This window comes from Sphingobium sp. BS19 (assembly GCF_027925545.1).
Lineage (GTDB): Bacteria > Pseudomonadota > Alphaproteobacteria > Sphingomonadales > Sphingomonadaceae > Sphingobium.
Genome location: NZ_BSEF01000001.1, coordinates 1 through 452,900 on the forward strand (window position 1 = coordinate 1; position 452,900 = coordinate 452,900).

At 60.3% G+C, this 452,900-nt stretch carries 434 protein-coding genes, 7 tRNA genes, 3 pseudogenes and 1 other annotated feature (1 of these 445 running past the window's edge); of the genes and pseudogenes, 239 read left to right on the top strand and 205 right to left on the bottom strand.

The features are described from left to right. Positions 1 to 130, top strand: a pseudogene (locus tag QMG56_RS00005) (IS630 family transposase); the annotation flags it as partial. Positions 131 to 217: 87 nt separating this feature from the next. Here the strand turns inward: QMG56_RS00005 and QMG56_RS00010 are convergent. After that, on the bottom strand, positions 218 to 1,474 hold the full coding sequence (locus QMG56_RS00010; protein WP_183615353.1) for an IS701 family transposase: 1,257 nt from the start codon (positions 1,472 to 1,474) through the stop codon (positions 218 to 220). Between the two features lie 136 nt (positions 1,475 to 1,610). On the opposite strand from QMG56_RS00010, the gene QMG56_RS00015 reads away from it, so the two are divergent. From QMG56_RS00015 to QMG56_RS00045, 7 genes are all read left to right on the top strand, one after another. Beyond that, positions 1,611 to 2,036 carry an organic hydroperoxide resistance protein gene (locus tag QMG56_RS00015; protein ID WP_183613239.1) on the top strand — a complete coding sequence of 142 codons (426 nt, stop codon included), beginning with the start codon at positions 1,611 to 1,613 and terminating at the stop codon, positions 2,034 to 2,036. Positions 2,037 to 2,046: 10 nt separating this feature from the next. Next, positions 2,047 to 2,538, top strand: a complete 492-nt coding sequence (locus tag QMG56_RS00020; RefSeq protein WP_183613240.1) for a MarR family winged helix-turn-helix transcriptional regulator — start codon at positions 2,047 to 2,049, stop codon at positions 2,536 to 2,538. A 40-nt stretch (positions 2,539 to 2,578) separates the two neighbouring features. Further along, positions 2,579 to 3,211: a glutathione S-transferase family protein gene (locus tag QMG56_RS00025; RefSeq protein ID WP_281820427.1), complete on the top strand. Its 633-nt coding sequence runs from the start codon at positions 2,579 to 2,581 to the stop codon at positions 3,209 to 3,211. Between the two features lie 171 nt (positions 3,212 to 3,382). Then, positions 3,383 to 4,018: a TetR/AcrR family transcriptional regulator gene (locus tag QMG56_RS00030; protein WP_183613242.1), complete on the top strand. Its 636-nt coding sequence runs from the start codon at positions 3,383 to 3,385 to the stop codon at positions 4,016 to 4,018. Continuing rightward, complete coding sequence (locus QMG56_RS00035; RefSeq protein WP_281820430.1) at positions 4,011 to 5,696, top strand: MFS transporter; 1,686 nt, start codon at positions 4,011 to 4,013, stop codon at positions 5,694 to 5,696. Before QMG56_RS00030 ends, QMG56_RS00035 begins: the two co-directional genes overlap by 8 nt. Next, a complete protein-coding gene (locus QMG56_RS00040) occupies positions 5,693 to 6,838 on the top strand; it encodes an HlyD family secretion protein (protein ID WP_183613244.1) in 1,146 nt (381 codons plus the stop codon). The genes QMG56_RS00035 and QMG56_RS00040 overlap by 4 nt, the downstream gene beginning before the upstream one ends. After that, a complete protein-coding gene (locus QMG56_RS00045; RefSeq protein WP_183613245.1) occupies positions 6,838 to 8,208 on the top strand; it encodes an efflux transporter outer membrane subunit in 1,371 nt (456 codons plus the stop codon). The genes QMG56_RS00040 and QMG56_RS00045 overlap by 1 nt, the downstream gene beginning before the upstream one ends. A 149-nt stretch (positions 8,209 to 8,357) precedes the next feature. On the opposite strand, the gene yegS is transcribed toward QMG56_RS00045, so the two are convergent. From yegS to QMG56_RS00085, 8 genes are all read right to left on the bottom strand, one after another. Next, positions 8,358 to 9,314, bottom strand: coding sequence for a lipid kinase YegS (gene yegS / locus QMG56_RS00050; protein ID WP_183613246.1), 957 nt, complete (start codon positions 9,312 to 9,314; stop codon positions 8,358 to 8,360). Between the two features lie 8 nt (positions 9,315 to 9,322). Next, entirely contained in the window at positions 9,323 to 9,748 is a 426-nt protein-coding gene (locus QMG56_RS00055; RefSeq protein ID WP_253204242.1) for a DUF2147 domain-containing protein, read from the bottom strand. Between the two features lie 2 nt (positions 9,749 to 9,750). Then, a complete protein-coding gene (locus QMG56_RS00060; protein ID WP_281820434.1) occupies positions 9,751 to 10,284 on the bottom strand; it encodes an HdeD family acid-resistance protein in 534 nt (177 codons plus the stop codon). Positions 10,285 to 10,840: 556 nt separating this feature from the next. Continuing rightward, positions 10,841 to 11,182: a trimeric intracellular cation channel family protein gene (locus tag QMG56_RS00065; RefSeq protein ID WP_246385899.1), complete on the bottom strand. Its 342-nt coding sequence runs from the start codon at positions 11,180 to 11,182 to the stop codon at positions 10,841 to 10,843. A 687-nt stretch (positions 11,183 to 11,869) separates the two neighbouring features. Next, positions 11,870 to 11,944: transfer RNA gene (locus QMG56_RS00070), tRNA-Glu, on the bottom strand. 33 nt (positions 11,945 to 11,977) lie between these two features. Beyond that, positions 11,978 to 12,052: transfer RNA gene (locus QMG56_RS00075), tRNA-Glu, on the bottom strand. A 123-nt stretch (positions 12,053 to 12,175) separates the two neighbouring features. Further along, the gene (gene recJ / locus QMG56_RS00080) at positions 12,176 to 13,945 is read right to left on the bottom strand and encodes a single-stranded-DNA-specific exonuclease RecJ (RefSeq protein ID WP_281820436.1); all 1,770 of its coding nucleotides are present in this window, start codon (positions 13,943 to 13,945) and stop codon (positions 12,176 to 12,178) included. A gap of 45 nt (positions 13,946 to 13,990) precedes the next feature. Further along, positions 13,991 to 14,557 (bottom strand): carboxymuconolactone decarboxylase family protein, encoded by a 567-nt coding sequence (locus QMG56_RS00085; RefSeq protein ID WP_281820438.1) that lies wholly within the window; start codon positions 14,555 to 14,557, stop codon positions 13,991 to 13,993. 365 nt (positions 14,558 to 14,922) lie between these two features. Between QMG56_RS00085 and rpsL the strand changes: the two genes are divergently transcribed. From rpsL to QMG56_RS00235, 30 genes are all read left to right on the top strand, one after another. Next, entirely contained in the window at positions 14,923 to 15,294 is a 372-nt protein-coding gene (gene rpsL / locus QMG56_RS00090) for a 30S ribosomal protein S12 (RefSeq protein WP_007707915.1), read from the top strand. Positions 15,295 to 15,308: 14 nt separating this feature from the next. Then, positions 15,309 to 15,779 carry a 30S ribosomal protein S7 gene (rpsG, locus tag QMG56_RS00095; protein ID WP_127691108.1) on the top strand — a complete coding sequence of 157 codons (471 nt, stop codon included), beginning with the start codon at positions 15,309 to 15,311 and terminating at the stop codon, positions 15,777 to 15,779. Between the two features lie 96 nt (positions 15,780 to 15,875). After that, a complete protein-coding gene (gene fusA, locus QMG56_RS00100) occupies positions 15,876 to 17,951 on the top strand; it encodes an elongation factor G (RefSeq protein WP_230189103.1) in 2,076 nt (691 codons plus the stop codon). A gap of 145 nt (positions 17,952 to 18,096) precedes the next feature. After that, positions 18,097 to 19,287, top strand: coding sequence for an elongation factor Tu (gene tuf / locus QMG56_RS00105; protein ID WP_230189102.1), 1,191 nt, complete (start codon positions 18,097 to 18,099; stop codon positions 19,285 to 19,287). Positions 19,288 to 19,428: 141 nt separating this feature from the next. Beyond that, complete coding sequence (gene rpsJ / locus QMG56_RS00110) at positions 19,429 to 19,740, top strand: 30S ribosomal protein S10 (protein ID WP_104953163.1); 312 nt, start codon at positions 19,429 to 19,431, stop codon at positions 19,738 to 19,740. A 189-nt stretch (positions 19,741 to 19,929) separates the two neighbouring features. Beyond that, a complete protein-coding gene (gene rplC, locus QMG56_RS00115) occupies positions 19,930 to 20,814 on the top strand; it encodes a 50S ribosomal protein L3 (RefSeq protein WP_230189101.1) in 885 nt (294 codons plus the stop codon). 3 nt (positions 20,815 to 20,817) lie between these two features. Next, positions 20,818 to 21,441, top strand: coding sequence for a 50S ribosomal protein L4 (gene rplD, locus QMG56_RS00120; protein ID WP_281820445.1), 624 nt, complete (start codon positions 20,818 to 20,820; stop codon positions 21,439 to 21,441). Further along, on the top strand, positions 21,434 to 21,748 hold the full coding sequence (locus QMG56_RS00125) for a 50S ribosomal protein L23 (RefSeq protein ID WP_230189099.1): 315 nt from the start codon (positions 21,434 to 21,436) through the stop codon (positions 21,746 to 21,748). The genes rplD and QMG56_RS00125 overlap by 8 nt, the downstream gene beginning before the upstream one ends. A gap of 10 nt (positions 21,749 to 21,758) precedes the next feature. Next, entirely contained in the window at positions 21,759 to 22,595 is an 837-nt protein-coding gene (gene rplB, locus QMG56_RS00130; RefSeq protein WP_230189098.1) for a 50S ribosomal protein L2, read from the top strand. Between the two features lie 3 nt (positions 22,596 to 22,598). After that, complete coding sequence (gene rpsS / locus QMG56_RS00135) at positions 22,599 to 22,874, top strand: 30S ribosomal protein S19 (protein ID WP_230189097.1); 276 nt, start codon at positions 22,599 to 22,601, stop codon at positions 22,872 to 22,874. Next, positions 22,874 to 23,260 (top strand): 50S ribosomal protein L22, encoded by a 387-nt coding sequence (rplV, locus tag QMG56_RS00140; RefSeq protein ID WP_230189096.1) that lies wholly within the window; start codon positions 22,874 to 22,876, stop codon positions 23,258 to 23,260. Before rpsS ends, rplV begins: the two co-directional genes overlap by 1 nt. A 3-nt stretch (positions 23,261 to 23,263) precedes the next feature. Then, positions 23,264 to 23,959, top strand: a complete 696-nt coding sequence (rpsC, locus tag QMG56_RS00145) for a 30S ribosomal protein S3 (RefSeq protein WP_281820448.1) — start codon at positions 23,264 to 23,266, stop codon at positions 23,957 to 23,959. 17 nt (positions 23,960 to 23,976) lie between these two features. Beyond that, positions 23,977 to 24,408: a 50S ribosomal protein L16 gene (gene rplP / locus QMG56_RS00150; RefSeq protein ID WP_230189094.1), complete on the top strand. Its 432-nt coding sequence runs from the start codon at positions 23,977 to 23,979 to the stop codon at positions 24,406 to 24,408. Between the two features lie 4 nt (positions 24,409 to 24,412). Next, positions 24,413 to 24,619: a 50S ribosomal protein L29 gene (gene rpmC / locus QMG56_RS00155; protein WP_230189093.1), complete on the top strand. Its 207-nt coding sequence runs from the start codon at positions 24,413 to 24,415 to the stop codon at positions 24,617 to 24,619. Positions 24,620 to 24,633: 14 nt separating this feature from the next. After that, on the top strand, positions 24,634 to 24,897 hold the full coding sequence (gene rpsQ, locus QMG56_RS00160) for a 30S ribosomal protein S17 (RefSeq protein ID WP_230189092.1): 264 nt from the start codon (positions 24,634 to 24,636) through the stop codon (positions 24,895 to 24,897). 76 nt (positions 24,898 to 24,973) lie between these two features. Further along, a complete protein-coding gene (rplN, locus tag QMG56_RS00165) occupies positions 24,974 to 25,342 on the top strand; it encodes a 50S ribosomal protein L14 (protein ID WP_230189091.1) in 369 nt (122 codons plus the stop codon). After that, positions 25,342 to 25,659, top strand: coding sequence for a 50S ribosomal protein L24 (gene rplX / locus QMG56_RS00170; RefSeq protein ID WP_230189090.1), 318 nt, complete (start codon positions 25,342 to 25,344; stop codon positions 25,657 to 25,659). Before rplN ends, rplX begins: the two co-directional genes overlap by 1 nt. After that, a complete protein-coding gene (gene rplE, locus QMG56_RS00175; RefSeq protein ID WP_230189089.1) occupies positions 25,652 to 26,230 on the top strand; it encodes a 50S ribosomal protein L5 in 579 nt (192 codons plus the stop codon). The genes rplX and rplE overlap by 8 nt, the downstream gene beginning before the upstream one ends. Positions 26,231 to 26,265: 35 nt before the next feature. Beyond that, positions 26,266 to 26,571 carry a 30S ribosomal protein S14 gene (rpsN, locus tag QMG56_RS00180; protein WP_230189088.1) on the top strand — a complete coding sequence of 102 codons (306 nt, stop codon included), beginning with the start codon at positions 26,266 to 26,268 and terminating at the stop codon, positions 26,569 to 26,571. A gap of 12 nt (positions 26,572 to 26,583) precedes the next feature. Beyond that, positions 26,584 to 26,979 (top strand): 30S ribosomal protein S8, encoded by a 396-nt coding sequence (gene rpsH / locus QMG56_RS00185; protein ID WP_230189087.1) that lies wholly within the window; start codon positions 26,584 to 26,586, stop codon positions 26,977 to 26,979. Then, positions 26,979 to 27,512, top strand: coding sequence for a 50S ribosomal protein L6 (gene rplF / locus QMG56_RS00190; RefSeq protein WP_281820452.1), 534 nt, complete (start codon positions 26,979 to 26,981; stop codon positions 27,510 to 27,512). Before rpsH ends, rplF begins: the two co-directional genes overlap by 1 nt. Positions 27,513 to 27,515: 3 nt before the next feature. After that, the gene (rplR, locus tag QMG56_RS00195) at positions 27,516 to 27,887 is read left to right on the top strand and encodes a 50S ribosomal protein L18 (RefSeq protein WP_230189085.1); all 372 of its coding nucleotides are present in this window, start codon (positions 27,516 to 27,518) and stop codon (positions 27,885 to 27,887) included. 2 nt (positions 27,888 to 27,889) lie between these two features. Beyond that, positions 27,890 to 28,615: a 30S ribosomal protein S5 gene (gene rpsE, locus QMG56_RS00200; protein WP_230189162.1), complete on the top strand. Its 726-nt coding sequence runs from the start codon at positions 27,890 to 27,892 to the stop codon at positions 28,613 to 28,615. A 5-nt stretch (positions 28,616 to 28,620) separates the two neighbouring features. Then, entirely contained in the window at positions 28,621 to 28,818 is a 198-nt protein-coding gene (gene rpmD, locus QMG56_RS00205) for a 50S ribosomal protein L30 (RefSeq protein ID WP_281820453.1), read from the top strand. A 159-nt stretch (positions 28,819 to 28,977) separates the two neighbouring features. Beyond that, positions 28,978 to 29,520 carry a 50S ribosomal protein L15 gene (gene rplO / locus QMG56_RS00210; protein WP_281820455.1) on the top strand — a complete coding sequence of 181 codons (543 nt, stop codon included), beginning with the start codon at positions 28,978 to 28,980 and terminating at the stop codon, positions 29,518 to 29,520. Between the two features lie 211 nt (positions 29,521 to 29,731). Next, positions 29,732 to 31,096: a preprotein translocase subunit SecY gene (gene secY, locus QMG56_RS00215; protein WP_281820457.1), complete on the top strand. Its 1,365-nt coding sequence runs from the start codon at positions 29,732 to 29,734 to the stop codon at positions 31,094 to 31,096. Between the two features lie 45 nt (positions 31,097 to 31,141). Next, on the top strand, positions 31,142 to 31,792 hold the full coding sequence (locus tag QMG56_RS00220) for an adenylate kinase (RefSeq protein ID WP_281820459.1): 651 nt from the start codon (positions 31,142 to 31,144) through the stop codon (positions 31,790 to 31,792). A gap of 198 nt (positions 31,793 to 31,990) precedes the next feature. Further along, positions 31,991 to 33,346, top strand: a complete 1,356-nt coding sequence (gene gdhA, locus QMG56_RS00225; protein ID WP_281820461.1) for an NADP-specific glutamate dehydrogenase — start codon at positions 31,991 to 31,993, stop codon at positions 33,344 to 33,346. Between the two features lie 15 nt (positions 33,347 to 33,361). Next, on the top strand, positions 33,362 to 33,994 hold the full coding sequence (locus QMG56_RS00230) for a YoaK family protein (RefSeq protein WP_281820462.1): 633 nt from the start codon (positions 33,362 to 33,364) through the stop codon (positions 33,992 to 33,994). Between the two features lie 63 nt (positions 33,995 to 34,057). After that, entirely contained in the window at positions 34,058 to 34,243 is a 186-nt protein-coding gene (locus QMG56_RS00235; RefSeq protein ID WP_230189078.1) for a hypothetical protein, read from the top strand. Here the strand turns inward: QMG56_RS00235 and QMG56_RS00240 are convergent, their stop codons facing one another. Beyond that, positions 34,244 to 34,885 (bottom strand): class I SAM-dependent methyltransferase, encoded by a 642-nt coding sequence (locus QMG56_RS00240; protein WP_375713616.1) that lies wholly within the window; start codon positions 34,883 to 34,885, stop codon positions 34,244 to 34,246. A gap of 23 nt (positions 34,886 to 34,908) precedes the next feature. Then, positions 34,909 to 36,174: a DUF3419 family protein gene (locus QMG56_RS00245; RefSeq protein WP_281820464.1), complete on the bottom strand. Its 1,266-nt coding sequence runs from the start codon at positions 36,172 to 36,174 to the stop codon at positions 34,909 to 34,911. Between the two features lie 170 nt (positions 36,175 to 36,344). Here QMG56_RS00245 and QMG56_RS00250 point away from each other — a divergent pair, with 170 nt between their 5' ends. Further along, positions 36,345 to 37,376, top strand: coding sequence for an acyltransferase (locus QMG56_RS00250; RefSeq protein ID WP_281820948.1), 1,032 nt, complete (start codon positions 36,345 to 36,347; stop codon positions 37,374 to 37,376). A 305-nt stretch (positions 37,377 to 37,681) separates the two neighbouring features. Here the strand turns inward: QMG56_RS00250 and QMG56_RS00255 are convergent, their stop codons facing one another. Then, a complete protein-coding gene (locus tag QMG56_RS00255) occupies positions 37,682 to 39,544 on the bottom strand; it encodes a methyl-accepting chemotaxis protein (protein WP_281820465.1) in 1,863 nt (620 codons plus the stop codon). Positions 39,545 to 39,767: 223 nt separating this feature from the next. Between QMG56_RS00255 and QMG56_RS00260 the strand changes: the two genes are divergently transcribed. Then, a complete protein-coding gene (locus QMG56_RS00260; RefSeq protein WP_281820468.1) occupies positions 39,768 to 40,823 on the top strand; it encodes a carbohydrate porin in 1,056 nt (351 codons plus the stop codon). Positions 40,824 to 40,957: 134 nt separating this feature from the next. Here the strand turns inward: QMG56_RS00260 and QMG56_RS00265 are convergent, their stop codons facing one another. Both QMG56_RS00265 and QMG56_RS00270 read right to left on the bottom strand, forming a co-directional pair. Beyond that, on the bottom strand, positions 40,958 to 41,602 hold the full coding sequence (locus tag QMG56_RS00265) for a trimeric intracellular cation channel family protein (RefSeq protein ID WP_230189073.1): 645 nt from the start codon (positions 41,600 to 41,602) through the stop codon (positions 40,958 to 40,960). A gap of 131 nt (positions 41,603 to 41,733) precedes the next feature. Then, positions 41,734 to 42,615 (bottom strand): LuxR C-terminal-related transcriptional regulator, encoded by an 882-nt coding sequence (locus QMG56_RS00270; RefSeq protein WP_281820471.1) that lies wholly within the window; start codon positions 42,613 to 42,615, stop codon positions 41,734 to 41,736. A 201-nt stretch (positions 42,616 to 42,816) separates the two neighbouring features. Here QMG56_RS00270 and QMG56_RS00275 point away from each other — a divergent pair, with 201 nt between their 5' ends. Next, the gene (locus QMG56_RS00275) at positions 42,817 to 43,923 is read left to right on the top strand and encodes an acyl-CoA dehydrogenase family protein (protein ID WP_281820475.1); all 1,107 of its coding nucleotides are present in this window, start codon (positions 42,817 to 42,819) and stop codon (positions 43,921 to 43,923) included. 10 nt (positions 43,924 to 43,933) lie between these two features. Here QMG56_RS00275 and QMG56_RS00280 read toward each other — a convergent pair whose 3' ends face one another. After that, complete coding sequence (locus tag QMG56_RS00280) at positions 43,934 to 44,944, bottom strand: NADP-dependent oxidoreductase (protein ID WP_281820477.1); 1,011 nt, start codon at positions 44,942 to 44,944, stop codon at positions 43,934 to 43,936. A gap of 134 nt (positions 44,945 to 45,078) precedes the next feature. On the opposite strand from QMG56_RS00280, the gene QMG56_RS00285 reads away from it, so the two are divergent. Further along, positions 45,079 to 45,444 carry a Rieske (2Fe-2S) protein gene (locus QMG56_RS00285; protein WP_230189069.1) on the top strand — a complete coding sequence of 122 codons (366 nt, stop codon included), beginning with the start codon at positions 45,079 to 45,081 and terminating at the stop codon, positions 45,442 to 45,444. Positions 45,445 to 45,447: 3 nt separating this feature from the next. Here QMG56_RS00285 and QMG56_RS00290 read toward each other — a convergent pair whose 3' ends face one another. Continuing rightward, positions 45,448 to 46,197 carry a ThuA domain-containing protein gene (locus QMG56_RS00290; protein WP_281820478.1) on the bottom strand — a complete coding sequence of 250 codons (750 nt, stop codon included), beginning with the start codon at positions 46,195 to 46,197 and terminating at the stop codon, positions 45,448 to 45,450. A 14-nt stretch (positions 46,198 to 46,211) separates the two neighbouring features. After that, positions 46,212 to 46,973 (bottom strand): SDR family NAD(P)-dependent oxidoreductase, encoded by a 762-nt coding sequence (locus QMG56_RS00295; protein WP_230189067.1) that lies wholly within the window; start codon positions 46,971 to 46,973, stop codon positions 46,212 to 46,214. A 177-nt stretch (positions 46,974 to 47,150) separates the two neighbouring features. On the opposite strand from QMG56_RS00295, the gene QMG56_RS23395 reads away from it, so the two are divergent. From QMG56_RS23395 to QMG56_RS00325, 6 genes are all read left to right on the top strand, one after another. Beyond that, entirely contained in the window at positions 47,151 to 47,480 is a 330-nt protein-coding gene (locus QMG56_RS23395) for an AMP-binding protein (protein ID WP_375713602.1), read from the top strand. Positions 47,481 to 47,519: 39 nt separating this feature from the next. Continuing rightward, positions 47,520 to 48,662: an AMP-binding protein gene (locus QMG56_RS23400; protein ID WP_375713603.1), complete on the top strand. Its 1,143-nt coding sequence runs from the start codon at positions 47,520 to 47,522 to the stop codon at positions 48,660 to 48,662. Between the two features lie 80 nt (positions 48,663 to 48,742). Continuing rightward, complete coding sequence (locus QMG56_RS00310; protein WP_281820480.1) at positions 48,743 to 49,165, top strand: nuclear transport factor 2 family protein; 423 nt, start codon at positions 48,743 to 48,745, stop codon at positions 49,163 to 49,165. 46 nt (positions 49,166 to 49,211) lie between these two features. Further along, positions 49,212 to 49,505 (top strand): putative quinol monooxygenase, encoded by a 294-nt coding sequence (locus tag QMG56_RS00315; protein WP_230189064.1) that lies wholly within the window; start codon positions 49,212 to 49,214, stop codon positions 49,503 to 49,505. 784 nt (positions 49,506 to 50,289) lie between these two features. Then, entirely contained in the window at positions 50,290 to 51,294 is a 1,005-nt protein-coding gene (locus QMG56_RS00320) for a sterol desaturase family protein (protein WP_281820482.1), read from the top strand. Between the two features lie 77 nt (positions 51,295 to 51,371). Beyond that, entirely contained in the window at positions 51,372 to 52,058 is a 687-nt protein-coding gene (locus QMG56_RS00325; protein ID WP_309298528.1) for a hypothetical protein, read from the top strand. A gap of 38 nt (positions 52,059 to 52,096) precedes the next feature. Here QMG56_RS00325 and QMG56_RS00330 read toward each other — a convergent pair whose 3' ends face one another. After that, positions 52,097 to 52,879, bottom strand: coding sequence for an SDR family NAD(P)-dependent oxidoreductase (locus tag QMG56_RS00330; protein ID WP_281820483.1), 783 nt, complete (start codon positions 52,877 to 52,879; stop codon positions 52,097 to 52,099). Between the two features lie 34 nt (positions 52,880 to 52,913). Continuing rightward, a complete protein-coding gene (locus tag QMG56_RS00335; protein WP_230189060.1) occupies positions 52,914 to 53,717 on the bottom strand; it encodes an SDR family NAD(P)-dependent oxidoreductase in 804 nt (267 codons plus the stop codon). A gap of 235 nt (positions 53,718 to 53,952) precedes the next feature. On the opposite strand from QMG56_RS00335, the gene QMG56_RS00340 reads away from it, so the two are divergent. The 3 genes from QMG56_RS00340 (at position 53,953) to QMG56_RS00350 (ending at position 57,770) form a co-directional block, all read left to right on the top strand. Further along, a complete protein-coding gene (locus QMG56_RS00340; protein WP_281820485.1) occupies positions 53,953 to 56,412 on the top strand; it encodes a TonB-dependent receptor in 2,460 nt (819 codons plus the stop codon). 59 nt (positions 56,413 to 56,471) lie between these two features. Beyond that, the gene (locus QMG56_RS00345; protein WP_281820486.1) at positions 56,472 to 56,891 is read left to right on the top strand and encodes a nuclear transport factor 2 family protein; all 420 of its coding nucleotides are present in this window, start codon (positions 56,472 to 56,474) and stop codon (positions 56,889 to 56,891) included. Positions 56,892 to 56,990: 99 nt separating this feature from the next. Beyond that, on the top strand, positions 56,991 to 57,770 hold the full coding sequence (locus QMG56_RS00350) for an SDR family NAD(P)-dependent oxidoreductase (protein ID WP_281820488.1): 780 nt from the start codon (positions 56,991 to 56,993) through the stop codon (positions 57,768 to 57,770). 303 nt (positions 57,771 to 58,073) lie between these two features. Here the strand turns inward: QMG56_RS00350 and rplA are convergent, their stop codons facing one another. The 5 genes from rplA to QMG56_RS00375 all read right to left on the bottom strand — a co-directional run bounded on the left by rplA (position 58,074) and on the right by QMG56_RS00375 (position 60,452). Next, positions 58,074 to 58,772: a 50S ribosomal protein L1 gene (rplA, locus tag QMG56_RS00355; RefSeq protein ID WP_230189056.1), complete on the bottom strand. Its 699-nt coding sequence runs from the start codon at positions 58,770 to 58,772 to the stop codon at positions 58,074 to 58,076. A gap of 3 nt (positions 58,773 to 58,775) precedes the next feature. Then, the gene (rplK, locus tag QMG56_RS00360) at positions 58,776 to 59,207 is read right to left on the bottom strand and encodes a 50S ribosomal protein L11 (protein ID WP_230189055.1); all 432 of its coding nucleotides are present in this window, start codon (positions 59,205 to 59,207) and stop codon (positions 58,776 to 58,778) included. A 213-nt stretch (positions 59,208 to 59,420) separates the two neighbouring features. Continuing rightward, complete coding sequence (nusG, locus tag QMG56_RS00365) at positions 59,421 to 59,957, bottom strand: transcription termination/antitermination protein NusG (RefSeq protein ID WP_230189160.1); 537 nt, start codon at positions 59,955 to 59,957, stop codon at positions 59,421 to 59,423. Between the two features lie 52 nt (positions 59,958 to 60,009). Next, complete coding sequence (secE, locus tag QMG56_RS00370) at positions 60,010 to 60,210, bottom strand: preprotein translocase subunit SecE (protein ID WP_230189054.1); 201 nt, start codon at positions 60,208 to 60,210, stop codon at positions 60,010 to 60,012. A gap of 166 nt (positions 60,211 to 60,376) precedes the next feature. Beyond that, a tRNA-Trp gene (locus QMG56_RS00375) sits at positions 60,377 to 60,452 on the bottom strand. A 120-nt stretch (positions 60,453 to 60,572) separates the two neighbouring features. Between QMG56_RS00375 and aat the strand changes: the two genes are divergently transcribed. Beyond that, positions 60,573 to 61,283, top strand: a complete 711-nt coding sequence (gene aat / locus QMG56_RS00380) for a leucyl/phenylalanyl-tRNA--protein transferase (RefSeq protein WP_281820493.1) — start codon at positions 60,573 to 60,575, stop codon at positions 61,281 to 61,283. A gap of 26 nt (positions 61,284 to 61,309) precedes the next feature. On the opposite strand, the gene QMG56_RS00385 is transcribed toward aat, so the two are convergent. From QMG56_RS00385 to QMG56_RS00395, 3 genes are all read right to left on the bottom strand, one after another. Then, on the bottom strand, positions 61,310 to 61,708 hold the full coding sequence (locus QMG56_RS00385; RefSeq protein ID WP_230189052.1) for an NADH:ubiquinone oxidoreductase subunit NDUFA12: 399 nt from the start codon (positions 61,706 to 61,708) through the stop codon (positions 61,310 to 61,312). Positions 61,709 to 61,888: 180 nt separating this feature from the next. After that, complete coding sequence (locus QMG56_RS00390) at positions 61,889 to 62,398, bottom strand: DUF192 domain-containing protein (RefSeq protein ID WP_375713604.1); 510 nt, start codon at positions 62,396 to 62,398, stop codon at positions 61,889 to 61,891. 133 nt (positions 62,399 to 62,531) lie between these two features. Then, positions 62,532 to 63,095 carry a regulatory protein RecX gene (locus tag QMG56_RS00395; protein WP_281820497.1) on the bottom strand — a complete coding sequence of 188 codons (564 nt, stop codon included), beginning with the start codon at positions 63,093 to 63,095 and terminating at the stop codon, positions 62,532 to 62,534. A gap of 129 nt (positions 63,096 to 63,224) precedes the next feature. Between QMG56_RS00395 and QMG56_RS00400 the strand changes: the two genes are divergently transcribed. Next, positions 63,225 to 64,964 (top strand): fatty acyl-AMP ligase, encoded by a 1,740-nt coding sequence (locus QMG56_RS00400; RefSeq protein WP_281820952.1) that lies wholly within the window; start codon positions 63,225 to 63,227, stop codon positions 64,962 to 64,964. Positions 64,965 to 65,131: 167 nt separating this feature from the next. Beyond that, on the top strand, positions 65,132 to 67,432 hold the full coding sequence (locus QMG56_RS00405) for a bifunctional diguanylate cyclase/phosphodiesterase (RefSeq protein ID WP_375713617.1): 2,301 nt from the start codon (positions 65,132 to 65,134) through the stop codon (positions 67,430 to 67,432). A gap of 6 nt (positions 67,433 to 67,438) precedes the next feature. On the opposite strand, the gene QMG56_RS00410 is transcribed toward QMG56_RS00405, so the two are convergent. The 5 genes from QMG56_RS00410 to aroQ form a co-directional block, all read right to left on the bottom strand. Further along, complete coding sequence (locus QMG56_RS00410; protein WP_281820499.1) at positions 67,439 to 68,188, bottom strand: ParA family protein; 750 nt, start codon at positions 68,186 to 68,188, stop codon at positions 67,439 to 67,441. A gap of 103 nt (positions 68,189 to 68,291) precedes the next feature. Beyond that, on the bottom strand, positions 68,292 to 68,636 hold the full coding sequence (locus QMG56_RS00415; protein ID WP_281820501.1) for an arsenate reductase family protein: 345 nt from the start codon (positions 68,634 to 68,636) through the stop codon (positions 68,292 to 68,294). Next, a complete protein-coding gene (accC, locus tag QMG56_RS00420; RefSeq protein WP_281820503.1) occupies positions 68,633 to 69,985 on the bottom strand; it encodes an acetyl-CoA carboxylase biotin carboxylase subunit in 1,353 nt (450 codons plus the stop codon). Before accC ends, QMG56_RS00415 begins: the two co-directional genes overlap by 4 nt. 10 nt (positions 69,986 to 69,995) lie before the next feature. Next, positions 69,996 to 70,478 (bottom strand): acetyl-CoA carboxylase biotin carboxyl carrier protein, encoded by a 483-nt coding sequence (accB, locus tag QMG56_RS00425; RefSeq protein ID WP_230189047.1) that lies wholly within the window; start codon positions 70,476 to 70,478, stop codon positions 69,996 to 69,998. 82 nt (positions 70,479 to 70,560) lie between these two features. Further along, a complete protein-coding gene (gene aroQ, locus QMG56_RS00430; protein WP_281820504.1) occupies positions 70,561 to 71,001 on the bottom strand; it encodes a type II 3-dehydroquinate dehydratase in 441 nt (146 codons plus the stop codon). Between the two features lie 158 nt (positions 71,002 to 71,159). On the opposite strand from aroQ, the gene thiS reads away from it, so the two are divergent. Beyond that, the gene (thiS, locus tag QMG56_RS00435; protein ID WP_281820505.1) at positions 71,160 to 72,161 is read left to right on the top strand and encodes a sulfur carrier protein ThiS; all 1,002 of its coding nucleotides are present in this window, start codon (positions 71,160 to 71,162) and stop codon (positions 72,159 to 72,161) included. On the opposite strand, the gene QMG56_RS00440 is transcribed toward thiS, so the two are convergent. Next, complete coding sequence (locus QMG56_RS00440) at positions 72,158 to 74,275, bottom strand: TonB-dependent receptor domain-containing protein (RefSeq protein WP_281820507.1); 2,118 nt, start codon at positions 74,273 to 74,275, stop codon at positions 72,158 to 72,160. The two genes, thiS and QMG56_RS00440, sit on opposite strands and share 4 nt — an antisense overlap. A 139-nt stretch (positions 74,276 to 74,414) precedes the next feature. Further along, positions 74,415 to 75,383, bottom strand: coding sequence for a LysR family transcriptional regulator (locus QMG56_RS00445; protein ID WP_281820510.1), 969 nt, complete (start codon positions 75,381 to 75,383; stop codon positions 74,415 to 74,417). Between the two features lie 224 nt (positions 75,384 to 75,607). Between QMG56_RS00445 and QMG56_RS00450 the strand changes: the two genes are divergently transcribed. The 4 genes from QMG56_RS00450 to QMG56_RS00465 all read left to right on the top strand — a co-directional run bounded on the left by QMG56_RS00450 (position 75,608) and on the right by QMG56_RS00465 (position 78,502). Further along, positions 75,608 to 75,883, top strand: a complete 276-nt coding sequence (locus tag QMG56_RS00450) for an HU family DNA-binding protein (RefSeq protein WP_230189043.1) — start codon at positions 75,608 to 75,610, stop codon at positions 75,881 to 75,883. 168 nt (positions 75,884 to 76,051) lie between these two features. Next, the gene (locus tag QMG56_RS00455) at positions 76,052 to 77,488 is read left to right on the top strand and encodes a murein L,D-transpeptidase (RefSeq protein WP_375713605.1); all 1,437 of its coding nucleotides are present in this window, start codon (positions 76,052 to 76,054) and stop codon (positions 77,486 to 77,488) included. Positions 77,489 to 77,492: 4 nt separating this feature from the next. Beyond that, a complete protein-coding gene (locus tag QMG56_RS00460; RefSeq protein WP_230189042.1) occupies positions 77,493 to 77,792 on the top strand; it encodes a hypothetical protein in 300 nt (99 codons plus the stop codon). Between the two features lie 44 nt (positions 77,793 to 77,836). Further along, a complete protein-coding gene (locus QMG56_RS00465) occupies positions 77,837 to 78,502 on the top strand; it encodes a murein L,D-transpeptidase catalytic domain family protein (RefSeq protein WP_230189041.1) in 666 nt (221 codons plus the stop codon). A 159-nt stretch (positions 78,503 to 78,661) separates the two neighbouring features. On the opposite strand, the gene QMG56_RS00470 is transcribed toward QMG56_RS00465, so the two are convergent. Continuing rightward, positions 78,662 to 78,937, bottom strand: coding sequence for a hypothetical protein (locus QMG56_RS00470; protein WP_281820513.1), 276 nt, complete (start codon positions 78,935 to 78,937; stop codon positions 78,662 to 78,664). A gap of 294 nt (positions 78,938 to 79,231) precedes the next feature. On the opposite strand from QMG56_RS00470, the gene QMG56_RS00475 reads away from it, so the two are divergent. Together QMG56_RS00475 and QMG56_RS00480 are read left to right on the top strand one after the other, a co-directional pair. Continuing rightward, positions 79,232 to 79,387, top strand: a complete 156-nt coding sequence (locus QMG56_RS00475) for a hypothetical protein (protein ID WP_281820515.1) — start codon at positions 79,232 to 79,234, stop codon at positions 79,385 to 79,387. Next, positions 79,384 to 81,213, top strand: a complete 1,830-nt coding sequence (locus tag QMG56_RS00480; RefSeq protein WP_281820516.1) for a hypothetical protein — start codon at positions 79,384 to 79,386, stop codon at positions 81,211 to 81,213. Before QMG56_RS00475 ends, QMG56_RS00480 begins: the two co-directional genes overlap by 4 nt. Before the next feature lie 50 nt (positions 81,214 to 81,263). On the opposite strand, the gene QMG56_RS00485 is transcribed toward QMG56_RS00480, so the two are convergent. The 3 genes from QMG56_RS00485 to QMG56_RS00495 form a co-directional block, all read right to left on the bottom strand. Further along, the gene (locus QMG56_RS00485; RefSeq protein ID WP_281820518.1) at positions 81,264 to 82,172 is read right to left on the bottom strand and encodes a flagellin; all 909 of its coding nucleotides are present in this window, start codon (positions 82,170 to 82,172) and stop codon (positions 81,264 to 81,266) included. 15 nt (positions 82,173 to 82,187) lie between these two features. Beyond that, positions 82,188 to 84,284: a flagellar basal body rod C-terminal domain-containing protein gene (locus tag QMG56_RS00490; protein WP_281820519.1), complete on the bottom strand. Its 2,097-nt coding sequence runs from the start codon at positions 84,282 to 84,284 to the stop codon at positions 82,188 to 82,190. Positions 84,285 to 84,354: 70 nt separating this feature from the next. After that, on the bottom strand, positions 84,355 to 85,653 hold the full coding sequence (locus tag QMG56_RS00495) for a flagellar hook protein FlgE (protein ID WP_281820522.1): 1,299 nt from the start codon (positions 85,651 to 85,653) through the stop codon (positions 84,355 to 84,357). Between the two features lie 157 nt (positions 85,654 to 85,810). Between QMG56_RS00495 and QMG56_RS00500 the strand changes: the two genes are divergently transcribed. The 7 genes from QMG56_RS00500 to QMG56_RS00530 all read left to right on the top strand — a co-directional run bounded on the left by QMG56_RS00500 (position 85,811) and on the right by QMG56_RS00530 (position 92,182). Then, the gene (locus tag QMG56_RS00500) at positions 85,811 to 86,215 is read left to right on the top strand and encodes a flagellar biosynthesis repressor FlbT (RefSeq protein WP_281820523.1); all 405 of its coding nucleotides are present in this window, start codon (positions 85,811 to 85,813) and stop codon (positions 86,213 to 86,215) included. A 9-nt stretch (positions 86,216 to 86,224) separates the two neighbouring features. After that, entirely contained in the window at positions 86,225 to 87,550 is a 1,326-nt protein-coding gene (fliI, locus tag QMG56_RS00505; protein WP_281820524.1) for a flagellar protein export ATPase FliI, read from the top strand. Beyond that, complete coding sequence (locus tag QMG56_RS00510; protein WP_281820525.1) at positions 87,547 to 88,002, top strand: hypothetical protein; 456 nt, start codon at positions 87,547 to 87,549, stop codon at positions 88,000 to 88,002. Before fliI ends, QMG56_RS00510 begins: the two co-directional genes overlap by 4 nt. After that, positions 87,999 to 88,958 (top strand): peptidoglycan-binding protein, encoded by a 960-nt coding sequence (locus QMG56_RS00515; protein ID WP_281820527.1) that lies wholly within the window; start codon positions 87,999 to 88,001, stop codon positions 88,956 to 88,958. Before QMG56_RS00510 ends, QMG56_RS00515 begins: the two co-directional genes overlap by 4 nt. A 131-nt stretch (positions 88,959 to 89,089) precedes the next feature. Further along, positions 89,090 to 90,199 carry a sigma-70 family RNA polymerase sigma factor gene (locus tag QMG56_RS00520; RefSeq protein ID WP_281820528.1) on the top strand — a complete coding sequence of 370 codons (1,110 nt, stop codon included), beginning with the start codon at positions 89,090 to 89,092 and terminating at the stop codon, positions 90,197 to 90,199. Positions 90,200 to 90,391: 192 nt separating this feature from the next. After that, entirely contained in the window at positions 90,392 to 90,853 is a 462-nt protein-coding gene (locus tag QMG56_RS00525) for a hypothetical protein (protein ID WP_281820529.1), read from the top strand. An 84-nt stretch (positions 90,854 to 90,937) separates the two neighbouring features. Beyond that, the gene (locus tag QMG56_RS00530) at positions 90,938 to 92,182 is read left to right on the top strand and encodes an XRE family transcriptional regulator (RefSeq protein ID WP_281820531.1); all 1,245 of its coding nucleotides are present in this window, start codon (positions 90,938 to 90,940) and stop codon (positions 92,180 to 92,182) included. A gap of 20 nt (positions 92,183 to 92,202) precedes the next feature. On the opposite strand, the gene QMG56_RS00535 is transcribed toward QMG56_RS00530, so the two are convergent. From QMG56_RS00535 to QMG56_RS00560, 6 genes are all read right to left on the bottom strand, one after another. Next, on the bottom strand, positions 92,203 to 92,775 hold the full coding sequence (locus QMG56_RS00535) for a MotE family protein (RefSeq protein ID WP_281820533.1): 573 nt from the start codon (positions 92,773 to 92,775) through the stop codon (positions 92,203 to 92,205). Beyond that, on the bottom strand, positions 92,772 to 93,131 hold the full coding sequence (locus QMG56_RS00540; RefSeq protein ID WP_281820534.1) for a hypothetical protein: 360 nt from the start codon (positions 93,129 to 93,131) through the stop codon (positions 92,772 to 92,774). Before QMG56_RS00540 ends, QMG56_RS00535 begins: the two co-directional genes overlap by 4 nt. 89 nt (positions 93,132 to 93,220) lie before the next feature. Beyond that, a complete protein-coding gene (fliM, locus tag QMG56_RS00545) occupies positions 93,221 to 94,231 on the bottom strand; it encodes a flagellar motor switch protein FliM (protein WP_281820536.1) in 1,011 nt (336 codons plus the stop codon). Beyond that, positions 94,228 to 94,734 carry a flagellar basal body-associated FliL family protein gene (locus QMG56_RS00550; RefSeq protein WP_281820538.1) on the bottom strand — a complete coding sequence of 169 codons (507 nt, stop codon included), beginning with the start codon at positions 94,732 to 94,734 and terminating at the stop codon, positions 94,228 to 94,230. Before QMG56_RS00550 ends, fliM begins: the two co-directional genes overlap by 4 nt. A gap of 312 nt (positions 94,735 to 95,046) precedes the next feature. Next, positions 95,047 to 95,394 carry a hypothetical protein gene (locus QMG56_RS00555; protein ID WP_281820541.1) on the bottom strand — a complete coding sequence of 116 codons (348 nt, stop codon included), beginning with the start codon at positions 95,392 to 95,394 and terminating at the stop codon, positions 95,047 to 95,049. 83 nt (positions 95,395 to 95,477) lie between these two features. Beyond that, on the bottom strand, positions 95,478 to 96,950 hold the full coding sequence (locus QMG56_RS00560) for an HAD family hydrolase (RefSeq protein WP_281820543.1): 1,473 nt from the start codon (positions 96,948 to 96,950) through the stop codon (positions 95,478 to 95,480). Between the two features lie 134 nt (positions 96,951 to 97,084). Between QMG56_RS00560 and QMG56_RS00565 the strand changes: the two genes are divergently transcribed. Then, positions 97,085 to 97,444, top strand: coding sequence for a flagellar biosynthesis regulator FlaF (locus QMG56_RS00565; RefSeq protein WP_230189787.1), 360 nt, complete (start codon positions 97,085 to 97,087; stop codon positions 97,442 to 97,444). A 192-nt stretch (positions 97,445 to 97,636) separates the two neighbouring features. After that, entirely contained in the window at positions 97,637 to 98,002 is a 366-nt protein-coding gene (locus tag QMG56_RS00570; RefSeq protein ID WP_281820548.1) for a hypothetical protein, read from the top strand. On the opposite strand, the gene QMG56_RS00575 is transcribed toward QMG56_RS00570, so the two are convergent. Both QMG56_RS00575 and QMG56_RS00580 read right to left on the bottom strand, forming a co-directional pair. Continuing rightward, on the bottom strand, positions 98,003 to 98,623 hold the full coding sequence (locus QMG56_RS00575) for a response regulator transcription factor (protein ID WP_281820551.1): 621 nt from the start codon (positions 98,621 to 98,623) through the stop codon (positions 98,003 to 98,005). 14 nt (positions 98,624 to 98,637) lie between these two features. Further along, the gene (locus QMG56_RS00580; RefSeq protein ID WP_281820553.1) at positions 98,638 to 99,816 is read right to left on the bottom strand and encodes a sensor histidine kinase; all 1,179 of its coding nucleotides are present in this window, start codon (positions 99,814 to 99,816) and stop codon (positions 98,638 to 98,640) included. 535 nt (positions 99,817 to 100,351) lie between these two features. Here QMG56_RS00580 and QMG56_RS00585 point away from each other — a divergent pair. The 3 genes from QMG56_RS00585 (at position 100,352) to QMG56_RS00595 (ending at position 105,623) form a co-directional block, all read left to right on the top strand. Next, positions 100,352 to 101,740 (top strand): methyl-accepting chemotaxis protein, encoded by a 1,389-nt coding sequence (locus tag QMG56_RS00585; protein WP_375713618.1) that lies wholly within the window; start codon positions 100,352 to 100,354, stop codon positions 101,738 to 101,740. 95 nt (positions 101,741 to 101,835) lie between these two features. After that, the gene (locus tag QMG56_RS00590) at positions 101,836 to 103,398 is read left to right on the top strand and encodes a methyl-accepting chemotaxis protein (RefSeq protein WP_281820556.1); all 1,563 of its coding nucleotides are present in this window, start codon (positions 101,836 to 101,838) and stop codon (positions 103,396 to 103,398) included. A gap of 284 nt (positions 103,399 to 103,682) precedes the next feature. Continuing rightward, positions 103,683 to 105,623 carry a bifunctional diguanylate cyclase/phosphodiesterase gene (locus QMG56_RS00595; protein ID WP_281820558.1) on the top strand — a complete coding sequence of 647 codons (1,941 nt, stop codon included), beginning with the start codon at positions 103,683 to 103,685 and terminating at the stop codon, positions 105,621 to 105,623. Positions 105,624 to 105,808: 185 nt separating this feature from the next. Here the strand turns inward: QMG56_RS00595 and QMG56_RS00600 are convergent, their stop codons facing one another. Next, on the bottom strand, positions 105,809 to 107,560 hold the full coding sequence (locus QMG56_RS00600; RefSeq protein WP_281820560.1) for a DUF885 domain-containing protein: 1,752 nt from the start codon (positions 107,558 to 107,560) through the stop codon (positions 105,809 to 105,811). Positions 107,561 to 107,729: 169 nt separating this feature from the next. Between QMG56_RS00600 and QMG56_RS00605 the strand changes: the two genes are divergently transcribed. Genes QMG56_RS00605 through QMG56_RS00615 form a run of 3 tightly spaced genes read left to right on the top strand, consistent with a single transcriptional unit; the run spans position 107,730 to position 111,292 of the window. Further along, positions 107,730 to 109,055 (top strand): MFS transporter, encoded by a 1,326-nt coding sequence (locus tag QMG56_RS00605; protein WP_281820561.1) that lies wholly within the window; start codon positions 107,730 to 107,732, stop codon positions 109,053 to 109,055. Next, positions 109,052 to 109,969, top strand: coding sequence for a cysteine synthase A (gene cysK / locus QMG56_RS00610; protein WP_281820563.1), 918 nt, complete (start codon positions 109,052 to 109,054; stop codon positions 109,967 to 109,969). Before QMG56_RS00605 ends, cysK begins: the two co-directional genes overlap by 4 nt. Positions 109,970 to 109,990: 21 nt before the next feature. After that, a complete protein-coding gene (locus QMG56_RS00615; protein WP_281820565.1) occupies positions 109,991 to 111,292 on the top strand; it encodes a cell wall hydrolase in 1,302 nt (433 codons plus the stop codon). Between the two features lie 19 nt (positions 111,293 to 111,311). On the opposite strand, the gene QMG56_RS00620 is transcribed toward QMG56_RS00615, so the two are convergent. From QMG56_RS00620 to QMG56_RS00645, 6 genes are all read right to left on the bottom strand, one after another. Continuing rightward, positions 111,312 to 112,007 (bottom strand): head GIN domain-containing protein, encoded by a 696-nt coding sequence (locus QMG56_RS00620; protein WP_281820567.1) that lies wholly within the window; start codon positions 112,005 to 112,007, stop codon positions 111,312 to 111,314. A 55-nt stretch (positions 112,008 to 112,062) separates the two neighbouring features. Further along, positions 112,063 to 112,803, bottom strand: a complete 741-nt coding sequence (locus QMG56_RS00625; protein WP_281820569.1) for a head GIN domain-containing protein — start codon at positions 112,801 to 112,803, stop codon at positions 112,063 to 112,065. 145 nt (positions 112,804 to 112,948) lie between these two features. Continuing rightward, positions 112,949 to 113,479 (bottom strand): CarD family transcriptional regulator, encoded by a 531-nt coding sequence (locus QMG56_RS00630; protein WP_230189799.1) that lies wholly within the window; start codon positions 113,477 to 113,479, stop codon positions 112,949 to 112,951. A 236-nt stretch (positions 113,480 to 113,715) separates the two neighbouring features. Beyond that, on the bottom strand, positions 113,716 to 114,054 hold the full coding sequence (gene fdxA / locus QMG56_RS00635) for a ferredoxin FdxA (RefSeq protein ID WP_230189800.1): 339 nt from the start codon (positions 114,052 to 114,054) through the stop codon (positions 113,716 to 113,718). Positions 114,055 to 114,147: 93 nt separating this feature from the next. After that, a complete protein-coding gene (locus QMG56_RS00640) occupies positions 114,148 to 114,447 on the bottom strand; it encodes an RNA-binding S4 domain-containing protein (RefSeq protein ID WP_281820570.1) in 300 nt (99 codons plus the stop codon). Further along, complete coding sequence (locus QMG56_RS00645; protein ID WP_281820572.1) at positions 114,440 to 117,040, bottom strand: helicase-related protein; 2,601 nt, start codon at positions 117,038 to 117,040, stop codon at positions 114,440 to 114,442. Before QMG56_RS00645 ends, QMG56_RS00640 begins: the two co-directional genes overlap by 8 nt. Positions 117,041 to 117,242: 202 nt before the next feature. Between QMG56_RS00645 and QMG56_RS00650 the strand changes: the two genes are divergently transcribed. Further along, the gene (locus QMG56_RS00650; protein ID WP_281820574.1) at positions 117,243 to 118,802 is read left to right on the top strand and encodes a M23 family metallopeptidase; all 1,560 of its coding nucleotides are present in this window, start codon (positions 117,243 to 117,245) and stop codon (positions 118,800 to 118,802) included. 43 nt (positions 118,803 to 118,845) lie between these two features. Further along, complete coding sequence (folP, locus tag QMG56_RS00655; RefSeq protein ID WP_281820576.1) at positions 118,846 to 119,967, top strand: dihydropteroate synthase; 1,122 nt, start codon at positions 118,846 to 118,848, stop codon at positions 119,965 to 119,967. Here the strand turns inward: folP and QMG56_RS00660 are convergent. Genes QMG56_RS00660 through QMG56_RS00670 form a run of 3 tightly spaced genes read right to left on the bottom strand, consistent with a single transcriptional unit; the run spans position 119,964 to position 122,866 of the window. After that, complete coding sequence (locus tag QMG56_RS00660; protein ID WP_281820578.1) at positions 119,964 to 120,590, bottom strand: hypothetical protein; 627 nt, start codon at positions 120,588 to 120,590, stop codon at positions 119,964 to 119,966. The two genes, folP and QMG56_RS00660, sit on opposite strands and share 4 nt — an antisense overlap. 59 nt (positions 120,591 to 120,649) lie before the next feature. Beyond that, entirely contained in the window at positions 120,650 to 121,417 is a 768-nt protein-coding gene (locus tag QMG56_RS00665; RefSeq protein ID WP_281820580.1) for an SDR family NAD(P)-dependent oxidoreductase, read from the bottom strand. Positions 121,418 to 121,450: 33 nt separating this feature from the next. Beyond that, positions 121,451 to 122,866: a sigma-54 dependent transcriptional regulator gene (locus tag QMG56_RS00670; RefSeq protein WP_281820581.1), complete on the bottom strand. Its 1,416-nt coding sequence runs from the start codon at positions 122,864 to 122,866 to the stop codon at positions 121,451 to 121,453. A gap of 178 nt (positions 122,867 to 123,044) precedes the next feature. On the opposite strand from QMG56_RS00670, the gene QMG56_RS23405 reads away from it, so the two are divergent. From QMG56_RS23405 to QMG56_RS00690, 5 genes are all read left to right on the top strand, one after another. Next, positions 123,045 to 123,170, top strand: coding sequence for an aa3-type cytochrome c oxidase subunit IV (locus QMG56_RS23405; RefSeq protein ID WP_354958250.1), 126 nt, complete (start codon positions 123,045 to 123,047; stop codon positions 123,168 to 123,170). A 69-nt stretch (positions 123,171 to 123,239) separates the two neighbouring features. After that, the gene (locus tag QMG56_RS00675) at positions 123,240 to 124,358 is read left to right on the top strand and encodes an NAD(P) transhydrogenase subunit alpha (protein WP_281820583.1); all 1,119 of its coding nucleotides are present in this window, start codon (positions 123,240 to 123,242) and stop codon (positions 124,356 to 124,358) included. 75 nt (positions 124,359 to 124,433) lie between these two features. Next, a complete protein-coding gene (locus QMG56_RS00680) occupies positions 124,434 to 124,718 on the top strand; it encodes an NAD(P) transhydrogenase subunit alpha (protein WP_104952160.1) in 285 nt (94 codons plus the stop codon). Further along, positions 124,718 to 126,157, top strand: coding sequence for an NAD(P)(+) transhydrogenase (Re/Si-specific) subunit beta (locus QMG56_RS00685; protein WP_230189809.1), 1,440 nt, complete (start codon positions 124,718 to 124,720; stop codon positions 126,155 to 126,157). The genes QMG56_RS00680 and QMG56_RS00685 overlap by 1 nt, the downstream gene beginning before the upstream one ends. Before the next feature lie 60 nt (positions 126,158 to 126,217). Then, on the top strand, positions 126,218 to 126,910 hold the full coding sequence (locus QMG56_RS00690) for an aspartate/glutamate racemase family protein (protein ID WP_281820587.1): 693 nt from the start codon (positions 126,218 to 126,220) through the stop codon (positions 126,908 to 126,910). Between the two features lie 8 nt (positions 126,911 to 126,918). Here QMG56_RS00690 and QMG56_RS00695 read toward each other — a convergent pair whose 3' ends face one another. Beyond that, positions 126,919 to 127,311, bottom strand: coding sequence for a DUF2147 domain-containing protein (locus tag QMG56_RS00695; RefSeq protein WP_281820955.1), 393 nt, complete (start codon positions 127,309 to 127,311; stop codon positions 126,919 to 126,921). A gap of 152 nt (positions 127,312 to 127,463) precedes the next feature. Between QMG56_RS00695 and QMG56_RS00700 the strand changes: the two genes are divergently transcribed. Further along, positions 127,464 to 128,330 carry an S-methyl-5'-thioadenosine phosphorylase gene (locus QMG56_RS00700; RefSeq protein ID WP_281820588.1) on the top strand — a complete coding sequence of 289 codons (867 nt, stop codon included), beginning with the start codon at positions 127,464 to 127,466 and terminating at the stop codon, positions 128,328 to 128,330. A gap of 3 nt (positions 128,331 to 128,333) precedes the next feature. On the opposite strand, the gene QMG56_RS00705 is transcribed toward QMG56_RS00700, so the two are convergent. The 7 genes from QMG56_RS00705 to QMG56_RS00735 are packed head-to-tail and all read right to left on the bottom strand — an operon-like array spanning position 128,334 to position 135,409. Further along, a complete protein-coding gene (locus tag QMG56_RS00705) occupies positions 128,334 to 129,326 on the bottom strand; it encodes a type II secretion system F family protein (protein WP_281820589.1) in 993 nt (330 codons plus the stop codon). 18 nt (positions 129,327 to 129,344) lie between these two features. Continuing rightward, a complete protein-coding gene (locus tag QMG56_RS00710) occupies positions 129,345 to 130,340 on the bottom strand; it encodes a type II secretion system F family protein (protein ID WP_230189813.1) in 996 nt (331 codons plus the stop codon). Further along, the gene (locus tag QMG56_RS00715) at positions 130,333 to 131,658 is read right to left on the bottom strand and encodes a pilus assembly protein CpaE (RefSeq protein ID WP_281820956.1); all 1,326 of its coding nucleotides are present in this window, start codon (positions 131,656 to 131,658) and stop codon (positions 130,333 to 130,335) included. Before QMG56_RS00715 ends, QMG56_RS00710 begins: the two co-directional genes overlap by 8 nt. Then, positions 131,658 to 132,347 (bottom strand): CpaD family pilus assembly protein, encoded by a 690-nt coding sequence (locus QMG56_RS00720; RefSeq protein ID WP_375713606.1) that lies wholly within the window; start codon positions 132,345 to 132,347, stop codon positions 131,658 to 131,660. Before QMG56_RS00720 ends, QMG56_RS00715 begins: the two co-directional genes overlap by 1 nt. A gap of 17 nt (positions 132,348 to 132,364) precedes the next feature. Further along, positions 132,365 to 133,882: a type II and III secretion system protein family protein gene (locus tag QMG56_RS00725; RefSeq protein ID WP_281820591.1), complete on the bottom strand. Its 1,518-nt coding sequence runs from the start codon at positions 133,880 to 133,882 to the stop codon at positions 132,365 to 132,367. Between the two features lies 1 nt (position 133,883). Beyond that, positions 133,884 to 134,885 (bottom strand): Flp pilus assembly protein CpaB, encoded by a 1,002-nt coding sequence (gene cpaB / locus QMG56_RS00730; protein ID WP_281820959.1) that lies wholly within the window; start codon positions 134,883 to 134,885, stop codon positions 133,884 to 133,886. 50 nt (positions 134,886 to 134,935) lie between these two features. After that, entirely contained in the window at positions 134,936 to 135,409 is a 474-nt protein-coding gene (locus tag QMG56_RS00735) for a prepilin peptidase (protein WP_281820593.1), read from the bottom strand. Positions 135,410 to 135,459: 50 nt separating this feature from the next. Between QMG56_RS00735 and QMG56_RS00740 the strand changes: the two genes are divergently transcribed. The 3 genes from QMG56_RS00740 to QMG56_RS00750 all read left to right on the top strand — a co-directional run bounded on the left by QMG56_RS00740 (position 135,460) and on the right by QMG56_RS00750 (position 139,944). Then, positions 135,460 to 136,407, top strand: a complete 948-nt coding sequence (locus tag QMG56_RS00740) for an alpha/beta fold hydrolase (RefSeq protein ID WP_281820595.1) — start codon at positions 135,460 to 135,462, stop codon at positions 136,405 to 136,407. Further along, positions 136,404 to 137,522, top strand: a complete 1,119-nt coding sequence (locus tag QMG56_RS00745; RefSeq protein WP_281820596.1) for an FAD-binding oxidoreductase — start codon at positions 136,404 to 136,406, stop codon at positions 137,520 to 137,522. Before QMG56_RS00740 ends, QMG56_RS00745 begins: the two co-directional genes overlap by 4 nt. Before the next feature lie 187 nt (positions 137,523 to 137,709). Further along, positions 137,710 to 139,944 (top strand): EAL domain-containing protein, encoded by a 2,235-nt coding sequence (locus QMG56_RS00750; RefSeq protein WP_281820960.1) that lies wholly within the window; start codon positions 137,710 to 137,712, stop codon positions 139,942 to 139,944. Positions 139,945 to 140,319: 375 nt separating this feature from the next. Here the strand turns inward: QMG56_RS00750 and QMG56_RS00755 are convergent, their stop codons facing one another. The 7 genes from QMG56_RS00755 to QMG56_RS00785 all read right to left on the bottom strand — a co-directional run bounded on the left by QMG56_RS00755 (position 140,320) and on the right by QMG56_RS00785 (position 147,971). Continuing rightward, a complete protein-coding gene (locus QMG56_RS00755; protein ID WP_281820597.1) occupies positions 140,320 to 141,693 on the bottom strand; it encodes a class II 3-deoxy-7-phosphoheptulonate synthase in 1,374 nt (457 codons plus the stop codon). A gap of 161 nt (positions 141,694 to 141,854) precedes the next feature. Beyond that, complete coding sequence (cysS, locus tag QMG56_RS00760; protein WP_281820598.1) at positions 141,855 to 143,351, bottom strand: cysteine--tRNA ligase; 1,497 nt, start codon at positions 143,349 to 143,351, stop codon at positions 141,855 to 141,857. An 81-nt stretch (positions 143,352 to 143,432) separates the two neighbouring features. Then, entirely contained in the window at positions 143,433 to 143,912 is a 480-nt protein-coding gene (locus QMG56_RS00765; RefSeq protein ID WP_281820601.1) for a GAF domain-containing protein, read from the bottom strand. A gap of 60 nt (positions 143,913 to 143,972) precedes the next feature. Continuing rightward, the gene (locus QMG56_RS00770) at positions 143,973 to 144,449 is read right to left on the bottom strand and encodes a GreA/GreB family elongation factor (protein WP_281820603.1); all 477 of its coding nucleotides are present in this window, start codon (positions 144,447 to 144,449) and stop codon (positions 143,973 to 143,975) included. Between the two features lie 3 nt (positions 144,450 to 144,452). Continuing rightward, positions 144,453 to 146,279: a cobaltochelatase subunit CobT gene (gene cobT, locus QMG56_RS00775; protein ID WP_281820606.1), complete on the bottom strand. Its 1,827-nt coding sequence runs from the start codon at positions 146,277 to 146,279 to the stop codon at positions 144,453 to 144,455. Between the two features lie 12 nt (positions 146,280 to 146,291). Then, entirely contained in the window at positions 146,292 to 147,296 is a 1,005-nt protein-coding gene (gene cobS, locus QMG56_RS00780) for a cobaltochelatase subunit CobS (RefSeq protein WP_230189825.1), read from the bottom strand. Between the two features lie 66 nt (positions 147,297 to 147,362). Further along, positions 147,363 to 147,971, bottom strand: a complete 609-nt coding sequence (locus QMG56_RS00785; protein WP_281820609.1) for a J domain-containing protein — start codon at positions 147,969 to 147,971, stop codon at positions 147,363 to 147,365. Between the two features lie 45 nt (positions 147,972 to 148,016). On the opposite strand from QMG56_RS00785, the gene QMG56_RS00790 reads away from it, so the two are divergent. The 7 genes from QMG56_RS00790 (at position 148,017) to QMG56_RS00820 (ending at position 154,969) form a co-directional block, all read left to right on the top strand. Beyond that, entirely contained in the window at positions 148,017 to 148,301 is a 285-nt protein-coding gene (locus QMG56_RS00790; RefSeq protein WP_281820610.1) for a BolA family transcriptional regulator, read from the top strand. Further along, complete coding sequence (locus tag QMG56_RS00795; RefSeq protein WP_281820611.1) at positions 148,298 to 149,206, top strand: pirin family protein; 909 nt, start codon at positions 148,298 to 148,300, stop codon at positions 149,204 to 149,206. The genes QMG56_RS00790 and QMG56_RS00795 overlap by 4 nt, the downstream gene beginning before the upstream one ends. A gap of 84 nt (positions 149,207 to 149,290) precedes the next feature. Continuing rightward, complete coding sequence (gene hisG, locus QMG56_RS00800; RefSeq protein ID WP_230189829.1) at positions 149,291 to 149,953, top strand: ATP phosphoribosyltransferase; 663 nt, start codon at positions 149,291 to 149,293, stop codon at positions 149,951 to 149,953. Next, positions 149,943 to 151,235, top strand: a complete 1,293-nt coding sequence (gene hisD / locus QMG56_RS00805; protein ID WP_281820612.1) for a histidinol dehydrogenase — start codon at positions 149,943 to 149,945, stop codon at positions 151,233 to 151,235. The genes hisG and hisD overlap by 11 nt, the downstream gene beginning before the upstream one ends. A 24-nt stretch (positions 151,236 to 151,259) precedes the next feature. Next, complete coding sequence (nusB, locus tag QMG56_RS00810; protein WP_281820613.1) at positions 151,260 to 151,706, top strand: transcription antitermination factor NusB; 447 nt, start codon at positions 151,260 to 151,262, stop codon at positions 151,704 to 151,706. Beyond that, a complete protein-coding gene (gene thiL, locus QMG56_RS00815; RefSeq protein WP_281820961.1) occupies positions 151,703 to 152,623 on the top strand; it encodes a thiamine-phosphate kinase in 921 nt (306 codons plus the stop codon). The genes nusB and thiL overlap by 4 nt, the downstream gene beginning before the upstream one ends. 219 nt (positions 152,624 to 152,842) lie before the next feature. Further along, entirely contained in the window at positions 152,843 to 154,969 is a 2,127-nt protein-coding gene (locus tag QMG56_RS00820) for a sodium-translocating pyrophosphatase (protein ID WP_230189832.1), read from the top strand. A 61-nt stretch (positions 154,970 to 155,030) separates the two neighbouring features. Here the strand turns inward: QMG56_RS00820 and QMG56_RS00825 are convergent, their stop codons facing one another. Beyond that, positions 155,031 to 156,479 carry a S41 family peptidase gene (locus QMG56_RS00825; RefSeq protein WP_281820614.1) on the bottom strand — a complete coding sequence of 483 codons (1,449 nt, stop codon included), beginning with the start codon at positions 156,477 to 156,479 and terminating at the stop codon, positions 155,031 to 155,033. 254 nt (positions 156,480 to 156,733) lie between these two features. Between QMG56_RS00825 and QMG56_RS00830 the strand changes: the two genes are divergently transcribed. The 12 genes and pseudogenes from QMG56_RS00830 to QMG56_RS00885 all read left to right on the top strand — a co-directional run bounded on the left by QMG56_RS00830 (position 156,734) and on the right by QMG56_RS00885 (position 166,092). Then, positions 156,734 to 157,204, top strand: coding sequence for a hypothetical protein (locus QMG56_RS00830; protein WP_281820616.1), 471 nt, complete (start codon positions 156,734 to 156,736; stop codon positions 157,202 to 157,204). Between the two features lie 96 nt (positions 157,205 to 157,300). After that, positions 157,301 to 158,698: a S9 family peptidase gene (locus QMG56_RS00835; RefSeq protein ID WP_281820618.1), complete on the top strand. Its 1,398-nt coding sequence runs from the start codon at positions 157,301 to 157,303 to the stop codon at positions 158,696 to 158,698. A 50-nt stretch (positions 158,699 to 158,748) separates the two neighbouring features. Next, positions 158,749 to 159,879, top strand: coding sequence for an 8-amino-7-oxononanoate synthase (locus QMG56_RS00840; RefSeq protein WP_281820620.1), 1,131 nt, complete (start codon positions 158,749 to 158,751; stop codon positions 159,877 to 159,879). Further along, the gene (gene bioD, locus QMG56_RS00845) at positions 159,876 to 160,511 is read left to right on the top strand and encodes a dethiobiotin synthase (protein WP_281820621.1); all 636 of its coding nucleotides are present in this window, start codon (positions 159,876 to 159,878) and stop codon (positions 160,509 to 160,511) included. The genes QMG56_RS00840 and bioD overlap by 4 nt, the downstream gene beginning before the upstream one ends. Before the next feature lie 118 nt (positions 160,512 to 160,629). Next, positions 160,630 to 161,880, top strand: a complete 1,251-nt coding sequence (locus QMG56_RS00850; protein ID WP_281820622.1) for an adenosylmethionine--8-amino-7-oxononanoate transaminase — start codon at positions 160,630 to 160,632, stop codon at positions 161,878 to 161,880. An 88-nt stretch (positions 161,881 to 161,968) separates the two neighbouring features. Next, positions 161,969 to 162,187: a translation initiation factor IF-1 gene (gene infA / locus QMG56_RS00855; RefSeq protein WP_037524582.1), complete on the top strand. Its 219-nt coding sequence runs from the start codon at positions 161,969 to 161,971 to the stop codon at positions 162,185 to 162,187. Further along, a complete protein-coding gene (locus QMG56_RS00860; protein ID WP_281820624.1) occupies positions 162,184 to 162,801 on the top strand; it encodes a nucleoside triphosphate pyrophosphatase in 618 nt (205 codons plus the stop codon). The genes infA and QMG56_RS00860 overlap by 4 nt, the downstream gene beginning before the upstream one ends. Next, positions 162,794 to 163,783, top strand: coding sequence for a ribonuclease (locus QMG56_RS00865; RefSeq protein ID WP_281820625.1), 990 nt, complete (start codon positions 162,794 to 162,796; stop codon positions 163,781 to 163,783). The genes QMG56_RS00860 and QMG56_RS00865 overlap by 8 nt, the downstream gene beginning before the upstream one ends. Before the next feature lie 2 nt (positions 163,784 to 163,785). Further along, positions 163,786 to 163,953: a DNA gyrase inhibitor YacG gene (locus tag QMG56_RS00870; RefSeq protein WP_230189839.1), complete on the top strand. Its 168-nt coding sequence runs from the start codon at positions 163,786 to 163,788 to the stop codon at positions 163,951 to 163,953. 75 nt (positions 163,954 to 164,028) lie between these two features. Continuing rightward, positions 164,029 to 164,104: transfer RNA gene (locus tag QMG56_RS00875), tRNA-Phe, on the top strand. Between the two features lie 173 nt (positions 164,105 to 164,277). Then, positions 164,278 to 165,497, top strand: a pseudogene (locus QMG56_RS00880) (tyrosine-type recombinase/integrase). A gap of 256 nt (positions 165,498 to 165,753) precedes the next feature. Beyond that, complete coding sequence (locus QMG56_RS00885; RefSeq protein ID WP_281820626.1) at positions 165,754 to 166,092, top strand: hypothetical protein; 339 nt, start codon at positions 165,754 to 165,756, stop codon at positions 166,090 to 166,092. A 180-nt stretch (positions 166,093 to 166,272) separates the two neighbouring features. Here QMG56_RS00885 and QMG56_RS00890 read toward each other — a convergent pair whose 3' ends face one another. Further along, the gene (locus tag QMG56_RS00890; protein ID WP_281820627.1) at positions 166,273 to 167,136 is read right to left on the bottom strand and encodes a LysR substrate-binding domain-containing protein; all 864 of its coding nucleotides are present in this window, start codon (positions 167,134 to 167,136) and stop codon (positions 166,273 to 166,275) included. Between the two features lie 189 nt (positions 167,137 to 167,325). Between QMG56_RS00890 and QMG56_RS00895 the strand changes: the two genes are divergently transcribed. The 3 genes from QMG56_RS00895 to QMG56_RS00905 are packed head-to-tail and all read left to right on the top strand — an operon-like array spanning position 167,326 to position 171,596. Then, positions 167,326 to 169,101 carry an ABC transporter ATP-binding protein gene (locus QMG56_RS00895; protein WP_281820631.1) on the top strand — a complete coding sequence of 592 codons (1,776 nt, stop codon included), beginning with the start codon at positions 167,326 to 167,328 and terminating at the stop codon, positions 169,099 to 169,101. Continuing rightward, a complete protein-coding gene (locus QMG56_RS00900; protein WP_281820633.1) occupies positions 169,085 to 170,170 on the top strand; it encodes an HlyD family secretion protein in 1,086 nt (361 codons plus the stop codon). The genes QMG56_RS00895 and QMG56_RS00900 overlap by 17 nt, the downstream gene beginning before the upstream one ends. After that, the gene (locus QMG56_RS00905) at positions 170,160 to 171,596 is read left to right on the top strand and encodes a TolC family protein (protein WP_281820634.1); all 1,437 of its coding nucleotides are present in this window, start codon (positions 170,160 to 170,162) and stop codon (positions 171,594 to 171,596) included. The genes QMG56_RS00900 and QMG56_RS00905 overlap by 11 nt, the downstream gene beginning before the upstream one ends. A gap of 95 nt (positions 171,597 to 171,691) precedes the next feature. Here QMG56_RS00905 and QMG56_RS00910 read toward each other — a convergent pair whose 3' ends face one another. Next, positions 171,692 to 172,636, bottom strand: coding sequence for a LysR family transcriptional regulator (locus tag QMG56_RS00910; RefSeq protein WP_281820635.1), 945 nt, complete (start codon positions 172,634 to 172,636; stop codon positions 171,692 to 171,694). 215 nt (positions 172,637 to 172,851) lie between these two features. On the opposite strand from QMG56_RS00910, the gene QMG56_RS00915 reads away from it, so the two are divergent. Next, a complete protein-coding gene (locus QMG56_RS00915) occupies positions 172,852 to 174,213 on the top strand; it encodes an aminotransferase (protein WP_230189662.1) in 1,362 nt (453 codons plus the stop codon). Positions 174,214 to 174,263: 50 nt separating this feature from the next. Further along, entirely contained in the window at positions 174,264 to 175,460 is a 1,197-nt protein-coding gene (locus tag QMG56_RS00920) for an MFS transporter (RefSeq protein WP_230189661.1), read from the top strand. 138 nt (positions 175,461 to 175,598) lie between these two features. On the opposite strand, the gene QMG56_RS00925 is transcribed toward QMG56_RS00920, so the two are convergent. After that, the gene (locus QMG56_RS00925) at positions 175,599 to 176,402 is read right to left on the bottom strand and encodes an SDR family NAD(P)-dependent oxidoreductase (protein ID WP_281820637.1); all 804 of its coding nucleotides are present in this window, start codon (positions 176,400 to 176,402) and stop codon (positions 175,599 to 175,601) included. 12 nt (positions 176,403 to 176,414) lie between these two features. Beyond that, positions 176,415 to 177,107: a 2-keto-4-pentenoate hydratase gene (locus QMG56_RS00930; protein ID WP_281820638.1), complete on the bottom strand. Its 693-nt coding sequence runs from the start codon at positions 177,105 to 177,107 to the stop codon at positions 176,415 to 176,417. A gap of 240 nt (positions 177,108 to 177,347) precedes the next feature. Between QMG56_RS00930 and QMG56_RS00935 the strand changes: the two genes are divergently transcribed. The 4 genes from QMG56_RS00935 to QMG56_RS00950 are packed head-to-tail and all read left to right on the top strand — an operon-like array spanning position 177,348 to position 182,544. Next, entirely contained in the window at positions 177,348 to 178,850 is a 1,503-nt protein-coding gene (locus tag QMG56_RS00935; protein ID WP_230189658.1) for an aldehyde dehydrogenase, read from the top strand. Positions 178,851 to 178,886: 36 nt separating this feature from the next. After that, positions 178,887 to 179,921, top strand: coding sequence for a glycosyl hydrolase (locus QMG56_RS00940; RefSeq protein ID WP_281820639.1), 1,035 nt, complete (start codon positions 178,887 to 178,889; stop codon positions 179,919 to 179,921). After that, complete coding sequence (locus QMG56_RS00945) at positions 179,908 to 180,420, top strand: VOC family protein (protein ID WP_281820640.1); 513 nt, start codon at positions 179,908 to 179,910, stop codon at positions 180,418 to 180,420. The genes QMG56_RS00940 and QMG56_RS00945 overlap by 14 nt, the downstream gene beginning before the upstream one ends. Positions 180,421 to 180,474: 54 nt before the next feature. Then, positions 180,475 to 182,544: a TonB-dependent receptor domain-containing protein gene (locus QMG56_RS00950; protein ID WP_281820642.1), complete on the top strand. Its 2,070-nt coding sequence runs from the start codon at positions 180,475 to 180,477 to the stop codon at positions 182,542 to 182,544. A 510-nt stretch (positions 182,545 to 183,054) separates the two neighbouring features. On the opposite strand, the gene QMG56_RS00955 is transcribed toward QMG56_RS00950, so the two are convergent. Then, positions 183,055 to 183,642, bottom strand: coding sequence for a cytochrome b (locus tag QMG56_RS00955; RefSeq protein ID WP_309298530.1), 588 nt, complete (start codon positions 183,640 to 183,642; stop codon positions 183,055 to 183,057). Positions 183,643 to 184,192: 550 nt separating this feature from the next. Here QMG56_RS00955 and QMG56_RS00960 point away from each other — a divergent pair. The 4 genes from QMG56_RS00960 (at position 184,193) to QMG56_RS00975 (ending at position 188,734) form a co-directional block, all read left to right on the top strand. Further along, entirely contained in the window at positions 184,193 to 185,416 is a 1,224-nt protein-coding gene (locus QMG56_RS00960) for a hypothetical protein (protein WP_281820655.1), read from the top strand. Positions 185,417 to 185,485: 69 nt separating this feature from the next. Beyond that, entirely contained in the window at positions 185,486 to 187,786 is a 2,301-nt protein-coding gene (locus tag QMG56_RS00965) for a bifunctional salicylyl-CoA 5-hydroxylase/oxidoreductase (protein ID WP_281820656.1), read from the top strand. 46 nt (positions 187,787 to 187,832) lie between these two features. After that, positions 187,833 to 188,315, top strand: coding sequence for a MarR family winged helix-turn-helix transcriptional regulator (locus tag QMG56_RS00970; RefSeq protein ID WP_281820658.1), 483 nt, complete (start codon positions 187,833 to 187,835; stop codon positions 188,313 to 188,315). Positions 188,316 to 188,317: 2 nt separating this feature from the next. Next, positions 188,318 to 188,734: a thioesterase family protein gene (locus QMG56_RS00975; protein ID WP_281820660.1), complete on the top strand. Its 417-nt coding sequence runs from the start codon at positions 188,318 to 188,320 to the stop codon at positions 188,732 to 188,734. Between the two features lie 50 nt (positions 188,735 to 188,784). Here QMG56_RS00975 and QMG56_RS00980 read toward each other — a convergent pair whose 3' ends face one another. After that, positions 188,785 to 189,696, bottom strand: a complete 912-nt coding sequence (locus QMG56_RS00980; protein ID WP_281820661.1) for a fumarylacetoacetate hydrolase family protein — start codon at positions 189,694 to 189,696, stop codon at positions 188,785 to 188,787. A 22-nt stretch (positions 189,697 to 189,718) separates the two neighbouring features. Beyond that, entirely contained in the window at positions 189,719 to 190,861 is a 1,143-nt protein-coding gene (locus QMG56_RS00985; protein WP_281820662.1) for a cupin domain-containing protein, read from the bottom strand. 112 nt (positions 190,862 to 190,973) lie between these two features. On the opposite strand from QMG56_RS00985, the gene QMG56_RS00990 reads away from it, so the two are divergent. The 4 genes from QMG56_RS00990 (at position 190,974) to QMG56_RS01005 (ending at position 197,878) form a co-directional block, all read left to right on the top strand. Further along, on the top strand, positions 190,974 to 191,912 hold the full coding sequence (locus QMG56_RS00990; RefSeq protein WP_281820663.1) for a carbon-nitrogen hydrolase family protein: 939 nt from the start codon (positions 190,974 to 190,976) through the stop codon (positions 191,910 to 191,912). A 4-nt stretch (positions 191,913 to 191,916) separates the two neighbouring features. After that, positions 191,917 to 192,546: a flavin reductase family protein gene (locus tag QMG56_RS00995; RefSeq protein ID WP_281820664.1), complete on the top strand. Its 630-nt coding sequence runs from the start codon at positions 191,917 to 191,919 to the stop codon at positions 192,544 to 192,546. Positions 192,547 to 192,903: 357 nt separating this feature from the next. Beyond that, the gene (locus QMG56_RS01000) at positions 192,904 to 196,479 is read left to right on the top strand and encodes a TonB-dependent siderophore receptor (protein WP_281820665.1); all 3,576 of its coding nucleotides are present in this window, start codon (positions 192,904 to 192,906) and stop codon (positions 196,477 to 196,479) included. A 109-nt stretch (positions 196,480 to 196,588) separates the two neighbouring features. After that, positions 196,589 to 197,878, top strand: a complete 1,290-nt coding sequence (locus QMG56_RS01005; protein WP_281820666.1) for a PQQ-dependent sugar dehydrogenase — start codon at positions 196,589 to 196,591, stop codon at positions 197,876 to 197,878. Positions 197,879 to 197,973: 95 nt separating this feature from the next. Here the strand turns inward: QMG56_RS01005 and QMG56_RS01010 are convergent, their stop codons facing one another. Continuing rightward, complete coding sequence (locus tag QMG56_RS01010; protein ID WP_230189634.1) at positions 197,974 to 198,534, bottom strand: nuclear transport factor 2 family protein; 561 nt, start codon at positions 198,532 to 198,534, stop codon at positions 197,974 to 197,976. Positions 198,535 to 198,940: 406 nt separating this feature from the next. On the opposite strand from QMG56_RS01010, the gene QMG56_RS01015 reads away from it, so the two are divergent. After that, the gene (locus tag QMG56_RS01015; protein WP_281820668.1) at positions 198,941 to 200,269 is read left to right on the top strand and encodes a PepSY domain-containing protein; all 1,329 of its coding nucleotides are present in this window, start codon (positions 198,941 to 198,943) and stop codon (positions 200,267 to 200,269) included. A gap of 47 nt (positions 200,270 to 200,316) precedes the next feature. After that, the gene (locus QMG56_RS01020; RefSeq protein ID WP_281820670.1) at positions 200,317 to 202,560 is read left to right on the top strand and encodes a TonB-dependent receptor; all 2,244 of its coding nucleotides are present in this window, start codon (positions 200,317 to 200,319) and stop codon (positions 202,558 to 202,560) included. Positions 202,561 to 202,665: 105 nt separating this feature from the next. Here QMG56_RS01020 and QMG56_RS01025 read toward each other — a convergent pair whose 3' ends face one another. Genes QMG56_RS01025 through QMG56_RS01035 form a run of 3 tightly spaced genes read right to left on the bottom strand, consistent with a single transcriptional unit; the run spans position 202,666 to position 204,481 of the window. Beyond that, complete coding sequence (locus QMG56_RS01025; protein ID WP_281820671.1) at positions 202,666 to 203,298, bottom strand: hypothetical protein; 633 nt, start codon at positions 203,296 to 203,298, stop codon at positions 202,666 to 202,668. After that, positions 203,295 to 203,990 (bottom strand): HupE/UreJ family protein, encoded by a 696-nt coding sequence (locus QMG56_RS01030; RefSeq protein ID WP_281820672.1) that lies wholly within the window; start codon positions 203,988 to 203,990, stop codon positions 203,295 to 203,297. Before QMG56_RS01030 ends, QMG56_RS01025 begins: the two co-directional genes overlap by 4 nt. Positions 203,991 to 203,995: 5 nt before the next feature. Next, positions 203,996 to 204,481, bottom strand: a complete 486-nt coding sequence (locus QMG56_RS01035; protein WP_281820673.1) for a hypothetical protein — start codon at positions 204,479 to 204,481, stop codon at positions 203,996 to 203,998. A gap of 344 nt (positions 204,482 to 204,825) precedes the next feature. On the opposite strand from QMG56_RS01035, the gene QMG56_RS01040 reads away from it, so the two are divergent. Both QMG56_RS01040 and QMG56_RS01045 read left to right on the top strand, forming a co-directional pair. Then, entirely contained in the window at positions 204,826 to 205,314 is a 489-nt protein-coding gene (locus QMG56_RS01040; protein ID WP_230189628.1) for a DUF6644 family protein, read from the top strand. A gap of 55 nt (positions 205,315 to 205,369) precedes the next feature. Further along, on the top strand, positions 205,370 to 205,873 hold the full coding sequence (locus QMG56_RS01045; RefSeq protein ID WP_230189627.1) for a DUF6644 family protein: 504 nt from the start codon (positions 205,370 to 205,372) through the stop codon (positions 205,871 to 205,873). 266 nt (positions 205,874 to 206,139) lie between these two features. Here QMG56_RS01045 and QMG56_RS01050 read toward each other — a convergent pair whose 3' ends face one another. Then, entirely contained in the window at positions 206,140 to 207,231 is a 1,092-nt protein-coding gene (locus QMG56_RS01050; protein WP_281820675.1) for an AraC family transcriptional regulator, read from the bottom strand. Between the two features lie 146 nt (positions 207,232 to 207,377). Here QMG56_RS01050 and QMG56_RS01055 point away from each other — a divergent pair, with 146 nt between their 5' ends. The 4 genes from QMG56_RS01055 to QMG56_RS01070 are packed head-to-tail and all read left to right on the top strand — an operon-like array spanning position 207,378 to position 211,294. Beyond that, positions 207,378 to 208,607, top strand: coding sequence for a tyramine oxidase subunit B (locus QMG56_RS01055; protein WP_281820676.1), 1,230 nt, complete (start codon positions 207,378 to 207,380; stop codon positions 208,605 to 208,607). A gap of 43 nt (positions 208,608 to 208,650) precedes the next feature. Then, the gene (locus QMG56_RS01060) at positions 208,651 to 209,073 is read left to right on the top strand and encodes a Rid family hydrolase (RefSeq protein ID WP_230189624.1); all 423 of its coding nucleotides are present in this window, start codon (positions 208,651 to 208,653) and stop codon (positions 209,071 to 209,073) included. A gap of 50 nt (positions 209,074 to 209,123) precedes the next feature. Continuing rightward, the gene (locus tag QMG56_RS01065; RefSeq protein WP_230189623.1) at positions 209,124 to 210,416 is read left to right on the top strand and encodes an FAD-binding oxidoreductase; all 1,293 of its coding nucleotides are present in this window, start codon (positions 209,124 to 209,126) and stop codon (positions 210,414 to 210,416) included. A gap of 44 nt (positions 210,417 to 210,460) precedes the next feature. Continuing rightward, the gene (locus QMG56_RS01070; RefSeq protein WP_281820962.1) at positions 210,461 to 211,294 is read left to right on the top strand and encodes a DMT family transporter; all 834 of its coding nucleotides are present in this window, start codon (positions 210,461 to 210,463) and stop codon (positions 211,292 to 211,294) included. A 19-nt stretch (positions 211,295 to 211,313) separates the two neighbouring features. Here the strand turns inward: QMG56_RS01070 and QMG56_RS01075 are convergent, their stop codons facing one another. The 13 genes from QMG56_RS01075 to QMG56_RS01135 form a co-directional block, all read right to left on the bottom strand. Beyond that, positions 211,314 to 212,834 carry an aldehyde dehydrogenase gene (locus QMG56_RS01075; RefSeq protein ID WP_281820680.1) on the bottom strand — a complete coding sequence of 507 codons (1,521 nt, stop codon included), beginning with the start codon at positions 212,832 to 212,834 and terminating at the stop codon, positions 211,314 to 211,316. 29 nt (positions 212,835 to 212,863) lie between these two features. Then, complete coding sequence (locus QMG56_RS01080) at positions 212,864 to 214,342, bottom strand: APC family permease (protein ID WP_281820682.1); 1,479 nt, start codon at positions 214,340 to 214,342, stop codon at positions 212,864 to 212,866. A 148-nt stretch (positions 214,343 to 214,490) separates the two neighbouring features. Next, positions 214,491 to 215,291, bottom strand: coding sequence for a cyclase family protein (locus QMG56_RS01085; protein ID WP_230189620.1), 801 nt, complete (start codon positions 215,289 to 215,291; stop codon positions 214,491 to 214,493). Beyond that, entirely contained in the window at positions 215,288 to 216,502 is a 1,215-nt protein-coding gene (locus QMG56_RS01090) for an SDR family NAD(P)-dependent oxidoreductase (protein WP_281820685.1), read from the bottom strand. Before QMG56_RS01090 ends, QMG56_RS01085 begins: the two co-directional genes overlap by 4 nt. After that, positions 216,499 to 217,671: a thiolase family protein gene (locus QMG56_RS01095; RefSeq protein WP_281820686.1), complete on the bottom strand. Its 1,173-nt coding sequence runs from the start codon at positions 217,669 to 217,671 to the stop codon at positions 216,499 to 216,501. The genes QMG56_RS01090 and QMG56_RS01095 overlap by 4 nt, the downstream gene beginning before the upstream one ends. After that, complete coding sequence (locus tag QMG56_RS01100; protein WP_281820688.1) at positions 217,668 to 219,275, bottom strand: AMP-binding protein; 1,608 nt, start codon at positions 219,273 to 219,275, stop codon at positions 217,668 to 217,670. The genes QMG56_RS01095 and QMG56_RS01100 overlap by 4 nt, the downstream gene beginning before the upstream one ends. A gap of 120 nt (positions 219,276 to 219,395) precedes the next feature. After that, positions 219,396 to 219,857, bottom strand: coding sequence for a MarR family winged helix-turn-helix transcriptional regulator (locus tag QMG56_RS01105; RefSeq protein WP_230189616.1), 462 nt, complete (start codon positions 219,855 to 219,857; stop codon positions 219,396 to 219,398). Between the two features lie 11 nt (positions 219,858 to 219,868). Then, entirely contained in the window at positions 219,869 to 220,318 is a 450-nt protein-coding gene (locus tag QMG56_RS01110; protein WP_281820691.1) for a MarR family winged helix-turn-helix transcriptional regulator, read from the bottom strand. Between the two features lie 130 nt (positions 220,319 to 220,448). Continuing rightward, positions 220,449 to 222,020 carry an indolepyruvate oxidoreductase subunit beta family protein gene (locus tag QMG56_RS01115; protein ID WP_281820692.1) on the bottom strand — a complete coding sequence of 524 codons (1,572 nt, stop codon included), beginning with the start codon at positions 222,018 to 222,020 and terminating at the stop codon, positions 220,449 to 220,451. Beyond that, positions 222,017 to 224,176 (bottom strand): indolepyruvate ferredoxin oxidoreductase subunit alpha, encoded by a 2,160-nt coding sequence (locus QMG56_RS01120; RefSeq protein ID WP_281820693.1) that lies wholly within the window; start codon positions 224,174 to 224,176, stop codon positions 222,017 to 222,019. The genes QMG56_RS01115 and QMG56_RS01120 overlap by 4 nt, the downstream gene beginning before the upstream one ends. Before the next feature lie 67 nt (positions 224,177 to 224,243). Beyond that, positions 224,244 to 225,575, bottom strand: coding sequence for a DUF4185 domain-containing protein (locus QMG56_RS01125; protein WP_281820694.1), 1,332 nt, complete (start codon positions 225,573 to 225,575; stop codon positions 224,244 to 224,246). Positions 225,576 to 225,629: 54 nt separating this feature from the next. Then, positions 225,630 to 226,400 carry a hypothetical protein gene (locus QMG56_RS01130; RefSeq protein ID WP_281820695.1) on the bottom strand — a complete coding sequence of 257 codons (771 nt, stop codon included), beginning with the start codon at positions 226,398 to 226,400 and terminating at the stop codon, positions 225,630 to 225,632. A gap of 72 nt (positions 226,401 to 226,472) precedes the next feature. Continuing rightward, positions 226,473 to 226,859 carry a DUF6152 family protein gene (locus QMG56_RS01135; protein ID WP_230189610.1) on the bottom strand — a complete coding sequence of 129 codons (387 nt, stop codon included), beginning with the start codon at positions 226,857 to 226,859 and terminating at the stop codon, positions 226,473 to 226,475. A gap of 325 nt (positions 226,860 to 227,184) precedes the next feature. On the opposite strand from QMG56_RS01135, the gene QMG56_RS01140 reads away from it, so the two are divergent. The 9 genes from QMG56_RS01140 (at position 227,185) to QMG56_RS01180 (ending at position 237,649) form a co-directional block, all read left to right on the top strand. After that, complete coding sequence (locus tag QMG56_RS01140; protein WP_281820697.1) at positions 227,185 to 228,498, top strand: hypothetical protein; 1,314 nt, start codon at positions 227,185 to 227,187, stop codon at positions 228,496 to 228,498. Between the two features lie 105 nt (positions 228,499 to 228,603). Beyond that, positions 228,604 to 229,992: a serine hydrolase gene (locus QMG56_RS01145; RefSeq protein WP_281820700.1), complete on the top strand. Its 1,389-nt coding sequence runs from the start codon at positions 228,604 to 228,606 to the stop codon at positions 229,990 to 229,992. Between the two features lie 240 nt (positions 229,993 to 230,232). After that, positions 230,233 to 231,132: a Ku protein gene (locus QMG56_RS01150; RefSeq protein WP_281820702.1), complete on the top strand. Its 900-nt coding sequence runs from the start codon at positions 230,233 to 230,235 to the stop codon at positions 231,130 to 231,132. 46 nt (positions 231,133 to 231,178) lie between these two features. Then, positions 231,179 to 233,656: a DNA ligase D gene (gene ligD / locus QMG56_RS01155; RefSeq protein ID WP_281820704.1), complete on the top strand. Its 2,478-nt coding sequence runs from the start codon at positions 231,179 to 231,181 to the stop codon at positions 233,654 to 233,656. Between the two features lie 229 nt (positions 233,657 to 233,885). After that, a complete protein-coding gene (locus tag QMG56_RS01160; RefSeq protein WP_281820964.1) occupies positions 233,886 to 234,461 on the top strand; it encodes an SRPBCC family protein in 576 nt (191 codons plus the stop codon). Further along, the gene (locus QMG56_RS01165; protein ID WP_281820706.1) at positions 234,461 to 235,648 is read left to right on the top strand and encodes a zinc-dependent alcohol dehydrogenase; all 1,188 of its coding nucleotides are present in this window, start codon (positions 234,461 to 234,463) and stop codon (positions 235,646 to 235,648) included. Before QMG56_RS01160 ends, QMG56_RS01165 begins: the two co-directional genes overlap by 1 nt. A gap of 13 nt (positions 235,649 to 235,661) precedes the next feature. Beyond that, positions 235,662 to 236,450 (top strand): SDR family oxidoreductase, encoded by a 789-nt coding sequence (locus tag QMG56_RS01170; protein WP_281820707.1) that lies wholly within the window; start codon positions 235,662 to 235,664, stop codon positions 236,448 to 236,450. A gap of 48 nt (positions 236,451 to 236,498) precedes the next feature. Then, on the top strand, positions 236,499 to 237,344 hold the full coding sequence (locus QMG56_RS01175) for an oxygenase MpaB family protein (protein ID WP_230189602.1): 846 nt from the start codon (positions 236,499 to 236,501) through the stop codon (positions 237,342 to 237,344). Beyond that, complete coding sequence (locus QMG56_RS01180) at positions 237,341 to 237,649, top strand: UvrB/UvrC motif-containing protein (RefSeq protein WP_281820710.1); 309 nt, start codon at positions 237,341 to 237,343, stop codon at positions 237,647 to 237,649. The genes QMG56_RS01175 and QMG56_RS01180 overlap by 4 nt, the downstream gene beginning before the upstream one ends. Positions 237,650 to 237,694: 45 nt before the next feature. Here QMG56_RS01180 and QMG56_RS01185 read toward each other — a convergent pair whose 3' ends face one another. After that, positions 237,695 to 238,696: a GNAT family N-acetyltransferase gene (locus QMG56_RS01185; RefSeq protein WP_281820712.1), complete on the bottom strand. Its 1,002-nt coding sequence runs from the start codon at positions 238,694 to 238,696 to the stop codon at positions 237,695 to 237,697. A gap of 182 nt (positions 238,697 to 238,878) precedes the next feature. Continuing rightward, positions 238,879 to 239,715 (bottom strand): transcription factor jumonji, JmjC, encoded by an 837-nt coding sequence (locus tag QMG56_RS01190; RefSeq protein ID WP_281820714.1) that lies wholly within the window; start codon positions 239,713 to 239,715, stop codon positions 238,879 to 238,881. A 232-nt stretch (positions 239,716 to 239,947) separates the two neighbouring features. Beyond that, positions 239,948 to 240,003, top strand: a sequence feature (sul1 is cis-regulatory element that is thought to sense ions involved in sulfur or methionine metabolism; They are found in Alphaproteobacteria). A gap of 67 nt (positions 240,004 to 240,070) precedes the next feature. Between QMG56_RS01190 and QMG56_RS01195 the strand changes: the two genes are divergently transcribed. Next, positions 240,071 to 241,552 (top strand): SulP family inorganic anion transporter, encoded by a 1,482-nt coding sequence (locus QMG56_RS01195; RefSeq protein WP_281820715.1) that lies wholly within the window; start codon positions 240,071 to 240,073, stop codon positions 241,550 to 241,552. Positions 241,553 to 241,667: 115 nt separating this feature from the next. On the opposite strand, the gene QMG56_RS01200 is transcribed toward QMG56_RS01195, so the two are convergent. Both QMG56_RS01200 and QMG56_RS01205 read right to left on the bottom strand, forming a co-directional pair. Continuing rightward, positions 241,668 to 242,111: a pseudoazurin gene (locus QMG56_RS01200; RefSeq protein ID WP_230189597.1), complete on the bottom strand. Its 444-nt coding sequence runs from the start codon at positions 242,109 to 242,111 to the stop codon at positions 241,668 to 241,670. 103 nt (positions 242,112 to 242,214) lie between these two features. Then, on the bottom strand, positions 242,215 to 242,760 hold the full coding sequence (locus QMG56_RS01205; protein ID WP_375713607.1) for a rhodanese-like domain-containing protein: 546 nt from the start codon (positions 242,758 to 242,760) through the stop codon (positions 242,215 to 242,217). Between the two features lie 78 nt (positions 242,761 to 242,838). On the opposite strand from QMG56_RS01205, the gene QMG56_RS01210 reads away from it, so the two are divergent. Next, positions 242,839 to 243,657: a quinoprotein dehydrogenase-associated SoxYZ-like carrier gene (locus QMG56_RS01210; protein ID WP_281820719.1), complete on the top strand. Its 819-nt coding sequence runs from the start codon at positions 242,839 to 242,841 to the stop codon at positions 243,655 to 243,657. Beyond that, positions 243,654 to 244,607 carry a quinoprotein relay system zinc metallohydrolase 1 gene (locus QMG56_RS01215; RefSeq protein ID WP_281820720.1) on the top strand — a complete coding sequence of 318 codons (954 nt, stop codon included), beginning with the start codon at positions 243,654 to 243,656 and terminating at the stop codon, positions 244,605 to 244,607. Before QMG56_RS01210 ends, QMG56_RS01215 begins: the two co-directional genes overlap by 4 nt. Here the strand turns inward: QMG56_RS01215 and QMG56_RS01220 are convergent. From QMG56_RS01220 to QMG56_RS01230, 3 genes are all read right to left on the bottom strand, one after another. Further along, entirely contained in the window at positions 244,604 to 246,874 is a 2,271-nt protein-coding gene (locus tag QMG56_RS01220; RefSeq protein ID WP_281820967.1) for a TonB-dependent receptor, read from the bottom strand. The two genes, QMG56_RS01215 and QMG56_RS01220, sit on opposite strands and share 4 nt — an antisense overlap. Before the next feature lie 178 nt (positions 246,875 to 247,052). Then, a complete protein-coding gene (locus QMG56_RS01225; protein WP_281820721.1) occupies positions 247,053 to 248,453 on the bottom strand; it encodes a porin in 1,401 nt (466 codons plus the stop codon). A gap of 114 nt (positions 248,454 to 248,567) precedes the next feature. Beyond that, entirely contained in the window at positions 248,568 to 249,530 is a 963-nt protein-coding gene (locus QMG56_RS01230; protein ID WP_281820968.1) for a PQQ-dependent catabolism-associated beta-propeller protein, read from the bottom strand. A 138-nt stretch (positions 249,531 to 249,668) separates the two neighbouring features. Between QMG56_RS01230 and pedF the strand changes: the two genes are divergently transcribed. From pedF to QMG56_RS01250, 4 genes are all read left to right on the top strand, one after another. Then, complete coding sequence (gene pedF / locus QMG56_RS01235; RefSeq protein ID WP_281820723.1) at positions 249,669 to 250,097, top strand: cytochrome c-550 PedF; 429 nt, start codon at positions 249,669 to 249,671, stop codon at positions 250,095 to 250,097. Continuing rightward, positions 250,087 to 250,959 (top strand): ABC transporter substrate-binding protein, encoded by an 873-nt coding sequence (locus QMG56_RS01240; RefSeq protein WP_375713608.1) that lies wholly within the window; start codon positions 250,087 to 250,089, stop codon positions 250,957 to 250,959. Before pedF ends, QMG56_RS01240 begins: the two co-directional genes overlap by 11 nt. A 119-nt stretch (positions 250,960 to 251,078) precedes the next feature. Then, positions 251,079 to 252,827: a methanol/ethanol family PQQ-dependent dehydrogenase gene (locus QMG56_RS01245; protein ID WP_281820725.1), complete on the top strand. Its 1,749-nt coding sequence runs from the start codon at positions 251,079 to 251,081 to the stop codon at positions 252,825 to 252,827. A gap of 27 nt (positions 252,828 to 252,854) precedes the next feature. Beyond that, positions 252,855 to 253,625 (top strand): response regulator transcription factor, encoded by a 771-nt coding sequence (locus tag QMG56_RS01250; protein ID WP_230189591.1) that lies wholly within the window; start codon positions 252,855 to 252,857, stop codon positions 253,623 to 253,625. Between the two features lie 16 nt (positions 253,626 to 253,641). Here the strand turns inward: QMG56_RS01250 and QMG56_RS01255 are convergent, their stop codons facing one another. The 6 genes from QMG56_RS01255 to QMG56_RS01280 form a co-directional block, all read right to left on the bottom strand. Then, positions 253,642 to 255,897 carry a NahK/ErcS family hybrid sensor histidine kinase/response regulator gene (locus tag QMG56_RS01255; protein WP_281820728.1) on the bottom strand — a complete coding sequence of 752 codons (2,256 nt, stop codon included), beginning with the start codon at positions 255,895 to 255,897 and terminating at the stop codon, positions 253,642 to 253,644. Next, the gene (locus QMG56_RS01260; RefSeq protein WP_309298531.1) at positions 255,894 to 257,048 is read right to left on the bottom strand and encodes an FIST N-terminal domain-containing protein; all 1,155 of its coding nucleotides are present in this window, start codon (positions 257,046 to 257,048) and stop codon (positions 255,894 to 255,896) included. The genes QMG56_RS01255 and QMG56_RS01260 overlap by 4 nt, the downstream gene beginning before the upstream one ends. A 53-nt stretch (positions 257,049 to 257,101) precedes the next feature. Further along, a complete protein-coding gene (locus QMG56_RS01265) occupies positions 257,102 to 257,500 on the bottom strand; it encodes a DUF779 domain-containing protein (protein WP_281820729.1) in 399 nt (132 codons plus the stop codon). Between the two features lie 101 nt (positions 257,501 to 257,601). After that, on the bottom strand, positions 257,602 to 259,122 hold the full coding sequence (gene adh, locus QMG56_RS01270) for an aldehyde dehydrogenase (protein WP_230189588.1): 1,521 nt from the start codon (positions 259,120 to 259,122) through the stop codon (positions 257,602 to 257,604). Positions 259,123 to 259,381: 259 nt separating this feature from the next. Beyond that, on the bottom strand, positions 259,382 to 260,200 hold the full coding sequence (locus tag QMG56_RS01275) for an SDR family oxidoreductase (protein ID WP_281820733.1): 819 nt from the start codon (positions 260,198 to 260,200) through the stop codon (positions 259,382 to 259,384). Further along, positions 260,197 to 260,526 (bottom strand): nuclear transport factor 2 family protein, encoded by a 330-nt coding sequence (locus tag QMG56_RS01280; RefSeq protein WP_281820735.1) that lies wholly within the window; start codon positions 260,524 to 260,526, stop codon positions 260,197 to 260,199. Before QMG56_RS01280 ends, QMG56_RS01275 begins: the two co-directional genes overlap by 4 nt. Positions 260,527 to 260,655: 129 nt before the next feature. Here QMG56_RS01280 and QMG56_RS01285 point away from each other — a divergent pair. After that, positions 260,656 to 261,578 (top strand): annotated as a pseudogene (locus QMG56_RS01285) (LysR family transcriptional regulator). Between the two features lie 10 nt (positions 261,579 to 261,588). Further along, positions 261,589 to 261,801 carry a hypothetical protein gene (locus QMG56_RS01290; RefSeq protein ID WP_281820737.1) on the top strand — a complete coding sequence of 71 codons (213 nt, stop codon included), beginning with the start codon at positions 261,589 to 261,591 and terminating at the stop codon, positions 261,799 to 261,801. A 388-nt stretch (positions 261,802 to 262,189) separates the two neighbouring features. On the opposite strand, the gene QMG56_RS01295 is transcribed toward QMG56_RS01290, so the two are convergent. From QMG56_RS01295 to gstA, 5 genes are all read right to left on the bottom strand, one after another. Beyond that, positions 262,190 to 262,798 carry a response regulator transcription factor gene (locus tag QMG56_RS01295; protein ID WP_281820740.1) on the bottom strand — a complete coding sequence of 203 codons (609 nt, stop codon included), beginning with the start codon at positions 262,796 to 262,798 and terminating at the stop codon, positions 262,190 to 262,192. A 14-nt stretch (positions 262,799 to 262,812) separates the two neighbouring features. Continuing rightward, positions 262,813 to 263,973, bottom strand: a complete 1,161-nt coding sequence (locus tag QMG56_RS01300) for an EAL domain-containing protein (protein ID WP_281820742.1) — start codon at positions 263,971 to 263,973, stop codon at positions 262,813 to 262,815. Further along, complete coding sequence (locus QMG56_RS01305; protein ID WP_281820745.1) at positions 263,966 to 266,311, bottom strand: ATP-binding protein; 2,346 nt, start codon at positions 266,309 to 266,311, stop codon at positions 263,966 to 263,968. The genes QMG56_RS01300 and QMG56_RS01305 overlap by 8 nt, the downstream gene beginning before the upstream one ends. Then, positions 266,311 to 266,682, bottom strand: coding sequence for a response regulator (locus tag QMG56_RS01310; protein WP_230189581.1), 372 nt, complete (start codon positions 266,680 to 266,682; stop codon positions 266,311 to 266,313). Before QMG56_RS01310 ends, QMG56_RS01305 begins: the two co-directional genes overlap by 1 nt. Before the next feature lie 295 nt (positions 266,683 to 266,977). Then, positions 266,978 to 267,622, bottom strand: a complete 645-nt coding sequence (gene gstA / locus QMG56_RS01315) for a glutathione transferase GstA (protein ID WP_281820749.1) — start codon at positions 267,620 to 267,622, stop codon at positions 266,978 to 266,980. 239 nt (positions 267,623 to 267,861) lie between these two features. Here gstA and QMG56_RS01320 point away from each other — a divergent pair, with 239 nt between their 5' ends. Next, positions 267,862 to 268,374 carry a hypothetical protein gene (locus QMG56_RS01320; protein WP_281820751.1) on the top strand — a complete coding sequence of 171 codons (513 nt, stop codon included), beginning with the start codon at positions 267,862 to 267,864 and terminating at the stop codon, positions 268,372 to 268,374. A gap of 251 nt (positions 268,375 to 268,625) precedes the next feature. Here QMG56_RS01320 and QMG56_RS23410 read toward each other — a convergent pair whose 3' ends face one another. Both QMG56_RS23410 and QMG56_RS01325 read right to left on the bottom strand, forming a co-directional pair. Then, a complete protein-coding gene (locus QMG56_RS23410; protein ID WP_375713619.1) occupies positions 268,626 to 268,718 on the bottom strand; it encodes a hypothetical protein in 93 nt (30 codons plus the stop codon). A gap of 263 nt (positions 268,719 to 268,981) precedes the next feature. Then, positions 268,982 to 269,058, bottom strand: a tRNA-Pro gene (locus QMG56_RS01325). A gap of 241 nt (positions 269,059 to 269,299) precedes the next feature. On the opposite strand from QMG56_RS01325, the gene yajC reads away from it, so the two are divergent. The 4 genes from yajC (at position 269,300) to QMG56_RS01345 (ending at position 272,637) form a co-directional block, all read left to right on the top strand. Further along, a complete protein-coding gene (gene yajC / locus QMG56_RS01330) occupies positions 269,300 to 269,647 on the top strand; it encodes a preprotein translocase subunit YajC (RefSeq protein ID WP_230188610.1) in 348 nt (115 codons plus the stop codon). Between the two features lie 4 nt (positions 269,648 to 269,651). Continuing rightward, positions 269,652 to 271,253: a protein translocase subunit SecD gene (gene secD / locus QMG56_RS01335; RefSeq protein ID WP_281820756.1), complete on the top strand. Its 1,602-nt coding sequence runs from the start codon at positions 269,652 to 269,654 to the stop codon at positions 271,251 to 271,253. 12 nt (positions 271,254 to 271,265) lie between these two features. Next, positions 271,266 to 272,237: a protein translocase subunit SecF gene (gene secF, locus QMG56_RS01340; protein WP_281820757.1), complete on the top strand. Its 972-nt coding sequence runs from the start codon at positions 271,266 to 271,268 to the stop codon at positions 272,235 to 272,237. A 91-nt stretch (positions 272,238 to 272,328) separates the two neighbouring features. Next, positions 272,329 to 272,637 carry an Mth938-like domain-containing protein gene (locus QMG56_RS01345; RefSeq protein WP_375713620.1) on the top strand — a complete coding sequence of 103 codons (309 nt, stop codon included), beginning with the start codon at positions 272,329 to 272,331 and terminating at the stop codon, positions 272,635 to 272,637. A 70-nt stretch (positions 272,638 to 272,707) separates the two neighbouring features. Here QMG56_RS01345 and QMG56_RS01350 read toward each other — a convergent pair whose 3' ends face one another. From QMG56_RS01350 to QMG56_RS01360, 3 genes are read right to left on the bottom strand one after another with little or no spacing between them, the layout of a single operon-like run. Beyond that, positions 272,708 to 273,490 (bottom strand): hypothetical protein, encoded by a 783-nt coding sequence (locus tag QMG56_RS01350; RefSeq protein WP_281820759.1) that lies wholly within the window; start codon positions 273,488 to 273,490, stop codon positions 272,708 to 272,710. A 36-nt stretch (positions 273,491 to 273,526) separates the two neighbouring features. Continuing rightward, entirely contained in the window at positions 273,527 to 274,699 is a 1,173-nt protein-coding gene (locus tag QMG56_RS01355; protein WP_281820761.1) for a glycosyltransferase, read from the bottom strand. Positions 274,700 to 274,746: 47 nt separating this feature from the next. Further along, a complete protein-coding gene (locus QMG56_RS01360) occupies positions 274,747 to 275,310 on the bottom strand; it encodes a helix-turn-helix domain-containing protein (RefSeq protein ID WP_281820762.1) in 564 nt (187 codons plus the stop codon). A gap of 91 nt (positions 275,311 to 275,401) precedes the next feature. Between QMG56_RS01360 and QMG56_RS01365 the strand changes: the two genes are divergently transcribed. The 4 genes from QMG56_RS01365 to QMG56_RS01380 all read left to right on the top strand — a co-directional run bounded on the left by QMG56_RS01365 (position 275,402) and on the right by QMG56_RS01380 (position 278,618). Next, on the top strand, positions 275,402 to 275,878 hold the full coding sequence (locus tag QMG56_RS01365; RefSeq protein WP_281820764.1) for a DUF6456 domain-containing protein: 477 nt from the start codon (positions 275,402 to 275,404) through the stop codon (positions 275,876 to 275,878). Positions 275,879 to 275,940: 62 nt separating this feature from the next. Next, positions 275,941 to 276,279, top strand: coding sequence for a VOC family protein (locus QMG56_RS01370; protein ID WP_281820765.1), 339 nt, complete (start codon positions 275,941 to 275,943; stop codon positions 276,277 to 276,279). A 41-nt stretch (positions 276,280 to 276,320) separates the two neighbouring features. Further along, entirely contained in the window at positions 276,321 to 276,746 is a 426-nt protein-coding gene (locus QMG56_RS01375; RefSeq protein ID WP_281820766.1) for a MerR family DNA-binding transcriptional regulator, read from the top strand. Positions 276,747 to 276,812: 66 nt separating this feature from the next. Then, the gene (locus QMG56_RS01380; RefSeq protein ID WP_281820767.1) at positions 276,813 to 278,618 is read left to right on the top strand and encodes an acyl-CoA dehydrogenase C-terminal domain-containing protein; all 1,806 of its coding nucleotides are present in this window, start codon (positions 276,813 to 276,815) and stop codon (positions 278,616 to 278,618) included. Between the two features lie 53 nt (positions 278,619 to 278,671). Here QMG56_RS01380 and uvrC read toward each other — a convergent pair whose 3' ends face one another. From uvrC to QMG56_RS01425, 9 genes are all read right to left on the bottom strand, one after another. Continuing rightward, the gene (gene uvrC / locus QMG56_RS01385; protein ID WP_281820768.1) at positions 278,672 to 280,591 is read right to left on the bottom strand and encodes an excinuclease ABC subunit UvrC; all 1,920 of its coding nucleotides are present in this window, start codon (positions 280,589 to 280,591) and stop codon (positions 278,672 to 278,674) included. Positions 280,592 to 280,821: 230 nt separating this feature from the next. Then, the gene (locus tag QMG56_RS01390; RefSeq protein WP_281820771.1) at positions 280,822 to 281,436 is read right to left on the bottom strand and encodes a F0F1 ATP synthase subunit B; all 615 of its coding nucleotides are present in this window, start codon (positions 281,434 to 281,436) and stop codon (positions 280,822 to 280,824) included. Then, positions 281,429 to 281,923, bottom strand: coding sequence for an ATPase (locus QMG56_RS01395; protein ID WP_281820774.1), 495 nt, complete (start codon positions 281,921 to 281,923; stop codon positions 281,429 to 281,431). Before QMG56_RS01395 ends, QMG56_RS01390 begins: the two co-directional genes overlap by 8 nt. Positions 281,924 to 281,997: 74 nt before the next feature. Next, positions 281,998 to 282,225, bottom strand: a complete 228-nt coding sequence (locus tag QMG56_RS01400) for a F0F1 ATP synthase subunit C (RefSeq protein WP_070157997.1) — start codon at positions 282,223 to 282,225, stop codon at positions 281,998 to 282,000. Positions 282,226 to 282,267: 42 nt separating this feature from the next. Then, entirely contained in the window at positions 282,268 to 283,053 is a 786-nt protein-coding gene (locus tag QMG56_RS01405; protein WP_230188598.1) for a F0F1 ATP synthase subunit A, read from the bottom strand. 49 nt (positions 283,054 to 283,102) lie between these two features. Beyond that, complete coding sequence (locus tag QMG56_RS01410) at positions 283,103 to 283,420, bottom strand: AtpZ/AtpI family protein (protein WP_230188597.1); 318 nt, start codon at positions 283,418 to 283,420, stop codon at positions 283,103 to 283,105. Between the two features lie 150 nt (positions 283,421 to 283,570). Beyond that, positions 283,571 to 283,975, bottom strand: a complete 405-nt coding sequence (locus QMG56_RS01415) for a YdbL family protein (protein ID WP_230188596.1) — start codon at positions 283,973 to 283,975, stop codon at positions 283,571 to 283,573. Then, the gene (locus QMG56_RS01420) at positions 283,972 to 284,160 is read right to left on the bottom strand and encodes a YnbE family lipoprotein (RefSeq protein ID WP_230188595.1); all 189 of its coding nucleotides are present in this window, start codon (positions 284,158 to 284,160) and stop codon (positions 283,972 to 283,974) included. The genes QMG56_RS01415 and QMG56_RS01420 overlap by 4 nt, the downstream gene beginning before the upstream one ends. Then, on the bottom strand, positions 284,157 to 287,450 hold the full coding sequence (locus tag QMG56_RS01425) for a YdbH domain-containing protein (protein ID WP_281820783.1): 3,294 nt from the start codon (positions 287,448 to 287,450) through the stop codon (positions 284,157 to 284,159). Before QMG56_RS01425 ends, QMG56_RS01420 begins: the two co-directional genes overlap by 4 nt. Positions 287,451 to 287,569: 119 nt before the next feature. Here QMG56_RS01425 and radC point away from each other — a divergent pair, with 119 nt between their 5' ends. Then, positions 287,570 to 288,271: a DNA repair protein RadC gene (radC, locus tag QMG56_RS01430; protein WP_281820784.1), complete on the top strand. Its 702-nt coding sequence runs from the start codon at positions 287,570 to 287,572 to the stop codon at positions 288,269 to 288,271. 112 nt (positions 288,272 to 288,383) lie between these two features. Here radC and QMG56_RS01435 read toward each other — a convergent pair whose 3' ends face one another. The 4 genes from QMG56_RS01435 to QMG56_RS01450 all read right to left on the bottom strand — a co-directional run bounded on the left by QMG56_RS01435 (position 288,384) and on the right by QMG56_RS01450 (position 291,396). Next, on the bottom strand, positions 288,384 to 289,139 hold the full coding sequence (locus tag QMG56_RS01435; RefSeq protein ID WP_230188592.1) for a Bax inhibitor-1/YccA family protein: 756 nt from the start codon (positions 289,137 to 289,139) through the stop codon (positions 288,384 to 288,386). Positions 289,140 to 289,345: 206 nt separating this feature from the next. Further along, the gene (locus QMG56_RS01440; protein ID WP_230188591.1) at positions 289,346 to 289,876 is read right to left on the bottom strand and encodes a superoxide dismutase family protein; all 531 of its coding nucleotides are present in this window, start codon (positions 289,874 to 289,876) and stop codon (positions 289,346 to 289,348) included. A gap of 99 nt (positions 289,877 to 289,975) precedes the next feature. After that, positions 289,976 to 290,731, bottom strand: a complete 756-nt coding sequence (locus QMG56_RS01445; RefSeq protein ID WP_281820788.1) for an enoyl-CoA hydratase/isomerase family protein — start codon at positions 290,729 to 290,731, stop codon at positions 289,976 to 289,978. Further along, a complete protein-coding gene (locus tag QMG56_RS01450) occupies positions 290,728 to 291,396 on the bottom strand; it encodes an HAD family hydrolase (RefSeq protein ID WP_281820972.1) in 669 nt (222 codons plus the stop codon). The genes QMG56_RS01445 and QMG56_RS01450 overlap by 4 nt, the downstream gene beginning before the upstream one ends. 150 nt (positions 291,397 to 291,546) lie before the next feature. Between QMG56_RS01450 and glmU the strand changes: the two genes are divergently transcribed. The 8 genes from glmU (at position 291,547) to QMG56_RS01490 (ending at position 304,872) form a co-directional block, all read left to right on the top strand. Then, on the top strand, positions 291,547 to 292,851 hold the full coding sequence (gene glmU, locus QMG56_RS01455; protein ID WP_281820789.1) for a bifunctional UDP-N-acetylglucosamine diphosphorylase/glucosamine-1-phosphate N-acetyltransferase GlmU: 1,305 nt from the start codon (positions 291,547 to 291,549) through the stop codon (positions 292,849 to 292,851). Position 292,852: 1 nt separating this feature from the next. Then, positions 292,853 to 294,676, top strand: coding sequence for a glutamine--fructose-6-phosphate transaminase (isomerizing) (gene glmS, locus QMG56_RS01460; protein WP_281820791.1), 1,824 nt, complete (start codon positions 292,853 to 292,855; stop codon positions 294,674 to 294,676). 128 nt (positions 294,677 to 294,804) lie between these two features. Beyond that, positions 294,805 to 295,908 carry an AI-2E family transporter gene (locus QMG56_RS01465; RefSeq protein WP_281820792.1) on the top strand — a complete coding sequence of 368 codons (1,104 nt, stop codon included), beginning with the start codon at positions 294,805 to 294,807 and terminating at the stop codon, positions 295,906 to 295,908. A gap of 163 nt (positions 295,909 to 296,071) precedes the next feature. Then, complete coding sequence (locus tag QMG56_RS01470; protein WP_281820793.1) at positions 296,072 to 298,186, top strand: autotransporter assembly complex family protein; 2,115 nt, start codon at positions 296,072 to 296,074, stop codon at positions 298,184 to 298,186. Then, on the top strand, positions 298,186 to 302,382 hold the full coding sequence (locus QMG56_RS01475; RefSeq protein ID WP_281820795.1) for a translocation/assembly module TamB domain-containing protein: 4,197 nt from the start codon (positions 298,186 to 298,188) through the stop codon (positions 302,380 to 302,382). Before QMG56_RS01470 ends, QMG56_RS01475 begins: the two co-directional genes overlap by 1 nt. 87 nt (positions 302,383 to 302,469) lie before the next feature. Further along, positions 302,470 to 302,760, top strand: coding sequence for a hypothetical protein (locus QMG56_RS01480; protein WP_230188583.1), 291 nt, complete (start codon positions 302,470 to 302,472; stop codon positions 302,758 to 302,760). Beyond that, entirely contained in the window at positions 302,757 to 303,725 is a 969-nt protein-coding gene (locus QMG56_RS01485; RefSeq protein WP_281820796.1) for a YihY/virulence factor BrkB family protein, read from the top strand. Before QMG56_RS01480 ends, QMG56_RS01485 begins: the two co-directional genes overlap by 4 nt. Positions 303,726 to 303,831: 106 nt before the next feature. Continuing rightward, positions 303,832 to 304,872: a rod shape-determining protein gene (locus QMG56_RS01490; protein WP_281820797.1), complete on the top strand. Its 1,041-nt coding sequence runs from the start codon at positions 303,832 to 303,834 to the stop codon at positions 304,870 to 304,872. Positions 304,873 to 304,876: 4 nt separating this feature from the next. Here QMG56_RS01490 and QMG56_RS01495 read toward each other — a convergent pair whose 3' ends face one another. Beyond that, complete coding sequence (locus QMG56_RS01495; protein WP_281820798.1) at positions 304,877 to 305,644, bottom strand: N-formylglutamate amidohydrolase; 768 nt, start codon at positions 305,642 to 305,644, stop codon at positions 304,877 to 304,879. Positions 305,645 to 305,658: 14 nt separating this feature from the next. Here QMG56_RS01495 and QMG56_RS01500 point away from each other — a divergent pair, with 14 nt between their 5' ends. Continuing rightward, complete coding sequence (locus tag QMG56_RS01500) at positions 305,659 to 306,588, top strand: transglutaminase family protein (protein ID WP_230188580.1); 930 nt, start codon at positions 305,659 to 305,661, stop codon at positions 306,586 to 306,588. 14 nt (positions 306,589 to 306,602) lie between these two features. Further along, the gene (locus tag QMG56_RS01505; protein ID WP_281820800.1) at positions 306,603 to 307,418 is read left to right on the top strand and encodes a transglutaminase family protein; all 816 of its coding nucleotides are present in this window, start codon (positions 306,603 to 306,605) and stop codon (positions 307,416 to 307,418) included. A gap of 171 nt (positions 307,419 to 307,589) precedes the next feature. Here the strand turns inward: QMG56_RS01505 and QMG56_RS01510 are convergent, their stop codons facing one another. Beyond that, complete coding sequence (locus QMG56_RS01510) at positions 307,590 to 308,813, bottom strand: sodium:proton antiporter (RefSeq protein ID WP_281820801.1); 1,224 nt, start codon at positions 308,811 to 308,813, stop codon at positions 307,590 to 307,592. Positions 308,814 to 309,048: 235 nt separating this feature from the next. On the opposite strand from QMG56_RS01510, the gene QMG56_RS01515 reads away from it, so the two are divergent. Continuing rightward, entirely contained in the window at positions 309,049 to 310,824 is a 1,776-nt protein-coding gene (locus tag QMG56_RS01515; RefSeq protein ID WP_281820802.1) for an SLC13 family permease, read from the top strand. Positions 310,825 to 310,845: 21 nt separating this feature from the next. Here the strand turns inward: QMG56_RS01515 and QMG56_RS01520 are convergent. After that, positions 310,846 to 310,919: transfer RNA gene (locus tag QMG56_RS01520), tRNA-Gly, on the bottom strand. Positions 310,920 to 311,036: 117 nt separating this feature from the next. Beyond that, positions 311,037 to 312,677 carry an alkaline phosphatase gene (locus QMG56_RS01525; RefSeq protein WP_281820803.1) on the bottom strand — a complete coding sequence of 547 codons (1,641 nt, stop codon included), beginning with the start codon at positions 312,675 to 312,677 and terminating at the stop codon, positions 311,037 to 311,039. 186 nt (positions 312,678 to 312,863) lie between these two features. Here QMG56_RS01525 and QMG56_RS01530 point away from each other — a divergent pair, with 186 nt between their 5' ends. The 14 genes from QMG56_RS01530 (at position 312,864) to QMG56_RS01595 (ending at position 324,682) form a co-directional block, all read left to right on the top strand. Then, positions 312,864 to 313,250: a RidA family protein gene (locus QMG56_RS01530; protein WP_281820804.1), complete on the top strand. Its 387-nt coding sequence runs from the start codon at positions 312,864 to 312,866 to the stop codon at positions 313,248 to 313,250. A 19-nt stretch (positions 313,251 to 313,269) separates the two neighbouring features. Further along, positions 313,270 to 313,617 carry an ArsC family reductase gene (locus QMG56_RS01535; protein WP_281820806.1) on the top strand — a complete coding sequence of 116 codons (348 nt, stop codon included), beginning with the start codon at positions 313,270 to 313,272 and terminating at the stop codon, positions 313,615 to 313,617. Positions 313,618 to 313,657: 40 nt separating this feature from the next. Further along, on the top strand, positions 313,658 to 314,683 hold the full coding sequence (locus tag QMG56_RS01540) for a glycerophosphodiester phosphodiesterase (RefSeq protein WP_375713609.1): 1,026 nt from the start codon (positions 313,658 to 313,660) through the stop codon (positions 314,681 to 314,683). Positions 314,684 to 314,749: 66 nt separating this feature from the next. Continuing rightward, positions 314,750 to 315,172, top strand: a complete 423-nt coding sequence (locus tag QMG56_RS01545; RefSeq protein WP_281820975.1) for an Rrf2 family transcriptional regulator — start codon at positions 314,750 to 314,752, stop codon at positions 315,170 to 315,172. Between the two features lie 116 nt (positions 315,173 to 315,288). Then, positions 315,289 to 315,993 carry an alpha/beta hydrolase gene (locus QMG56_RS01550; protein ID WP_281820807.1) on the top strand — a complete coding sequence of 235 codons (705 nt, stop codon included), beginning with the start codon at positions 315,289 to 315,291 and terminating at the stop codon, positions 315,991 to 315,993. Positions 315,994 to 316,071: 78 nt separating this feature from the next. Beyond that, the gene (locus QMG56_RS01555; RefSeq protein WP_230188571.1) at positions 316,072 to 316,281 is read left to right on the top strand and encodes a YezD family protein; all 210 of its coding nucleotides are present in this window, start codon (positions 316,072 to 316,074) and stop codon (positions 316,279 to 316,281) included. Positions 316,282 to 316,383: 102 nt separating this feature from the next. After that, complete coding sequence (locus tag QMG56_RS01560) at positions 316,384 to 318,801, top strand: TonB-dependent receptor (RefSeq protein ID WP_281820810.1); 2,418 nt, start codon at positions 316,384 to 316,386, stop codon at positions 318,799 to 318,801. An 87-nt stretch (positions 318,802 to 318,888) separates the two neighbouring features. Further along, positions 318,889 to 319,413: a hypothetical protein gene (locus tag QMG56_RS01565; protein ID WP_281820812.1), complete on the top strand. Its 525-nt coding sequence runs from the start codon at positions 318,889 to 318,891 to the stop codon at positions 319,411 to 319,413. Between the two features lie 47 nt (positions 319,414 to 319,460). Then, positions 319,461 to 320,333: a 3-methyl-2-oxobutanoate hydroxymethyltransferase gene (panB, locus tag QMG56_RS01570; protein ID WP_281820813.1), complete on the top strand. Its 873-nt coding sequence runs from the start codon at positions 319,461 to 319,463 to the stop codon at positions 320,331 to 320,333. Positions 320,334 to 320,408: 75 nt separating this feature from the next. Beyond that, positions 320,409 to 321,119 carry a tetratricopeptide repeat protein gene (locus tag QMG56_RS01575; protein WP_230188628.1) on the top strand — a complete coding sequence of 237 codons (711 nt, stop codon included), beginning with the start codon at positions 320,409 to 320,411 and terminating at the stop codon, positions 321,117 to 321,119. Further along, positions 321,109 to 322,437 (top strand): PQQ-binding-like beta-propeller repeat protein, encoded by a 1,329-nt coding sequence (locus QMG56_RS01580; RefSeq protein WP_281820814.1) that lies wholly within the window; start codon positions 321,109 to 321,111, stop codon positions 322,435 to 322,437. The genes QMG56_RS01575 and QMG56_RS01580 overlap by 11 nt, the downstream gene beginning before the upstream one ends. Before the next feature lie 107 nt (positions 322,438 to 322,544). Further along, a complete protein-coding gene (gene der, locus QMG56_RS01585; protein WP_281820815.1) occupies positions 322,545 to 323,915 on the top strand; it encodes a ribosome biogenesis GTPase Der in 1,371 nt (456 codons plus the stop codon). An 11-nt stretch (positions 323,916 to 323,926) separates the two neighbouring features. Beyond that, positions 323,927 to 324,151, top strand: coding sequence for a sulfurtransferase TusA family protein (locus QMG56_RS01590; protein WP_281820816.1), 225 nt, complete (start codon positions 323,927 to 323,929; stop codon positions 324,149 to 324,151). Between the two features lie 105 nt (positions 324,152 to 324,256). Beyond that, the gene (locus tag QMG56_RS01595; protein ID WP_375713621.1) at positions 324,257 to 324,682 is read left to right on the top strand and encodes an Hpt domain-containing protein; all 426 of its coding nucleotides are present in this window, start codon (positions 324,257 to 324,259) and stop codon (positions 324,680 to 324,682) included. 11 nt (positions 324,683 to 324,693) lie between these two features. Here the strand turns inward: QMG56_RS01595 and bfr are convergent, their stop codons facing one another. From bfr to QMG56_RS01615, 4 genes are all read right to left on the bottom strand, one after another. Beyond that, on the bottom strand, positions 324,694 to 325,173 hold the full coding sequence (gene bfr / locus QMG56_RS01600; protein WP_281820817.1) for a bacterioferritin: 480 nt from the start codon (positions 325,171 to 325,173) through the stop codon (positions 324,694 to 324,696). Positions 325,174 to 325,276: 103 nt separating this feature from the next. Then, positions 325,277 to 325,447 (bottom strand): bacterioferritin-associated ferredoxin, encoded by a 171-nt coding sequence (locus tag QMG56_RS01605; RefSeq protein ID WP_230188563.1) that lies wholly within the window; start codon positions 325,445 to 325,447, stop codon positions 325,277 to 325,279. Between the two features lie 61 nt (positions 325,448 to 325,508). Beyond that, entirely contained in the window at positions 325,509 to 326,750 is a 1,242-nt protein-coding gene (locus QMG56_RS01610; RefSeq protein WP_281820818.1) for a DUF418 domain-containing protein, read from the bottom strand. 65 nt (positions 326,751 to 326,815) lie between these two features. Further along, the gene (locus tag QMG56_RS01615; RefSeq protein WP_281820819.1) at positions 326,816 to 327,226 is read right to left on the bottom strand and encodes a hypothetical protein; all 411 of its coding nucleotides are present in this window, start codon (positions 327,224 to 327,226) and stop codon (positions 326,816 to 326,818) included. An 88-nt stretch (positions 327,227 to 327,314) separates the two neighbouring features. Here QMG56_RS01615 and QMG56_RS01620 point away from each other — a divergent pair, with 88 nt between their 5' ends. After that, positions 327,315 to 328,079, top strand: coding sequence for a methyltransferase domain-containing protein (locus tag QMG56_RS01620; RefSeq protein ID WP_281820820.1), 765 nt, complete (start codon positions 327,315 to 327,317; stop codon positions 328,077 to 328,079). A 234-nt stretch (positions 328,080 to 328,313) separates the two neighbouring features. Here QMG56_RS01620 and purL read toward each other — a convergent pair whose 3' ends face one another. Then, positions 328,314 to 330,506, bottom strand: coding sequence for a phosphoribosylformylglycinamidine synthase subunit PurL (gene purL / locus QMG56_RS01625; protein ID WP_281820822.1), 2,193 nt, complete (start codon positions 330,504 to 330,506; stop codon positions 328,314 to 328,316). A gap of 232 nt (positions 330,507 to 330,738) precedes the next feature. After that, on the bottom strand, positions 330,739 to 331,116 hold the full coding sequence (locus tag QMG56_RS01630) for a hypothetical protein (protein WP_281820823.1): 378 nt from the start codon (positions 331,114 to 331,116) through the stop codon (positions 330,739 to 330,741). Between the two features lie 196 nt (positions 331,117 to 331,312). On the opposite strand from QMG56_RS01630, the gene QMG56_RS01635 reads away from it, so the two are divergent. From QMG56_RS01635 to tgt, 7 genes are all read left to right on the top strand, one after another. Further along, the gene (locus tag QMG56_RS01635; RefSeq protein ID WP_281820824.1) at positions 331,313 to 331,570 is read left to right on the top strand and encodes an exodeoxyribonuclease VII small subunit; all 258 of its coding nucleotides are present in this window, start codon (positions 331,313 to 331,315) and stop codon (positions 331,568 to 331,570) included. 25 nt (positions 331,571 to 331,595) lie between these two features. Further along, positions 331,596 to 332,504, top strand: coding sequence for a polyprenyl synthetase family protein (locus QMG56_RS01640; RefSeq protein WP_281820825.1), 909 nt, complete (start codon positions 331,596 to 331,598; stop codon positions 332,502 to 332,504). Next, positions 332,501 to 333,019: a pantetheine-phosphate adenylyltransferase gene (coaD, locus tag QMG56_RS01645; RefSeq protein ID WP_281820826.1), complete on the top strand. Its 519-nt coding sequence runs from the start codon at positions 332,501 to 332,503 to the stop codon at positions 333,017 to 333,019. The genes QMG56_RS01640 and coaD overlap by 4 nt, the downstream gene beginning before the upstream one ends. A gap of 87 nt (positions 333,020 to 333,106) precedes the next feature. Next, the gene (locus QMG56_RS01650; protein WP_230188553.1) at positions 333,107 to 333,859 is read left to right on the top strand and encodes a peptidylprolyl isomerase; all 753 of its coding nucleotides are present in this window, start codon (positions 333,107 to 333,109) and stop codon (positions 333,857 to 333,859) included. A gap of 105 nt (positions 333,860 to 333,964) precedes the next feature. Next, positions 333,965 to 334,996 (top strand): tRNA preQ1(34) S-adenosylmethionine ribosyltransferase-isomerase QueA, encoded by a 1,032-nt coding sequence (queA, locus tag QMG56_RS01655; protein WP_281820827.1) that lies wholly within the window; start codon positions 333,965 to 333,967, stop codon positions 334,994 to 334,996. Positions 334,997 to 335,210: 214 nt separating this feature from the next. Then, entirely contained in the window at positions 335,211 to 337,202 is a 1,992-nt protein-coding gene (locus tag QMG56_RS01660) for a bifunctional diguanylate cyclase/phosphodiesterase (RefSeq protein WP_281820828.1), read from the top strand. Between the two features lie 32 nt (positions 337,203 to 337,234). Next, a complete protein-coding gene (gene tgt, locus QMG56_RS01665) occupies positions 337,235 to 338,365 on the top strand; it encodes a tRNA guanosine(34) transglycosylase Tgt (protein WP_281820829.1) in 1,131 nt (376 codons plus the stop codon). 4 nt (positions 338,366 to 338,369) lie between these two features. Here tgt and QMG56_RS01670 read toward each other — a convergent pair whose 3' ends face one another. Both QMG56_RS01670 and QMG56_RS01675 read right to left on the bottom strand, forming a co-directional pair. Next, positions 338,370 to 339,515 carry a sensor histidine kinase gene (locus QMG56_RS01670; protein ID WP_309298532.1) on the bottom strand — a complete coding sequence of 382 codons (1,146 nt, stop codon included), beginning with the start codon at positions 339,513 to 339,515 and terminating at the stop codon, positions 338,370 to 338,372. Between the two features lie 452 nt (positions 339,516 to 339,967). Continuing rightward, complete coding sequence (locus QMG56_RS01675; RefSeq protein ID WP_281820830.1) at positions 339,968 to 340,219, bottom strand: NepR family anti-sigma factor; 252 nt, start codon at positions 340,217 to 340,219, stop codon at positions 339,968 to 339,970. 354 nt (positions 340,220 to 340,573) lie between these two features. On the opposite strand from QMG56_RS01675, the gene QMG56_RS01680 reads away from it, so the two are divergent. The 8 genes from QMG56_RS01680 (at position 340,574) to xth (ending at position 348,147) form a co-directional block, all read left to right on the top strand. After that, positions 340,574 to 341,368, top strand: coding sequence for a response regulator (locus tag QMG56_RS01680; protein ID WP_230188548.1), 795 nt, complete (start codon positions 340,574 to 340,576; stop codon positions 341,366 to 341,368). A gap of 71 nt (positions 341,369 to 341,439) precedes the next feature. Next, a complete protein-coding gene (locus QMG56_RS01685; RefSeq protein ID WP_281820990.1) occupies positions 341,440 to 341,592 on the top strand; it encodes a hypothetical protein in 153 nt (50 codons plus the stop codon). Positions 341,593 to 341,699: 107 nt separating this feature from the next. Next, complete coding sequence (locus tag QMG56_RS01690; protein ID WP_281820831.1) at positions 341,700 to 342,362, top strand: sigma-70 family RNA polymerase sigma factor; 663 nt, start codon at positions 341,700 to 341,702, stop codon at positions 342,360 to 342,362. A 315-nt stretch (positions 342,363 to 342,677) separates the two neighbouring features. Next, positions 342,678 to 345,407, top strand: coding sequence for a bifunctional [glutamine synthetase] adenylyltransferase/[glutamine synthetase]-adenylyl-L-tyrosine phosphorylase (locus QMG56_RS01695; RefSeq protein WP_281820832.1), 2,730 nt, complete (start codon positions 342,678 to 342,680; stop codon positions 345,405 to 345,407). After that, positions 345,407 to 345,865 (top strand): thioredoxin-dependent thiol peroxidase, encoded by a 459-nt coding sequence (bcp, locus tag QMG56_RS01700; RefSeq protein ID WP_281820978.1) that lies wholly within the window; start codon positions 345,407 to 345,409, stop codon positions 345,863 to 345,865. Before QMG56_RS01695 ends, bcp begins: the two co-directional genes overlap by 1 nt. A gap of 394 nt (positions 345,866 to 346,259) precedes the next feature. Continuing rightward, entirely contained in the window at positions 346,260 to 346,919 is a 660-nt protein-coding gene (locus tag QMG56_RS01705) for a M23 family metallopeptidase (protein WP_230188624.1), read from the top strand. A gap of 94 nt (positions 346,920 to 347,013) precedes the next feature. Further along, positions 347,014 to 347,340, top strand: coding sequence for an iron-sulfur cluster insertion protein ErpA (erpA, locus tag QMG56_RS01710; protein ID WP_230188545.1), 327 nt, complete (start codon positions 347,014 to 347,016; stop codon positions 347,338 to 347,340). A 36-nt stretch (positions 347,341 to 347,376) separates the two neighbouring features. Continuing rightward, positions 347,377 to 348,147 (top strand): exodeoxyribonuclease III, encoded by a 771-nt coding sequence (gene xth / locus QMG56_RS01715; protein ID WP_230188544.1) that lies wholly within the window; start codon positions 347,377 to 347,379, stop codon positions 348,145 to 348,147. A gap of 169 nt (positions 348,148 to 348,316) precedes the next feature. On the opposite strand, the gene QMG56_RS01720 is transcribed toward xth, so the two are convergent. After that, complete coding sequence (locus QMG56_RS01720) at positions 348,317 to 349,474, bottom strand: N-acetyltransferase (protein WP_281820833.1); 1,158 nt, start codon at positions 349,472 to 349,474, stop codon at positions 348,317 to 348,319. Positions 349,475 to 349,649: 175 nt separating this feature from the next. On the opposite strand from QMG56_RS01720, the gene QMG56_RS01725 reads away from it, so the two are divergent. Beyond that, complete coding sequence (locus QMG56_RS01725) at positions 349,650 to 350,729, top strand: fatty acid desaturase (protein ID WP_281820834.1); 1,080 nt, start codon at positions 349,650 to 349,652, stop codon at positions 350,727 to 350,729. A gap of 3 nt (positions 350,730 to 350,732) precedes the next feature. Here QMG56_RS01725 and lptG read toward each other — a convergent pair whose 3' ends face one another. The 3 genes from lptG to QMG56_RS01740 are packed head-to-tail and all read right to left on the bottom strand — an operon-like array spanning position 350,733 to position 353,249. Beyond that, positions 350,733 to 351,833, bottom strand: coding sequence for an LPS export ABC transporter permease LptG (gene lptG, locus QMG56_RS01730; RefSeq protein ID WP_281820835.1), 1,101 nt, complete (start codon positions 351,831 to 351,833; stop codon positions 350,733 to 350,735). Beyond that, on the bottom strand, positions 351,830 to 353,038 hold the full coding sequence (lptF, locus tag QMG56_RS01735; RefSeq protein ID WP_230188623.1) for an LPS export ABC transporter permease LptF: 1,209 nt from the start codon (positions 353,036 to 353,038) through the stop codon (positions 351,830 to 351,832). The genes lptG and lptF overlap by 4 nt, the downstream gene beginning before the upstream one ends. Further along, complete coding sequence (locus QMG56_RS01740) at positions 353,022 to 353,249, bottom strand: hypothetical protein (protein ID WP_281820836.1); 228 nt, start codon at positions 353,247 to 353,249, stop codon at positions 353,022 to 353,024. The genes lptF and QMG56_RS01740 overlap by 17 nt, the downstream gene beginning before the upstream one ends. Between QMG56_RS01740 and QMG56_RS01745 the strand changes: the two genes are divergently transcribed. The 3 genes from QMG56_RS01745 to QMG56_RS01755 are packed head-to-tail and all read left to right on the top strand — an operon-like array spanning position 353,236 to position 355,649. Beyond that, on the top strand, positions 353,236 to 353,718 hold the full coding sequence (locus QMG56_RS01745; RefSeq protein ID WP_281820837.1) for a DUF2141 domain-containing protein: 483 nt from the start codon (positions 353,236 to 353,238) through the stop codon (positions 353,716 to 353,718). The two genes, QMG56_RS01740 and QMG56_RS01745, sit on opposite strands and share 14 nt — an antisense overlap. 19 nt (positions 353,719 to 353,737) lie before the next feature. After that, positions 353,738 to 354,706: a diacylglycerol kinase family protein gene (locus QMG56_RS01750; RefSeq protein ID WP_230188539.1), complete on the top strand. Its 969-nt coding sequence runs from the start codon at positions 353,738 to 353,740 to the stop codon at positions 354,704 to 354,706. Between the two features lie 46 nt (positions 354,707 to 354,752). Then, positions 354,753 to 355,649 (top strand): hypothetical protein, encoded by an 897-nt coding sequence (locus QMG56_RS01755; RefSeq protein WP_281820840.1) that lies wholly within the window; start codon positions 354,753 to 354,755, stop codon positions 355,647 to 355,649. On the opposite strand, the gene QMG56_RS01760 is transcribed toward QMG56_RS01755, so the two are convergent. The 3 genes from QMG56_RS01760 to QMG56_RS01770 all read right to left on the bottom strand — a co-directional run bounded on the left by QMG56_RS01760 (position 355,606) and on the right by QMG56_RS01770 (position 359,269). Then, on the bottom strand, positions 355,606 to 357,678 hold the full coding sequence (locus QMG56_RS01760; protein ID WP_281820841.1) for an ATP-binding protein: 2,073 nt from the start codon (positions 357,676 to 357,678) through the stop codon (positions 355,606 to 355,608). The two genes, QMG56_RS01755 and QMG56_RS01760, sit on opposite strands and share 44 nt — an antisense overlap. Before the next feature lie 78 nt (positions 357,679 to 357,756). Further along, a complete protein-coding gene (locus QMG56_RS01765; RefSeq protein WP_375713610.1) occupies positions 357,757 to 359,019 on the bottom strand; it encodes an aminotransferase class I/II-fold pyridoxal phosphate-dependent enzyme in 1,263 nt (420 codons plus the stop codon). Between the two features lie 7 nt (positions 359,020 to 359,026). Continuing rightward, the gene (locus QMG56_RS01770; RefSeq protein WP_230188536.1) at positions 359,027 to 359,269 is read right to left on the bottom strand and encodes an acyl carrier protein; all 243 of its coding nucleotides are present in this window, start codon (positions 359,267 to 359,269) and stop codon (positions 359,027 to 359,029) included. Positions 359,270 to 359,425: 156 nt separating this feature from the next. Between QMG56_RS01770 and QMG56_RS01775 the strand changes: the two genes are divergently transcribed. Next, on the top strand, positions 359,426 to 359,980 hold the full coding sequence (locus QMG56_RS01775; protein ID WP_281820842.1) for a Pycsar system effector family protein: 555 nt from the start codon (positions 359,426 to 359,428) through the stop codon (positions 359,978 to 359,980). On the opposite strand, the gene QMG56_RS01780 is transcribed toward QMG56_RS01775, so the two are convergent. The 4 genes from QMG56_RS01780 to QMG56_RS01795 all read right to left on the bottom strand — a co-directional run bounded on the left by QMG56_RS01780 (position 359,977) and on the right by QMG56_RS01795 (position 363,857). After that, the gene (locus QMG56_RS01780; RefSeq protein WP_281820843.1) at positions 359,977 to 360,894 is read right to left on the bottom strand and encodes an NAD(P)-dependent oxidoreductase; all 918 of its coding nucleotides are present in this window, start codon (positions 360,892 to 360,894) and stop codon (positions 359,977 to 359,979) included. The two genes, QMG56_RS01775 and QMG56_RS01780, sit on opposite strands and share 4 nt — an antisense overlap. Beyond that, positions 360,891 to 362,021: a glutamate 5-kinase gene (gene proB, locus QMG56_RS01785; RefSeq protein ID WP_281820844.1), complete on the bottom strand. Its 1,131-nt coding sequence runs from the start codon at positions 362,019 to 362,021 to the stop codon at positions 360,891 to 360,893. The genes QMG56_RS01780 and proB overlap by 4 nt, the downstream gene beginning before the upstream one ends. Positions 362,022 to 362,061: 40 nt before the next feature. Continuing rightward, positions 362,062 to 363,132, bottom strand: a complete 1,071-nt coding sequence (obgE, locus tag QMG56_RS01790; protein WP_281820845.1) for a GTPase ObgE — start codon at positions 363,130 to 363,132, stop codon at positions 362,062 to 362,064. An 89-nt stretch (positions 363,133 to 363,221) separates the two neighbouring features. After that, a complete protein-coding gene (locus QMG56_RS01795; RefSeq protein WP_281820847.1) occupies positions 363,222 to 363,857 on the bottom strand; it encodes a TetR/AcrR family transcriptional regulator in 636 nt (211 codons plus the stop codon). 58 nt (positions 363,858 to 363,915) lie between these two features. Between QMG56_RS01795 and QMG56_RS01800 the strand changes: the two genes are divergently transcribed. Both QMG56_RS01800 and QMG56_RS01805 read left to right on the top strand, forming a co-directional pair. Continuing rightward, the gene (locus QMG56_RS01800; RefSeq protein ID WP_281820848.1) at positions 363,916 to 364,797 is read left to right on the top strand and encodes a metal-dependent hydrolase; all 882 of its coding nucleotides are present in this window, start codon (positions 363,916 to 363,918) and stop codon (positions 364,795 to 364,797) included. A gap of 32 nt (positions 364,798 to 364,829) precedes the next feature. Next, positions 364,830 to 365,360: a GNAT family N-acetyltransferase gene (locus QMG56_RS01805; RefSeq protein WP_281820849.1), complete on the top strand. Its 531-nt coding sequence runs from the start codon at positions 364,830 to 364,832 to the stop codon at positions 365,358 to 365,360. A 27-nt stretch (positions 365,361 to 365,387) separates the two neighbouring features. On the opposite strand, the gene QMG56_RS01810 is transcribed toward QMG56_RS01805, so the two are convergent. The 4 genes from QMG56_RS01810 to QMG56_RS01825 form a co-directional block, all read right to left on the bottom strand. Next, on the bottom strand, positions 365,388 to 365,969 hold the full coding sequence (locus tag QMG56_RS01810; RefSeq protein ID WP_230188528.1) for a GNAT family N-acetyltransferase: 582 nt from the start codon (positions 365,967 to 365,969) through the stop codon (positions 365,388 to 365,390). A 302-nt stretch (positions 365,970 to 366,271) separates the two neighbouring features. After that, on the bottom strand, positions 366,272 to 366,541 hold the full coding sequence (gene rpmA / locus QMG56_RS01815; RefSeq protein WP_230188527.1) for a 50S ribosomal protein L27: 270 nt from the start codon (positions 366,539 to 366,541) through the stop codon (positions 366,272 to 366,274). Positions 366,542 to 366,571: 30 nt separating this feature from the next. Continuing rightward, positions 366,572 to 366,937 (bottom strand): 50S ribosomal protein L21, encoded by a 366-nt coding sequence (gene rplU, locus QMG56_RS01820; RefSeq protein ID WP_230188526.1) that lies wholly within the window; start codon positions 366,935 to 366,937, stop codon positions 366,572 to 366,574. Between the two features lie 162 nt (positions 366,938 to 367,099). Next, positions 367,100 to 368,038 carry an AEC family transporter gene (locus QMG56_RS01825; protein ID WP_281820851.1) on the bottom strand — a complete coding sequence of 313 codons (939 nt, stop codon included), beginning with the start codon at positions 368,036 to 368,038 and terminating at the stop codon, positions 367,100 to 367,102. A gap of 141 nt (positions 368,039 to 368,179) precedes the next feature. Between QMG56_RS01825 and QMG56_RS01830 the strand changes: the two genes are divergently transcribed. After that, positions 368,180 to 368,707 carry a hypothetical protein gene (locus tag QMG56_RS01830; RefSeq protein ID WP_281820852.1) on the top strand — a complete coding sequence of 176 codons (528 nt, stop codon included), beginning with the start codon at positions 368,180 to 368,182 and terminating at the stop codon, positions 368,705 to 368,707. Positions 368,708 to 368,714: 7 nt separating this feature from the next. On the opposite strand, the gene QMG56_RS01835 is transcribed toward QMG56_RS01830, so the two are convergent. From QMG56_RS01835 to QMG56_RS01855, 5 genes are all read right to left on the bottom strand, one after another. Beyond that, positions 368,715 to 369,287 (bottom strand): gamma carbonic anhydrase family protein, encoded by a 573-nt coding sequence (locus QMG56_RS01835; protein WP_281820853.1) that lies wholly within the window; start codon positions 369,285 to 369,287, stop codon positions 368,715 to 368,717. Further along, complete coding sequence (gene hemB, locus QMG56_RS01840) at positions 369,284 to 370,279, bottom strand: porphobilinogen synthase (RefSeq protein ID WP_281820854.1); 996 nt, start codon at positions 370,277 to 370,279, stop codon at positions 369,284 to 369,286. The genes QMG56_RS01835 and hemB overlap by 4 nt, the downstream gene beginning before the upstream one ends. Positions 370,280 to 370,310: 31 nt before the next feature. Beyond that, on the bottom strand, positions 370,311 to 370,553 hold the full coding sequence (locus tag QMG56_RS01845; protein WP_230188521.1) for a hypothetical protein: 243 nt from the start codon (positions 370,551 to 370,553) through the stop codon (positions 370,311 to 370,313). Positions 370,554 to 370,667: 114 nt separating this feature from the next. After that, on the bottom strand, positions 370,668 to 373,718 hold the full coding sequence (gene putA, locus QMG56_RS01850) for a bifunctional proline dehydrogenase/L-glutamate gamma-semialdehyde dehydrogenase PutA (RefSeq protein WP_281820855.1): 3,051 nt from the start codon (positions 373,716 to 373,718) through the stop codon (positions 370,668 to 370,670). 140 nt (positions 373,719 to 373,858) lie between these two features. Then, positions 373,859 to 374,281 carry a glycine zipper 2TM domain-containing protein gene (locus QMG56_RS01855; RefSeq protein WP_230188519.1) on the bottom strand — a complete coding sequence of 141 codons (423 nt, stop codon included), beginning with the start codon at positions 374,279 to 374,281 and terminating at the stop codon, positions 373,859 to 373,861. Between the two features lie 197 nt (positions 374,282 to 374,478). On the opposite strand from QMG56_RS01855, the gene QMG56_RS01860 reads away from it, so the two are divergent. Beyond that, a complete protein-coding gene (locus QMG56_RS01860) occupies positions 374,479 to 375,468 on the top strand; it encodes an esterase-like activity of phytase family protein (protein WP_281820857.1) in 990 nt (329 codons plus the stop codon). 55 nt (positions 375,469 to 375,523) lie between these two features. On the opposite strand, the gene rpmB is transcribed toward QMG56_RS01860, so the two are convergent. Continuing rightward, positions 375,524 to 375,814 carry a 50S ribosomal protein L28 gene (gene rpmB / locus QMG56_RS01865; RefSeq protein ID WP_281820858.1) on the bottom strand — a complete coding sequence of 97 codons (291 nt, stop codon included), beginning with the start codon at positions 375,812 to 375,814 and terminating at the stop codon, positions 375,524 to 375,526. 164 nt (positions 375,815 to 375,978) lie between these two features. On the opposite strand from rpmB, the gene QMG56_RS01870 reads away from it, so the two are divergent. Further along, positions 375,979 to 376,203, top strand: coding sequence for a hypothetical protein (locus QMG56_RS01870; RefSeq protein WP_230188621.1), 225 nt, complete (start codon positions 375,979 to 375,981; stop codon positions 376,201 to 376,203). Positions 376,204 to 376,246: 43 nt separating this feature from the next. Then, the gene (tadA, locus tag QMG56_RS01875; protein ID WP_281820859.1) at positions 376,247 to 376,705 is read left to right on the top strand and encodes a tRNA adenosine(34) deaminase TadA; all 459 of its coding nucleotides are present in this window, start codon (positions 376,247 to 376,249) and stop codon (positions 376,703 to 376,705) included. On the opposite strand, the gene QMG56_RS01880 is transcribed toward tadA, so the two are convergent. Next, on the bottom strand, positions 376,673 to 378,580 hold the full coding sequence (locus QMG56_RS01880; protein WP_281820860.1) for a hypothetical protein: 1,908 nt from the start codon (positions 378,578 to 378,580) through the stop codon (positions 376,673 to 376,675). The two genes, tadA and QMG56_RS01880, sit on opposite strands and share 33 nt — an antisense overlap. A gap of 65 nt (positions 378,581 to 378,645) precedes the next feature. Between QMG56_RS01880 and QMG56_RS01885 the strand changes: the two genes are divergently transcribed. After that, complete coding sequence (locus QMG56_RS01885) at positions 378,646 to 379,071, top strand: GtrA family protein (protein ID WP_375713611.1); 426 nt, start codon at positions 378,646 to 378,648, stop codon at positions 379,069 to 379,071. Here the strand turns inward: QMG56_RS01885 and QMG56_RS01890 are convergent. Genes QMG56_RS01890 through QMG56_RS01905 form a run of 4 tightly spaced genes read right to left on the bottom strand, consistent with a single transcriptional unit; the run spans position 379,068 to position 382,188 of the window. Then, entirely contained in the window at positions 379,068 to 379,730 is a 663-nt protein-coding gene (locus QMG56_RS01890) for a glutathione S-transferase family protein (protein WP_281820861.1), read from the bottom strand. The two genes, QMG56_RS01885 and QMG56_RS01890, sit on opposite strands and share 4 nt — an antisense overlap. Positions 379,731 to 379,754: 24 nt before the next feature. Further along, positions 379,755 to 380,555, bottom strand: coding sequence for a LytTR family DNA-binding domain-containing protein (locus tag QMG56_RS01895; protein WP_230188512.1), 801 nt, complete (start codon positions 380,553 to 380,555; stop codon positions 379,755 to 379,757). Next, positions 380,552 to 381,649, bottom strand: coding sequence for a sensor histidine kinase (locus QMG56_RS01900; RefSeq protein ID WP_230188511.1), 1,098 nt, complete (start codon positions 381,647 to 381,649; stop codon positions 380,552 to 380,554). Before QMG56_RS01900 ends, QMG56_RS01895 begins: the two co-directional genes overlap by 4 nt. Positions 381,650 to 381,693: 44 nt before the next feature. Further along, positions 381,694 to 382,188, bottom strand: a complete 495-nt coding sequence (locus tag QMG56_RS01905) for a helix-turn-helix domain-containing protein (RefSeq protein ID WP_375713612.1) — start codon at positions 382,186 to 382,188, stop codon at positions 381,694 to 381,696. A 149-nt stretch (positions 382,189 to 382,337) separates the two neighbouring features. On the opposite strand from QMG56_RS01905, the gene QMG56_RS01910 reads away from it, so the two are divergent. Together QMG56_RS01910 and QMG56_RS01915 are read left to right on the top strand one after the other, a co-directional pair. Continuing rightward, the gene (locus QMG56_RS01910) at positions 382,338 to 382,670 is read left to right on the top strand and encodes a hypothetical protein (RefSeq protein ID WP_281820862.1); all 333 of its coding nucleotides are present in this window, start codon (positions 382,338 to 382,340) and stop codon (positions 382,668 to 382,670) included. A 103-nt stretch (positions 382,671 to 382,773) separates the two neighbouring features. Beyond that, positions 382,774 to 384,879: a bifunctional (p)ppGpp synthetase/guanosine-3',5'-bis(diphosphate) 3'-pyrophosphohydrolase gene (locus QMG56_RS01915; RefSeq protein ID WP_230188509.1), complete on the top strand. Its 2,106-nt coding sequence runs from the start codon at positions 382,774 to 382,776 to the stop codon at positions 384,877 to 384,879. 183 nt (positions 384,880 to 385,062) lie between these two features. Here QMG56_RS01915 and QMG56_RS01920 read toward each other — a convergent pair whose 3' ends face one another. Together QMG56_RS01920 and QMG56_RS01925 are read right to left on the bottom strand one after the other, a co-directional pair. Beyond that, a complete protein-coding gene (locus tag QMG56_RS01920) occupies positions 385,063 to 386,241 on the bottom strand; it encodes an aromatic ring-hydroxylating dioxygenase subunit alpha (RefSeq protein WP_281820863.1) in 1,179 nt (392 codons plus the stop codon). Between the two features lie 11 nt (positions 386,242 to 386,252). Next, on the bottom strand, positions 386,253 to 387,278 hold the full coding sequence (locus QMG56_RS01925) for an NADP-dependent oxidoreductase (protein WP_281820864.1): 1,026 nt from the start codon (positions 387,276 to 387,278) through the stop codon (positions 386,253 to 386,255). A gap of 150 nt (positions 387,279 to 387,428) precedes the next feature. On the opposite strand from QMG56_RS01925, the gene QMG56_RS01930 reads away from it, so the two are divergent. The 3 genes from QMG56_RS01930 (at position 387,429) to QMG56_RS01940 (ending at position 390,886) form a co-directional block, all read left to right on the top strand. Continuing rightward, on the top strand, positions 387,429 to 388,196 hold the full coding sequence (locus QMG56_RS01930) for an SDR family NAD(P)-dependent oxidoreductase (RefSeq protein ID WP_309298534.1): 768 nt from the start codon (positions 387,429 to 387,431) through the stop codon (positions 388,194 to 388,196). Continuing rightward, positions 388,193 to 389,401 carry a cytochrome P450 gene (locus QMG56_RS01935; RefSeq protein WP_281820865.1) on the top strand — a complete coding sequence of 403 codons (1,209 nt, stop codon included), beginning with the start codon at positions 388,193 to 388,195 and terminating at the stop codon, positions 389,399 to 389,401. The genes QMG56_RS01930 and QMG56_RS01935 overlap by 4 nt, the downstream gene beginning before the upstream one ends. Before the next feature lie 69 nt (positions 389,402 to 389,470). Further along, positions 389,471 to 390,886 carry an aromatic ring-hydroxylating dioxygenase subunit alpha gene (locus tag QMG56_RS01940; protein ID WP_281820867.1) on the top strand — a complete coding sequence of 472 codons (1,416 nt, stop codon included), beginning with the start codon at positions 389,471 to 389,473 and terminating at the stop codon, positions 390,884 to 390,886. Between the two features lie 158 nt (positions 390,887 to 391,044). On the opposite strand, the gene QMG56_RS01945 is transcribed toward QMG56_RS01940, so the two are convergent. Both QMG56_RS01945 and QMG56_RS01950 read right to left on the bottom strand, forming a co-directional pair. Then, the gene (locus tag QMG56_RS01945) at positions 391,045 to 393,324 is read right to left on the bottom strand and encodes a TonB-dependent receptor (protein ID WP_375713622.1); all 2,280 of its coding nucleotides are present in this window, start codon (positions 393,322 to 393,324) and stop codon (positions 391,045 to 391,047) included. 131 nt (positions 393,325 to 393,455) lie between these two features. Beyond that, positions 393,456 to 394,856 (bottom strand): protein adenylyltransferase SelO family protein, encoded by a 1,401-nt coding sequence (locus tag QMG56_RS01950; RefSeq protein ID WP_281820870.1) that lies wholly within the window; start codon positions 394,854 to 394,856, stop codon positions 393,456 to 393,458. A 37-nt stretch (positions 394,857 to 394,893) separates the two neighbouring features. Here QMG56_RS01950 and QMG56_RS01955 point away from each other — a divergent pair, with 37 nt between their 5' ends. The 4 genes from QMG56_RS01955 to QMG56_RS01970 all read left to right on the top strand — a co-directional run bounded on the left by QMG56_RS01955 (position 394,894) and on the right by QMG56_RS01970 (position 398,603). Then, positions 394,894 to 395,766 (top strand): alpha/beta fold hydrolase, encoded by an 873-nt coding sequence (locus tag QMG56_RS01955; protein ID WP_281820871.1) that lies wholly within the window; start codon positions 394,894 to 394,896, stop codon positions 395,764 to 395,766. Next, positions 395,759 to 396,889 (top strand): glycosyltransferase, encoded by a 1,131-nt coding sequence (locus QMG56_RS01960; protein ID WP_281820872.1) that lies wholly within the window; start codon positions 395,759 to 395,761, stop codon positions 396,887 to 396,889. The genes QMG56_RS01955 and QMG56_RS01960 overlap by 8 nt, the downstream gene beginning before the upstream one ends. Positions 396,890 to 396,999: 110 nt before the next feature. After that, entirely contained in the window at positions 397,000 to 398,403 is a 1,404-nt protein-coding gene (locus QMG56_RS01965) for a nitronate monooxygenase family protein (protein WP_230188499.1), read from the top strand. Beyond that, positions 398,403 to 398,603, top strand: a complete 201-nt coding sequence (locus QMG56_RS01970) for a DUF2093 domain-containing protein (protein WP_281820873.1) — start codon at positions 398,403 to 398,405, stop codon at positions 398,601 to 398,603. The genes QMG56_RS01965 and QMG56_RS01970 overlap by 1 nt, the downstream gene beginning before the upstream one ends. A 13-nt stretch (positions 398,604 to 398,616) precedes the next feature. Here QMG56_RS01970 and QMG56_RS01975 read toward each other — a convergent pair whose 3' ends face one another. Continuing rightward, positions 398,617 to 399,615, bottom strand: coding sequence for a D-glycerate dehydrogenase (locus tag QMG56_RS01975; RefSeq protein ID WP_281820874.1), 999 nt, complete (start codon positions 399,613 to 399,615; stop codon positions 398,617 to 398,619). 142 nt (positions 399,616 to 399,757) lie between these two features. On the opposite strand from QMG56_RS01975, the gene QMG56_RS01980 reads away from it, so the two are divergent. Both QMG56_RS01980 and QMG56_RS01985 read left to right on the top strand, forming a co-directional pair. Next, complete coding sequence (locus tag QMG56_RS01980) at positions 399,758 to 400,225, top strand: SH3 domain-containing protein (protein ID WP_375713623.1); 468 nt, start codon at positions 399,758 to 399,760, stop codon at positions 400,223 to 400,225. Positions 400,226 to 400,253: 28 nt separating this feature from the next. After that, positions 400,254 to 400,919 (top strand): peptidylprolyl isomerase, encoded by a 666-nt coding sequence (locus tag QMG56_RS01985; protein WP_281820875.1) that lies wholly within the window; start codon positions 400,254 to 400,256, stop codon positions 400,917 to 400,919. Positions 400,920 to 401,098: 179 nt separating this feature from the next. Here the strand turns inward: QMG56_RS01985 and QMG56_RS01990 are convergent, their stop codons facing one another. Continuing rightward, entirely contained in the window at positions 401,099 to 402,718 is a 1,620-nt protein-coding gene (locus QMG56_RS01990; RefSeq protein ID WP_281820877.1) for an NAD(P)/FAD-dependent oxidoreductase, read from the bottom strand. Positions 402,719 to 402,860: 142 nt separating this feature from the next. On the opposite strand from QMG56_RS01990, the gene QMG56_RS01995 reads away from it, so the two are divergent. Continuing rightward, on the top strand, positions 402,861 to 404,354 hold the full coding sequence (locus QMG56_RS01995; protein WP_281820878.1) for a diguanylate cyclase domain-containing protein: 1,494 nt from the start codon (positions 402,861 to 402,863) through the stop codon (positions 404,352 to 404,354). 75 nt (positions 404,355 to 404,429) lie between these two features. Here QMG56_RS01995 and rplL read toward each other — a convergent pair whose 3' ends face one another. The 6 genes from rplL to QMG56_RS02025 form a co-directional block, all read right to left on the bottom strand. After that, complete coding sequence (rplL, locus tag QMG56_RS02000; protein WP_230188493.1) at positions 404,430 to 404,801, bottom strand: 50S ribosomal protein L7/L12; 372 nt, start codon at positions 404,799 to 404,801, stop codon at positions 404,430 to 404,432. A gap of 104 nt (positions 404,802 to 404,905) precedes the next feature. Beyond that, entirely contained in the window at positions 404,906 to 405,421 is a 516-nt protein-coding gene (gene rplJ / locus QMG56_RS02005; protein WP_230188492.1) for a 50S ribosomal protein L10, read from the bottom strand. A gap of 949 nt (positions 405,422 to 406,370) precedes the next feature. Continuing rightward, entirely contained in the window at positions 406,371 to 407,402 is a 1,032-nt protein-coding gene (locus QMG56_RS02010) for a DUF262 domain-containing protein (protein WP_281820880.1), read from the bottom strand. Between the two features lie 272 nt (positions 407,403 to 407,674). Continuing rightward, positions 407,675 to 407,980, bottom strand: a complete 306-nt coding sequence (locus QMG56_RS02015; RefSeq protein WP_281820881.1) for a type II toxin-antitoxin system RelE/ParE family toxin — start codon at positions 407,978 to 407,980, stop codon at positions 407,675 to 407,677. Continuing rightward, positions 407,973 to 408,218 (bottom strand): type II toxin-antitoxin system ParD family antitoxin, encoded by a 246-nt coding sequence (locus tag QMG56_RS02020; protein ID WP_281820882.1) that lies wholly within the window; start codon positions 408,216 to 408,218, stop codon positions 407,973 to 407,975. The genes QMG56_RS02015 and QMG56_RS02020 overlap by 8 nt, the downstream gene beginning before the upstream one ends. 475 nt (positions 408,219 to 408,693) lie before the next feature. Beyond that, positions 408,694 to 409,518, bottom strand: coding sequence for an aspartyl/asparaginyl beta-hydroxylase domain-containing protein (locus tag QMG56_RS02025; RefSeq protein WP_281820883.1), 825 nt, complete (start codon positions 409,516 to 409,518; stop codon positions 408,694 to 408,696). Positions 409,519 to 409,722: 204 nt separating this feature from the next. Between QMG56_RS02025 and QMG56_RS02030 the strand changes: the two genes are divergently transcribed. The 3 genes from QMG56_RS02030 to QMG56_RS02040 all read left to right on the top strand — a co-directional run bounded on the left by QMG56_RS02030 (position 409,723) and on the right by QMG56_RS02040 (position 415,568). Then, entirely contained in the window at positions 409,723 to 410,952 is a 1,230-nt protein-coding gene (locus QMG56_RS02030; protein ID WP_281820884.1) for an efflux RND transporter periplasmic adaptor subunit, read from the top strand. 63 nt (positions 410,953 to 411,015) lie between these two features. Beyond that, positions 411,016 to 414,153: an efflux RND transporter permease subunit gene (locus QMG56_RS02035; protein ID WP_375713624.1), complete on the top strand. Its 3,138-nt coding sequence runs from the start codon at positions 411,016 to 411,018 to the stop codon at positions 414,151 to 414,153. Then, positions 414,150 to 415,568, top strand: coding sequence for an efflux transporter outer membrane subunit (locus tag QMG56_RS02040; protein ID WP_281820886.1), 1,419 nt, complete (start codon positions 414,150 to 414,152; stop codon positions 415,566 to 415,568). Before QMG56_RS02035 ends, QMG56_RS02040 begins: the two co-directional genes overlap by 4 nt. 5 nt (positions 415,569 to 415,573) lie before the next feature. On the opposite strand, the gene eda is transcribed toward QMG56_RS02040, so the two are convergent. From eda to zwf, 4 genes are read right to left on the bottom strand one after another with little or no spacing between them, the layout of a single operon-like run. After that, entirely contained in the window at positions 415,574 to 416,191 is a 618-nt protein-coding gene (gene eda, locus QMG56_RS02045; protein ID WP_230188483.1) for a bifunctional 4-hydroxy-2-oxoglutarate aldolase/2-dehydro-3-deoxy-phosphogluconate aldolase, read from the bottom strand. A 2-nt stretch (positions 416,192 to 416,193) separates the two neighbouring features. Then, on the bottom strand, positions 416,194 to 417,168 hold the full coding sequence (gene glk, locus QMG56_RS02050; protein ID WP_281820887.1) for a glucokinase: 975 nt from the start codon (positions 417,166 to 417,168) through the stop codon (positions 416,194 to 416,196). 3 nt (positions 417,169 to 417,171) lie between these two features. Further along, the gene (gene edd, locus QMG56_RS02055) at positions 417,172 to 419,001 is read right to left on the bottom strand and encodes a phosphogluconate dehydratase (protein ID WP_281820888.1); all 1,830 of its coding nucleotides are present in this window, start codon (positions 418,999 to 419,001) and stop codon (positions 417,172 to 417,174) included. Next, positions 418,994 to 420,460 (bottom strand): glucose-6-phosphate dehydrogenase, encoded by a 1,467-nt coding sequence (gene zwf / locus QMG56_RS02060; protein WP_281820889.1) that lies wholly within the window; start codon positions 420,458 to 420,460, stop codon positions 418,994 to 418,996. The genes edd and zwf overlap by 8 nt, the downstream gene beginning before the upstream one ends. Positions 420,461 to 420,641: 181 nt before the next feature. Here zwf and QMG56_RS02065 point away from each other — a divergent pair. After that, positions 420,642 to 420,726 (top strand) — tRNA-Leu (locus QMG56_RS02065). A 430-nt stretch (positions 420,727 to 421,156) separates the two neighbouring features. Here the strand turns inward: QMG56_RS02065 and QMG56_RS02070 are convergent. After that, positions 421,157 to 423,535 carry a TonB-dependent receptor gene (locus QMG56_RS02070; RefSeq protein ID WP_281820890.1) on the bottom strand — a complete coding sequence of 793 codons (2,379 nt, stop codon included), beginning with the start codon at positions 423,533 to 423,535 and terminating at the stop codon, positions 421,157 to 421,159. A gap of 519 nt (positions 423,536 to 424,054) precedes the next feature. Between QMG56_RS02070 and QMG56_RS02075 the strand changes: the two genes are divergently transcribed. Further along, positions 424,055 to 426,109, top strand: a complete 2,055-nt coding sequence (locus QMG56_RS02075) for a TonB-dependent receptor (protein ID WP_281820891.1) — start codon at positions 424,055 to 424,057, stop codon at positions 426,107 to 426,109. 144 nt (positions 426,110 to 426,253) lie between these two features. Here the strand turns inward: QMG56_RS02075 and QMG56_RS02080 are convergent, their stop codons facing one another. Continuing rightward, positions 426,254 to 427,783, bottom strand: a complete 1,530-nt coding sequence (locus tag QMG56_RS02080) for a CpaF family protein (protein ID WP_281820892.1) — start codon at positions 427,781 to 427,783, stop codon at positions 426,254 to 426,256. A gap of 215 nt (positions 427,784 to 427,998) precedes the next feature. Here QMG56_RS02080 and QMG56_RS02085 point away from each other — a divergent pair, with 215 nt between their 5' ends. Together QMG56_RS02085 and QMG56_RS02090 are read left to right on the top strand one after the other, a co-directional pair. Continuing rightward, a complete protein-coding gene (locus QMG56_RS02085; RefSeq protein WP_281820893.1) occupies positions 427,999 to 429,027 on the top strand; it encodes a glycosyltransferase family 2 protein in 1,029 nt (342 codons plus the stop codon). After that, positions 429,024 to 429,725, top strand: a complete 702-nt coding sequence (locus tag QMG56_RS02090; protein WP_281820895.1) for a bifunctional 2-polyprenyl-6-hydroxyphenol methylase/3-demethylubiquinol 3-O-methyltransferase UbiG — start codon at positions 429,024 to 429,026, stop codon at positions 429,723 to 429,725. The genes QMG56_RS02085 and QMG56_RS02090 overlap by 4 nt, the downstream gene beginning before the upstream one ends. A gap of 1 nt (position 429,726) precedes the next feature. Here QMG56_RS02090 and QMG56_RS02095 read toward each other — a convergent pair whose 3' ends face one another. From QMG56_RS02095 to QMG56_RS02120, 6 genes are all read right to left on the bottom strand, one after another. Then, positions 429,727 to 431,265, bottom strand: a complete 1,539-nt coding sequence (locus QMG56_RS02095) for a hypothetical protein (protein WP_281820896.1) — start codon at positions 431,263 to 431,265, stop codon at positions 429,727 to 429,729. Between the two features lie 232 nt (positions 431,266 to 431,497). Then, positions 431,498 to 431,752: an ATP synthase F1 subunit epsilon gene (locus QMG56_RS02100; protein ID WP_230188473.1), complete on the bottom strand. Its 255-nt coding sequence runs from the start codon at positions 431,750 to 431,752 to the stop codon at positions 431,498 to 431,500. Positions 431,753 to 431,842: 90 nt separating this feature from the next. Next, positions 431,843 to 433,288 carry a F0F1 ATP synthase subunit beta gene (gene atpD / locus QMG56_RS02105; protein WP_230188472.1) on the bottom strand — a complete coding sequence of 482 codons (1,446 nt, stop codon included), beginning with the start codon at positions 433,286 to 433,288 and terminating at the stop codon, positions 431,843 to 431,845. 26 nt (positions 433,289 to 433,314) lie between these two features. After that, positions 433,315 to 434,190, bottom strand: coding sequence for a F0F1 ATP synthase subunit gamma (locus QMG56_RS02110; RefSeq protein WP_281820899.1), 876 nt, complete (start codon positions 434,188 to 434,190; stop codon positions 433,315 to 433,317). A gap of 52 nt (positions 434,191 to 434,242) precedes the next feature. Then, positions 434,243 to 435,772 carry a F0F1 ATP synthase subunit alpha gene (atpA, locus tag QMG56_RS02115; RefSeq protein ID WP_281820900.1) on the bottom strand — a complete coding sequence of 510 codons (1,530 nt, stop codon included), beginning with the start codon at positions 435,770 to 435,772 and terminating at the stop codon, positions 434,243 to 434,245. Between the two features lie 32 nt (positions 435,773 to 435,804). Beyond that, the gene (locus QMG56_RS02120; protein ID WP_230188469.1) at positions 435,805 to 436,359 is read right to left on the bottom strand and encodes a F0F1 ATP synthase subunit delta; all 555 of its coding nucleotides are present in this window, start codon (positions 436,357 to 436,359) and stop codon (positions 435,805 to 435,807) included. Between the two features lie 377 nt (positions 436,360 to 436,736). Here QMG56_RS02120 and QMG56_RS02125 point away from each other — a divergent pair, with 377 nt between their 5' ends. Next, positions 436,737 to 438,482, top strand: coding sequence for a methyl-accepting chemotaxis protein (locus QMG56_RS02125; protein WP_281820901.1), 1,746 nt, complete (start codon positions 436,737 to 436,739; stop codon positions 438,480 to 438,482). Between the two features lie 3 nt (positions 438,483 to 438,485). Here QMG56_RS02125 and QMG56_RS02130 read toward each other — a convergent pair whose 3' ends face one another. After that, the gene (locus QMG56_RS02130; protein ID WP_281820902.1) at positions 438,486 to 440,036 is read right to left on the bottom strand and encodes a S1C family serine protease; all 1,551 of its coding nucleotides are present in this window, start codon (positions 440,034 to 440,036) and stop codon (positions 438,486 to 438,488) included. Positions 440,037 to 440,148: 112 nt separating this feature from the next. On the opposite strand from QMG56_RS02130, the gene ada reads away from it, so the two are divergent. Then, positions 440,149 to 441,198: a bifunctional DNA-binding transcriptional regulator/O6-methylguanine-DNA methyltransferase Ada gene (gene ada / locus QMG56_RS02135; RefSeq protein ID WP_281820903.1), complete on the top strand. Its 1,050-nt coding sequence runs from the start codon at positions 440,149 to 440,151 to the stop codon at positions 441,196 to 441,198. Here ada and QMG56_RS02140 read toward each other — a convergent pair. Continuing rightward, positions 441,195 to 441,362, bottom strand: coding sequence for a DUF1289 domain-containing protein (locus tag QMG56_RS02140; protein WP_281820983.1), 168 nt, complete (start codon positions 441,360 to 441,362; stop codon positions 441,195 to 441,197). The genes ada and QMG56_RS02140 overlap by 4 nt on opposite strands. Beyond that, the gene (locus QMG56_RS02145) at positions 441,362 to 443,530 is read right to left on the bottom strand and encodes a primosomal protein N' (protein WP_281820904.1); all 2,169 of its coding nucleotides are present in this window, start codon (positions 443,528 to 443,530) and stop codon (positions 441,362 to 441,364) included. The genes QMG56_RS02140 and QMG56_RS02145 overlap by 1 nt, the downstream gene beginning before the upstream one ends. A gap of 77 nt (positions 443,531 to 443,607) precedes the next feature. On the opposite strand from QMG56_RS02145, the gene fsa reads away from it, so the two are divergent. After that, positions 443,608 to 444,261, top strand: a complete 654-nt coding sequence (fsa, locus tag QMG56_RS02150; protein WP_230188463.1) for a fructose-6-phosphate aldolase — start codon at positions 443,608 to 443,610, stop codon at positions 444,259 to 444,261. A gap of 42 nt (positions 444,262 to 444,303) precedes the next feature. Here the strand turns inward: fsa and QMG56_RS02155 are convergent, their stop codons facing one another. Then, on the bottom strand, positions 444,304 to 445,512 hold the full coding sequence (locus tag QMG56_RS02155; RefSeq protein WP_375713613.1) for a penicillin-binding protein activator: 1,209 nt from the start codon (positions 445,510 to 445,512) through the stop codon (positions 444,304 to 444,306). 11 nt (positions 445,513 to 445,523) lie between these two features. Here QMG56_RS02155 and rsmI point away from each other — a divergent pair, with 11 nt between their 5' ends. Genes rsmI through QMG56_RS02175 form a run of 4 tightly spaced genes read left to right on the top strand, consistent with a single transcriptional unit; the run spans position 445,524 to position 448,369 of the window. Further along, a complete protein-coding gene (gene rsmI / locus QMG56_RS02160) occupies positions 445,524 to 446,387 on the top strand; it encodes a 16S rRNA (cytidine(1402)-2'-O)-methyltransferase (protein ID WP_281820907.1) in 864 nt (287 codons plus the stop codon). Next, positions 446,384 to 446,737: a YraN family protein gene (locus tag QMG56_RS02165; RefSeq protein ID WP_281820909.1), complete on the top strand. Its 354-nt coding sequence runs from the start codon at positions 446,384 to 446,386 to the stop codon at positions 446,735 to 446,737. Before rsmI ends, QMG56_RS02165 begins: the two co-directional genes overlap by 4 nt. Positions 446,738 to 446,770: 33 nt before the next feature. Next, positions 446,771 to 447,730, top strand: coding sequence for a glutathione synthase (gene gshB, locus QMG56_RS02170; protein ID WP_230188460.1), 960 nt, complete (start codon positions 446,771 to 446,773; stop codon positions 447,728 to 447,730). A gap of 27 nt (positions 447,731 to 447,757) precedes the next feature. Then, positions 447,758 to 448,369, top strand: coding sequence for a DedA family protein (locus QMG56_RS02175; RefSeq protein WP_281820910.1), 612 nt, complete (start codon positions 447,758 to 447,760; stop codon positions 448,367 to 448,369). 3 nt (positions 448,370 to 448,372) lie between these two features. Here the strand turns inward: QMG56_RS02175 and QMG56_RS02180 are convergent, their stop codons facing one another. Together QMG56_RS02180 and hemW are read right to left on the bottom strand one after the other, a co-directional pair. Next, a complete protein-coding gene (locus QMG56_RS02180) occupies positions 448,373 to 449,272 on the bottom strand; it encodes a tyrosine recombinase XerC (protein WP_281820912.1) in 900 nt (299 codons plus the stop codon). Between the two features lie 10 nt (positions 449,273 to 449,282). After that, a complete protein-coding gene (gene hemW, locus QMG56_RS02185; protein ID WP_281820914.1) occupies positions 449,283 to 450,452 on the bottom strand; it encodes a radical SAM family heme chaperone HemW in 1,170 nt (389 codons plus the stop codon). An 86-nt stretch (positions 450,453 to 450,538) separates the two neighbouring features. Between hemW and QMG56_RS02190 the strand changes: the two genes are divergently transcribed. Then, complete coding sequence (locus QMG56_RS02190) at positions 450,539 to 451,075, top strand: CAP domain-containing protein (RefSeq protein ID WP_281820915.1); 537 nt, start codon at positions 450,539 to 450,541, stop codon at positions 451,073 to 451,075. 12 nt (positions 451,076 to 451,087) lie between these two features. Here QMG56_RS02190 and QMG56_RS02195 read toward each other — a convergent pair whose 3' ends face one another. From QMG56_RS02195 to hrcA, 4 genes are all read right to left on the bottom strand, one after another. Next, on the bottom strand, positions 451,088 to 451,369 hold the full coding sequence (locus tag QMG56_RS02195) for a DUF2218 domain-containing protein (RefSeq protein WP_281820916.1): 282 nt from the start codon (positions 451,367 to 451,369) through the stop codon (positions 451,088 to 451,090). Beyond that, the gene (locus tag QMG56_RS02200) at positions 451,369 to 451,974 is read right to left on the bottom strand and encodes a PadR family transcriptional regulator (protein WP_281820917.1); all 606 of its coding nucleotides are present in this window, start codon (positions 451,972 to 451,974) and stop codon (positions 451,369 to 451,371) included. The genes QMG56_RS02195 and QMG56_RS02200 overlap by 1 nt, the downstream gene beginning before the upstream one ends. A 259-nt stretch (positions 451,975 to 452,233) precedes the next feature. Then, positions 452,234 to 452,785 (bottom strand): nucleotide exchange factor GrpE, encoded by a 552-nt coding sequence (gene grpE, locus QMG56_RS02205; protein ID WP_230188453.1) that lies wholly within the window; start codon positions 452,783 to 452,785, stop codon positions 452,234 to 452,236. Next, positions 452,782 to 452,900 carry the final stretch of a heat-inducible transcriptional repressor HrcA gene (gene hrcA, locus QMG56_RS02210; RefSeq protein WP_230188452.1) on the bottom strand. 925 nt of this gene lie beyond the right edge of the window, so 119 of the gene's 1,044 nt are visible here — the last part of the coding sequence; its start codon lies beyond the right edge, outside the window; the stop codon is at positions 452,782 to 452,784. Before hrcA ends, grpE begins: the two co-directional genes overlap by 4 nt.

The following is a 452,900-nucleotide window of genomic DNA, read 5'->3' on the forward strand; positions in this document are numbered from 1 at the left end:
CGCCTTCATCAAAGCACACAATGAAAACCCCAAACCCTACAAGTGGGTCAAATCCGCAGACGAGATCCTCGCCTCCGTCAAACGCTTCTGTCAAAAAACAATGAGCCGAACTTCGGATTCACGTGACTAGCACTACTTTGGCAGATTTTGGTTTGGAGGGTCGGTAGGTCGACGCCCGCAGTGAGGGCATGGTTTGTCCGGCGGTCTGGTAAGGCGGTCAATGATGGCTTGTCTGATTGCTGGCAGGCTCGGTTTCGGTGGAGGGCCTGAGATTCTTTTTCCCCCCTTTGCCCTGCTTGAGCCGGAGTGACTGGAGGAAGGCGAGGGCGATCATGGACATCAGGGCATGTCGGTGCAGGCCTTTCCACGACCGACCTTCAAAGTGGTCGAGGCCGAGTTCTTCCTTGAGTTGCTGATGTGCCTGTTCGCAGACCCAGCGCGCTTTGATGGCGCCGGCCAGTTGCTTGATCGGCGTGTCGGTGGGCAAGTTGGAGAGGTCGTACTTGCGCTCGCCGGTAGAGCGATGTTCGCCGACGAGCCAGACTTCCTCGCCTGGCAAGTGCTGAGCGCCCATATCGTGGATACGCTGCGGTGGCCCGTCTGCTACACGCACACGAACAGCGGCGAAGCGGGCCGAGAGTTTTCCTTTGGTGCCGCGCCGCCAACTGACCTTGCGCCATGGTAGCGTCTCAAGCATCGCCTGCGCCGAGATCGAAGTTATGTCGGGTATTGCGTTCTTTCTCGGGCGCCCCCGAGTGGCGACGGGAAAGACCATGCTGACATCGGCGGGGTAAACCTTCTGTTTGAACGGAATGCCAACAGCCCACGCGAGGCCCCGCTCGCTCAGGCCCTGCCGGAAGGGCGCAGAGAGACCGTATCCGGCATCGGCAAGGACACAGCCGAAGCGAACACCGGCGGCACGGACCCTATCGATCTCAGCGAGCGCGATCTCGTGCTTGGTCCGGTAAGGCCGTAGCTCTTCTGGAACCCCGGCGCGATCCAGGCGGGCCGCATCACTCGTCCAGCTCTCCGGCAGGAACAGACGCAAGCCCACCATCACAGGTACCTCGCGCGATGCCAGCGTCACCGACACCAGCGTCTGGCAGTTGGCGTTCTTGCCGAGCGCCGAGGCATACTGCGGCGCCACACCGACCGAGTGTCGGCCCTTCTTGGGCAAAGCCGTATCGTCGATGATCAGCCAGGCATTATCGCCCCCAACTTGCCGGTCGGCCTCAGCAAGCAGCGCCGCCTCCAGCGGAGCTTCGTCCCAGATGCCGCTGCCGACGAAGTGATGAAGTCGGTCGTAGCTGACCTCGTCGTCCCGTGCCGCCATCGGCTGAACACTTTTGCGATCTCCGGGGCCAATCAGGCCCGCAATGTAAGCCGGGCACATCCGTCGGCGCGTCTTGTTCCGCAACGCCGCGGCGAACGGCGAAAGCCATGCCTCGAGTTCGCTCCGCCAGTCTGCTTCCATCGCCAGCCTCCAGAAAAGCCGGCTCTCTATGAATCAGGGATTTTCCTCCTTGGGAATCCCAAAAATCACATTTCTGCCAAAGTAGTGCTAGATGGCTAGCTATATGATGGCTTCATCTTGCAAAAGGACTCCAATCATGAGCGCACTGTATTCTACCAAGGTCACTGCCACCGGCGGGCGTAGCGGACGCATCGCCAGCGACGACGGACTGCTGGAACTCGATCTCGCCGTACCTGCCGCGCTGGGTGGCAAGGGCGGCGCGACCAATCCCGAACAGCTGTTTGCGGCAGGCTATGCCGCCTGTTTCGGCAATGCGGTGATTCATGTCACCCGCACTACCCATAAGATCGCTGATGATGACGTTACAGTAGTCGGCACCGTCTCGATGGCCCCGAATGCCGATGGCGGTTTTGCCCTGTCGGTTGCACTCGATGTCGCGATTGCCGGTGTCGATCAGGATACGGCGGAAACGATCGTTGCGCAGGCACACAAGGTCTGCCCCTATTCCAACGCGGTGCGCGGAAATATCGATGTCGAACTCTCGGTCCGAGCCGAGGCTTAAGGGCGCGCCCATGACGACGGAACGCCATCCGTCGAAGCAGGAGGGGGACGAATTGCTGCGCCTCGATCGCCAGCTGTGCTTCCCCCTATATGCAGCGACCAATCTGATCCAGCGGCTGTACAGGCCGTTGCTGGCACCGTTGGGCCTGACCTATTCGCAATATCTGGTGATGCTGGTACTTTGGGAGCGCGAGCCGGTGACGGTGGGCGACTTGCAGGCGTGCCTGCACCTCGATGTCGGCACGCTCAGCCCAATGCTGAAACGCATGGAGCGTGCCGGGCTGGTCGCGCGCATGCGCGATCCGCAGGACGAACGCCGTGTGCTGGTCACCCCGACTTCCGAGGGCCGGGCGCTGAAGTCTGCAGCGCAGGAGATACCGGGCACGCTCGCGAAGAAGGTCGGGATCGAGGAAGACCGGATCGTCGCCCTGCACGAACTGACCCACGCACTTGTCGGCCAGCTGGGCGAAGCGGCGGAACGGGACAGCCATCCCGCCGCCTGATCATTTCGCGCGCGCCTGCAATTTTGAAGAGGGTTTCCGCATGATCATCGTCCATCATCTTGAAACATCGCGTTCCACGCGCATTCTCTGGCTGCTTGAAGAGCTGGGGATCGAATACGAGCTGCACCGCCATGCGCGGGTCAATGGGCGAGCGCCTGAAAATCTCAAGCATATCCATCCGCTCGGCAAGGCACCCTTCATCGTCGATGGCGATCTGGTGCTAGCGGAATCGAGTGCGATCCTGCGCTATGTCGACGCGCGCTATGGTAATGGGCGGCATTCCCCCCAGGCAGGCACTGCCGAAGGTGCGATGCATGACCAGTGGCTCGATCTGGCCGAAGGGTCCGCCAGCTTCCCGCTGCTGCTGCCATTGCTGGGCCGGATGATGGGCGGGCTGCCCGATGCGATGGCGCAATTCGCTGCGGCGCGGGGCAAAGACGTGCTTACCTATATCGCCGAGGGCGTGGGCAAAGGCTCATTCCTGATGGGCGAGCAGCTGACCCTGGCCGACATGCAGATGGTCTATACGCTTGAAATGGCCAATATGGGCGGGGCGCTCGATAGCTATCCGGCGCTGCAGTCCTATCGGGACCGGCTGCACTGGCAAGCCGGGCTGAAAAAGGCGATCGAGGTCGGCGGTCCGCTCGTTCCGTCTAGCTGGGCGCGCCTTTGAATGCCCGGCAAGCCGCGCCACCGGGTTCAAGCGTGATCCGAGGGATAGAATGGTCGCGCACTCGAGGCGAGGCGTACCCGGCCTTGCATCCGAAACAATAATTAATCACTTGATTAATTAGTCCGCGCGGCTACTTGGCGGGTTCCTCCATGGCGCGCAGAAGGATCCATCATGACACAAACCGCACGCGGACGTGGCCGGCCCCAAACGAACGAAATCGATGCGGCGAAGGCGATCATGACCAGCGCGGTTGCGATATTCGCCGACAAGGGCTTCGATGCGGCCAATCTGCGCGAGATTGCGGAGGCGGCCGGCGTCAACATGGCACTCGTGTCCTATAATTTCGGTTCGAAGCTGGGATTGTGGAAGCGGATCATCGAGGCCGTCGGCCACAGGATAGAAGAGCGACAGGCTTCGCTCGCCCAGGCCACCGGCTTTGGCGATTCAGGTGCGGCCCTTCGTGCATCGATGAGTGCATTTATCGGCTTCATGGACGCCCGGCCCGAGGTGGCGCGCTTCATGATGCGCGACATGGACCACGATCCTGAACGGGCGCAGTGGCTCTACCAGAACGTGACGCGCCGCCTGCTCGACCATTTCCTGCCTCTCATTGAAAGGGCCCGGACGGACGGCTACACCCACGTCCCGCACCCCGAACTGGCCCTCCTGCAATTTGCGTTCGGCACGGCTGTCGGCATCCTGCGGCGTGACCGGCTTGCCCAGAGGTCGCCCGAATTCCTCGACGACGACAGCTTTCGCGCCGCATTGCAGGAAACGCTTGTCGAACCGTTGTTCCGCCGTGGCTGACGCAGTGCGACCAGCGCACCAGGGCGGGGACTATGTGTTCAAGCCGCACGAGCGCCCTTTTCTGGCCGGGTCCCCCGCAACGCCGGATCATCCGGCGCGGCGCAAGCTGGGCTATCTGCTCATCGGGATCTATCTGGCCATCCTCGGCGGGTTCCAGAACGGGCTGCTGCTGGCCAATTTACCGGGGCTTCAGGGCCATCTGGCACTGACATCGGTCGAGGCGGGCTGGGTCACGGTCGCCTACAACATGACCAATGCGTGCATGAGCATTTTGCTGTTCAAGCTACGCCAGCAATTCGGCATCCAGCGCTTCGTCAGGATCGCGATGGCGACGCTGCTGCTGGCCAATTTCGTTCAGCTGTTCGACGCGGGCTACCGGATCGAACTTGTCTCGCGCGGGATTTCCGGCATCGCGGCCAGCGGCCTTTCCACGCTGGGCATCTATTACCTTATGCAGGGCCTGCCGGCGAAGGCCCGGATCGCGGGCGTGCTGATCGGGCTGGGCCTGTCGCAGATCGCCTTGCCGTTGGCGCGTGCCATTTCCCCGGCTCTGATCGCGGGGGGTGACATCACCCATCTGTTCGATCTGCAATTCGCGCTGTCGCTGATGGCGTTCGGCATGGTCTTCATCCTGCCGCTTCCGCCGGGCGAAATCGAAAAGGCATTCGAAAAACTTGATCTCGTGACGTTCCCGCTGCTGGCCATCGGCATGGGCCTGCTATGCGCGTTTCTGGTGCAGGGCAGGATCCAGTGGTGGACAACGCCATGGCTGGGCTGGGCGCTGGCGGGCGCGATCCTGTTGATCGGCGCGGCTTTCCTGATCGAACACAATCGCGCCAATCCCATGCTCCACACCCGCTGGATGACCAGCAAGGACATCGTGATCTTTGCGTCGACGGGCGCGCTGATGCGCGTGTTGCTGTCGGAACAGGGCTTTGGCGCTGGCGGCCTGCTGACCACCGTCGGAATGATCAACGACCAGCTCGTCACCTATTACTGGATCATCACCGGCGCGACCTTTATCGGGCTCGTGGTGCTGATCGCACGGCTGGATACCAGCGATCTGCAACGGCCCTTGCTCGTCGCACTGGCGCTGATCGCGGTGGCCGCGTTTGTCGACACGCAGGCGGGCCTGCTGTCGCGGCCCGAAAACTTTTATTGGACGCAGGCGATGATGGCCTTTGCGGCGATCTATTTCATCGGCTCGGCAATGATGGAGGGGCTGCTGCGCGCATTGGCGCAGGGCATGCAATACATCATCAGCTTCATTGCCGTCTTCTCCCTGTCACAGACGCTCGGCGGGCTTGCAGGGGTTGCCGGGCTGGCGGCGTTCCAGACGATCTGGGCGAAGGTCCACCTGATGGACATAGGCCGGGAACTGACGCTGAGTGACCCCGCTGTAGCCCAGGCGATTCAACTTCGCGCCGCCGCGTATAATGGCACTATCGCCGATCCGGTGCTGCGGCAGGCAAGCGGCGCGGGGCAGCTGGTGCAGCAAGCCGGGCGCGATGCGGCGATCCTGGCTTTCAATGACATGTTTTTTCTGATCGGCATCATCGCTTCCCTCGCATTCGCGGCGATCCTTGCAAAATGGATCTACAACCGCCGCCGGGGGATCAACCCGCTGGCCAAAGAGCTTGAGGCGCTGGCATCGATCATGGGCGGAGCAAAAGAATGAACGACGACAACGCCGACCGGGAACCGACCGCGACACCCGCCGGACCTGCGGCTGAAACCGGCGCTGCCGACGCGGCGCCGACGCAGGAAAACCCGGAAGGCTGGGCGCCCGAACGATCGCGCAAAAAGACAATCTTCTTCGCGGTTGCCATCGTGCTGGGCGCGCTTGCCGCACTCTATGCCTGGCAATTGCCGCCCTTCCGGTCCGACAGCCAGACCACGGACAACGCCTATGTGCGCGGCCAGACCACGATCATCAGCCCGCAGGTTACAGGCTATGTAACCGAAGTGCTGGTGCAGGATTTCGCGCAGGTGGCCGCCGGGCAGGCGCTGGTCCGCATAGACGACCGCATTTATCGCCAGCGCGTGGCGCAAGGACAGGCCGGGATCGCCACCCAAACGGCCAGCCTGGACAATGCGGGACAAAACCGGCGTTCAAGCGAGGCGCAGGTCAGGTTACAGGAGGCGTCGGTGGCCAATGCTCGCGCCCAGCTTGCCAAGGCGCAGGCAGATATGCGCCGGGTCGATGAATTGGCCGACGAAGGTTCGGTATCCTTGCGCGAACGCGACCAGACGCTGGCCGCGCTGCGCCAGGCGCAGGCGGGCGTGACGCAGGCGATGGCCCAGCGCGACATCGCGCGCGAACAATTGCGTTCGGTGAATGTCGGGCAGGGCGGGCTGGAAGCGCAGGTCGAGAATGCGACAGCGTCGCGCGATCTCGCACAGATCGATCTCGACAACACGATCATTCGCGCCCCGCGCGCCGGCAGGCTGAGCGAGGTTGCGGTGCGCGAAGGGCAATTGGTCTCGCCGGGTGCGCAGCTGATGTATCTTGTGCCCGAACGGCTGTGGGTGGTCGCCAATTTCAAGGAAGCGCAGACCGCCGAAATCCGCGTCGGGCAAAGCGCGACACTGGAAATCGACGCGCTGGGCGGGCTTGAGCTAACGGGCAAGGTGCAGAGCGTGTCGCCTGCCGCAGGCAGCGAGTTCAGCGTTATCAAGCCCGATACGGGCGCCGGTAATTTCGTGAAGGTTCCGCAGCGCATCGCCGTCCGCATCCGTATCGATCCGGGGCAGAGGGCGGCCCAGAGACTTGGCCCCGGCATGTCGGTGATTGCCACCGTTCATACAGGAGACCGTTGATGCGCCGGATCGGTCTCCCCCTGCTGAGCCTGAGCCTGTTGGTCGGGTGCGCACCGGCCCTTGCGCCGATACCTGCTGCCAGCACGGTGGCGCCGCCGATGGCATGGCGCACTTCGCTTGAGGGGCGGGCCGAGATCGAGCCGCAATGGTGGAACGCATTTGGCGACCCGGCCCTTGCATGGATCGTGGCGGCGGCACGGGCGAACAATCCCGACATCGCAATCGCATCCGCGCGGGTGCGAGAAGCGCGCGGGCAGGAACGCGCATCGCGCAGCCTGCTGGTGCCCACGCTCGATGGCTCGACCGGGGTGAGCGAGGCGCGCAGCCTGAACGCCTTTGGCACCGCCTCGCGTTCGCTTGGCGTGCAGCCGGTGTTCCAGGCCGCGTATGAGGTGGATCTGTTCGGCCGCAACCGCGCGCAGGTCGATGCCGCCAGCGCCAATACCGCGGCGACACAGGCCGCGCGCGAAGCTGCCGCCCTTGCAGTGACGGCGACCGCCGTTTCGGGCTATATCACCCTGCTGACGCTGGACCGCCGGCTCGAAACCTTGCGCGAAACGCTGGGGGCGCGGGCCGAGGCGCTTAAGATCGCGCGCGATCGCGCCGAAGTCGGCTATACCTCGCAGCTTGAACTGCGGCAGGCACAGGCCGAATATCGCGCGGCGCAGCAACAGATCCCTGCCGTCGAGGCCTCCATCGCAAGGCAGGAAAATGCCTTGTCGCAGCTGATCGGCGAAACCCCGCGTGCCCTCGCGCGGGGCGGAAATTTTGCAGGGCTGCAAACCCCTGCCATCCCTGCCGTGTTTCCCAGCGAATTGACCCGGCGCAGGCCCGATATCGCGCAGGCGGAATTCAATCTTGCGGCCAGCGATGCCCGCATGCGCGCCGCGCGGGCCCAATTTCTCCCCCAGCTGCGCCTTGCCGCCTCTGCTGGTGCGGTGCTGTCGTCCCAGCTGGACGATCCGGTCGGTATATGGTCGCTTGGCGGCAGCATTCTTGCGCCCTTCTTTAGCGGCGGAAGGCTGGAAGGACAGTTCGACGCCGCTACTGCGCAGCGCGATCAGGCCGCCTTTGCCTATCAGCGAACGGTGCTGACGGCATTCCGCGAAGTAGAGGATCAACTGGTCTTGATCGACCGCCTTGGGGAACAGGAACGCGCGCTTGTGGCCCAGCGCGAAGCGGTCGCCGATGCACTTCGCCATGCGACCAATCGCTATCGCGCGGGCTATTCGCCCTATCTGGAGCAGATCGACGCACAGCGTGCGTTACTCTCGGTGGAGCTCGCGATCCTGCAGGTGCGCAGCGATCGCCTGACGGCCCATGTCGCATTATACCAGGCCCTTGGCGGCGCTCCGGAAAGCGAAGCTTGACATGGTTTGGGATGGTCGGGTCCGAAAACCACCCGGCTCCGGGCGCAAAGCTGCCGTACTCAATGCAGCGCGGACGATCGTCAATTTGAGCGCAGGTTACCACCAAGGGATGAACGAAGGTTCCTTGTGGGGAAGCTGCGCCCATTCCATCAACCGTCATCGGTTGGGTTTGTTGTTCCGAGCAGCAGATTATGGCCAAGGTGTATCGGCAGCGCGCCTCTGTGGCACCCCACTCGAAAGCGGCTAACCGACCGGGTTTCACCATCAAGGTTGATAAAAATATCCTCCTCGGCTTCGAACGTGACCCACGGGCTCCGCGCGGTAATCTTGAGACCATCCACGCTGCCCGCACCCTCGTGCAGGAAGCGGCCAAGGGCATCGAGCCCCGCGTTCCGGTCTAATTCCGGCAGGATCATCAGGTCGAGTTCGCCATCATCCAGCAACGCTTCGGCGCATAGCTGGATGCCACCGCCGGCCTGTCTGCCGTTGCCGATGGCCAATGCCAGAAACGATCCCTCCCAGGAAAAGTGCCGGGCCGTGAAGCGGCCTCTGCAAGCGGTAAGTTCCCGTGCGCGGCGCAGGCCGGTCAGGACATAGGCGAAACCACCGAGCGTATGTTTCAGGGCCGGATCGGTTTCTGCCGTGACCTGTGACCCGAATCCGCCCGTCACCAGATTGACGAAGGGGCTGTCGTCCAGAACACCGATGTCGATCCAGCACACTGGTGCGACAAGGGTCAAGCGCAACGACGCAGTCATGTCGTCGATGGGGATTCCCGTCGAACGCGCGAAATCGTTGGCCGTCCCAAGCGGCAGGATACCGAACGAACAGTGCCCGAACGAGCCTGCCCGAAAGGCGGCAGCAAAGACCTCGTTCACGGTGCCGTCTCCGCCACCGGCGACGATGCGATCCACGCGGCCTTGCTGCGCCTTCATAACAGCTTCGTTCGCGAACCGCCCCGCATCGCCATTTTCCCATGTGACGCGAACCTCGACGTCATGACCATCGGCCCGGACCGAGCGAACTGCCTCTCGTACCCGCGGGTCCTGCGCTGACTTCCCGTGAAGTATGAGGAACACGCTCACCCTCGGGGATGCGGTGTTCACATTCTTGCTTATGGCCAATTATCAGTCCTCAGCCGCGTCCACTGTTGCGACCTGCAACCGACCCGTCCAACCAGGCACCCTCTGCCGACTATCGTGTCATCATCGATCACGCTGATGGTTCCCGCAAACGTCCTGCCGATATCGGGCACAAAAACCCTGCCGCGCCAGACGCCGGGCCTCTCCAGCGCAAAATCCTGAAAAAGCCGCGACCCGATAAGAGGATCGGTGCCACCTCTGCGCGCATCTGCCTGTGCCTTTTCGTTGGCCCAAATCACGACACCGCACATGCGCTCGCCGCAGCGCTCAACCCGGACATGAACGCTGTTCTGCGGGTTTTTCCACGTCCCGAAAGACTGATCGCTCGCATACGCGACAGATTGCGGCGCCATCACCGCCACCGCCACCGCCAGAAGGATCAACGCCAGCCGCCGCACGCTTAAAGACTCCGGGACAGGCGGCGCAAGCCGAGCGCCAGGATGATAAGGAAGACACCGCGGAGGAGAAAGCTGATCCCAACGATTCCCGCCAGGAACACAAGGCTGCTCGCCGGGCCTGAAAACAGGAGGAATCCGCCAAGCACGATGTCGAGCAGGCCGAGCGCAAAGCGCCATCCCCGATCATGGGATCCCTTGATCGCGCTCACCAATTCGAGAATCCCGGCAACGAACAGCCAGAATCCGATCGCCCAGACCAGCGACAAGGCACCGGCAAAGGGCGCGAAGAGGACGAAACCCCCTGCCGCGACCCCGAGCAGGCCCAGCAGCGCCTCAATCCAGCGCCCCCGCTTCGAAAGCGAAGACAGGCCAGAAATCAGGGCAACGAGACCATAGGTCAGCAACATCACACCAAGCAAAAAACCCGTGGCCAATCCCGTCGCCAGCGGGTTGCCCAACGCCAGCGATCCGATCAGGACAACAAGCACGCCATAAGCCAGGATCCATCCCCAAGCTGGTCCGGGTTCAGTTTCCACCGATGACGTCAATGGGTCGTTCTGCGGCATGACTTCCTCCACATTGCGCAAAAATTAGGCCAAGATGCCTCATTACGATAAATCTTTGACACTTACCTGGAATTACCATCGGTCAAAATCCGTCTGTAAATTCCGACTTCGCGCCAGCGTCGTTCGCGACTGAAGTGCCTGATATACGGCCACGGAGCGACAATAGAACTGAAACACCAAGCACGTGCGGCGGAATTCGGGATGGTCGTCGTGTGCTCGCATATCGCTGCTTAAGCGAGTTGTCACCTGCTGCTGTGAGCCAGTGGGCAAGGGCAGTGAATCGGCAAAAATCGCAAAAACGGGTGCCGATGAAGGCCCAGACCGGCTACCAGAATGGGCTTGTCGCGAGCTACAATCGACTGGTCGCAAGACCCATATTGGGGATAGTGGTGGGGGTTTCGGAAAACTTATCACATTATAACCACACGATATATGCTGTCCGTGGATCTCTCCTCCGTCCATTAATCATGAAAATCTCAGTTGTTGTTCGGCCGGGCTGGATCGCCAGACCAGTCGAACACCGCAGTCAGGCACCGTCATTCGCGCGGAGGCGGCCTTGGCGTGGCCGATAGCGTGGCAATGACCAGCCGTACCTGATTGCGCCTCCGCGCAGTGCGAAGCCTACCATGAATGCCGCGGACACGCCGACTTCCCGGTCAATGCCCAGCGCGTTGGTGCAAACGAAAGTGATTGCAGCGGCCAATGCGGCGGTCACGTAGATCTCGTAGGAAAAGATGATGGACCGCTCCTGGCTCAGCGTGTCACGGACGATGCCGCCAAAGCATGCCGTTATCATGCCCATGATGACAGAAGCGACCGGACCTGCGCCGGCACCGATCGCCCGTTCGGCGCCTCTCGCGGCAAACAGGGCTAACCCGACTGCTGCGGGATGCCTTTCCCGATGCGCTTATCGGTTTTCGCTCCAACAGCCGCGAAGTGCAGGTTCACGCGACTCTTGCAGGGGCCGGGGTTGCGGCGCTCGCCCGCTATCGTGCCGATGGGGAGCTCGGGCTAATTCGCCTGTACCCCGACAGACCTGACCTTGTTCGAGACATCTGGATAGGTGTGCATGTGGACATGCGCCACATGCCGAGAGTGCGGGCAGTGACCGATACAGTTGTCGAAGCACTGCGGAAAACGCCGCGATTCTCAATCCGGGTTACTGAACCCCAAGTGTTGATAGAGCAAGACAGGCTCGAGCACACGCTGGAGCCAGCTTTTCGTCGCAATACCTTGATCAACCGTCGCCGGATCCGCTGCTACCTAGAGAGCTACCTAGCGATCTGCGAGCGGAAATCCAGTTGGCCCAACGGCCATTTAATACGTTGAAATATATGGATAAATTGGTGGACGCACTTGGGCTCGAACCAAGGACCCGCTGATTAAGAGAAGGATTCGATTTGCGGGTAAGAGGCGAGCTTTCGCTCTCGAATGCTTGCGGGGACCAACCCTCAGCGAACATCCTCCGGGCGACGGGTCCGCTCCCGTCCGTATGGATATATTTGATGGATATTTGACAAAAGGCAGCTGCACCAGCCTAAGGCATTGATTTATTTGGTGACCCCTACGGGAATCGAACCCGTGTTTCAGCCGTGAGAGGGCCGCGTCCTAACCGCTAGACGAAGGGGCCTTGTGCAATGGCCGCGGACAAAGCGGCTAGCAATGGTGACCCCAACGGGAATCGAACCCGTGTTTCAGCCGTGAAAGGGCCGCGTCCTAACCGCTAGACGATGGGGCCAATGGACGGGCCTATCGAAAGGCAGCGCCAGAAGCGGAGGCCGCATTAGGGTTTTCATTTTCTGCGGTCAACCCCAAAGCGGCGGGAATCTGCGATCATGCCCAATGCTCCGGCAATCGCTGCCTAATCGGCCCAGGCGGCATCCTCCAGATGCAGTTCGGCGGCGGGGCGGGTGCCCCAATCGTCGATCTTGGCGCGACCGGCAATCCATAAGCGCCGATCGCGCGGCGCGCCGAGAATCGCGCGGCCAAGGTCGGTTTCCGCCTGCCGGAAAGCAACGGTCTTGATTGATTTCCCATCGTCCCCGGCCACGATCGCGCGAACATGGCCCGTACCGACGATATCGGCCTTGATAACGCGCACCGGCCCGGTGGCTATTCGCGGTGCGGGCCATCCAGTGCCATAGGGGCCGCCCTGTTCGATGGCCGCCACGAAATCAGGATTGACGCCGCCGGGGCTAAGCACCGCATCGATCAGCAGCGACTTGGATCCCATTGCCCGAGTCACGTCTGCGGACAGGCGCGCGTCCAGAAACTCCGCCAGCGCTTCGACACCGCCTTTGGCGACCGTCAAGCCCGCGGCCATGGCATGTCCGCCTCCCGCGACCAGCAAGCCGCTGTCCTTGGCCGCCAGCACCGCCGCGCCCAGATCGACACCGCTGATCGACCGGCCCGACCCTTTGCCCACACCATGCTCGTCAACCGCGATGACGATCGCCGGGCGCCCAAGCTTTTCCTTAAGCCGTCCCGCGACAATGCCGATAACGCCGGGATGCCAGCCGTCGCCTGCGATCACGGCGACTGCGCGGTTGTGCTGCGTGGCGCTCAATGCTTCGGCCTGCGCCTGCACGTCGCCTTCGATGGCGCGGCGTTCCTCGTTCAGCCGGTCGAGTTCGATTGCGATCTCCCGCGCTTCATCGGGATCCTGCGTCGTCAGCAAACGAACGCCAAGGTCGGACTTACCGACACGCCCGCCAGCGTTGATGCGCGGCCCTAGTGCGAAGCCGAGATCGTGGCACAAAGGCGCACGCTTCAGGCGGCTGGCTTCCATCAGTGCGACGAGGCCGATGTTGCGCCCCTGCGCCATGACCTTGAGGCCTTGCGACACGAAGGCGCGGTTCAGGCCGCGCAGTTGCGCCACATCCGCCACCGTGCCCAACGCTACGATATCGAGCAGGTCGATCAGACGAGGCTCAGGCCGCGCGGCAAACCAGTTCCGTGCCCGCAATGTACGGATCAGCGCCGCACCCAGCAGGAACGCGACTCCAACGGCAGCCAGATGACCGAACGCTGCACCTTCCACGCTTTCATCGAGCCGGTTGGGGTTGACCAGCGCATGGGCGAGGGGGAGGGCGCTGGCGCACTGGTGATGATCGACGACGATCACGTCCACGCCAGCCTCGCGCGCCATAGCCAGCGCTTCGAAAGCCTGCGCGCCGCAATCAACGGTCACGATCAGCGAAGAGCCTTCTGCGCCCAGCCGCACGAGCGCTTCACCCGATGGGCCATAGCCTTCCATCAGCCGGTCCGGAATATAGGCCCGCGCTGTCAAACCAAGATCGCGCAGCAGGCGTATCAGCAATGCCGCGCTGGTCGCGCCATCGACATCGTAATCGCCAAAGATAGTAACCTGCTCGCCCGACTGTACCGCATCGGCAATGCGCTCCGCCGCCCTATCCATATCCTGAAACAGGCTGGGATCGGGCATGAAAGCGCGGATGGTGGGTATGCGGTGCATCTCCACATCGTCCCGGTCGCAACCGCGCGCCAGCAGCAATTGCGTGACAAGATCGTCGGGCATGAACCCCGCGGCCCGCCCGTCCGTGCCCTTGCCTCGCCAGTGCCAGGGCTGGCCGAGAATGGAGCGGGTGATATTCAGGGCGTTGGTCTTCATCGACCTGCCTTAGCGCCTGGTGGAGTCGAGCGGAAGGGGAGGGCGCTACTGCCGGTCAGGCACCGGCACATTGAAACCGTTCAGCGTCATCGACACCATGCAATAGAGCCCCACCAGATAGATGAGTTCATTGGCGCCATGTTGCCCGAAAAATTCGACGGCACGGCAATAGCAAGGCTCCGGCAAAATGCCGCCATTCACCAGTGCATAGGCCACATCATAGGCGCAGCCTTCGCTTTCGGAGAGATCGGTCGGGCGACATCCGGCCACCAGTGTTGAGAGGCGGGCGTCGGTCATCCCATCTTTTTCGGCAACGGCGATATGGGCGTAGACTTCATACGCGGCATCGAAATGCGCACCGACCACCAGAATGGCGATTTGTCGCTCTGCATCGGGCAGGGTGGCCTGCGCCGTCCTCACCTTCGTTAGGTTCCATACTGCCGCGCCGATTTGCGGTTCGTGCAACCATGCGTTCCAGGGGCCGATCAGCGCGCTGTCGTCGGTAATGGTTTTGAATGCGTTGAAATTGGACGCGATACCCTTCTTCATATCTTCGTAAAGCGGGGCCTGATCGGGGGTGAGATCAGCCGGGGGAATGAGGGGAAGGCGCATAGGGCCGCTCCTTGTGATGGACATGACCGTCTTAACAGTCATCCGCTTCCAATGTTGCGCTACGCTACAACATGACGGATATTTAACCTGAGGGCGGCGCGACGCTCCCACACAATGGCGCTGTTGACCCTTTGGGTGTCCCCGCGTATAGGGCGCGCCTGTCCGACGGCCTTTCGGGGGAAGATTCGATTCTTCGCTCGTTATTCGTGGGCTGAAAATACAGAGCTGAACATTGCCGGATGCTCTTGCGGCTCCAGGGGTCTTGTGACCGCCGGGGCCATTGTTGTTGGATAGTCTTTCAGATTTTCCGGAACGATACGCATGAGGCAGGTCGGCAGAGTAACTTTGAAAAGGTGAAGGGCTTCATGCCAACGATTAACCAATTGGTCCGCAAGGGCCGCGATCCGCAGAAGGCCAAGTCAAAGGTCCCTGCAATGGATGCGAACCCGCAAAAGCGCGGCGTTTGCACCCGCGTTTACACAACGACCCCGAAGAAGCCGAACTCGGCGCTTCGTAAGGTGGCCAAGGTTCGCCTGGTCAACCAGCGCGAAGTCATCACGTACATCCCCGGTGAAGGCCATAACCTTCAGGAGCACAGCGTTGTTCTGATCCGCGGTGGCCGTGTGCGAGATCTTCCCGGTGTGCGTTACCACGTACTGCGCGGCGTCCTCGATACACAGGGTGTCAAGGATCGTAAGCAGAGCCGTTCGAAGTACGGCGCGAAGCGTCCTAAGTAAGGGAGACTGAAAACATGTCACGTCGTCGTCGCCCAGAAAAGCGCATCATCCTTCCTGATCCCAAGTACGGAGATCAGATCCTTTCCAAGTTCATGAACAGTGTCATGGAAGACGGTAAGAAGGCCGTCGCCGAAGGCATCGTCTATGGCGCGCTGGAAACCGTCGAGGCGAAAGCCAAGAAGGATCCCATCGCAATGTTCCATGACGCATTGAACAATGTGAAGCCCGGTATCGAAGTTCGCAGCCGCCGCGTCGGCGGTGCGACCTATCAGGTTCCTGTCGAAGTGCGCCCCGAGCGTGCGCAGGCACTTGCGATCCGCTGGCTCATCACGGCCGCGCGCAACCGCAGCGAAACCACGATGGCCGCGCGCCTTTCGGGCGAGCTGCTGGATGCCGCGAACAACCGTGGCAATGCCGTGAAGAAGCGTGAAGACACGCACCGGATGGCCGAAGCCAACCGCGCCTTCTCGCATTACCGCTGGTAATACCTATATAGAAAGCCGGGCGTAGCCATGCGCGACGCCCGGCTTTCCCTATTCTTAATTTCCAACCGCCGCTCATCGGCAACGGAGTGAACCATCATGGCCCGCAGCCATCCGCTCGACAAGTATCGCAACATCGGCATCATGGCGCACATCGACGCCGGTAAAACGACGACGACCGAGCGTATCCTGTATTACACCGGCAAGTCCTACAAGATCGGCGAAGTCCATGACGGCGCCGCGACGATGGACTGGATGGAGCAGGAGCAGGAGCGCGGGATCACGATCACGTCCGCTGCAACGACATGCTTCTGGGACGATCATCGGATCAACATCATCGACACCCCCGGCCACGTCGACTTCACCATTGAAGTCGAGCGTTCGCTCCGCGTGCTTGATGGTGCAGTAGCCTGCTTCGATGGCGTTGCCGGCGTTGAGCCGCAGTCCGAAACCGTGTGGCGTCAGGCTGAGAAGTATCACGTGCCCCGCATGTGCTTCGTTAACAAGCTCGATCGCACCGGCGCGAACTTCGAACGCTGCGTTGAAATGATCAAGGATCGTCTGGGCGCCCGCCCGATGGTTCTCTATCTGCCGATCGGTATCGAAGGCGGCTTTAAGGGCCTCGTCGATCTCGTGCGCAATCGTGCGATCATCTGGCAGGACGAAAGCCTCGGCGCGAAGTTCGACTACGCCGAAATTCCTGACGATCTGAAGGATGCCGCGGCGACTGCCCGCTCCGAGCTGATCGAAATGGCTGTCGAGCAGGACGACGACGTCATGGAAGCTTATCTGGAAGGTAATGAGCCTGACGCCGCGACCCTGACGCGCCTCATCCGTAAGGGTACGCTGAACTTCTCGTTCGTGCCTGTGCTCTGCGGTTCGGCGTTCAAGAACAAGGGCGTTCAGCCTTTGCTCGACGCCGTGGTCGACTATCTGCCCAGCCCGCTGGACATCAAGGACGTCGAAGGCCTCAAGCTGGACGGCGTGACGCCGGACACGCGTCCGCCTTCGGATGAAGCGCCGTTCTCGGCACTTGCGTTCAAGATCATGAACGATCCCTTCGTCGGCACGCTGACCTTCGCTCGCATCTATTCGGGCAAGCTGGAAACCGCTTCCTCCGTCACTAACTCGGTGAAGGACAAGAAGGAAAAGGTTGGCCGTATGCTTCTGATGCATGCCAACAGCCGTGAAGACATTCAGGAAGCATTCGCTGGCGACATCGTCGCTCTCGCGGGCCTGAAGGAAACCACGACCGGTGACACGCTGTGCGCATCCAACGCGCCCATCATTTTGGAACGCATGGAATTCCCTGAGCCGGTTATCGAACTGTCGGTGGAACCCAAGACCAAGGCCGACCAGGAAAAGATGGGCGTCGCGCTCAACCGTCTTGCGCGCGAAGATCCGTCGTTCCGCGTGTCTTCGGACAACGAAAGCGGTCAGACGATCATCAAGGGCATGGGTGAGCTTCACCTTGAAATCCTCGTCGATCGCATGAAGCGCGAATTTAAGGTCGAAGCAAACGTCGGCGCGCCGCAGGTGGCCTATCGCGAATATCTCGCGAAGAAGGTCGACATCGACTACACGCATAAGAAGCAGTCGGGCGGTTCGGGTCAGTTCGGTCGTATCAAGTTCACGGTCGAGCCGGGCGAACGCGGTCAGGGCGTCATCTTCAAGGATGAAATCAAGGGCGGTAATATTCCCAAGGAATATATCCCGTCGGTCGAAAAGGGTATTCGCGAAATCGCGGCGACCGGTTCGCTCATCGGCTTCCCGATCATCGATTTCACCGCGGTTCTGTATGACGGCGCCTACCATGACGTCGACTCGTCGGCACTGGCGTTTGAAATCTGCGCACGCGGCGCAATGCGCGAAGCGGCACAGAAGTCGGGCATCAAGCTGCTCGAACCGATCATGAAGGTCGAAGTCGTCACCCCGGAAGATTATCTGGGTGACGTCATCGGTGACATGAACAGCCGTCGCGGTCAGATTCAGGGCACCGACAGCCGGGGCAATGCCCAGGTCGTCGAAGCGATGGTGCCGCTGGCTAACATGTTCGGTTACGTGAACCAGCTTCGCTCGTTCACGCAGGGCCGTGCGCAGTACAGCATGCAGTTCTCGCATTATGAAGAAGTGCCGCAGAACGTGGCAGACGAAGTCAAGGCGAAGCTCGCCTGATAAAATTGCCCCTTCGATCCCAAAAACGGGGTCGTCGGGGCTGGCAATATGTAAATATGCTGCTATGGACGCGCCTTCGCACTAAGGGGGCGGGCGCGCACCCAAGCGGTCAGACCAAGCTATTTGGACAAGAAGGTAGAGAGAAATGGCGAAAGCTAAGTTTGAGCGGACGAAGCCGCACTGCAACATCGGCACCATCGGTCACGTTGACCATGGCAAGACCTCGCTGACCGCAGCGATCACGAAGGTGCTGGCCGAAACCGGCGGCGCTACGTTCACCAGCTACGACAACATCGACAAGGCGCCTGAAGAGCGCGAGCGCGGCATCACCATTTCGACCGCACACGTCGAATATGAAACCGAAGCACGCCACTATGCACACGTCGATTGCCCGGGCCACGCTGACTATGTGAAGAACATGATCACCGGTGCGGCACAGATGGACGGCGCGATCCTCGTCGTTTCGGCCACCGACGGCCCGATGCCCCAGACTCGTGAGCACATCCTGCTCGCACGTCAGGTTGGCGTTCCTCAGCTCGTCGTGTTCATGAACAAGGTTGACCTTGTTGATGACGCAGAAATTCTGGAACTGGTTGAACTCGAAATCCGCGAACTGCTCAGCAGCTACGATTTCGATGGCGACAACATCCCCATCATCCCCGGTTCGGCTGTTGCCGCTCTGCAGGACAAGACGCCTGAAATCGGTCATGACGCCGTTCTCAAGCTGATGGCTGCTGTCGATAGCTGGATCCCGCAGCCGGAACGTCCGGTTGACAAGCCCTTCCTGATGCCGATCGAAGACGTGTTCTCGATCTCGGGTCGTGGTACGGTTGTTACCGGCCGCGTCGAAACTGGCATCGTCAAGGTTGGCGAAGAAGTCGAGATCGTCGGCATCAAGGACACCCGCAAGACCGTCGTCACCGGCGTTGAAATGTTCCGCAAGCTGCTCGACGAAGGTCGTGCAGGCGACAATATCGGTGCGCTGGTTCGTGGCGTTGGCCGTGAAGACGTTGAGCGTGGCCAGGTTCTCTGCAAGCCCGGCACGATCAAGCCGCACACTGACTTCGACGCGGAAATCTACGTTCTGTCGAAGGAAGAAGGCGGTCGTCACACCCCGTTCTTTGCGAACTATCGTCCGCAGTTCTACTTCCGCACGACCGACGTCACCGGCGAAGTTGTTCTCCCCGAAGGCACCGAAATGGTGATGCCGGGCGACAACGTGAAGCTGGGCGTAAAGCTCATCGCACCGATCGCGATGGACGCTGGTCTGCGCTTCGCAATCCGTGAAGGCGGTCGTACCGTCGGCGCAGGGGTTGTCGGAACGATTACGAAGTAATATAGGCAGCGAGCCGCACGGTCCTGGTGATTCGTGCGGCTCCTGATTTCATCGCCTCGGACCGGTCCTCGCCGGCTAATTTAGCTAGAGGATCAACTGGGGCGATTTTGTTTTTGGCTCTTTCGCATCGGTACAACGGACATGGATACGCAGAATATTCGCATTCGCCTGAAGGCATTTGACCATCGTGTTTTGGATCAGGCCACTGGTGACATTGCCGATACCGCGCGCCGTACGGGTGCGTTGATCCGCGGTCCCATTCCGTTGCCGACGCGCATCGAGAAGTTCACGGTGAACCGTGGTCCGCACGTCGACAAGAAGTCGCGTGAACAGTTCGAGGTTCGCACTTACAAGCGTATGCTTGACATTGTGCAGCCGACGCCGCAAACGGTCGACGCGCTGATGAAGCTCGATTTGGCTGCCGGCGTGAACGTCGAGATTAAGCTCGCTTAATAGCGGTTAGGGATACCGCGCAGCTTTTGCTGCGGTCCTGGTCCCCCGTCGCTTCCGCTTTGGTGGAAGCATCCAACCCGGACGGGGTGATCGATACATTTTGGGTTGGCCTCACAGGATGGTTCCTGCGGGGTCTTTTCGTTGGATACGCCCGTCAATTTCGGCGGGCCTCTATTGGGAGTATGGATCATGCGCACTGGCGTGATCGCGAAAAAAGTGGGGATGACCCGCCTGTTCCAGGATGATGGCCGCCATGTGCCCGTCACCGTTCTGGCGCTTGAAGGCAATCAGGTTATCGCTCGCCGCGAAACAGATCGTGACGGCTACATCGCCGTTCAGCTTGGCGCTGGCGTCGCCAAGGCTAAGAATGTTGCCAAGCCGCAGCGCGGCCACTTCGCCAAGGCGGAAGTTGAGCCCAAGGCAAAGGTTTACGAATTCCGGGTTGCCGAGGATGCACTGCTCGACGTCGGTTCGGAAATCGCCGCAGACCATTTCATCGCGGGTCAGCTCGTTGATGTCAGCGGTCACACGCAGGGCAAGGGTTTTGCCGGTGCGATGAAGCGTTGGGGTTTCGGCGGTATGCGCGCAACCCACGGTGTTTCGATCTCGCATCGTGCCCATGGTTCGACGGGTAACCGTCAGGATCCAGGCCGCGTGTTCAAGAACAAGAAGATGGCCGGCCACATGGGCGACCGTGAACGCACCCAGCAGAATCTGGAAATCGTGCGTACGGACGTTGAGCGCGGCCTTCTGTTCGTCAAGGGCAGCGTTCCGGGCGCCAAGGGCACTTGGCTCACCGTCAAGGATGCCGTCAAGGTTCCCCGTCACGCTGACGTGCCTTATCCTGCCAGCCTGAAGGAAAAGGGTGTTGTCCACGAAGAGGACGATACTTTGCCCGGCATGGTTCCGGCCGCCGCAACCCATGAAATCGCACCGCTTCCCGGTGACGACGAAGTGGCTGCCGGTGTCGCCGCTTCGGACGCACAGGTGAACGAAGAGGGTGTCAACGAGCCCATCAACGCAACCCCGGCTGAAGGCGATGACGCCACCGGCTCGCAAGACAAGGAGGGCTAAACCATGAAGATCAAGGTACAGACCCTCGAAGCGACAGCCGCTGGCGATATCGAACTGAACGACGACGTATTCGGCCTTGAGCCGCGCGCCGACATTCTGCATCGCGTTGTCACCTGGCAGCTTGAAAAGCGCCGCGGTACGGCTCGTGGAGCGCGTGAGCGTTCGGACGTGTCGCGCACCGGCAAGAAGTTCGGTCGCCAAAAGGGCGGCGGTACGGCTCGCCACGGCGATCGCGCAGCACCGATCTTCATCGGCGGTGGTAAGGCTCATGGTCCCCGCGTCCGTGACTTCAATCCTTCGCTGAACAAGAAGGTTCGCGCGCTCGGCCTGAAGATGGCGCTGTCGTCGAAGGCGAAAGCCGGAACGCTTACGGTCATCGACAATCTCGACGTCAAGGACGGCAAGACGCAGGAACTGGCAGGCAAGCTTGCTGGTCTCGGCCTCGGCAAGGCGCTGTTCATCGACGGTGACGCGATCAACATCAGCTTCGCCCGCGCTTCGTCCAATCTGGTCGGCGTCAATGTGCTCCCCGCCGTGGGTGCCAATGTCTACGACATTCTTCGTGCCGACGCGCTCGTGCTGACGCGCGCTGCAGTCGAAAAGCTGGAGGCCCGTTTCAATGGCTAAAAAGCCCGAAAAGACCGTCGACAACCGTCACTATGACGTCGTCGTCGCGCCGCACATCACCGAAAAGGCGACGTTGCTGTCCGAAAACAACGCTGTTGTTTTCAAGGTTGCGAACGACGCGTCCAAGCCGGAGATCAAGGCTGCCATCGAAGCGCTGTTCGGCGTGACGGTGAAGGCCGTGAACACCATTGTCCAAAAGGGCAAGGTGAAGCGCTGGAAGGGCAAGCCCTACAAGCGTTCCGATTTCAAGAAGGCGATCGTCACGCTGGCCGAAGGCCAGTCCATTGACGTCACCACCGGTATTTGAGGCGGGATAGATGGCACTCAAGCATTATAATCCGACCAGCCCCGCACGCCGCGGCCTGATCCTCGTCGATCGGTCTGCGCTGCACAAGGGTAAGCCCGTCAAGGCGCTTACCGAAGGTAAGAACAAGACCGGCGGCCGCAACAACAAGGGCCATGTGACCTCGCGCGGTATCGCCGGCGGTCACAAGCAGCGCTATCGCATCATCGACTTCAAGCGTCGCAAGTGGGACGTCGAAGGCACGGTAGAGCGTCTGGAATATGACCCCAACCGCACCGCGTTCATCGCGCTGGTCAACTATCCCGATGGTGAGCAGGCCTATATCCTTGCTCCCCAGCGTCTTGCGCCGGGTGACAAGGTGATCGCCGCGAAGAAGACCGACGTTAAGCCGGGCAATGCGATGGAACTGGGCCAGATGCCGGTCGGCACGATTTTCCACAATGTGGAAATGAAGCCGGGCAAGGGCGGTCAGCTCGCACGTTCCGCTGGCACCTATGCCCAGCTCGTCGGTCGTGACCGCGGCATGGTCATGGTCCGCCTGAACTCGGGTGAACAGCGCTACATCCGTGCGGAATGCATGGGCACCGTTGGCGCCGTTTCGAACCCCGACAACGGCAACACCAATCTTGCCAAGGCCGGTCGTAACCGCTGGCTCGGCAAGCGTCCGCTGACACGCGGCGTTGCAAAGAACCCGGTCGACCATCCGCATGGTGGTGGTGAAGGCCGGACCTCCGGTGGCCGTCATCCGGTCACGCCGTGGGGCAAGCCGACCAAGGGTGCACGCACCCGCAACAACAAGTCGACCGATAATATGATTATCCGGTCACGTCACGCCAAGAAGAAGAGGTAAGCGATGGCTCGTTCCGTCTGGAAAGGTCCGTTCGTGGACCTCAGCCTTCTGAAGAAGGCAGAAACCGCACAGGAAACGAATGCGCGCACACCGATCAAGACCTGGTCGCGCCGCTCCACGATCCTGCCGCAGTTCGTTGGCCTGACGTTCAACGTCTACAATGGCCGCAAGCACGTTCCCGTTTCGGTGAACGAGGAAATGGTTGGTCACAAGCTGGGTGAGTTCGCGCCGACGCGCTACTTCCCCGGTCATGCTGCCGACAAGAAGGGCAAGCGCTAATGGGCAAGGAAAAGTCCCCCCGTCGGGTTGCCGACAATGAGGCACTGGCAGTCGGCACGACCATTCGTGGTTCGGCGCAGAAGCTGAACCTCGTTGCCGCTCTCATCCGCGGTCGCAAGGTCGAGGACGCGATGAACGTCCTGGCTTTCTCGAAGAAGGCAATGGCTGTTGATGTTCGCAAGGTTCTGGCTTCGGCCATAGCCAACGCGGAAAACAACCATAACCTCGACGTCGACGCACTGGTCGTCACCGAAGCATCGGTCGGCAAGGCGCTGACGATGAAGCGGTTCCACACTCGCGGTCGTGGCAAGTCCACCCGCATCCTGAAGCCGTTCAGCCGGGTACGCATCGTCGTCCGCGAACAGGCAGAAGAGGCAGAGGCGTAAGTCATGGGTCATAAGAGCAATCCGATCGGTCTGCGTCTTCAGATCAACCGCACCTGGGACAGCCGCTGGTACGCCGAAGGCGCCGACTATGGCCGTCTCCTGATGGAAGACATCAAGATCCGCACGTTCATCTTCAAGACGCTGCCGCAGGCTGCGATCTCGAAGGTGGTTATCGAGCGTCCGGCCAAGCTGTGCCGCGTTTCGATCTACGCTGCGCGTCCCGGTGTCATCATTGGTAAGAAGGGCGCGGACATCGAGAAGCTTCGCAAGAAGCTGGGCGAGTTCACCACTTCGGACGTCAGCCTGAACATCGTCGAGATCCGCAAGCCGGAAGTCGACAGCCGTTTGGTCGCACAGGGCGTTGCCGATCAGCTTGAGCGTCGTATCGCATTCCGTCGTGCCATGAAGCGCGCGGTTCAGTCGGCGCTGCGTCTGGGTGCCGAAGGCATCAAGATCACCTGCGGCGGTCGTCTTGGCGGCGCGGAAATCGCGCGCGTCGAATGGTATCGTGAAGGTCGCGTTCCCTTGCACACGCTGCGCGGTAACGTGGACTATGCTGAAGCGACGGCACACACCGCCTATGGCGTGTGCGGCGTGAAGGTATGGATCTTCAAGGGCGAAATCCTGGGCCACGACCCGATGGCAACGGACCGGCTCATGCTGGAGGCTCAGACCTCCGGCGTGCGCCCGGCCCGATAAGGACAAGGTAGAGCATCATGCTGCAACCGAAGAAAACCAAGTTTCGCAAGGCTTTCAAGGGCCGGATCAAGGGCGAGGCCAAGGGTGGCACCGACTTGAACTTTGGCTCCTATGGCCTCAAAGCGATGGAACCAGATCGTCTGACCGCGCGTCAGATCGAAGCGGCCCGTCGTGCGATCACACGTCACATTCGCCGTCAGGGCCGTTTGTGGATCCGCATCTTCCCGGACGTTCCCGTGTCGAAGAAGCCCGCTGAAGTCCGTCAGGGTAAGGGCAAGGGTTCGATCGAATATTGGGCAGCACGGGTTAAGCCGGGCCGCATCCTGTTCGAGCTGGACGGTGTACCCGGCCCGCTGGCCGCCGAAGCTTTCTCGCGCGCTGCGATGAAGCTGCCGATCAAGACCAAGGTCGTTGCCCGTCTGGGTGACACCTCGCATCTGGGAGCCTGAGGACATGGCAAACGTAGCTGACCTCAAGACCAAGTCCGACGACGAGCTTTCGACCGAGCTTGGCAACCTGAAGCGCGAGCAGTTTAACCTGCGCTTTCAGGCCGCAACGAACCAGCTCGAAAAGCCGAGCCGGGTCAAGGAAGTCCGTCGGTCGATCGCACAGATCAAGACGTTGCAGGGCGAGCGCACCCGCGCCGCTCCTGCCAAGTAAGGAAGGAACGCATCATGCCCAAGCGCGTGCTTACGGGAACGATCGTTTCCGACAAGACCGACAAGACGGTAGTGGTCCTCGTGGAGCGCAAGGTTAAGCACCCGCTCTATGGCAAGATCATCCGCCGCTCGAAGAAGTATCACGCTCACGACGAAGTGAACGCCTATCACGAAGGTGAAACGGTTCGCATCGAGGAGACAGCGCCGATCTCGAAGCTCAAGACCTGGAAGGTCATCGAGCGGGTGGATACGCACAAGTCGCCCGAAGCCGCGTCCTGAGCTGACACAAACACGGAACTCCCGAGGTAAGGCGCACGCCAAGCCCCGGAAAGCCAAGTAAGAAGGAACCGGATCCATGATCCAGATGCAGTCAAATCTTGAGGTGGCCGATAACTCGGGCGCCAAGCGCGTCCAGTGCATCAAGGTGCTTGGCGGCTCGAAGCGGCGCTTTGCCAGCGTAGGCGACATCATCGTCGTCTCCGTGAAGGAAGCGCAGCCCAAGGGTCGCGTTAAGAAAGGTGACGTGCACCGTGCCGTCATCGTGCGTACCGCCAAGGACATCCGCCGTGCAGACGGTTCGGTGATCCGTTTCGACGGTAACGCCGCCGTTCTGGTGAACAAGAACGAGGAGCCCATCGGCACCCGTATCTTTGGCCCGGTGGTCCGTGAGCTGCGCGCGCGCAAGCACATGAAGATCATCTCGCTGGCTCCGGAGGTGCTGTAATGAGCGCCGCACGCATCAAGAAGGGCGACAAGGTCGTCGTGCTCGCAGGCAAGGACAAGGGCCGTACCGGCACTGTCCTGCAGATGTTCCCGAAGGACGACAAAGTCCTGGTGGAAGGCATCAACGTGCACGCACGTCACCGCAAGCCTGACCAGGCGAACCCGCAGGGCGGCATCGACCGCAAGCCGGCGCCGCTCCACATTTCCAACGTCGCGATTGCCGGTCCGGACAACAAGCCGACCCGTATTCGCTTCGAAACCAAGGACGGCAAGAAGGTCCGCGTGGCCGTGAAGTCCGGGGAGACGATCGATGGCTGATGAAAAATACATTCCTCGGATGAAGTCGCAATATGACGAGACAATCGTCAAGGCGATGACCGAGAAGTTCGGCTACAAGAACCACATGGAAGTTCCTAAGATCGAAAAGATCGTTCTGAACATGGGTGTGGGCGAAGCGACGCAGGACAAGAAGAAGGTCACTGCAGCTGCTGAGGAAATGGAACTGATTGCTGGCCAGAAGCCGGTCATCACCAAGGCCAAGAAGTCGATCGCTCAGTTCAAGCTGCGCGAAGGCATGCCGATCGGTGCGAAGGTAACCCTTCGTCGCGAACGCATGTACGAATTTCTTGATCGCGTGATCACCGTCGCCATGCCCCGCATTCGCGATTTCCGTGGTCTGAATCCGAAGTCTTTCGATGGCCGTGGCAACTACGCCTTCGGGATCAAGGAACAGATCATTTTCCCGGAAATCAACTATGACCGCATCGATAAGGTGCGCGGCATGGACATCATCGTCACCACGACCGCGAAGACGGACGACGAAGCGCGCGAGCTGCTGCGCTTGTTCGGTTTCCCGTTCCCGGTTGAAGAGGCAAAGCAGGCCGCGTGAGCGGACCTGCCAGAGAAAGGAAGAGAACTTAAGTCATGGCGAAACTGAGTTCCATCAATAAGAACGAACGGCGCAAGAAGCTGGTGAAGAAGTATGCTGGCAAATATGCCCGGCTGAAGGCGATTGCCGCCGACACCAACGCTGATGACGGCGAGCGTCTTATCGCGCGTTTGAAGATGGCTGAAATCCCCCGTAACGGGAATCCCACGCGGATTCGTAACCGTTGCGAAGTGACCGGCCGTCCCCGTGCATATTATCGCAAGTTCCGGCTCTGCCGTATTCAGCTGCGCGATCTGGCCAACAAGGGCCTGATCCCCGGCGTCACCAAGTCGAGCTGGTAAGGATATCAACTCATGGCATTGACCGATCCACTGGGTGATATGCTCACCCGCATCCGCAACGGCCAGCAGGCGAAGAAGGACAGCGTTATGTCCCCGGCGTCGAAGCTGCGTGCGCGCGTTCTCGACGTGCTGCAGCGTGAAGGCTATATCCGCGGTTATTCCGAAGAAGACCTGGGCAAGCACCCCGGCCTGCGCATCGAACTGAAATATTTCGAAGGCCAGCCCGCGATCAAGCATGTTGCCCGCGTCTCGAAGCCTGGCCGCCGGGTCTATTCCGGCTCGAAGGACCTTCCGGTCGTTCGTAACGGCCTGGGCATCACCATCGTTTCTACGCCGCGTGGCGTTCTGTCGGACGCTGAAGCGCGCGAACAGAATGTCGGTGGCGAAGTGCTGGCGGAGGTATTCTGATGAGCCGCATCGGTAAAAAACCGGTCGCGATCCCTTCGGGGGTGACTGCGACGATCGAGGGCAAGCAGCTCTCGGTGAAGGGCCCCAAGGGTACCCTCGCCATGCCGCTGCGTGACGAAATCAGCTACACGCTGGAAGCCGACGGCATTTCGGTGCAGCCGGCCAACAAGACCAAGGCTGCTCGCGCATTCTGGGGTATGCAGCGTACGCTGGTGCAGAACCTGGTGACAGGCGTCACCGAGGGCTTCACCAAGCAGTTGCTGATCACCGGTGTCGGCTACCGCGCCAACTCGCAGGGTAAGAACCTGAAGTTGCAGCTCGGCTACAGCCATGACGTCGATTTCGCGATCCCTGAGGGCATCACGATTGCGACGCCGGACAACACCACGATCAACATCAGTGGCAACGACAAGCAGCAGGTCGGCCAGGTCGCCGCTGAAATCCGCCGCTGGCGCAAGCCGGAGCCTTACAAGGGCAAGGGCATCAAATATGCGGGCGAGTTCATCTTCCGCAAAGAAGGCAAGAAGAAGTAAGCCATGGCGAAACTCTCTCTCTTTGATCGGCGCCGTCAGCGCGTCCGTACCGCTCTCAAGGCACGCTCGGGTCAAAACCCGCGTCCGCGCCTGTCCATCCACCGTTCGGGTCGACATATCTATGCCCAGATCATCGACGACGCACAGGGCAAGACCCTCGCTTCGGCTTCGACTCTGGACAAGGACGTCGGCGCCAAGGCGCTGGGCAAGACTGGCGCAACTGCCGAAGCGGCTGCCGAAGTCGGCAAGCGCGTGGCGGCTGCCGCAACCAAGGCAGGCGTGACCAAGGTCGTGTTCGACCGTGGAGGCTTCCTGTTTCATGGCCGCGTCAAGGCGCTGGCCGATGCCGCTCGTGAAGGCGGTCTGGAGTTCTGATGATGGCAGACGAAAACAACATTGCAGCAGCCGCTCCGGCTGTGGATGCGCCTGAAGCGGCACCGACCGAAAATCGCGGCCCGCGCCGTGGTCGCAGCGGCCCCGGTGGCGGCAACAATCGTGGCGGCAACGACCGCAACCGTGGCGGTCGTCGTGACGATCGCCGTGGCGGCAACCGCGACGAAGATCAGGGCGAAGAACTGATCGAGAAGCTGGTGCACATCAACCGCGTTTCGAAGACCGTGAAGGGCGGCAAGCGCTTCGGCTTTGCTGCACTCGTCGTGGTCGGCGATGGCAAGGGCCGTGCAGGCTTTGGTCATGGCAAGGCACGCGAAGTGCCTGAAGCGATCAGCAAGGCGACCGCCGCTGCCAAGAAGGCAATGGTCCGCGTTCCCCTGAAGGAAGGCCGCACGCTGCATCACGATGGTCTCGGCCATTTCGGTGCCGGCAACGTAACTGTCCGTTCGGCACCTGCCGGTACGGGTATCATCGCCGGTGGCCCGATGCGCGCTGTGTTCGAAAGCCTGGGGGTTGCCGACGTGGTGACGAAGTCCAACGGCACGTCGAATCCCTACAACATGATCCGCGCCACGTTCGAGGCGCTGGGCGAACAGACCAGCCCCAAGTCGGTGGCGCAGCGTCGCGGTAAGAAGGTCGCCGACCTTCTGCGTCGTGGCGGAGCCAGTGCCGAAGTGGCGCAGGCAGACGCCGAAGCGATTGCGGAGTAAGCGATATGGCAAAGTCCGAAAAGAAGTCGACCATCAAGATCAAGCAGATCGGTTCGCCGATCCGCCGTCCCGCGGCACAGCGGCAGATCCTGATCGGCCTCGGCCTGAACAAGATGCACCGTGTGGTGGAACTGAACGACAGCGCGGAAATCCGTGGCATGATCACGAAGCTGCCGCACATGGTGGAAATCCTGGAAGGCTAAAAGCCCTCCCGGTTCAGTGAAAATCAAGCGGGAGAGGGGGAAGCCCCTCTTTCGTGTTTTTCACTACTGGCGTTTTACAATTGGATAGCGTAGCGGACCGCTCCTCTATCCCGTTCCGATTTTGGAACAGCGCGACAAAAGCGAAAGCGAGTGCACGACATGACTTTTAAGCTGAATGACATCAAGGACAACGAAGGCGCTCGCAAGGGCCGTATGCGAGTCGGACGCGGCATCGGTTCGGGCAAGGGCAAGACCGCCGGTCGCGGTCAAAAGGGTGCCAAGGCACGCTCGGGCGTTGCGATCAACGGCTTCGAGGGTGGCCAGATGCCGCTCCACATGCGTATTCCTAAGCGCGGCTTCAACAACATCTTCGCCAAGGATTTCGCGACCGTGAACCTGGGCGCCGTTCAGAAGGCAATCGACGCAGGCAAGCTCGATGCGAAGGCTGTCGTCGATCAGGCCGCTCTGCGCGCTGCGAACATCTCGCGCGGTGGCAAGCATGGCGTTCGCCTGCTCGCCAAGGGCGAACTGACAACCAAGGGCGTTAGCTTCTCGGTTGCTGGTGCATCGGCCTCGGCTGTTGCTGCCGTCGAACAGGCTGGTGGTAAGGTTGAAGTGCTCGAAACCGTCTCGGCTGCTGAAAAGGCGAAGGCCAAGAAGGGCACGACGCTTGCCGCCGCCAAGGCTGCAGGCAAGAAGTGATCGCCCGCAAGGGTTGAATGCATGACCCCGCTGCCCGATAATGGGTTGGCGGGGTTATCCATTTCTGGCCTTTGTCCCTCCATGCGTCTCGGCTGCACATGCTGGCTGTGTCGGATGAAGGATGACAGGCATAGACTCCCCCGCTAAGGGATTTGCGAGTCCGGTCCCCATTACAGGGCCGTCGCACAAGATTTGAAGGTTTGAAAAGCGCATGGCATCGAGAGCCGACCAGCTTGCATCGAATATCAGCTTCGCCAAGTTCAGCCAGGCGACTGATCTCAAGAAGCGCCTGTGGTTTACCGTAGGCGCTCTGATCGTATTCCGCTTCCTGAGCTTCGTGCCGCTGCCGGGTGTCGACCCGACCGTGCTGGCGCAGCTCTACAAGCAGACGCAGGGCGGCATCCTCGATATTTTCAACACCTTTTCGGGTGGTTCGCTCCAGCGCATGAGCCTCATCGCGCTCGGCGTCATGCCCTACATCACGGCGTCGATCGTGGTGCAGTTGTCCGCGTCCCTCTCGCCCCAACTGGCGGCGATCAAGAAGGAAGGCGAAAGCGGTCGCAAGAAGCTCAACCAATATACCCGCTACGGCACCGTTGGCCTGACCGCGGTGCAGGGCTATTTCATCGCCGTCGGCCTCGAAAGCTTCGGCGCGCAGGCTGGTCAGCAGGCGGTCGTCGATCCGGGCATGTTGTTCCGTGTTGCTGCTGTCATCTCGCTGATCGGCGGCACGATGTTCCTGATGTGGCTGGGTGAGCAAATCACCAGCCGCGGCATCGGCAACGGCACCTCGCTCATCATCATGGCGGGTATCGTTGCCCAGCTTCCTGTGACACTCGGCAATCTGTTCGCGTCGGGGCGTGAAGGGTCGATCTCCGGTCTGCTCATCATGGGCGTGATCATATTGTGCCTTGGTCTTATAGCCTTCATCTGTTTCATGGAGCGCGCACAGCGCCGCGTCCTGATCCAGTATCCCAAGCGGCAAACCCGCCAGGGCATCATGCAGGCGGATCGCAGCCATCTGCCGCTCAAGGTCAACACCGCTGGCGTCATCCCGCCGATCTTCGCCTCGTCTCTGCTGCTCATGCCGCTGACCATCTCGCAATTCGCTGGGCAGACCGTTGCCGGCGAAAGCAAGATGGGCGACTTCGTCCTGACGCTGAACCAGTATCTGTCGCATGGCAGCCCGCTCTATATGGGCCTGTACGGTCTGGGCATCGTGTTCTTCTGCTTCTTCTACACCGCGATTGTCTTCAATCCGGAAGAAACGGCGGACAATCTGAAGCGTAACGGCGGCTTCATTCCCGGCATCCGTCCGGGCAAGAACACCGAAGTATACCTTGATTACGTTCTCACACGTATCACTGTCATCGGTGCAGCTTATCTGGCGATCATTTGCCTCATCCCCGAATTCCTGATCGCGCGCGCGGGCATTCCCTTCTACCTTGGTGGGACTAGCCTGTTGATCGTGGTCAACGTAACGGTAGACACCGTGACCCAGATTCAAAGCCACCTGCTCGCCCATCAATATGGCGATCTGATCAAGAAGGCGAAGCTCAAGGGCCGCATCCGCTAAACAACCAGCGGAGCAATCGCCAAATAACAGGGGAGACGTGCGCGCATGAACATCATTCTGCTTGGCCCACCGGGCGCCGGCAAAGGCACTCAAGCAACCCTGCTGGTCGACAGCCGGGGTATGGTGCAGCTCTCCACGGGCGATATGCTGCGCGCCGCCGTCAAGGCTGGCTCACCGACAGGCGTGAAAGCGAAGGCCGTGATGGACGCTGGCCAGCTTGTATCCGATGAGATCGTGTCCGGCATTATTGGCGAAGCGCTCGATGGACTGGCTCCCGAAACAGGCGTCATCTTCGACGGCTATCCCCGCACCGCCGCACAGGCGGAGTCGCTGGACGAAATCCTTTCGACGCGCGGCCGCACGCTCCACCATGTCATCGAGCTGGAAGTTGATGAGGATGCGCTGGTCGAACGCATCACCGGCCGTTTTACTTGCGCCAGTTGTGGCGAAGGTTATCACGACACGTTCAAGCAGCCCAAGGTTGAGGGCGTGTGTGACAAATGCGGCAGCACGGACTTCAAACGTCGTCCCGACGACAACGAGGAAACCGTCCGCACCCGCATGACCGAGTATCGCGCGAAAACCGCCCCGATCCTGCCGATCTACGAAGCGCGCGGCATCGTCAGCCGCGTTGATGGCATGGCCGACATGGCGGACGTCTCCACAGCAATTGCATCGGTGCTGGACGGCAAATAATGGTTCCCCCTCTTCCCCTGAGGGGAGAGGGGCTGCACGGCCCACCGCATTGCGCAATATCTCTGCTCCGGCACCCTGAACCCCGCCGAAACCACGTGCCTCCAGCACATTTACTGATACAGTCGCGCAACGAAATATGGCCCGAATCGAATTGGGCTTTGCGGGTCGGCACTGGTATCACCATATGGGGAGAGCAAGATGGCCGTTTCAGATCATGTCGACCTGCCAACATTTATCGAAGGCGTAAGGAAGCGTAACCCTGGGCAGAACGAGTTCGTTCAGGCCGTGCAGGAAGTCGCCGAGGATATTTACGACTTCATCGCCGACAAAGAACAATATCATCACTACCAGATCCTGCGCCGCATTGCCGAGCCGGACCGGATCGTGTCGTTCCGCGTCTGCTGGGAAGACGACAACCACAATATCCGCGTCAATCGGGGCTGGCGCGTGCAGAACAACAACAGCATCGGCCCGTACAAGGGGGGAATCCGTTTCCACCCGTCGGTCACCGAAAGCGTCCTCAAATTCCTCGCCTTCGAACAGACGTTCAAAAACGCACTCACCGGCCTCCCCATGGGTGGCGGCAAGGGGGGCGCGAATTTCAACCCGAAGGGCAAGAGCGACCATGAAGTCATGCGCTTCTGCCAGAGCTTCATGACCGAACTTTATCGTCATGTCGGCGCAGATATCGACGTGCCTGCGGGCGACATCGGCGTGGGCGCGCGCGAAATCGGCTATATGTTCGGTCAATACAAGCGCATCACCAATCAGTTTACCGGCGTGTTGACCGGCAAAGGTCTCGAATATGGTGGCTCGCTGATCCGCACCGAGGCAACCGGCTATGGCGCGGTCTATTTCCTCGCCAACATGCTCAAAACCAAGGGGCAGGATCTGAGCGGCAAGACGGCGGTCATCTCCGGCTCCGGCAACGTCGCGACCCATGCCGCCGAAAAGGTCGTGCAACTGGGCGGCAAGGTGCTGACCCTGTCGGATAGCCAAGGCTTCATCCACGATCCCGATGGCATCACGCAGGAAAAGATCAACTGGGTCAAGGCCCACAAGACCAAGCGTCGCGGACGCATCGCGGATTACGTAACCGAATATCCTGGCGCGACGTTCGTCGAGGGCAAGACGCCTTGGGGCGTCCCCTGCGATGTCGCACTTCCCTGCGCGACCCAGAACGAATTGCTGGGTGAGGACGCCAAGATGCTGGTCGCCAATGGCTGCATGGCCGTTGCCGAAGGCGCGAACATGCCGACCAATCTGGCCGGTGTGCATGTGTTCAAGGACGCGAAAATCCTGTTCGCACCGGGCAAGGCTGCCAATGCAGGCGGCGTCGCCGTCTCCGGCCTCGAAATGAGCCAGAACAGCGAACGGCGGTCGTGGAAGGAATCGGAACTGCAACAGCTTCTGCTCGACATCATGGAAGGCATCCACAGCAGTTGCGTTGCCTATGGCGATCAGGGCGGCGGCTATATCGACTATGTGAAGGGCGCGAACATCGCCGGTTTCAAGAAAGTCGCCGATGCCATGCTGGCCTATGGCGTCGTCTGATCGAATGAGGCGGACGTGATACGGCAGAACCGGCGCGTCCGCCTCTTCGCGATGGGGCTTTCGGCATTGGCGGGCTACGTCGATGCCGTGGGCTTCATGGCGCTTGGCGGCTTCTTCGTTTCGTTCATGAGCGGCAACACGACGCGCATGGCCGTCGGGCTCGTGGACCATGCCGCAGCGGCATCGCGCGCAGGGGGGCTTATCGCCCTGTTCGTGGCGGGTGTCGTGATCGGCTCCCTAGTCGGCCGTACCGCGCGGCGACCGAAGGTTGGGGTGTTGCTGACCGTCAGCGGGCTTTTGGGGGCTGGAGCCTGTGCCGGCGCGCTGGGCCATCCCCTTATCGCTGCTGCGGGCATGGCGCTCGCCATGGGCGCGGAGAACGCCGTCTTCGCCCGCGATGGCGATGTGCAGATTGGTCTCACCTACATGACTGGAACCTTGGTAAAGATGGGTCAGCGGCTCGCGGGCGCTCTGCTGGGCGATCCGGCCTGGGACTGGTGGCCCTTTGCATTGCTATGGGCGGGGCTTGCCACGGGCGCGGTGATCGGCGCGCTTGCCTATGCTGCGATAGGTCTCGCGGCGCTATGGATCGCGACAGGCGTGGCTTTGATCGCGGCGCTGTACGCATGGGCATTCGATGACGCATGAACCAGCGCTGGCCTAATCGATTTTCCGCGCTATTCTGGGCCTCACAACCATAAGGAGGATGCCATGATCGTGACGTTTATCGGGACGGATCGTTCGGAAACAGCAGTGAATGCCAATCAGGTGACGTTCGTGTCTTCCGTTACCGACGGCACCCGCATCCGTTTTGGTGAGGGGCGTAGTGTAACCGTCACCGAACCGATCGCTGAAGTTGTGGAAACCCTCAACAGGGGACTACGACCGCACGAGTAATCAGCGCCTCAGCACCGCACTCCACGCATAACCGCGATAGAGCGGCGCGAAGTCGAGTGTAAGCCGATTCCGCGCCGCAACGTCCTCCAGCACGGGCAACATGTCGCCGCGCGGCGACACGTCGAAGTGCCGCAGCCATCCGAACAGTATGTCGCGGAACATGCCCGGCAATCGCTCCTGCTGCCCGAAATCGACGATATGCAACGACCCGTCGGGAGCGAGCGCCCGTGCGGCTTCGTCCAGTGCCAGTTCCCAGCCGGGGATCATCGAAAGCGTATAGGACAGGAAAATCCGGTCGAACCCGTCGCGGCCCCATAATTTGCGCGCTTCGAAATCGGTCGCATCGCCCTGCGTCAGCGCGATCTGCCCCGCAAGTCCATTGCGGGCCACCGATGCAGTGGCGGTATCCAGCATCGCCTGACTGATATCGAGCCCGTAGAAGCGCGCCCTTGGCCACATGCGCGCTGCTTCGATCAGGTTGCGCCCGGTGCCACAGCCAACTTCCAGCACATGCGTTCCCGGCCCCGCATTCAGGTCCTGAATAAGCCGATCCCTGCCAAGCAGATAATATTTGCGCGATGCGTCGTAGATATGCCGCTGATAGCGATAGATCGCATCCATATGATCGGCATGATCCGGCACGATTGTCACGGCCCGATCCAGCATCATCCAGCCTTCAGCACATACAGATGAAAGCCGCCGTAAATCGCGGAACGGTCCAGCCGCGTTCCCTCATCAGATCGCGCAACGTCGTAATACCACTGATCCAGCAGCGTGTCGGGCAGTCGTCCCGGCAACAGCGTCGGCCGCGCCGCCGTACGGAAGACCACGCGCGCACCGGGGCGGGCCGTCCGCGTGATCTGCGTCCACAGGTCGGTCAGTTGCGCATCCGTCATCCAGTCTTGCGCATCCAGCAACACATAGCGATCCAGTGCCCCCTCTGGCAATGACCGCAAATGTTCGGTGAAATTGCAATGCAGGATCTGCGCCCGCGCCACGCCTTCGCGCACCGTCTCATGATGTACCGCTTCCAGATAGGGCGGCAGCGAAGCCCGCGATGCGTCGCCATTGTCATGCTGCGCATAGCCGCGTCCGAAGGCCTGCCATGCGAAATAATTCTGCCGAATATCGAAATCGCAGGCGAGCTTTTCCAGCCGCTGGCGTAGCACGGCGTTCATGCTCTGCGCGTCGCCATCGCACAGCGCGTCATATTGGGCGGGCGGAATGCCAAGGCCGAATAACGACGCAGGCTGTTGGGTCAGCCAGCGGATGAATTTCTTGTCGAATATCGGCGCCATCCGCGTCTCGAATATTTCGCGCTGCTCCTCCAGTGAACTGGCGCCCAGAATTTCGCGCGGATTGATGCGATAGAGTTTGGCGATCAGATGCGCCCCGCCGATGAACTGGCCCAACAGTCCGCTGGTATAGAAGTTGCGCGTAAAGGCAGTAATCCGCCGCCGCCCGCTCAGGTCGCGTGCTTCCCAATAGCGCCGCGTTACATCGTCCAGGTGCGGCGCGACATGGGTGCGATACGCCGCCACATTGTCCTTTTGCCCCGCCTGCGCGAAGAACCGATGGAATGCGGCATGATCGGGCAAATGTCGCGCTGCTGCCAGCTTTAACCGTCCCAGGGCGACATGCGCAGTGTTGAGGTCGACCGCCGTGATCGAATGCGGTTTGGCGGTCAGATAGGACAGCATGTTGCACCCGCCACTGGCGATGGTGATGATGTCGCTGTCCGGCCCGATCTCCAGCGCGTCCATGTCGACCAGCGGGTCTTCCCAGATCTGCGCATAGACCAGCCCGCGAAACGCAAAGGCAAAGGCCCGCTCCAGCATGCCCTTGGGCGTCAGTTGCTTGTGCTGGACAACCGCATTGCCGACGGCTTGGCCGGTGGAGTGGGGCAGGGCGGGTAAGGGCGAAAGGGCCATGTGGTCAGGTTCCCGGTTCGGCTGAACGATCCGCTCTGATAGGCACAATGCGTGACCTATCCGTGACTGTGCGATGACGGTTTCGCGTCACCGCGGCTCACCGTCGTAGGTGGTTTTCCCAGGGAAGCAGGATGTTTCTCTTGTTAACCTTCTGGCTCTATTCTGTCGGCATGACGCCCGTAGTGAAAAAGCGACCCCGGCTCGCGGAGCTGGATGCCTTGCGTGGCATCGGTGCGTTCACCGTCATGCTGTTCCACTACAGCACGCGTTTTCACGAGATGTTCCCCACAGTATCGCATGTACCGTTCAGCTTTATGGGCGGGGACTATCGCGTACTCCTGTTCTTCGCGATTTCCGGCTTTGCGATTTTCTTCACGCTGGACAAGCTGAAGAGCGCGCCGGACTTCATCATGAACCGCGCCTCGCGCCTGTTGCCCGCTTATTGGGTTGCCATGCTGCTGACGCTGGGTGTCGAATATCTCGGGCATGCGACCACGCTACAGATTCCGCCGATGGCCATCATTGCCAATTTCTCAATGCTCGAAGGGTTCCTGTTCCTTCCGGCCGTCGATGGTGCCTATTGGACATTGACCGTCGAAATCGGCTTCTACGCCACGATGCTCGCCATATGGGCAGGGCCGGGGCAACGCCGCATCGAACAGGTTCTGATCTTCTGGCTTGCGGTGAAATGGCTGATGGCCGCCTGGCCTGATATGCCGGAACGGATCGCGATGCTGCTGGTGCTACGCTATGTTCCGTTTTTCGCAATCGGCATGCTGTTCTACCGTATCTGGTCGGGTCAGCGCACAGTCCGGGCCCAGTTGCCCTATTTTGCAGCGATCCTGGCAACCGTCGCGATGCTCGAAAAGCCCGATCTGCTGTTCGCTGCCGTAATACTGATCGCCATCTTCTCCGTAATGCTGCGCGGCTACTTGCGTTTTCTGTGCGTGCGACCCCTGCTATGGCTAGGAGCGATCAGCTATTCGCTCTATCTCGTCCATCAGCATATCGGCTTCGTCATCATGATGAAGACTGCGGAACTGGGGATAGATCCCTGGACGGGCTTTGCCGCCGCGATACTCACTGCCATTATGCTGGGCGCCACCCTCAACCACCTTGTTGAGCGCCCCGCGCAACGTGCGCTGGAGCGGTGGTGGAAGGGGAGATCCCATCCAAGGCGGGCCGAGACGGTGGACGCATAGGCGGAAGGCACCACGCATAGTGTTCCGTCCTGCATGCACCGCTATCCACTAAACCTGCGCATTTGCTCAGCCAGATGCCGTGCATGACATCCTTGTTCGCGTATCCCCTCTCCGCCGTGCGATCATCGCCCAGACGGCATTCACATCCTCCAAGCCTGGCGTCTCGGCGACGGGGTCATGATCGCTGGCTGCAGACACGCAATTGGGTGCTGCGGCATAAGTCATAAGGTCAGCGGTCCAGAAACGTGCCGTCGGCAATCTCTACCACGGTTCGCCAGCGAAGATCGGCACTGTCTCTGCGCGCCTTAGAAGGATGCGAACTCGCCACTGTCCATGCTGACATCCGTCATGGCGGTGGCTTTGGCCGTCAGAAATCGGGAGGAAGTTTGGCGGTCTGCGTCTGCCTGTCCGGAAGCCGCACCCTGGCGTAGCGTACCGGCGATGCGGAATTTCGCCGCCTGTTCCGACAGCGCGGTCACTTCCGAGGTCAAGTTACGCACCGCAGCAGAAGTCTGCTCGACCATCGCCGCGTTCTGCTGGGTCGCTTGATCCATGGTGCCGACCGCCGCACTGACCTCGGTGATTGCGCGCGACTGCGTGCGATTGTCGTCGGCGATCTCCGCGAGTAGCGTGTGCACTCCCCGGACATCGGTTGAGATGGCGGACAAAGCTCCATCGACGCGCTGCACACTTTCTACCGCAGTGCCGATATCGGCCTGCGTCGCGGTTAGCTGGTCGCGCGCGCGCCCGGCCTCTTCCTCGGCGCGCATGGCCAGCGCAGATACAAGGTCGGCGACCACAGCGAACCCACGCCCCGCCTCACCGGCCCGCCCTGCCTCGACGGCGGCGTTCATCGCCAGAACACGTGTCTGGAAAGCGATCTTGTCGAGTCCCTCGATCACGCTGTCGATACCCTTGGCGCTTTCGCTGACCCGGGTCATCGCTTTGACTGCCTCGGCCGTAATCTCGCGCCCGTCGGCCACCGTGGTAATCGCGCCGTCTGCGCGCTCGACGGTCCGTCCTGCGGCGACAGCCGTCGCCTTCAGGCGCTGATCCATCTGTGCGATGGCAGCTGCCGTTTCTTCCAGGCTGGCGGCATTCCCTTCGGTCCGTCGTGCAAGGTCCTCGCTCGCTCGCGCTATTTCTTGCGATCCCGTGCGGATCATCATCGTTCCTTGGGCGACGGATCCGATCAACCCGCGAAGGCTGCCGACCGCGCTGTTGAAATTGTCCTTGAGCCCCGTAAAAGGCGCGTGGAGATCAGCGACCACCTCTGCTGTCAGATCGCCCTCTGCCAGCGCGGTGAGGCCAGTGCCCAGGCTGTCCACGATCAGTGCCGCCTGAGCCTGTTTCGACGCTTCTGCTGCCTGGAGCTGGTTGCGAAATGCCAGCATGGCCTTGGCCATGTCGCCGAGTTCATCCCCGCGGTCCGCACCTGTCACCTCAGCTGCGAGATTACCCTCGCCGAGTGCGCGCATCGTCCCTGCAAGTACAACGATAGGCTGCACGACCCGGCGCAACGCGAGCACTACGAAGGCCAGTGTCCCTGCGATGCCGATCGCCAGCGTTAAGACCAGCAGAATCATCGCAATCGTACCGACCCGCTCCGCACTTTCGGCGGACTTCTTGGAATTCTCTCCGATCGCGTCGGATGCTGCGCCCATCGATATTTCGAGCGCGCGGAACTGATCGAAGAACCCCGGCAGCATCGCACGCGCGGCGGTCGGATTGCTGCCAATCCGATCCATAAGCTGCATGGCGGACCGGACATAGTCCTCCATCGGCGCTGCCAGCTTGGACGTTACCGCGGCGACGTCGGCATCGCCGGTATAGGCAGAGTCGGCGGCGATTCCCTCACGTAGTGCGGCGAGATGCGTGCGGAAGTCGTTTCGAATATCGTCGGTCTTGATCGTACTGCCGGGTTCTATTGCCTGAAACGCGGCCAGCACGTCGCTGCGTATGGCGTCGTGCATCATGTCCGCACCTTCGTGGTTGGCGAGCAGTGCCGTTGCTTCGTTCTGGCGATGCAGCGCAGCGGTCTGCATCCAGGCAGCGCCGATGCCGGTCACGCCGCACAGAAGCATAAGTCCGAACAGAACCCCGCCCGCTATACGAATGGCACGGGTCAGCGACATCGCATCGCGGGGATTGGACTTCGACTGGGGCATGTTTTGAGAACCTTACGGTACTGGGACATCAGTGTGATCCTATAATAGGAGGAACTGAATTGGCCGGAGGTGCCGTATGTTCTTTTTTTTAACCTTATCTCGATTTGCCGCCGGCGCAGTTATACTGTCCGCAGCCTGCGCGTTACCTGCGATCGCTCAGTCCGTTGTACCCGAACCTCCGCCACGCGCGATTACTATCGAGGGTCGCTACGTCCTCGATCTCATGGGAAATGTTGCTGGGGGAGATGCGCGGGGTGCGCGCGTGCTCGACAATGTAGAACTGGCGGCCGATGGTGACCTGGAGCGGCTAGTCGGCTGGCGCGGCGCGCGGGCGCATCTCCATCTGCTGAGCAACCACGGACAATCCATCAATGCCCTTGCAGGAACGTTGCAGGGCGTCGACAATATTGAAGTCTCCTCGCGTCGTGCCAAGCTCTATGATGCATGGATAGAGCAGGACTTCTTGGGCGGTCGTGCCGCGCTGCTGGTCGGGCTGTCCGATCTTAACGTCGATTTCTACCAGAATGACTCGGCCGGATTGCTGATCGCACCCGCCTTCGGGATCGGCTCGGAGCTTTCGTCGACAGGTCCAAACGGGCCTTCGATCTTCCCATCGACCGCGCTGACGATGCGACTGAATGTGTCGGTTGCCAAATCCGGCTATGTCCGCGCAGCCGTCGTAAATGCGCGGGCGGGCGTCCTCGGCGATAGAGAAGGGATCGATTTCGGAATGCGCGATGGCGCGCTTTTGATCGCGGAGGCGGGCACGCACGTAAACGGAAAACTGGCGGTCGGGGCTTGGGGGTATACCCGGCAGCAGGATGACTTGCGAGACCGCGACCCGATCGGCAATCCCGTCAGGCGGACTGCAATCGGCGCCTATGTTCTGGTGGATCAGCGGGTGTCAGGAGACGATAGCCGCGGTGTGGATGTGTTTTTTCGCGCTGGCGTTTCGGACGGCAAGACAACGCCTTTTCTGGGCGGGTTTCAAGTCGGCCTGCTTGCACACGGAATGATTGTGGGGCGACCCGACGGGCTATTCTCGATGGGTGTCGCGCAGGGTCGGTTATCGCGCGCTATGCGCCGGACGGTCAGGGATTCTGGCGACCAAGCCGATGCGGCGGAGACGGGCGTTGAACTAACCTACCAAGACCGTGTGACCCCCTTCCTCTCGGTCCAACCTGATCTGCAATATTTCCGCAGGGCTTTTGCGGGCGGTAGACCTAAGTCGACATTTGTGATCGGACTGCGGTTGATCGCGGAATTTGCGGTGCGCTGACCACGTTTCTTCCGAAAGTCGATCCGACGGCGCGAAACGAACCCCGGAGCAGGTTATATCCCGCGATCAGGGTCCCCCCTACGACCATCTCAATAGTAGTAATGTAGCGCCATCTTAGTGACTTTCCGCGCAATTTATACGCCGCGATAGCTTGGCAAAGCCAGCCCCCTGGCAATCGCTATGGCACGCAACGCAAACCCGGCCAACGCAGCGACAACGCTGGCCAACGGCACCGGAACGCCCATCGCCGCGAGCGTCACGAAAAGGCCAGAAGCGAGTGCCGCAGCCGTCACATAGATCTCAGGCCGCAACAGGATCGACGGTTCGCCCGCCAGCAAGTCGCGGATTATTCCCCCCATGCAACCCGTGACGACACCCATGATCGCTGCGACGAACGGTGAAATGCCGAAGGACAGTGCCTTGGCCGCGCCGAACACCGCAAAGGCAGCAAGGCCCACGGCATCCAGCCAGTCCAGGGCCCGGTCGCTCCACCAGTCGCGCGGAGTAAGCCACACCAGCAGCGCCGCCACAACGCACGCAATGGCGGGAATCGGGTCTTCCACCCAGAACACCGGCGCGCCGATCAGCAGGTCGCGCAATGTGCCGCCGCCCACACCGGTCACCAGCGCAAAGAACGCAAACGTCACCAGTGTCTGCTGCAACCGTGCCGCCGCCAGCGCCCCCGATGCTGCGAACAGCGCGGTGCCGATGATACTGAGGGCTTCGAGCACCGGGCCGATCTGTGGCGCAATCTGGGGAAGAAGAAGGGGACTGGACATTGGCGGGCGATAGCATTCCCCTATGCCTCGTCGCTACCCCCAAGCGGCACACCCTTTTCGGCAGTGTCAAAACAAAGGCCCGCCGTTATCGACGAGCCTTCAGGAGGGGAAGCAATTACAGGCGCTTGTCATCAATTATGGGCGAGATTCTCGGGATTGACAGAGCGCGGCGAAACGGCCGCTACATTGCCCAAGAAGCCCAACTGCGTGGCCTTGAAGACTGTCTGGCTGCGATTGACTGCTTCCAGTTTGGTTGCGGCATTGTGGATGTGGAAGCGAACGGTGGCGCAACTCCTGCTGAGGATCATTGCAATTTCCACATCGGTCTTGCCGACAGCCGCCCAGCGCAGACACTCGACTTCCCGCTTCGACAGGCGGCAGTTCTTTGGAATCCACGGACGCTGCATGGTCACACGCGAATAGCCGCTGATGAACCTGCGGGAATGATATTCAAGCTGATCGGCGTAGAGATCGAACTCGCGCGACAAATCATCGCGGCTGTTGTCCATCGGCGTAAAGCTCACGGCTCCGATCTGGCCGAATGGAAGGTGGATCGGGACGACGATGGCAGCGCGTGCATTCACGTCGTCATTGAAGTGAGAAAGGTCGATCTGATCGAGCAGGCTATTGGGTGCACGAGTATGAATACCCTTGGCATTTACCCAGAAAGGCTCGCTTTCATACCGGCAGGCGAACGGAAGGGGCGAACTGAGCGCGAGAAGCGGCTTCTTCCACCACTGTTCCTTCGATGCAGGCCAGCCGAACACGGTGGAAGCCAGCACCTCACCGGATTCGTCGCACATCGACAATTTGGAAGCGATGTTGGCGCAGGCGGCAACGCGGAAATTTCCGATCTCCAGCGCGATGTCGCGTAATGCCTCCGCCGCGGGGCGAATGTCCGCCGCCTTGGCTATCGCGGTTGGCACATACCTGCTCGAACGGATGTCGGCGCCTATTAGGGTCTGTCCGGCATCATCCGTGCAGGTGGCAAAGCTGTCACCTGTTCTCTCCATGCACACAGACTATACCGGTGCTGTCCCTCCGGCAAGGCGGCAAAAACCTATGACTCTGTATAGGTTTCTCTAGCCGGCCTGCATCGAACTATTGGAAAACGCAGGCGATACGATGCAGCCTTGGGTGCTTAGTGCATCGACGTCGAACTACCGACGCAAAGCCCGTCGGAATCATATCGGCAAGGCGAACGGCAATAGGGGATGGCAGTTTTGAATTTCGATCTCAGCGAAGAGCAAAGCATGCTGCGCGATCTGATCGTGCGGTTTGCAACGGATCGCTACGACTCGGTCAAACGCCTCGCTTATGTGCGGCAGCCTTTCGGGTTCAGTGCGCAAGGTTGGTCACTGCTGGCGGAAACCGGAGCGCTGGGTTTCCCTTTTGGCGAGGAGTCTGGTGGCTTTGGAGGCGGTGCCGTCGAGCTGATTACTGTGATGGAGGCGCTTGGGCGCTCGGTCGCGGTCGAGCCTGTGCTACCGGTCATCGTGCTCGCTGGCGGCGTTATAGAACGCGCAGGGACACAGGAGCAGAAAGCTGCGCTGCTTCCTGGCCTCACGTCCGGCGAACGTTTTGCGGCGCTGGCTTGCGCGGAACATAATTCCCGTTTCAACGTCGACGCGATCGTGACGAACGCCGTCGTCGATGGCGCAAACTATCGGCTAAACGGTACGAAGCAGATGGTAGTTGGCGGTCCTTTCGCCGATGATCTGATCGTAGCTGCGAAGGACGACAGCGGGGCCATAGGGCTGTATCTGGTTGCGTCAGATGCCGAAGGGGTTTCCCGGCGTAACTATCGCCTTGCTGATGGGTCGGTGGCGAGCGATGTTCGACTCACGCACGTGCTTGCTGCACCGATGGCGGGCGGTCGCTCTGCCCTGGATGCTTCGCTGGCCGATGCGCGGCTCGCCATCTGCGGCGAATTGGTCGGCCTGATGGCGATGATGTTCGATTCCACCCTGGACTACCTCAAGACGCGCAACCAGTTCGGGCAGGCCATCGGCGATTTCCAGGCGATCCAGCATCGCATGGCAGACAATTACGGACTGCTGGAACTGAGCCGCGGTCAGATGTACCGGGCCGCAGCACAATCGGATGAGAGGCGCGATCAGGCAGTAACAGGGGCCAAGGCGTTCATTTCAACCAGCGCAATAACGCTGGCCGAAGATGCTGTGCAGCTTCACGGCGGTATCGGAACAACCGAAGAATTGATGATCGGTCAGGCATTCAAGCGCGTATTGGTGCTTGCATCGCTGTTCGGCGACAACGATTGGGAACTGCGCCGCTATGTGGCGTTGACTGCGGCAGCATAAGTCCGGGGGCTTATTCGGCAAGCCTGACCATCGTCTTACCAAAGTTACCGCCGGTGAACATTTTCGCATAGGCGGTCAGTGTGTTTTCCAGTCCCTCGGTGACGTCGAACGCCATCGATACGGTCCCATTGTCCAGCCATGGCTGCGTCAGGCGGTTGATCTCTTCACCGCGAAAATAGAAGTCAGGTGAAAAGAAGCCCGCAACGGTCAGACGCTTCATCAGGATCAGGTCGAAATTGACCGGACCTTTCCGTTCGATCTGGTCATAGGTGGAAATAAGACCGCAGATCGCGATCCGCCCGTTCATAGCCATGCACGGTAGGATGGCATCCAGCAGAGGACCGCCGACGCAATCGAAATAGGCGTCGACTCCGTCAGGCGCGATCTCCGCAAGGCGTGCGCTCACGTCGTCATTCTTGTAGTCGATGGTGGCCGTAAGACCGAATTCTTCGCGCAACCGTCGGCACTTTTCGGCGCCGCCCGCGATCCCGATCACCCGGCATCCCGTCGCCAATGCAAATTGCGCTGCGAGTAGTCCCGTTGCGCCCGCCGCTGCGGAAACCAGCACTGTTTCACCGGGGCGCACCTTTGCATATTCGTTGAGGCCGACATATGCGGTCCAGCCGTTCGGGCCAAGCACTGCGAAATGCTGCCGCATGTCGGAAATGTCGGGAACTTGCCAGAAATTGCCGATGTCAGGGGCAAGGCGAGAATAGTCCGCCCATTGGCCATATGCTCGCACGATTGCGCCTTCCGCAAAGTCGGGATGCCGCGACTGAACAATGCGGCCAAGCACGAAGCCCATGACCGGACTGCCGAGAGGAAGCGGTGGCATATAGCTGTCGGTGCGCGATGTGAACCACATGCGCGTACCGGCATCGAGCGAGAACCAGAGGTTTTTAACCAGCACTTCGCGATCCGCAATGTCAGGCATCGGAGCGTCATACAGATTCATCGCGCTCGCAAAATCCTGCCCTTCAGGATAGCTGTCCAGCCGCCAGTAGCGGTTTATTTCGACCATGACTTTGCAATCCTTTCAAATGTCTGTGCCAGCGAATGTGCGTTGCCAAGCCAGCGCGCGCAGCTATGAAAAGCATCAATTGCTGCATAAGAGTCCGCGCGGCAGAGCGCGGCAGAGAAGATAAGGGATGCAGAATGGCTGAGACGTTTCATCGGGTTGTATTGGCGCACGATGTCGAGGAGCGCGCGGTGCTGCCCTTCGTCGTCAATGGCTGGCCGGTGCTTGTCTGCCGCGAGGAAGGCGCCATCCACGCGCTGATCAACCGCTGCACCCATGCCGCCGCGCCCCTCGCGCCCGATGGGCGCGTGCGGCGCGGTGCGGTGATGTGTCCGCTACATGGCGCCCGTTTCAAGCTCGACACCGGCGAATGTCTGGGCGGAGCAGGGTATAAACCGCTTAAGCTGTATCCCTGGCGTGAAGACGCCGACGGCTGGATTGAAGTTGCGGTGCCCGATGAAGCACCTGGCATGGAGCATCTTCCCGTCAAGCCGCTGGCGTAGTCGTTAATCGCCCTTTGCCCAGGCAATGCCCCGGCGCAGCAGATCGTAAAATACCGGCAAGTCCCATGCACATCGGTCGACAGTGGGCCAGTAATCGAGATGCGGTTGCATGTCGTAATGCCCCCGGCAGTGACCAAGAGTGTTGTAGAGGACGGCGCCCTCGCCTTGCGGTTTGATGTAGAGCACGGGGTGGGTGCCGTGCGCCCATTCATGCTCGTCGAACCCCGTCGCTTCACCAGAAAATTCGGTTTCCAGCAGGACATGCAAGTCGCCGTGCAGCTCCATGAGATACAGCTCGTCCGTCGTCTCAAAAGGTTGGATGCCCTGTGTCAACGGATGGTTGGGATCGGCGACGGTGACCGTGTACGGCGCAATGGGGGGGTGAGCGATGAACTGACTGCCCAGCGTTTCCATGAAAAGCGGCGCCCATCGCGGACTGCCGTAAAGGCCACTTTCGAACAGGCGCAGGACCGAATTTGTGCCGTGGAGCGCGTACCAGCGCCCGCCACCCTGCACGTAATCACGCAGGGCTTCCTGTGCTTCCAGTGAGGGGACAACATCGCAGGTGTAGGTTATGATAAAGTCGGCGGACGTGATCGCTTCGATGTTGCTGTAATCCTCGAACACGCGCGTACGCACGCGCTCGTCCTCGCCTAGAAGCTTGAGCAGTTCCAGCCGTGCGAAATCGATGTCGTGATACAGGCCGCCTGCGATCAATACGCAGTCGATCCGCTTTGCCTCGTTGTTCGCCATTGCCAAGGCTCCGCCTAAAACTGCACGCGCTTGGTGAAGCCGCCATCGATCACGAGGTTGGCGCCGGTCATATAGCCGCAGACTGGCGAAGCGACGAATGCGATGGCCTTCGCGATTTCTTCGCCGCTGCCCATACGACCCATAGGTATCTGCTTGAGAATGCCGGTGTAGAAGTCAGGCATGGCCTGCTTGATCTGGTCCCATGCGCGTCCTTCCATTTCGACCGGGCCGGGTGAGACGCAATTGACTCGGACGCCTTCGCCAGCCAGCTTTTGTGAGAGCGCCGAGGTGTAGTTTATCACCGCCGCCTTCAGCGCATTGTATGCGCCCGGTCCCATAAAATCCTCGAACGCTGCGGTTGAGGAAATGGTGACGATAGAGGCGGCATCCGACTTTTGCAGGAAGGGCAACGCCGCTTGAACGCCACGCACCAGCGGCAGAATGTCGGCATCGAACACTGCACGCCAGCCGGCTTCGTCATCGACGCCGGTGTTTGCCGAAGTGAAGGGAATGAAGATGTCGCAGCCGCCCAGTTCTTCGGCTGCTTTGGCGATCCAGGCACTGTGTGCTTCGGCATCGGTAACGTCGACTGCGCCGCCGATGACCGTGCCGCCATGCGCCTTTAGGGCATCGACTGCCGTGTCGACACTGCCTTGAGACCGCGAACACAACGCGATGCAAACGCCTTCGGCCGCCAGCGCATGTGCGGTAGCGAGGCCGATGCCATGACTGGCGCCCACCAATATGGCTTTCTTGCCCGCAAGGCCTAAATCCATTGTCGCTCTCCCTAAAATGCCAGTTGCACGCGGTCGGTGCCGCGCAGATGATGAGGAGACCTTAAAGAAGGCTGGCGCGAACTGCACTGGCGAATCCGTCAGTGGCTTTTGCGGGCAAGGCAGGCGACCGCTGATAGGCGGACAGGCCGCATAAGGCAGGGAGAGGCCGGAATTTCGATGCAGAGAAGCGTTCTCACCGACATTGTTCGTCACCATGCGGCAAAAACGCCCGATGCCATTGCACTGGTGTTCGAAGAGCGCGAAACGAGTTTCGCCGCGCTGGATCGCCATGCCAGTCAGGTGGCCAACGGTCTGATCGCCGCGGGTCTGCATCCCGGCGATCGCGTCGCCTATCTTGGCAAGAACAGCGATCTCTATTTCGAATATTGGCTGGGCGCAGCGAAGGCCGGAATCGTGCTGGTGCCGATCAACTGGCGATTGGCACCGCCGGAAGTTGCCTATATCCTAGGTGACTGTGAGCCGCGCATGGTGCTGGCGGACCCCTAATTTCTTGACCGGCTGGATACCGACGCGGGGTATAAGCCGATGAGCACATCCGACTTTGCGACGTGGCGCGATGCGCAAGATACGACCGATCCGGCGCGGGAGGCGGGCTATGACGACGCGGTTCTCCAACTCTATACGTCCGGCACGACAGGCAATCCCAAGGGGGCGTTGCTGAGCAATCGCAGCTTGCTGGCACTGCGGCAGGATACGCCCGTTGATCGGATGCCGGCGTGGAACCGGTGGACCGCCAAAGATGTCGCGCTGATCGCGATGCCGATATTCCATATCAGCGGATCGGGCTGGGGCATGTGGTCGCTGCAGCATGGCGGCAAGGGGATCGTGGTGCGGGAGTTCGATCCGCATCAGGTGCTGGATCTGCTGACTCGCTATCGCATCACGAAGATCATGATGGTGCCGACCGCGATGAAAATTGTGTGCGATCATCCCGATGCGGCGGGGACCGATTTCAGTTTCCTCCAGACGATCTGTTATGGCGGGTCGGCGATCCCGCTCGATCTGATGCGGCAGGCGATTGCCGTGTTCGGTTGCGGCTTTGCCCAGATGTACGGCATGACGGAGACGGCGGGGACCATCGTCGGCCTGCCGCCGGAGGATCATGATCCTGACGGCAATGCGCGGATGCGCGGGATCGGCGTGCCGCTGCCCGGCGTCGAAGTGCGGATCGTCGGTGAGGACGGGATAGAACTGCCGCGTGGGGCGGTGGGGGAGATTGCGACGCGGTCCACGGCCAATATGATCGCCTATTACAATCGGCCCGATGCCACCGCCGAAACGGTCGATTCCGACGGCTGGCTGCGGACCGGCGACGCGGGATATATGGACGAGGACGGCTATCTGTATCTGGCCGACCGGATCAAGGACATGATCATCACCGGTGGCGAGAATGTCTATCCCGCCGAAGTCGAGAACGCGCTTTACAGTCATCCCGATGTCGCAGACGTCGCGGTGATCGGCGTGCCGGACCCAAAATGGGGCGAAGCGGTCAAGGCCATCGTCGTGCCGGTCGAGGGACGCACGCCCGATCCCGCTGCGCTGATCGCCTGGGCGCGGGAACGGATCGCGGCGTACAAGGCGCCCAAGACGATTGCCTTTCGCGATACGCTGCCGCGCAATCCTTCGGGCAAGATCCTGCGGCGGCTATTGCGGGACGAATATCGCTGACCTCGTGCTTGTGGCAGGTTTGCGGTGCGCGCCAATCGCTTAGCCTGCCCCCAAGCCCATAAGACAATCTGGAGAGAGGCATGACCGCCAATTACACCGGCCCGCTGGAGGACCGGATCGCCATTCGCGAAGTCCTCGAAACCTATGCCGATGCCGTCAACCGCGTGGACGAGGCGCTGTGGGCGTCGCTTTGGGTAGAGGATTGCCATTGGGACTTGTCGCATTACCCTGAACTGGGGGTCGTCTCCGGCAAGACAGCCGTCGTCGATCTGTGGCGCGGAGCGATGCCGTTTTATCCCAAGCTCAGCTTCATCATGACCCCCGGCATGATTCAGGTCGATGGCGACACCGCCGTCGCCCGCGCCTATTTCTCCGAAGTCTATGAGGAGCCCGACACGTTGAAGGATAAGCGCGCACGGGCCTGTTACAACGACACGCTCGTCAAGCGGGACGGGCAGTGGTTCCTCAAGAGCCGCGCCTTCACGATCATTCACCAGACGTGAGCGATGGTCTCCGTTCTCCCTTTTCCCTTAGCAGAGAGTATTCCGCATGATCGTCATCACCGGCCAGATTTTAACCGACCCTGCCACCCTGCCTGACCTGTTCGCGCGGTTGCAAGAGTTGTGCGAACCCTCCCGCGCGGAGGACGGTTGCGCATTCTACCACATGGGCATCGAGGACGCGGAAAAGGGCATTATCATGGCGATGGAAGGCTGGCGCGATATGGAAGCGCTGCAGGCGCATCTCGCGTTGCCCGCCATCGAAAAGCTGCTGGCCGATTTTGCCGGCAAGTTCACGAATGACGTTTTGGTCCATGAGGTGTCTTCCACGCAGAAGTTCTGACATTTGCCTCCCGCCTTTCCGCCCTCTCTCCATAAATGGGCGGATGAGAAGGTCCGGTCCGCTGCAGCGGTCCGGACCTTTTTGTTGGGGGTAAAATGCGCGGAAAGCCTCAAAGGCCTCACTACGTCACCACCCATTGGGCTGTTCCGGGGTGGTGCTGAGGTGGAGCTTCCCGACGCCCGACACGCGCTTGGGTGTTCCTGCGTTGGCAGGAACCCAGTAAACCCTTCATGGGCTGACGTTGCTTTATTACTGGGTTCCTGCCTGCGCAGGAACACGGGGCGGGTTGTTTGGTAAGCATCCGCCAATTGCATCATGCCATTTCTCCTTCGCTGCATAAGCTCAGGCCAGCCACAGGCCCCCGCCTGAGAGACTTGGATATGGTGCAGCTTCAGGCGCTACGGTCCCGTTCGTGCCGCACGAAATGACGCCAGAATGCACATGGTGAAATCAAATTGCCGCCTGGCTGTCTCACCTGTGCGTCATGAGCGCATGAGCGAGAGGGGAACGCGACAAGGATTTCGTGCAGGGCGTCGGGCTAAGCACGCGCGCAGGGGTAACGGATCGGGGTGCGTGTAGGACAGGGAAATATGCCGCTCAAAGAGTTGCGATACTATCTTGGGCTGCGTCCTTCGCGAATGACGGATGGACCGACGATCTCACCGTTTTCAGAGAACATGATGCGATATTGACTATGCTGTAGACAGAGAACGCATATTGGTATTACGATATCGAAAATTAGTACTACCGGGAGAGTCGATCACATAGTGCGGGGGCCAACGGTATGGACGGGATTCGCGTAGGTAAAAGGGTCATCGGCAGTCAGTCGCCGGTCACGATCGGTTGGGAAAATATCCCGAAGGTGGAAGGTGGCCCGGTCAAGCAGTTCGTCTTTACCTGGTTCCAGCCCGCTGCGTTGTTCGCTCTGCTGGCCTTCTGGTACTATGCGCCCAATTCCATCGCGAAGGCGTCGACCGGCATTGCCATCGGCATCGGTTTCAAGCTGTTGCTGCTGGCGCTGGAATGGGTCAATCCACGTTACGATAGCTGGCGGCTGACATGGAAGGAGTTGATCACCGACCTGTTCTACGTCGGGTTGGGTTATACGCTGCTCCGCATGGTCGACACCTATATCGGCGATGGTGCCATGATCGAAGCGATGCAGCAGTCGTTCAACTGGGACAAGCTGGCCTGGTTTATGGCGCTGCCGTTGCTGGTGCAGGCGTTCCTGATTTCCTTCATGTTCGATTTCGGGCAATATTGGATGCATCGCGGGATGCACAACTGGTATCCGCTGTGGCTGACCCATGCGCCCCACCACTACATCACCCAGTTGAACATCAACAAGGGCGCGGTGGGCAACCCCATCGAACTGTTCCTGATCGGGCTGGGCATCGGCGGATTTTTCGATTTTCTGCCCCGCGCAGCCTTACTTGCGGGAACGCTGGGCCTGACCGTTTCGATTTACCAGCACATCAATGTTCGCTTCAATACGCCGCGCTGGTGGCGGTTCCTGTTCAACACTACCGAGCATCACAGCGTGCACCATTCGCAGGATTACGAGGCCACGCGCAGCAACTATGCCGGTACATGGATCATCATCGACCGCATGTTTGGCACATGTGTCGATGGCGAAGCCGAACTGCTGGGCATGGAAGGCGGGCGCCGCATGTCGGTTGGCGAGACGATGACCTATCCCTTCACCGAAGGCTGGAAGACGATCAAGGAACGGTTTGGGCGTTCGGGGTCGGGTTCGGCATCGGAACCTATATCGGTGCCGGCCGAGTAAGTCGGGCCGCTCTGCCAACCGTATAATCCTCTGCCAGTTCGTCGAGCGGAGCCGAAGCCGACATTGGGTCGGCCGAAGTGAGCCTTGCTGTCCTTATGCCATTGAAAGCTCTCTCCAAAGGAGGTTGCGTGAACCTGCGTTTCATTGACTGGATATGGCATATAAGGGGCAGCATGCCGCTCGTTCCAGAGCAATCGAGTGAGGAAGCCTTCGATCGGCTCGACCCGCTGTTTCGTCAGCGCGGCACCAGCCACGAACGCACATATGATACGCTGACATTTCGCAAGAAAGCGCAGGCGCCGCAGGACAAGATGTCCATTTTCGACGATGGTGTCCTGCGGATCGAAAAGGGTGAGGGCGGCTCTGTGCTGCGCTATAACCTCACCAGTCGGGCGTTGCTGCTGTGCTTTCTTGCGCCGCTCCTGTTTCTTGGCTTCGCGCAGTTGACGATAGTCATGGGTAACCAGAAATCGTCGACCGAAGCCTCCGACAAGGCAAAAAAGGAAGAGAAGAAAGAGCCCGAGCTGAAGCTCAATCCGATCGACAAGTTCCTGGGTGCGCCGGAGCCTGAGAAGCCGAAGAAAGATGACAAAAAGAAAGGCAAGGACAAGGATAAAGATAAGGACGACGAAAAAGACGATAAGCCTTCACCAACGCCGGCTTATGTTTTCGCGGCAATCTTCGCGACGCTCTATATCGTCGGCCGGATACTGGAAGATTGGCTGATCAAAAGGCTGTTCAGAAGAAAGTTGGCAGGTTCCTGACCTGCACAACTTGCTTCAGCGCTTTGCGGCCCGGTCGCTCAGCGCGCGGTCATGCCGCCGTCGATGACCAGTTCCGATCCCGTCATGAAACTGGCAGCGGGAGAGGCGAGGTAGACGATGCCCGTCGCGATTTCCTCCGCATCGCCCATGCGGCCCATGGCATGACCCGCCGACACGACGCTGCGGGCTGTGTCGACATCGGGGAACAGGCCCGCCTCGACATAGCGGTTGTAGATGGTGTCCATCATGTTGGTGTCGATGCCGCCGGGGTGGACGCTATTGACGCGGATCGGCAGGCCAAGCAGCGCGAATTCCGCCGCTGCGCTCTTGGTGAACAGCTTCACGCCGCCTTTGCTGGTGCAATAGGCCGCCATATAGGCTGCGCCCTTCAGGCCGCCCACTGACGACAGGTTGATGACCGAGGCGCCGCCCTTGCGATCTGCTCCGCTTTTGGCGAGCAGGTTCTGGGCCGCCTGGGTGCCAAGGAACACACCCTCGACGTTGATCGCCATGCATTTGCGAAATTCGGCAAGGCTGGTGTCGGCAATGGAATTGGTGACGGAGATGCCCGCGTTGTTGACCAGAATATCGAGGCGCCCGTGATCGCGTTCCACTAAGGCGATGAGCGTGCGCCATGCTTCTTCGCTCGTTACGTCGAGCGGATGATAGGCCGATGCGCCCTCGACATCTGCGGAGGCGGCAAGATCGGTCGCAATGACCGTGGCACCGGCTTCGGCGAGAGCCTTGCACGATGCGCGACCGATGCCGCCAGTTGCGCCAGTGACGATAGCGACGCTGCCTGAGAGAGAGAATGCGTTCATAGGTTCGGGCTTTCCGTTTTGGGGGCGATGAAGGTCAGCGTGCGGTCCAGCCGCCATCGACGACGACTTCGCTGCCGGTCATGTAGCTGGCGTCGTCGCTGGCGAGGAACGCGACGACCTTGCCGATCTCGATGGGCTGGGCGAGGCGTTTGATCGGCGTGGTTTGGGCCATCGCGTCGATCAGTTGTTGCGCGGTGAGCGTGCCGTCGCGTTCCGCCCAGCTTTTCATCCCCTTGTGCAGCAAGGGTGTTTCGACGAAGCCGGGATGGACGCTGTTGACGCGGATCGGCACGCCATTGTCGGCAAATTCCAGCGCGTTCGACTTGGTAAACAGCCGGACTGCGCCTTTCGACGCATTATAAGCCGACACCTCGCCCATGCCGACAAGGCCCATGATCGAGCTGATATTGACGATGCTGGAGCCGTAGGGCGTGCTGGCGCCGCCCTTGGCCAGCAGCGGCTGAAATGTCTTGGTGCCGAGGAATACCGTATCGACGTTGAGCGTCATCAGTCGGCGCCAGTCGGCGAGCTTTATATCCTGCACCTTGCCGGTCAGGTCCGCACCGACATTGTTCACCAATATGTCGAGATGGCCGTATGTTTCCGCGACCTGCGCGCGCGCGGCGATCCATGCGTCCTCGTCCGTCGCGTCGAGGCGGATATAGCTGGCATTTGTCATAGTGCCGATCGCGGTGGCGACCGCTTCGCTGTCGGGCTGATCGAGATCGGTGACGATGGTCGTCGCGCCGTCGGCGTCCAGACACTGCGCGATGGCAAGGCCTATTCCGCGCAACGCACCGGAAACTAACGCTATTCTTCCGTCCAGTCGTTTCGTCATCGCACCCTATCCTCTTCCCGTCACGCAAAATGCCCCGCCATGACGGCAGTCTGCATTTCGATGCCGACTTTGCTCATGATGGGGACGTTACGGGAACCTCCCGAATTTGACAGGGTGACTTGGACGGAAGACGCGCGCAATCCCCTGCCGTGCAATCCGGACAGCCTTAAGCATCGGGCTATTCGATTAACCGGCATCAGACCGGCCACCATCAGCAACCGGGAGAGTTTTTCTTATGACCGTTACCCATCGCCGTTCGATATGGAAAATCGCAGCCAGCGTAAGCGCGCTGTCATACGCGATGGCTAACCCGGCGCTCGCGCAGGACGCGGCAACGCCCGCGGCCGCAGAGCAGACCGGCGGTCTTACCGACATCGTGGTTACGGCCCGCAAGCGCGAAGAAAGCGTTCAGGACATCCCCGTCGCGGTTACGGCCATTTCCGCCGAAATGGTCGCGCGGCAGGATCTCACATCCATCGAAAAGATCGCCGCCCGCACGCCTAACCTCAACGTCGGGCGCGCGTCCAACGGATCGGGCGCGCAGTTGACGTTGCGTGGCATCGGATCGTCGTCGACATCGATCGGCATCGAGCAGTCGGTCGCGGTGGTGGTCGACGGCGTCTATTACGGGCAGGGCCGCATCATCAACGAAGGCTTTTTCGATCTGGGCCGTGTCGAAATCCTGAAAGGGCCGCAGGCGCTGTTTTTCGGCAAGAATGCGACCGCTGGCGTCATTTCCCTGACCACCGCAGATCCGACCGCTACGCCGGAATTCAAAGCCCGTGCAGGCTATGAGGTTGAATCGCAGCAAGCGCAGGTGGAAGTGATCGGGTCAGGTCCGCTGACCGATACGCTGGGTATACGTGTCGCTTTGCGCGCGTCCAAGATGTGGGGCGGTTATTACAAGAATGTCTCTGCGCCGTTCAATTATGCGACGCTGGACGTTGCGACGGGGGTAGCGGGCACCGTGGTGTCCAATCCTTCGCCGGAAGATGCGCCGGGTGAAAAGGAACTATTGGGCCGCGTAACGCTGAAGTGGGAACCGACCGATCGGTTGACCGCAACGGTCAAGGCATCGGGTGCGTTCAATGAAACCAACAACAACAGTTGGAACTATGTCGCGTTCAACTGCCCCAATGGCGGCGTCAGCCAGCTTAACGGATATGCCTGCGCCCGCGATTTCGTCACGCACCAGAACAAGCTTCCCGCCGTGTTCGCGGCGCAGATCCCCTATGCCAAGGAAGACGGCAGCCTGTATAACCGGTACAAGAGCTGGGCCGTCACGGGCACGGTTGCCTATGATCTTGACGATGTGACGCTGACCTCTGTCACCAATTATAACTGGAACAACAATCGCTGGGCCTGTGCCTGCGATTTCCAGTCCAGCCCGGCGGCCAACTGGGCCACGGAAAATTCGACCTATCACGCTTTCTCATCTGAGTTTCGCGCGCTTACGACGTTCGACTCCCCCGTCAATCTGATGGTGGGTGCGTTGTATCAGAAGACCCGCCGCGACTTTGACCAGTATATCGTTCTGGCGGGCCTGACCAACAGCGCGGCGTCGCGGGAAGACCAGTATCTAGCGACGCGCAAGACCAGCTTCACCGACGGAGAAACTATTGCCGCATTCGGTCAGGTGACGTGGAAAGTCGTTCCTACGGTCGAAATCGCCGGCGGTGTCCGCTACACGCATGAAACGAAGGACAGCTTCTTCACCCAGCCTTATAACAATCCGGGGCTGACCTCTATCTTCCGTCCCCAGAACGACCCCGATGGCCTGGGCGTCGTGACGGCGGATCAGACATTCAACGACTGGTCGCCAGAAGCAACGATCACCTGGAAACCGACCGCTGACCTGCTGGTCTATGGTGCCTATAAAACGGCCTATAAGTCGGGTGGCTTTTCCAACGGCGGCATCAACTCGAAGCTGTCGAACATACCTTTCGACGATTTGACGTTCGATCCGGAAAAGGCGCGTGGGTTCGAAGCCGGGATCAAGTCGACGCTGGCCGATAATCAGCTTCGGTTGAACCTGGGTCTGTACAGCTATGCGTACAACAATTTGCAGGTCGATTTCTTCAACTCGCCAATCTTCGCGTTTCAGACGTTGACCGCCGATGCGCGGACCAAGGGTGTCGAACTGGAATTCGAATATGCGCCGCGCAATGTTCAGGGGCTGAACGTGCATGGCTCGATCAATTACAGCCGGGCACGTTACACCAGCTTCCCCGATGCACCTTGCTACGCCGGGCAGAGCCAGGCGGAAGGCTGCAATGTAGCAGTGGGCGCCGCTTTCCGCCAGAACCTGAAAGGACAGCCTTTGTCGGTTGCACCTGAATGGACCGGCACGATCGGTGCTTCCTACGACGTTTCGGTGGGATCGAACCTGTTGCTGGGGCTGAATGCCGATGCGCGATACAGCGATTCCTACCTTGCATCGGGCTTCGGCAATGCGGACTCGCGGCAGAGCAGCTACGTCACGCTCGACGCCGGTATTCGTCTGAGCAGCGCGGATGAGCGCTGGCAAGTCGCGGTGATCGGCAAGAACCTGACCAATCGCTTTTACGTGACGGGTGCCGTCGACGGTCCGTCAACTGGCGGTGCTTCGGGTGGCACATTGGCTGCCCATGCCGATCAGCTCGGATTCGGAACGATGCCGCGTACCGTACAGATTCAGGTCAGCACGAAGTTCTGACACGGATAACAGGGCAGGGCCACCGATCGGCGGTCCTGCCCATTTTGATGGAGGATGCCATGGATAGTGCCCGCTACGAACAGATCAGGAAGATGGTCGACGATATCTATGGGATTTGCGCCACGGGCGACTGGGCCGCGGTCGACAAAATGGTGACTGACGATTTCCGGATCTTGGAAGCGGATAACTTGCCCTTCGGAGGCGAGTATCTGGGAAAGTCAGCGCTCGAAGAATTGTACACCAAGGTTTTCGCCTTTTGGGACGATGCGTCGCTTGCGGTTGAGGATGTCACGATTTCGGAGACGAACGCCGTCGTTATCCTGACGCTCCATGCGACATCCCGCCACAATGGCGAGCGGCTGGCCATGCCGCTGTGCGAAAGGCTGCAGGTGCGGGGCGACAAGTTCAGCGGTATCACGCCCTATTATTTCGACACTGCCGCTATCGCCAAGGCTGCCGGGACATTGTCTCTGGATTGAGGTTTTCGTCCTGCCACTTTTTGCAGGGCGCATCGTGGCGCGATATTTGGCATGTGTGTCTGCGTGACCGCGGAACGACGCGCAGGAGAGCATGAGACTATGGCAGATTTAAGCGGCAAGGTAGCTCTGGTCACGGGCGGAACTTCAGGCATCGGGCGCGGCGCAGTCGAGCGACTGGCGCAGGATGGCGCGAAGGTGCTGTTTACCGGCTCCAATGAGGAAGCGGCGAAAGCCGTGACTGACGCGACCGGCGCAGCGTTCATCAAAAGTCGGGTGGAAAGTCCCGAGGACTGGCAGCGTGTCGAGCAACACATTCGGTCGGAATATGGGCGGCTGGACATCGTGTTCGCCAATGCCGGGATCGAAGCAGGCGACAGCAGCGTCGAATCGATCACCATCGAGGGGTGGGACCGGATCATTGCGGTGAACCTGACCGGCGTGATGCTGACCGCGCAGACGGCGGTGAAGATCATGCGTGACAATCCGGGCGGGCCGACCGGGTCGATCATCATCAATTCGTCGATGTCGGCGCACAAGGCGATGGGCAATTTCGTCGCTTATTCCACCACCAAATCGGCGGTGATCGCGCTGGGCAAGTCCATCGCGATGCATTGCGCCAACGAAGGGTTGCAGGTGCGCTGTAACAGCGTGCTTCCGGGCGTCGTTGAAACCAGCATGATCCGCAACATCATCGACCGTTCGCCCGATCCGGCGCTCGCACGCAGCATGTACGAAGGCATGGCGCCGATGAAGCGGATGGCGAAGGTGGAGGAAGTCGCGGCGCTCGTGGCGTTTCTGGCTTCGGACGAGGCGGCGTTTATTTCGGGGACGGAATATCTGATCGACGGGGCGTCGACGGCGGGTATGATGGGGGTTTGAGGGATCGTCTGCGGGCGAAGGCACTTCGCGTCACCTATACAAAATTGCGATGATTGCGACTTATAGGCACGGTATTGGTGTTCCCCGGCGAAAGCCGGGGTCCAGTCCCACGCTCAGAACTGGACCCCGGCTTTCGCCGGGGAACACCAGACTGTAGGTTCCTATCAATGCACATTGGTATTAGTAGAAGGCTTCGACAGGCTCAGCCCGAGCGGGTGGTGGGGGTTGAGGCAGTAGTAACAAAAAAGGCCCCGTCCTCTGCGTGAGGACGGGGCCTTTTTTGTTAGCTTAACGTAGGTCGGATCAGGCCGAAGCGACTTCCGATACGTCGACCTTCACGCCTGGGCCCATCGAGGACGACAGAGCGATCTTGCGGACATACTTGCCCTTCGAACCGGTCGGCTTGGCCTTTACGATTGCGTCGACGAATGCGTCGAAGTTCTTGCGCAGATCGTCCTGGCTGAAGCTGGCCTTGCCCAGACCAGCGTGGATGATACCGGCCTTTTCAACGCGGAATTCGATCTGGCCGCCCTTGGCTGCCTTCACGGCTTCTGCGACGTTCGGGGTCACGGTGCCGAGCTTCGGGTTAGGCATCAGGCCCTTGGGACCCAGAACCTTACCGAGACGACCGACGAGGCCCATCATGTCCGGCGTCGCGATGACGCGCTGGAAGTCGATGTTGCCAGCCTGAATGCTATCGAGCAGGTCTTCTGCACCAACGATGTCGGCGCCAGCGGCAGTCGCTGCTTCGGCCTTGTCGCCGCGCGCGAACACAGCGACGCGAACCGTCTTGCCGGTGCCAGCAGGCAGGGTGACGACGCCGCGGACCATCTGGTCAGCGTGACGGGGATCGACGCCCAGGTTGATCGCCACTTCGACGGATTCGTCGAACTTGGCAGTCGCGTGGGTCTTGATCAGCGCCAGTGCGTCATCGACGCTGTGCAGCTTTTCCTTGTCGATTGCGGTGGCGAGGGTCTTCGCCTTCTTTGTCAGCTTAGCCATGTCTTAGCCCTCCACCACTTCGAGGCCCATTGCGCGGGCGCTGCCTTCGATGATCTTCGTTGCGGCGTCGATGTCATTCGCGTTCAGATCCTTCATCTTGACCTGTGCGATTTCCGAAAGCTGCGAACGCTTGATCTTGCCAGCGACGACCTTGCCCGGTTCCTTGGAACCCGACTTGAGACCGGCTGCCTTCTTGATGAGGAAGGTGGCTGGAGGCGTCTTGGTGACGAAGGAGAAGCTGCGGTCGGCATAGACGGTGATGACGGTGGGGAGGGGGGTACCCTTTTCCACGTCGCCGGTCGCCGCGTTGAAGCCCTTGCAGAATTCCATGATGTTCACGCCGCGCTGACCCAGCGCAGGGCCGATCGGCGGGGACGGATTGGCGGCGCCCGCAGGCACCTGGAGCTTGATATAGCCCGTAATCTTTTTAGCCATGTTTACTCACTCTGTTGCTGGAAGGGCGGCGGACCGACCTTCCCGTTCAAGTTTAGCGGTCAAGCAGCGCATCCGAAGATGCGCCTCCCGCGGGTATTCCCGGTCGCCCGGAAATCTCTTTTACGTCACCCCAGCGAAGGCTGGGGTCTCAAGCGGCACGGGTGCGACCCGGAACCACGAGATCCCAGCCTACGCTGGCATGACGGATGTCGTTTACTTCGCCAGTTCGACCTGTTCGAAGTCCAGTTCCACGGGGGTCGCGCGGCCGAAGATCGACACGGACACCTTCACGCGGCTCTTTTCGAAGTCCAGTTCCTCGACCACGCCGTTGAAGCTGGCGAAGGGACCGTCCAGAACCTTGACGCTGTCGCCGATCTCGTAATTGACCGTGATCTTCGTCTTGGGATTGGCGGCGGCTTCTTCCTTGGTGTTGAGGATGCGCGCGGCTTCCGCTTCGGTGATCGCCTGCGGCTTGCCCATCGACCCCAGGAAGCCCGTGACCTTCGGCGTGTTCTTCACGAGGTGATACACGTCGTCGTTCATCGCCAGCTTGGCAAGGACGTAGCCGGGGAAGAATTTCCGTTCCGACTGCACCTTTTTGCCGCGGCGTACTTCAGTGACGGTTTCCACCGGCACCTCGACGGATTCGACCAACTGGGTCAGGCCCAGGCGTTCGGCATCGGCCACGATCGAGTCGCGGACCTTATTCTCGAAGCCTGAATAGGCATGGATGATGTACCAGCGCGCCATGTTGACCGTCAAAACTCCAATTCTATACCGTTCGCGTCGTTCCTGATCCGCCTCAACCGGCGGCCAGCGCCAGCAACCACTTCACCAGCGCACCGAATACGGTGTCGATGCCGAAGAAAAACAGGCCCAGGATCGATGTCATGATGACGACCATAACCGTGGTCATCATCGTTTCCCGACTCGTCGGCCACACAATCTTGTTCGCTTCTGCGCGTACCTGATTGACGAATTCCGCTGGGGACGTCTTGGCCATGAGAGTCGATCAACCCATTCAAAAACAACACAAACCGCGAAGCAATACGCCGCCCTCCGGGCCTTGCCCAGATCGGGCTTCCCGGATGCGGCCACTGCTCCGCGACCAATTTTCTTCACGTTCCATAGACTTATGCCCAAGCCTTTTCAAGCTGGGCGCAAGCCAATGGCAGGAGCGGAGGGACTCGAACCCACGGCATTCGGTTTTGGAGACCGACGCTCTACCAACTGAGCTACGCTCCTGTATCACCACTTATGGCAGCGAAGAGGCGCGCTTTAGCTTGGGTGGCGCGGGAGGGCAAGAGTGGTTTTCGCGAGGTGGCCGGTTGGCGTGGGGCGCAAAGGCGGGTAGCGTGCGGTGGAATGACGATAGACCCGGTTTTGTTGCTTCAGGCCTATGCCATCGGTGTGTTCCCGATGTCCGACGACCGCGAGGCGCAGGACATCTATTGGGTGGAGCCGAAAAAGCGGGCGGTCATGCCGCTGGAAGGCTTCGTCGTATCGCGATCTCTGGCGCGGACGATCCGGCGGGACCGGTTCAAGGTGCGCGCCAACGGGGATTTCGCGCGGGTTGTGCAGATGTGCGCGGAGGCGGCGCCGGACCGGCCCTCGACCTGGATCAATCGCAGTATCGAGGCGGCGTATCTCGAACTCCACCGGCTGGGCTTTGCGCATTGTGTGGAGTGCTGGGACGGCGAGGATCTGGTCGGCGGGCTGTATGGCGTGTCGCTGGGGCGGGCGTTCTTTGGCGAGAGCATGTTTTCGCGCCGCACCGATGCGTCGAAGGTCGCGCTGGCGTGGCTGGTGGCGCGGTTGAAGGCCGGCGGATTCACGCTGCTCGATTGCCAGTTCATGACCGACCATCTGCGGTCGCTGGGCGCGGTGGAGATGCGGCAGAGCGCCTATCTCAAGCTGTTGGCGCAAGCGGTGGCCGATGCGCCTTTGGGGCGCGGGCGGTTGCTGGTCGACGCTGGGGCAGGGGATGTGACGCGCGCTGCGTTCGATCCGATTAGCGGCGCGGATGTGCGGATGACGGGAGAGCATGTGCTGGGGCTATTGCGGGGCGCATCCTAAATAATGCGCCGTAATGCCCAGGCAGATTAGCCCGCGTCGGGGGACCAGGCCTCGTAGTCACCGGTGGCCGACTGGCGCACGCCGCCTTTTTCGATGGCGCCGCTCGGGCGATAAGCGTTCACGGTGCCAGTCTGGTTGGGCGTATAATCGCGTTCCCAGATGCGGGCAGGGGGCAGGAAGCTTTCCGGCGCGTCTTCGAACGTGTTGTGCAGCCAGCCATGCCATTCGGGCGGCACGCGGCTCGCATCGTTGGCGCCAGCATACATCACCCAGCGGCGGGGATTGCCGTGGACGTCCTTGCCACCCTGAAAATAGACATTGCCCTGATGGTCCTCCCCCACGCGCGTGCCGTTACGCGCGCTCCAGAGTGCGGTGCCGATGGTCGCGCCGTCCCACCAGGTGAAGATCTTGCCGAGGATTCCCATGCGGATTCGCTTAGCCGCTGGCAGGGCGGATTGGCAAGGCGGTTTTGGTGGGGGCTGGTTAGCAATCTCGTCACCCCGGACTTGATCCGGGGTCCCGCTGTCAAATTTGTTGGCTGACTTTGGAAACTGGAGGAAGAAGCGGGACCCCGGGTCAAGCCCGGGGTGACGTAACCGGTATGCCTACGGACAAAAGCTCGCCCGGTCCCAGCTTTCATCGGGCCGCACGTCCGGCACGGCGCAGGCGCCCCATTTTACTTTGTCCCCTTCCTTTACGCCCAGTTCCGCCGCTCTGCCGCCGCGCAGTTCGAGGACGGCTGCTACTGGCACGCCTGCGGAGACGGGTTCGCGGGCGTAGGGTTTGGTGTTGGCGGCGACGAGCGCGATGGTGCCGTCGATGCGGATGAAGAGCATGTCGAGGGGGATGACGGTGTTCTTCATCCAGAAGCTGGCAGTGCGGGGCGGGGTCATGGGGAAGACCATGCCGCCGTCTGCGGGCAGTTCCTTGCGGAACATCAGGCCTTGCGCCTGTTCCTCCGGCGTAAGGGCGAGTTCCACGTCGAAACGGTGCGTCTTGCCTTTGCTGGCGATGGTCAGGGGGATGGTGCTGGCCGTCGTTTTGGTTGCGACGGTAGTGTTGTCGGCTTTGGGGGCTTTGTCCGAGCAGGCGGATAGCGCGAGGCATAGGGGCAATAAGCCGATGCGTGCAATATGACGTAGCCTGTTCCCCGGCGCACGCCGGGGTCTAGGAGCCCCACGCGCTGTGTTTTGTTGCTCTGGACCCCGGCGTGCGCCGGGGAACAGTGTGGAGGCGATGGCGTAAAAACTAATCTTCACGTTCGGGCATCTCCCCTGGGGCGGCGTCGATCCATCGGCGGGCCATCGCGTAATCATGGCCTGCGCGCAGGAAGGCGGCAATGTGCTTGTCGCGTTTGTCGCGCTCGATCGGCGCGGCGGCATAGGGGCCGAGGCGCTTGCGGCGGGCGAAGGCGTCGGCGGAGGCCCAGCGTTCAGCGGCGGCGTCGTCCAGCGCGGGGGCACTGTCTTCCTCTTCCACGCCCGCGGCGCGCAGCGCTTCGCCGACGCGGCGGGTGCCGAAGCCGCGACGGGTGAGCGCTGCGCCCTTCATGGCGGCGAAGCTGGCGTCGTCGATATAGCCTAGCTCTACGAATTGCTCGGCCAGCGCCTGCAGATCGGGCGGCTGTGCATCGTCCCATCCGCGCTCCCTGATCTTGCGAGAGAGATAGGCAGTCAGCTTTGCTCTTGTCGTGGCGAAGCGTCCCACATAATGCAGCGCAAGATCGCGCAATTTTGCATCGGTGAGCGGCGGGGGCGGCTTTTTGGCGCGATTGGAGGGTGAAAATGACGGCACGCGCCACTTTTGTGCCACAGTCGGGCCGGAATTTGAACGCGCCTTGTGCGCTAAAAGAGCAGGCTGGACAGAATTTCGAGGCGCGCCCAAAAGAAAAATCACGGGTTTGCCAATAATTTCAGGATATTAGCATTGGTTGAAACCAATATGACGGGATCGCAGACCATATTGACCGCCACGCCGACGCAGGACAGCCTGCCGCGGCGGCTGTCGGATTTCGCCACTTTGGGCGAAGCGCTTGATTATGCGGCGCAGGGCGTGCGCGGCCTGAACTTTCACGATCCGCGCGGTAATCTGGCGCGGGCCTATCCCTTTTCGGAACTGCGCAGCGATGCGTTGGATTGCGCGTATCGACTTATTGCGCATGGCGTGAAGCCGCTGGACCGGATCGCTTTGATCGCGGAGACCGGCCCGGAATTCGCGCAGATGTTCTTCGGCATCGTCTATGCAGGCGCTTGGCCGGTGCCGCTGCCGCTGCCGACCAGCTTTGGCGGCAAGGAAAGCTATATCGACCAGTTGGTCGTCCAGCTTTCGAGCAGCGATCCGACGATCCTGTTCTACCCTGCCGAACTGGCCGAGATGGCAGGCGAAGCGGCGGCGCAGCGCAACGTAGAGCCTTTGGCGTTCGATGCGTTCATCGCGCGAAGCGCTGCGCCCTGCGTGCTGCCGAGCGCAGACACAAACGACATCGCCTATCTGCAATATTCCAGCGGATCGACGCGCTTTCCGCATGGCGTCGCGGTTACCCACCATGCGCTGCTCAGCAACCTGTCGGCGCACAGCCACGGGATGCAGGTGCAGGACAGCGACCGCTGCATAAGCTGGCTGCCCTGGTATCATGACATGGGGCTGGTCGGTTGCTTCCTGTCGGTCGTCGCCAATCAGGTGTCGACCGATTACATGAAGACTGAGGATTTCGCGCGGCGTCCGCTGGCGTGGCTGGATCTCATCAGCCGCAACGAAGGCACCTCGATCAGCTATTCGCCGACCTTCGGATACGATATCTGTTCGCGCCGCATGTCGAGCCAGACCAAGGCCGCCGACCGCTTCGATCTGTCGCGCTGGCGGCTGGCGGGCAACGGCGCGGACATGATTCGCCCCGACGTGATGCAAGGCTTTGTAGATGCGTTCGCCGATGCAGGCTTTGCACCGACAGCGTTCCTGCCAAGCTATGGCCTTGCCGAAGCAACGCTGGCGGTGACAATCATGCCGCCGGGCGAAGGCATCGTCGTCGAACTGGTCGAGGAAACCGACCTGTCGGGCGGTTCGGCCGCCGAAGGCCGTCCGCAGCGTTTCCGTGCCATCGTCAATTGCGGCAAGCCCGCCAAGGACATGATCGTACAGATCCGCGACGAAGACGGCAGCCCGCTGAACGAGCGCCAGATCGGCAAGGTGTGGACCACCGGGCCGTCGCTGATGGTCGGCTATTTCCGCGATCAGGAAGCGACCGACGCTTGCCTGATCGACGGCTGGCTCGATACTGGCGACATGGGTTATCTGAGCGACGGCTATCTCTATATCGTGGGCCGCGCCAAGGACATGATCATCATCAACGGCAAGAACCACTGGCCGCAGGATATCGAATGGGCCGTGGAGCAGTTGCCGGGGTTCAAGCAGGGCGACATCGCTGCCTTCGCAATCACGACGCCGGGCGGCGAAGAAGCGCCCGCCGTGCTGGTGCACTGCCGAACATCCGACAATGCAGAGCGATCGCGCCTCCGCGACGAAATTCGGGAGCGGGTACGCTCGATCACCGGCATGAACTGCGTTGTGGAACTGGTGCCGCCACGAACCTTGCCGCGCACCAGCTCCGGCAAGCTCAGCCGGTCAAAGGCGCGCAACCTGTATCTGTCCGGGGAAATCCGTCCGTACGATATCGCGGCCTGAGGCATTCGTCGCCGCAAGCGGCGTAAATTGATCGAAAATGGTGCAAATCCTGTCGATCATTTCGTGACGTTGCTAACCGATTGATAACTCTGTTGTGGCACTCCAATAGAGTGAACCCGGACTCTACCACTTCGCCCGCAACGGATCGGGATAAGCTGTCGCTTCTGATGCTGATGGGGTGTGTCCCGCCGCGGGCAGTTTCGCCCGACCTGCTATATCGCGCGCAGTTTTGGTCAGCGGACCGATTTTACATAGTGCAGTTCATCCTGAACATTCTGGCGATGGCCTTCGTGTGGAGCGTGTTTGGCGCCAGCGCGCATCTCCCCATGTTTGTCGGCTGGACTGTCCTTGCGGTCATCGTCACGCTTCTGCCGCTGCGTCACAGTCGGCAGCGAATCCGCGAGGACTATGCTTCAGTAACGCGAAACGATATTCTGGCGCAGGGTGGCCTCGTCACTCTGCAGGGGGTGTTGTGGACGGTTGCGACGCTGTCTTTCTCGCAAGCGGGCCATCCGGAACAGATCATCGCGATCTGGACGCTCAACAGTTGTTTGATGGTTGGTGCTGCGGTGGCGCTGTCGGCTTTGCCCTTGGCATCCATCGGCTTTCTTCTGATTGTCGGGGCGGGCGGCGTACTGTTGTTCCCTGAAGCCTATGGCCCTCAATTGCCGATTTTGGCTGCAAGCTATGCTTTGGCTCTCCTGATCGCCAGCCTCAAACATGCGCGCGCGTTTGGTCAGCAGTTACAGACGGGGGCGGAGCTTACCGAGAAGCGCGAAGTCGTCAGCCTACTGCTGCGCGAACATGATGAGTTAGGGGCAGACTGGCTGTGGCAGACTGACACAGCGCGCCGCATTTCTGCTGTGTCGCCGCGTCTTGCCGAGTTGCTGGGGACGACGCCCGCAGCGCTGGAAGGCAAGCCCCTGGTCCAGATACTGGCGGGAAGTCATTGGGAAACCGGGGAGTTCAACGCGGGCCTGCGCGACGTGGCCGAGCGGCTGAAACGACACGAAAGTTTCAGCCATGTCGTGCTGCCCGTGGAAATCGACGGTTCCCTGCGCTGGTGGGACTTGTCGGCTTCGCCGCGACTGGACGACAATGGCGCATTCCTTGGTTTCCGGGGCGTGGGATCGGATGTCACCGAACAGCGGGAAACATCCGACAAGATCGCACAACTGGCGCGTTTCGATCCACTGACCGGTCTGCCCAATCGCCTGCAACTGAGCGAAGCCTTATCCGCAGCGCTCCATTCGGTTGAGCGGTGGAACGGCCGGTGCGCGTTTCTGATGATCGATCTTGACCGCTTCAAATCGGTCAATGACACGCTGGGGCATCAGGTCGGCGACAAGCTGCTGGAACAGGTTGCCGAGCGCCTGCGCGAAATGTGCGGCCCGTATGAAGTATGCGGACGGATTGGCGGCGACGAGTTCGCCATCGTCATGCGCGAATTCGATGAGCCGTTCCGCATCGCGCAATTCTCCCTGGCGCTGATCGACGCACTGTCGCAGCCCTATGAAGTCGGACCGAACATGCTGTACATCGGGGCTTCAGTGGGATCGGCGATGGCGCCACGCGATGGCACGACAACCGAAACGCTCATCCGCAGCGCCGATCTCGCGCTATATCGCGCCAAGGACGAAGGCGGCGGTACGCATTGCCCCTATGAGCCACGCCTGCATGTCGATGCCGAGGAACGCCGAACGCTGGAAATTGCGCTCCGCGAGGCGCTCGACAAGGAAGAGCTGCACGTTGTCTATCAGCCTGTCGTCAACGCCTTGACGGGCAAGATCGAAGGGTTCGAGTCTCTGGTTCGCTGGACACACCCGGAAATGGGCGTGATTTCTCCGGTCAAGTTTATACCCGTGGCCGAAGACGCGCGGCTGATCGCGCCAATCGGCGAATGGGTGCTGCACACCGCCTGTCAGGAAGCGATGCGCTGGCCGGACGACATCAAGATCGCCGTGAACGTGTCCGCAGAGCAGCTTCACAATCCGCAATTCGTTTCCTGCGTGATGTCTGCGCTGGACCAAAGCGGACTGGCACCGGGCCGTCTTGAGCTGGAAGTGACCGAAAGCGTGTTCATGCGCGAAGGCACGATGGCGACGCGGATCCTCGATCAGCTTTTGGCCCTTGGCGTACGCCTTTCGCTGGACGATTTCGGTACGGGCTATTCGTCGCTCGGTTATCTCAGCCGTACGAAGTTCAACACGATCAAGATCGACCGCAGTTTCGTGGTCAGTGCGGCCAAGCATGTGCCCGAAAGTCTGGCGATCATCCGGGCTGTGGTGGCGATGGCGACCAGCCTGGGCATGGCGACGACCGCAGAGGGCGTGGAGACTCAGACCGAGCTGGAAATGGTCAACGCGCTGGGCTGCACGAAAATTCAGGGCTATTATTTCGGGCGTCCGATGCCCGCGCATGAAGCCTTGCTGTTGTTCCGTAACAAGCGGAACAGCGCCGTCGCCTGATCTGCCTTACGAGCGCGTCAGACGGCGCTCTACGCCGGTCCACAATTGCGCGAATTCATGCGCGGCCGGAGAGCGGCTGGCGAACGCGCCCAGAGGCTTGCGCTTCGATGTCATCTGCTCGACGGCGCTTGCCATGGGAATGACGGGCCAGTCGGGCTGACTTTCCAGCGCTGCGCGATGCAGGGCACGGCGGCGATCCACCATGGAATAGACGGGCAGGATAGGCGCATGACCGCCACCACGCTGCACCAGATAGCGCGCGACTTCGCCCAAGGCGCGTTGCGACAGCGGGGAAGGGATGACGGGGACGATCACCAGATCGGCGGCGCGCAGCACCTGTTCGCTGGTCTCGGTAAGGCCCGGCGGACAATCGAGGATGATCCGGTCATACGCTTTACCGAGCCCGTCGATTAGTCGCGCCAGCCGCTTTTTCTTGCCCAGTTCGAAAAACAGGCGATCCAGACCGCGTAGCGAGGTGTCGGCAGCGATCAGGTCGATGCCCGGCATGGTCGACGGCCGGATCAGGGTTTCGATATCGACGTCCTTGCTGAAGATCGCGGTGGCTTCGTCGCGTCCGGTCTGATCGCCGGAAATCAGCCATGTCGCCGCCGCTTGCGGATCCAGATCCCAGAGCAATGTGCGCCGTTTGGAGATGGCGGCAGACGCCCATGCCAGATTGATGGCAAAGGTCGTCTTTCCCACGCCACCTTTCAGGCTGTAGATTGCGATCGTCGCCAAATCAGTGTTCCTGACCATGATGCAAGGCTAAACCCCCACACCCTTCCGTGGCAAGGCATAGATCATGCACTTATGACGCTTTTGCGACAGAATTGCTGCGCCGCAGCATATTCGTCCCAATTCAGAGCAAGTCGTGGACCTTTTCCTGAGGGCGGCAGAGCGCGACGCCCTTGTCGGTGCGGACCAGGGGGCGATCGATAAGGATCGGTTCTGCAGCCATCGCGGCGAGCACCGTTTCGGTGTTGGCGTCCGGCAATCCCCGCTCGACAGCATCCGTGCCGCGCAGGCGCAATCCCTGCTGCGGCGTCATCCCGGCATCGCGGTATAGCGCGCGCAAGGTGTCGACCGACGGCGGGGTCTTGAGATATTCGACGACGGTCACGTCCACGCCCGGTGTTTCCTCAAGAATAGCCAGTGTCTTGCGCGAGGTGCCGCAGGCGGGGTTGTGGTAGATGGTGGCTTTCATTCCGCGCCTTCCCGCGCCAGCCACTCCTCTAGCCACTTTATCGTATATGCGCCGTCCTGAAATTCCGGGTCGCGCAGCAGCGCCTGGTGGAGCGGGATCGTGGTTTTCATGCCCTCGATCACATATTCTTCCAGCGCACGTTTCAGACGCATGATCGCGCCTTCACGGGTGCGGCCGTAGACGATCAACTTGCCGATCATGGAATCGTAGTACGGTGGCACTTTATAGCCTTGATACAGGCCGCTATCGACGCGGACGTGCATGCCGCCGGGAACATGGTAGCGGGTGACGGTGCCGGGTGAGGGGACGAAGGTCTGAGGATCTTCGGCGTTGATGCGGCATTCGATCGCGTGGCCGGAAAAGACGAGGTCTTTCTGTTCCACCGACAGCGGGCGGCCTTCGGCGATGCGGATCTGTTCGCGGACGAGATCGACGCCGGTGATCATTTCCGTGACCGGATGCTCGACCTGAAGGCGGGTGTTCATTTCGATGAAATAGAACTCGCCGTCTTCGTACAGAAACTCGATGGTGCCTGCGCCGCGATAGCCCATGTCGGCCATTGCCTTGCTGACGATGCCGCCCATGCGGTCGCGCTCTGCGGGTGAAATGACAGGCGAGGGCGCTTCTTCGAGCACCTTTTGATGGCGGCGTTGCAGCGAGCAGTCGCGCTCGCCCAGATGGATGGCGTTGCCCTTGCCGTCTCCGAAAATCTGAAATTCGATATGGCGGGGATTGCCGAGATATTTTTCCAGATAGACGGTCGCGTCGCCGAAAGCGGCTTTGGCTTCGGAGCCGGCCTGCTGCATCTGGGTTTCGAGTTCGTCGGGGCTCTCGACGATCTTCATGCCGCGCCCGCCGCCGCCGGAGGCCGCCTTGATGATGACGGGATAGCCGATTTCCGCAGCGATCCGCTTGGCATCCACGATCTCGCTGATCGCGCCGTCGGAACCGGGGACGAGCGGCAGGCCCAGAGCGCCTGCGGTGCGCTTGGCCTCGACCTTGTCACCCATGGTGCGGATATGTTCGGGCTTGGGACCGATGAAGGCGATGCCGTGCGCTTCGACGATTTCGGCGAACTGTGCGTTTTCCGAAAGGAAGCCGTAGCCGGGATGGATGGCGTCCGCGCCGGAGATTTCGGCGGCAGAAATGATGTTGGGGATATTGAGATAGCTGTCGCGCGCGGCGGGCGGGCCGATGCAGATTGCTTCATCGGCAAGGCGCACGTGCATCGCGTCCGCATCTGCGGTGGAATGCACGGCGACTGTCTTGATGCCCATTTCATGCGCGGCGCGATGGATACGCAACGCGATTTCGCCGCGATTGGCGATCAGGATCTTCTCGATGCTCATGGCTGGCGGATTATTCGACAATGACGAGCGGCTGGTCGAATTCGACCGGCTGGCCATTTTCCACCAGCACGGCCTTAACCGTACCGGCCGTGGGCGCGAGGATGGGGTTCATGACCTTCATCGCTTCGACGATCAGCAGCGTGTCGCCCGCCTTCACCTGTGCGCCGACGCTGATGAAGTTGGCAGCTTCGGGATTGCCCGCCAGATAGGCGGTGCCGACCATCGGCGATTTGACGGCATTGGCATTGGCCGTGGAAAGGGTGGCTGCGGGCGCATCTGCAAGTGCGGCGGCGGCAGTCGGTGCAGCGGCGACGGGTGCCTGCTGCACATATTGCGGCGCGGCGTTGATCGCTGCGGCCTTGCGCGCGACGCGGATCTTGCGATCGCCGTCCTCGACCTCGATTTCGGTCAGATTGGTATCGTCGAGCATTTCAGCCAGCGCGCGCACCAGTGCGACATCGACCTGCATACCCGTTTCGCTTTTGTCGTTCATGAATGACCCTCTTTGGGATTTTTAGCCAGTTGTTGGCCCTGCGCCTATTGCGGTTCGCCGCGAAGCGCAACCTTTTGGGCGCTTAGAGTTCGAGTGCGGCTTCCAGCGCGAGACTGTAAGACAGCGCACCAAAGCCCGCAATCGTGCCCTTTGCGGCCATGCCGACATAGCTTTTGTGGCGGAAAGGTTCGCGGGCGTGGGGGTTGGACAAGTGCACCTCGATCACCGGGACCGTTATGCTCTTTATCGCATCGTGCAGCGCGACGGAGGTGTGGGTCAGGCCGCCGGGGTTCAGGATCACGGCATGGGCGCCCTGCGCATTGGCTTCGTGCAGCCAGTCGATCAGGTGGCCTTCATGATTGGATTGCAGAAATTCGATCTCCACATGGGCGCGGCTGGCCACGTCTTCCAGCCGTTCGGCGATGTCGTCCAGCGTATCGTAACCGTAGATTTCCGGCTCGCGGGTGCCGAGCAGATTGAGGTTCGGGCCGTTCAGAACGAAAATCTTCCTGCTGTCCGTCATGCCCACGCTTTCCCTATTCTTGGCCTATTACCGGTTGCGGGGACCATGTGGCGATCCCTATATGCCGCCTGAAGCACTTTCCCCGCGGACGGTGTAGCGCCTCGTGTCGCGGGAAGTCGAGACACGTTTTGCCTCATACTATATGCAAGGACAGGCCATTGAGCGTCGACGGCACCATTTCCCTCCATGTAAACGGCGAGCATCGCCGCATCCGGCAAGGCATGACGCTGGCCGATCTGGCCAATGAACTGGGCCTGAATCCGGAAAAGGTCGCGGTCGAGCGCAATCTTGAGGTCGTGCCGCGCTCCACGCTGGCGGACGTGCTGGTCGAGGATGGCGATGAGCTGGAGATCGTGCATTTCGTGGGCGGTGGCGACCATGCGACCGTCAAGGACGATAGCTGGACTGTCGCAGGGCGGACCTTCCGTTCGCGGCTGATCGTCGGCACGGGCAAGTATAAGGATTTCGCGCAGAACGCTGCGGCGCTGGAAGCATCGGGCGCGGAAATCGTGACAGTCGCGGTGCGGCGCGTCAACGTGTCGGACCCCAAGGCGCCGATGCTGACGGACTTCATCGATCCCAAGAAAGTAACGTATCTGCCCAATACCGCCGGGTGCTTTACCGGCGACGACGCGGTGCGGACATTGCGATTGGCGCGCGAAGCGGGCGGTTGGGATCTGGTGAAGCTGGAAGTGCTGGGCGAAGCGCGGACGCTGTACCCCGACATGTATGAAACGCTGCGCGCGACCGAAGTGCTGGCCAAGGAAGGCTTCAAGCCGATGGTGTATTGCGTGGACGATCCGATCGCGGCCAAGCGCCTGGAAAATGCAGGCGCGGTGGCGATCATGCCGCTGGGCGCGCCGATCGGGTCGGGGCTGGGCATCCAGAATCGCGTGACGATCCGGTTGATCGTGGAGGGGACTTCGTTGCCGGTGCTGGTCGACGCAGGCGTCGGCACGGCATCGGACGCAGCGGTCGCGATGGAACTGGGCTGCACCGGCGTACTGATGAACACGGCCATTGCCGAGGCGCGCGATCCGATATTGATGGCAGGCGCGATGAAGTCCGCAGTCGAAGCTGGACGGATGGCGTACCTGGCGGGCCGCATGGGGCGCCGCATGTATGCCGATCCGTCCAGTCCGTTGGCTGGGCTGATCTAAATCCCGAAGCGTGCGGTGATGCGGATGTCGCGTCCGGGCAACGGGGCGTAGTCCTTCAGGAAGCTCGCGTGGCGGCGGGCTTCGACATCGAAGATGTTATTGGCAGACAGCACGATGCTCGTCTGCGGCTGACTGGCGAACGGCTTGAACGCGAGCGAAGCGTTGACCAGCGTGAAACCGCTGGTTTCGGTTTCGGTGGCCGCCGTGCGGTTCTGCGCAAAGCTGTGCTCGATTTCCGCGCGGCCCGTCAGGGCGTCGCTGGCCATTTCCAGACCGCCCAGCAAGCGGAACGGAGGTATGCGCGGGGCAGGGCCGGACCCTACGACCGTGGCATGGACATAATCCGCGCCGCCATCGAAGTTCAGCGCATAATTGCCGACCTGCGCCAGCTTGACGGTGGCTTCGGCTTCCAGTCCGTAATAGCGCGCCTTGGCCTGATTGTTCTGGAAGCAGGGGAAGTCGAGCGGTGCGCCGCCGTTGACGGTTTGACATACGCTGTCGTCAACGATGCTGTCGTAAATGTAGCCGTCGAACCAGTTATGATAGCCCGATAGAGACACCGTGTAGCCCGGTCCCTGACCGCGCAGCGTGCCTTCTATCCCCCAACTGCTTTCCTTGCCGAAGCCCGGATTGCCCAGTTCGAAAGCCTGCGTGCCGGCGTGATTGCCGCGTGCGAACAGCTCCTCCGCCGATGGCGCGCGCTGGCTGCGCGAAAGATTAAGGCCGAGACGCCAGCCGGGGATGATTTCATGGCTCGCGCCCAGCGATCCTGACAGCGCGTTGAAACTGCGGTCGTAGGCGGGGTTGTCGAGATCGGGATCGGCGACAGCGCGCAATATCGTATGTTCGAACCGCGCGCCGGCCTCGATGCGGGTATGCCCCAGATCGAGCGACTGGAGCGTGAAGACACCGAATTGCTGCGTTTCGTTCTTGGGCAGGAATTTCTCCTCGCCCACGACATTGAAATCACGGATGAACATCTGCGCGCCGAATGCACCGTCCCAACCGCCGCGCTTGGCCTGTACGAACTCAAGACGGGATTCGAGCGACTGGTTGTAGAATGTGGTGCCGACCGCGCCGGTATCCTCGATTTCCTGATGCTGATAATCTGCAAATCCTGCGCGTAGGCGGATGCTGTCGAGAAAACCGCCGCCGGTGGACACTTCGCCGCGGAGGTCGGCACGGGTTTGCTTCATGTGCAGGCGGACTTGTTCGGCTTCGCCATCGGGATCCAGCGGGTAGCGGACTGGGACGCCGTAGAAATTGTCGATATGATTGACTGAAAAGCCCAGATTGCCGCCCTCAGTGATCAGCGCAGCGCCGCCCGCCACTTCCCAGCTTTCCGCGGCGCTGTTGGGGAGTTTGCCGCGAAGGTTGGCGAGGTCCGCGATTTCCGGGTCGCTGCTGGCAGCGGCCTGTTTGCGCAAGTCGGAAGACAGGATGTAGCTGCCGGTGTCGAGATTGCCGGTCTTGTTATACGTGCCGTCGAAGTGGACGACGAACTTGTCGCCCAGCGGAACCTCGACCTTGCCCGAAACCGTGCGCTCATTGGCGGCGGTGCCATAGGTGGCTATGCCGTCGATGTGGATCGGTTCGTCCGGGATACGGCGGGGAATGCGGCTGTCGATGACGTTGACGACGCCACCGATGGCCGACGATCCGTAGAGCAGCGCGGCGGGGCCACGCAGCACTTCGATGCGTTCGGCGGTCAGCGGATTGATCGCGACGGCGTGGTCGACGGAGGTGTTGGACACGTCGAAGCTGCCGATACCGTCAGTCAGGATGCGGACACGCTCGCCCTGAAAGCCGCGCAACACGGGGCGCGAAGCGTTGGGGCCGAAGGACGTCGCTGATACGCCGGGTTGCCGGGATAATGTTTCGCCGATGGTGGTTCGCAAGCTGCGGGTCAACTCCTCGCCCGTAACTACGGAAGTGCCGGACAATATGTCGCCCTGACGGCGGGGGATGAGAGCGGTGACGACGATATCGGAGGGGCGGGCGTCATGATAATTGCCCTGGCCGCTTGCATCGACCGGTGCCTGATCGGGTTGCTGGGCATAGGCCGCGGGAATTACGAAAAGGGCGGAGCTGGCAAGCAGAAGCGAACGCATCATCTGGGGGCAATCTCGACTATCGGAGGAATAATGCTGTTGCCTAACGCATAATGATACAACATATCAAGTGATACTGTGTAACATTTGTGCGATGCAGCGTTTTGTTCAACGGATGGTCGCGAAAAACCTCTAACTATCCCTACCTGAACAAATATTCAGAAAGCGCGGAGACGATATGATCGTCTTGCGGTGCGGTACGGACTGCCTGTCGGACGTCGATTGCGGGCAGCGGAAAGGCCAGGGGCAGTCTACGGATGCCGTCCATCCGAGCAAAATCGCGCGCGAGAGGGCCAAAAGCGGCGAAATAGCCCCGTCCTTCCCTGACGGCTAACATGATGTCGAACAGATTGTCGGTTTCCAGAACGGGATCGATACGCTCTATATGCGCGAGTGATAGCGCTTCGTCGATCATCGGGCGGAGGCTATTGTCTGGCACCAGCATGATAGGCGCGATTCCGTGGAGATCCTCCGCCATTACGCTCTCCAGTGCGGCGAGGGGGTGGGCGTCGCCGATATAGATAGAAAGCTGCTCGCTCCACGCATAACGCGATGGCCAGCCTTCCGGTGCACCCAAGGCATAGAAATACGCGATATCGATTCTGCCAGCGATCAACCGGGGAATAGCCTGGGCAGCGTTATGGGTGTCCAAATCGAGCGAAATGACCACATCGGCGTTCGTCTGCTCGAACGCAGTCAACGCATCCTGAAAATGGCTGAATATGGCGGGGTGAGCGGCTACCGTTATAGTCTGGCGCGCGGACGTTTCGACGACGGGTGCGTCTGACCGGTCCCTCGATTGTACCTTGGCAATGATTGCGGATGGCGTAGGCGCAGGGGCTGGGGTCGGGGCGCGCGTATCCTGCCAATTCTCCGGTGCTGTTTCCGACAGCATTTGCATGGCTTCGACGGTCTTGCGCCCCGCCTCCGTCAGCGTTGCGATACCCCCCGTGCGATCGAACAGTCGATGGCCCAGCCGCGTTTCGAGCGCGTCGATTTCGCGCTCTATGTCCGACGGCAGCAGGTCGAGATCCCGCGCGCAATCGGCGACGCTGCCGGACGCAATCATCTGCGCGAAAATATCGAGCTGGCGCAGGGTGGGCGTTATCATCGCACGACATTAGGGGAAAAGCCGCAATGGGTTAAGCGGATTGTAAGCAAATGCGCGCGCGGTACGGGCAATGTCGTGTTAAAAACGGCCACCAAGACTGCAAAATCAGACCGGCGAAGCAATAAATCGCATGAAGTGCAGCGTTTTGGGCGTTCTGAAGGTGGACCTGCCCTTTGCATGGCGCTATGCCGCCTGTTCCATTACTACAGGAAAGAGCAAACATCATGAACAATAGCGATCTTGCAGACACCATTGCTGCCGCTCACGCGCTCAGCAAAACCGACGCGCGTAAGCTGGTCGACGGCGTGTTTGCCGCCATCGCCGATGCCGCTGCGAAGGGTGACGAAGTCTCGCTGAACGGCTTTGGCAAGTTCAAGGTGAAGGACACGCCTGCGCGCGAAGGCCGTAACCCGGCAACCGGCGCGACGATCCAGATCGCCGCTTCCAAGAAGCTGTCCTTTGCACCGGCCAAGGCCGTCAAGGACAAGCTGAACGGCTAATCCCTTTCGGGTTTACCGCGTACTCAGGAACGGGCGCTCCCTTGCATATAGGGCGCGCCCGTTTTTTGTTGGGTCGAGGTTGCGCCATCCCGTTCGAAGACGAATAACTGTGTCGCATCGCTAAATCACGGTTTGATCGCGGCGACAGATACGCTATCTGCTGACGTCATGCGCAATTCGATATCTCATTTTGTCCTTTCGGGCCTGACACTTGCTTTGAGCGGCGGTGCTGTTCCGGCGCTGGCGCAGGCCCCTGTTTCGATCCTGCCACCGCAGATGTCGACGACCGTGCCACCGCCGGTCGTACCGACGGCACCGCTGCCCTTGCCCAAGCTCTCTTCGGCACAGACGGCGTTTCTGACCGAGTGGCTGGCGGGTGGTGCGGATCAGGGGCTGACGCAAGCGAAGGAGAAGGCTGCCGCGCCCAAGGGCGATGCTCTGGTACGGGCCGTGCTGGACCGCGCGAGCGCGCTGTATCGCGGGCGCGTCGACACTGCCGATTTTCTTGAGGTGTGGGCATTGCGTCCGGCCGCTTACGATCCCTTGCCCGGGCTGACTCAGGCTGTTCAGGCCGATCGGCTGGCACAGTGGACTGCCAGCCTGACACCGCGTTATGCGGGGTATGAAGCGCTGAAATCCGGTCTCGCAAAATACGAGGATATTCGCGACGCAGGCGGATGGCCTGTGTTGAGCGCGGAATCGACGCCGCAGGCGATCCGTGCGCGCTTGTCGATCGAAGACTCTTCGGTCACGCCGGACGAGCCGCTGACCGCAGCGATCCAGAGGGCACAGCGGCGCTATGGCCTCAATCCCGATGGCCGGATCGGCGGGCGGACGCTTGGCGAACTCAACGTGCCGGTGCGCGAGCGCATCGGATCAATCATGGCGAATATGGAACGGTGGCGCTGGCTGCCGCGGTCGCTGCCTGTCAACCGGGTGCAAGTGAATATCGCCGCTGCGGTGCTGACGGTATTCGAAGGCGATGCGCCGGTGACATCCATGCGCGCTGTGACGGGCAGCCCGACCAACCAGACGCCGATGCTGACATCGAACATTCATTCCATCGTGGTCAATCCGCCCTGGAACGTGCCAAGCTCCATTGCCAAGCGCGAATTGTGGCCCAAGGGCCGCGCGGCGCTGGCACGGGAAGGCTACAAGATCGTCGGCACCCCCGAAACCGGCGAGCGCATCGTGCAGCCTGCTGGGCCCAACAGTGCGCTGGGTCGGTTGAAATTCGATTTCGACAATCCGTTCGCAGTGTATTTGCACGACACCCCCGCGCGCGCGAAGTTCGCAAGCTATGACCGACTGGCCAGCCATGGCTGCATCCGGTTGGAAAAGCCGGTGCCGCTCGCCGAATTGATGGTGCAGAGCGATCCCGCGCTGGCCGGGCAGGTGCAGACCCTGATCGACAAGGGCAAGACACAGCGTGTGCAATTGCCCAAGCAGGTTGCCGTCTATCTGTTGTACTGGACGGCTTTCGCCAGCAGCAACGGCACCATGAATTTCCGCGCCGATCCCTATGGCTGGGACAAGTTGCTGGCCGAGAAGATCGAATCCTCCAGCCGCCGCGCGGCTACCATAGCCATTGCATCGAAGGACTGACCCCATGCGTAAACTTGCTCTCATCGTTCTTGCCGGTGCGTTCGCGCTCAGCGCTTGCAACAGCAAGCCACCCGAAGAACCGCAGACGACCAACAACATGATGGAAGTGCCCGAGGAAGAGATCCCGGCCAACGAAGCCGAAACCCCGGTTGAAGTGCCCAACAACAGCGCCCCTGCAGTTGCGCCGCCGGTTGTCTCGCAGGATCAGCAGACGCTCGACGATGCCGACGCTACGGGCCTGACCGCGCGCCTGCCCGACGATTCTGTCGGTGTACCGACGAACCAGACACGCCAGACCGATTGAGTGGGTTCTTGGACCGTTAAGACATCGGCCCTATATTGGTAGTTATGAATCGTCGCGAATTCGCCAGATATGCTTTTGCCGGCGTCGGCTTTGCCGCGCTGTCGCCGTCCATGGCCGGTGCGGCCATCACGGAAGTGTTGAACGCTCTCCCGCCGCCAACCCCGCCACCGTCGAAGGTTTTTCCGGCGGGGCTGGGTACGCGGTTCAGCCGTCAGTTGCTGGATCGTGCCAAGGCGGCCTTGGATGCGCATAAGGATGCGTTCGAACTGCGCGACCGCGTTGCGCTCGCCGATTTCAGCGAAGCATCCAAGGATTTGCGTTTCCATATCGTCGACCTGATCGGCGGGCAGACCAGTTCCTACCTCGTGGCGCACGGTCGTGGCTCCGATCCTGCACATTCGGGCTGGCTGCAGAGCTTCTCCAACGTCCCCGACTCTCTCGCCACCTCGGCAGGGACGTACAAGACCGGCGAAATTTATCATGGCGTCCATGGGCAGGCGATGCGGTTGATCGGACTCGATCCGCTTAACAATAACGCCGAGATGCGCGCTATCGTGATCCACGGCGCGGATTACGTGACCGAGGAACATATCGCTAAATGGGGCAAGGTCGGGCGCAGCGAGGGCTGCCTTGCCTTGGCTCCGCATATGCTGCCGCAGGTGCTGGGCCTTCTGGGGCCGGGGCGGATGGTGTACGCGGATAAGGTTTAGGCGTGCGCGACGTTTTCGGCCTTCTCTTCCCTTCGAGTCTCCGTAAGCCGCAACCTGATACGCCGACTATGTCCCGAGGGCCGCAACGCACTTAGGGAATGGCTGGTGACGGCCCTCTTACGGTATTGCCATCCTGTATCGGACGTTCCGGCACCGCCATCATGCCATTGCGGAAATCTCGACTATCAGGACGTCGGCCACGTCTTTATCCTGCGCGCGCGATGCGTTTGTCAGCAATGTTCGGAGCTGGGCGGCATTTACGGGCATCTGGGTCGAAACATAGAGACGAGAGAACTCGATTAGCTCCGCGATGAGTGCGGCGCGCAGTTTGGGCTCTCGTTCAGTTAGCCCTGCAAGAGCCACATCGCTGGCTGCCGACATCACCACCGACACGTGCAACGCCCCTTCGATACGATCGGAATTGATGATCGGCACTATGATCGGTTGCAAAGGGAGAAGCTTTGGCGGCGTTTCCCGCGCTACTGTTTCGCCAGCCGTGGCTGGAACCACTGACACAGCCAGGCTGGCTGCGGCAATCGATATAACAGCCTTTCTGATATTGGTGCTGAAAATGGGTCGAACTCCGTTGGTTGCGGACCGTTTGCCGCTGCTACTCCTATAATAGAGGATCGCCAGCCAATATTCGGATATTCGATGAGCAGAGACCAAAGACCAGCTCGCCCGGTAATAATCGATTCCGGGGCAGCAACCGGCAACAGCCCGCGTGAAATGGAATCTGCTGCCGAGAGCGTAACCCGCCAAGTCGAAACGCCGACTGTGGCGCCGCCGCGATCCAACGCACTCATGTCCGCTCTGTTCGTGTTTGCCTGCATCGTAGGCGCGGCGTGCACGGCGGTCATGCAGTCATTGTGGACCCAGCCATGAAGGCGCGCGTCGCACTTGCGATATCCGGTGTTCTGATAGTGTCGGCGGCGGCCCCTGTGCCAGCGCCTTTGGTGGAAAAGGTCGCCCCTCTTCCGCATTCGACCGATACGCCGCGGGATGGTGCGCGAGGATGGACATCTGCGCCCCGGCTTCCCCCCTTTGGGCCGCGCTTGTCGGGGCTGCCGGTCATTTCCGCGCCGCAAGGCTGGCGGGCAGCGAGCAGCCCTCCAGGTTGGGGCGGGCTGATTGCAAGCCAGCCAGCGACGCGACAAGCCGCACGATGGGCCTATGCAACTGGCCAGATTGCATCGGGGCGCGGGGCGGAAGCATTGGGGGCACTGGATATAATGCGCCAGGATGAGCCTGATCTCATGCTTGTTCCTGCATATCGCCTCGCGCTGGGCGTCACGCTTGCGATGCTGAACCGACCGGCCCCCGCACTTGCTGCGCTGGCCGACGCATCGCTCGCCGCCAATAGCGAAGCCTGCGCATGGCGAATGCTGGCGTTGGCAAAAAGTGGCATGGCCCCGCAGGCGCTAGGGCAGTTTCGGTGCGCGCTCTCCGCACTCAACGCGCGACCGGTCGCGCTGAGAGCGCCGTTTCTTCTGGCTATTGCCCGCACGGCCGCCGATATGGGGCATCCGGCGCTGGCGGTCCAACTGGTCGCTGCGCTGCCCGTATCGGACCCGTCCGCCAATCTGTTGCGAGGACGGGCTGCGTTCAAGCTCGGTGACCTTGGGCGAGCGATGGAACTCATAAGTGAAGCACGCAAAGCCGGCAGTACGGAGCAGCGCTTTGACGCGGACATCAGTTTGATCGAGATCGCCGCAGCAAAAGGAAAACTGGATGGCCCGGCCACCAATCTTCTGCGCGAGATACGGTTTCGCTGGCGCGGGGGCGATGTGGAGGTGCGTGCGCTACGCCTCAGCTACCGCATTGCGCGTGAATCGAAAGACCTTCGCGCTACGCTGGAAACCGGTGGGACCCTATCCCGCTATTTCGATGGAGGAACGGATCGCGCAAGCCTGACCGCCGAGCTTCAGCAGACGCTGACCGCTGTCCTGTCGCCCGACAATCCCATGCGCCTGGAGCAGGTCGCCGGCTTATATTGGGAATATCGCGATCTTGCGCCGGCAGCGGCCGATGGCGATTTGCTCGTATCCCAGTTGGCGGACCGTTTGCAGAGCGAGGGACTGTACGAACGCGCAGCCGAGTTGCTTGACCATCAGTTGCGCTTTCGTACGCGCGATATTGCTCAAGGGCCGCTTTCCGCCCGGGTTGCCACGCTGTTCATCCTCGCCGCAAAGCCCGAGCGGGCCTTGTCTGCCATTCGCGATACCGACGGAAATATATACCCCGATGACATGCGATGGGACCGCAATCGGATGGTCGCCGTCGCGCTGGATCAGATCGGACGGACAGAAGAAGCGATGGCCGTGTTGCAGGACGTGCCCGATGGCGCGGCGATCCGTGCAGAGATCGCATGGAAGCGGCACGATTGGCGGACGTTGGCCGCAGCGCCCCTGCCAGCATCGCCGGGAAATGCGCCGCTGAGCGACATCGTTCAGGCGCAGTTGCTACGCCATGCTACTGCGCTCGCCATGATGGGCCGCGAGTCCGACCTGGCTGCGCTGCGCGCACGATGGAGTGGCCGCTTTGCCAATCTGTCCACAGGTACGGCTTTTGCGGCTTTGACCGCTGCCGTGGGGGGCATCGATACTGCAACCTTGAGCGCGGCGATGGCGGCCATCCCCTCGGCCAGTCCGGCAGGGGATATCGCCGATCTTATCGATATGGCACCGAATGTCGTCAAGCCGATGGGATAGGCGTAGCGCTGGCAGATATTGCACTGCCAGTCGGAATGAACCGCTAAGGTCTACCGAAGATAGCTGGCCAGACTGAGGCTGGAAAGCTGCGCGAAAACCGAATAGCTGGCCTGCAGCATCGTCTTTTGCTGGGCGAGATCGATAGCGACCTGGCCCAGGTCGGCATCCTCATTGCCGTTGATAATACCGTGCAACAGAACGCTGCGGTCGCTCGCGCGTGTTGCGAGGGTTTCGGTTTGCGCTTGCCTGCGTCCATTCTCAGCATTGACGGTGCGTAGCTCGGTAAGCCCGGTATCGATCTGGCTGGCTGCCGCCGACAGAGCATCGAGCTGTGCGGCAGTGGGCGGATCGCCGATCGTGCCAGCGCCAGCGAGCGTTTGAAACGCTGCATAGAGACCCGAACCGATATCGCTGGCGGTGACGCCATATTGGACATCGACACCGTCCGCGGCCCGGACCGTGGCTTTTACGGAATCGTTGGCAAAGGCAGCAGCGGCAGGCATAGCTATCGTGTCGGCCAGCGTGACAGGAAGAAACGGAGCGCTATCGGTCTGCGAACCGCCGAACAATGACGCGCCACCGTCCGTGGCGTTGAGCGAGGTGCGAAACTGATCGAAAGCGGCGGCGATGCTCTCTGAAAGGCCGGGGGATCGTCGGGTGCCAAGCGCCGTCAGCAGATCTTTCTTCAATGTGCTCGCCGCCGTGTCGATCGCGCCGATGTTGATGTCGTTCAGCGAAAGCGCGGTGCCGACGCGCGTGGCCACGGTGGCATAGGCGTCTTGCTGCGCCAGCAAGGAGTGGGTCGAAAGATTGCGAACCGCCTGCGTACCGAGCGAAGCATAGTCCGCAGCCTTTTTGCCGGTGGATAGCTGCGTTTGCGTGGTCGCCAGCAATTGCTGGGAATGCTGGATCGCGGCAGACATTGTGCGCTGAAGTGGAATGGTGGCGACACGGGACATTGTGGGTTCCTAATATTAGATCATGGCAATCAGGGTGTCGTACATCTGGCTGGCGGTGCTGATGACTCGCGCCGACGCGGAATAGCTGTTTTGCAGCACCACCATCTGGGCCAGTTCCTCATCGATGTTGACGCCAGAGAAGCTGTCACGCCGGTTGACGGCATCGTCGCGACGCGCGGTTGCGTCCGCGAGCGATGACTTCGCCTGCGCCGCTGCCGAACCCATCTTGCCGAGCAGTTGGGCCGTGAACGCTGCGGTTGTAGTGACCCCGTCTTTACCAAGGTCGATTTGGCCGGCTAACTGGTCGCGAAATGTGGCAGCCCCACGAACATCGCCCACGCCCAGCGCTTTTCCGCCCACCGGGATACCGAACTGGAGCTTTGCCAGCCCGAGTTTGCCAGCGTTGGCAAGGATATCCGGGCGGACCCCGGCGGTGGAAATACCGCTGGATGCGCCCGTGAGTTGCGAGATGACCGAAAAGGAGCGCCCGCTTCCCAGCCGATCTGTCGAGTCCGAGGGTATCGTCAGCATGGCGCCGACCACATTGGGTTTGGGTTGAAACTGGATACGCCCTTTGTCATCCATCGCGAAGTTGCCGAAGCCACCGATCGGACTGGCGTTCAGTTCCGTGACGAGGTCGCCGAAGGTCGGTCCTGTGGACGCGGTCATGGTGTAGCTGGTCAGCGCTCGCCCGGACGAATCGCGCAAGATGATTTGCGTGGACTGGCCCACCGCGAAACCGTGGGCATCGGATGGCGCGAACCCAGAGGGCACCAACGGGCTGTCGCTGCTGCGCACAAGGTCGTTCATGCCGAAATATTGCGAGATGCCGACGCCTGCGCGATTGCTCGGTTGAGTTGGATCCTGTGCAATCACTACGCCGTTTCCTGCGCCGTTTGCCGCTATCGACAGTATGCCGCCGACGAACGACGCAGTGGCGCTGCCGCCAAGGCCGGTATTGATCGCAGCGATTGCATCGCTGACGGTCGCTGTGGGCCCGAGCGCAGAGAAATCTATTGTGGCGGACGCGACGAGAACACCGGTCGATTTGGTCACGGCAAATGTCGCGGAGCCAGTGAAGCCGAGTCGATCGGTGCCTACCAACCCGGATTGCCGACCGACAAGTTGCGCGGGCGGTGGAACAGTCGTGCTCTCGTTCGAGGCCGCATTCAGTGTCTGGGCAACGCCGGTGAACAGTACCCCCAGTTTCTCGGTGAAGTCCGGCAATGCCCGGTCGCGCAAATCGAGCAGGCCACCCAGCTTGCCACCCACTGCCGCTGAATCGATTTTGTCGCCGGTAGCAGCGCCCGCTACGCCATTGGCATCGGCGAAGCGCAAGGCAATGACTGGAAAAGCCGGCTGATTGCCGCTGGCGTTGGAGACGGGCAGCGAGAGTTGCCGCAGTCGACTATCGAGCAAGGGAATGCCCGATGCGGTATCGATAGCGATACGGCCGTTCGGTCGCTGGCGGACGGTCAGCTTCATCAGTCCGCTCAGTTCCTCGATCGCCGACATGCGCTGATCTGCTACGCCAGCCGAACTGCGCCCGCTGCCGTCAAGACGGGTGACGCTGACGTTCAGGTCGTTGATCCGCACCAACAGGTCGTTGATGCGCGTGACCGATTGCCCGACTTCCGACTGAACGTCCGACCTCAACGATGTGACGTCGGACATCAATTGATCGATCGACGTGATGGCATCCTGAACGTTGGCAGTGAAGTTTGCCGCCGTCTGGGCCGATGTTTGCGTGCCTGTCATGGCAATAGCGGATGCGCTGATCGCGTCGATCCGGGACGGCAGGCCGAATTCAGCCCCTGGGGCGCCGAGCAAGGATTGCACACGGTCGAGATAGGACGCCGTTACATCCGACGCGCCCATATCTCCGGCACGCTGATACACTGCAGCTTCGAGGAACCGGTCCGCAATCCGGCTCGGTTCGCCCACTGTTACGCCATTGACCAGTCCGGCGGTTACGCCCGTGGTCTGGGCCACCGTCTGGCGTGCGTAGCCGGGCGTGCCGACATTCGCGATATTGTTGGATACCGAGCGTAGCCCGGCCTGCGACGCTGCCAGCCCGGATATTGCCGATGACATGATTTCGTTCAACGACACGCTGGCAATTCCTGTTCTTTACGGGATGTCGGGTGGAAGCGTGCCTCCACCCGGTGGTCACATCATTGTGTTATCGTTTGAGTGCGTTGATTTCCTGCAGCATCTCATCGACAGTCGCCACGATCTTGGAAGACGCGCTGTAGGCACGCTGGAAGCGGATCATGTTGGTGAACTCCTGTGCCAGATCTACCGTCGAGGCTTCGAGCGTTCCTGCCGAAATGCTGCCCGTACCCAGCGAACCGGGCGCATTGATGGCCACGCTGCCGGACTCGTCGGAGACGTTGTAAGCGTTGCCGGGCAGGCGGGTCAGGCCGTCCGGGTTCTGGAAACTGGCAAGAGGCAATTGGTAGACTGCGCGCGCAGACCCGTCATCGAATATCGCGCTGACCAGTCCGGTGTCGGAGATTTTGATCGATGCAACGCTGCCCAGAAGTCCGCCATCTACCGTCGACGACAATAGTGCTGAGGTGCCGCCGAACTGGGTCAAGCCGTCGAGCCCTCCGTTGGTGCCCAGGCCCATCTCGATCGGGCTAGCACCTGCGCCATTGGTCCACGTGGGTGTCAGGGCAGAGAACATCCCGGGATCGGACGCAGTGCGATTGAGGCTGCCGTCACCGTTGAACACGATCTTGCCGCTGGCGAGGAGGCCACCGGCTGCCGTCACGTCGGTTGCGGGGGTCGCGTAAATTTCGCCGACCCAGGCGTTAGGGCCGGTTTTGAGAAAGGCGACCGTGACAGCATGGGTGCCGCCCTGCGCATCGGCAATATCGACAGGCCGGGAGAACTGCGGAGCGACCGTCCCCGACGCCATGTTGCCGGCGACATAAGTGCCGGTAAATGCAGCGGCGGTCGAATCGAGGTTGGCACGCATCTGCAGCTTGCTTGTTGCGGCAGCAGTGCCTGTGAGCTGGCTTACCCGTACCGGCGACAGCGTGTTCAGATTACCGGTGTTTGCGTAGGCACCCTGCGCATCGAGCGGCCAGCCCTGAAGATAATAGCCGCCCGAATTCTTCAGATAGCCTTCGTTGTCCGGTGTGAATGAGCCGGCCCGTGTATACGCGATATTCCCCGCCGGACCCGAACTGTCGCGGGTGACGAAGAAGCCCGACCCCTCGATACCGATGTCGGTCGTGCTGCTGGACGCCGTGAGCACGCCTTGCTTCGACACCAAAGAGTGGGTCACGGCCGCGACACCGCCTGCCGAATATTGGGGAGAGTTTCCGTCGGGCACCATCGTACGGAATTGCGCGTCGGCGCTCTTATATCCGACGGTATTGATATTGGTGATGTTGTCGGCGACGCTTGCCATGGCAGTAGCTTGCGCGTTCAGGCCGGAAACGCCGGCGAACAAGGCGGAGTAAAGGCTCAAGGATAGTCTCCAGGACAAATGACATCGCCAAGGCGGCAATCTTCTCAATTGTAGGATGACCGCGGAACATAGCCCAACCCTTGGCCAAATTTATTCGCAGCAGCCCGTGTTTCCAAGTCCCTCCTATAATGAAGGAAATGACATGGGGTTCTGAACGATGACACTTCGAATTACATTACGCGATGGCGAGCCGATGATCGTCAATGGTGCCGTTTTGCGCTCGATCGGACGCACGGAATTATGCGTCGAAAACAATGTGACGTTACTGCGCGGTTCGGAAGTCATGTCACCTGAGCACGCCACGACGCCCGCGCGCAGGCTCTATTATAGCTGCATGCTGGCCTATATCGATCCAGATGGCGCGGCTGGACATTATGACGACATCGACGGTTATCTCGCCGGGTTGGTCAATGTACTGGAATCGTCCGAAGCAAAGGCCGCCTGCGCAAGTTTCGCGCGCAAGGCAGCCACGTCCGATTTCTACCGCGCTCTGGCAGATTGTAGGGCCTTGATCGAATATGAAGCGGACGTGTTTGCACGCGCCGAACTTCAGGCGGTTTGAGCGTTACGCATGCAGGTTCTGTCCGCCGCCGCACGCTCTTTGCGTACGCTATCGCCAGATCGGCGCTTTGGGCGGGTGGTCGGCGTGCGAGGGGCAATGATCGAGGTCGAGGGGCTGGAGGGCGCCGGGAGTATCGGATCGCACCTCACCGTGACGGCCGGTAACGCCAAAGTCACCGCCGAGATTACCGGGCTGGAGCGCGGCGTGGCACAATGCCTACCCTTCAGCGATCCACAGGGCGTTTCATCCGGATCGCGCGCGGATCTGATTTCCGGGCAATTCGTCGTGCGGCCGTGCGATGCCTGGCTGGGGCGGATGATCGATGGCCTTGGCATCGCGATCGACGGTAAGGGCGCGCTGCCCAAAGGCATGGATCCACGGCCGATAAAGGCAGCTCCGCCGCCAGCGGCCCAGCGTAACAGACTAGGTGCAAGGATAGGCACGGGTATACGTGCGCTCGACATTTTTGCGCCGCTGTGCACCGGGCAGCGGCTCGGACTGTTCGCCGGTTCCGGCGTCGGCAAGTCAGTGCTGTTGTCGATGCTTGCACGCTGGACGGCTTGCGATGTCGCAGTGATCGGCCTGATCGGTGAACGCGGACGGGAAGTGCAGGAATTCGTCGAGGACGATCTTGGCCCCGAAGGTCTTGCGCGCAGTGTAGTGGTGGTGGCCACATCGGACGAACCGGCGTTGATGCGCCGACAGGCGGCCTGGACGACGCTGGCGGTTGCAGAGCATTTCCGCGATCAGGGTTTGAACGTTCTGTGCCTGATGGACTCCGTTACGCGCTTTGCCATGGCGCAGCGTGAGATCGGCTTGGCAAGCGGAGAGCCTGCGGCCACCAAGGGCTATACCCCCACGGTGTTCGCCGAATTGCCGCGGCTGCTTGAGCGTGCGGGACCGGGGTTGCCGGGGCAGGGGTCTATCACCGGGCTGTTCACCGTGCTGGTCGATGGCGACGATCATAATGAGCCGGTCGCCGATGCGGTGCGCGGCATTCTGGACGGCCATGTCGTCATCACGCGCCGTATCGCCGAACGTGGGCGCTACCCCGCTATCGATGTTCTGAAGTCGGTGTCGCGTACATTGCCTCATGCGCTGACAGCGGAGCAGAACGCTTTGCGTCTGGCGGCGCGGGAGATCCTGTCGACCTATGGCGACATGGAAGAGATCGTCCGCCTGGGCGCGTACAAATCCGGTGCGAGCCTGGAAGTCGACCGGGCGATCCGCCTCGCGCCGCAGATCGAGGCGTTACTCAAACAGACCAAGCATGATTGTGGCGACCTGACTGAGAGCTTCGCGGCGCTCAGCACAATTTTGGAGGATGAAGTATGATCACTCCCTATGATGCCGCGCTACGACTTCGTCGGCGTGAGATTGACGATGTACGCATATCGATCAGCGTCGAGATCAATCAGATGGTGGTCATCGATCAGCAAAGCGCGTCAATCGACGCGGCGGTCAGTGAGGAAACGGCACTGGCGCATGCGGACCCAACCCTTTCGGCGCACAGCTTCGTCGCAAGGATGCAGTCCCAGCGCGAATTGTTGAACCGCGATCGCAGTTTTTGCGATGCGAGGCTCGCTGCACTTCGTGCGCAGGCCACTGAGGCTTATGGATCGCTGCGCGCTTTGGAAAGCGTAGCAACGCGGCATCGCGACGATGTCTCACGTGCTGCAGCTATCGCGGAACAGAGCCAGATCGACGATTTTTCAACCGCTCGCTTTGCACGGGCCATGGCCCAGGCGCGGCAGAGGCGCGAAAGCAACCGAAAGATCGGTGCATGATCAGTCTTCCTGAACTGAACACTCTTGCGCCAGCTCAGAAGGCCGCGATCATCTATGCCGAAGCACATGGCGAGGTTGCCACACGGCTCTGGCGCGCGGCTCTCGGCAGCGAGGCAAGCACAGATACGCGGGATACGGCGACGCAGATATCGGACACGCCCGGCTTCAACCTGCAGGCGCTGCTATCTCTGCTTTCCTCGCACAGCGACGTAAGCGCCCCACAGCCCAGCGCGATATTACCGCAGAACACCATCCCCAAGCCAATCGATCTGCCGCCTGCAGTTCCGGTGGATATTGTTGGATTTGGCGAGGTCAAAGGGCTTGGCCCCAATATCCGCTTTGGCGACGCGCTGGTTGCGGCGGCGCGGCGCACAGGTATTCCCGCCGCGGCACTCGCCGCAATTGTCGATGCCGAAGCCGCAAAAGGCGGCGATGGAAGCTGGAAGACGGCGTCGCGCAACCCACGGTCGAGCGCCGCTGGGCTGGGTCAGTTCCTGGCAGGCACCTGGCAAGGCGAGGCCGAGCGACCGGGAACATGGCTGCATGGCATCGCAACCAGCCATGGATGGATTGGCGGCGATGGCCGCATCCTTCCGGCTGCGCGATCATCGCTACTGGCCCTGCGTTACGATGCCGCCACCTCGATCCATGCCACCGCCGATTATGCGCAGCGAAGCGTCGCGCAGTTGAAAAAGGCTGGCATACCGCTTGATGAAAATGTGGGTACGGTCGCCCGGGCGGCCTATCTGGGCCATCACCTTGGCGCGGCTGACGCGATACGTTTCCTCAAAGGGGGGCTGGGTAGCGGGCGTGCGAAGTTATTGCTCGACGCCCAGGTCGGTAGCGCCGCTGCCAACCAGCGCATAGCGCAGGCTGGGGATGCGGCAAGCGCGCATCGGTCGTGGCTGCTCGACTATGTCAACAGGCATGTCACGCCGGCAAGGTTCGCCGCCTGAAACCAAAAATATAGGATAGTAGGTAATCGTACATATAGGACAATTTAGGATATGTTATTGGTTCTACCCCAAAACGGTTTGAAGAAGGCGGTTGCAAAATCTCTGCCTTCCTTAATTTCTGGGGGTGCTACATGTCTAAAACTACCATCGAACTGGAAGCTGCCGTCGCCACCGTTATTGCGCAGATGCCTGCTGCAGGGGGTGTGCCCACCGCTCGCCAGCGCGCCGTTATCGACAAGGCGTTCGTTTCCATCCTGAAAATAATCGCGCCACGCATCCGGCACTTCATTCGCCAGTATGGCCTTAGCTCCCATTGGGAAGATGCAGAGCAGTGCTGCGCCATCGCCGTTCATCGTGCAATTCAAGGCTATGATCCCACCAAGGCCCAGTTCACAACCTTCGTAAACTGGCAAATACGGGGCGAGTTACAGAGCCTGCGCTTTCGGTTGATGACGGATCAGCGCCCGTCGGCGAAAAAAGTCGATGCGACCACTGTGTCGCTTCATGCCCTGACGTCGAACGCTGACGGCGAAGAAGCGATGCTCGATTCCATTCTGGAAGATGAAGGCGCGCTGGCGCGCACTGAAGCAGGGGCTTCCAACTATCTGGCATCGGGGGCTACACAGTCGCTGGTCGAGGAATATATCGATCATCAGCGTGCCGCCGGCATCGAAGCGCTCCGCAAGCGCCCTCGGCCAAAGCGCATGGCGCGCCCCGAACCCGTCGATCACAGTGCCGCTATGCTGCGCCGCCCGCGTACCCACGGCGTTTGCCCTGTCGAACTGGAGAAGCTTGAGCAGAGGCTCCTGCGTGACAAGGGGATCATCGAGCGTCGGCTTTTCGATATTACAACGCTCGATACAGTTGGCAGTGAAAACGGCGTTACCAAAGAGGGCGTCCGACAGATTACCAAGCGCGCCACGCGCAGTATCGCCGAACTGGCCGCCACTCATCCGCGCTTTGCAATGATGGCCGAATATCGCAAACCCGCTGTCATCGCCAAACGCAGCCGTAAACCCACAGTGCGCGTGCTTCCTACTGCTACCGACAATACGATCCTGCCGAAGATCGGTCAGCCGCACAACACTCTGTCGCGCGTGGTCGCGATTGCCCCTCCCTCGACCGAGGAAATGCAGTCGACATACCGGAACGAGATCGAGTCGATCATCGGGTCGGAATCGATAACCGGCGGCGCAGAGAATTTTGCTCCAAACGGTCAGGGCAGTTCGGCACGGCATTGAGAGAAGAATCTGGGATCGCAGCGCTGACGCTGGCATGCAAAAGCCATACTGGGCGAAGCGTTGCGGTCTCTCATTCTTCTATAATGAAACATGAGCGATTCAAAAAAAGCATGCCTAAAGGCTTCGACGGATCAAGCACCGTCCTTTTGTTCTGGGAACTCAGTACAAGGTTCCGGCAGTTCGCCCTCTGACATGGCCGGCATTGCCCAACGGTTTGTAGAGAATGCCGGGCCGCTCCTCATCGCCAGCCGGTCTTTGCTGATAACGCTTACGATGACGGTCGATCCCACCCGCCCCAATAATGTGAGGGCGTATTATTGGAACGGCAAAGGCCATTTAAGAGCGCTTATGCCCGCGCTTCGCTACATGGACAGATCGTTAGGGCGTTCGCTGACAGCGTTCGAAGGGGCAGGGCGCATGTTGCTGGACGATCTCTTACAGAGATGGCCCGTAAATGCCTGCCCGCCTGCAATTGGGATCGTGACCGACGGGAGCGGAGTGGCCTTCTCCCGCGATCACCCCTCGCCAATGCATGCCGACTGGTTGACCATGCATCTGGGAGGGCGGCGTAAGACCATAGATTTGCTGCCTTGTTCGCCAGACGGATACTGGGCGCGCCTGATAGCTCCTATCAAAAGCCAAGGCATCCATTGACGGATATTGTATTTTAACTAACCATCCTATACAAAATGCGAATTGCGTTGCGCGATCTTCACAGCTTTGCATTGGAAATACGGGATGGCTCGCTCTTTTGGCACGGATGTGACGACTTGCAGCCCCCGACCGGAGGTGCTTGCCGGGTCAGACGATAACGAAGACACTCCGGTATCGAGCCCGTCGCATACGGTTCCCGCAGAAATAGCGCTCGACCGCTATCGCGCCGTTATCTTTCCCAACCGCATCCGCGAACAGCGTCGCCGCCGCGGCTATCAGAAATTGATGGCGCTGAGTGAGCAACTGCCGGAAATTCCTTACATCAGGCTTTCGAAAATCGAGCGGGGCGAAGTCGCTGCGCGTGCGGATGAGCTTCAGCAGATTGCCCGCTCGCTGGATATTGCGCCTTCAGAACTGTTGACCGATGTCGCTGCGCCAGGTTTCGATATGGCTGTCTGGGCACAACCCTTTCAGGACGGTCGTCTTTGGGTGCCGGAAGAAGAGCGCGTTGCAGTAATACTTGCCGCAGCGTTGCGAACATTGCGCAACAAAGATCGCACGCTGACAATTGCCGCACTCGACGAAGAATATGGATTGGCCCCTGTCATTCTCTCGCGGCTCGAGAATGCATACAGGACGCTGAATCGCTGGAATCGCGAGACCATCGCCACGCTATGCCGACTGTTCGATGTTGTCGATGAAGCAGCGCTGCGTGAGAAAATTGCCGCGCAGTATCTGGGCGGTGAGCTGGATGCCCATGTCGGCCGCATTGCCGATGCGCAAGACAGGATGCGCCGAACGCAACAGCGGATCGCAGCGTTATCGGCAGAGCTTGGGCTTGCTTCCAGCCGGTCGCGTAAAGGCGGGCGTGCACCTCTTTCGAACTCCGAAGCGGAACAGCGCGTCGGCGGCGGCCGTGCAGATGAGCCGGTTGCAGACCTGCCATCGCCTTCTGCCTCCGACGTGCGAAAGTTACCTGTTTATGGCGCACCATTGCCGGGTGGGTTGATCGCAGTAACCAAGCCCGATTCAACGATTGCGTCGTCGGTGTCGGCAGGTCCGCGTGCCTATGCGTTACGGGTGTGCCGTGCGACATTGGGAGCCGGCCTGCCATCAGGCGCGGTGGTGGTCGTGGATCCGGACAGATTTCCTGTCGCGGGCAGTCTTGCGGCGATCCGTAGCGACGATGGCCATCGGCTTGTAACCGTCACCTTCGATCGCACCGGCGCGACCAAAGGCTATAGCGTTATGCCCGATATGGAAATCGCGCTCGACGATCTTGATCGGGCCGACGTGCACGCGGTTGTGGCGGCGATTTTTCCAGCATAGCGTACGCTGTCATGGCCCCTTCAAGAAGCCGGACGGCGCTTGGTCGGAAGTGGCGCTGACGGGCTGGCGGCAGGTTCCTTGACCTTCGGCGTCTTGCGAGCGAGAGACATGCTGAGATCCGCCGCACCGCCGGGCGTCATCGCGGCAAGGATCATTGCAGTCGAGCGGCCTCGCATCCGCTGGGCGACTTTCATCTGGACGTCCATATCCAACTGCTCGAATACCAGCGCCGCTTTGGCGGGTTTCATCGCCTGATAGATCCTGGCCAGATCGTCATATTGTTTACCTTCCGCCGCGGTTGGGCCATCCGGTTTTGAGGCCGCCGATGCGTCAGCCTGCTTTTGTCGCGCAAGAAGATCCGCTTTGATACGTGTCTCGGCAGCGCGCGTAACCTGTTCGCGCAAGTCCAGCGCTCGATTGCGACGCACCGATGACTGATCGCGCGTCGCAAGGTCTTTCTTGATCGCAACCCCCAACCGGGTTGTCGGTTGTTCTTGCTCGGACGCCGGGGCGGCCAGGCTGACCGCGTGCGTGACCATCGAAACCATGGCAGTGGCTGCAGTCAGCAATAATAGTGACGGACGGCCGATCATACGGCCGATTCCGTCAACTTGCGGGTTTCCGTCTGCTTGGAAGATCGCGGCGTTTGCGGCACTTTGGGACGGGAACGGGGTTTGGACGAGGGTTGCGCCTGCGACCGGGTTTTTGCTTTTGCTGCAACATTTGGTGTGGCCTTGCCGACGGCATCCACGATCCGTTCGGCGACAGCATCCGCAATTCCGGCCATAATGGTTAATTCTTCGCGCATTTCCGTACCGGTGGCGATAACGCGCGCATTCGCAGCGCAATCCACGCGTAGCGTTTCGCGCAAGTCTGCCAAAACGGTGCGCGCTTGTATGGTAGAGGCGTCCAGGGCGATGATCATGGCCCCGAAATCGTCGCTCTTCACTGTCCTGAGGCAGCGCATCAGTCTGACGCTCTGGATCAGAACGGCGGTGCAGAATAGCATCGTCATAATATTGGTGAATATGGAAAAGCTCATCGCGCGATATCCTTGAACATGTCGGCTAGCATCCGAACCGCGATATTGTTGCGTCTTTGCCCGATTTGGGCGCGACCCAGTGTGATTCCTCCGGACTGAAGCTCGAGAGGATCGTCCGGTGAAATGTTCAATGCGAAAGTCTGCCCGACTTCGAAGTTTCGCACTTCCTGAAGTCGCAGCACCTTCTGGCCAAGCACAACGTCAATCGTAAGCTCGGTCTTTCGCAGCTCCGTCGCCATGTGCTCTTCCCAGATATTGCCTCGCCCAGGCGTCTGGCCCATGAAGCGCTGAAGCAGCTTTTCGCGCACGGGTTCTAGAGTGGCATAGGGGAGCAGGATGCTGAACTTGCCCCCGCGTCCCTCCATATCGACACGGAAGGTGGCGACGGCGGCGATGTTCGTGGGGCTGGCGATTGCAGCGAAACGCGGGTTGGTTTCGATCCGCTCAAGGACAACGCCGATCTGATCTATCGGCTCGAATGCCGTTGAGAAATCCGCAAGGGCAAGTTCAAGCATTTTGGCAACCAGCGTCGTTTCGATCGTGGTGAATGCCCGGCCCTCGATGCGGACCGGTCCACTGCCGCGCCGTCCGCCCAGCAACGCATCCACGACCGCATAGATCAGGCTGGATTCAACGGTGATGACTCCGTAATTTTCCCATTCCGGTACGTTGAACACGCCGATCATCGCCGGCAATGCAAGCTGCCCCATAAACTCGCCGAAACGGATCGAGGTCAGTTCCTCGAGGCTGACATCGATCGCGTCCGACGTCAGGTTGCGCATGCTGGTGGCAAAACTGCGCACCATATGTTCGCAAACCACTTCCAGCATGGGGAGCCGTTCGTGGCTGATAATCTTCGATTCGATGACAGCTTTGAGGCCGCTCTTCTTGGTCAGAGGCGCATTGCCTCCGAACATCGCGTCGATACTGGCCTGGTCGAATTCGTCACCGTCACCCAACGCCATTTGCGGGGCCGGGAGGTCGAAATCCATGAAATCGTCGCTCATTGCTGGATCAAATCCTGAATGAGTATGTCATTGACGGCATCGGGCCCCATCGCGCCTTGTGCACGCACCAGCATTTCCTCCTTGATACGGAAGACGGCAGCCGATCCGGCCAGATCCTCGGGCCGCAATTCGCGAAGGAACGGCTGAAAGGCGTCAACGATCAGGGGCAGTTTGGCTTTGATCTCTTCGCCCTTCACAGCAGAAGCAGGAACGAAGGTGAAGCGGATCTTGAGGAACCGCGCGGCTCCGTCCGCGCCGCGCAAGTTCACGACCATCGCGGGCGCCTCGACATAGGTTGCAGCGCTTTCCTCATGGACTTCCGCCTCGGGCTTCTCCTCACCAGCAGGGCGTAGCAGGACGAACGCAGCGCCACCCCCCACAAGCAGTATCGCCAGGATGCCACCCACTATTATAATCAGGCGCTTGCTGAAGCGTGGCGGCTTGACGGGCGGCGGAGCGTCTTCGTCGATCGTCGCTTCGGGTTCGGATTCAGATACTGACAACGGGAGCCCTTTCCTTGCGGCGTGGTGTCGGAGGAATTCCCCTGTCGAGCACCATCCGCTGGTTTCTCGTCTATTATAGGAGAGCGAGGCGGCAACTTCTGCCTAGTGCCTCTCAACCGCAGATTATTCCTGGAGCCGAGACGAATGGATATCTCCACTTATGTACTGCTGAGCCACGAGCAGGCGTTGCGGCGAAGGCTGGGTTGACAGAGCCATCATTTTCCTCGGCATTCAGGCGTAAATATTGATGCCAAGGCGCAGTTTGGCCTGGGATCACTCTATTATAGGATAGAAGCGGGTACCGGCGCAGCATTAAGCGGTGGGCAGGCCAACGCAATGGGCGGCGGGCGCGATGGCTTCGTCAGTCGCATCGACAGCGGCCTCAGCGCAGCGACCACATCCTATATTGCGACGGCAGGCGACGATCAGGTCGACAGCGTCACGTTTATGAATGGCGCACTGTATGTGGGTGGCCGCACGACAGGGGCGCTCGATGGTGCGCGGCGCGGGTCCGTCGATGGCTTCGTCAGTCGCATCGACATAGACACTGGCGCAATCCAGCGCAGCAGTCAGTTCGGTCAGCCCGATAAACGTACCGAGCCGGTGCGGATATCGGCGGCAAGTGGCGGCGACACTGCGCTGGGTGCGCTCGGCCTGCATCGTGGCGCGCTCAATCCGGAAAGTTCCAATACATTGGTCGCACAGACCAGTCTGCGCGCGGGCGACGAATTTTCGCTGCGCGTTCAGGGCGGCGCGGCCAAGAAAGTCGTCATACAGGCGGACGATACTTTGGTGACGCTGGGCGATCGCATCCGTCGGTTGACCGGCTCCAAGGCTGTCGTAGCCGCCAGCACCGTTGCCGGCGTAACGACGCTGCGGATCGATGCCAAGGCGGGCTCGTCAGTCGCATTGATCGCAGGTCCGAAGGACAAGGACGCCCTTGCCAAGCTGGGGATCGACCCCGAGCGACTTGCGGTTCCGCCGACTACGACGAGCCGCTCGCCCAAGGTACATCCCGGCGGCAATTTCGGGCTCATGCGCTGCGCGTTACGGATCGCTCGCACCAGCGCGCTATGCGCGCCTTGCGTCGGCAGCGTACGGAGCAGCACGGCGATCTCAGCCGGTTCGAACAATAGCTGCGTCAGGATTGCGTGGGGAGAGGTGCCTGCTTCCGCGTCAAGATATCGCAGAACATCCTCTTCCGTTTTAAGCGAGGCTGCGGTCGCGGTGAAGCGGCTTATTTCCGTTGCATGGGTTGCGGTGTCCTGCGCTACGGCATCGTAAACGAGACGCGGCAAATGGCCATCGCGCATCAGGAACAGGATATGGACTTTGCCGCCGCACGTTTGGCGCAGCGTGGCAGCCTCCTGCCCAATCCATTGCGCAAAACCCCAGAGCACCGGCCCTATCGTCGTATAGCCCAGCAGTTCGGCGGGGTTATGAACTTGCGGCTCGCCAAGCGCAATCGCTGCACGGTGCGGCTGACAGTTCAAATTGGGGGTCGCTGCCCCCGAATGGATCATTTCACTGGTGGCAGCTTCTAGCCGCAATCGTTGTTCAACGGCGGGACTGAACTGCCTGAAATGCAGAGCTTGTACGCCGGCCTTTTGCCCCGCGACCAGATCGGCAGCGCGGTTGTCGCCAATGTGCAGGATGGTATCGCATCGCACACCCAGTTTCTTCACGACTTTACCGATCAGGCCTTCGCCCTTCGACACACCATGTTCGGAGGAGCAGAAGATCCGGTCGATCAGCGCCCGCACCTCGTCCCCTGCAGCAGCAGCGATCAGTGCGCCGAGTTCCGTACTGTTGAGATATGTGTCGCTGATGATGATCACCATCAGCCCGCGTGCCCGTGCCGCCTGCATGAGCTTGATGACGGGCATGAATCCGAAACAGTGGTTTGCCTCTGCATTAAGCTCCTGCTCGACCATCGCTGCGCGCTCACGCGACGTGGCATTGGGAGCAAGTTCGGCATAAATATCTGAAAGAGCGACCTCATTGTTATGGGTGCGCAGCGCAGATGCGATGCGCGCGCGCTGCTCTGCCAATTGGCGCTGCAACTGACTGGGGCCGTCCAGCGCGGAGAAAATGTCGCGTGGCGCGTGCGTGTCCCGCCACAGGAGTGTATCGAAGCAGTCGAGCGAAAGAATCTTCACGTCGGGCCGTGCATCGAGCGCTGTTGGCAGGTCGCAAGCCAGGATCGTGTCGTTCATGCGGGTGTCCTTCAGATATCGGTGCGCTGGGCAATGCGCTGGTCTCTCCCATTATAGGACGATTATGGGATTGTGCGTTCGCCGTTTTCGATGCGTGATCGTCTAAAATAGGAGTTCAGCCAAGAGGAACGCCTATGTCACTCAATGCCTATCAACGTGTTCGCAGCATCGTCGAAACGCCCCGCCAAGCGGAGCGCCGACTGATGTGCGAGATCACCGGAGAAATGATCCATGCGCGTGAAGCCGGCCACGTTCGGGGGGCTCTGATGCCTTCGTTGCATCGCAACCGGGAATTGTGGAGTACCTTCTCGGCCGTGTGTGGAAGCGCGGGCAACGAACTGCCCATGCCTTTGCGCGCGAGCATCATTTCGCTCGCCCTGTGGGTCGATCAGTTCACTAGCGATGTCGCCGCAGGGCGGGAGTCGATTGACGATCTTATCTCGGTCAATCGCGATATTATCGAGGGACTGACCGGTAGCGGCATCCCCGATTGAGGCGGCGCGCGCACCAGCGTGCTGCCGCAGTCAATGGCAAGATCTGCCTGATACAACTACTGCAGGACGTCTCCTGACGTGTCATCCCCCATCCTGGGAGCCGAAAATGCATCTGACTAGACAAGGGCCGCCCACATTTGGCCTCGCGATGCCGCAAAAACTGTCTCGAACTTCTCCATTGGAAACTTCCACATGATCGTTGTTCGTCGACCGCTCATAATCGCGATCTCCGATCCGGGGTTACGCAGTGTTCTGGCCGCTCTACTTACGATGGCGGGAGAAACACCGATATCGACGGTCGATCACCTCGATCCGGCGTTGGGGGCAGAATTGCGCGAGATTGCCATCCTGGTCATCGACGAGCCGCTGATCTCTGCGACACCGCCGGAATGGACGGAGACGCTTCGAAACCAGTGCTGGACTGGCTCTCTCGTCATTGTAGCGGATCGGCTGCTGCGTTCCAGCGAGCCGGAAGACGGGATCATGTTAGTGCAGCGAAGCCAGGCCGCCTATGCAATACCGCCGATTATTTCGCGTTGGCAGGGGCAAGCGCTGTGATCACGCAATCGGAATAAGCCCGGCTGCAAAAGCGATCCGAAGTGCTTCGGAAAGGCTGCGAACGCCCAGCTTGTTCATCATGTTGGCACGGTGGATTTCCAATGTGCGGGGGCTTATGTCCAGATCAGCGGCAATCAGCTTGTTGGCACGGCCCTCTACCAACCTGATTAACACATCCTGCTCGCGTTGCGTCAGACTGGCGATGCTCTTCTTGGCGCGCTCAATGGCCGAACCTTTATGATGGTCTTGTTCGATTATCGTGAAAACTCTTTCGATGGTTCGCAAGAGCAATGCCGGTTCGCACGGCTTTTCAAGAAAATCCAGGGCGCGCAGTTTCATGGCCTCAACGGCGATGGATATGGCACCTTGTCCGGTCAGCATAATGGCCCCGAACTTTTGTGGGCAATCGGCAATGGCGCGCAGGACGTCCAGTCCGCTCATTCCCGGCATATTATAGTCAAGCAGGATGCAGCCCGGTTCGAAACGGTCCATTTCGGCTACGAAATCGTTTCCAGTTCTAAAAGAAAAGACCATAAGATTTGTTTGCGTGGATAGCAGGCCTTGTAGCCCGGCCCGCACCGATTTGTCGTCATCAACAATATAGATATTGCGCGTTACCATTTAAATTCCGTTTACTAGGTTTTCGCGCTGGGCAGAGTGAAGCGGAACGTCGCCCCACCCTCCGGTCGGTTGGCTGCAGTAAGTGTACCCCCGTGCGCCATAATTATGCGACGTGAAATCGATAATCCTAACCCCATTCCCTTGTCACCCTTGGTCGACGCAAACGGAACATACAACCGGTCCATGATTTCGGGCTTGATGCCCGAGCCGGTATCGGAGACGCTAAATTCCACCATGTCGGCTTCTAAGCGTTTCGTGCCGATCGTCAGAATGCGTCCATCGCGGGGGCATTCGCTGAGCTCTTCCATCGCATTGCGGAGAAGATTGATGAACACCTGTCGTATCTGCGCGCAGTTGGCCAGCACGCATTTTGCCATGGGATCGAGATCGGACAATAATTGTATGTCCAAGTGTCCCGCCTCCAGAAACGTCGCGGCTATCGCATCGTCCAGCAGTTCCGACACGGATACGATATGCGTTTCCAGATCTTTGCTTTCGGCCAGTCCCATTCTGCGGATGATTTCACTGGCTCTCAGGGCTTGCTCCTTGGCCATCTGGACGAGGGCTATTCCTCGCTCATGATTCATATCGTCATGCGGAAGCAGCTCGAACGCGCCAAGGAGATAGACGAGAGCGGCCAAAGGCTGGTTCAATTCATGCGCTAGCTCAGCCGCCATTTCGTTCATCCCGTATCGAGGCCAGCCGTCAGGTAGCTCGGTATGCACCGTGGCTACGTGCTCGTGCTCAACGGCCCAATTTGAAATTTCATGCGATAAACCAAAAAGGTTTTGCGGCGTCCCGGACTCGATATTGCCTGTTTTCGATTTGGCTTGAGCTTTCCTGTCATCGCATTGCCATACGCAAGCCGCCGAAGGGCAGTCGGCAAGGAAAGCCTCCCTTATCGGCAGATAGTCATATCTTTGAAAATCGCTCCTGCCTTTCTCGTCCGGGATCGTCGAACCGGGCGAAGCTATTTCCAGGGCGGGTCGAAAAGCACCGAATTGCCTACGCAATTTTCTCCAGCATTGACCGGATGTAGAACCATTATGGCGGTATTCCGGCTGACGTTCGGTGGCGACCGCAACTGCCGACCATAGAAATGCGAAGAGTACCGCACAGCTCCCCCACGCCGCAATCATGGGCACAATCCCGTGCGGCATAAAACCTCTGCTGTACAGTAGGATGTCTGCCATACTCATCAGGCCAGCCGCCCATGCGAGGGGCGAATTGCTTGGCCAAACAATGTCGTGGGGCAGGCTTTAAATCGGCTGAAAAATCCACGCACCATAATATTACCACACAATCAAACGCTCAATATTTTTTGATATTTATCAATGAACCGTCCAATATAAAGTAGGTATTTAGACATATAGGATTTTGCACTTATATTCCCTATTGTACGGTCTTACGATTTGATCGTCCGCGCGCTGTAATGCTGCGCTGCAACCTTCGACATTGTCGTGGTCTTCGATACAGTTACCCACGCATGTGGCTTCCCCGGAGAGTCCGGGCACGATCAAGGTAGTCCCGGTCTTTGGCCCTATTTTGATCGATTTTTATCTCAACCTTGGCGGTCGGCGGAATCCCAAAGCGATCGATACCGTTCCCACCGCGCATCTTCCAATGGCCTAATAAATTTTGCGCAGGACGTCGGTCAGGAGGTTTTTTTCCTAGAATGGTTGATGCCCACGTTTGGCAAAGCTCAGTTCGTGAAAGAAACGGATGATGATGAAATGGTACTGTGAAGTCGCTCCTATACGGCAAAAGCTGTTTATTACCTTCTGCGTTATGACAGCGATGGTCGCTCTGGCTGCAATAAGCGGCAGTTTCGCGACATGGTTCGGCGGTCTGACCATCGGGTTAGTGGTGGGGATGGTGCTGGTTGCCGCAACGGCAATCATCGGCGCATGGTTCCGTAAAGCGATCGCGGATCCCTATGTGACGACCGTGGTTCGCATGGAAGGTCTGGCGAACGGCGATTTGAGCAGTGCCATTGAATTCACAGACAATAGCGATTGCGTCGGTCGGCTGACCAAGGCGATGTTCACATTCCGTGATGCAGCCGTGGCGCAAATCGATCGAGCGGCTGAGCAAAGGGAAGTTGTCGATACATTATCCACGCATCTGGAGGAACTGTCCGCAGGTGACCTCATGGCAGCGATCGAAACTGACTTTCCGTTCGAATATGCGACGCTCAAGACCAATTTCAATGCAGCTCTGGACAACCTGCGCGCATTGATCAGCTCCGTCAGCGAAAGTGCATCCACCATCGGCACGGGCTCCAGCGAAATCGCACATGCATCCGAAGATCTGGCGCGGCGTACCGAAAGCAATGCCGCTAGCCTGGAAGAAACTTCGGCTGCCGTCACGCAGATGGATGGCCGCCTGCAGGCGACTGCCGCAGCAGCGATGAGCACGGTCAGTCGTGCCAATCAGGCGATAGAGACGGTCGGTAGCGGTCGATCGATCGCTGCAGAGGCCGTTCAGTCCATGGGCCGGGTGTCGGAAAGCGCCAAGGGAATCGACAATGTGATCGAAGGACTGGACAAGATCGCTTTCCAGACCCGCGTGCTTGCGATGAATGCTGCGGTTGAAGCAGGTAGGGCAGGCGATGCCGGACGTGGCTTTGCCGTCGTGGCCGATCTCGTCAGTGCGCTCGCCATGCGCGCTGAGGAAGAAGCCAAGCGTGCGCGCGATCAGTTGACAGCCACGCAGACGGAAATCGTTATTGCCGTCAAGGCTGTGCAAAAAGTCGATGGTGCTCTGGAAGGCATTTCGAGCGACGTAGGGCAAGTGCACGAACTGTTGGCGACGATCGCTTCGGACAATCAGGCCCAGTCGGTGGCTGTCACGCAAATTTCCGCAGCAATTCGGACGATGGACCAATCGACGCAGCAAAATGCGGCCATGGTCGAGGAAACGTCTGCTGCAGCCCGCAATCTCAACGGCGAGGTGAGCATGCTCACTGATGCTGCGGGTAAGTTCAACATTCAAGATTCGGGCGTGCGCAGCAAGGTGCGCCGGGCGTTCGGCAGCGGCGATCATTCGCCTGGCGCTGCAGGTACGGCCCGACCGCTTCCTGCGTCCGCTATTACTGCGCTCGTCCGGGCCGACTAACTCTGGACGGGAGTGGGGGCTGTACCGTTTGGGGGCCCTGTAAGTTCATTATTGGCGCCATAAAAAAGATAACAGGGCTTCGGCCGGAGAACATCATGTCCATTGATCAGGTTAAATCGCGCCTCGCCTTTATGGAAATCGACGACAGGCAGCAAGCGACGATTGCATCTGTTCGGCCCCTGGTAAAATCGCTCATAGGTCGGGCGCTCGATCGCTTTTATGCACGCGCCAGTATGCAGGCGGAGACGGCGCGACACTTCCGCGATCCAAAGCATATGGCATCTGCCAAGGTGAAGCAGGAAGCGCACTGGATGACTATCGCCAGCGGTCGCTTCGACGAGAGTTTCTACACGAGCGTCCGTCGGATCGGGACAGTTCACGCCCGTATAGGTCTGGAACCCCGCTGGTACATCGGCGCATATGCGCTGGTGCTGGAAGATCTTATCGCCGGCATCGGAAGGCATTACAGTCCATGGCGCCGCTTGCTATCGCTGTTTCGGATGCCGAGCGCCACGCAGGCAAGCATAGCCATCGTCAAGGCGGCGTTACTCGACATGGAATTGTCGGTCTCGATATATTTTGAGGAAGCGCAGATCGAACGCAATGCTGCGATTTCGGCGACAGCCCATGCGCTCGATGCGCTGGCACAGGGAGACCTGACGACAGACCTGACCGGGTTGCCAGCCAACTTCCTGGCTTTGGAGCAGAGTTACAATAAGGCCCTGGGGCAGTTGCGCGGATTGATCGGCGTCGTTTCGGAAAGTGCCGATGCCATAGGTACGGGGTCAGACGAGATCGCGCATGCGTCGGAAGATCTTGCCCGCCGGACCGAGAGTAATGCTGCCTCGCTGGAGGAAGCGGCCGCGGCCATCGCACAGATCGACGAACGGCTCAGGGCTTCGGTAACGGCCGCAGAGGTAACGGTGGAACGTGCCGATGAAGCAAGGGGCATGGTTGGAAGCGGTCGAGCGATAGCGGATGAAGCCGTGCAGGCGATGGGACGGGTGGCGGAAAGCGCAAAAGGCATTGATGACGTCATTGAAGGTCTGGACAAGATTGCGTTCCAGACGCGGGTGCTTGCGATGAATGCCGCTGTCGAGGCCGGTCGAGCGGGCGATGCAGGAAGAGGCTTCGCAGTCGTGGCCGATCTTGTTTCGGCATTGGCCATGCGCGCCGAGGAAGAGGCGAAGCGCGCCCGCGATCAGCTTACGGTTACGCAGGCGGAAATCGTGGTCGCGGTTGACGCCGTTCAAAAGGTGGATAGTTCGTTCTCCGGGATTTCGGACGGTGTAAGTCACGTCCATGAATCGGTCGGCAGTATGGCCTCTGGAAACCATGCCCAAGCTTCTGCCATTGCAGAGATCGCCGCCACTATTACCATGATCGACCAGTCTACCCAGCAAAACGCAGCTATGGTCGAGCAGACTTCGGCGGCAGCGCGAAACCTGGCGAGCGAGGTCGTCAATCTTACAAATCAGTCCGCGCAATTCAAAACCACGACCAAGCCTATTGGCCATCGGGTGCCGCAAAAGAAAACCCGCACCCCGACACAGCAAACTGGCGGTGCAAGACCGCGTAGTGTTGTTTCGGCCAAGCCATTGCGCGCTGCTGCGGTTCCCGCGTCGATGTCCGACGACGATGCCTGGCAATCATTTTAAGGCAAAAGGGTCCGTCCACCCCCGGCAGTGAGCGCCCGACCGTACACTGCCGGGATGTCGAGAACAGCAAGAGAAAGAACATAGTCATCAACGCAAATAGATAGCTTGGGTCGGGCCAGGGGCCGGAGATTTCCTACAATAGAAGAAATCGGCGACCGTCATCCGACGCGGCCGTTCATTGCAGGCAGTTCAGGTATCTTCAGGGAAGAGACTGTGTTTCACGACTAAAAAAATGGCTGTGTTTGTCGAACGATCCGGGGATCATCATTGCGCAATATGACGCAATGCGTCGCCAGATGCCGATGCTCTTCGCTTTGCTTATCATCAATGCTGCGGCTGTCACATATATCCACTATCTCTGGGCACCCGAATGGCTGACGGTCGGTATTACCGCTTGCCTCATTTCAATCGTTGCCGTCCGTCTTCTTGCCTGGACCGTATTTGCCGAAGCAACTGCTAAGATCGCGCCGGAGCGAGCGCGGAAGTTATTGCAAAGGTCGATAGTATCCGCGACGGCGTTCTCGCTCGCGTTCCTGACATGGGCTATGCTGCTGGATCAATATGGCGGTCAGCTTGAGCATGCACATATCGCAGTGTTTACCGCGATAACGGTGATCGGTTGCACATTTTGCCTGATGCATCTCCCCCAGGCGGCATTGCTCGTGAATGTCACCATCATGGTGCCGCTGCTGATTTATTACCTGTGCCGTGGCAACCCGATTTTCATCGCGATAGGATTCAATATAGCGTTGGTCAGTGCGGTTATGACCCGTGTTCTGTTGAATACCTATGCTGCATTTACCACGCAGATTCTGTCGCAGGCCAGTCTGGCTTTGCAACAGGTAGCGACCGAGCGACTGGGGGAGGACAATGCCCGGCTTGCCTTGATCGACATGCTGACGGGCTTGCCCAATCGGCGTTACTTCTTCAGCCGTCTGGACGAAATGCTGCAGGAATGCGCTGTAACCGGAGAGCGGTTTGCGGTCGGTATATTCGATCTCGATCGCTTCAAACCGGTGAACGATATGTATGGCCATGTGATGGGCGATCGGTTGCTCGCCGATGTGGGAAGGCGATTGGCCGGCCAGGTCGGCGAGGGTATCCTGATCGCGCGGCTGGGGGGCGACGAGTTCGGCGCGCTTATTTCCACCTATGGCGACCGTGCCTTTGCCACTGGCCAACATATCTGCGCATTATTGTCCGAGCCGTTCGATATTGATGACAACCGCCTGTCACTAGGCTGTTCGGGTGGAATCGCGATCTATCCGGATGCTGGCACCGATGCGAATGAGCTGATCGATCGCGCGGATTATGCTCTCTATAATGTGAAGTCCGCGCACCGGGGGGGATGTGCCCTGTTCTCGGCGGACCATGAAACGCGCATCCGGTCCGAACGTGCGATGGAAGCGGCGTTACAGACGGCAGATCTCGACGCGGAACTGCATGTCGAGTTTCAGCCGATCATGTGTCTGTCGACATTGACCATCCTGGGAGTGGAGGCACTGGGTCGCTGGACCAGTCCGCTCATCGGCGAGGTTCCACCGGATCGCTTCATCGCCGTGGCGGAACGGGTGGGGATGATGCACCCCATCACGATCAAGCTGTTTCGAAAGGCCCTGCGCAGCTTTGTCGCGATGCCGAGAAATATCGGTCTTTCGTTCAATCTTTCGGCGCAGGACATCGTTTCGTCAGAATTGATTGCGCTGCTTATGGCGGCGATTGACGAAGAAGGGGTCGACCCGTCCAGGGTCACCTTCGAATTGACCGAGACGGCATTGATGTGTGATTTCGATGCTGCTGTTTCAGGTATCCGGCGGTTACGCAGCATCGGCATTGCCATCGCGCTGGACGATTTCGGCACGGGCTATTCCAGCCTCAGTTCACTCAATCGCTTGCCGCTGGACGAAGTGAAGATCGACCGCAGCTTTGTCGACGGCCTTGGTGAAAAGGCTGGACGCAATATCGTGGGCGCTATTCTGGGTCTGTGCCGCACACTTGAGATCGACTGCATCATCGAAGGCATCGAAACGGAATTGCAGCATTCGCAAGCGAACGAACTTGGGTTTGACTTGGCCCAGGGGTATTTGTTCGCGACGCCGATGACGATGCCGTCTCTGTTGCTCTGGCTGGAGGAGCGCGGCTGGCAGGAAGGGTTCAGTTTCCCTCGCCCGCGTCACATGCTGACCAACAGGGGCAGATCGATAGCACGCATACGACCTGTCTGAATTTCACGCTCGTTCGTAGACGGTGCAGGCAGCCGCCAACTATCGACGATAGCTATTGCTCGCCGCTGCACCGATGTTCTTGTGGATCTCATCGAAAGATATCCCGCGGATATAAGGCCAATAATCGGGCTATCCGCCGCGAGACCCCGGAACGGCGAGGCCTCACGGCAATGAGCCTCGAACCCCTAAAACACGGCCTTCGCGTCGCCGCCCATCATCTGCGCACGAACCAGCGGGATCGGCGGGCCGCCAAAGCTTAGGAAGCCGTCGTGGAACTGCTTCCAGGCGTCGCGACCGCCCTTATCCTTGATCCAGTCCTCGCGCAGCTTGCGGATCATCAGCTTGCCCATCGTGTAGTTAAGATAGGCCGGATCGTAAGTTCCGCGTGCCGCCTGCTGCCGCGCATTGCCTTCGTCCTGATAGCATTGCTCCACGAACATTTTGCGCGACTGCTCCTGAGTCATCCCGCGCGCATGCAGGCCAATCGCAGACAGGTAGCGACAGTTGCGGAGCAGCGCATTGCTGAGTTGACCGATATGCGTTTCCGGGTTGCCGTTATCCAGCCCGGCGTCCCACATCATTTCCTCGGTATAATGCGCCCAGCCTTCCGCGAAAGCATAGCCCACGAACACCTTGCCGAACGTAAATTTGGAGCGGTTGGCATGAAGGAAATTCAGGAAATGCCCCGGCCACACCTCATGGACGGAGGTAAACAGCAAATCCTTTTCGCCGGGGATATAGCCATCCTGCACCGCTTTCGACCAGCTCGGGTCGGGCGGCGAGATGTAGTAGACTGACGGCAGGCCTTTTTCATACGGTCCGGGGATGTCGATATAGGCGCTGTTCTGGCGGTTATAGGGCGGCGATTCCTCGACCTGCGCTTCTTCCGTGCCGGGGATCGAGACGAGATCCTTTTCAAGAATGAAGGCTTTCAGTCCCGGCAACTGCTTGCGTGCTGCCGCGACGACGCCGCCTTCGGGCTTTTTCGCATTCATCTGGGCAAAGCAGGCAGTGATCGTCCCACCAGGAAGATACTGCGCGCAGGCCGCTTTCAGCGCATCCTGATTGCGCTTCATGTCCGCTTGACCGATGCGTTCCAGCTCGTCGAGCGGGGTATCGACCATTTCCGTCGCCTGCACCATCCGCGCGAACCGCTCGGGGCCGAGCGCGAAGTTCTGCGTCGCCTTTGGCCGCCCGCTTTCGATCCACGTCGCAAGATCGCGCATAGCCACGGATGCGGCATCAGCGGCCTCATCGAATTCCTTTTGTAGCGCTGCGTCCTTCACCGATGCGAAGGCGGCTTTCGCGTCGCCCTTGTAATAGTCCGCAAGCCCGCCGAAGCCTGCCTTGCCATAATCGATGAAGCTGAGCGGCATCGGCATTTTCAGATTGGCTTTGATTTGCGCAGCGGCGGTCGGCACATTCTTGGCAAAGGCAATGAACGCTTTCATCCGTGTCGGTGCGTCGGCATAGGGTCGCGCGATATAGACATTGGGGTCCAGCCCGCCGCCGATATAATAGGCTGGATTGTTGTGCGGCTGATCCGCGTCCGTGAGCCAGAACAGCTTGCCTCGTGCGACGGCGAGCAGATAGTCTCGCTCGAACAATTGCTCCTTCGACAGTTTGCGCGCGGCAAAGCCTTCCGCTTTGGCGATGCTGTCCTGCAGGAAAGCCGCCTGTGCCTTTAGCCCCGCTTCGCTCCAGTCGGGCAGCTTCCCATCGAACTCATGCCGCCCCTGATACACTGCGAAATAAGGATCCTGCTTGAAATAGCCTTCCAGAAACGCCGCACTGAATTTCGCCCAGTCGGCATTGTCGGCACCGGCATCGGTGACAGTAACCGTCTGCTGATTGGCAGGCGCTTCGGAACAGGCGGACAGGGAAAGCGAAAGAGCGGAAGCAGCAAGCAAGGCAGTGACATGCAGTCGGCGTATCAAATGAAGTCTCCCGGAACGGATCGTGATTCGGTGTATTACAGCACCATGCCACATTATTGCACTGACGGAAGAACTGTCGATTTGTACGAAGCGATGAAAGCAGCGCTCCTGTCACTGAAAAAATATACGGTGTTGCCGCAACCTGACTACACGGCCTAGAGCCACAGAAATGACTGCGCTCGCCCCCGACCATCCGTTGCGTTTCCCCAGCTTCCGCGCCTATTTGCTGGGGCGTGTATGTGCCGTGCTGGCGCAATACGGCATGATGATCGTGCTGGGGTGGCAGGCGTACAACATCGCGCGTGAAACGATGGGCACGCAGGCCGCAGCCGCGCAGCTTGGATTGATCGGACTGGCACAATTCGTGCCGCTGTTCCTGCTGACCCCCGTTACCGGCTGGGTCGCCGATCACTACGACCGACGGATGATCGTGCGCGGTACGCTGCTGCTGTTGACGGCCGCAGCAGGTCTCCTCAGCATTGCGACATATGAAGGGTGGGTTACTCTGCCGCTCATCCTGCTGATTGCGGTCATGGTTGGCATTGCCCGTGCGTTCAACGGTCCGGCATTCGGCGCGCTGGCACCCAATCTGGTGCCAAAGGCTACTCTGCCGCGTGCCATCGCTCTGTCCAGTGTTGCATGGCAATCGGGGATGATTGTCGGTCCGGCGGTGGGAGGATATGCTTTTGCCGCTGCGCCGTGGGGCGCTTATGCGTTAAGCGCGATGTTGTATGCCGTGGCGCTGCTATGCCTGTTGACCATCGGTCCGGTCCCACAGGCTGCGCGCAATACCACGCGCCACCCGATCCGACAGATGGTCGACGGCCTGAGCTATGTGAGACAAAACCGGTTCCTGTTCGCGACGATCACGCTCGATCTCTTCGCGGTGTTGCTCGCGGGGGCGACGGCTCTCCTGCCTATCTACGCACGCGACATATTGCATGTGGGGTCCAAGGGTCTGGGACATCTGGCTGCGGCACCGGCGGTCGGGGCGGGGCTAACGGCCCTGTGGTTCTCCTTCCGCCCGATGCAAAAGGAGGTCGGCATGAAGATGCTGATCGCCGTCATCGTGTTCGGGCTGGCGACCATCGTCTTCGGTCTCACGGCCTTTTTACCGCACGACATCGCTGTCGAGGTTGCACTGGCGGCCTTGGTGGTACTTGGCATTTCGGACATGGTGTCAGTCTATGTCCGATCCTCGCTGATCCAGTTGCATACGCCAGATGAGATGCGCGGTCGCGTGGGCAGCGTGTCGCAACTGACGATCTCAGCATCCAATGAATTGGGCGAAGCGGAGTCCGGTTTTCTCGCCGCGCTGGTCGGTCCGGTAACGGCAGTTATCGCAGGCGGCATCGGCGCGATCGTCATAACGCTTGCATGGTCGAAGTTATTCCCCGAAATTCGCCTTGCGCGCAGCTTCGACCCACCCGACATACGGCCGAGCGAAACAGCCCGAGACCCCCTGGTTACAGACGTCAAGGAGACGACATCATGAAGGCATCCAGCATTTTGGAGACCATCGGCAACACCCCGCATATCCGCGTGAGCCGTTTGTTCCCCGACGCAGAAGTATGGATCAAGTCGGAACGGTCGAACCCCGGCGGTTCGATCAAGGATCGCATCGCGCTGGCCATGATCGAAGCGGCAGAAGCATCGGGCGATCTTAAACCCGGCGGCACCATCATCGAACCGACATCGGGCAACACCGGCGTCGGTCTTGCGATGGTCGCAGCGGTCAAGGGGTACAAGCTGGTGCTCGTCATGCCCGAAAGCATGTCGATCGAGCGTCGCCGCCTGATGCTGGCCTATGGCGCAAGTTTCGACCTGACGCCGCGTGAAAAGGGCATGAAGGGCGCCATCGAGCGCGCGCTGGAGCTGATCGACAAGACGCCCGGCGCATGGATGCCGCAGCAGTTCGAAAACGCCGCCAATATCGACGTGCACGTGCGCACCACCTCGCAGGAAATACTGGCGGACTTCGCCGATACGCCTCTGGATGCGATCATCACGGGCGTCGGCACCGGCGGGCATATCACCGGCGTAGCTCAGGTGCTGAAAGCGGCCTGGCCTAGCCTCAAGGTGTTTGCCGTGGAGCCGACCCTGTCGCCCGTCATCAGCGGCGGCCAGCCGGGACCGCACCCCATTCAGGGGATCGGCGCGGGCTTCATCCCCACCAACCTGCACACGCAATTGCTGGATGGGGTGATCCAGGTCGATCCGGCCATCGCCAAGGATTTCGCCCGTCGTGCCGCTACCGTCGAGGGGATGCTCGTGGGCATATCCTCCGGCGCGACGCTCGCCGCAATTGCGCAGAAGCTGCCTGACCTGCCAGCAGACGCAAAGGTGCTGGGCTTCAACTACGACACCGGCGAGCGCTATCTGTCGGTGCCCGACTTCCTGCCGGAATAAGCGGAACTGCGGCGACGCATCATGCGCGAGGATATCAGGAACTGGATAAGCGCGGCGGGCGCATTGCTGGTGTTTGCCGGTTTGCCCGCCGCTGTCGCGCGCTTCGATTCCGCGCGCGTCGCTGCCAATGCATCGGCGGCGGGGGATCATCGCAGCATAGCGCTTCGCCCGCCCTCGCCACCGCCCGCCGTCGAGCCGCTGGTCGTGCTGGCGGTCGAACGCGACGAAGCGCGCGACATCAACGCCCGCGTGCCGTTTTCCACGCTACCCAATCCGGCAGCAAGGCCATTCGCTTTCGCAGGCGCGCCGGATTCGCTGGCCCGCGCCATAGATTGTCTGGCGGCGGCGCAATATTATGAAGCGGGCGATGATACGACCGGGCAAAAGGCCGTGGCGCAAGTCGTGCTCAATCGCCTGCGCCATCCCGCCTTCCCAAAGACAGTGTGCGGCGTCGTGTTTCAGGGCGCGGAACGGCGCACCGGATGCCAGTTCACCTTCACTTGCGACGGCGCGCTGGTGAACCGAACGCCCCCGGCTGCAGCGTGGGAGCGGGCGCGGGACGTGGCGCGCGCAGCCCTTTCTGGTGCCGTCTATCCCAAGGTCGGCTATGCGACGCATTACCATACCGACTGGGTCGTGCCGTACTGGAGCAGCAGCCTGAACAAGATTGCTGCTGTGCAAACCCATCTGTTCTTCCGCTGGGCAGGGTGGTGGGGAACGCCGCCCGCCTTTCAACGGACCGTGAGCACGACCGAGCCGATCATCCCACAGATTGCCCGTTTTTCACCCGCACACCAATCGACGGTCGGGATACTTGGACTTCCATCCAATACGCCGGGATTGGCTGCTCCCGCTGTGCTGGCCGCTGCGCCTGCCCGTGCGATTGGCGCGGATATGCTGGGCAAGCAGGTGGGCGGAGCTAAGCTCATCGCCTTTGCGCCGGGGATCAATGCCTTTATCCTGCTGCTGGACGCCAAAACGCCGGACAGCTATCCTGCCGTATCGAGTGCGTTCTGTGCCGGGCGCCCCCGCTGCCGCATTCTTGCGTGGAACGATGCAGCCGTTGCGCCACAGGGCTTCCCGCTCCCGGAAAGCGCATTGTCCAGCATGGCCTTCAGCTACATGCATGACGCTGCGGGCGGATTTCAACGCGCCTTGTGGAATTGCATCCGCATTCCCAGGGCGACGAAAGCGGAATGCATGCGTCTGCGAGACCCCGCTGCAGCAGCGCCCCCACAGCCCCTGCAACCTGCGATAAAAGCCAAACCCCCGGAAACCGTGGTGATCAGGCCAATGGAAGGCAACGCAACCCAACCGCAATAACTGAACGCGGGTTCGATCTTTAGCGTTCTTCGCCTCCGCACAGCACCCGCCCTGCGCCATTGTGTGTGACCTTGCATGCTGCCTTGCCCAGCACTGCGACGTCGCCCGACCCGAATGCGCTGATGTCCGCCGTACCCGATGCGGTTAGCGACAAGGTGCCGGTGCCTTCGTTCACCAGCTTTGCGTCGCGCGCGATCAGGCCTTCCGCCATCAATGCTCCGGGGCCGGACACGCGCATCTCGGCGCGTCCCGCCGTGCCGGTCAGCGTCACTCGCCCGCCGCCGGACAGCAACACGGTCACATCGTCCAGGGCGATCTTGCCGACCGTGATGTCGCCGCCGCCGCCCAACACGATCTCGCCGCGCTGACCCCGCATCCGGTCCACGGTCAGCGATCCGCCGCCAGACAGCGTCACCCGGCGCAGGTCGTCGGTCGACAGCTTCAGGCTGACGGGTCCACCGCCGCCTTTCGTGCCCGATTGTCGCGCTTTCATCCGGATGACGAGCAAATTACCCGACACGCGCATATCGACGCGATCCAGTGCGTCGCGGTCGCCATCGCCTTTGGCGGTAACGCCGGTGCCCGTCGTCACCGTCACGCGGATCGGCGCTTCCACCCTGATGCTGTCGAATCGCGTGATCGTGTATCCCTGCGTTGCGGCAAATGCTGGCATGGCAGCCATAAGCAGGGGCAGGGCGATGGCAATGTGCTTCATGCCAAGCGTTAAAGCCCATGCGGGCCGCTCGATCAATGGTGACGTTGGCGTCGCATCAAGCCGTGCAACGCGCTTCGCCCGATCCCATCGCCTTGATTTTACACTGCGCCTTGCCGCGCACGTCCGCATTGCCCGATCCCATGATGCTCACATTGACCGGGCCGTCGGACGCCAGCTTGACGTTGCCCGAACCCAATATGTCGATCTCGGCTTTGCCCGCTTTCAGCGCGCCAGCATTGATACCGCCCGATCCGGTGGCAGACAGCGTTGCGGAATCGGCAGTCCCTCCAATATTCAGATCGCCCGATCCCGTGGTGTCGACCTTCAGCATCCCCACCTTTGCTTTGCCCAGATCGATATTCCCCGATCCGGTCAGGGACAAAGCGAGCCTTTCGCCGTTCACCGTGTCGACCTTCATATTGCCCGATCCGGTCAGCGATGCGGCGGCCATTGCGGGCATGGTTACGCGGACCGTCGCGCCTTCGTCGTCATTGCTCCACATAATGCCGATCCGGCTTTTCCGACCGACATATAAAGTCCCGTTCTTGACGCCGATCTCCAGCGTTTCCAGCACTTTCGCATCGCCTTCGACCGCCACCTTGTACGCGGGGCCGACGGTCACGATGACGTCGTCCGGGCCTGTCGCTTCCACGCTTGCGAAATCGCGCAGGCTGGACAGATCGCCATTGCCCGCCACAGCACCCGGAATGCCGCTGCTCGGATTGCTGATCGAACAGGCTGTCAGGGCCAGCACGGACGCTGCCAACGCAGCAGAAAGAATGGGGGACTTCGGCATCGTCTGCTCCTGCAACTGTATTGCCTTTATAATACACAAGGTGACATTTGGTTGTAAAGGCAAAATCGCCATGGCGTTGCGCCTCAACGGAAAAGGGCGCCCCAAACGGGACGCCCTCTGCAGTATCGCTAAAGCCGTAAAAGCCTCAGTCGACCTTTTCCTTGTTATACTTCGGTGCAGCCTCGTTGAGGATGAACAGAATTTTCTTGAGCGCGCCGGGTTCATCCGTTTCTTCCATCGCCGCGAGTTCGCGGGCGAGACGGCTGGACGCCGCTTCGAAGATCTGGCGTTCGGAATAGCTCTGCTCGGGCTGATCGTCGGCGCGGAACAGATCGCGCGTCACTTCGGCGATCGACACCAGGTCGCCCGAATTGATCTTCGCTTCATATTCCTGCGCACGGCGCGACCACATGGTGCGCTTGACCTTGGGCTTGCCCTTGAGGGTGTCCATGGCTTCTTCCAGCGTCTTGTTGGAGGACAGCTTGCGCATCCCCACGCCTTCGGCCTTGTTGGTGGGAACGCGCAAAGTCATGCGTTCCTTTTCAAAGCGCAAAACATACAGTTCCAGGTCCATGCCTGCGATCTGCTCTTTCTGCAGCTCTATTACACGGCCAACGCCATGCTTGGGGTAAACAACGTAATCACCGACGTCAAAGGACAGCGCTTTGGCAGCCATTTGGAACCTTTCCATCACAACTGGGAGAAACCGGTGTTGCGTCACCGCATGCAAAAAGGGGGCCTACATGCGGCATTATCCGCAACGTCACCGAAAAATCATGGGACGATTTTACTCCACACGGACGCGAAGGCGCCCGCTGCTCCGTATCATGTAGCAGATTCGTAATAAAATTACCACCCCACGCATCATGTGCATGAGGAAGAGGTTGGTAATGTCGATATGTCGCCGCGAAATCAGTCGCCTGCGCCGGGCTCCGGAGAGAAATATTTGTCGAACTTGCCGTCTTCGCCCTTATGGTCGTCGGCATCCGCCGGCGCATCGCCCTTGGTCGTGATGTTCGGCCATTCGGCGGAAAACTTGGTGTTCAGCTCCAGCCATTTCTCCAGACCGTTTTCGGTATCGGGCAGGATCGCTTCGGCGGGGCATTCAGGCTCGCACACACCACAGTCGATGCATTCGCTGGGATTGATGACCAACATGTTCTCGCCTTCGTAGAAGCAATCCACGGGGCATACTTCGACGCAGTCCATATATTTGCAGCGAATGCATGCGTCGGTCACGACATAGGTCATTGGGGGGGCCTTTTCCTGGGTCCAGTGTCGTCCTGCTATTCCGGCCCTTCGCCTGCGTCAATATGAATGGCGACGATAGCGCGCAGCTTTGTATCAGCCCCCCACAACAATTTCTTCGTAACAGGCCTGTGCTTCGGGCACCGGTCCGCGACGAAAGGGCAGGGCGCTCACGCGCACCACGCGCACCGCTTCTCCAAATGGAAAGGTTATCAGGTCGCCGGGCCGGACGGGTGCATGGGCGCGTTCTATCCGGCGTCCGTTCAGCCTCACATATCCGGTTTCGGCAAGTTTCTGGGCACTGGTGCGACTGCTGGCCAGCCGGACGAACCACAGATATTTGTCGATGCGCAGCGTCGGGCTGGACGCTGCTGTCGTTACTGCCCGCTCAGCCATTGCGCCCCAGCAAGTCGGCGAGACCGGCGAAAGCCGACCCTGCCGATGGGGAAGGCGCAGGCGCCGCCGTGGGCTTCTCCGCCGGGCGCGGTCCGTCTTTCCTGCCGTGCGGTCGGGGTCGCGCAGGCCGCTCGGCGGGGCGTGCCTTTTGCCGCCCACGAAACACCCAGTTCGGCCCGCTCTCTACGGCTTCGATCGGCCGAAACCCGGCCGCGCGCATCAGTTCGAGGAAAGCCGGTTCCAGCAGGCCCAGCGAAACGATACGCGGATCGAGCGCAACGAACGGCTCGCCCTTCGCAATGGTCTCATGCGCGGCGCGGGCCATGCGCTCGGCCATGTCGATGCGCAGATGCTGCGCACCGAACCCCCGGAACCCGGCAATCCGCGCGCCTTCGATGGTATCCGCACCTTCCAGCGCCAGCAGCGTCGCGCCTGCAGGGGGCAGGGGCAGCATCGGCTTTCCGGTCCGCGCCGACATCAAAGCCATCCGCCACAATGCCGCGCCGGGTTTGAGCAGGCCGGGATGGAAAATATCCAGCACACCCACGGTAATGCCGGACTTGCGCAGCGTGTATCGCTGTTCCTTGTCCAGATGCGCGAGGGCCGGGTCGATATCGATGCGGTCGCTCACCCCGCCTGCATCGGCCAGTTGCGCAAACACCGCGCGGATGACCGGTGGCACGGCGGGGTCGATTGCCGCCGCCGCCATTTTGACGAGCGGCAGGACGTTGCGCTCCTGCTGCGCCGTCATCCACGTCGCCAATCGCTCTGCGATTCGCTTGTGCATGTCCGGTCCCAGATCGGTCAGCACGCGGTCCAGCCGGATCTCCGGCGCAATGAACGTCGCCCCCTTGTGCAAGGTCGCGATCTCGATACCGTCCCAGCATATCGTCGGCATCCCCGTCGGGCCGGGGGTAAGCACCAATGCAGCATCGGGTGCCGCCAGTAATTCATCCGCTTTCACGCGCAATATCGCCCCAAGTCGTTTCTCCGCGGCTGCCAGCAACATGCGCCGGTTTTCACCACGTGCAAGGGGATCGACCGAGAAACGGAATCCGTCAAGTCGTCCTATCGCTTCGCCATCGACACTGACTGATCCATCTTGATCCACATCGACGGGCAATAGCGCCATATTCTGCCCCATATCGCGCAAAAGCACCGCGGTACGCCTGTCGACAAAGCGTTGGGTCAGTGCGGCGTGCAGAGCGTCCGAGAGCTTTTCCTCCAGCGCGCGCGTCCGTTCCGCCATTTCGGCGGGATATTCCAGCCAGTCGGGCCGATGCGCGATATAGGACCATGTCCGTGCTGCCGCGATCCGCCCCGATAACGTGGCGATATCGCCCTGCACGGTGTCGAGCCGCGCGATATGCTGCGCGAACCAGTCGCGCGGGATATAGCCCTGACCTTCCGACAGGAACCGCCACAGGCGCGACACCATCCGTGCGTGATGATCCGCGCCCAGTTTCTGGAAATCGGGCAAGCCGCAAGCCGACCACAGCCGTTTCACCTGCTGGCGGTTGCGCGCGCGTTCGATAACCAGCGGATCGTCGGCCATCCGCTTGAGCACCGTGAGGTCGACGGCTTCCGGCGCGGCGCGCAACTGCGGTTTGTCGGGGCGCGCCTCCAGATCGGATATCAATATGTCGAGCGTGTCGCAACGCGGCGCGCCATCGCGCCAGTACAGGAAATCGAGCGGCGGAAACCGATGGGCTTCGATCGCTTCGATCTCTTCAGGCGTGAACGACGCATCGCCCCCTTCGCCGCCCAGCGACCCGAACGTCCCATCGCGATGATGCCGCCCCGCGCGCCCCGCGATTTGCGCCATCTCGGTGATCGAGAGCCTGCGTGTCCGATGCCCGTCAAACTTGCGCAGCGAGGCAAAGGCGACATGTGCTACGTCGAGATTGAGGCCCATGCCGATGGCGTCGGTCGCCACCAGATAATCGACCTGGCCTTCCATGAACATCTTGACCTGCGCATTGCGCGTGCTGGGACTGAGCGCGCCCATCACCACTGCTGCGCCACCGCTGAACCGCCGCAGCATCTCGGCGACGGCATATACTTCCTCAGCGGAGAAGGCGACGATGGCGGATCGCTTGGGCAGGCGCGACAGCTTCTTCGCTCCCGCATAACTCAGGGTCGAAAAGCGCGGCCGGCTGATGATGTCCACGTCCGGCACCAGTTTGCGCACCAGCGGCGCGACGGTCGCCGAACCAAGGATCATCGTCTCTTCCCGCCCGCGCGCCCTTAGCAGGCGGTCGGTGAACACATGCCCGCGCTCCGGGTCGGCGCCCAGTTGCGCCTCGTCCAGCGCCACGAAGGCATAATCCCCATCGACGGGCATCGACTCGGCAGTGCACAGGAAATAGCGCGCCTTGGGGGGGCAGATTTTCTCTTCGCCAGTGATCAGCGCGACGCTCTCGCGCCCCTTGATCGCCACCACCCGATCATAGACTTCGCGCGCCAGCAGACGCAGCGGAAAACCCATCATCCCGCTGGAATGCCCGCACAATCTTTCGACGGCCAGATGGGTTTTGCCAGTGTTCGTCGGGCCAAGCACGGCGGTAACGGCGGATCGTGCGAACTGGACCATGGCCGTATGTCGGGCAAGGACCGGGCCGACGCAAGGGGGGATGCGTGCATAGTGCGCTCGCGGATTATGTTCCCGCCCGTTTGGATCATTGGACGGCGCTAAGGCACCGTTCGCCGCAGAAAGCGGTTTGACGTCCATCCGTTAAATTGACTTTAACCTTATGTGTTCACAAGCGTAATCCCAATGCCGTGGCGCGGGGGCTATGGCAGGAATATGGTCCGGGGGGTTGCCGGTTTTGTTTCAGAAGTCTGAGTTCGGGACTGCCCAGGGTGGCGCTGCGCCATCCTTGTGGCTGGCTGGCGCGATTGCCAATCCCGGCCGTCCCATCGACACCCGCGACTGGCGCGCCCGCCTGAAGGATTGGGCGGAAGACGTCGAGCTCGTCCCCGATCTGGGCCAGCGCGTTGGCAGCCTGACATGGTTCCGCGGCCTCGCGACCTGCACGGCGCTATGTGCGTCCGCCATCGCTCTCTCCCCCGGTTTCAATCCCATTCCCGGCACGAGCGAACCCGTCATGGACGCGCGGCAGTTCGACGAAGTGCGCAGCCAGATGATCACGCCGCTTGCGCTGGGCGCGGACAGCGGCCGCCATATGGGCGCGACCGATGCGGTTTCCTCGCTCAAGGAAACGCCGGAACGCCCGCAAGTGGAACTCACCGCACAAATCGGCAATGGCGACAGCTTCGCCCGCGCCTTATCGCGCGCAGGGGTCAGCAGCGCCGACGCGGGTCGGGTTATCGGTCTCACCGGTCTCGATCTGCGCGGCGATGCGCTGAAGCCTGGCACTCGGCTGGACATCGTTCTGGGTCGTCGCATCAGCCGTTCGGTGCCCCGTCCGCTCGAAAGCCTCTCCTTCCGCGCGCGACTGGATCTCGCGATTGACGTAACGCGCGTGAATGGCGCGTTGCAGGCAAAGCGCATTCCCATCCGCGTCGACGACACGCCCTTGCGCATTCAGGGGACGGTTGGCGAAAGCCTCTATCGCTCCGCCCGCGCGGCCGGTGCACCGCCCAAGGCTGTCCAGTCGTTTCTGCGTACCTTGATGCAGCAGATTTCGATCGGCTCCATCGGCGCCAACGATCGCTACGACATTATCGTCGCCCATCGCCGCGCCGAAACCGGCGACGTGGAAGTCGGCGACTTGCTCTACGCCGGCCTGAAACGGGCGCGGGGCAAGGATATCGACATGCTCAAATGGACCACCGGCGGTCGCACCGAATGGTTCGAGGCATCGGGCGTCGGCGAACGTCGCGGCGTATTGGCGCAACCGGTATCGGGACGCATGACATCGGGATACGGTATGCGCCGTCACCCGATCCTCGGCTTTACCCGGATGCACGCAGGTATCGACTTTGCCGCCGCCTATGGCTCTCCGATCTACGCGGCGACCGACGGCGTGGTCGCCTTTGCCGGGCGTCATGGCGGCCATGGCAATTATGTGAAGCTCTCGCATGGCGGCGGTCTGGCCACGGGCTATGCGCATATGAGCCGGATCGCGGCCTATCCCGGTCAGCGCGTCCGGCGCGGTCAGGTGATCGGCTATGTCGGGTCCAGCGGCCTTTCGACTGGCCCGCATCTCCACTACGAACTCTATCGCAATGGCCAGACCGTAAACCCGTCCTCGGTCAGCTTCACCACGACGTCGCAACTGGCGGGTCGCGATCTGGCCGCGTTCCGCGCGCGCCTTGCTGCGCTCAAGTCGATCAGAGTCGGGGCAGCAGTTCAGACCGCGCAAATCGCCGGGACTGCCAAAGGCAAATAATCGCGCTTTCCTACGCCCGCCAGATCGCATTAATGCGGGACATATGATCCAGTCCGCCATTCCCGCCGATGCCCGCCTGACCCTGCGCCCCGTCGCATTCGTCGATACGCCTGTCGGGCTGGATGGTCGCACCGCCCGCATCGGCGACAGCATGCTGTGGTTTCAGGCCTACGAAGCTGTCGCGATCCACAATGGCGTGCGCGTATTTCGCGATACGATTCCCGTCGAGCATTTCCCCGACTGGATAGCCGGTCTGCCAGACCCCCTGGCCGAACGCGCGACAATGCTGGTCGCCAACATCGCCGCCCCACGGCCCGCGCTGCAACTGGGCGAGCGCACCATCCGCCTCGATCTGCCGCAGGTTATGGGCATATTGAACCTTACGCCGGACAGTTTTTCGGACGGCGGCAAGCATGTCGGAGATGTGCAGGGGGCAGCCGACTCCGGTTTCGCCATGACCGTGGCGGGGGCTGCGCTGGTCGATGTCGGTGGCGAATCGACTCGTCCGGGCGCGGAGAAAGTCTGGGAAGGCGATGAAATCACCCGCGTGGTGCCGGTCATCGAGCGGCTTGCGGCCTCCGGCGTGCCGGTATCGATTGACACGCGCAAGGCATCGGTAATGGAAGCGGCGCTTGGTGCTGGTGCCACAATAGTAAATGATATCAGTGCCTTACTCCACGATCCCCGCAGCATGGATGTGGTGGCCCGCGCCGGCTGTCCAGTGATCCTCATGCATGCGCCTTCGACCGGCGACGATCCCCACGCGAATCGCAGCGGCTATGGCGATGTCGCGACCGATGTGTTCGACTGGCTGGAGGCGCGCATTGCCGCCTGCGAAGCCGCAGGCATTGCGAGAGCCAAGATCATCGTCGATCCCGGTCTAGGATTCGGCAAATCACTGGCCGATAATCTGGCGCTGGTGAATCGGCTCGCGCTCTTCACCGGGCTGGGCGTTCCGCTGTTGTTCGGGGGAAGTCGCAAGCGTCTTATCGGTGCCCTGTCTAACGAAGCACCTGCCGCACAAAGGCTCGGCGGGTCCGTGGCGTTGGCCAGTCGCGCCGTGGATCTGGGTGCCCAGATGGTGCGCGTGCATGATGTGCCGGAAACCGTTCAGGCGCTACACCTCTGGCGTGGCCTGCGCGACGCGGCGCTTGTCGCGCCTTAACTGGCGGCGTTACTCGCGGCAGCAGGGGCCGCTTCGGCAGGCGGCGTGACCGCGGCATCGAACACCCGCAGGCTGTCCAACGTGCGCTGGCCGATGGCCTGATACTGCTCGCTCAGCATTTCGGGATAGACGAAGGTCGCGGTGACCAGCGACCCATCCTTCTTGCGGACCATACGAACGGCCACGCTATTGCCTTCGCCATCGTTCGCAGTGCCGCGATATTCGTTCTCACCGACGAAATCGCCATCGACAGCTTCGGACTGGTCGTTCATCGCTTCGACGATCTGCCGCAAATCCTGATCATTGCTATTGGCCGACCAGAAAACCCGCACGTCCGCGCCTGCGCCCGGATCTTCCGACACCACGCCCTCGGCCGTCGACGTCTGCGTATTGCGCACCCAGCCTTCGGGCAATGTGATTGAAAAGCCACGCGGCGTATTGACGTAGTTGCGATTCTCTAACGCCACCGCATCGGAAGCGCCGGACTTTTTCGCTGCTTCGTCCGCAGCGGCCTTCGCATCCGCCGCCAGTTGCTCGCTGTTGGGAACTTCGGAAACCGACTCCTGCCGTCCGCATGCGGTGACGAGGAGCAACAGGGCGAGGCTGGCAAGACGCGTTTTCATGGCGATAGCCAAAGCATAGTGCGTCCGTTAATTCAACCGAAGAGCGCCCGATGGCCCCTTCAAAGCTGATAACCGCCGTCACTGACCAGCACCGATCCGGTCATGGTCGCTGCCTCGTCCGACAGCAGGAAAGCGATCTGCGCAGCGGTCTCCTTCGCCGTGGCAAAGCGGCCCAGCGGCGTTGCATCGCCCATCGCCGCAAACGCTTCCTCGATCCCGCCGCGCCGCTCGGCAAGGTCGGTAAAGAACGGCGCCTGCTCCCAGATCGGCGTGCGCACGCCACCCGGTGCGATGGCATTCACGCGGATACGCCGCGCTGCGCCTTCCTTCGCCGCCACGCGCATCAGATGCAACGCGCCTGCCTTCGATGCAGCATAGGCGGCGGTTCCCGGCTCCGCCTTGATGCCCGCAACGGACGCTGTGACGACGATGGCACCCGGCCCCTTCATCGCCTGAAACAGTGCCTGCAACGTCAGGAACACGCCGTCCAGATTGACCGACATCACCCGCCGCCAGTCGGCAAAGTCCATGTCGTCTATCGCGCCAGTGTCGGCGATGCCTGCATTGGCCAGTCCCAAAGTGATGTTTTCGAGTGTCGACTTATTTGCTGCCCAGAACGCCGGATCGGCCACATCGCCGTCCAGACAATCGATTGTCAGCTTCTTGCGGGCCAGTCCTTCTGTAACAGTTTTTAGCGTGTCGGCTTTTACGTCGCACAGGATCAGCCGGTCGACACCTTCGTCCGCCAGTCGCTGTGCGCTCGCCAGCCCGATTCCCGAAGCGGCACCCGTGATAAGCGCGCTGTGACCTTTGAAACGTCCCGACATTCTGCTCTCCTGACGGGGCAGTCATGGGCCATGTCAGGCTGCGCTGTCGATCCCCAATTCGGCGAGCTTGCGGTAGAGCGTGGAGCGCCCGATCCCCAGCCGACGCGCCACTTCGCTCATCCGGCCACGGTAATGGCCGATGGCCAGCCGTACCACGTCGGCTTCGATCTCCGCCAGTTGACGGATATGCCCATCGGGTTCGAACAAGGTGATACCTGCTGCCTCACCATGGCTAGCCTGTGCCGGTTGGGCGTTGCCACTGCTCTGCCGTGCAACGATCTGCGCGGAGATTTGCGGAAAATCCTGCGGCGTCAGCGCATCTCCTTCGCACAGCACTGCCGCGCGAAACAGGGCGTTCTGGAGTTGCCGGACATTGCCCGGCCACTCGTGCCGCATTAGCAATGCGACGGCTTCGCCTGTGATGCCCAGACTGCGCAAACCCGGCTGCGCCGCAATCCGCGCAAGCAGATGGCGGGAGAGAGCGGGAATGTCTCCGGACCGTTCGCGCAGCGGCGGAATGGTCAACTGAACGACGTTCAGACGATAATAAAGGTCTTCGCGAAAGCGCCCGGCTTCCACTTCGTCGATCAGGCGGCGGTTGGTCGCGGCGATGACGCGGACATCCACATGGATCGGCATGCGTGCACCAAGCGGCTGAACTTCGCCATCCTGCAGGACACGCAGCAGCTTTACCTGCGCCTCGAGCGGGAGTTCGCTGACTTCGTCCAGAAAGATAGTGCCCATATCGGCATCGAGGAAACGCCCCGATTGGCGATCGAACGCCCCGGTGAATGCGCCACGCTCATGCCCGAACAGTTCGGATTCGACGAGATTCGCGGGAATCGCGCCGCAGTTCACGGCAACCATCCGCTGTTTGAAACGTGGCGATGCCGCATGGATCGCACGCGCGATCACATCCTTGCCGACGCCACTCTCGCCTTCGATCAGCACGGGAATGCGCGCCCGTGCCGCTTTCGCCGCCACGGCGAGCGCAGCCCGGAATTGTGGAGCAGAGCCTACAATCTCTTCGAATGCGAGGGGCGCGGAGATTTTCTCCGTCAGGGGACGCAGTTCGCGGCTGTCAGGTGTTGCGCTCAAGGTCGCGTTGAGCGCAGCGAGTAATTGGTCAGGCGCAATCGGCTTGGACAGATAGTCGGTGGCGCCCGCACGCATCGCCTGCACGGCGACCGCTACACTGTTATGTGCCGTGACAATCAGGATCGGCAGGGAAGGGCGTTGCGCCCGGATGTCACGAACCAGATCGGTCGGGTCGAAATCCGGGCTCCACTGGTCGATCAGCACTGCGTCGAGCCGCAACCCATCCTGCGTACCCAACGTGGCCAGCGCAGTTTCCCCGTCATTGGCAAACAGCGTACGCCATCCCGCGCGCGCAGCCAGCGCGGACACAAGCCGCCGCTGAGCAGGCTCATCATCGATAAGCAGCAGCATGGGCGTTTCGTCCCGCAAACTTCTTCCCCCTAACTTCTGACAGGAGGACGATTCTACGAGGTTGCGGTAAAGACCCGATTAAGCCTGACACATAATTCTTTGGGGCATGGCAGGGTTGAGGGCGCAGAGTGTTGTCGATAAGGAGAATGTCGAAACGCTCAACATCGAAGGAAATGCAATGGCCTCTCAGCAAAATATCAAGAGTGCAGAAAAGACGTACGAAAGCTTTCTGAATTTCATGAAATGGGGCACTATCGTGAGCGTCGGTCTTGGGGCGCTAGTCGTTATCCTGATCTCTAGCTGAACGGCCAGGATCGTAAATTGAGCTGAAAGTCCGGTCGAGGTCAGTCCGGAGCAGCGCGGGGGGATGCAGTTGAAAATAGTCATCGTGAAGGAATTGGCGGCGGGGGAACGGCGTGTCGCCGGTACGCCCGAAACCGTGAAGAAGTTCATCGCTTTGGGCGCTGAAGTAGCCGTCGAAGCCGGTGCTGGCGTGACTGCATCGATTGGCGACGAGGCTTATGCCGCTGCCGGGGCAACCGTTGCCGATCGTGCCACCGCAGTTGCCGGAGCGGACATCGTCCTGGCCGTTCAGGCACCTCCAGCGGACACGCTGACGGGCGCGAAACCTGGCGCATGGATCGCTGCCAGCTTCAATCCCTTCGGCGATCGGGCGCGCGTCAACACTTATGCGTCGGCGGGCCTTGAAGCGCTGGCCATGGAATTCATGCCGCGCATCACCCGCGCGCAGTCGATGGACATTCTGTCGTCGCAATCGAACGTATCGGGTTATAAGGCAGTACTCGACGCCGCCGCCGAATATGATCGCGTCTTCCCGATGATGATGACTGCGGCTGGCACGGTCTCCGCCGCGCGCGTCTTCGTGATGGGTGTGGGCGTCGCGGGCCTGCAAGCCATTGCAACGGCCCGCCGCCTTGGCGCGCAGGTGTCGGCAACCGACGTGCGCTCCGCGACCAAAGAGCAGATCGAAAGCCTTGGCGCAAAGGCGGTGTTCGTCGAGAACGTCAAAGGCATCGAAGGCGAAGGATCGGGCGGCTATGCCACCGAAATGTCCGACGAATATAAGGCCGCACAGGCCGAACTGGTCTCCTCGCATATCGCCAAGCAGGACATCGTCATCACCACCGCGCTGATCCCCGGACGCCCTGCGCCACGCCTCATCAGCGACGCGCAGATCGCCAGCATGAAGCCGGGCAGCGTGATCGTTGATCTCGCCGTCGAAGCAGGCGGCAATGTCGAAGGCGCTGTCGCGGGCGAAGTCGTTGTCAAGCATGGCGTCAAGATCGTCGGCAATCGCAACGTTCCGTCCCGCGTCGCGGCGGACACATCCGCTTTGTTCTCGCGCAACCTCTACAATTTCCTGTCCGCCTTCTGGGACAAGGAAAAGAACGCGCCGGTGCTGGATGAGGAAATCGGCAACGCTATCCGTCTGACGCAGGGCGGCAAGGTTGTGAACGAGCGGTTGCTCTAAGAATAATCCGGAGCCCGGATATCAGCCGGGTTGCGCTAAGCCGCTGTGCGCAGGGGCGAGCCAAGGGGGCCAAAAATGGACTTCGTATCAATATTATCCATCTTCGTGATGGCCTGTTTCGTGGGCTATTATGTGGTGTGGTCGGTGACGCCCGCGCTGCATACGCCTTTGATGGCGGTTACCAACGCTATCTCGTCCGTCATCATCGTCGGCGCGCTGGTCGCATCGGCTGAGGCCGGTAGCGCCGCGGCCAAGTATCTCGGCCTCCTCGCGGTGGTATTCGCGTCGGTCAACATATTCGGCGGCTTTGCCGTGACCGAGCGTATGTTGGCCATGTACAAGAAGAAGGAGCGCAAGTGATGCACGAAGCGGTCACATCCGTTCCCCCATTCGTCGCGCTGGCCTATCTGGTCGCAGGCGTTCTGTTCATCCTCGCCTTGCGCGGCCTTTCCAGCCCCGCGACCAGCCGCACCGGCAACCGTTTCGGCATGGCTGGCATGGCAATCGCCGTGGCCACCACGCTTTATACCCATGATCTGACCAGCCTGCCCGAAATCGTCGGTGCCATCGCCATCGGCGGGGTCATCGGCTTCATCACCGCACGCAAGATCGCGATGACGGACATGCCGCAGCTTGTGGCCGCGTTCCACTCACTCGTCGGTTTAGCGGCAGTATTGGTGGGTGCAGCGGCCTATCTCAATCCCGCAGCGTTCGGCATTCTCGATACGGTGACGAACGAGATCCACAATGCCAGCCGCATCGAGCTTGGTCTGGGTGTCGCCATCGGTGCGATTACCTTCTCCGGTTCGGTCATCGCGTTCCTGAAGCTGAACGGCAATATGTCGGGCAAGCCGATCATGCTGCCGGGGCGTCATGCCATCAATCTGGGTACGCTCGCAGCGATCCTTGGCCTCATCGCCTGGTTCTACGTCATGGCTGCGCCTAGCTTGGTCGCGCCCTGGTTGTTCTGGACAGTCATCGGCCTCAGCTTTGCCATCGGCTTCCTGCTGATCATCCCGATCGGCGGCGCGGATATGCCGGTCGTCGTTTCGATGCTCAACAGCTATTCGGGCTGGGCCGCCGCCGCGATGGGCTTCACGCTGGGTAACAGCGCGATGATCATCACCGGTGCACTGGTGGGCTCCTCCGGTGCGATCCTGTCATACATCATGTGCAAAGCCATGAATCGCAGCTTCATCAGCGTGATCGCCGGCGGCTTCGGCGCAGATGCCGGTCCTGCCGGGGCCGGTGGTGCGGTCATTGACCGCCCCTACAAGCGCGGTTCCGCCGAAGATGCTGCGTTCCTGATGAAGCAGGCCGAAAGCGTCATCATCGTGCCGGGTTACGGCATGGCGGTGTCCCAGGCACAGCATGCGTTGCGCGAAATGGGCGACTTGCTCAAAAAGGAAGGCATCAGCGTCAAATATGCGATCCATCCGGTCGCAGGGCGTATGCCGGGCCACATGAACGTGCTGCTGGCTGAAGCCAATGTCGGCTATGATGATGTGTTCGAGCTGGAAGACATCAACGGCGAATTTGGCCAATGCGATGTCGCCTTCGTCATCGGCGCGAACGATGTGACCAACCCTGCAGCTAAGACCGACAAGACATCGCCCATTTATGGCATGCCCATCCTCGATGTTGCCAATGCCAAGTCGGTGCTGTTCGTGAAGCGATCAATGGGCGGCGCGGGCTATGCCGGTGTCGATAACGAAGTCTTCTATATGGACAACACCATGATGCTCCTCGCTGATGCGAAGAAGATGGTGGAAGAAATCGTCAAGGGGCTTGCCCACTAAGCGGTCCATCCCCTAACCGTCCGTATCTTTTGCAGACGGTTAGGGTGAGGACGGCAGGCAATGCGTAAAATCGGTTTGATCGGCGGCCTAAGCTGGACGTCCACGGCGCGCTATTACCAGATTATCAACGAAATGGTCGCGCGCGCAAAGGGTGGATTACACAGCGCGCCGATCCTCATAGAGAGCCTGGATTTTGCTGATGTCGCCCGCTGTACCAGCGCAGACGATTGGGATTGCGCATCCGGCCATTTGATCGGGGCGGCGAAGCGGCTGCAGCAGGCCGGAGCAGAGGCGCTGCTTATCTGCGCCAATTCCATGCACAAAGTGTTTGAGGCGGTGGAATCTTCGGTCGACGTTCCGATCATCCATATCGCAGAAGTCGTGGGTGACAAAATGCAGGCCGACGGCATCAAATCCGCGGCCTTGGTCGGCACCCGCAACGTGATGACCGAAAAATTCTATCGTCAGCGCCTCGTGTCGCGTGGCGTATCGTTGTTGCCGCCTGACATGGGCCTTGCCGATCGGATCGACCGGATCGTGTATGAGGAACTGGTGCTCGGTAAAGCCACGCGCGAATCCGAACGCTTCATGAAATCGGAACTCACCGACATCGCCAAGGAGCAGGTTCAGGCCGTTGTGCTCGCCTGCACCGAGCTGGAAATGATCGTCGATGTCAAAGCGAACGTCTTGCCGATTTATGACTGCACCACCATCCATGCGAAAGCAGGCGCGGCGTTTATTCTCGCAGAATAGGCCGAAGGCTATCGCGCTACCGTCCATGTCTGCGTTTTGCAGAAAAATGCGATGCACCCCTGCACCTTGAGCGTTCCATTGGCATTGCGCGTCAGCTTCGATGCGTAGGTCTTGCCGGACTGCGGATCGTAGATCTGGCCTTTCCAGAGGTCGCCTGCATCGTTGAAATCGGTAAGGATCGTCAGCCCTTCGATCGAGCGACTGCGAAGCTTCTTATCGGGGTTATAGGCGTCATTCTGAGGAGCGCCGGGTGTCGGCTTTACGACCTTGCTGATGCGTCCGCACACCGCTTTGCCGCACGGGCCGATCTGCACGATGGCCTTGCCATCTTCGGTAAACCAGCGTCCGGATATCGGCTGCGCAGCCTGGGCAATTGAAATCCAGCCTCCAGCCAAAACCATCAGCGCTATGCGTAAAGGGCTCGATTTCAAACTGCGCTCCTATTTTGTAGATTATCGTTGTCATAAAGCTGCCATCCGATCACGGCTAGACACAGTAAACGGAAACGCGATGGACCGAATGGCCTGCGCGGAACACGGGGGGCGTAAAAACTATGGGCGAATGGACAATCGGCATCATTGGCGGCTCCGGCCTTTACCGCATTGAGGGACTGGAGGATGCGCATTGGGTGGCAGTCACTACGCCATGGGGAAAACCATCCGACGAGTTTCTGGTCGGCCATATTGAGGGGGTTCGCTGCGTCTTTCTACCGCGCCATGGTCGGGGACATTATCTGGGGCCGAGCGACCTGAACTCCCGCGCGAATATCGACGCGATGAAGCGGCTGGGGGTGACCGACATTCTGTCCATTTCCGCTGTAGGTTCGCTCCGTGAAGAACTGCCACCCGGGCATTTCGTAATAGCCGATCAGTTTATTGACCGAACCTTTGGGCGAGCAAAAAGCTTTTTCGGCAAGGGGTTGGTCGCCCATGTTTCCCTCGCGGATCCAGTATGCCCGCGTCTATCCGATCTGGCCGCGCAAGCCGCGCGCGCTGCCAAGGCACCGACGACCCTTGGCGCGACTTACCTGGCAATGGAAGGACCGCAATTTTCCACACGGGCGGAAAGTGCTTTGTACCGGCAGTGGGATTGCGATGTAATCGGCATGACCGCCATGCCCGAAGCCAAACTCGCGCGCGAAGCAGAACTGCCTTACGCGCTTGTCGGGATGGTAACGGATTATGACTGCTGGCGAACCGAGGAAGCAGGCGTTGAAGTGACCGACGTTCTGCGCGTTCTCAACGACAATGCCGCACTTGCCAGGCGATTGGTGCTGGAGTTTATCGCGCTGTTGCCGTCCGAACGTACGGCTTCACCGATCGACACGTGCCTGGATCATGCTCTTATCACCGCGCAAGAAGCACGCGACCCCGAAACGGTCGCACGGCTGGATGCCGTCGCAGGGCGACTGCTACGGTAATCTTTAGAACGCCGTAGAGATCGAGCAGGCAGCCGGGCCGAGAATAACGACGAACAGCGTCGGAAGGATGAACAGGATCAGCGGCACGGTCATGATCGCAGGCAGACGTGCTGCCTTTTCTTCCGCGCGCATCATACGCTCGTTACGAAATTCGGCTGACAGAACGCGCAGGGCCGACGCAAGCGGCGTACCGTATTTCTCGGTCTGGATCATGGTCGTGACGACGCCTTTGACTGCATCCAGCTTGACGCGCGTTGCCAGATTTTCGAAGGCGTGACGGCGTTCGGTCAAAAAACTCAGCTCGATGGCGGTAAGCTGAAACTCATCGCCCAACTCAGGATAGGCTTTGCCCAGTTCCCTGGCAACACGGCTGAATGCGGCATCAACGGTTAGACCCGCTTCCGCGCAAATCACCAGAAGATCGAGCGCGTCGGGCAGGCCTTTACGGATTTCCGTCGCACGCTTGGAGACCTTGTTGTCGATGAATATGTCCGGAGCCTTGTAGGCGAGGATCAGCAATACCGCAAAGCAACCGAAGCGCTTCATCGGACCCCAATCGGGTTCTCCACCCAGCACATAGAGCCACAGGCCAACGGCAATACCCACGACGATGGGCACAATCATGCGGCCGAAAATGATCGCGACGGCCCAATCCTTCGACCGGATGCCTGCCTGCGCCAGTTTGATCTGCGCCTCTTTCAACTGGTCTTCCTGCAGAACTTTCAGGCTCGACAGGAACGACCGCATATTATCGGTCGTCTGGTTCTTTTGAACCAGCTTGGCACGACGCTTCGTGGTCGAGGCCGTAATGCCCGCCTTTAGTTGTTCGCGGCGTTCGTTCAGAACCTTGACGCGCTTGGCCATCGGGTCGCGCACCGTCATAACGGTATACAGTACGAACATCATGGCCAGCGTCGCCATTGCGGCGAGCAGCGTTCCCAGATCGGTGGCAGTCAACCCGAACAATGTGGCTCCGGGCGGCGTTGCGGCTTGCATGTCGTCGTGCCTCCCTTGTCAGATTTCGAAGTTGATCATTTGCGACATGATGAACACGCCAATGCTCATCCAGCCCATGCCACCAAGGCCAATAAGCTGCATGAGGCTGAGGCCCATCAAGCCCGTGGGATCGCCATTGAAGAACGGCGCCATATAATCATAGTTGATGTATGTAATCAGGCCGAACACAATGAATGGCAGCGATCCGATAATATAGGCCGAAGCCTTGGATTCCGACGACATCGCCTTGATCTTGAGCTTCATTTGCGCGCGCTGACGCAGCACCGTGGCAAGATTGGACAGTGTTTCGGCCAAGTTACCGCCCGTCTCACGCTGGATTGCCAATGTGATGACGAAGAACTGGAACTCCGCCGTGCCAAGGCGGTCTGCTGTTTCCTGCAATGACACGTCCATGGTCTTGCCGATTTTCATCCGCTCGTTGATGAGCTTGAATTCCTCACCCACCGGTCCGGGCACTTCGCTCGCCACGATGCTCATCGTTTCGCTGATCGGCAGGCCGGAACGCAGCCCGCGCACCAGCAATTCCAGTGCATCCGGAAAATTCTTCGTAAATTTGCCGATGCGTTTGGCGATCAATTTGCCCGTGAACCAATAGGGCAGACCCAAACCAGCGGCCAGCCCGACGAACAACGCAAAAAGCAGCGAGTTGTCCCGCAGAACCATGATGGCGGTTATCGTAACGAATATGCCCGCGCTTACAGCCATATAATGGCTGAGCGTCCATTTCTTGCCGGTCATTCGGATACGTTTGGCCAGGTTTTCCGGATTGGGAATCAGCGACACCAACAACTTCATGTCGTCGGTCGTGCGGTTGGAAATGGCTTTCCGCATCCGCGCTTCAAGAATAGCATCCGGAGAGTCGGCATGCCGCCCCCGGATCAAGGCCAGCCGCCGCTGCCGCGCTTTATCCGGCGAAGGGCCGGACAACGCGAATGCCAATATGCCCACCAGGCTCATGGCCAGCACTATCAGCAGGATCAATTGGCTATCCATCGTACATCTGTCCCGTCATGCCGGTTCCGAACGCGCGGCGTAATACGGCGGCTTTCTTGTCTTTTCTGGCAGGCATCTTCGATCGGAAGTCGGTAAATTTACCCATGAGCGAGCTGCCCTTGGGCTTGGACTTGGCTGCGCCAGCTTCGTCCAGAACGCCCAGTGCTTCCTCCAGTAACTGGGTCAGGCCGAGGCCCGTCTTGCTGCCCTTGGCGACTTCGGCGAGCGTCTTGCCCAGCTTGGCCGCTTGCGCGGCGAGGCGGGCGTCGAAGGGCACGATGATATCCACCTTGCGCTCGATCGATTGCTCGAAGTCCTTGCGGCTGATTTCCAGTGCCGTGGGATGTACCCGGTTGGCGACCACGATGACGCGCGATTGGGGCGCGTTGCTTTTCAGCCAGGACAATATCCGGATCGAGTCGCGCGCGGCGGCCAGCGTCATCTCGGTGACGACGATGGTGACGTTGGCATCTGAAATCAGATGGGGGTGTGCAATGAGCATGGCGCGCGGCAAATCGACCACGCTGCATTCGAACGCTGTGCGGAATTCGTCCAGTAGCTGGTGATAGGCGCCCCCATCGGTCATCATCGGCTGGCTGATCGGCGCTTCGGCGGAAAGGATCGCCAGACGATCGCTTGCCCGCACCATTGCACGCTCGATGAACAGGCCGTCGATGCGTCCGGGATTTTCGATTGCATCCGTCAGACCACGACCGGGCTCCAGATCCATGGCGAGCGCACCCGTGCCGAAATGCACGTCGAGATCCAGCAGAGCCGTCGTCCGCTTGCTCTTTTCGCTAAAGAGCCAAGCAAGCGACGTTGCGATGGTGGAGGCGCCGGCGCCGCCGCGGGTGCCGATGATGGCCGCCGACAGATGCGGACGTTCCGTGGATGCATCGGTGCGGGGTGCCATGAAAACGGCCTGTGCCTGCGTGATCGTGTCCCGCAGATGGTCCGCGTTCAGCGGCTTGAGCAGGTAATCCTGTATGCCGCTTGCCACCAGGTCGCGGTACAGCCGAACATCGTTCACCTGGCCCGCAGCAATCACGACCGTACCCGGCTCGCATACTTCGGCAAGACCGTTGATGTCGTTAAGCGGATCGCCGCTTTCCGAAAGGTCCACGAACAGAATCTGGGGACTCGCGCTGATCGACAGCGACTGGACCGCATTACGCAGTCCGCCCTTGTTCACCTTTTCCGGTGGCCATCCCATTTCGATGCACACGCTGCGAATGACATCGAAGCTATGATCGTCGCAGGTAAATGCCTGGAACGGGTCACGCGCGGCGGACCCTGCGCCTTTCCACGGTGCGTTCATCATTTGCCCCCTGCGGTAATGGTCTTGAGGTCGCCAGAACCTGTCGGAGGTTTCTCACGATAGGTTTTGATCGCACGATCCGAAGTGGCTGTGCGCAAGTCGCTCTGGGTTGTTTGGCCGCGCACCAGATCTTCCGGATTGGCGACCATGGCAGCAAGGTTGGCGTTGATACCGCAGCCAAAGTTGCGCGACGTGCTGCCGACGCCGTTGCTCTCGGCGGTATCGCGCCAATCGGGGCAGCCCGGTACACTTGCCGACGCGCGGCGGACGATCAGACGGACCGATCCTGCCGGCGCATCGCCGACGGCAATCGCGGCATCCTCTTCGATAAGCAGTCCATGGCGTCCGATGACGTTGGCGATCCCGTCGCGCACGCCGTGGCCATAATAGCTTGCGTCGGATGCGACCGAAATGCGGTCACCATAGCCAATACCGATCGAACCCAACCAGCCTTCCAGCCGATTGGTTTCGCTGGGCGAGAGAGAGCCATTGCTGTCGACCTGTACGTCATACGCATAGTTGGTGTAGCTCACGACCGGCTGATGCACAGATTGCAGGCCCCGGTTGAAGCTGGTGTCGCTTCCGCCGCATGCTGCCAGAGGCAGTAACGCCATGCCAATCAGAGCAGAGCGGAGCAGCGTCGCCGGGCGGCTGTGAAGCGAGGTCCGTTGAGCGGAATATCGTACCATTTTAACGGTCCTTCCCATCAGAAGCTGAAGCCGGGAGCGGCGGTGCCACTGCCCGATTTATTGGGTGTGGGTTGATTGGTCGTGTTGGCACGCGCAATGGGTGCAACATTCTGACTGCCCGACGGCGCGATGGTCGGCGTCGGCGCGCGCGCTCCGCTCACGCCATCTGAACCTTGTTGATTGAAAAGCCCTTGTGCCTCCGTAGCGGTCCGGAAACCGTCGGTGGGCAAACGGATGTCCGAAGCGTTAGCCGGCTTAACAAGATAGGGCGTTACGACGACAACCAGTTCAGTTTCATTGCGCTGGAAATTTCGTGACTTGAACAGGCTACCAAGGATCGGGATATTGCCGATGCCAGGCACCTTATCGACGTTGTTTGCATTGTCGTTGCTAAGCAGGCCCGCGATCATGAAAGCTTGCCCGGAACCCAATTCGACTGTCGTTTCAACCATCCGGCTCTTAAGCGCTGGGACTGAAGAATTGATCGAGAAGTCGAGACTGGAAACGGTCGGCCGAACGCGCAACGAAATGCGACCATCTGCTAATACAGTAGGTGTGAAGGCGAGTTGTACGCCATATTGTTTAAATTCGATGGTATTGCCTTGAAGGCCGTTACTGACGGCATAGGGGTACTCGCCGCCCGCAAGGAAACTTGCAGTTTCACCGGAAAGCGAGGTCAAGTTCGGTTGCGCAAGCGACGTGGCGAGCCCCGACGTTTCGGCTAGGTCGAGAGCTCCTGCGATATCCATTCCAAACAGCTTCGCAATGAAACCGAAAGTAGTCTTGTTACCTGAAGGCTGCGTAAACAACCAAGACCGAGTAATATCGCTAGGAGGAGCAGGAATACCGCCTTGATCTGTAATCGCACCGCGAGTTGCACGACCAATATAGCCTGAAAAACTGCCGCTGCCTGTTCCTAAGCCAGTGAAGTTGGTCCCAATCTGATGAACCAGGTTGCGGCTGACCTCGGAAATCCTGACCTGCAAGTTCACCTGCAATGGTGTAGCCGTCCGCAAGCGGCTCACCACTGTAACCTCCTTGCCAACAAAAGCCTGCGTGAGCCGTTCTGCTTCGGCCGCATCCTCGGGGGCTTTGATCGTGCCGGTCAGCAAGATCATGCCATTCATCGTGGATACCTGCACATCGGCATCCGGCATGGCGAGCTTGAGCATCTGATCGACGCTGGTCAGGTTGTTGCCGACCCGCACGACAGTCGTGTAAAGGGTCTGACCGCTTTTGCTAACTGCCGATACGGTGGTTTCGCCCGGCGCTTTGGCCAGGATGAAAATTTGCGTATCCGAACGGACGAAGACGTCGGCGACGGTCGGGTTGGCTACCACCACGTCGGACATCTTGCCGGACAGGTTCACGAGCCGGCTACCGCCAACCGAGAGAATGACACCGCCGTCCGCACTGGTGCTGTTGGACGGCGCTGCGTTCAAGGTCGCGCCGGGAATCAAGCTTGCACCCGCTGCAACGCTTATGGCCAGCATGGATGCGGCGGATTTCCGCGCAAGGAACTTGGTTAAAGTCATCTTACTTCCCCCCGACCGGTACAACGGTCACATCTGTTCCCCGTGCCACCCGGACGCTGGGGCCTACGGGCGCGCCGTTCGGTGCCATAGGCGCACCGCCCGGTCCGATGACGGCGGGCTTGGCAGGTACGCTGCGGCGCTGAAAACGCGATACATCGGCGCCGGTGGCAAAGGTCGAACCCTTGTCCGCCGGACTGGCTGCGATTTTGGCGAGCGCGCGCTTTTCAGCAGCCGGATCTTTGCCATCGGGCAGATCGTCGCTGGCACTGGCAATCGCGGCATCCATTTCGGACGCATTGTCGGCAATCGACCGAAGCGACAGCGACAGCGACCCCAGCGTCTGCGACACAGCGATCTTCTCGGCAATCTTGGGCGTCACTTCCAGAGTGACGTTGGAATAGGGTTGGACGATCGGCTTGCCGTCGGGACCGAGCGCATCGGTGCGCTGATCGGTGGCAAGGACGCGCAGGTTGCGCAGGATCGTTTCGGAAACCTTGAGCGGTTCGCCTTCGCCGCCACCCGCAACCGACTGCGTCAGCATCATGTCGACGCGATCACCCGGGAATACAAAGCCTGCGACTGAATTGGCCATCTGCACCGGCACCGTTACGGCGCGCATGCCAGGGCCGAGGGCGGCAGCAAGGAAACCACGGTCGCCCGGCTTGATGACGGCGCCCTGGGTCAGCGGCTGACCGGCAGTGATAGGATTGCGAACGACGCTCCCTGCCAGGCCGGTCGGATTGACCTGCCCCTTGAGAAAATAGACTTGTTCGACCAGATCCTTGGGCCAGGGCTGAAAGCGGAAGCTCTCTGCGTCGAGGATGGTGCCAACCGGCAGCGCTTTGGTCGCGACCAGCACAAACGGCGTATCCGCGTCGACTGGCATGGCTGATGCGCTGGCTTGCGGCGTTCCCGATGACGACAGCATGCTACGTGCCAATAAAGCCGTAGCGACTGCTATGATAAGCGCGCCAACCAGCAGCACAATTTTCTTGGCATCCATGACGAAATTCGCCTCCCTCAAGTTGAAGCCGTCGGCCCCAACCTTCTTCTTCACGTGAATTGGTTAATATATCGTTCGCCAACCAGCCAAAGCGCGGCAACGGAGATGGCAACGCCGTACGGAATCTCCGGCGGACCCTCGCGTTTGGCGATGCGATGATGAATTATCGTGATGAGCGTGACTACGCCCCCCGCCAGCGCCATAACGGTCAAGAGAACGATCAGGCTCTGCCACGGGAACCACAGTGCAAGGGCCGCTAGCATCTTCACATCGCCGCCGCCCATCATGCCGATGGCGAACAGGCCCGCGAAGACTGCAAACACGCCAACGCCCAGCCCGATTTGCAACGCGACGTCCGGCCACAGATCGATGCCGCAAGCCCACCAGTATAGCGGTGCCAGCAACGCGATGCTCAAGTTGAGCCAGTTGGAGATGATGCGCGACCGCAAGTCGGTTACGACGGCTGCCAAAAGCAGGGCTGACAGTACCGCCAGCAGTGCAAATTTGAAAAATTCCCCGGTCATGGGGAAGAAGATGTAGACCACATGCCTTACCAAACCGTAACCATGTTCACATGCAGCCGAATCCCCCGCAGTTCCGTAGTTGGCCCGAACAGGGAACCCTTGATCGATGGGTCGCTCCCGACGGATGGGTGCATCGCATTTATCGCATGGGAGACGGATCGCGGGGCAGGATGCTGATGCTCACCGGACGCGGCGACATGGTCGAAAAGTATCTGGAAATAATGTCTTATTTCGCTGAGCGCGGCTGGGCCATTACGGCGTTCGACTGGCGCGGGCAGGGCGGATCGGGGCGACTTACGGCCAATCCGTTTGTGGGACACATCGCCGATCTCGGACAATGGATCGCAGACCTGCAGGCCTTTGCCGCGCAATGGGAGGACAAAGGGAAGGGCGGTCCCGATGTCATTCTGGCGCACAGCATGGGCGGCTTCCTTGCGCTACGGGCGATGTCAGAGAAGATAGTGCAGCCGAATGCGGCGGTTCTGACCGCACCTATGCTGGGACTTAACAGCGGGCATATCCCTGCGTGGCTGGCACGGCTGATCGTGAAGGTCATGTTGCGTATTGCCGGTCCATCGGGGGCGGCCTGGACGCAGAACGAAGAGTCAGCGGTGCGCCTGCGCGCGCGCCAACGCCGACTGACGCACAGCCTTTCGCGTTACGATGACGAACTGCATTGGCGGCGGACCACGCCGGAGATCAGCCTTGGCCCGCCCACTTGGGGTTGGCTCGATCAAGCCTATAAGGGGACGGCAGCGCTGGAACACGATCCCGCTCTCGAGTATATGGATGTGCCCACTCTCATTCTGGGCACGGATGCGGATCAACTTGTCAGCCCGGCGGCCATTCGTCGGGTAGCTGCGCGCCTGCCAAACGCCACGCTGCATATGTACGGTGCTGAGTGCGCGCACGAAATATTGCGTGAGGACGACGCGGTGCGACTGGATGCGCTTGCCCGGATCGATGCTTTCTGGGATGCGCATGCGCCAGTAGCATGACGGACTATGACATCATCATCATCGGCGGCGGCATGGCCGGCGCAAGCCTTGGCGCAGAGGTCGCTGCCCACGCTCGTGTGCTTGTCCTGGAAATGGAAGAGATCCCTGGCTATCATGCTACCGGACGCTCGGTTTCCTTCTGGCAGGAAAGCTACGGTGGACCAGCCGTGCAGCCTCTCACCTCGGCGTCGGGACCCTTGCTGCGCAATCCTGACCCTTCTTTTTCGGAGACGTCGTTCCTAACACCGCGAGGCGCGCTGCACATTGGGCGCGAAAGGGATCAGGCGTTGCGCGCTGATTTTCTGAGCGCTTATGCTAACGCGGGAATTCGCATGGATGTTCGGGAGCGCGCTGAGATTGCGAAGTACGTTCCCGGCCTTCGCACCGAATGGACGTTGGGGATCGCAGAACCAAGCACGGCGGACATCGATACAATGGCGCTCCATTCTGCTTATCTGCGACAATTGGGTCAACGCGGGGGCGTCGTGAAAACCGGGACCGGACTGCTTTCAGCGAAGCATCTGCAAGCTAGTTGGCTCGTAGACACCCGTGAGGGGCAATATCGCTGCCAGACGTTGGTCAATGCAGCAGGTGCGTGGGCTGACGACGTGGCCCAGCGGTGCGGGGTCGCGCCAATGGGGATCACACCGCTTCAACGCACGGTGGTTCAACTTCGCACTGCCCTGGACATCCCGACAAACTTACCGCTCATTCTCGACCTGAACGGAACCTTTTATTTCAAGCCGGTTGGGAATGGGCGCATCTGGCTCTCGCCGCATGATGAAGAACCCCGGATGCCTGGGGATGCCGCGCCCGAAGAGTTAGCCGTTGCGACGGCAATTTCCCGCCTGCAGCATGTGGTCGATTGGCCAATACTGGCGGTCGAACGGAAATGGGCCGGCTTGCGCAGTTTTGCGCCGGATCGATTACCGATCTACGGATATGATGCGCACAATGCAGATTTCTTCTGGTTTGCGGGGCAGGGTGGTTTCGGCATTCAGACCTCTCCAGCCGCAGCGCAGCTGGGTGCAGCATTATTGCTGCGCAATCCTCCGAATGACTGCGTTGCGGGAATTGATGCTGCTTCCTATGCACCCGCGCGCTTCGCGAGGTAGGCGCGCTTCCAGCAACAGGAAAGGCATGTGAAGGAAAGGCGGAAATATGATTTGCATTTCCGTAACCACTTTTCGCTAGGACGGTGGCCAGAGGGTCACACGAATGCAGAATCGATCAGTCCAGCAAGGTGCATCAGCACCACGCGGCAAGCGTAAGCTTCTCGCGTGGATTGCTGTGTTGACCTTGGTGATTGGCGTGGGTGAGATAGCAGCACCCCTTGATCTGGGCTTGCGTGGTATTCAGTTTAGATTGCGATCCCAACCTGCAAGCGGAAAGATTGTCACCGTCGGTATCGACGATAAAGCCTTACTTGCGGTTGGACCTTGGCCATGGAAGCGGGACCGTTTCGCGGCATTGACGAATCGGCTAATGGCTGCAGGTGCTGATCGGATTTTCTATAGCATTTCCTTCCAGCCGCTAGAAAGTAGTGGAGATGAAATGTTCGCAAGAAGTATTTCAAAATACCCGGATCGAATTTTTCTTTCGGCGAGCATGGACTATAGGACTGGAGAAACGACCGGCACTGCAATGTTACCCATGCCACTGCTGGCCAAGAACGCCAACATTGTTAGTAACATGAAATGGGCAGAATTTTGGAACGGCGTGTCCAAAATGAAATACGGCCAAGTTATCAATGGGACCCGCTACCCGTCAATTTGGTCTGCTCTTGCTAATAATCGTAATATTTCAGACACAGCGTTTCCAGTAGATAGCTCGTATGATCGTTCAACCATTCCCTATTTTAGCGCAGCCGACATAATCCAACCCAGAAACACCATTCCCGAACTCAAGGGAAAAACTGTTTTGGTAGGAAATAGTTCAAACGTATACGGTGGTGTTCTCTACGTTTTGGGCCAAGGGCGTTCAGCAGACATTTTTGTTATTGCGATGGGCGCTGAGACATTAATGCAAGGACCAACGGTCAATTGGGGATGGATACCCGCGTGGGTGTTCGCCTTCGTAGTTTCTTGTATTTGCTTACTAGGGCGCCAGCCAAAATTAGCGATGGGTTTGAGTCTTGTCAGCATCGGGTTGGTTTTTGCAGCGCCGATCATTTGCCAGAATTTACGCATTTTCATCGATATTGCACCCGCATTGATTCTATTAGGCGCCACGGCGGTTGTTATAGCTTGGCAGCGCTTTGGTGCCCGCAAACAAAGTCAAGGGGCCATCAATCCAGTATCTGGGCTGCCGACAGTCAATGCGATTCTGCATCGCGACCAACTCGATCCGCATATACTCGTGGCGGCGCGTATCAGCCGCTTTACCGAAATCGTAAGTACCATGCCACCCAGTAATGAGCGGGACTTGCTGGAGCAGGTTGTGTCACGTTTGTCCTTGGGCGTTGGCCGTCTTCAGCTTTTGCATGGCGATGACGGTAACTTCTTTTGGCTAATGCCTTCGGAGCAACTGGCCTCGTCCGTTGACCAGTTCAAGGCGCTACAGCTTATTTTCCGTAACCCTATTTCGGTTGCGGATAAAAGCTTCACAGTCGATATCGCCTTTGGCGTCGACCAGGAAATCGACCGTCCCCTATCTCACCGGCTCGCAAGCGCGCTGGCCGCTGCACGGTCCGCTGCAGATCAGGGGACATGCTGGAAAATCCATGACCCGGCCGCTAACGGCGCGCAGCAATGGGCGCTTTCTCTTTTGGGTGAATTGGATCAGGCCATCGACAATGGCCATATCTGGGTGGCATATCAACCGAAGATGGAGTTGGCTACCCGTGAAATCATCGGTGCCGAAGCATTGGTTCGCTGGACCCATGCGACGCGCGGCCCAATCGGTCCTGACGAATTTATACAGGTGGCGGAGCGTCACGGTAGGATCGAGAAACTGACGGCTTTCGTGTTGAATGATGCTGCCCGGGTGGGCGCGCAGGCACTGAAATATGATCCCGGATTTACGGTGTCGGTGAATATCTCGTCGGTGCTGCTGGCCTCACGCAACATCATCGACATGGTGCGCCAGGCACTGAGCGCAAATGGCTTTCCTGCAACCAGTCTGGTGCTGGAGGTCACCGAAACTGCGGCGATGGCCGAAGGTCGTGTTGCGATAGCGTTGCTGGAGGAACTGCGGGACATGGGCGTTTGCCTGTCCATCGACGATTATGGCACGGGAATGTCGACCCTTGAATATCTCCGGGCCATTCCGGCTACGGAACTCAAGATCGACAAACAATTCTCTATGGCGTTGCACAGTAGCGCGGAAGATCAGGCGGTTATGCAGTCGACGATCGAACTGGCGCATGCGCTGGGTATGAGGGTTGTGGCAGAAGGTATCGAAACGGCTGAGACGCAGTATCTGCTCACGCAAATGGGGTGTGAGATCGGGCAAGGTTATCACATCTGTCGTCCGACGGATTGGGAAACCGTGCTCACCATGATCCAGCCGCAAAGCCGAATCGCTTCCCATGGTTAATGAGTTGTAAGGGATAGCCGTTTACTATATTGATCTGGAGGGTACGGCTTCGTGCTGTGCCTTTTATTTTGGGGATCAATATGACGAAGAACAAAGCGCGTGATCGCCGTCAGTCGCAGCCCGTTCGCGGATTCTGGGACTGGGTTTTCGGCGGTGGCGGCTGGGCGTAAGCCTTCCTAAATTCCTAATGGACCAAAGAAAAGCCCCGATTTTCGGGGCTTTTCTATGCCTTGCGGTGTTTGCATACGGGTGATGTGGCCTTCTGAAACGCACGGCGGCATGTGCGAAAATGCATCTAGTGGGCGAGATCCGAAATGCATTTCGGAGCACTTGCGGCATGGTTAGGTGATTCGGTTAACAGCGAATCACTATGAATTAGGCCGCCACTTTTCGCCTTTCCGCCAGCTCGTCGTTAAGCATTTCAGCAAGCAAGAACGCTAATTCGAGGCTCTGCGCAGCGTTCAGGCGAGGATCGCAATGCGTGTGATACCGATCTGCCAGACCCTCGTCCGTGATCGCGATGGCGCCTCCGGTGCATTCCGTAACATTCTGCCCCGTCATTTCCGCATGGATGCCGCCGCCGAAGCTGCCTTCGGCACGATGCACTGCAAAGAAGCCGCGGACTTCGGCCAGGATGCGTTCGAATGGGCGCGTTTTGTAGCCATTGGCGGCCTTCACGACATTGCCGTGCATCGGGTCGCAGGACCAAATGACCGGATGCCCCTCCCGCATCACTGCGCGGACCAGCTTGGGCAGACCCGCTTCGATCTTGTCATGGCCATAGCGCGTAATGAGCGTCATCCGTCCAGCTTCGCGACCGGGGTTCAGGATATCCAGCATCCGCAGCAACGCGTCCGGCTCAAGGCTGGGGCCGCATTTCATGCCGATGGGATTGCCGATTCCGCGCAGATATTCGACATGCGCGGACCCTTCGAACCGGGTGCGATCCCCGATCCAGAGCATATGCGCGCTGGTGTCGTACCAGTCACCCGTCAGCGAATCCTGGCGCGTCAGTGCCTGCTCATAGGGCAGCAGTAGCGCTTCGTGGCTGGTGTAGAAGCTGGTTCCACCAAGCTGCGGCACAGTTTCTGGGCTAAGCCCGCACGCTTTCATGAAGTCGAGCGCTTCGCCGATGCGGTCGGCCATTTCGCTGAACTTCTTCGCCCACGGACTGCGGCCCATGAAATCGAGCATCCAGCCATGGACGCGGTCGAGGCTGGCATAGCCGCCGGTCGAGAAGGCGCGCAGCAGGTTCAGCGTCGCTGCCGATTGATTGTAAGCACGCACCATCCGCGCAGGATCGGGCTCACGACCGTCCGCGGTAAAGGCGATGTCGTTGACGTTGTCGCCGCGATAGCTGGGCAGTTCCACGCCGCCAATGACTTCGGTATCCGAAGAGCGCGGCTTTGCGAACTGGCCCGCCATACGGCCGACCTTCACAACGGGCAGCTTCGACGCGAACGTCATCACCACGGCCATCTGCAGCAGTACGCGGAAGGTGTCGCGGATGTTGTTCGGGTGGAACTCGGCAAAGCTCTCGGCGCAATCGCCGCCTTGCAGCAGGAATGCTTCGCCGGCGCCGACCTTGGCCAGCTCAGCCTTCAGGCTGCGTGCTTCTCCGGCAAAGACCAGCGGCGGATAGGTGCCAAGCTGTGCTTCCGCGGCAGCCAAGGCTGCCGTATCGCGATAGGTCGGCATCTGCCGCCCTTCCTGGGTCCGCCAACTGTCCGGCGTCCACTTCGCTGCCACTGTCATGCTCCTGTCGTACCCGGGCCGAAATCGGGCCGGAAAATTGGATGGCTCCTATGCGCGCCCATCTCCGCTAAGGCAAGCCTGCGCTGCCTTTAGTTACCGCAAGGAGGGCTTTGGCGAAACACTATTGCGTGAGATAGTGTGATCGACGCTTTCGCTTAGTTAAGGTCTAGCTTCCATTCCCAGCCGAGCGGATCGCCATCCATCACTTCAACGCCGCGCGCGGTAAGGCTATCGCGGATCGCGTCGGACGTAGCGAAATCCTTGTTGGCGCGGGCGGCTTTTCGACGGTCGAGTTCGGCTTCGATCTCTGTCTCCGTGATGGTTGCGTCGTTGGGCCGAATGCGCAGATCGGCACGGGTGAGGGTGAGGAGATTGAGGCCAAGAATGTCGTCTATCTGTTTGATGAGCCTCAACGCTATGGCTGTGCTCGTCTTCTTCTCAGCGAGTAGCTGGTCGAGTATCGAGAGAACGCTGGGCGTCATCAGGTCGTTTGATATGGCGTCCTGAAACTGACCTTCGAGAATCGGCAAATTGACATTCACCGTGCTCTCTTGTCCGGCCGTATCGCGCGCCTTCAATGCCTCCACCGCCATAACCATACGCTTCAACCGCGTCAGCGCCGTCCCCAATATCTCCCCGCTAAACTCCAATTCGCTGCGATAATGCGCGCTGAGGCATAAAAGCCGATACGCCACCGGATGCACGCCGCGGTCGATGAGAGAGAATAGGGTGGTGAAGCCGCCCTTGCTCTTCGACATCTTGCCCGCGCGGTCGACGAGGAAGTTGTTGTGCATCCACCAGCGCGCGCCGGTGAAGCCCGCGACCGCCGGGGTGACGCTTTCGTCGCCACCGCAGCAGGCATGGAACGCCTGATTTTGGGCGATTTCATTAGGGTGGTGGATTTCGCGATGATCGATGCCGCCGGTGTGAATGTCAAAGGGGTGGCCCAGCGTGTCGTGGCTCATCACCGAGCATTCCAGATGCCAGCCCGGCGCGCCTTTGCCCCAGGGGGAATCCCACTCCATCTGCCGCTGTTCGCCCGGTGGTGATTTGCGCCAGATCGCGAAGTCGGACGGGTGGCGCTTGCCTTCCACCGGGTCGATGCGGGCGTTGGCGGCGTCGTCGCGACCGCCCGCCAGCGCGCCATAATCAGGCACGGTGGTTGAGTCGAAATAGAGGCCGGTCGGTAGTTCGTAGCAATGCTGCGGCGCAATCCGCTCTGCAAAGGCGATCATCTGCGGCACATAATCGGTGGCGACAGTCCACCGGCTTGGCTCCAGTATGTTGAGATCTGCGATGTTCTGCTTGAACGCCTGCGTATAGTGGGCCGCAATGTCCCAGATGCTCTTGGCCTGCGTGCGGGCGGCCGCCTCCATCTTGTCGTCGCCTGCGTCGGCGTCGCTGGTCAGATGGCCGACATCGGTGATGTTGATGACATGGGTAACGTCATAGCCTTTCCACGCCAGCGTCCGGCGGAGCGTGTCGGTGAACACATAGGCGCGCAGATTGCCAAGGTGGGCGTAGTTGTAGACCGTCGGCCCGCAGCTATAGACGCGCGCGGTGCCCGGCACGATCGACTCGAACGTCTCGACGGATCGCGAGAGGCTGTTGAAGAGGCGCAATGGGGTCTTGGTAGAAGCAGTGTCGGTCATGGCGATGCCATGCTGCGGTTGGCGGGAGAGGTCAACTTTTTGGTGTAGCTAGAGCTGGGTCGGGGCCGCTTTAAAAGGGCTTTATCCCGCCTGCGTCTGGTTGTTACCCAGTATCTGCGCAATACGCTTTGAGTATTCCTCCATCGCCGCAATGACTTTGGCGCCGCTTACGGCACGAGGATGAGGGTCGATCGCGCATAGCGTTCCAAAGAAGCTGCCATCGGGGAGAAAGATCGGAAAGGATGCGTAGCTTTTGAAGCCGTACATAATGGGGGTATGGTGCGTTTGCCATTGAATGTCCGCGTCCACATGGTCGATGACGACCCGCTGACCGGATTGGCGAATGTCGTTGCAGATGGTGGTTTGTATTTCGAGTTCGTCGCCGGGTTGAAGCCCAAACGCGATTTTGTCTAGGAGTTGACATGCTATCCAGCGGGTGTCGGTCACACGAGCCACCGCCGCAAAACCCATATCCGTCATTCGGCAAATATCTTCGAGGATCGCCCTGATTTCGTCGTTATCGCCTTGCGCGACCGCGTCCTCTGCCAGTTGATCCTTCATTCAATAGTCCCCTATTCGCCTATGCTGCCGGGGATATTGAAAGGCAACGAACATTTGCTCCTAATGTGCCATTGACACCGAAACCCCAATCCCCAGAACTTCTATCGCATCGGCTTTCCCGCTGAAATCGAGCAGGTCACCTTCGCCTGCTTCCATCATAGCGCGGGCGAGGGGGGCGGAGTAGGCTATGCGGTCCTCGGTGGGATCGGCTTCGTCGTCGCCGACGATGTCGAGCGTCCGTTCCTTGCCGTTCAAGCGGAAGCGGACGCGGGAGCCGAAGGCGATGCTGTCGGCAAGAGGCATCGGGGCCAGTTGTGCGGTGGCCTGACGGGCGCGCCAGTAGCGGGCTTCGCGCAGCACTTTCTTGCGTGCCTCTTCGTCGGCAGCGTGGGGGAGGGCGGCTTCGATTTCCGTCACCTTCGCTTCGATCAGCGCGAGGCCGCGCGGGGTCACCAGATTGGGGCCGGGCGGGATGGGCAGTTCGAATTTGGGTTCGAGATGTTCCTCGTCACTCTCGCGACGGAAGGCGACGCTCATGGTCTAATCCTCATCAAACAGGCCAGCCAGTTGCTCGACCATTGTGCCGCCAAGTTGCTCGGCGTCCATGATCGTCACGGCGCGCTTGTAATAGCGGGTTACGTCGTGGCCGATGCCGATGGCAACGAGCTGCACGGGCGAGCGGTTTTCGATCCAGTCGATCACTTGCCGCAAATGCCGTTCCAGATAGGTGCCGCTGTTGACCGACAGGGTGGAATCGTCGACCGGCGCACCATCCGATATCACCATCAGGATGCGACGATCCTCATGCCGGGCAAGCAGCCGACTGTGCGCCCAGAGCAAAGCCTCGCCGTCGATATTTTCCTTCAGCAGACCTTCGCGCATCATCAGGCCCAGATTCTTGCGCGCGCGGCGCCAGGGGTCATCGGCTTTCTTGTAGATGATGTGGCGCAGATCGTTCAGGCGGCCGGGGAGCGGGGGGCGTCCGGCGGCGAGCCAGTCCTCGCGGCTCTGCCCGCCTTTCCACGCGCGGGTCGTGAAGCCGAGAATCTCAGTCTTCACGCCGCAGCGTTCGAGCGTGCGGGCCATGATGTCCGCGCTGATCGCCGCGATGCTGATCGGGCGACCGCGCATGGAGCCGCTATTGTCGATTAGCAGCGTCACGACGGTGTCGCGAAATTCGGTATCGCGCTCGATCTTGTAACTGAGCGAATGGGTGGGATCGATGACGATGCGGGCGAGGCGCGCGGCGTCCAGCATCCCTTCTTCCTGATCGAAGTCCCAACTGCGCGATTGTTGCGCCATCAGGCGGCGTTGCAGGCGGTTGGCGAGTTTCGTGACCGCGCCCTGCAGCGAGGTCAGTTGCTGATCGAGGAACCCGCGCAGGCGGATGAGTTCATCCTCGTCGCACAGATCCTCCGCGCCGCAGGTTTCGTCATGGCGGGTGGTGTAGGTCTTGTAGTCGAAGCCGGGCGGCAGATCGGACATGGGGCGGTTGGGGCGGACGGGCATCATGCCCTCCTCGCCCATGTCATCCGCGCCGCTTTCGCTGTCGCTTTCGAATTCGTCGCTGTAATCGGGTTCGCCGTCTTCGCTTTCGCCGCCCTTTTCGTCGGAGCGCGCTTCGGTCTGGGCGTCGCTGTCCCCGGCGTCCTCCTCGCCTTCGTCGCCGTCTTCCTGATCCTGCTCCTGATCTTCGCCTTCATCCTGTGCGTCATCGTCGCTGGAGTCAGGGGGAGCGTCGCTTTCGATCAGTTCGAGATGTTCGAGAAGCGCGGTGGTCAGCTTCTGGAAAGATTGCTGATCGTCGAGTGCGAGGCCGAGGGCGTCAAGATCCGGACCTGCCTTGTCCTCGATCCAATTGCGTACGAAATCGAGACCGGCCTCGGTGCTGCGCGGTGCGGCCTGTCCGGTCAGGCGTTCCCGCACCATAAGCGCGACCGCAGTGCTGAGCGGGACTTCGTCGCGGCCCTTGGCGCGGACGATGGGATCCGATTTGAGGCGCATGGTAAGCGCTTCATTGAGATTGGCGCGGACGCCCGCCATCTGCCGCGAACCGATCGCTTCGATCCGGGCCTGCTCCACAGCGTCATAGACGGCGCGGGCGACCGCTTCTCCGGGCGCGGATGCAGCGTGCAGCTTGGGGTTGTGATGGCGCAGGCGCAGCGCGTTGGCATCGGCAAACCCGCGGGCGAGCGCAACCTGATCGGCGGGCAGGGCGCGGGCCGGGGACGGCACCTTGATCTGCTTACCCACGACATGCGGCGCATCGGCGGTGAAGGATACCTCCAGCTCCGGATCGCGCGCCATCGCCCGCGCTGCACCGGACAGCACGACCTTGAAGGAATCGAGGGGGGAGCGTTCGGTCATGGTGGTAAGAGTCTATGCCTTCCCCACGACGCTCTCCGGCAGATCCTTGCCGAACACGCGCTGATAATATTCTGCCACCAGGCTGCGTTCCGCTTCGTCGCATTTGTTGAGGAAGGACAGACGGAAAGCGAAGCCGACATTCTTGAAGATGAGCGCGTTTTGCGCCCAGCTTATCACGGTGCGCGGTGACATGACGGTGGAGATATCGCCATTGATGAAGCCCTGCCGCGTCAGTTCGGCAACCTTGATCATGTTCTCGACTTCCTTGCGGCCGCCGTCGTGATCGTACTCACCCGACTTGGCGAGGACGATTTGCGCTTCGGTCGCGGCGGGCAGATAGTTCAAGGTCACGACGATGTTCCAGCGGTCCATCTGGCCCTGGTTGATCTGCTGCGTGCCGTGATAAAGGCCGGTCGTGTCGCCAAGGCCAACGGTGTTGGACGTCGCGAACAGGCGGAACCAGGGCGAGGGGCGGATCACGCGGTTCTGATCGAGCAGGGTCATCTTGCCGTCGGTTTCCAGCACGCGCTGGATGACGAACATGACGTCAGGGCGGCCGGCGTCATATTCGTCGAACACCAATGCCACCGGGCGTTGCAGCGCCCAGGGGAGCAGGCCTTCCTTGAATTCGGTAACCTGCTGGCCGTCCTTCAGCACGATGGCATCGCGCCCGACCAAGTCGATACGGCTGATATGCGCGTCGAGGTTGATGCGGATGCAGGGCCAGTTGAGGCGCGCGGCGATCTGTTCGATGTGAGTCGACTTACCGGTGCCGTGATAGCCCTGAACCATCACGCGGCGGTTGTGGGCGAATCCGGCCAGAATCGCGAGCGTGGTGTCCGGGTCGAACACATAGGCGGGATCGGTATCGGGCACGCGCTCATCGGCTTCGGAAAAGGCCGGGATCATCATGTCGACATCCACGCCGAAGATCTCGCGCGCGCTGACTTCGCGGTCCGGCCGCTCCAATATCGTCTCGCTGCGGTTGTCGGGCTGAGTGTTGGGTATGTCGGTCATGGTCTGCCTGTCGGTCGAATGATGGCCCGAAGGCCGTGGGGGCTGCGCGCGAACGCTGTAAATGAATCAAGTAAAGGCCGGAGCCTTTCGCAAGTGCGTATAGGCGGAAATGACCTCCTGCAACGCTTTCTCGTGGCTGCGGTCCCCCCCATTATGGTCAGGATGGAATCGTCGCGCGAGTTCTGTATAACGCTGGCGAAGCGCTTTTCGGTCCGCGTCCGGGGTAAGCCCGAGTATCTTTAGTGCGCTGCGATCGTCGGAAGAGAGCGGCTTTCCGTCTGCGCGAGCCTTCGCTTCCTTCATCCGTTCACGGAATTTTCCGCCGATGGCGTCGAGCGGGTCGTGGAAATCCTGCCATTTGGGGGGAGGCGTCGCGCCATTGGCGGCAAAGGCGCGGGTTTCGCGTTCCCACCCGGAAAAGGGGCGCTGCGCTGCTTCGATCTCGTCCGGCGACATGCCGGTGAAGAAATTGTAGCCGGAATTGAATTCCCGCACATGGTCGAGACAAAGCCAGCGCCAGCGCGGTCCCTCCGCATGGGACGCCGGACCTTCGGGGGGAGGCGCGCGAAATTCGCCGGCCTCGGTGCAGCCTTCTATCGCGCAGGGACGTCCATCGTTTTCAACTCGTCCGTGGAAACGGTTGTGGCGGCGCGAAGAAAAAGGGTCGGAAGCCAAGATCAGTCCAGATGCAAACAGCGGTGATCCGACTATATAGGGTCCATGACCGAAGAATCGAAAGGCCCAGTGGCCACAGAAATCGAGGTGCGCCTGCGCGCTGCCCTGAACCCGCAACAGCTTGTCGTGACGAACGACAGTGCAAAACATAGCGGCCATATGGGGGACGACGGATCGGGCGAGAGCCATTTCACCGTTGAAATCATCGCCGAGGCCTTTGTGGGACAGGGCCGGGTCGCGCGGCAGCGGCTGGTGAATATGGCGCTGTCGGACCTGATGCTGGGAACAATTCATGCGCTAGCGATAAAGGCGAAAGCACCGGGAGAATGACGATGCCCGACGACCTCATTATCCAGACGATTGCGCCGACCACGCATAATCTGGGCGACTTCAAGGTGTATCGAAGCCTGCCCGCCAAGGAACGGACAATGGTGGGGCCGTTCATCTTTTTCGATCAGGCGGGACCAGCGAAGTTCGGTCCGGGCGAAGGCATTGACGTGCGCCCGCACCCGCACATCAACCTCGCGACCGTAACCTATATGTACGAAGGCGCGTTCCAGCATCGCGACTCGCTGGGGTCGAACCAGTTGATCGAACCGGGCGCGATCAATCTGATGACGGCAGGAAAGGGCATCGTGCATTCCGAGCGGTCGCCAGACGACGAACGCGCGCGCGCGTCCAAGCTGTCGGCTATCCAGACATGGATAGCGCTCCCCGATGCGCAGGAAGAGATGAACCCGGCGTTCGAGCATGTGCCCGAAGATGCGTTGCCGGTGCTGGATTATGGCGGCGCACATGCACGTGTCATCATGGGGGCGCTCTGGGGGCAGCAGGCACCGGTCACGACCTATGCACAGACAATCTATGCCGACATCATGCTCCGTCCGGGCGGGGCGATCCCCATCGAGCCGGAAGCGGACGAGCGGGCTATCTATGTCTCGGGTGGCGACGCGGCGCTGGATGGCGTGCCGTTAAAGGCCCAGACGTTGTATGTGTTGCGGCCCGGAACGCGGGCCACACTCTACAGCGTGGACGGCGGGCGGGTGATGCTGTGCGGAGGAGAAGCGTTCAAGACGCCGCGCCATGTGTGGTGGAATTTCGTCTCGTCCCGGCAGGATCGACTGATGCAGGCGCGTGAAGATTGGGACGCGATGCGCTTTCCATTGATACCGGGGGACGATCAGGAGTTTATTCCGATCCCGCAGGGGCGGCCCAAGACGGTGAGTTATCCCTGATCCAAAGCGGGCGTTCACACTCATCGAAAATCCCTCGCCCCGCGCGGCTTGCCCAATGCCGCGCCCGCAAGTAAAGCGCGCGGCATGAGCCAGCCGCTGATCATTGCCATCCCCAAGGGCCGCATCCTCGAAGAGGCGTTGCCCTTATTGTCGCGTGTCGGGATCGAGCCGGAGGCGGACTTCCATAATGGCAAGAGCCGTGCGCTGCGCTTTGCAACCAATCAGCCCAATGTCTCGATCATTCGAGTGCGCGCGTTTGATGTGGCGACATTCGTGGCGCACGGCGCGGCACAGATCGGGATTGTCGGGTCGGACGTGGTCGAGGAGTTCGACTATTCCGAACTCTATGCGCCGGTCGACCTGAACATCGGGCATTGTCGATTGTCGGTAGCAGAGCCTGCCGGGCTGGTGGCGGAGAATGAAGCGGCGTTGAGCCACGTGCGCGTCGCGACAAAATATCCGTATCTGACGCGCAAGCATTATGAAGCGCAGGGCATTCAGGCGGAATGCGTGAAGCTGAACGGCGCTATGGAACTGGCGCCGTCGCTAGGGCTGTCGCGGCGGATCGTCGATCTCGTGTCGTCGGGGGATACCCTGCGCGCCAATGGCTTGGTGGAAACAAGCATCATCATGCAGATTTCCGCGCGGCTGATCGTCAACCGCGCTGCGTTCAAGATGCGGTCGGGCGAACTGGTGCCTATGGTCGAAGCCTTCCGCCGTGCCGTCGAGGTGCGCGATGCCGCTTAGGCTGGATGCCACTGCGCCGGATTTCGCTAACGCCTTTACAGCGCTGGTAAATGCGCGTCGGGAAGCGGACGAGGATGTGTCGCGCGATGTCGCTGCGATATTGAAGCGTGTCCGCGCCGAGGGTGACGTCGCGCTGGCCGATTATACGCAGCGGTTCGACCGGCACGATCTGGAAACCAGCGGCTGGGCTATACCCGCAGCGGAGCGCAAAGCGGCACTGGAAGGCATTTCCACGACGTTGCGCGATGCGCTGGAACTCGCGGCGGATCGGATCACGACCTATCATGCCAAGCAGAAACCGCAGGATAGCGACGGTATCGACAGCGCAGGCGTGCGTCTGGGCGCGCGGTGGCGGCCTGTGGATGCGGCGGGATTGTATGTGCCCGGTGGGCGCGCGGCCTATCCCAGTTCGCTGCTGATGAATGTCATTCCGGCCAAGGTTGCCGGGGTGGAGCGGATCGCGATGGTCACGCCGACGCCCGATGGTATCATCAACCCGATGGTGCTGGCCGCAGCCGAAATCGCCGGGATCGGTGAAATCTGGCGCGTGGGCGGAGCGCAGGCGATTGCGGCTTTGGCCTATGGCACGGACCGGATTGCGCCGGTGGACGTGATCGTCGGCCCCGGCAATGCGTGGGTCGCCGAAGCCAAGCGGCAGCTTTACGGCGTGGTCGGCATCGATATGGTGGCCGGACCGTCCGAGATTGTGGTGGTGGCCGATGGCAAGAACGATCCCGAATGGATCGCCGCCGATCTGCTCAGCCAGTCCGAACATGATCCGACGAGCCAGTCGATCCTGCTGACCGACGATGCGGCCTTTGCCGATGCCGTTGCTGCGGCGGTGGAGCGGCAGGTACCGGAATTGTCGACGGCAGCCGTGGCGCGGACGAGCTGGGACGCGAATGGCGCGATCATCCTGTTGCCTGATATTGCCGCGTGTGTCCCGCTGGTCAACGCCCTGGCTGCCGAGCATCTGGAACTGGCCGTGGACGATCCCGACGCGCTGTTTGCGCAGGTGCGCCACGCAGGGTCGGTATTCCTGGGCCGGATGACGCCAGAAGCGGTTGGCGATTATGTCGCGGGACCGAACCATGTGCTGCCGACCGGACGGCGCGCGCGATTCTCATCGGGGCTTTCGGTGCTGGATTTCATGAAGCGTACAAGCTTTCTGGCGCTGGATCAGGCGTCCATCGCGGCAATCGGCCCGGCGGCAGTTGCGCTGGCGGAAGCGGAAGGCTTGCCGGCGCACGCATCTTCGGTGGCGCGGCGATTGCAATTCTGACTGGGAAGGGAGTAGGGGGACGCGATGAACGATCGTGCCCAATCCCGCTCCGCCGCCCGGCTTGCCGCCGTGCAGGCGCTTTATCAGCTCGACATGGAGCCGAAACCGCTGCACCTGTTGCTCCATGAATTCCACGAACATCGCCTTGGCGCGACGATCGAGGATGTGGAATATGCCGAAGCGGAAACCACATTTTTCGACGATATCGTGACCGGTGTGGATGCCCGCAGCGACGAAATCGACGGGCTGATTTCCAGCAAGCTGTCAAGCGGATGGAGCCTCGAACGGCTCGATAAGCCGATGCGTCAAATCTTGCGCGCAGGCACATACGAACTGCTGGCACGCGCCGATGTCGGCACCGGCACCGTCATCAGCGAATATGTCGATGTCGCCCATGCCTTCTACGACAAGCGGGAGTCGGGTTTCGTCAATGGCCTGCTGGATGCCGTCGCCAAGGTTGCGCGTCCCTGACGGACGAAACGGCCTTCATCGGCTTATTGCGCGGGCTGGCGACCGATCCGGCTGCGCGGGGGCTGATGGACGATGCGGCTGTGCTGGATATCGGCGACACGCGGCTTGTCCTGACCAGCGATACGCTGGTGGAGGGCGTGCATTTTCTGCCGGCCGATCCGCCTGATAGCGTAGGGTGGAAGCTGGCGGCGGTGAACCTGTCCGATCTTGCAGCCAAGGGTGCCAAGCCTATCGCCTGCCTGATGAACTATGCGTTGTCGGGTGACGACGGCTGGGACAGCGCGTTTCTGTCGGGATTACGCGCGGCGCTAGAGCAGTTCGCAATGCCTTTGGTCGGGGGCGATACGGTGGCGATGCCGCGCGGATCGGCGCGCAGCTTTACGCTGACCGCCATCGGCAGCGCGACCGCTACCCCTGTGCCATCGCGCACTGGCGCGCGGGCAGGGGATGTCCTCTATGTAACCGGGCCGGTGGGCGATAGCGGGGCGGGGTTGGCGCTGCTGCGATCCGGGCAATCGTCGCCCATCGCTTTGATCGATGCCTATCGCCGTCCGCAACCGCGCGTGGCCGAGGGGAAGGCGCTGGCTGCCTATGTTACGGCAATGATGGACATATCCGATGGGCTGCTGATCGATGCGCAACGGATGGCTGTGGCCAGCGGGATCGGCGTGACCGTCGATTATATCCCGGTGTCGGACGCCTTCCTTGCCCTTCGCGGTCGTGCCGCGCAGATCGAGGCGGCGACCAGCGGGGACGATTATGAATTGCTGTTCGCCGCACCGGAAGGGGCTGTGTTGCCTGTTCCAGCAATTGCGGTGGGGCGGTTCGATACCGGCGGCGGCATGCGGTTGGTTCTTGATGGCCAGACCGTGCCTCTGCCCAAACATATTGGCTATCAGCACAAAGGTTCGACTTAAGCACGATATCTGCGCGCTTGACCTTGCGCGGCAGAGCGATACTCTCCGCCGACGAATTGCTTGCCGATCAGGATATGCGCCATGTCGATGCGCCGCCGATTGCCAGCCCTGACCCAGCGACCGGATGCTGTATCCCCGGCCTGCTCCCCGCTTCATGCCGCCTGTTTTCCCTGTGGAGCGGTCATGACCTAGAAAGCGAACAAGGGGAGAGGAACAGGAATGACAATAATTTATATCGCCATAGGGTGCGGCCTGCTGGCCGTGCTGTACGGCATTATCACCGCCAGGCAGGTGCTGAGCGCATCGCCGGGCAACGCGAAGATGCAGGAAATTGCGGCCGCCATTCAGGAAGGCGCGCAGGCCTATCTGGCGCGGCAATATCGCACCATCGCCATCGTCGGTGTGGTCGTCGCGGTGCTGGTGTTCGTATTTCTGGGGATCACATCGGCCATCGGTTTTTTGATCGGCGCGGTGCTTTCGGGCGTGGCCGGCTATATCGGCATGAACATCTCGGTGCGCGCCAATGTGCGCACGGCGGAGGCTGCGCGCAGTTCGCTGCAAAGCGGGTTGACGGTCGCGTTCCGGGCTGGGGCGATCACGGGGATGCTCGTGGCGGGCCTCGCGCTCCTCGCGATTTCAGTATTCTTCTGGTATCTGACGGGGCCGGGCCAACATGCGCCTGACGACCGCCTCGTCATCGACAGCCTTGTTGCGCTAGCCTTCGGTGCGTCGCTGATTTCGATCTTCGCGCGTCTGGGCGGCGGTATCTTCACAAAGGCTGCGGACGTGGGCGCGGATCTTGTCGGCAAGGTCGAGGCAGGTATCCCCGAGGATGACCCTCGCAACCCCGCCGTCATCGCGGACAATGTGGGCGACAATGTCGGCGATTGCGCGGGCATGGCCGCCGATCTGTTCGAAACCTATGTCGTTACCGTCGGCGCGACGATGGTGCTGATCGCTTTGCTGATAACCGGCATCGACAATGCGCAGTTGATGAAGCTGATGTCGCTGCCGTTGGCGGTGGGCGGTATCTGCATTATTACCTCGATCATCGGCACCTACTTCGTGCGGCTGGGATCGAGCCAGTCGATCATGGGCGCGCTGTACAAGGGGTTCTGGGCGACGGCGATCCTTTCCATCGGTGCGATTTACTATGTGTGCCATCAGGTACTGGGTGACCTCAATGCGGTGTTTGGTGCTGATCTCGACGGCACGGGCGGTTATACCGGCATGGCGCTATTCTGGTCGATGATGGTCGGTCTGGGCGTTACCGGGCTGCTGGTCGTCATCACCGAATATTATACCGGCACCAATTACCGCCCGGTCCGCTCCATCGCCAAGGCTTCGGAGACGGGCCACGGCACCAACGTCATTCAGGGACTGGCCATCAGCCTGGAATCGACCGCGATGCCGACATTGGTGATCGTGGTCGGTATCATCATATCGCACCAACTGGCGGGCCTGATCGGCATTGCCTTTGCCGCGACGGCAATGCTGGCACTGGCCGGGATGGTCGTGGCGCTGGACGCTTACGGGCCAGTGACCGACAATGCAGGCGGCATCGCCGAAATGGCGGGCATGGAGCAGGACGTGCGCACGCGCACCGACGCGCTCGATGCCGTGGGCAACACGACCAAGGCCGTAACGAAGGGCTATGCCATCGGATCGGCAGGACTGGCGGCGCTGGTGCTGTTCGGCGCGTATACGGAGGATCTGAAATTCTATAACTCGGCGCTCGGCCTGACTGATGCCGTCGATTTCAGCCTATCCAATCCTTATGTCATCGTCGGGCTGCTGCTTGGCGCGCTATTGCCCTATCTGTTCGGGGCAATGGGGATGACGGCTGTGGGCCGCGCTGCCGGGGACGTTGTCAAAGACGTTCGCGCACAGTTTGCGGAGAACAAGGGCATCATGGATGGCACCAGCAAGCCGGACTATGCCCGCACCGTCGATCTGGTGACGAAAGCGGCGATCAAGGAAATGATCGTGCCGAGCCTGTTGCCCGTACTCGCGCCGATTGTCGTGTATTTCGCGATTGCGGCGGTAGCGGGTGTGTCCAATGGTTTCGCGGCGCTTGGCGCGTTGTTGTTGGGCGTTATCGTCTCCGGTCTGTTTGTTGCGATTTCCATGACCAGCGGTGGCGGGGCATGGGACAATGCGAAGAAATATATCGAGGACGGCCATCATGGCGGTAAGGGCAGCGAAGCCCATAAAGCCGCAGTGACGGGCGATACCGTGGGCGATCCGTACAAGGATACGGCAGGACCGGCGGTGAACCCGATGATTAAGATCACGAACATCGTGGCGCTGCTGCTGCTGGCAGCACTGGCGCACGGAGCGGCCTGAGATCGGAGTGCGGCGCGGAGTAGGTGATCCTCCCCGCGCCGCTACCCTCCTTCCGTGGACGTCAGAACGATCCGGGCACTTCCCTTTGTATCGTGCTTGGGCGAAGTGGAGATACCAGCTTTCGCACGCTTTCCTTGAGCGACTGACCCGTAACGCTGGGGCCACTGGCGATAGGCGTGCAACTGCGCCCGGCGAGAAAATCGAGAGCTTGGCGGGTGGATGCTTCCTGCGGATCGCCCAAGGCGTGGCCTATGTCATCATCCGACCGGCAGCTTGCCTTTACTGTACCGGCCAGCCCGTCGAAATAAGCCGATGAGCGCAAACTGTTTTGCACGGAGAACGCCACTGCGCGTAACCGGTCGTCGCATTGGGGTCGGTCGAGTGCAATCTGGCCCACGGGCTTGCCGTAAGTGTTGCTGCCGATCAGTCCGACAGCCGTATCGAGATACGGTACGAAGCCGTTTATCAGAAGTTCGCTGGCCGAGGCCGTACCCCCGCCACCGATGAAGGCAATACGGGTGGGGGCGATCGATTCGCTCTGGGGAATGAAGGAATACGTGCTATTTTCTGATGATTTTTCAGAGCGATAGGTGATGTACGAAAACACGTCCGAACTGAATCGGTTCTTACCCATCAGATTGGCCATGACAGCCGCAGTCGATAACAGGCCGCCACCGTTATAGCGCAAGTCGATGACGACTTCGGTGATGCCCTGATCCCTGAACATCGCAAATGCATTGCGCAGGGGTGTTTCGGCAGGCGTAATGAAGGTACGCAAGTTGATGTAGCCGACGCGCCGCCCGCCATCGTCGATGATTTTCGCACCATAACGGGTCGACACCGGCAGCAAAGTAAAGTCCGCCTTTGTAACATTGACTTCGTGCACGCCGGTGGCGTCATTGATGCGCAGCCGCCGGGTGACGCCCACATCGTCCGGGCCAAGCGCATTGCTAACGCCATCCAAGCCGCTGGCTGCCGCGATATCGGCCACGGTTCGCATATCCGATGCGCTTGTGCCGATCGCAAGTATTTCCGCGCCGCGATCTATCCCGGCGTTAAGTGCGGGCGCGTTTTCGAACGCTTCGATGACGAAAATGCGCCGCTGCGCCGAGTCAGTGGCGAGTCGAAAGCCGAAACCTGCGCTGGACCCGGCATTATAGTAGGCATTTTCCTCGGCAATCGATGTGACATAAGTGAAATAGCGATCCCGGCGTTGGCCGCGCGCGGTGGCCGTGAGCGCGTCGACATAATCGCCGAGCGTACTGTAGGCAGCAGGGTCGAGGCTGGCAGGAAGCGTTTCGGGGAAAAGATACCATTCCCGCATCTGCGCGGCCGCCCAATCCTGCCGATCGCGCAAGGCGCATCCGGCGGTGGGAGTGGGTGTAGGTGTTGGAACCGGGGTCGGTGTTGGCGTGGGGGTAGGTGCGCTGGTGCCCGAACCGCCACCGCCACAGGCAGACAGAAGAGCCAGCGCCGCCGTCATCCCGATCAATCGTCGAAATCGCATCATACCCCCCAATGCCACCAGTCCGGTTATGCACGATGCGATATGATTGCGTTATGAATATTCTCTTAGAGTTTCAAAATGTCCGAATTTTGTTCGAGAAACGTCGCGCGGAGGTCCGCCATAAGGGTGCAGGGAGGCGCTGAAGCAATCCTGACGGCGTCTTTCCAAGCCACAGAATATTCTCCGCTAGGAAGAGGCGCAGATTGTAAAAATTGAGTCCTACATGCTAGCGTATCGCACGGTTTCCGGGGGGATGTATGCAACGCGTTATTCATGGACTGCTTGTTACTGGTGTTGTTTTTGCAGGGTCGTTGGGGTCCATTCCTGCTTTGGCGCAGAGCGCGGCGAGCGAAAAGACAGCGACTGCTGAACGTAAACTCATTCCGATAGAACATTTTGCGGAGCTACCGTTCCTTGAGGAGCCCAGCCTCTCTCCCGACGGTAAGAAAATTGCTGCGAAGATGGCGATCAACGGGCTGCAGGCACTTGTGATCCTGGGGCTTTACAGCAACGACAAGTCACTGAAGGCAGTAAATGCAGGCAAGAACGACCTTAACTGGTGGTCGTGGGTAAATGACGACTGGTTGATCGCAGGTATTGGATCCAGCCAGTTCGTCCAGGGGCAAAGCTTCTATCTGCGTCGGCTGGCCGGAATTAGATCCGATGGCGCTAAAATCAATATGCTCGTTAGCAGGCAGGCCGCTCAGGCCGCAGATGACGTGCTTTGAAAGGCCCAGGATGGTTCTGCCGATATTCTACTGGCTTATCAGAGCTCTATTTACATCGGTGACGCTGGTTTCTGGCCAGAGGTTGACCGTGTAGACGTGTCCACGGGCAAGACACGCAAGATCGTGTCGTCCAAATCCAGCGTTTTCGATTGGTATGCCGATGCCCAAGGCGCGGTGCGTATGGGAATTGGCTATGTCGATGGCTCGCGTACATACCGACTTCACTATCGTCCCGACGCAACGGGGCCGTTTCGCGTGGTCGATAGAGCCGATCTTCGGCGGGACGAAAGTCTCACAGTCCCGACCATGTTTCTGGCTGACCCCACCAAAGCAATTTCGCGAAGCGATGAGGACGATTTTTCTTCTTTTTACGAACTCGATTTGACCACGATGGAGAAGGGTAAACGGGTGTTCGGTGTGCCAGGCTATGATGTGGATAGCTTGATTGCCGATCGTGCAGGTACTGGCGTGGCAGGGTATCGCTATACTACCGAAGGCGCAAAAGTGCATTGGACCGACCCCGAAATGGCTCAGATCCAAGCCGACATCGACAAAGCGCTAGGGACGCGCAAGGGAACGATCGTGTCGATGAGCCGGGATTGGTCGACACTGCTTGTCCATGTTGGAGCAGCCGACCGTGCGGGCGCCTATTATGTGTTCAGGCCGACGGAGAGCAAGATGTCCTTGCTTGCAAAAGAGTATAGCGCATTGGGAACGGCACCGCTCTCTCCGGTTCGGACCGTCCATTACAAAGCGCGTGACGGGTTGGAAATTGCTGCGGTGCTGACCCTACCTGCTGGTCGCGATGCCCGCAATTTACCGATGATCCTTCTGCCGCACGGCGGCCCCTTCGCACGCGACAGCGAAACATTCGATTGGTGGACGCAGTTCCTGGCCAATCGCGGTTATGCCGTCATCCAGCCGAACTATCGCGGCTCTTCTGGCTATGGCGTCAGCTTTGCCGAAAAAGGAGAAGGGCAGTGGGGTTTGGCGATGCAGGATGACCTGAACGATGCCGTCGATTGGGCCGTAAAAGAAGGCATCGTAGATAAGGATCGTGTTTGCATAGCCGGGGCATCTTATGGGGGCTATGCCGCATTTCGGGCCGCACAGCGCGATGGCGGACGCTTCAAATGCGCGATATCCTATGCAGGCGTCTCCGACCTTGGTGCGATGATGGCGTTCGATGGGCGCTTTTTAAACGGCGGTCGTCGACGTGACTGGATGCGCAAGCAGGCACCGGATTACAACGCGGTGTCACCGGTCAATTTCGCAAGCGAGTTCTCCATCCCGATGTTGTTCATGCATGGCAAAGAAGATTTACGCGTGCCGGTCAAACAATCGCGGGAAATGGTGGAAAAGCTGAAGGCTGCAGGTAAGCCGGTCACATATATCGAGCAGCCTCTTGGCGACCACCATTTCTCTCGTGGGCCGGATCGATTGCAGTTCCTTAAGGAAATGGAAGCCTTCCTGGTGAAGTATAATCCGGCCTAAGCCGCAGGGTCGGCCCTTGCCTCGTCGGCTATGCTGCCTATAGCGGCGACATGCGTTCGTCAGCCGATCTCTTTGCTGCACAGCTTTCCGCCCTGCAATCGCGGGGACGGTTGCGGCGGTTGGTGCCGCGTACAGGGCTCGACTTTGCTTCCAACGATTTTCTGGGACTGGCGAACGATTCCGTCATTGCACAGGCGGTGGCGGACGCGGTTTCGCGTGGCGTTCCGGTGGGGTCTGGCGGCTCGCGGTTGTTGCGGGGCAATGCGCCGGAGCACGAAGAACTTGAGTTTCAGGCGTCGACTTATTTCGGGAGCGAGGCTGCGCTGTACTTCGCCAATGGCTTTGCCGCGAACATGGCGCTGCTGGCGTGCCTGCCGCAGCGAGGCGATCTGATCGTTGCCGATGCGCTGATCCATGCCAGCGCGCATGACGGCATCCGGCAGTCCAAAGCAGCGCATGTTTTTGCGGCGCATAACGATCCGAACGCGTTCGCCGATGCTATCGCACAGTGGCGCACCGGGGGCGGCACCGGACGGGTGTGGATTGCCGTCGAGACGCTATACAGCATGGATGGCGACATCGCGCCGGTGGCTGCGCTGGCGGAGATTGCAACGCAACACGATGCGATACTACTATTCGACGAAGCGCATGCGACGGGGGTGTTCGGCCCCGGTGGGCGCGGGATTGCCGCGGTGCTGGAAGGGCAGGGCAATGTCGTGTCGTTGCATACGTGCGGTAAGGCGCTGGGGGTCGAGGGGGCATTGGTTTGCGGCCCACTATCGGTCGTCGACTGGCTGGTAAACCGCGCGCGGCCTTTCATATTCTCGACCGCGCCTTCGCCGTTGATGGCGGTGGCTGTTGGGGCAGCATTGCGCCGGATCGAGGGGGCGGACGATCTGCGCGCGGACTTGCTGGCCTTGCGGGACCGGGCTGCGGAGGCGATCTGCGCGCCGCTGGGCTTGCCCGAACCCGAGAGTCAGATTTTGCCGGTCATCATCGGTGAAGACAAGCGGACGATGGTTGTCGCAGCGGCGTTGCAGGCGGCAGGGTTCGATGTGCGGGGGATTCGCCCGCCGACGGTTGCGCCGGGGACATCGCGGTTGCGTATTTCGCTGACGCTGAATATCGGGCTGGCGGATGTCGATGCGCTGGGTCTGGAATTGCGGGAGGCTATGGCGTGACGCAGGCTGTGGTGGTGACAGGGACCGATACCGGCATCGGCAAAACGGTGTTCGCGGCCGGACTGACGGCGGCACTGGGTGCGCATTACTGGAAACCGGTGCAGGCCGGGCTGGAGCCGGAGGGGGATGCGCAGACGGTGGCTACGCTGGCTGCGCTGTCCGCTGAACACATCGTCCCGGAAGCGTATCGGCTGACGACGCCCGCTTCGCCGCATCTGGCCGCGCGTATAGATGGTGTGGAAATCGATCTGGCGCGATTGGCGTTGCCGGATATCGCCGGACCGTTGGTGGTCGAAGGGGCGGGGGGTGTCCTCGTGCCGCTGAGCGAGACAGTGCTGTATGCGGATATGTTCGCACAGTGGCGCATGCCGGTGATCCTATGCGCGCGGACTGGATTGGGGACGATCAACCATAGCCTGCTCAGCATCGAAGCGTTGCGCGCGCGCGATGTGCCTTTGCTGGGAATCGTGTTTATCGGCGATGCGCACGAAGAGAACGAACGGATCGTTCCGGTGCTGGGGAGAGTCGCGTCGTTAGGGCGGTTGCCGATGCTCGATCCGTTGACACCGGATACGCTGGGGGCGGCGATGCAGGATTGCATCGATATGGCGGCGATAAGGGCGGCTCTGTGAGTGTTTTCGTCATTCCCGTGCAGGCGAGAATCCATCTTCGAAGCTATCTCCAGATGAGACGTCGGGAGATGGATTCCCGCTGGCGCGGGAATGACGGTAGTTGTGGAGGTGGGGTGTTATGACCTCTCCCGTTTGGCATCCCTTTACCCAGCATGGGTTGAACGAACCTATCCCCCGGATCGTGCGCGCAGAAGGTGCGGTGCTGCACTGCGCCGATGGCAGCAGTTTGATCGATGCGATATCAAGCTGGTGGGTGACTACACACGGCCATTGCCATCCGCGCGTTGCTGCGGCGATTGCCACGCAGGCCGCAACGCTCGATCAGGTGATCTTTGCAGGTTATACGCACGACCCTGCCGAAGCCGTGGCGCGGGGTCTGGTCGCGCTGGCGCCTAATGGGCTCGACCATGTGTTCTTTTCCGACAGCGGGTCGACGGCGGTGGAAGTCGCGCTGAAGATGGCGTTGGGTTACTGGAATGTAGTCGATCCGCGTCGGGTATCCATCGTCGTGATGGAGCATAGTTATCATGGCGACACCATCGGCGCGATGTCGGTGGGGGAGCGGGGGGCATTCAACCGCGCCTACGAACCGCTGCTGTTCGATGTCGTCACAGTGCCGTTTCCGATGGCGGGACGCGAGCAGGCCACGTTGGATTCGCTGGAGGCTGCCTGTGCTGCGAAGCCTGCGGCGTTCATTGTCGAACCGCTGATCCTGGGCGCGGGTGGGATGCTGATGTATCCGGCCTGGGTACTACGCGAGATGGCAGCGATCTGTGCGCGGCATGACGTGCTGTTCATCGCTGACGAAGTGATGACCGGATGGGGACGGACCGGCACACTGTTCGCCTGTGAGCAAGCCGATGTGGCGCCAGACATACTGTGCGTGGCCAAGGGCATTACCGGCGGCGCGATCCCGCTGGCCGCGACGTTGGCGAGCGGGCGCATATTCGAAGCGCATCTTTCCACCGACCGGGCGAAGATGTTCTTCCATTCGAGCAGCTATACCGCCAACCCCATCGCCTGCGCCGCCGCCGCCGCGAATCTTTCCATCTGGGCTGAGGAGGATGTGCTGGGCCGGATCGCGGTGTTGTCGCAGGGGATATCGGATCGACTGGCCGGTCTGGATAGGGTCGCTTTCACGAGCCCGCGCCAGCAAGGCACCATTGCTGCGGTCGATCTTGTCACCGGCGATCATGGCTATCTGTCGTCGGTCGCGCCAGCATTGCGCGCATTCTTTCTGGAGCGTGGACTATTGCTGCGGCCGCTGGGCAACACTATCTATGTCATGCCGCCTTATTGTACCGATGCCGGACAATTGACGTGCATCTTCGATGCCATAGCCGAGGCGGGTATGCTGTTCGCCCGATAGCGCCAAATACAGCGCTGCAACGGCATAGCTTTTCATTTGCACTCTTTGCCGCTATGGCGGCGCGAAATTTTTGGTTTATCGGGATATTATGGCGAAAGAAGAACTGCTTGAAATGCGCGGATCGGTTGTGGAATTGCTTCCCAACGCGATGTTCCGTGTGAAGCTTGAAAATGATCATGAAATATTGGGCCACACCGCGGGCAAGATGCGCAAGAACCGTATCCGCGTGCTGGTGGGCGATGAAGTGCTCGTCGAATTGACGCCTTACGATCTGACCAAGGGTCGGATTACCTACCGCTTCAAATGATCGTGGCCGCCCCGGCGGATCACGCAGGCAAGGATGCGCAGGCGCGGCTGGTTCTGGCGTCCGCATCGCCGCGTCGGCTCGATTTGCTGGCGCAGATTGGCGTGGTGCCGGACATTATCGATCCCGCCGATATAGACGAGACGCCGGGCAAGGCGGAACGACCCGAACTCTACGCCGCGCGCATGGCCGTAGAAAAGGCGCAAGCCGTGGCTGTGCGTCATCCCGGCTGCGTGATCGTGTCGGGCGATACCGTGGTTGCGGCGGGGCGGCGCATATTGCCCAAGGCAGAGACCGAAGCGGACGCACGCGCCTGCCTCGATATACTGTCCGGGCGGCGGCATCGGGTGCTGAGCGCGGTGACGGTGATCGACGCGCAGGGCAACGCGCGTCACAAGGTTTCGACCAGCACGGTCACGTTCAAGCGGCTCCACGCCGATGAGATCGACGCCTATATCGCTTCTGGCGAATGGCACGGCAAAGCGGGCGGCTATGCGATACAGGGCCGCGCCGCCGGATTGATCCGCGCGCTACAGGGCAGCCATTCGGGCGTCGTGGGCCTTCCTCTCTATGAAACGCGGGCCATGCTCCGCGCTGTGGATTATCCTTGTGGCTGAATGGTTGTACGAAGAAGGCATTGGCGAATGCCGCGCGGCGCTGGTGGAAAAAGGCGCGATTCTTGAGGCGCAGATCGAGCGGGAAAGCCGACTGGTGCTGCCCGGTGCCGCAGCACAGGGGCGGCTGGTCCGTACGCTGATCCCCAAGAAGCGCGGTATCGTGCGGCTGGATAGCGGCGAGGAAGTGCTTCTCGAACCCATCCCGCCGAAGGTAGCGGAGGGCAGTGTCGTTGTCGTCGATATCCTGCGTGCAGCGATTCCGGAGGAGGGACGCGCGAAACTGGCGAAGGGGCGCATCGCCGCACCCGGTACGCGCCCGCATCCCGGCCCCAGCCTGCTGCAACGGCTGCGCGAGACCGAGTTTCCCGTCGTTCCATGCCCCGCTCATGCCGAAGATCAGCTCGAAGCGCATGGCTGGAGCGAGTTGCTCGAAGAAGCGGCCAGTGGCGAAGTGGGTAGCGAGGACGCGGCCCTGCGCATTTTCCCGACGCCTGCCATGGTACTGATCGATGTAGACGGGAGCCTGCCGCCTGCGCAGCTTGGTCCGAAGGGGGCGAAGCTGGCAGCGTTGGCGATCCGCCGGATGGGGTTGACGGGGTCCATCGGTATCGACCTGCCGACGATGAACAACAAGGATGAAAGGCTGATCGCGGCAACACAGATCGATAAGCTGTTGCCACTTCCCTTCGACCGGACGGCAGTGAACGGCTTTGGCTTTATCCAGATCATCCGCAAGCGGGAACGCATGTCGCTGATGGAGTTGCTGCGCGAGGATCCGGTGATGAATGCGGCGATGGCGCTGCTCCGTAAGGCGGAGCGGCATGGGACGGGCGGGGCGGTTACCATCGTCGGTGCGCCTGCCGCCATCGATATGCTGTACAAGGCGACGGACTGGATCAGGCAGCTTGAAACGCGGCGCGGCGGCAAGGTGACGTTGCGCCCGGATGCATCGCTTTCCCTCTCCGCCGGACATATGGCCTAATCATGGCGCGCAAAGCATCCTGCCCCGTGTGCAAGGCACCGACCGTCGCTGAATTCAAACCTTTTTGCAGCCGGGGTTGCCGCGATCGGGATTTATTGAAGTGGTTGGGGGAGGACTATCGCGTTCCTGCTGGCCCCGCCGATGTCCCCGATGAAAAAGACGATGAATAGGGGCTAGACAGCGCCTGCAACGGGCGCTTATAGGCAGCGCTCCCAATCGCAGGAGCAATGCGCTCCAGCATCGATGCCCGGGTAGCTCAGTTGGTAGAGCATGCGATTGAAAATCGCAGTGTCGGCGGTTCGAATCCGTCCCCGGGCACCATTGGCTCTGATTTCAGCATCCAGCAGCGTCCAGAGACATCCCAAAAACGGCGGAAAACCTAGGTTTTTGACTAGCTCTTCGTCCCCCCATGTCCTCGGAGGTACACTGGCAGCCTGCCCTCGGTGATGGTATTTTGATGGTATTCGAAAAAGTACCATCACGGAGATACCATCATGGCGCTCACTGTAACGGCAATAAATGCTGCAAAACCAAGGGCTAAGCCATATAAATTGGCCGATGGTCTGGGGCTTTATATACTGATCGCGCCAACCGGTGGTCGCTTGTGGCGAATGAACTACCGGTTTCTTGGGCAGCAAAAGACACTTTCCTTCGGAAGTTATCCAGACGTGTCGCTGGCAAAGGCTCGCGAGAAGCGATCGGCGGCGCGTGAAGCCCTGGCTGACGGCCGCGACCCTTTCGAAATTCGGAAGGCCAATATGCGCGAGGCAAAAGCGAAATTGGAAGAGACCTTCAAAGCGATAGCTGATGAATGGCTCGGTCGGCTTGAAATCGAGGGACGCGCGCCGAGACGCTCCAGAAGATGCGTTGGCTCCTCGAACTCGCCTATCCACTCATCGGCAACCGGCCTATTGCGGATCTCACGGCGCTGGAATTGCTTGAAGTTCTACGGAAGGTGGAGGTGCGCGGACGCTATGAGACTGCAAACCGCCTCCGCAGCACATTCGGGACGATTTTTCGCTATGCAATTGTTACCGGCCGAGCGCAGCGAGATGTCTCCGTTGATCTTCGAGGAGCCCTTATTACGCCCAAACCTACGCATCGTGCCGCCATCCTGGATCCCAAGGCGCTGGGAGGCCTCCTACGGGCCGTCGATGCCCATGATGGCCAGCCTGCCGTGTGTATAGCGCTCAAGCTCCTGCCACACATGTTTCCGCGGCCGGGTGAGCTTCGAATGGCTGAGTGGAAGGAGTTTGACCTCGAAGCTGCTGTCTGGACCATTCCACCTGAGAAAACGAAAATGCGTCGGCCTCACAAGGTTCCGCTGACCGAGCAAGTTCTAGAGATGTTGGCTGAGTTGGAACCGATCACGGGTGGCGGGGCATACCTGTTTCCCAGCATCCGATCCGCCGAGCGTCCGATCACTGACAACACACTTAATGCAGCACTTCGGCGCCTTGGTTACGGAAAGGACGAGGTTACGGCCCATGGATTTCGGGCTACAGCAAGCACGTTACTGAACGAAATGGGCAAGTGGCATCCCGACGCCATCGAACGCCAACTCGCTCATGTAGAATCAAATGATGTCCGACGGGCTTACGCCCGTGGCGCTCACTGGGACGAGCGGGTCAAGATGATGCAGCACTGGTCCGATCACCTTGATGGCTTGCAGGCTGGCGCCAAGATTCTGAAGGGCAAGTTTAGGCAAAGATAGGGCTCTTGTACCTGCCATTCCTCGCAGCCCATTTGTATTCTCTCGAGGGTCGGAAGGCGCATTCCGAAACCATCGTTCAGTTTGATCGCTTATTGCAACTGGAGTATTTGAGACAATCTTAACGGTACTTCATGCCGTTTTGCTGTTGATTGGATCAGGGATCGATTTCTTTAGTATAATTTGATCAGATTTGATATTTGATAATTGCAGTTATCACATGTGCGTGTTTGACGTCTCATTGTAAGGTGCGCTACATATGGGGCCGATGGATCACGCTGTGTACCTCGACGACAATGCCCTGATCGCGGGGGAAACGGCGCCAGCGCCGATGGCATCGGCCGATGATCTCTCCTGGGCGGTGGTGAAGATGCACGCGGTCGAGCGCATCGGCGTCAACGAGCCTCTGATCGCCGCCTATCAGGCCGCATCCTCGCCGCACAGCATCCGCGCGCTCAAGTCCGACCTAGAGGCGTTCGACCTCTGGTGCCGGCGCCATAACCGCATATCGCTTCCGACAAGTCCGGAGACGGTGGCGGACTATCTTGATGCGCGCGCCGAGAAGGCCCAAATGTCATCTCTGCCGATATCATCATAATCAGGCGGTAGGCATCTTAAAGGCCATATCGGTGAGATCGGACCTGACTCGCGAATTTTCAGGGTCCGTAGTCATTGTCGATCGAGACAATAGGCCCGGCAGATGACGGCCATCTACCAAAGGGCGAAAGATCGAATTATATGTGCAACGCAAGAGCGACGCGAAATTGCCTGACAAGTTTTATGTTCTAGGCTCTAAAGCCTGAACGATATGCTGGGCAAGCATATGAGCAGTGTCAGAGATGGAACGCCCTTCGATCAAGGCAATCTCGGTATCCGGTAATTGAGGCAGCCATTGGGTTGTCGCTACAGGGACCAGAAACGAAGGCACCATTTTCTTGGGCAGAACCGATATCCCCAGTCCGGCCTTTACCGCAGCCTGCGCACCCGAAAGGCTGGTGGACGTGTACGCGATCCGCCAAGTCCGGCCACCCGCATCAAGCGCGTCTGTCGCGCGCTTGCGATACACGCACGGCTCGGGCGAAACGACCAGCGGAATCAGCTCGTTCCCGTCGACCGCCGCCTGATTGCGGGCCACCCATACCAGTGGTTCGCGCCAGACACGCACGCCCTGAGGCGCGGCTGCCGGCTCGCGCTTGACCAGGACAAGATCGAACGCACCGGCGTGAAAACGGTCAAGCAGGTTGAGCGTCAGATCGCACGTGACTTCCAACTCGACCAAAGGATGCGCTTCTGTGAACAGAGCAAGGATATCGGGAAGATGCGCGGTGGCGAAATCTTCCGGTACGCCGAGCCGGACGGGGCCTCGGACGTCCGGCTCCGTGAGTTCCGCGATGACCTTGTCGTTCATGTGCAGGATCTTGCGGGCTGAACCGAGCAACACCTGCCCGTCGAGCGTCAAACGCACGGACCGCGCCGTCCGCTCGAACAAAATACGGCTGACCAGAGCTTCCAAACGCTTTACCTGCAAACTGATAGTCGACTGGGTCCGCCCCAGTCGCGCGCCGGCCGCGGTAAAACTGCCCAGATCGGCAATGGTGACAAAGGTACGAAGAAGATCGATGTCTAGGTTGCGCACGTTCATCCAAAGTCACCTGCAAATCATCGGGAATATCAATCCATAGGATTACCAGAACTCATTTTGCAAATGGATGAAGATGCGGGAAGGGCGGTCAGTGATCACCATGACCCCGATACAGCGCAGTGAACCGATCTCCCGCTGCTGTTGCAGCCATCGTTCTGTCTTCGTTATGATTGTGGATCTTTCCCTCCAATGGCGAATCGCGCGAGAGTCATCCTGCGCATCGTCGCAAATCAGCATGGGGCATCGATGATGGCCGCCCAAGGACATGAACGGGTTGAGTGGAGTACATTTGCGGAATGGGCGCGGGCAGCGCTTGGACCCGACCGCCCGTTTCTGACCATGGCACTGATATATGGCGCGGCGATTGGCTTGCTGTCGCTGGCGACGCCCATTTCAGTGCAGATGCTGATCAACTCAGTCGCGAACACCGCATTGCCCGCGCCGCTGTTCACACTCGCGGGCGTACTGTTGGCGCTGCTGCTGTTGTGGGCGTTCCTGGGCGCGATGCGCATCTATGTGATGGAGATGTTCCGGCGGCGTGTGTTCGCGCGGATCGTGGCGGAAATCACGCTGCAGGCAGTCCATGCGCAGAACCCCTTCTTTCAGGATGATAGGCGCGGCGACCTCTTCAACCGCTTCTTTGAAGTGATGAACGTGCAGAAAGCGATCCCCTCCCTGCTGGTCGGAGGATTCTCAATTTTCTTCCAGGCGATGGTCGGCTTTATCGTGACCTCCTTCTATCATCCGGTTTTTTTGGGCTTCAACCTGGCGTTTATTTTTACGGTCTGGTTGATCTGGAAGCTGTGGGCGCGGCGCGCGATGGAAAGCGGCATTGCGCTTAGCCATCGCAAATATGAAACGGCCCACTGGCTGGAAAGCGTCGGGGCATCTAACGGCTTTTACAAGTCCAGCCGCCATCTCGACTATGCCATGGACATGTCGGAAAACCGGACCGCTGCTTATGTAGAGGCTCACGCAAACCATTTCCGCGCGACCTTCCCGCAGGCGGTGGCGCTGCTGCTGCTCTATGCCATCGCCAGCGCGGTACTGCTCGCGATGGGTGGATGGCTTGTCATTCAGGGGCAGTTGTCCATTGGACAACTGGTCGCTGCGGAATTGATCCTTTCCAGCATATTCTACGGCGCAGCGCAGCTTGGCCCCTATCTCGATACCTTTTACGATCTGGTCGCCGCTGTCGAGGAATTGTCCCTGTTTCGTGCGATCACGTTGGAGGATGTTCCGACCGAAGCAGGGGACGGTGCAAGGCCACGTGACGGGGCGCTGGCGCTGCGACAGGTGCGGATCACGGCAGACGGAGAGGAAGCCTCATTCGATCTGGTCATACCGGCGGGCGCTCATGTCGTTGCCGCCGCCGACCCCGGTGTCGACCGGTTGCTGGCGCGCCTGCTGAAACGCCATTATCGCCCGGACGCAGGGATCGTCAGTCTGGGTGATGCGGACATCAGCGCGCTCAACATCTATCAGCTTCGCAGCGACGTGATCGTCCTCGATCGCCCAACCATCGTGGAAAGCAGCATTCGCGACTATCTGCGCCTGGCCGATCCTACCGCGAGTTCGGCCAAGGTGCTCGACGCACTGGAGTTGGTGGGTCTGGGCGAACGGATCACGCGGTTGCCGCTGGGACTGGACAGCCTCCTTTCCTCGACGGGTTGGCCGCTGTCTGTGGCCGACATGATGCGGCTGAAGCTGGCGGGCGCCATTCTCGCCCGGCCCCGGCTGCTCATCCTGTCCAACCTGTTCGATATGCTACCGTCCGAAGAACTGCGCGCTGCGGTGCGTCAGTTGGACGGCGGGGATGGCAGCACGATCATCGTCTTCACGGCGCGGCCCGATGCGCTTGGCTTCGACCACATGCTTTGGCTCGGCCGGACACGCCAGTTGCTGACGCAGGATCCCAACGCCTTTGCTGCAGCGCGGGGAGGCGACGATGCCGTTTCGCGCTGATCACATCACACACTTCAAGACTCTGGCAAGTCTGCGCCCGCCGCACCCCGCGCGCGTGCTCGGCTGGATGCTGCTCGTCGGCATGGTGGCATCTATTGCCTTCCTGCTGTTTGTCCCCTGGGTGCAAACCTCCACCGGCATGGGGCAGGTCATTGCGCTTGACCCGCGTGATCGGGTGCAGCGCATTACTGCGCTTGTCCCCGGGCGTGTCGAACAATGGTATGTGACCGACGGCGAAATCGTTAAGAAGGGCGATCCCATCGCCCGCATCGCCGACAATGATCCTGACCTGCTCAGCCGCCTGCGCGCGGAACGTGCGCAGGCCGATGCCGAGATCGCCGCGACGCGGCAGGCCATGGCCGTGGCCCAGCGCGACGTTGGCCGGATGCAACAATTATTCTCTGAAGGGCTGTCGCCACGCCGCGATCTGGAACTCGCGCAGATCAAGGTGGCCGATTATGGAGCCAAGGTCGCCAAAAGCCTAGCCGACCGGAACCGGCTCGACATCAACATCAATCGTCAGTCGGTGCAGATCGTGCGCGCGCCGCGCACCGGTCGCGTCCTGCGCATCCTGGGTGGCGACAATGCGACGATGGTGAAGGAAGGCGATATTATCGCTACCTTTGCCCCTGAACAGGCAGTGCGGGTAGTGGAGCTTTATGTGGATGGGCGTGACGTGCCGCTCATCTATCCGGGCCGCCCTGTCCGGCTGGAATTTGAAGGCTGGCCCGCTATCCAGTTCAGTGGCTGGCCCTCGGTAGCGGTCGGCATGTTCAATGGTCAGGTCCGCGCCATCGACGTGTCGGCTTCGCCCAACGGCCTGTTTCGCGTACTTGTCGAACAGAAGACGGGCGCGCGCCCTTGGCCAAAAGAGCCATTCGTACGGCTGGGCGCCAAGGTGCGCGGCTGGGTGATGATGGACACGGTGTCGACCGGCTACGAACTCTGGCGGCTGCTCAACGACTTTCCGCTGCAATATCCCGCTGGTGTGCTCGATCAGCAGACCGGCCAGAGCGGATCAACGAGTGCTACAACCGGCAGCGGCAAGGACGGCGGCAATGCCAAATAGGATCGCGCGTGTCCTGTTGGCGCTCGCCGCTGGCGTCATCGTTCCGCCCCTTGCCGCGCAGGACATCGCGCCCCTGCCACAGATGGCGTCGGTCGACGCGCCAACACTTACCGTTGACGCGCTACTCGCCAATTCCGCGCTGCAATCCCCACAAATTCTGGAGGCACTGGCAAAGACGCGGGCCGCCGATGCGAAACGGCTGACCGCGGAAGGCGCGTTCGACACCGTGTTTTCGGCGGAGGGCGGATCACGGCTGGTCGGCTATTATGGCGGAACCTACGCCGATACGAAGGTTTCGCGGCCGATCGAGGATTGGGGCGGGCAAGTATATGGCGGCTATCGCGCTTCCAGTGGTCGCTTCCCCGTCTATGAGGACAAGAATTACACCAACGAACTGGGCGAAATTCGCGCCGGCGCGGTCTTTTCCCTGCTGCGGGACCGGATGATCGACGAGCGGCGCTTCGGCCGGGTCAGCGCGGAAGCCGATCAGACGATTGCCGATGCGGAACGGCAGATGGTCGCCATCGGCGTGCAGCGCAAGGCGCTCGACGCCTATCTCTCCTGGGTCGCGGCGGGCAAGCGCCTGAGCATCTATCAGAACCTCCTGTCGCTGGCGCAGGACCGTCAGCGCGGTCTGCAACGGACGTTCGAGGCTGGGCTGCGCCCCCGCATCGTCCTGACCGAGAATGAGCAGCAATTGCTCCGTCGTGAGGCGATGGTGGTCCAATCGCAACAGGCGCTCGCCGCCGCCGCCAACACCCTGTCGCTTTACTGGCGTGACGCTGAAGGCCGACCGACCATTCCGCGCATCGAACAACTACCAGATGCGCTGCCCCAACCGCTGACGACGGAACGTCCAGCAGCGGTGCAGCGGCCCGATCTAGTGGTCGCGCAAGTGCGGCAGCGATTGGTGCAGGATCGGCTTGCGCTGGATCGTAATGCGCTGCTGCCGCGCCTTGATCTGCAGATGGAGGTCGCGCGCGACATTGGCAACATCGGGCCGGGAGGCGTCTCGCGAAGCGGCAACGATGTCCGGCTCGGCGTCAAGTTCTCCGTGCCACTCGAACAGCGCGCGGCGCGCGGACGGGTGATGCAGACACGTGCGGAGTTGGACGCCAATCGTACCCGCGCGCAATGGCTGGACGAACAGATCCGCGCCGAGATAGACGGTATCGCCATCACTTTGGACGCAACCGCGCGCCTCATCGACTTGTCTGAACAAGAAAAGAAGCGTGCCGACGAAATGGCGACAGCGGAACGTCGGCGTTTCGACATGGGGGCAAGCGACCTGTTCCTCGTGAACACACGGGAAGACAGCGCCGCAAATGTTGCCCTGTCGTTGCTCGATATGCAGTTACGGCGTATCATCGCCAGCGCAGATCTCGCTGCGGCGTCTGGAGATGCAGAAGCCCTGGGGCTCAGTTAAACAGAGGTTGCCACGCTGTTGTTTTAATTAGACAGCCAGGTCAGCAAGTTCACTTGGGCTGAGAGCCAATGCGCCCGCAGGCCTGCTGGCTCTGCTCAGCCGACCGCGGCGAGGCCAATGCCCCTGTTGCCCACAGGCTCCGTCGCTCCACGGATTTCCTTGGTAAAGAAGTCGACAAAAGCGCGCACCTTGGCGAGCGTGTAATTGCCTTTTGGGAACATCAGGTAGAGCGGAATCTGTTCGGTGACGAGATCAGGTAGCAATATCTCTAGCCGACCCGCCGCAACATCTTCTTCTACGAGGAAGGATGGCAGATAGCTGATGCCCAGCCCCTCGAGGGTCGCTTCCCGCGCCATCCGCACAGAGTTGGACGTGAGTGGACCGCGATTGATGGCTACGGTCACGTCGCCTGAAAGCTTCCACTCGCCCATGCGGGACAAGTGGGTTTCCATGATGCAGGTGTGGTCCTTCAGGTCGCTGGCGATGGAGGGGCGGCCACGCTTGGCCAGATAGGATTGCGAGCCCACCAACACCATCGGATAATCGCGAAGCCGTACCACATCGAGGTTGGTATCATAAGGCTCGCCCATCCAGAAAGCGACATCGAAGCGCCCCTTGAGCAGATCGGCCCTACTGTCGGACAGATTCACGAATAGGCGTACGTCCGGGTAAGCCTGAAGGAAGTTCGGGATGATCTTCGTCAGGTCGAACAGTGAAGAGACGACTGGCGCGTTGACTTTGAGTTCGCCACGCGGGTGCGATGTCATGCTGGTGACGATGGTGTTGGCCTCATTCACCTCGTCCACGATGCGCGCGCACCGGCTGTACATTTCCCGTCCAGCCGGGGTCAGAGAGACGGCGCGGGTCGTGCGATCGAGCAGCTTGACGCCCAGGCTCGCCTCCAACCGGGCAATCTGGCGGCTGACGGCAGCCTTGGAATAGCCAAGGGCCTTGGCCGCGGATGAAAATCCGCCGGTGCTGACTACGGCAGCGAACGACATCATGGCGATGACATTGTTGATTTCGGGTTTCTCGTCCATGACTTTCCATCCAGTTTGTTTCGGGCGCTGTCAATAATTCTGGGTGATTGACAGCCAATCTCGCAACAGAAGCGGCATTATCATTGTTTACTATTGACAACCATACGCGCTCAAATAAGGTAACTGTTGCTTTGACATTGCCACCGGACAAGGTCTGGCCACAATGTTTGATATTTGCCGGATGCCATGTTCATCCGTTTGCCCAGGAGAGCCAGATGACGACCAACGCCGCAGACCTTGCCCGCATGGACAAGCAGTCCCAGTTCCATCCCTTCACCTCGATTGCCGATCTGGAAAAAGATGGCCCTACTATCATGGTTGAGGGTAAGGGCGTTCGCGTTCGCGATGTCCACGGCCAGGAATATCTGGATGGTATGGCAGGTCTGTGGTGCGTCAATCTTGGCTATGGCCGCCGGGAAATCGTCGATGCGATTGCCCAGCAGAGCGAGCGGCTCTCCTTTTTCCACACCTTCAATGGCATGACGACCGATGTAGTGGCCGAATGTGCCGATGCGCTGCTTAAGCGCGCGCCTGTTCCCATGTCGCGGGTTTTCTTCGGGGCTTCTGGCAGCGATGCCAATGAAACGCAGCTCAAGCTGATCTGGCTCTATAACAACCTCATGGGGCGGCCAGAGAAGAAGAAGGTGATTGCGCGCTGGAATGCCTATCATGGCTCGGGCGTTGCTACGGCCAGCCTCACCGGCCTGCCGGGCATGCATAATCTGTTCGATCTCCCCAAGGGGCCGATCTTGCATGTCAGTGCACCTTATTACTACCGCAAGGCGCCTGAGGGCATGAGCGAGCGGGAATTTTCGAAGCATCTCGCCCGTGAGTTGGAGGACGTAATCGAGCGGGAAGGTGGGGACACGATTGCGGCCTTCTTTGCTGAAGCCGTGATGGGTGCTGGTGGTCTGATTCCGCCGCCAGAAGGCTATTTTGACGAGATAGGCCCCATCCTTAAGAAGCACGACATTCTGCTCGTTGCGGACGAGGTTGTCTCCGGATTCGGTCGCCTTGGTACCTATTGGGGCAGCCAGACCTATGGCTATGAGCCGGATCTCATCACGGCAGCCAAGGGCGTAACGAGCGGCTATTTCCCCATGTCGGCTTGCTTCATATCGCCCAAGGTGTGGGATGTGATTGAGCGCGATGCAGTGAAGACCGGTGTGTTCGGACATGGCTACACCTATTCCGCGCATCCGGTGGGTGCTGCGGCAGCGCTCGCCGCACTCAAGCTCATCGATGAGCTTGAGATTGTGAAGAATGTGGCCGATGTCGGTCCGCACCTGATGAATGGTCTGCGCGATCGCCTTGGTCAGCATGCTCATGTCGGCGACATCCGCGGGCAGGGCCTCATGGTCGGCATCGAGTTGGTGAAGGATCGCGCGAGCAAGGAGGCGCTGCCGCCAGCCAACCGCACGGGTCGTGAAGTGCTCAAGGCAGCAGCCAAGCGCGGACTTATTACCCGTGCGCTGGGCGATACACTCGTGTTCGCGCCGCCACTCATCCTCAATCGCGCTGAAGCAGAAGAGCTGGTCGACAAGTTCGCGCTGGCAGTGAGTGATGTCCTGGGCTGATTCCCGGTTTAAATAATCAGAAGCACCGGCGATCACAGGAGTGGGCAATTATGGAACTATCATCGCCAGTCGAGGGGTTGGCGCATTTCGCCACCCACGCTCCTCGCTTAAAACCGGCGGGCCTCGCTGGTGCGGTGGTCATCGGCATTGTCGGTGCTTTGATTATTTTCGTCACGCCGGGATTTCTCGCGATTATCGCTGCCCACGCGGCGCTGGATGATGCCCAACTAGGCTACATCGCCGCATGGGACATCAATGCGATGGCAGTGGCCATTGGCGTCAGCGCCTTCTTGCTGACGCGATGCAATTGGCGAGTGGCCGTGGGCGTTGGCCTTGGCCTCATCGTGCTGGGCAATATCGGTACGGCCCTGGCGTCCAGCTATGCCGGGATCGCTGCGGCGCGCGTCGTGGCGGGGGCTGGCGAAGGTATCGCGATAGGTTTCTCCTTCGCGGCGCTGGGGCGGGCGCGCAACCCGGACCGCGCTTTTGCCATCTATCTGGTGACGGGGGCGCTGTTCAGCACATTGTTGCTCTTCACTATCCCCACACTGATCGAGCGGGTTGGCCCACGCGATCTTTTCTTCCTGAACGCAGGACTGGCGGTGATTGCGGGTATCAGCCTGTGGGGCTTCCCGGATGGCAGCAAATCCGAAGACGATATGTTTTCGATTGGTGCGCGGATAAACCGTGCGCTCGCCTTCTATTGTCTGCTCGCCGTGTTCCTCTACTTCTTCGCAACCGGTGCGATGTGGAGCTATATCGAGCGGATTGGCATGACGAGTGGCCTCAGCCCCGATGTGATTGCCAACGGTCTTTCACTTGGCACATTGGCAGGCGTGCTTGGTGCCGGTTGCGCCGGGCTGGTGCCCGCACGCTGGGGCCGATCCTGGCCGTTGCTGGCCAGCGGGGCGATTTCTATCGTAAGCTTCCAACTCCTGCTTGGGGTCGTACCTGCCATCGGTTTTGTGACGGCTGCAGTTATGCTGTTGTTCGGCTGGAACTTCGCCCAGCCGCTCCTTTCGGGCATCTGCTCGGAGGCGGATCGTTGTGGCCGCGTCGTCTGTGCAATGGGCGCTATCCAGACATTCGGCACGGGGCTGGGCCCGGCGGCCGCTGGCGCAACGCTGCGTGGCGGTGATTTCAGCCTCGCCATCTGGTCGAGCTGCGGTATCCTGTTGCTCAGCTTGGGCGTCATCATCTTCGCCATTCACCGGACCGGCCCGCCCGCCGCATCTGATCGGTGCTGAGACGCGGATCGGCCCGACTGCCTCCGCAAATAGCCCAAACAAAATTCAGCGCAGCATCCGAAAAGGAGGCTGCGCTGATTTGCTTTGATCTTTGCGGGGAGGAGACAGGCTCCACCCCGCGTGAAAAACAGGTCGGCTTTACAGGAAGATTGCCCGGGATAGGCCACCATCCACGGCGATGGATTCACCTGTGATGCCGCTGCCTGCCTGGGATGCGAGCATCACGATGGGGTCTGCCACTTCCGAAGGTTCGAGCATCCGCCGCAGCGCCGCTGGCGCTGCGGCCTCGCGCTCCACAATCGCCTTAAATGTGGTGCCTTCTTCGGCGGCCATCTCGGCAAACCATTCCTCGATATGCTCGGTGCGGGTCACGCCGGGGTGGATGATGTTCACCGTGATGCCGTCGCGACCCACTTCGTCAGAAAGCGTCTTGGTGAAATGCACCAGCGCTGTGTTGCGCATCCCGCTCAATGCTTCGGTGCAGCGTGCGGTCAACCCGCCCACATTGACGATCCGGCCCCAGCCGGCTTTGCGCATGTGAGGCACGCAGGCTTTGCTGGTGCGGAAGTAGCCGAACAGTTTGGTGTTGAGATCGAGCATCAGCGCGTCCTCATCGGCATCCTCGATCGCGTTGCGCACCAATCCGCCTGGCGCCGCCGCGCAATTGACCAGAATATGCACGCCGCCGAACAGCTCGACTGTGCGGTCTACCATTGCCTGTACGGATGCCATGCTGGTCGTGTCGACTGCGATCGGCACCACAACGCCGCCCGTGGACTCGACAATCTCTTTCGCCGCTGCTTCCAATTTGGACATAGTGCGCGCTGCGATCACGACCTTTACGCCCTCAAGCGCGAGCTTGCGCGCGGTTTCCTTGCCGATGCCGACGCCCCCGCCGGTCACAATGGCAATCTTGTCCTTCAAGCCCAGTTCGATGCTCATCTCGGTCTCCGTTCACGATTCTGATGTAAATTCTACTGTCGCGCCGCCCAAGCCCGCGAAATCGGCTGAGACTCGGTCCCGCGCCGCTACGGGCTTAACGCCTGTACATGTTCCACTGCTCACCCATTGTCCGGCTTCCAGAGCCAAACCATTTTTTGCCAGCCAATTTGCGAGCCAGGTGATCGCCTGCAAGGGATCGCCCATCACGGCAGCCGTCGTGCCCTCGCGGCGGTCTTTACCGGGGCCATCGAGCGTCATTGCCATGTCGGCGAACCGATCTTCCCAGCCATCGGAAACCTTGTCACCGATCACCAGCCTGTCCGCCATGCAATTATCCGCTATCAGCAGGCCAAGCGGCAGGTCATCTGGGGCGAACCGCGACGTAACGAGTTCGATGCCGACATGCACGGCATCGATTGCAGCAGCAACTTGCGCCGATGTGAACGGTGCATCGCGCGCTGGTAACGCCGTGCCAAAGCGCACGACCAGTTCTGCCTCGACATAATGATCGCCGGTGCTGATGGGGGCGAGGGCAGGGGAGGAGAGAATATCGGTCCCCGCAAGTCGGCCCGCCGCTGGTGCATCGGCGCCCTTCGATTTGCGCGGCGCATCGCCTGTCAGACCAATCTTCCAGCCAGCGATTGGCTGGTCGCCTTCTGCAAATATCGAAGCCTGAATAGCATAGGCCGCCGACAGGTCGATCATTGGGTCGACGGGTGCGCAACGCTGCCTGCTCCGGCGTGCATTCCTGATTGCCGATGTAACCATCACTGCCACCACAATCTCATCCTATGACTGTCGACACTAAACACGGTCATGCCGCGATTGTCTCGTAAACGCAACATAGATTGACGAAAACTTTCTATTGTTCGAAATATGAAGCTGAGTTAGAGGTGATTCACAACGCCGTCATAGCCTCGAGGCGGGCGTAAGGAGATGAAGATCATGGCCCTGGATGTTTACGCCACCGCAAAGAAAATCGGTTCGGATCTGGCGGCATCGCCGCGCGGGCTCATCATTGACGGCAAGCAGGTCGCCTCGGTTTCCGGGCGCACGTTCGCGACCATCAACCCGGCGACGGGGGAAGAGATTGCGCAGGTCGCGCAGGGCGGCGTCGAAGATATCGCTCTGGCAGTATCTGCCGCGCGCCGCGCATTCGATAATCCTGCCTGGCGCCGCATGAGCGCCATCGAGCGGCAGAACCTGCTGCTCAAGCTCGCTGATCTGATCGAGCAGAATGCCGATGAGCTGGCCGTCCTCGAATGTATGGACAATGGCAAGCCCGCCAGCATGACGCGTTGGGTCGAGGTGGAGGGCGCCATCCGCACCTTCCGATATTTCGCGGGCTGGCCAACCAAGTTTGGTGGCGAGACATTGCCGGTGTCGCCCCGCAGTGGCGCGCAGATTCTCAATTACACAACGCGTGAGCCCGTCGGTGTCGCCGGGCTGATCGTGCCGTGGAATTATCCGCTATCAATGGCGGCCTGGAAGGTCGCGCCTGCCCTCGCTGCCGGTTGCGCTGTCATCCTGAAGCCCGCCGAGCAAACGCCGCTCACGGCGCTGCGACTGGGTGAGCTGGCGCTGGAGGCTGGCTTCCCTGCTGGTGTGCTCAATGTCGTGCCGGGCTTTGGCGATGCGGGCGCTGCGCTTGTGGATCATCCTGATGTGGACAAGGTGGCGTTCACCGGCTCCACGGAAGTCGGTAAGCTCATCGTGCGCGGTTCGACCGTCAATCTCAAAAAGGTCAGTCTGGAGCTTGGCGGAAAGTCGCCGCAGATCGTTCTGCCCGATGCGGATCTGGAAGCTGCTAGCGCTGCAATTGCTGCTGGCATCTTCTTCAATCAGGGTCAGACCTGCACGGCTGGCTCGCGCCTTTATGCTCATGCATCGATCCATGATCGCCTGCTCGAGATGGTTGCCGCTCATGCCGCCGCGCTCAAGATCGGCAATGGTCTGGATGCGCAGACGACCTTCGGCCCTCTAGTTTCGCAGGAACAGTGGGATCGCGTGAGCAGCTATGTCGAAATCGGGAAAGCGGAAGGCGCCGAAGTCGTGACTGGCGGCAAGCGCCCGGTTGCGCAGGATAAGGGCTTCTTCTTCGAGCCGACCATTTTGGCGGGTGCCACATCATCTATGCGCGTTGTGCGTGAGGAGATTTTCGGCCCCGTGTTGAGCGCCTTGTCCTGGACCGATCCAGACGATCTGGTCCGTCAGGCCAATGATAGCGACTTCGGCCTGTCGGCAGGCATCTGGACGAATGATGTCAAGAGCGCCCACCGCCTTGCTGGTGCCGTGCGTGCAGGCACCGTGTGGGTTAACTGCTTCAATCTCGTTGATAATTCCACGCCTTTTGGTGGCTTCAAGCAGTCAGGCTGGGGCCGCGAGCACGGCCGGCAGGCCATGGAGCTGTATAGCGAGATCAAGAGCGTCTGGATCAATCTGAGCTGATTGCTGGCCGGAAAATATGATGAAGGATGAGATCAAATGACCAACGAACGCACGCTTCTCGTCGCGACAGATGGCCAAGCTGTGATGCGCAGTCATGACGACGGCAAAAGCTGGTATCGGATCAACACCGGGCAAGACCTTGAGTTTGACGACCGGGTGCGCTGCCTGCTGATCGACCCTGCCGATCCACGAGCGATCTTCGCGGGTGCCGAGCGCGGCTTGTTCCGCAGCGCAGACAGCGGATCGCGTTGGGATCGCGTTGATTGCGCGCTCAATGATTATGCTGTGTGGAAGTTGGTAGCGAGCGAGAGCGATCCCAAGGTCATCTATGCAGGTACTGGTTCGCCGACCCGGTCGATCCTGTTCCGCTCTCGTGATGGCGGCGCGAGCTGGGAGAGCACGCCGCTCGAAATGCCGGAGCGCTGCGCGGGCGTCAGCCGTCCTCGGATGCTCGCCATTGCGATTGATCCGGATGATGCCAATGATGTGATGGTTGGCGTGGAGGAGGGCGGTTATTTCCGTTCGCGTGACGGCGGCGATAGCTGGAAGCGCCTCGATACCGAGTGGGAACAACATCCGGGTAATTCGGATGTTCACGACATCGTGATCATGCCCGGCGATCCCAAGGTGATCCTGGTGCTCACCGTGGTGTCACTTTTCCGTTCCACCGATGACGGCAAGAGCTGGACCTATATGAATGCGCGTGACACTTGGGGTCTGCGCTATTCGCGTAAACTTGAGCGCAAGCACGGCAGCAACCGTAAGTTGTTGCTGGGCATTGGTGACGGAACGCCGGGTACCAAGGCTGCTGTGTTCGCTTCTGATGACGCAGGCGAAAGCTGGACGCCGATGGAGATGGATACGCCTGCCAATAGTTGCCTGTGGGCATTTGGCAGCAACGTGGCAAATCCGGATTTCTTGCTGGCCGGCACCAAGTTTGGCAACCTTTACCGCAGCGAAGATGGCGGTCATCACTGGACCAAGGAATGGCGCGAATTTAACGAGATCACCGATCTCGTCTGGGTGGACGCTGTCCCGCAGGATATGGAGTTACCTCATGTCACAGGCTGATCTTTCACCCGTTCGTGTTGCTGCAATCGCGCACATCGTCTTGTTCGTCAAAGATCCTGAGGCGTCGGCGCAATGGTATTGCGAGATGCTCAACATGTCGATCAGCGCCCGCGCTGGCGATGGCCCCTACAAGGGCGGTGTGTTTTTGAGCTTCGGCGTGCACGATCATGACATTGCGCTGTTCCCTAATGACGCCCCGGATGAAAAGGGCCGCGAGTTCGAACATATCGGTCTGCGGCTTGCCACCGACAGCGCCGATGATCTGCGCCGCATCTATGCCTTCTTCCTCGACAATGGCGTGAAGATTGCGGAGGTCCTCGATCATGGGGTGTCTACCGGGATCTATTTCTACGATCCCGATGGTCATATGCTAGAGGTGTTTCATCAGCGCGTTTCGCCCGAAGGCGGTGCGTCCATCGCAGAACTGCGCGGCAATGAGGGGCAGGCCGATCCGGTCGAGCTTGAGCCGCTCCGCAATCCAGACCCATCCGGAAATTGATACTGGCCCGCGTAAGATATTTCGCATGTGCCGCATGTTGAGAAAGGAAAGTTTATGAGCAATCCCCAAGGCCTTGAAGCGTTCAAGATCCGCAGATGGTTCAGCCAGATTCAGGAAATTTGCAGCGGTGAGACCGGTGCGGCAGCCGATGGTGAACCCGTATTCAAGTATATGATCGCAGCCTGCATCCAGAACCCCTATGCGGGTGAGTATGTCGAGGATCTGAGCGTCTGGATCGAGGCATCGCCCTCGATCGGCATCGAAGTGGGCCGTCGCCTGGCGGAGCTGACCGGTGGCCGCGCAATCGAAAGCTATGGCAAGGCCATTCTCGTCGGGCTTGACGGCGAATATGAGCATGGCAACGCCTTGCTGACTAATCCGGCAGCCAACCCGGTGCGCGACGCCCTGGGCGGTGCCAAGTCCTGGGTGCCCTCCACCGGCAAGCGCGGCGTGCCCGGCACTATTCTGGATATTCCGCTTGCTCACAAGGATGCGCTCTATGTGCGCTCCCACTATGACACGATGAGCGTATCATTCGACGATGCGCCCAAGCTGCATATCAAGGATGGCTCGCGGTTCGAACTGGCGACGTCAGACCTCGACCGTGGAGATTTCCGGCTGAGCTTGAACCAGCGCGCAGAGCCCCGCAAAGATCGGTTCAAGCTCCCCGCGCTCAAGGTTGAGCTTGAGCTGGGCGGCGTGTCGCTCATCTCGGACACCTCCTATTTTCACCGCACGACCGAGACGATCAACGATGACAAGTCGCTGAGCTTCGTTTTCTCGGGCGGTCTGGTCGAAAGGCCGTTCCCGGCCGGGTTTGAGGATTATTCACCCTACACCCTGAACCAGACCAAGCAGACGGCCTTCACGCAGGAACTGCGGCTGCAGGACGATAACCAGAATGACCGGTTCAACTGGATCGCCGGCTTGTTTTATCAAAAGTCCTATGTCCGCGATCAATATGGCGCCTTCGATCCGCGCCTGCTGGACGTCATCAATATTGGGCAGGCTGCCCAAGGGCCGCCGCCATTCGACAGCCTGACCGATTCTCCCTTCGGAACAGAACTGTACCAAGGGCTCTATTCGAACTTCGTACGTAACGAGCATCGCGACACGCAATATGCCGCTTATGCTCAGGGCGATTACGAAATCCTCGATGGCCTCAAGCTGACTGCCGGGCTTCGTTACACCATAGCGAAATACAAGTTCAAAGGCTTCGGCGCTGGTCCGGTCCCTTCGACAGATGGCCAGACGGATGTTGCCGATACGACCAGCAAGACGCTGACGCCGAAGTTTGGCGTCTCGTTCCAGGCCGATCGGAACAATCTCTTCTATGCCAGCGCCAGCAAAGGGGTTCGTGGGCCGGGTGTATCATCGCCGGTCGGAGCGAACTGTGTCGCTGATGCGGCGGCTATCGGCTTCGATCCATTCGCGACGCTAACCGTGAACCCGGATTCGATCTGGAGCTATGAAATCGGCAGCAAGAACCGTCTGTTCGGCGGGAAGGTTGCAATCGACGCCTCTGCTTATCGGATCGATTGGAAAGACGTTCAGACGCTGTTCGCTCTCCCGCAATGTACGATCCAGACCGCGCTCAACCTTGGCAGCGCCAAGATTGAGGGTTTCGATCTCGCTGTTTCGGTCAGGCCGGTAACAGGTCTGACACTGGGCGCCTCCGCATCCTACATCAATGCGCGCTACACCACCGCCATTCCGGGGCCTGATAACAGCGTCATTCGCCAAGCGGGCGAACCATTCCCGCTGGTTGCACCGTGGACATTGCAGCTTAATGCGGAATATACCCAGCCAGTTGGTGAAACGGAGCTCTATGGACGGGCGGACTTCAGCTACAGCAGCAAGATCAATCGTCCCGTGGACGTGAACTCGCCACTGGTCGATCCTACACTGCCGCGTCCGCCTGCAACGTCTCAGCTTGATGTGCGTCTGGGTGGACGCTTCGGAGCGTTGGGTGACAAGAAGCTGGACCTCAGCCTCTTCGTGAACAATGTGACCAACAGCCTGCCGTTGCTCGGTCTGTTCCACGAAACGCCGGATTCGACATTCTATCGCGCTGGTTCATTCCGCCCCCGCACCGTGGGTTTGACGCTCTCCATCAGAAACTGAGAGCTACCGACCTCTCCTAGAGCGATCGATCCAATGCAATTGGATCGATCGCTCTAGTTTTTCGTTTCGCTGCGTCGTCCGAACCACCAGACAATTCGAACCGATTGGAGAATGCTCCAGGCTCTGGTCCTCATCTGAGGGAGCGGAGTTTTTTTGGTCGTCGCTGGGTTTGGCCGCCGCAGGGGCGCGCGCAAAGGGCGATGCTGTCCGGCTGCATCGGGGAGGTAGGGCCGGATGAACTGGCGCCGCTTTTGCAACGGGTATCTATGCAGTGAGTCCAGGGGAAGGTATGGGCGAGTGTCACGGCCGCCTTAGCCTTGCTGCGCAACAGTTCCACATCCACTGATAGTATCGAGCCCCGGGTCGTGACGGATCAGGCTATCTAGGATCGTTCCGAGATGTCCCTGCCGTGCAGTGGGTGCGCGAGGGAAGCGGCCTGACGGGGCGGTCGTGCCGCTAGCCCGTCAGGCCGTGATCAGTTTATCGCTCGCCTTAAAGTAAGCGCTCGCCCTAGAGCATGCGGGGCAAAACGTCGCTTTCACCACCCTTGTCGGTGAGGCGGTGCTTGATGGCACCCGCGATGTGCAGCACGATCAGGCCGAGCAGGGTATAAGCGGCATATTCGTGCAGCATGTCATAAACCTTAAATGCCGCGTCATTCTTCGGCAATATCTCAGGCACTTCATGGATGAAGAAGAAGGGTACGCCATCGCTCTGCGTGAAGCTGGATGACATGGCATAGCCCAACATCGGCACGAGCAAGGTAAGCGTGATGATAAGCCGATGCACGACCTTGGATAGTATCTTCTCCCAACGAGACAGGCCGGAGGGCGTCTGCGGCAGGATCGCTTGCTTGCGCCAGCGGATAACCAGATGGACAATGGCGATCAGCCAGACGAGGACGCCGAACTGCTTGTGGTTGGAATAGTAAAAATTGAATTTTTCCATCGGTGTGTCTTCAGGAAAACCGGTCATGCGCCAGCCCGCCCAGATGAGGCCCAATATCAGAACAGCCCGAATCCAATGAAGGATACGCATGGACAGCGGGTACTTTAACAGCCTGGAATCATGTGACGCTTGAACCATTTTTCTTCCCATCTTCCTCTTGCAGGCTACGTCTTTTCCGCGGGGCGATCGCCTTCGACCCTATTTCTGCAACGCCATGGGTAGACGTTGTAAGAACAATACGCAATAATACTCGGTAATTGTCTCTTAATCGCAACATGAAAAATCAGATTTACACGGTGAAAAATGTTTAAAAACATTGGCGTAAATCTATTCATTGGGGCATCGTGGACAAAAGAGGCGGGGTGATAAACTGATTCACAAAAGCAACGAATTGCGCTTAGTGCCAGCAACCATAAAACAAATGTTCGTCGCGCGATGGCACCGTCATTGCCGAGAACCGCAGGGCCGTTCGGTCCGCATAAATACAAGCCTTAGGGAGGGGCATTATGAAGCATCATTGGACAAGAATGAGTCGAGCGGCATTATTGCCGGTCGAGATAGCCATTGCGGCCAGATCTTTCTGATGGAGCCGACCGTCTTGCATTGTGGCTGGAGCATGCTCCAATCAGTGTTGCGCGCGACTGGACTATCGGAACGCGCGTAATCTGAGGCCGACGGCAAGCGATCGGAGGAGCCTATATTGCCCGACGATATCCAATCGCCATACGAAGCGGAAACTGCGCGATTTCGCGAGATTCTCGCCAGGGGACGTTCAGCGAACCAACTTGCTCTTTTCGATCTTCTGGTGGAGCGGTCCCTTGATCAGCGCTCACCCAAGGAAATCGAGATTGCCATTGCCCTGTTTGGCAATGATGCGACGCTTGAAACCAGCTCAGATTCGGGAGTGCGGGTGTATGTCCATCGCCTGCGCAAACGTATCGACGACCATTATTTGGGCAAGCAAGGCCCCCGGCTTATCATCCCGAAAGGGGAATATCGCATCGTGCTGGTGCAGGATGATCCAACCGGTCCGGCCTCGGGGCTGCCGCGTTGGCTGGCGGCCCTATCTACAATGAACTCGGCACTTGGCGCTGGGCTGCTCCTGATTGCCTGTGCTGCCATTGCTTTTCTTAGCTGGAGCCTGTTGTCACCTAAACCGATGCAGACGCCTGGTAAAGCGGACAATCGCCAGACGTTGCTTGGCGCAAGCGCAGAGCCGTTCAATCCACTGATCGTGGTGGGCGACAGCATGATGCTTGCAGAAACGCAAGATCATCGCAGCATTCAGCGGATGATCCTCAATCCTGAAATCCGAACGCGTGATGATTTCGGCACCTATCTCAAGGCACACCCGGAAACCTTCTATCAACTCTATGATTTCGGACTCAATTTTGCGCCGTTCAGCGCGGTCGAGGCCGCGTGGGCGGTGCAGGGCAAGCTATACCCACCCGATGGAGACCGTGCTGAGGCCGGCGAAGTCATGCCTGTTTCCGGCCTGAACAATGAGTTGCTCGAGAGCAGTGACATTGTCTTCGTCGGTAGGCTCTCGCAACTTGGCCCGCTAACATTGCAGGTCTTTTCGAGTTCGCACTTCCAGCTAGCCGCTTATGATCGGCTGATCGACCGGACACGAGGTACAGTGTTCCAGGGGGAGGTTTATACGGCCGACCGGTCCCGCGTGCGCAAGGATTTTGGGTATCTCTCGGTTCGAAAGAGCGCAACAGGGAAGCGGCTGATCATACTTGCCGGCTTGGGGGATGAGGCAATGACGGCTGTTGTCGCTCTGCTGACCAACCCGCGCGAGCTTGCTCAACTACGGCGTGAGGTGCGCGGTGCGCGCCAGTTCGAAGCATTGTTCGAAGTCGAGATACGCATTGGCGCGCCGTTGCTGCGTCGCCTCATCGCTGCTCACGCTACCTCATAATTCCACCTCACAACATCAGCCTTGGCTATGCCAGAATTTTGCTTTAATGTTGAAGTAAAGGAGATTGCTATGCGTGTTGCCTGTCTAGGCGGAGGGCCTGCCGGATTATATTTCGCGATCTCAGCGAAGCTACGCGATCCAGCGCACGACATTCATGTGTTCGAACGCAATCGCGCTGGCGAAACGTTCGGCTGGGGGGTGGTCTTCTCAGACCAGACGATGGCCAACCTGACTGCTAACGATCCGTTGAGCGCCGATGAAATGTTGCGCGAGCTTGCGCATTGGGACGATATCGAGGTGCAGGTATCGGGACAGTCTGTGGTCTCTTCCGGGCATGGCTTCATCGGGATCGGTCGCAAGCGGCTGCTGGAGATTCTGGCACAGCGCGCGCTCTCACTTGGGGTAGAGCTGCACTATGAAAGCAACGTCGATGCCGATCTTGCGCGCTTTGCCGATTTCGATCTGATTGTCGCGTCAGATGGCATCAACAGTCAGGTGCGCACTGCCAACGCGGATCGGCTTGGCGTCACTATCGAGCAGCGCACCAACAGATTCTGCTGGCTGGGCACGACACGCAAGTTCGATGCTTTCGCTTTCCTGTTCGAGCACACGCATGCTGGTTGGATATGGGCGCATGCCTATCGCTTCGATGAGACGCATTCGACTTTCATCGTCGAGTGTTCGCCTGAAACCTGGCAGGGGCTTGGCCTTGACACGATGGAGCAGGCGCAATCGATCGCGCTGTGCGAGCAGATTTTCGCTCGTCAATTGGAAGGGCATCCGCTCATTTCCAATGCCGGTCACCTGCGCGGCTCTGCGGCGTGGATCAATTTCAACCGCGTGGTGTGCGATCAATGGTCGTTCGATAATGTGGTGCTGCTGGGCGATGCGGCGCACACTGCTCACTTCTCCATCGGCTCTGGAACCAAGCTTGCGCTGGAAGACGCCATTGCTCTGGCCGACGCAATCGACAAGCCAGGCATGGATGACTCCGCAGTCTTGCGCCAGGCGCTGACAGAGTATCGCGATCTGCGGCATGTCGAGGTGCTCAAGATTCAGAACAGCGCGCGCAATTCTACCGAGTGGTTTGAAACATTGGACCGTTATATCGGCTTCGACCTGCCGCAGTTTGCTTATTCCCTGATGACGAGAAGTCAGCGCGTCAGTCACGAAAATCTGCGACTGCGCGATCCACAATGGCTGGCCGGCATTGAGAGCTGGTTTGCGGAGCATGCGGGCTGCAACGGCGCGACTTCGCAGCCGATGTTCACGCCGTTCAAACTGCGCGATCTCCAAATGGCGAACCGTGTCGTGATCCCAGCGATGCTGACCTACAGTGCCGATGAGGAAGCACGGGTGATGCCGTTTCACGGTGTGCATTATGGCGCGCGAGCGTTGGGCGGAGCCGGGTTGATTATCACGGAGACCTTGGCCGTAGCGCCGGAAGGCCGGATGACGCCTGCCTGCCCTGGATTATATGAGGATGATCAGGTAAGTGGGTGGGCGCAGATAGTGTCGTTCGCGCACCAGCACAGCAAGGCGCGCCTGTGCGCGCAGCTAGGCCATGCCGGGCCGAGAGGTGCCTGTGAGGTTCCTAAAGGCGCCGATGGATTTGACCGTCCGCTGGAACAAGGGTGGCCGCTCATCGCTGCCAGCGCCCAGCCTTGGCAGTCGCGTGGAGCGACCCCAAAATCGGCCGACGAGGAGGATCTCGCACGGATCTGCGCGCAATTCGTCGCGGCGACCCATCGCGCTGATCGCGCCGGTTTCGACATGATCGAAATCCACGCCGGTCACGGCTCACTGCTTGCCAGTTTCATATCTCCCGCGCTTAATCGCCGGACTGATCGCCATGGCGGCATGCTGGCCAATCGGATGCGGTTCGTGGTGCAGGTGACGGAGGCGGTGCGTGCAGCCTGGCCTGCCAATAAGCCGCTAGCGGTGCGCATCTCCGCAAATGACTGGCTGGGAGAAGAGGGCACGACGCCTGAGCAGGCTGTCGCGATCGCTCGAGCATTGCGCGACGCCGGGGCGGACCTGATCGACGTTTCAGCGGGCGAGACAAGTCCGGATGGGAAGCCGGTTTACGGGCGTATGTTCCAGACTCCATTGGCTGACCGTATACGCAATGAAGTCGGCATTCCCGTCATTGCCGTGGGTAATATTGTCGAATCTGATCAAGTGAATAGCATCGTGACGGCAGGGCGCGCCGATCTGGTTGCGCTGGGTCGGCCGCATCTTGCAGATCCGGTGTGGACATTGCGTGCGAGCACTCTCACGGGGGATAACTCCCAGTTCGTGCCACCTGCCTATGCTCTTGGATTCGATCAGGCGCGTAGGCTGGCTCGATCAAGCCCGGCAACGCGATAAGCGGTGTCAAATACAGTGATATGGCGATTTGATACAGGATTTCGCGATGGCGTTATTTGATAAGTCGAGCGAAGAAGGGGTGCCTGTTGGTGCGGGCACCCCGGAATTGCGCATGTGGGTTCGTTTGCTTGCTTGTGCCAAAATTGGCGAGAAGCAGTTGCGCCGCCGGTTTGAGGATGAGTTTGACACGACCTTACCGCGCTTCGATGTTCTGGCGGCTTTATACCGAGCGCCGGAAGGTTTGCGCATGAGCGCGCTCTCCCGCGATCTGTTAGTGTCCAACGGCAATGTGACAGTCGTCGTGCGGCATTTGCAAGAGCGCGGGCTGATCGTTTCACAAATCAACCCGCTGGATGCGCGATCGGCGATCGTCTCCCTTACGCTGATGGGCCGCAAGCATTTTCTTGAGCTGGCAGAGGCGCACCATCGCTGGATATCAGAGCTGTTTGCCGAAGTTCCGGCCACACAAAAGGAAGAGTTGGCACGCATGCTTGGTGATGTGCGTGGCGCTTTAGGAGGGAAGCGCTGACTATGCCGTTCGAAACGATCACAAAGGTTCGCTTTGCGCATATAGATGGTGCCAGCATTGTCTTCTACCCACGCTATTTCGAGATGCTGAATGCTGCAGTTGAGGATTGGTTCGCGCTTGAGCTTGGCGTGGACTTCCGTTCGATGCACACGGACCGTGGCTTGGGGGTGCCAACTGTACAGCTTTCGGCCGAGTTCATTGCGCCAAGTACCTTGGGCGAAGACCTGACAATCTCGCTTACACCCGAACGAGTAGGTCGCAGCAGTTGCACGTATTCAGCGGTGTTTGCCGCAGCGGGGCAGGACAGGCTGCGGGCCACCGGGACTCTCGTGTGCATGAACCTCGAGACGCAGACGTCAGAGCCTTGGCCAGAAGACATTCGCACCCGCATGATGGGGGTTCTGGTCCCCGACATGTGAAAACAGCCGGGGACCACCCCGGCTGTACAATCCTTCGGTTTAAGTGGCTTTTACGCGGCTACCACTGGGTGGCGCAGCGTGCCAATGCCCTCAACACAGGCAACGATCGTGTCGCCGGGCCAGACCCACTCCTGGGGATCACGGCCCGCGCCGACGCCAGCGGGGGTGCCTGTAGCAATGATGTCGCCGGGCTCCAGCGTGATGCCCTTGCTGATATCGGCAATCAGCTCATCCACCTTGAAGAGCATGAATGCGGTGTTGCTACGCTGCTTCTCTACTCCGTTTACGGTCAGCCACAGATCGAGCGTCTGGGGATCTGGAATTTCATCAGCCGTGACCACCACTGGACCCATTGGGCAGAAGCTGTCCTGTCCCTTGGAGTAGATCCATTGGCCGGCGCGTCGGCAATCGCGCGCGCTCATGTCGATGCAGACCGTATAGCCAAACACGTAGTTGAGCGCTTTGTCGCGTGACACACCCTTGGCTCGCGTACCGATGATCGCTGCCAGCTCGACTTCCCAATCAAGCTGTTCCGTGATTTCCGCATTGTGCAGGATTGGCTCGTCCGGGCCGATTACACTGGTTGGCGGCTTGGAGAAGATCACCGGCTGGCGCGGCAGTTCGGCCGATGTGTCCAGCGACTTGGCACTCTCAGCGACATGCTCAGTATAATTGAGCCCAATTCCAAAGATATTCTTGCGCGGACGCGGGATCGGCGCGAGCAGCTTTACGTTGCTGAGCGGCACTGCACTACCGATGGGGAACACGCCCTTTGCGCTGCTGATCAGCGCGGTAACGGCGCTCACCGCTGTCGGACCAAGATCGATAAACTCCAGCATGGTCGAGGGCAGATTGACCCCACGCGTTTCGCCGAAACGGGCAAGATCGAGCACGAGATCGTTGATGATCGCGCCGAGGCGCGCTTCGGCTTCGACCGATGCGCGATAGGTGACTAGTTGCATTGCATTTCCTTGGTTCGGTGAATTATGGGTTTGATTGCTTGGACAGGATTGGCTGGTGACCGCCATTGTCCCCAAAGGCATCCTCGCGGTAGAGTCCGAGGGCGCGCATCACGGGCAGATCGTGGAAAGCAAACAGGCACGCATCATCGCTGTCCGATGCATTGGCATGTTCGTGATACATCCAGGCCGGAACGACGAAAATGTCACGTTCCTGCCAGTCGAACCGCTGCCCGTTTATGATCGACCAGCCCTTGCCCTTGCAGCATTGATAGACGAAGCTGCCCGTCTGGCGGTGCGCCTTGGTGTGCTCGCCGGGCCGCAGCATCTGCATATGTGCGCCAATTGTAGACATCACCGGGCCACCCGTATCCGGGTTCACATATTCCATGAGCACGCCATCGAAAGGCGATCCGTCGGTTACGCGGGCGTATTTGTTAAGCGCCTCATAGGTGGGCGCCCATTCATATTTGAGTAGTGGAGAATAGCGCTTGTCCCATGTCGATCCCCAGGGACGCAGGCCTGCATTTGCCCAGGTCGCCACCGATGCGTCGACAGGATAACTGACCGCCTGATTGAGATCCGGGTGAACCTCGTAGAAATTGGCTTCGAGCGCATTCATCAATGGGATGTCCAGGCCATCCTGCCAGATGCATATGGTTCCATCTTCAGCCACGCCATGCTCATGCCATGTGCCATTGGGTGTGAGCACGAAATCATTCGCGCCCAACGTCATTTTCTGTCCATCCACATTTGTGAAGGCACCTTGACCCTCCATGATGAACCGCAGGGCCGAGGCGCTATGCCGGTGCGATGAGGCGCATTCGCCGGGCTTCATCACTTGCAAGCCCGAATAAAGCCAGCCGACCGCAGCCACTACATCGCTTCGGCCAGGATTTTCCAGATAGATTACCCGCCGACCCGCTTCTTCAGGGGTGACGAGATCGAGTGCCCGAAGCACATCTTCACGCAAATCGCGATAGCGCCAGAGCATTGGCACGCTGGTTGAAGCGGGCTGCCACGGCTCGATCTTATTCGCGACCGTCCAAAGCGCGCCTGTCCCAAGCTCGGATAGGCGCCGATAATAGGCCAGTCGTTCGGGTGTATCGACCACGTTGGCGCGGCCGAGCATATCTTCACGATATAGATCGAAGCTGGTTTCAGACATGGTTGTCTCCTGCGGATTACTATAAGCTTAAAATAAGTTGCGCCGGAGTCAATTGGAATTATAGTGTTTGCACGCTGGCCGATGCCAGCAGCCATTCGGCGCGAGGATAGCCATGCCAGAGATTTTCACCGCAGCGGTCGTTCAGGCTGCGTCGCTACCCACTGATTCAATGGCATCGGCATTGAAAGCGGCGGACTTGGTCCGCGAGGCGGCGGGCAAGGGCGCCAAGCTGATCGTATTTCCAGAGGCTTTTCTTGGTGGCTATCCCAAGGGTGCGTCTTTTGGCGCGCCTGTGGGAATGCGTCGTCCTGAAGGGCGGGAGGATTATCGTCGCTATCATGAGGCAGCCATTGCGCTGGAGGGACCCGAAGTGTCCGCCTTGGTTGACGCGTGCGCGGAAACAGGGGCCTTCGTCGTGGTCGGCGTGATCGAGCGGGATGGCGGCACTGTCTATTGCACGGCCTTGTTCCTCGATGGAGAAAACGGCCTTATTGCGAAGCATCGCAAGCTGATGCCGACCGGGTCCGAGCGCCTCATCTGGGGCTTTGGTGATGGTTCGACCATGCCGGTGATCGAGACACCGCTAGGCCGGATCGGTGCTGTAATTTGCTGGGAAAACTACATGCCCATGCTGCGCATGGCGATGTATGATCAGGGCATCACGCTCTATTGCGCACCAACGGCGGACGATCGCGACGCTTGGGCTAGCACGATGAGACACGTCGCGCTGGAAGGGCGCTGCTTCGTTTTGTCGGCTTGCCAGCACATCACGCGCGGGGCTTATCCCGCCGATTATGATTGTGCGCTCGGCGATGATCCTGACACGGTGTTGCTGCGCGGCGGCAGCATGATCGTGGGGCCGCTGGGTGAAGTGCTGGCCGGGCCGGACTTTTCAGGCGAGACAATTCTTTACGCCACAATCGATCAGGCCGAGGTCATCCGTGGCAAATATGATTTTGACGTAACCGGCCATTATTCCCGGCCCGATATCTTCAATCTCACTGTAGATGTTGCGCCCAAGCGCGCGGTGCGTCTGACCGGAGAAAATTGAGGTTATGGAATTTGATTTTGCAGCGCTGACCGGCGCTGAGCGCTACAAGCTGATGGCTGCGGCCATCACCCCGCGGCCAATCGCTTGGCTGACTACGGTCTCGCCAGAGGGCGTGCGCAATGCGGCACCCTATAGCTTCTTTAATATGATGGGCGCGGAGCCGCCGCTGGTGGCCATCGGGCTGATGCGGCGCGCGGACGGCAGCTATAAGGATAGTGCGCGCAACATTTTGGAAACTCGCGAGTTCGTTGTGAATCTGGTGAGCGAGAGCGACGCCGAGGCGATGAATTTCACCTGCATTGACGCGCCACCGGGCTTCGATGAGCTGGAAGCCGCGCATCTTGAAACCGTGCCCTCCACGCTCATCGTGCCACCGCGCATAGCCTCGGCCCCGGTCACGATGGAATGTCGGCTGCACCAGAGCATCGAAGTCGGATTAACGACGATCGTGCTGGGCGAGGTAGTGAAATTCCATGTGCGGGACGATCTGGTCGACCCCGAGCGCCTGCATATCGATACGATAGCGATGGGGCTCATTGCGCGCATGCATGGCGCAGGCTGGTATACGCGCTGCACGGATATGCTGCAGCTCACACGTCCGGTGTTCGATGACTGGAATAAAGCAGAGGGCTGAGCCGAATAGGCAGTGTCAGCCAGATCTCGCTGCGTCGTTACCAATTTAGGTTGCCCGTTCATTTGCGCGAGCGACTGAAATTCGCATGCGCTTTCGCTTTTGAAATATCCCGTCCCAAAACAGAACTGATGCGCGCGCTGTAGCCCCATTCGGCGCCGGTGTAACATCCGTCATTACCGTTGCCGATTGTCTCACAACCGTAACTAACACGTTATGGCTTGGTTGGTTGCGGCTTCGCTCTTTACGCAAGCAGGCCCCGGAAGCGGGAACTTCCCATAGCATATCGAGAGGTTTGAGCCTGTGAAGCAAGCTACTGCGTGCCGTTTGGTCGGCATTTCCGTCATTGCCACAGCAGCAATGCTGCCTGCCCCCCTTTTTGCTGCGGAGGATAGCAGCGAGACCATTATCGTAACGGCGCAGCGGGAGCGTACATTGACGCAGCCAAGCTCTACCGCGAGCCGTCTTGGCATGACGTTGCTGGAAACGCCCGCCACGGTGAGCGTCATCACGGGTAATGATGTCCGGGCGCGGGGCGATCTGGCGATTGTGGATGCCGTCTCGCGCGCCACCGGTGTCACCAACAATGGCAATCCGGGCAATGCGGGACTCTCCTTCGCGATGCGCGGGTTCAATGGTCAGGAATCGGTGATGCAGCTCTATGATGGCGTGCGCCTGTTCCCCAATAACGGCTCCATTTCCTTCCCATCCGACCCATGGAATATCGAGCGGATTGAGGTGTTGAGCGGCCCTGCGTCGGTGCTGTTCGGCCAGGGTGCGCTGGGAGGCGTGGTCAACATCATTCCGCGTTCGCCCAATACGGAACACATGGAGGTCGATGCAGAAGCTGGCTATGGCTCGCAGAATAGCTGGCGCCTTGCCGCGGGCGTGGGTGGTCCGATCAGCCAAACGCTCTCCTTTCGCAGCGATGTGAGCTATCGCCAGTCCGATGGCTTTGTAGACCGTGGGGAGAGCGACAATCTGGCGATTTCCGGCGCGCTGCGGTTCGCGCCGAGCGAGACGTTTACGCTCACGCTGCGCAATGATATCGGCAATGCCAATCCGAGCAAATATTTCGGTACGCCGCTGGTGAACGGTGTGCTCGATACGGCGATCCGCCACGAAAATTACAATGTTGGCGATGCCACCATGCGCTATCGGGACAATCGCCTGGCGTTGACCGCTACTTGGGCGCTCAACGATGCCATATCGATCGCCAACACCAGCTATTGGCTGTCGAGCAACCGCAAGTGGCGCAATCTTGAAAGCTATTGTTGGATCGCAGGTGACGGCAATTGTCCCAACGGGAATGGTGTCGGAACGCCCGGCCATATCTACAGGGCCGACAATTATGGCATCGTTCATGATGTCGACCAATATGGCAGCCAAGGACACATCGCCTTCGATCACAAGTTTGGCGGCATGAAGAACAAACTGCTGATCGGCGCCGATGTCAGCCGCGTTACACTCAACTACTCCCACCAGTTCGATTCCGTAGCTCAGCAGGATGAAGTGCCGCTGACTGGCTTCAACCCCGGCCTGTTTTTGGATACGGTCGGGTTGCTGCCGCGCTATCATACGCGCACCACAAGCTGGGCAATCTTCGCCGAGGATCGCCTTGCGGTGACGGACAAGCTCTCTCTGGTTGGCGGCCTGCGGCATGAGGAGAATAAGGTCGGACGCTGGAACTGGGTGTATAATGGCAGCGGCACCCAGATCATCGGCGATGCGCCCGCGCTCAATGGCGGCAGCGATTCGTTCAAGAGGTTGAGCAGCACGACCTGGCGCGTGGGCGCGGTCTATCAGCCGAGCGCAGCGCTCTCGCTCTATGCGCAATATGCAACGGCTGTCGATCCGCTCGGCACGCTCACCACTTTCGCCACCTCGGCTGCCCAGTTCCAGCTTACCTATGCCAATGGCTATCAATATGAGGCGGGCGTAAAGGGGCTGTTCATGGATGGCCGCGGCAATTTCACGCTGGCGGCCTATCGTTTAGTCAAGCAAAACCTCTTCACGCAGATAGTTCCGGGCGGGGCTATCGATCAAGTTGGGCAGCGCTCATCGCAAGGTATCGAAGCGAGCGTCGATTTCGATCTGGTCGGCGGCTTTGGCCTGTCCGCCAACGGCACGGTGCTCGATGCCAATTTTGACGAATTTACAGGGTTCAAGGACAAGACACCACCCGGCGTACCGCAAGCATCGGCCAATCTGGAATTGCGCTGGACAGACGGGGGGCGCTTCTCGACAGGGGCTAACCTGCGTTATGTGGGCCATCGTTTTACCGACAATGCCAACATATTCCGTGTGCCAGCCTACACCGTTGTCGATCTGGGCGCTTCCTATGCCTTCACACCCAATCTCGCGCTGGATGTGCGCATCTATAACCTGTTCGACAAGGCTTATGCCTTCAGCACCTATGGCAATGAGCAGTGGATTTTGGGGCGTCCGCAATCATTCGACGTGTCCGTTCGCCAAATTCTAGTCGGCGCGAGCATGATCTGGCACCGGGGCAAGCGCTGGCTCTATCTGATCCATCGCTGGATAGGCATTGCGACTTGCCTGCTTTTCGTCATCTGGTTCGCTTCTGGGCTGGTGATGCTCTACGTCCCGTTCCCCTCACTGGCTGAGGAGGAGCGGGCGGCTGGGCTGTCACCTATTACGTGGGAGCGATTGGGCGCCACCGCGCCTGCCGCACTGGCTCAGCCAGCAGGGCAGGCGCGGCAAATTGTGCTTGAGATGCGGGGCGATCGGCCCGTGTGGCGCGTCACTCTGTGGGATGGCGCACCGCTCACGATCTGGGCCGATACGGGTGCTGCTGCGAGGCACGCCTCGCGGGCTGAGGCAGCGCATATCGCGTCCGCATTTGGCAGGGAGCAAGTTGCGCACATCAGCGCGATCCAGAGCGATCAATGGGTTGTCGCCGGGGGCTATGACGCCCATCGCCCTTTGTGGAAGGCGCAGCTCGCGGGCGCGGGGGGACGCATCCTCTATGTCTCGTCCACCACTGGCGCTGTCGTGCTGGACACTAATGCGCAGGAGCGGTTCTGGAACTGGCTCGGATCGGTGCCGCATTGGCTCTATCCACGTGCATTGCGCGAGGATCAGCCGCTCTGGCGGCAAGTGGTGATGTGGTCTTCGGGACCGTGCATCCTTGTGGCGCTGACAGGGATCTGGATTGGCCTAATGCGAGTTAGGCCGGGCAGGCGGCGCTATAAGGGGGGGCGCATGACGCCCTATCATGGCTGGATGAAATGGCATCATATTTCCGGCCTGGTGGGCAGCATGTTCCTGATCCTGTGGATCTTTTCAGGATGGCTATCGGTCGATCCATGGCGGCTGTTCGCCAGCGAAGGGATCGGCACCGATGCACAGCATGATTATGCCGGGCGGGCGCCGCTGACGATCCCTGACCTTCGCGGGATCGCCGCGCGCGTGCCCGATGCGCGCCGGGTCCTCATCGGTGCAGCCGCTGGGCGCGCAATCGTCCGCATTCAAGGCGGCAGCGGCGACGAGCGCTTGCTCGACGCTAAGGCGCTCACGCCGCTGCGCCCTGATGGTGCAGCAATTCTGGCCTATGCTGCCAAACTAGTGCCTTCCGCCCAAATCACCCATGTCGATCTGCTGTCTCGGCCGGATGCTTATTGGTATGCCGTGCGCGGGCAGGTGGCGTTGCCCGTGCTGCGCATGAGGTTTGACGATCCCGCCGCAACCTGGGTTCACATTGCCCCCAATAGTGGCGAACTGCTTGGCGAGACTGATCGCAGACGCCGCGCCTATCGCTGGCTGTTCGATCTATTCCATCGCTGGGATTTGAACCTGTTGCTTCAAGCTACCCCAGCGCGTGATCTGCTGATCTGGATCATGTCGATCATAGGTCTAGCCATGTCCGCCACGGGCATCGTGATCGGCTGGCGGAGATTGCACAGGCATTGCTGACCCAAGATGCCAAGGATATGGTCGTCCCTGCAATCATCGGTCAAACCGCGTAGCGACTAGAACAAGGGCGGCAAAGGCCCGTCATTTGGGCATAGGCAGGAGCGGTTGAATGAAACACTTTCGCAGCAAGGCTAGGCATTGGGTACAGGCAGGAGCGATTGCGCTGTTCTCCACGGCTGCGTTTGCGGCTGATGTGCCAGAGGTTGGCGTTCCAGCAGAGCTTCCAGGGCCAGGGCCTTATGTGATGCGTAGTGCGGAACAGCCTGTCGTGAAGGTGGAGATCGTCGCCAAGGGGCTTGAGAATCTATACAGCCTTGCTTTCCTGCCGAATGGCGACGCGCTGATCGTGGAGCGCGGCCAGCGGCTGCGCCTGCTCCGGCAAGCGACCGGGCCAAATCCCGTGCTGGAGGCGCAGCCAATCGCCAATGTGCCAAATTACAGCAAAGCAGAGCATTTCAAGCCGATCGACGTGCTGGGCATTCAGGATGTGCGGCCAGATCCTGACTTCGCCACCAACAAGCTCATCTATTTCACCTTCAACCGCCCTGTCGGCTATGATGCCAAGGCAGATCGCATCAGCGCGACAACAGTGTTGGCGCGGGCGCGGCTGGATGGTCTGCGCCTTGTGGATGTGAAGGATCTGCTGGTCGGCGAGGTGATGGTCGGCACCGGTGGATCGCGCATATTGATCGATCCCAAACGGCAGCTTTTCGTTGCTGTTGGCGCGTTGAGCGAAGGCGATATCCAGTCCGCCCAACGGACCGACAATATCTATGGCAAGGTGATGCGGATCGGGATCGACGGGAGCATTCCGGCGGACAATCCGTTCAGGAACACCAAGGGTGCCCGGCCCGAGATCTGGACCTATGGCCATCGCGATCCGCTAGGGCTGGCGATTGATCCGCGCACGGGGCGTCTCGTGGCATCCGAACATGGCCCGCAGGGTGGGGATGAGCTGAATGCGCTGCTGCCCGGCCGCAATTATGGCTGGCCCAATTCTACCTATGGCACTGAATATGCAGGCTCTCGCTTGCCGGTTGGCCCGGTTGCCGCTGGAACGGAAGGGCCTACGCTGATCTGGTCGCCTGCAATCGCGCCGAACGGAATTGCTTTCTACACAGGAATGGCAATGCCCGGCTGGAGCAATAATCTGTTCGTCGCCAGCGCTCGCCGCGGGCAGATTAACGGCACGGGATCGCTCATCCGTGTAGTCTTCAATGATCGGTTGGAGGAGATGCGCCAGGAAGTGTTGCTGGACGGGCTCCACCAGCGCTTCAAGGATGTGCGGCAGGGGCCGGATGGGCGGCTCTATGCCGTGACGGATGAGCCGACCTCCATCGTGGTGCGGATCGGCCCCGGTGATGAGGCGATGCTCGCCAAGGTGGCGACAAAGCCCTGATGCAGGACGCCTAAAACTAAGAGCGGTGCGATCCGGACGGGCAGTGATTGCCGCATCCGGATCGCGCCGCTCAGGTGAATTGATTTGTCGCTAAGTCAGTACGCTGCGCGAGAGGCGTCATCGATGATGAAGCGCCAGCCGCCATCGGCCTGCTTGCGGATCACCTCGATGCCGCCGCCGGTCAGCTCCTGCTTGACCCCATCGGCATTGGTGAAATTCATGCGCCAATGGTTGGTCGTAAGCACTATATCCTGATAGACCACATGCTTGCGGTTGCCGAGAACGATCTGTGGTTTGAGGGCAAGCAACCCTTCAAAATCGGCCTTCACCTGCGCCTTGCCGTGCAGCAGCTTCTTGTCGGAATTCACATAAGTGACATCCTCGACATAAAGATCGACCAGACCTTCTAGATCGCCGCTGTTCATCCGTTCCTGCCAGGCGTCATAAAATGCATCGAGATCGGTGACGGGCGCAATGCGCCGCGCATTGGTGGCTGCGGTTGCCCTGGCAATCCCACCAGAGCTGGCCACTAGCGCCCCGGCGGCCATCACGCGCAGAAAATTCGCGCGTGTCAGGCTGGAGAGCGTCGTGTCGAGCGGCATGGAGGCATCTTCCGAGATGGTCGCCTGCCAGGCCTTGCGAATGGATCCGATCACATCTTGCTCCTTTAGTCAGCACTTTAGCTGGCTCAGACAATGTGAACAGGCGCGCTACATGTCTATTTCATCTTCGGCCTAAATAACCATTGTTTCGGCCCCGGGGCAAATATGCTGATTGCCCGCACGGAAGTCCGTGGGCGGGGCGCTTCAGAGGACCAAAGGGGTGCTCCGGCGAAGTCAGCCAAGCTTGCGATCTCGGACGATGGCCGAAATTGCAAGCTATGTGAGCGTGCGGGCAATTCTGTCTTTCCGTATCCATGTCAGTTTAAGCTGAAAGTAAATCAGGGGAAACGGAGGCGCCGCGTACCCTGCATAGGATGCCGCAAATCCCTCTCGCAGTGGTGGGAGTGGTGACGCACTTTTTAAAAACGTTACATAATTCGTCCACGCATGGAGTTTGTATTTGAGCGGTCCGTCGCAACTTAGACTCACGGTTGTAAAGGTGCATCGCTATGTTGGCCTTGCGCTTGCTTTCTTCCTTGTCTTGATTGCGGGCACGGGCAGCATAATCGCTTATTATGACGATCTCGAGCGCGCCCTGAATAGTCGCATGCGCGTGGTCACACCGCAGACGCAGGGCTGGACGATTCATGATGCGCTGGCCATCCGCGAACGGCTGGAAAAGCAGGATCCGCGCGCTCACCTCTTCTCGCTCCAGTTCCCGCAAAAACCTGATGAGACGCTGTTTTCACGCGTCATGCCGGCTATTGATCCGCGTACTGGCGAGCCAGCGCAGATTGATTATGATGAGGTGTTCGCCAACCCCTACACAGGTGAGCGGCTTGGCCAGCGCGTGATTGGCGCCGCGACGCTTGCGCCCTCAAGCGTACCGTCTTTCCTCTATTATCTGCATTATGCGCTCATTTTTCCGCTCGGCGTCGGTATTCTGCTCATGGGATCGCTGAGTCTGGTCTGGGCGTTTGAAACAGCCGTCGGCCTTTACCTCACCCTTCCGGCCAAGCTGAAACGGCGCAAGGCGGGCGGGCAGCGCCGGTCTTTCCTGCAGCGCTGGTCAACATCGTGGAAGGTTGATCGGAGCGGCAACGGCAATCGGTTCGTGCTCGATCTGCATCGTGCGTCCGGCCTTTGGCTGTTTCCGTTACTGATGATCTTTGCGGTGACGGGCTTCGCGCTCAATCTGGGCACCTATTATGCGGGCTTCGTAAAGCTGTTCACCACTTACGAGCATTTCCAGGAAGCGCCCCCCCGGCCATCGCTCCCAAAGCCATTGCTCGATCCACCAGTGGATTGGTTCAAGGCCGCTGATCTTGGGCAGCTCTACTTTGCGCAGCAGGCCAAGCGTGAGGACTTCACGCTCGGCAAGCCCGCCTCAATTGAATATCGGCGCGACCTTGGCGTTTATTTTTTCCAGATGCACACGTCGCGCGATCTCCTCGACGGACAGGGTAATCCGACCGAGACGAACTCGCCAGCCACGGCTGCAACGATTGCGATCGATGCCCGTAATGGCCGGTTTCTGGGCATGCAACTGCCCACCGGCCAACATGTCGGCAACACTGTGACGAGCTGGCTGATGGCATTGCATGTCACCGCAATTGGCGGACGGCCCTGGCAGATTGCGGTCTCCGCATTCGGCTTGATGGTGGTCGGGATTGCCATGACCGGCGTCCTCTTGTGGTGGCGACGACGCAGACCGCTCCAGGCCAGAGCGCGACCGGCCGCACACGCGGCCAACCCAGTTTCGCCATCCGGCGCAAAACAAGCGGGATAACCGCAGATTTCGTCAAAATAAATAACTTAACAAAAGGGGAAATGACAATGACAAGGACTTTCAAACGAGCGCTTAAACTATCCTGCGTGCCCATGTCGGGCATTCTGGTGTTGGCACTTTCCGCTCCCGCACAGGCGCAACTCGATGCCAATGAAGGCGCGATTGGCGGCGACATCATCATCACGGCTCAGAAGCGCGAGGAGCGTCTGCTCGACGTGCCGGTGCCAGTGACAGCGGTGAGCGGCAGCGATATGTTGGCTCAGAACCAGACCAGAGCGCAGGACTTTTTCGCCAGCGTGCCGGGCGTAAACCTGCAATTCCAGAACAACCGTGCGCAGCTTGCCATTCGCGGCATCACGACCAGCCCCGTGACGGGTAATCCCGTGGTCGGCTTCACCATTGACGATGTGCCTTATGGCTCGTCGACCGGGCAGGGCGGCCTATTTGGCGCGGCGCCTGATCTCGACCCTTCGGAGCTCGCTCGAATCGAAGTGCTGCGCGGCCCACAGGGTACGCTCTACGGTGCGAGCAGCATGGGCGGTCTGGTGAAATATGTCACGATCGACCCTGATCTGAAAGATTTTGGCGGTTCGATCGGCGGCGGCGTGCAACGGGTCGCAAAAGGCGGTCAGACGCTAGGCTATAACGTGCGCGGTGCCATAAATGTGCCACTTGGTGAGACGGTCGGCGTGCGCGCCAGCGCTTATACCCGCAAGGAACCCGGCTATATCGATAATGTCCGCACGGGTAAGACGAATGTGAATTCCTCGCAGGTTACGGGCGGCCGCTTATCGGCTCTGTGGAAGCCATCGGAATCCTTCTCGCTTAAGCTCAGCGCGCTCTATCAGGAACGGGACATTTATGGCTCGTCGAACGTGGATGCATCGCTCGGTTCGGTCTATCTGCAAAGCGATCAGCTCGGTTCAGGCCGCAGCCGCTCGGATACGCAGATGTATAGCGGCCTCATCAATGCCGACCTTGGTGGCGTTGACGTTACTTCTATTACGGCGTTCTCACGGGCCACTAATTATGACTTCCTGGACTTCACCGCATCGCCGCTCACGGGTTTCCTCTTCCCGCTGGTATTCCCTGACGCGACCGAGTTCGGCAATGTTCTGCGCCAGGGTTATGAAGTGGACAAGTTCTCGCACGAGACGCGCCTCTCCGGGGCGGCAGGCGATGCGATCAACTGGATCGTTGGCGGTTTCTACACGCATGAGAAGGCGCGATACACCATCGATACGGCGGCGACCAACCCGACAGACGGCAGCGTTTATGGCTATCCGGTCGTTTGGCGCGATAATGTAAAATACAGTGAATATGCCGCATTCGCCAATCTGGCCGTAACCCTGTCCGAACAGTTCGACGTGCAGTTTGGTGGCCGTTATAGCAAGAATAAGCAGAAAATGACGCACCGTGAGTGGGTTCGCTCATCGCCTGCGCCGGATCCCGCAAATTATGCGGAGACGAACCCGAGCGCCAGCGGGGATGCCTTCACTTTTCAGGTTACGCCCCGCTTCAAGCCATCGCCTGATCATATGATCTATGGACGTCTGGCGACTGGCTATCGTCCGGGCGGGCCGAACGCGGGTTGCAGCGAAGATCCGGCCGAGCCAGTCCCTTGCCAGTTCCGGCCTGACAAGACGGTCAATTATGAGCTGGGCGCTAAGGGTACTCTGGCGGGCGGCTTGCTCTCTTATGATGTCTCGGTGTTCCACATCGACTGGAAAGACATTCAGATCACGCAGGTTTCTTCGCTGGGTACCTTCACCTTCAATTCCAACGCAGGCAAAGCGCGCAGTCGCGGGTTCGAGGTTGCGTTTGAAGCTCGGCCAACCCAAGGCCTGACCGTCAAGGCATGGTGGGCCTATGTGAACGCGACCCTGCGTGAGCCCTTCGCGTCGGCAGCAGTCTATGCGGCCCGTGGTGATCGCCTGCCTTTCTCCAGCGATCATTCCGGCCACCTTTCGTTCAATTATGAGGCACCGGTGTCGGATCGTGTCACGGCCAACTTCGGCGCAGCGGCGACGTATGTTGGTAAGCGCCGCGGTGAGTTCGTACCGGCGGAAAGCCTGGCCCCCCTGCGCCAGACATATCCTGACTATGTGCAAATTGACGTCAATGCCGGGCTCAAATTTGACAATTGGACGCTCAGTGCGTTCGTGCAGAACCTCACCAATGAAAGTGGTGTGATCGGTGGCGGTTTCTACAACCAGACCTCTTTCAACGCGGACTGGTTCAATTACATCCGGCCGCGCACGGTTGGTTTGAATGTCGATTTCAGCTTCTGAGCTGACTGATCCAATCCGCCAGACATTAAAAGGGCCGCATCGGGTGAAACCGGTGCGGCCCTTTTGCTATATGTGAGGCAGGCGATGGAAGCAGGGGTTGTTGGCCTATGGCTTTGCGCTGCTTACCGGGGCAGGTGTAAGGCTGCGCGGTTGGGGCTGTCGACCATCCATCACCATAGAGCCTTTGATCTGTCCGGACGTATCGAGCGTCAACGTGACCGGGGAGAGGGTCCGGTTCTGCCAGTGCCAGCCATGAATGCCGGAAAAAGCAGCAACATAGCGCCCGTTCTGGCTGCTGCCTTTGGCGATGGCATAGCTTTCGGTCAGTGCCTCGCCGCCATCGAAAGGGTGAGCGTGCATGTCATAGTTCAGCGGCCCGTCGGCCCGCCATGCAAAGCCAATCGCCGCGCCCTTGTCGAGCGTATATTTCAGCTCGATCTCACCATAGGGTGGCAGCGTATAGGTCCAGTGATCGCGGGGGCCGGCTAGGGCGGCAGGTGGTGCGTCACTGCTGGTGAGCACGCCCGTGCGCTTCTGGCCACGATCAAGTGCTTCCTTGGCTTGCGGATTGGCCATCTCGGTTAGGCCGCTTGCCTTGCCTAGGCCAGTCGGGTCGATGCCCGTCTCTGCGGGAAGGATGAAGACCACTGTAATTGCCCCAAGCGCCACCGCTGCCGCTGTACTCAGCAGGATTATCTTGCGCCGGTTCGAGGCGGTAGCCGGTTCGATATCGCTCATGATGCCAGATACTCCGATGTTTGATGGAACATGATTGCTGCACCGCTTACGATGAGCAGCCAGTTTGCGACCGCAGCCTTTGCTGCAAATCCGGAGCGGTTGCGCACAAGATTGAGCAGGCAGACGACGAAGAAAAGAACGATGATCTGCCCGATCTCCACGCCGACATTGAAGCTCAGCAGGTTGACCAGCAAACCGTCAGGAGAAATCGAAAGGCTCAGCAATTTGGTGGCAAGGCCTAGGCCGTGGCACAGGCCGAAGGCCAACACCGCCAGCCGGGTATCCACGCGCCAGCCCAGCGTGCGCAGCAAGCCAAGGTTTTCCGCACCCTTATAGATGATCGACAGGCCGATGATCGCATCCACCACATGGCTGTTCGCACCGATGTGGAAGATAACGCCCAACATGAGCGTGAGCGAATGGCCAAGCGTGAAGAGCGAAACGTAGAGCACGACGTCGCGCAAGCGGAAGAGGAACATGACCACGCCCACGAGGAACAGGATATGGTCATATCCGGTCACCATATGCTTTGCGCCGAGATACAGGAACGGCATGATCGCCTGTCCCTGCGTTGCTGCAACAAAGGCTCGGTCGCTTTGCGCCACATCATGCGCAAGGACGCTATGTGCCCCGATCAACTGGAGCGCCACCGCCGCGAAGAGGATAGATGGGATTGTTAGGAGGCGCCGCACCAGTCTTACTGCTGTGTGCTGTTATGAGGGTCTGGACCCAACCGGACGGGCGTTGGCAAGTAGATCTCATGGCAGGCGGTGCAAACATTGTAGAGTGTGCCGCCTGCTTCGAGCACCGTGTCCGGTTCATGGGATTGCGCCGCAGTCTCAGCCCTGGCTGCAGCTTGCGCCAGACCTTCTGCAAAATCCTGCCAGTCGGTTCCGCGATTGGCTGCATAGGCAGGCTGCTTGAGTATTTCGGCCGATTGCTTGAGTACTCGCGCTGCCTCGACCGTCCGGTTCCATTCTTCAGCGTTAGTGGGGACGATCTCACGGGCGCCTTTCTCGTCGCTTATATATTGGACGGCATCCCAATAGTTTTGTGCGGCAGGCTGCACATGCTCGATCATATACGCCTTGGCGTCGGCTGGCTTCACCTCCTCCGGCTTGGCACAGCTACTCATGGACAGGATCAATATCGCCGCAGCGCCTGCTGCCCGGATTCGTGTCATCAGTCTTCCCTTTCGGATACCGATCGGCCAGCATGGAGTGGACCGTCCTGCGTATAGTGGCGATCATCCTCGTTGTGCGGAATCAAATAGCGGTGACCCATAGGTTACAGCAGCGTTACAGCGTGTGAAGCGGGGGGAGCATTTAGCGGCATATCGCCATTCTGCTCGCGGGTTTTCCGGCCCAAACCACGCGCCGTTGCAGGCGAATGGCCAACGCGTCGCCATCTGTACCGGTATCGAACCGTTTCAACCTTGGAAGCTGGCCGTAAGCCCCTAGACCAGAACCATGCACAGCCCCTCAGCTTAAATGAGTGGCAGGAACTTACAACAGAGGGGATTTAGAGATGTCCGTCACAGAATTTGGCGATTGGCTTTATGCCACGCCGGTCGCGACCGCGATCCGCGAGACCAGTTGGATCATCCCAAGTATCCAGAGCATTCATATTCTCGCCATCGCGGTGCTGATCGGGTCCGCACTTTGCACGGAGTTGCGCTTTGCTGGCGTGTTGGCCACGGACCGTCCGGCGGCGGATGTGCTGCGGCGGTTTCTGCCCTGGATGCGCTGGGCGCTGCTGGTGCTGCTGACCACTGGCGTCATACTCGTTGTCGCCGAGCCTGGGCGCACGCTCACCAACAACGTGTTCATCACCAAGATGGTGCTGGTCGCCGGCGCAAGTCTCGTCACGCTGCGCGCCCGCAAGTCTCTGTTGGTTGCCGGTCCTGCGCTGGAGGGAGCCGCAGGTTCCGCTGAGTCCTCCAGACCGCTGGCTTGGCTGATGCTTTTGGTCTGGTGTTGCGTGATCTTCTGCGGTCGCTTCATCGCTTACGTCTGATCGCTTCGAGCGCCGCTTCGGCGGCCGTCCACCTGATTAACGGAAGAGTTTTGCCATGATCGACCAAGCCATCCTTCAGCAAATTTACGATTTGTCCCTGTCTTCTTCTATTCGTGAGAATGTGAATGCGTTTCCCCTGATTGAATCGCTGCACGTCCTTGCCATCACCCTTGTGTTCGGCACCATCCTGATTGTCGATCTTCGCTTGCTGGGCTTCGCGTCTTACCGTGGAAGCGCGGCGACGCTGATCGCCGAGCTGCTGCCGTACACGTGGATCGCCTTTGTGGTGGCGGTTATCACCGGTGGCCTCCTGTTCATTTCGAACGCGGTTGCGTATGCGAACAACACGCAGTTCCTGCTTAAGTTGGTGGCAATCGCTATCGCGGGACTGAACATGATGTGGTTCCATTCGACCGCGTACCGCAGGATTGCCGATTGGGATGCCGACATGCCGCCGCCCGCTGCGGCGCGCTTCGCTGGCATTTCGTCACTTATCGTATGGACCTTGGTCATCTGCCTCGGCCGCTGGATCGGTTTCACGCTCGAACTGATCTTCTGATTTTTTGAGCATTGATCATGCCGATTGTTCCCCTGGTGATCGGCATGGCGCCCTGGGCCAGCCGCGCGTTCTAGACATGCCCTTGCCAGCGCGGGTGGTCTTCCGAAGGGGAACTATGCGCTACGAGACTGACCGCCGTTTTCAAGTGGATGGTATGCCGGGCTTGGCCTTGGCTAGCATGTGGTAACGACGCAGGCCGTCGTGGGGATGCCGCACCTGAAGGATGTTAATCAGGTGCAGCCAGTCACGAAGGCAAGTAGCGTCGTCTAGACCGGGCTTGCCATTTCATCTTCCGGCTTGCGAAGGAAGCGGCCTGGCGAAACGCCGGTCCACTCTTTAAATGCGCGGGAAAAAGCGGCAGTGTCGGAATAGCCTAGTTGCTCGGCGGCGACTGCGAGCGATATGCCCGGCTTGGAGAGGATCGTCTGTGCACGGTCCTGCCGCGTCGCCTGCAGCAACTCGCGGAAGGATGTGCCTTCCTCAGTCAACCGTCGCCGCAATGAGCGCTCTGACAATTTAAGTTCCGCCGCGACCGTCGCGCAATCTACATGGGTGCGACCCAGCCAGCGGGCGATGACATCCTTGGTGAGCGAGACGAAGCTTTCGCTCGGTGTGGATTCGGGTCCCATCAGGTCGAGCAAATGCCATTCTAGGATGGTGCGCAGCTTCACGTCTTCTGAAGGAACGGCACTGGCGAAGGGCTGATCCAGATCCTCGTTGCGAATCACCAACGCATTGGCGAGCTGGTTGCCCAGCACGGGTGCGCGAAAATAGTGTGATAGGCGCTCCTCGCGGCCCGTAATCGAATGCTCGAAATGAACGGCGGCTGGCGCCCATTTTGCTGAGGTGAGTTGTCGGGCCAGATTGACATAGCCAGAGATCGCGAACTCCGAATCCTGCAGCCGGGGCCACACCCCCTCATCCTCGATACGATAGGAATAGGTGGTCGTGTCCGGGTCGATCCGGCTGTCGAACAGCGTGCGACTTTGCAGGCGCGATTGAAACAGCACCAGATAATTGAGCGCGCCACGTAGCGTACCGGATGCGCGCAGCAGGGCATAAAAGGGGCCAAGCTCCGCCAGCCCGAATGTCGCGCCCATTTCCAGCCCCAAATGGGGGCGATGGAATTTGCGGGATGCTTGTTCGACCAGCGCCACATAGCGGTGGAGCGGCACGAATTCATAAGGCGTATCGAGCTGCGAGCGGAACATGCCATGCTCACGCAGCAGCGGGTCCACCTGCCTGCCGACATCGGCCAGTGCATCGAGCAGCGCCTTCAAAAATAACAGCCGGATGGTGCCCGTGCCGCTTCGGGAAGGGGATGTCGTCAGTAGAGGAGTGTCAAAGCTGCCTGCCATAGCGCAAGCTAATGGCCGATTATGCAAACGGTCAATCCCTAGATGCAATTTACTCGCCAAGCCCATCCGCCGAAACGGCTAGGGTGAGTGTCGGGATGCTGTCGAGACAGCAATCATTATTCGAACCGGCGATTGGAGAGTTGCTTGTGCCAGATTTGAAAGCGGATGCCCGGATGGCTGCTTCGACGCAGGAAGGCGCCGTGTTGTCCGAAAATGACAAAGCTGGGGCGAGCCTTCAGGCCGCGCTCCCCCGCATAGACTTCATCTATCTTTCCGAGCCGGACATGATCCGGGCGGGGGTGACCGATATGCCCAAGTGCGTCGATGCGATGGAAGAGATGTTTCGCCTGCTCCATGTGGGTGACTATCGGATGGCAGGCGGCAATAACAATTCCCACGGCGCTATCATCGTTTTTCCCGAAGACTCGCCCTTCCCGGATATGCCCAAGCCGACAACGGACCGCCGGTTCATGGCAATGCCCGCTTATCTCGGCGGATCGTTCCGCACGGCTGGCATGAAATGGTATGGCTCCAACGTCGAGAACCGCAATCGGAATCTGCCGCGCTCGATCCTCACATTCATCCTCAATGACGTCGATACCGGCGCGCCTTTGGCGATGATGTCGGCCAATCTTCTATCTGCCTATCGCACGGGCGCTGTGCCGGGTGTTGGTGCGCGCTATTTGGCGCGCAAGGATTCCCGCGTGGTCGGCATTGTGGGGCCGGGCGTCATGGCACGCACGTCGCTCGCTGCGTTCATGGCGACTTGCCCCTTGATCGACACGGTCAAGGTGCGGGGCCGGGGACAGGCCAATCTGGATGCGTTTACGGCATGGGTGGCTCAAACCTACCCACAGATTACCACAGTCAAGGTCGTCGAGACGGACGAAGAAGTTGTGCGGGATTCCGACATCGCCACCTTCTGTGCCTCCGTTGCGACCGGCGATCCATCCAAATATCCAACCGTGCGCCGCGAATGGGTGCGGCCCGGCACGTTCCTCTCCATGCCAGCGCCCTGCAACATCGATGAAGGGATGGAAGCGCCCGAGATCCGCAAGGTGCTCGACTTTACCGGGCTCTACGAAGCCTATCTCGAAGAGCTGCCAGCGCCGCGCCACAACCATGTGCCAGCCGTTGGTGTGCGCTATTTCGATCTGGTCGAGGAAGGCAAGCTGCCCCGCGATGCACTGGAAGATCTTGGCGCCATCGTATCCGGCACGACGCCCGCACGCCGGAACGATGATGAGATCATCATCCTCTCCGTGGGTGGCATGGCCGTAGAGGACGTGGCCTGGGGCACGATGGTCTACCGCAACGCCGTCGCGAAGGGCATCGGCGTCAAACTTAATCTGTGGGACGAGCCTGCGCTCAAATAGTCCGCATGAACCAACCCGATATTCATTTGGAAAGTGAGGCACCATGCCAGACGTCATCAAGGTAAAAACCGGCAATAAGTTTGAGGAGCATGGCTCTTATTCGCGGCTCGTCGCAGTGGATAACATGATCTTCGTTTCCAATACCGCCGGACGCAACCCCCGCACTAAGCTGATCCCGGAGGATTTGGCCGAACAGACCAATCAGGTGCTCGATAACATCGCCGGTGCGTTGGCTGCAGTGGATGCGGTACTGGAGGATGTGGTTTCTGCTCGTGTGTTCGTGCAATTCCCGGAGGACGTCGAGACGATCATGGAAACCTATGGCAATAGGATGCGCGGGATCAATCCCACGCTGACTATGACCTGCCCGCCGCTGGGCTCGACGCAATATAAGGTGGAAATCGACGTGATCGCCATTCGCGGTGTGTCCAAGGCGACGGTCAAAGAACTGCTGATCTCGCTCTAATTGCCGGCGGCAGGCTGGCCGCGCACGTCCAACCGTAAGGCCCCGCTTTTATGGCTCCTAAGATCGTCCCTGTTCAAACATCCGCCGCTTTGCCGAAGGAAACCACGGTGGTGGTGATCGGCGGGGGCATTGTCGGGCTGTCGACCGCCCTGTGTCTTGCCGAACGCGGCGTGCCGGTGGTGGTCATAGAGAAGGGGCGGCTTGCGGGCGAGCAATCATCGCGCAACCTTGGTTGGGTGCGCAAGGTGATGCGCCCGCCAGTCGATCTGCCAATGGCGCAGGCGGCAGAGCGGCTCTGGGCGCAAATGCCGCAGCGCACGGGCGATGATTGCGGTTTCCGTCAGGCGGGCATTGCTTATGTGGCACGCACTGAAAAAGAGCTGGCCGTCTACGAGGGCTGGCTCGAAACGGTGAAGGGCTCCGGCTTGGATTCACGCCTGCTGACCCCGGGCCAGATCGCCGAGCTTATTCCCGGCAGCACCGGTACATGGGCGGGTGGCATCGTTACCCCATCCGACGGTCGCGCTGAGCCGACGCTGGCATCGAGCGCAATCGCCAGGGCGGCGATGGCTAAGGGGGCGGTGATCGTTGAGAATTGCGCCGTGCGTACGCTTGAGACGTCCGGCGGCGCGGTGTGCGGCGTTGTGACGGAGCAGGGAGAAATCCGTTGCTCGCAAGTGGTGCTGGCCGGTGGCGTATGGTCACGCCGCTTCCTTGCCAACCATGGCGTGAAGCTCTTGACCCTGCCGCTCGTCGCCGCAGTGCTGCGGACAGAGGCGATGGAGGGGCCGACTGATTGCGCCGTGGGCGGCGCCGACTTCTCCTTCCGCAAGCGGATTGATGGCGGCTACACCATCACCCAGCGCGGCGCTTTGTTTGCACCCTTGACGCTCGATCACCTGCTGATCGGCATGGAGTATCTGCCCACGCTGATGGCGCAGTGGAGCAATTTGCGTGTGTCATTCGGGCGGGAATTTTTTGCTGACCTTGGCCTGCCGCGTCGCTGGAAAGCGGATCAGACCTCGCCCTTCGAGAAGGTCCGCACGATGGACCCGCCGGTCAATCATGCGCTGAATGAGGAAGCGATGCGCAATCTGATCGCTGCATGGCCGATCTTCGCCAAAGCCAAGATAGCGCAGGAGTGGGGCGGGATGATCGATGTGACGCCGGATTCGATGCCGGTGATCGGTCCCGTTGCCCGCTTGCCCAATCTGACGCTGGCAACCGGCTTCTCCGGGCATGGCTTTGGCACGGCGCCCGGCGCAGGTGAGCTGGTCGCTGATCTGGTGATGGGCAAGACGCCCGCCATCGATCCGACGCCTTACCGGCTGGATCGTTTCTGATCCCGCGGCAATCAGCGACGGACCTTTCGCTGCCTTTGCTGGCCGTGCTGCTGTGGGGCGGCAATGCGGTTGTTACCAAGGCTTCCGCAAGCGTGCTGAGCGCTGCGGAAATCTCCTTCTTCCGCTGGGCCGTTGCGACGCTGTTGCTGGCGCCGCTGGCTTGGCCTGCATTGCGGCGCGAACGGGCGGCCGTGCTGGCCCGGCTACCACGGACGGTCATCCTGGGGCTGCTCGGCTGCGCGCTCTTCCCGTACATGATGTATCTTGCGGCCAGCTACACCTCGGCCATCCATCTTGGGCTCATCCAGACATTGATGCCGATGCTGGCAGTCTGCTTTGCTAGACTGCTGTTTGGCGCCGCGATCAGCCGGGCGGCGCTTATTGGCGCGGCGGTCTCCATGATCGGCATGGCGGTGGTCGTGTCGCATGGCGACCCGCTGCTGCTCTTTGCCGAGCCCGCCAACCGGGGCGATCTCATCATGATTGCGGCGACGGCCTGCTTTGCGCTCTATAGCGTGCTGCTTGGCCGCTGGCGCAGCGAGGCTGTGTCGCCGCTTGTCGATCTGTTGGGCCAGTCCTTCGTGGCGATGGTCGCCATGCTGCCGCTCTGGTGGGCCTCGGCCAGCAGCGCCGTGCAGCCGCAGGGCCTGTGGATGATCGCTTATGCCGGGGCGCTGGGATCAGTCGTGGCGCCATTGCTCTGGATGCAGGGCATATCGCGGATCGGCCCGGCCCGCGCCGCGCCCTTCTTCAATGTGTTGCCGCTCGTGACCGCCGCGCTCGCCATCGCCTTTTTGGGCGAGGCGCTCACGGTGTCACTGGTGATCGGCGGTCTGCTCACAATCGCCGGTGTGGTGCTGGCGCAGCATCGACGTTAATCGCGCTCAGCGCCCTCACTCAGCCAAAGTCATGAACGCCTTCGAGCCTCATGCAGACAGCCTTGGGCTCGGTGAAGGCATGGACTGCCTCAGTGCCAAATTCGCGGCCAAGGCCGGACATCTTGGTGCCGCCGAAGGGCATCGCAAGATCGAGCACATTATGGGTGTTGAGCCACACAGTGCCTGCCTCGATCCGCTCGGCGAGCAGATGGGCATGGTCGAGATTGCGGGTCCAGATGCTGGCGGCGAGGCCAAAGGGTGTGTCATTGGCGAGCGGTACAATCTGCGCGCGATCGGTGATGCGAGTTGCGCAGACCACCGGGCCAAAGATTTCCTCGCGCATCACGGTCATGCCCGGGGTGACGTCCGCTAGCACCGTTGGCCGATAATGCCAGCCTGCGCCATTGCCCGCCACGCCGCCAGCGATCACCTGCGCACCCTCGGCCACGCCTGCATCGACCAGACCGCTCACCTTGTCGCGTTGCCGCATAGAAATGAGAGGGCCGATCTGCGTTGCCATATCGAAGGGGGAGCCGAGCTGCAGCCCGTCTGCAATCTTGGCGACACCCTCCAGCACGGCATCGTAGATTGCATCTTCGACCAGCAGGCGCGAGCCTGCGGTGCAGATTTGGCCTGAATTGGAAAAGATGGCTGCTGCTGCGCCGGGAATGGCCCGATCTAGATCGGCATCCGCCAGGATGATCGTGGGTGACTTGCCACCCAGTTCCAGCGTGACGCGCTTCATTGTCTTGGCTGATGCGGCCAAAATGCTCTGGCCCGTTGCAGTCGATCCGGTGAAGGCAATCTTGCGGACGAGCGGATGATCGACCAGTGCGGCACCTGCCTCTGCGCCATAACCGGTTACGATGTTGACTGCGCCCGCGGGGAAGCCCGCCTCCGCGATCAATTCGCCCAGCCGTAACGTGGTGAGCGAGCTCTCCTCCGACGGTTTGAGCACGACCGTGCAGCCAAAGGCGATGGCCGGGGCGATCTTCTGGATCGCCTGACCGATTGGGAAGTTCCAGGGCGTGATGCCGCCGATCACACCAATTGGGCGGCGCTGGGTGTATGCGCGGTAGACGGCATCCTCTGGCATCAGCGGGTTATGCGTCACATATTCGCCGGTGATCTTGGATGCCCAGCCGGCGAAGTAGCGCAGGCCATCTATGGTGAATTGAAGATCGATGGCGCGCGTTACGAACAACAGCTTCCCGCTATCGAGCGATTCCAGTGCGGCCAGTTCATCGCGATGCTTCTCGACCAGCAAAGCAAGGTTTTCGAGCAGACGGCCACGATCAAGCGGACGCATCCCTTGCCAAGTCTTGCTTTCGAAACAGCGATGCGCGGCCCCAACCGCGCGGTCGACATCCTCGCGACGGCAGGCCGGGAAAGACATGATCTTGTTGCCCGTAGCAGGATCGAGCGCGTCGATCATCCTTCCCGCGCCGCGCGGCTCGACCAGTTCACCATCCAGCAGGAGCCGGCCACTTGGAAGAGTGATCGGCGGCATGGTCGCGGGTTGGTTATCAAGTTGAGACATGGCTTCTTCCAAACTCGGTTTTGCGGGGTTCAAGGCCGCTGTTCAGGGGGCAAGGCAGCGGTAAGGTCGCCTTCGACATGAGTGGAGCCAACCTGCGCGTAAACGTCCGGACGGTTCTTGCGCAGCCAAAGGCCGTGCAGCAGACCAATCGCAATCAGCCCGACGAAAAGGAATGGCAGCCGGTTTACGATGGCCAGATCCGTGCCGGTTAGCGCGGAATAATTGGTGAGCGACAGATAGGTGATCGCGGTGATTGCGAGGCCTGCCACCAGAGGCGCCCAGAAGGTGCCGATGGAAATCTCCCCGCGCCGCGCGAAATAATAAGGGATAGAAAGGGAGGTGGTAGCGAGCAGGATTTCGAGCCCCACTGCGCCCATCGATGACAGGCTGGTGACGAGGCTTAGCAACGGGTCGAGCCCAGCCAGTGCAAAAAGGCCAATGATGACTGTGAGAATGGCCGTCAGCAGCAGGCAAGCGACATAGGGCGAGCCGTGGCGCGAGTGAACGCTGCCCAGCGCGGGGGGCATCAAACCGTCACGCGAGAGGGCAAACACATAGCGCGAAATATTGTTGTAAAAGCCCAGGGTCGCCGCGAACAGACTCGTGACCGTCAGTAGGTTAAGGGCATCGCGCCCAAAATGCCCCAGATATTGCATCGCAACCCCCGTCACGAGCCGCCCGGGGTCGGCGGCGGCGCGTGCCTGCGCGTTTTCAGGAGAGAGGGCCATCACGAGGCACCATGAGGAAAGCACGTAGAATGTGCCGAGCACCACCACTGCGCCATAGGTCGCGCGCGGAATGGTGCGCTGCCGGTCGCGCGCTTCTTCCTGATAGATGGCGGTCGCTTCAAAGCCGATGCAGCCGTTGATTGCGTAGATCAGTGCGATGCCAAGGCCAGGCGCGAGGATCGTGCCTGGCGTAAAACTGGAGAAATCCAGGCCGGAAAATCCCACGTCATGAAGAATTAGGGCATCGATGAGCAGAATGAGGCCGACTTCGAGCAACAGGGCCACGGCGAGCACTTTGGCGGCCATCGTGATCTTGTGATAGCCAAGCCAGGAGACGGCCAAAATCCCGAGGCCTGCCCATATCTCCCATCGCGTCGAAAAATCGAAGGCACTCTGCAGCAGATCGGACATGAAATAGGCCATTGCCCCCAGCACGGAGGCTGCCGCGCAGATATAAGCCGTAACCGCGACATAGGCGGCCGCGATGCCGGCTTCCTTGTTCAGACTGAGTGCAATGTAGGCATAAAAGGCGCCAGCGTTGCGCACATGCGGGATCATCCGCACATAGCCCATCGCAAACAGGATCATGATCAAGCTGACGAGGAGCTGCGTCCCGGGCACACCCGCGCCATTGCCAAAGGCGAGCGCCAAGGGGATGATTCCGGCGAGAACGCCCATCGGCGCGGCACAGGCGAGGATCATGAAAATGATGTCGCCAGTTCCCAATACACCGCTCAGCAAGCCGCCGTTGGATTGATCTTCTTGTGTACGCCTGTTCATGCTGCTTGCGTCATCCTCCCCTTGCCGCACACGCTGTGTTGCTCAACCCAATCAATGACGGATCAACCGTCTGTCGGTATTGCGTTGCTGGCATCTTAGTTTGTATTTTCGGCCAGCTTCGTTTGCGGGCTGGTTTTCTTATCTCGCATCAGGCCGCGTCTGTCGGCGCAAGCGCCATGACGCGTAGTGGGCTTCCCGAGCCGCCCTTGATCTTGAGTGGCATGGCGATGATGATCGATCCAAAGACAGGCAACTGATCGAGGTTCGTCAGGCATTGCAGACCATAGCGGCCATTGCCGTGAAGGATTGAATGCGCAGGGAGCGGCTCATCGAACAAGCTGGATTGCCCCGCATCTGTGCCGACTGTTTCCACGCCTAGCCCGATGCAGTTACGGTCATGGACGAGGAAGCGCATCGCGTCGGCATCCGGGCCGGGCGAGTGGGCGCCGTCGTCCTTGAGGTTAAGATAGGAGAGCGTGCCTACCCGCTTCGACCAGTCTGAGCGCAGCAGGACCCAGTGGCGTGGCGGGATGGGGCCGTTGCGTGTTTCCCATTCCTCCAGAAAAGCGCGCGTAACGATGAAATCCTCGTCCGCCGCTGCTTGCGGCGCAATGTCGATGACGACGGCGGGGTGGATGAAGTCTTCTGGTGGAACCGCGTCAACCGTTCCGTTTGGAATGTCGCGTCCCGTCACCCAATGCGCCGGCGCATCGAAATGCGTGCCGGTATGCTCGTTCATCGAGATATTGTTCCAATACCATGCCGGGCCATTGGCATCGTAGCGCGAGACGGTTTCCATCCGGAAGGGCTCACACTGCCCAAATTCGGAGGGCAGTACGATGACCGGAAAATCGCTCGACAGGATGTTGGTAAGGTCGATGGCGCGGATCGCGCCGTCAGCTATGCCCGCGATCATGGTGGAGAGGGTCTGATTGGGGGTGAGGGTCACAGGTTCTTCTCCCTTGCATAGAGGGCCGGGTCAGCCAGCCAACGCGTCATCGCGTCGTCGGCCACATCGCCAACGCAGGTCTGCTCGCGCCCTTTCTGAAGTGCCTCGATTGTGGCGGACGCCAGACGGGCAGGCGCAACCTTTGGCGGTGGGATGCTTTGGTGATGCTCATCCTCTACCGGGCCGGTGAAGATCGACAGCACGCGCACGCCAGCTTCCCGCATCTCGTGACGGAATGCCTGCAACAGCGAGAGCCGTGCCGCCTCGGCTGCGGCAAAGCCTGCATGGTCCGCCGAACCGGTCAACGCATCACTCGATATGATGTCCACAAAGGCGCCATGCGATCGGCCAGCAAGCATCGGCCCGCAGCTTTGCGCCAGCCGTGTGAGCCCAATCGCCGCGACTTCAAAGGCGCGGCGCTGCTCGACGATATTTGCGCCGCCACTAACGCCGCCACTGCGCACATGGCGCGCAGTGTTAATGACGATATCTAGCGGCCCGCCGATTTTGCTGAGCGCTTCAGACAGGCTGACCTGGTCCGTGATGTCGAGCGGCACCATCTGCACGCCGGGCAGACGCAGGATGGGGTGATCGGCATCGGCGATGCGTGTGGGCGGCAACATGCCGGCCATAATCAACCCCGCGCCTGCATCGTGCAGTGCCTTGACCATTGCGAGGCCGATGGCGCTGCGGGCATCGCTCACCAGCACGGTCTTGCCTTGCACGGGCACGATGAACTCGCGCAGTTGCGGATCGGTCATGTCGAAACCCCTATCAGGCGGAAAAGCGAATAGAGCGGCATTTCCGCTTCTGTCGAGGAGGATGCGAACCTCCACCCGGTCATCGGGGGCGAGATCGCGGTGCAGATGGGCGAGGGCTATTGGCCCCGCATCGAGCGCGACCGTGCCGGTGCGCCAGGGCAGATGGTCGCGGAAATAGAGATCGGTCGTGGCGTGGATGATAGTGTGGCTGAGTAGCTGCCCACCATTCTCGATATCCTGCCAGGCAAGTTCGCCCCAGCAGGCCGGGCAGGCGTCACGCGGGGGATAGGTCGCCGTGCCACAGGATGTGCAGACTTGCAGTACGAACCGACCCATTGCGGCGCGGGCCGACATGGCGTGCATAGCACGGCTGCGCGCCGAAGGGGGCGTGTGCCGCGCCTTTTTGCGGGCCAGCGGATCGCGTTTTTCGCGGGATGCGCGCTCGCTCATCGCAGAGCTTTCAAGAGAGCGGCGCCCGTGCAAACGCCGCGATCATAATTGACAAGGCCAAAGCCGGAGACGAGCGAAATTTCGGCATCGGGCACTTGGGCGCCGAGCGGCTGCGCGATGATCTGGCGCAAGCCCTCGGTCATGTTCTGGAAGCCGCCTGCAGCGCCTGCCTGACCGGCAGAAAGCTGGCCTCCATTTGTGTTGAGCGGAAGGTCGCCGTCAATGTCAAAGCTGGTCTCGCGAATGAACTGCGCAGCCTCACCCTTGGGGCAGAAGCCCAGATCCTCAAGCTGCATCGCCACGATGACCGGATAATCGTCATAGACCTGCAGTGTATCGACGTCCGTAGGGGCGATCCCTGCAGCGTCCCAAAATCCGTCAATGTCCATTGCCCAGCCGCCGCGATACTGCACCGGATCTTGCGGGAAGGCGTTGTGCCGTTCGATGGTCGCCATGATCGTCGCTGCGGCGAGGCCGCGCTCGGCGGCAATCTCCGGCGTGGTGACGATGAAGGCTTCGGCCCCGGCGCAGGGCATCACGCAATCGAACAGGTGGACGGGGTCTGCAATTGGCCGCGCGGCCAGATAGGCATCCAGCGTGAGCGGCTTGCGTTGCAGCGCCAGTGGGTTGGACCCGGCATTGGCGCGTTGGGCGACGCACAGCTTGCCAAAATCAGCGCGGGTGATGCCGAAGCGGCGCATATAAGCGTCCGTAATCAGCGCGAAGGTCGCGTTGGGGCCGCCATATCCATAGGGATACACGGCATCCCGCGAGAAGCGCGAAAAGCCTGCGAGGCTGTGGCGGAAGCTATCGATCTGGTTGGTGTCTGCTGCTAGGCACACGACCAGATCGGCATCGCCACATTGCACGGCGCGGGCTGCGCGGCGCAGCGCCATAACACCGCTCGCGCCGCCGGTCGGAATATGGTCCAGCCAGCGCGGCGTGAGGCCCAGATGCTGGATCATGCCCACGGCACTATCAGGGCCGGACGAGAAGCTGGAGAAGCAGAAGCCGTCTATATCCGCGGGCTTGAGACCAGCCACTCGAGCGAGTTGCTGCAAGGCCCGGCCTGCCCACCAATGCGCACTCTCCGGCGAAAAGCGCGCATAGGGCACCGTGACTGGTGCGCAGACGGCGACGCCATCATAGGAGGAGGGGCGGCGGCTCATTTGCTCCGTTTCTTGAAGGCGCGCGTGTCATGCAGCGCCCCTGCGGCCATCTGGTCTGCCACAAGATCCTTCAATGCCGCGCGCAGGATCTTCTCCGTGGGCGTACGCGGCAGTTCGGTGACGAAGCCGATCCAGCCCGGCACTTTGTAATAGGCCATTTCGTCCAGCGCCCAGCGCGCAATATCTGCCGCAGTCTCGTCATCCGCATCGCTGGTCACGACCAACGCCACCACTTCATCGCCGCGCACTGCGTCGGGCGTTGCGGCCACGGCGACCTGGCGGATAGCCGGGTGCTTTGCGAGGATCGTCTCCACCTCTACGGCCGAGATATTCTCGCCCGAGCGGCGGATCACATTCTTTTTGCGATCGACAAAGCGCAAGTCGCCATCGCTATCACGCGCGACTATATCCCCGGTGTGGAACCAGCCGCCCTCCCAGGCCTCCTGCGTCGCTTCTGAGTTTTTGAGATATTCGCGGAAGAAGCCGTAGCGCGGATTATCTCCCGCGCGCCGCACCAGCAACTCGCCGGGCTGGCCATCCTGTGCATCGTCGCCCGCATCGTTGATGATCCGGATCTCGATTTCGTCGGTCGCTCGCCCAAAGCAATGGGTGCCCACCTTGCGCGGCTCGTGGGAGGCGCAGATAACGCCCCCGCTGCCGGTTTCCGTCATGGCCCAAGCCTCGATCAGCGGGAAGCCGAAGCGCTCTTCGAAAGGCCCATGAAGCTCGCTGGAGACGCCCGCACCGAAACCAAAGCGCACGGCATGGTCGCGATCCTGCGCACTCTCCGGCGCCTTCATCAGCATCGCGGGCATCACACCCAGATAGTGCAGACATGTCGCCTTGCTACGCCGCACGGAATCCCACCATGTCGAAGGGTGAAAGCGATCAAGTAGGATAAGGCATCCGCCCTGCGTCATCATCGCCATGACGGATACGGCGAGAGCGTTCATGTGGAACAATGGCAGCGGCGTCAGCATGCGTTCCTCGCCCTCGCGCAGAACGATCAGCCCGCCTACATCGCGATACCAGTCGCCTGAATGCAGGAAATATTCGTTCGTCAGCACACAGCCCTTGGGGCTGCCCGTCGTGCCCGATGTGTAGAGCAGAGCCGCTTCCCGGCTGGCATCATCTGTCGCAGCAGGTGGTACGGACGTAGGCAGGGGCGGTGTTGGCTGGTCAGGGGTGACCGGCAGCATGGCACTCCCGGCGGTCAATGCAGCTTCAGACATCTCCGCCAGACGATCTGGCAAAACGAACGCCGCTGCCATCTCAGAATGCGCGATCAGATATTCCAGTTCGCTACGCCGCAGGTCCGGGTTGATCGGCACGATCGACGCGCCGAGCCGGTTTGCCGCAAGAAAAATCTCCAGAAATTCGGGCCGGTTGTGCAGTAGCACTCCGACGCGTGTACCCTCGCCATAGCCAGCCGCCGCTAGGGCATCGCTACGCTTAACTACACGCGCAAGCATCTCTGCATAGCTGATTTCACCTGCCGCGACGCCGTAGATATCGGCAGTTTCAGACAGAATATCGAGAAAGGGCTTGTCTGGCCAGCGGGCGGCAGTCGCACGAAAGCGTGCAAAGATTGACAGGTCGCTCATGAATTGATGCCGGCCCCGTTAGTCCGCCACAGTGCGGCCTGTTGAAAGATATGCATCAGCATATGTTTATAGCTAAACTAAATGCTGTCAAGCCATCTGCGTCGGTAACGACAGGAAGCTTCAGCCGGTCAATTTGTTGAGGTTGGTGAGCATACGGGCAAGCACATTGCGGCAAATATCACGTTCGGCTGCAGACGTGCCCTCACTTAGCATTTCGAAATAACCGTCCATTGCCGGCCAGATTTGGTGCAGTTGTTTGCGTCCCTTGCTGGTCAAAACAATCTCACGGCGGCGCTGGTCCTGCTCAGGGACGCGCCGTTCGACCAGGCCTTGTAAAACCATCGCTTCGATCGCGCGGCTCGTGGAGGATTGTTCGGTGAAGGTCCGTTCGGCGACTTCGTTGATCGTCAGCCCGTCTTCGATCTGCAGGATCGACAACGCCCTGAGCGTAACAAGATTGATGCTGTCTTTTTGCAGCATACGCGTTTGTGTCGCTTGTCCAAGGCTGGCTAACCGATTGATTAGATAGGGTAGGTAGCTTTCTAGCTCGGCATAGCTGCTTGGGGGACTAGCGTGGTTCATTCTGTCTCTCTTCAATGCTTTTGGTCTAACGTCCGCGCTAGCTGCTCCAGAGTGATGCGCGTATTGCTTAGCTGCTCAGCAGCTATGGAGCCAAGCAAGCTTGCCAGCAGTTCATCATGCCGCGCCCTTGCCGCCAGATAAAGCGATCTGCCCGCTTCGGTGATTTGGACTAAAAAAGCCCTGCGATCGCTGGCTGATTCTTCGCGGCATATCAGTCCATCTGCGATCAGGCGTCGCGCCAGGCCGGTCACGTTGCCGTCTGTAACCTTGAGTTGACGGGAAAGATCCCGCTGGTTGATGCCATTGGGGAAGCGATGAAGCTGGGCGAGTACGTCATATTTGGCCAGCGTTATACCAAACTCGTGACTCAACTCCCGGCTCAGCCGACCGAAGACTGCGCTATGAACTTCCAACATAGCCTGCCAGGCCTTCGTTTGCCCATTGCGCTCAGCGTCGGCCATTAGCGGCAAAACCTTGTTAGCCTGATGAGCGCCATCACATCCTCATTGTCCAAGCCCGGATGCTGCCCGCGCTTCAATTACCCCTTGTTCGCCGCGTAATGCGGTCTGCCGGGCGAGGGGGCAAGTGCAATCATGCGAAGGAACGGATGGTCTTGATCAGGCCTTCCAGATCGCCACCCTCGCCATCGCGAATGGCAGTTTCGCGTAGCCGCCGGGCCCAGTCTGCCGCATCTTCGCGGTGCGCCAATAATTTGATTTCGTCGGTGACCCTGCCAAATTTCGAGACACCGCGCGCATGCGTATCGGAATAACCTTTGATAAGGCGCTGGCATTTCACGAGTTCTACGCCAAGCGCATAATTGCTTGGGGTCAGGTCGGCGACGAGTTTTAGCCAGTCATGGCGATGCGCTGTCTCGGTGGCGTGGCGCAGCGAAGCACGGCGCATGCGGCGCATGCCGGCAAGCGTATAGAGCATCAGGAACCAGCCTGGCGAATAGGTGCGCACGCGGCGGCCTTTGCTGATCCGCCGGTCTAACCAGGCATAGACGCGCTCGTGTCGCATGAGCCACTCGCCGAGCCGGACAGGTACCAGCCCGACCATTTCCTCCATACGGGGATGCATATATTCGGTCGTCTCGAATAGCTGATCTGGCCGCAAACCGATTTCATCGCCGATCCGCTGGCGACGCGCTGAACGCGTCTTGAGGTCAGCGACGCGGATCACATCATCATAAGTCATCGCATTGGCGATGTATTTGGCGGCATTGAGGGTGAGCGCAAAGCCCTTGCTCTCCCCCTTCAGCTCAACGTCGATCCGGTGAATCGCCTCGAGCGTGGTCAAATATTCCACGCCATAATCAAGATCCTGATAGTCCAGTACCTTTGCGAGCCCGGCGCGTGCCATCGGCTGGGCCTTTAGCGGGATGCTGGCCTGCAACCGCTCGACCAAGGCGGCAACCCGCGGCTGCATCGGCGCGGAGGGACTCCGAACCTGCTTCGTTGGCACTGGATCGGGAAGGGGCGTTACGTTCTCCGCATTGTTGTTCGCGCGGGCGAAGGCGGCGTCAAAGACGGCGATGCTCGCCGTCACGCCCTTGCCGTCGCCACGAATGACGGCGTGATAAGCTTCGACGGGGAAGGGTAATATTTCAGCCGCAGCCAGCGCACCGAACATGGCGGATGAAATGACGCTGCCATGCTTGGCTGCGAGCGCATTCATGTCGAAGATGATGCTGCGCTTGGCGGTGATGCCGATCGCGTCAGTCACTGCACCGCTATCGGCAATCCCCTTGCCGGGTGCGCTTTTTTCGCCAATCGCAAGGGATCTGTGGCTCGATGCGATGAGCGTCGTACGTTCCGGGGTAACGATCCCGCGCAGGATCGAACGACCTGCTTCGATGAACTCCGATGCGATGACGACGTCGACATCCCCTGGGGTCGGCATTTGCGCAAGGATCGGCGAGCGTCCGCCGCTCGCCTGCATCATTTCCACATAGTAAATGGTCGCGCCGGTGCGCTGCGCCACGCCGGGCACGGAGGTTGACTGGGCGACCCAGCCCGCATCCTCGGCTAGCTTGACGATCCAGCCGGTTAGCACGCCGCCGCCCTGGCCACCCATCGCAACGATGGCAATGGAGATCGGTCGCTCGGTCGCCGGACCACCCGGTGCAAGCGGAAGCTTCACTGTTTCATTGCGTATCATGCCACTGCCTCCAGCACTACGCGGCGACGGTCGCGACGCGCCTGCAGGAAGCCGATGAAGGCCAAAGCGCTTTTCGCCTTGAACTTGTCCCACCAACTGGGGTTGTGGATGATATCCGCGCGGTAGAAGGAGGGGCAAAGCACTGCCGCCTCGGAGACTTCACCGCAATTGCCGCAGCCCACGCAGCTATTGTCGATGGCGGCAACCGGGTCGTCGCGCAACGGATCGTCGAGATGCTTGACCGAGAGCGACGGACATCCGGAAAGCCGGATGCAGGCGTGATCGCCCGTGCACACATCTTCATCCACGCCGAAACGCTGCTTGATAACGCGCACGCCATTTTTGACCGCCCTGGCCTCCAGAGGTCGCACCCTGCGCTGCTTGTTAAGCATGCATTCGGATGACGCGATGATGATCTTAGGGCCCTTTTCCTTTGTGGTGAGGGCTTCAGTCAGCACGCGCTTCATCTTGCCGACATCATATGTGCGGTCGACTTCGCGCACCCAGGTCGCGCCGATGCCGCGCACGGCTTTGCCGATCGGGTTGTTGGTCTTCCGCGTCTTGTTGGGTGCGCGGGACGAGAGAATGTCCTGCCCGCCTGTCGCGGAGGAATAGAAATTATCGACGATCAGGAAAACGCCGTCATGTTTGTTGTACACGGCATTGCCGATGCCGCTGGTGAGGCCGTTGTGCCAGAAGCCGCCATCGCCCATCACCGCGATAGAGCGCTTGCCGGTGCTGCGGCTGAACGCCGATGCCGATGCGGCGCCAAGGCCAAAGCCCATCGTCGTGTTACCGAGGTTGAAGGGTGGCAGGATAGAAAAGAGGTGGCAGCCAATGTCGGCGGAGACATGATGCTCGCCCAACTCTTCCTGCACCATCTTCATCGCGGCGAAGATCGGCCTTTCCGGGCAGCCTGTGCATAGCCCCGGCGGGCGAGCCGGAACGACCGATTTGAGGTGCTCTACAGCCGCCAGCGCCAACACAGGCCGCGCGTCGGGGCGGGGAGGGCGGTTGCCGAGCGCCCGTGGATCATTCGTCTCGAAAAAGGCCTCGAACCCGCCCAGCAAGGCCTCGACCGAATAGTCGCCCCCCATCGGCAACACATCCTTGCCATGGATCCGCGCCGCAACATTGCACCGGCGCAACACGGTATTGAGCGCCTGCTCCAGATATTCGGGCTGGCCTTCCTCGACCATCAGCACCGCATCCTTGTTGCGCGAGAACGCCTCGATCTCGCTGTCGATCAGCGGATAAGTGACGTTGAGCACATAGAGCGGAACCTTGGTGTTTCCATAGGCATCCGACAGGCCAAGATACTGCAAGGCGCGGATGACATTGTTGTACATGCCGCCCTGCAGGATGATGCCAACCTTGCCCTCATCCGGACCGAAAAATTCGTTGAGCTTGTTCTCGCGGATGAAATTGATGGCTGCGGGCAAGCGATGGCGAATCTTCTCCTGCTCATGCTCATAGGCCGCAGGCGGGAGGACGATCCGTCCAAGGTCGCGGCGTGGCGTGTTCAGCGCATCGTCCAGCGTATAGGCGGGGCGGACATTATCCTTGCATACGAAGCTGCCGTGCATGTGGCACGTGCGAACCCGCACTTCGAGCATCACAGGAGTATTCGATGCCTCGGAGAGCTCGAAGCCCTTCTCGATAAAGTCGACGATCTGTGCGTGGTCGGGCCGCGGATCGAGCAGCCACATTTGCGACTTCATCGCGAAGGCATGCGTGCGCTCCTGCATGATCGAGGAGCCTTCGCCATAATCCTCACCGATGATGACCATTGCGCCGCCGGTTACGCCGCCAGAGGCGAGGTTGGCCAGCGCGTCAGACGCGACATTGGTGCCGACCGTGGATTTCCACGCCACCGCGCCGCGTAGCGGATACATGACCGAGGCCGAGAGCATGGCTGCCGCCGTTGCCTCGTTCGCTGAACTCTGAAAGTTGACGCCCAGTTCGCCCAGAATGTCCTGCGCGTCGGACAGAACGTCCATCAAATGGGAGATGGGCGAGCCTTGATAGCCACCGACATAAGAGACACCGGCCTGCAACAGGCCCTTGGTGATCGCCAATATGGCTTCACCCTTGAACACCTCTCCCTCGCCGAGGCGAAGATGTTCAACTTCTTTGGCGAAGGACCGTTCTGCCATCTTAATTCCCCTAGTTTCTATGCATATGCATATATTTAGAGGTAAATTAAGTCAACCAGATGATTATTTAGCCCTGCACGAGGTCGATGCGTTGGGCATTCATTGCGAATCCGGGCATGTAACGACGCAGGATTTCGGCCTCGATGACGGTCTTTTCCGAGGCATCGCGCGCCTTGCTCATCTCCGCATCGACAAGCGCTTCATCTCGCCCGAACGCGCGCAGGCCTGCCAGATCTGCCCAGACGAGCCAGAAGGATCGACCATCGGGGGCCAGCCAGCCCGGCGCAATTTGCGGCGCATAGGCGCGGGCGGCAGAGTCCCCATCGGGCAGCCAGGCTTTGTCCTCATGGATTTGGCGCCACGGACCCCAGGGATGATCCGCTACCCACAAGCCAAGATAGCTCGGCTTACCAAAGGCCGTACCGTCCGGCGCGCAACCGATCCCGGCGCTGGCCATCATATAAAGCCCCAGCGGCGCATTCCACACCACGCTCGGCAGCCAGGATTCGACCACCAGATCGCCTGGGAACAGATTGGCACTGTTCACCCAACCAAGCGGAAAGCTGTGGATCGGCTGGCGGCTGGCAATATCTGCCGACCATTGTGCTCCGCCACCGCGCGTGCGCCCTGCAAAGAAACGATATGCTCTGCGATCAAGTAAGCGATCCTTTTCGACGCGGAACAACATGAGCTGATTCATCAACCCATCGACACTTCCGTTCAGACCATAAGCATAGACATAGCCATCACGATCAGCCCCGCTCGCGCCGCCTTGCTGAAGAAAGGCCAGCAGCGAGAAGCAACCGTCCGGTTCATTGAAGAAGGGGAAACGCTCGCGTGATTGCGCGCTCCAATCCTCCCATACGACGGGGCTTGACCCATCCCCATTACGCCAGGTCGCACCGCCATCCGGCGAATGAATGAGCTTTGCGCCCGTCCAGCGCCGGGGGCGATCCTCGGCATGATCGAGCGTGGCGAGAGCCTGATAGATGTTCTGGCCAATCGCGATCACGCCGTGGCCATAATAATGCGGCGCACCTTCGGGATGGGTGGCTCGGTCCATGATAGGATAGCCTGCCAATTGCGCGAACCGGGCGCTCTGCGGTGGGCCATCGACCGTCCACAACCGCGTGCTGAAGAATGTCGCAGGCGGCGGCACCCAGCCGGGGCCATCGTTCACGACAACGATCTGGCGACCGTCGCCCACCACGGTCATCTTATATCCATCGCCCAGCCCGCCCAGCCGAGTGACGGTGCCTTTGGCGGGCACGACGTGTCCAATTGAAGAGGAACCGCGTCTCGACGGAGCTGCCAGAGCGGGGGGTATACCTGCGCCGGCGACGCACGAGGTAAGGCCAAACGCCAGGCTCTGGCGCAGGAAGTCGCGTCTGCGGTTCATCTGCAATCTCCGGGAGCGGGGGCCGCGCGGTGATGCGACAGCCCCCGAATAGGCTTACTTGATTTCGTTGCCTGTCTTCATCTCGACGGTGCCGTCAGCGCCCACCTTGAATAGCGGATCTTCCCGATCGCAGAAATATTCCTCCATTTGGTAATCGGGGTTCCGCTTGTAACCGTAGGTGAAGGTGTAGGGTTCGAGCAGCCGTTGCGGATCAGTGATAGTGATGGCGTCTTCCAGCAGATCGGGTCCGGTCAGACGGATCCGCTCGGTTATGACCATTTCACTACTGGAGGGAATCTCGAAGAAGTGCGCGCCTTCCTGCACACCCTTGGTGGTCACCACTAATGTATCGCCTTCCCATTTGCCGACGGAGAAGCCGTAATAATTAGGGTTGAGCGCCTCGATCGGGGGCATGGGCCGGTTGAGGTAGATGCGCCGTGTCTGCGTCAGGAATTCAGCGAGAACCGTAACCCGGCCGGGCGTCTGAAGAATTTCGAGCGGGAAGATCGCGCCCATTATCGCCGGCATACCCTCTGGCAGGCATTGCGTACTGGGGTCTACTCGCGGTTTGCCAGCCTTGATGAGCGCCTCTCGCTCAGCGCGCAGCTTCTTCCATTCAGTCGCATAAGGCTCCTTGAGCTTCGGGCCGTTCCCCGGCACGGGGAGCTCGAGAAACGAAAGCTCCTGTCCCGCAAAAGGATCGGGATAGATTTCCCATACGCCAGAGATGTCAGGCTCGTTCGCTGACGCTGCGGCGGGAGCCAGATTAAAGCCCGTAAAGGCGAGTGCTGCTGCAAGAAGCAGTGCAAGTTTCGGTTTGCGCATTCCCATTCTCCCTCCTGGCTGGGTGCGCCAGCCAGGCCTATTTTCTATGTCAATTGGGTGAGTGGTGCTGGATTACCAACCGCTCAGCGTACGCCCGTCCGGCAACTTGATGGTGTTGAGCATGCCGCCTGGCTGGCCATTGCGCAGCGGGTAGAAGCTCAGGTCCACCTTGTCGCCAGCCTTGAGCGAGTTGAAGGCCCAGCCGCCCTTGCGCATCATGTTCACGCTGCTGCACTCGAACACGTAGCGGGTAACTTTCGGTCCCTCCTGCACATTAACCACAACGAAGGAGTGTGGGTTGGTGAAGCGAAATTGCGAAATCGTAACTGAGGTCTTCTTTAAAACTTTCGTCTGATCGAACATCGCGAACGAATGATGCGCGAGTGCTGGACCGGCCAATATGGCTCCAAACATGCACAAAGTGATCGCTTTCGCGGCGATATGTCCAAAACGTTTCATATACCCGTCTCCTTATTCGTGCCCGCGGTCCCAGATTCGTCGCCGGATACGTTTGCCGAACCTGACGGCCAGTTAGGTATCTTGAGTGACGTTTGTGCTCGCGCGGTGAGTAACTATAATGGAATAACGTAACTTGCGTGCGGTACGCTGCGAAGGCGATTACAGTTGTGAAACCGTTACAAGCGACGGAAATATCAGCGATATTACAAGGGTTTTACGCTTGACCTTATTATTTCTCTGTTGGCTGTCTAATGTTGCCAAGCGGCCCCATTGTTGCGATCTGTGAATTGTGGACCAATCCTCTGATCCTGTGAAACCATCTGCCTTGCACGAGCGCCATCCAGGTCTTGTTGAAGCGTCTGGTGCTGCGCGCGCCGCGCTTGAGGCAAGCCGCTCGGATCGCCTGCTCCGGCTGTTTGACTATTTGCTGTCCAAGAGCCTCATGGGCGAAACACCATCGGAGCAGCAGATTGCGGCAGATGTTTTCAGCGCGGAAGATGCGCTGACGGGTGGGCAGGATCCTAATGTCCGCGTCTATGTTCATCGGCTACGCAAAGTACTCGAGACAGTTTTCGCTAATGCGACCGGCCCGAAACTGCACATACCCGTTGGCGAGTATCGCGTACGCCTGATCGAGCGAAGCGATGCGGGGGCACAATCCGTTGCCCTGCCACGCGTTCCTGTGGACGTAGCGGCCCGGCGGCGCAGGCTCGGCATCGTTATCCTGTCGGGCGTTGCCATTTTACTCGTTTTGCTGCTCGGCTGGCGTTGGGTGGATCGCGCGCCGCCCGCGCTGGCGCAAACAGCCCTGTGGCAAGCGCTGAGCGAAAGCGAGCGACCGCTCGTCGTAATCGTAGGGGACTATTATCTGTTCGCCAAAATCAATGGTGCATCCGCCGCACCTGATGGCGAGCCGCAACTGGTCTGGGATAAATCAGTACCGACCCGTGAAGACCTGACGGTGTTGCAAATGCTAGATCCATCGCAGGCTAATGCCGTGGTCGATTATAACCAGCAATTCGTGTCAGGCGGCACGATCGAGGCGCTGTCATCCCTGCGCGCCACCCTCAATCAGTTGCCCACTTTGCGCCGTAAGTCCGTCAAGCTGATACCTGCGTCGCAATTGACGCCGGAAATGCTCAAATCCTCAGATATCATCTACGTTGGCCAGTTTAGCGGCATGCCGGCCCTCTTGCGTGATCCGCTCGAGGAGGCGTCCGGTTTCCAGATCGATCCCGGCTTCGATGGCCTTACTGACCGGGTAAGCGCCAAGCGTTATCAATCGGATGGTATGATCCTCACCGATGAGCGGATCGGTCGGCGAGATTTTGCCTATCTGGCAAGCAGCCCTGGTCCCGCTGGCAATCATTTGCTCGTGATCGCAAGCATTGGCGAAGCAGGGCTTAAGGAAGCGGCATTGCTGAGCGGGAATCTGGCGCAAATGAAGACTCTGGGGTACGATCCTGCCAAACGGCTAAGCGGATTTGAGGTGCTGTATCGCGTCAGGACCATCAAGAACGTCAACATAGGCGCAACCAAATTGTTTAACCGGGCCCTGCGGGGGGCGGGCATCTGGGATAGTTCAGGAGACGTGGCGCCATATAGGCCCTTCGACAGCAGAAAAGCGTCGGCAGAATAGCGATGATGTGGCGCGGTGCAGGCGTTGGCTCCCCTGTCCGCTACGAGTAAGCTTCTGGCCGTTTTGGCAATGGTTGCGCGGGGTGATCCTCTGCACATTTTGTGCATGAAAACACTCAGTCTGGCCGTTGCTTTGTCCGCCCTGATGCCGTGCGCGGCATGGGCTGATCCTGTCGAAACTCTGGTCGCGCAGGAAATGGCGCGGAGCAATACGGCAGGTGTCGCCGTGGCGGTGGTCGATCGCGGGCGCATCGCGCGCGTGCAGGGCTTTGGCAAAGCCAATATTGAGCATGGCGTGCCCGTCCATGCCGATACGCTCTTCAAGGTGGCGGCCACGGGCATGCAGTTCACGGCGGCGGCGGTCATGCTGCTGGTCGAGGATGGCAAGATCGAACTGGATGCGCCTGTGTTGCGCTATCTGCCCAAGGCACCTGCGAAATGGGGCAAGGTGACGATCCGTCAGTTGCTAGACCACACATCGGGCCTGCCTGCGACGCCCAATGGCGATTTTCGCACAGATTATACGAATGCAGAGTTACTAGCCATCATAGCGGCGGAGGACCTTAATTTTCCAGCCGGAGCCCATTGGCGCTTCAGCTATGCGGGATATATCGTGCTCGGCTTCGTTATCGAGGAAGTGACGGGCGAGCATTGGTCGAGCTTCATGGCGCACCGCATCTTCACACCGCTCGGCATGAACGGCGCACGCAAAATTGACGAGATGGCTATAATCCCCAATCGCGCGGCAGGCTATGAGTTGCGCGAATCTGGGATGCGTAACGCGGAATGGGTATCGCCAACCGCTAATTCGACAGCCGATGGCTCGCTTTATCTTTCAGCGCTCGATTATGCGGTTTGGGCACAAGCTGTTTCGGAACGCCGCCTGCTTAGCCCGCAATCATGGGATATATTGGCCAGGCAAGCGCGTCTGGGAGATGGCGCGACCTGCGCCTATGTGCCCGGCTGGTCTGTCAGCATGCGCGGAACGCAGAAAGCCTGGGGGCAACTCGGCAGTTGGCAGGGGTTTCAGGGGTATACATTGCGATACCCTGATCGAGACCTTGCCATTGTTGTCTACGCCAACGGCGAGAAAGCCGATGTGCAGCGCGTCGCACGCACGATCGCCGGATTGACCGATCCTTCGCTTGCGTTGCCGCCAGCCACTCCGCGCACCGATGTCGATTCTACCACCCTCAAAGCGCGCTCTTTCATTGAGGATTTAGCAAAAGGGCGTGCGCGCGCTACCGATTTCACGAAGTTCGCAAAGCTCGATTTTGACGAACTGACTGCGCTATATGGCGCAATATTGGCCAATCTGGGGGAGCTTACCGAATTCGCGCTGTTCGACCAGTCGCCGAGCTGCGGTGAAACCACTTACCGCTATCGTGCGCGCTACACCAAGGGCGTGGTCGATATTCAGTTGGGGCTTACCAGTGCCGGTAAGATCGTCAACCTTGAGATCTCCCCCTTAAGCGAATGGACTCAACCGCTTTAGTTCGGAACGGCAACGCCCTGATACCGCGCGGTTGATACAGGCCGATCTGAGAAGGTCGGGCTCGACGTGAGATCATAGAAAGGCCGAATGCACAGCTTCTGCTTCGGACCCACTCCTACCGCTCAGGCATCCCTTTGCTCGTCTCTCGGCAGACAAAGAGCTTTCCCATTGCCGGTTCATCATGGGCACGGAACGGGTCAATGCGTGAAGGGTTTACGCCATTGGATGACAGGAGATGGTATGGCTGCACGACCCTATTGGAAAGGCCAGATCCGGCTCGCGCTCGTGTCTATCCCGGTCGAGATATATTCCGCGACCCGAAGCGGCGCGACGATTGCCTTCAATCAGATCCACGAGCCTTCAGGCAAGCGCATCAAATATGAGAAGGTGGTGCCGGGCATTGGACCGGTCGATCTCGACGATATCGTCAAAGGGTTCGAGTATTCCAAGGGCGAATATGTGCTGCTTGACGAAAAGGAAATCGAAGGCGTCAGGCTTGAGAGCAAGAAGACGCTCGAACTCACGCAGTTTGTCGACGCCCATGACATCGATATGATCTATTTCGAGAAACCCTATTACGTCGTGCCCGCAGACGAGCTTGCGGAAGAAGCGTTTATTGTCCTGCGCGAAGCGCTGCGGCGCAGTCGAAAGGTGGGGCTGGGCCAACTGGCGATGCGCGGCCGGGAATATGTCGTCAGTATAAAAGCGTGCGGTCGCGGAATGGTGATGGAGACGTTGCGCTATGCTGACGAAGTCAACAAGGCAGCAAGCTATTTCCGGGAAATCGGTGATGACGAGCCGGACGACGAACTGCTCGATCTCGCCACCACCTTAATCGACAAGAAGACCGGCAAGTTCGATGCTAGCGATTTCCATGATCGCTATGTCGATGCGCTCAAGGCGCTTATCGAGCAGAAAAAGAAGGGCAAAACGCTCAACATCGAGAGTGCCGATGAAGGTGGCAGCGACCCGAGGGGAGGGAATGTCGTCGATCTCATGGCTGCGCTGAAAAAATCCATCGGCCCAGAGAGCAAAGCCAAGTCTTCAGCAAAGAAGCCCGCTGGCAAAGCGACGACCAAGCGAGAGGTTAATTTGGCGGACAAGACACCGACCAAAGCACCCGCCCGGAAACGAGCGTAAATGGCAGCAGTTAGGGCTTAAGCGGTAAAGAGGCGGACCGAGCAGAATGGCGAAGGCTCAGGACAAACCTGCAAAAGACAGCCTGGACATCTATCGGGCAAAGCGTGATTTTGCGCGCACCGCAGAGCCTTCCGGTGCAGAATTCCCGACCGCCGGCAACGGCTTTGTCGTTCAGAAACATGCAGCGTCGCGGTTACACTACGACTTCCGCCTTGAACTCGACGGCGTTCTTGAGAGCTGGGCCGTCACTCGGGGGCCAAGCCCAAACCCCGACGACAAGCGATTGGCAGTACGTACCGAAGATCATCCGCTCGATTACGCCCGGTTCGAGGGCATTATTCCCAAAGGTGAATATGGCGGCGGCACGGTGATGCTGTGGGACAATGGCACCTGGGAGTCGATACCCGGCAAGGATCCACGCAAGACGTTGCCAGAGGGCCATCTCCATTTCATTCTCCATGGCCATCGTATGCAGGGCGAATGGATATTGTTTCGGCTCAAGCCACGCGGCAAAGAACGGGGTGAAAACTGGATATTGCGCAAGGTCAGCGATGGCTTTGCAGGGGGATCGGACGATCTTGTAAACCAGCATCTTACGAGCATCGACAGCAGCAGGACGATGGAAGAAATCGCCGCCGGTAAAAAAGTCCCCAAGCGTAAAATCCAAAAAGCGAAGCGTCCGGTGCAGCGAAAGACGAAGGGCGGCGTTCCACCGCCTTTCCGGCCGGTGCAACTCGCGACGCTTGTCGACCATGTACCCGCGGGCAAACAATGGCTCCATGAGTTAAAATATGACGGCTATCGCACGCTTTTGGCCATGAGCGGCGCTGGTGGAAAAGCCTATACCCGCTCAGGTCTCGACTGGTCCGATCGCTTTGCCGGGTTGATCGCGGACGCGGAAAAGTTGGAGGCATCCAGCGCACTGATCGATGGCGAGGCAGTGGTGATCCTACCCGATGGCCGCACCAGCTTTCAAGCATTGCAAGCGGCGCTTAAGAATGACGCCGACCGGATCGACTATATGGCGTTCGACCTTTTGCAATTGAATGGTGAGGATCTGACCGGTCGGCCCCTTCTCGAACGCAAGACATTGCTCGCCAAGCTGATCGGGGACGGGCTTGGGCGTATCCGCTATTCCGATCATATCGTCGGGCGGGGGGAGCAGCTATTCGAACGCTTCTGCAGTGCGGGGCTCGAAGGCGTCATCTCAAAGCGTGTCGATGCACGCTATTCTGGCGCCCGCTCCGGAAACTGGGTCAAGACCAAGTGCACCCGCCGTCAGGAATTCGTGATCGTAGGCTGGTTGCCATCGGACAAGCAGCGCGGATTCAGATCGCTGCTGCTGGGCGTCCATGAAAAGGGCAAGCTGCGTTTCGCCGGGAAAGTCGGCACCGGCTTCTCTGCGGACGAGATGGAGAGGCTGCTGGAGCTGATGGCGCCACTTGCGCGGAAACAACCCACAGTCGAGGCACCGCCTGCGGCCGTGCGCCAAGTGCACTGGATCAAGCCCAAACTGGTTGCGGAGGTCGCCTATGCAGAGTTTACGGACGAGGGAGTGCTGCGCCATTCGAGCTATCTGGGTTTGCGAGAAGACAAGAAGCCGGAAGCGGTCGTGCTTGAGGTGGATTTGCCCGTCGAGCAGGTAACCCGACCCACCGCCACCAGCGGCGTGAAAATCAGCAATCGCGAACGGGTGATATTTCCAGAGGGTGAAATCACGAAGGGCAATCTGGCCGACTATTATGAGGCGGTGGCGGATATCATGCTGCCTTGGGCAGGCAGTCGACCGATCAGCCTCGTGCGATGCCCACAGGGCCGCGACAAGAAATGCTTTTTCCAGAAGCATGACGCCGGAAGCTTTGGCAAAGCGGTAAAGCAGGTGCGCATCGTCGAAAAGGATGGGGAGGAGGAATCCTACCTTTTCGTGGATGCGCCCGCCGGCCTCTTCACGTGCGTCCAGATGGGGACCATAGAATTTCATGGTTGGGGTGCCCGTATCGAGGATGTCGAGAAACCGGACAGGCTGGTGTTCGACCTCGATCCCGATGAGGGGCTTGAATTTAAGGATGTGGTGTCGGCTGCCTTTCATCTTAAAGACACGCTGGCGCAGATGGGTCTCGTCACCTTTCCCATGGTGACCGGCGGAAAGGGTGTCCATGTGATCGCGCCGCTGACCCCAGGCGCGGAATGGCCGCAGGTCAAGGATTTTGCGCACCGTTTCGCCACTGCATTATCGCAGGCCGATCCTGACCGGTTTACCGCAGCTCTGGCCAAGGCGAAGCGTACAGGCAAAATCTTCATCGACTATTTGCGTAACCAGCGCGGGGCGACCGCCGTCATGCCCTATAGCGCGCGTTCGCGGCCGTTCGCGCCGATTGCCGTGCCGCTAAGCTGGGAAGAACTGCGTAATCTCGATAGCCCAGCGCATTGGCATATTGCGGATGCGGCAGAGATGGTGAAGCGTGCGGCCTCCAAGGATTTGGTACAGTGGGGCAGAGCCGATCAGTGTCTACCTGACCTCTAGAAACGGCCCGACTGGATTGGCGGAGGACGCAGCAGACATAGCAGGTGTTGCGCGCTCCGCCCCACTCCTTGCGTTGGTGAGTGCGATCCGTACGCCCGCCCTAACGTCGGTTAATATGATTTCTAAATGAGGATTGGACCTATCCGACGTCCAGGCGTTGTCCGCTCATAAGGAGGCGTAGCGTCGAGGCTGCGCTTCACGGACATCATCAGAGGAGTCGGAAATGTCCATGACCCTGGCAACAGACGAAGCCCCCCCGGCAACATCGAAGCTGAAAGACGAACGTACGAGTGCGATCGCCGCCCTGACCCAACCTAAGGGCGACGACTTGATAGGACGGTCGGTCACGATCAACCGTCCGCGAGAAGAGCTGTTCGCCTATTGGCGCGATTTCTCCAACCTGCCCACGTTTATGGATAATGTCGAACGGATCGACGTCTTGTCCGACACGAAATCCCACTGGGTGGTTAAAGCACCGGCGGGAAAAACCGTGGAATGGGATGCCATCATCACCGAAGAGAAACCGGGTGCGCTGATCGCCTGGACATCGGCTGAGGGCGCTGACGTACCCAATAGCGGGCGTATCGAATTTGTGGATGCTGCGGAGCGCGGGACAATCGTCAGGGCGACAATCGCCTACGACCCACCCGTCGGCGTCGTGGGCAAGGTGATCGCCAAGCTGTTCCAGCGTGAGCCCGCCATCCAGGCGCGACGCGACTTGCGGCGGTTCAAGCAATTGATGGAAACCGGAGAGGTCGCAACGGCGGCCTGGACACAAAAACAACGCGACGAGGAGAACGCCTGATGCGCGCACTTACATGGCACGGTAAGCATGACGTCCGCGTCGATACGGTCGATGATCCGGAGATTCTCAACCCGCGCGACGCTATCATCAAGATCACCTCGACGGCGATCTGCGGTTCCGACTTGCATCTTTACGACGGGTATATCCCGACCATGCAGGCAGGCGACATTCTTGGCCATGAGTTCATGGGCGAAGTTGTAGAAACTGGTGCCAAATCTACCTTGAAAAAGGGCCAGCGGGTCGTGGTGCCTTTCACCATCGCCTGCGGTAGTTGCTATCATTGCGGCAAGCATCAATATTCCGCATGCGACAATGGCAACCCGGCTGACAATCAGGACATCGGTCAGGAGATGTACGGCCAGCCCATGTCGGGACTGTTCGGCTACAGCCACCTCACGGGAGGCTATGCCGGTGGGCAGGCCGAATATGTCCGCGTTCCGTTCAGCGATGTGGGACCGATTATTGTGCCTGATGGCTTGGACGACGACGAGGTGCTGTTCCTTTCCGATATTCTGCCCACTGGCTGGCAGGCTGCGGAAAATGCGGACATCGAACCGGGTGATACGGTCGCTGTCTGGGGCTGCGGCCCGGTCGGGTTGTTTGCGGTCCAGTCCGCCTTCCTGATGGGCGCGCACCGCGTCATCGCAATCGACCATTTCCCGCATCGCTTGGACTTGGCCAAGAAATTCGGGGCGGAAACGATCAACTTCGAAGAATCAAAAACTTACGAAGCGCTTATGGAAATGACTGGCGGCACCGGGCCTGACGCGGTGATCGACGCGGTCGGACTCGAAGCCCATGGCTTCTTCGTCGACAATGTGGTCGATCAGATTAAGGCGTCGCTGTTCCTGGGGACCGATCGCACCCATTCGATCCGGCAGGCGATCCATGCCTGTCGCAAGGGCGGCCGCGTGTCAATGCCGGCCGTCTATGGCGGCTTCGTAGACAAATTTCCGCTGGGCGCATTCATGGAAAAAGGTCTGACGCTCAAGACCGGCCAGACAAGCGTGCAGCATTATATGCCTGCCCTGCTCAACGCGATCCTGGAAGGCAAGATCGACACGACCTTTCTCATATCCCATCGCATGAGCCTTGAGGACGCGCCCAAGGGTTACAAGATGTTCCATGACAATCAGAATGACGTGACCAAGATCGTGCTGAAGCCCGGTCTGGCCGCCGCGATATAATAGGAGACGCACCATGGCAGGCAAGTTTGCAATCGTTACAGGCGCCTCGACCGGCATCGGCTTCGAACTGGCCTCTATCGCGGCAGAAAACGGCTATGACTTGCTGGTCGTTGCTGACGAACCGCTGATCGATGCCGCTGCGCAGGACTTTAAGCAGAATAACGTCGACGTTGTATCGTTGGAGGCTGATCTGGCTACATTGGAGGGCGTCGATGCGCTCCTTGCTGCCACAAACGGCAGAAAAGTCGACCTGCTATGCGCAAATGCCGGGCGCGGGCTCGGTCACGGCTTTCTGGATCAGGACGTGGCTGACTGGCGGCGTGTCGTGGACACCAACATCACTGGCACGCTGTATTTGCTCCAGAAAGTCTTGAAGGAGATGGTCGCGCGCGACGCAGGCAAAGTGCTTATTACCGGATCTATCGCTGGCTTTATACCAGGCAGCTTTCAGGCAGTGTATAATGGCTCAAAGGCGTTTGTAGACAGCTTTGCCGATGCGATCCGCAATGAGATCAAGGAAAACAAGGGGGTCACCATCACGACCTTGATGCCCGGACCGGTGGAAACCGAATTCTTCGATCGCGCCGATATGCTTGATACCAGCGTGGGTTCCTCGGAAAGCAAAAGCGATCCGGCCGACGTCGCCCGCGATGGCTGGGACGCCTTAATGAAGGGCGAGGCTCATATCGTGTCTGGATGGAAGAACAAAATTCAGGCTGCAGTGGCGCACGTAACGCCGGCTGCGGTTCTGGCGGAACAGCATCGCAAAATGGCGGAACCCGGGTCGGGCGACGATGACTAGGAGACGGCCTGCGCAAGCGGCTTGTCAGAGCCGTTCGTTGGCGTGGGCATGCTGACTTCACGCCTCCTATCCAACCGCGTCAAACGATCTATCCGCCATCAGGTGGTCAGTTTGTTCAACGATGGGAGAAAGAGGGAGACGCCGGTATCGAGAAGCAGCAACGCTCTGTTGGACGAAGGGTCGGCTGCATGGCGCGTGCATGGCGATGTCACATCCATGATGGTGGGCGGGATAAGCAGCCTGCTGATGCAGATGCTGCATCCGGCTGTGCTGGCAGGGGTGTGGGATCATTCTAATTTCCGCGCCGACATGCATGGCCGCTTGCGGCGAACCGCGCGCTTTATCGCCACGACGACCTACGCCGATCGCCAGCAGGCGGAAGCTGCCATGGCGCGGGTTCGTGCCGTGCATGACCATGTCACGGGCGCTCTGCCTGACGGTACTGCCTACCACGCCAATGATCCCGCGCTGCTTGCCTGGGTCCATGTTACCGAAACGAGCAGCTTCTTGGACGCGTGGATCCGCTATGGTGAACCGGGCATGTCCTTGGACGACCAGAATCGCTATTTCGCGGAAATGGCGGTGATCGGCGGCACGATGGGCGCCGACCCGGTTCCCACTTGCCGATCCCATGCGCGTGCGTTGATCGAAAAGATGCGTCCACAATTGTACTTTGATGCAAGAACGGAGACGGTGGCACGATTGATACTGCACGGAGGTGCGACCCGATTAATGGCGGAAATGCCAAGAAGGTTGGCAGCTCAAGCGGCGGTAGACCTATTGCCACATTGGGCGCAGGTTATGCACGGACTTAACCTAACGCCTTTGGAGCGCCCGATCATCCGCGCAGGCACGTTCGGCGTTGCCCAGACAGTGCGTTGGGCGTTCAAATGACCAAACCCGTTACCTTCGACCTAGAAGCACTGCGCCTGTCCATGGAGGAGGCCGCTAGTCGTGGAGATTTTGAAACTGCCGCGGCTCTGAGAGACCGCATCAGTCTTTTGCGCGGCATCCCGGCGGGAACCCAGCCCGTGGATTTCGATACCACGGGATTGGACCGTCAGAAGCCCGGTGCCATGGGGTTGGGGACGAGCCGACAACGTGCATCTCCACCTCCCGGATGGTCACCGCCCAAGAAGCCGGATCTCATGACCCAAGGGCGATCTCGGCGCGGCAAAGGCAGCAACAGCGACAAGTAAAACCGAGTTTTGGGCCGCCGGATCGTTCGTCGTGACGGATTGCAGCTACTGCGCGTGCGGCCCGGCAAGATGTGTTTTGACCGCCGCATAGACTGCCCGAGCCTTGATCAATGCGTCGAAATGAAGACGTTGCCGGCTGGAGCCGATCGCGATGGCCCCATCGACGATCTTCCTGCTGTCTCGCCACAGTCGATGACAGTTGTTCGCTTCGCGCGGTACGCAGGTGTCGAACGACATATGGGGCTGACGTCCGATCCTACTTCTGATGTCCCGCATCAATAGCTGGCCAGGGGCGTAGGCCCGATATTCTTCATCGAAGGCCATCTTGAAGCCATGGCCCCAAGTCGAGGATTCAAACCAACTCGACATGGCGACGGTCCGGCCATTGGCCGACAAGCTGCACAATCGTGTGCTGCCGTTTGCATGGCCGCGTTCGATGACGGTGCGAAACAGAATTTCCGTTGCTGGATCGCTACGGAGCGCGCTGCCCATGCGGCCCTTCCAGCCGGATGCCTCCATTTCCAAAAAGGCATCGATCCAGGCAGCGCAGGGCTGACCCGCATCGAGCATTGTGATGGCCACAGGACCATGATCGCGTTCAAGGCGCTGCGATAGGCTGCGCAGTCGACCTTGTGTTTTGGCATCGCCGCGCACTTTGGCATCTTCGCCAGCGCGGTGCGCGGGGCGCTCAAGGCACTGGATGGTGTGACATGCACGCCCTTCCTGCTTGCACAGGTCGAACAAAGCGATGCTGACCGGATCGTCGGCGTCGAATCTTTCAAAATGAAGCAATATTTCGCCGCTGGTGCGCATGTCGAGGAACGCAAGTAATCTATCCCAGAAGATTTTCGCCGATTGCGCTGCAACCAATGGCGTCCCCAGAAACTGGTTGGTAGCTGACCAATTGCGCCATATGCGTGCAGGCCAGCGTCCAAATCGTTGTTCGGCAATCAGCGGCATCACGCCAAGCCATCGCCCGCGTCCATGGCTAACGACAACAAGCATCGCGTCACTGCCATCATGGGAATGGCTTAGCGCGGCTTTCATAAACCAATCCTGCACAAACACATTGGCAGCACCGGCTTGTGCGGACAATGCCGCCCAGCACGCGCAATCGTGTGCTGTTAGGTCCGCGTAACGCAACATGCGTACATTTAGCTGGTTCGCACCAACCGCTAACTCCTCATCGCTATTACTCGCACGAAAGGCGCTGGCGGGCGGCAAGGCACTCATAACAGACCGGCTTTGCGTGCCACACGGCAACCGAGCGAACGCCATTTCGGCACCTTTGGCCATGTGGGTATGGCGCCGGTCGGCAATCCGCAGCGGCGCAACATCGGATTGATCTGCAGCGCGTCTCCAACCGACTGGCTCCATTCACTCTGCCACGTTATCGATAGAGACACTGAAGGTTCCGCGCCCGCCTTTACCCAATGGGGCGACGCATAAGGAACGAAAAGCGCATCGCCGGGCCGCAGCGCGTGAATATTGGCCTCCGCTTCATAGGCGTCGTTCCAGGGCAGCATATTATTGCCCCCGCCATGATAGTCCTCGTGCCGCTCAAGCGGTAACCAAGGAGGAATGGGTTGATAGGTCGCAAACTGCTTATCGCCCGCAATCTGGAACAGGATGTTATATTCGCAGTCGAAGTGAAACGGCGTTAATGTACCAGGCGAAGAAATGAAGATGAATCCTCTGACGGTCAAACCCTTGCCGGTCGCAGGAAAAATTGAGGGTCCGATCTCATCCATCAGCCTTTCTAGCAACTCACGATAGGCGGGCAGTTGCTCTACGAAGCGGAGCATGACCCAGTTGCCGCTTGTACCGATAGATTGAATGACGCTTGCCGCATCGGCGTCGTCTGATCGGTCCATGGCAAACTCGCCGCCGTTCGCAGCGTTCGAGATCCGCCGCTCGACATATTGCGGCGGCAGTTCGAGCGCCGCTTTGGCCAGTGCATCCAATGATAAGAGGGGCTGATCCACGAGGCTGTGCTTCAGCATCGCTGGCGATAGAGGATAGGCACTGGCGAAGGGGCCGAGACTGGACGGGGCGAGGAAGGTCATAGCGGCAAGTCTTCAGCGAGGGCAATTGACTCAGCATTGCCGCTGAAGGCTGAAAATCCAGTTAAGTGCCGCACGTTCGTTCTGGTGCAATTCCTTACCAAAGTGCGTTCCGCTTAGATTCCCCTAACAGCAATCCCAAAGCCAAGTGTTCACACTTGAAAAGGAAAGTGCTGCGGGACAAGGTTTGTCATGTTGCGCTGCCGCAATATCGGGGTTAGGGACCCCGCATTCGTATGGACCCGGTGCAATTCCGGGTGGCTATTCCGGCCGCCGATCCGCCGGACAACGCATTTCGCACCTTTGTTTACGCAACCGCGATGACGGCCTTGCTGCGATTTCTGCGGATTAGATATATATGAACACCACTTCCCTGGCCCGATATCGCGCCGAATGGTTTAGCAGTCCCAGCGGCGCGCGCCGAGATGTACTGGCTGGCATGGTCGGCACTTTCGCTCTGATTCCTGAAGTCATCGCTTTCTCCTTTGTCGCAGGCATCGACCCGGAAGTGGGAATTTTCGCCTCTTTCGTAATCGGGATCGTCATCGCCTTTGCTGGCGGCAGACCAGCAATGATCTCTGGCGCAGCCGGCTCGGTTGCACTTGTCGTGGCAGCGCTGGTCCACAGTCACGGCCTCCAATATCTGCTGGCTGCAACGCTTTTGGCAGGCATCCTGCAGATAGCTTTTGGCCTGCTGAAGCTGGACGTGTTGCTCAGATTTGTGTCGCGCTCGGTTCGAACCGGATTCGTCAATGCATTGGCGATACTGATTTTTTCAGCCCAGCTACCCCAGATGCTGGGAGTGACTTGGCATACTTATGCAATGATCGCATTCGGCCTCGGCATAATCTACTTGGTCCCTCGCGTGACGCGCTCCATTCCGTCTCCGCTAATCTGCATCGTCGCTCTGACGATCATCAGCGTGGCGTTTCCAATGCCTATCCACACCGTGGCCGACCTTGGTCGATTGCCCGCATCGCTGCCCTCTTTCCATCTTCCCGATTTTCCGCTCACTCTGGAGGCTCTGCGCATCGTTGCGCCTTACGCCTTCGCGATCGCGGCAGTCGGGTTGCTGGAATCGATGATGACGGCCAGCGTAGTCGATGACCTCACGGAAACGACAAGTTCGAAGGCGCGGGAGTGCACGGGTCTGGGGCTTGCCAACCTCTTGGCGGGCCTGTTCGGCGGCATCGCGGGATGCGGCATGATCGGCCAAACTGTCGGCAATGTGCGGTACGGCGGGAGAGGGCGCCTCTCAACACTGGTTGCGGGGGTGTTCCTGCTTGTCGTCATGGTCCCGCTGCGCCCATGGGTTGCGCAGGTGCCGGTCGCAGCCTTGGTTGCGATCATGATCATGGTCTCCATCAGCACCTTCTCGTGGGGCTCGCTGGCGGACCTGGCACGTCATCCAAAGGTTTCGGGGGTGGTCATGCTGGCCACAGTTGCAGTGACGGTCGCCACGCACGACCTGTCCGCTGGAGTCGCGGTAGGCGTGCTGCTCAGCGGCGTATTTTTTGCCTTCAAGGTCACGAAATTAATGCACGTCGACGACGATCTCGATCCTGTAACCGGCATCCGAACCTACACCGTCACGGGGCAGATTTTCTTCGCCAGCGCGGAGATCTTTGCCGATAAATTCGATCTTCGTGATACGACGGATCGTGTTCGGATCGATCTGACGGACGCTCACCTTTGGGACGTCACGGCTGTGGGAGCCTTGGATGATGTTGTTACCAAGATGCGCCGACACGGTACGATTGTGGAACTGATCGGACTCAACCAGGCCAGCGCGATCCTTGTCGACCGGCACGCGCCGTTGGTTCGAGGGGCGACAGTTTAGTTGAGGCTATAGGTGTCGAGAATGAAACGGAAACGATGGGGCAGGGGTTCGGCATGCACGCCTTTCCCATCGTCCGCTTTGCGCCGGATATTTGCACCATTACGTGCTCACGCGCCTATTTGACGTTTGCCAACATCGCGGTCATCCGCTTCGCTGCCATGGGAGGCAGCTTTACCGCTTTTGCTGCGGCGATGTCAGCCGGGGTCACCTTGCCGACCTGCACCAGCGCCACCATGCCCATGGAATAATGGGGCATGCACTTGATACCGTAGAGGCCAACTTTCGTCACCTTCATGGCGACTTCCTTATTCATGAGGCCTTTCATTGGCGTAGCGCCGGTGGGAAGCATCGTAGGCAATGTTTCTGCATTATGCGCAACATCGGTAGGCTTGAAGTAGATGGTATCGCCTGGGGCCGCTTTAACGAAGGCTGGTTCGAACACCATTGCTCCGCCGACACCGGAGTTTTTCATATGAACTATGATGTCTTTGGCGCTAACCGGCACTGCAGTTATTGCCGTAAGTGTAGCGATCAGGACGGCAACAGTTTGAAAGCGCATATATTCTCTCCATTATGTCGGTCACCCTGGCCGATGCCGTAATTCGATACGCATGTCTTCCGACATGGCGCGTGGACGTACAATTGGCCATTGGTCTTAAGGCTCACCGCTCCGGCGCAGCAGGAACCAGGGGGTGGCCCAAGCTACTCCAGCCGTCCGTGCCTTCTGCGAACCACCAAATATTGGTGTAGCCCATCTTTCGCAGCCGGCGCGCGGCGTTCCAGCCCATCCAGCAGTCAGCAAGACAGAATGTAACGATCATGCGGTTTTTCCGGCCCTGCGTCAGCCGGGACACACTCTGCGCAAACGCGGCAGCAATTGCCGGCGGCGGCGTGCCTCGTCCGACCTCGGGGAACCAATGTGCACCGGGCAGCGAGTTGTGCGGCTGTGCCAGTCGCCAAGTGCCGTCGTCCTGCCTTTGCCCGCCCTCTGCAGGAAGAACATCGATCAAAAGCACGTCGCGCGTCGGGTTTAACGTTGCGACTGCTGATGCTGCGATCCTGGGTGCCCCTTCAGGTGCGTGCCGGACTGGGCCGCGATAATGCGACGTCCGGTAGCCCTCGGTGTCAAACACATGATCCTGCGCAGATAAAGGGCCACAGATGGCACCCAGCATCCCCAGCCATGCGAACTTTTTTCCAACAACCATGCGAAGCCGCCTACCGGACCAAAGGTGCAATAGTAGCGGCAGAGGATCGGGATTACTTTAGTCCTTTGGGAGAACAATATGCGGCGCTGCGTTCTGGGTGTGGTTGCGTTGGTGGCCGCTGCTGGCTCGGTCGCAGGAGCCGCGCCATATCCCCCTGATCCACTGCAATCGCCAATGTGGACTGCCCATGCCGAGACGATTTTTGGGGACGATCCGGTCCGTTTCGATCCGCGCGTCAAAGTGACCTATCCTGAGATAGCGGAAAACCAGCGTGCCTTTCCCGTGGCGCTCGACGCGCGCAACATTCCCGATGTCAAACGCATGGTGATATTTGCCGATCTCAATCCTATTCCCATAGCCGTCGATTATAGTCCGACAGCGGCGCAAGCCTATATCGCCACGCGCATCAAGCTCGATCAGCGCACGCCTGTGCGTGGCGCGGTGCAACTGATGAGCGGCGAATGGCTTGTCGGCGGCGGCTGGGTCGATGCAGCAGGAGGCGGCTGTTCCGCGCCACCGATCAGCCGCGTGAAGGGCGATTGGGCACAGCATCTGGGCGAAATACGCGGCGAAGGATGGCCGATGGTCGCACAAAGCGGCGCGCAGCCTTTGAGCCGCCTGCGTGTCAGCTTCCGACATCCAATGGACACTGGCCTCGTCGCTAACATCGCAACCTATCATATCGAGGAGATCGTAGTTAAAAACGCGGTGGGCGCGGTTTTGGGTGAAATGGCGTTGTGGGCATCGGTGTCTGAAGACCCGGCGCTGACGATCATGCCCAATGCTGCGGTGGGTGATAGGCTCACGGTCGTCGGGCGCGACACTAATGGCCGCGAATACACCGCGAAGATTGCCATTGCCGCACAATCGCCGATACCGTTGGCTCTGGCGCAATGATCGTATCGCGTCGGACCGCCATTGCCGCGCTGATGGCGGCCCTCCCGGTCGCTGCACTGGCGCAGGCCAGCGACTACACGATTGCGCCCGAAAGCGTGGCTGACGGCATCTGGATGATCCACGGCGCTGACGCGCCCATATTGCGCGAAAATGGCGGCGCCATTGCAAATATCGTGATTATCGACACACCGACTGGCACAGTGCTGGTCGATAGTGGCCCCTCGCTGCGCTACGGTCGCGCGCTTAAGGCGGCTGCGGAACGTCTGACGGGCAAGCCGGTCGTGCGGGTATATATCACTCATCTGCATCCCGATCATGGCATGGGCATCGCGGCGTTCGACCCAGCGATAGTGGCTGCGCTGCCTCAGACGATTACCGACTTGCAGCGTGATGGACAGGGCTTTTCCGATGCGTTGTATCGACTTCTGGGCGATTGGATGCGCGGCACCGATCTTGTTTTACCGGCGCTTCGGATCGGTTCGGATTTCGAGGATTTTGGCGGACGGCGGATCGGGCTGATAGCGCTTGCAGGGCATAGCGCCGCCGATCTCGCGCTGCTGGACGAGCGAACTGGAACGCTGATCGGTGGTGATCTGCTTTTCAACCGGCGCGCGCCCAGCACGCCAACTGCCGATCTGGGCGTGTGGCGCACAAGTCTAGATCGATTGCGCGCTCTCCCGCACAAGGCGGCGATCCCCGGTCACGGTCCGTTCGATCCGGGTGGCGTTGCGGCCATTGCGCAAACACGCGACTGGATAGATTGGCTGGAAACGACGATGACCCAAGCCGTCGCCAGCGGCCTGGACATGGTGGAAGCGGGACAATTACCGATCCCGGCGCGCTTCGCCGAGATGGCCGCTGCTCGCTACGAATTGCAGCGCAGCGTTTCCCATCTGTACCCCGCTATCGAAGCCAGGATATTGCCCCGCGTGGACATCCCTAACCCTTAGAACTTCGCCTTGATCCCCGCATACCATCTCCGCGGCGCTCCCGGGCCATAGGCGCGCGGGTCCGAAGCATCCGGTGCTTCGGTAAGCGCAATTTCGCTGACATCGCTGAACGTGCCGAAGGTCGCGTATCGGCGGTTGAAGACATTGCGCACTTCGCCAAACAGGGTGACACCGCGCAGCACGTCCAGTCCGGCACGTATATTGGCAAGGATGTAGCCCGGCGTTTTGGGCGTCAGGTTCGACTCATCCCCCACCAGATACTGACCGCTGCGTCCCATGATATCCACGCCCACCGACCATTTCCGCTTGCCCGCCAGTGCTCCGCTGTAGTCGAGGCTCACCGTCGCGCTGTGTCTAGGGATGCCCGGGAGCGTATCGCCGCGCATAATGGCTATCGTTCCGTCCTCATCAGCTAGCGGATTGGCGGGGCTGGTGCGGACATGCGCTGTGCGGAACGTGCCATCGGTATAGGCATAGCTCAGATGCGCGCTCAGCCCACCTTGCGTGGCGGTCAGGCTCGCTTCGATCCCTTGCCGCCGCGTGTCGCCCACATTCTGGAAATAGGCGCGGCCTCGCACCTGCGATGCGATATACTGGATGTCGTTGGCGTTGACGGTGCGGTAAGCTGACAGTAGCCATTCGATCTTCCAGCCGCCTTGTCGCATTGTCCCCAGCGCTCCGGCTTCCCAGCTTTTGGCCACGACCTGTTTCAGCGGCGGGTCCGCCACGAAGAAATTGGTCAAGCTGCATGGCGCATTTTCATCCGCGCAGGACAATTCTGCGGGGGTCGGCGCGCGATTGCTCTGGGCATAGCCAATGCGAAGCGAGGCAGCGTCCGACACACGATAATCCAGCTCGATGCCCGGGTTCAGCCGCTGAAAACTGTGCTTGCCGTTCAGCGCCGTGCCGATCTGATCCTGCAACACGATGCGCGCATGATTGTACCGCAGCCCGAGTTCCGCCGAAAGGCGCGGGCCGAGCGGTAAGCGGTCCTGAATGAAGGCGCCCCAGTAGCGGGTATGCGCAACGAGTCCTACCGGCGCTATGGCACCGTCGGGCTGGACGATGCGGTTCCCCAAACCTTCCACGCTCCTGTCGTCGGTCAGCGCGCCAAGTTCGGTCGAGGTGTCGAAACGGGTGCGGCTGGCGTCATAGCTGGTGCCGATCGAAAGATAATTTTCGCCGCCGAACAAAGGGCGCGTGTCAATGATTTGTGCCAGTGCACCCACTGCCCGGGTGCTGGTGCGGCTACGGTTCAGCACACCATAGCCTTCGCCGCTCAGCGTGTCGGCGATTTGCGCGCCCGCAGCATCGACCAGCGGCGCTTCCTCGTCGGCGCTTTCGAGGCACAGGATTCCCTCTATATCGCCGCATTCCTCAATGTCGGCGGCATCGCCATTCACGGTCCGCGTCTTCAGGCTTTGCCCGTAAAGACTGGCTTCGATGCGCGTGGTTTCGGACAATGCCAACCAAGGATGAAGGCTGACTCGGCCATAGCGGTTGCGCGTATTGTCGGGATGGGTGAACACCGACTGCCGCCGCGCCGCGAGCAACTCGACCGGTGAAACGCCGTTGCCCGTCAGATTGCTGTCTGCGCCCACGACCTTCACATGCAAGCCGCCGCCTGCGGTGTCGAAGCCAAAGTCGGCATAGCCGTTGTACAGGCGGGACGGGCTGAAATCCCGCCAGCCGCCATCCTTGCTATACTGGATCGCGGCAAAAGCACTGACGTCACCGCTTGTAAATCCGCCGGATGCCACAGCTTCGCGATAGCCGAAGCGGCCACCCGTGAACGATGCATCGATGCCGGGATCGCTGTGCCCCGTCTTCGTCTCCAGCACGATCGCGCCGCCCAGTGCGTTCAGCCCATAGATCGGACTGGCGTCGAGCAATGTCAGGGACCGGATCGCGGCTTCAGGGATAAGGTCGAACGAAACCGTATCGCCGAACGGCTGATTGAACCGCGCGCCATCAAGGTAGGCGGCAAGACCTTGCGCCTGACCCTGTAATGGCGATGCGATAAAACCGCGATAAACGAGGTTCGGTTGCCAGGGATTATTCTGCGCATCCTGCAAGGTGACGCCTGCAACGTTGCGTGCCAGTGCCTGCAACAGATCTGGCGTGCCGGCACGGTCGATGTCGTCAGCGGTCACGCTTTGCGCATCGTCGGCATCCACGGCGCCGCCGGGCGCGGTTACGATAATCGGCTGCGCGCCTGCGCTCCCGCATGCCACCAACCACGGCAACGCTGCGATTGCTCCGATCATTGCATTGCGCTTCACACCCTTCTCCCGCCGCTTTTATTGTGTGCTGTCATCGCTATGGGCTGGCGAACGCAGCGGCCATTGTACCTTTGGTCAATGATGAGCAGGCAGGCGCAACGAAGAAGCGGTGCCCCATCGGGACACCGCTTCCTGTTTTAGTCAGCTTGGGGCTGTGCGAAGGTCAGAAGAACAGGATCGCACCTGCCGCGACAGTGTCCGCTTTCGCTTCGTTGCCGTTATGCGCTTCCGACTTTGTGCGGATATATTCGCTGATCAGCGTCACCCAGCTTGTCAGGCCATAACGCACCTGCCCGACATAGCTGCTGTTCTTGTCCACCAGTGTCGGGTTCGCGAGTGCATCGGCAGTGTTCGCATAATCGAGCGTGCTCTGGCCGTAGCTACCCCCGACAGAGAACTTTCCGAATGTCGCAAGCCCTTGCAGGTAGAAGCCTTCGCTGTCGCGCTTGTCTCCGAAAGCATCGGTATCGAACAGGTTGAGCGCCGTTGTGCCCAGGCCGGAACCCTTGTAGTAATAACCCATGACAGACAGCGGACCGATGCCGATCTTTGCACCGGTATCGAAACCGCTGCCCGTATAGGATGCGCCGTCCACGCGATCATGCTTCTGCGTGATCGCGGACAACCAGACACGCGTGGAAATGTCACCGAACTTACCATCGTAAACGACCTTCGCCTGGAACCCCGGCGCACTGCCCGTTTCCCCCGGGCCGGTCAGCGACTGGAGCGGCTGGAATACGCCGACGCTGGCCTGAAATCCGCTCAGATTAGGTGTGCTGTAGGTAATCTGCGGCTGGAAATCGGTATAGATATAGCCTGCCCCGATGCGCCCCAGTGAAGTGTTGGAGGGTGCGACATTGCCACCGGTCGATCCCACGGAAAGCAAGGTGATGTCGTTCAAAATACCTTCGGAACCGAACAGGCCGATGTCGCGGCCCATCTTCACTTCGCCAAAGCCCTTGCGACCGATGGTCAGGTAGGTTTGGCGGAAATCGATGCCAGCCGTCTGCAACGCGGCTGGGAAGCCCGGACTGTTTGCGCCGCCGCCTGCTGCGTAATTCACGCTGTTGATGCCGGGATACATGCCGAAGTGCGCGCCGACATCCCAACCGCCCTGCGTGGTGGTGAAGTCGAACTTGAGGAACCCGGGAAGCAGGCCGTTGCGAATTGCCGACGCATTGCCGCCAATTGGCACGACGCCGCCAACAACCGCAGTATTCGGACCCGGCGCCTGGCCATTGTCATGTACGTAGAAGCCGTTGACTGACCCGGACATTTTTACGGTGACGCCACCGACTTCCATGCCGATGCCGCTGTCGGTCATCCGCACGATCCGCTTGTCATCCAGCGACGCTGCGGCGGCCTGTGCAGGCGCGGCGGCAGGCGAAGTCGCAACTTCGGTGCCTTCCTGCGTCAGCAATGCCTGATATTCTTCGTCTGTCAGAATGCCCTTTTCATGCAGGCGTTTCAGCAGCTCGGCGGTGGTCCCTGCCATCGCCGGTGTCGCTGGTACGGCCAGCATCATGGCCAATGCCGCCCCTGCGAGCCATTTTCCTCTTTTCATAACACCCTCCCGTTTTCCGGTTATCCCGGTGAAGCGACAGTGCGATGCAAGGAGGCGATCTTAAATTGGACTTTGGTTCTCGTTCCTTGGGTCGCCAAGGGTCGAGGTACCCTCTCAGGGGGCGATAGTGACCCCCCACGGACCGGCGCCGGTGGCGACCGTTGCAGTCACTTTGGCGGAGGCAAGGTCTATCACAGACAGCGTGTCGGATAATCCATTGGCGGCATAAGCCGTGGTGCCATCGCCGGAGATCGCCAGATGCCACACGCGCTTTCCGACCGGCACATAGGCGCGCACGGTGCGTGTGGCGACATCGACCAGCGCCACATGGTCGGCGCGCCCCAGTGCGATAACGGCTGTCTTGCCATCTGGCGTGAAGCGGATACCGCACGGCAACATGCGGTACGCGGCAACGCCTGGGACCGCGAATTTCAACGTCTCGATAATTTTTCGGCTCTCGACATCGACAATCTGCACCGTGCCGCCCACTTCAGCCGCTATCCACAATTGCTTCCCGTCTGCCGTGAACTCGACATGGCGAGGCCGCTGATCCGTTGCCGTTTCGTCCACCATCGTCTTTGTGGAAAGGTCGATCCAGTTGACGATATTGTCTTCTTCTGACGTCACCACTACCCATTTGCCGTCCGGGCTTTGCGCGACGCCCTCAGGCTCCCCGCCGACATCGATCTGAAAATCGACACTGCGCTTCTGGAGGTCGATTGCCGTCAGCGCGGCATTGTCTTCGTTGGCAACGAAAAGGCTGTTCCCATTGCGGGAGAGAAAAAACTGTTCGGGGTCTTGTCCCGACGGGAGATCCGCTACCAGCTTTCCGGTTTCACGGTCGATCATCTGGACCGCATGATCGGCGCTGGCGGCCAGATAGATATACCGTCCGTCCTTCGACACGGTAATCCCCCTTGGACGTCCACCCGTTGGCCAGGTGGCAGTGACTGCGTGAGTCGCAGCATCGATCACCGTGATGCTATTTCCCCGCTCATTGGAGACATAGAGCGTCTCGGCCTGCGCACTCGTGGCATACAGCAGAACCGTCAAACCCAGCAGTTGCGCGCGTCTCATCATCGTCTCTCCTATACTGCATTCTAAGCAGAGCCGTGCTGACAAGGCATTGTACCAATGGGCAATGGGGCAGGGGATCGGACTGCCCTACATTGGCGGTCATGGCAGGGGTCATATAAAAGTTTGGGTGAGGACAGAATGAGCAATTTCGGACGTGCCATATTGGCGGGCGCAGCATTGGTCGCCGGGATATCGGTGACCTCCTCCTTGATGGCGCATGGCAATGTGACTCCGCAGGCCGTCGATACCAGTGCGCTACCAAAGTTGGGCGCCGACTGGCTGCCTAAAAACCCCTACACAGGCAACGCAAAAGCCATTGAAATTGGTGCGTCAGCCTACAATCAGAATTGCGCACGATGCCACGGTCTGGAGGCAATATCCGGCGGTATAGCGCCCGATCTTCGCTATCTCGAATTGGGCGAGAGTGGCGACGAATGGTTCATGGAGCGGTTTCGCAAAGGCGCAAGCCATGACGGCAAGGTCTACATGCCTGCCTTTGGCGATGTACTGGGACAGGAAGCCGGTTGGGCAATCCGTTCCTGGTTGGAAACCAAGCATGAAGAATAGACCGACGTTCGACCGGCGTATGCTGCTTCACTCGATGGGCGCGGTATTCGCCCTAGCGGTTACGTCATCTGCAGCCGATGCCGCGCCGATTGCTAAGGTCAAAGCACTGGGGGTTCTCCGGGTCGCCGTCTATAAAGACAACCGTCCCTGGTCCTGGAACAAGGAAGGCCAGATCGTCGGCATAGACGTCGATCTGGCCAAGGCGCTGGCGCAATCGCTGGGTGTTCGGCTCGATCTGGCCGAACTGAGCGCAGACGAAAGCGTCGACGATGATCTGCGCAATGCGGTCTGGCGCGGCGGGTTGCTGGGGTTTGCGCCAGTGGATGTCATGCTGCACGTGCCGTTCGACCGGACCTTTGCGGCGCGCAACGATCAGGTGGCTATCATCGCGCCTTATTATCGCGAGAGTTTTCAGTTCGTCTGCGGTAACAGCGACATCGATTGCGATGCTGCACCCTCGCAGTTCAAGGGCAGAAAAATCGCCGCTGAGCTGGATAGCATCCCGGATTTCTATCTGACGGGAACTGGCGGCGGTGCCATCGCGAAGGATGTCGCACACTATCTTACCGGATCGGAGGCCGTGCTGGCCGTTGCAGAGGGCAAGGCCGATGCAGTTCTCGCCAGCCGCGCACAGATCGAAGCGGGACTGCATGACATGCCGGGTCGTCAATTGACGCGACGCAAAATGCCACTGCCTGCCTTTTCGTCCGGTGGCTGGGATATCGGCATGGCGGTTAAGGAAAATAGCCGCTCGCTGGGCGATGCCATCGAAGCTGAGCTGGAAAAGATGATGGCGACCGGACAGTTGCAGGCGATTTTTGCCGCTCATGGCGTCAAACATGTGCCGCCGGCCCTTGTTTAAGGCCTGAACTGAGCGATGCGTGGGGGCGGGGCCGACCCAAGGTCCAATTGCTGCATTATACCCATAGCATAGGCTGCATCCCGAAGGCGCCAATAGCGTCTGAATCAGGGAGGATGACTATGACGGGACGTATAGCGCGTTCGATTGCCAGGCTTGGCATGGGTGCGGCAGCAATGGCTTTGATAGGCGCGCCGTTGATGGCCCAGGGGCCGACAGACGCACAATTGATGGGGGACGCAGCCTCGACCGGGGATGTGTTGACGTACGGCATGGGGCCGCAAGCCCATCGGTTCAGCCCCTTGACCACAATCAACAGCGAAAATGTCGTCAAAATGGTTCCGGCGTTTTCCGCGTCGCTAGGCGGTGAAAAGCAGCGCGGTCAGGAAGCGCAGCCGATCGTTTATGACGGCACGATTTACGTAACGGGATCCTACTCGCGCCTCTTTGCTTTCGATGCGAAGACCGGCGAGGAAAAGTGGCAGTACGATGCGCGCCTGCCCGACGGAATCATGCCATGCTGCGATGTCGTCAATCGCGGAGCCGCTATCCATGGCGACAAGATCATTTTTGCGACACTCGACGCGCGGCTCGTGGCGCTCAATCGCCTGACCGGCAAGGTGATCTGGAACAAACAGATCGCTGACTATCAGGCAGGCTATAGCGCAACCGCCGCGCCCTTGATCGTCAATGGTATGGTCATTACTGGCAATTCCGGCGGTGAATTCGGGGTTGTCGGCGCTGTCGAAGCGCGCAATGTCGATACTGGTGAGCTCATCTGGCACCGTCCGGTGATCGAAGGCCATATGGGTACGCTCAACGGCAAGGATAACGGCATCACCGGCAAGCTCAATGCAAGCTGGACCGGCGATCAGTGGAAGAATGGCGGCGGCGCGACATGGCTGGGCGGGACATATGATCCCGAAACAAACCTGTTGTTCTTTGGCACCGGCAACCCAGCGCCGTGGAACAGCCATTTGCGTCCTGGCGACAATCTGTACACCGCTTCGACATTGGCAATCGATCCGGCGACCGGCACGATCAAATGGTCGTACCAGACCACGCCGCACGATGGTTGGGACTTTGACGGGGTGAACGAATTCATTCCCTTCGACGCCACCATCAATGGCAAGCCAATGAAGCTGGGCGCAAAGGCCGACCGTAACGGCTATTTCTTCGTCCTAGACCGTACCAATGGCAAGTTCATCTCTGCCAATAAGTTCGTCATGCAGACGACTTGGGCCGATGGCTTCAACAAGGCAGGTAAGCCGAATGTCATCCCGGCGGGACGCCCCGGCGCACCGACAGCGGAAAAGGGCACGACCGTATTCGCTTCGCCTTCCTTCCTTGGTGGCAAGAACTGGATGCCGATGGCTTACAGCCACGATACCGGCCTCTTCTATATCCCGTCGAACGATTGGGGCATGGATATCTGGAACGAACCCATCGCCTACAAAAAGGGCGCAGCCTATCTGGGCGCGGGCTTCACCATCAAGCCGATTGCAGAAGATCATATCGGCGCACTGCGTGCCATGGATCCCAAGACTGGCAAGATCGTCTGGGAATACAAGAACAAGGCTCCGCTATGGGGTGGCGTCCTCACCACGGGCGGCAATCTGGTGTTCACCGGCACGCCCGAAGGTTATCTCAAGGCATTCGATGCGAAGACCGGCAAGGAATTGTGGAAGTTTCAAACCGGATCGGGTGTGATCGGGTCTCCGGTAACCTGGGAAACGGATGGCGAGCAGTTTGTCGCTGTCATGTCCGGCTGGGGCGGTGCAGTTCCACTTTGGGGTGGCGAAGTGGCCAAGTCTTTCAAGGAAATCAATCAGGGCGGCGCGCTATGGGTGTTCAAGCTCCCCAAGGGCTGACGAAATCTACACTATAAGGAACGTAAGATGATCGTGATGGGGCGCAGCAGCGGCGGTGGTACAAGTTACAATGCCGCGCGACTTGCTGCGCCTCATGTCGTAATGCCCTATAAGGGACGAGGGGAAGCTATGGTATTGAACAGCGGGGGAGCAGAGATGGAGCGTGTGCTCATCATCGACGACCATCCGCTTGTACGAGATGGCCTGCGCAGCGTTATTGCGGTGACTTTCGATCAATGCGAGGTTTTCGAAGCGGCTGGGCTAGAGGAAGCCATCGCTACGCTGGAGAAGCAAAGCAACTTCGATCTGATCCTGCTGGACGTCCACATCCCGGACGTGAAGCGGCTGGACGGCTTGAAGTTGCTACGCGAACGCTTCCCCATATTGCCAGTCGTGATGATTTCAGGCGCTTTCGACCGCAGTATCGTACGGGAGGCATTGGCCGCCGGAGCGTCCGGCTTCATCCCCAAGTCGATGAAGCGTAGTGCCATCGTCGAAGCGCTGCATCGTGTCGTCGCGGGCGAAATCTACATGCCCGATGCAATAGAAGAAGACAGCCAGGGATCGCAGCAGGAAACCGACATATTGGGACGCATTGCCAGCCTGACGCCGCAACAGCGGATTGTGCTGACGCATCTGGTTCATGGGCGTCTCAACAAGCAGATTGCGCATGACCTTAGCGTTTCCATGACCACCGTGAAGGCGCATGTGTCCGCAATCCTCCAAAAACTGGGCGTCTACAGCCGCACGCAAGCCGTTATCATGGCAAATCGAGTGCATTTCGACGGCGAGAATTGAAACGCCGTCACGTGCACTAATGCAACATCGTCCGAAGGAGGGCCCGCAACTGTGCGGGCTTTACCGGCTTGTTGAGCAGAGGGGTGCCTCTTGCTGCCAGTTGTGCCTTGAGCACGTCGCCTCGATCCGCAGAGATCATGATCGCCGGGATGGCCGCACCGAAATGCTGGTGCAATTGCACGATCGCGTCGTCACCTGTGGCTCCATCCTTCAGATGGTAGTCGACGAGAATTACATGAGGCTGGGTGCCATCGGGGAACTGTGCGACGGCCTCTTCAAATCCATCCGCCACCGTTACGGAACATCCCCATCCCGTCAACAGACTGCGCATTCCCGACTGTATCTGGCGTTCATTATCTATCACTAATACGGACAGACTGCCCATAGGACGTTCTCGGGCAGGCAAAGCAGCATTCTGCTCATTGTCGATCACCTCGCTGCCAAGCGGTATGGTAATGGAAAAAGCCGCACCTTTGCCGGGTGCCGAAACAAGACCAATGGGGTGACGCAGCATTTCGCTGGCGCGTTTGACGATGGCGAGACCCAGCCCCTTGCCCTGGATCCGCGTGTCGAGCCGTCTGAACTCTTCGAATATCGCTGATTGTTGTTCTTCGGCGATACCCGGCCCGGTATCGCTGACTGTGACAACAACACTCGCTCCCTGTTGCGCACAGGTGACCCGCACGGAGCCTTTCTGCGTGTAACGTATCGCGTTTGAGACGAAATTCTGAAGTATGCGGCGTAGCAGTCGCATATCGCTAGCGACCCAAACGCTACTGGCGTCGACGACAAACTCCAGACCTGCTCCATGCGCCATCGGCGCAAATTCCAGCGCCAGCGTGTGCAGCAGGCGATCAATGCGAAAATGCGTGATTTCCGGCTGAATCGCCCCAGCATCGAGGCGCGATATTTCCAGCAAGGCTTCCAGCAAATCCTCTACCGAATCCATTGCCGTCGACGTCTGGTTGACGAGCGCACGGGTAGGAAGCGCCAGCCGCCGATCTGCCAGTGCGGCGATAAAAAGGCGTGCGGCATTCAGTGGTTGCAGCAGGTCATGGCTTGCCGCTGCCAGGAAGCTCGTCTTCGATAGATTGGCCTTTTCCGCCGCGGTCTTGGCTTCCAGCAATGCTGCTTCGACGAGCCGCCTTTCGGTGACTTCCGCTTCAAGCCGTCGGTTTACTTCAACAAGCTGCGCGGTGCGTTCGGACACACCCTGCTCCAGTATTTCGGCTGTTTCGCGCAAGTTTGCCTGTGCATGGAGCATGTCGGTGACGTCTGTGAAACTGAAAACCTGCCCGCCACGCCCCATGGTGGTGGCACGCAGTTCGAATGCGCGCGTGTCGGTGCGGCACTGATGCGCAATCCTGCTCCCCGGCGGCTGGTCGCCGCGCCATTCAAGGCAACCGGCGTCATCCATGCCCATCTGGTCACGGCACCACCGCAACAGGTCGTCATGAGTCACGATGACGCGGGCAAAATCGTCGGACAAACCCAGCAAGCGCCCAAGCGAGTCATTCCACGCTGTGAGATGCCCGCTATCGTCGAAAACGCACACGCCTTCCGACAGGTTGTCGAGCGTGGATTGGAGAACAAGGTTACGTTCGCCCAGTTCGCGCGCCCGGTTGCGTGCATCTTCTGCTTTAACTTCGGTAATATCGGTGTAGATACCGACGATCCCGCCTTCGGACGTGCGTAATTCGTTTATCTGCACCCAGCGGCCGTCCGCCAGCGCCTGCACATGGCCACCATCGGCCACGCCGTGCCGTGCCAGCCTGTCGGACACCCAGCGGTCCGGTGCTACCAGCGACCCTTGCGGGCGTTCATGTGCAGCGGCCAGGCGCACCAGTTCGTCGAAGGCCAGACCTTCGCGAATGTGCGGCGTGAGTTCCGGCCAGAATCCGAGATAAGCATCGTTGAAAAGAACGAGCCGGTCTTCGGCATCGAACAGTACGAAGCCTTCATTGATGGAATCGATGGCATCGCGCAGGCGCATTCGCGCTGCATCGGCTTTGCCATGCGCTCCGGCCAGTTCGGCATTCGCTTGCGCCAGACGGGCGAGCGCATCTTCCAGGGCGCTGGTACGGTCGCGAACAAGAGCTTCCAGCGAAATTGCCGTCTCGAACATGGAAAAGGCATTGGCCGACATATCTGTCGAGCGCTCGACCCGGTCCATCAACGCTGCGTTGATCCGGCGCAGCTTGCGCACCTCGTCGCGAAGAGCAATCGCCTCCGTTTCAAGATCGGCAGAATGAGGGGCAACGGCGTCAGTCATTTGCCGATGGCAAGGCCGCTGAAAGTCTGATTGACGTGAAGGGCGTGATACTGCTCACCATAGGTGTTGAACCCGACGACGCGGTTACGGACGTACAGTTTTGAAACATCGCGCGCGATTTGCCGCTGTTCGGCGTCGATGCGATTGAGCACGCAATCGAAAGCAATGATGCGGTCCACTTGACCGACGCGCTCGCCAATATCGGCGAACAGTTTTTCCATGCCTGCGATGCGGTTGACTGGCTCGCCTACGGTCAACACTAGCCCCACGTCGATCGCACAATAAAATGTCAGGCTGCCGTCCGGATTGGCGCACTGGATTGACCGCACGTGATATTCGCCGCCAGCCCGCACCATCGGGGGGTGTGCGGCGAAAAACTGCATGCCCAGTGCTTCGCCAGCATGTCCCGCCAAACGCAGATATTCTTCTGCCGCCGGCTCCGCATTGATTTCCGTCACGATGCGCTCGTGAGGGGTGGCACCGGTAATCACCATCTTGCGGTCACTCGGTGCGTAGTGCTGCGCCTTGAAGACATGCATCGGCTTTGGGGAGGACAGGATTGCGACGACAGCCGCGCGCGGTCGAAATTGCCCACCATGAAAAATTGCGGTTTGCCTGAACGCCAGATCGTCACCCGACGATCCGCCGATCAGCGGAATGTCGTTCAGCGCATCCTGAATCGTCATGGTCAGGATCTCTTCGCGATGGGATAAGCCATCGACCAGAAACAAAGCGACATGGTTGACTTGATCGCCCAGCGCCTTGCTATCGCGCTGCGCTATGGCAGCCAGATTGCGCACCGCTTCGCGGGCCTGATCCGGATCGAAATTGTCGAGATCGGTAAAACAATGCGACACCATTTGAAAACTGTCCGCGGGGAAACCGATCACGGTCAAGCTATCGTGATCGTACCCCGCTTCAGTCACTTCGCCAGAACTGGTGCAGCCTATTACCGTCAGGCCTTCCGTTCGACGATTGATCGCGCGTGAGAGCTTGTCGCGATCGTACCGCTGTGAGCAAAACACCAGCGCCCCGGCGAGCGGTGTAGCGCCAAGTTGCGTGATAACATCGTCCATCGCTTCAAACGGATCATCCGCATGACTAGCCGCAAAGGCGATACCAGACTCCAGCGTTGCGCTCACGGCGGTCATTGCCCTCTCCATTATAGTTATGGGCAAGCTATGCACTTCTTATACCGCGTTTGTCACGCACCGCGCATTGGTTCCCCCGCGCTTTCCAACAGCTCCGCTTCTTCGTCCGTGAACACGCGCGAGCGAATCATGAAACGCATCCCCTCTGGGCTTTCCAACGACATGCCTGCACCACGTCCTGGCACGACATCTATGGTCACCTGCGTATGCCGCCAATATTCGAATTGGGCTGCGCCGATCCACACCGGCACATCGCCTGCAATGTTGCCCATCAACACGTCCTGTGCGCCGACTTTGAACTCGCCCCGTGTAAAGCACATCGGTGCAGATCCGTCGCAACAGCCGCCTGATTGGTGGAACATCAGCGGGCCATGCTTGTCCGTCAGGGATGCGATCAGCGCATCGGCAGCCGATGTCGAAAGTATCCGGGACGGCAAAATGGGCGTGGCCATCGGGAACGCTCCTTTAAAAGAACAAAGCGGCGGGCATCGTGAGATGCCCGCCAGGAAACATGCGACACATGAAAGGGGAAATCTGCATCGTCACATTTCGATCAGAAGAACCCCAACGCCTTGGGGCTGTAACTGACCAGCATATTCTTGGTCTGCTGGTAATGATCGAGCATCATCTTGTGGTTCTCGCGACCGATGCCCGATTGCTTGTACCCACCAAAGGCAGCGTGGGCGGGATAGAGATGGTAGCAGTTGGTCCAGACACGTCCGGCCTGAATGGCCCGGCCGAAGCGATACGCCCGCGTGCCGTCGCGCGTCCACACGCCAGCACCCAGACCGTAAAGCGTGTCATTGGCGATGGAGAGTGCCTCTTCCTCGTCCTTGAACGTCGTGACCGATAGAACCGGGCCGAAGATTTCCTCCTGGAAAATCCGCATCTTGTTGTGACCCTTGAGAACGGTCGGCGTGACATAATAGCCTTCACCGAGTTCGCCCTCATGGATGGCACGTTCGCCCCCCGTCAGCACTTCCGCGCCTTCTTCCTTGCCGATGGCGATATAGGCGAGGATCTTTTCAAGCTGGTCGTTCGATGCCTGCGCGCCGATCATGGTCGATGGGTCCAGCGGGCTGCCCATCTTGATGGCCTGCACCCGCTTGATCGCCCGCTCGATAAAGGCGTCGTAAATCGATTCTTGAATGAGCGCCCGGCTGGGGCAGGTGCATACTTCACCCTGATTGAGCGCGAACATCGAGAAGCCTTCAAGGCACTTGTCGAAAAACTCGTCGTCGGCATCCATCACGTCAGCGAAGAAGATATTCGGCGACTTGCCGCCCAATTCCAGCGTGACGGGGATCAGGTTTTCCGACGCATATTGCATGATGAGGCGACCGGTGGTGGTCTCACCGGTAAACGCGATCTTGCTGATCCGCTTGCTGCTGGCGAGCGGCTTGCCTGCTTCGACGCCGAAACCGTTTACGATGTTGAGAACGCCCTCGGGAAGGAGATCGCCGATGATCTCCATCAACACCAATATCGACATCGGCGTCTGTTCGGCGGGCTTCAGCACGACGCAGTTGCCAGCCGCCAGTGCGGGAGCCAGCTTCCAGACGGCCATCAGGATCGGGAAGTTCCAGGGGATGATTTGCCCCACGACGCCCAGCGGTTCGTGGAAATGATAGGCGACCGTGTCATGATCGATTTCGCTGATCGACCCTTCCTGCGCGCGGACACAGCCGGCGAAGTACCGAAAATGGTCGATGGCGAGGGGAATATCCGCGGCAGTCGTTTCACGGATCGGCTTACCGTTGTCGATGGTCTCAGCCAGCGCGATCACGTCCAGATTGGCTTCCATCCGGTCGGCGATCTTGTTCAGAATGTTGGCGCGTTCGGTCGATGACTTGCGGCCCCATGCGTCCTTGGCGGCATGTGCCGCGTCCAGTGCCAGCTCGATATCTTCGGCAGTTCCACGCGCAATCTTGCAAACCACTTGGCCCGTCACCGGCGATACATTGTCGAAATAGGCACCCTTGGTGGGTGCCACCCACTTGCCGCCGATATAGTTGTCATAACTATCGCGGATCATTGTTTTGCCTGAAAATTTGTCCAGCGCCTGTTGCAGCATGGTCGTTCTCCTAAGGTCCGTATTGCATCGGGATTACACCGGCGCAGCATGACAAAGTGAGAGATTCTGGCAATTGGACCTTAGGTCAGTCATCCGGTCTGGAGGCCAGACGAGCTGCGTTCCTCACCCGATCTGGCGGATCCAAACCTATTCCACAGTAGCACACTGGGGATTCTGAACCATGGTATCGGCAGGAACGATCAGCGTTATGCGGAGCGATAGCCCACCCGCAAACGGCGCCAATATTGCTCCGCCAATCTCACACGGTCGGCACTGTGCCGCCGTCAATCACATATTCGGCGCCTGTGATCGTACCTGCACGGTCGGACGCCAGAAAGGCGATGAGGTTCGCTACTTCTTCAGGCTTCGATGGACGTCCAATCGGAATGCCGCCGAGTGAGTCCATGATCATCGTCTTACCGACTTCGATGTCGCCGCCATGCTCGGACGCTAGTCGCGTCGCAAGGTCGATGGAAGCTTCGGTTTCGATCCAGCCGGGGGAAACCCGCACGACTCGAACGCCTTGAGGTGACACCTGCTTCGACAGGCTCTTGCTGTAAGTCGATAAGGCCGCTTTCGCTGCGGCATAGGCTGTCGTCGCCTCGGGCAAGGGGAGTTTGCTCTGAATGGAGGTCACATGGATCACGACGCCGCTACCGCACGACACCATGTCGGGCACGAGTGCGCGGTCGAGGCGGACGGCCGGCATGAGGTTTAGGTCGAACTCCCTGCTCCAAATCTCGTCGCTGAGGGCTTCGAACCCGCCCGCAGGCGCAGAGGATCCGCCGAGCATATGGACGATGATATCCACGCCGCCCATGCGCTCCCGCACGGCTGCCGCCAAGGCCGCACAGCCGTCGGGGCTGGTCAGGTCTGCGGCGACGAACATGGAATCCGGAAGGCCGTCTGCTCGGGTCCGGGCGGTGGTCAGCACCTGTGCGCCCAGCATCTGGAAAAGGCTGACAGTAGCGGCTCCAGCACCGCGCGTACCGGAGGTTATCAACGCCCGCTTCCCGCTCAGATCGAGGAAGGGATGCAAATTCGGGCTAACCCCGGCGCCCTGAATGGCTTTGCTCACAGGACGATCTCTAACGCGGCGATCTTCTCATCGTCGAGGGTGAACAGGTAGCGCAGGTCTACCGGGCTCCCCGGAAAATCACCGACAAGATGGCTCGTGACGACTGTTCGATCATCTTCGGTAGAGATAGAAAAGGGCTCCACCGTATACGTGTATTTGCGTGAGGAGTCCGCCTTCCACTGCCGAATTGCATCGCGCCCTACATAGCTGTGCCCCTCGTCCTTGACGGTGGCGGTCTCCGTGAAACAGCGGGACACAGCATCCCCATCTTGCTCAGTGTCGGCGGCGAAATATCTCGCGATTACATCGGGTAGCGCGATAGCCATCGTTCATCTCCTGCATGCTGGCGGGATGCACCGTTTCGGTGTCCCTGTCTCCACTATGCCAATATAGTGCTGGACCCTTGTGCCGATAATCGTGATAAAGCGGGATGCAACGTTGTGGAAATCGGGATAATGTCTCACGATGGATTGATTGAGCTCGATGCGGTACTTGCCATTGCGCGCCGGGGATCTTTCCGGGCAGCGGCGCTGGAGCTGGGCTGTCGACAACGGCGCTGAGCAACGCCATCGGTAAGCTGGAGCGCCAACTGGGCGTTCGCTTGTTCAATCGCACGACCCGTAGCGTTTCGCTCACGGATGCCGGACGGAACTTCGTCGCTCAGATCGGCCCCGCACTCAAAGACATTCACGATGCGATGAACGCGGCCCGATCGCAGCGGGAAACGCCATCGGGAACGCTGCGGATCAACACCTTCGCCACCGCTGCGCGTGAGGTTCTTGCACCGCTTCTTCTTCAATTCCTGCATCGTTACCCTCAGGTGCATATCGACCTTGTTACAGAGGGCCGACTTGTCGACATAGTGGCCGATGGCTTCGATCTGGGCCTGAGGAGCGCTGACCTCGTTCCCAGTGACATGATCGCGATCCCTGTTGGGCCATCCCGGAGCTTTGCCGTCGTTGCCTCACCTGCCTATTTTGAGAACAACGAAAAGCCCCGTGTTCCTCCCGACCTGCTCCATCATGCATGCCTTCGCATTCGCCTCCCGAATGGCGCATTGCATCGCTGGCAGTTCGAGAAGGACGGACAACCTGTCCAGATAGATGTCCAAGGCCCGATCACTCTGGACGAAGCCAGCCTCTCACGGATTGCTGTCCTGGACCATCTGGGCATCGGCTATTTCATGGAGTCCGATGTACGCGAAGACATAGCGGCGGGGCGTCTCGTTCGTGTTCTTGAAGATTGGACACCGCCGCTCGCGCCTCTGTGCCTCTATTATCCCAACCGCCGCAACCCTTCAGCGGCATTCAGCGCCTTGATCAGCCTCGCACGCAAGTTCGCCAATACGCTACCGCAACATCGTCTCGTAGCATCTTGAAGAACTGCCGTTGCCGCCCAAGCTCGGATTGCACGAGTTGACGGGGGATCGGAAGGCAAGCTGGTCGATGACGGTTGCGAGAAATATCTGGAAAAAGCCGGTCGCCGCGCCGCACAGCATCGTCATCGTCATCGTCGATCAGACCATCAGACACGCCGACAGGATAATCCACCGGTCACGAGGTTCGGCAAGACGTGCGAGCGGGATGCTGGCAGCCGCGTAGAGCAACGCGAAGGCTGGCCCGCTCGTCAGACCCAGATGCCAGTCGGTCAGATGGAGATCATATTTGATCTGTTCCTGAAAAAATGCACAGCGCCGTCGGGCCGCCTAAGCTGACGGTGTGCTGAGCAGCAGCAGGATCAGAACGGTCCATGACATCGGGACGGAACCGTCCTGTTTCCTTGCCATGCTGTCGGGAGCAGCCTTGTCATGCATGGGCATGGCTCTCGACGCGGATGGTTCGGATGTCAAAGGGTCAACAAGCCGCCCGGATTGAACGCGACGCGCACGATGATCTCCCCGCCGTCGGCGTGGCTGTTCTACCCAAGCTGTGTCGGCCCCGGCAACCCGCCAGCGTCGCTGGCGATGGGAGGCGCTCGGTCATGACCGGCTCAGGTAGCGATAAGTCCTGCCAGGAAGGCGATGCGCAGCGCTTCGGAGAGGCTTCGCACCTCCAGCTTATCCATCATGTTGGCGCGATGGACTTCAACGGTGCGCGGGCTGATGTCGAGTTCGTAGCCGATTACCTTGTTGGATTTTCCTTCTATCAGTGCGTCCAACACATTGCGTTCTCGCGCAGTAAGGCACGCAAGCCGTCGTTGCGCCTGACCGGTGCGGGCAATCGTCTGCTCGGTCTGTTCCAGGGTCTCAAAGGCGAGGTCGATCGTCTGCAGCAGCGCTTGGGGCTGGCAGGGCTTCTCGAGAAAATCGATTGCGCCCGCCTTCATCGCCTGCACGGCAACACGCATGTCTCCCTGGCCAGTCACGACGATGGCCAGAAGGTCTGGCCGGTCGCGAAGGGCCGCCAGAACATCTGTGCCGCTTGCGCCTGGCATGTTCATATCAAGCAAGACCAATGCGGGCGACAGGCTGTCCAATTCCCCAAGGAATTCGTCACCCGATGAGAACGAGCGAAGCACCGTATTCGTGTATACGCACAACAACGAGCGCAGCTCGGAGCGGACCGTGTCGTCATCGTCGACTATGTAAATGCTGCGCATAGATATTACTCCACTCAGGAGGTAGAAAATAATCTGAGTAGGCTTTCGGTGTCGAGGCTCGGCGTTCCCCATAGGTAGCCCTGCCCGTTCCGTGCGCCCATAGAGACCGCATGTTCCAAGTGGTTGGCGGTCTCGATACCTTCGATCGTAGACGTGATGTTTCGGTCGTCACAATAACGCACCACCTCCTTGAGCAAAGCGGGAGGCTCGCGACCGTCGACACATTTCCAGAAAATCTCCCTGTCGATCTTCAACTCGGTGAGAGGCAGGTCGAAAAGGCGTTCCAGACTCGTTGCGCCGCGACCGAAATCGTCGATCGAGATGCCGCAGTCCCGCATCGCAAGTCGACTGACCGCGGTTGCCAGGGCGTCGAACGAATAGACGGTCTCGTGCTCGGTGATTTCGATCAAAAGGGAGGAGGCCGGCATGCTCCAGCGGTCGAGGCCAGAGAAGACAAGGTCCTGAAAATCGGGCGCGCAAAGCAGGGCGGGGGTACAGTTGACCGCGATGGGGAGGTTTGCGCCAGCGCTTCGCAAGGTTGAACCGAAGCGCAGCGCGTCGTCGAGCACTGTGCGTGTCACTGCAAGTTGATCGTGCAAGGCCACTGCAGGAGCGAAAACCGCTTCGGGGTTAACCGAGCAGCCATCCACCGAAATCCTCAGCAACGCCTCATAGCCGACGATGTCGCCGTTCAAAAGCCGATGCTTGGATTGAAACGCCGTCTGCACATGGCTCGTGAGGGTCTGTGTGTCGACAAGATGGCCGATCAGCGCCGCATGATCGTCTGCCGTCTTGCCTGGCGCGGTCAGACGGCTTTCGACAAGCGCCAGCAAGGAGGCGATCGAATAGGGTTTCTCTAGTGCTCCCAAAACATGCAGACCAGCTTCCTGTGCGCTGCGGACTGCGGCTCTGATGATTCTTTGCTCGTGGCCGCTGGCCACGATGAGATGCGGCTGACGTCCCGCACCGGCGAGGTTCTGAATGACCTGGAAGCCGTCGACCCGCGGCATGCTCAAATCCAGGATCAGAATGTCAGGCGCCGGTTCATGGGGGCCCATCATGGAATCAGGAGAATGTGCCCAGGAGCAGTCGTACCCTGACGCCATAAGCGCGTCCGCAATTTCAGAGCAGCTCTCTTCATCGTCATCGATGATGCGGATCCGGGGCTTAGGCATTTATCGCATGCTCCGTAGGCCCGAATGGAAGCCTGTCGCGCGAAAGAGCGACGAAGCTCGGAAAGTCGATGGTCAGGATTGCGCCCCGCTCTGGCGTCTGGCGCGACCCAATGCTGATCTTTCCGCCGATTTCCATGACGATCTGCCGCGAAATATAAAGGCCAAGGCCTGTCCCGCGATCGGTTTCCTTGGTGGTCATGAAGGCATCGAATGCCCGGTCCGGCTGGATCAACGCTAGCCCTGCGCCATTGTCCACAATGCTGATGCGAAGTCCGCTTTCTGTGGCAGTCACCTCCAGTTCGATGGCGCCGGTGAGGCCGGGGTCGTCGCCTTCGCGGCGACTTGCGATAGAATCGACCGAGTTCTGGATGGCGTTGACGAGCACCTGCTCAAGGCCGACGCGCGGCGCAAGGAGCAAAACCGGCGGCCCGTCCGGCAACGTTATTTTCATGCCGACATCGTGCTGGACGAGCAATGGCCGCATGAATGACAGCGTCGTTCTGACCACGTCGCCCAGATCGACAGGTTCGGGACTGTCATTCTCGATCCGGGCGTAGCGCGAGATTCGGGCAATGATATCGCGCGCGCGGTTTACCTGTTCGCTGATCCGATCGAACTTGCCGCGCGCGCGGGGCACGTTTTCGGGGCCTGCCTGGTCGAGCAACAACCGGCCGTTCTCGGCTGCAAGCGAGATGGTGAACAGCGGTTGCTTGAGTTCATGGCTCAAGGCTGAGGCCATGCCTCCGAGCTCAACGAGGCGTGCCTGCTGAAGTATGCGATTTTGAACCAGCTTGGACTGGCGGAGGCGCACCATCCACCCCGAACGCCAATGGCCGGGGGCCATCAGGTCGTGACCGACGAACAGATACCAGTCGCTTGAATTTTCGTCTGCCAGCCGAAACTCGATGAACGCCTCGACATCATTGCGAATGTCGACAAATGCCAGGCGATCATTGGGATGGATTGCTTGGGACCGTTCCTGCGCAACCCGCGTGATGCTGATCTCCTGAAAATTGAGGACGCCTGTGGCGGAGTCGAAATGGATATCCGCTGCGAGGCGCAGATCCATTTCCTTCTTGAGCTCGATGAATGCCTCGGCAATTCGCCGACGCTCTTGAGCCAGTTCCGCAAGGCTGTTGTTCGCAGCGACGATGGCTTCGATCGGGCGGTCGAACTCGTTGAACGTAAGCTTTTGGGGAGCCGAGAGGCCGGGCTGGCCCAAGCCTTCTGCAACTTCTTTCCAAGCCTGTAACGAACGCCGCAGGGCGCGCGTAATCAACATCTGCAACAAGATCGCCACGACCAGAATGATGCCCAGGCCGAGCATATCAAGGAGCACCCTGCGATAGGCGCTCTCGGCAGCTGGACGGGTTGAGTAGAGGTAGAAATATTTGCGACCGGAGATTGTGTGATTGTCAAGCTGGCAGGCGGAAACCCAATAGGCGAACGTGTTGCGATCGTTCGGGCCCGTCACATCCTTCCCATCGTCGATCCGTTCGCAGCCGAAGAGCTGCAGCACTTCTGGGGTACGAAGGCTGCTTTCGTTGTCCGCAATCAGCAGTTTCTGAGGGACCGCCCCCATATTCTGCAAATTCGATACGCCGAGAAAGTCCTTACCAGTGACCAATCCGCGACCTATCCGCACTTCCGCGTGGAGCGCAGTTTCAGTCATGAACGATTTGAAGTCCTCAGGAAAACGCCGGACGCTGCTGACAAACATCACAAGCGCGGACGCCAGCACGACGAGCGTAATGGAGGCAGGCAGGAGTTCGGCTAGGCTGACCGTTTTGCGTAGCACGATGCGACCTGCCGGAAGGTCTACAATCAAAAGTGACAGAGCCAGGTCGACCAGCGCCGCCATAAGCACGTCATTGAGAAGCTTGCGGATCATCGTCAGCGCGAAAATGGTTGGCGATGCATCGTAGTGAAAGTGCAGGAACAGGAACGACGCCGCCGCCCCGATGGTCAGCGAGAAGACAGCGGTAGCGATGGCGAGCGACGGACCGGCGAAGCGGGTCTTGTCGATGAAAAGCACGTGTCCGAGCGCCAGCGCAATGGTGAAGATATGGCCCCACCAGAACCAGGATGACGCCATCGTCAGCAGCACCATGGGAATGGCCAGCCGCAGACCGCCCAGCCTGTAGGCGATAAGGTAGAAAATCGGGCCGAGATACATCTCGAACCCGGGGGCGAGAATGATGCGGAAGGAACTCGCGCCGATGGCCACGGCCAACAGGACGATCGTCAGTGCCCATCCCTGGGCCGTCATACGCTTCAGGGACGCGCCGCTCAGCCGAAAATCGCTGCCGTCTCGTAACGGGTTAAGAATGCCATGCATCAGCCTGGCCCGTCTTGTACGAGCAGGGATAAGAGCAGATCGATGTTCACCGGCTTGAAAAGGATATGCAGATCCTGCTTCGCGATTTCGTGCTCCATCTGCTCTGTCAGATCGATGTGGCCTGTCATCAGGATGATGGTGTTCACCTTCGCATTCAGGTCCGGGTCGGATCGAATAGTGCGGATCAGATCAAGACCACTGCCTTCGCGCAAGCGGAGGTCCGTCAACAGAGCTAAAGGGCCAGTCGCCTGCCTGACGGTCTCGAGAGCGGGAGCCAAGCTCGCGGCGCCGATAACCGCGAATCGCCGCAGTTCCAGCATTTCGACCAACTCCTCCCGGACGTCGGCCTCGTCCTCGACGACCAAGATCATTGTCTGGTGCTTTCAATGGCTAACCGACGGACTGATAAGAGGGTAAAGTTGCCAAAGTGTCAATTTTTCACGAATTCACTGTATGGTCGGGCTGTCGAGACCAGTACAGTCCGCCTCATTTGATTTGCTGTGCCTCCGCCGGGTTAGTTGAGACAAACCCCTCCTACGGGACAGAACCCGGACGCGTCTGTTTTCGGGGGACCCTATTTTTGGGGACGGTGCATGAATGACCAGGGGGCCGTATTATACATCGGCCGGAAGCGGTTGAAGCCACCGCCCGATGATGATCAGTCGCTCAGCCGCCGGGAGCGGCGGCAGCAAGTCTGGCCTGCCCTTGTTCGTAGGCGGCGCGCTCGGCGTCCTGCACGCTCGGGCGGCTTCCGATCTGTTTCAGGTAGCGCGTGAGGTTCGGCCATGCTTCCGTCGAGATGTCATGCGCTGCGGTCCACATGGCAATGGTGTAACAGTGGGCGTCGGCAATGGTGAAGTCCTCCCCGACCAGAACCGTGCGGTCCGCCAGTTGACCGTTGAGCCAGGTCAAATGCCTTCCCAGGTATTGACGGGCGATCTCACGATATTCAGGAGGTGTGTTGGCTTTGAACAACGGCATGAAGCCGCCCTTGTGCAAATCGGCTCCGACGAAGCTCATCCATTCCAGCACGCGAAGGCGTTCGATCGAACCATGGGGCGGCAGCAGCCGCTGTTCCGGACTAAGATCCGCGAGATATTGCATGATAACCGTGCCTTCGCTGATCCGATCGCCATTCGGAAGTTCGAGCGTTGGAACAGTACCCTTGGAGTTCACCAGATGATAATCGCTGCCGTCCTGAAGGCGCTTCGAAGCCATATCGACCCACTCCAGGTCTAGGTCGATGCCTAACTCCCGCGCTACAATGTCGACCGCCAACGAACAACCGCGCACCTCATGATAGAGTTTCATTCCTTGCCTTCCCTCATATGATGTCCCCCTGCCACTAATGCGCGCTGGTGCGATAACGCTCCATTTCGGGTGGGAATAGGTGTTCGCTGAAAACAATCGGCCAACAGAGCTTGGCAAAAATTTCAGAATGTAACCCTATCGGCTCAAATCATTTCCAGCGTGTAACTTAATGTGTAAATGAAGACGGTGCAGCGAAGGAGTGTCCCGTGCGATCAATGACGCTAATGCTTTTAGCAGGAATGACCTTGATCAGCGGATGTCAGAAGGACAACGCGAACTCCGATCCCCAGCCAGTTGTGCTTCGAAGCATGATGAAGAACGTGGTGGCCCCGCAAGCACAAATCCTCTGGGATGTCAGCAACCGGGCGTTAAACGACGCAGGGGAGCCGCAGGCGTCGAAGCTGACCGCCGACGATTGGGCCAAGCTGTCCGCCGCTGGCCAGAAGGTGAAGGCACAGGCAGATGCCATAGTGTCCGCCAGTAAAATTACCGTTTCCAAGCCCGGCCAAAAAATCCAGGATGAAGGCATTACTGGAGGATCCACAACGGCCCAGGTTCAGGGCTTCATCGATGCCGATCGAACCAGCTTTGCGGATATGGCGAAGGCTCTTTCGGTCAGTGCGGATCAGTTTATCACGGCAGCCCATGACAAGGACGTGGTAAAAATGAACCAGGCCTCGGGCGACCTCGATCAGGTCTGCGAATCTTGCCATGTGCGATACTGGTATCCCCAGCAGGCAAAGCCGAAATAATCAGCCCTCGTTTGCGTTCCGACGACTGAATTTCGACGCTGCGCAGGATACTCCCCGCGGGAGGCACGCGAGCGGGGGCGCAGGCTCCAGTCAGCGATGACGCCCCCGACTCCCAGCATTTCAGCAATAGATATCATGTAGGTCCGGGAAGCCCTGCGGTTAGACGCGGCGCCCGCGATCGCTGGGTGTTACAGACTGCGCGCGCCGCCGGTTACGCGAATGTTGCGTGGTCCAAGCTTGCACGCGAAGCGTCAGGTAAAGTTATGGAAAGTCCACTTCGTGGCGGAGTAGATTGTGCCACCGGCCGACGGATGCGTGCTGAGGATCGAACCGATATTGACGATGCTTCCTCCAGCTTAGCCGAAATGCTCTACCGTTTCGCGTATGTGTGTCGCGCGCAGATCGTATCGAGATCCGGCAGAGTCATCGGAAAGGAGGGTGCGGGACCATTGCCCGAAATTGAAATCGCGCGCTTTGGAATGCACACAACATGCGAGCAAGCGGCGTAGTTGACGTAGCTGTCCACCGACAGACGCCTCAGCCCGGAAGGTATGTAAAATTGCGTCACTGGGAGGGGTGGAAATTTCAGATTAAGTCATTGAAATTTTGGTCGGGACGAGAGGATTCGAACCTCCGACCCCCACACCCCCAGTGTGATGCGCTACCAGGCTGCGCTACGTCCCGACCGGAGGGCGGCGTTTAGGCGGATGTGGGGGAAGATGCAAGGGGGTCTCATAGCTTCTTGTTCGCTGCGTCATATTCCCGCCTTGTCCGTTTTGACCTATCGGCTTTTCCGCCCGAACTGCTGACGATCCTGCTATTGATGTTGCCTCCTACGCACCGTTTGTGTTAGCCGCGCGCCCTTGGTCCTGTGGTATCTCGTGCCACAGGTCCGCGCATTTTTCTCAGACTTGAAAGTGTCTTCATGTTCATCACCCCTGCCTTTGCCCAAGCCGCCGCATCGGGCACCGGCTCTTCGGGCGGGACTGCCGGGATCATTGCGAATGTCCTGCCGCTGGTTCTGATCTTCGTCGTGTTCTATTTCCTGCTTATCCGTCCGCAGCAAACGCGGATGAAAAAGCACAAGGCAAAGCTGGACGCTGTAAAGAAGAACGATCAGGTCATCACTGGCGGCGGCCTTGTTGGCAAAGTGGTGCGGGTCGACGACCTGTATGTCGATGTGGAGCTGGCGCCGGGTATGAAGGTGCGCGCGGTCAAGGCAACATTGTCTGACGTGATCGACCCCGTGACTGCAAAACCGGCGAACGACTAACCCTATGCTGACCTTTCCGCGTTGGAAGATAACGCTCATTCTGTTGACGCTGGGTATCGGCATTTTGTGCGCGATCCCCAGCTTCTTGCCCGAACGCATTACCAATCAGTGGCCAAAGGCCATGCAGGTGCGCGTCAATCTTGGCCTCGATCTGTCGGGCGGCAGCCATTTGTTGCTGGAGGCAAGCACCGATGACGTGACCAAGGCGCGTCTGACCAACATGGAAGATCAGATCCGCACGGAATTGCGCCGGGGCGATCCGCGCATCGCGATTGGCGACATTTCGCGGCGCGACGGCAAACTGTCCTTCATGGTCCGCAATCCTGCACAGGTCGACGCCGCCGTGGAGCGCATCCGTCCGCTGACGCAGGGCGCAGGGATGACCGGGCAGCGCGATTTCGACGTGACGGTGGTGGACAGCAGCACCATCGTCCTGAGCCCGACCGATGCAGGCATCGCCGCTTCGGTCAACAGCGCGATGGAAGTCGCCACCGAAGTCATCCGCAAGCGCATCGACGAACTGGGCACACGCGAGCCGAGCATCGTGCGACAGGGCGACAATCGCATCGTTGTGCAGGTGCCGGGTCTGCAAGACCCCAAGCAGCTCAAGGATCTGCTGGGTCAGACCGCCAAACTGGAATTCAAGCTGGTCGATTTCACCGCCAATCCGGCCGAAGTGGCGCAGGGCCGCGCGCCGGTGGGCAGCGAAGTGCTGCCTTATCCTACCAATCCCTCCGGCGTGCCGTTCATCGCGGTGAAGCGTCAGGTAATGGTGTCGGGCGACGAACTGACCGACGCGACGCAGGTGTATGAGCAGCAGGGCAATCTGCCCGCCGTCTCGATCCGCTTCAACGCATCGGGCGGCCGCAAATTCGGCAAGGTGACGAGCGAAAACGTCAACCGTCCGTTCGCGATCATCCTTGATGGCAAAGTGCTGTCCGCGCCGAACATCAATGAGCCAATTCTGGGCGGCACCGCGCAGATCAGCGGCAGCTTCACCGTGGAAAGCGCAAACCAGTTGGCGATCGCGCTCCGCTCGGGCAAGTTGCCCGTGGCGCTGAAGGTCGTGGAAGAACGCACCGTCGGGCCGCAGCTTGGCGCGGACTCGATCCGGGCCGGCATCATCGCATCGGTTGTCGCGGCGAGTGCCGTCGCGATCTTCATGTTCCTAAGCTACGGTCGGTTCGGCATGTATGCGAACATGGCGGTGGTCATCAACATCCTGGTCATTCTGGGCGTGATGGGCCTGCTGAACGCAACGCTGACACTGCCGGGGATCGCCGGGTTCGTACTGACCATCGGTACGGCGGTGGACGCCAACGTGCTGATCTACGAACGTATTCGCGAAGAGCGGCGGCGCGGGCGCGGCGTGGTGCAATCGGTCGAATTCGGCTACAAGGAAGCGACCCGCACGATTTTTGAAGCGAACGTGACGCATGCCATCGCTGGCGGCATCATGCTTGCTTTGGGGTCCGGCCCGGTCAAGGGGTTCGCCATCGTGCTGCTGATCGGCATTGCGACGTCGGTGTTTACCGCAGTGACCTTCACCCGTCTGGTGGTGGCGACATGGCTCCGCCGTGCCCGCCCGGCCGATTTGAATATTTGATCGGGTAGAACCATGAAACTCCTCAAATTTGTTCCCGACAATACGAACATCGGCTTCGTCCGCGTTCGCAAGATTGCTTTTGCGATCACCGCGATCCTGACGGTGCTGGCGGTTGCGGCGGTTGGCGTGCGCGGCCTTAACATGGGCGTCGATTTCGTCGGCGGCTTGATGGTCGAAGCAAAATTTGCGTCGCCCCCGCCACTCGACAAGGTGCGTAGCGATATCGACGCGATGAATGTCGGCGAAGTCTCGTTGCAGCAGTTCGGCGACCCGCGCACCGTTTCGATCCGGCTGCCGCTGCCCGAAAGCAGTGACGACGGTGCGACCGACAAGCTGGTGCGTCAGGTGCAATCCACCGTCGAAGCGAAATATCCCGGCGTGACCTTCAGCCGTTATGACGCGGTGTCGGGCAAGGTGTCGGGCGAGCTGATCCAGAACGGCATCCTCGCCGTGCTGCTCGCGGTGGTCGGCATCGCAGTGTTCTCGTGGTTCCGCTACGAATGGCAGTTCGGCGTCTCGACGTTCGTTGCGATCATGCACGACGTGCTGATGACGCTCGGCTTCTTCGCGATCACGCGGCTGGAATTCGACCTCAACATTGTGGCCGCCGTGCTGACCATCGTGGGCTACTCGATCAACGACAAAATGGTAATCGACGACCGTATCCGCGAAAACATGCGCAAATATCGCAAGATGGACATGAAGTCGCTGATCGACTTGTCCGTCAACGAAACGCTGCCGCGCACGGTGATGACGTCGGTGACAGTCATGCTGGCGCTGGGCGCTCTGCTCGCGTTCGGCGGGCATGTGTTGCGTGGCTTCTCGGCGGCGATGATGCTGGGTATCGTCATCGGCACCTACTCTTCGGTTTATGTGTCGTCCTCGCTGCTCATCAGCCTTGGCCTGAAGCCCGAACCTGCCGAAAAGAAGTCTGGCGGCATATCGTCGAAGGCCGAGCGCGTAGGCGACGGCGCGAAACCCTGAGCCACCGCCCGTGACGACCGGAATGGAAATGCGACGGGACGGCGGCTATGCCGGTCCGCGCATCACCGGCTTTACCGGGCGCGGTTTCCGCTTGCAGGAAACGGTGTTTCCCGGTGGTGTGTTGCTCAGCCCGACCGAAGCATGGCCGTGGGACGATGCGCCCGCCGCCGAAGCGATGACGCTGGAGGCCTTGGGGCCGCTCGCGACGCTGGAGCCTGTTCCCGAATTTCTGCTGCTCGGCACCGGCATCGGCCTGATCCAGCCGCCTCGCGCCTTCGTCCGCGCGATGGAAGCGCGCGGCGTAGGCGTCGAAGTCATGGACAGCCGCGCCGCCGCGCGCGCCTGGGGCGTGCTGCGGTCGGAGGATCGGCAGGTCATTGCGGCATTGATGGCGTTGTAGGGTGGATTGCCGAAAAGCGAGCCCTTTCTCTTTGGCTCGGAACGGCTAGTCGATCCGCAAAATCTTTGCACTATGGCAGAACTCGCGCTTTATTTCCGGGAATGTGGGTGAACGCACCGCCATCTCCGTCAGCCTTGAATTGAATAGTGATCTCAACGGTTTGCTTGCAGACTTCAATCGGCCAAACTTCAGTCCAACTGCCAGAATAGCGAATGCCAAAGGTGCTATTGCCTAGGCTGGGCTCTTTAGCGGCAATTCGGGTGACTCCCAAAGTCGCCTTCTCGTTGGACCCGCACTTAATACCCTCTCGCTCAAGAGCAACGGATGCGGAAAGTTGAGCCGCCGGGAGTGTGTCGCCTATCAGTGAGTCCCATGCATAGGACATTCCGCGATTCACGCGAGTTGTCTCTATGCTGTTGTCGTTGTTCTGCATGACCATGTAGCGGACCGGCGCTAGGTCACAACCCGGCAATCGCGCGGTGACGAACCAGGCATTTTTCAACATTCTGTGCGCGATGGCGTTGAAAGCATATCGATCGGCAGTTGCCGGTTCGACGGCATCGATCGTAATGTCTGAATTACTGCAGGCGACCTGCTCCCCATAGATTTCTTTTGCCGTTTTTTTGATCTCGATCTTTATAATCTCTTGACTAAGAACAGGTGCAGCGGCGTTCCATTCATTAAGTTTCGCCAAAACGATCGGATGTTGAGCATTCAAGGGCCCAAGGGGGACGAAGAGGCTGATCAGAAAAATAAAGCGACAGAGTTTCACACTGATTTCCTTAGTCTGTGAAACGGGATACCGCGTTTCAATTGCTGCAACGACCCCATAGCGGACAGTATTTTTGTTCAAGACATTGCCGAGGAACGCCCCAACGAGGCCAACACCCTAAACCGTCCCAGCAATCCCCTGCAAATGCGCCAAGAGCGCGTCGCCATTCGCCTTCCACGTAAAGCGTAAGGCCGTTTCTCGCGTTGCCTCCCGATCCGGCGGATTGTCGATCAGTTCGCGCACGGCGGCGGCTATCTCTGTCGGTTCGCGGCCTACGATCCGGCCCGCCTCCGGGCGATCCACCAGTTCGCGTGCGCCGCCCACGTCGCTGATGACGATGGGGGTGCCGCAGGCCAGCGCCTCGACCCAGGCATTGGCCAGGCCTTCGGAAGCTGACGGCAAAGCCATCACATCGGCTGCGGCCAGAAACTGCGGCAGGCGGTCATGCGGTACGGCACCCAATATGCCCACGCGATCGGCTACGCCCAGCCGTTCGGCCAGCGATTGCAGATTGCCGCGCTCCGGTCCTTCGCCGATCAGGATGAGCGTCACGCCCGGCAGGCTGGGGAGGGCGCAGATCAACAGGTCCTGCCCCTTACGCGGGATCAATGCCCCCACGCTCAGCACCACCGGACCGGCAAGGTCGAGTTCGGATTTGGCGGCCGCCCGATCCATGATCGCGAAGCGGTCCAGATCGACGCCGGTGTAATGCACGGCGATCTTGTCGGGATCCATGCCGAGTGCGACCATGGATCGCTTCATCGCACCTGATACGGCAAGCAACCCTGCTGCCTGTGTTCCGGCGCGCAGCACCGCCTTACGCGTCGCGGGTGCATGGCCCCAATGGTGGATGTCGGCGCCCCGCGCCTTGACCGAAAACGGAATACCCAGCGCCTTGGCGATGTTGGCCGCGACCGGGCCATCGGGATAGAAGAAGCTGGCGTCGATCACATCGAAAGGCCGCTCGCCATGCAGGCGACGGATCAGCGGCATGATTGCGTGCGTCATGGTGGCGACGTTGAAGCGTCCACCGATCTTCGGGAGAATGGGAAAGCGGGGCCGATAGACCGTCAGGTCGCGCCACCGTTCCTTCTCCGGCAACCGGGTAAGCGGTTGATAATGGTCGGCGTTGGAAAGCGGCCAGGGCGGTATGCCGATGGGTGCCACCACCGTCACATACGCCTCCGGTCGGCTCGCCAGTTCCCGTGCTTGCCGCTCGACGAAGACGCCGAAATTGGGACGGCTGATGTCAGGGAACAGCGTGGACAGCATGAGGACGCGAATTGTCATACTGCCTGCTTATACGATCATACTTAACAGCGGGTTAGCTGCATTATCTAGAGGTTCCGTATGAGTTTTCTGGCGATGGCGGCCCATGGCGGGTCGGCCAGCACCTGCTGCCGCGATCCTGCCCCCAGCGGCAGGATGTGGACCATCCCCGCATCGCGCCCGATCAGCCGTCCGAACAGGAATCGTCCACCCGGTCGCGGCACTAATATGTCGCGGTTCAGCGCCTGCGCGTAGCCATCCGCCGCGATCCGCTCACACCATATCTCGTCGCCGCCTCGATAATCGCCGATGCTCGCGATCACGCGGACGCCCACCATCGCACCCGAAGCTGTCGGTGGAATGAGGATCATGGCGCTGGTCGGTGCGCGCGCGCCCTCGGGGCCGATCAGCGCGGCAACCGGAAGCGTTTCCTGACCCGGCATATCGACCAGATCGGCCGATGAAACGTCCAATGCCGTTGCGATCCTGTTCAGCCAACCGACCGAAACCGTGCGCATTCCCGTTTCCAGTCGCCCGATCGTCTGCGCCGTAGTGGGCGGATCGCATCGCAGGGCCACATCCTCCAGCGTCAATCCCTTCGCTTTGCGAACGTCACGAATTCGGGTGATCATTGTGGAAATCCTATAACCTATATGGTTTTCCTCTGTCCTACATATCGTCCGCTGGAGCAAGAGGTGAGGGCCACAATTTGCGGGAGCACCCATGTCTCAATCAGCACCTCAAGCCGCTCACAGGATTGCCCGGACCATCGAAGATGGGGAGGGCGATCTGCGTGTGGTGATGGTCAACCTGTGCGAATCGCCGCTGACCTGGCTTCACGCGCGCGGCAAGCTGACCGACCGGCAATTTCTCGCGGGGGAAGCGCTTCGTCGCGACTGGGAGCGGGCGGGCCTTGGCGCACGAGTGACGATGCGATGGGATCCCGCGCCTGTCGCGAAGGCCAAGCGCGCCGGCCCCGGCATATCCGATCCGACCGTAGGGCAACTGTCGGCAAGGGAGCGGTTCGATGCCGCCATTCGCGCCGCGGGACCGGGCCTTGCCGATATTCTATGGCGGGTCGCTTGCGCAGGCGAGGGGTTGGCGGCGGCAGAAAAGGCGCTGCAATGGCCCAGTCGGGCGGGGAAGCTGGTGCTGACATTGGCGCTCGACAGGGTCGCGGATTTTTATCGCATGTCCTGACGGCGGCTTGCACATCGCGCCAATCTCGATACGTACATATCAGGAACAAAGGAGCGCGACTCATGGCCAAACTCAACTATGTCGAATTGTCGGTGGAGAGCATCGTAACTGTCCGGCCTTTTTACGAAAACGCTTTCGGTTGGACCTTCACCGAATATGGTCCCGACTATGCCGCGATCGAAGGCGGCGCCACCACGGTCGGATTTAATGCGGACACTACGCAGCCCACGCCGCCGGTCCTGCCACTTATCGAAGTCACCGATCTGGAGGCTGCGCTGGCTTCGGCAACGGCGGCAGGCGGGACGTTGCGTGTGCCGATCTTCGCCTATCCGGGCGGACGGCGTTTCCATATCGTCGACCCTGCAGGTCATGAAATCGGCGTCTATCAAAGCGAACATTGATCCACTTGACGCGAACGTAAACGTCAATTAAAAATCATGGCATGACGCACATGATACAAATTGCGGGCATCGAGATGCCCGATCTGGATGAACGCGATCACTACAGCATTTCCGACTTGTCGGCGGAGTTCGGCGTTACGGCGCGCGCGCTTCGTTTTTACGAGGACGAAGGGCTGATCGCGCCAGAGCGGCAGGGTCTGTCGCGCATCTATTCGCGCCGGGACCGGGCGCGGCTGGCCTGGATCCTGCGCGGCAAGCGCGTGGGCTTCAGCCTGGGCGACATCCGCGAGATGATCGACCTGTACGATCTGAACGATGGCCGCGCCGTGCAACGCCGCGTGACCATCGACAAATGCCGCGCGCGCATTGATCTGCTCGAACGGCAGAAGGCCGATATTGACGCCGCAATCGAGGAACTATCGGCTTTCGTGTCCATCGTGGAAGTCAGCGGCGACCCTGAAAGCTAAACGATCGAATCTACATAATCGGGATGAGGCCCAATGCCACACCCGCAATAATATTCGGAGAGCACCATGCCCACCTACACCGCCCCCGTTCGCGATACGCAGTTCGTTCTCGACCATGTCGTCAATATCGACCGGTACGCCAATCTGCCAGGCTTTGAAAATGCCTCACCTGATCTGATCGAGGCGGTGCTGGGCGAAGGCGGCAAATTCGCGGCGGAAGTGCTGTTCCCGCTCAATCAGGTTGGTGACCGGGAAGGCTGCACTCGTAATCCAGACGGCAGCGTCACGACGCCCACCGGGTTCAAGGATGCGTACGACCAATATGTCGCAGGTGGCTGGACCACACTGCATGCGCCGGAAGAGTTTGGCGGGCAGGGGCTTCCTTCCGTCATCGCGACGGCCTTTGGGGAATATGTGCTGTCGGCCAATCAGGCATTCGAGATGTATCATGGGCTGACGGCGGGCGCGACTGCCGCGATCCTTGCCAAGGGCAGCGATGAGCAGAAGTGCAAATATGTCCCCAAGATGGTGAGCGGCCAATGGACCGGCACCATGAACCTGACCGAACCGCATTGCGGCACCGATCTGGGCCTTATCAAGACGAAGGCCGTTCCTGCGGCAGATGGCAGATACGCGATCACAGGCACCAAGATATTCATCTCGTCGGGCGAGCACGATTTGGCCGAGAACATCATTCACCTCGTGTTGGCCAAGACCCCCGGCGCGCCGGAAAGCAGCAAGGGCATTTCGCTGTTCATCGTGCCGAAGTTCATCGTGAATGAAGATGGCACGCTTGGTGAGCGCAATGCGGTCTCCTGCGGGTCGATCGAACATAAGATGGGTATCCACGGCAATTCCACTTGCGTCATGAATTACGACGGCGCGACCGGATGGATGGTGGGTGAGGAGAACAAAGGTCTCGCCGCCATGTTCATCATGATGAACGCCGCACGTCTGGGCGTGGGCCTGCAGGGTCTGGCGCAGGGCGAGGTCGCTTATCAGAACGCCGTACAATACGCCAAGGATCGCCGTCAGGGTCGCGCTCTCACCGGTCCTGCAGAGCCCAATGAGAAAGCTGACACGCTGTTTGTCCACCCTGACGTGCGCCGCATGTTGATGGAAGGCAAGGCGCTGACCGAGGGGCTGCGTGCGCTATGCCTGTGGGGCGCGCTGCAAGACGATCTCTCGCACAAGGCGCAGACCGAAGAGGAACGCCAGACCGCCGATGATCTCATCTCGCTGCTCACGCCCGTTATCAAGGGATATGGCACTGACAAGGGCTTCGACATCACCGTGACCAGCCAGCAAGTTTATGGCGGTCATGGCTACATCGAGGAATGGGGTATGGAGCAATATGTGCGCGATGCCCGCATTGCCCAGATTTACGAAGGCACCAACGGCATTCAGGCGATGGACCTTGTCGGTCGCAAACTTGCCCAGAATGGCGGCCGTGCGCTGCAGGCTTTCTTCAAGATCATCGCAGACGAAGTCGCCACTGCCAAGGCAGAACCCCGCTTGGCACCTTTTGCGGAGGCGCTGGAGAAGGCCAATGCGCAGTTGCAGGGCGCTACGATGTGGCTGATGCAGAATGCCATGACCAACCCGAACAATGCTGGTGCCGGCGCGCATAGCTACATGCACATCATGGGTATCGTATCGGTTGGCCTGATGTGGTTGCGCATGGCAAGCGCCGCAGTCCGCTTGCTCGATGCGGGCGAGGGCGATTCCAAATATCTGGAAGCCAAGCTCGTCACGGCACGCTTCTACGCCGAACGCATCATGCCGGACGCAGGCGCGCTACGTCGCAAGATCGAAGGCGGTGCGGACTCGCTTATGGCGCTCGATCCGGAGATGTTCGCTACAGCGGCGTAAGTTGCGCGGTGGCCCTTTCTCCTTCTCTCTTTGAGGGGAGAGGGAGAAGTGGGTCATCCGTGGAAGTAGTCGTAGACCTGCTGCGCCACTGCTGTCGAAACGCCCGGCGCCTTTTGTAAGTCTTCCAGCGCGGCACTCTTCACCGCCTTGGCCGTGCCGAAATGCATCAGCAGCGCCTTTTTCCGCGCGGGGCCGATCCCCGGCACCTCATCCAGAGAACTGACCGTAATCGCTTTGCTGCGCTTGTCACGGTGCGCGCCGATGGCGAAACGATGGGCTTCATCGCGAAGGCGTTGGAGGAAGAAGAGCACCGGGTCATTGACCGGGAACATCATTTCGCGGCCGTCGGGCAAGTGGAAGACTTCGCGGCCGTCGCGCCCGTGATGCGGACCCTTGGCGACGCCGATCAACGTCACGTCCTCGACGCCAATTTCCTCCAGCGCGGCCTTTGTGGCGCTCACCTGCCCCTTGCCGCCATCGACTAGCACCAGGTCGGGCCATTCGCCGCTGTCGCGATCCGGATCTTCGCGTTGCGCGCGACCGAAGCGGCGTTCGAACACTTCGCGCATCATGGCGAAATCGTCGCCGGGGGCCGTGTTCGGATTCTTGATGTTGAACTTGCGGTAGGCGGATTTGCGGAAGCCCTCCGGCCCGGCAACGATCATTGCGCCCAGCGCATTGGTGCCCTGAATATGGCTGTTGTCGTATACTTCGATGCGGTCCGGCACACCCTCCAGCCCGAAGGCATCGGCCATGTCGCGCAGCACCTTCGCCTGGGTCGTGGCTTCAGCGAGGCGGCGGTCGAGGGCTTCGACGGCGTTGCGCTGCGCCTGTTTGATTAGGCGGGTGCGGTCGCCACGCTGGGGCATTTCGATGCGGACGCGGGATCCGATCCGTTCGGTCAATGCTTGCGCGATCAGTTCGCAATCGGCGGGCTGACGGTCGGCGAGGATAAGTTTGGGTGGCGGCACTTCTTCGTAGAATTGCGCCAGAAAGCTGCCGAGGACTTCCGCTTCGTCGACTTCGGCGGTGTGGATCGGGAAGAAGCTCCGATGCCCCCAATTCTGGCCGCCGCGAATGAAGAACGCCTGAATGCACATCGCGCCGTTCTTGGTTGCCAGTGCGAAAATGTCGGCGTCGCCCAGCCCTTCGGCATTGATCGCCTGCGATCCCTGAATGAACGTCAGCGCCTTCAGGCGGTCCCGAATGACGGCCGCTTGTTCGAAATCCATAGCGTCGGACGCGGCCTGCATCGAGGCACCCAGCTTCTGCTGCACCTTGGTCGACTTGCCGCCCAGGAAATCCTGCGCGTCCTGTACCAGTTCGGCATAGGCATCCGGCGCGATGCGTTCGACACAGGGGGCCGAGCAGCGCTTGATCTGATAAAGCAGGCAAGGGCGGGAGCGGTTGGCAAAGAAGCTGTCCGAACAACTGCGCAGCAGGAACAGCTTTTGGAGGGCGTTGATGGTGCGCGTTACCGAACCGGCGCTTGCGAACGGGCCGTAATAGCGCCCCTTTGCTTTGCGCGCGCCACGATGCTTCTGGATACGGGGATAGGCGTGGTCCTCGCGCAGCAGGATGAAGGGGAAGCTTTTGTCGTCGCGCAGCAGGACATTGTAGGGCGGGCGGAACCGCTTGATGAGCTGGGCCTCCAGCAACAGTGCCTCGGCTTCGCTGTTGGTGGTGACGATGGTCATGGACCGGGTTTGCGACACCATGCGTTGCAGGCGGCGGGGGAGTCGATCCACTTGTGTGTAGTTAGTGACGCGATTGCGCAACGCCCGCGCCTTGCCGACGTACAGCACATCGCCGCGTGCATCCTGCATCCGATAGACGCCGGGGCGGGTGGGAAGGGTTTTCAGGACGTTGCGGATCGCCGCCACGCCGGCATCTATATCGGGCGCGCCTGCGCCGCGGATGGTGAAGCTGGCTTTGTCTTCGTTGAAGCGGTCTGGCGATTGGGGGGAGGACATGGTTGGGAGATAGGAGAGTTAGGCAGCATTGCAAAGGTGGAGCTGTCAAACAAACCCACCCTCGTCATTCCCGCGCAGGCGGGAATCTATCTCCGGCGCTATCCCCGGTCGCAAAGTTGGGAGATGGATTTCCGCCTGCGCGGGAATGACGGGTGAGAGGTGAGGGAGCCCAGATACGAAAAAGGCCGGGATTTACCCCGGCCTCTTTTCTGTTCGCGACGCTCTGTAAATCAGGCGACCGGGCCGAGACCCTGGATCGCGCTGTCGACCAGCACCTTGTCCGCTTTCGCATCGTGACCCTGTGCAATCAGCGAGGCGGCGGCGGCGGTTGCAGCCGACACGGCTTTCGCGCGGACGTCGGCAATTGCCGCACGCTCGGCGGCAGCAATCTTGTCTTCGGCCATCTTCTGGCGGCGAGCGATCAGCGCCGTGGCGTTGGTCTGCGCGTCGTCCATCAGTTGGGCGGCTTCTTCTTCTGCGCGGGCTTTCAGCGCAGCGGCTTCACCGGCAGCGGCAGCAACCTTGGCTTCATATTCCGCCTTAAGCGCTTCGGCTTCGGCGCGCAGCTTGGCGGCTTCGTCGAGCTGGAGGCGGATCTTGGCGATCTTCCCGTCGAGACCGCGACCGATCAGCGCGGGCACTTTCTTCCAGATCAGTACCGTAATGAAGATCGCCATCGACAGGCTGACCCAAGCGGTGGCGTCCAGACCCAGCGCGCGGGGATCGGTATGTGCCGCGACACCTTCGTGCGCCACAGTACCTACCGGCGCATAGCCTTCCTCATGGATGGCCTGTTCGGCGGTCGGTGTGCTGTCCGACGTAGTGGTGGGTGCTGCCTCAGCCATGGACCAATGCTGCCTTTACTGCTTGCTGGGCGGCTTCCGGAGTAACCGAAGCGCCAGAAATTTTCGCCACCATTTCGCGTGCCGCATCGGCAGCGACGGCTTCGATCTCGGCCATGGCGGACGTGCTGGCAGCCTTTATCTCCGCTTCGGCAGCGACGATTTTGGTTGCGACCACGGCGTCAGTCGCCTTGATCTTGGCTTCGGTTTCCTTGGCGGCTTTCGCCTTGGATTCCGCAATGAGGTGCTGCGCGGAGGAACGGGCGTCCGCATCGCGCTTGCGATAGTCCGCCTCGATCTCGTCCGCACGGGCGAAGGCAGCCTTTGCCGTCGCCAGGTCGCCCGCGATCTTGTCATCGCGCGCACCCACCGTCGCTTCGATCTTCGGCACCATGCCCAGACCGATGACGAAGAATACGAAGCCGAACGTTACGAGCAGCCAGAAAATCTGGGATGCGTAGGTTTCGGCGATTTGCGCGATTTGAGGCATCTGATCCGTCCGATGTCTTGGAGGCCGGGCGCTATGCCACCCGGCCTCGATTCCGATTGTCGTCTAACGGTTAGTTAGGCAACGAAGATCAGGATCATCGACACAACGAACGCCAGCAGGCCGAGAAGTTCGGCAGCGGCGAAGCCGATGAACAGACGACCCTGCTGACCGTCAGCGGCCGAAGGATTGCGCAGGGCGCTTTCGAGGAACGAACCGAAGACGTTACCCACGCCCAGAGCGGCCATACCGGCACCAATTGCTGCGAGACCGGCACCGATCAGCTTTGCGGCTTCTGCGTCCATGATAATACTCCTTGTTAAATATCGATAAAGTTAGTGCGAAACTTAGTGCAGGTTCACCGCGTCGTTGATGTACAGCGAAGTGAGCAGCGCGAAGACATAGGCCTGGATCACCGCGACCAGCATTTCCAGCGCGCTGATCCCGATCATCAGGGCGAAGCTGGAGAGGCCGACGGTGAGGCCGAAACCGGCCCCGGCGTTAGTGGAATTGATAACGAATCCTGCCAGCACCTTCAGCAGAACGTGGCCCGCGGTCATCGCAACGAACAGTCGCAGGCCGAGGCTGAACGGGCGGACCATGAAGGACACCAGTTCGATCAGGAAGATGAAGGGGATCATCGGCACCGGCGTACCGTGCGGCACGAACAGCGAGAAGAAGTGCAGCTTATGCTTGTAGAAGCCAACAATCAGGACGATCGCAAAGCTCATGATCGCCAGCACGCCCGTCGCGGTAAAGTGACTTGTGAAGGTGAAGGGGTGCAGGCCGACAAGACCCAAAGGCAGCAGGCCCAGCAGGTTCGCCAGCAGAATGAACATGAACAGCGAGAAGACGTAAGGGACGTAACGCTTGCCTTCAGGACCGACATTGGCGGTCAGAAGGTTGCTGATGAAACCGGTCATGGTCTCTACAGCCGCCTGCCAGCGACCGGGCACCAATTCCCGCTTCATGCCGCCCAGCATGAAAATCCACAGTACGACAACCGTCGCCACCATCCACAGCGCGCTGTTGGTGAAGGCAATGTTGTAACCGCCGATGGCCAGATGATCGGTGCCGAACAGCGGCTCGATCGCAAACTGGTGCATCGGGTCGATTTTGCCTGATTCTGCCACGCGAAACCCCTGTAAGCCGAAGCTTTTACCCTATGACGAAAGCGCCCCGTCAGTCGGGACGCTTTGTCGAAATCCGAATGATGTTCCTGAAGGCCACGATAATCCCCAGAAAGAGGAAAACCAGCAGGAGCCAGGGCGTTGTCCCGAAAAGCCGGTCGAATAACCAGCCGATCAAGGCACCGCCGACAAGACCGCCGATCAGTTCTGCCAACACGCGGTTGCCGAGGCGGTAATTTGCATCCGCTCCCTGCTGCGTGGTGCCAGTTCTGACCTGTTCGTCTCGGGAGGCCCGCTCAATCCGCTCTTCGAGCGACCTGATCCGCGCATCTCCCTTGACGGGGTCTTCCCCGGGTCCAGTATCCGACATTCCTCTCACCTCCATCGTACCGCATGACTGCGGAGACAAAGGCCATGAACGCCAGACGCTGCACCCGTCAAGGCGCGGCCCGTTTAGAAAGGGAGTTCCCCCAAGTCAACCATGCTTAGGGACAAGGGAAATCGCAGGCGACAATAAGGGTCAGTTACCCGCCGTCGCGCAATAATCGGGGAGGGCAATCGCGCCTGCGCCCTTGGTCTGCCAGGCGCCGCTGCCAATGCGGAAGGCCTGCCCGGTCTTTACACGGCTGGCGAGCGTCTGGCAGCCCGTGGCGGCGGCAACGTCGGCGACCGTTACCCCACGCTTGGCAGCCAGATCGGTATAGGCGGCACGGCGCTTGATATTGATCGAATCGACTTCGGCGCGGACATCGCCTGAGACGGAGCCGGAAATGCCCAGATAACCGTCCGACTGTTCGCCCACGGCGCCAGAGGCCATTGCCTGCGCAACGGCGCCGGTCTGCGCGCGTGCAGGCGCGGTAAGGGCAAGGCCGGTTGTCAGGGCGATTGCGGCACCGGCGGCGAGGAGGATGAATTTACGTGTCATTGCGGGAACAACTCCGGGTTATTCTGGATAAGGTCTTGTGCGTCACGTTGCAGGCGCACGACCACTTCCTGCTGCACCTTTACGTTCAGGTTGATTTCGATCGGCTTGTCCGGCGCGCGCACCTGAATGCAGCCCGCCAGGGACAGGCCGGTCAGGCCCAACGCAATGATGCTATATGTCTTCATTTAGGGTCCTTCGTTACGCTCTTGTCGCTTTCAGCAGGCTGAACGGCAAGCCCCATCGATGCTTCGACGCCGACTTTCATTTTGGCGGGCATGTCCGGCACGGGCGCATATTGATCGCCCAGGCTGCCGCGAATCAGGCCACTGGGGTCGACGAACGATTGCGCCGTGTTCATCAGCCCCCTGAACGGTGCTTCGATCCTGATATTAAAAAGGAAGGGCAAACCAATGAAATTACGGGCGATCCCAATCGGCGCTTCGCCCGGCGTACCGCGGTTGACGCCGTTGAATGACACCTGCGTCACCAGTTCCCCGTCTAGTGCGCCGTCCATCAAAATGGTCAGGCATTTATACTGAAGATGCTTGAGCGCATCGAACGCCATCTTGCCGAAAACGCCAAGCTGTTCGTTCGAAACAGGGCCGACATAGGCCAGGGTGCCGCTTTGCAGCGCCGGATCGCAAGTGATGCTGAGCGACTCCGTGTTCGCCAGGACGAGCGGCGCGCGTCCGATCTGCCGGGCGACGAGAACGCCGCCAACGATTCGTCCGCCCTTTTCGTCGAACACCATCGGCAGCAGGCCGTCATACGTGCCGGTCGCCGAGATATTGTCCAGATCGAGCGTCTGGATGAACGCGCCAGCATCCAGCCCCACGACGCGGAAGGCCATATTGCGCGGCTTGTCCGCGCTGAAATCCATTGTGGTGGGGAGCAAGCTGAGCTGTCCTCCCGCGAACGGCCACTCGCCGCTTTCGACACGCACTTGCTGATTGGCGAGCAATTGATAGCGCACGACGCCATCGGTGACTTCGACGCCGGGATTGACCGTCTTGATGCGGGCGATCTGGCTGGGGGCGGAGACCAGGCCGATCAGGTCGGTGAAACGCAGTTCGCCCGAGAGGCCGGTCACGGGGCCGAAAGCGGCGGCCAGATCCATGTTGTCGGTGTGGAATGTGCCGTCGCTGGTGACCGTGTCGTCGGCCCAGCGAATCTGTCCTTTGCCTGCCACCGTGCCACGCGCATTGGCCACCACGCCGAGCGCAAGGCGCGTGAGCATTTCGGGCTGGAGTGCAGAGGTGAATGCGACGCCAGGCACGTCGAGATCGGCTTGCCCCTTTCCGCTGCCCAGTTGATGGACGATATCGGTGCGGGCGACCAGCGCGCCCGTCTTCGGTTCGAGCAAGCTGCCCTTTGCGGTAATCTGGCTGTTACGCAGCGTAAGCGCAAAGTCCCGGCTGACGAGCGGCTCGAAGCGGTTGGGCGCAGCGGCATCGGTGAGCGTCAGTGCACCATCGACGCGCAGAGTGCTGGCGGCATAGCTCCATTTGCCTGCCGCATCGCCGACCAGCAGCGGGATGGTTCCGATGCGGCCACTTGTCCCCGCCATGGTGCCGGAAAGGCCCTTGGCATCCATCTTCCCCGCCAGCGTTGTAGCGTTAAGACGCACGGGCGCCGCCGGATCGCCCAACAGCAAGAGCGCGTTGCGCAGATCGAAGGTCCTCGTGGCGAGCGATCCACGCGCAGCGTCTGCGGAAAGCGTCATCGCACTGCCGCCCAGCGTTCCTTTCAGGCGCAACGCCTCGATCGCTGCGCCGCCGGTCAGACCTTGCGGACCGTACGCCAGCAAGGCGTTGCCGCGATCGGGGCACAGCGCCATCCGCGTGGTGCCCAAGGCGAAGCTACCGAACTTCAGGCTGTCGAGCGTCAGAGGGGCGCAACGCGGGTTGACGGTGAGCGTGCCATTGGCGGCGACTTGCCCTGCCACGGGCAGCGCAAGTCCACGCACCGCACCGCCGTCCAGCGGGCCGTCCAGCCGAATCGCCGTGGTGAAGCGCGTTATGCCGCCTGCGCCCGCAGAAAAGCGTACCGGCTCCAGCGCAAGGCGTGCGCCTCGTGCGGTGTAGGGGTCGACGAACAACTGCCCTGCCAGCCCGCCGCCGGGCCGCTGCGCAAGGCGCAGGGCTGCACGGGGCAATCCGCCGCCGTCGGTGGTCATGCTGCCGTTCAATGCCCAGCCAAGGCCGCCCCCGGCCTTGGGCCAGTCAAGTTTGACGCTGCTGCCTTGCCCCAATCCTGCACGCGCGCCGCTGCGGCTGGTGAAATCGGCGGCAGTGATCGTCGCGGACCCGGTGGCGCCCTTCTGCGCCATGCTGAAACGCGCTTGCGCCCGGTTGTCGCGGCTGGCGGCGCGGACGGCGTCGGCAAAGCGGATGGCGAGCGGCGCGACGGGCGACCCAGCGGTCGATGCGCGCAGTCCGGCGAGCGGATCGGGACCGGCCATCGCCAGTCTATTTGCCGAAAGCGCACCGTCGATCCTCGCATCCATGCCGTCAGGGGTCGGTGCCACTTGAAAGGCACCGGTCAGTTCGGTGCGTGCAGACCGGATGTCGCCGCGCTGCACCGCTGCTGCGGCGAGATCGATCTGCCCGCGGGTCTGCTTGGCGGTTCCGTCGAAGCCGATGCGCCCGCCGGGCTTCACAAGCGTAACGTCCGCAGCCTTTGCCGAGAACGCGGTCAGATCGACATGGCCTGTCCATCTGTCGAGGGCCGCCGATAACGTTATGTCGGTATCGAAGACCGGCTGGGCGATCCCGATGCCGCTACCTTTGCATCCCAGCGCTGCCCCACGCACCGGTCCGCGAAACTGCGGCCGCCCTTCGCGCATTGCAATGTCGAGCCATGCGGTGCCTTCCGTAAGAGCACAGCCGGCAGCCGCCAGCTTCGGCATGACCGCAGCCAGCTTTCCACGGAAGCCGGAGCGTAAATTACCATCGCCATCCAGCTTAAGCCCCACCGAGCCATAATCCGTGTCCAGCCGCATGCGGGCATCGTTTAGCCCCAGTTTGATGTCGGGCAGGCTGAACGGTGCGGTGGAATCGGTAGAACGGAACCGGTCCAGTTCGCCAAGCGACAGCACACCGTTTCGCAATGTCCCTGACATTCGGACACCGCCTGCGCGAACGGCCACGACCGTTGGCGTCAGGCCCGCGAGCGACAAGTCGATTTCCACCCATCGGGCCGTCAGATCGGGATGGGCCGGATCGCCAAGGACGATATTTTCGATTCGCTGGGTGCGCAGCCCGATATCGACAATGTCGTAATCTGCGCGGACGCCCAGACTATTGAGTTCGCGGCCGATGAAATTCTCGGCAATCGGCTGCCGCTGGGTCCATACGGAGATCGCGACGAGCGCAAGCACGCCAGCACTGCCCATCGCCCAACGTACCGCTGTACCGCGGCGCGTCGACGGCGCGGGGGGTGCGTCGCGCACCTCATCGCCAATGTCACCGCTCATATCTGCGCCACCCCGGCCTTTTTATGCATTGCCTGTAAGAACCCGTAACGCATGAACAACATCTGACCAGTGGGAAATATCCTTGCGGCGCAATTCACTCGCCTCTAACCCTGCGTTGCATGAGCGAAAGCGATGCACCGGCGGGGCCGGGCCACGGCGGAACGGGGCATCGCGCCCGATTGCGGCAGCGGCTGGCCGATGGGGGCCCCGATGCGCTGCTGGATCATGAACTGATCGAATATCTGCTGGCGCTGGCAATCCCGCGGCGCGACACGAAGCCGCTGGCCAAGGCATTGCTGCATCGTTTCGGTGGCATTGGTGGCGTGCTGACGGCCGACTGGCGCGCACTGTCGCGGGAGCCGGGCATGGGCGACACCAGCGTCGCTGCGATCAAGATCGCGCAGGCAGCAGCATTGCGTCTGCTCAAGGCCAAGGTCGTCGAGCAACCGGTGCTGTCCAGTTGGGATGCGCTGCTCGACTATCTGCGCGCCGACATGGCGTTTCTGACGGTAGAGCGCGTGCGCGTGCTGCACCTCAACAGTCGCAACATGCTGATTCGCGACGAGCATATGGGCGATGGGTCAGTGGACGAAGCGGCGATCTACACGCGCGAAGTCATCAAGCGCGCGATCGATCTGGGGTCGACTTCCCTGATTCTTGTTCACAACCATCCCAGCGGTGCGCCCGAGCCCAGCCAGCAGGACATCGCGGTGACCCGGCAGATCGTGGACGCCGGAAAACGTCTCAATATCGTGGTGCACGATCACATCATCATCGGCAGCCAGGGGCATAGCAGTTTCAGGGCGCTGGGGCTGATGTGACAAGTCTCGCCGTTGCTTTCGCATAACGGAACATTGGAACGCCATCGCCCAACGAAAAAGCCCGGCAGATTTCTCCGCCGGGCTTTCCGTTTTATTGATCCGCAGACTGCGCTTAGTCGCGGTTGCCCATGAAGCGGAGGAGGAACATGAACATGTTGATGAAGTCGAGGTAGAGCGTCAGCGCGCCCATCACGACCGATTTGCCCATGAACTCGGTTCCGGCAACCTGTGCGTACATGCTCTTGATCTTCTGCGTGTCGTAGGCAGTGAGGCCCGCGAACAACAGCACGCCGATGGCGCTGATGGCGAGGTCCATGACGCTCGACTTAAGGAAGATGTTGATGAGCGATGCGACGATCAGGCCGATCACGCCCATGATCAGGAACGTGCCGAAGCCCGACAGATCCTTCTTCGTGGTGTAGCCGAACAGGCTAAGCCCCGCGAAAGCCGCAGCAGTCGCAAAGAAGGTCTGCGCGATCGACGTGCCGGTATACACCAGGAATATCGTCGAGAGCGACAAACCCATCACGCCTGCATAGGCCCAGAACAGCATCTGCGCCGTCGCGGTCGACAGCTTGTTGATGCCGAAGCTGAGCACCATCACGAACACCAGCGGCGAGAACATGATGACATATTTCAATATGCCCGGGCCCATCATGATCTGGGCAGCGGGCGACGTCGCCCCGCCCCATGAGAACAGCAGCGCGACGAGGCCCGTCAGCAGCACACCGCTTGCCATGTAGTTGTAAACGGACAGCATGTAGGACCGCAGCCCCGCGTCGAACGCAGCACCGCGTGTTTCCACGCCAGCGCCGAAGCCCGTGCGAAAGCCGGTGTCCGGCGTCCGGGGGTCAGACCAGTTAGCCATTGTAATTCGTCTCCTTTGCGTCGGCGCGTAGTGCCGACATGCTCTATAATATCGGAGGAGTGAGTTAATATTCAAGGAAAACCGGGCGTCGTTCGTCGAATTAACCTCCAATTCGGTGCAGCAACAATCGGGACATGTTTCCGCTGCTTCGACAAAAGCTCCGGCAATATGCAGCAATGACTGCACATACTGCCGAAGCTGGTCGGTCAGCCGAGCGTAAGCACCCCGCAGGCCAGCCGATCGCCAGCCTTTCCGGCGGGGTCGCTCTTGTTATCGTCCGGCAGCGCATGCACCACGACAGCGGCGCCGTCGGCGTCGAACAAGGGGGTCGTGCCATCCGACAATGCGCCGCCAGCGATGGTGTATTCCAGCGTACCGCGACCATCCGCATTGACCGTCATGTTCGGCATGTCGCCCATGTGGCTGCCCATCGGGTTTTCCATTCCATGCTGCTTGCCCATCGGGTTCCAGTGTCCACCTGCGCTGGTGAAGGCAGGGGCGGTGCAGGTGCCGGTCGTATGAACATGGACGGCGTGAACGCCGGGGGTAAGACCCGTTGCCGCAACCGTCACCTTAAGTCCGGACGTCGTCTGCGTCACCTTGGCAACGCCATGGCTGGTTCCATCTGCGCCCAGCAAGGTCGTGTTCGCGCTCGCACCCTGACCCGTGCCCATTGTGGCGCAGGCAGGAAGGGCGAGGATGGCGGCGGTGGCGAACAATAGCGATGCGGTTTTCATGGGGGCGTTCCTTTTTGGGTAATGCGGATGACGGGATAACCGATAATATCTGCAGCACCAACGCAGCAGTCGTGCGGTTGTTGCCTGCCCGTCGCAGGTTTATGAGCTGCGACGGGTGCGGAAGGCTTCGACTCGGGCGGTAAATTCCGCGCGGGTGAAGGCATCGCGGAACATCATGAGAGTTTCGGGGTCATCGTCGGTCTGGCCATCCACGATACGACGGATGATGTTCTTGGTGGAGCGTACCGAATGTTGCGCGTTGGCGGCGATGGTTTGTGCCACTGTCGTGGCGCGGGCCATGGGGTCTTCCGCAATTTCCTCGATCAGACCGATGCTGAGGGCTTCGGCGGCATCGATCAGGGCGGCGGTATAGAGCAGGCGTTTGGCCTGACCCGGACCGACCAGGCCGACCAGCAATTTTGTGTCGAACAGCGAATAGACGATGCCAAGTTTGGCGGGGGTGATGCCAAGCCGCGCCGTGGGCGCAGCGACGCGGATGTCGCAAGCCATGGCGAGGCCGCAACCACCGCCGATGCAATCGCCGTCGATTGCTGCGATCACCGGCTTTGACGCATGGGCCAATGCGGCGTGGCTGGCGCGAATGGCGGACTGGTTAGCAATGCGCCAGTCTTCGTTGTCGCTGTGCATAGCAAATTCGCCGATGTCGGCACCCGCACAGAACAAGCCGGGAGTCGCGGAGGTCAGGATGAGAACGGCAATGCTGTCATCTGCCATCACTTCTTCCACCAGAGCGGGAAGCGCGGCCCACATCTCCTGAGTCATGGCGTTGCGCTTGTCCGCCCGGTCGAACAGCAGGCGCGCGATAGCGCCGTCGCGTTCGAGGCGCAGGGTCATGCGGGCCACCCCTCCAACATAGGCACGAGATCGTCGAAATGGTGAATGACGGCATCTGCTTCCAGATCCTCGACCGGGCCATCGAGGAACCCGAAGCTGACGGCGATGCTGGCGATGCCCGCATTGCGTGCGCCCGCTATGTCGTTGATCGTGTCGCCCAGAAACGCAGTGCGTCCACCGCCTGCGCGCGCGATCATCTCGCGAATGGGCGCGGGGTCAGGCTTTGCGATGCCAACGGTATCGCCGCCGATGATGGTGGCGAAGCGATCCGAAAGCCCGATTTGCTCCATCAGGGGAATGGCGAACCGCTCCGCCTTGTTGGTACAGATGGCGAGTTTCAGGCCGCGGGCGGCCAGCGCATCGAGCATGGCCACACAGCCGGGATAGGGGATCGAATGGATCGCCAGATTCTGCTGATAATAATCCAGCAGCACCGGCAGGCGATCATCCAGCAGCGCAGGCGTGCATTCGCCCGACGCCGCAAGCGCGCGTTCCAGCATGACGCGCGCGCCCTTGCCCACGAACGGGCGGATCGCGTCGGGAGGATAAGCGGGGCGGCCGATGGCGGTGATCGCGTGGTTGACCGCCGCGGCAAGGTCTCCGCTCGTGTCGAGCAAGGTGCCGTCCAGATCGAAGCCAATAATATCGAAAGGAATCTCTACCATAGCGCGCGCCATGCCCCTTGCGCTGTGGCCATTGCAAGCCAAACATGGCAGTGAATGACGCACAAGCATCCGATTTGATCTGCAGGACATTCCCCTATCGTGACACGCCCCATCGCCGCTATCATCCTTGCCGCTGGGCAGGGGACTCGCATGAAATCCAGCACGCACAAGGTGCTGCATCCGGTCGCGGGGCGGCCGATGCTGTTGCATCTGCTAGCGAGTCTTTCCGAACTCGCGCCGGAGCGGCAGGTGGTCGTTGTGGGCGCGGGACGCGAGCAAGTCGAGGCGGCGGTTGCTGGCCACGGAGTCGATATCGCTGTGCAGTCCGAACAGCTTGGCACCGGCCATGCCGTCGCGCAGGCGCACGATGCGCTGGCCGGGTTCGTGGGCGATGTGCTGATTCTTTATGGCGACGTGCCGCTCATCAGTACTGCGACGATGCGCGCTTTGCTTGATCGCCTGAACCGGGGCGACGATCCGCGCGCGGTGGTGCTGGGCTTCCGTGCGGAGAATGGCGGCGCTTATGGACGAATCATCGCGGACGGGCAGGGGATCATCGAAAAGATGGTCGAATATAAGGATGCGACTGAGGCCGAGCGCGCCGTCACCCTGTGCAATTCAGGGTTGATGGCGACGCGCTCGACCGACCTGTTCGTGCTGCTCGATCAGATCGACAATGCCAATGCGGCAGGCGAATATTATCTGCCCGACATCATCATGCTGCCGGGGCAGAAAAGCGCCGTGGTGGAGACTGACTCGTTCGAAGTGGCAGGCGTGAACAGCCGGATCGAACAGGCGCAGGTTGAGGCGGCGTGGCAGGCCCAACGGCGCTTGGAGGCAATGCGCGACGGCGTGACTCTAGTGGCGCCCGAAACGGTATTCTTCAGTCACGACACGGTGCTGGGCCGCGATGTTACAGTGGAGCCGCATGTGGTGTTCGGCCCCGGCGTGGGGGTGGAGGATGGCGTGACCATCCACGCCTTCTCCCATTTGGAAGGCGCAACTGTGCGGACAGGCGCGGAAGTCGGTCCCTATGCGCGGTTGCGGCCCGGTGCCGACATCGGCATGAAGGCCAAGATCGGCAATTTCGTCGAAGTGAAGAAATCGGTGCTGGGCGAAGGTGCGAAGGTCAATCACCTGTCCTATATCGGCGATGCGACTGTAGGCGCAGGCGCGAACATCGGCGCGGGGACGATCACGTGCAACTATGACGGCTTCATGAAATACCGGACGGAGATTGGCGCGGGCGCATTCATCGGATCGAACAGCGCATTGGTGGCACCGGTGACCATCGGCGACGGCGCGATTGTGGGAGCGGGGTCCGTGGTAACGCGCGATGTGGAAGCGGATGCACTTGCCATCGCGCGCGGAAAGCAGGAAGCGCGGCCGGGATGGGCAAAGCGCTTCCGCACGAAGATGGCCGAGCGGAAGGCAGCTAAGAAGGTAGCGAAATAATATGTGTGGCATAATCGGCATTGTTGGCGCTGCGGAAGTTTCCGACCGGCTTGTGGACGGGCTCAAACGGCTGGAATATCGCGGCTACGACAGCGCGGGGGTCGCGACGATCCATGATGGCGCCATCGAGCGGCGACGTGCCGAAGGGAAGCTGCTGAACCTTGTCCGCGAACTGCGCGACGAGCCTTTGCCGGGAACGACTGGGATCGCGCATACCCGCTGGGCGACGCATGGCGCGCCGACGACCAGCAACGCGCATCCCCATGCGACCGGCGAAGTCGCGCTCGTCCACAATGGCATTATCGAGAACTTCAAGAGCCTGCGCGATGAGCTGATAGCGCGCGGGCGGCATTTCGACAGCGAGACCGATACCGAAGTCGTCGCGCATCTGATCAGTGAGAAGGTCGAGCAGGGGCTGGACCCGCGCGATGCCGTGGCGCAGGTGCTGCCGCGCCTGCATGGTGCCTTCGCGCTCGCGATCCTGTTCCGCAGCTATCCCGATCTGCTGATCGGCGCGCGGCTGGGTTCGCCGCTTGTGGTCGGCTATGGCGATGGAGAGACCTATCTTGGGTCGGACGCACTGGCGCTGGCGCCTTTGACGCAGCGTATCGCCTATCTGGACGAAGGCGACTGGGTGGTCATTACCAAGGATGGCGCGGAGATTTTCGACAAGGACAATCAGCCTGTCGAACGCCCTATCACGATTTCCGGCGTGTCCGGCGCGATGATCGACAAGGGCAATCATCGCCATTTCATGCAGAAGGAAATTTACGAGCAGCCGGTCGTCGTCGCGCAGACGCTCAGGTCCTATCTGCGTCGAATGGAAAATCAGGTGGCGTTGCCTGACATGGATTTCGATCTGGGCGGCGTGAAGCGCATCACCATCGTGGCGTGCGGCACCAGCTTTTATGCGGGCATGGTCGCGAAATATTGGTTCGAAAAATTCGCGCGCATTCCCGTCGACATCGATGTGGCGAGCGAGTTCCGCTATCGCGATCCGGTGCTGGAAAAGGGCGGCCTCGCGCTGTTCATCAGCCAATCGGGCGAGACGGCGGACACGCTCGCTGCGTTGCGCCATGCCCGGTCGCAAGGGCAGATCATCGCGGTCGTCGTGAATGTGCCGACCAGTTCGATGGCGCGCGAGGCGGACTTGCTGCTCCCCACCCATGCCGGACCGGAAATCGGTGTGGCATCGACCAAGGCGTTTACGTGCCAACTGGCTGTGCTGGCCGCGCTGGCCGCCAATCTGGCGCGAGCGGCAGGGCGGTTGACGCCGGAAGAGGAAGCCGAGATCGTCTGGCACCTGTCCGAAGCGCCCGCCGCGATGAACGAAGCGCTGGGCCACGATGCCGAGATCGAAGCGATGGCGCATCTGATCGCCCCGGCGCGCGACGTGCTGTATCTGGGACGTGGCCCGGACTATCCGATGGCACTGGAAGGTGCGCTGAAGCTTAAGGAAATCAGCTACATCCATGCCGAAGGCTATGCGGCGGGAGAGATGAAGCATGGCCCCATCGCACTGATCGACGATGCCGTGCCGGTGATAGTGATCGCGCCGTCAGGGCCATTGTTCGAGAAGACCGTCAGCAACATGCAGGAAGTGCAGGCCCGCGGCGGCAAGGTCGTGCTGATTTCCGATGCGGAAGGCATTGCTGAGGCAGGCGACAACTGCATGGCCACCATTGAAATGCCCAAGGTGCATCCGTTGATCGCGCCTTTGGTCTATGCGGTGCCGGTGCAGTTGCTGGCTTATCATGTTGCGGTGCTGAAAGGCACGGATGTCGATCAACCGCGCAATCTGGCAAAATCCGTTACGGTGGAGTAAGAAAGCGCGCAGGCCGGGGCGGTGCTGGACGATTATATCGTCCGAAGCCGCAACCGATCCCGGTCATGGGGGTTTAGCATTCCCGTCTGCCGCCGTGGCAATACCCCGATCTTTTGAAAGCGACCGAGATGCCTATTGCCAGACAGCGCGTGGAAAATGGCGGTTTCGTGCTGTTCCTTGCCCTCGCTTCGCTCGGCCTTTTGTGGATCGTCACGCCATATCTCGGTGCGCTGTTTTGGGCCTTGCTTGCAGCATTGCTGTTCCAGCCGCTGTTTCAGATAGTGCTGGAACGGTGGCCGGACCGACGGAATATGGCGGCGGCCCTGACCTTATTGATCATCACTGTAGCAGTGGTCATCCCGGCATTGATCATCGCCAGTCTGGTGGTCGATCAGGCGGCAGGCGTCTATGAACAGATGCGCAGCGGACAAATCAATTTTGCATCCTATTTCCAGCAGGTACGCGATGCCCTTCCGCTCCGTCTACGGCGCATGCTGGATACCTCCGGCTTCGGCAGCTTCGAAATGGCGCAGGCCCGGATTTCTCAGGCAGTCAGCAACAGCGTCAGTATGATTGCGCGTCAGGCGCTGTCGATCGGGGCCAATGCGGCCGCATTTCTGCTGGCCTTCGCGGTGGGATTGTACGTCACTTTCTTCCTGTTGCGCGATGGCGACCGGCTGGGGCCAACCATTGTTCGGGCGCTGCCGCTGAACCCCTCCATTGCCGATCGATTGGCGGAGAAATTCTGCGCCGTGGTGCGTGCTACCCTTAAAGGCTCCGGCCTTGTGGCGTTGGCGCAGGGTGCGCTTGGCGCGGTGACGTTCTGGATCGTCGGACTGCCCGCCGCGCTGCTTTGGGGCATGTTGATGGCTATTGCGGCATTGTTGCCCGCTATTGGCCCTGCGATTATCTGGGCGCCGGTGGCGGTCTATCTGTTTGCGACAGGCGCTATATGGCAGGCCATCGTCGTCATCGCGTCCGGCGTGGTCGTGATCGGCCTGGCCGACAATCTCCTTCGGCCCATGCTCGTCGGGCGCGATGCGGGTATTCCCGACTGGCTGGTGCTGGTGACGACGTTGGGCGGGATCGAAATTGCCGGACTTACCGGGATCGTCGTCGGGCCAATGGCAGGGGCTTTGTTCGTGACCGGATGGCAGATCATGACGGAGCAACGCGCGCGCAAGCAAGAGGCTTTGGCCGATCCTGTCCCCGGCGCATCCGCAATCCCCTGATCTCGTTTTCTAAAATTCAAGCCAATTCAAATATTTGACCCTTCGGTTCGTTGATGGCGGAACAATCCCGCTATCAAGGCGTCTCTTGTCGAGTGTTGTTGCCGCATTGCCATTGGGATCGCTACCCGATGCATTGCATCGGCAAGGGGGTTCGACGGAAATTATGCGGGTTAAGACTGCCGTTAAAAGGCTATATATTGCTTCGGCGGTTTGCACTTTCCCTCATGCGATAAGCGCACAGGTTTCACAGCAGGCACCTGCAGTAACCGTACCCGCGAGCGAAACGCCGCCTGACATTATAGACGACAAGAGTTTCGAGGCGCAGCTTCCTCAGGTCGATGAAGATCCCAACGCGCCGCTGACGTCCATCGAAACCTTCATGGATCAGTCCGCGCCTGCCGAACGCGCTACAGAACTTCCTCCCGTAACACCCACGCCGGTCGATACCGAACTGGCTCAACCGCTCGCCCCGCTCGAAGGGTTCGATGTCGTACCAGTGACTGTTGCGGCGGATGCGGCCACCGACACGCCGTCTTCCGTGCGCTATAGCGTCGCGGTTGAAGGGTTCGAAAATACCGGGCTGGCGGATGAGTTCAAAGCGCTTTCGGCGCTGGAAGATGGCAATGGAAAAGCCGACACTGCAGCGATGGTGCAGGCGCGTGCGCGGGAGGATGAGGCGCTTGCTCTAAGGCTGCTGCGCTCGGCGGGCTATTATGATGGCACGGCACTTAGCTCCCTAGAGCAGTCGGCCTCTGCGGATGGTGGGCCAGCAAACCGGGCCTTGAAAGCCGTCGTCACCGTGGTGCCCGGCAGACAATATACGCTCGGCGAAATCGTCATCACGGCGCAGCCCACGACGCCGCCCAACCTGATTCGTGACAACCTGCCGCTCAAGACCGGCGATCCAATTGAGACAGTGCGGGTGGAAGCGGCTGAGGCGAATGTCAGCCTGACCCTGCCGCAAAACGGTTATCCCTTCGTCAAGCTGGGCGAGCGCGACATCGTGCTCGATGGCGTGACGCTGACGGGTGACTATACCTTGCCTGTCGATACCGGCCCGCGCAGCACCTTCCGCACGATCACCACCAGCGGCAAGCAAGCCTTCGATGCGGAGCATATCGGCGTCATCGCGCGGTTCGACCAGGGTGACCTCTATGACAGCCGCAAGGTCGACGATCTGCGCCGCGCCTTGGTCGCCACCAGCCTGTTCTCCAGCGTATCGGTCGAACCGGTGCGCACTGGGCAGATCGCGCCAGACGGCACCGAATATGTAGACATGCAGGTCGAGCAGGACGCCGGACCCGCGCGCACGCTGGCGGGCGATGCAGGTTATGGCACGGGGCAGGGGTTCCGCGCGGAAGCAAGCTGGACCCACCGCAACCTCTTCCCACCCGAAGGCGCGCTGATCGGCAATGTCATCGCCGGTACGCAGGAACAGGGCGTGTCCGGCACGTTCCGTCGGTCCAATGCAGGCAGGCGCGACCGTACGGTGCAGGCGTCGGTCGGCATCAATCGGCAGGACTACGCAGCCTATGAAGCGTTCACCGCCACGGTCGCGGGCAGCATTTCGCGCGTCTCGACGCCCATCTTCCAGAAGCGGTGGACATGGTCCTATGGCTTTGAAATTCTTGCCTCAAATGAAACGACCCTTAATCTGGATACAGGCGACAGCAAGCGGCTGACCTATTTCATCGGCGCACTGCCGGGGCAATTGGGCTATGACCGATCGGACGATTTGCTCAATCCTACCAAGGGCTTCCGCGTAAACTTGCGCATTTCTCCGGAGGCCTCACTGCAAGGCGGCGTGTCGCCCTATGCGCGTGCCAGTTTGGACGTGTCGGGTTATTATCCGGTCTCCGACAGTCTGGTGATTGCCGGTCGCACGCGGGTCGGCACGATTGCCGGTGCAGCGCGCGACGACATCGCGCCATCCCGGCGCCTTTACGCAGGCGGCGGCGGATCGGTGCGCGGCTTCGGGTTCCAGCAGCTCGGCCCGAAGGACGCGAACAACGATCCCATTGGCGGTCGCTCGGTCAACGAATTCGCACTGGAGGCACGCTATCGCTTCGGCAATTTCGGGATCGTGCCGTTTGTCGACGCAGGTCAAGTGTACGAAGGATCGACTCCCAGCTTTTCCAATATTCGCTTTGGCGCAGGCATCGGCGGCCGCTTCTACACCAATTTCGGGCCGTTCCGCGCCGACATAGCGATGCCGCTCAACCGGCAGCCGGGTGAGTCGAAGGTCGCAATCTATATCGGCATCGGGCAGGCTTTCTGATGGCGGACGACGACAACAGCGTGGCCGTTGCAGAGCCGAAAAAGCGCCGGTTTCCGGTTCGTAAAGTGGCGCTGGGCATTGGCGCAGTCCTGATCGGACTGGTTTTGCTCATCGGCTTATTGCTGCTCGGGCTGAACACTTCACCCGGCAAACGGTTTCTCGTCGGCCAGATTCAGGCGCTCAAGCTGGAATCGGGTATGGGCATCAGTATGGGCCGGATCGACGGGTCGATCTATGGCGACATGGTCATTCATGACCTTATCCTGCGCGATACCAAGGGCGTGTTCGCTGTCAGCCCGGAAGTCCGCGTGGCGTGGAGCCCCTTCCAGTATCTGCGTAGCCACATCGATGTGCGCAGCGTGACTTCGCCGCTGATCGTTGTCGCGCGGACGCCGGTGTTCAATGAGACGCCGACCGATCCCAACGCGCCGCTGCTGCCCGATCTCGACATCGACATTGATCGGCTGAAAATCGACAAGCTGATCCTTGCCCGCGGTGTCGCGGGCGCACGGCGCATCGCCTCCATCGATGCAGTCACGCACATCGCCGATGGCCGCGCACAAATCACCGCAGACGCGCGCGCCGACAGTGGCGACCGTCTCCGCGCGTCACTGGACGCAGTGCCGAGCGAAAACAGACTGTCGATGGCGGGAACGCTCAATGCGCCCGCAGGCGGTCTGGTCGCCAGCATGGCGGGCCTCACCGAAGCGTTGACCGTACGGCTGGACGGCAAAGGAAGCTGGCAAGCGTGGAAGGGGCAACTGCTCGCCACCTCACGAAAGGGGAACATTGCGAACATTGCTCTCGACGCCCGCAACGGGACGTTCGCCGCCAAGGGGCCGTTGCAGCCCGGCCTCATCATGGAAGGGCCCGTGCAGCGGCTAACGTCCCCTGCGCTCGCCCTCGACATGACCGCAACGCTGGCCGAACGGCGCGTGACTCTTCGTGCTGCCATGCAGTCGAGCGCGCTGCGGGCAACCGCCAATGGTCTGATTGACCTAGCCAGCAGTCGCTTCGGCGCGTTGAAGATCGACGCGCAGTTGCTAACCCCCGGCGCGATCATGGAGAATGTACGCGGACGCGACGTGCGCGCATCGGTAACGCTGGACGGACCGTTCGCCACGCCGTTTATGGATTACGACCTGACAGCAGCACAGATCGCTTTCGACGCAACCGGGATCGAAGGATTGCGGGCATCGGGCCGCGCGGTCATTGATGCCGACCGTATCCGCATTCCCGTGAATGCTCAGGCGCGTCGCGTAACGGGCCTGAATGCAGCCGCCGGTGTTTTGCTTCAGAATCTGCGCGTGAAGGGCGACTTCGCTTATGCCTCTGGCAAGCTCATCAGCGACAATCTGAAGATCGACAGCGACAAGGTCGATGCGACCGCCATCGTGATCGCGGACTTGCCCAATGGGCTGTATCGCGGTGCGCTGAAAGGGCGCGTCAACGATTACCGTATCGATGGCGTGGGCATCGTCAACCTGACGACCGACGTAAAGCTGGTGCCGGGTGCCAAAGGCGGCTTCGGACTGTCCGGGCGCTTCGGCGTACGCACGGCACGGTGGGAAAAGGCATCGGTCCGCGATTTCCTCGGCGGCAATGCGCTGCTCTCGGGGCGGATCGGCATGACGCCGGAGGGGGCATTCACGCTTGCCGACCTGAAGGGCGGAGCGCCAAACTTCACGATACTGTCCGGATCAGGCCGCTATAACGCCGATGGGACTTTGGCGTTCGTTGCGGCAGCCAGCTCCCGGCAATATGGTCCGCTTGCGCTCACGGTGCGCGGAACGGTTGACCGTCCGCAGGCCGTGTTGCGCGCGGCGCGGCCCAATGTCGGCGTGCAACTCACCGACGTTGTGGCAAAGCTGAATGGCGAGGCGGCAGGCTATCGGCTGGAAGCGACCGGCGGCTCCCCTTATGGTCCGTTCTTCGCCAATGTCCTTATCCGCACGGCGCGCGGTCCGCTCACCATCGATATCACGCGCGGACGGTTTGCAGGTGTCGACTTTTCCGGCACACTGCAACAGGCCGCCGCCGGACCGTTTATGGGGCAATTACGCCTGAACGGGTCGGGCATTGCCGGAACCGTCCAGCTCGCCAATGCCAGCGGAACGCAAAGCGTCGATGTGAAGGCCACTGCCAGCAATGCGAAATTGCCGGGCGATCTCAATATCGTCATCGGGCGCGCCATCGTGAACGCCTCGATCCTGCTGTACGATACGCCACAGATGGTAGCCGACGTCCAATTGGCGAACACTGCCTATGGCGATTATGTCGTCCGTCAGGCGCGCGGCAAGGTGAACTATCGCGGCGTTCGCGGCACGGCGCAACTGGTCGCATCGGGCAGCAGTGGCGTACCCTTCACGCTCGCGATGAACGCTGCACTCCGTCCCAATCTTTACGCGGTGGCCCTGAAAGGCACGGCGGATCGTATCGCCTTCCGGCTGGCCAAGCCTGCCATTATTCGCGGCGAGACAGGCGGCTATCGTCTGGAGCCCACAACACTGGTGCTACCGCAGGGCAATGTCGATCTGGCGGGCCGCTTTGGCGACCGGACGAGCCTGCAGGCGCGGATGAAGGATTTCGACCTCGCCATCGCCAATATCTTCGCGCCGGGGCTCGGGATCGGCGGCAAGGCGACCGGCACGCTGGACTTTGCACAGACGGGCAACGCCTTCCCCACCGCAACCACGCAACTCGCCATCAGCAACTTCACCCGCTCCAGCCTGACCGCTGTTTCGGAGCCGGTTGCGATCAGCGTGCAGGGCAAGCTGTTGCCGAGCGGCGCGGATGTCCGCGCACTCATTCGCCGCAATGGCACGGCGCTTGGTCGCGCGGTGCTGACGATGCAACCTCCCTCCGGTTCGGGAAGCTGGATGGAGCGGCTGATGGCGGCACCTTTGGGTGGTGGCATTCGCTACAATGGGCCAGCCGACGTACTGTTCTCTCTGGCGGGACAGGCGGATCAACAACTGACCGGCGGCATCGCCGTGGCGGCAGACTTCAGTGGCCGGGCCAATGATCCCCGCTTCAACGGCCTCGTTCGCGCCAACGCCCTGACCTATGAAAACGAAACATTCGGCACGCAGGTTACGAACATGCGGCTGGATGGTCGCTTCACGAACGACCGGCTCGAAATTCGCCAGTTCAGCGGGCGGGCAGGCGAAGGAACCGTTCAGGCAAGCGGCACCGTGAGCCTCTCATCGGCCAACGGCTTCCCCATGAATATCAAAATCCTCTTGGACCGCGCACGACTGGCGCGTAGCGATGCCTTGGGCACGGTGGTCAGCGGCAACTTGGCGGTGACGAACAGTGCCGCGGACGGCGCGCTGGTAGCAGGCGAACTGACGTTGCCCGAATTGCGCTATCAGATCATCCGGCAGGGCGGCGCAGAGGTGCGGGAACTCAAGGGCGTCCGTCGCAAGGGCGAAGCGCTGCCTGTACCCGGTGCACGCCCGCAAACGGCCTCTGCGCCCAGCCTGTTCAAGCTCAACATCCGCGTGCGGGCGGATAATCAGATATTCGTGACCGGCATGGGCCTGGAATCCGAATGGGAAACCGATCTGCGCATCACGGGTACGACGGCTGCACCGCGTGTTACCGGATCGCTGGATGTTATCCGCGGCACTTACAGCTTTTCGGGCAAGCGCTTCGAACTCGATCGCGGCCGCATCACCTTCAACAGCAACGACCTGATGAACCCCACCATCAACATTTCGGCCAGCACCACGGTCGATAATGTAAGCGCGATCCTGAATGTCACCGGGACCGCACAAAACCCGCAGATCGCGTTCACCTCGACACCCAGCCTGCCGCAGGACGAAGTGCTTTCGCGCATCCTGTTCGGCAGCAATGTCGCCAACCTGTCTCCAACACAGGCGATCCAGTTGGCCGCCGCGCTCAACGGTTTGCGCGGCAGCGGCGGCGGGCTCAATCCGCTCGGCAAGTTGCAAGGCGCCTCTGGTATCGACCGGTTGCGGATATTGGGCGCGGACAAGGCCAGTGGGCGCGGCACGTCGCTGGCCGCAGGGCAGTATCTGACCAACAATGTCTATGTGGAGATCATCACCGACGCGCGGGGCTTTGCCTCCACGCAGCTGGAAGTGGCATTGTCGAAGGCGCTCAGCATCTTGTCTCAGACGGGCGGCGCGGTCGGCACTTCGGTCAATGTACGCTATTCGAAGGACTATTGATTTCGCGCAGTCAGTTTAATCCTTTCTGGCCGGAACCGCTTCCCCTGTTGCCGCATTAATCATGCAACAGAAACAGGGGTTTGACACATGGGAACGATTACCAAATTGGCAGCGACCGTCGTCGGTGCGCGCGTGGCTGGTGCCTCAAATAAGTACGGCCTGATCGGCGTTGCAGCCGGTGCGCTTGCCGCCCGCGCCGTCGTGCGCTGGCCGCTCACTGCCATGATGGTTGGCGGGGCCTATGCGGCCAAGAAGATGCTGGCGAAGAAAGAGGAAATCGACGTCAAGGGGCCGCGCACGACGGCGATCTCTGATGGGTTGGTTGAGCCCGGCTCGAAGCCCGTGACCGAACCCAGCCGCATTCCCGATCAGGCGTGAGTGGAGGGACGGGCGTTGCCGCCCGGTCACCCCGCGAACTGCCGCGCGCCGCATGGCGCGCGATACTGGGCCGTGTCTGGGTCAATAATGGCGAACATAACCTTAGCCTGATGTCGGCGGGCGTAGCCTTCTACGCCTTCCTGTCATTTGTGCCATTGTTGGGCGCCTTGGTCATGAGCTACGGATTGATTGCCGATCCGGCAACGGTCGGTCAGCATATGAAAATGATCATCGACCTCGTTCCCGCCGATGCTGCGCGCCTCATATATGAGCAGTTGATCAACCTGACCACGGCGGCTGCGAGCCAGAAAGGCCTCGGCCTGCTGACTGCTCTGCTTGTATCGATATACGGTGCAACGCGGGCATCGGGCGCGCTCATTACGGCTCTTAATGTGATCTATGAGGAGCGGGATCGCCGGGGAATCATCCGTGGTACGGCAACGTCGGCGATGCTGATTGTCGGCGCAGTCATGATCGGGATCGTCGGCGTCATCGCGGCCACGATGATGGGCTATGCCCGCGATCTCCTGATCGGAACGGGGCCGATAGGCGTGCTGGTCGTCAAGCTGTTGACTTGGCTCGCCGCCGGAACGCTATGTTGTTTTACCATAGGTTCCATGTATCGCTTCGCGCCGGATCGTTCGGATGCGCGATGGGAATGGCTGAGCGTGGGTTCAGTCGTCGCGACGATCCTATGGTTGGTGGCGACTTTGGGCTTCGGCATATATGCCTCCAGATTCGGCGATTACGATGCGACTTACGGCTCCTTGGGTGCCGTGGTCGTGCTGCTCATGTGGCTTTACGTGTCGGCTTATGCGATTTTGATCGGCGGCTTGATCAATGCCGAAACCGAACGGCAGACAGCGCATGATACCACGACGGGGCGGGAGCGTCCTTTGGGCCAAAGAGGCGCGGTGATGGCGGATACGAGCGCCGCCCTTTCCCAGACAGCCAAGCCAGACTGACCCGTTATCGGCACGTCCACGCTCAGAATCTCCATCCTGACTGTATAGCGCACCGGTTGGCCGCAGGCGGGTTGCTCTGAAGCGCTTCGCGCTCTTGGTCCGCCGCATGAAGATGCCGCGCTTATTTAACTCGGTCGCCCACGACATGGCGATCGATCTGGGTACTGTAAATACCGTCGTGTATGTCCGTGAAAAAGGGATCGTTCTTAACGAACCGTCGGTCATCGCTATCGAAACCCGCAACGGCCTGCGCCGGGTAAAGGCGGTGGGGGACGAAGCCAAGCTGATGATGGGCAAGACCCCCAGCGACATTCAGGCGATCCGCCCGCTCCGCGACGGCGTGATCGCGGACATCGATGTAGCCGAGCAGATGATTAAGCATTTCATGGATAAGGCGCTGGGCGGCCCCAGCCGAATGCCACGCCGCTTTGAAGTCGTGATCTGCGTCCCTTCAGGCTCTACGATGGTTGAACGGCGCGCAATCCGCGATGCGGCATCCAATGCTGGCGCGTCTCGCGTACAATTGATTGAGGAGCCAATGGCGGCGGCAATCGGGGCGGGGCTTCCGGTGACGGAACCGATCGGCGCGATGGTGGTGGACATCGGCGGTGGGACGACCGAAGTCGCGGTACTGTCGCTGCGCGGCATTGCTTATGCCAATTCCGTCCGTGTCGGCGGTGACAAGATGGACGATGCGATCTCATCCTACATCCGTCGCAAGCACAATCTTATGATTGGCGAAGTCACGGCGGAGCGGGTCAAGCATATGATCGGCTCTGCAGTCATGCCGGACGGGGAGGGGAATCTCCTGCGCGTCAAGGGCCGCGATCTGGTCAATGGCCGCCCCTCCGAATTGCAGGCAACAGAGGCCGAAATCTACGAAGCACTGGCCGAACCGGTGGCGCAGATCATCAGTGCGGTAATGTCCGCGCTGGAACAGACCCCGCCTGAGCTTTCGGCAGACATCATCGAAGAAGGGATTACCCTGACCGGTGGTGGCGCATTGCTCGGACATATGGACGAGGCTCTGTCAGAAGCGACCGGATTGCCGGTGAAGGTGGCGAAAGATCCTCTGATCTGCGTTGCCATGGGTGCCGGGCTGGCGCTGGAAGATCCGGCCTATAACGGCGTACTTGCCGCGAACTAGGGCTTTAGAGCGCTTCCATCATCGCCTTGGATAGCGTGTCTGCCCACCGTTCCTGACCGGATGCGTTTCCTATCGCATCCTGGCGGACTTCGATTTCGACATAAGGGAGGCGGTTTGGAAAGGCGTGGCGAGGGACGGTGTAGTCGGTTTCGTCCATTGCATAAGGTACGTTATCGCCAACGATCAGGCCCGCATTCGTTCGCAAGCTTTCAAGCATCCGCAGCGCAAAATCCAACTGTCCCGTCCAGTGCAATATCCCGATGTCCCATGGTCGCGCTATGCCGTTCATGACTGGGGTGAAGCTATGCAGCGATATAAGCACGGTTGCTTGCCCATTGGCAGATCGCTGAGAGATGATGTTACCGATGGCGTCATGATAGGGCCTGTGAATTGCGTCGATGCGCGCTTTCCGCGCTGTCGTATCCAGACCTTCGTTGCCGGGTATTCCGGTGCCGTCCGATACAGTCGGCATCGCGCTGGCATGGGCAGGGTCGCGATTGCAATCGATCACCAGCCGAGAATAGACTTGATGCAGAAAGGGCGCGTCTAGCAATCGCGCGAGAGCATGGCCCAGACCGAATACACCGATGTCCAGCGCAATGTGCCGCTGTCGATCCGCAGCGCTCACCCCCAGATCGCCAAGTTCCGATGGGATCGCCGACCCTGCATGATCGCCGATCAGTAGGAACGGCGAACGACCTGCCGCGTTGAACAATCCAAATGGTGCTGTATCGTCAGGACTTAACAGCTCATTTGCCGTGTGCGCGGCCATCAGGATTTGCCCCAATGCCGTTGCTTACTATCCGCCATGTCACCACTTATCGTTACAAGCAGCCGGTGTCTTTGGGTGAACATCGCATCATGATGCGCCCGCGTGAGGCATTTGACCAGCGCCTGCTGTCCGCGCGTCTCGACATCGATCCACAACCCAGCGAACTGCGTTGGCAGCATGATGTATTCGGCAATTCGGTCGCGATTGCGCTGTTCAATCGCAATGCTTCGCACCTGATCGTGAAAAGTGAAGCCACCCTTGAACATGCGCCGCTCGGTCAGACGCAGGTCGATGTAGAGCCCTATGCGCGGCTGTTTCCCTTCACCTATTCCTCGGAAGACATGCCCGATCTGTTGCGTTCGATAGAACGGCAACATCCCGATCCGGAACGCATCCTGGATAATTGGGCGCGGGCTTTTGTCAGCAATACCGGAAACACCGGCACAGTTGCCCTGTTGACCCAGATCGCGACCAGCATTCAGCGTGACTTCACTTATGTCCCTCGACATGAAAAGGGGACACAAACCCCGATTGAAACGCTGAAAAAGCGCCAGGGCACCTGTCGAGACTTTGCGGTACTAATGATCGAAGCGGTACGCGCACTGGGTTTTGCGGCGCGGGTCGTGTCGGGTTATGTCTATAATCCGTCCCGTACCGAAGGAATGGTCGGCGGCGGTAACACCCATGCGTGGGTCCGCATTTTTCTGCCCGGATCGGGATGGGTCGAGTTCGATCCGACCAACGGTATCATCGGCAATCGCGGTCTCATCCGTGTGGCGATTGCCCGCGATCTGTATCAGGCGCTGCCTTTGTCGGGCACATGGTTCGGCTTGCCTGCCAGCTTCATTGGCATGGACGTCAAGATCGACGTGCAATCCGCCGACCCTCATCAATTCCCCGCGACCGCTCATGGTGCCATCAACAGCCGACTTATCGGCGCATAAGGAAAGTCATATCGATGCTGATACGCTGCGGATATACCATTAGCTTCGCCACCGAACTGAAGACTGCGATGATGGCCCTGTTGAGCGTACATCCTTCGCGCCATCAGGATCTGCGGACACCACAGCGGCTCATGGCCGACCCGGATATCCCACTCTATCACTATGAAGACAGTTTCGGGAACGTCGCCACGCGCCTTACGATCCCGCCTGGCGGAGTGACGTTGTCATGCGACTTCGTGATCGAGCATAGCGGAGAGCCGGATGTACGGGCACCCGACGGTCCCAAAACGCCCGTCGAAGATTTGCCCGATGCAGTGATGCCCTTCTTGCTGGGCAGCCGCTATTGCGAGACGGATCGACTTATGGATGTCGCCTGGACGAACTTTGCGCACTATGCTTCGGCGCGCGACCGGGTCGATGCGATCGTGGACTTCGTTCATAACCATATCGAATTTGGCTATCACCACGCGCGGTCTGACAAGACAGCCTGGAACAGCTATCAGGAACGGCAAGGCGTGTGTCGGGATTTTGCGCATCTCGCCGTTACATTATGTCGATGCATGAATATTCCGGCACGCTATTGCACCGGCTATCTGGGGGATATCGGCATCCCCCCTGTCGACGCACCGATGGATTTCAGCGCATGGTTCGATGTGTATATCGATGGCGACTGGTACACATACGATGCCCGCCACAATCAGCCGCGCATCGGGCGCATATTGATGGCACGCGGTCGCGATGCGACTGATGTAGCCTTGACCACGGCCTTTGGCCTGGCAAATCTGATACGGTTCGATGTGCATACCGATGAAGTGCAATCTATTGAATGATCCGCGGTCCAATCCGCTGCTGCCTTGGGATGGACATCTTGGCTCGCCACCCTTCGCGCGGGTGTCCATCGTCCATCTACCTGATATTTCAGGCTATCATCTTGAGGTCGCTGCAGGGGAAGTGCGCGACGATTGGAATTCACGTGTCGACTTATTGTTCGCGGATCACCCTTAGGCTTCTGAGGTCTTATCGGGATCTCTGCCCCGCTCGCGGTCAAGAGTGCGCATAACTGGCGTCACGGTAAGCCCGTGGAGCAGGATCGACAATGTGATGACAAGCCCAACGAGGCCCCAGAGCCTGTCTGCGCCTGCCACATCGACATGGTTTAACCCATAGGCCAGATAGTAGATCGATCCGACACCGCGAATGCCAAAAAAGGCAAGTGTAATCTTCTCGCCCAAATCCGCGCGATAGCCGATAAGACCGATCATCCCCGTAACCGGGCGAACGATCAGCAGAATGATCAATGCGACAACCGCATCCACCCATGTGACCGCCGACAGCAAGCCACTGACCAGTGCGCCGCCGAACAGCAGCAGCAAAACCATCATGGCCAACCGTTCGATTTGTTCGGTGACGTCGTGCATGTCCCGCTGAAATTTATGATCGCGATGGGCGTGCCGGAAACTTAACGCAGTTACGAAGACAGTCAGGAAGCCGTAGGCGTGACCGATCTCCGATACGCCATAGGACACGAACGTTGCCGCCAGTGCGATCAGCCCGTCCCCGGTCTTTGCCAGCTTGGTCTCGGCAGGAACATGGAAGGTAAGCCATCCGAAAAGCCGCCCGATAACCCAGCCCGTGCCGATGCCAACCGCCGTTTCCCACAGAACGCGATAGCTTAGCCATTCAGTGAACCACGGGTCCGATGTCCCCGCGACCGTTATCAGTATGATTGCCAGATGGACGACCGGGAACGCGAGGCCGTCGTTCAGTCCGGCTTCGGATGTAAGACCAAACCTAACCTCATCCTCCTCGCCGCTTTTGGGAGGGCCGACCTGTACGTCGGCGGCCAGAACGGGATCGGTTGGCGCTAGGCTGGCGGCAAGCAACAACGCCACCGCCCATGGCAGGTCCATCCCCCAAGCCGCTATTAAGGTAATCGCAACGATGCCAAGCGGCATGGTGATGGCCAGCAATCGCCAAGTGATCGACCAGCGTCGCCAGGCAAACACACGATCGATCTTAAGGCCCGCGCCCATGAGCGCGATGATCACGACGAACTCGCTGAAGCGCTCGGCTATATCGGGATACAGGATCGGCAATGGCCGCAACGTCACCTGAGGCAGTGAGAACAACGCCGCGCCCAAGGCAATGCAGACGATCGGCAGCGACAATGGCAACCGTTTAAGAGCCAGAGGCAACCATGCCACCAGCGCTATCAGTATGCCCATGCCGGTCATCATTAGGATATACGGCTCTGGAAGCCATGCGTCTGGAATCATCGCGCTTCAACGTACGACATTGCCAAATGGACCCGTACAGAACGCATGATGCGAACACCGGATATGATGGAGAGGGTGAAGTCGCTATTTTTCTGCACGCTTGGTGCAGTATTCGCGCTGAAGGCGTTCATGCCAAAGCATGGAAGTCCTATCATCTTCCGACTGCAATGAAACATGAGGACCAATGACCCTTCCCCAATGGCTTTCCGTTGCAACACTCGCTGGCATGATGGCGCTCTTCCTTTGGGGGCGATTCCGTTATGACGTAACGGCGATCATCGCGTTGCTGGCTGCATTGTTGATCGGCGTGGTGAAACCTGCCGATGCCTTCAAAGGCTTTGCAGACGACATCGTCATCATTGTGGGGTCCGCGTTGGTGATGTCGGCTGCGGTGCAACGGTCCGGGGTGATTGAGATCGCTCTGGGATTTGTCTCACGCCGCGTCAAAAGCGTCCGGTCGCAATTGCTTGTTCTTACCGCTTCTGTCGGTGTGTCCTCTGCCCTCGTTAAGAATGTCGGCGCGCTCGCAATGCTGATGCCTGCCGCGTTCCAGATCGCCAAAAAGGGGGGCACTAATCCTTCGGTCTTTCTGATGCCCATGTCATTCGCTTCCTTGCTGGGCGGCCTAATGACGCTCGTTGGAACATCGCCCAACATCATTGTGAGCCGCGTACGCGAGGACATGACTGGCGAACCTTTCGCCATGTTCGATTATTTTCCGACCGGCTTCGGACTACTGGTGGTCGGGCTGATTTTCCTGCGCTTCGGCTATCGCCTGCTTCCTCGCGATCGCCGCGCTGCGCCGACCATGGGCGAAGCACTCAACATATCGGGATATGTGACGGAAGCATCCGTGGTGGAGGACTCTCCGGCTATTGGGGAAACCATCGCGGAATTCATCGAACGTCACGATAATGAAGTCGTGGTCACCAGCCTCCTGCGGGGGGATATGCAAGGCACCGTCCATCCCAATGTTCATTTGCGCGAAGATGATGTCCTCATTCTGTCCGGTGAACCCGACGCTCTGGAAAGGGTTATAGCGCGCGATCGTCTGGTTCTAACGGGTGAAGATACGGCTGAAGCAGAGGGGCGGGAAGCCGATGAAATCGGCGTGATCGAAGCCGTTGTGACTACCGACTCCGTGCTGATAGGTCGAACGGCTGGACGTCTCTCCCTACGCAAACGCTTTGGGATCAACTTGATTGCGGTGTCCCGCGCAGGCGAGCATCTGACCCGGAAGATCGGCCAGATCGTCTTGCAGGCCGGTGACGTGATCGTCCTTCAAGGGCCGGTCGACCTGCTCCCGGATCGCCTGCGTCAGCTTGGCGCCTTGCCGCTTGCAGCACGTGCGATGCGGCTTGGTAAATCCAAGCGCGGCTGGCTTCCCATCGCCATTCTGGCGGCGGCCATGGTCGCGACGGCCACCGGACTGGTTCCGGTGGCCGTCGCCTTCTTCGCGGCCGCAGGTCTGGTTATCATCACCGGGGCTCTACCCGTTGACGAAGCATATGAAGCGGTGGAGTGGCCCATCCTCATCATGTTGGCGGCGCTCATTCCCGTCAGCGAAAGCCTCCAGACGTCCGGCGCATCGAATGTAATTGCCACGGGATTGGCGCAGGCCGCAGCCGTGCTACCGCCTTGGGGTGCTGTGGCGTTGATTCTGGTAGCCGCGATGGCCGTAACGCCGTTTCTCAACAATGCGGCCACCGTGTTGGTCATGGCCCCCATCGCAGCGGTGTTCGCTAACGATCTGGGATACCGACCCGAAGCGTTCCTGATTGCGACAGCGATGGGAGCCGGGTGCGATTTCCTGACGCCGATAGGGCATCAGTGTAACACCCTTGTATTCGGTCCGGGCGGATACCGGTTTGGCGACTATGCCAGGCTTGGCGCGCCGCTATCGCTGCTTGTGGTCATCGTCGGGACGCCACTCATCCTATGGACGTGGCCGCTGCACTGAAAAAATGCAGTAGCGCAAAGTTGGAGCGGGTAGCGGGGATCGAACCCGCATCACAAGCTTGGAAGGCTAGTGCTCTACCATTGAGCTATACCCGCTTGTCGGCCTATCGACCGATGCAGGACGCCATTGCCACCAGCATGGCCGGGTCGTCAACAGGATTACGAACGAAAAATAGCCGTGCAAAGGCAAGCAGTGCCATGGCTCGCCGTTGCTTACGCCGTTTCGAGAAGCCGTTGACCTTTACGGACGCGCATCCGGCGGGTTTCTGAAAGTGCTGTGTCGCGCGTCCTGATACCCTCCATGAAATGCCATGCGCCCGTCACATCATCGGGCGTGATTGCTATTGAGACATATCCACGGCGGCTGGTGTCACAGAAGACTAAATCTCGATTTGTGTCCTGCAATGCCTTGGCGACATCGGCTGGCGCGATGTTTGGCACATAGGCTTCGAATCCGGGCGAGGTGACGCTGTGTCCGGCAAATTCGACGCCTGCACGCTGCATCTTTCCGCCGGTATCGGTGTCGCCCAGATTATAGCCCCATGCATTATGGCTGTCGCCTGAAAGGACGACCATGTTCGCGTCGGCGGCGAGAGCCGCTTCGTACAGGCGCGTGCGGGCAGCGGGATAGCCGTCCCATGCGTCGAGATTGAACGGCAGCCCGGCACGGGATGCAGCGACGGGCGCCATCGTTCTGGCACGTACATAATCGGGTGCCGTTGATGGAACCCAATTGGCCGCCTGCGCGGGGAAGCGACCGCTGCCCATTACAATTTGCTGCGCCAATATTTGCCAGCCGGTGCCTGCTTTAGTCGATGCGGCAAAGCCGTCGTACAGCCATTTTTCCTGACGCATGCCCATGACGGTGCGATCCTTGGCGCTCCACGGACCGTCACGGAATTCTGCAAGCGCCTTCGCGATGTCGCCGCGTCCGGCAAGCGCCTCCGACAATTCAAGCTGCTTGTTTCGGCCAGTGATGCGCGTTTCCGGGCGGAACAGCGTTGCCAGCGTGCCGATCTGATAGGTGGAATAGGGCGCGTCCGACACGGGCATCCACTCGCGGTAAACGCGTTCTGCTATCGCCTTGCGGGTCGCCCAGTCACCTTCGCTTTCAGCCTGATGATTTTCCGCGCCATTTTCATACGCATCGTTGGCAAGTTCATGGTCGTCCCACTGCGCGATCATTGGGAACATTCGATGCAGGTCTTGCAGATCGGGATCGAGGCGATAGGAAGCATGGCGCAGGCGATAGTCAGCGAGCGTCACAATCTCATGGCTCGGCTCAATAAGACGGCCGGGCAAGGCTTCCTTGGCGGTAGGATAGGTCCCCACGGGATATTCGTAGATATAGTCGCCGCAATGCACCATCAGGTCCAGATCCTTGCGCTGCGCGGCATGGGCATAAGCGTTGAACCAGCCGAAGGGCAGGTTGGAGCATGAGAAAAGGCCGATGCCGAAGCGCGAGACATCGCCTTGCGGCAATGTCCGCGTGCGACCGATCTGGCTGATGCTGCCATCCGGTGCGATAAAGCGGTAAAAGTACCATTGCCCTGGTTGAAGGCCAGTCACCGTAAGCTTTGCGGTGTGATCGGCTTCGCCCTTGGCAATCACATCGCCGCCGCCCACGACTTTGGTAAAGCCGATGTCGCTCGCCACTTCGCAGCGTAGCTTGGTGTCATTGGCAGCCACGAATCGTGTCCACAACAGCACCGAATTGGCGGACGGTTCGCCGCTGGCGATGCCATGCGAAAAGCCCCGCGCCGCCAATATGGCCGCCGCCCCCGGAATGGAAAGCGCGCCCAGGCCAAGCACGCTGGCCTCGATAAGTAGACGGCGATCGATCAAAACTGTCATCTCGGAAATCCTCATGCGTATGCTTTTCCGATGCACCGTCGCAATGACGCCCTCGCGACGCGCAGATTACGAAACGGAGACGAAATGAAGATCGTGCTGTCACACTGATCGGTGGACTGGACGGGGGTCGGAGTTGTCGGTTACGGCGTGGGGCTGTTCCATTTTTCTTTATGAAAGTGTCCCTCGATGACTCGCACACTGATTTCTTCCGGCTCTCCCTTTGAAGCGCAGGTCGGCTATTCACGCGCCGTGGTGCAGGGGGATTGGTGTTTCGTGGCCGGGACGACAGGTTACGATCCCGAAACGCGGGCGATGCCTGACGATGTTGCGGATCAGGCGCGTAATGCCTTGGCGGTCATCGGAAAAGCCCTGAGCGAAGGCGGCTTCAACTTCGGCGATGTCGTGCGCGCGACTTATTACATCAGCGACGCGGCGTATTGGGATGCGATTGGGCCAGTGCTGGGCGGCGTGTTCGGTTTTATCCGACCGGCAGCGACGTGCATCGTCTGCGGTCTGGTGAAACCGGAGATGAAGATTGAGATCGAAGTTACCGCGCTGCGCAACGCCGCTTAAGCGTTGTAGGAACAGAATCATGACGATCACGATGTATGGCATCAAGAATTGCGACACGATCAAGAAAGCCCGCACGTGGCTGGACAGCAACGGCATTGCCTTTGCCTTTCACGATTACAAGGCATCCGGGATCGACGCAGCGACCGTGCGCCGCTGGGTGGATGAGCATGGCTGGGAAGTAATCCTCAACCGGGCGGGTACGACGTATCGCGCTCTGCCCGATGCGGACAAGCAAGGCATCGATGCGGACAAGGCCGTGGCACTGATGGTCGCGAACCCCTCGATGACCAAACGCCCGGTGCTGGACCTGGGCGATCGGCGGCTCGTCGGGTTCAAGCCGGATGCTTATGCAGCGGCATTCGCATGACCGTCATGTCGACGTCATGCACATGCGATAAGCGCGCTTGATGTTGAAAACTCTGTTTGCCGCCGCGCTGCTGGCGGCTATGCCGATGGTCGCTATGGCCACCGATCCGATCATCATTGCCCACCGCGGCGCCAGTGGCGAGCGTCCCGAACACACGCTCGCAGGATATGAGCGTGCGATTGATCAGGGCGCTGACTTTATCGAGCCCGATCTGGTGCTGACCAAGGACGGCGTTCTGGTTGTGCGGCATGAGAATGAAATCGGCGGCACGACCGACGTTGCGTCCCATCCTGAATTTGCCGACCGCAAGGCGACTAAGACCATCGACGGCGAGCAGATTACGGGGTGGTTTACCGAGGACTTTACGCTCGCGGAGTTACGTACCTTGCGCGCGCGGGAACGGCTGCTGGAAGTGCGCACCGCGAACCGACGCTTTGACGGTCTGTATCAGGTGCCGACATTCGAGGAAGTGCTCAAGCTGATCGACGCGAAAAATGCCGAAACGCGGCGGCGCATCGGCGTGTATCCCGAGACCAAGCATCCCAGCTATTTCGCCTCCATCGGTTTGCCGCATGAAGCGAAGTTGCTCGCGCTGTTGGACCGCTACGGATATACTTCGCCCGACGATCCGGTATTCATCCAATCGTTCGAGGTGGACAATCTGAAAGCCTTGCGCGCGAAAACGCGCCTGCGTCTTGTTCAGTTGGTCGATGCGCAAGGCAGTCCGGCCGACCATCCCGAAACATCCTATGCGGACATGCTGACCAGCGAAGGCATGAAGCAGATCGCGCGCTATGCCAATGCCATCGGTGCGAATGGCACGCTGATCGTTGCGCCTGACGGCCGCGATACTGGGTTCGTGGCGCGCGCGCATGATGCCGGAATTCAGGTGCATATGTGGACGTTGCGCGCAGAAAATATGTTCCTGCCGCCCGCGTTGCGGCTCGGCGATGATCCTGCGGCACATGGAAATTTTGCGGCAGCGGTGCGGGCGCTGGTGGCAACAGGCGTGGATGGGTTTTTCACGGATTTTCCGGGGCTGGCCCGCGCATCTCTCGCACCCTAAAAACGAAGCTGACACTATCTCTTCCTGAACACTTGATATTGCCGGCATATCGGTGGAATGAGAGACATGCTGTCTCAAAAGACCCGTTATGCCATACGCGCTCTGCAACATCTGGCGGATCAATATGGGCAGGGACCAGTTCCGCTCACGGACATTGCCGAGACGCAGAAGATACCCGCCAAATTCCTGACGGTGATCCTGTCCGAACTGTCGCGTGAAGGGCTGGTCGATACGCAGCGCGGACGCGATGGCGGATATTGGCTGGCACTGTCGCCGATCGACATCAGCTATGGCGATATCGTTCGGTTGACGCGAGGATCGTTGGCACTGACCCCTTGTGCCAGCCGATTCGCGCACGAGACCTGCACCAATTGCCTACCGGAATCGGAGTGCCGCTTGCATCGACTGATGTTGCGTGTCCGTGACGAGACGGCGCGCGTTCTGGATGGCATTAGCCTGGCAGAGCCTGTGCCGCTGGACGTGGAATAGCCCCACGCTACGATCCCGTTTCCGCCTGCCTAAAATTCGCCACATTTTGGCGCTGCTCTATTGTCTACCATAATAATAGAATTACCTGTTACGTGCAACAAGCAAGGAGCAGGACGATGGATCGATTCGTGCAGTCGGGTTCACTGCAAGGTGGACGAACACAGCAGCCCGTGGTGCTGACCGTCCCTGGCCTCAACAACAGTGGTCCGGGACATTGGCAAACCTTGTGGGAAGCGACACGGGGTGACTGCCACCGGGTGGACCTTGGCAGCTGGGCGAGTCCCACCCGCAATAGCTGGGTAAACCGCCTGGATACGGCCATCCGGGAAACGGCACATGGCTTTGGTGCGCCCATCATTCTTGCGGCACACAGTTTGGGTTGCCATGCAGTCGCCTGGTGGGGCGCGTTGCAAAGTCAGCCTTATGGGTGGCCGGTGGCAGGCGCTCTACTCGTCGCACCCCCTGATTGCGAGCGTATGGAAACGCCGGAAACCATCGGCGGATTTGCACCCGTTCCCCGCGCTGCCCTACCTTTCCCGTCAATCGTGGTGGCCAGTCGAAATGACCCCTATATTTTCTATGAGCGGGCGCACAGCATCGGCAAAAATTGGGGCAGTCAGATCGTCGACGCCGGACATAGCGGTCACATCAACGCGGAAAGTGGTTTGGGCGAATGGCGCTTTGGCCAGTCATTGCTCGACCATCTGATTGCGCTATCCGAAGATCAAAGCGCAGCACCACAATCTGCGCCGCCCAGGTTGTCCAGATCGGTATCTGGCGCAAACGGTTGCTCCCAAGGCATCCATGAGGTGAGAGGATAGTTTATCTTGCAATCCCCCGAGCATTGCTTTTTTGTCTATTGTATAAGTTGAGATATGTATGATGGCAGGAGGTGAACGATGAGCAATGACGAGCCGGAACGCTTTATCCGACCTGCGCGCCCTGCCTCAGCGACTACGGGCGAAGCAGGCCGGATCAACATCGATGCAAGCATCGCGGCGATAAAAACGGCTTTGGAATCGTTGCGGTTCGGGTCGATCACTTTGACCGTGCATGATGCGCGTGTCGTGCAACTTGATGTGACGGAAAAGACGCGTTTTTCTGCCTGATAGAGACAAGCGCTTTTCCAAGCTCTGCTAAATACAGGCTTCGACCGGACCCCCGGAGACGCCGTTATGTCCAATCCGACAACGGAATGAAGAGGGGTTTCAATGAGCATTCGTTTTCTGTTGCTCGCCACGGCGGCGAGCGCACCAATAGCCGTGCCTGCAGCATATGCGCAGGAGGAAGCAGCGCCGGTCGATCAAGCCGCGACATCCAGCGATGCTAGCAACTCCGGGATCGTCGTTACGGCCCGTCGTCGTGTCGAAACGGCGCAGGAAGTGCCTTTGGCAATTTCGGTCATCAATGGAAACAGCATAGAGGCGACGGGCAATTTCAACATCCAGAAACTTCAGCAGCTTACGCCCACGCTACAAGTCTACTCGTCTAACCCGCGCAACACGGCCGTCAACATTCGTGGCCTCGGCGTGCCATTCGGCCTGACCAGCGACGGGTTTGAGCAGGGCGTCGGCATCTATGTCGATGACGTTTACAATGCGCGGGTCGCCGCTGCTGTGTTCGACTTTCTGGATGTGGCTCAGGTCGAAGTGTTGCGCGGTCCGCAAGGCACGCTCTACGGCAAGAATACCACGGCGGGTGCGATCAACATTACGACCAATCAGCCCACCTTCGATTTCGAAGGCAGAGCCGAAGTGACGTTCGGTAACCTGAATTTCAAACAAGCCAAAGCAGCCGTCTCTGGCCCGTTGTCGGACAAGGTGGCCGTCCGCATCGCTGCGTCGACCACCTCGCGCCGCGGCACTATCTACAACGTAACGTCGGATCGCTGGGTTAACGAGCAGGACAATCTGGGCGTGCGTGGCCAGTTGCTGTTCAAGCCGAACGAGGATTTGAGCATTACCCTTGCCGGCGATTACAGCAGGCAGGATCCTGAATGCTGCGGCACTGTGTTCGTGCGCGTCGGTCGGACACAGCGTGCGCTCGCACGACAGTATGATGCATTGGCGGCTGCACATAACTATACCGTGGTGAGCCGTAATCCGTTTGATCGCTTGACCGACGTCAATTCGCCGTTGAGCGCAGGAAACATAATCGGCGGTGCATCGCTGAAGGTCAAATGGGACGTTGGCCCCGGTACGCTGACATCGGTAACGGCGTGGCGGTTCTGGGACTGGAAGCCGGAAAATGACCGTGATTTCATGGGGCTAGATATCGTGTCTGCATCGAACAACCCATCGCAGCAGGACCAGTATTCCCAGGAGTTGCGGTACAATTATTCCGGGCAGAAGTTTGATTTCGTGCTGGGTGCGTTCGCGTTCAATCAGCGGATCGACACGCAAGGTTTCGAGCAGCAGGGATCGGCGTCCAGCAAATGGAACCTTACTGGAGCACTGGCCAACAACCCTGCCGTTCTGCAGGGCCTGACTGCACGCAATACACAAAACCTCAAGAGCACGAGCGTTGCTTTGTTCGGTCAGTTAAGCTGGAAACTTACCGACGCCTTGACGCTTCAGCCCGGTGTTCGTTTGAATTACGATCAGAAGTCGGGCTTCTATCAGCGTGTCGTAACGACCGGGGCCGGCGCTATCCTGACGTGCCCGCAACCGGCAGGGTCCATTGGCGCGGCTCAATGCGGCATTTTCTCTCCGCAGACCAGTGCACCATCAGATAGCGACTGGAACTTCACTTACGACTTTACTGCCAGCTACAAAGTTGCCTCCGACGTTCTGGCGTACGCGACATATGCCAAGAGCTTCAAAACCTTTGGTATCAATCAGAACGGGCTGCCGACCGACGCTGCCGGCAACCCGTTGCTGTCGGAAATCAAGCCGGAATCGGTCAATCATTTCGAGGCCGGTATCAAGACGCAGGTTTGGGATCGCAAAGCCACCCTCAACCTTGCGGCGTTCCGCACCGACATCAAAAATTATCAGGCAACTGTTACCAACGGCCAGCTTGGTGTTCTGCGCGGCTATCTGGCCAATGCGGGCAAGGTCCGGTCGCAAGGCATCGAGGCCGATTTCTCGATCCGTCCGAGCGAGCGTTTCACCGCCTATGTCAACGGTGCCTACACCGATGCGAAATATGTGAAGTTCGTAGATGCCCCTTGCCCGCCCGAGCTTTCGGGCGGAACGACGGTGACGGCAGGGCAGACCGCCAGCGCGCCGGGTACTGCGGGTGGGCTAAGCCCAGCAAACTGCGACATTTCCGGTCAGCGCTTGCCCGGCGTTTCGAAGATATCGCTGTCCTATGGCGCGGAAGCCAATGTGCCCGTCACCTTGCTGGCCAGGGAAGGCCAGGTGTACCTTGGCGTAGATGGCAATTATCGTTCGCGCTTCTCGTCCAACCCGTCACCGTCCGACTACACCTGGATCAAAGGCTACGCCGTGACCAATTTCCGGCTTGGCTTCCGAGGGGGCAATCTCGACCTGTTCGGTTGGGTGCGTAACGCATTCGACGTGAACTATTTCGAACTGCTTCAGACTGCGCCCAGTAATGTCGGCTTGGTGGCTGGTCAGCCCGGCGACCCGCGCACCTACGGTCTGACTATCAAAGGCAGTTTTTGATACCTTTTCGTAACGAAGCGGGAGCCGATTGGCGGCTCCCGCGTTTCCTTCCGCAGTCGATACGATAATAGTCAGTGGAGGTCCTACATGCAGCGTTACAAAGCTCTCTTTATCCTGTTGCCATTTGTCTTGGTAACGCCGGTCCATGCACAAAATCAAAGCAAGGTAGAGCGCGCCGTAACTCAACCGTTGCGCGATACGCGTATCAAGGATGACAAGATCCCGGAGATCTTGCAACTGGCCGCCAGCGCGCCTTATTCCACCCGAAATATGCGCACCTGCAAACAGATCAGTGCGGAAGTATTGAAGTTGGGTACCGCACTTGGCCCCGACGCGGATGCGCCGGAGAAGAAAAAAGGTGAAGGATCGGCATTGGCTGCTACCGCTGCTGGCGAAGTCGTCAGGTCGATCTTGCCGGGACTCGGCTTGGTGCGCGTCATTACTGGCGCAGACAAACAGCAGCGCCGCGTCGAAGCGGCAGTATATGCCGGGTCTGTCCGCCGGGCATTTCTTAAAGGGATGGGCCTGAACAAAGGCTGTGCTTTCCCGGCAGCACCCAACAAGGCGGCTCAAGCGGAAGTTCCCGAACTCTTGCCTGACAAGGACGACTAATCCTTACTTGGTTTGCGCCTGCTTTGCGGCTGGGGTAGAGCGCAGCCATGTCCACGACTTTCACCATCGATACTTCGACCAGCCGCGCCAACCCCACGCCTGCGCCAATGAAACGCCTCACCGTTCCGGCGATCCGTGCGCGAAAGGCGGATGGAGTGACCGCAGAGCCTATTGTGATGCTGACGGCGTACACCGCCCGCATGGCACAATTGCTTGATCCGCACTGCGATCTTCTGCTTGTTGGAGATTCGTTGGGTCAGGTAATCTATGGCTTGCCATCGACGGTCCCGGTCAGCCTCGACATGATGTGCGCGCACGGTGCCGCTGTCGTCCGTGGCAGCTATCACTCGGTCGTGATCGTCGATATGCCGTTTGGCAGTTACGAGGCGTCCCCCGTACAGGCGTTCGAAAGTGCCGCGCGAATCCTCAAAGAAACCGGCGCGGCTGGCGTAAAGCTGGAGGGCGGGGAAGCCATGGCGGAAACGATCGCTTTCTTGTTGGCGCGGGGTATTCCGGTGTGTGCGCATGTCGGCTTAACGCCTCAAGCCGTCAATGCGCTGGGCGGCTATGGCGCGCGGGGACGCAGCGAGGCGGAAGCCTCCAAAATCCTGCGCGATGCCAAAGCGGTTGCGGAAGCGGGATGTTTCACCATGGTAGTCGAAGGCGTATTGGAAGATGTCGCCGATGCGATCACAGCCGCAGTGCCTTGTCCGGTCATCGGGATAGGCGCCTCAGCCAGGTGCGATGGGCAAGTTTTGGTGACCGAGGACATGCTTGGCATGTTCGACCGTGTACCGCGGTTTGTTAAACGCTACGAAGCAATGGGCGATATGATCGCAGACGCAGCGATGCGCTATGCCAGTGATGTCCGCGACCGGAGCTTCCCTACCGACGAACAGGTGTATCGCCCGAAAAAGTAAGTTGCGCAAAGGCAACGGATCGCTAAGGTCCGCGGCCAATTCCCCCCTGTTTTGCTGTATTACCGGAGAGCGATGTTGGCCATTACGCCACAACCCAATGAAGCCTTTATGCGCGAAGTCGATGACGCCGTCCGACAGGATCGGATGCTGCGCTTTTGGCAGAATTATGGCCGCTGGGTCGTTGGCGCGATCGTTGCAGGTTTGATCGCATTCGCCGGTTGGCTCTATTGGGAGCATCACAGCGCCCGCAAGTCCGGTGAGACCGCCGAGGAAATGGCGAAGGTGCTTGATGTGGTGGCTGCTGGCGGTGTGCCCGATGCGGCCAAGCTGGACGCTCTGAGCAAAGCGGACCAGTCGGGTTATCGCGCAGCCGCGCAATTGGCGAAGGCGGCAGTCGCTGCAGGTAAGGGCGATACTGGGGGCGCTTTGGCGATCTATAAGGCGATGGCAGCGGACACGAGCCTTGACCAGCCTTATCGTGATCTCGCGCTGGTGCGGCAGACGTCGATTGAGTTCGACAAGATGAAGCCTGCCGATATCGTCGCGCGGATGAAGCCATTGGCGGTCGCTGGCGATCCCTGGTTCGGCAGCGCAGGTGAAATGACGGCTATTGCCTACATGAAGATGAGCAAGCCCGATCTGGCAGGGCCTATTTTTGCAGCCATGGCCAAGGACAAAACTGTGCCGCAGACGATCCGTTCACGTGCGCGACAGATGGCGGGCTTATTGGGTATCGATGCAATCGAAGCGATTGAAAATGAGGATAGCGGCAACAATGCGCAGTAAATTGATCCGGAGCGGTGCTCTGCTGGCTGGCATCGCGTTGCTGGGCGGATGTGGCATAATTGGCGGAAAGAAGGGCGGGCCGAAGACGCCGGTCGTCGGTAAGCGCACCTCGATTCTGTCCACTGAGCAAGGCGTAGAGGTCGATCCCGCACTGGCCGAAGTTGCCATCACCCTTCCCGAAGCGGTGGCGAATGACGAGTGGTCCCAGCATGGCGGCAATCCGTCGAAGGCGATGGGGCATGTTGCTTTGGGTGCATCGCCTGCGCAAGCCTGGAGCGCGACAATCAGTGGTAGCACGCCACGCGCCCGACTGGGCGCATCGCCTGTGATATCCGGCGGCAAGCTGTTCGTGATGGATGCAGAAGCGCGGGTCATCGCTATGGACGCCGGGACCGGTGCCCGTCTCTGGCAGACCGCACTGCCTGCTGAGGGCAATGGCAGATCCCTGTTCGGTGGCGGCGTCAGCGTCGTGGGCGATCGCGTCTTCGCTTCCACCGGGGTAGGCGATGTCGTGGCTCTCAATGTTGCCGACGGTTCAATCGTCTGGAAAAAGCGTCCCGGCGGTCCATTGCGCGGCGCGCCGACGCTAGCCAACGGCCATGCTTATGTCATGAGCCAGGACAATCAGATTTTCGCTCTTAACCAGAGCGATGGTGAAACCCAGTGGACAGAGTCCGCTACGCTGCAAGTAACCGCCGTGTTTGGCGTAGCCGCTCCGGCCGCGGCGCAAGGCACCGTGCTGGCCGGGTATAGCTCAGGCGAACTCAATGCCTATCGTTACGAAAATGGTCGGACGCTTTGGGGAGACGCATTGTCCCGGACCAGCATTTCGACGGCTGTTGCCACGCTGACCGATATCGACGCTGATCCAGTGATCGACCGTGGACGTGTCTTTGCCATCGGCCAGGGCGGGCGCATGGCTTCCTACGAACTCACCAGCGGGCAGCGTTTATGGGAAATCAACATTGCTGGCATTTCGACGCCATGGGTCGTCGGCGAATGGGTCTTCGTCGTCACCGATGACGCCAAGCTGCTTTGCGTGGCGCGCGCAACGGGCAACATTCGCTGGATCAGTCAGCTTGATCGTTGGCGCAAGGCCAAGAAGAAGACCGGCGCGATTCGGTGGACCGGCCCCGTGCTGGCGGGCAATCGATTGATCCTGGTATCTACGCAGGGCGATATGCTGTATGTCGATCCGACCACCGGCGCGGTCCAGAAGGCGGAAGACATGGATCGCTCCATGTCATTGTCGCCCGTTGTCGCTAACAATACGCTGTATATTCTTGCGGATGACGGCAAGCTGACAGCATTGCGGTAACGCCCGCTCACGCCCTATAGTTGTGGCCGTTCGGTCAGCGCCCCATGGAAGATATTCCGGCAGGCGCCGACCGAGCGGCATTTGTTTTTTAAGGAATAGAAGCGGCCATGTTGCCCACAGTAGCCATTGTCGGGCGTCCCAATGTGGGCAAGTCCACCCTTTTCAACCGTCTCGTCGGCAAGCGACTGGCGCTGGTCGATGACCGTCCCGGCGTGACGCGCGACCGGCGTGAAGGGGATGCCACGCTGGTGGGTATGGATTTCCGCGTGGTCGACACCGCAGGCTATGAAGACGAAGATCCGCACACCCTTCCGGGCCGGATGCGCCAACAGACCGAGGCTGCGGTGGCAGAAGCCGATGTAGCACTGTTCATGTTCGATGCACGCGATGGCGTAAATCCGTTGGACGAGGAAATCGGACGTTGGCTGCGCGGCGGCAACACCCCGGTCGTGCTGGTCGCAAACAAGGCCGAAGGCAAAGCAGGCGATGTCGGCGTGATCGAAAGCTATGCGCTGGGTTTCGGGGCGCCGGTCGAACTGTCTGCCGAGCATGGCCAGGGTTTGGTGGAACTGTTCGAGGCGCTGCGTCCGCATTTGGAAAAAGACGAAACCAATACACCGGACGATCCTCCTGCATTCTACGAAGACGATGAGAGCGCGCCGCTCAAGCTGGCCATTGTGGGCCGCCCCAACGCAGGCAAGTCAACGCTGATCAACCGCATATTGGGCGAAGATCGCCTGATTACTGGGCCGGAAGCGGGGATCACGCGCGACAGTATTGCAGTCGATTGGACATGGACGTCTCCGGAAGGCGAGGATCGGATCGTCCGCCTGATCGACACTGCCGGTATGCGCAAGCATGCCAAGGTGCAGGACAAGCTGGAAAAGCTGGCGGTGGCTGACGGCATGAACGCCGTCAATTTCGCCGAAGTCGTCGTTTTACTGCTCGATGCCACTCTGGGTCTGGAATCACAGGATTTGCGGATCGCCGATCGCGTTTTGCAAGAGGGTCGCGCCCTCGTCATCGCAATCAACAAATGGGATGTCGCCGAACATGGCTCGTCTTTATATCAGGGCATCAAGAAAGCGCTGGAGGACGGTCTGGCGCAGGTGCGCGGCGTACCGCTGATGACGGTGTCTGCTGTCACCGGCAAAGGCATTGACGATCTGATCAAGGTCGCATTCGAAACGCGCACGGCTTGGTCGCAGCGTGTGTCTACCGGCGCGCTCAACCGCTGGTTCGAAACGGCGCTGGAAAATAATCCACCGCCCGCGCCGGGCGGCAAGCGAATCAAGCTGCGGTATATTACGCAGATCAAGACGCGCCCCCCAAGCTTCGTTATCTTCGGGACGCGACTCGAAATTCTGCCGGAAAGCTATCGTCGCTATCTGGTAAATGGTATCCGACGGGAACTGGGCTTCGGCGCGGTTCCTGTTCGCCTGACTCTGCGAAGCTCGAAGAACCCGTTCGATAACTGACGCCAATTGTTGTGAGCGACGTGCCGATTATCGATGCGCGAGGCATGCGCTGCCCGTGGCCAGCGCTTAGGGTGGCACGCGCCATGCGCAATGTCTGTGCGGTCATGGTTTTGGCTGACGATCCGATAGCGCCGACCGAACTGGCAGCGTTGGCAGAGCAACAGGGTTGGGAGATAGCGCGTATAGCGGATGATCGTGCTCCAGCTTTCAGGCTGGAGAGGCCAACACGCTCTTAAACGGCTCATTTATGGCGATTTAACGCTCCATTTACCCCTCTCATATTACACATCGATTCAAGTGGGCGCATGATTGCGCCTTTGGGAGCATCGAACGTGTCACATATGGACGCCAAGCTGATCGACTTTACGGACTTTGCACAAGCGCGCGCAGAGCTTGGTACCGATTTCGTTCGGATATTGGGATATTTCAAAGAAGACGGGACTAAATCGGTCGCCGCGATCGAGGAGGCTATGCGTGCGCGCAATGCGACTGCTTTGGTTCTGCCTGCTCATACGTTGAAGGGGGAATCGCGGCAGTTTGGCGCGGAACGTTTGGGCGACATGGCTGAAGAAATCGAAATGGTGGCGCGACGTTGCGTGGAATATCACGAAAGTCCCGAAGAACTGATCGAGATCGTCGTTGCGCTGCGTGGCTGTTTCGCGGAAACGATTGCTGCTCTTGAAGCCGATTCAAATCCACTTGTGACACGCCGCCCCGGCGGGTTCGGGCGTAGGCTCGAACCGACCCAGGGACTGACGCGGCTCTAGGCTCACTGGCGTCAGTCTTCCGCAGCTTCCGACTGAAGCTGAATGTAGTTCTGAATTCCCATGCGTTCGATCATTTCGAACTGGGTTTCCAGCGTATCGATATGCTCTTCTTCGCTTTCAAGGATGTCGGCGAATATATCGCGCGTCACATAATCCCGGATAGACTCGCAATAAGCGATACCGTCCTTGAGGGGCGGCAATGCTTCATATTCAAGTTCGAGATCGGACTTCAAAATCTCTTCGACATTTTCGCCGACTTTGAGCCGTCCGAGAAGCTGGAAATTGGGCAGGCCGTCCAGAAACAGGATGCGCTCAGCCAATTTATCGGCGTGCTTCATCTCGTCGATCGATTCCTCATATTCAAACTTGGCGAGCTTCTTCACGCCCCAGTGATTGAGGATGCGGTAATGCAGGAAATATTGATTGATCGCGGTCAGCTCATTCTTGAGCACGTCGTTAAGATAGTCGATGACCTTGGGGTCGCCCTTCATGGGACATGCTCCAGCTTGTTTCGCGAGCAACGACCATAATGTTAAGTCTACAGAATGTAACCTAAAAAACGGCAGAAATGCGCCGTTTTCTTACATGCGAATGTTATGCAGTCGCACGCTCTGCAGCGATAATGGTTCGCGCGAACGGTACGCACTGCCCGCATTTTGGGCGCCGACCGAACCTGGCATAAGCGCTGCAAGGCGTATCGCATCCGTCACGCGCGGCTTCCCGCAGGTCTTTTTCGCGAATCGCATTGCAGATACAAACAACCATGTGCCATCTCCTGACACCGAAGTAGCTTTCCTGCTAATAGGTCGCAATAGTAAATTAGCGCCTAATTGCGAATTCGTCGCATTTTCTGCATCTCGCCCCGTGCCAGCGATCGCCAGAGCCATTCGAAGGGGCCGAAATGGAATCGAACCAGCCACGGCTTCGACCAGAGAAGCATGAGCGCCCAGGCGCCGAATACGAACAAATACAAATGCGCGCGGTCGACATGGCCGAACAGTCCGCCGCCCCATCCATAGAATATCGCGGTCATCAGCAAGCTGGTGCCAAGGTAGTTGCTGAACGCCATGCGCCCGGCCGCAGCTATGCGCAGGATCAGGGGGTTATCCGGTGCGAGCAATATCCACGTCATGAACAGCGCCGCGTAACCGACCGTTAGCGGTATGCGGAATGGAAAGGACCAGCTCAGGAATACGCCGAAGGCCACAAGCGGATCATAGCCGGACACAATAACCCAAATCGCCATTGCAGCGGTGGGGGGCAGGCCAATGAGAAAACAGTGGCGGGCGGTGCGGCTATACTGGTCGATGGGCCACTGCCCGTTGAGGAAGCCGCCCTTGAGCATCGCCATGCCAAGCAGCATGAAGCCGAGCGTGTCGAACGTGAAGTATATGAGCAGGGTTGTTTTGTCCGGCAGTGCTTTGAGGGAAGCGGCGAAGATCGCACCATAATCGGAGCGGTAGAGCGCGACCTCCTGCGTGATGGCTGGCGTTCCGGGTCTGCCGAAGCTGTCGATCATCTGGCCGAAGCCTTGCACAACCTGCGCGGATGCGCCCGGTTCTGCGGCGGCGTGGCCAAAGGCGTAGGCGCTGACGATGAACGTCACGAGGATCACGAAATGCACGAGAAACGCGCCAAATGCCCATTTGACGAGGCTCAGGGGTGGGCGTCCGATAAACAGCAGTGCGATCAGGCTGACGATCGCATAGATCATCAATATGTCGCCCCACCACAGCAGCAAATAATGCGCGAGGCCGAAAGCGAACAGCCACGCTGCGCGCACAATATGGACGCGCCGCCCGTCGCGCCCGCTGATTTCGGCGCGTTCGATGATGAGGAGCATGGATGCGCCGAAAAGGAGCGAGAACAGCCCCCGCATCTTGCCGTCGAACAGCACGAAGGCGGTGAACCATGCGGCAATGTTGGGAAAGTCCGTGCCGCCCCAGACCGCCGGATTGATATAGGCGGCCTCAGGCATGGAAAAGCCGATGATGTTCAGCATCAATATGCCCATCACGGCAAAACCGCGCAGGGCATCGAGGGGGAGAATGCGGGTGTCGGGAAGCATGCGGCCGCTCTTATCCTTTTTCGGTGCTGGGTCCACCGTCACAAACTGGGCTACGGAAAGTGACCTTAGCGCTTATCCTTGCGGATCATGAGCTTGAGGCCCGACCATGTGGTATCGACGGCGCAAACCTTTACGTCAACGAGGTCTGTGTTGGGAAGGATGACCGCACGAATTATATCCTCTGTTATGTCGGTTGGCACCTTTGAAGCCTTTTTCGGCCAACTGATCCATAGGAAGCCGGCGGGGGCGAGCAGGGGACGAAGAGTGGCAATGCGCGCTTCCATGGCCTGCCGTTCGGTCACGAAAACATGAGCGGCGTCGAGCGGCGCTTCCGGGAGAGAGCACTCATGCAGGGAGAGGGCGGCATCGACAATTTCTGCACGTACACTCTCGGGCACGGCATCGAACCAGACCCGCATTCCCGACTTGAGCGAAAGCTTCTTTGCCAGTGGCGTGCCGGAATATCCTGCCGTCATCTATGCCCCCCGATGCAATATGATCCGATACTCATAGCAAGAGCGCGAGACGGTGGAAATCGGCCGAGGGTTCTGCAAGAGGGTTGGCATGGCGGATGAGCGCAAGGACAAGATAGCGGCAGCCTTCGGCGCAGCGGCGGCGGGCTATGACGACCATGCCGATGTGCAGCGGATCGCGGCAAGGACGGTGGCCGATTTGGCGTCCCTGCTTTCCCTGCCCGATGCGCCGCAGATATTGGAGATCGGTTGCGGCACGGGTTTGCTGACGCGGGAGATTGGCGGGCGCTGGCCTAGCGCCAAGCTGGTCGCGACCGATCTGGCAGCGGACATGGTCGCGCGGGTGGCAGATGGGGCGATGATCGCGGGGACGTTCCTGCCGATGGACGGCGAAGCGCCCTGGTTCGACGGCCCGCATTTCGACCTCATCCTGTCGAGCCTTGCCTTTCAGTGGTTCGACGATCTGCCGCTGGCCGTGGCACGGTTGCACGGACTGCTGCGGCCGGGCAGGAGTCTGATCTTCTCCACCATGGGCGCGCGGAGCTTCGCGCATTGGCGCGCTGCGCATGCGGCGTGCGGGGTTGCGGCAGGCGTGGCGGACTATCCGTCGCTGTCGGCGTTGCAGTCCATGCTGGCGGCATATCCCGATGCCTTTGCGTTCGACGAGGATTATCCCGTTGAATGGGGTAGTGCGCGCGGGCTGATGACGCACCTTAAGGGCATCGGTGCGAGCGTGCCGACGCCGGGTCGCGCGCCGCTGGGCACGGGGGCGTTGCGGCGCGTGATGGCAGCGTTCGACGCACAGGGTGCGTGCGACGATTATCACGTGCTGTTCGCGCGAGTGACGCGGATTTAGGCCGTAACTTCTCTAACCTCGCGCGTGTGGGCATGAGGTTAGGTGCAAAAAGTGCCGGGGTTTCAAAGAGCCGACGCGAATGTAGCAGCGGGGCGGGGATGTAGGACAGGGCTTCTCTTCGCCACATCGTTATTGGCGGGAAAGGCGGAACCTGTCGTGCCTGCCGCACGCCAGCCGCGTGTCGAGGTGTGGGTTCCCGCTTTCGCAGGAATGACGGAGGGGGGATGGCTTTTCTTAGCCATCCATCAGGGCGGGGAAGAAGCCTTCGTGGGCGCTGCGAAGGTCGGCGATGGCGATGCTCTTGCCGTGGAGCACGAGGGCGTTGCCGCCAGTGGTGCCGATGCGGGTCATCGGGATGCCAGCCGCCTGGATGCTGCCCGCCACGCTGCTGGTGACGACATAGCGCGCCTGATCTTCACCGAATGCGGTGAAGTGGTCGCCGATTTCTTCGAGCGTTGCGCCGATGCCGCCGGCCATCGCCATTTCGGCCACCGCTACGAGCAGGCCGCCATCGGACACGTCATGCACGGCGCTGACCTTGCCTTCCGCGACGAGGGTGCGGATGAACGCGGCGTGGGCCTTTTCCTTGGTAAGATCGACGGGCGGGGGCGGGCCGTCTTCGCGGCCATGCACTTCGCGCAGCCAGAGCGACTGGCCGAGATGGCCGTTATTGTCGCCGATGACGAAGATCGCTTCGTCTTCTGCTTTGAACGCTACGGTCGCCATCGTGTCGATGTCTTCCAGCACGCCGACGCCGCCAATGGCGGGGGTCGGCAGGATCGCGCTGCCGCCGCCGGCGGCCTTGCTTTCGTTATAGAGCGAGACGTTGCCGCTCACGACTGGGAAGTCGAGCGCGCGGCAGGCTTCGCCCATGCCGTCAAGGCAACCGACGAGTTGGCCCATGATTTCGGGGCGCTGCGGGTTGGCGAAGTTGAGGCAGTTGGTGACCGCGAGGGGCAGGGCGCCGACCGCGCTGATGTTGCGATAACATTCGGCGATGGCTTGCTTGCCGCCCTCGAACGGGTCGGCATAGCAATAGCGCGGGGTGCAATCGGTGCTGATCGCCAGCGCGCGGTTGGTGCCGTGGATGCGGACGACGGCGGCGTCGCCACCGGGGCGCTGCAGCGTATCCGCACCGACCATGTGGTCATATTGTTCCCAGATCCAGCGGCGGCTGGCGATGTCGGGGCTGCCCATCAGGGTGACGAGGTCCGCAGCGATGTCGGTGCTGGCGGGAATGTCGGTCAGCGGTGCGCGCTTGGGCGTCGGCACATGCGGGCGGTCGTACAGCGGCGCGTCGTCGGCCAGCGGGGCGAGCGGGATGTCGCACACGGTTTCGCCATGATGGGTGAGGACCATGCGGCCCGTGTCGGTGACTTCGCCGATGACCGCGAAATCCAGTTCCCATTTGTGGAAGATCGCCTCAGCAAAGGCTTCCTTGCCGGGTTTCAGGACCATGAGCATCCGTTCCTGCGATTCGGACAGCATCATTTCATACGCCGACATGCCGGTTTCGCGCTGCGGCACCATGTCCATGTTGAGCAGGAGGCCGACGCCGCCCTTGCTGGCCATTTCGACCGAGGAGGAGGTGAGGCCCGCGGCGCCCATATCCTGAATGGCGACAATGGCATCGGATGCCATGAGTTCGAGGCAGGCTTCGATCAGCAGCTTTTCCGTGAAGGGATCGCCGACCTGCACGGTGGGGCGCTTTGCGTCCGAGTCTTCGCCGAAGTCGGCGCTGGCCATGGTTGCGCCGTGGATGCCGTCGCGGCCGGTCTTTGAGCCGACATAGACGATGGGATTGCCGACGCCGGAGGCCGCGGAATAGAAAATCTTGTCCTGCTCAGCGATGCCCACGGTCATGGCGTTGACCAGGATATTGCCGTCATAGGCGGAATGGAAATTGACTTCGCCGCCCACGGTCGGAACGCCGACGCAATTGCCATAGCCGCCGATGCCGCGCACGACGCCGCTGATGAGGTGGCGCATCCGGGGATGGTCGGGGCGGCCAAAGCGCAGCGCGTTCATGTTCGCGACCGGGCGCGCGCCCATGGTGAACACGTCGCGCAGGATGCCGCCTACGCCCGTCGCCGCGCCCTGATAAGGTTCGATGTAGGACGGGTGATTGTGGCTTTCCATCTTGAAGATGGCGGCGAGTTTCGTGCCGTTCGGCCCTGCGCCGATGTCGATGACGCCAGCATTCTCGCCGGGGCCGCAAATGACCCAGGGGGCGGTGGTCGGCAGGTTCTTCAAGTGGATGCGGCTGGATTTATAGCTGCAATGTTCCGACCACATGACCGAGAATATGCCGAGTTCGGTGATGTTCGGCTCCCGCCCCAGAGCGTTCAGGACGCGGGCATATTCCTCTTCGTTGAAGCCATGCTCGGCGACGATTTCGGGGGTGATGGCGGGTGCGGTGCTGGACATGTGCGCGCGTTTAGCGGGGCGGGGGGATTTGGGCAACATGCTATCCCATCCCCATGAGAGTTGGAGAGGGCTTCTCTCCAGCGATAGCGCACAACCCCTCTCAAAGTTTCGGTAGGCAGCACGCTGCCAACCTTCACTATCCTCTCCCACAGGAGAGGAGCGATACGCGGATCAAAGAAAAAGGCCGGAGGCTTTCGCGTCCGGCCTTCGATGGGTTGAGATGAGTAAGGGTTTAGCCCTTGCAGCTTTGTGCGCTCTTGCCGGGAACGGTGATCGTTACAGGGCTTCCCGGACCGCTGACTTCATAGCCATCGACCTTCAGAGCGCCACCGGCTTCGGCAGCCGTCAGCTTGGTGGGCGTGCCGTTCTTTTCGGTGCGCAGGTTGGCCGTCTTGTCGTCGGACAGAAAGTCGACGAAAATAAGGCTGTTGTCCTTGCAACGATACTGCTTGCTGGCCTTCACGGCTGGCGGCAATTCGACAGGCGCAGCGTTGGCGATCTGTTCAGCCATCGGGTCGGCAGGGCCGCCCACGACTTCGGGTTCGGACTTGCTGCACGCGGAAAGCGAGATCAGGGCAGCGACGGCGAGGAGGGGGATATGATGTTTCATGACGGAACCTCGTATGTGCGGTTGCAGCATAGTGCGTCAACGGAAAAATGGTATTTTTGACCTTATCTATATTGCGGCGCGGCTTGACCTTTTCGTTACACTTGGGTGGCGTATCTCGATCATTCGTCATGACGGCTGTCTGCGCGATTAACGGGCGGGGTTGACCATAGCGTCTGCCCCCGCCAATGCTTCTGTCATGGAGACCAACACCATAGAGAACGAAGGCGTTGCCGCCTTGTCCTTCGAAGATGCGTTGCGTGAGCTGGAAGGCATCGTGCGCAAGCTGGAAAGTGGCGACGCGCCGCTGGAGGAATCGATCGCGCTTTATACGCGGGGCGAAGCGTTACGGGCGCAGTGCACCAGGCGGCTGGCCGATGCCGAGGCGAAGATTCAGAAGCTGACGCTCAATCCGGCAGGCGACGCGATCGGGGCGCAGCCCTTCGACGCCAATTGAACGCTGCGTTTTGGGGGAAGTCGGCATGAGCGCATCTGTGGCAAAGAGCGATCTGCTGAACGCTGCGGTGCGGGAAGTCGGCATCGCCATCGACAAGGCGTTCGATTCCCTGCTGCCGGTGCCCGACGATGCGCGTGCGCGCCTGTATGAAGCGATGCGCCATGCGGCCATTGGCGGCGGCAAGCGGATGCGGCCGATGCTGGTTAAGGCGACAGCGGACCTGTTCAACGTGTCGGCCGAATCGGCGGTGCGTGTGGGCTTGGCGGTCGAGTGCATCCACGTCTATTCGCTGGTGCACGACGATCTGCCCGCGATGGACAATGACGATCTGCGCCGCGGCAAGCCGACCGTCCACAAGGCATTCGACGAGGCGACGGCGATCCTGGCTGGGGATTGCCTGCACGATCTGGCGTTCGAAGTGTTGATCGATCCGCGCACCCATGCCGATCCGTTCGTGCGGTGCGAACTGGTTCGGGCGCTGGCGGTGTCCAGCGGTCCGGCCGGAATGGCGGGCGGTCAGATGATGGATCTGGAGGCGGAGAAATCCGGCTTCGATCTGCCGACGGTCACGCGGTTACAACAATTAAAGACTGGTGCGCTCATCGGCTTTTGTGTCGAGGCGGGGGCAATTCTGGGCCGGATCCCGCCAGAGGGTCGCACGAGCCTGCATGGCTATGCGCGCGATATCGGGCTGGCGTTCCAGATTGCGGACGACCTTCTGGACGTGGAAGGCGATGCCCATCTGGCGGGCAAGGCATTGGGCAAGGATGCGGCAGCGGGCAAGGAAACTTTCGTCTCGCTGCTGGGTGTCGAGCGTGCGCGCGAACAGGCGCGGATGCTGGTGGATCAGGCGAAGGCGCATTTGCATGGATTCGGCGCGGAAGCCGACCTGTTGCGTGCGATTGCCGACTATGTAGTGGAGCGTGACCGATGAGCGAGAGACTGAAACCGCGCGTGGGCGTCTATCCCGGCACGTTCGATCCCGTGACGCTGGGGCATATGGATATCATCCGGCGTGGCGCGAAGCTGGTCGACCGGCTGGTGATCGGCGTGACGACCAATCCGAGCAAATCTCCGATGTTCACGCTGGATGAACGGATGCAGATGGTGAAGCGTGAATGCGCCGACATCGACACCGAAATCCGTGTGGTGGCGTTCGACGCGCTGTTAATGACCTTTGCCGAGCGGGAAGGGGCCAGCATGATCATTCGCGGCCTGCGCGCGGTCGCGGATTTCGAATATGAGTATCAGATGGCGGGCATGAACCAGCAGATCAATGCCGGGATCGAGACCGTATTCCTGATGGCCGACGTGTCGTTGCAGCCGATTGCGAGCCGTCTGGTCAAGGAAATCGCACTGTTCGGCGGACCCATCCACAAATTCGTGAGCCCCAAGGTTTGCGAGGAAGTCGCCGAGCGCGTAGAGCGCATCGGGCGAAAGGGCACATGAGGCGACCGCTCATGGTCCATTCATAGTATTTTTCTTATCCGCACGATGGTGCGGACCACCTATTCCTCCGCTGGAGACAGGACGAACATGGCGTTGTTAAAGGGTTTCAGGACGGCGTGCATAACAGGCACGTTCATGCTTGCGGCGATCGCGGCGGCACCGGCTATGGCGCAGGGCGGCGGCGGGCGGGCCGACGAGCTCAAGAAGGCTGAGTCTGCGGCCATCGCGGCTGAAAACGCCAAGAAGCTGGGCGAAGAGGGCGCGGCGAAAGTGCCTGCAGCCGTCGTGCCCGTCGAACCCGACAATGTATGGGACCTGGATCTGTCGACAGGCGGCCGGGTGCGCATCCAGTTACGCCCCGACATCGCGCCGAACCATGTCGAGCGGATCAAGACGCTGACGCGGCAGGGCTTTTACAATGGCCTGAAGTTCCATCGCGTGATTCCCGGCTTCATGGCGCAGGGTGGCGATCCCAAGGGGGATGGCACCGGCGGATCGCCGCTGCCGGACCTGAAGGCGGAGTTCAACTTGATGCCGCATCTGCGCGGCACGGTGTCGATGGCGCGTGCGGCGAGCGAGGACAGCGCGAACAGCCAGTTCTTCATCCTGTTCCTGCCCCGGATGCAACTTGACAAGAAATATACGGTGGTTGGCCGAGTGATCGAAGGGATGCAATATATCGATCCCATCGCCGTGGGCGAGCCGCCCGCCGATCCGTCGGTGATCGTGCAGGCCTCGATCGAGAGCGACGGAAAGGCTGTCCCCGCCAATCTGAACGTCGCCCCTGCACCCGCCAAGGTGCCTAGCGCTGCGGATCTGAGCGCGCCGATCAAGCCGTAAGGAAAGCCGCTTTTCCTGCGGATGGAAACGGCATAATATTGGGTGTCGATGTGATACCCCCTCTCCTCGATCCTCTCCCCTGAAGGGGAAAGGGGGATTTGGTCGATGCGCGTAGATTTGTTCGATTTCGATTTGCCGCCGGAGCGGATCGCGTTGCGCCCTGCGCTGCCGCGCGATTCTGCGCGCATGCTGGTGCTCGACGGGACAGCGGGGATGGCGGATCGGATCGTGTCCGATCTGCCGTCGCTGTTACGCGCGGGCGATTGCCTGGTGTTCAACGATACGCGCGTCATTCCTGCGCAGCTTGAGGGGATGCGAGGCGAAGCGCGGATCGGCGCGACGCTGCACAAGCGACTAGGCTTGCGTAGCTGGCAAGCATTCGTCCGCAACGCCAAGCGCGTTCGCGAAGGCGACCGCATCGATTTCGGCGAAGGCGTGACGGCGATTGCTGGCGCGAAGGACGATGAAGGCGCAATCACGCTGAATTTCGAAGGCGATGCGCCGGTCGAAATTCTACTTGAGCGGGCCGGGCGGATGCCCTTGCCCCCCTATATCGCAGCCAAGCGCCCCACCGACGCGCAGGATCGCGAAGATTATCAGACGATGTTCGCACGGGAAGATGGCGCGGTTGCCGCGCCCACGGCCGCGCTGCATTTCACGCCGGAGCTGATGGCGGCGCTGGAAGCACGCGGCGTGCTTGCGCAGACGCTGACCTTGCATGTAGGCGCAGGTACCTTCCTGCCGGTCAAAGCCGACGATACCGCCGACCATAATATGCATGCCGAATGGGGGCGGATCGATGCGGCGGCGGCGGATCGGTTGAATGCGGTTCGCGCCGCGGGCGGTCGGGTCATCGCTGTCGGTACCACCAGTTTGCGGCTGCTGGAAAGCGCCACCGGCGAGGACGGCATCGTTCGGCCCTTCGCCGACGAGACGCGTATCTTCATTACGCCGGGGTATCGGTTTCGCGCTGTCGACGGTCTTATGACCAATTTTCACTTGCCCAAATCGACCCTGTTCATGCTGGTTAGCGCGTTGATGGGCCGGCAGCGGATGCAGGAAGCGTACGCCTATGCCATCGCACAGGGGTATCGGTTCTATTCCTATGGCGATTCGAGCCTGCTGCTTCCCGGCTAACGATCAGAATGGGTACTGACCCGATCAGGCCGGAGAGCCGACGGTAAAGGGTAAGCGTTTTTATCGAGAAGAAGGGGCACTTTCGCTCCGTTCACCGCGTTTTCACCTATCGCCTCTAGGAACCACGCGCCGGAATTTAGCGACGCCAATTCAGAAGTTTACCAAAAGGGAACACATTGTGCGGCAAGGGTGGGGCGAGAGACGGAGGGTGTAGTTGACGGATAAGGCAAAGCAGTGGAGCATTCATGCTCGACGCGACGCGGGAGTGGATGCTCACGCGCAGCAATTGCTTGCCGAATCGCTTTATGCGTCTCCCCTTGCGCTTATAATCGGCTGTGCCATTGCCCCCGGCATCGGCATCATCGTCGCGTTGAAATTACAAGATCGAATCATATTGGCGTTGACGATTGGTTTGGCAATTGCTGGCCTTGCGCGGCTTGCCTGTGCGTGGATTGCCGATCGGATCACGGTCGAGCGGGGCTTTGGCAGCCGACGCGCTTGGGCAATAGGTTTCGAAGCTGCGAGCTGGATTCACGGCGGTCTGCTGGGGGGAATGTCGTGCCTGGCGCTTCTGCGTTCAACCGATCCCGTCGTGCACATGCTCGTCGCCACGCTTGCGGCCAGTTATGGCGCGGCGATTTCCGGCAGAAATGCAGGGCGCGTGCGTGTAGCGTTAGGGCAAAGCTCGCTCATGATATTGCCCACGGCTGCAGGATTGTGGTTGCAGGGCGATTTCATCTACCGCATTCTGGCCGTAATGATGGTCTTGATGCTGGTGGGCATCGCCGAAATCAGCGTCAAGACTCACCGGATCGTTATTGACGCGCTGCAGGGCGAACGTGAGAAATCGCAGCTAGCCGTGAAATACGAAAGGCTCGCAAGGTTCGATAGCCTGACCGGCGTAGAAAACCGGATGGCGATGCAGATACGCCTGCGCGAAATTTTCGACAAAAACCGCCGCACGAACGATGCCGTCGCCATTTTGTGGCTGGATTTGGACCGATTCAAGGAAATCAACGACTCGCTTGGGCACATGATCGGCGATCATCTGTTATGCGCGGTTGTCGAAAAATTGGCTGAGGCACTGGACGGGCGCGGCCATGTGGCGCGTTTCGGAGGCGATGAGTTCATACTGATCTGCCCCAATGTCAATCGTGCTGAGGCGCAGGCAATTGCTGCCGATGTCATTGATTATTTCCGCCACAGTTTCGAAATCGCCGGGCATACGCTGGCCATCACGGCATCGCTGGGCATAGCGGTGGCACCACAGGATGGGCGCGATGTCGATGAGTTGATGCAGCATGCCGATATGGCGCTGTATCAGGCTAAAGGCACTGGACGTAATCGCGCCGTCAGCTTTACCTGGTCCATGAAGGAACGGTTCAACCGTCTTCACGACATGGAAACCGGGTTGCGGCGTGCGATCCCGGACAATCAGCTTTCGTTGCATTTTCAGCCCATGTTCGATTTGCGCAGCGGCAAGCTCGCCGGCTGCGAAGCCTTGGTCCGCTGGTCGCATCCCGTGCTTGGGTCCATAGCGCCAACCGAGTTCATTCCCGTGGCCGAGAACATCGGGATCATCACCGAGATCAGCGACTGGGTGCTGGCCGAAGCATGCAGTGCCGCGTCGGATTGGCCGGAGCATATCCGCCTCGCAGTCAATATGTCGCCGGCACTGTTTCAGGCGGCGGACCTGCCGCGGATGGTCATCGGGCATCTGATGGCGAGCGGCCTGTCTGCCAAGCGGCTTGAACTGGAAGTAACCGAAAGCGTGTTTCTGGACGATCAGCCACGCACCAGTGCGATGTTGTTGGAATTGCGCAAGATCGGGCTGCGGCTGGCGCTGGACGATTTTGGCACGGGCTATTCCTCGCTCAGCTATTTGAGCGCCTATGCGTTCGATACGATCAAGGTCGATCAGAGTTTCATGCACAATGTGCAGAATAGCCCGGAAAATCAGGCGGTGGTCCGCGCAATCGCTTTCCTTGCCGCAGAACTTGGCATGGATACGGTCGCGGAAGGCATCGAGAGCGAGGATCAGGAAACATACGCTCGCGAAGCAGGCTTCACCTATGCGCAGGGTTTTCTGCTCTGTCAGCCCAAGACCCGGGCGGAGATAAAGCGATTGCTAGCGAACGACATCGTTATAGATACGCAGCGCGCTTTGCGCCCGGTAAGACAGCGGCGCAAACGCGCCGAGGGCTGACAAAGGCTGCCAAAAGCGCCTATGGGCGCAGGATGACCCGACCCCGCTTCGCCTTCGACATAGCCGCCACCGATGGAAAGGCGCGCACCGGCACGCTTTCAATGCGCCGGGGGGATATTCGAACGCCAGCCTTCATGCCGGTCGGCACCGCCGCTACGGTGAAGGCGATGCGCCCTGATGAAGTGCGTGCAGCGGGCGCCGACATCATTCTGGGCAATACTTATCATCTGATGCTGCGTCCGGGTGCGGAACGCATGGCGCGGCTGGGCGGCCTGCATCGGTTCATGGCGTGGGACAGGCCGATCCTGACGGACAGCGGTGGCTATCAAGTGATGAGCCTTTCCGCTCTGACCAAGCTGACCGAACAGGGTGTCGCCTTTTCCAGCCATATTGACGGATCGAAGCATATGCTGACGCCCGAGCGATCGATGGAGATCCAGCGGCTGCTAGGTAGCGATGTCGTGATGGCGTTCGACGAGTGCACGAAGAACGGTGCGACGCGGGATGAAGCCGCGCTATCGATGGAGCGGTCCATGCGGTGGGCCCGCCGGTCGCGCGAAGGGTTCGATGCAGGTGTCGAGCACGCGGAGCGGTCCGCCTTGTTCGGGATACAGCAGGGCGCTCTCGATCAGGATTTGCGGCTGCGCTCTGCCCAGCAGCTTATCGAGATAGGTTTCGATGGATATGCAGTGGGCGGTCTGGCCGTGGGGGAGGGACAGGACGCGATGTTCGCGACGCTCGATTTCGCGCCCGACCAGTTGCCCGTGGATCGTCCCCGTTACCTGATGGGCGTGGGCAAGCCGGACGATATCGTCGGCGCGGTCGAGCGCGGCATCGACATGTTCGACTGCGTGCTGCCGACGCGATCGGGCCGGAATGGGCAGGCATTCACCTGGGGCGGTCCGATCAACATCCGCAACGCGCGCCATGCCGAGGACGAAGCGCCGATCGACGCACGCTGCGGCTGTCCGGTGTGCGTCACGTGGAGCCGTGCCTATCTGCATCATCTGGTAAAGGCGGGGGAAATGCTGGGCGCTATGCTGATGACGCAGCACAACATCCACTTCTATCAGGATTTGATGCAGGGGATACGCGATGCGATCACCGAAGGTCGGTTCGGCCCATTTGCCGCGTCATTCCGCGATAGCTATCTGAAGAAATAGGGTCTCAGTCCATGATCGGAATGTCGATGCAGAAGATGCCTTCCTCTTCATCGCGGCGCAAGGGCGCGCGTAACTGACGCGATAGCCCGGTCAGAACACGGTCGAAGCGGCCTTCCAGACGGGATTGAAGAACCGGAGTGGTGCTGAGCGCGAGCGACGCAACGCTGATCTGGGCGCGACCCGGTTCGTCGTCTTTCAGGTGCACCGTGATACGGATGGTCGCCGCAGGATCGCATAGCATCGCCAGCTCCACCAGTTCGGTCACCAAAAATGCCACCGGGACGGCAATGTCCTGACTGACGTGCAAATCTGCACTGTCGATCTGAATCGCCAGGCGCGCGCCACCATCGGTGCCGGACGCACGTAGGCCCGCCGCCAGTTCGCTCACCAACGCCCGGATGCCGACACCGCGATTTTCCTCCATCTCCGCGAAGTGATTGCGATGCACCACGGACAATGCATCGACGCGACGTTGGATGGAGGCATAGGCATCGGCGGCATCGGGCGTCACCGCGGATCGGCTGTGCAAGTTGATGAGGCTGGCAATAATCTGGAGGTTGTTCTTCACGCGATGATGGACTTCGCGAGTCAGCTTGCGCTGTCGGACCAGACTTTCCGACATTTCGACTTCGTGCGTTGCCACGTCCTCGCTGATGGCCCGGAATGTCTCGCCCAGATCGGTTATTTCCTGCGCGGGGGTGCGGACTTTTTCCAGCGGTTTCAGGGGGACGCCCGGCTGATAGGCAGCTACCGCCCGGCGCAGCAGCACCAGCGGACGGATCAACAGCCGGTTAACGACAAACCATCCAATCGCGGCGGCGGAGAACCACATGAGCAGGGGCAGAAAGAGGGAGAGCGTTCGCGCCCAGGTTTTTGGCGGATTATACGCGGTCAAGGTCAGCAGAATATCGGACGGCCCGACAGGGGCGGATACCTTTTCGAGATTTCCGACCGCCTGACGCGCGGCGCTGCCCGAGACGAACAACCGTTTTTCGCCCTGCGTCAGAACATATTGATGCCTGACCGTGGACGAGGAGGGCGATATGATCCGGTTCAGATAGCTCCGACCGTAGAATATCAGTGCCACAAGACTCCCATCGGCACTGGTGGTGCGCGCCACCAATGTGTTTTTTTCCGGCAGTAACGACATGGGTCGCGAATCCGGCCGATTCGGTATGGAAAATCGATCGAGCGATGCACCGGCGGTTGCGCAAAGACGTCTTCCGGCTTTGTTGTATATAGCGAATACAGTGTCGGAGGATGTTCTTGATCGAATGAACATGGAGATGCGTTCGCACTGCTGCGGATCGACCCTTCCCCTGGTAGAGCCGCTGATGCCAATGCGGAGGGCTGTCCGATCGAGGGAAGTCTCGGACGAAAGTGTGCGAGCGCTTTGGACAACGGAAATTTTGAGAAGGGAGACCCGTTCCATGTCCGCCGTGCGGATGGCCTGAAGCGAGGCGAACAAGGCGACAAGCCCCAGCGGTAGCAGCGCCAAAGTCAAGATAAGGAACATCTTGACCCCAGTGGAGCGGAAAGGCGCAAATACTATGGAGCGCTCCTGCGGGGCGGCATCGGAAACGTCAGCCACATTCTAACCGTTCAATCCAACTTATTGAGAAGATCGAGCATCTCGGCAGGAATGTCTTCCTGAACAGCGGTCTGATATACAGAACGCAATACATCGCCAACCTGATGGTCGGCCCCTTTGCTTCCCGAAACAGGCTTTTGACGTAGCTTTTTCTTTGCGGACGATGGCGAGGCGGCCGGGAGTGACCCTGTAGCAACATCCACGGTAGCGACCGGCGCGTCATGTGGTGCGATGGCTTCCGGTCGCATGTCAGAAGAACCCAAAACTCGCCCCTTTGTGCCTATACTTTAAAGGTGAAAACGCTACCGACATTTGCTGCATCTCCCCCTAACGTCAATCCTTGCCGTCCGTAGAAACGACATGTGCCTGAGAAAAAAAGTGATCGGAACAAAAAACCGAACGCCTGTGAAACAAATTGCGATGTGGTTGGTTCCGACGTTGCAATATTTTTCATTGGCATTGTGAAATGCGGCGGTGTCGCGGCGCAATGGCTTTGGAAAAACACGCAGTTCCGGGGGCGGGGGGTTGCAAAGCGGCAACCGGCATTCCATCCTTACACATTGATCAAACGGTTTGGCATTATGCCGCCGATTGTTCTCAGGGAGACAGTTTTCATTATGTCGCTTGGCCAGCAATTACATCCGCATCTGCCTTTTCTTCGCCGTTATGGCCGCGCGCTCACGGGCAGTCAGTCGCATGGCGATGCGTATGTCCGGGCCACTTTGGAAGCCATCGTCGCCGCTCCGGAAGAGTTCCCCCGCGATGTCGATCCTCGACTGGGCCTGTATCGCACGTTCCACGCAATCTGGTCATCGTCGCATATTGACGACAATGCCGCAGCAACAGCGAGCGGCGCGCATGAAGCCATCGCATCGGCACGATTGGCGCGTATTACGCCGCTGTCGCGCCAGGCGCTGCTGCTGACCGCGATGGAGGGCTTTACGACCGACGATGCGGCCTATCTTATCGATGTGGCGCCCGCCGATGTTGACACGCTCGTTGCCGAAGCGCTGCAGGAAATCGAGACGCAAACCCGTGCACGTGTTCTGATCATCGAGGACGAGCCGATCATCGCAATGGATATTGAAACCATCGTGCGCGATCTGGGGCATGATGTCACCGCCATTGCGGTGACCCGCGACGAAGCTGTCCGCGAAGCGATGGCCGACCGCCCTGGACTGGTGCTGGCCGACATTCAGCTTGCGGACGATTCCAGCGGTATCGATGCCGTAAAGGACATTCTGGCGGAATTCGCGGTTCCGGTAATCTTTATCACCGCGTTTCCCGAGCGCTTGCTGACGGGAGAGCGCCCGGAGCCAACCTTCCTTATTACGAAGCCTTTTCAAAGGTCTACCGTCAAGGCGGCAATTGCCCAAGCGCTCTTTTTCGATGAGGCCACGGCGCCAGCCTGATCGATTCCAGCTGCGGAATTATTACGCTTCGTTACGTAATCGGGAACATCGTCCGGACAGAGGTGTTATTGATGCGTAACGAACGGGAGAGCATTATGCAGGACGAAGAGCACATCGGCACGGATGAAGCCCGTGGCGGATCGACGCCACATATCGTGCGCTATGTGCTGGTGATCTCGCTAGTGCTTGCGGTCCTCGGCATGGCGCTGTTGCTTTTGCTGTGAATGGTTCCTTGGCGCATATTCGGGCCATTTAACGTACAATCGGGAAAGTCCGTTTTGAACAACACCTCTAAGACGTTTGTGGGAGCGCATTCTATTGGGTCGACCATATGATGGTTGCTGCCAATAAGACGACCGCGCCCGACGCAGTCAACGAAGACGTTGACGTCATTGCCTTGCCCGAGGATCGGGAGGCGTTGTCCGATGTCGATTTCAAGAAAGAGCTTGGCGCCGTCATTCCGCATCTTCGTGCGTTCGGCAGATCCTTGTCAGGCAATCGCGATCTGGCTGACGATCTCGTGCAGGAAACCTTGCTGAAGGCATGGGCTGCGCGCTCGCGCTTTCAGGCCGGCACCAACATGCGGGCTTGGACGTTCATCATCCTGCGCAATCATTATCTCTCGCAAATGCGCCGTTCGCGCTTTCGTGGCGAGTGGGATGATTTGACGGCGGACAGATTGCTTGCGGCGCCTGCAGGTCAGGACAAGCATATCGAACTGGCCGACATGCAACGCGCGTTGCTGCAACTGCCGCAGCCTCAGCGGGAAGCGCTCATTCTGGTGGGCGCAGGCGGTTTCGCCTATGAGGAAGCGGCTGAAATCTGCGGCGTTGCTGTCGGTACGATCAAGAGCCGAGTGGCGCGTGGGCGCGCTGCCTTGGAAGAAATGATGAACAGTGGCGACATGCCTACACGTCGCGGCCAGGTTACTGGTCCCACGGGTGTGCTGAACGAAATAATGGCGGACGTGGACAAGCTTAGCCAGGGGCGGTGATATTTATGCAGAGTAGGTCTGCGGGCAACTGCCCCACTTACTTGTCGAGCATGGACAGCAATAAGAGCATGTCATCTGGCACTGCATTGCGTTCTGCAGGATAGACGGAACGCAAAGCCCCTGCCACCCCATCCCGCGCGGACGGAGCAGGGACCACCATATAGCATCCTGCGGCCGTGGCCGCTTTATTCACGCGCAATGTTTCGTTTTGCCAAGTCATGTTCTATTGAACGGCCTTGAGAGCCAAAGGTTGCTGTATTCATTCATTTAAGTGAATGGATGCGCTCAACGGAGGCAAGGGAGGGCGAAAGCGCAGTGGTTCGGGGTGCAGAGCAGAGCGAAAGTGCCACGACACCCGTCGATTATGTGAGCGCTCTATCACGGGCCAAACAGCACGCGCCATTTCTGGCGCAGCAGATGTCCCGCTTTTCCGACATTACCGATTCACTCGCCTTGGGCGATGTTGACCATGCGCGGTCACTGGCATTGTCGGCGGGAGCGGGCGCTGAGACAGTGATGCAGGCGCTGCGCCGGGAGCGAGGTGCGCTTGCGCTGGTAACCGCTATCGCCGATCTGTCTGGAGCGTGGGATTTTGAGCAAGTCACCACCGCCCTCTCGGACTTTGCAGATGCCGCGCTGGACAAGGCCATTGCCGCTGCGTTCGAAGAACGCCATCTTGGCGAAACGCCGCGGGGCTTTGCCGTCATCGCGCTAGGCAAGCATGGCAGCCGTGAGCTAAATTATAGCTCCGACATCGATCCGATCCTTATCTTCGATCCGGACACCTTGCCGCATCGCGAGCGGGAGGAGCCGGTTGACGCTGCCGTCCGCCTCGGCAAACGGATCGTGGAGATATTGAGCGCGCGCGATGGTGAGGGCTATGTGTTTCGCGTCGACCTTCGCCTGCGCCCATCGCCCGAAGCCACCCCCATTGCGTTGCCGGTCGAAGCGGCCATCGGCTATTATGAGTCCGTGGCGATGGGGTGGGAGCAGGCCGCTTTCATCCGTTCGCGGGTAGCGGCTGGGGACAGGGCGCTGGGCGATTATTTCCTGCGCGCCATCCGTCCCTTCGTATGGCGGCGCTCGCTCGATTTTGGCGCCATCGATGCCATCACCGATATTTCCCGCCGCATCCGCGACCATTATGCGCAGGGGCAGGCATTCGGACCCGGTTATGACCTGAAGCGCGGGCGAGGAGGCATTCGCGAAGTCGAGTTTTTCGCGCAAGTGCATCAGTTGATCCACGGCGGTCGCAACAACGCGCTGCGCTCCGGCGCGACGCGCGAAGCTGTGCGGGCGCTGGCGGCGGCGGGAATCATCGGGGAGGATGTCGCCCAGCGGCTGGATGCGGGCTATGTGCTGTTTCGCACCATAGAGCATCGGTTGCAGATGGTCGACGACCTGCAGACGCACGATCTGCCCGCGAAGCCGGATAATCTCGACAATGTCGCGCGGCTGCATGGATTGTCGGACGGATCGGCTTTGCTCGCCTTGCTGCAACCGCACGTGACCTGGGTCGGCAACAACTATGACCGGTTGATCCAGGAGGATGCCGTAGATCAATTGTCTCACGATCCTGAAGGGTTGAAGGCGCAACTGGTTGGCATGGGCTTTGCCGATACGCAGGTGCCGCTGGCGCGTATCGCGCACTGGCGCGAGGGCTCGGTACGGGCATTGCGAAGCAGCGCGGCGCGCAATGCGCTGGAGGAATTGCTGCCCGCCTTAATGGCGGCTCTGGCGACAGCGCCGGACTCTGGGACGGCGCTCAACAGGCTGGACGACATGATCGAGCGGCTTCCCAGTGCGATCAATTTCTTCAAGCTGTTGGCTGCCCGTCCGGCCTTGGTTCAGTTGCTGGCGGAGATACTGAGCCACGCACCGACATTGGCGGATGCGCTAGCGCAGCGTGCCGAACTGCTGGACGGGTTGATTGATGCCAGCGCATTCGATCCGCCCCCTTCGGTTGCCGTGCTGTCTGCGCAGCTTGGATTGCTGGAGCCGGGAGACGATTATCAGATGCTGCTCGACCGCGTACGGCAGAGGGTGGGGGACAAGCGTTTCGCCCTTGGTGCGCAGATCGTGCGCGGGGGTGCCGATCCGCTGGAGGTCGCGGCTGGATATTCGCGTGTTGCCGAAGCGGCTATAGAAACGCTCGCGCAAGGTACCATTGCGGAATTCGAGACCGCGCATGGCAAAGTGCCGGGAGGCGCATTGGCGATACTGGCTTTGGGGCGGCTGGGCGGCGGGGCGCTGACCCATGCTTCTGACCTCGACCTCATCTACCTGTTTACTGGCGATTTCGCGGCGGAGTCCGATGGCGCCAAGTCTCTGGGCGCGACGCAATATTTCAACCGGCTGGCGCAGCGGATCACCAATGCCCTTTCGGTGCAGACAGCGTCCGGGCCATTGTATGAAGTCGATACCCGCTTGCGACCGTCCGGCGCGCAAGGGTTGCTGGCGGTCAGTTTCGACAGCTTCGCGCGCTATCAGCGCGAGGCGGCTTGGGCATGGGAGCATCTGGCGCTGACTCGGGCGCGTCCGGTGTTCGGTTCGGCGCAGGCGCGCGCAGCATTGCAGGCGATCATAGACGAGACGTTGGCGACGCCGCGCGATGGAGATGCCCTTGCCGCAGCGGCAGTGAAAATGCGCGGCGACATCGCCACGCACAAACCGCCTGTCGGACCGCTGGATGCCAAGCTGGTGCCGGGCGGTCTCGTCGATCTGGAATTTCTGGTCCATGTCACGCAGTTTTTGACGCGTAGTGCGTTCACGCCAGACTTGCGCGCGGCGCTCACGCAGCTTGTCGATGCGGGGCATTTGCCTGCCTCCTTGCTGGCGGCGCATGACCTGATCACGCGCTTCCTGCTGGTTTCGCGGCTGGTATCGCCAAAGTCCACGGAGCCGCCCGAAGCGACTAGGCCATTGGTCGCGCGGGCCTGCGCTGTTGAAGATTGGGATGCGCTGCTTGCCAGCTACGCCGCCGCGCGGCAGGATATTTCACAACAATGGGGCGCAATCGTCGCGCGGCATGCAGGGGGTCAATGATGGTGAACGAAGGCGACAAGGTACCCGGTGCGGCCCTTGAGAACAGGGCGAGCGAAAGTTTCACCCTGGCCGACTATGCGGGCAAGCGACTGGTCGTGTATTTCTATCCGAAGGCGGATACGCCGGGGTGTACCAGCGAAGCGCAGGATTTTACGGCGCTGGCGGATGATTTCGCTGCGGCTGGTGTGACGGTCATCGGCGTGTCGAAGGACAAGCCCGCAAAGCTTAAGAAGTTCGCCGAGAAATATGGGCTGAAGGTGCTGCTCGCGTCCGACGAAAAAGGCGGATTTTGCGAGGCATTCGGCACCTGGGTCGAAAAGTCGATGTACGGACGCACCTATATGGGGATCGAGCGAAAGACATTTCTGGTCGACGGCGACGGTACGGTGCTGAGGGTTTGGCCCAAGGTGAAGGTCAAGGGCCATGCAGCCGAGGTCCTGACGGCGGCAAGGGCGTAGTGCCCATGTCCGTACCGAATCAAGACAGGTTCAAACGAGCAGGTTAAGACGAGTTGCGGCATGATATCGACGAGTTGCATCCGTCGCAGTGACGCAAATCACTAACAAATCCTTAGTTTTCGGCCTTTTTTGCCTAACGTTAATCTGCCGTTCAACGACTCGACGTATCGGCAACCCGGTTGGACGCGCGAAATCACTGCGATACTTGCTTAATAATTCTGCATCGGCAGACATGCTGAACGGGGGCAGGTAGCACTGCTTAAAAAATTAGGGTCCACGTCTCGCAGCCACCCGGCAGTGCGGCGGCAAAATCGGGGTTCGCATGTCGCATCGTCAAGTAAGCAACGATAAGAATAGCCTTTTGTTCCAACGGATTTCTCTCTCTTCCATTAAAATGGGTTTTGCTGCCGCCGCTGCCATTCTGGCTTGCGCTGCTGCTCCGGCAAATGCCACCGAAGAAGATGGTCCCTACGCTGATGTAACTGCAGCGGACGTCGCCCCACAGGCGCCCAATGATGCGGGTTTCACTTCGCTCTTCTCGAGCTGGAAGAAGATGGACAGCGTGACGCAGTCCGCGGTCTACATCCCCTCGGGACGCCCAGTCGCAAAGCTCAGCCTGACCAGTAATTTCGGTGTTCGCTCCGATCCGTTCAACGGTTCGGCGCGGATGCACAAGGGCATCGACATTCCCGGTCCGGTCGGCACGCCGATCTACGCGACCGCCGATGGCATCGTTTCTCGCGCAGGCTGGGCCAGCGGTTACGGCAACCTCGTCGAAATCTCGCACGGCAACGGCATGGAAACGCGCTACGGCCACATGTCGAAGCTGATCGTCGCCCCCAACAGCCGCGTGCATCGCGGCCAGTTGATCGGTCTGATGGGCTCGACCGGCCGTTCGACCGGCAGCCATCTGCATTATGAAGTGCGCGTTGCCGGCAATGCGATCAACCCGCTGCCCTTCGTGGCTGGTGCGGACTATCTCGTTGCGCTGAACACCAAGCCGCCTGTCGCAATGGGTGGCCCGACGCCACGCCAGGAAAAAGACGCGGACTGAATTCACATGAATATCGACGATCCTTTCGTCGATAAGCAAAAGGCCCGGTCAGCGAATGCTTGCCGGGCCTTTTGCTTATCCCTATCTATAGCGCATGACAGACATTGACCTCACGCCATCCGCCGCTTCCCGCGTTGCCGCCATTGCGCTGCGCCAGGGCAAGGCCGCGATCCTGCGACTGGCCGTTGAGGGTGGGGGCTGTTCGGGTTTTCAGTATCGCTTCGGCCTTGCCGATGCCGTCGATGCGGAGGACGTCTCGGTAGAACGCGATGGCGTGACTTTGGTGGTCGATCCGATGAGCCTTGACCTCGTCCGCGGCGCGGCGGTGGACTATGTCGAGGATCTGGGCGGCGCAGCGTTCAAGGTAACGAACCCCAATGCGACCGCTGGGTGCGGCTGCGGATCCAGCTTTTCGGTCTGACCGCGCCTACGCGAATATCGGGGGACAGTTCAGCCAATGCGTATCGCAACGTTCAATATCAACGGCATCAAGGCGCGCCTGCCGCGTCTGATCGAATGGCTCGACGAGACTCGGCCCGATGTCGCCTGCCTGCAGGAAATCAAGACGTCGGACGAGACCTTCCCGGCGAAGGATATCGAGGCGGCGGGCTATGGCGTCATTTGGCATGGGCAGAAGGGCTTCAACGGCGTCGCCATCCTCGCGCGCGGGCAAGTGCCGGTCGAGGTGCAGCGCGGCTTGGCCGGTGAGCCGGAGGACGAGCATAGCCGATATCTGGAGGCGGAGGTCGATGGCGTACGGATCGCCAGCATCTACCTGCCCAACGGCAATCCGCAGCCCGGACCGAAATTCGATTACAAGCTGCGCTGGATGGATCGCCTGCGCAAGCGCGCGGCGGAAATATGGGCGGAGGAAATTCCAGCGGTGTTGGCGGGGGATTACAATGTGATCCCGCGTGACAAGGATACCTATTCCGTGCCCGCGATGGCCGACGATGCGCTGATGCAGCCTGAAAGCCGGGCCGCCTATCGCCGGTTACTGGGCGATGGCTGGACCGATGCGTTGCTCAGCCGTCAGCCGCAGGGCGGCGTGTGGACATTCTGGGACTATCAGATGAACGCCTGGCCGCGCGACGCGGGTTTCCGCATCGATCACTTGCTTCTCAGTCCTGCTGCGGCTGACCGGCTGCACGATGCGCAGGTCGACAAGGACTTTCGCGGCCGGGAAAAAGCCAGCGACCACGCGCCTGTCTGGGTGGAGTTGCGGTAGGGCGCTTTTATGGCTCAATGCAGCCATAACCTTCATTGTCATGCCAGCGACGGCTGGCATCTCAGGCTAAGGCGCACGGGGGTGGAATTTGTGTGGGGACTAAACACATCCCGCCACCGCCTGAGACCCCAGCTTTCGCTGGGGTGACGAAGAAAGAAGGTCCGCCCCCTTAAAGCCCCTTCTCATAAATCTGGTAACTCTTGTTCGTGAAGGCGTCGATGGCTTTGGTGATGGCGACCATCCCCTGATTGTCCTCCAGTATCCAGCCCATCTCGCCGCGTGTTGCGCCATATTTCGCCACGGCGTCGCGGCGGATGAGTTCAATCATCATGAAGGCAAGCTGGCTGGCCATGCGGGAGGACTGAAGCTTCTGGACCACGCCCATCAACGGCACGCGCATCGTCCGCACTTGAGGCTTGCGCAGCCACAGCAGCAGCTTTGCCCAGCCGAACGGTAGAAGCGAGCCGTTGAGCGGCTTGATAGCTTCGTTGAGGTCGGGCAGGGTCATCATGAACGCGACGGGCTCGCCATCGACTTCGGCAATGCGGATCAGGTCTTCGTACACAATCGGGCGGAGCTTCTTGCCGGTGAAGGCGATCTCGCTGTCGGTGATCGGCACGAACCCCCAATTCTTGCCCCACGCATCGTTGAGGATGTTGAGGATTATTGCGGCTTCCTTGTCGAAATCCTTCTTGTTTACATGCCGGATGCGAATGCGCGGGTTTTTCTCACCGGACTCCACGATCCGCTGGACCAGAGGGGAAAAGCCCTTCTTGATGTTGATTTCGTAACAATTGAGTTTCTTGGCGGGGGTGTATCCCGCGCTTTCGATCCACGCTTCATAGGCGGGGCTGTTGTGGCCCATCATGACCGTCGGCGGATGATCGTGACCGTGGACGAGCAAGCCAGGCTCTTCCCAGATCGACAGCGATATCGGACCCAGAACGCGGGTCATTCCCTTGCCACGAAGCCATTCTTCAGCGGCCGCGATCAGCGCGTGGGCGTCTTCTTCATCCGTCGCTTCGAACAGGCCGAAATTGCCCGTGCCCGGTCCCATGCCCTGTTCGACGGGCATTTCCAGCGCAAGCCGATCGAAATGGGCGGAGATGCGCCCGGTGACCTGCCCGTCACGGCGCGCGAGGAAAAACTGCGCTTCGGCATGTTCGAAAAACGGGTTCTTGCCAGGGGTTATCAGATCATGGGCTTCGCCCTTAAGCGGCGGAACCCAGGCGGGATCGTTGGCGTAGATGGCCCAGGGTAGCTCGACAAAAGCCTTGCGGTCAGCCTTGTTGCTGACGGGGGAGATCACTAAATCAGATGAGGCCATGATGCTGTCTTTGCTTAGAGGTCGTCGACAGCAGTGCGTGGCAGCCTCACATTTTGTCAAGTCGGCCAGATATTTTGAGTCGGGCACGTATTTTGATTCCGGACAGCGTGGCGCAATGTTGAACATGCCATGTTGCTGCCATGAACTGTGCGCATTTGCCCGATAGGAGAATTGCATGACTGCTCATACAACGATAGCCGTGCCTTCTCCCCTTCCTGCCGAGCGGCGTCGTGCGCCCATTGCCGACGATGCAGCGATGTTGCGTTTGGCAGCGGAGCTGAACCGTGAATTTTCGGTTGCGAACCCGGCGATCTACTGGCCGGATTTCCTGATTTCGACGGGCATCGGCTATGCTGGTCTGGCCGGTGCCATCCTGTTGGATAGCGTGCCGTTGGCTTTGGCGTGCGGCGTCGTTGCGATGCTGACGCTGTATCGTGCGGCGAGTTTCATCCATGAACTGACGCATATCCGCAAAGGCGCGCTGCCGGGGTTCCGCTTTGCGTGGAACCTGCTGATCGGCGTGCCGCTGATGATTCCCTCGTTCATGTATGAAGGGGTGCATACGCTGCACCACGCCCGCACCCGCTATGGTACGGCGAACGATCCGGAATATCTGCCGCTGGCGCTGATGAAGCCGTGGTCTTTGCCGTTGTTCGTGATTGTGGCGATGCTGGCGCCGGTGGGCCTCATTTTCCGCTTCGGTGTGCTGACCCCGCTCAGCGTGATCGTGCCGCCGCTGCGTCGCGCGGTTGAGGCGCAATATTCTGCGCTGTCGATCAATCCCGCCTTTCGCCGTCGTCCGCCCGAAGGGGAATTCAAGCGCCAGTGGTACTGGCAGGAGGCAGGGGCGTGCCTGTTCGCTCTGGCGCTTGTCGCTAGCGTCTTCGCATTCGGATGGCGGCCGTTGCTGACTTATATGGCGGTCCATTCGGCGATGACCGTCATCAACCAGTTGCGCACATTGGTCGCACATCTGTGGGAGAATGAAGGCGAAGCGATGACCGTGACAGCGCAATATCTGGACTCGGTCAATGTGCCACCGCCGGGCGTGCTGCCTGAGATATGGGCGCCGGTTGGGCTGCGCTATCATGCGCTGCATCACTTGCTGCCAAGCGTGCCCTATCACGCACTGGGCCGGGCCCATGTCCGCATGATCGCTACGATGGACGCGCAGTCATCTTATGCTGGCGGCAATTATCGCGGGATGCTGCCTCTGGTCGGGAAGATCGCGCGGAGCACGATGCTGCGTCGGTAACGCCTATTCCTCGGTGCGGACCAGTACTGTCTCGCCGACCAGCAGGAACAGCAGGAAGGGCGCCCACGCTGCCATCAGCGGCGGATAGGCACCCAGATTACCCATTGCCAGCGCGAAGTTATCGGCCACGAAATAGGTGAAGCCGAGCGACATGCCAATGACCGCGCGCACGAAGAGCTTGCCCGAACGTGCCAGTCCGAACGCAGCAACAGCCCCCAGCAAGGGCATCAGCAGCGCAGATAGCGGCCCGGAGGTCTTGTGCCACAAAGCACCCTCCAGCGCGGCGGTGGGACGTCCGGCATCCTTCAGATCGGCAATGGCCGAACTCAGCGCGCCGATAGACAGGCCATTGGCATCCACCTTCGCCAGTGTGAACTGATCGGGGCGGATATCGCGCCCGAACCGCACGGTGCCAAGCATGGTCGATGTACCACGCACCACATCGAATGATCGTGCATTTTCCAGAATCCACCCGCTGCCCTGCGCATCGTAACGGCCACGCGGTGCCTGAATGATCGTCGTCAGGCTGTTATTGGAGCGGTTGAAGATCTCGACGTTGCGCAGCAATGTTCCTTTACCGCGTCCGCCAACCAGACCGGCGGTGACCAGATCGTCTCCGTCACGGACCCAGATATTGGACTTGATGCCGCTGTCCTTGGGGCGCGGGCCATAGTCGACCGCTTGCCAGGCATCGAGCGAGGCCGAGGCGCGAGCCACGATCCGCTCATTGAAAACAAAGCTGAATGCGGAAATGCCGAAAGCGACGATGATGAGCGGGGCCAGTATCTGATGCGCGGAAAGCCCTGCAGCCTTCATCGCGATGATTTCGCTGTTCTGGTTGAGCGTGGCCAACGTCACCAAAGTGCCCAGCAAAACCGAAAACGGCAGAAAGCGCGCGATGATCTGAGGTGCACGCAACAGGACGTAGTTCCACAATTGCGCGTTGCCATTGCCAGGATAGGCTAGGACATCGCCCGATTCGCCCAACAGGTCGAGCGTTTGCAGCACGATCACCAGCAGCGCGAGCACGGCGATGGTGCGGACGAGGAACAGCCGCCCCATATACAGCGCCACGCGCTTCGAAGGGAAAAACTGCAGCATCATGCGGGCGTACCCTTAACCTTGCGACTCCGCAGGAAGCGGAAGCGACGGCCAATCCATTTGCCCAGTTTGGCAAAGCCGATTTCCAGTGCACCGATCGGCTGGCCGCCGGGGCGATGCGCGACGACATGATACATCCATAGAATCAAAGCCGCGACGCCCATGAATGGCACCCACAGGGCAATGACCGGGTCCACCTTGCCCAGCGCGCCGACGCTTTCGCCATATTCGTTGATCTTGTGATAGGTCACGATGAAGACGATAGAGAGAAACACCCCCAAGGCGGAGGTGGAGCGCTTGGGCGGGATGGCAAAGGCCAGCGCCGCCAATGGCAACAGCATCATCATCGCAACTTCGACCATCCGGAAATGGAAATTGGCGCGCACCTGATTGCGAAGCTCGCCGTCGTCAGTCTGTTTCCCCACCCGGACCAGCTCGGGCAACGTCAATTCCTGATCGGCATTGCCGCGACCGCGAAAACGCTCGATCTGCGGCAAGTCGATGGGCAGGTCGTGGCTGGAAAAGCTCAGGATGCGCGGCGAGGTGTATTTAGGCCCGTTGTTCACCAGAACCCCGTCACGCAGCCGGAAGATAATGACGTCGGGATCGTCGGTGGCGAGGAATGTACCGCTGGCCGCAGTCACGGCCAATGTCTGGCCGTTCTTCCCCAATACCCGCATGAAGATGCCGTGCAGGTCGGTGCCACTCTTGCGGCTTTCTTCGATGCGCAAGGTCATGCGCTTGCCCAGAGTCGTGAACTCGCCGACCTTGATGGAGGCACCCAATGCGCCCGATCGCAATTCGAAACGCAACCCTTCATAGGCGTAGCGGGCATAAGGCTGCACGAATCCGACGATGGCCAGATTGATGAGGGCAAGGCCGATTGCGTACATATAAGGCACGCGCAGCAACCGGCCATAGCTCATGCCGACGCCGCGGAACACGTCCAGTTCCGATGACAATGCCAGTTGCCGGAACGCGAGCAACACGCCCAGCATCAGCCCTATGGGGATGCCGAGCGACAGATATTCCGGGATCATATTGGCCAGCATCCGCCAGACGACGCTGACCGGCCCGCCTTCTGCCGCGACGAAATCGAACAGGCGCAGCATCTTGTCGAGGACCAGCAACATCGCCGCAATGACGAGGGTGCTGAGCAACGGAACGGCGATCAGTCGGGCGATATATCGATCAGTGGCTGTCAGCATTTTCAATATGTGGTCGTTCCATCACCATGTTTTGGCCGCAAACCGCGCCCATATCACCCTGAGGGGCGAACAGGGTCTGTGCAGGTCCGGGCGTAAGCCAGACAGGCGCTATAGCTTCCAGGAGAGTGTTGGTCATGTTGAAAGTGTTGTCTTCGATCAGGTTCCAGACAGTGAAGCGGCCATTGGTCGCGTCCCTGATGGCGCTGGGCATCGCGGCGACTCCGGCAACGGCACAGGCGATAGGTCCGCAGGCTGCCGCTTGCGACCGTAATGGTTCCGCCGTGCTGGTGCATGTCGAAGGGATAAAGGCGCGCACCGGCATGTTGCGGGTGCAGTTGTACGAAGCCAATCCACGGACGTTTCTGGAAAAGAAAAAGTATCTCGAGCGGGTGGAACTGCCCGTGCCGCGCTCCGGTCCGTTGAGCGTGTGCGTCGCGGTGCCGAAACCGGGCAGCTATGCGCTGTATGTCCGCCACGATGCCAATAACAACGGAAAGAGCGACAAGTCTTCGGACGGTGGCGGTTTTTCCGGCAACCCGCATGTCAGCCTATTGGATCTCGCCTTCAAGCGGAAGCCCGATCTCGACAAGGCGAAATTTGCGGTCGGTTCCTCCACGCGCGAGATTCGCGTCATCCTCAATTACGTCCAGGGCTTGAGCTTCAAGCCTCTGGGCGCCTGACGAAAGGTTTCGGCCCCCAATGGTTTGCGTCGCGCTGCTGTCCAACCCCCAATCCACGGGGAATAGACAGACTCTTCCGCGCGTGCGCACCTATTGCGCAGGCAACCCGGATATTTTCCATTACGAAGTCGAACATGCCGACCAGATCGGTCGCGCGTTGCAGACGATTGCGAGGGTGAACCCGGCGGTCATCGTCATCAATGGCGGCGACGGCACGGTGCAGGCGGCATTGACCGAATTATATCAGGGCGAACATTTCAAGGGTAAGGTGCCGCCGGTGGCGGTGCTGCCCAATGGAAAGACCAATCTGATCGCGCTTGACCTTGGCATTCATGGCGACCCCATCAAGGCACTGGAACGGATCGTCGAGATCGCGAAGAACGGCCTGACCGATCATGTCGTGGTCCGCGAACTTATTGCTCTGTCGGATGGCAAGGACGGCAGTCGCCCGGTCTTGGGAATGTTCTTGGGCGGCGCAGGCCTTGCCGATTACATCCTGTATTGCCGCAACAAGATCTATCCGCTGGGCCTGCCCAACGGTCTCAGTCACGCACTGACGGCGCTGGCCGTCGTGTTTTCGGTGATCTTCGGGGTCAAAGGCAAGTTCATGCCGCCGATTGCACGCCCTGTCTCCATTTCGCTCATCCGCGATGGACAGCTTGCCGGGCGTTTTGCGGTGTTGATCGTGACGACGCTCGAACGTCTTCTGCTGGGCGCGCAGCCGGGCGAATCGGGTCGCGGTTCGCTGAAGTTGATGGCGGTGGATCAAAACGGTCCGGCAGTCCTGCGTATGTTGGGAGCTGCGCTGATCGGCCGCTTCGGCACGCGCAAGATGCAGGGCATCCATCTGGAACAGGGCGACACGATCCGCATCGAAGGCGATCGTAGCAGCGTCATTCTGGACGGAGAGATTTTCGAAGCGAATACAGGCAACCCCATCGTGCTGCGCTCGACGGCACCCGTGCCGTTTCTGCGGCTGGCGGCGTGATGTTCTGAATTGCGCTGTTCGCCCCGTGCGGACACCGTGAATCCTGATGTCGCACTCTCTCTCCGCCCTCGTCACCGAAGAACTGTCGCAGCCTGCCGATCCGCGCGCCATTGCCATGGCGGCAGCTTTGGCAAGCCTGTATCCCGGCGCAGCGCGCGCGGTGCTGTTCTACGGGTCCTGCTTGCGGGAAGCCAATCTCGACGGGCTGATGCTCGATTTCTATCTGATCGTATCGGACTATGAAGCGGCTTATGGCAAAGGCTGGCTGGCCCGCGCTAACCGGCTGATCCCGCCTAATGTATTCCCATTCGAACATCAGGGCCTGATCGCCAAATATGCGGTGCTGAGCGAACCGGATTTCGACCGGCTGTGCGGACGGGATGCGGACAATGTGTCGGTCTGGGCGCGTTTCGCGCAACCGTCCCGCCTGTTGTGGGCGGCAGACGAAGTCGCGCGCATTCGCGCCATTGTCTCGGTGTCCCGCGCTGCGCCCACATTGCTCGATCTTGCCGCGCCTGCCGCGCAAGCGGACGGCCCGGGCGACGGGCTGCATCTGTGGCGCACAGGATTCGCGTTGACCTATGGCGCGGAATTGCGGGCGGAGCGGACCGATCGTTCCGGCTCTATCGTCGACAGCGACCCGGACCGCTATGCCCGCTTTGCCGCCGCCTATCCCCAGCGACGCGCCGATCCTTTCACATCAGCAGAGATTGCCGACAATGCCCGCCGCTGGCGTGCGCTGCAGAGTCGAGGAAAGCGCCTGACGGCCATGCGATTGGCAAAGGCCAGTTTCACCTTCGCAGGGGGGATCGATTATCTGGCGTGGAAGATCAATCGCCACGCCGGGACACAGATTGCCATAAAACCGTGGCAGCGGCGCTGGCCCTTGCTGGGTGCAGTTACTCTGCTGCCTCGGCTGTTTCGGTCGGGGGCGATTCGCTGAGGGGCTTGTTCTTCGGGACCGATTTGCCCGGTTTGGGCGCCGCCTCGGCTGCCCCGGGCTTGCTGTCTTTTCCATTCGCCTGAATGATCGTATCGGATATCGTGCGTGAAAGAGTGGCCAGGGTATAGGGCTTGCGCAAAACCTGATGGCCTTCGAACATCATCGCATCGTCGATGTCACCGGCATATCCTGTTACGAACAATACGGGGATGTCGCGGAATTTCGAAGACAGGCTAGCGATCATCTCGGGGCCCGTCATTCCGGGCATCAGGACGTCGCTCATGATCAGGCCGATATCGCCATATCGCTCCAGCATCGTCGCCGCTTCGTCCGGATGCGGGCACGCGACGGGCAGATGCCCCAGTTCCGCAATGGCATCCATGGATTGCGACAGGACGCGCGGATCGTCCTCGACCACCAATATGCGGGTGGGGGGATGATCGGTCGTGTCGATACTGGCGGGCGACTTTACCATTTCCGCCACCTGCGCCGCCGTCATTGCCTTGCGCGGCAGGAACATTTCGACTTGCGTGCCTTCACCGGGCCGGGACTGAATGCGGATTTCGCCAGAGCATTGCCGCACGAAACCGAAAATCTGGCTGAGACCAAGTCCCGTACCTTGGCCCACGGGCTTCGTCGTGAAGAACGGCTCGAACACCCGCTGCAGCACGTCTGCATCCATGCCGCAACCGCTGTCACTGACGGCGAGCCTTATATAGTCACCGCCTTCGCACTCCCCGATTTCACGGGGCGCGAGTGTCGCCTGCGCTGTTGTGATCGTAAGCGTGCCGCGACCGTCCATGGCATCCCGCGCGTTAACGCAGAGGTTGAGGATGGCGTTTTCAAGCTGATGCCGATCGACGAAAATGGCCCAGCCCGATGCGCCGGGTTCCAGCGTAACGACGATCTGATCGCCAATGGTGCGGTCGATGAGGTCGATCATGTTGCGAATCAGCGCATCGGGATCGACTGCGGCAGGCAGCAACGGTTCGGCGCGGGCGAACGCCAACAGCCGACGGGTCAACGCGGATGCCCGGTTGGCGCCTTCCATTGCATTGTCGATATGTCTCTCGGCATTTTCCGGGTCTTCGCGCAGTTTCCGCCTTGCAAGTTCGAGCCCCCCGGACACGACGGCCAGCATATTGTTGAAATCATGCGCGATGCCGCCGGTAAGTTGCCCCACGGCTTCCATCTTCTGCATCTGGCGCAGGCTCTCTTCCGCTGCAGCGCGCTCGGCGGCCTCTTGCTGAAGGCGGACATTGGCTTCCTGCAACTGCGTGGTGCGAATCGTGACGGCGGCCTCCATGCGGTCCGCCCGGATCATTTCCGCGTCCGCCAGCCGACGCGCATTGCGACGGTCCGCCCAAGCTGACATCGCTGCCCATGCCGCGCAGAGCGCCCCGACGAGAATGATGAGCCCGACCAGCAGATAGGTCCGATTGGCCAGCGCGCTGCGATCGCCTGCAAGATTCACGGCAGTGCTACGCTCGGTAAGCCGGGCGTTTTCCGCTTCGATGATGGCGTACAGCCGATCGTTTATCAGCTTGAGATTGGTGGACTTCCCCGCCTGATGAAACTGCGATAGCGCGCCCAGTTTCTGATCGTAGGTCGTGCGCAGGCCGATTTCGTTCAGCGTCTTGCCGCGATCCAGATAGGCCTCGCGCAGACCCTGAACCGCTGCCTTTTGCCAAGGGCTTTTGCGGGTGGAGAACGCCAGCGCATCGAGTTCCGCTCCGGCCCGTCGCCACTGCGACTGAAACAGGCGGCCAGTGTCGGGATCCATGCCGATCACATAGCGGGCGAGCGTCGCTTCGGACTTGGCAATCGATGCGTCCAGTTGCGTCGCCAGGTTGATGACTTCGAAACTGTGGCGCTGTTCGTCCAGCGCCATGTCCCGGTCGCTGCTCGCCATACTGGCAAAGTACAGCAAGGCACCGAGCGCGATCATCAGCGGAATGCCAATGGCAGCGCCGACCACGCGGCGGATGACCCGGCGCGTCTTAGGCAGCTCATCGTCGATATAACTCATCGCGCCGTCCATGTTCCAAGCTCATAGAGCAGAACATGAATCGGGGGAAGTATCGTTACGTATCCATCGTAAATTGGATCAAACTATCGCGCCGGTCGCCTTTCCGGCTTCCTCGAACATGCCCAGAATCTGCGTGACCTGATCGCTGCTATGTTCCGCGCATAGCGAGCAGCGCAGCAGGAACGTGCCGGTCGGCGTTGCAGGCGGGCGGGCCATGTTGACGTAGAGACCCAGTTCCAGCAGCGCCTGCCAGATCGCGACAGCCTGCGTCTGGTCGTTGAGGATGACGGCGATGATCGCGGATTGCGGCGTATCGGTGCCGAGCTTGAAGCCCATTGCCTTCAGCCCGCCGTGCAATCGGCGGCTGTTTTCCCACAGATGCGCGCGCTTGTCCTGCGCGTGCATCAGTTTGCGGATCGACGTCGCAGCGGTGGCTACGACGCTGGGCGGCAGCGACGCGGTGAACACATAGGGGCGGCAGACAAGACGCATCACGTCGAACTTGGGATGGTTCGAAACGCAGAAACCGCCGACCGTGCCGACCGATTTGGAGAAAGTGCCGACTACGAAGTCTATGTCCTTCTCGACGCCCTGTTCCTCGTACACGCCGCGACCGTTGGGACCGAAAAAGCCCATGCCATGCGCTTCGTCGACCAGAATCATGCAATTCTTGTGCTTGCGGATGGCCGCGACCATTTCCGGCAGTGGCGCGATGTCGCCCAGCATCGAATAGACGCCTTCGAGCACGACCAGCTTCTGCGCATCGACGGGCAAGCGACCCAGCCGCTTGTCCAGATCCTCGACGCTGTTGTGGCGGAAGCGGACGATTTCGGCATTGCCCAGGAAACAGGCGTCATAGATCGACGCATGGCTGTCCGCGTCCAGAATGACGTAGTCGCCTTTACCCGCCAGCGTGGAAATAATCCCCAGGTTCGCCTGATAACCCGTTGAAAATACCATGGCATGATCGGTGCCGTAAAATTCCTTGAGCGCGTCCTCGACTTCCTTGTGGCCCTGATAGGTGCCGTTCAGAACGCGGCTGCCGGTCGTGCCTGCGCCGAATTCGTCGAGCGCTTTTTTGCCCGCCGCGATCACATCCGGGTCGAACGTCATGCCCATATAGTTGTAGGTGCCCAGCAGGATGGTTTCCTTGCCCTTGATCACCGCAAGGGTCGGCGACTTCACTTCGTCCATCACGATGGCGAAAGGATCGCGCACGCCCGTCGCCATCAGCGCTTCGCGCTCGGCGATCAGGGGATCGAATTTGGAAAACAGGTCGGTCGCGCCGGATGTTTCGTCCGGAGTCTGCGTGTCGGCGGCGGTGGCTGCAGCTTGGCTCATGGCGCGTTCAACCCTTCAGCTTGGTGACGGCGTCGACAAGCTGGCCGACATTCTCGATTTCCGCCTGCATGTTCATGGTGATGAGGATGTCGAATTCATCCTCGACCGCGGCCACGAAATCCATGACAGTCAGGCTGTCCCATTCCAGATCCCCGGCAAAGGTCGTGGCTTCGGTCAGCGCGACGCCTTTTTTATTGAAAGGCGCGATCTGTTCGGCGACTTGCGCGAAGATGGTTTGGCGATCCGTCATGCTATTCGTCTTTCTGGACTTATTTCAGGCGTTGAAGGCGCGGTTTTTGCGCCGTATCGGCTTCCTTTGGCAAGGGAATAAGGCGTCAATCGGGCGTGAACTTGCCGCAATGTGCGCAAGATGCGATGTTCCGGGAAAGTTTGGGGAATAAAAACGATGGCCGACTATGCCAAGGGGGAGGAACGGACCGCGGTAAAGCGGCCGCTGGTGCCCAATGCGATCCATCTTGTCCGCACGTCGCTCGCCGCCAATCTGCAGCTAAGCCAGATGGCCGACCAGAAAGCGAATATGCTGATGGGTGCCTCTTTCGTGGTCTTCACGCTGGCGGTGGGGCAGTTGCGGACAGGGCATATGATCGTGCCGATTGCTATCCTCGCCACAGGGGCATTTCTGGCCGCAACGTTTGCGATCCTGTCTGTCCTGCCCAAAGTCACCAATATTAAGGGGCCAGTGGGGGACGATGCCAATATCCTGTTTTTCGGCATTTTCACCAGCGTCAGCGAAAGTGAATTTGCCGACCGGATCGTGGCGAAGCTGGACGACGACGAAGCGCTGTATCGGGTGATGCTGCGGGACATCTATCAGAATGGGCAAGTGCTGCAGCACAAGAAATACAAATATCTGGGCTATGCCTATCGGATATTTCTGACGGGGCTGGTGCTCAGCTTTGCGGCATTTGCGGTAGAGCTCGTGCTGGGGCGGCTAATCTAAAGCCAGCCCTTTGCGCGATAGGCCGCGACCGTCGATTTCAGCCCGTCCATGGTCGCCACCTGCGGTTGCCAGAGTTCGGCGGGCGGTGCCATTTCGGGGCGGGATACCCAGTCAGGATGGCAGTAATAGCCTACGCGATCCTGCGTCAGTCTTGCCTTGCGTCCGCGGATCATGCGGTCGCTGACGGCGGAGACATTCATCAACCAGCGTGGTGTGGCGATGGTGCGGACGGCGCGGCCCACACTCATACCAATGGCGCGACCGAAATCGGCATGGCTCCATCCGCCCGGCGTCTGGTCATCGACTTCATAAATTTGCGCGAGACTGTCTCCGCGATCCTCGATGAGTGTCAGAAGAAGGCGTGCCAAGTCACTGACTTCAATAACCGACAAGCGCCCGCCGGGCGGGAGCATCACGACCCCCTTGGACGCCATTCGAAACAGGTCGAGTATGTCCTTGTCACCGGGACCATAGATCGCCGGAGGGCGCACGATGGTCCAGTCGAGCGCGCTGGCCATGACATGCCGCTCGGCCAGTTCCTTCGACCAGCCATAGCTTGAAAGCTGCGGCTCGCGGGCCGCCAGCGACGACACATGCACGATGCGGCGAACGCCCGTGCGGCGCATGGCGTCGACGACATTCATCGTGCCGGTTGCGTTGCCTTCGGCAAAACCCTTGCGGTCCGGCGCGTTCACGACACCGGCGATATGGAGCACCGCGTCGGCATCCGCCATCAGCCGCTCCAGACTGTCATGGTCGCTCAGCGCGCCGGGGGTCCATGTCACGCCCTTGCGCGGGAACTGCGGCGAACGAGTGAGCGCGTTGATCTTCATCTTTGCGCCCAGCGCAAGGTCGAGGGTTGCTGCGCCAAGGAAACCCGTGGCGCCGGTTACGGCCAGCCGAAAAGGGATCATGGGTTCAGCAGCACCATGTGATCGCGGTGGATCAGGACGGAGCGGGGGACATCGCCCAAAATGGCCGCGATGTCCTCGCTGCGTCGGCCCGCGATCTTCACGGCGTCGCCGCTGTCATATTCGGCGAGGCCGCGCGCCAGCACCCGACCGTCTTCGGCGACGATGTCCACCACATCGCCCCGCGCGAAAGTGCCGGTCACGGTTCGCACGCCGATGGGGAGCAGGCTGTTGCCATTAGCCAGCGCCCGCTCGGCCCCGGCGTCGATGGCGATATGGCCGCGCGTCGTCAGCCGTCCGGCCAGCCAGCTTTTGCGCGCCCGCTTTGCATCGGCAGCGTGGAAGATGGAGCCGCGCCCGCCGTTGGTCCAGTTTTGCAGCGGCGAATCGACATGGCCCGATATGATCGCGAGATGCGCGCCCGCCCCGGTCGCGATCTTTGCGGCTTCGATCTTTGAGCGCATGCCGCCCGATCCCATGCCCGAACCCGATCCACCATCGGCCATCGCCATGATCTTCGCGTCGATTGTCTTTATGTTTTCCACCAGCATAGCCGTCGCATCGACGTGCGGGTTCGCGGTGTAAAGCCCGTCCACGTCAGACAGCAGCACAACTGCGTCAGCCCGAGCGGCTTGCCCGATCCGGGCCGCCAGCCGGTCATTGTCGCCAAATCGGATTTCGGCTGTCGCTACGCTGTCATTTTCGTTCACGACGGGGACTACGCCCAGCGACAATAACCGTTCCAGCGTCGCCGATGCATTAAGATATCGGCGGCGGTTTTCCAGATCGTCGAGCGTCACGAGAATCTGCGCAGCGGTAATGCCTTGTTCGGCCAGCAGCATGGCCCATGCCTGCGACAAGGCGATTTGACCCACGGCGGCGGCAGCCTGCGCGTCTTCAAGGCTGCCCCGGCCACCCTTGGCCAGATTAAGTCGACGCGCGCCAAGGGCTATCGCGCCTGACGATACGATAACGATCTGTTGCCCCTCGGCGCGCCGCGCAGCGATTTCGGCCACGAGCGTGCGCAACCATGCTTCGCGCGGATTGCCCGTAGGATCGACCAGCAGCGCGGAGCCGATCTTGATGACGATCCGGCGACAGAGGGCAGGGGGGAAACCGGCGAGAGTCACTGAACTCCCCTCCTTTCAGGGAGAGCAGAAGTGTGACGGATTACAGCGGCGACCACGGTTCCGCTTCCTTGTCCTCGTCCTCCGGGTCGATATCCATGCGGTAGCTGCTGGCGGTGCGCTGTTCCGGGCCGAGTTCGGGGATCACACGGTCCAGCAGTTCGCTGACCCCTGCGCCTGTGCCGCCGGAGATGATGAAGATTTCCTCCGCACCGGCTTGCCGGAACTGGTCGGCGATGTCGTCCATCAATTCCTGACCGAGCAGATCGCCCTTGTTCAGCGCCAGCAATTGCGGTTTTTCATCAAGGCCCGCGCCATAAGCTGACAGCTCATCCTGCACGATGCGCCATGCGTCGAGCGGATCGTCGAGGGTCGCGTCGACCAGATGCAGCAGCACGCGGCACCGCTCGATATGGCCCAGGAAGCGGTCGCCAATGCCAGCGCCTTCGGCTGCGCCTTCGATCAGGCCGGGAATGTCGGCCAGCACGAACTCGCGGCCCTTGTGGCTGACGACGCCAAGCTGCGGCTTGGTCGTCGTGAACGGATAATCGCCGACCTTCGCCTTGGCGTTGCTCACCTGATTGATAAAGGTCGATTTGCCTGCATTGGGAAGGCCGACAAGGCCGACGTCGGCCAGCAGTTTGAGCCGCAGCCAGACCCACATTTCCTCACCCGGCCAACCCGTGCCATGCTGACGCGGGGCGCGGTTGGTGCTGGATTTGAAGGACATGTTGCCACGCCCGCCATCGCCACCGCGCAGGAACACGACGCGCTCGCCGGGGATGGTGAAGTCGGCCAGGATGGTGCCTTCGTCATCGTCCGCGATCACCTGCGTACCGATCGGCACCTTGATGATCAGGTCGTCGCCGCCTGCGCCATAGCGGTTCTTGCCCATGCCCGGTATGCCGCGCTGCGCCTTGAAATGCTGAGTATAGCGAAAGTCGATGAGGGTGTTGAGGCCTTCGATCGCTTCGAAGATAATGTCGCCGCCCTTGCCGCCGTTACCGCCGTCGGGGCCGCCATATTCGACGTACATCTCCCGGCGGAAGCTGACGGCACCGGGGCCGCCCGCGCCGGAGCGGAGATAGATTTTTGCCTGGTCTAAAAAATGCATGCGCCGCCCTTAGCGGTATTCCTCCGGAAATTAAACCTTTGCGCCATTATGCGAAAATAAGTCGACACGTGAAAACCTAAAACGGCTTTTTATTTCGGCGCGTTGGCGGCCATCCAGTTCACCAGGGCCGTGTTCATTTCAGGGGACTCCGCCAGCGCCATCGAGGCGAACAAGGTGCGGGTCGCCAGATCGCGCGCCATCGTGCGCGGCAGGCCCAGCGCCTTGGCCATTGGCGCGCCCATCATCGAATCGCCCAAAGCGCTCAGCACCAGTGCGAGCGTATGCTCGGCAATATAGGGGCGGTTGGGTTCGCTGGCCGACAGTTCGTCCACCAGCCGATGAATAGCCTCCACCACCGGGTCGAGCGCATCTTCATTGCCCGATGCCATCATCCATGACGCCAGCGCCCCGGCGCCTTCCTTGTCGAAGGCATCGAAGGTGAGATCGACGATGGTCCGCGGCTCCACCTCGCCGCGGCGCGCTTTCTTGACGGCGTCACCGATGGTCGCGGTGATCATGTCCGCCAGATAGCCTGCCAGTGCCTTCTGCAAGCCTGAAGCCGATCCGAAATGGTGAAGCAGATTGGCGTGGGTCCGCTGAATCCGGCCGGCCACGGCCTTTAGCGTAACGGCCTGCGGACCTGCTTCGAGGAGCAGTTCGCGCGCGGCTTCCAGAGCGGCGGTTCGGCTTTCGAGGGGGCTAAGGCGACGGCGCGCTATTGACATTAGTGTAAGTAACCTTTATTTGCACGAGTGTAAGTTAGACGTGCTGATGGAAGAGACCATGCCACAGAAATTGCTTTCGCGTACCCCTCATGATCTTTCGATTACGCCGCGTGATCGGCGCTTCGGCCGGGCGCAGGCGGACGAGACCGTTCAGAAACGCTGGTGGCTGGGCGGCGATCCGATCGGTACGGCGTTCTACAATGCGCTGTCCGTGACGTTCCCGCGCGGCGAAGCCTTCTTCGTCGATAGCGTGCGCGCCTTTCGTGAAGGCACGCCCCCGCGCTTGCAGCAGGAAATCAACGCTTTCATCAAACAGGAAGTGATCCACAGCCGCGAGCATGTCGCATTCAACCGCCGGGTGGTGGATGCCGGATATGACGTATCGCTGCTGGAGCAGGACGTCATCGATTCGCTGGACGAGATCAAGGGCCGTCCCAAGATCGTCGACCTTGCCGCGACGATGGCGCTGGAGCATTTCACCGCGATCCTTGCGCATCAATTGCTCGCCAACCCCCGGCATCTGGATGAAGCCGATGCTGAATCGCGGGGGCTGTGGCAATGGCACGCGCTGGAGGAAATCGAGCATAAGGGCGTTGCCTACGACACATGGCTGCATGCGACCCGCGACTGGTCCCGGTTCAAGCGGTGGAAGGTCAAATCGATGCTGATGCTGCTCGTTACGCAGCGATTCTTTCATCACCGGACACGCGGCATTCTGGAACTGTTGCGGCAGGATGGCCTGACCGGACCGCGGGTCTGGGCGCAGATGGCGTGGTTCGCCTTCGGTCGTCCGGGCATGGTGCGCAAGATCATGGGCGCGTGGATCGGCTATTTTCTTCCCGGTTTCCATCCGTGGAACCATGACGACCGCGCGCTGATCGCACGGGCATCGAGCGATTATGCCGATGCCGTACTGCCGGAGCGCGTTGCCACGGCTTGACCGATGGCGAGGAGCGCTGCCATTGTGCCGCAATGACTGACGCTCCTACGCTCCATACCGAACGATTGACCCTCCGCGCGCATCGGCTTTCCGATCTCGATGACAGCGTTGCGCTGTGGCAAGACCCCGTCACCGTGAAGTTCATCACAGGCGGGCAGATTCAGGACGAGCAAGCGGTGTGGTTCCGCATTCTGCGCCATGCAGGACTATGGTCGCTGTTCGGCTATGGTTCCTGGGTGGTCGCGGACCGGAAGACAGGTGCCTATGTCGGCAGCGCGGGGCTGCTCGAATCGCGCCGGGGCATCCCTGAACTGGAAGGATGTCCCGAAATCGGCTGGGCCGTGCGGTCGCAACTGGCGGGGCAGGGGCTGGCAACCGAAGCGGTGGCCGCTACGCTTGCCTGGGCAGATGTGCATGTCGATGCGCCGGCGACGCGCTGCATCGTCGATCCCGATAACAGGCCGTCGATCAAGGTTGCAGAGAAATGCGGTTTCCATGAGACGGCGCGGGTGCGAAACGGCGAGATTCCGCTGATCCTGTTCGAACGGAATCGCGGCGGTTAACCCCCCGCCAAAGCGAGGGGTCAATCGTCATGCCGCAAGCGGCTGGCTTTCCTCGCCATAGAGTTCGATCGCCAAGTCACTTCGCGGCATGTCCACTTCATCGGACATTTCGTACAGTGCGTACGGGGCTGTTTTCTGCCGCGCGCAGCAGAAACGCGGCGCGATGTGGCCGGTTGCGCGAAAGCCGATCTTGCGCAGGACATTGCCGGAAGCCGGGTTGTCGATGAAATGCCCTGCAGTCAGATTTTGGATACCCGTTGCGCGGGCGATCTCGACCACGGCGCGCGCTGCCTCTGTAGCGAAACCCAGCCCCCAATAGCGGCGCGCGATCCAATAGCCCAGTTCAGGCTGGCCGTCTTCTGCGGGCAAACCGATGCCGCAGCCGCCGACCAGTCGAGGCGCGCCGCGCGTCCGTGAGAAGATCAGGAAATCGGGCAAGCGCATATCGCGCTGCATACCCAGAAAGGTCCGTGCATCGTCTTCGGCATAGGGCCATGGCGCGCGCGCCAGATTGCGCACGATGCTCTCCTCGCCAATGGCTTGGGCCAATGCGGGGGCATCCTCCATCCAGCCGGGCCGAAGCAGCAAACGGTTCGTGCGGGCAAACATTGGGCATTCCTCTCTTATTCTTGTCATCCGCCCCAATGCAGATGCCGCTACCGGCATTGCGTTACGACTTCGCGACAGCTCTTTCTTGGAAAAGCTTGCCCGTGCGACGCATGAGACGAGCCGTTGTTCCAAGAAAAACGACGAGGGAAAAGAAAAGGATAGGACCCGAAATGCACCAGACACGGAAACGGGGCGCTACCCTTTCGGGGCGCCCCGTTTTCCCTCAACCCGACAGTATTTCCATTACGGAGAAACTGTCTTTCGGGGCGCCCAGTGGACGACCCCGAATGGGAGGTCGTCCGTTATTCTGCGGCCTGTGCCATCATATCGACGGACACATATTTGCGGCCTTGCTTGCCATCGTGGAATACCACGCGGCCTTCGATAAGCGCGAACAGCGTGTGGTCCTTGCCGATGCCGACATTGCGACCCGGATAGACGCGCGTGCCGCGCTGACGAATGATAATGTTGCCGCCGATGACTTCCTGGCCACCGAACTTCTTCACGCCAAGGCGACGGCCAGCGGAGTCGCGACCGTTGCGCGAAGAACCGCCTGCTTTCTTATGTGCCATTGTCTATACTCCTCGAATGCTCTGGAACGCTCAGGCTTCTGCAGCCGCTGCGTCTTCGGTCTTGGCTGCGGCCTTCTTGGGCGCTGCCTTCTTCTCTTCGCCGCCGATTGCGACGATGCGCAGGATCGTGTGACGCTGACGATGGCCGTTCTTACGGCGATAGTTGTGGCGACGGCGCTTCTTGAAGACGATGACCTTCTCGCCCTTCGCCTGCGCGATGATTTCTGCCGACACCGTCAGACCGTTCGTGTCCTTCAGGTCCGAGCCTTCGCCAGCCAGCAGGACGTCGTCCAGCGTAATCTGGTCGCCAGCTTCACCGGCGATCTTTTCGATGACGATCTTGTCTCCTGCGGCAACGCGATACTGCTTGCCGCCCGTGCGCACGACTGCGAACATGGCTTTTCTCTTCTAATCCAAACTGCGTGACGCGGAAACACTGGGACATCAGCCCCGGAAGACCCCGCGCGGGAAAGCGGCCCATTATGGGATTGAGTCCCCCCTGTCAACCGGATTGCCGTCCCGGCCACGCCTTTTTACGTTGCGAACGGCGTTGTTTGCCTAGCCGTGCAGCAGGAGAAGCACGCCTGCAATCGTTGCGACCGATGCTATTGTGCTGACCATGATCGTGCCGGAAGTGACCTTTCCATCACGGGCGTAGAATTCGGCGATCATGAATGGCCCGGTGCCGGTGGGCAGGGCCGCCACGGCAATGGCGGTGGCGGCGATGTCGGCAGGCAACATGAAGACTTTCCACGCCAGCCACGCGGTGATCGCCGGATGCGCCACCAGCTTGACGAGCGAGAGGGCAAGCACATGGGGATTGCCGATCGCATGGACGATGGGCCGCTGCGCCAGGAACAACCCCACAGCCACCAACGCAGCGGGACTGGCCGCCGTGCCGAGCATGGTGAGGAAGCCGTGGATCGGTGCGGGCAGGGCGAGTCCGCTCCACCACCAGATCAGCCCGGCCAGCGGCGACACGATCACCGGATTGCGCGCCATGCCTGTGACTATGTGTAACGCTGCGCCCGCCATGCCGTGACCGTGGCTGCGGCCCGCCTCGATCAAGATGACGCCCGCGACGAACAAGGCTGTCAGCGTAAAACCTGCAGCAACGATGATGTGAGGCCGTACCGCCGGGCCCAAAGTCAGCGTGAGCAAAGGGAGGCCGATATAGACGGCATTGCAATAGCTGGCATTGAGGCCGTCAACGCCCATGTCGGCAATCGACAATCCCCGCATCCGTCCGATGACCAGACCGATGGCGAACACCGCGAAACTGCCGATCAGCGACACTGTAGCGAAGCCGGGGTTCCAATATGTGTGCCAATCGGTCGTCGCCACCACATCGAACAGCAGGCAAGGCAAGGCGATCCACACCACGAAGCGGTTCAGGATCGTTGCGCCGTCCGGCCCCAGCACGCCGGCGCGCCCTGCGCCGAACCCTGACAGGACGATCAGGAACACCGGCAGGATGGTGACAATATTGGTCAGCATGATCGATGCCGGTAGGGGTTTTTGGCGGCTGTGCCAATCTGAGCTCTAAACATTGTCATTCCCGCCTGCGCGGGGATGACGAAGTGAGGGCCAGGACTTGAGCCATTGCAACGAACCCATACGCTGCTTAGATGCAGCGTCATGATGTTCCGCCCGCTCTTTTCCTCGCTTGCGCTGTTGCTGACCGGTTGTGCCGCAGGCGTTGCCGATACGAGCGCCTATCCTTCGCTGGCGCGCCGTCCGGTGGAATCGGCGGACTACGAAACGCCTGCCGCCACCCCGGCGCCGACAGCACCCGCAGCAAGCCCCTCCGACGATGCCGAACTGGCGCGCTATGTCGGACAGGCAGCGGCGGGCGCAATGGCGTTCGACAAGGCCTATGCCGAGGCGCAACGATTGACGCGCGCAGCCTCCGGGGCGGCTGTGTCGAGCGATCCGTGGGTCGCCGCGCAAGCGGCGATCAGCGCGCTGGAATCCGCGCGCAACGATAGCGTATCTGCGCTGGCGGCGCTCGATACGCTGTATACCGCGCGGGTCAGCGCCATTGCGGATGGCAAGATGTCAGGGTCCGTGGATGCAATCGACGCCGCGCGGGCATCGGCCCTCGCCACGGTCGATTCGCAGAACGACCGTCTCGACGCGCTGAGGGCGATGCTCGCGCCGGCCTGAGCCGAAGCTATTCGTCCTGGGCAGCGCGCACGGCACCTTTGTGGGCGTGGGCATTGTGGACATAATGTTCCACCCCCGTGCGCATCCCGATAACCGCTTCATCGGTCAGGTCGCGCATATATTTGGCGGGGCGTCCGCTCCAGAGCTGACGGTGGGGGACACGCTTGCCCGGGGTCAGCATCGCACCTGCGGCAAGCATCGCGTCGCCTTCCACCACGCAACCGTCCATGACGATGGAACCCAGCCCTACGAACGCCCGATCCAGCAAGGTGCAGCCATGCAGCATCACCATGTGGCCGATCAGCACGTCTTCGCCGATGGTCGTCGGAAAGCCGCCCGCGCCATCCTTGTCCGAATCGCAATGAATGACGGTGCCGTCCTGCACATTGGTCCGCGCGCCGATGGTCACGCGATTGACGTCGCCGCGAATGACGCAATTGTACCAGATGCTGGCTTCCGGCCCGATCTCTACGTCGCCGATGATCCGGCAACCGGGCGCGACGAAGGCACTTTCATGGATGCGCGGCATAATGCCGTTGATTGCGATGATGCTCGCGCCGGGATGCCGTTCGTGTTTCATGCCGTCATCAACTTTGCCGCTAGCGGAGCATGGTAAGTCAGCACGCCGGTGCAGCCTGCGCGCTTGAAGCTCATCAACGTTTCGAGGACCAGCGCGTTGCGGTCGCCTGCGCCCGCTGCGGCGGCAGCTTCGATCATCGCATATTCGCCGGACACCTGATAGGCGAACACGGGTACGCCGAACGCATCCTTCACGCGCGCGACGATGTCGAGATAGGGGAGGCCGGGCTTCACCATCACGCTGTCGGCGCCTTCGGCCAGATCCATCCCGACTTCGCGCAACGCTTCCTCGCCATTGGCGGGGTCCATCTGATAGCTTTTCTTGTTGCCTTTCAGGAGGCCGCTCGACCCCACGGCATCGCGGAAGGGGCCATAAAAGGCGCTCGCATATTTGGCGGCATAGGCCATGATCTGGACATTTGCATGGCCCGCACTTTCCAGCGCATCTCGGATCGCGCCGACGCGGCCGTCCATCATGTCGCTGGGCGCGATGATGTCCGCGCCTGCCTCTGCCTGATTGAGCGACTGGCCGATCAGCACATCGACGGTCGCATCGTTCAGGACATAGCCTGAATCGTCCAGCAGCCCGTCCTGTCCGTGCGCGGTATAGGGGTCGAGCGCCACGTCGGTCAGCACGCCGACCTCCGGCACGGCATTCTTAATCGCCCGGATCGCGCGGCACATCAGATTGTCGGGATTGAGCGCTTCGGTCCCATCGTCGCTGCGCCGATCGGGCTGCGTATTGGGGAAGAGCGCGAGGCAGGGAATGCCCAGATCGCGTGCCAGCTTCGCCTGTGTGACGATACCGTCGACCGACCAGCGCGATACGCCGGGCAGGCTGCCGATGGGTTCCTCTACGCCGCTGCCTTCGGTCACGAACAAGGGCCAGATCAGGTCGGCGGGGCTAAGGCGATGCTCTGCATGCATGGCGCGAGACCATGCAGCGGCACGGGTGCGACGCATGCGAAGTGCGGGGTAGGGGGCATAGGACATGCAGCCGGTCTAGGCCGCAGTCCAAGCCGGATCAACAAATATGCTTGGGGTTTCTCAGCAAGGCGGCTGCCGTTTCAAGTTCCGTCGCGCCCAATTCGATGGCGGTGCGGTTGCCGCCGACCGTCACCGGACCTTCAAATTCGGCGAAGGCGGTAAAGCGGTCGTCGGGCGCTATGCCCTCGAACACAGCCAGGCAACCGCGGAAGGTCGTGCGAAAACCCTGATCGCCGTTACCGACGAAAAATCGTACCGGAGTATCCCATGAAAGTTCCATGACGCGCCCCTATGGTTCTAAAGCGCATCGTGTCACAAAATCGGCAGGAATCAAGCGTTACTGAAAGCGTCAGGCTGATAATCGGAAATTTCGTAACACGGGACGCCCGGACCCTTAGGCTTCGTCTTCCAGGCTGAGCAGGCTGGCGTTTCCGCCGGCCGATGTCGTGTCGGTCGATGTCACGCGCTCGACGCAGAAGCGGTGCAGATAATGCGGCCCGCCTGCTTTCGGTCCCGTGCCGGAAAGTCCTTCGCCGCCAAAGGGTTGCGATCCGACCACGGCACCGATCATCGATCGGTTGACGTAGAGGTTGCCGACCGCCGCAAGCGCGTCCACGGTGCCCGCGGTCCGCGCGATGCGGCTGTGCAAGCCCATGGTCAGGCCAAAGCCCTTGGCATTGATCTGTGCGACCACCTGTTCCAGCTCGCCTGCGCGCCATGTAGCGACATGCACGATAGGGCCAAAGACTTCCCGGTCGAGCTGATCGATGTCATCGAGCCGGATGACGGTGGGCGGCACGAACAGCTTCTGTTTCGGCACGGAGACCGAATGGGCGATTCGGGCCCTGTGCGTTTCGCGGTGCGCCATGAGGCGATCATATGCGGCCTTGTCGATCACCGGTCCGACATCGGTGCGACTGTCGGTGGGATCGCCGATCACCAACGCATCCATCGCGCCCTTCAGCATATGGAGCGTGCGGTCGAGCACTTCCTCCTGCACCAGCAGCAGGCGGAGCGCCGAGCAGCGCTGACCCGCAGACTGGAACCCGGAAATCACGATATCGCGCACCACCTGTTCGGGCAGCGCGGTCGAATCGACGATCATGGCGTTGATGCCGCCGGTTTCGGCGATCAGCGGCACGATGGGGCGATCCTCCGGCCCGTCGAGCAAGGCGCGTGCGATGGCCTTGGCTGCGGCGACGGAGCCCGTGAACGCCACGCCCGCGATGCGCGGATCGGCGGTCAGTGCCTTGCCCATTTCCGCGCCGCCGGGGGCCAGGATCAGGGCATCGCGCGGCACACCTGCCTCATGTGCCAGTGCGACGGCGGCAGCAGCGATCTGCGGCGTCTGGGGCGCAGGCTTGGCGACCACGCTATTGCCTGCAACCAGTGCGGCGGCAACTTGCCCGATGAAGATCGCCAGCGGGAAATTCCACGGCGCGATGCACAGCCAGACGCCGCGCCCCTCCATGCGAAGCACATTGCGCTCGCCGGTCGGTCCGGGCAGCGTGACCGGCGCGAGGCCGGTGCGTGCTTGCGCTGCGTAATAGCGGCAGAAATCAATCGCCTCGCGCACTTCGCCCAGCGCATCGGGAATCGTCTTGAACGCTTCCTGTGCGGCGATGGCCATCAATTGCGGGCGGCGTTCTTCCATCAGATCGGCGAGGCGGTCGAGGCAATCGGCGCGAGCGTCGAGGGGCGTTGCGGCCCATGTCGGGAAGGCGGTGTGGGCGCGGTCGACGGCGGTCCGGGCGAAGGACGCCAGGCTACTCTCTCCGTTCGACCCGCTCGACACGAACGGAATATTATGTTCGTCCCAAGGCTGCCGCACCTCGGCCATCACCTCCGACAATATGTCCCGGTCGTCCAGGTCCACGCCTGCACTGTTCGCGCGTTCGGGGCGGAACAGGTCGCGGGGCAGGGGGATGGCCGGATGCGGCGCACCGCCAGAGCGGGCGACCTTCTCGACCGGATCGGCCAGCAATTCCTCCTCGGAGGTCGCGGCATCGGCGAGTTGATGCACGAAGCTGGAATTCGCGCCATTTTCCAGCAATCGCCGCACCAGATAGGCAAGCAGATCCTGATGGCCGCCCACGGGCGCGTAGATTCGGCAATGATGCCCCTCTTCGCGCACCAGTCGCTCGTACAGGCCTTCGCCCATGCCGTGCAGCCGCTGAAATTCGAAATCGCGCCGCTTGCCTGCCCATTGCAATATGGTGGCCACGGTCAGCGCATTATGGCTGGCGAAGGCGGGATAGAGATGGCTGGCGTCGAGCATGTCGCGCGCGCAGGCAAGGTAGGACACATCCGTCGCTGCCTTGCGCGTGAACAAAGGATAGCCCGACAGGCCGCGCTCCTGCGTATATTTGATCTCGCTGTCCCAATAGGCACCCTTGACCAGCCGCACCGCCATCCGCGTACCGCGATCCCGTGCGGTGGCGTTCGCCCAGCCGACGACGGCCCGCGCGCGTTTGCTATATGCCTGAATCGCCATGCCCAGCCCGTCCCAACCGCGCAGATCGGGATGCCGCGCCACCGCTTCGATGATGTCGAGCGACATGACCAGCCGCTGCGATTCCTCCGCATCCACCGTCAGCGCGACATTGCTTGCCGCGGCCTGTTTCGACAGCGCGAGCAGCATTTCGGTCAGGTCGGACACGCAGCGATAGGACTGGCTGGCTTCGTAGCGGGGGTGGAGCGCCGACAGCTTGATCGAGACGCTGTGGCCCTTCTCCCCCTGCGCTGCGACTTCGCGAATGGCGTTGCCATAGCTTTCGAAATAGCGCGCTGCGTCTTCATAGGTCCGCGCGCCTTCGCCCAGCATGTCGAAGCTCGCGGTGAAGCCGCGGTTCTGCTTCTTGTCCATCCGCTTGATGGCTTCCTCGATGGTGCGGCCCATCACGAACACTTCGCCCATCAGGCGCATCGCCGCGCCGACGGCGGTGCGGACGAACGGTTCGCCCGCGCGCCCGATCAGCTTGCGCAGAACGCCTGCGGTGCCATCGTCGCGCACCATCGCGCGGCCCAGGACGAGACCCCAGGTCGCGCTGTTCACCAGATTGCTGTGCGATTTGCCGCTATGCGCGCGCCAGTCGCTTTCGCCGATCTTGTCAGCGATCAACTGATCCGCCGTGTCGGGATCGGGCACGCGCAGGAACGCTTCGGCCAGCGACAGCAAGGCTACGCCTTCCGCCGTGTTCATGCGATATTCCTGCAGGAACTGATTGACCCAGCCGTCGCTCTGCGCGGCGCGCAGGTCGGTCAGCAGCCCCTTGGCGCGCGTCACCGATGCCGCGCGATCCGTCGTGCTTTGTCGCGCCCGGTCGATCAGCGGGCGAAGCACGTCCGGTTCGGCCCGACGATGATCGTGGGGGAGGCGCTGGCGAAAGGTCGCCGGGTCCGAATCATGCGCGGGAAAGGGGAGGGGGAGACGGTCGGCAGGCATGGCGGGAAGCTCCAGAACGCGGCTGCTAACGCTGACTGATTGTTACCGCGTTCCGAAACATTATTACAAGTTATGCGAAAAGGCCAGCCCCTCGCGGGACTGGCCTCCTCCGTTGGTTCTAACGGTGCTTCGCTGTCGGATCAGCAGCGGCGACCGCCATTCTTGTCGATGGCACGTCCGGCCAGAGCGCCTACGCCTGCACCCAGGATCGCACCGGTGGTGCGGTCACCGCGACCGGCGACTTCGTTACCGAGCAGGCCACCGGCAATCGCGCCGATGATGGTGCCGCCGGTGCCATTGTCGCGGCAGCGGTAGTTGTTGCGGTAGTTGTTCCGGTCGTTGCCACGGTAATAGTCGTTACCGCCGCGATAGCCGTTGTTCCGGTAATAGCGCTCGTTATTGTAATAACGACGGTCGCCACCGCGGTAATAATCGTCCCGATCATAGCCGCGTTCGTAACCGCGATAATGGTCACGGGCCATTGCCGGAGCCGAGGTGGCAGCGAAAGATGCAACGCCCATTGCAAGCGCAGCACCCATGTTGATGAAAGCAGACTTCTTCATGGCGTTACTCCTTATCAAAACTTCTTCGGGAGGGTGACTGTTTCGAATCACTGTCCCTCTCGATGAGACCCTTATGGGCGATTCGCTTTGAGGCTTGGCTGAACATGGATGACAGCCTTGGTTCAGTTATTTGCCGTTCATAAATCGCGACAAATCAAGTGTGTTCCGCCGCCAAATCGCCTATCGGCTGGACCCCGATGTCGCGCGTTCTCCTTATCCTTCTGCTGGCGGTAGCATTGCTGTCGCCGCCCGCACCGAACAAGGGCGCGCCGCGCGTGGCGGGGTCGCTGCTGGTAACGGCGCATCCCCTCGCGCTCGACAGCGACGATCCCCGGCGCGACCGGATCGGCCCGTTCCGCTTTCTGGGTGGCTGGCAACTGACCAGTCCGCATCCCGATTTCGGCGGCATATCCTCTTTGCTCGTGCAGCCGGACGGGCAATTCCTTGCGCTCAGCGATTCGGGGACGCTGTTCGGCTTTTCGCTCAACGGTCGCGGAGGGCGGCAGTTCGTCGCGCCTTTGCCGACGACCGCAGCGGAAAAGGATCTGCCAAGCTGGACATGGGATTCAGAAGCGCAGGTCGTCGATCCCGCGACCGGCCACCACTGGGTGTCGTTCGAGCTGATCCAGCGCATCTGCCGCTATGCGCCGGGATTTGCGCGGATCGAATCGTGCATGTCGTGGCCAGCGGTCAAACGCTGGCCCGACACCGGGGCGGGTGAAGCGATGGTCCGCCTGAACGATGGGCGCTTCCTGCTGTTTTCCGAATATGGCTATGGCAAGGATGGCGGCAACGATGTGCTGCTGTTCCAGCAAGATCCCGCCGAACCCAAAAGCGTGCCCCCGCTGCGGCTAAGCTATCGCCCACCAATGGGCTATCGGCCTACCGATGCCGTCGTGCTGGACGATACGCATCTGCTGGTGCTCAATCGCCGGGTTACGCTGCACGAAGGGTTTACGGCCGTCATCGCGCTTGTGACGCTGCCGCCGTTGCGCGCCGGTGCGGAGCTTGTGGCGCAAGACCTCGCCCGCTTCGCGCCGCCGGTGTTGTCCGATAATTTCGAGGCGCTGGCGCTATCCACCGAGAACGGTCGGCGCATCCTGTGGATGGCATCGGACGACAATCACGAATTTTTCCAGCGCAGCCTGCTGCTGAAATTGGAAATTCCCAAAAGTCTCACGCAATAAAAAAGGCGACCCGCAGGCCGCCTCTCTTATTCGTTCAGAAACCGAGTCGTGCGTGTTACGCGGCGACCTTCTGCTTCTTCACGATTTCACGCTTTACGCGCTGTGCGCGGAGCGAGAGCTTCTCGTCATTGGTCTTGAGCAACCAGTTGTCGAGACCGCCGACATGCTCGACCGAACGCAGGCCGTTGGTCGAAACGCGCAGCTTAACGCCCTTTTCGAGCGCTTCGGACAGCAGCGTGACGTTCTGCAGGTTCGGCAGAAACACCCGCTTGGTCTTGTTGTTCGCGTGGGACACGTTGTGGCCCACTTGGCGGGTCTTGCCGGTCAGCTCGCAGATGCGCGACATATCAATCAGCCCTGTATACAGAAGGTTTCGGTGGCCCGGGGTTTGCCCGGAAAGCGGCGCGGATAGCCCGATCGCCCTGATCCGTCAACCCTTGGCATAGAGTATATAGCAACCTTCGCCGCTGATCTGCGTTAAGCGCCCTATAGTTCACGGAGGGTAAAATGATAAAATTCATATTGGGACTGCTGGTCGTGGGGCTGATCGTCGTTGGCGGTGCCATGGCATTGGGCTTGCTGAAAGTCGAACAGACTCGCGATGCGACGCTCCCGGCGGTTGCGGTGAAGCAGGGCACGTTGCCCGCGTACAAGGCCGATGTCGTGAAGGTCGAAGTCGGCACGCGCAACGAAACCGTCGAAGTGCCGACGGTCAACGTGCAGAAGCCCCAATAAGCGACACACTGGCGCGGCGCACCATGGGGCGTTAAACGCCCTCATGCCCGCGCCATTTCCCACCCCCGCACCGATGCGCCGCGCGCTTGATCTGGCGCGTGCAGCCGGGGCGGCGGGGGAAGTCCCTATCGGCGCAGTCGTCGTGCGGGACGGGGCATTCATCGGCGAAGGCGAGAACCGCAACCGCCGCGACAACGATCCCACTGCACATGCAGAAATCGTGGCCATCCGCGCGGCGGCGCAGGCCATTGGCGACTTTCGCCTTACCGATTGCGAATTATGGGTGACGCTGGAACCCTGCGCGATGTGCGCCGGTGCCATATCCCACGCCCGAATCGCGCGGCTCTATTATGGCGCATCCGATCCCAAGGGCGGAGCGGTCGATCATGGCGCGCATGTCTTCACCCACCCGCAATGCCTGCACCGGCCCGATGTCTATGGCGGGATCGCCGAAGCGCCCGCCGCAACCTTACTGCGCGACTTCTTTGCCGTTCGGCGCTGAATAGTCGATGCGGTAGAGTTTGTAGGGCAGGGGGGCAGGCGATGTCAGCGTCACCGGCTCCAGCCAGCCCGGTACCGTCCCGCGCATCAGTTGCGCGTAGAATCCCTTCGGACTGCGCGACTGATACACGGTGCCTTCTGGGAAGTTCGGGCAGATCAGCAGATAGGTCGCGAAGTGCCGCGCGGCGATGGCGCGGAACCCGTCGGGAGGACCATCCAGCGCATGATGAATGTCCAGAATCGCCGCGCCGTTGCGATGATAGGGACCGGCAATCGCGCTATGATGCGTCGTGGCGATGAGGCGCGGCCCCAGATCGACCATCGTGAAGATTGTGGCGGGCGGAAGCTGATTCAGCACCTGTAGCTGCGGCAGCGAGCGGCAGCGGCCATTGGCCTTGCGGATCAATTCGCCTCGGCTGTTGGGGCTAGGCTTCGCTTTGGGCTTCGCTGGCGCCGCATCGGTCATGTCCGCGATCAGGCGATTGGCCTCCGGGTATATCTGATACACAAACAGCACTGCGCCGACGACCAGCACGGCCAAAGCGCCAACGACGCGCCAGAGTGGTTTGCCGAACAGCATCGTGCGCGCTGCCATCCATGCCGTCCACGCCGCCGCCGGTATCGCGAGGAACTGCGCCGCAGGACCGGCCCGCAATTGCCAGAACAGCAGGCCGACCGCGAATATCGTCATCAGCGTGACGGTTGCCCATGCCCACAGGGCTTCGGTATCCCGCCGCACGGTCCAGCAGGCAAACAGCGCGCCGATGATCGCCACCACCGGCAGGGACAGCAGCGGCACCACCACATTGCGCGCCTGCACCGTGATCGGCTTGGCCTCGCGGATATTGGCGAGCCACAGTTTTTGCAGTTCAGGCGAGAGCTGATAGGCACTCGTCACGCATTGCGGCCAGTTCATCAGCGCGAAGGCGGCGACCAATGCGCCGATAACCGCACCGGCGATCAATCGCTGCTGCCAGTTGCGCAGGGGCAGATAGGTCAGCAGCAACATCCCGCCCGCCGCCGCGCCCAATATGCCGACCCATACGGGCGACAGGGCATCGCATACCGGCGCACGATTGGCGTAGCTGGCGGTCAGCACGAACAATAAGCCGACGCCTCCGCCAAGGCTGATGGCATAAGGCCGCATCCGCCGCGCCGCGCCATCCTTGAACACCCAGCGCAGCGCGACGATGGCACCGGCTGCGGCGAGATAGACGATCATCTCCATCCCGATGGCGATGGAGAACGCACTACTCAGCCCCGCGACGATCCCGCCGCGCAGCCAGTTGCGGTCCACCATCCCGGCCAGCATCGCCACGGTCAGCGCCAGCTGCCAGCCATGATGGTCGATCCGCATCGGCATATACATGCTCAGACCCATCTGCGCCGCCAGCGGAGCCAGCACAGCGACGATCCACGCATTGCCGCCCGCCAGCCGCCGGACGATGAACGCAAGGCTGAGCATCATCGGCAGCAGGGGCAGGAGAGGGGCTATGGCGCAGGCCAGCCGGTCCGCCGTCGGAATGTCCGTGAACAGCCGGAAGAACAGCATCAGCCCAGCAATCGGCAAGTCCACCAGCCGCGACCAGTGAATGTTCGCGCCGCCCGGTGGGTCGAGCCGATACTGGCGCAGATCGTACCAACCCTGACCCGCCAGCCAGTCCTTCACCTGCAGATAGCGGATATTGTCGTCCGTATCGGTCAGCACCAGCCAGTGCACCTGCTGCCAGCGTGACACGATGTAGAACGCCGCGATGCCCACCCAGATCAGGAAGGTCAGCCATTTCCATTCCGCATCGGCATAGGCCGACCAGCGATCGACCAGCGGCGTGATGCGCGCGCGCCAACGGGGGGTGTTCTGTGTCGCGCTGCTCATCTTGCCGCTTTCCATGTCATGAGCGCCGGATTAGACCGCCGCACGCAAAGCGCAAAGGGGTGTCGATGAAAATCATGGCGGCGATCAGGGCATGGCCCCCCGAACGGCGCGCGCTGTTGTGGCAAGTCGTGCGATATGGCCTGACCGGCGTAACGGTGACGGCCATTCAGGCTGCGATCTACTGGACGCTGGCGGCGTTGGTGGGCCTGCATCCGCAAGTCGCGCTGGTGGCGGGGTTCTGCGTCGCGGTGGTGGCAGGCTATGTGCTGCACGGCGCCTTCACCTTCCGCGATGCCGAACGCGAAGATCGCAGCGCGGGCCGAGCGGTAAAGTTCGTCGCGGTGTCTATGGTGAGCCTGGGCATCAATGCGGTGTGGGTATGGCTGTGCGTCACGACGATGGGCTGGCCCGAATGGGCGCCGATCCCGGCGTTTATCTTCGTAACGCCTGCCATCGTGTTCGTACTGAACCGGCAATGGGTATTTCGTTAGTCTTCATCAGGCACCGGGAGCGGGAAGAAGCCCCGATAGGGTCGTGCCTCATCAACAGCTCGAGCGAAGGACGGACGCGCCAGCAGGCGGTTGCGATAGGCGAGGACGTTGGCAAATTGCGGCCCGATGGGGTGCACCCAGTGCGCGTAGAATAGAAACGGTGCCGCGCCGCAGTCGGCCAGTGTAAACACATCGCCGGTCGCCCATTGCCGGGCGGCCATCACCCCGTCGAGCCACGCATAGGCGGTTTCCAGTTGGGCATGGGCATCGGCCACGCCCGCCGGATCCTTGGCATCGTCCGGCCGGAGTGCATCGAACACGATCTTTTGCTGCGGCGTGGAAATGTAATTGTCGAAGAAGCGATCCATCATTCGCGTATCCAGCGCAGCGGCCGGATCGTCAGGGATCAAAGGGACGTCGCCGCGATAATGCAGGTCCAGATATTCCAGAATGATGGTCGCTTCGGCGATGGTTCGGTCGCCGTCGACCAGCACCGGAAAGCGTTTCAGCGGCCAGAGTGTAGCCCACTCCGCACCATTTTTCGGTTCATCAGGCGAGAGCATGCGCAGCGTAAAAGGAACCGCGTTCTCATATAAGCCGATGAGCGCCTTTTGATGATAAGAGGAAAATGGGTGTCCAAATAACAGTAAATTCGGCATTTTCCTCTCCCAGCAGCCCGATCGTCAGTGCACGAACCGCGCCACTACGTCGCGATAGCTGCGGCTGACCTTCACTTGCGCGCCGCTTTCCAGCACCAGGAAGCATTCGCCGTTGGTGTGGGGTTTTACCTGACGGACTTGCGACAGATTGACGATGGTGGAGCGATGGACGCGCTGAAAATTGCGGGGGTCTAGGCGCTTTTCCAGATCCTTCATCGTCTCGCGCAGGATCAGCGAATTGTCGGCAGTGTAGATGCACATGTAATCGCCCGCGGCGTCGATGCGTTCGATGCTGTCGACATCGACGCGGAAAATCTGCCCGCGATCCTTGATGTTGATGAGCTTTTCATAGCGGTTCGAGGCATGGCCGTCTTCTTCCGGGGCAAAGTCGCTCATTGCCTGCGGCGCGACTTCGGCGAGCACTTCGCGCAAACGCTCGACTTCCTGCACCTGCCGCTTTTCACTGAGGCGCAGGCGCACGCGCTCCAGCGCATCGGCCAGACGGTCCGGCTCGACCGGCTTCATCAGATAGTCGACGGCCTGCGCCTCGAACGCGCGGATCGCGTGATCGGAATAAGCAGTGACAAAGATGAACAGCGGCGGTTCGATCTCCATCATGCCCTGCACGACGGAAAAGCCGTCAAAACCGGGCATCTGGATGTCGAGGAAAACGAGGTCGGGCTTGTGCGTCTTGATGGCCCGGATGGCTTCACGCCCATTCTGGCACGTCTCGATGATCTCGACATCCTCATGGGCTTCGAGGCGGAGCTGCATGCCCTGAATGGCAAGGCTCTCATCATCGACGAGGATCGTTCTAATTGTCATGCAGCCACTTTCGTTGATTCTTCCGTTATCAGCGGCATTTCGATGGTCACCGAAAATCCGCCTCCGGGTGTGGAACGTGCGTCGAAGCTATGGCGTTCCCCATAGGCTTGAAACAGCCTGTCGCGGATGTTGGCCAATCCCACTCCCGTCGAGAGACTTGGACGAGCTGCGATCTCGTTCAATCCCGGACCCGTATCGGACACGACGATCCGGACGTTTTCACCGGCAGGCTGCGCCATAACGGATATTTCGGCGCCTTCTTCCTTTGGCGTGACAGCATATTTGATGGCGTTTTCGACCAGCGGCTGCAGCAGCAGCGACGGCAACCGGGCATGCGCGACAGCGGGATCTATGTGGAAGGCAGGCCGCAAGCGGTCCTCGAAACGCATCTTCTCGATCTCCAGATAGAGTTTGAGCGTTTCCACTTCCTGCTCCAGCGTGACCTGCGCCGTCGGTTCGTTGATGAGCGTGTAGCGCAGGAAAGAGGAGAGGCGGGAGAGCATCGCATTGGCCCGGTCCGTCTGCTTGAGCAGGACAAGCGTCGAAATGCTGTTGAGCGTATTGAACAGGAAATGCGGATTGAGCTGATAGCGCAGCATCGCAAGCTGCGCGTTGCTCGCCTGCAGCTCCAGCCGTTGAAGCTGATCCGCTTGCTCCTCGACCGTCAGGAAGAAGTTGATGGCGTAATACAGCGCCGACCATGCGCCCAGCAGCGTGACGGTCAGATAGAAGGCGCCAAGGAAAAGCTGCAACCCCGCTGTATCGCTGGATTGGTTCTGCGTTGCAAAGACCCATGCATCGATGAAGGCGCAGAGCGCCGCCGAGGCCACGACCGCAACGATCGAAGCGCCCCAGGTGATGATCGGCCGCTGCTTGAGCAAAGCGCGGAAGATCACGGCCATCAGCAGGGTCACGGAGTAGCCGGTGACCGTCGATATGAGCACCGGAACGAGAAACGAGAGGTCTTGCCCGTTCGCAACGCCCGACGCGCCGCGCAGCACGAAAGTGCCCAGCCAGCCTAGCGATTGAAGTTGCCAGAATGCCCGGTTCTTATCCGCGAAAAACGGTTGTGGTTGCAGGGGATTGACCGACATGACGCAGGCTTAGCCGGTTTTGAAGCTACCGAGAAGGGGGTGCGTCAGGCCGTGGCGTGCGTGCGTTCTTCGCAGACGGGGGTTTGCTCGTCGTCGAACACCCACATCAGATCATCGACTTCCAGCATCCGGCCATCGTGGGACTGGATGCCGATCTGCTGGATCGGTTTGCCGTCGCGGCGGTCGCACAGGACGGGGACCGAAGGCACGCCGCATTCCCACTTTTCGCCCCATTGCCGCAGGGCAATCATCACCGGCGCCAAAGCGCGGCCTTTCTGCGTCAGGCTATATTCCACCTTGCGCCGGTCGCAGCTCATCGGTTCCCGCGCCATGATCCCTTTTTCCACCAGCCGCGCGAGGCGATTGGCAAGGATGTTGCGCGCGATGCCGAGTGTAGACTGAAAATCCTCAAAATGACGGATGCCCGTAAGCGCACCGCGCAGGATCATGAACGACCAGCGTTCCCCCATCGCTTCGAGAGCGTTGGGAAGCCCGCATTGCTGCAACGCTTCTATCTCACGTTTCTCATGATCCATCATAGCCGCACACCTTAGCGCAATCCTTCCAACGTTGCAAAATGCAATCCATGACGCCCACCTGGTGAATATCGCGTGAATATACAGTTGCGATCTGAAACGAATCTATATAGGTAGCCATTCGCAACTTACAACCTTGTCGGGAGGCCAATATGCATATCAGGACTGTATCGTTCATACGTGCGCTATTGCTGGGCGCTGCAGTGGCGGGCGCCGGTTTCGGGGCGCTGCCGGCACAGGCGCAGCCATCGGCGCGCTTTTACAAGGTCACGCTCGCCACCCCGGCCAAGCATGCGCAGTTCGTGGCGCGGGAGTTGCTTTGGACATGTGCGGGCGACCAGTGTTCCGCATCGAAGGGGGCAAGCCGTCCCGCGATCATCTGTGCCGCCGTTGCAAAGGCAGTCGGGCCGCTTCTGGCCTTCACCGCCGATGCGCAGGCATTTGACGCGGCCCAGCTTGCGGCGTGCAACGAACGGGCGTCCTGAGGCGCGGCAAATCCACTTTATTGACGGATTGTGGCGCGCACGCATCGGTGCGTGACATATTTTTGTTGCGGTTGCGGGCCTATAGCCCCCATCTCTGCTTTCTATGTTGCGTCAGTATGAACTTGTCGAACGGGTAAAAAGCTACGATCCGGATGCGGACGAAGCGATGATCAACCGCGCCTATGTGTTTTCGGTCCAGAAACATGGCAGCCAGAAACGGGCGAGCGGAGACCCCTATTTCAGTCACCCGATCGAAGTCGCGGGCATCCTGACCGACCTCTATCTCGACGATCAGACGATCGTGACTGCGCTGCTGCACGATACGATCGAGGACACGCTGGTCACCTATGAGGAGATCGAGAAAGCGTTCGGCAAGGATGTCGCGCGGCTGGTCGATGGCGTGACGAAGCTCTCCAAGATCGAAGCGCAGTCGGAAAACGAACGCGCGGCGGAAAATCTGCGCAAGTTCCTGCTGGCGATGTCGGACGATATTCGCGTGCTGCTGGTGAAGCTGGCCGACCGTCTGCACAATATGCGGACGCTGCATTTCATCGCCAAGCCCGAAAAGCGGCGGCGCATCGCCAAGGAGACGATGGATATCTACGCGCCGCTCGCCGAGCGGATCGGCATGTATGATTTCATGCGTGAGATGCAGTTGCTCGCTTTCCGCGAACTCGAACCGGAAGCCTATGACAGCATCACCAAGCGGCTGGAGCATCTGAAGGAAGGCGGCGAGGACAAGGTCGAGCGGATCGCATCCAGCCTGCAACTGCTGTTGGGCAGCAACGATGTGCGGGTGACCGTGTCAGGCCGGGAAAAGCATCCTTATTCCATCTGGCGGAAGATGCAGGAACGGCACATCAGTTTCGAGCAGCTAACCGATGTCATGGCCTTTCGCGTCATCACCGAAAAGACCGAGGATTGCTATCGGGCGCTGGGCATCATTCACCAGCATTTCAAAATGGTGCCCGGCAAGTTCAAGGATTACATCTCCACGCCCAAGCGCAATGGATACCGGTCCATCCACACAACCGTCATCCACAGCGAGAATGCGCGCATAGAGGTGCAGATCCGCAGTCAGGACATGCACCGCGACAGCGAATTCGGGCTGGCGGCGCACTGGGCGTACAAGCAATCGAGCGGCGGTCAGACCACCCGGCCGGACGGGCAGGCGGGGTGGCTGCGCGATCTGGTCGAAATTCTCGAACAGAGCCAGGATGCGGACGAGCTTCTCGAACATACCCGCATGGCGATGTATCAGGATCGCATCTTCGCCTTCTCGCCCAAGGGTGAACTGCACCAGTTGCCCAAGGGATCGACACCGGTCGATTTCGCCTATGCCGTCCATACGCGGCTCGGCAACCAGACCGTGGGTGCGAAGATCAATGGCCGCGTCATGCCGCTGCGCACGTCCCTCGAAAATGGCGATCAGGTCGAAATCCTGAAATCGGACGGGCAGGAGCCGCAACCCGGATGGCTGACCTTTGTCGTCACTGGCAAGGCGCGCGCAGCCATCCGCCGCTATATCCGCAACAAGCAGCGCGGCGAACAGATTGCTCTGGGCGAGAAACTCTACGAGGAAATCGCCAGCCGCCTGCCGGTCGAGATCGGCGACAAGGGCTTCAACGCGGGCCTAAAGCGCCTGAAGCTGGAGGATCGCGCGGCCCTGATGATCGCGATTGCCACGCACCGCGTGACCGACGCCGAAGTGCTCGAAGCGCTGATCCCCGGATCGACTACGGCGGAAGGATCGGATGATGCGCATCCGCGCCAGCATGAGCCGGTATCGATCCGTGGGCTGACGCCGGGAATCGCCTATGTGCTCAGCGATTGCTGCCACCCCGTACCGGGCGACCGCATCGTCGGGCTGCGCCGTGTGGGCGTGCCGATCGAAGTGCACACCATCGATTGCAAGGTGCTGGAATGCGGGCTGGACGCCGAATGGGTCGATCTGGCGTGGGATACCAAGTCGAAGGGCGGCACTGCGCGCCTTGCGATCATCGTCAAGAATCAGCCGGGTGCGCTGGCGTCGGTCGCCAACATCTTCGGCGCGAACAAGGCGAACATCCTCAACCTGCAACTGGTGAACCGCGAAGGCCCGTTCCACACCGACGTCATCGACCTGGAGGTCAGCGACGCGCAGCACCTCAACCGCATTCTGTCGGCGCTAAGGGCGCTGGATATCGTGGTTCAGGCAGACCGGGTTTAGAGCTGCCTCATCCCACGCTGCGTTGATAGGAACCTAAACTCTGTTGTTCCCCGGCGAAGGCCGGGGCCCAGTTCTGAGCGTGGGACTGGACCCCGGCCTTCGCCGGGGAACGGCAAGACCGTTGCCATGTGTTGCAACTATCGTAATTTGGTATCGCAATGACGAAGGGTCAGCGCCGGCGCCTTACAAATCGGGCATCCTCTTTGCCGGATCGTCGCTGAGCATATAGTCGATGGTCCGGTGAAAATACTGGTTGCCGCGCTCGTTCTGCCCGAACAGCACGGTCTTGATCGCGCCCGATTCCATGCCGCGCTGCACCTGCAGGCCGACACCATAATCCTCCCGGTCCACGACTTCGCTAAGCCAGTCCATCATACCTTCGATGCCTGCTGCATCCTCTGCATCCTTGGGCGGTGCGCGGCGGATGAAGAGCAGGTTGGTGGTGTTTTTGTCCGGCGTCGGGCCGGGGATCAGTTGCGCGACCTGCGTGATTTCCGGCGCGAAGAAGATGCTGACATTGGGGAAGATGGTCCGCACGAAGTCGAACCCTTCATTCTCATGGCTGCCCCAGCTTTCGCGGGGCAGTGCGCCCAGCGCTTCCTTGATCCGCACCTGCGGATAGCCCACCCGCATATGCGGGCCGAGCGCGGTGAAGTGCATGATGTTGCTGAAGGTGCGCGGGTGGATGGTTTCGGGATGCGCAGCGGCGAAGTGATAGCCCTCCAGATAGCCGTCATAGGCGATCTTCCAGTTCGCGCCGTGGATACGCCGCGATCCGCAATAATGCCACTCGTCCAGCTTGTAGGAATTGAGGTCGTCCAGCATCCCGCCCAGATGCGCTTCGATGTCGATCTCCATACCCGGCGTCAGGCAAACCCAGATAACACCGCCCGCCTCGACTACGGGCAGGGTGGTGAGGTTGCGTTCCTCCTTGCACACCGGCCCGAATTTCTGCGGATCGGCCACGCCCAGCAGCTTCCCGTCATTCAGGAACGTCCAGCCATGATAGGGGCAGGATAGCCGCTTGGCATTGCCATGGCCTTCAGGCTTCAGGATCATGCCACGATGGGTGCACACGTTCAGCATCGCCGCCACGCTGCCGTCGGTCTTGCGCGTGATGAGGATGGGTTTGCCCATCAGGTCCATCGCCTTGTAGTCGCCCGGATTGGGCATTTCGGCGGTGAGCGCGGCCAGCAGCGGCAGCTTCATGAAGATTTCCGACATCTCCCGTGCGAAATAGGCGGGGTCGGTATAGGCGCTCGCCGGGATTTCCATCGTACCGTCGGCGCAATCGGTGGTGCCGGTCTCTACATATTCCAGCATCTTTTCGGCTTCTTTGCCGATGGTCTCGTTATAGCCCATATGTCCTGCTCCTAAGCGTCCGCCGGGTCGAGGCAGACGACGGTTTTACCCGTCGTTCGGCCCTGCATCAGGCGGATGAAAGCGTCCGGCGTAGCCGAAAGCCCGTGGCTGATATTTTCCAGCGGCCGCAATGCGCCCGTCCGTACCCACTCACCGATACGCGATTGCGCCTCGCCCAGATACTCTGGATGGTCATAGGTCAGGAAGCCGCGCATGGTCGCGCGCTTCACCAGCAACTGCCACAGGTTGCGGATCGGATACTGGTCGTCGGCATTGTTGTAATTGGCGATCATCCCGCACACCACGATACGCCCGAAATCGCGCATCTGCGGCAGCATCGCGTCGAGTATCTCGCCGCCCACATTGTCGAAATAGACGTCGACGCCCTCTGGTGCCGCCTGCGCGATCTTGTCGGCCAGCGCACCCGGCGCGCGATAGTCGATCACCGCGTCGAAACCCAGATCGCGGCACAGCGCGCCCTTGTCCGCACCGCCCGCAATGGCAATCGTCCGGCATCCGGTCAGGCGTGCGATCTGCCCCGCGACATTGCCCACCGCACCTGCCGCCGCGCTGATCGCGACGACATCGCCCGGCTTGATCTGACCGATAGCGAACAGCCCGACATAGGCAGTCAGCCCAGACGGTCCCAACGTCCCCATCTGCAGCGACATCTGGTCCCGGTCGGCAATCTTCAGCTTTTCCATGCCCAACGCATCGGCGGTGAGGATGCTATAGTCTTCCCAGCCCGCCAATGCCCGCACGATATCGCCGGTGGCAAAACCATCCACGCGGCTCTCCACCACTTCGCCCAGCATCATGCCGCGCACGACTTCGCCGATGGCGACGGGCGGCAGATAGCTCGGTCGGTCGTCCAGAAAGCCCCGGATGGCCGCGTCCATCGCCAGCACGCGATTGCGCACCAGCATTTCGCCCTCCGCCAGCGGCGCAACGGGCGCTTCTACGAAAGCGAAGTCCTCACGATCGGGCAGACCGGTCGGTCGCCGCGCCAGGGTTATCCGGTGGTTGATGCGCGTCATTCTGTGTTCTGTGTCCCCGGAGCTGTCCTCTGCCCCGATCATATGTCGCGCCTGTGTCAGTCTGCCCTCTGACTAGCGCTAGTTGCTTCACCACCCGTTTGCGCGGTTCTCTCCCACGATACCACAAATGACGAATGAGGGCTTGAGACCATGATGATCGACCTGCGCGGCAAAACGGCGCTGATTACCGGTGCGGCGTTGGCCAAGGGGCTTGGCTTTTCGGCGGCACGCAAGATGGCGGAGCAGGGGGCAAAGCTGTTCCTGACCGATATCGACGGCGCGCGCGTGGCGGAGCGCGCAGCGGAACTGACGGCGCAGGGACATGAAGTCTATGCGATGGCGCATGATGTGACCGACGAAGCAGCGTGGGACGCGGTGATGGCGGCGGTCGTGGAAAAGCTTGGCGGGCTGGACATCCTTGTCAACAATGCGGGGATCGCCGTGCTCAAGATGATGAGCGTGATGACCAAAGGCGCCTGGGACCATCAGCTCAACGTCAATCTGAACAGCGTCTATCTGGGTTGCAAGGCGGGGCTGGATCAGATGCGCGCACAGGGGCGGGGGGGCTCCATTATCAATCTGTCGTCCATTGCTGGCGTCATCGGCGTACCGGGTTGCGCGGCTTATGCGGCCAGCAAGGGCGGCGTGCGCCTGATGACCAAGGCGATAGCGATGGAAGCAGCGCGGGAACAGATTCGCGTCAACTCCGTCCACCCCGGCTCGATTTGGACCGAGATGCAGGACGTGGCACTCGCGGATAACAAGGAGCAGTTCGACATCATCGAAGCCGCCATTCCGATGGGCCGTCTGGGCGATCCCGACGACATTGGCGCGATGATCGCTTTTCTGGCGTCCGACGATGCGAAATATATCACCGGTGCGGAGTTCATCGTCGATGGCGGCATGACCGCGCAATGAGCGTGGCGGTCGCGGCATCTCGTCCGGCGCATGTGCCGGACGACCGGGTCATCGATTTCGACGTGAACGCGCCGCTTGGCCTAGGGGGCGACTTTCATCAGGCATGGCATGAACTGGTTGCCGATACCCCGCACAAGCTGATGTGGACGGATCGCAATGGCGGGCACTGGATCGTCACCGATGGCCCGTTGCTGCACCAGTTGTTCGACAGGCCGGAGGTTTTGTCGAACCGCATCCTCTTCATCCCGCGCGACGTGTCGCAGCATCACAAGCTGGTGCCCACGACATTGGACCCGCCGGAACACACGCCCTATCGCACCTTGCTGAACCGGGCGCTGTCGCCCCGCACCGTCCGTATGATCCATGACAATATCGCGGCAGTCTCGGCGGAGTTGATCGACGGTTTCGTCGCACGCGGGACATGCGATTTCATTGCGGACTATAGCAGCCAGTTTCCCATCCGCATTTTCATGGCGCTGGTCGGCCTGCCGCAGACAGACGCGGCAATGCTCAAATATTGTTGCGATGCGATGGTCCGGGCAAATCCGGATCTTCCGTTCACACACGCTTCGGATATGCTTGCCGCCTATCTTGCCCCCGTAGTGCGGCAGCGGCGGCAATCGCCCGGTGACGATCTGCTCTCGGTATTGCTGGTGGGGGAGATCGACGGTGCGCCCATGACCGATACGCGCGCATTGCAACTGGCGATGCAGGTGTTGATTGCGGGACTCGATACCGTCGTCAACATGCTGGGCTTCGTCTGGTATTATCTCGCCACCCATCCGGAGGCGCAGGCGGCGCTGGCCGACGTGTCGAAACGCGCCGATATGGTGGAGGAAATCATCCGCCGCTTTCCCGGCGTCACGATTGCCCGGCTGGCCCTGTCGGATATCGAGGTGGATGACGTCGTCATCCGTGCGGACGATGTCGTGGCAATGCCCACCATGGTCCATGGCCTCGATCCCTCGGCCCATAGCTGCCCGATGGAGCTGGACTTCACGCGCCGTGCGCCTGCCCATTCCACCTTCGGCAACGGTCCGCATCGGTGCCCCGGGGCGCATCTGGCGCGGACGGAAATTCTGATTTCGCTGGACCAATGGTTCGCGCGCATCCCGCGCTTCGCTTATGACGGCGATGCCCCGCCGGTCGTGCATGGCGGCATTGTCGGCACGCTGGAATCATTACCGCTGCGATGGGATGCCTGACGCAATCCATAGGTCGCGTTGGCGTCAGGACAGGCTAAGATAGCGCCAAATATTCAGGAGACAGGATTCATGGCTGAACGCGATTCCAAGATCAAAGGCACGCCATTACCGCGATGCCCCGGTCCCTCGGTGCGCGATCTGGCGCTGGCCGATACGAACCCGGTGCCCGAGTTTCTATACGAAGACGAATATGAAAATCTGGGGTCCGATCCGATCCCGGCGTCGCGCTACACCGATCTCGCCTTCTTCGCGCTGGAGAACCAGCGTCTCTGGCCGCGCATCTGGCAGATGGCTGCCCGCGAGGAAGAACTGCCGGAAGCGGGCGATTATGTCGTGTATGAAAATGCCGGCAAGTCCTTCATCATCATGCGGCAGGAGGATGGATCGATCCGGTCCTTCGCCAATGTCTGCCTGCATCGCGGGCGCAAGCTGAAGACGGAGGACGGCTGGACGGCGGAGCTGCAATGTCCGTTCCACGGTTTCACCTGGAACAATGACGGATCGTTGAAGCAAATTCCCTGCCGCTGGGATTTCTCCCATCTCTCCGATGAGAAGATGCAGCTTCCCGAAATCTCGGTGGGGCGCTGGGGCGGCTATATCTTCCTGCGTGAAGCTGCCGAAGGGCCCACGCTCGAAGAGTTTCTCGCGCCTATCCCTGAGCATTTCAAACGCTGGAAGCATGAGGAATGCGCGACGGCCATCTGGGTCGGTAAGGTCGTTCCCGCCAACTGGAAAGTGGTGATGGAGGCTTTCATGGAAAGCTGGCACACCGTCGTCACCCATCCGCAATTGCTGCCGTTCACCGGCGACGCCAATTCGATGTACAACACCTATGGCGACTATGTGAACCTGACGGTCACGCCCTTTGGCACCATGTCCCCGCATATCGACCCGGAGGGCAAGGAGCAGCAGTGGATCGTCGACGAGTTCGTCAAATATAACGGTCGCTCGTCGGATAACTATGACGAGAACATCGCGCAGGAAGAGGGCGGCTACAACGTCAAGGTGCCGGAAGGCAAAACCGCGCGCGAAGCACTGGGCGCAAGCCTGCGTGAGACGACGACCAAGATGTTCGGGCACGATGTCAGCTTCGCGTCGGACGCGGAGATGATGGACGCGCTCCTCTACAACGTGTTCCCCAATTTCAGCCCCTGGGCAGGGTTTCAGCCGAACATCGTCTATCGCTGGCGCCCGTGGAAGGATGTCGATCACTGCCTGATGGAAGTGCGCGTGCTGACGCGCGTTCCCCCGGGCCAGCCGCATCCCAAGGCACCGCCCATGAAGTTCCTGACCGACACGCAGAAATGGACCGAAGCGCCCGAGCTGGGCATCTTGGGCGACGTGTTCGAACAGGACATGGATAACCTGCCCTATGTGCAGCAGGGGCTCAAAGCGTCGATGAACGGCGAAGTGCAACTGGCCAATTATCAGGAAATCCAGATCCGCCAGTTCCAGAATACGCTGATGAAATATGTCGAAAGCTGATCGATCGTTTCCATCTGAACGACATTGAAAAAGGCCCGGTCGGTATAGTCGACCGGGCCTTTTCTTATGGGCGCTCGCTGCTGCACAGGAAACAACCGGCACAAAAAAGCGGCCGGGGTTTCCCCCGACCGCCTTGTCGAAACGCTTGTGACTTGGGCTTAGAACTTCACGCCCAGCGTCGCGCCATAGGTGCGCGGCTCGCGTGCCGTACCGAAGGACCACAGTCCGCCGACGGTGAAGCCGTGCGTCGGTCCACGGTCGTCGGCCAGGTTGCGACCGAACAGCGTCAGCCGTGCTTCCGTCCCGGCCAGGTCGAACTTGGTCGACAGGCTGGCATCCACCAGACCTTGCCGGTCGGTCCGCACCCGCGGGTCGTTGCCCGTCACGGTGATCGGCCCGGTCGTCAGGTTGCCGCTCAGCCCGCCGATGGAAATCTGCTGATCGTAGCGACCGATATAGCGATAGCTGACGTTCGCGGTGACTTCGCCGAAGCTGGTAGGAACGGTGTAGTCGGCCGTCAGCGATGCGTTGGCCTTGGGATTGTAGATAAGGTCGTTGTCCGAATAATCATAAGGTACGACCAGTCCGGACACCGGCGAGACGCCGCCGACGATGAAGCCCTTGAACTTGGAGTCGAGCAGGCCGAGCGAACCGGTGATGGTAAGGCCGGTTGCGGGACGCGCCGTAAAGTCGAACTCGATACCCTTGATCGTCGCAGAGCCGACATTCGACGTGACCGTTTCATTGCCGGTCGCACAGCTTGGGCAACCCAGTGTGTTGTTCTGCTGCAGGCCGTCATATTTGGAATAGAAGGCCGCGACGTTGAACTGCAGCTTGCGGTCGAACAGGTCGAGCTTCGTGCCGACTTCGTAGGAATCCACGACTTCGGGCTGATACGCAATGCTGGCGCTGGCGGCGGTGCCTGCACGCGGCGAGAACCCGCCGGAGCGATAACCGCGCGACCAGGACGCATAGAGCATCGTTTCCTCGTTCGGCCGGAAATCGACGCCGATCTTGGGCGTGAATTTCTTGAACGTGTCCGATCCGCGCCCGATTTCTACGCCGCCAAAGGCATTGCTGAGCGACTTTTTATCTTTCGTGTAGCGACCACCGAAGGACAAGCGCCACTGATCCGCAAACGCCCAGTTGAAATCGCCGAACAAGGCGACCGAGCGGGTTTTACCTTCGACTGTCTGCGGGTTGGTGTCGAAGATCAGCGGATCGACAGTTGGCGAGAAACCGAACACGCGCGAATATTGCCCGAGGTCGTAGCTGGAGCGGAAATAATAGACGCCAGCGACATAATCGAACGTGTCGGTGAACTTGCCCGCTGCGCGCACTTCCTGGCTGAACTGCTTGTAGTCCTGCAGGCGGCGCACATAATAAAGATCGACCGACGATCCGTCGAAATCCTGCGTCTGGTTTTCCTTGGACTCGCGATAGCCCGTGATCGAGGTCAGCGTAACGCCACCCAGATCGTAATTCATCTCGAACGTCGCGGCGGGTGCTGAATAGCGGGTCAGGTTCGCCTGACCGAACACCGTGTACAGATCGCTGGTGCTGTTGCGATTGCATTCGTTGGCGGGGATGAAGCCGCAGAATACTTCGGATGAGTTGGTGAGGTTCGATACGACCGGGTCCGACCGCTGAATCTGCTTTTCAAGCGTCAGCAACGCATCGAAGTCGCCGCCAACGGGCTTGTATTGGAACGAAGCGCCGAAGTTCTCATTGTTGGAAAAGCCGCGACGGTCGCCATTTTGCGACTGCTTGTACCAGCCATCCGATTCATTGTGGAAATAGAATGCCTTGGCCGCGAACGATCCGTCGCTGCTGAGCGGCACGTTGACCACCGCGCGCGTCGCCAGCGTGTTGAAGCGACCGTAAGACACTTCCAGCTTTCCGCCGAACTCACCCGTGGGGCGCGTGCGGCGAATATTGATGACGCCACCGATGGTGTTGCGGCCGAACAGCGTTCCCTGCGGACCGCGCAGCACTTCGATCTGCTCGATATCGAAGAAGTCGAAGAACTGGCCCGTGCTGGTGCCGATGAACACGCCATCGACAACGACGCCCACGGTCGGCTCCTGCGACTTTTCGACGTCGGCATAGGTCAGCCCACGGATCGAAAGGTTCGCGGCGGCAGCGCCAGAACTCTGGTTGGTGATGAGCAGGTTCGGCGCAGCACCGGTCAAATCGCCGATGGTCATTGCCGCCTTGTTTTCCAGCATCGACGCATTGATGGCCGTGATCGCAACCGGCGTATCCTGCAGCGTTTCGTTACGACGACGCGCAGTCACTACGATCTCGCCGGGCATGGTCGCTTCGGCGGCTTGCGGTGCAGCGGTGTTTTCCTGCGCCATGGCAGGGTGCATCCACAGAGCTGTGCTTCCCAGCGCCAGTGCCACGGAACGGTGCAGATAGGATTTGGCCACGAACATTCTCCCCATTTGACAAGGGGCGGGCAATGTTTCGCTCTTATGCAAGTGCCCCCTGATGAGGTTCTAAATGGCGTAATCGGTCGCGATCCGACACTAAGACTTCCTACAGGTTTTGCGTATGATGTTCGGCATCACGCAATAGCGGGCGGCTCCCCATGTGCATCGCCCATTGCGCGAATGGCGGCAATTTTTGCGTGCAGCGGTTCCCAATCGTCGCGCTCGGCAATCGCGGACCAGATCGCCTCGACTTCCTCGATATGCATGGAGCAGGGCGCATCGGCATCCCAGTAAGGATGATCGCGCGACGCGGACGGCGCAAAGTCGCCAATCGCCTCGCGCAGCGCGTCCCATGCCTCCCCCGAATAGCGATCCGCATGGCGCAGGTCGCCAGCGCGCCAGTCATGGAAGAACATGTCGATGCCCGTCTGCGTCTCGATCATCGCCTTGACCGCCAGTTCGACGAACGCCGCCGATGCTTCTTGCGTCGTCGGCGTCAGGCCCAGCCGCCACAGGAACCGCCGCACCAACGCTTGCGGGTATAGCTCCGCAAACCGCTCCAGCGCCTCGATCAGCGGCGGTGCTTCGGATATCAGCCGCAATGATATGGCCAGTTGCGCAACATCCCAATGGATCGCCTCGGCCTGCCGCGCAAAGGCATATAGCCCCTGATGGTCGAAATAGGCAGCGGTGAAACCCGGCGTCCAGTTCGGCGTAAAGCGCCACGGCCCGTAATCGAAACTTTCGCCCGTCACGTTGATATTGTCGCTGTTCAGCACGCCATGCACGAACCCCGCGACCATATAGCTTGCGGCGAGATCGGCGATCCGCTCCACTGCGCGGCCCAGCAACTGGCTCGCCGGATGATCGCCCGGTTCCTCGCCATACAGATTGCGTAGGGCATAATCGACGAGCCGATGCATCAGCGGCTCGTTCCGCTCGAACGCGGTGCGCTGGAACGTGCCGATGCGCATGTGCGAATGGCTCAGCCGCACCATCACGGCGGAGCGGGTCGGGGAAGGCTCATCGCCGCGCTGCAGGCGCTCGCCCGTTTCGATCAGCGAGAAGGTTTTCGACGTGTTGACGCCCAGCGCCTCCAGCATCTCGGTCGCCAGTATTTCGCGCACCCCGCCTTTCAGCGTCAGCCGCCCGTCGCCTGCGCGGCTCCACGGCGTCGTCCCCGATCCCTTGGTGCCCAGATCGAGCAAGCGACCCTTCGCATCGTATATCTGCGCGAACAGGAAACCGCGCCCGTCGCCAAGATCGGGATTGTAATGCTGAAACTGATGCCCGTGATAACGCATCGCCAAAGGCTGCGGCAAATTGTCTGGCAACGGCTGAAACCGCCCGAGATGGGCAATCCACTTCTCGTCGGTGAGCGTTTCCAGCCCCACGCTGGCCGCCCAGCGGTCATTGCGGAACCGTAATATCGTTTCGGGGAAATCTGCCGCTTCGACGGGATCGGCAATGCCGTCCCCCAAAGTCAGGATTTGGCGAGTGGGCGAATATTTCGCGGGTTGCGGGAGGGAGCGCATCCGGCAATATGGGGTGCGCAGCGCGGAAGGATCAAGCTTGTCAGAATATCGCGACGCTTTTTGGTGGTCGAATGACGGCCTGCGGTTGCATTATCGGGACTATGCGGGCGGCGGGGACGACCGGCCGGTGCTCCTGTGCCTGCCCGGCCTGACACGCAACGCACGCGATTTTGAGCCGTTGGCGGACCGGCTTGGCGGTCAATGGCGGCTGATCTGTCCGGACCTGCGGGGCAGGGCGGAAAGCGCTTATGCCAAAGACCCCATGACTTATGTGCCGCTCACCTATCTGCAGGATCTGGAGCGATTGCTGGCCGATCTGGCCCTGACGCGCTTCGTCGTGGTCGGCACGTCGCTGGGCGGGATCATCGCGATGCTGATGGCGGCGACTCGGCCCGACCGGCTGGCGGGGGCAATACTGAACGATGTCGGCCCGTTGATCGAGGAAGCGGGGCTGGCGCGTATCCGTGGCTATGTCGGCAGCGGTAGCACGCATGCGACCTGGGTCCACGCGGCGCGCGCGCTTTCGGAGAACAATGCGGACGTCTATCCCGACTATACGCTGGAGGATTGGCTGGGCATGGCCAAGCGGCTGTATCGCTTGAACAGCAGCGGTCGTGTGGTGCTGGATTACGACATGCGGATCGCCGAGCCGCTGCGGGTGCCGGGCGGCGAGGCGGGTGTCGATCTGTGGCCGTCGATGGCGGGGTTCCGCAACGTCCCGACCCTCATTCTGCGCGGCGAGCGATCCGATCTGCTCGGTGCCGCCACAGCCGACCGCATGGTGCGCGAAATCGGTGCGACCGCTACGCTGACGACCGTTTCGCGCGTCGGCCACGCCCCGACACTGGCCGAGCCGCAAGCCGTCTCCGCCGTCGACGCCTTGCTGGAGCGCGTCCGCGCCAATGGCTGATCCGCCCCGCCTGCTGCATCTTCACAGCAGTTTCGATCTGGGGGGCAAGGAAGCACGGGCGGTCCAGTTGATGAACCACTGGGGACCGCGCGCAACGCATAGCGTGGTCAGCGGTGTGGCGGGGGCGATGGGCGCTGCGTCGGCAATTAACAAAGACATATCGGTTTCTTATCCTGACCCTCCGCCCTTGCAGGGACGGCCCGGCCTGTCCCGCTTCCGCGCTATCGCCCGGTCCATGCAGGGCCACGATCTGATCCTGACCTATAATTGGGGGGCCATGGATGCGGTTTTCGCGCATCGGCTTTTCGCGCGATCCATGCGCTTGCCGCCGCTCATCCACCATGAGGACGGGTTCAATGCCGACGAGGCCGACGGCCTGAAACCCGCGCGCAATCTGTATCGCCGTTTCGGCCTTTCGCGCGCATCGGCTTTGGTGGTGCCTTCGACCGTGCTGGAACGGATCGCGCTCGGCCCGTGGCATCAGCCGCGCGACCGGGTGCACCTGATCCCCAATGGCATCGACCTTGCCCGCTATGGCGCACCGCCACTTCCGGACGCACTCCCCGGCTTCGTGCGGACGCCCGGCAAGCTGGTGGTCGGCACGCTGGCGGGCCTGCGCACCGTCAAGAATATCCCCCGCCTCGTTCGCGCCATCGCCCCGCACCGCGACCGTCTGCAACTGCTGATCGTAGGGGAGGGGCCGGAGCGTGACAGCATCGCCCGCGAAGCTGCCGCGCACGGTCTCGACGATATCCACCTTGCGGGGTTTCAGGCGCAGCCATGGCGGTTCATCGGGCATTTCAATATCTTCGCCCTGTCATCGGACAGCGAACAATTCCCCATCTCGCTGGTCGAGGCGATGGCAGCGGGGCTACCAGTGGCCTCCACCGCTGTCGGCGATGTTGCCGCGATGCTGTCGCCAGAAAACCTTCCATTCGTCGCATCCGATGAGGCGGGGTTATCCGCTGCCCTTGATCGCCTCGCCAGCGATTGCGATCTACGACAAAGCCTGGGTAACGCGAACCAGAGACGGGCGCGCACACGCTATGGACAGGACGCCATGTTCGACGCTTATGCGCGTCTCTATGGTATGGCTCTGGCAAGGCCGGACGTTTTGCGCTAGGGCGCGCCAGATTTTCTGCCCCATGATGCCGAAATATTGGTACAGCATCCAATCTTTCCGGCTAGGGCATCCGTAGCGGTTATTCACTCGATGCTTTTTGGGAGCGTGAATTGTTCAAGGGATTAAAGCCCATCGTTTATGGCGGTCGCGAAGTGTGGCCGCTGGTCGAGGGCGGCAAGGGCGTCGCCGTTTCGAACCACAACAGCTCCGGCGCATGGGCCGCTGCGGGCGGGATCGGCACGGTTTCCGCCGTCAACGCCGACAGCTATGACGCCACCGGCAAGATCATTCCGCAAATCTATCACGCCAAGACACGCCGCGACCGCCACGAAGAACTGATCGCCTACGCCATCGACGGCGCTGTCGAACAGGTGAAGCGCGCGTATGAGATCGCGGGCGGCAAGGGCGCGATCAACATTAACGTCCTGTGGGAAATGGGCGGCGCGCAGCGTATCCTGCATGGCGTGCTGGAAAAGACGCGCGGCATGGTCGCGGGCGTCACCTGCGGCGCAGGGATGCCCTATAAGCTGAGCGAAATTGCGGCGTCCTATAATGTCAGCTATCTGCCGATCGTCTCCTCCGGCCGCGCTTTCCGCGCACTGTGGAAGCGCGCCTACAGCAAGGCAGCGGATTTCCTCTCAGCGGTAGTCTACGAAGATCCCTGGCTCGCGGGCGGCCACAACGGCCTCTCCAATGCGGAAGACCCCCGCAAGCCTGAAGATCCCTATCCCCGCGTGAAGGCCTTGCGCGACACCATGCGCGAAGGCGGCATTTCGGACGATGTGCCTATCGTGATGGCTGGCGGCGTCTGGCATCTGCGCGACTGGAACGACTGGATCGAAAATCCGGAGCTTGGGACGATAGCGTTCCAGTTCGGCACGCGCCCGCTGCTGACGCAGGAAAGCCCGATCCCGCAGGATTGGAAAGACCAGCTTACGCAGTTGCAGGAAGGCGATATCCTGCTGCATCGCTTCTCACCGACCGGCTTTTATTCCTCCGCCGTCCGCAACCCGTTCCTACGCCATCTGGAAAACCGTTCCGAACGGCAGATCGCGTTCAGCATGGAGCAGGCAGGCGATCACACGCATCAGCTCGATGTGGGCGTGAAGGGCAAGAATTTCTGGGTTACGCGCAACGACCTGATGCGCGCGCGCGAATGGTTCGGCGCAGGCTTCACCAGTGCGCTCAAGACGCCCGACAACACACTTGTGTTCGTGACCGACGAAGACAAGGGCGTCATCCGCAAGGATCAGGCCGATTGCATGGGTTGCCTGTCGCAATGCGCGTTCTCAAGCTGGATGGACAGCGACACCAACTCCACCGGTCGCCTTGCCGATCCGCGCAGCTTCTGCATCCAGAAGACGTTGCAGGATATCGCCCATGGCGGTCCGGTCGATCAGAACCTGATGTTCGCAGGCCACGGTGCCTATCGCTTCGGCAAAGACCCGTTCTATTCCAACGGGTTCGTGCCGACCGTGAAGCAACTCGTCGACCGCATCCTGACGGGCGATTGATGGCGGATATTCCCGGTCTTGCGGTGCTAGAATACGGAACGCCGCATTTCGACGTCGTCCGTCCCGGCCAGTTCGTGCTCTGCGCAATCAGCGGTGAGCGCATCCCGCTCGACCATCTGATGTACTGGAGCGCGGAGTTTCAGGAAGCCTATCGCGGCGCGCCCGAAGCAACGCAGGGGTTCCTGCGCAAGCGGGGCTGACAGAAGGGGGTGGTTAAACCCACCCCTCCAGCACCTGATCCGGCGGACGATGCCCATCCACCCAGGTACGGATATTGGCAATCACCTTCGCACCCGTGGCATCGCGCCCTTCGATGGTGGCAGACCCCACATGCGGCAACAGCACGACATTCGATAGCGAAAGCAACCGCTGATCGACAGCAGGCTCATGCGCATACACGTCCAGCCCCGCACCCGCGATTCGACCCGCCGCCAGCGCATGGACCAGCGCGCTTTCGTCGGTGATTTCCGCGCGCGAGGTGTTGATGAAATAAGCGGACGGTTCGATCAACCCGATCCGCCGCGCGTCGATCATCCCCCGGCTGTCGTCATTGAGCGGGCAGTTGACCGAAATAATGTCGCTGGTTTCCAGCAGCACGTCCAGATCGGGATGCCACAACGCGCCTGTCTCGCGCTCCACCGCTTCGGGCAGGCGATGGCGATTGTGATAGGAAATCGAAAGCCCGAAGGCAGCGGCACGGCGCGCCACGGCCTGACCGATCCGGCCCATGCCGATGATGCCCAGCCGCTTGCCGCCGATCCGGTGGCCCAGCATCCCCGATGGGCTCCATCCCGCCCAAGTGCCGGACCGCACCAGCTTTTCGCCTTCCGCAAGGCGGCGCGGCACGGACAGGATCAGCGCCATCGTCATGTCGGCGGTATCTTCGGTCAGCACGCCGGGCGTGTTGGTGACGATCACCCCCTTGGCCCGCGCAGCGCGCAAATCGATATGATCGACCCCGCTGCCGAAACTGGCAATCAGTTGCAGCCTGTCCGATGCCCCGGCGAACAGTTCCGCGTCGATGTGATCGGTCACCGTCGGTACCAGCACGTCGCAAGCGTCGATGGCCTGCGCCAATTCGGCGCGCGTCATCGGCGTGTCGTCGGCGCGGAAACGGGTATCGAACAACTCGCCCATCCGGCTTTCGACAGACGCAGGCAAGCGCCGGGTTACGATGACGGTGGGTTTTGCCGGGCGAGGTCGTTTGGCCATGTCCTGCCGCTATGCCGGGGTGGTGTGGAGGTCAAGGGCTTATGGCGTTACAGGATGGTTGAACCGGATCGCCGCTGATGGCAAGCAGGCCATAAGACTAGAGAATGAGGCAGGGACACCGCATATGGTGCAATCGAAAATCATGCGGATATCCGCGATGTTGGCCGCTATCCCGGCGGCGCTGCTGCTGGCGACGCCTGCACAGGCCAATTCGGTCAAGCCCGTTCCCTATTGGGCCTCGATTTCGGAGCCGGAGGCACGGATGCGTGTCGGCCCCAATCTCGATTATCCCAGCAACTGGATCTATCGACGTCGCGACTTGCCTGTGAAGGTCGTGAAGGTGCTCGGCAACTGGCGCAAGATCGAGGACAGCAGCGGCGTACAAGGCTGGATGCACGTCCGCCTGCTCAGCGACACCGCCACCGCCATCGTGACCGGCAGCATCACCGAAATGCGGGAAAGGGCAGGGGATGACGGCAAGCTGCTGTACCGGGTGCAGCCGGGCGTGGTCGGCCGCGTGAAGGATTGCGGCTCCGGCTGGTGTGCGCTCGACGTGGGCGGCCGCAAGGGTTTCGTGCGCATGGCCAGCCTGTGGGGCGCTGTCGAATGATGCTGCGCTGATCCGGAACTTGCCCTCAATGTTCCTTATGGTGCGCGCCTTGTTGGCTTGTTTGGCTTTGTTCTGCGTCGGTGTGGCGGAGGCAAAGCCGGCAGGGGCGACACCCGGCATCATCCGCGTGCGCCTCGTCACGTCCAGCGGTTCCTTCGTCGTCGCGCTGGACGCACGGAAAGCACCGCTCACCACCCGCAACTTCATGGCCTATGTCGACGATGGCCGCTTCGACGGCACCACCTTCTATCGGGCGGCACGACGGAAAAGCGCCCCGAAAATGGGGCTCATACAGGGCGGCATAGATACCAACACCCGCCGCAGCCTGCCGCCCGTCAAGCATGAGCCAACGACGCAGACGGGCATCAAGCATACCGATGCCACCATCTCCATGGCGCGCGGCGGCAAGCCGGGATCGGCAATGGGCAATTTCTTCATCACCATCGGCCCCATTGTCAGCATGGACGCCAGCGGCGCGTATCCCGGCTATGCGGCTTTTGGGCATGTGGTGTCAGGCATGGATGTGGTGCGCAAGATATTGGCGCTCCCCACCGGCGGCGGCACCGGCCCGATGCGCGGACAGATGATCCTGCGCCCGGTCCAGATCATCAGGGCGGAGCGGCTGGACGGCGTCGCCAAACCCACCGGCCAGCCCAAACCGTGGCTGCTCGGCGTGCCGAAGCGAAAGCCGTAGAGTCTTTTAGCGAAGTCGAGCTGTTCTACGAAGCGTGCAGCATAAAGAGCCGTCACCCTGAACTTGTTTCAGGGTCCATTTCTCCCCACGCACATCCGCCTGAAATGGCGGAATGGATGCTGAAACGAGTTCAGCATGACGTTAATTAAACGGCGGACGTCCGTTCCTAATGACTACCCCTAAGCCATCATACTCAACGCCACCGCCTCGGCAACCTTGATCCCATCCACCGCCGCCGACAATATCCCGCCCGCATAGCCTGCACCTTCACCGGCAGGATATAGACGCGCCGTGTTGAGGCTCTGGAAATCCTTGCCGCGCGTAATCCGGATCGGTGACGACGTGCGCGTTTCCACGCCGGTCATCATTGCGTCCGGATGCGCGTAGTTCGGTATCTGCCGCCCGAACACCGGCAGCGCTTCCCGCATCGCTTCCACGGCGAAATCGGGCAGGCATTGCGCCAGATCGGTCAGGTGCACACCGGGCTTATAGGACGGAATGACGTCGCCCAATTCCGTCGATGGACGCCCCGCGAGGAAATCCCCCAGCTTCTGCCCCGGCGCCGCATAGGTCGATCCCCCCGCGACATAGGCCAGCGATTCAAAATGCCGCTGCAACGCGATTCCCGCCAGCGGTCCATCGGGATAATCGCGTGCCGGGTCGATCCCCACGACGATGCCGGAGTTCGCATTGAATTCCTGCCGCGAATATTGGCTCATGCCGTTGGTCGTGACGCGGCCTTCTTCCGAAGTCGCGGCGACCACGCGCCCGCCCGGACACATGCAAAAGCTGTAGACCGTCCGCCCGTTCGCGCAGTGATGCGACAGGCTGTACGCCGCCGCACCCAGATCGGGATGCCCCGCGCATGACCCGAACCGCGCCTTGTCGATCCACGATTGCGGATGCTCGATCCGCACACCGATCGAAAAGGGCTTCGGTTCGATGAACACGCCGCGCTCATGCAGCATCTCGAACGTGTCACGTGCGCTGTGCCCGATGGCCAGCACGACATGGTCCGCCTCCAGATAGTCGCCGGTGTGAAGGTGCACCCCACGGATCGCCCGCGTCCCATCGGCGCGCGTCTCGACGTCGATGTCGTCCACCCGCTGCCCGAACCGATATTCGCCGCCCAGTCCCTCGATGGTCTCGCGGATGCTCTCCACCATCGTCACCAGCCGGAACGTGCCGATATGCGGATGCGCTTCGGTCAGGATTTCCGGCGGCGCACCGGCCTTCACGAACTCGGTCAGCACCTTGCGGCCCAGAAAGCGCGGGTCTTTTATCTGGCTGTAGAGCTTGCCGTCCGAAAACGTGCCAGCCCCGCCTTCGCCGAACTGCACATTGGATTCCGGGTTCAGTACGCTGCGCCGCCACAGCCCCCAGGTATCCTTGGTCCGCTCCCGCACCACTTTGCCGCGATCCAGAATGATCGGGCGGAACCCCATCTGCGCCAGAATCAGACCCGCGAACAGACCGCATGGTCCGGTGCCGATGACCACGGGGCGCAGGCGACCCGCCATCGCCGGTGCCGTCGCCACAAAGCGATACGCCGTATCGGGCGTCGGCCGCACATGCACGTCGCCGGCAAAGCGCGCCAGCACCTCGGCTTCGTCGGCCAGTGTCACGTCCACCGAATAGACCATCAGAATCGCCGACTTGCGCCGCGCATCATTGGCCCGCCGCGCAATGTGAAAGTCGATCAGCGCATCGGACGGGATCGCCAGCCGCGCCAGTACAGCCTCGCGCAAAGCCTCTGCGGGGTGATCCAGCGGCAGTTTTATTTCGGAAATACGCAACATGCGCCTGCCTTTAGCGGGGAAGCCCCTGACGCGCCAGCGGCGGCATGGGCGCAGGCTATACCCATCCGGTCCGGCGCTCGCTTCGTCGTATTTGCGAACAGTAATAGCAGCTTTATTAACCTTGAATCGCTAACCCCTCTTCATGAGCAGTCGGCATATTACTTCCCACGATAGTCACGAACTTTATCGCCTTCAGGTGCTGGCCGATGCGCAGCTTCTGGATACCCCGGCCGAACCGGCCTTCGACGCGATTGCATCGCTGGCGCGGCGGGTTGCACATGCCCCGATTGCGCTGATCGCTCTGGTCGATGCGGAACGGCAATGGTTCAAGGCGCGGTGCGGACTCGATGCGGAGCAGACCTCGCGCGACATCGCTTTTTGCGACCACACTATCGGGCAATCCGAGATTTTCATGGTGGAGGATGCGCGAGACGATTCGCGCTTTGCGTCCAATCCGCTGGTCACCGGCGATCCCGGCATAGTTTTCTACGCCGGCATTCCCCTGATGGTCCATGGCAAAGATGGCGGCACTGCCGCGGCCATCGGAACGCTGTGCGTCATCGATTACGCTCCCCGCATCCTGTCGCCCGACGAAATTCAGGGGCTGCGCGAACTCGCCGATGTCGCCGTAACCTTGATCGAGAGTCGACGGCTGGCTCTGCGCGCGGTCGATCATGCGCAGGAACAGCATCACGCGGCGCATGAGCTGGCATATGAACGCCGCAAATTTCAGCAAGCGGAACGGATGGCGACGCTCGGCTATTTTCGTTTCGATATGCTGGACCAGCATTTATTCTGGTCGGATCAGGTTTTTGCCATTCACGGCCTTCCGGTCAGCGATGCGCCGCCGCTGAACACGGCAATGGAATTTTACCCGCCCCGTGCCCGCGCCGAAATTGCAGCCGCGATTGCCAATACGATTGAAACGGGCGCGCCATATGACATCGAAACCGATTTCCTGACCGCGCAGGGCGATTTGCGTCGCGTGCGCAGTCTTGGCGAGCTGGAAATGCTGGACGGCGTTCCCGTGGCGCTCTTCGGCGTGTTTCAGGACGTGACGCAGCGTTACCGCATAGAGCAGATGCTGCGCGCATCGGCCCATAGCGATACGTTGACTGGCCTGGCCAATCGCGCCGCGTTCGAGGCGGAGATGGAAAACCGCATGACGCAGGCCAATGACACGGGCGAGACTCTTGCCATCCTGCTGATCGACCTCGACGGGTTCAAGGCCGTCAACGACGCGCAGGGGCATGTCGCGGGCGACGAACTGCTGCAGACCGTGGGGATGCGGCTGCGCGGGGAGGCGTATGCCGATTGCTTCGTCGCACGGCTGGGGGGCGACGAATTCGTCCTCATTCCCAGGGGCATGCTCGATCGTGCGACCATAGAAGCGCTGGCCCGCAACATTCTGGACGATCTGCGCCGCCCGGTGATCACCGCCGATTGCAACGCGACGATTTCCGGCACCATCGGCATTGCCCGGATGCAGCCGGGGGATATCCGCCGCGACCTGATGCGTCGCGCCGATCAGGCGCTGTACGCCGCCAAGCATAGCGAGCGGGGGACCGGGCGCTTCTACGAAAACGACCGCGTGATCCGCGCCATTGGGCCGCTGGACATCCGCAAGGCAGGCTGACAGCAAAAAGGGCGGCCCACATGGGACCGCCCTTTCTATGTGCGTGCGTCTGTAAAGACGCGCGACGAAACTGAATTACTTCAGTTCTACGGTCGCACCGGCTTCTTCGAGCTGCTTCTTGACCTTCTCGGCCTCGTCCTTGCTCACGCCTTCCTTGATCGCCTTGGGAGCGGATTCGACCAGCGTCTTGGCTTCGGTCAGACCCAGGCCGGTGATGGCGCGGACTTCCTTGATGACGTTGATCTTCTTGCCGCCGTCGCCGGTCAGGATGACGTCGAATTCGGTCTGCTCTTCAGCAGCAGGCGCAGCAGCAGCGGCAGGGCCGGCAACGGCTACAGCAGCGGCAGCCGAAACGCCCCACTTTTCTTCCAGAGCCTTCGACAGGTCGGCGGCTTCGAGGACGGTCAGGGCCGAGAGCTGCTCGACGAGTGCATTGATGTCTGCCATGTTATTCACATTACCTTTCTGGGCGGAGGCTTGAGGCCCCCTTAACTTAGAGTTTTACAAACGATGTAACGGGCCCGAACGAACGGGCGAAAGCGGCGTAAAAGTTACGCGGCTTCCTTTTCCGCATAGGCGTTGAAGACGCGCGCCAGCTGCGAAGCCGGTGTCTGGATGACGGTAGCGAGCTTGGTTGCCGGAGCTTGAACAAGTCCGATAATCTTCGCGCGCAGTTCGTCCAGAGACGGCATCGATGCGAGGGCTTTGACCCCGTTCGCATCGAGCAGCATGCTGCCCATCGCACCGCCAACGATTTCAAGTTTATCGTTGGTCTTGGCGAATTCGATTGCCACCTTGGCGGCGGCAACCGGATCATGGCTCGTGGCCAGCGCAATCGGACCGGTCAGCAGGTCGCTGAGCTGTTCATATTGCGTGTCCTTGAGCGCGATCTTGGCGAGGCGGTTCTTCGTAACCTTGAAGGAGCCACCGGCATCCCGCATTTTCTGCCGCAGATCCGTCGACTGAGCGACGGTCATACCGAGGTTGCGTGTAACCACGACAACGCCGATTTCGGCAAAAGTAGCGTTCAGCGTGGTGACGACTTCGGATTTTTGATTACGATCCATGCCATTCTCCACTTCTTATCTTTCGGACAATCCGAAAGACGGCAAAACCCGCATGTCAGCGCAAGCGCCGACGCACGGGGCATTTAGTCCGAAGGGGAGAGGTCGCCGGCCCGTATCGTTCGTAAAAAGAACAGGGCAGACCCGGCACGCGCAAAACGCATCCGGCAAAGAACTTTTCCCCGTCTAGGCTGGACATTAAGAGAGGCATATTCCCCTCACCAACTGTCTCGGACGGACGCATCCCGAAGGACGCGGTAGCGGGCCGTTAGCGGATTAGGGGCGGAATGTCACGGGGTTTTTGTGGTCGTAAGGAATAGGCTAGGCAGATGCGTATTCAGCGATTAATTTTATTTCTTCGACCCAAGTGTCCCAAAGGTATCCTTCAGTTGCAGGGTCAATCCAAACACAGGCGTCCGTAGGGTGAAGTATCTTAGTCTCGATATAGCGGACGCGAGCATTCTTTAAACGCACAAGCTGAGCGGCGCCAAAATGTGCCGTGGCATTTCTACAAATTTGAAGATCGGGGATAGCGATAGCCAAAGATAATGCGCGGACTAGCTGCGACGAGTTTGATATTCTCATTCCACTAGAAATGGCGATAGCCTTGGTGATGTCACCCCACGTCGGCTCTAAGTGTGGACCTGCTATGGACCTAAAGGTTGTTACTGCACTTTCGTTCGAAAGTTGTTTGGCGACATATAAGATTTGTGATTCACTCAATGAAGCATAATCAGAACTTATGGTGGCTCCAGCCCCCGTTGTACCGCCACTTGCAGACGTAAGGACAACGGATCGAAAAAACCGACACCAACATTGCCATAGCGTAGAAATTAGGCCCTCACGAATTGCTGCTCGATCCAAAAGCCTTTGTTTAGGTGCGACCGTTAGGTGGCGATTGAAACCGCTAGTTAACGTCTGCAACTGGACAAATAATTTGTCCTTATGAACGTTAAGAGATGTTGGCATCGACAGCAGATGGTACGTTGACACCAAGAGCGCGAAGTATCGCTGATACGCGCGCAAGGCGTCGGTTTATACGATTTGTCCCTGCAGAAGCTCCCCACACGTATTTCCCGAACGGGCCTTCGAGTTCTTTTGCCTCGTGCGCTTGGGCAAGAGTTAGAAGCCTTTCTGCCGCGCTACTAGGGTTAGCAGCGAAGTTACCGATAGAATGAGTCTGGGTCATTTCGGCGATTGGCGGAATGCCGTATTTGGCATGAATCATTGCGGTAATTAAAGAGTGAAGCGCATAAGGCTTCATCATGTGAGTTCCACGAAGTTTGCCAAATTCCGCAATTATGTATTCAACCGCTGAAACAATATAGCGTCTATGAGTATCGATTTCTGGATAATCTTCGTCGTAGCGTTGGTAAAGCCCTGAAAGGGCTTTGTCGCTTGTGCTCACGATCCCTTCTTCGATCGCCAAGACACAGTCAGACACTAGTTCTGCGTCACTCATTCGAACAATTTGCCTTGGAGTAAACACACCATATTCTTGGAAAAATTCGTTAAAATGGTCCGTCATGCCGTTTACGGACCATTTAAAACTTCCTTGATAGCTCGAATGGCGCTTTTCAGCAGAATTTAATGGCAGAGTATACGCATTCATACGACGGAACATTTGCAGAATTTCGGCTGGCCGCGCGTTACGAATAACATCTGCCGCTATAGTGTAGCTCATGAACGAATCTTGCATGTCAAGATCTAAATCATCGAACTTCAGGCCTGCATATTTGGATTCGCCACGAATGGCGAACTCATTGTTTACAAACCTTTGAATTGTTCCGATCCGCTGCTGGCCGTCCACAATTTCCTTCGTTGGCGAACGAGAGGGCCGATCCATAAACTCATACAAATAAATCTTTGGAAAGGGAAAGCCGCTTAAGATAGTGTCAATGAAGTAACTGCTTGGTCCTTCCGGCCATATGCCTGAGCCTCGCTGATAACCGGCATTAACAACGAGTTCGCGGCGATTTAGCATGCCTACTATTTCGGCAATGCTGTAGTTGCTCGTGGATATGTGCATGGGTGTACTGATCTACCGTTAAATATCATGCCGAATGACAGAACTGGCTAATGTCGTAATGGCGTTCTTATAACGCTATCGCCGTCAATGGTAGCGGATATCAACTCACTCGAAATTAGCGTCTGGTTAAACCATCTTTAAAAGCCGCCATTCAGAAGGGACGAGTAAACGGCATTTTTACATCTTTTCGTGGCAGTTGAAATGTTTGATCAATTGCCTTTGCCTTTTTACAACTGCCGACCGGCATCCATCCGCTGATGCAAAATGCGCACGACCGCGATCCCATAATCCGTCACTCGATAATAAATGACATGATGCTCGGTGCCACGCCGCCGATATCCGGGCCGGATATGTGCGCAACTCTGTCCTTGCTGCGGTGCCTCCGCCAGCTTGGCGCACATCGCTTGCAATGCCAGTGTGTAGCGGTTGGCCTGTTCCTTGCCCCACTCTTTGCTGGTGTAGCGCCAGATTTCGGTTAGGTCGCGTATGGCGGCGGGGCTGAGGCGATATTCGGGCGCGCTACCCTCAGGCACTGGCCGCGTTCATGCGCTGCAGGAAGACGTCGAAATCGAACGGTTGCGGCGCACCGCTTTGTTCGCCTTCGATCAACGCCTGTCGGATCGTGTCGATCTCGAAGCTGCGTTCCTGTTCGCGACGGATAAGGTCGCGGATCGCTTCGCTGTCATTCGTATATTGCCCCGCGTCGATCTGCGCCGCGATCCACGCATCCTGCTGCTCGGTAAGGGTAATCGTCTTACGCACCGTTCCCATGAGCCAACGCCTCCATAATCATACTATTGGTGCGATTTAGCTGTTTTCTGTGTTCGCAGCAAGATTGAAGCGAGGAACAGACCTAACATCCCCTGTCCTACACACTCCCCAATCCGCTACCACCCCGCCATAAACCCCGGACCGGCGCATTGCACGCACGTCCATGCCGCATATCCCTTCGTCCCCATGTCCGGGGGCGAGCAGTCAGGCGGCATCTGACGGCATTACTGCACAGGCGACGTGTAGGCCGCGGGCATAGACTGGGGTTGCGGCACCTCTTCCAAACGCCGCACGCGCCTTTCGGGTGGGAGCATTGGCTGGCCCGAACCTTTGTTCGCTGACACCCGCGCGCCAATCCACACCGCCTGTCGTCCGCTTCCAACAGGGTCAGGGAGGGCCACTGGGGGGTGACGTAGTGAGGCTTTTGAGGCTTTCCGCGATATTCCAGCGACAAAACAGCCCGCGGCGATGGCCTCTAGCCGATCTTCTCCGCCGACCATTGCGCGATCCCCTTGCGGGCATCCTGCACGAAGCGGGACCGGCGGACGCCTTCCAGGAACAGCCCGCCGACGATCTTGCCGACGATGCCCACCGGGCGCTTGAACTGGATCAGCAGGACGATGCGCGTCTCGTCGGTCTCGTTCAGCACTTCATGGTCATAACAATCGTCGAAGATCAGCGCGTTGCCTTCGGTCCACTGCAGCCACTCGTCGACCACGCGCATCCGGCACTGCGCGCTCTCGCGCGGCACCTGTATGCCCAGATGGCAGGTCAGGAACGCCTTGGTCACGCCGGTATGCGGGGGGATATGCGTGCCGGGGACGAGGACGGAGAAGAAGGCGGAGTTGAGGCCGGGCACGATCTTCTCGATCAGCGCGATGGTCTTGGGGCACTTGGCGCAATTGGCATCGTCGCGATAGCGATAGCCGATGAGGAAGAACGACCGCCACCGCCCCGCCGGCGCAATCCGGCGATGGTCGGGGGAGATGGTCGCGAGCGGCGGCACTTTCTCCAGGTCCTGCAGCGCCGCAGCGGCCTCCGCCCGGATCGTCTCCCAGTGCGACTCCAGCTCCCTGACCCACGGGAATACCGCGGTGTCATAGACCGGCGGATCGCCCAGCGTCGCGGAGTTGGCGATCCAGCGATTGGTCTTGGGCTGCATCCACTTGCCGAACCGCATGATCAGCGGCTTTTTGGGCACCAGCTTGGAACTGGGCTTCAACGTCGCGTCCATCGCGTCGGGGATGACCAGCACGTCGGCGGCGGCATCGGCAGGGGCAGTGGTGTTCGGGTCGGTCATAGGGTCCATCGGTTAATCCGCAGGTTGCCCCCGATAGGGCCTGTGCGGCAATATCGCCAGATCAATAACGACCAAAATGCAGGCACTTGTCGCGAACCCAGCGAAACGGGGCAGGGCGTCTTTCCGGCCCCGCGCCCGACCTGTAATAAAGTGTAACCATGCTACCGAAGGGCGATTAATGCGCTATAGCCGATGCTCCCGATCATGACGATCGCACTAACCAAGCAGATAACATCCTTGCGCTTTACATTTGCTCGGCCCGGCGCCGTCCATTTCGCCCTCGCGGCATGTCTCGCTCTGCCGCTCGCGGCCTGTGGCGGCGGGAACGATAAAGACAAGAAGCCCCCGCCTGTGCCGCAGGTGGGGTTTGTCGTCATGGAGCAGAAAAGCGTGCCCCTGACCGTGGAACTGACGGGGCGTGTCGCGGCGTACCAGATGTCCGAAGTCCGCCCGCAGGTCAGCGGCATCATCCGCCGCCGCTTTTTCACCGAAGGCGCGCTGGTCCGCAAAGGCCAGACGCTCTACGAAATCGACCCGCGCCTTTACCGCGCCGCCGCCAACGAAGCACGCGCCAACCTCGCCAGTGCGCAGGCCAATGCCGAAGCGACCCGCGTAAGAGCCGAACGTTTCCGCCCGCTCGCCGAAGCCGAAGCCGTCAGCAAGCAGGACTATACCGATGCCGCTGCGCAAGCACGTCAGGCCGCAGCCGCCGTCGCGCAAGGCCGCGCCCAACTCGACACCGCGCAGGTCAACCTGCAGTTCACTAGCGTCCCCGCGCCGATCACCGGACGCATCGGCCGGTCCCTCTTCACCGAAGGCGCGCTCGTCACCAGCAATCAGGTCGATCCGCTGTCGGTCATCCAGCGGCTCGATCCGATCTTCGTCGATATCCAGCAATCGAGCGCCGATCTCCTCGCGCTGCGCCGCTCGCTCTCGCAACGGGGCGCCGCGGCCCCCAGCGCTGCAGTGAAACTGATCCTGGAAGACGGCAGCGAATATGGGCAGACCGGCACCGTCCAGTTTTCCGAAGTGATGGTGAACGCCAGCACCGGCACCGTCACCCTGCGTGCCAGCTTCGCCAATCCGGACGGGCTGCTGCTCCCCGGCATGTTCGTCCGCGCCCGCTTCGCGCAGTTAATCGACACCAATGCCATCCTCGTGCCGCAGGCCGCACTCAGCCGCTCGGCAAGAGGCGCGGCGACCGTCTTCATCGTCGGCCCGAACAACAAAGCCGTTCAGCGGACGGTGACGGCGGACCGGACGCAAGGCGCCTATTGGGTGGTCACCAAGGGACTGAAACCGGGCGACAAGGTCATCGTGCAGGGTCTGACCAACGTAAAGCCCGACGCGCCGATACGCCCCGTCTCCGCCGATACGCCACAGAATATTGTCGCGCCTCAGGGTGCCGCCGCCAACAAGAACAAGGGCGGCTGACGCACAGTGTCGAGGATATTCATCGAGCGACCCATCTTCGCGTGGGTCATCGCGATCATCGTGATGCTGCTGGGCATCGGCGCGATCTACGCGCTGCCCATCGCGCAATATCCAGACGTCGCCCCGCCACAGGTGAACGTCCGCGCGACCTATCCCGGTGCGTCGGCCGAAACGATCCAGAACAGCGTTACGCAGGTCATCGAGCAGCAACTGACGGGCATCGATGGCCTGCTCTATTTCAGTTCGTCGTCCAGCTCGCGCGGATCGGTCACCATCAGCGCGACATTCGATAAAGGCACCGACCCTGACATCGCGCAAGTGCAGGTGCAAAATCAGGTCCAGCAAGCGCTCTCGCGTCTGCCCCAACAAGTGCAGCAGCAGGGCCTGCGCGTCACCAAGTCCAATCCTGACTTCCTGATGATCGTCGCTGTCTATGATGAGACGGACCGCAGCACCAATCAGGACGTGTCCGATTACCTTGTCTCGAACCTGCAGGATACTCTCGCCCGCACGGCGGGCGTGGGCGACATCAACGTATTCGGTGCCCAATATGCCATGCGCATCTGGCTCGACCCCGACAAGCTGGCGAGCTTTTCGCTGATCCCCGCCGATGTGGTTACGGCCATCACCAACCAGAATACCGAAGTCGCCGCAGGCGAAATCGGCGGACAGCCGCAGCCTGCCACGCAGATGCTCAACGCCACCGTCACGGCCCAGTCGCGTTTGCAGACACCCGATCAGTTCAAGGCGATCATCCTCAAAACCGATCCCAGCGGCGCTACCGTCCGCCTTTCCGACGTGGCCCGTGTCGAACTGGGGGCGGAAAGCTATGCGGCAATCAGTCGGGTGAATGCCCACCCCGGTGCTGGGATGGCCATTTCCGTAGCGCCCGGTGCTGACGCGCTTGCGACCGCCGAATTGGTCAAAGCGCAGGTCGAAAAGGCCGCCAAGGGCTTCCCGCAAGGCTTCAAATTCAGTTACGCAAACGACACTACGGCATTCATCAAGCTATCTATCGAGGAAGTCGTCAAAACGCTGATCGAAGCGATCGTGCTGGTCGTCATCGTGATGTTCGTCTTCCTGCAAAGCTGGCGCGCGACCCTGATCCCCACCATTGCGGTGCCCGTCGTCCTCCTTGGCACTTTCGCTATCTTCTACGCTGCGGGCTTCTCTATCAATACCATGACGCTGTTCGGGCTGGTCCTGGCCATCGGACTCCTGGTGGATGACGCCATTGTGGTGGTCGAGAATGTCGAGCGTCTGATGGATGAAAATCCGGACATGACGCCCAAGGAAGCGACCATACAGTCGATGGGGGAAATTCAGGTCGCGCTGGTCGCAATCGCAGTCGTTCTGTCCGCTGTGTTCCTTCCCATGGCATTTTTCGGTGGATCGACTGGCGTCATCTATCGTCAGTTCTCCCTCACCATTGTGTCGGCGATGGTTCTTTCTGCCCTGGTTGCGCTGATCCTCAGCCCCGCATTGACCGCAACGCTGCTTAAACAAAAGTCGAAGGAAGAACGGGAAGACGACGGCTGGTTTGCGCGCCGCTTTCCTAAGGGTGCCGCGCTCGTCACGCGCGCGCAGGACAAGTTCAATCGCGGGTTCGCAAAGGGCACCGACAAATATGTCCATGCCGTGACCCGCGTGGTCGATCGCAAATGGCTGTTCCTCGGCATCTACGCGATAGTTTTGGCGCTGCTGGTCCTGCTGTTCATACGGCTACCTACCAGCTTTCTTCCGACAGAAGATCAGGGGGCCGCAATCGTGCAGTTTCAACTGCCAGCAGGTGCGACACAAGGACGGACAGTCCAAGTTCAGCGTCAGGTCGAGCGCTACCTGCTGGAAAACGAAAAGAAGAACGTCCGCACCCTGTTTACCGTGGCTGGCGGCGGCGGCGGCGGCGCGAGCGGACAGAATACCGGTCAGGGCTTCATGAACTTAACCGACTGGGCGGATCGTCCAGGGCGCGAAAATTCAGCCGATGCGATTGTCGGGCGTGCATCCGCTGCATTCTCCAATGTCCGTGATGCGCGCATTTTCGCACTCGTGCCGCCAGCCATCCGCGGTTTGGGGCAATCCAATGGGTTCACGATGCAATTTCAGAATGCCAGCGGTATGTCGCGGGAAGAGTTTCTTGCCGCTCGCGATAAGCTCCTGGCGGAAGCGAACAATGATCCGCGATTGCGCGCCGTCCGCCTTACCGAGCTTCCCGATGTAGCAACGCTGAAGGTCGATATAGATCAGCAGAAGCTTGCTGTGCTGGGGTTAAGTCAGTCAGACGTCAACAGCACCCTTTCCACGGCTTTGGGCGGCCGGTATGTCAATGATTTCGTCGATCGGGGCCGCGTGAAGCGTGTCTATGTGCAGGGGGATGCACCCTTCCGCGCATCTCCGTCCGACATCGATCGCTGGTTTGTGCGCACATCGAACGGGCAGATGGCGCCGTTTTCGTCCTTTGCGCAGACGTCCTGGTCGACGGCACCGACGACACTCTCGCGCTTTCAGGGCGTGTCGTCCTTCGAATTTCAGGGGCAGGCCGCACCCGGCACCAGTTCTGGCGATGCGATGGACCGGATTGCCGAGCTTGCAGGACAAATTCCGGGCACCACGATTGCGTGGTCGGGGCTATCGTTTCAGGAGCGGCTCTCGTCCGGGCAAGCGCCGCTGCTCTATGGGCTTTCGCTGCTCGTCGTCTTTCTCTGCCTTGCTGCTCTGTACGAAAGCTGGACCATTCCGGTGGCCGTGATGCTCGTCATTCCGTTGGGACTGGTGGGCGCTGTTTTCGCGGTCACGCTGCGCGGTCTTGAAAACGACGTGTATCTGCAGATCGGTTTGCTGACGACCATGGGCCTGGCTGCCAAGAACGCTATCCTCGTAATCGAATTTGCCGAGCGTGCCGAGAAGGAGGGCAAGCGCGTCATCGATGCCGCGCTCGAAGCGGCGCGCCTGCGCCTGCGCCCGATCCTGATGACCAGCCTTGCGTTCATCTTCGGTGTGCTGCCGCTCGCGATCTCGACGGGGGCAGGGGCGAACAGCCGTATTGCCATCGGTACGGCGGTGATTGGCGGGATGCTGACGGCGACGATCCTGGCGATCTTCTATATCCCGCTATTCTTCGTGCTGGTGCGCCGCACCACCCGCGATAGCTTCAAGAAATGGCGTCACAAGCCCGATGCTTCGCCGGAACATGCCGCATGAACCGCTTTGCTCTCATCCTGATCAGCCTGACTGCCGGGTGCAGCATGGCACCGAAATATGTGCAGCCCGACGCGCCCGTGCCGCCAGCATGGCCCGTGGGCGACGCTTATCTGAGGCAATCGGGAGAGATGCCGCCTGTGGTGTCGTATCGCGATCTCTTCACCGATAGCCGGCTTCAGCAGATCATCGAACAAGCTTTGCTCAACAATCGCGACTTGCGGATTGCGGCTGCGAACATCGCTTCGGCCCGTGCGCAATACCGGGTCAACCGGGCCAATATTCTTCCGCAGATGAATACAAGCGCGGGATATACCTATTCCGACAACGCGACCAATCGCAACACGGGCGGCAATACCGGCTTTTCTAACTCGGGCAGCCGGTACACAGCGGATGTCGGTACGACGGCGTTTGAACTGGATCTGTTCGGTCGCCTGCGTTCGCTTTCGGACGCAGCGCTCCAGCGCTACTTCGGGACGGAGGCAGCTGCGCGGAGTACAAGGCTGACATTGGTGGGTGATATCGCCGATGCGTGGCTAACCTATGCCGCAGACCAAAGCCTGCTGAAAATCGCGCAAGACACCGCCACGAGCGCAGAGCGCAGCGTCAAATTGACGCGCTTGCGGCTGGAAGGCGGCATCGCACCGCGCACCGATGTACGCCAAGCCGAACAGGTGTTGGCGACGGCGCAGGCCGATCTGGCCGAACAGCGCACAGCCATCGCGCAGGATATCAACGCGCTGCAACTTCTGGTCGGTGCGCCTGTCGACCCCACATTGCTTCCGCCCTCGATCGAAGAGGTCACCGGCGCCGTTCTGGAGTTACCTGCCGGTCTGGACTCTTCCATTCTGCTGCGCCGCCCTGACGTCATGCAGGCTGAATATGAACTACGCGCTGCCAATGCCGAAATCGGCGCAGCGCGTGCGGCGATGTTCCCGCGCATATCGCTAACAGGCTTGGCCAGCCTTGCCAGCACAGCGTTATCGTCGCTGTTTACCGGCGGTGCGTTCAGCTATTCGGCGGGCGCGGATGTCAGCTATTCGATCTTCAGCGGGGGGGCTGCACGCGCTGGCGTCGCACAAAGCAAGGCGCAACGTGACGCCGCGCTGGCAACATATGAAAAGGCGATACAATCGGCTTTTCGTGAAGTCGCCGACGCTCTGGCGCGCCGTGGGACGATCAACGATCAGTTTCGGGCAAATCGCAATCGGGTCGAGGCCGCCGCCGATACCTACAGGCTAACCGACGCGCGCTATCGTGGCGGTATAGACACGTTCCTGTCGAGCCTCGACGCACAACGGTCGCTATACTCTGCAAGGCGCAGCGATATCGCCACCCAACTTGTCAGGGCCAGCAATCTGGTGTCGCTCTATCGCGCGTTGGGCGGCGATACTTTGATCGAGGCACAGCGCCAGTAGCCAGTTCAGCCGTGCAGCGATGCCGCCGCGCGCGCCAGTTCCTCTATCCGGTGCGTATCGACCGGTCCCTTCGGCACCAGCCAGCTTCCGCCCACGCACTTTACAGCGCTTTCGGCCAGCCAGTTGCCTGCCGTTTCGAACTTGATCCCGCCAGTCGGACAGAATCGCGCCGTATGGAACGGCGCGGCCAGAGCCTTGAGCGCGGGCAGACCGCCGGATGTTTCGGCAGGGAAAAATTTGAACCGCGACAGGCCCAAGTCCATCCCACGCATGATGTCCGCTGCCGTCGCGATGCCGGGAAGAAACGCCACGCCGCTTGCGATCGCAGCCTTGCCCAAGGTTTCGGTAAGGCCGGGGCTGACAATGAACTGCGCGCCTGCCTCCAGCGCCTGATCGAGCTGCGCGGGATTGAGCACCGTACCGGCACCGACGACAGCACCGGGCACCTTGCTCATCTCCCGCATCACGTCGAGCGCGATGGGCGTACGCATCGTAACTTCCAGCGTAGGCAGGCCACCTTTTACCAGCGCCTCGGCGATGGGCGCAGCGTCCTCGATCCGCTCGATCACCAACACCGGGATCACGGGGGCCAGTTCCATTACCTGATCGACTGTCAGCGTCATTGTCATTCTCCCCGAAAGGCGGCAGCCGCCCCGAACAAACCAATTTCTTCATGCACTGCAAGGCGCACGGGTATCCGCTCCATCAACCCCTGAAAGCGACCCTTCGCGGTGAAGCGGCTGTGGAAGCCGCTCGGCGGCAGCATGGCCTTCATTCGCTGGGTCAGGCCACCTGCAAGAACGACGGTGTCTGCCCCATGCGCTAGCGCCAGATCGCCCGCCACTGATCCATAGCAAAGACAGAAGCGTTCCAGCGTGGCGCGGGCAAATGGGTCCGTATTTTCCAGAGCGGCGTGCCAAAGGTCGGCGTCGTTCATCAATTCGACCCGATCATGGCCGATGGTGGCCATGGCTTTATACAGATTATTGAGACCCGGACCGGACACGATCCGCTCAGTGGATACCCGCAGAAACTTGTCCCGCAGATAGTCGACGATGCGGCCTTCCAGAACATCAAGAGGCGCAAAGTCGACATGCCCCCCTTCAGTAGCAACGACATGCGGCGTGCCATCTACAAAGGCGATCATGGCAACGCCCAGACCCGTGCCGGGACCAAGGATCGTCACCGAACCATTGTGGGGCAGGGGCACGTCGGGACCGAATAGCCGTTCCAGATGATCGGTTGGAAGTTTGGAGATGGCATGGGCAACGGCCTCAAAATCGTTGACGAGACGTAGCTCGTCGAGATTGAGATCGGCCTTCAACCCATCGGGCCGGATCACCCAGTTGCTGTTCGTCAACTTGATGACGTCGCCACCAATGGCTGTGGCAAAGGCGATTGCGGCGGCGCGGGGCAGGGGGGCGTCGTTCGCCGCCGCTTCGTCCTGTACGAACGCTACCCAGCAGGCTTGCAGGCTGGGATAATCCGCAACCTTATACTTGCGCACGGTGCCCAGGCTGGGAACGCCGTCGTGACCGATTGTCGCGATGGCGAAACGCGCGTTCGTTCCACCGACATCCACACTGATAATGGATTTCATGGTTCAGACTTCCGCTTCCATCGCTGCCAATATGGGCGATGCGCCTTCTTCCGCCAGATCGCTATGGTTGCGGAACAGCGCAAAGAGTTCGCGCCCCGTATCGTAGGGCGGCGGCGGCGGAACGGGATCGGATCGCGATGCCCATTCGACAGGCTCTACCAAGGCTTCAACCACGCCGTCCTGCGCACAGACCCGCACGATGTCGCCATCGCGCAGCTTGCCGATGGGGCCACCGCCCAGTGCCTCGGGCGACAAGTGAATTGCCGCCGGCACCTTGCCCGAAGCGCCCGACATGCGCCCATCGGTCAGCAATGCGACCTTGAACCCGCGATCCTGCAATACCCCGAGCGAAGGCGTCAGCTTGTGCAGTTCCGGCATGCCGTTGGCGCGCGGCCCTTGGAAACGGACGACAACGATGACATCGCGCTCCAGTTCGCCTGCCTTGAATGCCCGCAGCACATCGTCCTGATCGTGAAAGATGCGGGCAGGGGCTTCGATGGTCCAGCGGGCCGGCTCGACAGCGCTCACCTTCATGATGCAACGTCCCAGATTGCCGGAAAGCAGACGCATGCCGCCGTCGGCGCTGAACGGATCGGACGCGGGGCGCAGCATGTCGAGGTCGCGCGATTGGCTCGGTGCGTCCTTCCACACCAGCGCATCGTTTTCCAGCGTCGGTTCCTTACCGTAATCGGTCAGATTCTGACGCGCGACGGTCTTGATATCGCGATGGAGCAGGCCGTTGTCGAGCAACTGCGTGATGATCCACGCCATGCCGCCTGCCGCCTGGAAATTGTTCACGTCGCCCGATCCGTTCGGATAGACGCGCGCGAGCAGGGGAATAACGTCCGACAGTTCGGCAAAATCTGTCCAGTCGATGCTGATCCCTGCGGCCCGCGCTATGGCAGGCAGATGGATGGCATGATTGGTCGATCCGCCTGTCGCCAATAGGCCGATGATTGCATTGACGATGGCCTTTTCATCGACGCACTCGCCCAGCGGTCGATAATCGTCACCGTCCCAGCCGATCGAGGCGACCCGATGCGTGGCGGCGCGGGTCAACTCGCCGCGCAGCTTCGTGCCGGGATTGACGAAAGCGGCATTGGGCATGTGGAGACCCATGATCTCCATCATCATCTGATTGCTGTTGGCGGTGCCATAGAACGTACAAGTGCCAGCGCCGTGATAACTAGCCGCTTCCGCTTCCAGCAGTTCGGCCTTGCCCACTTTCCCCTCCGCATAAAGCTGACGGATGCGGACCTTTTCCTTGTTCGCGAGGCCCGATGGCATGGGACCGCCGGGAACGAGGATGGTCGGCAGATGCCCGAAACGGAGCGCCCCGATCAGCAAGCCGGGTACGATCTTGTCGCATATGCCAAGCAGCAACACGCCTTCGAACATGGCATGGCTAAGCGATACCGCAGTCGCCAGTGCGATGGTGTCGCGGCTGAACAGCGACAGGTCCATGCCGGCCTGACCTTGTGTCACGCCGTCGCACATTGCGGGCACGCCGCCCGCGACCTGCGCCGTTGCGCCGACTTCGCGTGCCGCGATCTTGATCGCTTCGGGATAGCGGCCATAGGGCTGATGCGCTGACAGCATGTCGTTATAAGATGTGACGATGCCAATGTTCATCGCGCGACCCGAGCGGATGACAGGCTTGTCCTCTTCGGCAGCTGCAAAGCCGTGCGCCAGATTGCCGCAGGAAAGCTGATCGCGATTGGTCCCCGCGTCCCGCCCGCGCTTTATCAGGTCCAGATACTTCTGGCGGCGCGGCGCGCTGCGTTTGACGATCCGTTCGGTGACGGCGACGATTACCGGGTGCAGATCATTCATGCCAGCTTGCTCCATCACGTTCGATAAGAGCAATGGCCGAGGATGGTCCCCAGTTCCCCGACGCATAAGGCGACGCCTTCATGCCGGCATCCTTCCAGCCACCGATGATCGAATCGATCCAGGTCCACTGGGCTTCCACTTCGTCGCGACGGACGAACAACGTCGGATCGCCTTCCAGCAGGTCTAGCAGCAAGCGTTCATACGCAATCCGTCGTCTCTCGCCCGCGAAGGCATTGGCAAGCGATACGTCCAGACCGACTTCCTGCAGCTTCACGCCGCCACGGTCCAGTCCGGGTTCCTTGGCCATAATGAGCAACCGTATATTTTCCTGCGGTTGCAACCGAATGATGAGCGTGTTCGGTTCCAACCCCGATCCATGACCCCGCGATCCGAAAATGCTGTGCGCGACAGGCTTGAACTGGATCATGATTTCCGAGTGCCGCGCAGGCATTCGCTTGCCGGTGCGCAGATAGAATGGCACGCCGGTCCAGCGCCAATTGTCGATGTGCGCCTTCAGCGCAACAAAGGTCTCGGTGTCCGACGGCTTGCCAAGCTCATCGGCATAGCCCGTCACGATCTCTCCCGCGACTGCACCCGGCGTATATTGGCCGCGCACGCTGCACGCCTTTACGGTTTCGGCATCCATCGGACGCAAAGACCGTAGCACCTTCACCTTCTCGTCGCGCACTGCAGTCGAATCCAGACGGGCAGGCGGCTCCATCGCGATGATCGACAGAATTTGCAGCACGTGGTTCTGCACCATGTCGCGCAACGCGCCGACACCGTCATAATAGGAGACCCGGCCTTCCAAGCCCACAGTCTCCCCTACGGTAATCTGCACATGGTCTATCGCAGCGGCATTCCACAACGGCTCGAACAGCATATTGCCGAAGCGCAAGGCCATCAGATTCTGAACGGTTTCCTTGCCAAGATAATGATCGACACGGAAAATCGACTGCTCGTCGAACAGCGCGCCAATGGCATCGTTGACGTCGCGGGACGATTCCAGATCCTTGCCGATGGGCTTTTCCATCGCAATGCGCGTCTTGGGTCCGACGAGACCGGCGTCGGCCAGTCCCTGCGCCGTGGGCGCAAATAACGAAGGCGGTGTCGAGAGATATACCGATATCCCGCGATCCAGCCGATCGCGAACCCGATCGGCAAGCGCGGCAAACTGATCGGCATTGCCCGCTTCGACCGGGCAATAGATGATCATGTCGCACAGCCGCTGGGCGAGGGCGGCGTCATACCGCTCCGGCTGAAGGAATTTGCGGAGAGCGGCATCCACATCTTTGTGGAAGGCAGCATCGTCCAGCACCGTGCGGCCTGATGCAACGATCAGAAAATCGGCTGGCAGCAGGTTGTCGCTCAACAGATTGTAGAGCGAGGGAAACAGCATCCGGTGTGCCAGATCGCCGGTGGCGCCGAACAAGATGAGTGTGGCAGATGGCTCGGTCAAAAGGCTTTCCCCTTACCGTTACTAGTGATGGTTGATCTGCACGAGGGTCCCGGTATAGCGCCGGAAACCACGCTCGCAAGTGCGAGAAGCCGGCTTTCCTGTGGTGCCGGAAATTTTACGCCTAATCCCGCGCGTCACTGTTGCGCGGTCGCGATTGGTCCGCTAAGCGATGCCGCTCACTGCCCCTGTGGTGAAATTGGTAGACGCGTCCGACTCAAAATCGGATTCCGAAAGGAGTGCTGGTTCGATTCCGGCCAGGGGCACCATTTCGCGGTCTTTTCAGTACCTACCGCGTCCAGGGACATCCTGTGACGACCACTTCCGCCGACGGAGTGGTCATTCAATCTCCCATACGGAATAATTCAGCGCCGAGCGATTGAGCGAGCTAGCGGTGGTTGAAATTGCGAACGCTGCGCAGAGTGGTCGGAAGATACGTCCGAATGGGCTCGCCGCGCCCGATCTTGTCTTCCTCGACCAGCAGCATCGCCACTACGGTGGCGACCTTCGTTCCGACGGCCCTGTGTCTTGCACCGGGTGTCGGGATGAACCGGCGCGCGATGCTTCAGATTGGGAAATCTGCAGCTCCTGGCGCTACCGGCGCCGCAATGACACGCAATGGTCAATGTGACGCCGGATGCTTGCGGACAATAAGCATAGGAGAAGCGCGTTTCGGAGCGGCTTTCCCCTTCATGCTATTTATCTTCGGAAGGTTACGCTGAGGCCGATTGTGCGCGGACGAAAGGCTGTCGCACGGAAATTGAGGTTGCCGGGCGTTTCATGCCCCAGACCCAGAACCGGATTATCGTTCGTCACATTGTTTGCGAACAGGCTGACATCGAGGCCGCTGAAGCGCACACCTGCGCGCAGGGCGAGGGCCGCCGTTGCGGGTGCGCGCGGTATCATCGGATCGACCAGAGGCGAGGTCAGATCCAGCGGTGTATCGTCATGGCTGGACCCGGTAAAATCGGCACGCAGGTAGAAATCGCGGTCCCTTAGAGCAAACTGATATTCACCGCTCAGGTGATAGGTCCAGGGAGCGATATCCAATGGCTCGCCCTTACGACGCACGGTCGTTCCGTTTGGCCCCGGAAGATTCGATGAATAGCGCGCGTTGATATAAGAGAGCGACGCGCCGAGCGTCAGTCCGTCCAACGGCTGCGCCGAGAGTGCAAGGTCGATACCGTCGATCTTGGCATCGCCGAGGCTGTAGATCGTGTGGTTCTGACATATGGGCAGCGCAATTACCGTTTGCGTATTTTTCCAGTCGACATGATAGGCGGAAGCATCGATGGCCAAGCGTCCGCCGAAAATTCGGTTTTTGCTGCCTACTTCATAGCTCCAGACTGAATCATTCTTGATGTAGCGCGGGACCATGGGGTCAAACCCCAGGATCTCGCCATCCGGCGTGCAGCGGAACCCCACCGCGTCGGCAATGTTGCTGCCGCGCGCTCCCTTGGCCGCACTGGCGTAGAACAGGTTGTTCCTATCCGCCTGGAACGACACACCGAATTTCGGGGTAATGGGATTGTGCTTGGACAGTTTGGTCTCGCTCATGCCGTTGCTTGTATAGAGAGGGCCAGCGAGGAAATTGTCGTACACGAACGACGTAGCCGTATAGCGCAAACCGGCGGTGAGCTTGACGCGCGGCACGATTTCATAATCGATCTGCGCGAACAGAGACTTCTGCTTGTCGGTGTATTTTGAATGCTGGCTGATGACGTAACGGCCCTGATAGAGTTCAACGCCGAAAATGTCGCTGATGGACGACACGGGCTGCCCGCCTTCATTCTGGGTACCGTAATTGATTTGGTCCAGCAGCCCCAGATTCTCGGCATCGAATGAGTCGCGCGTTACAAATCGCGAGTAAAATGCGCCGATAACCCAGTTGAATCCCGTGTTGGAATCCGCGCTTTGGAGACGGATTTCCTGCGTTACGCCTTTCTGCGAGGTGGCATTGTGCGTCCCGGACTGAACAAGCGGCAGATCAGGCGGCGGGAACGGCCCATTATAGCCCGACCAGATCGCGATATTCAGCGCGACGTCATCGCTTTTGGTTACGGTCTTGCGCGTAAAATAGGACGTGTTGGAAATAAGAGTGGCGCCGCCCAGGTCAATCTCCGCCTTGAGCGCGGGGAGGATGAAGCGATCGGTATGATATTGCGGCTTGACATAGTAGCTGGTGCGATAGTCGACATTCGCCAGATCCGTTGTTGCCGGTTCGAAAATGGCGCCATCGTCCAACTTGGCCCGCTGGAAAAACAACGACGGTGTGACCGTAATGTTTTCGACAGGTTTCCAACCCAGCGCGATACGACCCACGTAGCTGTCGCCACTGTTGATGTCCCGCTCTACCACCTGTTTGGTGTATCGATCGAGCCGATCGACGAAACCCCCGTCATGTCGGTGCGAAAAACTCGCCCTGAACCCCAGTTTGCCCTCTATGAGCGCAGTCCCTCCGGCGATTCCGGCCTCGTAGCTGGTTCCGCCCTTTTCAGTAGTGCTCAGTTCGGAACGCCCATAGACCTTTGCGCCGCTCATCACGGGCTCGGGTGTGATGAACCGGATAGCGCCCCCCATTGATCCCGTGCCGAACAGTGTGCCCTGCGGACCGCGCAGCACTTCCACACGGTCGAGATCGAAGATTTGCGGATAGGCATTGGTAAGGCTCGGGCTGATCCCGGTGCGGGTCTGGATCGGCGTATCGTCGATGTAAATGCCGGTCGTCGGGATGCCCGAAGTCGAAAGAATACCGCGGATGGCGATATTGCTTTGGCCGGTTCCGTAGAACAGCGCGCTCGACCCAAAGGTTATACTCGGCGTCAGGCGCATGATATCGTCGGCCGAGCGGACCCCCTGCATATCCAAGGATTTCTGATCAGTCGCCACGATGCTCAGAGGGACCTTGCTCAACGACTCCGCACGGCGCGTTGCCGTGACGACGATTTCGCCGAGGTCCGCTCGCGAGTCCGTGTCGCTCTGGGGCTTCTGCTCTGCAGCGTAAGCCCGCACGTTCAGCGCGCCGACGGAGACGCAGCCAAGCATCAACAGCTTAAATAGGTGCTTATTCGAAATCATTCCCGGCCCCCCAAGATTTGAAGTGAACGAAGGCGGCGGCTTTCCATCCGGTTGTCCTGCCCACATGAGTATGATGCGCATAATTTTTAAAAAAACAAGCAAAAGTAATAATAATTTCTCATAATACGATTATTCTCTATATTATGTGCGCGATGAGGGGTTTGGCATTGTGCAAGGAGCAGGAGGGGCGATGGGCAAATCCGCCTATTTCATATCCATAAGACGGGGCGAGCACCGGATGCTCAGTTGAAGACGAGCAACCCTATCCGGGCATGGCTGTTAAAAGGTTCCACCCGACAGCGGTCTTTCGCGCTCGGCGTGTTGGCCGAACCGACTTTGCCCGATGTCGCACACCGACATCGAACCTCACGGCTGGCGGAAAAATTGTCTCTAAAATCAATCGCTACGAACGTTGGTGTAACCATTTCAGGCAGAAATCGGACCGTTCGTAACTTGTTCCAGTACCGCGAGAGCTTACCCCAAGGCTCAAAGACATAAGGTAATCAGAGGGCTCTATTCATGCAAAATCGAACTGTGCGTCGTACCGTCCGTTGGTCGGTATATATTGCTCTTGCCTGCAGTGTCTCCTCTCAAGCAATCGCACAGCCAGCCAATCAGCCCATCCCCGCCGAAGCAACGCCGGCCGAAGCCGAAGCCAGCGCAAATGACATAGTGGTATTCGGACGAGGAGAGGATAAGATTGGCGTCGCCAGCGCAGCGAGCGAAGGCAGCTTCAGCGGACATGATCTGCTCGTGCGCCCATTGCTCAAGGTTGCAGAACTGCTCGAGGCCGTGCCGGGGCTTATCGCCGCCCAGCACTCCGGAAGCGGCAAGGCCAATCAATATTTCCTGCGCGGCTTTAACCTCGATCACGGCTCGGATTTCACCACCTATATCGACGGTGTGCAGATGAACATGCGCACACATGGGCATGGCCAAGGCTATCTCGATCTCAATGGGCTTATCCCGGAGATTATCGATCGCGAGGATTTCCGAAAAGGCCCCTATCGCGCCGATGGCGGCGATTTCGCGCTGGCAGGCGCCGCTTATCTTTCGACCGTGAACACGTTCGACAGGCCATGGGTCTCCGCTGAGGGCGGCTCTTATGGTTGGGGGCGTCTCGCTGCCGGCGGAACGGTACCCATTGGCCAGGGTGCGCTAACCCTTGCGGGTCAGACCAAAATCTATGACGGCCCTTGGGAGCAGGCAGAAAAGCTGCGTCATTTTGCAGGCTTCGCGAAATATTCGCAGCCAGTCGGTAATCTGAACCTCGCTCTAACCCTGCATGGATATCATGCGACCTGGAAGCCGACTGAGCAAATCCCCGAGCGCATCGTGGGTTCGGCCGGATGCGCGGATGTCTATTGCGCGCCTGACCCGACCGCGAAGGGCATGACCACACGCTTCATCGGCAACGCCCAACTCTCGGGCGACAGTTTCAAGGCCAATGTCTCCGCGCAATATTATAATTGGTGGATGTTCTCCAATCCCACCTACGCCAATGCGGACGGGAGCAGTGCCCAAATCCGCCAATTCGACCGGCGCTGGGTTATCCAGGCGCGGGCCGAGAAGCGCTTCGATCTTTCGGACAGCCTGAAGCTGACTTTCGGTGGCGAGGCGCATTTGGACAAGATCGGTAATGTCGGCGTCTATCACACTATCGATCGCGTTTTTGCTGAGAGCCTTGGCGCTTATCGCGTAACGCAATCCTCGCTTGGCCTTTATGGCGAAGCGGCGTGGACGGTTGTGCCCGGTGTGCGCGTTATCGGCGGATTGCGCGCCGACCGCTTCGGCTACAGCGTTCACGCAAAGGATGCGCCAGCCGTCGCACTTGGCGAAGGCACAGGGACGGACACCATCGTGTCACCCAAAATTTCCCTCGCGTGGGAAGCGATGCCCAATCTCGAATTATATGGCAACTGGGGGCGCGGCTTCCACTCCAACGATGTGCGCGGCGCTGTCACTGCAACACCGGTGCCGGTGTTGGTTCCTGGCACCGGCAAGGAGGTCGGCGCCCGCCTCAAGCTTGGCAACCTCACCCTGACCGGCACCTATTGGTGGCTCAATGTCGGCAGCGAACTCAAGTTCGTCGGAGATTCTAACGCTGTGGAGCCGACCGGAGCGAGCACACGCCACGGCTATGAGCTGGTCGCTTTCTGGCGGCCGGCGGCGTGGGTGGCCATCGACGGCACCTATACCGGCAGCCATTCGCGGTACGATGACGGTAACTATATTCCCAACGCTTTTGAAAATGCGGCGTCGTTGGGCATCGCGCTATTGCCCGGACAATGGAAATTCTCCGCTCGCTTACGTCATCTGGGTCCCTCACCGCTCACGGAGGATAACAGTGTGCGTGACAAAGGCAGCAATATCGTCAACGTGCGTGGTGCGCGCCAATTGGGCTCGGTCGAACTCTATGCCGAAGCAGTGAATATTCTGGGCAGCGGAGATAAGGACATCGCCTATTATTACGAGTCCTACATTCCGGGTTTCGATGCTGCACCTACCGCCGGCCGCCTGAGCCGAGTGGTCGAACCGTTTACCCTGCGCGTCGGCGCAACGCTGAAGTTCTAGAAAAAACCTATCGCTCCGTTTGAGCGCAAGCATTGGGTCATAAACCGATGCCTTGCCTTACGGGGTAAGACTTATCTCGAATGGCGCGCATGGCGGCGACACACAACGTCGCCGCCATGCGCGCCTGTGATAAGCGGCTCCTGATTACAGGCAGGCTTCCAGAAACGGCTGGTCGAAGCCAAAACCACGGGCCTTTTCCAGCGTATAGGGGCGAAGGCCCATGCCGCGATACTCGCCGATGATCTTGCCGTTCTCGTCCTCGGAAATATATTCGAACTTGAACAGTTCCTGCGTGACGATGACGTCGCCTTCCATACCGATCACTTCGGTGACGTTGGTCACGCGGCGCGAACCGTCGCGCAGACGCTTTACCTGCACGATCAGATCGACCGAGTCGGCAATCTGCTTGGAAATGGCTTCCTTGGGGATCTTGATGTCGCCCATCAGGATCATGTTTTCCATACGGCCCAGGCATTCGCGTGGGCTGTTGCTATGGAGCGTACACATGGAGCCATCATGGCCGGTGTTCATCGCGGCGAGCAGATCGAAACATTCCGCGCCACGAATTTCGCCCAGGATGATCCGGTCAGGTCGCATACGCAGCGCGTTCTTGACGAGATCGCCGATGGTGATCGCGCCTTGCCCTTCCAAGTTCGCGGGCCGCGTTTCCAGCGGGAGCCAGTGCGGCTGCTGCAAGCGCAATTCGGCGGCGTCTTCGATGGTCAGTACGCGCTCGCCCGGATCGATCATCTTCGACAGGGCATTAAGCATCGTGGTCTTGCCCGAACCCGTACCGCCCGAAATGACGATGTTGAACCGGCACGCCCCGGCGATTTTCAGCGCGGTGCACATTTTCTGGCTCATCGCGCCCCAGTTGGCGAGATTGTCGAGCGTGATCGGCTTGGCGGAGAACTTACGAATCGAGATAGCCGTGCCTTTGAGGCTGAGCGGCGGTACGATGACGTTGACGCGCGAACCGTCGGGAAGGCGGGCGTCGGCAAGCGGCGTGGTCTGATCGACGCGACGGCCGACCTTGTTCACGATACGCTGTGCGATCTGGAACAGATGCTCTTCGTCACGGAACTGGATCGGGGCAATGGTCAGCTTGCCCTTCTTTTCGATGTAGGTCTGCAGCGGTCCGTTGACCATGATGTCGGTGATGTCAGGATCGTTCAGCAACTCTTCGAGCGGCCCCAGACCGAGCAGCTCGTCGACCAACACCTTTTCCAGCGCGAATTGTTCGCGCCGGTTGAGCGTCAGTTTCAGCTCGGCCAGCACTTCCATGATGATCGGGCGAAATTCTTCGGCCAGTTCGTCCTTCGACAGCGTTGCCGCCGCCTCGGGATCGACGCGCTCCAACAGGCGTGGCAGCACCTGTTCCTTGATCTTGTGTACCGACGCTTCGAAACCCTGTGCCTGCTCCTGCGGGGCATGTTCCTGATTGGCCCGGTCGGAAAGGCGCGCCAGCGCTTCGGCATTGCGCATTTCCTGCGGAGATGCTGCGGAAAGCGGATCGGCGGCCGCGGCAATGGCTACAGGATCTATGGGCGGGAACTGATCGCCGCCGCGCACGTCGGGTTCGCGGTTGGCACCGGGGGTGTGCTGCATCGGTCGCGCAACGCCAAAGCCGGGCTTTGCTCCGCTGGGTCCGTTTTTCCGTCCAAATGCGCTCATGATGTTCCCACAACGAAATTCTATCGGGTTTTGTTATGGCCACCCCAACACATGATGGCTGAGACTGGTGAATAGATTGGAAACTTTGACAAAAGGCTAATGGAGGGAGGGGGCGGTGCACAGCCGGCGCGCGCTTACCAATCGTTAACCATTTTTTATCATGGTGCAGGTTCACGTTTTCCGATCACGGCGAGCGTTCATTTTCAGGAAGCCGCATGGCCGCGCGAATAGCCTTGTCGATCGTCATCCCTGTGCTCAATGAACAGGAATCGATCTCCCTGTTCCTTGACAGGGCGCGTCCGGCTGTGCGCGATGCTCTGGCGCTCATCGGGCCGGATGCTGGCGCGGAATATCTGTTTGTCGACGATGGCAGTACGGATCGCACCCGCGATATCCTCGGGATACTGGCGCGCATGAATGCTGACGTGCGTTACGTCGCTCTGTCGCGCAATTTCGGAAAGGAAGCGGCGCTTGCGGCGGGCATCAATCGCGCGCGCGGCGATGCGGTCATCCCCATCGACGTCGATTTGCAGGATCCACCCGAAGTCATCGCCCAGATGGTGCGGCTCTGGCTGGGTGGGGCGCAGGTAGTCAACGCCCGCCGCGTCGATCGATCGAGCGACAGCCGTTTCAAACGGTGGAGTGCGCATTGCTTTTACCGCATCCTCAATCGCCTCGCGGACTATCCTATTCCAGAGAATGTCGGCGATTTCCGCCTGCTGGATCGTCAGGCCGTCGATGCCGTCAAGCAGTTGAGCGAACAGGCGCGGTTCAACAAAGGTCTTTTTTCATGGGTCGGCTTTCGCGTGGCGACGGTCGATTACGAACGCGAGGCACGCGGCACGGGTGAAACCAAATGGCGGCTCCGCAAGCTATGGGGGTTGGCGCTGGATGGCGTGACCTCCTCGACCACCATGCCGTTGCGTGTGTGGTCCTATCTGGGCGGCATGATTGCGCTGCTGGCCTTTGGCTATGCCATCGCGCTGGTGGTCAAGACCGTAACGACGGGCGTCGACACGCCGGGCTATGCATCGATCATGGTGGCGGTATTGATGCTGGGTGGGCTCAACCTGATGAGCCTTGGCATCATCGGCGAATATTTGGGTCGGGTGGCGCAGGAAGTGCGCAACAGGCCGCTTTATGTAGTGGCGGAAGATGTGGGCAGCGATGAAAACGACGCTGTCGCGACCGCTGAAAATCACCTGGAGGACAGCGAATGGATCGCGCAGCCTATTCGAGCATGAGCGCGCAAGAGACGGACCACTGGTGGTTCGTCGCCCGCCGCGCCATCATCGCACATCTCATCGAAAAGCATGTGCCGCTCGGTGAGGGTGCAGCCATTCTGGAGGCAGGATGCGGCACCGGCGGTAATCTCGCGATGCTGGCGTCCTACGGGGCGCTGGACGCTTTCGAATATGATGCCGATGCGCGTGCACTGGCAGCGGGGCGGGGCATCGGGAGCATCGATGCAGGCGCTTTGCCGGGACAGATCGGCTTTGGCGAGAAGGCCTATGATCTGATCGCCTTGCTCGACGTTCTGGAGCATATCGACGACGACAACGCGTCGCTCCAATCCTTGGGCGGTCGTCTGCGTGCGGACGGACGGATGCTGGTGACAGTGCCCGCGGTGCCTTGGCTCTGGTCCGATCACGACACGCTGCACCATCACAAGCGCCGCTACACGCGCGAGGGTCTAGGCGAGGTAGCTGCGCAGGCAGGGCTGAAGGTGCAGGCCATCGGCTATTTCAACAGTCTGCTATTCCCACTGGCGGTGATGCAGCGCGTCGCGCATCAGCTTACCAAGAGTAAGGCAGCGCTGGACGCACGGCCCTCCGCGCCTATCAATGCACTGTTACAGACGGTATTCGCGGCAGAGCGGCATATCGTCGATCACATCCGCTTCCCGATCGGGCTGTCGCTCTACGCGGTGCTGAGCCGCTAAATCACTTCCCGGCTTGCCGATACCAGTCGCCAGTCCAGCAACGGTCGGGCTCGATGGCGCTTGCCCGCGCAGGATCGCGGGGCCGAACGATGGCAGGCATCGCCGACAGCGGTGCGAGATAGGAACCTTTGGGGAAATCCGCGAAGCTTTGGTCCCACGCTTTCCAGAAGGTGCAGCGCACTTCCGGGGTGGGGGGCTGTGTCAACGCGCGGCGGATCTCATGCTGTCCCGTTACACTGCCGATAATGAGCGCGAACAGCAGCCAGTACCGTATGGGCGCGGGCGCCACGAGATCGCCCGGTGTCACAGCATCGGCAACCATCACCGCCAGGATCGTCAGTGCTGGCACGGACGCACGCATCATGAAATCAATCGACCAGCCGATCTGTATGAAGGGCATCAACAGAAGGCATGCAGTGACAACCGCAAACACCGGCCATCCAAACCGGGTCCCGCGCACCAGAAAAGCCACCGGTACAAGATACGGTACTGTCTCGAACAAATGGAAGATGACGTATCGCAGTGTCCCCGGCGCATAGAGGCGGATGCCGACATCGTCACCCGCCGCGCTCAAATAAAGCAGGCCGGGAACGCAAAGAAGTAAGGCTAACGCCGGCAGGGCAATATCGCTGACTCGTAGGCGCCGCTGGATCAGCGTCTCAAAGCCCGCAAGCGCCACAAAGGGCAGGGTGCCAAGCAAACCGAAAGGGGACCAGAGCATCGTTAGCGGCAGGATCGCCAGAAAGACTGACAGCGGTAGCCGCTCCGTTCGCCATAACAGGAACAGTATCGCGCCAATCCATGCTGTCATTGCGTGATGCGGCACCCAGAAAGCTAGCGTGATCATCGAAGAATACTGGATCTGTGCCCAGTTTTCGAGATGATCGCTCAGCGCGCCATGAACGAACAGGCTGCCCGCTGCGTCCAGCCCGCTAAAGGCGAGGAAGATCAACAGCCCCCAGACGCGTGCCCGCGTGCTGCCAAACAGCCGGGATGCGATGGCCAGTATCACGCCGAGCAACGCACTGTTTTGTATCAACAGCGCAATATCGCCAGCGCGCGGACTTAGCGCCTTGAACGCCAGCGCCGGTGCCAGAAACATTCCGATCGGCGCGCGCAAGACATCGGGAGTGGCCCGGGCGGCATAGACGAACGGCCAAGGGTTGATCGCCATATCGCGCAGGACCGCATAGCGCACCTGCCAGTCGATATTCGCGTACAGGAACCGGCCTTGTCCGCCGAGCAGCATCAGCAGGAAAGCGACGAGCAGGCATATGCTGATGAGGCGAATGCCGATGCGGCTGTCAGGCGTGTCAGGGACGAGGCGGATGATCCCGACACACAGCGCGATCAGGCCACTCAGCCCAAATGCATAGGCCCACAACGGCGCGATATCGAGAAAACGCCACAGGAGAAGCTGACTGCCGCCAAGCCACAGGGTGAGCGTGGCGAGCAGGTGGCGCAGGGATACGCATCCCGTGCCGCTGGGCTTGATGGATCGTGATAACGTAATGGCTATGGTTCCCTCTGCAGTGGCCATACTGCGTGATGGCGAAAGCGTCGAGGTCTAGAACCGCGTGCCCCGGCGAAGGCCGGGGGGGGCAGGGGGGTACAGGTTGGACTTCGCAACTCTGGACCCCGGCCTTCGCCGGGGAACGCGGCTGAATACCGCATCAGTACCAAGTTGGTGAACATATGCCAACACAGAGCGGGCTGCCTTCCGAAATCGAAAGGCAGCCCGCTCTGTTGGTTTCCTGATGGAATGAGTCTACTTATCCGGCGCGCTCAGCCAGTACCGTCAGGCCCTGCTCGGTCACTTCGGCAAAGCCGCCTACGACCGTGATCGTCTCGGGCGCTGCATTGGCGCTGGTGAATACCTGCAGCGCACCGTCGCGGACGGTCGACATGAACGGCGCATGGCCTTCCAACACGCCGAAGTCGCCTTCGCTGCCGGGAACAACGACCATATAGACGTCTTCCGACCGAACGAGCTTTTCCGGGGTCACGAGTTCAAAGTGTAAGGGCATAATTCGGTTCCTTGCTCCCTCTCCCTTTCGGGGGAGAGGGCAGGGGAGAGGGGGATGCGAACGACGTCCCCGTAACTTCCCCTCTCGTAGTTACGCTGCTTCTGCAGCCAGCTTCTTACCCTTTTCGATGGCTTCGTCGATGCCGCCAACCATGTAGAAGGCTGCTTCGGGCAGGTGATCGTATTCGCCGTCTACCACTGCCTTGAACGACTTGACCGTATCTTCGACGGCAACGAACTTGCCGGGGATGCCGGTGAAGACTTCGGCGACGTGGAAAGGCTGCGAAAGGAAGCGCTGGATCTTGCGGGCGCGGGCGACCGTGATCTTGTCCTCTTCCGAAAGCTCATCCATGCCCAGAATGGCGATGATGTCCTGCAGCGACTTGTACTTCTGCAGCGTTTCCTGAACGCGGCGAGCCACTTCGTAATGCTCCTGACCGACGATGGCAGGGGTCAGAACGCGGCTGGTGGAGTCGAGCGGATCGACTGCCGGATAGATGCCCAGTTCCGAAATCGCGCGGTTCAGCGTGGTGGTCGCGTCCAAATGCGCGAAAGAGGTGGCTGGCGCGGGATCGGTAAGATCGTCTGCGGGAACGTAGATCGCCTGCACCGAGGTAATCGACCCCTTGGTGGTGGAGGTGATACGCTCCTGCAGCGCGCCCATGTCGGTCGACAGGGTAGGCTGATAGCCCACGGCCGAAGGAATACGACCCAGCAAAGCTGACACTTCCGAACCGGCCTGCGTGAAGCGGAAGATGTTGTCGACGAAGAACAGCACGTCCTGGCCTTCGACATCGCGGAAATACTCGGCGATGGTGAGGCCCGACAGAGCCACACGAGCGCGCGCGCCCGGCGGTTCGTTCATCTGGCCGAACACCAGCGCAACCTTGGAGCCTTCGCTGGTCGGGTTGCCGTCGGCGTCCTTGGCGATAACGCCTGCGTCGAGGAATTCGTGGTACAGATCGTTGCCTTCGCGGGTCCGCTCACCGACGCCTGCGAACACCGAGGTGCCGCCGTGGCCCTTCGCGATGTTGTTGATCAGTTCCTGAATAAGCACCGTCTTGCCGACGCCTGCGCCGCCGAACAGGCCGATCTTGCCGCCCTTTGCGTAAGGGGCGATCAAGTCGATGACCTTGATGCCGGTGACGAGAATCGCGCTCTCGGTCGACTGGTCGATGAATTCGGGTGCCTTTGCGTGGATCGGCGAGCGCAGGTCGGTGACGACCGGGCCGCGATCGTCGATCGGCTCACCCACGACGTTCAGGATGCGACCCAGCGTCTGGGGGCCGACGGGCACGGAAATCTGTGCGCCGGTGTCGGTGACTTCCTGACCGCGGGTCAGACCCTCGGTCGCGTCCATCGCGATGGTGCGGACGGTGTTCTCGCCCAGATGCTGTGCGACTTCCAGAACAAGGCGCTGGCCGTTGTTGCTGGTTTCGAGCGCGTTCAAAATCGCGGGCAGCGCATCGGGGAAGGTCACGTCGACGACGGCGCCGATGACCTGCGAAATGCGGCCTACATTATTGGTGGTTGCCATGGTTCGTTTCCTTGCCTTCGGGTCTTTTAGAGCGCTTCTGCGCCAGCGATAATTTCAATAAGCTCAGTCGTAATCGCGGCCTGGCGGCTGCGGTTGTACTGAATGGTCAGGTTGTTGATCAGGTCGCCGGCATTGCGCGTGGCGTTGTCCATCGCGGTCATCGACGCGCCCTGTTCCGACGCCATGTTTTCCAGCAACGCCTTGAACAACTGGATCGTCATGTTGCGCGGCAGCAGGTCGGCGAGGATGGTTTCCTCGTCCGGCTCATATTCCACTGCAGCGTTGCTGGCGGCGGGGGCATCTGCCGGGATCTTGACCGGAATAAGCTGCTGTTCGGTGGGGATCTGCGCCAGCGCGGACTTGAACGTCGCGTAGAACAGATGCGCCACGTCGAACTGTCCGGCAAAGAACATGTCGCTGACTTCATGCGCGATTGCCTGCGCCTGATCGTAGCCAGGGGCTTTCGCGCCGGTCGTGTCGAACTGACCCACGATCATGCCGGGGAAGGTGCGCGCGATCACCGGGCGTCCCTTGCGGCCGATCAGGAAGAACTTCACGGTCTTGCCTTCAGCGATCAGGAAGCGCGCCTTGAGCACAGCAGCCTTCACGATATTGGCGTTGAACGCACCGGCCAGACCACGGTCGGAGTTGGCGACGACGAGCAGGTGCACGTCTTCCTTGCCGGTTCCGGCCAGCAGCTTGGGGCTGCTTTCGCTGGCGGTCACGCGCGAAGCCAGCGTGGCAACGATGCGTTCCAGACGCTCGTTATACGGGCGCGCCGCTTCGGCAGCCGCCTGCGCCTTGCGGAGCTTGGCTGCGGCGACCATCTGCTTGGCCTTGGTGATCTTCTGGGTCGATTTGACCGAGGCGATCCGCCCTTTGAGTTCTTTCAGACTTGCCATGACGAACCTTGTGGTTCGTCATCCCAGCGCAGGCCGGGATGACGGATTACTCTTAAGCGAACGACTTGCCGAAGCTGTCCAGGGCAGCCTTCAGCTTGCCCTTGCTGTCGTCCGACAGATCCTTGCTGTCGCGGATTGCGGTCAGCAGGTCAGCGTGATCGTGACGCAGGTAGGACAGCATCGCTTCTTCGTAACGATTGACGTCCTTCACTGCGACGCCGTCGATATAGCCGTTGGTGCCTGCGAAGATCGACGCGGTCTGCTCTTCGAACGGCAACGGCGAGAACTGCGCCTGCTTGAGCAACTCGGTCAAACGCGCACCGCGGTTCAGCAGCTTCTGCGTCGAAGCATCGAGATCCGAACCGAACTGTGCGAATGCAGCCATTTCGCGATACTGTGCCAGCTCCAGCTTGATCGAGCCGGACACCTTCTTCATCGCCTTGGTCTGCGCGGCGGAACCGACGCGCGACACCGAGAGACCGACGTTAATCGCGGGACGGATGCCCTGATAGAAGAGGTTGGTTTCAAGGAAGATCTGGCCGTCGGTGATCGAAATCACGTTGGTTGGAATATAAGCCGACACGTCACCGGCCTGCGTTTCGATGATCGGCAGCGCGGTCAGCGAACCCGAACCATTGTCGGCATTCATCTTGGCCGCGCGCTCAAGCAGGCGGCTGTGGAGATAGAACACGTCACCCGGATACGCTTCACGGCCCGGAGGACGACGCAGCAGCAGCGACATCTGGCGATAAGCCACGGCCTGCTTGGACAGATCGTCATACACAATCAGGGCGTGCATGCCATTGTCGCGGAAATATTCGCCCATCGTCACGCCGGTGTACGGTGCGAGATACTGCAGCGGCGCAGGCTCCGAAGCGGTTGCGGCGATGACGATGGAATATTCCATCGCGCCGTTCTCTTCGAGCTGGCGCACGATCTGCGCAACGGTCGAACGCTTCTGGCCGACGGCGACATAGATGCAATAGAGCTTCTTGCTTTCGTCGTCGCCTGCGTTGACGCCCTTCTGGTTGATGAAGGTGTCGATCGCGACGGCGGTCTTGCCCGTCTGGCGATCGCCGATGATCAGTTCGCGCTGGCCACGGCCGACGGGGACGAGGGTGTCGATGGCCTTCAGGCCGGTCTGCACAGGTTCATGGACCGACGTGCGCGGGATGATGCCCGGTGCCTTCTTTTCCACGCGCATGCGCTGGTCGGAAACGATCGGACCCTTGCCGTCGATGGGGTTGCCCAGACCGTCGACAACGCGGCCCAACAGACCCTTGCCCACGGGAACGTCCACGATGGTGCCGGTGCGCTTGACGACGTCACCTTCCTTGATTTCGCTGTCCGACCCGAAGATCACGACGCCGACATTGTCGGCTTCCAGGTTGAGGGCCATGCCCTGCACACCGTTGGCAAAGGCGACCATTTCACCGGCCTGCACATTGTCCAGCCCGTGGATACGGGCGATGCCGTCACCGACGGACAGCACGGTGCCCACTTCGGAAACCTGCGCTTCGGTGCCGAAGCTGGCGATCTGGTCCTTGATGACCTTCGAAATTTCTGCGGCGTTGATATCCATGACTTAGCCTTTCATCGGACCCTTGCGGGTCTTTAGCCCTTCATAGCGTGGGCGAGAGTATTCAAACGGGTGCGGATGGAACTGTCGATCATCTGGCTGCCGATCTTGACGACCAGCCCGCCGAGGATTGCGGGGTCGACCTTTGCATCGACCGCGACATCGCGACCGACACGGGCCTTCAGGCTCTTTTGCAGAGCCGTGATCTGGGTAGCAGTGAGCTTGTGCGCCGACACGACTTCCGCGCGGGCTTCGCCACGGTGATTCGACAGCAGCGTTTCATAGGCGCGGATCACGGCAGGCAATTGCGCCAGACGCCGGTTCTGCGCGAGGACGCCCAGGAAATTGCCGGTCAGCGTATCGAGACCCATGGACTGCGCAACGGCAGCGACGGTCTTCGTCGCGGCGTCACGACTGACCAGCGGGCTGACCACAAGGGCCTTGAACTCGCTGGATTCGGCCAATGCCGTCTTCAGCGCGGCCAGGCTTTCGCCCACGGCGTCGAGCGCCTTGCCGTCCCGTGCCAATTCAAACAGGGCCACGGCATAGCGTCCGCTGAGGCTGGCCTGAATACTGCCGCTCGTCTCCACGCTGTGAAAGTCCTCCGCAATGAAATGGCACACATGCCAAGAAGGGGAGGTGGTTGCCCATCCCCCTGATGTGGGGGCCGGTTAGCAGGAGGGTTGCCCCGATGCAAGACGCCACAAGAGATTACTGGACGGCATAGGCCAAAGGTAGGGGATCGTCGGAAAGAGAAGCGCGTGTCAGGCTGCCCTGAGAAGGATTTCACCGGGCGATGGCGCGACATGATCCGAGACAAAGGTTAACGGCTTCATGACAGAAATATGACGGTTTTAAGTCATTTTCTCCAGCGACTTGCGCCTTCCAACCCCGATGTCGTTAACCTATTTTTATCAGCCGCCGATGCATATCGCGCCCACAAGAAAGAATTGCGGGTGGCGCGTTTATGGTTTCGTTGCATGACAGGTGGCAAGGGCTGCTCCAGAGCGAACGACGGTCCCTTGGCGACCGCGTGCGATTGCTGGTCGTCATTCTTGCATCTCTATTGCTGATCCTCACGCTTTCGGTCTTTGCGGCCTCAACGATCAACCAGATCGGCCTCGCACGGCTGGTCGACAATCGCATGGCGCCGATGAGCCGCCTGCAAAATGCCATGAGCAGCTATGAGCAGGTGCTGGTCATCGCCAACAAGGTGCGCAGCGGCAATATGACACCGCAGGGCGGCGCGAGCGCCATCGGTTCGGTTCAGAAAATCATCGCCAATGACTGGCGGCAACTGGAAGGCACCGCGACGGAAACCGCGGGCGGGGTAAAGTGGCAGGAGATCATCGATGAGCGCGGCCCTGCCGATCGCGCTGTCGAGGAACTGATCCAGCTTCTGGAAAAGCAGGACCGGGATGGGATCGATTTCTTTCTGTCCGGCACATTCTACACCCATGTCGATCCATTGCTCGTCGGTTCGGAGCGCTATGTGCAGGGTTTGCGTCAGTTGGCCGATGGAGAGCGCGATCTGTTGCGCACGATCGGTTGGGGGACGCAACTTGTCATCGGCATCGTCTTGATTGCGGGCATTGGTATCGGTTTCTTCGTACTGCGTTTCGCGCATCGCAATATCGTGGAGCCCCTTACGGAAATCGCGGCATTTACGGCAGGAAACGCCATAGACGGCGCGCGGGCGGTCCCGCATCATGATCGGGTAGACGAAATCGGCGATATTGCGCGGGCCATCGGCACCGCGGCTGCGCGAGCAGATGAAGCCCGACGCGAGGCATTGGCACGCCATCAGGCCGAAGCCGATATGCGTGCCATGGAACAAGCCGCGTCCGAAGCGGCAACGCATCGTGCCAGGCGCCTCGACGCGCTCTTCCAGCGTTTCGAAGCAGGACTATCCGATCTTGTCAGCGGGCTTGCCGCCGCTGCGGCCTCTATGCGCACAATGGCCGAGCAGATGACGCAAACCTCGGCCTCGTCGGAACATATGGCATTGGAAGCTACGCGCGATGTCGAGAATATCGCGCATAGCATGAAGCAGATAGAGGATTCGAGCGGAGCGCTGATGGCGATCGTCAGCGATGTCGACATCAGCGTCGACTCTGCGCGGGTTCAGGCCGGCAGCGTTTATGCCCAGAGCCAGGAAAATCGCACCCACGCACGCGCGCTGCACGAACTGGTGCAGGATATCGGCGGCGCGCTCGATCAGATCACCGGGCTTGCCCAGCAAACGAACATGCTGGCACTTAATGCCAGTATCGAAGCGAGCCGGGCAGGTGAAGCAGGGCGGGGGTTCGCAGTCGTGGCACAGGAAGTGAAGGCACTCGCCAAGCAAACCCAGACTCTCGCCGGAGAGATCGATGGACGGCTGCAGCATATCGCCACCACCAGCGACGATGTGCTCGCCAGCGTCTCGCTGGTCGAAACGATGGCGGCGGGGCTGGACGACAACGCTAACAAGATCGGTCGCGCTATCGCGTCCCAGAACGCTTCAAGCCGCCAGATCGTGTCGGCCCTCGGCACCGTGCGGAACGGATCGCGCGATGCGGTGAACGGCATGACCGAGCTTCAGCATCGTTCCACAGAGGTCCGCGCCGCAGCGCAGGGGCTGCTCGCGACGGCGGATGACATTGCCCGCCAATCGGACATATTACGCGATGAATTTGCGCGCCTATCGGGCGAAGTCCGCAAGGCTGCTTAGGGCCTACTGTTCAGGAACCTTCCCCTTGCCGCATTGATACACCAGCCGCTCATTAGGTTGCAGCGGCAGGATGGCCCGCAGATCGTTCTGCATCCTGCCCAGTTTCGCCAGTGCAGCCGTATCGGTTGTGCAGGCGCCCGCATCGGTTGTTGCACGGATGGCGCGTGCACGTTCCAGCGTATCGGCATCGGCCAGATACCGCTCGTTCTTCAAGGCACCCGTCCCCGGATCGAAGCGTGTGACAGCAATGGCGGCATCGTCGGGCGTGCTGTTGACGCTGATCCAGCCAGTGTCGTCTTTCAGATATTGCCGACGACCATTGGCGCAGCCCGTATCGGTCCAGTTGAGCGGAACGTCGGTTGTCTCCGACACCGTGATACGACTGCGGGCCTCATCGATGCGGCATATATTGTCGCCAGCCGCCGCATAGCCGATGGTCTGTGTGGACGTCACCGCGCCGCTATCGACCGCGGCTGCGGCCACGCGATCTTCGATGCTGGAAAAGCTGGGGCGCAGGAAAAACGCGAGGGCAGCGGAGATGAGCAACACGCCGCCGCCGATGCCGAACCACAGCGAGGGCTTCTGCTTGCCTTGCGTATAGGTCAAACCCGATGCGCCCGCCGCAAGCACTGCCAGTGCCAGCAGCACGGCAGCAAGCGCCATGATATTCTCGCGTGCCGATATCACGTCCTGTTCGGCGGCATCGCGCGCCTTGGCCAGGGCGGCATCCTGTGCAGCGGCGGCGGTGCGGGCGGAGGCATCCTTGCTGGCGGCATCCTGCGCTATCCGGCGTGCTTCTGCTTCGTCGATTTCGGCAAGAGAGCGACACGGCGCGGATGTACGCGAGAAACTGACCCCGGCTTGCCGCAGGAACGAAGCAATTTCGCGGTTCGACACTGCAAAGCCGAATTCGGCATCGTTACCTTCCGATATGGATCCGAAACTGTTGAGACCCAGCACTCGCCCGCAATCGTCCACCAGCGGGCCGCCGCTGTTGCCCGATGCCAGCGGCGCTGTGTGCAGGATCGTATCGAACGCCTTGCCAGAACGGCCCGACGACACATTGCCGCCCGTCTTCACCGGCTGCATCGGCTCGACCATGTCTTTGAGGCCCAGCCCCTGCGCCCGATCCACCGTGCCGGGATAGCCGATGGCAGTAACATGCTGCCCGTCGGCCACCGCACCGGCGTAGAAGGTGGCGGGTGGCAAGCGGCCCTGATCGAGCTGGATCAGCGCAAGATCGTTGCCCGGGGAGTAAGCGATAACTTTTCCGCCATAGCTTTTCTTGCCCTCCGAAGGGACGACGCCGATGACGATGTTCTTTTCCTCGCGCGTCATTTCCACGACATGCGCGTTAGTCAGCACCTTGTCCGGCGCGACCACCAGCCCGCTGCCATGCCCCACGAAATAGGCTTCCGCGCCATCGGTCGCGACCAGAGCCACGCGCACCACGCCACGCGCAGCGGCGGTCAGGTCCATCTGATCGGCGCGGGCCGTGGCGGCAAAGCCCAGCAGGAGCAGCAAGGCGGCGAAACGGCGGAAAAGGGATGTCATATGGCGCGATACATATGGCCATTGGCCGCGAAGTAAAACGGGAAAGAGTTGTCTTCGCTTTGAACGCAAGACACGGGAAGCCTTTGCGCGGCGCGCGGGGCAAGATAAGTCGATGAGCGAAATGACCATGATCCATCCAACACTGGACCCCGATGCTTGCTGGGAGGCCTTCTCCCGGCGGGACCGCGATATGGACGGGCACTTCGTCGGGGCCGTGCTGACGACAGGTATCTATTGCAAACCAAGCTGCCCGGCGAGACACCCAAGTCGTTGTAATATAATATTCTTTTCAGACGCGGAGAGCGCGCGCGTGTCGGGTTATCGTGCCTGCCTCCGCTGCCGCCCTGACGAAGTGGGCCGCGACCGGCAGGCTGTCGACCAGGCACTTTCGCTCATCGACTTATCTGAGGGGCCGCTGTCGCTCGATGCCTTGGCGCAGGCCGTTGGCTATGCCCCGCATCATTTCCACCGCCTGTTCAAACGGGCGACAGGCGTCACGCCCGCTGCCTATGCTCGCAAGCTACGCGCCGACCGGCTGGAGTCGGCTTTGGAGGAGGACAACCGCGTGACCGATGCAATTTACGATGCTGGCTACAACGCTCCTAGCCGCGCCTATGCCGATGCCGGGCAGCGGCTGGGCATGACGCCGAGTGCATGGAAGAAAGGCGGAGCGGGGGTCACGATCCGCTATGCCATCGTGCAAAGCAGCCTCGGCGCGACCCTGATCGCGGCGACCGAAAAGGGGTTGTGCCGCATCAGCTTCGACGAGGACGAAGCGGAACTGCGGCGCCGCTTCCCGGCGGCGGACATCCGGCCCGCCGATGCCGATTTTGCGGCAATGGTTGCTGAAGTCGTCGCGCTGGTGGACAACCCCGCCCGAACCGCGAACCTCCCCGTAGATGTGCAGGGCACGGCGTTTCAGCAGGCCGTGTGGGACGCCCTGCGCGCCATCCCGGCAGGCGAAACACGCACCTACAGCCAGGTCGCGGCCAGCATCGGCAAACCGGGTGCCGTCCGCGCCGCTGGCTCTGCCTGCGGCGACAATGTGCTGGCGGTGTTGGTCCCCTGCCATCGCGTCCTGCGCACCGACGGATCGTTGGGCGGCTATGCCTACGGGCTGGAGCGCAAGGAAAAGCTGCTGGAAGCGGAGCGAAAGGCTTAACGCGCGTCGGCTTTAAGCCGCGCCATGATCGCCAGTCGCTCGGCATCTGCCATAGTCGACCATCGCCCAATCTCATCAAGCGTCCGCCCGCAGCCGACGCAGCGCCGCTTCAACGCATCGAGCGCGCAGATCTTGGTGCACGGGGTTGGAATGGGCATGTTCATCACATGAAACTGTAAGGGTCGATATCGACTGCGACCCGGGTGCCGGATTTCCAGACAACATTGCCCAGCCATTCTCGGATCGCACTTTGCACGTCCAGTTGGCGGGTGGCGTGGACGAGGAGGCGGTGGCGGTGGCGACCGCGCAGGACGGCGAGCGGGGCGGGAGCGGGTCCGTAGACGCGCATCCCCTCTATCTCCGGCGCGCTCCTGCCAATCTGGCGAGCTATATCGGTAGCTTCGGCAGGGTCTTCGCTGGATATGATAATGGCGGCGAAGCGACCGAAGGGCGGGGCGTGGGCGTGGCGGCGGCTGGCGGTTTCGGTGGCGTAGAAGGCTTCGGTGTCGCCGCTGATGAGCGCCTTGATGACCGGCGCGTCGGGCATACGTGTCTGGATATAGACGCGCCCCGGCTTTGCGCCGCGACCAGCACGGCCGGACACTTGCACGATTTGCTGAAAGGTCCGCTCCGAAGCCCGTAGATCGCCGCCCTCAAGGCCCAGATCGGCATCGATCACGCCGACGAGCGTCAGGTTGGGAAAATGATAGCCCTTGGTGATAAGCTGCGTGCCGACGATGATATCGACGGCGCCACCCTCCACGCTCCGGACGAAATCGGCGGCGCGGGCGGGAGACCAGAGGGTGTCGGACGTGGCGATGACGGTGCGTGCTTCGGGCCACAGCGCCGCGACTTCGTCGGCAATCCGCTCGACGCCGGGACCGCATGGGACAAGCGCGTCCTCGGTCTTGCAGTCCGGGCAGGCCTTTGGCACCGGGATCACATGACCGCAATGGTGGCAGGCGAGGCGGCGGGTCAACCGATGCTCGACCATCCACGCAGTGCAATTGGGGCACTGAAAGCGGTAGCCGCAATGACGGCACAAGGTCAGCGGCGCATAGCCGCGCCGGTTGAGGAACAGCAGTGCCTGTTCGCCCTTTTCCAGTGCTTCGTCGATCGCGGTGACGAGCAATGGCGCGATCCAACGGCCTCGTTCCGGCGGATGGGTAAGCAGGTTGAGGCCAATGATTTCGGGCATGACTGCTCCGCCGAAGCGGGCAGGCAATTTGATCTCGGTATAGCGTCCGACCTCAACTTGGTGTCGGGTTTCGATGGCGGGCGTCGCGGAGGCCAGGATGACCGGGCACTTCTCCATAAGCCCGCGCATCACCGCCACATCTCGGGCATGATAGTGAACCCCGTCCTCTTGCTTGAAGCTGGTCTCATGCGCCTCGTCGACGACGATGACGCCCAGCTTTGGATAGGGTAGAAACAGGGCAGAGCGCGCGCCGACGACAACCTTCGCCTGCCCCGTGGCAATGGCCCGCCATGCCCGGCGGCGCTCCGACGAACGCAGGCCGCTGTGCCAAGCGACGGGTTCCACGCCGAATCGCTTGGTGAAACGGTCGAGAAAGGGTTCGGTCAGCGCGATTTCGGGAAGCAGCACGAGTATCTGCCGCCCATCCCGTAAGGCACGGGCAATGGCCTCGAAATAGACTTCGGTCTTGCCCGATCCGGTGACGCCATCGAGCAGGAAAGGATGGAAGTCCTGCGCGGCGACGGCGTCGATCAACTGTTCGGCTGCTGCGGCTTGTTCTTCGGACAGGTCTGGTGGCGCGAAGTCCGGGTCGGGATCGGGGAAGGGGGTGTCAGTGCTGACCTCGATGGGTTCGAAGGCCCCGACCTTTATCAACCCCCGGATCACCGCATCCGATACGCCACCGATGGCAGCCAGTTCGCGCACCAGCCCTTGCCGCTCGCCGATCCGCTCCAGCGCCTTTTCGCGTTGTTCTGTGAGGCGTTCGGGGACATTGCCGGTCGCGCGATATTCGATAGTAGTGCGGGTGCCTTCCAGTGCGGAATGCGAGGCAAGCGCCATTCGTAACACCGCAGCGGGCGGCGCCATGTAATAGTCCGCTGTCCATTCGATTAGACGACGGAGAGGCGCAGGGATCGGCGGTGCATCCATCGTGCCGAGCAGCGGGCGGAGGCGATTGTCGCCGACCGTTTCGACGTCGGGAAAGCTGCCCTCGTCCCATACCACACCGACCAGTTGGCGCGGCCCCAGAGGCGCAACGACGATGCTACCCGGCTCGACGCTCATGCCGTGCGGTACACGATAGTCGAGCGGGCCAAGCGCGGCATTAAGGATGAGGACGCGGGCGCGAGTCATGATCTGTGCCCTACCCCAAGGGGGTTTGCGCGCCTATAGCGTCGCCATCGAATCAGCCAGCAAGAGGGGCCAGACCCATGAAATTCTTCGTCGACACCGCAGATACCGCCGAAATTCGCGATCTGGCCGCCACGGGCCTTCTGGATGGCGTCACCACCAACCCTTCGCTGATCGCCAAGTCGGGCCGCAAGTTCGTCGAAGTGGTCGAGGAAATCTGCGGCATCGTCGAGGGGCCAGTGTCCGCCGAAGTCATCGCGCTTGACCATGAAACGATGATGAAGGAAGCCGCCGTCCTGCGGAAGATTGCCGACAATGTCTGCATCAAGGTGCCGTTGACGATCGATGGCCTCAAGACGTGCAAGGCGCTGTCGGACGATGGCGTGATGGTCAATGTGACGCTGTGCTTCTCCGCCAATCAGGCGCTGTTGGCGGCAAAGGCTGGCGCGGCATTCATTTCGCCGTTCGTCGGCCGTCATGACGACAACGGCTTCGACGGCATGGCGCTGATCCAGGACATTCGGTTGATCTACGACAACTATGCCTTCGACACCGAAATCCTGGTCGCCAGCGTGCGTCATCCGATTCATGTGCTGGAAAGCGCGAAGATCGGCGCCGATGTGATGACTGCCCCCCCGGCCGTCATCAAGTCGCTGTTCAATCACGTGCTCACTGACAAGGGCATTGCCGGGTTCATGGCGGATTGGGCAAAGACGGGTCAGTCGATTCTCTAAGCGACCTTTCCCCTCCCTTCGCAGGGAGGGGAGCCTAGGGCGTTACTCGCCGAAGCTCTTCGGGGCGGCATCGACCACGCCGAAGCTGCCGCTGTTGACCTGATTGACCTCCAGCGCGCGCTCCGCGATGCCGCCGCGCGTGAAGCGGAAGGCGCCGTCGATGCCGGAGAAACCGCCCGCATCGGAAAGACGGCGAGCCGGGAAGGGCGTGCCGACTTTCCAGTCCTGCGCGATCCGCACCGTCAGCAGCACCGAGTCATAGCCCAGCGACGACAGACGGAAGGGCGTGCTGCCGAAGCGCGCGCGATACCGGGTCGCAAGCTGGCGATAGAGGCCGTCCGATACTGCCGCGAACCACGCGCCTTGCAGGGCGGGCGCGCCGGCGATGGCGCTTTCGGTGTTCCACAGTTCGGTGCCCAGTACCCGCGCTTTGGCACCATGCACGCTTTTGCGCAGAACAGGCGCGGCCTGCATCGCGACGCGGCCGCCATCGGCGATCAGCACGGCATCATAAGCCGAAGCTGCATCGAGTTTCTTGACCGCCGCCGTGATCGATCCGGGTGAGCGATCAAACGGCTGCATCGACACTACGGTGCCGCCTGCGCTCTCGACGGCGCGAAGCATCGATGTTCCTGCGCGTTCGCCATAGGTGCCGCGCGGCACAAGAGCGGCGAAGCTGTTCATCCCCTTCGACTTGGCAAAGGTGACGACGCGCTCGATCGATTGGTTGGTGTTATAGCCCAGCAGATAGACGCCGTTCCCGGCGACGCTGCTATCGTTGGAGAAGCTGATGACCGGCACCCCAGCCTTCTGCGCGATGGGGCCGACGATGCGGGCATCCTCCGCCATTAGTGGACCGAGGATCAGGCGGTTTCCTTCCGCCAGTGCGCGGCTTGCGGCAGCGGCGGCGCCGAGGTTGGTATCGTAAGTAGTGATTCGGACTTTTTCGGTCTTGGTATCGAGCATCGCCAGCGTGGTGGCGTTCGCAATCGACTGGCCAACGCCCGCATTCGCGCCGCTCATGGGAACGAGCAGAGCGACGCGATGCCGCTGCGTATCGGTCGGCAAGCCTTGTTGAACGGTGTCGGGTTCGGTCGATTGCGTGGGCGTGGGGCCTGTCGGCTGCTCGCCACGCGGTATGATCGTCTGGCATCCTGCCACCATCAGGGCGGCTGCAGCGAACATTATTCGCGCGCTGCGTTTCATCACCGGCAATATGCCTGCTTGCGGTCCGGCATCCGTCTCTGTCATCTGGCGTCCTTATGGAAACTGCTTCTCATGAATCCGCCTCGACGGATTCCCCTCTCGAACCGGGCCTTTATATCGTCGCGGGGCCTATCGGCAACCTTGCAGACCTTAGCCCGCGCGCAGCAGAAATATTGCGCAAGGCCGATGTTGTCGCCGTGGAAGACACACGGGTCAGCGCGAAACTGCTCCGCGCGGCGGGTTCCGACCGGCCGATGGTCCCCTATCACGACCATAGCAACGACACGCTGCGCCAACGGCTGATCGACCGGATGGCGCGTGAGGTCGTGGCGTTGTTGTCCGACGCGGGAACCCCGCTGATCTCCGATCCAGGGTATAAGCTCGTGCGCGATGCGCGAGCCGCGGGGCGGTTCGTCACCAGTCTGCCCGGGCCAAGCGCCGCCATCGTGGCACTGACGCTGAGCGGGCTGCCGACTGACCGATTTCTGTTCATGGGGTTCTTGCCGTCCAAGGCGAAGGCGCGTGGCGATACGCTGGCCGAAGTGGCGGCGTTGCGGGCGACACTGATCTTCTACGAAAGCGGCCCGCGTCTGTCGGACAGTCTGGCGGCGATGGCCGATGGGTTGGGGGATCGCGAAGCGGCGGTGGTGCGGGAAATTAGCAAGCGATTCGAGGAAACGGTAACCGGCACCCTCACCGAGCTTTCCCAGCGCTACGCCGATTCGCCCCCCAAGGGCGAGATCGTGGTGATCGTCGGTCCGCCGGGCGAAGCGCCTCCCGCGACGCAGGACGACGCCGATGCGGCCCTGATCGAAGCGATGGCGCGGTTGCCAGTGTCGAAGGCTGCGGGCGAAGTGGCCAAGGCCTTGGGACTGGATCGTCGCGAACTCTATGCGCGGGCGATGGTGCTCAAAGGATGAGCCGGCAGGCAGCGGAGAAGCGCGGGCGGCAGGCGGAGCGCATCTGTGGCTGGTGGCTGCGGTTGAAAGGTTGGCAGATATTGGCGCGACGGGCGCGCACGCCGCTGGGCGAGGTTGATTTGGTGGTACGTAAGCCGGGAATCGTCGCATTTGTTGAGGTTAAGGCGCGTAGCAGTGTGGCTGAGCTGGACTTTGCAATAGACGAGCGACGTCTGGCGCGGGTCGCTGCGGCTGCGGAAATACTCGCTGCAACCTACTGCCAGCCGGGCGACGACATGCGAATCGACGTGATGCTCCTTGCGCCGGGGCGACCGCCGCGCCATTTGGTCAACGTCTGGCATGGGGGGTGACACCTCCTTCCCGAAACCGAACGGATTAGTTTTATGACCAGCCTTAATGTCGCCGTGCAGATGGACCCGATGGAATCGATCAAGATCGCCGGGGATTCGACTTTCCACATCATGCTGGCTGCGCAGGCGCGGGGGCATAAGCTGTTCCATTATCTCGCGCCGGACCTTTCGATGCGCGAAGGACGGGTGATCGCCCATGCCCGCCCGGTTGAAGTGCGCAAGGTACAGGGGGATCATTTCACATTTGGCGATCCGGTCCGGCTGGATCTTGGCCGCGATATTGACGTGGTGCTGATGCGGCAGGACCCGCCGTTCGACCTGTCATATATTACCGCGACGCATTTGCTCGAACGCATCCAAGGCGAGACGCTGGTGGTCAACGATCCTGCTGCTGTGCGGAACGCGCCGGAGAAGGTGTTCGTGCTGGATTACGCCCGCTTCATGCCACCCACGATGATTACCCGCAGTCTGGAGGAAACGCGCAGCTTCCTTGCCGAACATGGCGAAATCGTGGTGAAGCCGCTTTACGGCAATGCCGGGACGGCGGTGTTTCATGTGGGCAAGAACGGCGCCAATCTTTCGGCGCTCGTGGAACTCTTCAACGCCTCGTGGGTCGAGCCTTTCATGGTTCAAGCCTTCATTCCCGGCGTCGCTAGCGGCGACAAGCGTATCGTGCTGATCGATGGCGAAGTAGCGGGCGCAGTGAACCGGATTCCCGGCAAGGGTGAAATCCGATCCAACCTTGCCGTCGGTGGATCGGCGGCGAAGACCGAATTGACCGAGCGGGAGCGGGAAATCTGCGCTGCGATGGGACCGGAGCTTAAAAAGCGCGGGCTGCTGTTCGTCGGTATCGACGTGATCGGCGGCGAGTGGCTGACCGAGATCAACGTCACCTCCCCGACCGGTATCGTGTCCATTGATGCGTTTGACGGGACCGATACGGGCGGGATGATCTGGGACGCTATTGACGCCCGGCTGGCTGCGCAGGCGTAACGGCGCGCGCTGCACGCCGATGATTCGATGACCGACTGGATTTTCCATCTGATCGATGCAGGCGGCTATTGGGGCATTGCGTTCCTGATGGTGCTGGAGAACGTGTTTCCCCCGATTCCGTCGGAAATCATCATGGGGATCGGTGGCATCCGCGTTGGGCAGGGGCAGATGGCTATGGCGCCGTTGTTGCTATTCGGGACGGCAGGCACGACGGTTGGCAACTATTTCTGGTATCTGATTGGACGGAAACTTGGCATCCAGAGGTTAAAGCCGCTGGTAGATCGCTACGGTCGCTGGGCTACGCTGGAATGGCGCGATGTCGAGGCGATCAACGGCGTGTTCGCACGCTATGGGCAGGCCATCGTATTCGTGTTCCGCTTCATGCCTGCGCTGCGGACGATGGTGTCGTTGCCCGCCGGGCTTTTCAGGATGGGGCATGTCCGGTTCCTGCTGTGGACCGCATCGGGGGCGATGATCTGGAACGTGATCCTTGCCTATGCGGGATACATTCTGGGCGCGAATTTCAAGGAGATCGATACGTATATTGGTCCGGCGGCGACGGTTACGGTCGTGCTGGCGGGGCTGTTTTATGTGTATCGGTTGATAACCTGGCGACCTTCGACTGTTAAGGACGAGTGACCTCTAAGCGCGGGGATGGGCGTTGCGATAGACGTCCAGCAGATGCGCGGCGTTGACTTCGGTATAGACTTGCGTCGAGGACAGACTGGCGTGGCCAAGCAGTTCCTGAAGCGACCGTAGATCCGCGCCGCGTCCCAGCAGATGTGTGGCGAAGCTGTGGCGCAGGGCGTGGGGCGTCGTACGTTCCGATAGGCCCAGTCGACTGCGGGCGCCCTGCACGGCACGGCGAATGAGCGCTGGGGATAGCGGGCCGCCGCGCGCGCCGCGGAACAGGGGTTCGTCCGGCATAGCGGGATAGGGGCAGACGGCGAGATAAGCGTCGATAGCCTCGCGTACTTGCGGCAGTAGGGGGACTATACGGGTCTTGTTGCGCTTGCCGATGATGCGCAGCGTGGTTTCAAGTGGGAGTATTGCGCCGGTCAGCGCCATCGCCTCCCCGATGCGCAGGCCTGCGCCATAGAGCAGGAGGAGCACGGCCCAGTCGCGAGCGCCGATCCAGCCGTCGCGGGCGGTGTCGGCAATGTCCTGCGCCAGCGCGATCACATCGTCGGGCGAGATGGGGCGGGGGACGCCGCGTTTGACGCGCGGGCCTTTGAGGGTCGGTATGCTCCCGCCTTCTCCACCCACGAAGCGGAGGAAGCCGCGGATAGCGGACAATTCGCGCGCGGTGGAGAGGTTGCCGATGTCGTCTGTGCTGCGCCGTTCGGCTAGGAAGCTTCGGATGTCGGCGGCAGCCAAGGTGGTCAGGGCGTTGCGGGTGACGCTGGCGCCCTGATGCTCTTGCAGGAAAGCCACCAGCCGCTCCGCCGTGGCGATATAGGCCCGGACGGTATGGACCGAGCGCCGTCGGTCCTGCGCGAGATGGCGGCGCCAGTCTTCGATTAGGGATTGGGCGGCGGGCATGACGGGGATGCTATACCACGATCTGCGGGAGGATTGCATCGAGGAGGAGCATACCGGGCGGGAGTACCGTGAGGCGTTGGCCTTCCGCTTTTACGAGGCCTAAAGCCGATAGGTGGAAGACCGCATCGTCGTTCACTAACGCTTCCCGTGCAACGCCCGACATCGCCGCGATGCGCTCCAGATCGACGCCTTCGCGCAAGCGCAAACCCATCAGCAGAGCCTCGGTGCCGCGGTCCTCCGGCGACAACTTGTCTTCGCTTTTGAGGCCGTGGGTATTGCGATCGACGGCGGCCATCCAGTTTTCCGGCTTCTTGTGCCGCTGGGTGGCGATGCCGTTGCGGCGTCCATGCGCGCCGGGGCCGATGCCGACATAATCGCCGTAGCGCCAGTAAGTAAGGTTGTGGCGGCTTTCCTGCCCGGGGCGGGCGTGGTTGCTGATTTCGTAGGCGGGGAGCCCTGCCGTTTCGGTCATGGCCTGCGTTAGCTCGTAAAGGGTCGCGCCGTGATCCGGGTCGGGAGCAGGGAAATCGCCTTTGCGGACCATGGATTCAAAGCGAGTGCCGGGTTCTATCGTGAGTTGATAGAGCGAAAGGTGGCCGGTGCCGAACGCCAGTGCGCGGGCAAGTTCGGCTTGCCATTCGACTTCGCTCTGGCCGGGGCGAGCGTAGATCAGGTCGAAGGTTACGCGGTCGAAGACCTGTTGTGCGGTGTCGAGGGCAGCGAGGCCTTCGGCAACGTCATGGGCGCGGCCCAGAAAGCGCAGGGCCGTGTCGTCCAGTGCCTGAAGGCCGAGGGATACCCGGTTGACCCCTGCTGCGGCGAGGTCGGCAAAACGGGCGGCTTCGACCGAACTGGGATTGGCTTCCAGCGTTATTTCTATGTCAGGCGCGAAGGTCCAGTGGCGCTGCGCTGCGGCGATCAGGGCGGCGGCGATCTGCGGCGGCATCAGTGAAGGTGTGCCGCCGCCGAAGAAGATCGAGCTGAGCCTGCGCCCCGGCGTCAGTGCCGCTTCATGGGCCATGTCGGCCAGCAAGGCCGATTGCCACGCGGCATGATCGATGCTGTCGCGGACGTGGCTGTTGAAGTCGCAATAGGGGCATTTCGACACGCAGAAGGGCCAGTGGATGTAGAGCGCCAGGTCGCCGGTCGGGCCTGCCTCGGTCGTTAGGGGCGTGTTCATCGATAACGGGGCAAGGTGCGCGGACATAATGCGGGGTCTGTATGCGGAATTTGGGGTGGTGGCTACTTGGGCTTGCGATTGTGCCGATGAGCGCACAGGCGCAGACGGATCGCCAGAGGGATATTCAGTCGCGATGGGACGAGCCGGATCGACCGCGCCCACGCGGGGAGCGGCTGTTGCAGGCGGTAATGCTTGACCTGCATAATGACGAGCGCAAGCGGATCGGGATCGCACCGGTGGCATGGGACGCGGGGCTAGAGGCGCAGGCGACAGCCTATGCGCGTGAACTCGCGCGGCTTCGGAAGTTCGAGCACAGTACCCGCGCCAGTCGGCCGACTTCGCAGGGCGAGAACCTTTGGATGGGATCGCGCGGGGGCTTTACCTATGAGGAGATGGCCGACGCCTGGATTGCCGAGAAACGCTATTACCGGCATCGCCCGGTGCCGGATTACAGCACAACGGGCGACTGGCGGGACGTGGGGCATTATACCCAGATGATCTGGCAGAGCACGACTACCATAGGGTGCGGTGTCGCATCGAACGAGACGGACGACTATCTGGTATGTCGATACACACCGGCGGGCAACGTGTATGGACAGACCATCCACGGCTTACCGAAGTAAATAAGTCGACACCTAAAACCAGTTAAACGGCAGCGGAGCCTCCCGGAAGGCGAAGCGGGTGAGGTGATCGGCGACCACGCCTTTCATCCGGTCGACTGTATCCGCTTCGGGCGCTTCGACTTTCACAAGTAGCGTGTCGGGGCCAGCTTCCATGGTTGCCATGGCGTTGGGGAAGGTGATGGTCCCCTTTTGCGTATCGAAGTCGACCGGGAACTTGTGGCTCCAGTGCTTGCACAGTTGCTGGAGATATTTGCTGCCGTTTTCGGTCGGGACGGTGGCTTGTGCCTGGGCCATTATTTGAGCCTTTCGATCTTGCTGGCGGCTTCGTCGATGAGGGCCGCGACGTTGAGGACGGTGTCGGCATCGGCATTGTCGCCGCTCAGCCGGTTGTGGAGCGCCATCTTGAGATTATCCATGGCGCGGCGGATGGGGGCGCCGTCGGTGCGTTCGGCGCGCTTGGCGAGGATGTCGAGCCGACCGAGCGCGTCGAGGGCGTCGTTGCGGTTCTCTTCCAAATAAGTCGATCCCTGCGAAGTGATTCCGAAGAGCTTTTTGGTGCCTTCGCCGGGCTGTTCGGCGATCAGGTCCATGTCCGCAAGCATGGTCAGCATGGGATAGACGACGCCGGGGCTGGGGGCATAGGCGCCGCCTGTCAGACCCTCGATAGCACGGATCAGATCGTAGCCGTGTCGGGGGTTTTCGGCGATCAGGTGGAGCAGGATGAGCTTGAGCTCGCTGGCGTCGAACAGACGACGACGGCTGCCGCGGGGTCCGCCGCCGCCCATTGGATCGCCGCCGAAGCGACCGCCGCCACGATGGCGGCCTTCCCCGGCGTGGCGACCGATGGCGAAGCAGCCATGGCCGTGGTGGTGGGAGTGAGGATGTTCCGAGAATCGCATTGTGGTTCCTTGATAAGCGTTCTTGATGCGCTCAAGATATATCTTAAAAAGTAGCAGTCAAGATATATCGCAGAAATTATTTGGATGTGTGTTCGTCACTCCAGCGGAGATTGGGGTGTTGAGCCGACTGGTCGGACTTCGTTGCCTGAGATCCCAGCTTTCGCTGGGATGACGGAGGGCGGGGATGCTTGAAACAGAAACGGCGGCGATCCCATGGGACCGCCGCCGTTTCTGTAGATCGGTAATCAGGAAACTGCGTTTATTCAGCCGCTTTGGCAACGCCTACGAAGGCAGGGCGCAAGAGGCGGTCCTTGATCATGTAGCCAGCCTGCATTTCCTGCACGACGGTGCCGGGTGTGGCATCGGGGGAGGGGATTTCGACCATCGCCTGATGCTTGTTGGGGTCGAGCGCTTGCCCCATGGCTTCGATCTTTTCGATGCCGTTCTTGCGGAACACGCTTTCGAGTTCGCGGCCGGTAGCTTCCAGGCCGACGACCAGACCCTTCATCTTTTCATCTTCGCGCATGTCCGCTGGGATGGCAGCGAGCGCACGCGACAGATTGTCGGCGATGGTCAGCATGTCGCGGGCAAAGCCGGTCGCGGCATAAGCGCGCGCGTCGATCAGTTCCTTTTCGAGCCGACGGCGGACGTTCTGCGTTTCGGCATGGGCGTAAAGCACGTCCTGCTTCGCAACGGCGACTTCTTCCTCAAGCGCGGCGATTTGTGCGTCCAACGGATTGGTTTCCTCTGGTGCTGCCGCTTCTTCGACTGCGGTTTCGGCGGTGTTTTCGTTCATTGTTTCTTCAGTCATCTCATCAATCTCGACAGGGTCTGCGCAGTGAAATCCACCATGGGGATCACCCGCGCATAGTTCAAGCGTGTGGGGCCGATCACCCCGACCACGCCAACGACGCGGCCATCGCCGG

Excerpts from the sequence above, each read along its gene's own strand:
- QMG56_RS00010 (WP_183615353.1), bottom strand. The coding sequence starts at position 1,474 with ATGGAAGCAGACTGGCGGAGCGAACTCGAGGCATGGCTTTCGCCGTTC.
- QMG56_RS00015 (WP_183613239.1), top strand. The coding sequence starts at position 1,611 with ATGAGCGCACTGTATTCTACCAAGGTCACTGCCACCGGCGGGCGTAGC.
- QMG56_RS00020 (WP_183613240.1), top strand. The coding sequence starts at position 2,047 with ATGACGACGGAACGCCATCCGTCGAAGCAGGAGGGGGACGAATTGCTG.
- QMG56_RS00025 (WP_281820427.1), top strand. The coding sequence starts at position 2,579 with ATGATCATCGTCCATCATCTTGAAACATCGCGTTCCACGCGCATTCTC.
- QMG56_RS00030 (WP_183613242.1), top strand. The coding sequence starts at position 3,383 with ATGACACAAACCGCACGCGGACGTGGCCGGCCCCAAACGAACGAAATC.
- QMG56_RS00040 (WP_183613244.1), top strand. The coding sequence starts at position 5,693 with ATGAACGACGACAACGCCGACCGGGAACCGACCGCGACACCCGCCGGA.
- QMG56_RS00045 (WP_183613245.1), top strand. The coding sequence starts at position 6,838 with ATGCGCCGGATCGGTCTCCCCCTGCTGAGCCTGAGCCTGTTGGTCGGG.
- recJ (WP_281820436.1), bottom strand. The coding sequence starts at position 13,945 with ATGAAGACCAACGCCCTGAATATCACCCGCTCCATTCTCGGCCAGCCC.
- QMG56_RS00085 (WP_281820438.1), bottom strand. The coding sequence starts at position 14,557 with ATGCGCCTTCCCCTCATTCCCCCGGCTGATCTCACCCCCGATCAGGCC.
- rpsL (WP_007707915.1), top strand. The coding sequence starts at position 14,923 with ATGCCAACGATTAACCAATTGGTCCGCAAGGGCCGCGATCCGCAGAAG.
- rpsG (WP_127691108.1), top strand. The coding sequence starts at position 15,309 with ATGTCACGTCGTCGTCGCCCAGAAAAGCGCATCATCCTTCCTGATCCC.
- fusA (WP_230189103.1), top strand. The coding sequence starts at position 15,876 with ATGGCCCGCAGCCATCCGCTCGACAAGTATCGCAACATCGGCATCATG.
- tuf (WP_230189102.1), top strand. The coding sequence starts at position 18,097 with ATGGCGAAAGCTAAGTTTGAGCGGACGAAGCCGCACTGCAACATCGGC.
- rpsJ (WP_104953163.1), top strand. The coding sequence starts at position 19,429 with ATGGATACGCAGAATATTCGCATTCGCCTGAAGGCATTTGACCATCGT.
- rplC (WP_230189101.1), top strand. The coding sequence starts at position 19,930 with ATGCGCACTGGCGTGATCGCGAAAAAAGTGGGGATGACCCGCCTGTTC.
- rplD (WP_281820445.1), top strand. The coding sequence starts at position 20,818 with ATGAAGATCAAGGTACAGACCCTCGAAGCGACAGCCGCTGGCGATATC.
- QMG56_RS00125 (WP_230189099.1), top strand. The coding sequence starts at position 21,434 with ATGGCTAAAAAGCCCGAAAAGACCGTCGACAACCGTCACTATGACGTC.
- rplB (WP_230189098.1), top strand. The coding sequence starts at position 21,759 with ATGGCACTCAAGCATTATAATCCGACCAGCCCCGCACGCCGCGGCCTG.
- rpsS (WP_230189097.1), top strand. The coding sequence starts at position 22,599 with ATGGCTCGTTCCGTCTGGAAAGGTCCGTTCGTGGACCTCAGCCTTCTG.
- rplV (WP_230189096.1), top strand. The coding sequence starts at position 22,874 with ATGGGCAAGGAAAAGTCCCCCCGTCGGGTTGCCGACAATGAGGCACTG.
- rpsC (WP_281820448.1), top strand. The coding sequence starts at position 23,264 with ATGGGTCATAAGAGCAATCCGATCGGTCTGCGTCTTCAGATCAACCGC.
- rplP (WP_230189094.1), top strand. The coding sequence starts at position 23,977 with ATGCTGCAACCGAAGAAAACCAAGTTTCGCAAGGCTTTCAAGGGCCGG.
- rpmC (WP_230189093.1), top strand. The coding sequence starts at position 24,413 with ATGGCAAACGTAGCTGACCTCAAGACCAAGTCCGACGACGAGCTTTCG.
- rpsQ (WP_230189092.1), top strand. The coding sequence starts at position 24,634 with ATGCCCAAGCGCGTGCTTACGGGAACGATCGTTTCCGACAAGACCGAC.
- rplN (WP_230189091.1), top strand. The coding sequence starts at position 24,974 with ATGATCCAGATGCAGTCAAATCTTGAGGTGGCCGATAACTCGGGCGCC.
- rplX (WP_230189090.1), top strand. The coding sequence starts at position 25,342 with ATGAGCGCCGCACGCATCAAGAAGGGCGACAAGGTCGTCGTGCTCGCA.
- rplE (WP_230189089.1), top strand. The coding sequence starts at position 25,652 with ATGGCTGATGAAAAATACATTCCTCGGATGAAGTCGCAATATGACGAG.
- rpsN (WP_230189088.1), top strand. The coding sequence starts at position 26,266 with ATGGCGAAACTGAGTTCCATCAATAAGAACGAACGGCGCAAGAAGCTG.
- rpsH (WP_230189087.1), top strand. The coding sequence starts at position 26,584 with ATGGCATTGACCGATCCACTGGGTGATATGCTCACCCGCATCCGCAAC.
- rplF (WP_281820452.1), top strand. The coding sequence starts at position 26,979 with ATGAGCCGCATCGGTAAAAAACCGGTCGCGATCCCTTCGGGGGTGACT.
- rplR (WP_230189085.1), top strand. The coding sequence starts at position 27,516 with ATGGCGAAACTCTCTCTCTTTGATCGGCGCCGTCAGCGCGTCCGTACC.
- rpsE (WP_230189162.1), top strand. The coding sequence starts at position 27,890 with ATGGCAGACGAAAACAACATTGCAGCAGCCGCTCCGGCTGTGGATGCG.
- rpmD (WP_281820453.1), top strand. The coding sequence starts at position 28,621 with ATGGCAAAGTCCGAAAAGAAGTCGACCATCAAGATCAAGCAGATCGGT.
- rplO (WP_281820455.1), top strand. The coding sequence starts at position 28,978 with ATGACTTTTAAGCTGAATGACATCAAGGACAACGAAGGCGCTCGCAAG.
- secY (WP_281820457.1), top strand. The coding sequence starts at position 29,732 with ATGGCATCGAGAGCCGACCAGCTTGCATCGAATATCAGCTTCGCCAAG.
- QMG56_RS00220 (WP_281820459.1), top strand. The coding sequence starts at position 31,142 with ATGAACATCATTCTGCTTGGCCCACCGGGCGCCGGCAAAGGCACTCAA.
- gdhA (WP_281820461.1), top strand. The coding sequence starts at position 31,991 with ATGGCCGTTTCAGATCATGTCGACCTGCCAACATTTATCGAAGGCGTA.
- QMG56_RS00235 (WP_230189078.1), top strand. The coding sequence starts at position 34,058 with ATGATCGTGACGTTTATCGGGACGGATCGTTCGGAAACAGCAGTGAAT.
- QMG56_RS00245 (WP_281820464.1), bottom strand. The coding sequence starts at position 36,174 with ATGGCCCTTTCGCCCTTACCCGCCCTGCCCCACTCCACCGGCCAAGCC.
- QMG56_RS00250 (WP_281820948.1), top strand. The coding sequence starts at position 36,345 with ATGACGCCCGTAGTGAAAAAGCGACCCCGGCTCGCGGAGCTGGATGCC.
- QMG56_RS00255 (WP_281820465.1), bottom strand. The coding sequence starts at position 39,544 with ATGCCCCAGTCGAAGTCCAATCCCCGCGATGCGATGTCGCTGACCCGT.
- QMG56_RS00260 (WP_281820468.1), top strand. The coding sequence starts at position 39,768 with ATGGGAAATGTTGCTGGGGGAGATGCGCGGGGTGCGCGCGTGCTCGAC.
- QMG56_RS00265 (WP_230189073.1), bottom strand. The coding sequence starts at position 41,602 with ATGTCCAGTCCCCTTCTTCTTCCCCAGATTGCGCCACAGATCGGCCCG.
- QMG56_RS00270 (WP_281820471.1), bottom strand. The coding sequence starts at position 42,615 with ATGGAGAGAACAGGTGACAGCTTTGCCACCTGCACGGATGATGCCGGA.
- QMG56_RS00275 (WP_281820475.1), top strand. The coding sequence starts at position 42,817 with ATGGCAGTTTTGAATTTCGATCTCAGCGAAGAGCAAAGCATGCTGCGC.
- QMG56_RS00280 (WP_281820477.1), bottom strand. The coding sequence starts at position 44,944 with ATGGTCGAAATAAACCGCTACTGGCGGCTGGACAGCTATCCTGAAGGG.
- QMG56_RS00285 (WP_230189069.1), top strand. The coding sequence starts at position 45,079 with ATGGCTGAGACGTTTCATCGGGTTGTATTGGCGCACGATGTCGAGGAG.
- QMG56_RS00290 (WP_281820478.1), bottom strand. The coding sequence starts at position 46,197 with ATGGCGAACAACGAGGCAAAGCGGATCGACTGCGTATTGATCGCAGGC.
- QMG56_RS00295 (WP_230189067.1), bottom strand. The coding sequence starts at position 46,973 with ATGGATTTAGGCCTTGCGGGCAAGAAAGCCATATTGGTGGGCGCCAGT.
- QMG56_RS23395 (WP_375713602.1), top strand. The coding sequence starts at position 47,151 with ATGCAGAGAAGCGTTCTCACCGACATTGTTCGTCACCATGCGGCAAAA.
- QMG56_RS23400 (WP_375713603.1), top strand. The coding sequence starts at position 47,520 with ATGAGCACATCCGACTTTGCGACGTGGCGCGATGCGCAAGATACGACC.
- QMG56_RS00310 (WP_281820480.1), top strand. The coding sequence starts at position 48,743 with ATGACCGCCAATTACACCGGCCCGCTGGAGGACCGGATCGCCATTCGC.
- QMG56_RS00315 (WP_230189064.1), top strand. The coding sequence starts at position 49,212 with ATGATCGTCATCACCGGCCAGATTTTAACCGACCCTGCCACCCTGCCT.
- QMG56_RS00320 (WP_281820482.1), top strand. The coding sequence starts at position 50,290 with ATGGACGGGATTCGCGTAGGTAAAAGGGTCATCGGCAGTCAGTCGCCG.
- QMG56_RS00330 (WP_281820483.1), bottom strand. The coding sequence starts at position 52,879 with ATGAACGCATTCTCTCTCTCAGGCAGCGTCGCTATCGTCACTGGCGCA.
- QMG56_RS00335 (WP_230189060.1), bottom strand. The coding sequence starts at position 53,717 with ATGACGAAACGACTGGACGGAAGAATAGCGTTAGTTTCCGGTGCGTTG.
- QMG56_RS00340 (WP_281820485.1), top strand. The coding sequence starts at position 53,953 with ATGACCGTTACCCATCGCCGTTCGATATGGAAAATCGCAGCCAGCGTA.
- QMG56_RS00345 (WP_281820486.1), top strand. The coding sequence starts at position 56,472 with ATGGATAGTGCCCGCTACGAACAGATCAGGAAGATGGTCGACGATATC.
- QMG56_RS00350 (WP_281820488.1), top strand. The coding sequence starts at position 56,991 with ATGGCAGATTTAAGCGGCAAGGTAGCTCTGGTCACGGGCGGAACTTCA.
- rplA (WP_230189056.1), bottom strand. The coding sequence starts at position 58,772 with ATGGCTAAGCTGACAAAGAAGGCGAAGACCCTCGCCACCGCAATCGAC.
- rplK (WP_230189055.1), bottom strand. The coding sequence starts at position 59,207 with ATGGCTAAAAAGATTACGGGCTATATCAAGCTCCAGGTGCCTGCGGGC.
- nusG (WP_230189160.1), bottom strand. The coding sequence starts at position 59,957 with ATGGCGCGCTGGTACATCATCCATGCCTATTCAGGCTTCGAGAATAAG.
- secE (WP_230189054.1), bottom strand. The coding sequence starts at position 60,210 with ATGGCCAAGACGTCCCCAGCGGAATTCGTCAATCAGGTACGCGCAGAA.
- aat (WP_281820493.1), top strand. The coding sequence starts at position 60,573 with ATGACGATAGACCCGGTTTTGTTGCTTCAGGCCTATGCCATCGGTGTG.
- QMG56_RS00385 (WP_230189052.1), bottom strand. The coding sequence starts at position 61,708 with ATGGGAATCCTCGGCAAGATCTTCACCTGGTGGGACGGCGCGACCATC.
- QMG56_RS00400 (WP_281820952.1), top strand. The coding sequence starts at position 63,225 with ATGACGGGATCGCAGACCATATTGACCGCCACGCCGACGCAGGACAGC.
- QMG56_RS00405 (WP_375713617.1), top strand. The coding sequence starts at position 65,132 with ATGCTGATGGGGTGTGTCCCGCCGCGGGCAGTTTCGCCCGACCTGCTA.
- QMG56_RS00410 (WP_281820499.1), bottom strand. The coding sequence starts at position 68,188 with ATGGTCAGGAACACTGATTTGGCGACGATCGCAATCTACAGCCTGAAA.
- QMG56_RS00415 (WP_281820501.1), bottom strand. The coding sequence starts at position 68,636 with ATGAAAGCCACCATCTACCACAACCCCGCCTGCGGCACCTCGCGCAAG.
- accC (WP_281820503.1), bottom strand. The coding sequence starts at position 69,985 with ATGAGCATCGAGAAGATCCTGATCGCCAATCGCGGCGAAATCGCGTTG.
- accB (WP_230189047.1), bottom strand. The coding sequence starts at position 70,478 with ATGAACGACAAAAGCGAAACGGGTATGCAGGTCGATGTCGCACTGGTG.
- aroQ (WP_281820504.1), bottom strand. The coding sequence starts at position 71,001 with ATGACGGACAGCAGGAAGATTTTCGTTCTGAACGGCCCGAACCTCAAT.
- QMG56_RS00440 (WP_281820507.1), bottom strand. The coding sequence starts at position 74,275 with ATGATGCGTTCGCTTCTGCTTGCCAGCTCCGCCCTTTTCGTAATTCCC.
- QMG56_RS00445 (WP_281820510.1), bottom strand. The coding sequence starts at position 75,383 with ATGATAACGCCCACCCTGCGCCAGCTCGATATTTTCGCGCAGATGATT.
- QMG56_RS00450 (WP_230189043.1), top strand. The coding sequence starts at position 75,608 with ATGAACAATAGCGATCTTGCAGACACCATTGCTGCCGCTCACGCGCTC.
- QMG56_RS00455 (WP_375713605.1), top strand. The coding sequence starts at position 76,052 with ATGCGCAATTCGATATCTCATTTTGTCCTTTCGGGCCTGACACTTGCT.
- QMG56_RS00460 (WP_230189042.1), top strand. The coding sequence starts at position 77,493 with ATGCGTAAACTTGCTCTCATCGTTCTTGCCGGTGCGTTCGCGCTCAGC.
- QMG56_RS00465 (WP_230189041.1), top strand. The coding sequence starts at position 77,837 with ATGAATCGTCGCGAATTCGCCAGATATGCTTTTGCCGGCGTCGGCTTT.
- QMG56_RS00475 (WP_281820515.1), top strand. The coding sequence starts at position 79,232 with ATGGAATCTGCTGCCGAGAGCGTAACCCGCCAAGTCGAAACGCCGACT.
- QMG56_RS00480 (WP_281820516.1), top strand. The coding sequence starts at position 79,384 with ATGAAGGCGCGCGTCGCACTTGCGATATCCGGTGTTCTGATAGTGTCG.
- QMG56_RS00485 (WP_281820518.1), bottom strand. The coding sequence starts at position 82,172 with ATGTCCCGTGTCGCCACCATTCCACTTCAGCGCACAATGTCTGCCGCG.
- QMG56_RS00500 (WP_281820523.1), top strand. The coding sequence starts at position 85,811 with ATGACACTTCGAATTACATTACGCGATGGCGAGCCGATGATCGTCAAT.
- fliI (WP_281820524.1), top strand. The coding sequence starts at position 86,225 with ATGCAGGTTCTGTCCGCCGCCGCACGCTCTTTGCGTACGCTATCGCCA.
- QMG56_RS00510 (WP_281820525.1), top strand. The coding sequence starts at position 87,547 with ATGATCACTCCCTATGATGCCGCGCTACGACTTCGTCGGCGTGAGATT.
- QMG56_RS00515 (WP_281820527.1), top strand. The coding sequence starts at position 87,999 with ATGATCAGTCTTCCTGAACTGAACACTCTTGCGCCAGCTCAGAAGGCC.
- QMG56_RS00520 (WP_281820528.1), top strand. The coding sequence starts at position 89,090 with ATGTCTAAAACTACCATCGAACTGGAAGCTGCCGTCGCCACCGTTATT.
- QMG56_RS00525 (WP_281820529.1), top strand. The coding sequence starts at position 90,392 with ATGGCCGGCATTGCCCAACGGTTTGTAGAGAATGCCGGGCCGCTCCTC.
- QMG56_RS00530 (WP_281820531.1), top strand. The coding sequence starts at position 90,938 with ATGGCTCGCTCTTTTGGCACGGATGTGACGACTTGCAGCCCCCGACCG.
- QMG56_RS00535 (WP_281820533.1), bottom strand. The coding sequence starts at position 92,775 with ATGATCGGCCGTCCGTCACTATTATTGCTGACTGCAGCCACTGCCATG.
- fliM (WP_281820536.1), bottom strand. The coding sequence starts at position 94,231 with ATGAGCGACGATTTCATGGATTTCGACCTCCCGGCCCCGCAAATGGCG.
- QMG56_RS00555 (WP_281820541.1), bottom strand. The coding sequence starts at position 95,394 with ATGCAGGCCGAGCGCACCCAGCGCAGTGTCGCCGCCACTTGCCGCCGA.
- QMG56_RS00560 (WP_281820543.1), bottom strand. The coding sequence starts at position 96,950 with ATGAACGACACGATCCTGGCTTGCGACCTGCCAACAGCGCTCGATGCA.
- QMG56_RS00565 (WP_230189787.1), top strand. The coding sequence starts at position 97,085 with ATGTCACTCAATGCCTATCAACGTGTTCGCAGCATCGTCGAAACGCCC.
- QMG56_RS00570 (WP_281820548.1), top strand. The coding sequence starts at position 97,637 with ATGATCGTTGTTCGTCGACCGCTCATAATCGCGATCTCCGATCCGGGG.
- QMG56_RS00575 (WP_281820551.1), bottom strand. The coding sequence starts at position 98,623 with ATGGTAACGCGCAATATCTATATTGTTGATGACGACAAATCGGTGCGG.
- QMG56_RS00580 (WP_281820553.1), bottom strand. The coding sequence starts at position 99,816 with ATGGCAGACATCCTACTGTACAGCAGAGGTTTTATGCCGCACGGGATT.
- QMG56_RS00585 (WP_375713618.1), top strand. The coding sequence starts at position 100,352 with ATGAAATGGTACTGTGAAGTCGCTCCTATACGGCAAAAGCTGTTTATT.
- QMG56_RS00590 (WP_281820556.1), top strand. The coding sequence starts at position 101,836 with ATGTCCATTGATCAGGTTAAATCGCGCCTCGCCTTTATGGAAATCGAC.
- QMG56_RS00595 (WP_281820558.1), top strand. The coding sequence starts at position 103,683 with ATGCGTCGCCAGATGCCGATGCTCTTCGCTTTGCTTATCATCAATGCT.
- QMG56_RS00605 (WP_281820561.1), top strand. The coding sequence starts at position 107,730 with ATGACTGCGCTCGCCCCCGACCATCCGTTGCGTTTCCCCAGCTTCCGC.
- cysK (WP_281820563.1), top strand. The coding sequence starts at position 109,052 with ATGAAGGCATCCAGCATTTTGGAGACCATCGGCAACACCCCGCATATC.
- QMG56_RS00615 (WP_281820565.1), top strand. The coding sequence starts at position 109,991 with ATGCGCGAGGATATCAGGAACTGGATAAGCGCGGCGGGCGCATTGCTG.
- QMG56_RS00620 (WP_281820567.1), bottom strand. The coding sequence starts at position 112,007 with ATGAAGCACATTGCCATCGCCCTGCCCCTGCTTATGGCTGCCATGCCA.
- QMG56_RS00625 (WP_281820569.1), bottom strand. The coding sequence starts at position 112,803 with ATGCCGAAGTCCCCCATTCTTTCTGCTGCGTTGGCAGCGTCCGTGCTG.
- QMG56_RS00630 (WP_230189799.1), bottom strand. The coding sequence starts at position 113,479 with ATGGCTGCCAAAGCGCTGTCCTTTGACGTCGGTGATTACGTTGTTTAC.
- fdxA (WP_230189800.1), bottom strand. The coding sequence starts at position 114,054 with ATGACCTATGTCGTGACCGACGCATGCATTCGCTGCAAATATATGGAC.
- QMG56_RS00640 (WP_281820570.1), bottom strand. The coding sequence starts at position 114,447 with ATGGCTGAGCGGGCAGTAACGACAGCAGCGTCCAGCCCGACGCTGCGC.
- QMG56_RS00645 (WP_281820572.1), bottom strand. The coding sequence starts at position 117,040 with ATGGTCCAGTTCGCACGATCCGCCGTTACCGCCGTGCTTGGCCCGACG.
- QMG56_RS00650 (WP_281820574.1), top strand. The coding sequence starts at position 117,243 with ATGGCAGGAATATGGTCCGGGGGGTTGCCGGTTTTGTTTCAGAAGTCT.
- folP (WP_281820576.1), top strand. The coding sequence starts at position 118,846 with ATGATCCAGTCCGCCATTCCCGCCGATGCCCGCCTGACCCTGCGCCCC.
- QMG56_RS00660 (WP_281820578.1), bottom strand. The coding sequence starts at position 120,590 with ATGAAAACGCGTCTTGCCAGCCTCGCCCTGTTGCTCCTCGTCACCGCA.
- QMG56_RS00665 (WP_281820580.1), bottom strand. The coding sequence starts at position 121,417 with ATGTCGGGACGTTTCAAAGGTCACAGCGCGCTTATCACGGGTGCCGCT.
- QMG56_RS00670 (WP_281820581.1), bottom strand. The coding sequence starts at position 122,866 with ATGCTGCTGCTTATCGATGATGAGCCTGCTCAGCGGCGGCTTGTGTCC.
- QMG56_RS23405 (WP_354958250.1), top strand. The coding sequence starts at position 123,045 with ATGGCCTCTCAGCAAAATATCAAGAGTGCAGAAAAGACGTACGAAAGC.
- QMG56_RS00680 (WP_104952160.1), top strand. The coding sequence starts at position 124,434 with ATGGACTTCGTATCAATATTATCCATCTTCGTGATGGCCTGTTTCGTG.
- QMG56_RS00685 (WP_230189809.1), top strand. The coding sequence starts at position 124,718 with ATGCACGAAGCGGTCACATCCGTTCCCCCATTCGTCGCGCTGGCCTAT.
- QMG56_RS00690 (WP_281820587.1), top strand. The coding sequence starts at position 126,218 with ATGCGTAAAATCGGTTTGATCGGCGGCCTAAGCTGGACGTCCACGGCG.
- QMG56_RS00695 (WP_281820955.1), bottom strand. The coding sequence starts at position 127,311 with ATGGTTTTGGCTGGAGGCTGGATTTCAATTGCCCAGGCTGCGCAGCCG.
- QMG56_RS00700 (WP_281820588.1), top strand. The coding sequence starts at position 127,464 with ATGGGCGAATGGACAATCGGCATCATTGGCGGCTCCGGCCTTTACCGC.
- QMG56_RS00705 (WP_281820589.1), bottom strand. The coding sequence starts at position 129,326 with ATGCAAGCCGCAACGCCGCCCGGAGCCACATTGTTCGGGTTGACTGCC.
- QMG56_RS00710 (WP_230189813.1), bottom strand. The coding sequence starts at position 130,340 with ATGGATAGCCAATTGATCCTGCTGATAGTGCTGGCCATGAGCCTGGTG.
- QMG56_RS00715 (WP_281820956.1), bottom strand. The coding sequence starts at position 131,658 with ATGAACGCACCGTGGAAAGGCGCAGGGTCCGCCGCGCGTGACCCGTTC.
- QMG56_RS00720 (WP_375713606.1), bottom strand. The coding sequence starts at position 132,347 with ATGGTACGATATTCCGCTCAACGGACCTCGCTTCACAGCCGCCCGGCG.
- QMG56_RS00725 (WP_281820591.1), bottom strand. The coding sequence starts at position 133,882 with ATGACTTTAACCAAGTTCCTTGCGCGGAAATCCGCCGCATCCATGCTG.
- cpaB (WP_281820959.1), bottom strand. The coding sequence starts at position 134,885 with ATGGATGCCAAGAAAATTGTGCTGCTGGTTGGCGCGCTTATCATAGCA.
- QMG56_RS00735 (WP_281820593.1), bottom strand. The coding sequence starts at position 135,409 with ATGACCGGGGAATTTTTCAAATTTGCACTGCTGGCGGTACTGTCAGCC.
- QMG56_RS00740 (WP_281820595.1), top strand. The coding sequence starts at position 135,460 with ATGCAGCCGAATCCCCCGCAGTTCCGTAGTTGGCCCGAACAGGGAACC.
- QMG56_RS00745 (WP_281820596.1), top strand. The coding sequence starts at position 136,404 with ATGACGGACTATGACATCATCATCATCGGCGGCGGCATGGCCGGCGCA.
- cysS (WP_281820598.1), bottom strand. The coding sequence starts at position 143,351 with ATGACCGACACTGCTTCTACCAAGACCCCATTGCGCCTCTTCAACAGC.
- QMG56_RS00765 (WP_281820601.1), bottom strand. The coding sequence starts at position 143,912 with ATGAAGGATCAACTGGCAGAGGACGCGGTCGCGCAAGGCGATAACGAC.
- QMG56_RS00770 (WP_281820603.1), bottom strand. The coding sequence starts at position 144,449 with ATGAGCGTCGCCTTCCGTCGCGAGAGTGACGAGGAACATCTCGAACCC.
- cobT (WP_281820606.1), bottom strand. The coding sequence starts at position 146,279 with ATGACCGAACGCTCCCCCCTCGATTCCTTCAAGGTCGTGCTGTCCGGT.
- cobS (WP_230189825.1), bottom strand. The coding sequence starts at position 147,296 with ATGACCGACATACCCAACACTCAGCCCGACAACCGCAGCGAGACGATA.
- QMG56_RS00790 (WP_281820610.1), top strand. The coding sequence starts at position 148,017 with ATGACCGAAGAATCGAAAGGCCCAGTGGCCACAGAAATCGAGGTGCGC.
- QMG56_RS00795 (WP_281820611.1), top strand. The coding sequence starts at position 148,298 with ATGACGATGCCCGACGACCTCATTATCCAGACGATTGCGCCGACCACG.
- hisG (WP_230189829.1), top strand. The coding sequence starts at position 149,291 with ATGAGCCAGCCGCTGATCATTGCCATCCCCAAGGGCCGCATCCTCGAA.
- hisD (WP_281820612.1), top strand. The coding sequence starts at position 149,943 with ATGCCGCTTAGGCTGGATGCCACTGCGCCGGATTTCGCTAACGCCTTT.
- nusB (WP_281820613.1), top strand. The coding sequence starts at position 151,260 with ATGAACGATCGTGCCCAATCCCGCTCCGCCGCCCGGCTTGCCGCCGTG.
- QMG56_RS00820 (WP_230189832.1), top strand. The coding sequence starts at position 152,843 with ATGACAATAATTTATATCGCCATAGGGTGCGGCCTGCTGGCCGTGCTG.
- QMG56_RS00825 (WP_281820614.1), bottom strand. The coding sequence starts at position 156,479 with ATGATGCGATTTCGACGATTGATCGGGATGACGGCGGCGCTGGCTCTT.
- QMG56_RS00830 (WP_281820616.1), top strand. The coding sequence starts at position 156,734 with ATGCAACGCGTTATTCATGGACTGCTTGTTACTGGTGTTGTTTTTGCA.
- QMG56_RS00840 (WP_281820620.1), top strand. The coding sequence starts at position 158,749 with ATGCGTTCGTCAGCCGATCTCTTTGCTGCACAGCTTTCCGCCCTGCAA.
- QMG56_RS00850 (WP_281820622.1), top strand. The coding sequence starts at position 160,630 with ATGACCTCTCCCGTTTGGCATCCCTTTACCCAGCATGGGTTGAACGAA.
- infA (WP_037524582.1), top strand. The coding sequence starts at position 161,969 with ATGGCGAAAGAAGAACTGCTTGAAATGCGCGGATCGGTTGTGGAATTG.
- QMG56_RS00860 (WP_281820624.1), top strand. The coding sequence starts at position 162,184 with ATGATCGTGGCCGCCCCGGCGGATCACGCAGGCAAGGATGCGCAGGCG.
- QMG56_RS00870 (WP_230189839.1), top strand. The coding sequence starts at position 163,786 with ATGGCGCGCAAAGCATCCTGCCCCGTGTGCAAGGCACCGACCGTCGCT.
- QMG56_RS00885 (WP_281820626.1), top strand. The coding sequence starts at position 165,754 with ATGGGGCCGATGGATCACGCTGTGTACCTCGACGACAATGCCCTGATC.
- QMG56_RS00890 (WP_281820627.1), bottom strand. The coding sequence starts at position 167,136 with ATGAACGTGCGCAACCTAGACATCGATCTTCTTCGTACCTTTGTCACC.
- QMG56_RS00895 (WP_281820631.1), top strand. The coding sequence starts at position 167,326 with ATGGCGAATCGCGCGAGAGTCATCCTGCGCATCGTCGCAAATCAGCAT.
- QMG56_RS00900 (WP_281820633.1), top strand. The coding sequence starts at position 169,085 with ATGCCGTTTCGCGCTGATCACATCACACACTTCAAGACTCTGGCAAGT.
- QMG56_RS00905 (WP_281820634.1), top strand. The coding sequence starts at position 170,160 with ATGCCAAATAGGATCGCGCGTGTCCTGTTGGCGCTCGCCGCTGGCGTC.
- QMG56_RS00910 (WP_281820635.1), bottom strand. The coding sequence starts at position 172,636 with ATGGACGAGAAACCCGAAATCAACAATGTCATCGCCATGATGTCGTTC.
- QMG56_RS00915 (WP_230189662.1), top strand. The coding sequence starts at position 172,852 with ATGACGACCAACGCCGCAGACCTTGCCCGCATGGACAAGCAGTCCCAG.
- QMG56_RS00920 (WP_230189661.1), top strand. The coding sequence starts at position 174,264 with ATGGAACTATCATCGCCAGTCGAGGGGTTGGCGCATTTCGCCACCCAC.
- QMG56_RS00925 (WP_281820637.1), bottom strand. The coding sequence starts at position 176,402 with ATGAGCATCGAACTGGGCTTGAAGGACAAGATTGCCATTGTGACCGGC.
- QMG56_RS00930 (WP_281820638.1), bottom strand. The coding sequence starts at position 177,107 with ATGATCGACCTGTCGGCGGCCTATGCTATTCAGGCTTCGATATTTGCA.
- QMG56_RS00935 (WP_230189658.1), top strand. The coding sequence starts at position 177,348 with ATGGCCCTGGATGTTTACGCCACCGCAAAGAAAATCGGTTCGGATCTG.
- QMG56_RS00940 (WP_281820639.1), top strand. The coding sequence starts at position 178,887 with ATGACCAACGAACGCACGCTTCTCGTCGCGACAGATGGCCAAGCTGTG.
- QMG56_RS00945 (WP_281820640.1), top strand. The coding sequence starts at position 179,908 with ATGTCACAGGCTGATCTTTCACCCGTTCGTGTTGCTGCAATCGCGCAC.
- QMG56_RS00950 (WP_281820642.1), top strand. The coding sequence starts at position 180,475 with ATGAGCAATCCCCAAGGCCTTGAAGCGTTCAAGATCCGCAGATGGTTC.
- QMG56_RS00955 (WP_309298530.1), bottom strand. The coding sequence starts at position 183,642 with ATGGGAAGAAAAATGGTTCAAGCGTCACATGATTCCAGGCTGTTAAAG.
- QMG56_RS00965 (WP_281820656.1), top strand. The coding sequence starts at position 185,486 with ATGCGTGTTGCCTGTCTAGGCGGAGGGCCTGCCGGATTATATTTCGCG.
- QMG56_RS00970 (WP_281820658.1), top strand. The coding sequence starts at position 187,833 with ATGGCGTTATTTGATAAGTCGAGCGAAGAAGGGGTGCCTGTTGGTGCG.
- QMG56_RS00975 (WP_281820660.1), top strand. The coding sequence starts at position 188,318 with ATGCCGTTCGAAACGATCACAAAGGTTCGCTTTGCGCATATAGATGGT.
- QMG56_RS00980 (WP_281820661.1), bottom strand. The coding sequence starts at position 189,696 with ATGCAACTAGTCACCTATCGCGCATCGGTCGAAGCCGAAGCGCGCCTC.
- QMG56_RS00985 (WP_281820662.1), bottom strand. The coding sequence starts at position 190,861 with ATGTCTGAAACCAGCTTCGATCTATATCGTGAAGATATGCTCGGCCGC.
- QMG56_RS00990 (WP_281820663.1), top strand. The coding sequence starts at position 190,974 with ATGCCAGAGATTTTCACCGCAGCGGTCGTTCAGGCTGCGTCGCTACCC.
- QMG56_RS00995 (WP_281820664.1), top strand. The coding sequence starts at position 191,917 with ATGGAATTTGATTTTGCAGCGCTGACCGGCGCTGAGCGCTACAAGCTG.
- QMG56_RS01000 (WP_281820665.1), top strand. The coding sequence starts at position 192,904 with ATGCTGCCTGCCCCCCTTTTTGCTGCGGAGGATAGCAGCGAGACCATT.
- QMG56_RS01005 (WP_281820666.1), top strand. The coding sequence starts at position 196,589 with ATGAAACACTTTCGCAGCAAGGCTAGGCATTGGGTACAGGCAGGAGCG.
- QMG56_RS01020 (WP_281820670.1), top strand. The coding sequence starts at position 200,317 with ATGACAAGGACTTTCAAACGAGCGCTTAAACTATCCTGCGTGCCCATG.
- QMG56_RS01025 (WP_281820671.1), bottom strand. The coding sequence starts at position 203,298 with ATGAGCGATATCGAACCGGCTACCGCCTCGAACCGGCGCAAGATAATC.
- QMG56_RS01035 (WP_281820673.1), bottom strand. The coding sequence starts at position 204,481 with ATGACACGAATCCGGGCAGCAGGCGCTGCGGCGATATTGATCCTGTCC.
- QMG56_RS01040 (WP_230189628.1), top strand. The coding sequence starts at position 204,826 with ATGTCCGTCACAGAATTTGGCGATTGGCTTTATGCCACGCCGGTCGCG.
- QMG56_RS01045 (WP_230189627.1), top strand. The coding sequence starts at position 205,370 with ATGATCGACCAAGCCATCCTTCAGCAAATTTACGATTTGTCCCTGTCT.
- QMG56_RS01050 (WP_281820675.1), bottom strand. The coding sequence starts at position 207,231 with ATGGCAGGCAGCTTTGACACTCCTCTACTGACGACATCCCCTTCCCGA.
- QMG56_RS01060 (WP_230189624.1), top strand. The coding sequence starts at position 208,651 with ATGCCAGACGTCATCAAGGTAAAAACCGGCAATAAGTTTGAGGAGCAT.
- QMG56_RS01065 (WP_230189623.1), top strand. The coding sequence starts at position 209,124 with ATGGCTCCTAAGATCGTCCCTGTTCAAACATCCGCCGCTTTGCCGAAG.
- QMG56_RS01075 (WP_281820680.1), bottom strand. The coding sequence starts at position 212,834 with ATGTCTCAACTTGATAACCAACCCGCGACCATGCCGCCGATCACTCTT.
- QMG56_RS01080 (WP_281820682.1), bottom strand. The coding sequence starts at position 214,342 with ATGAACAGGCGTACACAAGAAGATCAATCCAACGGCGGCTTGCTGAGC.
- QMG56_RS01090 (WP_281820685.1), bottom strand. The coding sequence starts at position 216,502 with ATGAGCGAGCGCGCATCCCGCGAAAAACGCGATCCGCTGGCCCGCAAA.
- QMG56_RS01095 (WP_281820686.1), bottom strand. The coding sequence starts at position 217,671 with ATGAGCCGCCGCCCCTCCTCCTATGATGGCGTCGCCGTCTGCGCACCA.
- QMG56_RS01100 (WP_281820688.1), bottom strand. The coding sequence starts at position 219,275 with ATGAGCGACCTGTCAATCTTTGCACGCTTTCGTGCGACTGCCGCCCGC.
- QMG56_RS01105 (WP_230189616.1), bottom strand. The coding sequence starts at position 219,857 with ATGAACCACGCTAGTCCCCCAAGCAGCTATGCCGAGCTAGAAAGCTAC.
- QMG56_RS01110 (WP_281820691.1), bottom strand. The coding sequence starts at position 220,318 with ATGGCCGACGCTGAGCGCAATGGGCAAACGAAGGCCTGGCAGGCTATG.
- QMG56_RS01115 (WP_281820692.1), bottom strand. The coding sequence starts at position 222,020 with ATGATACGCAATGAAACAGTGAAGCTTCCGCTTGCACCGGGTGGTCCG.
- QMG56_RS01120 (WP_281820693.1), bottom strand. The coding sequence starts at position 224,176 with ATGGCAGAACGGTCCTTCGCCAAAGAAGTTGAACATCTTCGCCTCGGC.
- QMG56_RS01125 (WP_281820694.1), bottom strand. The coding sequence starts at position 225,575 with ATGAACCGCAGACGCGACTTCCTGCGCCAGAGCCTGGCGTTTGGCCTT.
- QMG56_RS01130 (WP_281820695.1), bottom strand. The coding sequence starts at position 226,400 with ATGCGCAAACCGAAACTTGCACTGCTTCTTGCAGCAGCACTCGCCTTT.
- QMG56_RS01135 (WP_230189610.1), bottom strand. The coding sequence starts at position 226,859 with ATGAAACGTTTTGGACATATCGCCGCGAAAGCGATCACTTTGTGCATG.
- QMG56_RS01145 (WP_281820700.1), top strand. The coding sequence starts at position 228,604 with ATGAAAACACTCAGTCTGGCCGTTGCTTTGTCCGCCCTGATGCCGTGC.
- QMG56_RS01150 (WP_281820702.1), top strand. The coding sequence starts at position 230,233 with ATGGCTGCACGACCCTATTGGAAAGGCCAGATCCGGCTCGCGCTCGTG.
- ligD (WP_281820704.1), top strand. The coding sequence starts at position 231,179 with ATGGCGAAGGCTCAGGACAAACCTGCAAAAGACAGCCTGGACATCTAT.
- QMG56_RS01160 (WP_281820964.1), top strand. The coding sequence starts at position 233,886 with ATGACCCTGGCAACAGACGAAGCCCCCCCGGCAACATCGAAGCTGAAA.
- QMG56_RS01165 (WP_281820706.1), top strand. The coding sequence starts at position 234,461 with ATGCGCGCACTTACATGGCACGGTAAGCATGACGTCCGCGTCGATACG.
- QMG56_RS01170 (WP_281820707.1), top strand. The coding sequence starts at position 235,662 with ATGGCAGGCAAGTTTGCAATCGTTACAGGCGCCTCGACCGGCATCGGC.
- QMG56_RS01175 (WP_230189602.1), top strand. The coding sequence starts at position 236,499 with ATGCTGACTTCACGCCTCCTATCCAACCGCGTCAAACGATCTATCCGC.
- QMG56_RS01180 (WP_281820710.1), top strand. The coding sequence starts at position 237,341 with ATGACCAAACCCGTTACCTTCGACCTAGAAGCACTGCGCCTGTCCATG.
- QMG56_RS01185 (WP_281820712.1), bottom strand. The coding sequence starts at position 238,696 with ATGAAAGCCGCGCTAAGCCATTCCCATGATGGCAGTGACGCGATGCTT.
- QMG56_RS01190 (WP_281820714.1), bottom strand. The coding sequence starts at position 239,715 with ATGACCTTCCTCGCCCCGTCCAGTCTCGGCCCCTTCGCCAGTGCCTAT.
- QMG56_RS01195 (WP_281820715.1), top strand. The coding sequence starts at position 240,071 with ATGAACACCACTTCCCTGGCCCGATATCGCGCCGAATGGTTTAGCAGT.
- QMG56_RS01200 (WP_230189597.1), bottom strand. The coding sequence starts at position 242,111 with ATGCGCTTTCAAACTGTTGCCGTCCTGATCGCTACACTTACGGCAATA.
- QMG56_RS01205 (WP_375713607.1), bottom strand. The coding sequence starts at position 242,760 with ATGGTTGTTGGAAAAAAGTTCGCATGGCTGGGGATGCTGGGTGCCATC.
- QMG56_RS01210 (WP_281820719.1), top strand. The coding sequence starts at position 242,839 with ATGCGGCGCTGCGTTCTGGGTGTGGTTGCGTTGGTGGCCGCTGCTGGC.
- QMG56_RS01215 (WP_281820720.1), top strand. The coding sequence starts at position 243,654 with ATGATCGTATCGCGTCGGACCGCCATTGCCGCGCTGATGGCGGCCCTC.
- QMG56_RS01220 (WP_281820967.1), bottom strand. The coding sequence starts at position 246,874 with ATGATCGGAGCAATCGCAGCGTTGCCGTGGTTGGTGGCATGCGGGAGC.
- QMG56_RS01225 (WP_281820721.1), bottom strand. The coding sequence starts at position 248,453 with ATGAAAAGAGGAAAATGGCTCGCAGGGGCGGCATTGGCCATGATGCTG.
- QMG56_RS01230 (WP_281820968.1), bottom strand. The coding sequence starts at position 249,530 with ATGAGACGCGCGCAACTGCTGGGTTTGACGGTTCTGCTGTATGCCACG.
- pedF (WP_281820723.1), top strand. The coding sequence starts at position 249,669 with ATGAGCAATTTCGGACGTGCCATATTGGCGGGCGCAGCATTGGTCGCC.
- QMG56_RS01240 (WP_375713608.1), top strand. The coding sequence starts at position 250,087 with ATGAAGAATAGACCGACGTTCGACCGGCGTATGCTGCTTCACTCGATG.
- QMG56_RS01245 (WP_281820725.1), top strand. The coding sequence starts at position 251,079 with ATGACGGGACGTATAGCGCGTTCGATTGCCAGGCTTGGCATGGGTGCG.
- QMG56_RS01250 (WP_230189591.1), top strand. The coding sequence starts at position 252,855 with ATGATCGTGATGGGGCGCAGCAGCGGCGGTGGTACAAGTTACAATGCC.
- QMG56_RS01255 (WP_281820728.1), bottom strand. The coding sequence starts at position 255,897 with ATGACTGACGCCGTTGCCCCTCATTCTGCCGATCTTGAAACGGAGGCG.
- QMG56_RS01260 (WP_309298531.1), bottom strand. The coding sequence starts at position 257,048 with ATGACCGCCGTGAGCGCAACGCTGGAGTCTGGTATCGCCTTTGCGGCT.
- QMG56_RS01265 (WP_281820729.1), bottom strand. The coding sequence starts at position 257,500 with ATGGCCACGCCCATTTTGCCGTCCCGGATACTTTCGACATCGGCTGCC.
- adh (WP_230189588.1), bottom strand. The coding sequence starts at position 259,122 with ATGCTGCAACAGGCGCTGGACAAATTTTCAGGCAAAACAATGATCCGC.
- QMG56_RS01280 (WP_281820735.1), bottom strand. The coding sequence starts at position 260,526 with ATGGCTATCGCGCTACCCGATGTAATCGCGAGATATTTCGCCGCCGAC.
- QMG56_RS01295 (WP_281820740.1), bottom strand. The coding sequence starts at position 262,798 with ATGCGCAGCATTTACATAGTCGACGATGACGACACGGTCCGCTCCGAG.
- QMG56_RS01300 (WP_281820742.1), bottom strand. The coding sequence starts at position 263,973 with ATGCCTAAGCCCCGGATCCGCATCATCGATGACGATGAAGAGAGCTGC.
- QMG56_RS01305 (WP_281820745.1), bottom strand. The coding sequence starts at position 266,311 with ATGCATGGCATTCTTAACCCGTTACGAGACGGCAGCGATTTTCGGCTG.
- QMG56_RS01310 (WP_230189581.1), bottom strand. The coding sequence starts at position 266,682 with ATGATCTTGGTCGTCGAGGACGAGGCCGACGTCCGGGAGGAGTTGGTC.
- gstA (WP_281820749.1), bottom strand. The coding sequence starts at position 267,622 with ATGAAACTCTATCATGAGGTGCGCGGTTGTTCGTTGGCGGTCGACATT.
- QMG56_RS01320 (WP_281820751.1), top strand. The coding sequence starts at position 267,862 with ATGACCTTGATCAGCGGATGTCAGAAGGACAACGCGAACTCCGATCCC.
- yajC (WP_230188610.1), top strand. The coding sequence starts at position 269,300 with ATGTTCATCACCCCTGCCTTTGCCCAAGCCGCCGCATCGGGCACCGGC.
- secD (WP_281820756.1), top strand. The coding sequence starts at position 269,652 with ATGCTGACCTTTCCGCGTTGGAAGATAACGCTCATTCTGTTGACGCTG.
- secF (WP_281820757.1), top strand. The coding sequence starts at position 271,266 with ATGAAACTCCTCAAATTTGTTCCCGACAATACGAACATCGGCTTCGTC.
- QMG56_RS01355 (WP_281820761.1), bottom strand. The coding sequence starts at position 274,699 with ATGACAATTCGCGTCCTCATGCTGTCCACGCTGTTCCCTGACATCAGC.
- QMG56_RS01360 (WP_281820762.1), bottom strand. The coding sequence starts at position 275,310 with ATGATCACCCGAATTCGTGACGTTCGCAAAGCGAAGGGATTGACGCTG.
- QMG56_RS01365 (WP_281820764.1), top strand. The coding sequence starts at position 275,402 with ATGTCTCAATCAGCACCTCAAGCCGCTCACAGGATTGCCCGGACCATC.
- QMG56_RS01370 (WP_281820765.1), top strand. The coding sequence starts at position 275,941 with ATGGCCAAACTCAACTATGTCGAATTGTCGGTGGAGAGCATCGTAACT.
- QMG56_RS01375 (WP_281820766.1), top strand. The coding sequence starts at position 276,321 with ATGACGCACATGATACAAATTGCGGGCATCGAGATGCCCGATCTGGAT.
- QMG56_RS01380 (WP_281820767.1), top strand. The coding sequence starts at position 276,813 with ATGCCCACCTACACCGCCCCCGTTCGCGATACGCAGTTCGTTCTCGAC.
- uvrC (WP_281820768.1), bottom strand. The coding sequence starts at position 280,591 with ATGTCCTCCCCCCAATCGCCAGACCGCTTCAACGAAGACAAAGCCAGC.
- QMG56_RS01390 (WP_281820771.1), bottom strand. The coding sequence starts at position 281,436 with ATGGCTGAGGCAGCACCCACCACTACGTCGGACAGCACACCGACCGCC.
- QMG56_RS01395 (WP_281820774.1), bottom strand. The coding sequence starts at position 281,923 with ATGCCTCAAATCGCGCAAATCGCCGAAACCTACGCATCCCAGATTTTC.
- QMG56_RS01400 (WP_070157997.1), bottom strand. The coding sequence starts at position 282,225 with ATGGACGCAGAAGCCGCAAAGCTGATCGGTGCCGGTCTCGCAGCAATT.
- QMG56_RS01410 (WP_230188597.1), bottom strand. The coding sequence starts at position 283,420 with ATGTCGGATACTGGACCCGGGGAAGACCCCGTCAAGGGAGATGCGCGG.
- QMG56_RS01415 (WP_230188596.1), bottom strand. The coding sequence starts at position 283,975 with ATGACACGTAAATTCATCCTCCTCGCCGCCGGTGCCGCAATCGCCCTG.
- QMG56_RS01420 (WP_230188595.1), bottom strand. The coding sequence starts at position 284,160 with ATGAAGACATATAGCATCATTGCGTTGGGCCTGACCGGCCTGTCCCTG.
- QMG56_RS01425 (WP_281820783.1), bottom strand. The coding sequence starts at position 287,450 with ATGAGCGGTGACATTGGCGATGAGGTGCGCGACGCACCCCCCGCGCCG.
- radC (WP_281820784.1), top strand. The coding sequence starts at position 287,570 with ATGAGCGAAAGCGATGCACCGGCGGGGCCGGGCCACGGCGGAACGGGG.
- QMG56_RS01435 (WP_230188592.1), bottom strand. The coding sequence starts at position 289,139 with ATGGCTAACTGGTCTGACCCCCGGACGCCGGACACCGGCTTTCGCACG.
- QMG56_RS01440 (WP_230188591.1), bottom strand. The coding sequence starts at position 289,876 with ATGAAAACCGCATCGCTATTGTTCGCCACCGCCGCCATCCTCGCCCTT.
- QMG56_RS01445 (WP_281820788.1), bottom strand. The coding sequence starts at position 290,731 with ATGACCCTGCGCCTCGAACGCGACGGCGCTATCGCGCGCCTGCTGTTC.
- QMG56_RS01450 (WP_281820972.1), bottom strand. The coding sequence starts at position 291,396 with ATGGTAGAGATTCCTTTCGATATTATTGGCTTCGATCTGGACGGCACC.
- glmU (WP_281820789.1), top strand. The coding sequence starts at position 291,547 with ATGAAATCCAGCACGCACAAGGTGCTGCATCCGGTCGCGGGGCGGCCG.
- glmS (WP_281820791.1), top strand. The coding sequence starts at position 292,853 with ATGTGTGGCATAATCGGCATTGTTGGCGCTGCGGAAGTTTCCGACCGG.
- QMG56_RS01465 (WP_281820792.1), top strand. The coding sequence starts at position 294,805 with ATGCCTATTGCCAGACAGCGCGTGGAAAATGGCGGTTTCGTGCTGTTC.
- QMG56_RS01470 (WP_281820793.1), top strand. The coding sequence starts at position 296,072 with ATGCGGGTTAAGACTGCCGTTAAAAGGCTATATATTGCTTCGGCGGTT.
- QMG56_RS01475 (WP_281820795.1), top strand. The coding sequence starts at position 298,186 with ATGGCGGACGACGACAACAGCGTGGCCGTTGCAGAGCCGAAAAAGCGC.
- QMG56_RS01480 (WP_230188583.1), top strand. The coding sequence starts at position 302,470 with ATGGGAACGATTACCAAATTGGCAGCGACCGTCGTCGGTGCGCGCGTG.
- QMG56_RS01490 (WP_281820797.1), top strand. The coding sequence starts at position 303,832 with ATGAAGATGCCGCGCTTATTTAACTCGGTCGCCCACGACATGGCGATC.
- QMG56_RS01495 (WP_281820798.1), bottom strand. The coding sequence starts at position 305,644 with ATGGCCGCGCACACGGCAAATGAGCTGTTAAGTCCTGACGATACAGCA.
- QMG56_RS01500 (WP_230188580.1), top strand. The coding sequence starts at position 305,659 with ATGCCGTTGCTTACTATCCGCCATGTCACCACTTATCGTTACAAGCAG.
- QMG56_RS01505 (WP_281820800.1), top strand. The coding sequence starts at position 306,603 with ATGCTGATACGCTGCGGATATACCATTAGCTTCGCCACCGAACTGAAG.
- QMG56_RS01510 (WP_281820801.1), bottom strand. The coding sequence starts at position 308,813 with ATGGGCATACTGATAGCGCTGGTGGCATGGTTGCCTCTGGCTCTTAAA.
- QMG56_RS01515 (WP_281820802.1), top strand. The coding sequence starts at position 309,049 with ATGACCCTTCCCCAATGGCTTTCCGTTGCAACACTCGCTGGCATGATG.
- QMG56_RS01525 (WP_281820803.1), bottom strand. The coding sequence starts at position 312,677 with ATGACAGTTTTGATCGATCGCCGTCTACTTATCGAGGCCAGCGTGCTT.
- QMG56_RS01530 (WP_281820804.1), top strand. The coding sequence starts at position 312,864 with ATGACTCGCACACTGATTTCTTCCGGCTCTCCCTTTGAAGCGCAGGTC.
- QMG56_RS01535 (WP_281820806.1), top strand. The coding sequence starts at position 313,270 with ATGACGATCACGATGTATGGCATCAAGAATTGCGACACGATCAAGAAA.
- QMG56_RS01540 (WP_375713609.1), top strand. The coding sequence starts at position 313,658 with ATGTTGAAAACTCTGTTTGCCGCCGCGCTGCTGGCGGCTATGCCGATG.
- QMG56_RS01545 (WP_281820975.1), top strand. The coding sequence starts at position 314,750 with ATGCTGTCTCAAAAGACCCGTTATGCCATACGCGCTCTGCAACATCTG.
- QMG56_RS01550 (WP_281820807.1), top strand. The coding sequence starts at position 315,289 with ATGGATCGATTCGTGCAGTCGGGTTCACTGCAAGGTGGACGAACACAG.
- QMG56_RS01555 (WP_230188571.1), top strand. The coding sequence starts at position 316,072 with ATGAGCAATGACGAGCCGGAACGCTTTATCCGACCTGCGCGCCCTGCC.
- QMG56_RS01560 (WP_281820810.1), top strand. The coding sequence starts at position 316,384 with ATGAGCATTCGTTTTCTGTTGCTCGCCACGGCGGCGAGCGCACCAATA.
- QMG56_RS01565 (WP_281820812.1), top strand. The coding sequence starts at position 318,889 with ATGCAGCGTTACAAAGCTCTCTTTATCCTGTTGCCATTTGTCTTGGTA.
- panB (WP_281820813.1), top strand. The coding sequence starts at position 319,461 with ATGTCCACGACTTTCACCATCGATACTTCGACCAGCCGCGCCAACCCC.
- QMG56_RS01580 (WP_281820814.1), top strand. The coding sequence starts at position 321,109 with ATGCGCAGTAAATTGATCCGGAGCGGTGCTCTGCTGGCTGGCATCGCG.
- der (WP_281820815.1), top strand. The coding sequence starts at position 322,545 with ATGTTGCCCACAGTAGCCATTGTCGGGCGTCCCAATGTGGGCAAGTCC.
- QMG56_RS01595 (WP_375713621.1), top strand. The coding sequence starts at position 324,257 with ATGGACGCCAAGCTGATCGACTTTACGGACTTTGCACAAGCGCGCGCA.
- bfr (WP_281820817.1), bottom strand. The coding sequence starts at position 325,173 with ATGAAGGGCGACCCCAAGGTCATCGACTATCTTAACGACGTGCTCAAG.
- QMG56_RS01605 (WP_230188563.1), bottom strand. The coding sequence starts at position 325,447 with ATGGTTGTTTGTATCTGCAATGCGATTCGCGAAAAAGACCTGCGGGAA.
- QMG56_RS01610 (WP_281820818.1), bottom strand. The coding sequence starts at position 326,750 with ATGCTTCCCGACACCCGCATTCTCCCCCTCGATGCCCTGCGCGGTTTT.
- QMG56_RS01615 (WP_281820819.1), bottom strand. The coding sequence starts at position 327,226 with ATGACGGCAGGATATTCCGGCACGCCACTGGCAAAGAAGCTTTCGCTC.
- QMG56_RS01620 (WP_281820820.1), top strand. The coding sequence starts at position 327,315 with ATGGCGGATGAGCGCAAGGACAAGATAGCGGCAGCCTTCGGCGCAGCG.
- purL (WP_281820822.1), bottom strand. The coding sequence starts at position 330,506 with ATGTCCAGCACCGCACCCGCCATCACCCCCGAAATCGTCGCCGAGCAT.
- QMG56_RS01630 (WP_281820823.1), bottom strand. The coding sequence starts at position 331,116 with ATGAAACATCATATCCCCCTCCTCGCCGTCGCTGCCCTGATCTCGCTT.
- QMG56_RS01635 (WP_281820824.1), top strand. The coding sequence starts at position 331,313 with ATGGAGACCAACACCATAGAGAACGAAGGCGTTGCCGCCTTGTCCTTC.
- QMG56_RS01640 (WP_281820825.1), top strand. The coding sequence starts at position 331,596 with ATGAGCGCATCTGTGGCAAAGAGCGATCTGCTGAACGCTGCGGTGCGG.
- coaD (WP_281820826.1), top strand. The coding sequence starts at position 332,501 with ATGAGCGAGAGACTGAAACCGCGCGTGGGCGTCTATCCCGGCACGTTC.
- QMG56_RS01650 (WP_230188553.1), top strand. The coding sequence starts at position 333,107 with ATGGCGTTGTTAAAGGGTTTCAGGACGGCGTGCATAACAGGCACGTTC.
- queA (WP_281820827.1), top strand. The coding sequence starts at position 333,965 with ATGCGCGTAGATTTGTTCGATTTCGATTTGCCGCCGGAGCGGATCGCG.
- tgt (WP_281820829.1), top strand. The coding sequence starts at position 337,235 with ATGACCCGACCCCGCTTCGCCTTCGACATAGCCGCCACCGATGGAAAG.
- QMG56_RS01670 (WP_309298532.1), bottom strand. The coding sequence starts at position 339,515 with ATGTCGTTACTGCCGGAAAAAAACACATTGGTGGCGCGCACCACCAGT.
- QMG56_RS01680 (WP_230188548.1), top strand. The coding sequence starts at position 340,574 with ATGTCGCTTGGCCAGCAATTACATCCGCATCTGCCTTTTCTTCGCCGT.
- QMG56_RS01685 (WP_281820990.1), top strand. The coding sequence starts at position 341,440 with ATGCGTAACGAACGGGAGAGCATTATGCAGGACGAAGAGCACATCGGC.
- QMG56_RS01690 (WP_281820831.1), top strand. The coding sequence starts at position 341,700 with ATGATGGTTGCTGCCAATAAGACGACCGCGCCCGACGCAGTCAACGAA.
- bcp (WP_281820978.1), top strand. The coding sequence starts at position 345,407 with ATGGTGAACGAAGGCGACAAGGTACCCGGTGCGGCCCTTGAGAACAGG.
- QMG56_RS01705 (WP_230188624.1), top strand. The coding sequence starts at position 346,260 with ATGGGTTTTGCTGCCGCCGCTGCCATTCTGGCTTGCGCTGCTGCTCCG.
- erpA (WP_230188545.1), top strand. The coding sequence starts at position 347,014 with ATGACAGACATTGACCTCACGCCATCCGCCGCTTCCCGCGTTGCCGCC.
- xth (WP_230188544.1), top strand. The coding sequence starts at position 347,377 with ATGCGTATCGCAACGTTCAATATCAACGGCATCAAGGCGCGCCTGCCG.
- QMG56_RS01720 (WP_281820833.1), bottom strand. The coding sequence starts at position 349,474 with ATGGCCTCATCTGATTTAGTGATCTCCCCCGTCAGCAACAAGGCTGAC.
- QMG56_RS01725 (WP_281820834.1), top strand. The coding sequence starts at position 349,650 with ATGACTGCTCATACAACGATAGCCGTGCCTTCTCCCCTTCCTGCCGAG.
- lptG (WP_281820835.1), bottom strand. The coding sequence starts at position 351,833 with ATGATGCTGCAGTTTTTCCCTTCGAAGCGCGTGGCGCTGTATATGGGG.
- lptF (WP_230188623.1), bottom strand. The coding sequence starts at position 353,038 with ATGCTGACAGCCACTGATCGATATATCGCCCGACTGATCGCCGTTCCG.
- QMG56_RS01745 (WP_281820837.1), top strand. The coding sequence starts at position 353,236 with ATGGCGCTGGGCATCGCGGCGACTCCGGCAACGGCACAGGCGATAGGT.
- QMG56_RS01740 (WP_281820836.1), bottom strand. The coding sequence starts at position 353,249 with ATGCCCAGCGCCATCAGGGACGCGACCAATGGCCGCTTCACTGTCTGG.
- QMG56_RS01750 (WP_230188539.1), top strand. The coding sequence starts at position 353,738 with ATGGTTTGCGTCGCGCTGCTGTCCAACCCCCAATCCACGGGGAATAGA.
- QMG56_RS01755 (WP_281820840.1), top strand. The coding sequence starts at position 354,753 with ATGTCGCACTCTCTCTCCGCCCTCGTCACCGAAGAACTGTCGCAGCCT.
- QMG56_RS01760 (WP_281820841.1), bottom strand. The coding sequence starts at position 357,678 with ATGAGTTATATCGACGATGAGCTGCCTAAGACGCGCCGGGTCATCCGC.
- QMG56_RS01765 (WP_375713610.1), bottom strand. The coding sequence starts at position 359,019 with ATGAGCCAAGCTGCAGCCACCGCCGCCGACACGCAGACTCCGGACGAA.
- QMG56_RS01770 (WP_230188536.1), bottom strand. The coding sequence starts at position 359,269 with ATGACGGATCGCCAAACCATCTTCGCGCAAGTCGCCGAACAGATCGCG.
- QMG56_RS01775 (WP_281820842.1), top strand. The coding sequence starts at position 359,426 with ATGGCCGACTATGCCAAGGGGGAGGAACGGACCGCGGTAAAGCGGCCG.
- QMG56_RS01780 (WP_281820843.1), bottom strand. The coding sequence starts at position 360,894 with ATGATCCCTTTTCGGCTGGCCGTAACCGGCGCCACGGGTTTCCTTGGC.
- obgE (WP_281820845.1), bottom strand. The coding sequence starts at position 363,132 with ATGCATTTTTTAGACCAGGCAAAAATCTATCTCCGCTCCGGCGCGGGC.
- QMG56_RS01795 (WP_281820847.1), bottom strand. The coding sequence starts at position 363,857 with ATGTCAATAGCGCGCCGTCGCCTTAGCCCCCTCGAAAGCCGAACCGCC.
- QMG56_RS01800 (WP_281820848.1), top strand. The coding sequence starts at position 363,916 with ATGCCACAGAAATTGCTTTCGCGTACCCCTCATGATCTTTCGATTACG.
- QMG56_RS01805 (WP_281820849.1), top strand. The coding sequence starts at position 364,830 with ATGACTGACGCTCCTACGCTCCATACCGAACGATTGACCCTCCGCGCG.
- QMG56_RS01810 (WP_230188528.1), bottom strand. The coding sequence starts at position 365,969 with ATGTTTGCCCGCACGAACCGTTTGCTGCTTCGGCCCGGCTGGATGGAG.
- rpmA (WP_230188527.1), bottom strand. The coding sequence starts at position 366,541 with ATGGCACATAAGAAAGCAGGCGGTTCTTCGCGCAACGGTCGCGACTCC.
- rplU (WP_230188526.1), bottom strand. The coding sequence starts at position 366,937 with ATGTTCGCAGTCGTGCGCACGGGCGGCAAGCAGTATCGCGTTGCCGCA.
- QMG56_RS01825 (WP_281820851.1), bottom strand. The coding sequence starts at position 368,038 with ATGCTGACCAATATTGTCACCATCCTGCCGGTGTTCCTGATCGTCCTG.
- QMG56_RS01830 (WP_281820852.1), top strand. The coding sequence starts at position 368,180 with ATGATGTTCCGCCCGCTCTTTTCCTCGCTTGCGCTGTTGCTGACCGGT.
- QMG56_RS01835 (WP_281820853.1), bottom strand. The coding sequence starts at position 369,287 with ATGAAACACGAACGGCATCCCGGCGCGAGCATCATCGCAATCAACGGC.
- hemB (WP_281820854.1), bottom strand. The coding sequence starts at position 370,279 with ATGTCCTATGCCCCCTACCCCGCACTTCGCATGCGTCGCACCCGTGCC.
- QMG56_RS01845 (WP_230188521.1), bottom strand. The coding sequence starts at position 370,553 with ATGGAACTTTCATGGGATACTCCGGTACGATTTTTCGTCGGTAACGGC.
- putA (WP_281820855.1), bottom strand. The coding sequence starts at position 373,718 with ATGCCTGCCGACCGTCTCCCCCTCCCCTTTCCCGCGCATGATTCGGAC.
- QMG56_RS01855 (WP_230188519.1), bottom strand. The coding sequence starts at position 374,281 with ATGAAGAAGTCTGCTTTCATCAACATGGGTGCTGCGCTTGCAATGGGC.
- QMG56_RS01860 (WP_281820857.1), top strand. The coding sequence starts at position 374,479 with ATGTCGCGCGTTCTCCTTATCCTTCTGCTGGCGGTAGCATTGCTGTCG.
- rpmB (WP_281820858.1), bottom strand. The coding sequence starts at position 375,814 with ATGTCGCGCATCTGCGAGCTGACCGGCAAGACCCGCCAAGTGGGCCAC.
- tadA (WP_281820859.1), top strand. The coding sequence starts at position 376,247 with ATGCCCGCGCCATTTCCCACCCCCGCACCGATGCGCCGCGCGCTTGAT.
- QMG56_RS01880 (WP_281820860.1), bottom strand. The coding sequence starts at position 378,580 with ATGAGCAGCGCGACACAGAACACCCCCCGTTGGCGCGCGCGCATCACG.
- QMG56_RS01885 (WP_375713611.1), top strand. The coding sequence starts at position 378,646 with ATGAAAATCATGGCGGCGATCAGGGCATGGCCCCCCGAACGGCGCGCG.
- QMG56_RS01890 (WP_281820861.1), bottom strand. The coding sequence starts at position 379,730 with ATGCCGAATTTACTGTTATTTGGACACCCATTTTCCTCTTATCATCAA.
- QMG56_RS01895 (WP_230188512.1), bottom strand. The coding sequence starts at position 380,555 with ATGACAATTAGAACGATCCTCGTCGATGATGAGAGCCTTGCCATTCAG.
- QMG56_RS01900 (WP_230188511.1), bottom strand. The coding sequence starts at position 381,649 with ATGTCGGTCAATCCCCTGCAACCACAACCGTTTTTCGCGGATAAGAAC.
- QMG56_RS01905 (WP_375713612.1), bottom strand. The coding sequence starts at position 382,188 with ATGATGGATCATGAGAAACGTGAGATAGAAGCGTTGCAGCAATGCGGG.
- QMG56_RS01910 (WP_281820862.1), top strand. The coding sequence starts at position 382,338 with ATGCATATCAGGACTGTATCGTTCATACGTGCGCTATTGCTGGGCGCT.
- QMG56_RS01915 (WP_230188509.1), top strand. The coding sequence starts at position 382,774 with ATGTTGCGTCAGTATGAACTTGTCGAACGGGTAAAAAGCTACGATCCG.
- QMG56_RS01920 (WP_281820863.1), bottom strand. The coding sequence starts at position 386,241 with ATGGGCTATAACGAGACCATCGGCAAAGAAGCCGAAAAGATGCTGGAA.
- QMG56_RS01925 (WP_281820864.1), bottom strand. The coding sequence starts at position 387,278 with ATGACGCGCATCAACCACCGGATAACCCTGGCGCGGCGACCGACCGGT.
- QMG56_RS01930 (WP_309298534.1), top strand. The coding sequence starts at position 387,429 with ATGATGATCGACCTGCGCGGCAAAACGGCGCTGATTACCGGTGCGGCG.
- QMG56_RS01935 (WP_281820865.1), top strand. The coding sequence starts at position 388,193 with ATGAGCGTGGCGGTCGCGGCATCTCGTCCGGCGCATGTGCCGGACGAC.
- QMG56_RS01940 (WP_281820867.1), top strand. The coding sequence starts at position 389,471 with ATGGCTGAACGCGATTCCAAGATCAAAGGCACGCCATTACCGCGATGC.
- QMG56_RS01945 (WP_375713622.1), bottom strand. The coding sequence starts at position 393,324 with ATGTTCGTGGCCAAATCCTATCTGCACCGTTCCGTGGCACTGGCGCTG.
- QMG56_RS01950 (WP_281820870.1), bottom strand. The coding sequence starts at position 394,856 with ATGCGCTCCCTCCCGCAACCCGCGAAATATTCGCCCACTCGCCAAATC.
- QMG56_RS01960 (WP_281820872.1), top strand. The coding sequence starts at position 395,759 with ATGGCTGATCCGCCCCGCCTGCTGCATCTTCACAGCAGTTTCGATCTG.
- QMG56_RS01970 (WP_281820873.1), top strand. The coding sequence starts at position 398,403 with ATGGCGGATATTCCCGGTCTTGCGGTGCTAGAATACGGAACGCCGCAT.
- QMG56_RS01975 (WP_281820874.1), bottom strand. The coding sequence starts at position 399,615 with ATGGCCAAACGACCTCGCCCGGCAAAACCCACCGTCATCGTAACCCGG.
- QMG56_RS01980 (WP_375713623.1), top strand. The coding sequence starts at position 399,758 with ATGCGGATATCCGCGATGTTGGCCGCTATCCCGGCGGCGCTGCTGCTG.
- QMG56_RS01985 (WP_281820875.1), top strand. The coding sequence starts at position 400,254 with ATGTTCCTTATGGTGCGCGCCTTGTTGGCTTGTTTGGCTTTGTTCTGC.
- QMG56_RS01990 (WP_281820877.1), bottom strand. The coding sequence starts at position 402,718 with ATGTTGCGTATTTCCGAAATAAAACTGCCGCTGGATCACCCCGCAGAG.
- QMG56_RS01995 (WP_281820878.1), top strand. The coding sequence starts at position 402,861 with ATGAGCAGTCGGCATATTACTTCCCACGATAGTCACGAACTTTATCGC.
- rplL (WP_230188493.1), bottom strand. The coding sequence starts at position 404,801 with ATGGCAGACATCAATGCACTCGTCGAGCAGCTCTCGGCCCTGACCGTC.
- rplJ (WP_230188492.1), bottom strand. The coding sequence starts at position 405,421 with ATGGATCGTAATCAAAAATCCGAAGTCGTCACCACGCTGAACGCTACT.
- QMG56_RS02010 (WP_281820880.1), bottom strand. The coding sequence starts at position 407,402 with ATGCTAAATCGCCGCGAACTCGTTGTTAATGCCGGTTATCAGCGAGGC.
- QMG56_RS02020 (WP_281820882.1), bottom strand. The coding sequence starts at position 408,218 with ATGGGAACGGTGCGTAAGACGATTACCCTTACCGAGCAGCAGGATGCG.
- QMG56_RS02025 (WP_281820883.1), bottom strand. The coding sequence starts at position 409,518 with ATGACCGACCCGAACACCACTGCCCCTGCCGATGCCGCCGCCGACGTG.
- QMG56_RS02030 (WP_281820884.1), top strand. The coding sequence starts at position 409,723 with ATGACGATCGCACTAACCAAGCAGATAACATCCTTGCGCTTTACATTT.
- QMG56_RS02035 (WP_375713624.1), top strand. The coding sequence starts at position 411,016 with ATGCTGCTGGGCATCGGCGCGATCTACGCGCTGCCCATCGCGCAATAT.
- QMG56_RS02040 (WP_281820886.1), top strand. The coding sequence starts at position 414,150 with ATGAACCGCTTTGCTCTCATCCTGATCAGCCTGACTGCCGGGTGCAGC.
- eda (WP_230188483.1), bottom strand. The coding sequence starts at position 416,191 with ATGACGCTGACAGTCGATCAGGTAATGGAACTGGCCCCCGTGATCCCG.
- glk (WP_281820887.1), bottom strand. The coding sequence starts at position 417,168 with ATGAAATCCATTATCAGTGTGGATGTCGGTGGAACGAACGCGCGTTTC.
- edd (WP_281820888.1), bottom strand. The coding sequence starts at position 419,001 with ATGAATGATCTGCACCCGGTAATCGTCGCCGTCACCGAACGGATCGTC.
- QMG56_RS02070 (WP_281820890.1), bottom strand. The coding sequence starts at position 423,535 with ATGATTTCGAATAAGCACCTATTTAAGCTGTTGATGCTTGGCTGCGTC.
- QMG56_RS02075 (WP_281820891.1), top strand. The coding sequence starts at position 424,055 with ATGCAAAATCGAACTGTGCGTCGTACCGTCCGTTGGTCGGTATATATT.
- QMG56_RS02080 (WP_281820892.1), bottom strand. The coding sequence starts at position 427,783 with ATGAGCGCATTTGGACGGAAAAACGGACCCAGCGGAGCAAAGCCCGGC.
- QMG56_RS02085 (WP_281820893.1), top strand. The coding sequence starts at position 427,999 with ATGGCCGCGCGAATAGCCTTGTCGATCGTCATCCCTGTGCTCAATGAA.
- QMG56_RS02090 (WP_281820895.1), top strand. The coding sequence starts at position 429,024 with ATGAGCGCGCAAGAGACGGACCACTGGTGGTTCGTCGCCCGCCGCGCC.
- QMG56_RS02095 (WP_281820896.1), bottom strand. The coding sequence starts at position 431,265 with ATGGCCACTGCAGAGGGAACCATAGCCATTACGTTATCACGATCCATC.
- QMG56_RS02100 (WP_230188473.1), bottom strand. The coding sequence starts at position 431,752 with ATGCCCTTACACTTTGAACTCGTGACCCCGGAAAAGCTCGTTCGGTCG.
- atpD (WP_230188472.1), bottom strand. The coding sequence starts at position 433,288 with ATGGCAACCACCAATAATGTAGGCCGCATTTCGCAGGTCATCGGCGCC.
- QMG56_RS02110 (WP_281820899.1), bottom strand. The coding sequence starts at position 434,190 with ATGGCAAGTCTGAAAGAACTCAAAGGGCGGATCGCCTCGGTCAAATCG.
- atpA (WP_281820900.1), bottom strand. The coding sequence starts at position 435,772 with ATGGATATCAACGCCGCAGAAATTTCGAAGGTCATCAAGGACCAGATC.
- QMG56_RS02125 (WP_281820901.1), top strand. The coding sequence starts at position 436,737 with ATGGTTTCGTTGCATGACAGGTGGCAAGGGCTGCTCCAGAGCGAACGA.
- QMG56_RS02130 (WP_281820902.1), bottom strand. The coding sequence starts at position 440,036 with ATGACATCCCTTTTCCGCCGTTTCGCCGCCTTGCTGCTCCTGCTGGGC.
- ada (WP_281820903.1), top strand. The coding sequence starts at position 440,149 with ATGAGCGAAATGACCATGATCCATCCAACACTGGACCCCGATGCTTGC.
- QMG56_RS02140 (WP_281820983.1), bottom strand. The coding sequence starts at position 441,362 with ATGAACATGCCCATTCCAACCCCGTGCACCAAGATCTGCGCGCTCGAT.
- QMG56_RS02145 (WP_281820904.1), bottom strand. The coding sequence starts at position 443,530 with ATGACTCGCGCCCGCGTCCTCATCCTTAATGCCGCGCTTGGCCCGCTC.
- fsa (WP_230188463.1), top strand. The coding sequence starts at position 443,608 with ATGAAATTCTTCGTCGACACCGCAGATACCGCCGAAATTCGCGATCTG.
- QMG56_RS02155 (WP_375713613.1), bottom strand. The coding sequence starts at position 445,512 with ATGACAGAGACGGATGCCGGACCGCAAGCAGGCATATTGCCGGTGATG.
- rsmI (WP_281820907.1), top strand. The coding sequence starts at position 445,524 with ATGGAAACTGCTTCTCATGAATCCGCCTCGACGGATTCCCCTCTCGAA.
- QMG56_RS02165 (WP_281820909.1), top strand. The coding sequence starts at position 446,384 with ATGAGCCGGCAGGCAGCGGAGAAGCGCGGGCGGCAGGCGGAGCGCATC.
- gshB (WP_230188460.1), top strand. The coding sequence starts at position 446,771 with ATGACCAGCCTTAATGTCGCCGTGCAGATGGACCCGATGGAATCGATC.
- QMG56_RS02175 (WP_281820910.1), top strand. The coding sequence starts at position 447,758 with ATGACCGACTGGATTTTCCATCTGATCGATGCAGGCGGCTATTGGGGC.
- QMG56_RS02180 (WP_281820912.1), bottom strand. The coding sequence starts at position 449,272 with ATGCCCGCCGCCCAATCCCTAATCGAAGACTGGCGCCGCCATCTCGCG.
- hemW (WP_281820914.1), bottom strand. The coding sequence starts at position 450,452 with ATGAACACGCCCCTAACGACCGAGGCAGGCCCGACCGGCGACCTGGCG.
- QMG56_RS02190 (WP_281820915.1), top strand. The coding sequence starts at position 450,539 with ATGAGCGCACAGGCGCAGACGGATCGCCAGAGGGATATTCAGTCGCGA.
- QMG56_RS02195 (WP_281820916.1), bottom strand. The coding sequence starts at position 451,369 with ATGGCCCAGGCACAAGCCACCGTCCCGACCGAAAACGGCAGCAAATAT.
- QMG56_RS02200 (WP_281820917.1), bottom strand. The coding sequence starts at position 451,974 with ATGCGATTCTCGGAACATCCTCACTCCCACCACCACGGCCATGGCTGC.
- grpE (WP_230188453.1), bottom strand. The coding sequence starts at position 452,785 with ATGACTGAAGAAACAATGAACGAAAACACCGCCGAAACCGCAGTCGAA.